This window comes from Rathayibacter sp. VKM Ac-2803 (assembly GCF_009807175.1).
Taxonomy (GTDB): Bacteria; Actinomycetota; Actinomycetes; order Actinomycetales; family Microbacteriaceae; genus Rathayibacter.
Genome location: NZ_WUCD01000001.1, coordinates 1469168 through 1925819, shown reverse-complemented (window position 1 = coordinate 1925819; position 456652 = coordinate 1469168). Strand labels below are relative to the sequence as shown.

Genomic DNA, 456652 nt, shown 5'->3' with positions numbered 1-456652 from the left:
CCTCGGGGGCCTCCGGCGCGGGGGGTGCGGGGAGGACGGGGTGCGCCGCGGTGACGTGCGACTCGGGGGCGTTGGCCGAGCGGCGTCCCTCGGGGACGACAGGCTGGGCGGCCGTCTGCGAGAGGCGCGGCCGGGCGAAGGACCCGCCGTGCGGGTCGGCCGCCGTGGGGAGCGCGGGGGCGGGGCGACGCAGGTCGAGCTCCGGCACCTCGGCGGGCGCGAGCGCGCTCTCGGTGATGACCGGGATCGACGTCGTCTCGGCGACCTTGTGGTCGTCTGCCGCGACGACGACGACGCCGTCGTGGACCACGGTGATGCTCTCGGTCTGGCCGTAGCCGCCCTGGCGCTCGTCGCGGATGATGCTGCCGGCCGAGAGCTCGATGACGCGGCGCTTCATCTGGTCGACGATGCCGGCCTCGTGGGTGGCCATGATGACGGTCGTGCCGCCGGCGTTGATCCGCTCGAGGAGCGCCATGATGCCGGCGCTGGTGGTCGGGTCGAGGTTCCCCGTGGGCTCGTCGGCGAGGAGGACGGCCGGCTTGTTCACGACCGCGCGGGCGATCGCGACGCGCTGCTGCTCGCCTCCGGACAGCTCGTGCGGCAGGCGCGACGCCTTGCCCGCGAGGCCCACCATCTTGAGCGTGTCGGGGACCGCCTCCTGGATGTAGCCCTTCGACTTGCCGATCACCTGGAGGCTGAACGCGACGTTGTCGAAGACCGACTTGTTGGGGAGCAGGCGGAAGTCCTGGAAGACGACGCCCATGTTGCGGCGGAAGTAGGGCACCTTGCGGCTCGAGATCTTGCCCAGGTTCTGCCCGAGCACGTGGATGGAGCCGGAGGAGGGCCGCTCCTCCTTCAGGATCAGCCGGAGGCAGCTCGACTTGCCGGAGCCCGAGGCGCCGACGAGGAAGACGAACTCGCCCCGGAGGATCTCGAGATCGATGGCGTTCAGGGCGGGTCTGGTGCCGCCCCGGTACTGCTTGGAGACGTTGTCGAAGCGAATCATGTCGTACCGAGGGTAAACGACGATCTCGGAGAGTCGGCCGAGCCGGCCTGCGGCGCGTCGAGCGGCCCGCGGTGCCGCGGTGCGATCAGGCCGACTTGCGCCAGCGGATGCCCGCCGCGATGAAGCCGTCGATGTCGCCGTCGAAGACGTGCGACGGATTGCCGACCTCGTGGTCGGTGCGGAGGTCCTTGACCATCTGGTACGGCGCGAGCACGTAGCTGCGCATCTGGTCGCCCCAGCTCGCGGTGATGTTCCCCGCGAGCTCCTTCTTGGTCGCCGCCTCCTGCTCCTTCTGGATCAGCAGGAGTCGCGACGCCAGGACGCGCATGGCCGCCGCGCGGTTCTGGATCTGGCTCTTCTCGTTCTGCATCGACACGACCGTCCCCGTGGGGAGGTGGGTGATGCGCACCGCGGAGTCGGTCGTGTTGACCGACTGGCCGCCGGGGCCCGAGGAGCGGAAGACGTCGACCCGGATGTCGTTGTCGGGGATCTCGACCGCGCCGGCCTCCTCCATCAGCGGGATGACCTCGACCGCGGCGAACGAGGTCTGGCGCTTCCCCGCCGCGCCGAAGGGGCTCATCCTGACCAGGCGGTGCGTGCCCGCCTCGACCGAGAGGGTCCCGAAGGCGTAGGGCGCGTCGATCTCGAAGGTCGCCGACTTGATGCCGGCCTCCTCCGCGTAGCTCGCGTCCATCACGGTCGCGCTGTACTTGTGCTTCTCGGCCCAGCGGAGGTACATCCGCATCAGCATCTCGGCGAAGTCGGAGGCGTCGACGCCGCCGGCGCCCGCGCGGATCGTCACGACCGCCGGGCGGTCGTCGTACTCGCCGTCGAGCAGCGTCTGCACCTCGAGCTCGCCCATGATCTTCTGCAGGGCGCTGAGCTCGGCGATCGCCTCCTGCTCCGACTCGGCGTCCTCGGCCTCGTTCGCCATCTCGACCAGCACCTCGAGGTCGTCGAGGCGTCGCTCGATCGACGTGACGCGGGCCAGCTCCGACTGGCGGTGGCTCAGCGCGCTCGTGATCTTCTGGGCGGCGTCGGTGTCGTCCCAGAGGTCGGGCGCACCCGCCTGCTCGCTCAGGTCGGCGATCCTCGAGCGGAGCCCCTCGACGTCGATGACGGCTCGGATGTCGGCGAAGGTGGAGCGGAGAGCAGTGATCTGCTCGGTGAAGTCGTTGTCCAGCATGGTGGATCCAGCCTAACGGGGACGATGAGAGCGGGCGGGGCGCTGCTCCGACCTAGCATGGAGACGGTGACCGTCCCCGCAGAGCGCCCGTTCCCCGTCGGCCCGCTCCTGCTCTCCACCTTCCTGCCGACGCTGCTGTTCTCGGTCGGCGAGGGCGCGATCATCCCCCTCCTCCCCGCCGCGGCGGGCGATCTCGGCGCGACGCTCGCGCTCGCGGGCCTGGTCGCCGGGATGATCATGATCGGCGAGCTCGCGGGCGACATCCCGAGCGGCTGGATCGTCTCGCGGATCGGCGAGCGCGGCGCGATGCTGAGCGCCTCCGCCGCCTCGATCCTCGGGCTGATCGTCTGCCTGCTCTCGACCTCGTGGGTCGGGCTGACGGTCGGCGTCTTCATCATCGGCCTCGCGACGGCGGTGTTCGCGCTCGCGCGGCACGCGTTCATGACGTCGTTCGTCCCGATCACCCACCGCGCCAGGGCGCTCAGCGCGCTCGCGGGCGCCTTCCGCGCCGGCTGGTTCGTCGGTCCGTTCGTCGCGGCGGGCGTCGTGCACCTCACCGGCTCGGTCGAGTCGGTCTTCTGGGTGCACATCGTCTGCTGCGTCGCGGCGGTGGTCGTGCTGCTCCTGGTGCCCGACCCGGCGACCGTGCTGCGCCGGGCGCAGGCGGCCACGGCCGACCTCTCCCCCGATCCCGTCCCCGTCCCGGAGGCGTCGCCCGGCCTCGTCCGCACGCTGCGCGAGCACCGCGGCGTCCTCGCCCGCATGGGGACCGGCGCCGCGGTAATCGGCGCGCTCCGGGCGAGCCGCACCCTGATCCTCCCGCTCTGGGCGGTCAGCATCGGGATCGCCGACACGCAGACCGCGATCATCATCGGCATCGCCGGCGGGATCGACTTCGCCCTGTTCTACGCAGGCGGCCAGCTGATGGACCGCTTCGGCCGCGGCGCGACGGCGATCCCGTCGATGATCGGGCTCGGGCTCGGCCACCTGATCCTCGTGCTGACGCTCGTCGCCGCCGATCCGGTGCCCTGGTTCGTCGCGGTCGCCTGCGTCCTGGCGCTCGCGAACGGCATCGGATCGGGCATCCTCATGACGATCGGCGCCGACCTGGCGCCTCCCGACGACCCGGCTCCGTTCCTCGGCGCGTTCCGCTTCACCGGCGACGCGGGCAACGCGGCGGCGCCGATCATCGTGTCGGCGCTCATCGCCGCGGTCTCGCTGCCCTTCGCCGCCGGAGCGATGGGAGTGCTCGGTCTCGCCGGTGCCGCAGCGCTCGCCCGATGGATCCCGCGCTACATCCCTCACCGCAGGCCGCTCCTAGACTGAGTCGCGCACTCGCGGGAGTGGTGGAATGGCAGACACGCAGGATTTAGGTTCCTGTGCCGAGAGGCATGTGGGTTCGAGTCCCACCTTCCGCACGACGTTCTCCCGCCCCGGAACACCAGGGGCTCGACCGGTACGCTGAGCGCGGTCGCGCCCGGTGCTCGGAGCCGACCGGCATCGATCGACTGGAGAACCGTTGAACCACGCCGCCCTGATCCCCTGGCTCGACCCGGAGACGATCCTCACCTCGTTCGGGCCGTGGGGCGTCCTGGTGGTGTGCATCATCGTCTTCGCCGAGACCGGTCTGCTGATCGGCTTCCTCTTCCCGGGCGACACCCTGCTCATCATCACCGGGCTCCTTGCGCACGAGGACGCGGCGAACGGCGGCCTCGGCGTCCCGATCTGGCTGATCTGCCTCGCGATCGGCTTCTCCGCGTTCCTCGGCGGCGAGGTCGGCTACCTGATCGGCCACAAGGCGGGCCCGCGCATCTTCGAGCGCAAGGAGTCGGGCTTCTTCAGCATCGAGAACGTCAAGCGCACCAACGCCTTCTTCGAGCGCTTCGGCGGCTTCGCCGTGATCCTCGCGCGATTCGTGCCGATCGTGCGCACCTTCGCGCCGATCGCCGCGGGCGTCGCGCACATGAACTACCGCAAGTACAGCCTCTACAACCTCATCGGCGCCCTGCTCTGGGGCAGCGGCGTCACGCTCCTGGGCTGGCTGCTCGCCTTCATCCCGCCGGTCGCCGACTTCGTCTCGCACTACATCGACGTGATCCTCATCGGCGCCGTGGTCCTGGCGATCGTGCCGACGCTGTTCCACTTCTTCCAGCAGCGCCGCAAGGCCCGCCTCGCCACCGACAAGGAGACCGACTCCACCGAGTCGGCCGCCTACGTCCTCGACCAGGACGCCCTGGACGACAAGCGCCCCAAGCACTGACGACCCCCACGAGAGGTCGCTCGGGTCCGCCTCCCTCGGCGTGCGGCGTACCCGGGAGCGTCTCGCAGTGAGCGTCAGGACAGGCGCGACTCCAGCGCGACGAGCTCGGAGCGCAGGGCGGTGAAGGCCCGGGCGCGGTGGCTGCGGGCGTTCTTCTGCTCGGGCGCGAGCTCGGCGGCGGTGAGGGAGCCCGACTCGGGGACGAAGACCGGATCGTAGCCGTGGCCGTTCGTGCCGCGCGGGGCCGTCGCGATCGCGCCGTCCCAGCGGCCCTCGACGACGATCTCCTGGCCTCCCGGCAGCACGGAGTCGGGCACGACGAGCGCGATCGTGCAGCTGAAGTGCGCCGCGCGGTGCTCGGCTTTCACGTCGGCGAGCTGGGCGAGCAGCAGCTCGAGGTTGGCCCGGGCGTCGTGCGCCCTGCCCGACCAGCGCGCCGAGAAGATCCCGGGGGCGCCGCCCAGCACGTCGACGCAGATCCCGGAGTCGTCGGCGAGCGCAACGAGGCCGGTGTGCGCCGCGGCCGCCCGGGCCTTGATCAGCGCGTTCTCCGCGAACGTGACGCCGTCCTCGACCGGCTCGGGCCCGTCGTAGGCCCGAACGCCGACTCCCGGCAGCGCGCCCGCGAGCATCGCGCGGAACTCCTCGACCTTGCCCGCGTTGTGGGTCGCGAGGACGAGATCGAGGCTCACGCGCGGGGCCCCGGCTCCGCGGCGAGCGCCTCCGCCTGGATGCGCGCGAGGTCGGCGGCACCGCCGACGGCGAGGTCGAGCAGCGCGTCGAGCTCGCGGCGGTCGAACGGCGCGCCCTCCGCGGTGCCCTGGACCTCGACGAAGAGGCCGCGGCCCGTCACGACGACGTTCATGTCGGTCTCGGCGCGCACGTCCTCGACGTAGGCGAGGTCGAGCATCGGGACGCCGTCGATGATGCCGACCGAGACGGCGGAGAGGCTGTCGATCAGCGGCGTCGCCTTCTGGCCGACGTACTTCTTGCCGCGGGCCCACTCGATGGCGTCGACCAGCGCGACGTAGGCGCCGGTGATCGCCGCCGTGCGGGTGCCGCCGTCGGCCTGCAGCACGTCGCAGTCGATCACGATGGTGTTCTCGCCGAGCGCCTTCATGTCGACCACGGCGCGGAGGCTGCGCCCGATCAGGCGCGAGATCTCGTGGGTGCGCCCGCCGACCTTGCCCTTGACCGCCTCGCGGTCCATCCGGGAGTTGGTCGAGCGCGGCAGCATCGCGTACTCCGCGGTGACCCAGCCCTTGCCCTTGCCCTGGAGCCAGCGCGGCACGCCGTTGGTGAAGGAGGCGGTGCAGAGCACCCGGGTGTTCCCGAACGAGACGAGGGCCGAGCCCTCGGCCTGCGTGCTCCAGCCGCGCTCGATGGTGACGGTGCGCAGCTCGTCGGCCGCGCGGCCGTCCTTGCGCTTCACGGCCGGCTGGGCGGAGGTGCTGTCGGTCACTGGGGACTCCCTGTCTGTCGCGCGGCCCGGTCGAGCTCGCGCAGATTGATGGTGCCGGTCTCGACGAGGTCGACGCTCGAGACCTCTGGGCCGAGGAACCGGCGGGCGAGGCGGACGAAGTCGCTCGATCCGGTCTCCTCCCAGCGGTAGCTCGGCGGAGCGGAGGCGGTGCGCTGCAGGCCGTGCGCGACGAGCGTGCGGTAGACGTCGAGCGCGGTCTCCTCGGCGCTCGACACCAGGCGCACGTCGGGGCCCATCACGTAGGCGATGGCGCCGCGCAGCAGCGGGTAGTGGGTGCAGCCGAGGACGAGCGTGTCGACTCCGGCCGCCTTGAGCGGCGCGAGGTACTCCTCGGCGAGCGCGAGCAGCTCGTCGCTCCAGGTGATCCCCGCCTCGACGAACTCGACGAAGCGCGGGCACGCCGCGGTGACGAGCTCGAGGTCGGGGGCCGCGACGAAGGCGTCGTCGTAGGCGCGGGAGCGGATCGTGCCGACCGTGCCGATCACTCCGACCCTGCGGTTGCGGGTGTCGCGCACCGCGCTGCGGACCGCCGGCTGGATGACCTCGACCACGGGGATGCCGCGGCCGATCGTGTAGCGCTCCCTGGCGTCCCGCATCATCGCCGCCGAGGCGGTGTTGCAGGCGATCACGAGCAGCTTCGCGCCCTGGTCGACCAGCGTGTCGAGCGTGTCGAGGGCGTACGCGCGGACGTCCGCGAGCGGCTTCGGACCGTAGGGCGAGTGCGCGGTGTCGCCGAGGTAGACGATCGACTCGTTCTGCAGCTGGTCGATCACCGAGCGGGCCACGGTGAGCCCGCCGACCCCGGAGTCGAAGATGCCGATGGGTGCGTCCGTCACAGGAGACGAGCCTACCGGCGGGCTCGTGGAACACTGATCGGATGGATGCGACGTCGTTCCTCACCGACCGCTACGAGCTCACGATGGTCGAGGGCGCTCTCGGCAGCGGCACCGCCGACCGCCGCTGCATGTTCGAGGTGTTCGCGAGGAGCCTGCCGCCCGGGCGCCGCTACGGGGTCCTCGCGGGCACCGGCCGCCTCCTCGAGCTGATCTCGCGATTCCGCTTCGGCGAGCCGGAGCTCGACTGGCTGCAGGAGAACCGCGTGGTCGACTCCCGCACTCTCGACTGGCTCGCGGACTACCGCTTCGGCGGGGACGTCTGGGGCTACCGCGAGGGCGAGGTCTACCTTCCCGGCTCCCCCGTGCTGATCGTCGAGGCGCCCTTCGCCGAGGGCGTGCTGCTCGAGACCCTCGTGCTGAGCGTCCTCAACCACGACAGCGCCGTCGCGAGCGCCGCCGCGCGCATGGTGTCGGCCGCCGACGGCCGCCCGCTCGCCGAGATGGGATCGCGGCGCGCCGGCGAGCGCTCGGCGGTCGCCGCGGCCCGCGCCGCCTACATCGCCGGATTCGGAGCGACGTCGAACCTCGAGGCGGGCCGCAGCTGGGGCGTGCCGACCATGGGCACGTCCGCGCACGCCTTCACCCTCCTGCACGACTCGGAGGAGGCGGCGTTCCGCGCGCAGGTCGCAGCCCTCGGGCCCGGCACGACGCTCCTCGTCGACACCTACGACGTGACCGCCGCGGTCGACCTGGCCGTCCGCGTGGCGGGCACCGGCCTCGGCGCCGTGCGGATCGACTCCGGCGACCTCCCGCAGCAGGTGGCCGCCGTGCGCGCGCAGCTCGACGCGCTCGGTGCGACCGGCACGAGGATCACCGTCACCAACGATCTCGACGAGTACGGCATCGCCGCGCTCGCCGCCTCGCCCGTCGACTCCTACGGCGTCGGGACCTCGGTCGCGACGGGCTCCGGCCACCCGACGGCGGGCATGGTCTACAAGCTCGTGGCGCACGAGGACGACGCGGGCGAGTGGGTCGCCGTCGCCAAGAAGTCGATCGCGAAGGCGTCCATCGGCGGGCGCAAGGCCGCCGGCCGCCTCCTCACCGAGGACGGCATCGCCGTCGAGGAGGTCGTGCACGTGGGCGCGGGGCCGGAGGGCGCCGTCGGCGAGGATGAGCGGGCGCTGCTCGTGCCGCTGATCGACGACGGGACGATCCTCCCGGACCACCTCGGACCGGCGGGCGTGCAGGCCGCTCGCGAGCACCACGCCAATGCTGTGCTCGAGCTGCCGCAGGACGCCCTGCGTCTGGGCCGTGGCGACCCCGTGCTGCCGACGCGCTACGCCTGAGGCGCGCCCTACTTCATCCGGGCGTAGATCTCCTTGCAGGCCGGGCAGACCGGGAACTTCTCGGGGTCGCGGCCCGGGAGCCACTTCTTGCCGCAGAGCGCACGGACGGGCTTGCCGGTCATGGCGCTCTCGAGGATCTTGTCCTTCGGGACGTAGTGCGAGAAGCGCTCGTGATCGCCGGGCTCGACGGTCTCCTGGTTGAGGAGCTCCTCGAGCTCGCGGTCGAGGGTGGCGGTTCCTCCGCCGCCCTCGAGGGGGTCGGTGCTGCTGTTCTCAGGCCGGGTCGTCATGCGGAGGATTCTACGCGCGCTCCCTCGGAGCGACTCCGGGCCGCGGCTCAGTAGCGGCTGGTGAACGAGACCAGCTCGGCCGCTCGGCGGTCGAAGAGCGCCCCGCCGAGCAGGACGCCGAGAACGAACACGACCACCGCGCTGCCGAAGCCGGTGAGCACCGCCGTGGACACCGCCTCCGGATCGACGAAGAGGGCGCGGAGGGCGAGCACCACCGTCGGCGCCGCCAGCAGCAGCCCGAGCCCGAAGGCGAGCGCCTGGGGACCCGCGCCGCTCGCGCCGGGCGCCTGCGGCTGCACGAACGCGCTGTCGCCGGGCCGCGGCGCCGGGTAGGCGAGCCGCGCCGACACGGCGCTCGCGACTCCCGCGGGCACGAGCAGCAGGCAGGTGTTGGCCGCGAGGAGCACCGGGAAGGAGCCGTCCAGCCCCGAGGTCGCACTGCTCACCAGCGAGCCGAGCAGGACGATCGGCAGCCCGAGCAGGAGTGTGGGGAACGCGCGGCCGAGGCGGTCGGCGCGGCCGCGGACTCCGGCCGCCACGTGCAGCCAGAAGGCCGATCCGTCGTAGGCGACGTCGTTGTGCAGGAACCAGCCGAGGAACAGCACGACGAGCGGCACCGGGAGCAGCGACAGCAGCGGGAAGGGCACTCCGACGACCGCCAGCAGCACGAGGGTCACGACCGGCAGGAGCGGCACGGCCACGAGCGACGCCTGGTAGCGCGGGTCCCGCGCCCAGTAGGTGATGCTGCGGGCGGCGATCGCCCCGGCGGGCGAGGCGGGGAGCACCTCGAACCAGCCCAGCCGGACCCCGCGCGCCGGGCGGTGCGTGCGCTCCGGACGCTCGGTCAGCACCCGGACCACGAGCCACCACACGGCCGCCGCGACGACGAGCGTGAGCAGGGCGACGAGGAGGGACGGGACGGGGTCGCCCGCAGCGGCCGCCGGGGCGATCGCCCAGGCGGCACCGAGAGGAGTCGCGCCGAGCGCCGAGGCGAGACCGTCGAGCACCCGCGAGCCCGCGCCTCCCCAGTCGAGTCCCGTGACCAGGACGAGGGCGACGGGCACCGCGAGGATCAGGACGAGTCCCAGTACCGCGAGCAGCTCCCGCGCGGTGCGCGAGGGCACGAGGGCGGCGGAGGCGGCGAGGCCGATCCGCGCGAGGAGGGCGCTCGTGAGCACCCCGAGCAGCGGACCGAGCACGCCGAGCGCGCCGGCGCCCGGGAAGAGCGGGACGAGCGCCCCGCCCAGCACGGCGAGCGCGAGCACCGGCGCCGAGATCAGCCCGGCCAGGGCCAGGGCCGCCGCGAGCCGGACGCTCGGGATGCCGAAGAGCCGGAACGCCCGCGGATCCATCGGGTCGACCGGGCCGAGCAGGAACGGCAGCGCGAGGAACGCGAGCGTGAGCAGCGATCCGCCGACCACCACGGCGTCGGCCGCGAGTCCGCTCGCGGGCTCGAGCGCGCGGAGCCCGGCGAGCAGCCCGGCCGTGGCCGCGACGACGACGAGCACGCCGAGCAGCACACCGGCGGTCGACGCGGGTCCGGAGCGGAACGCCCCGAGGAGGACGTCGAGCCTCAGCCGGAGAAGTCGTGCAGCCACTGCAGCCCCTCGGCGATCTGCTTGCCGCCCGCGAGCTCGAGGAAGCGCTCCTCGAGCGTCGCGGTCCCGGCGACCTCGGCGACCGATCCGGAGGCGAGCACCTTGCCGCCGACGATCACGGCGACGTCGTCGCAGACGCGCTCGATGAAGTCGAGGCCGTGACTCGAGAGCACCACCGTGCCGCCCCCGGCGACGAAGCGCCGGAGCACGGTGATGACCGCGGCCGAGGAGACGGGGTCGACCGACTCGAAGGGCTCGTCGAGCACGAGCACCCGCGGAGCGTGGATCATGGCGCCGGCCAGCGCGACCTTCTTCGCCATGCCGGCGGAGTAGTCCGAGATCAGGCGCTCGAGAGCGTCGGTGAGGCCGAGCGCCCCGGCGAGCTCGGCGATCCGCTGCTTCGCCGTCGCGCGGTCGATCCCGCGCAGCGCCGCGGCGTAGTAGAGGAACTGGGCTCCGGTGAGCCGGTCGAAGAGCCGGAGGCGGTCGGGCAGGACTCCGATGAGCCGCTTGGCGGCGGCGGAGTCCTTCCAGACGTCGACGCCGTGCACGAGCACCTGGCCGGTGTCGGGGCGGAGGAGCCCCGTCATCATCGAGAGGGTGGTCGTCTTGCCGGCGCCGTTGGGCCCGATGATGCCGCAGAAGGTGCCGGCCCTGACCTCGAGGTCGATGCGGTCGACGGCGACGGTGCGGCCGAAGGTGCGGGTGAGTCCGCGCAGCGCGAAGACGACGGGGGCGGCGACGGGCGCGCCCCCCTCCTCGACGACCTGCGGCTCTCCGGCGATCGCGGGCTCCCCCGCGACCTCCGGCTCCTCCGTGGTTTCGGGCGCCTCGGCGATCGACGGATCCGCGGGCGGAGCAGCCTCGCGCTCGGATTCCTCGGCGTTCGTCGCGGACGTCATCCGGCTACGGTACCAACTCGCTCGCAGCCCGACAGGAGCGCATCGGGGCCTCGCGACACGTCGAGACGTCAACCACCCTGGCCTGAGCGAGCCGGAACTGTACACTAAGCAACGACCCAGGGAGCAATCAGATCGATACGCGGCGGTTAACACGAGGAGAAGACATGACGACCCACTCGGATTCACGTAGCAGCACGGGCGGTATCCCCGCCTCGGTCGTCATCCTCGCCGCCGGAATGGGCAGCCGACTCGGCCGGTCCCTCCCGAAGCCGCTGACCCCGCTCAGCGACGGCCGCACGATCATGCAGCAGCAGTTCGACAACATCCACCACGCCTTCGGAGCGAAGACGCCCGTGAGCATCGTGGTCGGCTACAAGCTCGAGCACATCATCGAGGCGTTCCCCCAGGCATCGTTCGTCTACAACGAGCAGTACGACCAGACCAACACCTCGAAGAGCCTCCTGCGCGCCCTCCAGGCGTCGGGTCAGGGCGGCGTGCTCTGGATGAACGGCGACGTCGTCTTCGACCCCCGCATCCTCGACCGCACGAGGGCGCTCATCGCGAAGGACACCTCCTTCGTCACCGTCAACACCGCGAAGGTGTCGGACGAGGAGGTCAAGTACACGACGAGCGCCGAGGGCTACATCGACCAGCTCTCCAAGACCGTCCGCGGCGGCCTCGGCGAGGCGGTCGGCATCAACTACGTCTCGGCCGCCGACAAGCCCGCGCTGATCCGCCACCTCGCCCGCGTGGACGCCCAGGACTACTTCGAGCGTGGCCTAGAGTTGGCGATCGAGCAGAACAGACTGCTCGTCGAGCCGATGGACATCTCCGACCTCTACGCCGTCGAGGTGGACTTCGCCGAAGACCTCGAGCGCGCGAACCTCTTCGTCTGACGCTCCCGGCTCCTCCGGCTCGCACAGGCGGGTCGGACGGTCGGGAGGAGTCGCGCGGGATGAGCACACCAGCAGCGCCGGACACCTCGGCCGAGACGGCCGTCCGCCACCGTCGCTCCAGGGCGTGGCGCTACCGGCACTCGCTGTGGCTGCTCACCCGGCGCGACCTGACCGTCCGCTACGCCACGAGCGCTCTCGGCTACTTCTGGTCGGTCCTCGACCCGCTCGTGATGTCGGGGATCTACTACTTCGTCTTCACGGTGGTCTTCGACCGCTCGGTCGGCGAGGACCCGTACATCGTCTTCCTCCTCGCGGGGCTGCTGCCGTGGATGTGGTTCAACCAGGCCACCTCCGACGCCACGCGCGCCTTCCTCAAGGAGGCGAAGCTCGTGCGCTCGACCTCGATCCCGCGCACGATCTGGGTCGGGCGGATCGTGCTCTCGAAGGGAATCGAGTTCGTGGCGAGCATCCCGGTGCTCGTCCTGTTCGCGGTGCTCGCCGGTGCCGAGGTGACTCCCGCCGTCCTGCTCTTCCCGGTCGCGATCGTGCTGCAGGCGATCCTCACCCTCGGGGTCGGCCTCCTGGTCGCTCCGCTCGTGGTCTTCTTCCGCGACCTCGAGCGCGTGATCAAGCTGGTGCTGCGCTTCCTCTTCTACGCGTCGCCGATCATCTACTCGACCGCGAACCTGCCCGTCGGGATCCAGCCGTACGCGGCGCTCAACCCGCTGAGCGGGATCTTCGCGCTCTACCGCTCCACCTTCTTCGCGAGCGAGCTCGACCTGCCGCTGATCCTCACCTCCGCGCTGATCTCGGTGCTCCTGCTCGTCGTCGGCCTGATCGTCTTCCGCCGCTCCGAGCGCGCGGTCCTGAAGGAGCTGTGATGGCGTCGTCGGCGACCGAGAATCCCGTCGTCATCGCGTGCCGCGGTCTCGGGATCAGCTTCCGCCGCAACCGCCGCGGGCGCCGCTCCTTCAAGGACCTCTTCGCCGGCCGCTCCCGGCGCTCCCGCCCGGGCGAGTTCTGGGCGCTGCGGGGGCTCGACGTCGAGGTGCGCCAGGGCGAGGCCATCGGGGTCGTCGGGCGGAACGGCCAGGGCAAGTCGACCCTCCTCAAGCTGGTGGCGGGAGTCGTGCTGCCCGACGAGGGCGTCGTCGAGGTGCGCGGCGGAGTCGCTCCGCTCATCGAGATCACCGGGGGCTTCGTCGCCGACCTCAGCGTCCGCGAGAACGTCTACCTGACGGCCGGGCTGCACGGCATGTCGCGGCGCGAGGTCGACGACCGCTTCGACTCGATCATCGACTTCGCCGAGATCGGCGACTTCCTCGACACCCCCTACAAGCACCTCTCGAGCGGGATGAAGGTGCGGATCGCGTTCTCGGTCGTCTCCCGCCTCGAGGAGCCGATCATCCTGGTCGACGAGGTGCTCGCGGTGGGCGACAAGGCCTTCCGCGAGAAGTGCTACGCCCGCATCGAGGAGCTCCTCGCCGCCGGCCGGACGCTGTTCTTCGTCTCGCACAACGAGCGCGACCTGCGGCGGTTCTGCACCCGCGGGCTCTACCTGGACAAGGGCCGACTCGTCCTGGACGCACCGATCGAGCAGGTTCTCGCCCGTTACGCTGAGGACTACGCGCCGAAACCGCAGGCCGCCGCCGACTGACCCCGGTGCGCCGTGCCGCCCGCGGTCGGCAGACGACGCAGGAGTTGCAGGACATGGCCGACCGCAAGCGCAAGCGCGACCTCGAGAAGCGGATCGACGACACGTCGGGATCGGAGGCGCAGGTCGAGAACGCCCAGCTGGCCCGGATGCTCGATCGACTGCTCGCCGTGCAGCGCCCCGCCGTGCTGGCGAACATCCGCGCCCTGCGCCGCCGCCGGCCGAACGCGACTCCGGAGCAGCTGATCACCTCGCTCGAGCGCCAGTACCTCGCGAGCGTCGCCGCAGGAGGCGCGGCGATCGGCGCGACCGCCGTCGTCCCCGGGATCGGCACCGTCACCTCCGTCGCTCTGTCGGGGGCGGGCGCCGCCGGGTTCCTCGAGGCGAGCGCGCTCTTCGCGCAGTCGGTGACCGAGGTGCACGGCATCCGACTCGAGGATCCCGAGCGCGCGCGGGCGCTGGTGCTCACACTGATGATGGGATCCTCCGGGAGCGAGCTGGTCCGTCAGGTCGCGGGCCAGGCGGTCGGCGGCGGGGCGGGCCTCAACCAGTACTGGGGCTCGGTCGTGACCAAGGGCCTGCCGTCCTTCCTCGTCGGCGAGATCGCCGATCGGGCCAAGCGCTCCTTCACCCGGCACTTCCTCACCCAGCAGGGCGCAGGGCTCGTCGGTCGCGCCATGCCGTTCGGCATCGGCGCGGCGATCGGAGGCGTCGGCAACGCGATGCTCGGCCGCCGCGTCGTGCAGAGCGCCCGCGACGCCTTCGGACCCGCGCCGCGCGTCTTCGGCAACGCCCTCGTACTCGAGCCGACCCGCGCCGAGCGGAAGGCCCTCGCGGCCGGTCCCGCCGAGCCGCTCCAGCTCTACGTCCGCGACTACGGCGGAGCGGGCGAGCGCGTCGCACTGCTGCTGCACGGCCTCGCCTCCGACTCGCGCGTCTGGTACGCCCTCGTCCCGGCGCTGCAGGAGCACGGCTACCGCGTGATCGCGCCGGACCTCGCCGGCCACGGCGGTTCGCCGAAGTCGCCCACGTACTCCCCCGAGCGCTGGGCGGGCGACGTCCGCGCGTCGGTCCTGCAGACTCCCGACCTGATCATCGGCCACGGACTCGGCGCGGTCGTCGCCGCGCAGCTCGTCGACTACCGGCCCGAGCGGCTGATCCTGCTCGACCCCGCGTTCTCGGATGCGCGGGGGCTGGGTGGGGCGCTGCACCGCGCCGGCTCCCTCGCGCGGGTCGAGAAGGGCGACGCCGACGAGGTGCGCCGCCGCCACCCGATCTGGACCGACGAGCAGATCGAGCTCGACGTCTCGGCGCACCGCCTCTGGGATCCGGCATCGGCATCAGGCCTGACCGCGAAGGACGCGGCGGACGCCCCGAAGGGCTTCACCGTGCCGACGCTCGCCGTGCTCCCCGAGGACCCGCTGGGCCACGCGTCGCTCGCCTCGGTGCTCTCCGACCGCGGCGTCGAGGTGCGCGCGATCCCCGGCAGCGGGGCGTCGATCCTCCGCGAGGACCGCGCGGCGCTGCTCGCGGCCCTCGACGACCGGATCTGACGGCGCGGTTCGCCGCGGCCAACCGCCCGACCACCCGTCGGCGGGCGGCATCCTCGCCGATCGAGTAGCCCGCGCAGCGGGCGTATCGAGATCCACGTCCGTCAGAAGGCCGGGCTTGCAGACCTCCCTGCTGACGCTGGTGGGTCTCGATACGCCGCCTGCGGCGGCTACTCGACCAGCGAGCTTGCGGCAGTCCTCTCCCAGAGGCTCCACCAGCGTCAGAAAGCCAGTCCGCCCCCTCCCCGCTGATCGAGTAGCCCACGCAGCGGGCGTATCGAGATCCACGTCCGTCGGAAGGCCGGGCGTGCAGACCTCCCAGCTGACGCTGGTGGGTCTCGATACGCCGCCTGCGGCGGCTACTCGACCAGCGAGCTCGCGGCAGTCCTCTCCCAGAGGCTCCACCAGCGTCAGAAAGCCAGTCCGCCCCCTCCTCGCTGATCGAGCCCGCAGCCCGCGCAGCGGGCGTATCGAGATCCACATCCGTCGGAAGGCCGGGCGTGCAGACCTCCCTTCTGACGCTGGTGGGTCTCGATACGCCCCTGCGGGGCTACTCGACCAGCGAGCTTGCGGCAGTCCTCTCCCAGAGGCTCCACCAGCGTCAGAAAGCCAGTCCGCCCCCTCCTCGCTGATCGAGCCCGCAGCCCGCGGAGCGGGCGTATCGAGATCCACGTCCGTCGGAAGGCCGGGCGTGCGGACCTCCCTTCTGATGCTGGTGGGTCTCGATACGCCCCTGCGGGGCTACTCGACCAGCATGCAGCAGGCGGCGGCTAGTCCTTCTTCGCGCGGGCGGCGGCCTTCGCGGCCTGCTTCGTGGCGCGGACCTTGGTGAGCGACTCCGGGGAGACGATGTCGGCGACCGAGCGGAACGAGTCCTCCTCGCCGTACGCACCAGCCGCAGCACGCCAGCCCGCGCCGTCGAAGCCGCACTGCTTGCCGAGCAGCGCCACGAAGATCCGGGCCTTCTGGTCGCCGAATCCGGGCAGCGCCTTGAGGCGCGTGAGCACGGCGCGCCCGTCGGGCTCGTCGCGGGTCCAGATCGCGGAGGCGTCGCCACCCCACTCATCGACGATCGCGCGGCAGAGCTCCTGCACCCGACCGGCCATGCTCGCCGGATAGCGGTGGACCGCCGGCGGCGTGCGGCACAGCTCCGAGAACGCGTCCTCGTCGAACGAGGCGATCGACGCCGCATCGAACGAGGAGCCCTCGGCGGCCAGCCGCTGCTCGATCTTCAGCGGGCCGGCGAACGCGGTCTCCATCGCGACCTGCTGGTCGAGGAGCATGCCGATCAGGAGCGCGAGCGGATCGCGGGTGAGCAGCGCGTCGGCGTCGGCGTCGTCGGTGATGTGCAGAGCGGGTGCGGCGGTCATCCCTCAGGGATACCACGGACGCCCGAGGACCCGGGCACGAGCCGGCGGACCGTGCGGTCGAGGATGTCCAGCGCCTCGGACAGCTCGAGATCGCTCGCACCGCCGTAGCCGAGCACGAGCGCCTCCTCGCCGGCCCGCCCCGAGAGGGCGTACTCGTGCAGGGTCGCGACCAGCAGACCCTCCTCGAGGAGCGCCGCCGCGATCTCGCAGGCCGGGAGCGGCACCGTGAGGACGACGTGCAGCCCGCCGTCGAGGCCGCGTGCCGACCCCCAGTCGACGCCCTCGGCGAAGCGGCGGACCAGCTCACGACGGTGGGCGTAGCGCCGACGGGAGCGGGTGAGGTGGCGCCGGAACGCTCCGTCGGCCATGAAGGCGGCGAGCGCCTCCTGCGTCGGCCCCGAGACCGAGGCGTCGCGCTCGGCGTCGAGCTCGGCGAGCGCCGGCCGGAGCCACGAGGAGGCGGGCAGCGCGAGGTAGGCGACCCGCAGCCAGGGCGAGACGGTCTTCGAGAACGAGCCGACGTGCGCGACTCCGCCCGCCGTGTCGAGGGAGGCGAGGGCGGGCAGCGGGGCGCCGACGTAGCGGAACTCGCTGTCGTAGTCGTCCTCGATCACGAGCATCCGGCCAGCTGAGGAGCGGCGGACGAGCTCGAGGCGGTCGGCGAGCCCGAGCCGCCCGCCCGTCGGGTACTGGTGCGAGGGGGTGACCACCACGACATCGGCGCCCGCTCCGTCGAGCGCCGCCAGGTCGATCCCGTCGCCCGACACGGGGACGCCGACGACCTCGTGCCCCTCGGCGCGGAGCCGCCGCCGGACGGCGGGATAGCCCGGGTCCTCGACCGCCACGCGGACCGGCCGGCCCAGCGCACCGGCCGCCGCCCGGGTGAGCAGGGCGACCGCGTCCGCCGTCCCGCTGGTCACCACGATGTCGGCGGCCTGCACGGCGAGGCCGCGCGAGCGCCGCAGCTGGTCGGCGATCTGCTCGCGGAGCCCGGGGTCGCCTGTCGCGACGGGGAGAGCGGAGGGCGGCGCGGCGAGGGCCGGCCGCCAGGCGGCGCGCCACTCCGGGGTGTCGAGTCCGCGGGTGTCCGGGCGACCGGGGCGCAGATCGAGCCGCGGCCGCGTGCCGACGGCGGGCGGCGCGTCCGGAGTCGCCCGCCGCGCGGCCGGCGGGACGACGACGCCGTCGGTCGCCACCGAGACCGCGGCGCGGGGCCGGGCGACGAGGTACCCCTCCCCCACCAGCTGATCGACCGCGGCGACGACGGAGCCGCGCGAGACGCCGAGCTGCTCGGCGAGCACACGGCTCGACGGGATCGGATCGCCGGCCCGGTAGCGCCCGTCGAGGACCGCGGCCCGCAGCGCCTCCGCGAGCGTCGCCCGGACCCTGCCTCGCGCGGCCGGCCCGTGAAGCAGCGGACTCTCGAGATCTCCCGACGCCACCGACTCCCCCGATCTGGACCACTCGAATAGTCCTGTGCTGGCATTCTGACAGATCCAGAGCGCCCCGCACCATGGCTCCATGGACACCCTCCCCCTCACCGACCGCACCCGCGTCACCCGCCTGCGCGATCGCCAGAGCACCGACCGCGCAGCTCTCGACGCGATCCTCGACGAAGCGCTGGTCGCCCACGTCGCCGTCGTGCGCGGCGGGGCCGCGATCGTCCTGCCGATCCTCTTCGCCCGCGACGGCGACCGGCTCCTCCTGCACGGCTCGAGCGGCGGCGGCCTCCTGCGGGCCGCCGCGCGCGGCGCTCAGCTGACCGTCTCGGTGACGCTGGTCGACGGGCTGGTCGTCGCCCGGTCGACCTTCGACAGCTCGATGAACTACCGCTCCGCGATGATCCTGGGCACGGCCGAGACCCTCGAGGGCGACGAGAAGGCGCGGGCGCTCGAGCTGCTCTCGGCCCGCCTGCTCCCGGGTAGGAACGAGGAGGTCCGCCCCAGCACGGCCCGCGAGATCGCAGCGACCCTCGTGCTGCGGATGCCGCTGGGCGAGGCGAGCGTCAAGGTGCGCGCGGCGGGTCCGTCCGACGACGACGCCCAGACCGACGGGGTCTGGGCCGGGGTCGTCCCCGTGGTCACCCGCACGCTGCCGCCGGTCGCGGCGCCCGGCTCCGACGCCCGGGTCCCCGCGTCGGTGACGGCCTTCGTCGACGCCGTCGACTCCGCCGCTCCCGCTTTCCGGTGAGCCGCTACTTCGCGTCCTGACGCGGGAAGACCACCTTCTGCACGACGATGATGACGGAGGCGGCGACCGGGATCGCGACGAGCGCCCCGAGGACGCCCGCGATCGTGCCGCCCGCGACGGCCGCGATGACGACGACCGCGCCGGGCACCGAGACCGCGCGGTTCATGATCCGCGGGCTCAGGAGGTAGGCCTCGACCTGCATGTAGACGAGGTAGTAGATCGCGGCGACCAGCGCGGTGAGCGGCGAGGCCAGCAGGCAGGCGAGCGAGATGATCACGGCGCCCGAGATGGTGCCGACCAGCGGGATCAGCGACCCGAGGAACGCGACGCACGCCAGCAGCGCGGGGACCGGCCCGCCGATGCTCAGCAGCAGGATGAAGGTCAGGATCCCGTTGACGCCCGCGAGCGACACCTGCCCGACGACGTAACGCCCGACGGCTCCGGTGATCTCGTCGCCGACCTCGTGCGCCTTCGCGCGGTGCGACGCCGGCGCGAAGCGGTACGCGACCGACTTCATCGAGCGCAGCGACGCGAGGAAGTACAGGGTCAGGATGAGCACGATGATCGACCCGGTGACACCGCTCGCGATGCCGGTGCCGACCGCGAGCAGCCCGCCTCCGAGCGAGAGCAGGTTGTTGGGGTCGCCGATGAAGCTCTGCACGCTGCTGATCAGCTGATCGACCTCGACGACGCCCCGCAGCTGCTCCTCGAGATCGAGCACCCACTGCTGTGAGGCGATGTCGGTCACGATCCTGGGCGCGCTGGTCACGAACAGGGTCAGCTGCTCGATCAGGATCGGGATGATGTAGAGCAGGAGCCCGGCGAACAGCAGCACCACCGCAGCGAAGACCAGGGTGATCGCGAGGGGCCGCGGGATCTTCCGCTCGAGCCACGAGACGAGGGGGTCGAGGCCGAGCGCGAAGAACATCGCGACGAAGATGTAGGTGAGCACCGTGCCGAGCTCGACGACGAGACCGCCGAGCACGAGCGCCACGAGCACCCCGAGGCCGCCGAACAGACCGATGCGGAACGAGCGGATCGTGAAGACCGGCTTGTCCGGGTCGGTCGACACCACGATGTCGGGCTCGACAGGAGGCGGGCCGGCCGCCGTCCTGCGCCGGCGGGAGCGGGCGAAGGCGCGCGGGGTCATCATGCGTCGAGCGTAGCGGGACGCGGAGGAGGGCTCTGCGGCGCCGCCCGGGCCTTGACGACGTCCCGGCTCAGGCCTCAGGATCCCTGTCGTCGACCGCGGGATCGTCGCGGTGCAGCGCCGCGTGGTGCTCCCACTCGGCGAGCAGCGTCTCGATCGCGGCGTGGAAGCGGGCCGTCGCCGCCCCGGGTGTCGTGTCGCCGAAGTAGTGGGTCACCCAGCGATCGAGCCGCGCGGCCGACGACTCGTCGTGCTCGACGGCGCCGATCCGGTCGGCGATGGCGGAGGCGTCCTCGGCGCGCAGCCACTCCGCGTCGCCCAGGTACCCGGTCTCGTCGACCTCGGCATCGGGACTCGTCGGCCGGGTGACCATCAGCGGTCGCCCCGTCGCGAGTCGGTCGTAGACCATCGCCGAGACGTCGAGGATCGCGACGTCGGCCGCGGCCAGCTGCCAGCCGAGCTCGGCCCCGGTGTCGTGCACGTGGTGCGCCGACGGATCCGCGGCGTTGGCAGCCGCCAGGAGAGCCACGATGCGGCGGTCGGCAGCGCCGTACTGCGGATCGACGGCACCGCTGCGGGGGTGCGGCCGGTAGATCAGCCGGAACCGCCGGTCGGCGAGCAGGGCCTCGGCGAGCGCCACCCCGTGACTCCGGATCGAGCCGTAGCCGGCCGCGGGCCGGTCGCCCTCCCAGGTCGGCGCGTACAGCACGACCTGGCGCTCGTCGGGCGCGAAGGGCGTGCGCCCGGCGAAATGGTCGGCCTGCGGGCGGCCGATCGCGAGGGTGCGCTTGTCGAAGTCGAAGTCCCAGAGCACCCGGTGCAGCCGGGCCAGGGCCGCGTCCCCCGCGATGAGGCTGTAGTCGTACGCCTTGTACTGATTGGTCGTCATGTACATCTTGTCGCTCTCGCCGTGGTTGACGAAGACGTGCCACCGGCGGCCGTACCGCATCATCTGGAAGTTGCGGGAGTTCTGGTTGACGTAGAGCACGATCCGCAGCGGCTGCGAGGCGATGGTGCTCTCGAGATCTGCGACGGAGCGCACGTAGGCGACGGGCACGGGGCTCTCGCGCAGCAGCACCTCGGCGGCGCTCGCGTTGCGCGAGAGCAGGACGACCGGATGCGTCCGGGCCAGCTCCTGGAGCGGCCGGTACCACTGCCGCACCTGGTAGAGGTTGATGTCGGCGTCGGCGAAGTACACGCCGATCTCGAAGCGGTCGGCCGGCAGCGGTCCCCGGGTCGCGAGCAGGCCCGCGACGGCGTGCCGGGCGCGCCGAGCGGCGAGGAGATCGCGCAGGATCCCGCGCGCGAGACCCGCGTCCGTCCGGAGGCGGTCGAGGACGTCGCGGAGAGCCGGCATCGGAACAGGCTACCCGGGGCGCGGATCAGGCGGGCGTCACCCGGAGCCAGACGAACTGGAGCGGAGCGAGCCGGAACCCCTCGCGGAGGTCGACCGTGATCTCGGTGACGAGGTCGAGGGCCCAGGCGTCGAAGCCGCCGAAGCGCTCCGGATCGATCTCCTGGACGTCGTCCGACACGTTCGCGAGCACGAGGACCGACTCGCCGTCTCCGGGCCGCTGGTAGCCCAGCACGTGGCGGTTGACCGGGTCGAACACCGTGAGCGCGGTGCCGGCGAAGAGCGGCACGGCCTTGCGGACGGCGATCAGGTGCAGGAGTCCGCCGAAGATCTCGCCCGCGTCGGTGCCGGGCGTCTCGCGCTCGGCGTAGCGCTCGGTGGGCCGACGCGGCCGGTTCACCCAGCGCGAGTCGCCCGCGGTCGTCGGGTCGTCGACGTAGCCGTAGTCGTTCAGCTGCCCGACCTCGTCGCCGAGGTAGAGCAGCGGCAGCCCGCCGGTGCTGAGGGCGATCGAGTGGGCCAGGAGCACCCGGTCGATCCCGTAGGCGTCGCCCGCCTCCACTCCGGCGAGGGACGCCGTCGTCCCCGACACCCGGCGGTCGCCGGTGCGGGGGTTCTCCTGGAACGGCACGCCGCGGGCGAAGGTGCCCTCGAAGCGGTCGGTGTAGAAATCGTTGAGGAACCGCCGGTGCCCCGCTGCGTCGATGCCGAGCTCGGCCGCGTCCTCATCGGCGAAGGTCCAGCCGATGTCGTCGTGCCCGCGCACGTAGTTGACCCACGCCGTCCCCTCCGGGAGGGCGTGGCGGCGCTCGAGCGCCTGCGAGAGGAGGCGGACGTCGCGCGTCGCGAGAGCCTCCCAGGTCAGCGCCATCTGCAGCGGGTTGTACGAGAGCTGGCACTCCTCGAGGTCGATGTACTCGACGACCTCGTCCGGGTGCACGATCGCCTCCGACTTGAACAGCAGCGACGGGGCGGCGAGGCGGCAGACCTCGTTGAACGCGCGCAGCAGCAGGTGCGCCTCGGGCTGCGACTCGCTCGTGGTGCCGAGCTTCTTCGCGATGAAGGCGACGGCGTCCATCCGCAGCGCGTCGACCCCCTGGTTCGCCAGGAAGAGCATCTCGCCCGCCATCGCGCGGAACACCTCGGGGTTGGAGTAGTTGAGGTCCCACTGGTAGCGGTGGAAGGTGGCCCACACCCACCGGCCGTCCTCGAGCTGCACGAACGAGCCGGGGTGGTCGTCGGGGAAGATCTCGCGCGTGGTGCGCTCGAAGGCGTCGGGCTGCTCGCGGTCGGGGAAGATCCAGTAGTAGTCCTCGAAGCGCTGCTCGCCCGCGAGTGCCCGGCGGGCCCACTCGTGCTCGTTCGAGGTGTGGTTGAAGACGAAGTCGACGACGAGCGCGATCCCGTGCTCGCGCAGCTCGGAGGCGAGGCGGCGCAGCCCCTCCATGTCGCCGAGGTCCGGCCGGACGCGCCGGTAGCTCGACACCGCGTAACCGCCGTCCGACTCGCCCTCCGGCGCGTCGAAGATCGGCATCAGGTGCAGGTAGTTCAGCCCGATCTCGCGGAAGTACGGGATCTCGGCACGGAGTCCGTCGAGGTCGCCGGCGAAGCGGTCGACGTAGCAGACGCCGCCGAGCGCCTTGTTCGAGAGGTACCAGTCCGGATGCTGCTGCCGCACGGCGTCGAGGGCGCGCAGGTCGGCGGGGCGCTCCTCCCACGACGAGGCGGCGAGCTCGACCAGGGCGACCAGCTGGTCGGCGAGGTCGTCGCGACCGGCGTAGACCTCCGACAAGAGCTCGACGAGCCGCGGGAGGTGGGCGTCGAGGCGGGCCTGGAACTCGGGGTCCCCAGCCGCGCCCGGGGAGTCGTCGATCCGGCCCCGCACCGTCCGCAGGAGTTCCTGGGGTGTGAGCGCGCCGGAGAGCAGCTGCGTCGAATCGAACACCGTCGTCCTTTCGGGAGCCTCCCGCCCGGCCGGGGGGCGGTTGCCCCGATGCTAGACGATCGGGGGACGCCCGGCGAACGCCATGCGGAGCACCGTCCGCCACGACAGGACGCGCCGCTCTCCCGGGTCCGCTCGCCAGCCCTCCCGCCAGCCGGCGAACCACGCGCCGAGCGCGGCGCGGTCGCGGGCCCAGCGGAGGCACTGGATCGCGGTCCAGGAGCCGACGTAGGCGACGGCGAGCGGCGCAGGAAGGTTCCGCCGCGCGAGCCAGACGCGGTTGCGCGCGTTCAGCCGGTAGTAGTCGGCGTGCCGCGTCGGCTGGATCACCGGGTGCTCGGCGACCAGCTCGCCGGCGTACCAGGTGGTGCGCCCGGTGTCCCACACCCGCCAGGCGAGCTCGATCCCCTCGTGCGCGTAGAAGAAGGGCTCGGCCCAGCCGCCGGCCTGCTCGAAGACGTCGCGGCGCAGCACGACCGCCCCCTCCCACACCGAGAACACGGGGCCGGAGCGGCGCGGGTCGCCCTTGATGATCCGCGGGATCCAGCGCGTCGGGGCCGGAGTCCCGTCGGTGCTGTCGACACGGGGCTGGACCAGGCCGATCCGCCGGGGCGAGCGCAGGAGCGCGACGGCGTCGGCGAGGAAGGCCGGCGACGGGACGCGCGCGTCGTCGTCGAGGAAGAAGAGGTACTCCCCCGACACCCTCGGGACGCCGGCGTTCCGGCCCGCCGGGATCCCGAGGTTCTCGGGCAGGGCGACGCCGCGGACGCCGTCGGGGAGACCGGTCGGCTCCCAGCCGTTGCCGACGCAGACGACGTCGAGCACGACGCCCTCCTGCGCGAGCACGCTCGCGAGGCCGGCGGCGAGATCGTCGGGCCGGGTGCCCTGGGTCAGGACGACGACTCCGACGCGGGGCTCAGGAGCGGACACGCTTGGAGGCCATGATCGCGACGAAGTGCCCGATCAGGGCCAGGAACGCGAGCGGCAGCAGTGCCGAGACGAGGAAGCGGTCGGCCTCGGCGGCACCGACGACCAGCCCGACGAGCGAGGCCGCGAAGGCGAGCATCGTCAGCTCGACCGAGTGGTACAGGCGGTGGAACGGCACGAACCGCGCGGCGCGGCGGAGGCGGGCGAGCCCGGACGAGGAGGGCACCGCCTCGCCCTTCGTGTCGGCCAGCTTCGTGAGCCCGGCGTTCGCGCGGGCCACGTGCACCATGTCGTTCAGCGCCTTGTTCAGGACGATGACGAGGGCGAGCGCCAGCCCGATGGTGGTCCACAGGTAGTCGGCCGGGGCGTCGAACGGCAGCCCGGCCGCGCGGAGGCCCAGCGCGATCGGGATGAGCGCCTCGGTCGTGTAGTGCCCGACCTTGTCGAGGAAGACGCCGGCGGGCGACGAGGTCCGGCGCCAGCGCGCGACCTCGCCGTCGCAGCAGTCGACGAGCATCTGCAGCTGACCGAGGAGGAGGGCCAGGGCGGCACCGGCGATGCCGGGGATCAGCAGGGCCGCGGCGGCGCTCCAGCCGACCAGGATCATCAGACCGGTCACGCCGTTCGCCGAGATCGATGTGCGGAGCAGGACCCAGGTCAGGTAGGGAGAGAACCGCCGCAGGTAGAGCGAGGCGGTCCAGTGCTCGGCGTTCCGGCGCCCGCGCACCTCGGGCGGCTGGGCCACCTCCCGGAGCTCCGCGATCGATCGGGGTCTGGTGGTCGCGGTCATGCGCCCCTCCCTGGGTCGGCCCGGGGCTGGTGGCGGTGGGCGGCGATGTTGCTGGTCAGCCCGACGAACCCGAGGACGAACCCCGTGCCCCAGGCGACATGGATCGACGGGATCACGACGGCGAACCACAGCATCGCGCGGATCCCGTCGGGGCGCGCGACGACGATTGTCGCGGCGGCGACCAGGAGGAGGTAGCCGACGGGGACGACGAGGCCCAGCAGCAGCCACGGCGCGGCACCGAGCAGGGCCTGGACGACTCCGCCGAGGCCCGAGAGCAGGCCGAGCGCGAGGAGGGCGACCAGGACGGGCGGGGCGAAGTAGCGCAGGGAGCGGGAGGCGGGGAACAGGCGGGTCAGCTCGCCGCGCCACATCCCGGTCGAGAGGAACTGCCGCAGCAGCGCCCGCATCGACGGACGGGGGCGGTAGGTGACCGTCAGGCGCGGAGTGAACCAGACGACACCGCCGCCCTCGCGGATGCGGCGGTTCAGCTCCCAGTCCTGGCCGCGCTTGAAGCGCTCGTCGAAGAGCCCCGCCCGCTCGAGCGCGCTGCGGCGGAAGACGCCCAGGTAGACGGTCTCGGCCGGGCCCTCCTGGCCGCCGACGTGGTGGGGGGTGCCGCCGAGGCCGATGCGCGAGCCGTAGGCCCGGGCGACCGCGCGCTGGAACGGGGTGAGGCCCTCCGCCGCCATGACGCCGCCGACGTTGTCGGCCCCGGAGCGCTGCAGCGCCGCGACGGCCTCGCGCGCGTAGTCGGCCGGCAGCACCGAGTGCGCGTCGACGCGCACCACGACCGGGTGCCGCGAGGCGCGGATGGCGGCGTTCAGCCCGGCGGGCGTGGACCCGACGGCGTTCGGCACCACGTGGATCCGCGGGTCGGCCGCGCTCAGCTGGGCCACCAGCTCCTCGGTGCCGTCGATGCTCGGAGCGACAGCGAGGACGATGTCGAACGGCCCGGAGTAGTCCTGGGCCAGCAGGGAGTCGACCGCCGCCCTGACGTGGGTGACCTCGTTCAGCACCGGCATGACGTACGAGACGCCGGGCAGATGGGAGAGGTCGTCCGTCGGTGTCTCGGGCTGCATGGGTCCAGTTCGTGAGGCGGGAGCCCAACCCTAGCAGCCCCCGAGGACACGTCCTCGGGGGCTGCGGTGGCGCTCGGAAGGGGTCAGCTGGTGGCCATCTTGCCCAGCGTCACGTCGACCTCGTAGCTCTGCCCACCCCGGACGTAGGTCAGCTGGACGTCGGCGCCGGCGGCCTGCGCGCGCACCTGGGCGGTGAGGTCGGAGGCGCTCGTGATGGGCGTTCCCGACACCTCCGTCACGATGTCCCCGGCGGCGAGTCCGGCGGCCTGCGCCGCTCCCCCGCTGGTGACCTCCTGGATCGACGCGCCGAGCACGTCGGCCGTCGAGTCGGTGACGCTCGCGCCGAGGAGTCCGTGCGTGGCGGAGCCGTTCGCGATGATCTCCTTCGCGACGCGCTCGGCGATCGCGCTCGGGATCGCGAAGCCGACTCCGATGTTGCCCGACTGCTCGCTCGAGCCCGACGACTGACCGGCGCTGGCGATCGCGACGTTGACGCCGATGAGCTCGCCGTCGCTGTCCAGCAGCGCTCCGCCGGAGTTGCCGGGGTTGATCGCCGCGTCGGTCTGGATGACCGGCAGCGAGATCGTGCTCGTGGCCTGGGTCTGCTCGTTCTGGCCCGGGATGTCGAAGTTGAACGGGCTGTCGGTGCTGCCGCTCGAGCTGTCGCCGGAGTCGTCGGGAGCGGCGGAGGACGCGACCTGGATGCTGCGGTTCAGCGCGCTCACGATGCCGTCGGTGACGGTGCCCGAGAGGCCGAGCGGCGCTCCGATCGCGACGGCGGTGTCGCCGACGTTGATCTCCGACGAGTCGGCGAAGGTGATCGGAGTGAGATCGCTCGCGTCCGTGAGCTTGATCACGGCGAGGTCGAGAGTCGGGTCGGTGCCCACGATCGTCGCGTCGAAGATCCGGCCGTCGCTGGTCGTGACGGTGACGGCGGCGTCCGCGGCCGCACCGTCGAGGGTCACGACGTGCGTGTTGGTCAGGACGTAGCCGTCGTCCGAGAGGACGATGCCGGAGCCCGTTCCCGCTGAGGAACCGCCGCTCACCGAGATGGTCACGACGCTCGGAGTGGCCTTGGCCGCGACCGCGGTCGCCGTCGTGGCGTCCTCGGCGTTGTTGACGGTGATGGTCTGCGAGCCGCCGGAGGAGACGACGCGGGTGGCCGAGCCGTTGGAGGCCGACCAGAGACCGAACACACCGGCGCCCGCCACTCCGCCGACGACGGCGCCGATGGCGAGGGCCGCGACGACGCTGACACCCGCGCGGCGGCGGGGCGCCGACGGGGTCTGCGCGGCCGGCGGCTCACCGGCGGGGCCGAAGGCGCTCGAGCTCGGCGGCTCCTCGGAGCTGTGCACGGTGTGCGGGGCGGGCGGCGCGTACTGGGCGGCCGCCGGGGCGTACTGGCCGTACCGGGGCGAGGGCTGCTCGGGTCGCGCCTGGTTGCCGGCGTCGGAGTTCGGCGTGTAGGGCGGCTGCGGAGTGGTCGCCTCGCGGATCGGCTCGGTGGGCCCGGTCGTCGACGAGGACGCTCCCCCGCGGTCGCCGGACTCTGACGGCGTGGTGGGTTCCTCCGGCTGACGAGGACCCTCGTGACTCTCGGTCATGGGTGCTGCTCCTTCCAAGCGGGGATAGCTTGGCCATCGAACCTGGGCGTTTCTTATGACGGGCCTGCAAGCAGGACATCAATGCGGGAGGTGCACACTGAGAGGGTGAGCATCCATGGATCCTGGACCCGCGCCGCGGCCGGCGCCGGACTTCTCGGCCCCGGCGGCGAGGTCGCCGCCACCGTCTTCAGCGAGATGAGCGCCCTCGCGGCCCGCACCGGGGCGATCAACCTCGGCCAGGGCTTCCCCGACGAGGACGGACCGCGCGAGGTGCTCGAGACGGCGCGGGAGGCGATCGCCTCCGGACTGAACCAGTACCCGCCCGGCCCCGGCTTCCCCGTGCTGCGCACCGCGATCTCGGCGCACCAGCGCCGCTTCTACGGCCTCGAGGTCGATCCCGACGGCGAGGTCCTGGTGACCACCGGCGCGACGGAGGCCCTCGCGGCCACCATGCTCGCCCTCCTCGAGCCCGGCGACGAGGTGGTGACCTTCACCCCGCACTACGACGCCTACGGAGCCCTCATCGCGCTGGCCGGAGGCGTGCACCGCACGGTCGCCCTGCGCGGTCCCACCTTCACCGTCGACCACGACGAGCTGGAGCGCGCCGTCACCGACCGCACGCGCGTGATCCTCGTCAACGACCCGCACAACCCGACGGGCTCCGTCCTCCCCGCCGACACACGCGAGCTGATCGTCCGGCTCGCCGAGCGGCACGACGCGCTGATCGTGACCGACGAGGTCTACGAGCACCTCCGCTTCGACGGCGCGCACGTGCCGATCGCGACGCTGCCCGGTGCGTTCGAGCGCACGCTCACGATCTCGTCCGCCGGCAAGACGTTCAGCACCACGGGCTGGAAGATCGGCTGGATCACCGGGCCGCGCGAGCTCGTCACCGCCGTGCTCGCGGTCAAGCAGTTCCTCACCTACGTCAGCGGGTCGCCGTTCCAGGGCGCGGTGGCGCGGGGGCTCGGGCTCGACGACGTCTTCTTCACGGGGATCGCCGCGACCCTGGAGCGCAAGCGGGACATCCTCTCGGCCGGCCTCTCGGCGGCCGGATTCTCGGTGTCGCCGTCGGCGGGCAGCTACTTCGTGGTGGCCGACGCGGCACCGCTCGGGTTCGAGGACTCCGTCGCCTTCTGCCGCGCGCTGCCCGAGCTGGCCGGCGTCGTGGCGGTGCCGGTCTCGGCCTTCTGCCGGGCCGAGGACGCGGCACCCTACCGCTCGCTGGTGCGCTTCGCCTTCTGCAAGCGCTTCGAGGTGCTCGACAGCGCGGCGGAGCGGCTCGCCGCGATGCGGCCGAGGGGCTGACCGGGCTCGGGACCGATCGGACTCAGATCGGCTCGACGCGGAAGCGCCGCAGCGCCAGCGCCGGGTTCTTCGTGCGGGCGGCGTCGATCCGCTCGCGCGAGATCCAGGCGACCGCGACGTCCTCGGCCTCGCCGAGGGTCGCGATCTCGACGCCCATCGGGTCGACGATCATGCTCGTGCCCACGCCGATCGGAGGCGTCTGGTCGGCCGCCAGGAGGTAGATCGTGTTCTCGAGAGCGCGAGCAGTGACGAGGACGCGCCAGTGCGCCTCCTTCAGCGGGCCGCGCACCCACTCGGCCGGGGCTGCGACGACCTCGGCGCCCGCGTCGACGAGCCAGCGCGTCACCTCGGGGAAGCGCAGGTCGTAGCAGGTCTGCAGGCCGACGACGAGGCCGCCGACCTCGAAGGTCTGCGGCGCCTCGATGCCGCCCGCGGCGACCCACTCGGACTCGGTCTGACCGAAGGCGTCGTAGAGGTGGAGCTTGCGGTACCGCGCGACGAGGGCACCCTGCTGATCGAGCGCGATCAGGGTGTTCGCGATGCGCCGCTCGCCGTCGACGGCCTCGACCATGCCGGCTACGAGGTGGACGCCCAGATCGCGGGCGATCTCACCGAGGCCGGAGGCGAACGGGCCGTCGAGCGCCTCGCCGGCGGCGACGAGCTCGGGGCCGAGCGGGTCGACGAAGAACGAGCTGTACTCGGGGAGGACGACGAGGCTCGCGCCGCGACCCGCCGCCACCGTCGCGAGACGGCGGATCGTGGCGAGGTTGGCGGCGCGGTCGGCGGTCGGCGCGAACTGAGCGACCGCGACGCCGACGGCCCGGGCGTCGGCCGCCATCAGCTCGGCGGGTAGAGGAAGAGCGGGACGCTCGAGGCGGGGATCGTCCGCGTGTGGTACGCGTGGTCGTTGCCCCAGTTGTACTCCTCGAGCGAGACGCTGCCGTCGGAGTTGACCGACTGCACGTACGCGACGTGGTTGCCGTTGAACCACGCGACGCTGCCGGGGACGGGCGTGGTGCTGGTCACCCAGCCGTGCGACGCCCACTGACCCGCCCAGGCGTAGGCGCTGCCGCCGCCGGGCGTCAGGTTGCCCCAGGTCCACTTGAAGGGGGCGCCGGTGGAGCCCTGATCGCGGTTGAGGCGCCACGCGACGAAGTCGACGCACTCGCGGTAGTAGTAGCGCAGCGGCGAGAGGCCGCCGCCCTGGTCGTCGGTCAGCGCGTCGCGCCACGGATAGTCGTCGCCCTCTTCGCGCGGGGTGACCGAGGTGCTCGAGCCGCTGGAGCCCGTGGCGGAGCTCGTCGCCCCGCCGGTCGTCCTGGCCTCCTCGGCGGCGGCAGCGGCCTCCTCGGCCTCGCGCGCCGCCTTCTCGGCCGCGGCGGCGAGCGCGCGGGCCTGTGCCGCGGCCTCGTCGAGCTGGGCCTGGGTGGGCGCGGTGAAGGAGTCGCGGATCACCTGCTCCTGCACGGCGGCGCCCGACACGGTGAGCTTCTGGTTGCCGAGCGCCTGCACGCGGGCGGCCGCCTCGATGGCGGCCTGCGAGTCGGGTGCCGGGTCGAACGAGTAGGCGGGGAGGGCCATCACCGCGACCATCCCGGCGATCGCGGCGACGGCGACGGTGCTCAGCGCCGCGCGGAGGCCCCGGCGGGAGCGGCGCCGCACGGGGGCGACGGCGGCCAGGACGGGCGCCTTCACGGGTGCGGGTGCGGGCCGGACGACGGGGACCGGGCGGGTGGCGGACTCCGCGTCCCGGCGGCTGCGCCGGGTGGGGTGGACGGTCGACCCGTCCGATCCTCCGGGGGTCGGTACCGAGCTGTCGTCCACCTGTTCGTCCGTCACGCCTGAACCCTTCGCATCCCGACGAGGATACCGTGCGGCTCGCCGCGACACACCAGGCCGAGGCGCGTCATGACGCGCGGAGGGGGTGCGCGAGCTCGTCCGGGCCGAGTCGTGCGAGGACGAGCGTCAGCACCGCGGCCGCGGCGGCGAGGGCTCCGACGACCGCGAAGGTCGGCGCGATGCCGAACGCCTCCCCCACCGGGCCTGCGACGGCCATCGAGACGGGCATCAGGGCGAGCGAGACGAAGAAGTCGAGGCTCGACACGCGACCGAGCAGGGCGGGCGGCACCCGCTGCTGCAGGAGCGTGCCCCAGAGCACCTGTGCCGCGGCTCCGGTGACCCCGTCGACGAAGAGGATCGCGGCGATCAGCCACAGCTGGTCGACGACGCCGAGGAACACGAACGGCAGCACGCCGAATCCCCACAGCAGGACCATCGTCGTGAGGTAGCGCCGCGGGATCGGCCGCGACGAGATCACCAGCGAGCCGATCACGCCTCCGCAGCCGTACGCCGTGAGAGCGAGCGCGTAGCCGGAGGCGCCGGCTCCGGTCTGGTCGCGCACGGCGAAGGGCACGAGCACCTCGATCGGCCCGACCACGAGGAAGACGAGGACGACGGCGAACAGGAGCGTCGCGAGGAGCCACCGGGTGCGCAGCATGTAGCCGAAGCCCTCGCGCAGGTCGCGGAGGGCCGAGCGGATCGGGCCGGTCCCCTCCTCCGTCGTGCGCTGGAAGGGCACGGGACCCATCAGCACCAGCGCGATGAGGGCGAGCGCGTAGCCCCCGGCCGTCACGGCGAAGGCCGCCGACGGGGCAGCGACCGCGACGACCAGCCCGGCGAGGGCGGGGCCGGCCGCACTCTGCGCGACAGGGCGCAGCGCCCCCTCCACTCCGTTGGCCGCGAGGAGCTGCGCCTCGGGCAGCAGCCTCGGGAGGATCGCCGAGTAGGCGGGGAAGAAGAAGGCCTCGCCGACGCCGAGCACGAACGCCAGCACGGTGAGCTGCCAGAGGGCCAGCACTCCGGAGGCGTCGAGCGCGACGGCCGCGAGGACGGCGACGATGCGCACCGCCTCGACACCGAGGAGGAGCCGGCGCTGCGGGACGCGGTCGGCCGCGACTCCGCCGAGCAGGACGGCGAGGACGAGGCCGAGCGCCGACGCCGCGGCCACGACCGAGACGTCGCTCGGGCCGCCGCCGAGGGCGATCACCTGCCAGACGAGGGCGACGAGCCAGACTCCGCTCGCCAGCAGCGACGCGGCGAGCGAGAGGGCGAGGAAGCGGTAGGCGCGGGTCTCGAACGGGCGCAGCGCGCGCGGGAGGGCCCTGGCCATGCCTAGCTCCCTCCGCACCCGTGACGCGGGCAGCCGACCAGAGTAGCGTCCGGGGCGAGGCGCAGGCGACGGAGCCGCGCGGAGAGAGGTGCGGCCGTGGTCACGAGCGAGCGGGTCTTCAGCGGGTTCAGCGTCGACAGTGTCGAGGAGGCGGAGCGCTTCTACGGCGGGACGCTCGGCTTCGACGTCTCCGTGAACGGGATGGGGATCCTCGACATCACCCTTCCGGGCGGCGGTCACGCGATCGCCTACCCCAAGCCGACGCATGTGCCGGCGACGTTCACGATCCTGAATCTCGAGGTCGCCGACGTCGACGCCGCTGTCGCCGAGCTGAATCGCGCGGGTGTCGCCACGAAGATCTACGACGACGCCGAGACTCCGACCGACGCGACCGGAGTGATGCGCGGCCACGGCCCGACGATCGCGTGGTTCCGCGACCCTGCGGGCAACGTGCTCAGCGTGATCGCCGCGGACTGACGGGAGCCTCCGCGACACCCGTCGAGCTCGGCGGTCCCGGACCCGTCGCCGGTGCCGCTACGCCCTGCAGGGCTCGGCGTTAACGACGAAAGCCGGCCCTTCTCAGGACCGGCTTCCGTCTTCTTGTTGCGGGGGCAGGATTTGAACCTACGACCTCTGGGTTATGAGCCCAGCGAGCTACCGAACTGCTCCACCCCGCGGCACAAGAGAAAACACTACAGGCGCTTTCCGAGAAGTGCAAATCGAGGACGGAGCCGACCGGGGCGGGGTGCGTCAAGGTGGGGACTCAGACGCGCTTGGTCGCGACGATCGACTCGTCGTCGGCGGGCGGGCCGACCTCGAGGCCCGCGCGCTCGAGGGCCTCGGCGAGGCTGCGCAGGGAGTGGTCGACTCGACGGACGTCGGCGTCGACGACGCCCTCGCCCGCGTCGGGATCGAGGACGAACGAGCCGCCCGGCTCGACGAACCACTCGATGATCCGGGCCCACTCGTCGAGGTCGGGCAGCCATGAGACGGCGCTCCGGCTCGTCACGACGAGGCCGAAGGAGTCGGGCTCCGGCAGCATGTGCCGCAGCTCGTAGACGTTCGCGCAGAGGAAGCGCGAGCGATCGGACAGCCCGAGATCCTCCGCGAGGGCGCGGGCGCGTCGGACCACCGGCATCGAGAAGTCGACGCCGATGACCTCCGCGCCGCGCCGCGCGTGGACGAGGCTCCGGGAGCCGTCACCGCTCTGGAGGTGCAGGACGCGGACGCCCGCCTCCTCGTCGGAGGCGGGCGTCGCAGCCAGGAGCGGATCGGGCGAGCCCGGCTCCCTGGACTCCCAGTGCGCGCGGTTCAGGTTGAGCCACTCCCCCGAGCTCAGGTGCTCGCCGCGGTCGACCTGAACCACGGTGCTACTGCGCTTCCTCGGCGGCGAGTGCGCGCTGCAGCGCCTCGGTGAGCTTCTCGTCGGCGGCCGCGAAGGCCGTCAGGTCACCGGCGGTGAGAGCGGCCTGGCGCTCGGCCAGAGCGGCGCTGGCATCGCTCAGTGCCGCCTGCAGCTCCGTCTGGTCGGTCGTACCCGTTCCCGTGTCGGCCGGATCGGTCTCGGTGCCGGTGTCCGTGCCGGGATCGACGGGCGGGGCGGTGCTCGTGTCGACCGGCGTGCCGGTGTCTCCCGCGTCGGCACCGGAGTCGCCGCCGAAGAGGCTGTCGAGCGCCGCGTCGAGCGTGTCCTCGAAGGCGATGTCGTCACCGAAAGCGACGAGCACCTTCTGCAGCAGCGGGAAGCTCGTGTTGCCGTTGGAGCTGACGTAGATCGGCTGGACGTACAGCAGACCGCCGCCGACCGGCAGGGTGAGCAGGTTCCCTCGCGTCACCGTCGTGTCACCGCGCTGGAGCAGCGCCAGCTGGTTGGCGACCGTCGGGTCGGTGTTGAACGCGTTCTGCACCTGGCCGGGGCCGGGGACCGTGTCGTCGCTCGGCAGCTCGAGCAGCCGGAGCGTGCCGTAGCCGTCCGCGATCGCGCCCGCGTCGGAGCCCGCATCGGAGTCGGCGACGAGGTAGCCCGTCAGGACGTTGCGGCTGGCCGCACTGCCCGGGACGCTGGCGGGGATGTACGTCGAGTAGAGCGAGTACGAGGGCGTCTCGACGTCGGGCGTCTGCAGCGTCAGGTAGTAGGGCGGCTGCAGGGCGTCGCCGCCCACGCCGGCCGCCGTCGTCGTCGAGTTGCCGCTGGTCGGGTCGTCCGGAGTCGACCAGGCCGCCTCGCGGGAGTAGAACGATCCGGCGTCGGTCACGTGGTACGTGCCGAGCACGGCACGCTGCACCTTGAAGAGGTCCTCGGGGTAGCGGACGTGGCTGAGCAGGTCGGCCGACATGTCGCTGATCGGCTCGACGGTGCTCGGGAAGATCTTCTGCCAGGTCTGCAGCACCGGGTCCTCGGTGTCCCACGCGTAGAGCGTCACCTTGCCGTCGTAGGCGTCGACCGTGGCCTTGACGCTGTTGCGGATGTAGTTGACGTCGTCGGTCGGGAACTGCTGCTGCGTGCTCGTGTCGGCGATCGCCTGCGAGAGGCTCTGCACCTCCGAGTACGGGTACTCGGACGAGGTCGTGTAGCCGTCGACGATCCAGACGACACGGCCGTCGACGACGCTCGGGTAGGCGTCGGAGTCGAGCGTGAGGTAGGGCGCGACCTTCTGGACGCGGTCGACGGGGTTGCGGTCGTAGAGGATCTGCGACTGGTCGTTCACTCCGTCGGACAGGAAGATCTGCTCGGACTGGAACTTGATCGCGTAGACGAGCTTCTTGAAGACGTTGTCGAGCGAAGGGCCGCCCTCGCCGTCGAAGGTCGTGTAGGTCTGCTGCTCGCCCTCGGTGCCCGACGGGTAGTCGAGCTCGATGTTGCGATCGCCCTCGCCGCCGACGATGGAGTAGGCGGGCGAGTTCTCGCCGAAGTAGATCCGCGGCTCGTAGTCGCCGAGCTCGCCGACCGTGGGGACCTGCGACTCGATGAAGACCGGCTCGCCGTCGGCCGAGCGCTGGTTGCCGTAGGCGGCGACCAGGCCGTAGCCGTGGGTGTAGACGAGGGTCTGGTTGTACCAGGTCTGGTTCGTGCCGAGGCCCGCGAGGTTCAGCTCGCGGACGCCGACCACGGCGTCCTGCGTCGCTCCGTCGATCGAGTAGCGGTCTACGTCGAGCGCGTTCTGCTGGTCGCCGAACGAGTAGTACTGGCGGAACTGCTGCAGCTGCGAGAACGCGTCGGTCACGACGGCGGGGTCGAGGATGCGGATGTTGGCCGTCGTCTCGGCGTCGGAGCGCAGGGCGCCCGGCTCGGCGTCGGTCGTCGCGTCGTACGGGATGACCTGCACGTCGTCGACTCCGTAGGCCTGACGGGTCATGTCGATGTTGCGCTGGATGTAGTCCTCTTCGAGCGTGCGCTCATTCGGCACGACCTGGAACGTCTGGACGACCCAGGGGTAGAGGGAGCCGACGAGCAGGCTCGAGACGATGAGGAGCGCGGTGCCGATGACAGGGAGGCGCCAGCGGCCGATGAAGGCGGTGACGACGAAGAGCACGGCGACCAGGGCCGCGACTCCCGCGAGGATCTGCAGACCGGGGATGACCGCGTTGACGGTCGAGTAGGTCGCTCCGGTGATGCGCGCGCCCTGGTCGGTGAGCGTCGCGTACTGGTCGAGCCACAGGCTGACGGCCTGCACGAGCAGGTAGAGGGCCGCGATGACCGCGAGCTGGATGCGCGAGGACTTCGAGATCCGCACCTCGCGGCCGTTCACGCGGATCGCACCGTAGAGGTACCCGGTGGCCAGAGCGGCGAGACCCGAGATGAGCAGGACGGCCGAGGCGAAGCCGACGAGGCTCTGGTAGAAGGGCAGCTCGAAGAGGTAGAAGGACGTGTCCAGCCCGAACTGAGGGTCGGTGACGCCGGAGGGCGTGCGGTTCCAGAAGGTCAGGCTGGTCTGCCAGCGGGTGGCCGAGGAGACGCCGGCGAAGAGGCCGAGCACCGCGGGGATCCCGAAGGTGGCCAGGCGGCGCAGCGGCTCGACGACCTGCTGGTAGCGGTCGATCTGCGAGTTCAGCTTCGCGTAGACGGGGCGCAGGCGGTACGCGAGCATCAGGCTGATGAAGACCGGCACCGCCATCGCGACGAACCCGACGGCGAACAGCCCGCCGGCCGCCGCCCACTGGGTGGTCAGCACCGACAGGAAGCCCAGCTGGTCGTACCAGAGGATGTCGGTGTAGAGACCGGCGAAGACGAAGAACGCCACCACCAGAACGGCCACCACCACGACTGTGACGGCGAGAACGCTCCGTCTCTTCCGCGGCGGGGTTTCGGTTGCTGTGGAACTCACGGATGCGCCTCTGCTGTCGAGTTGTGAGGGGGGCCTCCCATGCTAGGCGACGCTCGACGGCGCGACCTGAGCGTCGACCCCGATCGCCGTTCGCTCACCGCGGACCGCATCCGCCCCGGTCAGTCGATCGGAGTCGCGCCGTCGCAGGTCGGGAGGCCGGAGACGTCCCCGGCGGCGATGCCCTCCAGCGCCGTCAGCGCCTCGTCGAGGGTCGACACGCTCAGCACGTCGAGCCCGTCGGGCACGTGCCCGACGACCTCGCCGCAGTTCTGGCTCGGCGCCAGGAAGTAGGAGGCGCCGGCGTCGACCGCCCCGAACATCTTCTGGCGGATGCCGCCGATCGGCCCGACCTCGCCCGCCGCGTCGATCGTCCCCGTCCCCGCGACCTGCTCGCCTCCGTTGAGGGACCCCTCGGTGAGCTTGTCGATGATCCCGAGCGCGAACATCATCCCGGCGCTCGGTCCGCCGACGTCGTCGAGCTGGATGTCGACGTCGAAGGGGAAGTCGAAGGTCGCGCCGGCGACGATGCCGATCACCGCGGTCCCCTCGTTGTCGACGGGGGTGACCTGCACGTCCTGCTGGGCCCCGTCGCGCTCGATCGTCAGGGTGACGGGGGCGGTGGTGCCCGACTTCTGGACCGCATCCCGCAGCGCGGCGACGTCGGCGACGGCCGCACCGTCCACCGCGACGACCTCGTCGCCGGGCTCGAGCACGCCTGCCGAGGGCGAGCCGTCGGGCAGCTGGGCGACCGAGACCCTCTGCCCCACGGGATAGCCGAGATCGGTGAGCGCCGCCGCGATCGCCTCCTGCTGCGAGTCGGTCATCTCGGCCTGGTTGGCCTCGTCGCGCTCCTCGACTGTCGTCGCCGCGGGGAAGATCTGCTCCACGGGCACGACGGCCTTGGTGCGGTCGAACCAGGCGCTCGCGACCTCGACCCAGTTGGGCAGGCTCTCGGGGTTGCCGACGACCGAGACGGTGAGCATGTCGAGCGTGCCCGTCGTGGGGTAGGTGGTCTCGTCGGGGATGGAGATGAGGGGCACGTCGTCGCCGCTCGTGCCGAGGGTGTCGAAGACGGGGCCCGGCTGCTCGATCACGTAGGGCGCCGGAGCGACGCCGAGGGCGACGACCAGGGCGACTCCCGAGAAGAGGACGGCCGGTCCGACCCAGGCGCGTCGACCGCGCGGGGCGGAGGAGCGCGGGTCGTCGGAGAAGAGCGACACGGGGGCCTTCCTGACGGCGATTGCTGAGCGGCTCCGCCGGGATGTTCGCGGCGGGCGGAAGCGGTTCGGGCGGGGACGGTCGTCTTCACGCCGTCGCCCAGGACGCTCGGGCTAACGTAGCCTGCACGACTGGGAGTCGCGTCACCATCGAGGCACGACCCTCCGTCCAGGCCCGTGACGGGCCGTTCGATCCGAACGACGGAAGGGCTGATCCCCATGGCCGAAGGCGACAGCGCAGACCGGATGGGCGGCGGCTCCGAGGACGAGTTCCGCGAGATGCTCCGGCAGTTCCTCTCGGGCAACGGCCCGATCGACCCCTCGCAGCTCGCCGGGGCGGCGGGACTCCCGAACGACCCGGTCGCCCTGCAGAACCTGCTCTCGCAGCTGCAGAGCGCGATGCAGCAGAGCGGCGACGGCGGCATCAACTGGTCGCTCGCTCTCGAGCAGGCGAAGCAGATCGCCCGGGCCGACTCGACCCCCGTCTCCGACAGCGTCCGCGGGCCGATCGACGGGGCCTTCGGAGTCGCGGCCCTGTGGCTCGACGAGGTCGCCTACGTCTCGGAGCTGACCCGTCCGCCGCGCTCGCTCAGCCGGCTCGAGTGGATCGCCCTGACCATGCCCGTCTGGACGCAGCTCGCCGAGCCGGTCGCCCTGAGCATCTCGGACGCCCTCACCGGCGTGATGCGCGACCAGGCCCCGGAGGAGATGCGGGAGATGATCGCGGGCGCCGAGAACATGATGCGGGGCATCGGCGGCACGCTCTTCGCGCTCCAGCTCGGCCAGGTCGTCGGACAGCTCGCGGCCGAGGTCGTCTCGGGCGGCGACATCGGCATCCCGCTGCTCGAAGAGAACGACGCCGCGATCCTCCCGCAGAACGTCGCGGCCTTCGGCGAGGGACTCGACATCCCGGTCGACCAGGTGCAGATCTACCTCGCGGTCCGCGAGCTCGCTCACGCCCGCCTCTTCCGGCACGGCAAGTGGCTCCGGCTCGCGCTCATCTCGCAGATCACCGACTTCGCCCGCGGGATCAGCATCGACACCACCCGCCTCGAGGAACTCGCCGAGAACTTCGACCCCTCGAACCCCGAGGAGCTGCGCGACGCGATGACCAGCGGCGCGCTCATCCCGCCGAAGACCGAGGAGCAGCTCGCTGCGCACGGACGGCTCGAGACCGTTCTCGCGCTGATCGAGGGCTGGGTCGACGTCGTGACCGCCGCCGCGACCACGCGGCTGCCGAGCGCGGGTGCGATCGCCGAGACGGTGCGCCGCCGCCGCGCCGCCGGCGGCCCCGCCGAGTCGGCGTTCGCGACGCTGGTCGGTCTGGAGCTGCGCCCGCGGCGCCTCCGCGAGGCCGCCGCGATGTGGCAGGCCGTGACCGACGCGGTCGGACCGGAGGCGCGCGACGCCCTGTGGTCGCACCCCGACCTGCTGCCGGGATCGGACGACCTCGACGACCCGGCCGCGCTCGTCGCGCGGCTGACCGCCGAGGCTCGCGGCGAGACTCCGGAGCCCGACGAGATGGACATCGCCCTCGAGGAGCTGCTGAACGGCACGACTCCCCCGGCCGACGGCGACGAGCAGGGGCCGACGGGCGACCGCCCGGTCTGAGCCGGTCCGCTCGGCCTGAGCTCTTCCGCTCGGGCCGGTCGACTCCGCGGGCCTGTGGACAACTCGAGCGGAGGATCGCGCGCCTGGGCCATGATCGCCCGATGGTCCTCCGGCTCGATCCCCGCTACCCGCTCCTCTGGCGCTCGGCGACCGCGATGCAGGTCGGACTCGACCATCCGCACGTCGTCCTCGAGGGGATCGGCTACGCCGAGGAGCTGCTGCTGCACGCCCTGCGTCTCGGGACCAGCGCGGGGACGGCGCGGCTGATCGCGCGGCGGGCCGGCGCCTCCGAGGCCCGGATCGAGCACGTGCTCGCAGCGCTGCGCCCGGTGCTGCTGCGGAGCATCGACCCGGAACCGCCGGTGTCGCCGCGGATCGTCGTCGAGGGAGTCGGAGCCGCGGCCGACGCGCTCCGGACCCTCCTGCGCGGCGAGGGCTGCGATCTGGTGCCCGAGGACGCGGTGCCGGACCTGGCCGTGCTCGTCGCCGACTTCGCCGTGGCTCCAGCGCGAGCGGCGCACTGGCTCGCGGCCGACGTGCCGCACCTCCCGCTGGTCTTCGGCGACGAGTCGGTGCGACTAGGCCCCCTGGTCGAGCCGGGGCGAGGCCCGTGCCTGCACTGCGCCGACCGCGATCGCATCGACCTCGACCCGGACTGGCCGAGGCTGATCATCCAGGTGCTCGGGAGGACGGCCCCGACGCGGACTCCGCTGGCGAGTGCCGCACTGGCGGTCGCAGCGGCCGACGCCGCGCTGCGCCGAGTGCTCGCCGGCTGGACCGGGCTGAGCCGCTCGGTCAGGACCTACTCCGACGCGTCGGGGGCGTTCAGCGAGCGCCCGCTGGAGCCGCACCGCGACTGCGCGTGCCGGAGTCTCGGGGGCCCGCCTCGCGAGAGCTCGCCGGTCGGGGGCCGATCTCGGCGAGGAACCGCGACGGCTCCCTCCGCGTGACCCGCCCGACCGTCGAGGCCGACCACGAGAGCCGCAGCCGGCGCCGGGCGCGGGTGATGCCGACGTAGAGGAGGCGGCGCTCCTCGTCGATCGCCTCGAGGCCGTTCGCGTACGAGATGGGGACGAGCCCCTCCGCGAGCCCCATCAGATGCACGGAGTCCCACTCGAGGCCCTTGGCCGAGTGGAAGGTCGCAAGCGTCACCGCCGCGCGATCGGGCTCGTGGTGCCCCTGCTGCCGGGCGAGCAGGTCGTCGGTGAACTGCTTGAAGGTCCACTCGGCCGGGGCCTCGTCGACGAGACGGGCGAGGGTGTCGAGCGACTCCCAGCGATCGCGGACCGCCCCGGGGGCGCTCGGAGGCTCCGCGCTCCAGCCGAGCGAGCGCAGCACGTCGCTCACCGACTTGAACAGCGGCTCCCCCGCGATCGACACCGAGGCGGCGCGCAGCTGCATGACGGCCTGCTTCACCTCGGGCAGGTCGAAGAAGCGCTTGCCCCCGCGCATGTGGGCGCTGACTCCCCGCTCGCCGAGGGCGTGCTCGATCACCGCCGACTGCGAGTTGGTGCGGAAGAGGACGGCGATGTCGGAGGGGCGGATGCCCGCCTCGATGTCCGCGGCCACGCGCGCGGCGATGCCCCGAGCCTCCGCGATGTCGTCGGGGTACGCGTCGACGCTCGGCTCCGGCGCCTCGGCGGGCTGGACGGAGTGCAGGACGAGCGCGCCCGGGCGCCCGCGCATCAGCCGGTTCGCGGTCTGCACGATCGGAGGCGCCGAGCGGTAGTTCTCCTCGAGCCGCACCACGGTGGCCGCGGGCCAGCGCGACGCGAAGTCGAGGAGGTAGTCGGCCTTCGCGCCCGCGAACGAGTAGATCGTCTGGCTGGCATCGCCGACGACGCACAGATCGCTCCGATCGCCGAGCCAGAGCTCGAGCAGCCGCTGCTGCAGCGGCGAGACGTCCTGGTACTCGTCGACGACGAAGAAGCGGTACTGCTCGCGGACCTGCATCGCCATCGCCGGCTCCGACTCGAGCATCCCCGCCGTGACGAGGAGGACGTCCTCGAAGTCGATCTGGCGGCGCTGGTCCTTGAGTCCCTCGTACTCCTCGACCAGCGCGATCGTCTGGTCGAGGGTCAGCCGCCCGGGCTGCGCGCGGGTGCGCGCGGCGACCGCGTACTGCTCGAGCGAGAGCGCCGAGACCTTGCGCCACTCGATCTCGGCCGAGAGGTCGCGGAGGGTCGCGGTGTCGAGCTTGAGGCGGAGCCGCTCGGCCGCGTGCCCCAGCATCCGGGCCTTGTTGTCGAGCAGCTGCGGCATCGTGCCGCCGACGAACTGCGGCCAGAAGTAGCTCAGCTGCGAGAGCGCGGCCGCGTGGAACGTGCGGGCCTGGACGCCTCCGGCGCCGAGCACCCGGAGTCGGGTGCGCAGCTCGGCGGCCGAGCGGCTGGTGAAGGTCAGCGCCATCACCCGGCCGGGCGTGTAGACGCCGGTCGCGACGCCGTGCGCGATCCGGTGCGTGATGGTGCGGGTCTTGCCCGTGCCCGCGCCCGCGAGGACGCAGACCGGGCCGAGCAGCGCCTCCGCCGCCTCGCGCTGCCCCTCGTCGAGCCCGTCGAGGAGGCTCACGCGAGGATCGGACCGTTCTCCAGCTCGCCCCCGTACCAGTCCTCGATCATCGCGCGGGCGATGGAGGAGCGGCCGGGCAGCAGCACCGACTCGAGCGAGTCGTGCAGCTGCTGGCGGGTGAACCAGCGCAGATCGACGATCTCCTCGCCGTCGGGCTTCAACGCGGCGGGCGCCTGGTCGGGCGCGAGTCTGGCGGTGAAGCCGATCATCAGCGAGGCAGGGAACGGCCAGGGCTGCGAGCCGAGGTACTGCGGGTCGACCACGCGCATCCCCGACTCCTCGAAGATCTCGCGGACGACGGCCGCCTCGAGCGACTCGCCCGGCTCGACGAAGCCGGCTAGGAGCGAGAACCGGTCGGCGCCCCACATCGCGTTCGAGCCCAGCAGGAGGCGGTCGTCGTCGTCGAGGACGCAGACGATGATCGCGGGGTCGGTCCGCGGGAAGACCTGGCTGCCATCGGTGGGCGAGCGGCGCACCCAGCCGCCCTGCTCGACGACGGTGGGGTCGCCGTTGCGGGGCGAGTAGCCGTGGGAGGCGTGCCAGTTGACGATCGCGAGCGCCTCGGTGAAGAGACCCGCATCGCGGTCGCTGAGCTTCTCGGCGATCGGGCGGAGCCCGCTCCAGCGCTCCTCGTCGGGCTCGAGCTCGGCGGCCGCCGCGTCGGTGAGCACCGTCGCGATGACAGGGGTGCCGGCGGGCTCACCCTCGGCGTCGACGGTGGTGCGGCCGAGGTAGACGCGGAGCGTGCCCGCCGTGACGTCCTGGACGCTGCGGAGCACGAGCCGGTCACCGTCGACCAGGGCCCTGTCCTTCCAGAGCGGCAGCACCCGCGTCGTCTCGTCCTCGAGGAGCTCGTCGTAGAGCGCGGGGCGCGCCCGGGTCAGGTAGTCGCGATCGGCGGCCTGGCGCGAGAGCGGGAGGCGATCGGCGAAGGACAGCGGCATGCGTGGCTCTTTTCCAGGGGATGACGTCAGGGGTGCGACGGCGCAGTCCGGGGCTCCGGCCACCGCCTCCGCGACCGCCGGCATCGGCGGGAGTGCGCGTGGCGATCGGGGTGGTCGGGCGTCGAGCGACCTAACCTAGAACCCATGGCCAGATCCCACCTCACTCTAGCCGCGCTGGCCACTTCGGCCGTCGAGGGCCTCGACGTCCGCACCGCGCGCCCGTTCACCCACTCGACGCACGGCGACTTCGACTCCGCCCTCCTGACCACACGCGACGGCGCCCGGCTGGTCGTGCGGGTCCCCACCTCCGCTCTGGCCGAGCAGGAGCAGCTCGGCGACCTCGTCGCCCTGCGCGCGCTCACCGCCGGCATCCGCAGCCGGCTGCCTTTCGATCTGCAGGCGAGCGTCGGCCAGACCACGTTCGACGGCACTCGCGCCGTCGTCTACGAGTACCTCGACGGCGACCGCGTCCTGATCGACGACGTCGCCCCCTCGAGCGGGCTCGCCGACTCCGTGGGCCGGGCGATCGGAGCGATCCACTCGCTGCCGGCCTCGTTCGTTCAGGAGGCGGGACTGCCCGTCTCGTCCGCCCGAGACAGCGTGAACGAGACGGTCGCCGTCATCGAGCGCGCGGCCGACACCGGCCACGTGCCCGCCGCTCTGGTCGCCCGTTGGGAGTCCGCCTCGTCGGACGACTCCCTGTGGCAGTTCGATCCGACGGTCGTGAACGGCTCGATGACCTCCGACTCCTTCCTCCGCTCCGGCGAGGTCGTCACAGGCGTGCTCGGCTGGGCCGCGCTGCGGGTGGGCGATCCCGCGCGCGATCTGCACTGGCTCCTCAGCGCGCCCGGCTCGGGCACGGCCCTGTCGGCGTACGCCCGGATGCGGGCCGGCGCCGTCGACCGCGCGGTCCGTCAGCGCGCTCAGCTCTACGCCGAGCTCGAGCTCGCGCGCTGGCTGCTGCACGGCACCGAGACCGGCGACGCCACGATCGTCGACGACGCGGTCGGCATGCTCGACACGCTCGTCGACAGCGTGCTCGGCGACCTGTCGGCTCCGCTCTCGACCGACACCGGCCCGGTGCTCGAGGTGTCGGAGGTGGAGGAGCTGCTGAACCGCACGCCGGGCGCCCGCACCGACTCCTCCGCTCACGGCCGCGGGCTGGCCCCCGTGGCCGAGGAGAGCGACTCCGCGAGCTCCCGCTCCGAGTAGAACCGCTCGGGGCGCAGCACGAGGTCGTCGGCGACGAAGTAGAACACGGCGTCGACGCTCTCGAGCGGGACGCCGCGCCACCGCGCGAAGGCCAGGCGGTAGAGCGCCAGCTGGAACTGCTTGAGCTCGAGATCGGCGGCGTCCTTCGGGGCGCGTCCGGTCTTCCAGTCGACGATCTGGTGGCCGTCCGCCGTCGGGTACACCGCGTCGAGCTTGCAGACGACGACGTGACCCGCGAGCTGCAGGTGGATCTCGATCTCGACGGCCTCCGGTCGCCGGTCGGCCCACTCCGAGCGCTCGAAGGTCTCGATGAGCGCGGCGAGCTGCTCGTGCTCGATGCTCGTGCCGCCGGTGCCGTCGAGCTCGTCGGGGAAGGTGTCGACCGCCTCCGCGCCGCCCTGGACCCCGAAGCGGTTCTCGACCCAGGAGTGGAAGGTCGTGCCGAGGCGCGTCTGCCGGTAGGGCCGCTCGGGCATGGGCCGGCGCAGCTGCGCGGTGACCTCGGCGGGGGTGCTCACGATGTCCTTGAAGCGCGACGCGGGGATGCGGGTGGGGAGGGCGACGCGCTCGCCGCCGCTCAGGCGCACCGCCCGCTCGGCGAGGAGGAGGCGGATGTCGTTCCCGCGCGCGCCGACGAGAGCGGGCTCGGCGAGGCGGACGCGCTCGGCGGCGGCGCGGACGCGGTCGCCGCGGGCTCCGAGCGGGTCGTGGGGCCAGCGGAAGGTGCGCGGCGCCTGCTCGAGCGGGTTCTCGAGGTTCTGCGGCTCGGGCGGGAGCTCGGGGATCGTGTCGGCGTCCGCGAGGTCGCGGAGGAACACCCCGGGACCGCGGGGCTTCGACTGGCCGGCCCACCACGACCCGCTGAGCAGCAGGCGGTGCCGTGCGCGGGTGACGGCGACGTAGGCGAGGCGGCGCTCCTCCGACTCGTTGCGCTCGCGCAGGGTGTCGCCGAACGCGGTCATCGCGTCGACCACCTCCTTCTGCGTCGCGCAGCCGCGCCAGGCGAGATCGGGCAGCTCGGCGGCGTCGCCCCGGAAGGCGTAGGGCATCGCTCCGAGCCGCACCCAGCCGCGGAAGCCCTCGATCGGCGTACCCGGGAGCTCGCCGTCGACGAGTCGGGGCACCGCAACGAGATCCCACTCGAGGCCCTTCGACCCGTGGATCGTGAGCAGCTGCACGGTGCCGGGCTCCGGATCCTCGGGGCGCGGGGCCAGGCCGTCGCGCTTGTCGGCGAGGACCAGCCAGCGGAGGAAGCCGCGCAGCGAGGATCCGGTGCCGGCGCCGCGGTCGTCGGTCTGCAGGTAGCCCGCCGCCGCCTCGCGGAACGCCTCGAGGTTGGCGCGGCCGTCGCCGCGGGTCTCGTTCGCCTCGACCTCGATGTCGAGACCGAGCTCCTGCTCGACCAGGGTCACGAAGTCGAGCAGGTCGAGCCCGGCGCGGGCGCGGAGGCGGGCGAAGAGGCTCCCCGCGTCGTGCAGGCGCCGGAGCCCCTCCTCGCTGAAGGCGCTCAGGGCGGAGTGGTCGAGCCGGCCGTCCTCTCCCGGGCGCCGCGCGGCGATGAAGTCGAGCGCCTCGACGATCGAGCCGCCCTCGCCCTCGGTGACGGAGGCGCGCATCCGCTCGCGGACCTCCTCGGGCAGCAGGCGGTGCGCGTGGTCGCGGGAGGCGAGCCAGGAGGCGAGGTCGCGCAGCGCCTTCAGGTCGCGGACGCCGAGGCGCCAGCGGGCCCCGGCGAGCAGGCGCACGAGCTCGCTGCCGGCCGCCGGATCGTCGACGACCGTCAGCGCGGCGACGAGGTCGGCGATCTCGGGCTGCCGCAGCAGGCCGCCGATGCCGAGGATGTGGTAGCGGACGCCGTGCCGCGAGAGTGCCGCGGCGAAGCGGTCCATGTGGGCGCGCACCCGGAACAGCGCCGCCGCCGACGGTGGCTCGGGAGTCTCGGCCAGGCGTCCGGCGAACCACCGCGCGACGTCGTCGGCCTCCTCGTCGATCGTCTCGGGGAACGTCAGCTCGACCGGGTGACCGCTCGCGCCGGGGCCCGCGGCCAGCCGGTCGACGGGCACCGCGCTCCCGGCGGCGAGGGGCGCGACGATCGCGTTCGCGGCGGCGAGCACTCCGTGGCCGTTCCGCCAGCTGGTCGAGAGGGAGAAGCGGTGCGCCGAGCCGAAGTCGGCGGCGAAGCGCCCGAGGCCCTCCGCGCTGGCCCCCCGCCAGCCGTAGATCGACTGGTGCGGATCGCCGACGGCCATCACACTCTGCTCGGCGAACAGCCGGGCGAGCAGGCGGGTCTGCAGCACGGAGGTGTCCTGGTACTCGTCGAGGAGCACGACGCGGTAGCGGGCGCGGTGCTCGTCGATGATCCGGGGGACGCGCTCGGTGATGCGCAGGGCGAGGGCGACCTGGTCCGAGAACTCGACGAAGCCCCGGTCGGCCTTCGCCTCCTGGAAGCGCTCGGCGAGTGCCGTCAGCACGGGCAGCGCCCCGACCGCTTGCAGGGCGCGCTCGAGCTCGCGGTACATCCCGCTGCCGCTCGAGCCGCGGGGCAGCTCTCCGAGCCGGAGGAAGTCCTCGGCGAAGGCGGCGACCTCGCCGGGGTCGGCGAGGTTGTCGGCGAGGTCGTGGGCGAGCGAGACCACGAGATCGGTCAGCCGGTCGAGGCTCGCCTCGACCTCGAGGATCCGCGGGTCGACCGTGTCGGCGACGACGCCGCGGGCGAGGTGCCAGGCCGACGCCTCGGACAGGACCGTCGCGTCGCCCTCGCGGCCGATCAGCGCGGCGTTGTCTCGGAAGATCGTGTTGGCGAAGGCGTTGTAGGTCGAGACCGTCGCCGCCTCGAACGGATCGGGCGCGGTCTGCCCTGGGGCGAGCGGCAATAGGCCCGCCGCGCCGAGCTGGTCGATGCGACGGCCGATCCGCGCGCCGAGCTCGGCGGCGGCCTTGCGGGTGAAGGTCAGCCCGAGGACGTCGGACGGCGCCGCCAGCCCGTTGGCCAGCAGCCACAGCACGCGGTTCGCCATCGTCTCGGTCTTGCCGCTGCCCGCTCCGGCGACCACGAGGGCCGGCGCGAGCGGCGCCTCGATGACGGCGCGCTGCTCGGCGGTGGGCGGGCGCAGGTCGAGGCGCTCGGCGATGGTCAGGGCGTCGATCACGGCTGCTCCTCCTCGTCGTCGTGGGGCTCGTCGTCGTGGGGCTCGTCGTCGTCCCGGTCGACGCGGAGGAGCCCGTCTCCCGACACCTCCGGCACCGCGTGGATCCGGTAGCGCAGCGCATCGCCGGGTGAGAAGGGCACGGCGTCGAGCAGGCCCGAGAACTCGGCCGCCGCCATGCCGACCGCCGCCGCCATCACGCGCTCGCGCAGGCGGGCGAGCTCCTCCTCGCCGAAGCGCGGCTGCTCGACCTCGCGGTAGGTCTTCCCGCGGACCCCCTTGGCGACGAAGAGCAGCTTGGCACCGCCCTCGGCCGCCGAGCCCGCCGCCTCGATCGCTCCGCTCGCGACCGCGAGCTGGTAGCTGCCGAGCTGGGCGTGATCGGCGATGTCGGCCTGCCGGGGCGTGCTGCGCCCGGTCTTGAGGTCGACGATCGTCACCGCGCCGTCGCGATCGCGCTCGACCCGGTCGATCGAGCCGCGCACCCGCGCCGGCGGCACCTCGATCTCGAACTGCTGCTCGCGGCCGAGCACCTCGCCACCGGCGCGCTCGAAGTCGGCGAGGTAGTCGGCGAGCCCCTCGACCAGTCGCCGGGTGAGGCGCTTCTGCCGCTCCCCCAGCCACGGCGACTCGAACACGAGCTCGGGCCAGCGCGCCTCGAGGGCCGACCACAGCGCCTCGGTGTCGGGCTCCTCGGCGTTCTCGAGCACCCAGTGCACGAGCGTGCCGACGCCCATCGCGGTGCTCGTCGTCGAGCCGGAGACGGCATCGACGAACCAGTCGAGCGGCGACTTCTCGAAGGCCTCGAGGCGGCTGGGCGACACCGAGACGGGACGCTCGGGATCGTCGAGGTCGAACAGCGGCTCGCTCGTCGAGGGCTCGAGCACGCCGTACCAGGAGGAGGGGTCGGCCCCCGCGACCTCAGCGAGCGCGAGGGCGCGCAGCCCGCGGATCGCCGAGGGCGCCTCGGCGGAGTTCGGGGTGGTCGCCGTCCGGCGGAGCCCCGCGACGGCCCCCCGCAGCGTCAGCGGCACGGCGGACGCGGCATCCAGGCGCGGCGCGTCGGGAGGGGTGAGCCGGAAGAAGAGGGACGGAGTCTCGTCCTCGCCCGCGACCGCGCTCAGCACGAGCTGGCGCCGGGCGCGGGAGGCGGCGAGGACGAACATCCGCAGCTCGTCGTCGAGCGTCGCCTTGCGGGCGTCGAGCGGCAGGGCGCCCTCGCCCCGCGAGGCGCGGACGAGGCCGTCGGGGTCGAGGAGCGAGCCGCGCTGCCGGAGGTTCGGCCACACGCCGTCCTGGAGCCGCGCGATCACGATCACGTCGAACTCGAGGCCGACGACCGAGGAGGGCGTGCCGATGAGCACGGCGTCCTCGAGCGAGCGGGGGGCGAGCGAGTCCTCCGGCACCTCTGCCTCGAGGATCTCGGTGACGAATCCGGCCGCGGAGTCGCCCGCCGCGCGCTCGACGAAGCGGCGCGCGGCGCTGAACAGAGCGACGACCCCGTCGAGGTTGCGGTTCGCCTCGGCAGCGGTGAGCCCCGTGCCGAGCGAGAGCTCGCGCCAGGACGACGCGACTCGGCTCGACTCCCAGGCCGACCACAGCAGCTCCTCGATCGATCCGCCCTCGTCGTGGAGGCGGCGCACCCTGTCGATCGAGACGGCCAGGCGCTCGGCCTGCCGGGCGGGCGCGGAGTCGATGGTGGCGAAGCGACCGGGGGCCGACAGCGCCTCGACGAGGAGCGGATCGCTCGCGCGGATCCCGTCGCCCGCGAGCTCCTCGGCACGCAGTGCGAGCCGGAGGCGCCGCAGCCCGAGGCGGTCGACGCCGCCGAAGGGCCCGAGCAGCAGCTCCGCGGCGAGCTCGGCGTCGAGCGGACGCTCGCCGATCGCCACGCCGACGAGCACGAGCAGCGAGCGTGCAGCGTGGTCGTCGCGGAGCGCCCGGCCGGCCAGCACCGAGCGGGTCGGCACCTCGGCGACCGCGAGCGCCTTCACGAGCGGCTGCACCGCCGCTCCGGAGCGGACGACGACGGCCATCCGCCGCCACGGCACCGCGTCTCGCAGCCGCCGCTCGCGCAGGAGCCGCGCGATCGTGGCCGCCTCGCGCGCGGGCGTCGGCGCGTGCAGGACGAGGACCGGCTGCGGGGCGCCGTCGGGATCGGGTTCGGCCACCGCTGCCCGCTGCCGCCCGGCGGCGGCGGTGCCGATCCGCTCGGTCGCCGCGGTCACGAGGGAGCGCAGCGCCGCCGAGTGGCGGTGCACGCGGTCGAGGACGAGCGTCTCGGCGTCGCGCACGCCGAGGGTGCTCGCGAAGCGGCCGAGCGTGTCGGAGGCGGCGCCGCGGTAGGCGCTCGTGGCCACGTCGGGGTCGCCGAACGCGATCACCGTCACCCCTCGCTCGGCGAGCGCCCGGAGCAGGACGACCGTCGACTCGCTCGCCTCCTGCATGTCGTCGACCACCACGAGACGGAGCGCGCTGATCCGCTCGCCCCCGCCGCCGTCGCGGATCGCCTCGGCCGCGAACGCCGCGAACTCGGCCGCGTCGAGGCGGGTGCCGGCCTCGGGCGCCATCCAGTCGACGACGTCGCGGAGCTCGTCGAGGACCGCCGCCGCCGCAGTCCACTCGCCGCGGTCGGCGTCCACCGCCAACCGGCGGACGGCGGCCGAGTCGAGACCGTGCTCGGTCGCCCGCATGCCGAACTCGCGCAGCTCGGTGCGGAAGGTGCGGAGGCGCAGCACCTCGGGACTGAACTCGTCGGGCCATCGCGGGCCCGTCCCGTCGACGAGGTGCCCCTCGAGCAGCTCGGAGAGCAGGGCGTCCTGCTCTCCGCCCGTCAGGAGCGTCGGCCGCTCGACCCCCCGCTCCTTCGCGGAGGCGGTCACCGCCTCGAACGCCAGCGACGTCGCCGTCCGCGCCAGGGGGCCCCTGGTCGGCACGTCGAGGCGCAGCGCCAGGACATCCCGGAGCGCCGTGGCCGCCGTCCGGCTGGCGGCCAGCACCACGACAGCCTCGGGCGCGTACCCGCGCTCGAGCACCCTCTCGGCCACGAGCTCGACGATCGTCGTCGTCTTGCCGGACCCCGGCGCCCCGAGGACCGCGGCGCTGCGCCCCTCCGGCAGCTCGAGCACCGCACGCTGCGACGCGTCGAGCGGCCCCGGCGCGGTGCCCGCGAGGGGCGGCGCGGAGGGGGCGATCGGAGATCCGGGAGCAGTCACGCGACCACGCTAACGAACACCTCCGACACCGGCGCCGAGCCCGCGGGGCGGCTGATCCGCTCCGCGCCCGACTCGTCCCGCGGCCGCCTGCGCGACACCGATCCGCTCAGCGCGAAACCCGCGTCGGCGCCCTCGCGCGGTGCCGTATCGTGACAGCACGTCCCCTCCCGAAAGGCACTGCTGGTGGAAATCCGTATCGGAATCGTCAACACCCCGCGCGAGCTCAACTTCGAGTCCTCGATGTCCGTGACCGAGGTCGAGAAGACGGTGACCACCGCCCTCGAGGCCGGCACCAAGGTCCTCCGCCTGCGCGACGAGAAGGGCAAGATCTACATCATCCCGACCGAGACCATCGCCTTCGTCGAGGTCGGCTCCGAGGAGTCCCGCCGCGTCGGCTTCGTCGCCTAGCCCCGCGCACCGCGGCGAGCCATGGAACTCCTCTTCGTCACCCTGGGCGGCGTCCTCCTCGGACTCGCCGCGCGCTACGCGCTCCCCCACCGCCACCTGCACGGCTCCGTCGTGGTCCCGGCGGTCGGCGGGATCGTCGCGGCGGTCGTCTGGGTCGCGCTGACCTGGGCGGGGCTCGCATGGGACGGCGGGCTCATCTGGGTGATCACCCTGGTGGCGGCCGCCCTCGCCGTCGTGCTCGTCGATGTGCGCCTCGGGCGAGCCCGCGAGCGCCACGACGAAGCCGCGCTCGAGGCGATGCTCGCGGGCAGAGTCGCGCCCTAGGGCGGAGCCTCCGCAGAAGAGGGACAGGCCGTCGAGATCCTCGACGGCCCGTCCCTCTTCTGCGTCAGGCGGTCAGGCCGAGCGCATCCATCCGTCGCGTGTGCGAGGCGATGAGCTCGGTGAACACCGGCTCGATGCGCGACTCGTCCGAGTCGTGGTTGCCCGATCCCATCAGGGCCGAGCGCGCCACCAGCAGGGTGTCGCCCACGAGGCGCCGCCCCCACACGGCCAGCCGCGAACCGAGCCGGTCGTCTGCGGCGATCTCACGGCGGAGGATCGCGATCAGCCCGTCGATGCCGGTCTCGGCTCCGAGGGTCTGGGCGATCCTCGGGCCCACGTCGTTCGGCAGACCGCCGGTGAGGCGGATGAAGAAGTCGTCCAGCAGCCCCGCGGTGATGTACGCCGACAGCAGCGTCTCGTGCAGGTCGGCGCCGCGCGTCAGGCGCTCGAACGTGTCGATGGCGGGACGGAACGGGGCCATCGCCTCCCCCGGCTCGACCTCGCGGCGGCGCAGCTCGGCGACCACGGCGTGGTGCTTCGCGAGCGCGGTGCCGGCGGCGGCCGAGATGGCCTCCTTGTCGGCGAGGTCCTCCGTCGAGGCGACGGCGCGGGCCAGAGCCTCGAAGATGGCGAGCTGGAGGTACGCCACCTGCCCGAGGTAGGGCACGACCTCGGGGGTCAGATCGGCGAGGTCGACGCGGTCGCGCCGGGTCGAGGACTCCCCGCGCGGAGTGAGGCGAGGGAGGTCGCCGGCGGGACGTCGACGTCGGAACCAGGCTGCCATCCGATCAGTGTAGAGCGCGTCGGCGACGCCTTCCGGGCCCCCGGAGGCGGGTGCCGGTAGACTCGCCGGGACGTCACCGGCGCTGGATCGGTGACCTAAGCGCCCGGAGTCGTACAGGGCGTGGACCGTACAAGACGTAAGGCGCTTCGCTCCGTGACATTCTCCGATCTGAACATCGACGACGACATCGTCGCCGCCCTCGCCTCGAAGGGCATCCTCGAGCCGTTCCCCATCCAGGAGCAGACGATCCCCCTGGCCCTGCAGAAGCAGGACATCATCGGGCAGGCCAAGACCGGCACCGGCAAGACGTTCGGATTCGGCCTGCCGCTGATCCAGGCGCTCGGCACCGACCCCGAGCCCGGCGTCAAGGCGCTCATCGTCGTCCCCACGCGCGAGCTCGCCGTCCAGGTGACCGAGGACATCGAGCTCGCCGCCTCGAACCGGCCGACCAAGATCGTCTCGATCTACGGCGGCAAGGCGTACGAGGGCCAGATCGAGCAGCTCAAGGCCGGCGCCCAGATCGTCGTCGGCACGCCGGGGCGCCTCCTCGACCTCGCCGGTCAGCGCCTGCTGTCGCTCGCGAGCGTCCAGGTGATGGTGCTCGACGAGGCCGACAAGATGCTCGACCTCGGCTTCCTCAGCGACATCGAGAAGCTGTTCGCGCAGACCCCCGCCACCCGCCACACCATGCTGTTCTCGGCGACGATGCCGGGCGCGATCGTGGCTCTGGCCCGCCGCTTCATGAACCGGCCGATCCACATCCGCGCGACCGACCCCGACGAGGGCATCACGCAGGCCAACATCAAGCACATCGTCTACCGGGCGCACTCGCTCGACAAGGACGAGGTCATCGCGCGCATCCTGCAGTCGGAGGGTCGCGGCAGGACCGTCATCTTCACCCGCACCAAGCGCGCGGCCGCCCGCATCGTCGAGGAGCTGAACGACCGGGGCTTCAACGCCGCGGCCGTGCACGGCGACCTCAACCAGGAGCAGCGCGAGAGGGCGATGGCGGCGTTCAAGGCCGGCAAGAAGGACATCCTCATCGCGACCGACGTCGCGGCGCGCGGCATCGACGTGAACGACGTCACCCACGTGATCAACCACACGATCCCCGACGACGACCAGACCTACCTGCACCGCGTCGGGCGCACCGGCCGCGCGGGCAAGACCGGCATCGCCGTGACTTTCGTCGACTGGGAGGACCTGCACAAGTGGGCCCTCATCAACCGCGCCCTCGAGTTCGGCCAGCCCGACCCGGTCGAGACCTACTCGTCGTCGCCGCACCTCTACACCGACCTCGACATCCCCGTCGGGACGAAGGGCCGCCTGAAGCCCACCCCGATCCCCGCCGAGGCCAAGGCCGACGCCCGCCCCGAGCGCTCGACGCGCCAGCGCGAGTCGCGCGAGCCCCGTCGCCGCAGCGCCGACGTCGCGGCCCCGCAGACCGGCCCGGCGCCCTCGAGCGAGAGCAAGGAGCACCACGACGGCAACAGCGCCCCGCGCCGTCGCACCCGCTCCCGCAACCGCGCTCCGCGACCCGACTCTCCCCAGGTCTGACCGGCACCCCTCAGGTCCGACTCACCGAACCGCCCCGCGAGAACTCGTGGGGCGGTTCGTCGTCAGCGGCCGGCCGCGGCGCGGATCGCGTCGACCGTCGCGCGGTCGGTCGTGTTCTCGCCGAGCCGGTTCGGCTTGCCCGTGCCGTGGTAGTCGCTCGATCCCGTCGTGACCAGCGAGTAGCGCTCGGCCAGCTCGCGCAGCCTCCGCTTCCCGTCGGGAGTGTTCTCGCGGTGCTCGACCTCGAGCCCGAAGAGCCCGGCCTCGACCAGCTCCGGGAGCATCCGCTCGACGGCGATCCCGCGTGCGCTCGCCGCGGGGTGCGCGATCACCGGCACCCCGCCCGCGGCGCGCACGAGGCGGACGGCGTCGACCGGGTCGGGTGCGTAGTGCGGCTGGAAGTAGCCGCCGCGCCAGTCGAGGATCCCCGCGAACGCGGCGGAGCGGTCGGTGGCGAGTCCGCGCGCGACCAGGGCGTCGGCGATGTGCGGACGGCCGATCGTCGCGCCGGGGCTGGTCTGCGCGAGGACGTCGTCCCAGGTCAGGTCGTAGTCGGCGCCGATGGCGGTGACGATGGCCTCGGCTCGGTGGACGCGCTCGGAGCGGATCCGGGTCGTCTCGGCGAGCAGATCCGGGTCGTCCGGATCGACGAGGTAGGCCAGCACGTGCACGCTCGCCCAGCCGGCCCGCGACGAGAGCTCCATCCCGGGGACGAGCTCGATCCCGGCCTCCTCGGCCGCGGCGATCGCGGCGGGCCAGCCGGCGGTCGAGTCGTGATCGGTCAGCGCCACTCCGGCGAGCCCGGCCGACGCCGCCGCCCGCACGAGGACCTCGGGCGGCTCCGTGCCGTCGGAGACGAGGGAGTGGGTGTGGAGGTCGAACCGGCCTCCCGCGACATGCATGCGGACCATCGTAGACGCGGGTCGGCGGGCCCCTCGGGCCTGGATGCCCTAACCTGAGCCGGGATGGGGACGAGACTGGTGAAGTTCGCGGTGGCAGCCGCGGTGGCGATCGTGCTGATCGTGGTGGCCGCCCCCGGCTTCTTCGGGATCGTCCGGGAGGCGCCCTTCGCGCAGCTCGTGTCGTTCCGGCTGGCCACGGCCCTCGGCGCCGTCGGAGTGGTCGTCGTCCTCGTCGTGATCGCCGTTCTCGTGCGGCCCGTCCGCCGCCTCGCGCTCGCCCTCGGGGCGCTCGGGCTCGCCTTCGCACTGGTCCTCTCGGGTCTCCAGGCCTTCCGCGGCGGCGACTCCACGCCTCCGCGCGCCCACCGCCTCGCCGATCTGCGCGTGCTCAGCTGGAACGTGCTCGACGCGGTACCGGTCGAGACGATCGCCGCCGTCGCGACCGAGAGCGCCGTCGACGCGCTGGCACTGGTCGAGGTCTCGCAGGAGTCGGCGCAGGGGGTCGTCGACGCCCTCGGCGCGGCGGGTCTGCCGATGACCCTGCACTACGCCGCCGGCGACGAGGGGGTCGCGGGGACCGCGCTCCTGCTCGCCGCCTCCCTCGGCAACTACACGGTCGATGCCGAGAGCGCGCCCACCGGGACCCTCGCCTCCCTCGTCGCCCGCCCCGACACCCCCGATCGGCCGGTCATCGCCGCGGTGCACGCGGCGCCGCCGATCCCCGCGCTGATGGACGACTGGAGCAGCGACCTCAGCCGCATCGCCGCCCTCTGCAGCACCGAGGACGACGTCGTCGTGCTCGGCGACCTCAACTCGACACTCGACCACTGGAGCGGGATCCCCGGTACCTCCGATCTGGGCGCCTGCTCCGACTCCGGAGCGCTCGCGAACTCGGCGGCCGTCGGCACCTGGCCGACGTCGCTGCCGGCGCTGCTCGGGGCGCCGATCGATCACGTCCTCTACTCGGGCCGCTGGGACGTATCGGGCTACTCCGTCCTCGACGATCACGACGAGGACGGAAGCGATCACCGTCCGGTCCTCGTCCAGCTCTCGGTGCGCGGGATGGTCAAGGACTCGTCCTAGGGCCTGGTCGTTCGCGGAGGAGGACAATGGACTCCATGACCGACACGGACCAGACGACCGAAGCCCGCTCGACTCCCGACCCCGCCGCCGCACCCACGCCGCGTGCGACGACGAACCGGTCGACGACTCCGGCCTCCGACCGCTTCCGCGACTTCATCGCCTCGGGCTGGGCCGAGCGCGCCGAGCCGCTCCCCGAGCCGCGCGAGCAGGCCGCGTTCGCCGCGCGACGCCGGGAGCGCCTCTCGGCCCTGCACACCGGCGAGCGCATCGTCGTCCCCGCCGGCCGGCTGAAGCAGCGCGCGAACGACACCGACTACCCCTTCCGCGCGCACTCCGCATTCACCTGGCTCACCGGCTGGGGCGCCGACTCCGAGCCGGGCGCCGTGCTCGTGCTCGAGCCGGGCGAGGGCGGTCACACCGCGACGCTCTACTTCCGCGAGCGCGCCGGCCGCGACTCCGACGAGTTCTACGCCAACTCCGAGATCGGCGAGTTCTGGATCGGCCCGCGCCCCTCGCTGGCGCAGGTGTCGAGCGACCTGGGCCTCGAGGCCCGCGGCATCGACGAGCTCGATGCCGTTCTGGACGCCCGCGACGACGTCCCCGTCGCCCTCCTGAGCGAGGCCGACCCGCTGGTGACCGCCCGCCTGCAGCGCGACGGCGGTTCCGAGCGCGACGACGCCCTCGAGCGCGACCTCTCCGAGCTGCGCCTGGTCAAGGACGCCTACGAGATCGCCGAGCTCCGCGCCGCCGTCGCCGCGACCGCCCGCGGCTTCGAGGACGTGCTCTCCGACCTGCCGCGGATCGTCGCGCACGAGCGGGGCGAGCGCCTGATCGAGGGCGTCTTCAACGGCCGCGCCCGCGCCGACGGCAACACGGTCGGCTACGACACGATCGCGGCCGCGGGAGCGCACGCCTGCATCCTGCACTGGACCCGGAACGACGGACCCGTGCGCCCCGGCGACCTGGTCCTGCTCGACGCCGGTGTCGAGCAGGAGAGCTACTACACCGCCGACATCACGCGCACGTTCCCCGTCGACGGGCGATACACCGAGGCGCAGCGCCGGGTGCACGAGACGGTGCGCGAGGCGGCCGACGCGGCCTTCGCGATCGTCCGGCCGGGCATCCGCTTCCGCGAGGTGCACGCCGCCGCGATGGCCGTGATCGCCCGCCGCACCGCCGAGTGGGGCCTGCTCCCCGTCAGCGCCGAGGAGGCTCTCGAGGCCGACAACCAGCAGCACCGCCGCTACATGGTGCACGGCACCAGCCACCACCTCGGGCTCGACGTGCACGACTGCGCGAAGGCCCGGCGCGAGATGTACCTCGACGGCGTCGTCGAGGAGGGCATGGTCTTCACGATCGAACCGGGCCTCTACTTCCAGCCCGATGACCTCACCGTTCCCGAGGAGCTGCGCGGCATCGGCGTGCGGATCGAGGACGACGTGCTGGTGACGGCCGACGGCGCCGAGAACCTCTCGGTCGGCATCCCCCGCTCGGCCGACGACATCGAGGAGTGGATGGCGCGACTCGCGCGCTGACCGCGTCAGGCGGCGAGGGCTCGGCGGACGAACGAGCCCTCGGCCGCGGCGAGCGCGAGGCCCTCGAGCAGGGTCGCGAGCTGGCCGCTCGGCGCGGCGGGATCCTCCGGGTGCCACTGCACCGCCAGCACCGGCGCCGAGCGGTGCTCGATGGCCTCGACGACCCCGTCGTCGGCGACCGCCGCCACCTGCAGCCCGGGGGCCAGCACATCGACCGCCTGGTGGTGCGCGCTCTGCACGGCGAGCTCGTCGGCACCGAAGAGGTCGCCGAGCGAGGTCATGGGAGCGAGGGCGACCGCATGGCGGTGCATCCGCTCGTGCGCGGGGGCCGCGGCGTTCACGTGCGCGGCGTCGGGTCCGAGGTCGGGGACGAGGGTGCCGCCGAGGGCGACGTTGACGATCTGGAGTCCGCGGCAGATCCCGAGCAGCGGGGTGCGGCGGGCGATCGCGCGGTGCACGAGAGCGATCTGCGCGGCGTCGGCCCGCTCGGCGTGCGGTCCCTCGCCCGGGTAGCCGCGCGCCACTCCGTAGCGCTCGGGCGCGATGTCCTCGCCGCCGGCCAGCACGATCGCGTCCGCACCGGCGGTCTGCTCGAGCAGCGCCGCCGAGCCGAGGTCCTCGGCGGCGAAGCGCCGCGCCTCCCAGCCGAGCTCGCGGGCGACGGCGAGGAGGCGGCCGTTCAGGACCTGCACGTAGGCGTGGTACTCGTCGCGACCGGGTCGCGCACGGGTGACCTCCACGATGGCGAGCGTTCCTGGCATGCGTCCCATCCTGGGGCGCCCGTGCGGCGCGGTCGACCCGCGGCGACACGGTCTGTAACACGGGGCCCGTACGATCGCGGAGTGACCCCGCCGCTCCCGACCGTGCCGGAGCGGCTGCAGCGCCTCCGGTCCGACGTCTCCGTCCTCGCGACCACCTCCTCCGAGCGCCAGGTGCGGCCGCTGCGCGAGGCACTCGACGCGGTCGCCGACGGCGCGTCCTCCGCCCTGCTCGACGCCGTCGAGGGGCTGACCGCTCTGCTCGCCACGGCGGAGGCGCAGCTCAGCGGTCTCGAGCGCTCGGTCAGGGACGACCTCGACCGGGCGGCGACGCTCTCCGATGTGCGCACCGCGGCGCAGCTCGGATCGGCCGCCGACGTCGCGACGGCGTGCGCCGCCGCCAGCGCGCTGCTGCTCGACGCCGACGAGGCCCGAGCAGCCGGCTCACTGCACGACCCGGCCGCCGTCCTCGCCCTGCTGATCGAGGCGGACGCCGTGCTGGACACCGTCGTCGCCGGCTACCGCGAGCCGCGGACGCGAGCCGAGCGGCAGCTCCTGCTCTTCGAGGCCGCGCGGACCGCCGCCCGCCTCGGGGCCGACGCGGCGTCGCTCCTCGGCCTCGTGCACGGCGATCGCGTCACCGCAGCACCCCGGATCCTCGCGGAGGAGACGACCGACCGGCTCGCGAAGGCGGCGCGACTCGCCGCCACCGACCCCGCCGCCGCCCTCGAGCTGGCGCGCGGCGCCGTCGACCGGGGGCGCTCGGCGCTCGACGAGGCTCTCGTCGATCTCGACGCCCCGCGCTGAGCGCGGCCGGCCGGACGGGGGCCCGGCGCACGCCTCGACCCGGCGATCGTGCGTGCCATAGTGAATCCCATGGCGTCCTTCCTCGTTGTCCCGCAGTGGCAGGGCTCCGCGTCGACGCGGGCCATGCGCCTGGTCGACGGAGCCGAGGCGATCCGCGGCGATCTGCCCTCCTCCGCGACGATCGTCGTCGACGTGCCGCCCGAGGCGGGCGACGCCCAGGACACGGGCGTCCACCGCTACGCCTCGGTCGCGACCACCGCCGAGCGGATGCGCGAGGCGCTCCTCGGCCGCACCGGCCCGATCGTCACCATCGGGGGCGACTGCGGCGTCTCCTTCGCGGCCCTCGGCCACGCCGTCCGCACCTCGGCACAGCCGGTCGCGGTGGTCTGGTTCGACGCGCACCCCGACGCGAACACCCCCGCGACCTCACCGAGCGGCGCCTTCTCGGGCATGGTCCTCTCGGCCGCGCTCGGGCACGGCGTCGGCCTGCTCAGCGCCGCCGCCGACGAGCAGGTCCCGGCCGAGCGCGTCGTGCTGGCCGGTGTCCGCTCGAGCGACCCCGGCGAGCTCGAGGGCCTGCTCGGGAGCGGCGTCCGGCACCTCCCCGTCGACGCGCTCGATCCGGAGTCGCTCGTCGCCGCCGTCGAGGCGGCCGGCGCCGGCGCGGTGTACGTGCACATCGACCTCGACGTCCTCGACCCGGCCGACCTCGCGGGTCTCTTCGACCCGGTGCCCTTCGGCGTCCCCGCCACGCGCCTGATCGCCTGCCTCGAGGCGCTGCGCGCGCGATTCCCGCTCGCGGGCGGGGCCGTCACCTCCTTCGCGCCAGCCTCTCCCGCGGCGGCCGTCGACGACCTGTCCACGATCCTCCGGATCGTCGGCGCGCTGACCCGCGGGGTCTGAACGGCCTACCGGGCCCGAGCGATCCGCGGGGCCTGAGGGACCCCCGTCAATCCCCGTCGGCAGCCGCCCCAGTGTCGGTGGCACCCGGCAAGATGGAGGGACGCGACCCGAGAGGCGGAACGATGACCGCGATCCCCCCGCGCGAGCGCGTGCGCACCGAGCGCCGCGGTCACGCCCTCGAGATCGTGCTCGACCGCCCCGAGAAGCGCAACGCCGCCGACTTCGCGATGCTGAGCGCCCTCGCCGCCGCCTACGGAGAGCTCGACCGCGAGCCGGAGCTCCGGGTCGGCGTGGTGCTCGCCGAGGGCGAGCACTTCACCGCCGGCCTCGACCTCGCCGACATCGGACCCCGCCTGGGCTCGGGCGGCCTCGACTTCGTTCCCGAGGGCGGCCTCGACCCGTGGGGGCTGCGCACCCGTCCGGTCTCCAAGCCGGTCGTCATCGGCCTGCAGGGCACCTGCCTCACTCTCGGCATCGAGCTCGCGCTCGCGAGCGACGTGGTCGTGGCCGAGGAGTCGACCCGCTTCGGCCAGGTCGAGGTGTCCCGCGGCATCCTGCCCTTCGGCGGCGCCACCCTGCGCTTCCCGCGCGCCGCCGGCTGGGGCGACGCCCTCCGCTGGATCCTCACGGGCGACACCTTCGACGCCGCGGAGGCCCGCCGCATCGGGCTCGTGCAGGAGGTCGTCCCCGACGGGACGGTCGGCGAGGCCGCTCACACCCTCGCCGAGCGGATCGCCGCCCAGGCACCGCTCGCCGTGCAGGCGGCCCTCGCGAACGCCCGTCTCGCCGTCTCCGACGGCGACGCGCAGGCCGCCGCCGCGCTGCCGGCCGAGCTGGCCCGCCTCGCGGCGTCCGACGACGCCCGTATCGGCATGGAGGCCTTCCTGGCCCGCACGACCGCGGAGTTCACCGGCCGATGAGCGACGAGACCCTGATCAGCGCACCCGCGGGCACCGGCGGCCACTCCGCTCTCGAGGCGCAGCGCGAGCGTGCGGCGCAGCAGCTCGAGATCCGCCTGCGCTACGGCGACCAGGTCTGGGAGCTGCGCGAGGTCGACCACTTCGCCGTCTTCTCCCGCCGGAGCCGGGCACGCAGGGCCGCGCGCACGCTCGTCGCCTCCGGGTACGAGATCGCGATCTCGCGGCTGAGGCTCCGGCACGTCCTGGTGGCGAGCCACCACGCCGCCGTCGACCAGGAGGCGACCACGGCCTTCCTCCGCCAGGTCGTCGACGCGGTCGAGCGCGAGGGCGGGCGCTACGACGGCTGGCGGGCCGAGATCGTCCCCGCGCACTGATGCGCGAGCGGCAGACATCCAGCGGGGCGCCCGACGCGCCCGCGACGAAGCGGGAGAGATCATGAGCACCGACGGAACCACCACCACCACCGACGACTTCGACCTGATCGTCATCGGAGCGGGCCCGGTCGGCGAGAACATCGCCGACCGCGCCGTCCAGGGCGGCCTCACCGCCGCGATCGTCGAGAGCGAGCTCGTCGGCGGCGAGTGCTCGTACTGGGCCTGCATGCCCTCGAAGGCGCTGCTGCGCGCGCCGATGGCGCTCCGCGCCGCTCGAGACCTGCCGGGAGCCGCGCAGGCCGTGACCGGCGGAGTCGACGTGGCGGCCGTGCTCGCGCACCGCGACTCCGTCACGAGCGGCTGGGACGACCACGGTCAGGTGCAGTGGCTCGAGGGAGCGGGCATCACGCTCGTCCGAGGACACGGGCGCCTGAGCGGCGAGCGCGAGGTCAGCGTGACCGCACCCGACGGGTCGGTCCGGGTGCTGCGCGCCCGCTCGGCGGTCGCCGTCGCGACCGGCACCACCGCGGTCGTCCCCGACGTGCCGGGCCTGCGCGACGCCGCCCCGTGGACGAGCCGCGAGGCGACCAGCGCCGAGTCGGTGCCCGCACGCCTCGTCGTCGTCGGCGGCGGAGTCGTCGCCTGCGAGATGGCCACGGCCTACGCGGGCCTCGGCTCCTCCGTGACCCTGCTGGCCCGCAGCGGGCTGCTCGCCGCGTTCGAGCCGTTCGCGGGCGAGCTCGTCGGCGACGCCCTCCGCGCGCTCGGGGTCGACGTGCGGATCGGCGCCTCCCCCGCGTCGGTCGAGCGCCGCGACGACGGCACCGTCGCCGTGACCCTCGACGGCGGCGACGTCGTCGAGGCCGACGAGATCCTCGCCGCCACCGGGCGCGCTCCGCACACCCGCGACGTGGGGCTCGAGACCGTCGGGCTCGAGCCCGGCTCCTCGCTGAGCGTCGACGACACGATGCTCGTCCTCGGCGCCGACGGCACGCCCGTGGGCGGAGGATCGCCCTGGCTCTACGGAGTCGGCGACGTCAACCACCGCGCTCTGCTCACCCACCAGGGCAAGTACCAGGCCCGTGCGGCCGGTGACGTCATCGTCGCGCGGAGCACCGGTGCCGCCGTGCACGACGCACCGTGGGGCGCGCACGTCGCGACCGCCGACCACGAGGCCGTGCCGCAGGTCGTCTTCACCGACCCCGAGGTCGCCTCCGTCGGCCTCACCGCGGCCGCCGCCGAGAAGGCCGGCTACCGCACCCGCGTCGTCGACTACGAGATCGGCTCAGTCGCCGGCGCCTCGCTCACCGCCGTCGGCTACACGGGCACCGCCCGGATGGTCGTCGACGAGGAGCGCTCCGTCGTCCTCGGGGTGACGTTCGTCGGCAAGGAGGTGGGCGAGCTCGTGCACTCGGCCACGATCGCGGTCGTCGGCGAGGTCCCGCTGTCGCGACTCTGGCATGCGGTGCCCTCCTACCCGACGATCAGCGAGGTCTGGCTCCGGCTGCTCGAGACCTACGGACGCGACAGCGCGTGAGCCTCCTGCAGTCGGCCTCGCTGAGACGCGCGGTCGCCGAGGTCGCCCTCGACCCCGCGATCACCCGACCCGGCTACCTCTTCGCCTGCGCCGTCGGGCTCACCTGGGGCGCACTCTGGAGCACCGGCCGCATCGAGCGCCGCAACGGACTGGTGGTCTTCACGGGCATGCCCTCGTGGTCCTTCGGCCGCGGCGGCTCCTGCGTGGGCACGAGCTACTACACCGACACGAACGCGTCGGACCGCGTCCTCGAGCACGAGGCCGTTCACAAGCAGCAGTGGCAGCGATGGGGCATGTGGTTCCCGTTCGCCTACCTCCTGGCGGGTCGCGATCCGCTGCGCAATCGATTCGAGATCGAAGCCGGTCTCGAGAAGGGCGGATACCTCCGTGGTCGCTGACATGAAGGGGCGCGTCGTCGTGCTCACCGGAGCGAGCTCCGGCATCGGCAAGGTCGCTGCGGCGGAGCTCGCCTCGGCGGGCGCCGCCGTCGCCGTGGTCGGCCGGAACGCCGAGCGCACCCGCGCGGTCGCCGCCTCGGTCGGGGGCGAGCCGTTCCTCGCCGACTTCGACCGGCTCGACGACGTGCGCTCGCTCGCCGACGCGCTGCTCGCCCGCTACGACGGCATCGACGTGCTCGCCAACAACGCCGGCGGGCTCGTCTCCGATCGCGGCGAGACGGCCGACGGCCACGAGCGCACCATCCAGAGCAACCACCTCGCTCCGTTCCTGCTGACGCGGCTGCTGCTCCCCCGCCTGATCGAGACCGGTCGCGAGCGGCCCGGGGCGCGCGTCGTCTCGACGGCGAGCCTCGCCAACCGCTTCGGCCACCTCTCCCTGCAGGATCTCGATCGCCGGAAGGGTCCGTGACTCGGCGGCTGGCGCGCCTACGGCACGTCGAAGCTCGCGACGATCCTGTTCATCCGCGAGCTCGCCGAGCGGCTGCTCCCCACGGCCGTGGACGCCTACTCGTTCCACCCCGGCTTCGTCGCCACCGGGTTCGGCTCGGACTCGCGCTTGATGAACGTGATGTCGTCCCTCACCCACGGCTCCTACGGCATCACGGCAGAGGCCGGTGCCGTGCCGCTCATCACCCTCGTCTCGGAACCCGACGTCGGGGCCGCGAGCGGCACCTACTTCGACGGCCTCAAGCCCGGAGGCGCCCTCGCCGCCCAGGCCCGCGACCGCCAGCTCGGCCGCGACCTCTGGACCCTCTCGTCGCGCCTGGTGGGCGTCCCGCCCACCCTCTGACCACCGGCGGCCGGCACTCCGGCCGAGTCGGCGCCGGTCACCCGCCCATGCTGGTCGAGCAGCCCTGCAGGGGCGCATCGAGACCCACCAGCGTCAACAGGTCGGGCCTCTGCCCTGACCTTCTGACGGACGTGGATCTCGATACGCCCGCTCCGCGGGCTACTCGATCAGCGGGCTCACGGTGCCGCCACCCTGCATGCGGGTCGAGCCCACAGCGCCGCAGGGGCGCACTGCATGCTGGTCGAGCAGCCCCGCAGGGGCGCACTGCATGCTGGTCGAGCAGCCCCGCAGGGGCGCACTGCATGCTGGTCGAGCAGCCCTGCAGGGGCGTATCGAGACCGACCAGCGTCAACAGGTCAGGGTTCAGCCCTGGCCTTGTGACGGACGCGGATCTCGATGAGCCCGGGCTACTCGATCAGCGGGATTGCTGCGCCGTCCTGATCTAGTTCGCTTCGGAGCGGCCGGTGCGCCAGTACCCCATGAACGCCACGCGCTTGCGGTCGAGGCCGAGCTCGGTGACGAGGCAGCGGCGGATGAGCTTGACGGCGCCCGCCTCGCCCGCGATCCACGCGTAGAGGCCGGGGTCCGTGCTCTCCTCGGGCACCTCCCACAGGATCTCGCTGTCGACGTCGACGTCGGACACCTCGACTCCGCGATGGTGCGCCGTCAGGAAGCGGGTCGCCCAGGCGCGAACGGAGGTGCCCAGGAGGGCGCCGGGAGCCGTGCCGGGCGCCCGGACCAGCCAGGTGACGCTCACTCCCGCGGGGTGACGCAGCACGAGCCGGTCCTCCGCGGTGGGCACCTCGAGGAACGCCGCCCCGGACGCGTCGTCGGCGAGGCTCTCGAGGATGGCGCTGATGGCCGGAACCGCGGTCTCGTCGCCGGCGAGGAGCAGCGTGGTCGCTGCTCCCGGGTGCCACTCGACGCCTCCGCCGGCGATCTCGGAGCGGGAGTCGGGGGCGACGATGACCACGCGGGCGCCGGGCGCCGCCGACTCGACCCACGCCGAGGCGGGACCGGTGTCGCCGTGCGCGACGAAGTCGACGTCGACCTCGGCGAGCTCGGGCCGGGTCGCCCGGATCGTGTAGGTGCGGAGCGGGTTGCGCTGCTCGTCGGGCAGCTCGCGCCAGCGGAGGTACCAGTCGGGCGCGAGGCCGTCGGGGCCGCCGGCGTCGGCCACCGAGCCCATGAAGTCGTCCGCGCTCGAGGTCGCCGTCGGCACCACGAGCTTGATCCGCTGGTCGGGGCCGGTGCAGCCCACGGCGGCGAGCTCGTCGCCGGTCAGGGTGACGCGGATGAAGTGGGGGGCGATCCGGGTCGCGCGGGCGACGGTCGCGAGGAACGGCCGGTAGGCCGGGCGGGCGGGGGCGTCGGTCGTCGGAGGCATCGATCCAGTATCGCACGGAAGGTTAGGCTCACCTAACCCTGCGTCGTCAGATCGAGCGGGTGACGTGCTCGGCCGAGGTGCGCAGGCGCGCCTCGACGTCGGCGGCGAGCTCGGCGACGAGCGGCCCGGCTCCACCGATCCAGGCGCAGAAGTCGTGGCGGTCGTCGGCCCACGGGTAGTCGCGGTCGATCACCGACATCTCGCCGACCCACGCGCGCACCGCGCGGTCGAGGGCCTCGCCGCGGCCGCAGAGTGCGCCGGTGCCGGGAGCGCCCGAGCGCGTCGACCGGCCGAGCCAGGTCACGCAGACGCGGCCGGGTGCGGCGAGCGGCGGGAGCCCGCGGGCGTCGTCGACCTCGATGAAGACCTGTCCGCGCGCGTTCGCCGGGAGCTCGTCGAGCATGCTCTGGATCCACGGGACGACGGTCTCGTCACCGGCGATCAGGAACTGCTTGGCGTCGACCGGCAGCGCCTCCACGGCGTCCGTCTCGCGTCCCTCGTACATGCACATCGAGAGCAAGTATAGGCATGCCTAACCTAAGCGACAACGGCCGGAGCCTGATGATCGGCCGGGCATCACCACTGCGGCGGATGGCGCCTCTGCCAGCGCGCCCGCCGCTCGAGCTGCGCGCCGATCGAGAGCAGCACCGCCTCCCCGCCGGGTCGCCCGATGAGCTGGATCCCCATCGGCAGCCCCTCGGCGGTCGTGCTCAGCGGCAGGGTGATCGCGGGCAGCCCGCTCACGTTCACGAACGATGTGTAGGGGGTGTACTGCACCTGCTGCTCGAAGTTCCGCTCCGGATCGTCGGCGGAGTACCAGCCGACCGGGCGGGGTGTCATCGTGAGCGAGGGCGTCAGCACGGCGTCGTACCCCGAGAAGGCCGCGATCACGGCGCGCTCGTAGGCCGAGAGCACCGATGCCGCCTCCATGATCCCCCGGGCGGAGCGACGGCGCCCCTCGGTGACGAGCCAGCGGGTGAGCGGCTCGAGCAGGTCGAGATCCGCACCCTCGATCGGCAGGGTGGCCGCACCGCTCTGCCAGAGCGCCCGGAAGGCGGCCGGGTACGCGGTGCTCGGAGGCAGTGCCGCCTCCTCGAGACCGTGTCCGAGCGCGTCGAGCGCCGCGATGCCCTCGTCGAGAGCTGTGCGCGCCTCGGGAGCGAGCCCGATCTCGTAGGCCTCGTCCCAGGGCGACTGCGTGAGGACGCCGATCTGGAAGCGTCCCTCTCCGCGCACGGCAGCGCCGAGGAACGACCCCTCCCCGTCGCCCGGTGCCGTGAGCGCGTACCGCTCGGGGATCGCTCCGTTGCGGCGCTCGAGCAGCCCCTCGAGCAGGAGCCCGGCGTCGGCGACCGAGCGGGTGATCGGGCCCGCGACGGTGAGTCCGCCGACGCCGCCGATCCCGGACAGCGCGGGAACGCGCCCGCGAGAGGGCTTCAGACCGACGAGCCCGCACGCCGCGGCCGGGATGCGGATCGAGCCGCCCCCGTCGGAGGCGGGCGCGAACGGCAGCAGACCGGCCGCCACCGCGACCGCCGCTCCCCCGCTCGACCCGCCGGCTCCGAGCCGGGTGTCGTAGGGCGTGACGGCCGGAGGCCCCACCCGGCTCTCGGTGTACGACGGCATGCCGAACTCGGGCGCGGCCGTCTTGCCGAGGCTGACCGCCCCGGCGGCGTCGAGCACGTCGACGATCTCGTCGGAGGCGTCAGGTACGAAGTCCGCGCGCAGCCGCGATCCGAAGGTGGTGCGCACCCCGGCGCGGCGCCAGAGGTCCTTGTCGCCGCTCGGCAGCCCCCAGAGAGCCGCAGTGCGCGGCAGCGATCCGGAGGCGAGGGACGCGGCTCGCGCGCGCGCCGCCTCCGCCGTCACGGTCGTGAACGCACCGAGCTCGCCGTTCAGCCGCTCGATGCGGGCGAGGTAGTGCTCGGTCAGCTCGAGCGGCGTGACCTCGCCGCGCTGCAGCCAGTCCCACTGCTCCTGCGCGCTGAGGTGGTGGAGTTCGAACATGGGACGACCCTATTCCGCGGCTCCTGGAAGCCTGCGGAACAGGGTCGTCGGTCGGTCTACGCGGCGCGGCTGCCGGACTCGCGGGCGCTCTCGTCGAGGCCGAATCGACTCCCGGGTGCCACGAACGTGTCGCGGTCGACCCGCGCGCCGGTCGCGATGACGGCGGAGTCGCCGATCCGCGAGTAGCTCCCGATCCGCGCGCCGGGGCCCACGATCGCCTCGGGCCCGACGTGCACGTTCGCGCCGATGAAGGCGCTGTGCCCGATCATGGCGTCGCGGTCGATCCAGCTGCCGGCGCCGATCCAGGCGCGCTCGCCGACGTTCGCCCCGGGCTCGACGTACGCACCCGTCTCGACGAACGCCGTCGCTGCCACTCGCGACCCCGGTGCGACCATGCCGCGACCGTTCGCGTGACGGCGGTAGACGATCTCGTCGTCGCCGCCGCGGGTTCCGCGTGCCTTGCTGGTACCTGTTCCTGCCATATGCCTCGTGCTCCTCCGAGCGTCCCTGGGGGCGGTGCTCCGAAGCCCCGTCCCGTCATCGGTAGACAACAGCGAGAACTGCTCAGGCATTCCCCCGACGAGGGCCGCAGCCGCGCCGGTCAACGGAGTACGAGATCGTCGTCAGGACCGAGAGGAAGGGCCTCGAGGCCGGATCCGATGACCGCATCGATGCACTCCTGCGTGCCGCCGACGACCGTGCTGTCGTAGTCGACCTCGGTCACCACGAACCAGGAGCGGTCCTCCGGCCACCAGACAGCCGGAGTGCGCTCACCGGCGAATCCCACCACATCCTCGACGGCGCCGTGGAACAGCGCGAGACCGCGCAGAGACCATGTGAACCTCGCGGCCTCGCGGGGCGGGACCGAGTCGGCCCAACCCTCCCAGAGTCCGAACCAGCAGGAATGAGGGGTCGTCGTCTGCTCCTTCAGAACGGCGGAGAGGCGTCGCGCGTCGTCGAGCAGGAGGAAGCCGACTCGTGGCGCCAGCCCCGAGGGCTCGCCCTCCAGGGAGAGGTCGATGTGCTCCCATTGAACTGTCGGCGACATCGGGACGCCCGCACGAGCAGCGAGAGACGACCACGTCTCGGGGGCGACGGAGTGCAGCACCCTCGCGAACGCGGGGTACGTCGCAGGAACCAGCTGACGGACGGTGAGACCGCCACTCGTCGACCCTCGGCTCACCCATTGTGCGGCATCGGCGTCGGACCAGGCTTCAAGCATTCAGTGTCCTTCCTCGGCAGTGGCGCTGATCCGGTAGTACACCGCCCCGTCGCCGGCTGTCGAATCGACGCTGTCGACGGACGAGCTCCTCGAGCAGTCGACCGTCCTTGCCGCACCGCCGCCCTCGAGGTTCTGTACCCGCGGGGAGAAGCCGGCGGGGAAGGTCACCGTTCCCGACCCGACTCCCCAGTACCTCCCGTTCTTGCAGGGCTTGGCCGCATTCGACGCGACGTAGAAGTCGTTGTACTTCTGCTTCCAGCCGTTCGCGGACTGAGTGCCCCGAAGACCGGTCGATGAGTGGATCGAGTCGACTCCGGACGTGCACTTGATATCCGAAGTGACATTGATCGTCCCGCCAACATGAGAGGAGTTGTGCGGATAGTGGACTTTCAAAGTGCAGGTGATGACGCGGCCCCCGGGCCCGGAGGCAGCCTCCGCCGGAGGCGCTATCGCCAGACTCGTGAGCGAGAGCGCGGCGAGAGCCGCACCGATCACACGCATCTTCATGGACAGGATCATCGTTGCCTCCAGTTGTCAGGTCGCGGTGTTCTTCAGATTCCGCCACCACCCACAACATGAGCAATCCTCCACAAAAGGGGACGGGGGCCGCTCAGCGCTCCTCGACGCGATCGGCCAGCGCCGTCACGATGGCGCGGAAGCGCTCGGGGGCAGCGCGGAGCCGCCGGCGCGCCAGGACGCCGGCGAGTGCCGACGAGGCGGTCGACGCGACGACCTCGAACTCGACGCGCGTCCCTTCCTCATCCGGCAGCACGCGCCACTGCTCGGCGCCGAGCACGGGGAGCCGGCGCTGCAGCCCGTCGTCGTCTCGCGTGTAGCCGCCGCCGTCCTCGGCCTCGAGGAGGTCGGCGAGGGCTCCGAGCACGAGCGCCGGCTCGGCGTGGAGGATCGAGGCGAGGGCGAGGAGGCTCTGCATCGCCGCAGTCTCGCACGCCGAGGCGTCAGGAGCGGGCGTCGAGCACCCGCCGGAGCCAGTCGAACGAGGCCTTGGGCACCCGATCGGCGCCACGGGTGTCGAGCGCGACGAGTCCGTGCGGCCGGGTGTAGCCGTGCTGCCACTCGAACGCGTCGACCAGCGTCCACAGCTGCACCGACTCGAGCGGCAGCCCCTCGTGGACGGCCTGGGCGAGCGCGCCGAGGTGCGCGCCGATCCAGCGGATGCGCTCGGTGTCGACGATCGCCCCGTTCCGGTCGATGCTGTCGGGGTAGCTCGCTCCGAGTGCCGTGACGACCAGCGGAGGGAGGGTGTCGCCGTAGCGCTCGACGAGCCTCCTGAGGACGGCCACCGGCGCCCACGGGGCGGACGGCGAGCCGTCGCCGGTCCGGTCGAGCTCGGGCCACGGCCGCTCGTGGAAGGGCAGGGTCGGCGGGGCGCCCACTCCGACGGGCGCGGCCGGGTCGCGCCCCGCGGCGATGCGCTGCGGAGCGAGGGGCGCGACGGCGTAGAAGTCGAGCGGTGCGCTGATCCGCTCGAGGTCGCGCGGATCGACCCGCTCCAGCTTCTCGAGGAACGGCGGCAGCTCCCCCGGCCCTGCCGGGTAGGCGCCGGTGAGGACCGCGTCGGCGACCAGCCTGTTGCGCAGGACGTCGGCCAGTGCGGCCCAGGCGCCGTCCTCCTCCGACTCGGTGGCCGGTTCGACCGGCGCCAGAGCGTCGACGAGTCCGATGCGCCCCGAGACCTCGGCGGCCCGGAGCGCCTCGACGGCGACACCGTGGCCGAGGAGCTGGTGGTGCAGCGCGGGCAGGGCGTTGAAGAGCCGCCCCGCTGCGGGAGCCTGCCGCGTGAGCGCGTAGCCCTCGAGCATCACCGTCGACGGCTGGTCGAGAGTGATCCAGTCGGCCACTCGGTCGCCGAGGCGCGAGCCGACCTCGAAGGCGAGGTCGCCGAAGCGGAGCGCCGTGTCGCGGTTCATCCAGCCGCCGCTGAGGGCGGAGGGCGTGTCGCGGTGGTGGAGGGTGAGCGCGACCCGGATCCCCGCCTCTGCGAGCGCGTCGAGCACCCGGTCGTAGAAGCCGAGACCGCCGTGGTCGATCGGCCCGCGGCCCTCGGGCTGGAGGCGCGTCCACGCGATCGAGAGGCGCAGCTCGTCGATGCCCAGATCGACCAGCAGGGCGAGGTCGTCGCGCCAGCGGAGGAGGAAGTCGGTCGCGATCTCGGGAGTCGCCTCCTCGGCGATCGTCCCGCGGCGGAGGGCGAAGTCGTCCCACACCGACCGCCCGCGGCCGCCGGTCTCGAGCGAGCCCTCGGTCTGGAAGGCGCTCTGCGCGAGCCCGACGCGGAGCCCCGGCGGGAGGAGCCGGCCGAGCTCGCGCGGATCGTCGAAGCGCACCGCCTCGGCGCGCACCCGCCGCCGATCGCGCCCGCGTGCCTCGTCCTCGCTCATCCGTGCCTCCGAGCCGTAGTGGGATGGGTATATTCTCGCGGAAGCGCTCTCCCGCCCCGGACCACGGCTCCCCCGCCCGGCGGACCCGCCTCCCTCCCTCGGTGTACATCTCGCAACGACGGTGCGGCGCGCTTGACACTGCCCGCGCACCCCCGTGCAATGGACGCAACTGTGATAGCGAGCGTCGACGTGGCAAGGCCGGGGGGTTCATCGGGCGTCCCGATGGGTCGGCTCCGCCGATCCCGCAGGAGCGGCGCCCGTCGACGCGGGGCGTTCCTCGCCGTGGTCCTGGCGACTCTCGGAGCCGCCGCGGGCCTGCTCGCCCCGTCCGCGCAGGCGGCGGCCCTCACGATCACCGCCCCCGCCTCGGGCACCGTCCTCCCCAGCCGCTCGGTGACCGCGACCGGCACCGGGACGGCCGGCGATCAGATCCAGATCAGCACGCAGAACGGCGGAGACCCGGTCTGCATCACCACCGTTGCGACGGATGAGACCTGGTCCTGCTCGTTCGAGCTCGACGACGGCCGCTTCGCGCTGACGGCCGTCGAGCTGCTCGCCACCGGCGGGACGACCTCGGCGAGCGTCGGTGTCGCCGTCCTGGGCCCGCCCGTGATCGAGTCGGTCGACGGCTCGGCGACCTCGGCCGGGTCGGTCAGCGGGACCGCCTACCCCGGTGCGAGCGTCGCCGCGACCTCCGACGGCGGCGCCTCGTGCCTGGCCACCGCCGACTCCGCCGGACGCTGGTTCTGCCAGCTCGCCCCGGCACCGGCCGCCGGGAGCCACCGCGTCACGGCGACGCAGACCGCCTCCTTCGCGGGCGGCGCCGTGTCGCCCCCGAGCGCGGCCGTGACACTGGTCGTCGACACCGTCGAACCGGAGGCGCCCACCGTCACGTCTCCCGGCGCGGGCGCCGCGCTGCCACTCGTCGGAGCCGTGTACACGGGCACCGGCGTCGACGGCACGCGCGCCTTCGTCTACGTCGACCGCGTCAACACCTGCGACGCCCCGGTGACCGGCGGAGTCTGGACCTGCACGGGCGGCACCGTCACCGCCGGTGCGCACCGTGTCTCCGCCATCGCGGGTGACGCGGCCGGCAATTACAGCTCGCCGAGCCCGTGGCTCGACGTCACCTTCGCCGCGGCGGCGACCCCCACTCCCTCGGCGACCGCGCCGACCCCGAGTGCGACCGCGACCGCGCCGGGGACCGCGAACCCGTCGACCGTTCCCGGATCGACGTCGCCGACCCCGAGGTCGACCACGCCCCGCCCCACGGCCACCTCGACCCCGACGCGACCCGGCCAGAGCTCCCCCGCACCGCAGAGCACGCAGGCGCCGGGCGCGACCGCTGCTCCGGCACCCGGCGCAGCGCCCACCGACGCACCCCCCGCCGCGCCCGCGCCCGCGCCGGCGGACGGCGGATCGGCCCCCGGCGGCTGGAGCGCCGCGACCGGCATGACCACCGCGCTCTCCTCCGGCGCCCCGCTCGTGACGATGGCCGACTGGGTGCGCTCCCTCGCTCTGGCGCTCGCCTCGCTCGCCCTCGTGATCGTCCCGGCCCGCCTGGCGGTCGCGGGCCGAGCCCCTCGGGTGCCGCGCACCTGGCAGCTCACGGGCCGCAACCGCGCCCGAGTCGAGTTCGACGACCGGCCGGAGCGTCCCGCCCCCTCGCCGCGCGCCATGGTGATCGGGACGATCGGCTGCGCCGCGGGGCTCGTCCTGCTCTCCGGACGCGTCGACGGACAGCCCGCCTACCTGAGGCTCCTGATCGCGGTGATCGTCGCGGTCGCACTCGTGAACGCCGTGGCGGCTGCGGTGCCGGCGCTCCTCGGCCGACGCCTCGGCCTCCCCGCCATCCGCATCGTCGGCGCGCCCCGCGCTCTGGTGCTCGTCGCCGGCGCCGCGCTGCTCTCGCGCTTCGCCGGTCTCGACCCCGCGTTCCTCTTCGGCGTCGTGATCGGGCTCCTCCTGCCCGACGCGACGACGGCCGTCGACAGGGCGAAGCTGGCGACCGCGCGCGTCGTCGCGCTGCTCGCTCTCGGCGGACTCGCCTGGGGCGCCTCCGACCTCGTGCCGGCCGACGGCTCGTTCACCGCGGTGCTCGCCGCCGAGGTGCTCAGCGCGACCACGCTGCTCGCCGTGGGCTCGAGCGTCGTCCTGCTCTTCCCGGTCGGCCGCCCGGCGGGTCAGAGCATCCTGCGCTGGTCGCCGGCCCTCTGGCTCGGGCTGACCCTGCTGTCGACGACCGTGCTCTTCCTCCTGCTCACCCCGACCATCAGGGCGTGGTCGAGCGACGGAGGCGCGGCACCGGCGGTGCTCGCAGTCGTCGCCTTCAGCGCGGTGTGCACGTCGATCTGGGCGTGGCGCCGCTTCGTCGATCCGGAGTAGCGGCCGCCTCAGCCGATCGTGGCGAGCTCGCGCACGTCGTCGTCCGGGAGGACGTCGGCCACGGCGCCGACGACGAACTCCCCGAGCGTCGCGATGCCGTCGTAGACGCTGAGGAAAGCGGTGTCGGCCGCATCCCGCCCGGTGGCGATCCGGACGAGGCTGGGGCGCGGAGCGAGGGTGGTCGCGTCGACCACGTGCCACTCCCCGTCGACCCACGCCTCGGCGACCGCGTGGAAGTCCATCGGCGCGAGGCCGGGCGCGTAGACGGCGACGAGCCGCGCCGGGACGTCGAGCGCGCGCAGGAGGGCGATCACGAGGTGCGCGAAGTCGCGGCAGACGCCGCGGCGGGCGAGGAAGGTGCGCTCCGCGCCGTCGGTCGGCAGGCTCGAGCCGGGCACGTACGCCAGACGGGTGCCGACCCACGAGCTGACGGCGGCGAGCAGGTCCTGGCCCGAGAGCCCCGAGAACTCGGCGTGGGCGGTCGCCGCGAGGATGTCGGACTCGGCGTAGCGGCTCGGGCGCAGGTAGCGCAGCCGGTCGACCTCCTCGCCGTCGAGCGGGCCGAGGCGCCCGTCGATGCTCGCGCTGTAGTCGACGACCAGGCTCCCGCGCTCCGCCTCGAGGACGTGCAGCCGGGTGCCGTGCTGGTCGAGGACCTCGCGCGGAGTCACGGGACGCCCGTCCAGGGACATCGACAGCGTCTCGGGGGCGCCGTACGCCGATGCGACGGTGATCGAGAAGACGAGCATCGCGGGCTGCGCGACGTCGAGGGTGAGGTGGGCCGAGACGTCGCGCTTCATGATCGCTCTTCCTGGAGTGAAGGGGATGGGCGGTGCAGGTCGGGCTGGCCCGGGCGCGTCAGGCGCCCTGCTCGCCCTTCGGCGGCGGCGTGGGCGCGGCGTCGGGCTCCTGGACGAGCTGGAGCCCGCCGGACGAGTTCGCCGACACCGTGAGCAGGTCGATCCACGTGCGGTTGATCGAGGGCACGCGCCCGCCGAAGTACTTGAAGTAGAGCGGTACCGTCGGGTCGAGCCAGATGCTCGACCGGCCGTCGCCCACGGCTGGATCGTCGCGCCACGAGAAGAAGAAGCTCTCGCGCCGCCGCAGCTTGTTGGCGATCACGATCTGGACGTGCGTGAGCGTTCGGTCGTCGAACTCGATCTCGACGCCCGAGGCGCCGTAGAGCAGCTTCCCCATGGAGGCCTCCTGCCGCCCGTCGCCGGGCGGTGCGTGACGGTGCCCGCGGGCACGAGAGGGGGGTCGCACTCGTCGAGCGCGTCCCCCGGTGATCCGGCCGTCCCGTGCTCCCGTTCCGGCAGCGCGGGCGCTCCGAACGGGCGCGAGGACCGCCTTCGCTCGACTCTAGGGGAGGCGGGCTCGCCGGGCTGGGGATTGACGGTATCGAGACCGAACGGTAGCCGCCGAGCGACCCGCCGGAGCCGCTCCCGGCGATGTCGGAGGTCGGACGTACGGTACCCGCATGATCGAATGCGGAAGCTGCGGAACCGACTCCCTCGTCCTCGACCGCTCCGGAGCGAGCGACCTCGACGACCTCGTCGTGCTGTGCGCCGAGTGCGCGCCCGGCGAGATCACGGGAGCGCTCGAGGCGGCGCTGCTGAGCGCGCCCGTCCTCGAGAAGAGCGCCCACGCGCGTGCCGCGTGACTGAGCACTGATCGGAGCGAGCGCTCTTCGTCGCGGTACGAGCGCGTACCAGCACCGGCGACTCCACGTCGGACAACGGCGTGGTGCTCGTCCGCAGGTCGATTCAGTGGTGGATCCGTTCGTCCTGGACGACCGGATCCGGCTTCCTATTGGCGGCGCCGACCCCCTGAGGCGCTGTCTCGTTCACCGGGGCTCGCTCGACGATGTAGCCGCACGAAGGAGTCGGGCCTCGTCGAGCGCGTGCGCCGGCGCGAGGGAGGACGCGAGCTATCCTCGTATCTTCGAGTGAGATGCGGGAGAGAAGCGTGGTCGAGTTCTGGCAGACCTGGTGGCTGCGTGTCGAGTGGCTGAGCCTCGTGGCCAGCGTCCTCTGGGGCCTCTGGATGCTGGCTGTTCTGCCTGCCTCCGTCATCCTCAGTACCCCCGATCACGTCACGTCCAGCGAAAGGCGCTGGCTTCGCATCCTCGGTTGGGCGAGCGTCATCAGTGGCCCGGCGAGGCCGAAGGCGTATGGGAGAGGCGCCGCGTGGAAGAGGTATTGCGCCCAATACGAGACGACCTTCCGAACGGCCGAACGCGCTCATCGCGCCCGCTTCGCGATCCCGGTCCTTCTCGCGGAGGTGTCGGTCGCGGCCGCTCTCGCGCAGCTGGCGCTGACGCTCGTGTGCCTCATTCCCTATTCGACGATCTGGTTCCCGATCTCTTTCGCGCTCGCCGTTTTCGGTTGTGCCCCGTTCTTCGTCACGATGTCTCTGCGGAATCGCCGTTGGCGCAACCGCCAGCCATTCGAATGGAGCTTCTTCGAGCAGATGCTCTGGGTTCAGAACGCTTCGAAGGACGGTCCGCTCGCTGCAGATGCGCGACGTACTGACGCCCTCGACCTGGTCGAGAGACACCTCATCGAGAGATTCGCTCGCACTCCGCTCGACCTGCCGTCACAATCTGCGCGGGCCCGGCGTTGGCAGTCGGCCTCTCTTGCCGTCATCGCGCAGCGGCCCCTTCTCGAGGACCCTGCCACCGCCGTCGAGGACTCACAGAAATGGTTCGAGAGGTGCATCGAGCTGGTTCTTCCACCCCGGAAGAAGAGCCGTCACCGGGGCGCCTCCTTCGGCGAGGGACAGCTTCCGAAGCCCCTGCCCAAGCTCAAGCAGGAGACCGCCCTCCAGGCTCCCTGGGCGATCGTCGTTCTCTACACGAACGTGCTCATGCTTCTCAGTGTCACATTCGCCGAAGACATCGGAGCTGAAGTCCGTGATCTCATCGCCGCTCCGATCACGGCGGATATCACGAGCACAATGAATGAGGTCATCACGAGTCTGACAGGCCTCGCAGCCCTGGTCGCCGCCGTGATCTCGATCGTCAGAGGATCTCGGAGATCCATTGTGCGCTGATCCCGGCGGATTCGGAGGCCTGACGGGACGAAGCGGACTGTGGAGGCGCGCGAAGGTTCCCGTGCGGCCTCCTGGAGAAGGGCCGGGGCCTGATTCGGCCTCTGCCGTCCGGATAGTGGAGAGCAGTTGGAGAGCCACGCGTCTGGTCGGAGCGCCGAACAAGATATCCGAGGCGATTCTGTGCTGATCGCCTACGTGGATGAGTCCTACAACCAGGATTACTACTTCATCGGCGCCGCCGTGACGACGAAGGAGAAGTGGGACGAACTGGAGCGGGAGTATCAACACCTGCGGCAGCGAGTGACCGCAGAGCACGGCGTTCGACTAGACGTGGAGTTCCACGGGCACGAGCTGATGGGCGGCTCGGGCGACTGGAAGGCGCTGCGCGGCAAGCATCGAGAGGCGGCGGACATCTATGCGGCTGCTCTCGCCATCGCGCGGTCCGCTGGCGTGCACTACCTCTTCCGCGGTGTGGACGTGCAGCGCTTGAACACCCGATACCAGCTCCGGAGGAAGCCGCACGGGATCGTTCTTCAACACCTTCTCGAGCGGATCAACGACTATCGCCGCGACTGCTTCTCCTCGGACCACGGGAAGGTCGTCGTCGTGGCAGATGAGATCGCGACCCAGGAAGATCACCGGCGGCAGTTCGAGAGTTACCAATTGCTCGGAACCCCAGGTTATCGATCGAGCAAGCTCGATCTGATTTCGGCCCCGATCCACTTCGCATCGTCGAAGGACACCGGAGGATTGCAGACTGCCGATCTCGCCGTGTACCTGCATCGACGGAGGAAGACAGTGACGGAGATCCACCCTAAGTCTGCGAAGACGATGGCTCGACTGGGCGGGGTGCTGGACGACTCGACGTCTCACGACCGGGTCTGGACTCCTTGAGGATCCAGCCGCTCAACGACTAAGGCCCCGCTGAGCGGGGCCTTAGGCTGGCAACGTTCCGTCATCCGACCCGTTGTGCCTCCAGGATACACCTGGATGAGGACTCCTGGTCGGCGCAACAGCATCGCTGAGAGTGCCCCCACTGGGACTCGAACCCAGACTGAAACGATTTTAAGTCGTCTGCCTCTGCCGTTGGGCTATGGGGGCGGCCGGTGGGAGACGCGAGCCCCACCGGTGACGTCAGGACTTGGCGGGCTCGCCGCCCACCGGGACCGGAGCGCCGGCCGGGCCGGGCGTCTCGGCCGGAGCGGCTGCGGCGGGAGCAGCCGGACGCGGGCGCGAGGCGTAGGTCTCGAAGGAGCCGCGCGGGTTCTCGCGGGCCTCGATCGAGGCGATGTCGCGGTCGAGCACGAGGTTGGCGGCCCAGCCGCCGACCACGCGGAGCTTGCGCTCCCACGAGGGCATGGCGAGACCGTGGTAGCCGCGGTGCATGACCCAGGCCGGGAAGCCCTTGATCGCGATCTTGCCGGACTGGAAGACGCCGACTCCGATGCCGAGACCGGCGACCGCTCCCTGGTTCTTGTGGAAGTAGTCCTTCGGGGTCTCGCCACGGAGGACGGCGACGATGTTCTTCGCCATCAGCTTGCCCTGGCGAACCGCGTGCTGGGCGTTGGGGACGCAGTAGCCGCCCACTCCGCCGCCGGTGAGGTCGGGGACGGCCGTCGCGTCGCCGGCACCCCAGGCGCCCTCGACGAGGACGTCGTCGTGGCCGACGCGGAGGTCGGCGCGCACCCGGAGGCGGCCCCGCTCCTCGATCGGGAAGTCGGAGTTCTTGATCGACGGGTTCGCCATGACGCCGGCGGTCCAGATGATCAGGTCGGACTCGAACGTCTGACCGGTCGACAGCTCGATGACGCCGCCCTCGGCCGACTTCAGCTGGGTGTCGAGGTGCACGGTCGCGCCGCGCTGGTCGAGGTTCTTGAGCACCCAGTGGCTCGTCTCGAGAGCGACCTCGGGCATGATCCGCCCCATCGCCTCGACGAGGTGGAACTGGGTCTCCTCGAAGTCGATCTCGGGGTAGCGCTTGAGCAGCGCGCTCGCGAAGGAGCGCAGCTCGGCGAACACCTCGATGCCGGCGAAGCCGCCGCCGACGACCGTGACGGTCAGCAGGCGCGATCGCTCGGGGCCTGCGGGCAGGGTCGCCGCCTTGTCGAAGTTGGTGAGGATGCGGTCGCGGATCGCGGTCGCCTCCTCGATCGTCTTGAGGCCGATCGCGTTGTCGGCGACGCCCGGGATCGGGAACGTGCGCGAGACCGAACCGGCGGTGACGACGATCTGGTCGTACTCGAAGTCGTAGGGCTCGCCGACCGTCGGGGTGATCGTCGCGGTCTTGCTCGCGTGGTCGATCTTGGTGACCTTCGCGGCGAGGATCGCGGTCTTCTTGAGGTGGCGGCGGAGCGAGACGATCGCGTGACGCGGCTCGATCGAGCCGGCCGCGACCTCGGGCAGGAACGGCAGGTACGCCATGTAGGGCAGCGGGTCGACGATCGTGACCTCGGCCTCGTTGGGGCGCAGGTACTTCTCGAGCTTCCACGCGGTGTAGAAACCGGCGTAGCCGCCTCCGACGATCAGGATTTTGGGCAAAGTACTCTCCAGAGGAATGGACCATGCGGATCACCCTGCGCAACGCGAAGTGCCCGCTCTCGACGCGGGTGGCAGCACTGACCCCGACTGGGAATCAGCTTAGCGAAGAGCGCGCCGATCGGCAGGTCGAGTAGGCGCTCGGCCTCAGCCCTCGACGAGCGCTCCCTCGAACGGCCGGCACTCGCAGCGCTCGGGCGACCAGTCGGCGCGGGCGAGGGCGAGATCGCCGATCGGATTCACTCCGGGCCCGGCGGCGAGGGAGTGACCGGCGAGCGCGTGCAGGCACTTGACCCGGGTCGGCATCCCCCCGGAGGAGATCCCCGCGATCTCGGGAACGGAGCCGATGCTCTCGCGGTCGGCGAGGAACGCCCGGTGCGCGGCGGCGTAGGCGTCGCGCAGCGCCTCGTCGGCGGCCAGCAGGTCGTTGTACTCGACCATGACCTGGGTCGCCTCGAGCTGCGAGATCGCGGCCGTCGCCGCCGGGTGCGTCAGGTAGTAGAAGGTGGGGAACGGCGTGCCGTCGCTCAGGCGCGGGCTGGTGGAGACCACGGTCGGGTTGCCGCAGACGCAGCGGGCGCTGATCCCGACGACGTCGCGGGCGGGGCGGCCGAGCTGGGCCGAGACCACGGCGATGTCGCGCTCGGTGGGCGGATCGAAGGGGGGCGTGGTCACGGCGGGCTCCAGAGGATCTGCGGGAAGAACGCTCCAGTTTACGCCGGGGCCGCTCAGGGGGCCGGATCGAGCTCCGCGGTGCTCGGGTCGCCGAGGCCGGCGACCGCGATCGAGGACAGCAGCGACCCCGCCCAGTCGGTCGCCGTCTCCTGCACGGAGTCGCTCGCGGGCTGCTCGGCCTGCTGAGCGACGGCGATGTCGTCGAGCACCAGGTAGCTGACCTCTCCCGGCATCACGAAGTAGAGCCGCTCGCGCGCCTGCGCACGGATGTAGGCGGGGTCGGACCAGCGACTGCGCTCCTCGTCGAGGTTCTGCGACTGGGTCTTGGCCGCGTCGACCGAGCGCTGCAGCTCCGAGATCTCGGCGCGCTGCTCGACGAAGTTCTTGATGCTCGGGGCGAGGACGACGACGGCCATGATCATGATCCCCATCACGAGGAGCGTGAAGCCGGAGCCGCGCACGCCGGCGAGCCAGGCGGAGGAGGGAGCGGCGGGGGGCTGGCGGGGGCGCGGACCGCGCGCGGAGGCGGGGCGCGAGGACGACGGACGGGAGCCGGTCCTCGGTGAGCGTCCGGGGGTCGACGTCGTGGGCTTCGGCTTCGACGGCTTCGACGCCGTCGGCTCCGTCTTCGGGGAGCTCTGCCGGGGGGCGCTGCCCGGGGCGGCGGGGCGGCGGGGCGGACGGGCCATGGTGCCTCCTCTGGCGGGCAGCGGCTGGGGCGGGAACGGGAGCGGCCCCGGTGCCCGCAGCGCAGTGCTGGGGCTCCGGGGCCGCTCCGGCGGGGAGAGACTACGCGGTGAAGCGCGGGAACGCGGAGCGACCCGCGTAGGTCGCGGCGCCTCCCAGGATCTCCTCGATGCGCAGCAGCTGGTTGTACTTCGCGACCCGGTCGGAGCGCGCGGGGGCGCCCGTCTTGATCTGGCCGCCGTCCACCGCGACCGCGAGGTCGGCGATGGTCGTGTCCTCGGTCTCACCGGAGCGGTGCGAGAGGATCGCGGTCATGCCGTTGCGCTGGGCGAGCGCGACCGCGTCGAGCGTCTCGGTGAGCGTGCCGATCTGGTTGACCTTGACGAGGATCGAGTTGCCCGCCTTCTCGGCGATGCCGCGGGCGAGGCGCACGGGGTTGGTGACGTAGAGGTCGTCTCCGACGAGCTGCACCTTGTCGCCGATCTCGGCGGTGAGGTGGGTCCAGCCCGCCCAGTCGTCCTCGTCCAGCGGGTCCTCGATCGAGACGAGCGGGTAGTTCGCGACGAGGTCGGCGTAGTACGCCGAGAGCTCCTCGGCCGAGAGCTTCTTGCCCTCGAACGTGTAGGCGCCGTCCTCGAAGAACTCGGACGAGGCGACGTCGAGCGCGAGGCCGATGTCGGTGCCGGGGGTGAATCCGGCCGACTCGACGGCCTTGAGGATGAAGTCGAGCGCCTCGCGGTTGGTGGGCAGATCGGGGGCGAAGCCGCCCTCGTCGCCGAGGCCGGTGGCGAAGCCGGCCTTCTTGAGCTGCGACTTGAGGGCGTGGTAGATCTCGACGCCCCAGCGCAGGCCCTCGGAGAAGGACTCGGCGCCCAGCGGGACCGCCATGAACTCCTGGATGTCGACGCCGGTGTCGGCGTGCGCGCCTCCGTTGATGATGTTCATCAGCGGGACGGGCAGGGTGTGCGCGTTCGGGCCGCCGACGTAGCGGAAGAGGTCGAGGTCGGCCGACTGCGCGGCGGCCTTGGCGACCGCGAGGCTCACGCCGAGGATGGCGTTCGCGCCCAGGCGCGACTTGTTCTCGGTGCCGTCGAGCTCGATGAGCTCGGCGTCGACGAGGCGCTGGTCGGTCGCGTCGAAGCCCTCGATCGCCGGGCCGATCTCGTCGATGACGGCGTCGACGGCCTTCTGCACGCCCTTGCCGAGGTAGCGGCCGGCGTCGCCGTCGCGCAGCTCGTAGGCCTCGAAGGCACCGGTCGAGGCGCCGGAGGGGACGGCCGCTCGCGAGGACGCGCCGTCCTCGAGCAGCACCTCGACCTCGACCGTGGGGTTGCCACGGGAGTCCAGAATTTCTCGGGCGACGACTGCCTCGATAAGGGCCACAACTATCTCCTCTTGACGGGTGGGCTCCCAGGAGGGCGGGAGCGGTCGGGAAGGAGTCTACTGACCGCCCCGGACCGCGGGAGGAACAGTGGGGGTCGAACAGGAGCGCCCGTAGACTCCCAGGGCCGTCCCGCGCCAGCCGACCGGAGGATCCCCGTGACCACGACCGCCGCCGCCCTCGTCGAGAGCCTCACCGAGGTCGTCCCCGACTTCCCGAAGCCCGGGATCCTGTTCCGCGATCTCACCCCCGTCTTCGGTGACGGACCGGCGCTGCGGGCGGTGGCCGACGCTCTGATCGAGCCGTACCTCGGCCGGATCGATGCGATCGCGGGAGTGGAGGCTCGCGGGTTCCTGCTCGCCGCGGCCGCCGCCTACTCCGCGGGGCTCGGCGTCGTCACGATCAGGAAGCCCGGCAAGCTGCCCCGCGCGGTGCTGCGCGAGGACGCGACCCTGGAGTACGCGACCACGACGCTCGAGGTGCACGAGGACGCGATGCCCGCCGGCTCGCGACTCCTGCTCGTCGACGACATCCTCGCCACCGGCGGCACGCTCGACGCGAGCTGCCGGCTGATCGAGCGCGCCGGCTGGAGCCTCGAGGGCATCGCGGTCGTCATGGAGCTCGACGGCCTCGGCGGTCGCGAGCTGCTGGCGGGCCGCCGCATCGACACGATCGTCACCGTCTGACGCGGGGCCACCCGTGGGGATCCGCTCTGCGAGATACCGATCGGGTGGGCGACACGCCGATGGGCGTGTTCCCGAGTGGCATCTCGCGGAGCAGGACGAGCGGGGCGGGGCTCAGGACAGCGAGAGCGACATCCGCGACAGGACGAGGGTCTCGATGACCTGGACGACCATGTAGAGGATCAGCGAGACGCCGGTCACGATCACGACGGCCGACCAGATGTCGTCGAACCGGGCCTGCGCCGTCCAGCCGGCGATGCCGCCGCCGAGGCCGTTGCCGGTCGAGAGCCACTCGGCCAGGAGCGCTCCCGTGATCGCCCCGGGCACCGAGACGCGGATCGCGGCGAACAGCGAGGGAAGGGCGCCCGGGATGGCGACCTTGCGGATCGCGGTGAACGTCGAGCCTCCGTAGACCGAGACCACGTCGAGCATCTGCGGCGAGGCGTTGTTGAGGCCGAAGGCGATGGTGACGAGCGCCGGGAAGAGCACCACGATGCCTCCCACCACCGCCACCGAGGCGACCGTGCCCTGGCCGAAGACCAGGATGATCAGCGGAGTCATCGCGATCAGCGGGACCGAGCGCAGCAGGAGCGCGAACGGCATCAGAGCGTGCTCGATGCCCTTCGAGAGGCGGAAGAGGATCGCGACGACGATCGCCGTGGCGAGCCCCGCCGCGAATCCGATGAAGGAGTCGCCCATCGTGACGGCGAAGAGCCCGCCGAGCTCCGCCCGGTGCTCGGCCGCGCTCTCGTCCGTGAACAGGTGCGCCCAGACGTCCCACGGGCCCTTGATCACGTACGGCGAGACGCCGCTGAACAGGATGACGCCGATCCAGATCGCCAGGACGATGAGCACGGTCGACAGCGCGATCAGCGCGCTCTTGCGCAGGCTCTTGAGGGTGGCGCCGAGCGCCGCGTTGCGCAGCTGACGGCGCAGCTCGTCGACCGCGAGGATCGAGGTCTCGGTGGACTGGACGGTCCGATCGGTGGTCGTCGTCATGGTCAGGCTCCCTTGCCGGAGGACCAGGGGGCAACGAAGCGCCCGATCAGTCCCACGATCGCATAGCCGAGCAGCGCGACACCCGCGCAGAGGAGGAAGAGCGCCCACACGCGGGGCGAGTTCAGCGAGACCTGGGCGGCGACGAGGATCGGGCCGACTCCGGTCTCGATCTTGCCGAAGTACTCCCCCAGGATCGCGCCGAGGAAGGCGGCCGGCACGGCGATCTGCAGGGCCGACAGGATGTTCGGCAGGGCCGCGATCAGGCGGACCTTGCGCAGCTGCGTGAGGCGCGTGCCTCCGTAGACCGTGACGACATCGAGAGAGGCCTTGTCGGCGGCCTTGAGGCCGAGCAGGCTGCCGACCACCGTGGTGAAGAAGACCGAGAGGCCGGCCAGGAAGATCGCGGTCGCGCTCGGCTGACCGGGGGCGTCGGCGCCGCCGAGGATCAGAAGGACGAGCGTGCCGATGGCGACGATCGGCACGCAGTAGGTGACGACCGCGAGCTGGGAGACGACGCCCTCGAGCCACGGCAGGACGAGCACGAGGGCAGAGAGCACCAGGGCGATGAGGTTGCCCCAGAAGTAGCCGACCGCCGCCTCGCCGATGGTCACCGAGAAGTTGCGCCAGTAGAAGCCGAAGCCGTCGTCGATCGCGACCTGGACGACCTGCGGAGGGGTCGGCACGGCCGCGTAGGTGGTGCCGGCCGCCGGAGCGGTGATCAGGGCGATGACCCACCAGACGGCGACGATGCCGACGACGCCGATCAGCCCGGAGGCCCAGGGCGGGAGGGAGAAGACGCGCCGCGCGGCGGGCGGGGCGCTGGTCGTGAGCGCCATCAGTGCTCGTCCGCCGCCGCGCCGTCCGAGCCGAAGAGCAGCTCGGACGCCTGGTCGACGTAGGCGTGGAACTCGGGGGTGCGCTGCATCTCGGGGGTGCGCGGCCTGGGCAGGTCGATCTCGATGATCTCCTTCACCCGGCCGGGACGCGGGCTCATCACGGCGACGCGGTCGGAGAGGAAGATCGCCTCGGAGATGCCGTGCGTGACCAGGAGGGTCGTGGCCGGCTTCTCGGTCCAGATGCGCAGCAGCTCGAGGTTGAGCTTCTGCCGGGTCATGTCGTCGAGCGCGCCGAACGGCTCGTCGAGCAGCAGGACCTCGGGCTTGAGGATCAGGCAGCGCGCGATCGAGACGCGCTGGCGCATGCCTCCGGAGAGCTGCGCCGGCTTCGCCTTCTCGAACCCGCGGAGGCCGACGAGGTCGATCAGCTCGTCGATGTAGGACTGGTCGACGGACTTGCCCGCGATCTCGAACGGGAGGCGGATGTTGGACATCACGCTGCGCCAGGGCAGCAGGGCGTGGTCCTGGAAGGCGATGCCGAGCTTGTTGTCGCGCCGCAGCTCCTTCGGGGTGCGGCCGTCGACCCGGATGGAGCCCGAGGTGGGCTCCTCCAGCCCCGCGAGGATGCGGAGGATCGTCGACTTGCCGCAGCCCGAGGGGCCGAGGAGCGCGAGGAAGCTGCCCTGATCGGTGTGCAGGTCGGTGTCCTGCAGCGCCGTCACGCTGCGGGCTCCCATCCGGAACGTCTTCGACAGGCCGTGGATCTGGATGCCGGTGCCGCCGGCACCCTGATCGCTCAGGGTGCCGGCGTCGGTCGTATCGGTCACGAGTGGTGCCCTTCGTGGAGGTGGATCAGGTTCCCGGTGGCGTCGGGTCCGGCGCCGCCGGGGTCAGGCGGCCTCAGGCCGAGTAGTCGACGAGCTCGGGGTTCTCCTCGTAGACCTCGGCGAGGAGGGACATGTCGAAGAGATCGGAGGCCTCGATGTCGATGCCGGCGCCCGCGAGGGAGGAGATGGTCTCGGACTGCAGCTCCTCCGAGATGGTGAAGAGGCCGTTGGCCGCGGTCTCGTCCGAGACGACGAGCTCCTCGGCCTGGATGGTCGCGCCCTGCTTGGAGGCGGCCTCGTCGAGACCGAGGTCCTTGCCGTAGGTCTCGACGGCGAGCATGGCGCCCGCCTCCGGGTCCTTGACCGCGTCGGTCCAGCCCTTGATCTCGGCGACGAGGAACGCCTTGACGGCGTCGCGCTTCTCGGCGATGGTCTGGTCGGTGACCGTGAAGGTCTCGGCGACGAACGGGAGGCCGTTGTCGGCGAACGGCAGGTTGACGACCTCGTAGCCCTCGTTCGCCACGACGATCGACTCGTTGGTCAGGTAGGCGATGAAGCCGTCGACCGTGCCGTTGATGAGCACCGACGGGTCGTACTCGACCGGGACGACCGTGAGGTCGGACTCGGAGAGGTCGTTGGCGGCGAGCAGCGCCTGGAAGAGCGAGGTGTTCGACGCCTGGACGCCGATCTTCTTGCCCTTGAGGTCGGCGGCGGTGGCGATGTTGCCCGCGGTCGCGATGGAGAGGACCGTGAAGGGGTTCTTCTGGTAGGTGGCGCCGATGATCTTCAGCGGTGCCTCCTGCTCGGCGATCACGGTGCCGACCGAGACCGCGTCGCTCAGCGCGACGTCGGCGGAGCCGGAGAGCAGCTCGGCGGTGCCGGTCGACGGGCCGGCGGTGAGCGTGACGCTCGAGAAGCCGGCGTCGGTGTAGTAGCCCTCGGAGTCGGCGAAGAACTCGCCCGAGAACTCCTCGTTCTTGATCCACGAGAGCTGGACCTTGAGGGTGCCGAGGTCGGCGCCGTCGGTGGAGCCGCCGGCAGCGGCGTCGGAGGAGCAGGAGGCGAGCACGGAGGCGCCGCCGATGGCGAGACCCGCCACGCCGGCCATGCGGAGAAGGCTGCGGCGGTCGAAGTTCGGCGTGCGGAAGGGCGACAGGGTCAAGAGGACTCCTCGGGTAGGTGCGTCAGCGCTGAAGCGGTGATGCTGCTGTGATGCGGGTGCTGGAGTGCGCGGGTCGCGACGTGGTGCCCGCCCGGGCGCGCCAAGCCGCGCCGATCGGGTGCCTCGACGCTATCCTCGGGAGATTTCTCAGGTGTGTCCGCAGATTTCGCGGGGATTAAGGCTCTCACGGATCGGACAACCCGCGGACCGATCCGCCGTCTCCTCCCGGCGGATCGGGTGAGACGGCTCTCAGCGGACCGAGGAGGTCAGCCGAGGGTCTTGAAGGTCAGCGCCTCGATCGTCGAGGCGTCGCGCGGCACGAGGGCGAAGCGCGTGAACCCCGCGGCCGCGGCGCGGTCGAGCAGCGGCGTCAGGTTCTTCGACCGGCGCTCGAGGCGCACGCGGGTGCCCTGGCCGATCAGCTCCTGCTTCAGCGCCAGCAGCGTCTCGGGGGCGGCATCGCGCTCGTGGACGAGGACGACCGCGTCCGGGCGGTCCCGCGTGGGGACCTCGATCAGCTCGACGATGCGCTCGAAGCCGATCGAGAAGCCGCAGGCCGGGACGTCCTGGCCGAGGAACCGGCCGATCATCCCGTCGTAACGCCCTCCCCCGCCGACGGACGAGCCGCTGGAGGGGTGCGCGATCTCGAAGATCGTTCCCGTGTAGTAGCCCATGCCGCGGACGAGGGTCGGGTCGAAGCGGAGCGAGACGCCCGCGGGCAGCGAGCGCAGCGACCGGGCGAGCGTCACGAGCGCGAGCACCGCCTCCTGATCGATGCCGTCGGGCAGGACGTCGAGGATCGCCTGCTCCTCGAGCAGGACTCCCCCGGCGGCGACGGACTGCTCGATGCGCGCGAGGTAGCCGCCGAGGACCGCGGCCGAGTCGGCGCCGTCGGCCTCGAGCTCGGCGACGACCCCCGAGGCGCCGATCTTGTCGAGCTTGTCGATCGAGATGAGGGCGGGTCCGACGCGCTCGGGCGCGAAGCCGCAGTACTCGAGGATCCCGGTCAGGATCCGCCGGTCGTTGATGCGGATCGTGCAGTCGCGCAGGCCCAGGGTGTCGAGCGCGGCGGCGGTCGCGGTGATCAGCTCGACCTCGGCCAGCTGACCGGGCTCGCCGATGATGTCGATGTCGCACTGCACGAACTGGCGGTAGCGGCCCTTCTGCGGGCGCTCGGCGCGCCAGACGGGGGCGATCTGCACGGAGCGGAACACGGTGGGCAGCTCGGAGCGGTGCGTCGCGTAGAAGCGGGCGAGCGGCACCGTGAGGTCGAAGCGGAGTCCCAGGTCGGCGAGCGCCGAGGCGTCGTCGGCGTCGGCCGCCGCGGCGAGGTCGTCGTGCGAGATCCCGCGGCGCAGGACGCTGAAGGCGAGCTTCTCGTTGTCGCCGCCGAGGCCGGAGTGCAGGCGCTCGAAGTCCTCGACGACCGGGGTCTCGATCTCGTCGAAGCCGTGCGAGGAGTAGACGCGGCGGATGACTCCGAGCGCGTGCTCGCGCTTCGCCTTGTCGGCGGGGAGGAAGTCGCGCATGCCGCGGGGCGGGGTGATCGGGGAGGCCATGAGGGCGATTCTTCCAGACCGGCGCGCGCGACTTCCGTGTCGGAGGGGTCGGCTAGGCTCGCGGCGCCCGCGGGATCAGGGGTTCGCGCGGGCGGACGGGGAGGGTCCGATGGCTGTGCAGGAGAGACACGAGGGCATCGTCGCCGAGGGGGTCTCGCGCGCGTTCGGCTCCGTCCACGCGGTGCGGGACGCGAGCTTCGAGGCGCGACCCGGCGAGGTGACGGCGCTGATCGGCCCGAACGGGGCGGGCAAGACGACGCTGATGCTCCTGCTGGCCACGCTGCTGCGGCCCGATGCGGGGGTCCTCCGGGTCGCGGGGCGCGATCCCGTCGAGGATCCGGCCGCCGTCCGGGCGGCCCTCGGCTGGATGCCGGACGTGCTCGGATCGTGGGCGTCGCTGACGTCCCGGGCGACCCTCCGCACCACGGGGCTGCTCTACGGGCTCTCCCGCGACGCGGCCGAGGAGCGGGCGCTGCAGCTGCTCGCCGACGTCGACCTCCTGGAGTTCGCCGACCGGCCGACGCGGGTGCTCTCGCGCGGGCAGAAGCAGCGGCTCAGCCTCGCCCGGGCCCTCGTGCACGACCCGTCGGTGCTCGTGCTCGACGAACCCGCCTCCGGGCTCGATCCGGGCGCGCGGATCGCGCTGCGCGACCTCGTCCTCCGGCTCGCCGGCGAGGGGCGCACCGTGCTGGTGTCGAGCCACGTGCTCGCCGAGCTCGACGAGATGGCGACGGCGGCGGTGTACCTCGACGCCGGCGCGACGGCCTCGAGCGAGGCGGTCGCCCGGGCGGCCCGGTCGCTCCGCGCCTGGCGGATCGATGCGGTCTCGCCGCGAGGGGCCGACCTGGCAGCCTCCGTCGAGAAGCTCACGGGGGTGCGGGTGCAGGTCGAGCGCGACGCGGTGCTCGTGCCGGTGGCCGACGACGCGGCCGCGGCCCTCCTGCTCGGCCGGCTGGTCGCCTCCGGAGTCGCGGTGAGCCGGTTCGCCCCGGCCGTCGGCGAGCTCGAGCACACCTTCTCGGATCTCACGCGCGCGAACTCGGAGGAGGCACGATGACGGCCGTCGATGCCCGCCCGCTGCCGTTCCTCCGGGGCGTGCGGATCGTGCTGGGGCTCGAGCTCGCGCAGCGGGTCCGCGGAGCCTCGTCGTTCGTGCTGCTCGGGCTCTTCTTCGTGCTGGTCGGCGCCGTCACCGCGCTGCTCATCGTGGCGACCGGCGTCCTCTCGGGGAGCGGGGCGAGCGTCGGCGGCTGGATCTACTCGATCCTGATGTACTTCGTGCTGCTGCTCGGCAGCCTCGTGACTCCGGCGCTGTCGGGCACCGCCGTGAACGGCGACCGCGACGCCGGGACGCTCGCGACCACGCAGGTGACCCTCGTCACCACGGCCCAGCTGGTGATCGGCAAGTTCGTCTCGGCCTGGCTCGTGGCGCTCGCCTTCCTCGCGAGCACGGTGCCGTTCCTCCTGATCGCGGTGCTCGTCGGCGGAGTGGCGCCCGCGTCGGCCGTCGTGTCGGTGCTCGTGCTCTCGGTGCAGCTCGGCGTGGTCGCGGCGATCGGAGTGGGGCTGAGCGGGATCCTCGACCGGCCGCTGATGTCGGTCGTGACGACCTACCTGCTGGTGGCCGCGCTGAGCGTCGGATCGCTGATCGCTTTCGGGCTGCTCACCGCGGTGACCCAGACCACGCAGCGGACGGTCTTCATCGGCTCGACTCCGGGCAGCGAGAACTACTGCGGTCAGAGCTACGAGACGCCGGTCGCCCGGGCGGATCTCTACTGGGGGCTGCTCGCCGTGAATCCGTTCGTCGTCCTCGCCGACGCGGTGCCGCCCGAGCTCGGCGCGTACGGGCAGCCGGAGGATCTGTTCGGGTCGATCTCGCTCCTCGTGCGCCAGGCCCAGATCGCACCGGAGGAGGTCGTCGAGATCGAGTGCCGCGACTACTCCTCCTCGGCCGCGCGGACACCGGAGGAGGTGTTCGACGAGACCGTGCCGTCGTGGTTCGTCGGGCTCGCCCTGCAGCTCGTGCTGGGCGTGGGGCTGATCCTCGGGGCGATCAGGCGCACGGCGACGCCCGCGGCCCGGCTGCCGCGCGGGCGGCGGGTGGCCTGAGGAGGGGTGCCGGTTCGGCTCGTCGGACGAGGTTCGGCTCGTCGTTCGAGTGGATTCCTGCGAGCCGAGCGTGATTCCACGAGCCGGAGGTCGATCGGAGGACTCCTGCCGTCCGGTGGTGAGCGGCTACTCCTCGCGGCGGTCCTGCTCGACGGCGCGGATCTCGTCCTGCAGGTCGCGGACGGCGGAGCGGAGGGCGCGCTCGGCGTCGAGTCCGCGGGCGCGGGAGGAGGCGACGATCGCCAGCAGAAGCGGGCCGAGGTCGTCCTCGGAGTCGATCGGCAGCGGCCCCTCCCCCGCGTCGACGATGCCGAGGGTCGTCGCCTTGCCGATGACCTTGTCGGCGAGAGCGAGGGCGGGCATGCCCTGCGGGATGCCGTCGAGCACGCTCGTGCGGTGCGGCTTCTCGACCCTCTTCAGCTCGTCCCAGACGGCGATGACGTCGTCGGCGGTCTCGGCGGTCGCGTCACCGAAGACGTGCGGATGGCGGCCGATCATCTTGGCGTTCATGTGCGCGGCGACGTCCTCGATCGTGAACGGCTCCGGGCCGTCGGCGGCGAGATCGGCGTGGAACAGGACCTGGTAGAGCACGTCACCGAGCTCCTCGACGAGGTCGTCGCGGTCGCCTGCCTCGATCGCGTCGACCAGCTCGTGCGACTCCTCGATCAGGTAGCGCACGAGCGACTCGTGGGTCTGCTCGGCGTCCCAGGGGCAGCCGCCCGGGGCGCGGAGGACGTGGACGGTGCGGATGAGCTCGTCGAGCCGGGGATGGGCGGTCATCGGGACATCCTCGCATCCGCTCCCCGGCGCGCCGATCACGCGCTCGCCAGTCGGCGGCGGGCCACGAGGAGGCAGCCGGCGGCGACGATCGGGGCGAGCGCGACCAGCGGAGCAGCGGCGACGACCGCGACGGCGGCTCCCGCGCTCACCATCGGCGCGGCGAGGTTCCAGAGCAGCACCACCGCTCCCGCGCCGTCGCCGATCGGCAGCGGGACGGGCGAGAGCAGCGCCGGCGGGAGGGCGCCGCGAGTGGCGTCCATCGCGCGGGCGGCGACGGCGACCAGGGCCACGGCGGCCGCAGGGGCGAGCGCGGCACCCGGGACGAGGGCCGCACCGAGCACGGCCAGCGCGACCGCCAGCACGAGGGGCAGCATCCCGTGCAGCAGGAGCAGCTCGAGCGGAGGCGGCGCGACGAACGCGGTCTGGCCGGCGGTCTCGGCGGCGTGCCGGAAGCCGTCGCTCCACACTCCCGCTCCGAGATAGGCGAGGACACCTGCCGCAGCCGCGGGGACCGCGAGCAGCGACGGCGGGGCGACGGCCGCCACCGCCACCGCGACTCCGGCGGCGAGGAGGGCGAGGCCGGCCGCGGCGGAGCGGCCCGGAGTGCGCAGGGCGCCGATCGCGTCACGCACCACGACCGTGAGGGCGAAGGGGCCGACCCGAACGGCGTGGACGCCCCGGTTGCGGCGAGGGAGCGAGCGGTAGCCGGAGAGAGAGTCGGCGACGTCTCCCGTGGCGGCGCCGGTCACGGCCGCACGCCAGCGTCGCGACTGCGCGAGGAGCGTCGGTCCCGAGGCGGAGTCGAGCAGCCGCGGCGCGACGGGCAGGACGAGGACCGCCAGGGCGACGACCGCCAGAGCCGCACCGAGCGCCGCGGTCGGCGGTCCCGCGACTGCGAGCGCGACCAGCCCACCGGGGGTGAATCGGGCCGCTCCCGGAAGCAGGAGGGCGACGAGAGCGGACAGCGCGAGCCCGGCGGCGAGCGCCGCGGAGCGCGACGGGGCGAGGCACTGGCCCGCGAGGGCCGCCACCGTGACGGCCACGCCGAACGCGGCACCGGCGAGCGCCGCCGGGAGCAGGGGCGAGCCGGAGGCCAGCGCCACCGCGACGGCGGCGAGCGCGACGCCGGTGAGGGCCACCGTGCCGGACACGGCCACCGCACGCCGCAGGACGAGCCAGCGACGCGCCTCCGTCTCGAGGAGCAGCGCGATGGGATGGGGCTCGTCGACGGCCGGACCCCGCGCACGCCCGAGCACGACCGCGGCCGGCAGCGCGGCTCCCGCGACCAGCGAGACCAGAGCGACGAGGTCGGCCTCGGCGAGCGCCCGGCCGACCGCCGGGTCGACGAGCGCGAGGGCGATCGCCCGCGCCGTCGGCAGGACGACGACGAGCAGCAGCATCGCCGCGAGGTAGCCCGAGTAGGCGCCCGCACTCCGGCGTCCCGCTCGGGAGCGGTACGCCGAGTGGACGGCGGCGATCGTCACGATCGGCCCAGCTCGAGCACGCGGGTCGCGACTCCGCCCGTGATGACGGAGCTGTGGGTCGCGATGACGACGGCCCGGCCGGGCGCCGCCTCCCCGAGCACGTCGACCACGAGGGGCACCCGGTCGGCGTCGAGTCGCTGCTCGGGCTCGTCGAGCAGCAGCACATCGGACGGACGGGCGAGGACGAGCGCGAGCGAGAACGACTGGCGCTGTCCGGAGGAGAGCTCGTGCGGGAAGCGGCGGGCGAGCGGCGCGAGGGCGAGGGAGGCGAGCCCTCGCGCGGCCTGTTCCCGCGCCTCCGGGGCTCTCGCTCCCCAGGACACCGCCACCATCGCGAGGTGCTCCTCGAGGGTGAGGTCGCGCTCGAGCGGCGGTGTCTGGACGAGGGCTGCCACCGCGCGGCGGTGCGAGGCCGTGCGCTCGTCGGCGGGACGGCCGGCGACCTGCGCGACGCCCGAGGTCGGCGGGAGGAGCCCCGCGATCACCCGGAGCAGCGTGGTCTTGCCGCTGCCGTTGGGTCCGGTGACCGCGACGACCTCGCCCGGCTCGACCTGCAGCGACACCGGGGCCAGCAGCGTGCCCTCGGCGGTCTGCACCGACACCTCCCGCAGGTCGATGAGCGGCCCGGCGACGGGCGGGACCGGGGCCGGACGGCGGGCGGCGAGGAGCGGAGGCATGTCCACCATCCTCGGGGATGCGAGAGCGCCCGCGCCGCCGACGACACCTCGCGGTCATCGGCGCGAAACACGGCAGCGCTACCGTGTCGGCGGGTGCGCCGTGCACCCAGGAACAGGATCATCGTGCCCGACACCATTTCTCCCGAGCGGGGCGCACCCCCGAGTGCTGAGCTGCACATCCACATCGAGGGGACCATCGAGCCCGAGCACATCGTCGAGATGGCGCGCCGCAACGGCGTCGCGCTGCCGACGGAGGATCTCGACGCCCTGCGGGCGCGCTACTCCTTCACCGACCTCGGCTCGTTCCTCGATCTGCACTACTCGAACCTCACCGTGCTCAAGACCGAGCGCGACTTCTTCGAGCTCGCGACCGGCTACCTCGACCGCGCGAAGGTCGCCAACGTCCGCCGGGCCGAGATCTTCTTCGACCCGCAGACGCACCTGGGCAACGGGACCCCGCTCGAGGTGATCATGGGCGGGCTCACCCGCGCGCTCGGCGCGAGCGAGGAGACTCACGGGATCTCGACCGACCTCATCATGTGCTTCCTCCGCGACCTCGGCGCCGAGGCGGCCGACGAGATGCTGACCGCGATCCTCCCCTGGCGCGAGCACATCATCGGCGTGGGGCTCGACTCGAACGAGGTCGGCTTCGGTCCGGAGCTGTTCGTCGACGTCTACGCGCGCGCCGCCGCGGAGGGACTGCACCTCGTCGCGCACGCGGGCGAGGAGGGCGGACCCGAGACGGTCGCCCAGACGCTCGAGCTGCTGAAGGTCGAGCGGATCGACCACGGGATCCGGGCGATGGAGGATCCGGCGGTCGTCGCGATGCTGCGCGTCGAGGGCATCCCGGTGACGGTCTGCCCGCTCTCGAACGTCGCGCTGCGCGCGGTCGACACGATGAAGGAGCACCCGCTGCCCGCGATGCTCGAGGCCGGGCTGATCGCGACCGTGTCGAGCGACGACCCGCCCTACTTCGGCGGCTACGTCGACGCGAACTACCGCGCGCTGGTCGAGGAGCTCGGGATGACCGACGCGCAGCTCGAGACGCTCGCGCTGAACTCCTTCGACGCGGCCTTCATCTCGGACGCCGACCGCGACCGCTGGAAGGCCGAGGTCCGGGCGCACTTCGGCCACTGAGGCCCGCCGCGAGTCTCCCTCGGGGTTGCGTGCGCCCGAGCGGAGACCCGCGGGTCGGATCAGTCGGTGTGGTCCTCGAGGTCGGGCTCGGCGCGGGCGATGTCGGCGACCTCCTCCTCGGGGCGCGGTGCGATCGTCTCGTCGGCCTCGAGCTCGGGGATGCTCGGCTCGTCGGGCGCGGGGACGTGCGGGGCGGGGGTCTCGTCGGGAGTCGACATGCTGGTCCTTCGGTCGGCGGTCCGCTCAGCGTAGGCCTGCGCCGCCCCCGGGCGAGCTCCGCCCCGGCTCGGGACGGTCGGGTGCCGTGCGCCCGAGCGGAGACTCGCGGAGGGGGTCAGCTCGCGACGGTCGCCGGCTCGGGGAAGAGGGCGTCGAGGAGGGTGCGCACCCACTCCATCAGGGCCCGGTCGCCGAGCGGCACCCCGTCGAGGACCGGCATCGGCACGACGACCGCGTTCGCCTGCTGGAGGTACTTGGCCGCCGGGTACATCCGGCGCAGTCGCACCTGGATGGAGTCGGCGAGGTGCGCCGGCGCCACGCGCACGTTCGAGCCCATGGCCACGACGTCGCTGAGGCCGGCGGCCTGGGCGCGCATGCGCAGGCGCGACACGAGGATCAGGTTCTCCACCGCCTCCGGGAGATCGCCGTAGCGGTCGGTGAGCTCCTCGACAACCAGGTCGATGCTGCCCTCCTTCGCGTTCGGCGACGAGGCAGCCGAGAGCTTCTGGTACGCCTCGAGGCGCAGCCGCTCGCTGTCGACGTACTCCTCGGGGATCCGCGCGTCGACCGGCAGCTCGAGCCGCAGCTCGGTCTGCCCCTCGGCCACGTCGCCGCGGAAGGTGTCGACGGCCTCGCCGATCATCCGCAGGTAGAGGTCGAAGCCGACGCCCTGGATGTGCCCGGACTGCTCGCCGCCCAGCAGGTTGCCGGCGCCCCGGATCTCGAGGTCCTTCAGCGCGATCTGCATGCCGCCGCCGAGATCGGAGTTGGCGGCGAGGGTCTGCAGCCGGTCGTGCGCGGTCTCGCTGAGCGGCTTCATCTCGTCGTAGAGCAGGTAGGCGTAGGCGCGCTCGCGGCCTCGGCCCACGCGACCGCGCAGCTGGTGGAGCTGCGAGAGGCCGTACTTGTCGGCGCGGTCGACGATGAGCGTGTTCGCGTTCGGAATGTCGAGGCCGGTCTCGACGATGGTGGTCGAGACCAGGACGTCGAACTTGCGCTCCCAGAAGTCGACGATGATCCGCTCGAGCTGCGTCTCGCTGAGCTTGCCGTGCGCGACCGCGATGCGCGCCTCCGGAACGAGCTCGGCCAGCTGCGAGGCGACCCGGTTGATGGTCGAGACGCGGTTGTGCACGAAGAAGACCTGCCCCTCGCGCAGCAGCTCGCGACGGATCGCGGCCGAGATCTGCTTCTCGGAGTACGGGCCGACGAAGGTCAGGATCGGGTGCCGCTCCTCGGGCGGGGTGGCGAGCGTCGACATCTCGCGGATGCCCGTCACCGCCATCTCGAGCGTGCGCGGGATCGGCGTGGCGCTCATCGAGAGGATGTCGACGTCCTTCTTCAGCGCCTTGAGCTTCTCCTTGTGCTCGACTCCGAAGCGCTGCTCCTCGTCGATCACGAGCAGGCCCAGGTCCTTGAAGGCGATGTTGTCGGAGAGGAGGCGGTGGGTCGCGATGACCATGTCGACCGTGCCGTCGGCCAGGCCGTCGATCGTCTCCTTCGACTCCTTGGGCGTCTGGAAGCGGCTGAGCGCGCGGAGGTGCACCGGGAATCCGGCGAAGCGCTCCTGGAACGTCTCGAGGTGCTGGCGCACGAGCAGGGTCGTCGGGACGAGCATCGCGACCTGCTTGCCGTCCTGGATCGCCTTGAAGGCGGCGCGCACGGCGACCTCGGTCTTGCCGAAGCCGACGTCGCCCGAGAGGAGGCGGTCCATCGGGATCGGCCGCTCCATGTCGGCCTTCACCTCGTCGATCACGGTGAGCTGATCGGGGGTCTCGGCGAAGGGGAACGCCTCTTCGAGCTCGCGCTGCCACGGGGTGTCGGGCGGGAACGCGTGCCCGCGCGACGCCATCCGCGCCGAGTAGAGCTTGACGAGTTCGACCGCGATGTCGCGGACGGCTCGGCGCGCCTTGCTCTTGGCCTGCGCCCAGTCGCTGCCGCCCATCTTGCTGAGCGCCGGGGCCTCGCCTCCGACATAGCGGGAGAGGAGGTCGAGCTGGTCGGTCGGGACGAGGAGCTTGTCGCCCGGGAAGCCGCGCTTGCTGGGCGCGTACTCGAGCACGAGGTACTCGCGGCGGGTCTTGACGGCGTTGCGCCCGCCGCTCGAGACCTCGCGCTGCGAGAGCTCGACGAACCTGCCGATGCCGTGCGTGGCGTGCACGACGTGGTCGCCCGGCGAGAGCTGCAACGGATCGACGACGTTCTTGCGCCGCGAGGCGAGCTTCTTGACGGCGCGCGAGTCGTAGCCGGCCGCGCGCCCGTAGAACTCGGTGTCGGTGAGCAGGGCGAGCTTCGCCTCCGCCACCTCGAAGCCGTGGTCGACGGACGCCTGCAGCACGTACGCGAGACCGGCATCGAGGGAGCCGGGCAGGTCGGGGACGATGCGGGCGGCGACCTCGTGCTCGGCGAGCACCTGGTCGGTCCGCTCGACGGTGCCGGGGCCCGGCGCGGTGAGGACGACGGTCCAGCCGTCGGCGAGGCGCGCGCGGACGTGCGCGAGCGCGCCCTCGACGCTGCCGCCGAAGCCGGGCACGGGCTCGCCCTCGACGCGCACGGCGAGGATCTCGTCGATCCCCAGGTCTTCGGGGAGGACCTCGGCCTCGCCCGCCGCGGGGCCCTGCCGGAAGGTGCTCATGGTCCACCAGGGGTGGTCGGGGGCGTCGGCCCCAGGGGCGCTGAACTTGACGGCGTCGCGCAGGGCGCCGAGCGAGATGAACTCGCCCGAGGCGAGGTCGATCGGAGCCTCGGCACCGGCGGTCGCGGCGCTCCACGCGGCCTGGAGGAACTCGCGGTTCGTCTCGGCGAGGCTGATGGCGCGGGTCGCGACGCGCTCGGGGGCGAGCACGGCGACGGCCGCGCCGGCGGGCAGGTAGTGCGAGATCGGCACGAGCCGCTCGAGCAGCGCCGGGGCGAGCGACTCCATGCCCTCGACCGGGATGCCCTCGGCGATCTTGGCGAGCAGGCCCGAGAGGCTGGGGAACTCGTGCAGCATCTCGCGGGCGCGCTGACGCACCGCCGGCACCAGGAGCAGCTCGCGGCTCGGCGGCAGGACGACCGAATCGGCCTCGCCCGGCAGCGAGCGCTGATCGGCGACCGAGAAGCCGCGGATCGAGTCGACCTCGTCGCCGAAGAAGTCGACGCGGCTCGGGTGCTCGGCGACCGCGGGGAAGACGTCGAGGATGCCGCCGCGGACCGCGAACTCGCCGCGGCGGGTGACCATGTCGACGCGCGCGTAGGCGAGGTCGACGAGTTCGGCGGAGATGCGGCCGAGGTCGTACCCGCGGGTGCCCTTCACCAGGCGGATCGGCTCGATGTCGGCGAGATTGTCGGCGACGGGCTGCAGGGCGGCGCGCACGGAGGCGACGACGACCAGCGGGCGCTCCCCCGTCCACTGCTTCATCCGGCGGAGCGCGTCGAGGCGGCGCCCCACGATCTCGGCGCTCGGGCTCAACCGCTCGTGCGGCAGCGTCTCCCACGCGGGGAACTCGACCACCTCGGCCTCGGGCAGCACGCAGCTGAGGGAGGCGCGGACGTTCTCGGAGTCGCGGCCCGTCGCGGTGACGACCAACGCAGCCTGCGGGCGTCCGGCCTCGGCCCGGCGCTCGAGGAGCCCGGCGAGCAGGGGGACGCGGAGCCCGTCGGCCACGGAGAAGTCGGCATCGCGCACCGAGTACCCGAGAGCGTCGTCGAACGTGGAGGCGCGCGAAAGCGCCGAGATGATCTCGTTGAGGGGCACTGTGCGATGGTACTGCGGACCTCTGACATCGGCCCTGTGGGCCGCTGTCGGAGGTCCTCCGTCTGCGCCGGTCCCCGCCCGGCGCAGCGCAGTCGGCTCGCTCACGTGGTGCGTTCCGCAGAGCGGGGTGCGTCGGCTGCTCCGAATCGCTTGGCACGCGATTCGGAGTCGCGCCTCTGCCTCACGAGGGCGGCCGTCCGGTTGGCGCGCGTGGTGCAGGCCCCTCGCTCGCTTCCTGGGGAGCGGAGCGTTCCCTTCGCCGCGAAGGGTCGGGTCGAGGGAGCTGAGGCGACCATTCGCGACGAGTCGGAGGCGCGATCAGGCGGGTGGAGTCGGCCAGACGGGTCGGGCCTTCGAACGCCGGCGGCTACGCGCTGGTGTGGAACTTCAGCTGGGCGGCCGCGAGGCCCGACTCGGCGATGAGCTCGACCGCGTCGGCCGCATCGGCGACCAGGATCGGGAGCGTCTCGCGCTCGGGGCCGGCGAAGTCCTTCAGCACGAAGTCGGCGGCGCTCTGCCGGCCGGGCGGGCGCCCGATGCCGACGCGCACGCGGAGGAAGTCGGCTCCGCCGGTGGAGGCGAGGATGTCGCGGATGCCGTTGTGGCCGCCGTGGCCGCCGCCCTGCTTGAGGCGGAGGGTGTCGAACGGGATGTCGAGCTCGTCGTGCACCACGATCAGGCGAGCAGGCTCGAGGGAGTAGAAGTCGAGCAGCTGCGCCGTCGGGCCGCCCGAGAGGTTCATGAAGCTGTTCGGCTTGCCGAGCACCAGCTTCGGCCCGCCGGGGCGGAGGAAGCCCTCGGCGACGACCGCGTTCGCGCGGTTGTGGCGGCGGAACGATCCGCCGATCCGCGTCGCGAGCTCGTCGAGCACCATCTGGCCGACGTTGTGCCGGTTGCGGGCGTACTGCGCGCCCGGATTTCCCAGACCGACGACCAGCCAGGTGTCACCCATGTCGTTCCCTCTCGTGGACAGAGCTCTCTTAGTGGCGCCCGGAGCCCGGACGCGGAACGGGCCCGCACGCGATCGCGGCGGGCCCGTTCGAGCGGGTGGTGTCGCCGACTACTCGGCGGACTCGGCGACGACGTCGCCGGTGGCGGGCGCCTCGTCCTCGCCCTCGCCCAGGTCCTGCTCGACCTCGGCGGTCACGTTGACCACGAGCGCCTCGGGGTCGGTGAGCAGCGTCGCGTTGTCGAGGAGCTCGATGTCCTTCGCGAGGATCTGGGTCCCCTCCTCGAGGCCCTCGACCGACACCACGATGTTCTGCGGGATCTTGGTGGCGTCGACCTCGAGCGAGAGCGTGTTGGCCTCGAGCGAGACGAGCGTGCCGGGAGCGGCCTCGCCCTCGACGTGCACGGGGATGTCGACGACGACCTTCTCGCCGAGCTTGATGACCACGAGGTCGATGTGCTCGATGATCTGGCGCACCGGGTCGCGCTGGATGTCCTTGACCAGCGAGGTCTGCGCGACGCCGTCGATGTCGAGCTCGAGGATCGCGTTCGCCTTGCGGGTCAGCAGGAGGATCTGGTGGCCGGGCAGCGTGACGTGCTGCGGCTCGGTGCCGTGGCCGTAGAGCACGGCGGGGATCTTGTTCTGGGCGCGGATCTTGCGGGCCGCTCCCTTGCCGAACGAGGTGCGGACCTCGACGACGACCTTGTTGGTCAGTTCAGCCATGATGTTCTCCTCGGCAGCGCAGTGCGCCGCCTGATCGGGTCGTGGCCTGCGGCCACGGACGGGGTTTCGACTCGAACGCATGTCAGCGTGAGGAAAAGTCCGGGGCGACCCTCTCGGGGCGCTTCGCCTGCTTCCACCGCGTCGATCACGGATGCACTCGCGCATCCCTCGCCGAAGTTCAGCTGCTCACACTACCGGTCGACGTGCGCTCCCGCCACCGCTCCGCCGAGCACCCAGCCGCGGTCGCTAGCGTGCGGGCATGACGACTGACGACTTCGGCTCGTACGTGGAGAAGAACGGCTTCCACCGCGACACCAACTACATCCCGACGCGCATCACGGCCGACGGCCGCGACGGCTTCCCGGTCGAGGCCGGCCGATACCGACTCGTGGTCGCGCGCGCGTGTCCGTGGGCGAACCGCGCCGTGATCGTGCGCCGCCTGCTCGGCCTCGAGGACGCGCTCTCCATGGGGATCTGCGGCCCGACGCACGACAAGCGCAGCTGGACCTTCGACCTCGATCCCGGCGGCGTGGATCCGGTGCTCGGCATCCCCCGCCTGCAGGACGCGTTCCTCAAGCGCTTCCCCGACTACCCGCGCGGCATCACCGTGCCGGCGATCGTCGACATCCCGACCGGCGAGGTCGTCACCAACGACTACCCGGTGATGACGCTCGACTTCTCGACGGAGTGGACCGCGTTCCACCGCGAGGGCGCTCCGGACCTCTACCCCGAGAAGCACCGCGACGAGATCGACGAGGTCGCCGAGCTCGTCTTCCACGACGTGAACAACGGCGTCTACAAGTGCGGCTTCGCCGGCTCGCAGAAGTCGTACGAGCGCGCCTACGACCGGCTCTGGGCCCGTCTCGACTGGCTCGAGGAGCGCCTGTCGACGCAGCGCTACCTCGTCGGCGACACCATCACCGAGGCGGATGTGCGCCTCTTCACGACGCTCGCGCGCTTCGACGCCGTCTACTACAGCCACTTCAAGGCCAATCGGAACCTGCTCTCGGCGATGCCGGCGCTCTGGGGCTACGCGCGCGACCTGTTCGCGACTCCGGGATTCGGCGACACGATCGACTTCAGCCACATCAAGTCGCACTACTACGAGGTCCAGCGCGACATCAACCCGACCGGAGTGGTGCCCAAGGGCCCCGACCTGTCGGGCTGGCTCGTGCCGTCAGGCCGCGAGGAGCTCGGCGGCCGCCCGTTCGGCGACGGCACTCCTCCCCCGCCCCCGATCGAGTCGGAGCGCGTGCCCGCCGGACACGGAGCCTGACGCCGAGGGGACCCCGGACCGTCGAGACAGCCTGCCCTCGAGGGCGGCCTCGACGGTCCGGGGTCCCCTCGCCGCACAGCCGTGCGCCGCGATCGCGACGGACGTGCGCCGCGACCCGGGCACCGCGGAGGGGCGCGGCGATAGCCTGGAGATCCTGAACGCGTACGTCGAGGAGAACCGTGTCTGACAAGCCCACCGCCACCGCCAACATCGGAGTCGTCGGTCTGGCGGTGATGGGCTCGAACCTCGCCCGCAACCTCGCCAGCCGCGAGGGCAACACCGTCGCCGTCTTCAACCGCTCCTACGGGCGCACCGAGACGCTGATCACCGAGCACCCCGAGGCCGGCTTCGTCGCCTCGGAGACGATCGAGGACTTCGCCGCCTCGCTCAGCACCCCGCGCACCGCGATCATCATGGTCCAGGCGGGCCGCGGCACCGACGCCGTGATCGAGCAGCTGACGAAGGTGTTCGAGCCCGGCGACATCATCGTCGACGGAGGCAACGCCCTCTTCACCGACACCATCCGCCGCGAGAAGACGGTCCGCGAGACCGGCATCCACTTCGTCGGCACCGGCATCTCGGGCGGCGAGGAGGGCGCGCTGAAGGGCCCGTCGATCATGCCAGGCGGCTCGGTCGAGTCGTACAAGACGCTCGGCCCGATCCTCTCCTCGATCGCCGCGGTCGCCGAGGGCGAGCCCTGCGTCACGCACATCGGCACCGACGGCGCCGGCCACTTCGTCAAGATGATCCACAACGGCATCGAGTACGCCGACATGCAGCTCATCGCCGAGGCGTACGACCTGCTCCGCACCGTCGGCGGCCACGAGCCCGCCGCGATCGCCGAGGTCTTCGACGCGTGGAACAAGGGCGACCTCGAGTCGTACCTGATCGAGATCACCGCCGAGGTCCTCCGCCAGGTCGACGCCGACACCGGCAAGCCCTTCATCGACGTCGTGCTCGACCAGGCCGGCTCGAAGGGCACCGGAGTCTGGACCGTGCAGAACGCGCTCGACCTGGGCGTGCCCGTCGGCGGCATCGCCGAGGCCGTCTTCGCCCGCGCCGTCTCCTCGAAGCCCGAGCAGCGCGCCGCCGTGCAGAAGCGCGTCACCTCGCGCCCGACCCCCGTCGCCCTCTACGACGGCTTCGAGGACGACGTCCGCGCCGCCCTCTACGCCTCGAAGGTCGTCGCCTACTCGCAGGGCTTCGACGCGATCATCGCCGGTGCCGAGAAGTACGGCTGGGAGATCGACAAGGGCGCCGTCGCGAAGATCTGGCGCGCGGGCTGCATCATCCGCGCCCAGTTCCTCAACCGCATCGTCGACGCGTACGCCGAGGACGCGAGCATCACCACGCTCCTCGAGGACCCGTACTTCGCCGAGGCCGTCGCCAACGGCGAGGCCGCCTGGCGCCGCATCGTCTCGACCGCCGCGCTCTCGGGCGTCCCGATCCCCGGCTTCGGCGCGGCGCTGTCGTACTACGACTCGCTCTCGTCGGTGCGCCTCCCCGCAGCGCTCGTGCAGGGCCAGCGCGACTTCTTCGGCGCGCACACCTACCAGCGCGTTGACAAGGAGGGCACCTTCCACACGCTGTGGTCCGGCGACCGCACCGAGGTCGAGCAGGACCCCTCGACCCACTAGTCGGCGACACGGCGAAGGCGCTCCCGCACCGAGGTGCAGGGGCGCCTTCGTCGTTCCGGTCAGCGCAGTCCGGTCAGCGCAGCCAGACGGTGGTGTCCGGGGGCAGCACGCCGTCGAGCGGTCCGCTCGCCAGGAGCACCTCACCCTCGGGCAGCGCGGCAGCGGTGTCGCCGAAGTTCGTCACCGAGCGCCAGCCGTTGGGGCGCGCGAAGTGCAGGACGCCCTCCTGGCCGTCCCGCCACTCCAGCTGCTCGTCGGTCTGCAGCGCGTGCCGGAGCGCGAGGGCGCGGCGGTAGAGCGACAGGGTCGACTCCTCCCGCAGCTCCTCGGCCTCGACGGAGGCGCCGGCGAACCAGGTGGGCTGCGGCAGGTGCGCGCCGCCCGGACCGAAGCCGAAGGAGGTGCCCGTCGACTCCCACGGCAGCGGCACCCGGCAGCCGTCGCGACCGACGTCGGTCCCGCCGCTGCGGAAGAAGGTCGGATCCTGGCGCTCGGCGTCGGGGATGCCGGCGACCTCGTGCAGGCCCAGCTCCTCGCCCTGGTAGAGGTAGGCCGATCCCGGCAGGGCCAGCAGGAGGAGGGTCGCGGCACGGGCGCGGCGGAGCCCCTTCTCGCGGTCGAGGGCCGGCTCCTCCCCTCCGCTCAGCAGCCACTGCTTCGCGGGGGCGACCGGAGCCTCGCCCTGCGCGGGCAGGCCGTAGCGGGTCGCGTGCCGCACCACGTCGTGGTTCGAGAGCACCCACGTGGTCGAGGAGCCCGACTCCGCGGCCAGCTCGAGGTTGAACGAGATCAGGCGGCGGACGGTGTCGGCGTCGAAGTCGGCCTCGAGCAGGTCGAAGTTGAAGGCCTGGCCGAGTCCTTCGGGGCTCGCGTAGCGGGCTCGCCTCGACGCGTCGACCCACGCCTCCGCCACCGCGGTGCGCGGCGGGTCGTAGGAGTCGAAGAGGGCCCGCCACTCGGCGTACACCTCGTGCACCTCGTCGCGGTCCCAGAAGGGGTGGCTGCCGTCGAGGCGCTGCTCGACGAGCTCGGCGGAGGCGGCGAGCGGCTCGGTCAGATCCTTCACCAGCGAGTGCGCGACGTCGATCCGGAAGCCGTCGACCCCGCGGTCGGACCAGAAGCGGAGAGTCCGGAGGAAGTCGTCGCGGATCTCGCGGTTCGCCCAGTTCCAGTCGGGCTGCTCCTTCGCGAACAGGTGCAGGTACCACTGTCCGTCACCGACCGGCTCCCAGGCCGGGCCGCCGAAGACCGACTCCCAGTCGCTCGGCGGCAGGGCTCCGTCGGTGCCGCGGCCGTCGCGGAACACGTAGCGCTCCCGCTCGGGCGATCCCTTCGGGGCGGCGAGCGCCTCCTGGAACCACGGGTGCAGGTCGGAGGAGTGGTTCGGCACGATGTCGACGATCACACGGAGGCCCGCCTCGTGCAGCAGCGCCGTCATCTCGTCGAACTCGGCGAGCGTCCCGATCCGCGGGTCGACGTCGCGGTAGTCGGCCACGTCGTAGCCGCCGTCGGCGAGCGCCGACGGGTAGAACGGGCTGAGCCAGACCGCGTCCACCCCGAGCTCCCTCAGGTACGGGATGCGCTGGATGATCCCCGCGAGATCCCCGATCCCGTCCCCGTTCGCATCCGCGAAGCTCCGCGGGTAGATCTGGTACACCGCCGCCTGCCGCCACCACAGCGCGTCGTCCTTCGTCCCGCTCCTCGTGAGCACCGTGTCTGTCACGTGTTTCCTTCCCTTGATTGGTCTGTTCCGTTCACGCCACCCCGCTGAGGACGTGGACCTCGTTACGCCCGCTGCGCGGCCTACTCGATCAGCAGAGGCTGCCCATGCGGCTCACGCGCAGCGCGGCCTTCCCCTGCTCGCGCACAGCGCGGCTTTCCCTGGCTCGCGCGCAGCGCGGCCCACCGCCTACCGCGTCCCCCGGAGCTGAGCCCGCGGGTCTCGGGGTGGTCAGCTGCAAGGCGGAGGAGGGAGTCGTAGCGGAGCTACGGCGACCGACGACAACGCCGCAGATGGCCGCCCCGAGGCCCGCGTGCCCTACTTGATCGCGCCCTGAGTGACGCCGGACATGACCCAGCGCTGGGTGAAGAGGTAGACGATGATCGCCGGCGCCATCGCCATCAGGTAGGAGGCGAAGGCGACGTTGTAGTCGTTGCTGAACTGGGTCTGGAAGATCTTCTGCAGCACCGGCAGCGTCTGCAGCGACGGGTCGGAGGTGATCAGCGACGGCATCATGAAGTCGTTCCAGGAGGCGAGGAAGGCGAAGATGCCGACCGTCGCGCTCATCGGGGCGAGCAGCGGGAACACCAGCCGCCAGAACACCTGGTTCGTCGACGCCCCGTCGAGGCGGGCGCTCTCCTCGAGCTCCTCCGGCAGCGAGCGGAGGAACGCGGTGAACAGCATCACGCTGAACGAGAGCTGGAACATCACGTGCAGGATCGCGACGCCGATCGGGTTGTCGAGGCCGACGAACCCGGTGAGCGACACCTGCGAGAGCGCGAGCACCGGGAACGGCAGGAACATCGCGGCCAGCAGGTAGAAGAACGACCAGCGGTAGAAGCGCTTGTCCCAGTTGCGCGAGATGGCGAACGCGGCCAGCGCGCTGAGGACGATGGTGCCGCCGACCGTGATCGCCGACACGAGCACCGAGATCGCGAAGCCGCGCGGGAAGTCGGTGAGGTTCCACGCCTGCACGAAGCCGTCGACCGAGAACGGCAGCGGGATCGAGAAGGCGTTGCCGTCGACCGCCTGCGCCGTGGTCTTGAAGGCCATCGTGAGCGTGACCCAGAGCGGACCGATCACCGAGAGGGCGCAGATCGCGAGCACGATCGTGAGGAGGAGGCTGGAGCGCTTCCGCCGGGCGCCGCGGCGGGCGTCGGCGTTCACCGCCGGCCGGGTTCCGGGGAGGGACGGGGCGAGGGGGACCTGGCTGGTCATCAGAAGGCCGCCTTTCCGCGCGAGACGCGCAGTTGCACGAGCGCGATCACGAGCGCGATGAGGAAGAAGATCGTGGCGTTGGCCATCTGGTAGGCGTAGTCGCCGCTGGTGAAGCCCGAGAAGATCGTCATCGCGACGCTGCGGGTCGAGGTTCCGGGGCCGCCGTCGGTGAGGCCGACGATGATGTCGTACGAGTTGAGGAAGTTCTTGAAGCCGATCACGAGGTTGATCACGACGTAGCCCGCGACGAGCGGGAGGGTGATCGAGCGCAGCTGACCCCAGGCGGAGGCGCCGTCGAGCGATGCGGCCTCGTAGACGTCTCCGGGGATGGAGAGCACCCCGGCGATGTAGATCAGCAGGGCGGAGGGGACCGCCTGCCAGGCGGTCACGATCACGATCGCGAGCCACGCGAGGTTCGGGTCGGCCAGCATGCTGCTGGCGAGCGGCGTGAAGGCGATCGACTCGGCGAAGGCGGGCAGCGAGTTCGAGAACAGGAAGTTGAAGACGAACGCGATGATGATGCCCGAGACGACCATCGGCAGCACGAACACGGCGCGGAGGGCGACCTTGCCGCGGATCTGCGACGTGAGAGCGATCGCGAGCAGGAACGCGACGACGTTCACCGCCACGACGGTGACCAGGGCGAGCAGGACCGTGAAGCCGTAGGAGGCGGCGATCGCCGGGTCCGAGAACAGTGCGACGTAGTTCGTCAATCCGATGAAGGACCACTCGCCGAAGCCGATCGAGTCGGTGAAGCTGAAGAAGACGCCCATCGCCGCGGGCAGGGTGATCGCGAGCGTGAAGAGCACGAGCGCGGGCAGCAGATACAGGAGGAAGGTCCTGTCGGTGCGCTGCCGGCGCCGTTGCGGGGCGGCCGGGCGGGGCGCCTCGGTCGGGCGCGCCTCCGCTCGGGTGGGGGCCTGGAGTGCCATGGGTGTCTCGTCTCTGAGAGGTGGTGGGAAGCGGGGGGTCAGGAGCGGAACGCGATGCGCGCCCAGTCGGCGTCGACGGTGCGCAGCGTCGACGCGGGGTCGGAGCCGAGCACGATGCCCTGGAGGTAGTTCTGCAGCGGGATGTTCTGCGGCACGAGCTGCGAGGCCCCGAGGCTGAACGCGGCGCGGTCGTAGAACTCCTGCAGCTCGACGAGGGTCGGCTGCGTCACCGGGGGCGCGTCGGTCGTGACGCCGAACGCGTTGTTGTCGGCGTTGTACGCGTCGATGATCTCGGGCTGCATCAGGAAGGCCAGGAACTCGCGCGCCGCCTCCTTCTTCTCGGAGGCCTCGGGGATCCAGAGGGCGAGGTCGACGTTGACCCGCACCCGGCGGTCGTCGGGATCGTCGGTCATCGGCAGCGGGAACGCGCCGATCGAGAGGTCGGGCGCCGTCTTGGCGATCTCGCTCAGCGCCCACGGACCCTGGAACAGCATCGCGGCCTCGCCGTTCGAGAACGCGAGGTTGCCGTCTCCGTAGGCGCGGCTCGCCGCGTTGGGGTTCGAGTACGCGGCGACCTGCAGCATCTGGTCGACCGGGGCGGCGAAGTCCTTCTCGAACGACACCGGGGAGCCGGCTCCGACGTCGGCGCCCTGCTCCTTCAGCTGCGAGAAGAAGGCCTCGAGGTCGACGGTGCCGCCGACGGAGTAGTCGAACAGGCCCTGCGCGACCGTCCACGGATCCTTGTAGGTGCCGTAGATCGGGGTGATGCCCGCGGCGGTGAGCGCCTCGCAGACCGCGAGGAACTCGGTCCACGTCGTCGGCACCTCGAGCCCCTGCGCCGCGAAGATGTCGCGGTTGTAGAGCACCGCGGCCATCATCAGCGAGTACGGCAGGACGCTCGTGCGATCCGGGTAGGCCGCGGTCTGCTCGATCAGCGGCTGGATCGCGGGATTGATCCGCTTCGCCTCCGGCATGTCGGACAGATCGCTGAGGGCGCCCCGCTCGACGAAGCGCGCCACCTCGAAGTTGTAGTTGAGGCAGCCGAGGTCGGGCGGGTTGCTCCGCACGAAGCCGGCCGAGAGGTTCGAGGAGAAGTCGTGGACGACGCGGATCCGCGACTGCGACGCGTGGAAGCGGTCGATCACGTCGCCGAAGTAGCCGATGACCTCGGGCTTGGACTGGAAGAAGGTGATCTCGGTCACGCCGCCCGAGGAGCCGGGCGAGGCGCAGGCCGACAGGCCGAGCGCCGCGGCGCCGGCTCCCGCGACCGCGAGGAGGGCGCGCCGGCTGAGTCCGCCGGCGGTGGAGGGTGAAAGGGGCACGTCGTCGTCTCCCGTGGATCGTGGATAAGTTGCTGTGTCGACTAAATCTAATGAGAAAATCTAGTACGCGATGTACTGTTGCAGCCGATCCGCCCGGGGTCAAGAGGGAGGTGCAGCGGATGTCCGAGGTCACCACGTTCTCGTTCCAGCGGCGCCGCAACGCCCTCGAGGTCCTCGGGCAGGCCTGGAGCGGAGCGCCCCTCACCGCCTCCGATCTCATCGAGCGCACCGGACTGACCCGCTCGACCGTGATCGCCGTCTGCGACGACCTCATCGAGCTCGGCTGGCTCCAGGAGCTCGAGAACCAGCGCGCCGCCGGCGACTACGTCAAGGGGCGACCGGCCCGCCGGTACTCACTCCGGCGCGACGCAGGTGTGGTCGTCGGCGTCGACGCCGGTCAGCACAGCGTCGGGGTCTTCGTCGCCGACCTGCTCGGCGAGACCGTCGCCCGGCGCACCGAGCCGGTCGCGCACGAGCACGTCGAGGACATCCCCCGCGAGCGCCGCATCGCCGACATCGAGCGGGTCCTCGACCGCACCCTCGCCGAGGCGGGGATCAGCGACTCCGGTGTCCTCGCGATCACGTTCGGCGTCCCCGCACCGGTCGACGCCCGCGGTCGCTCGCCCGAGGGCGACAACGACTTCTGGGGCGTGATGAACCCCGGGCTCGCCGACCGGTTCGCCGACCGCGGCTGGGAGGCGGTGGTCGACAACGACGCCAACCTCGCCGCCCTCGCCGAGGGGTGGCGCGGAGCGGCCGTCGATGCCGACGACTACCTCGCCCTGCTCTCCGGCGAACGGCTCGGCGGAGGCGTCGTCCTGGGCGGACGCCTGCTGCGCGGTGCCCGCGGACTCACCGGCGAGATGCGCTACCTCGACCTGGTCGAGGGCGTCGGCTCGGCCGAGGGCATCGCGGCGCTCGCCCGGCACTGGGCGCACGAGGCGATGGCCGTCCCCGGGCATCCCGCATCGCTCCTCGATCGGAGGGACGCTCCTGGAGCGGAGCAGGTCTTCGCCGCCGCGGAGGCGGGCGACCCGCTCGCTCAGGAGGTCGTCGACCGGCTCGCCGAGCGCCTGACGAACGTGGCCGCGACCCTGGCGAACCTGCTCGACGTCTCGCTCATCGTCGTGGGCGGCGCACTCGCCGCCTCCGCTCAGCCGCTGCTCGCCGACGTGGCACGGCGGCTGGTCGGCCGAGTGCACGCCCCGGCGCCGCGGATCCTGGCCTCCACACTCGGCGACCAGGCCGTCGCGCTCGGCGCTGTGCGCTCCGGTCTCGACCGGGTGCGAGCGGATCCGCTGTCGCTGCGACTCCCGGGCCGCGCCCTCGACGAGGTGTCGGGCGCCGGACGCTGAGCGGTCAGCGCCGGAACGCGCGGACGATCAGGAGCCCCGCGAGCACGATGGCCACCGCGGCGGCCGTCGCCGAGGGCAGGGCCAGCAGGAGCAGCAGCGCCATCGCGGCCCAGACGACCGCGGCCCAGGACACTCCCCTCGCGCCCCGGTCGAGGCGGCGGAGGGTCGACGCGACCAAGGCCGCGCCGATCGCGAAGGCGAGCAGCGCATCCGCGTCGAGGATCACCACGGCGAGCACCGAGACGAGGCACACCACGAGCTGGACCGCCGACGGCACGCCGGTCCGGCGGTTGCGGGCGGCGAACGGCCGGGGGATCTCGCCCTCGTCGGCGAGGCGCACCAGCGCCGAGGCGTCCCGTCTCGCCAGCACGACGAGCGCGAGGAGGGAGGCGACCACCGCCGCGATCGCGACCGGCACCTCCGCCGCCGTCCCCGCCACGGAGGCGCGCAACGGGGCCGCGGCCGCCGCGAGCGTCCCGGGCCCCACGAGGAGCAGGAGCCCGGTGCCGATCAGCGCGGCGAGCACGGCGGTGACGGCGATGCGGATCAGCGAGCCGCCGGTCCTCGATCCGGGCGCCGCCGTCGGGAAGAGGAGGAGCAGGAAGGCGGCCGCCGAGACCGCCCCCTCGGGACCGCCGAGGATCAGATCGGACGACGCCGCGCTCGGAGGGGTGACCAGCACGATCACGACCGCGGCGAGGAGGAGGAGTCCGACGAGCGCACCGAGGGTCACCGCCAGGCGCTGGCGGAGCACTCCCCCGCGCACGACGAAGAGCGTGACCGCGACCAGGAGGAGGATCGCGACCGGGCGAGCGCTCGCGCCGACCACCGACTCGGCGGCCGTGAGCGCGAGGGCGGCGGAGCCGAGCGCCCGGCCCGCGAGCCCCAGCCACTCCCCCGTCGGCCCGTCTTCCGCGGCCCGGCCTGCGTCCGCGAGGACGCCGAGGATCGCCGCGACCGTCGCGATCGCGAGCCCGAGGAGCAGCCACCAGCCGGCCTCGAGCGCCGCGGGCGACCAGACGAGGAACAGCCCCGCGAGCCCCACCACCCACACCGGCTCTCGCGGCGCACGCTTCGGACCCCCCGTCCGGGTCTGATCCGATCGCACAGCCACTCGCTCACCCTAGCGATCGCCCACCTCGTCGGTCCCGCCGTGGCCGGGAGGCGAGAGCGGAGCGAAGGTCCCCTCCTCGCCGATCGGCCCACCTCGTCGATGGAGCCCACCCTCTCCTCGCTGATCGAGTAGCCCGCGCAGCGGGCGTATCGAGATCCACATCCGTCAGAAGGGCAGGGCTGAAGCCTGGTCTGCTGACGCCGGTGGGTCTCGATACGCCCCTGCGGGGCTACTCGACCAGCATGCTCGGCGCCGGATTCTCCTGCCGCCCTCCGCGCTGATCGAGTAGCCCGCGCAGCGGGCGTATCGAGATCCACGTCCGTCCGAAGGCCGGGACTCAAGCCCGATCTGCTGACGCCGGTGGGTCTCGATACGCCCCTGCAGGGCTACTCGACCAGCAAGCTCGGCACGGACGCCGGCTTCTCCCGCCGCCCGCTCGCTGGTCGAGTAGCCCGCGCAGCGGGCGTATCGAGATCCACATCCGTCAGAAGACAAGGGCCGAAGCCTGATCTGGTGACGCCGGTGGGTCTCGATACGCCCCTGCAGGGCTACTCGACCAGCATGCTCGGCGCCGGCTTCTCCCGCCGCTCTCCGCGCTGATCGAGTAGCCCGCGCAGCGGGCGTATCGAGATCCACGTCCGTCAGAAGACAAGGGCCGAAGCCTGATCTGCTGACGCCGGTGGGTCTCGATACGCCCCTGCGGGGCTACTCGACCAGCAGGCTCGGCACGGACGCCGACTTCTCCCGCCGCCCGCTCGCTGATCGAGTAGCCCGCGCAGCGGGCGTATCGAGATCCACGTCCGTCAGAAGACAAGGGCCGAAGCCTGATCTGCTGACGCTAGTGGGTCTCGATACGCCCCTGCGGGGCTACTCGACCAGCAGGGCGGAGCCACTCCACGCCCGAAGCCGCTGAGCGCGCCTCGGGGCGGTCGATCGCAAGGCGGACGAGGAAGCGATACCGGCGGTATCGCGACCGAGGACAACGCCGCAGATGGCCGTGCCGAGACCCGCTACGCGTCGCCGTCGAACATGGAGGTGACGGAGCCGTCATCGAAGACCTCGTGGATCGCCCGCGCGAGCAGCGGGGCGATGGGGAGGATCGTGAGGCGGTCCCAGCGCTTCTCCTCGGGGAGGGGGAGGGTGTCGGTGACGACGACGGAGTCGATGAACTCGGAGCTGAGCAGCTCGCGGGCCGGGTCGGAGAAGACCGCATGGGTCGCGGCCACGACGACTCCGACGGCGCCGGCGGCCTTGAGGGCCTCGGCCGCCTTGGCGATGGTGCGGCCGGTGTCGATGAGGTCGTCGACGAGGAGGCAGACGCGGCCGGCGACCTCTCCGACGATCTCGTGGACCGAGACCTGGTTGGCGACCTTGGGGTCGCGGCGCTTGTGGATGATCGCGAGCGGCACGCCGAGCTTGTCGCTCCAGATGTCGGCGACGCGGACGCGGCCCATGTCGGGCGAGACGATGGTGAGGGTCGACGGGTCGAGCTTCTCGCGGAAGTGCTCGAGGAGCACCGGCATGGCGAAGAGGTGGTCGACGGGCCCGTCGAAGAAGCCCTGGATCTGCGCGGCGTGCAGATCGACCGACATGATCCGGTCGGCTCCGGCGGCCTTGAAGAGGTCGGCGACGAGGCGGGCCGAGATCGGCTCGCGGCCGCGACCCTTCTTGTCCTGCCGGGCGTAGGGGTAGAACGGTGCGACGACCGTGATGCGCTTGGCCGAGGCGCGCTTGAGCGCGTCGACCATGATGAGCTGCTCCATGAGCCACTCGTTGATCGGCGAGGTGTGCGACTGCATGACGAACACGTCGCCTCCGCGGACGCTGTCGCCGTAGCGCACGTACAGCTCGCCGTTGGCGAAGGTGCGGCCCTCGGTGTTCACGAGCTCGGTGCCGAGCTCGGCGGCGACCTGCTCCGCCAGCGCCGGGTGCGCCCTCCCCGAGACGAGGACCAGGCTCTTCTTGTTGCTGGCGGTGATGGCCGTCACTGTGCTCCGCTTCCTCCGGTGGCCGGCTCGGTGCCCGTGGGCTCCGACGCCAGGGCTGCCTCGGCGGCGGTGGCCGACGCGGTTCCCGGGCGGTGGGTCTGCACCCATCCGGCCATGTTGCGCTGCGGAGCGACGGTGATCCCGAGGGCTCCGGCTGGGATGTCCTTGCGGATGACCGTGCCGGCGCCCGTGTACGCTCCGTCGCCGATTCTAACCGGGGCGACGAAGACGTTGTGCGACCCGGCCCGCACATGGGACCCCACCATCGAGGCGGCCTTGGTCACTCCGTCGTAGTTGGCGAAGATCGAGCCGGCGCCGATGTTCGACTCCTCGCCGATCGTCGCGTCGCCGACGTACGAGAGGTGGGGCACCTTCGAGCCGGCGCCGATGGTGGCGTTCTTCGTCTCGACGTAGGTGCCGATCTTGCCGCGGGCGCCGAGGACGGTGCCGGGACGGAGGTAGGAGAACGGCCCGACCTGGGCGCGGGCGCCGATCACGGCGAGGGTGGCGTCGGAGCGCTTCACCACGGCGTCCTCGCCGATCTCGCACGCGTCGAGGGTGGTGTCGGGGCCGATGATCGCGCCGGAGGCGATGACGGTCGGTCCCTTGATCTGGGTGCCGGGGAGGATCTCGACGTCGGGTGAGAGGACGGCGTCCACGTCGATCCAGGTGGTCGCCGGGTCCTGGATCGTGACCCCGGCGAGCTGCCAGCGCCGCACGATGCGGGCGTTGAGCTCGAGCGCCGCGTCGGCGAGCTGGGCGCGGTCGTTGATGCCGGCGACGAGCCAGCGGTCCTGCACGGGGACGGCCTCGATGGCGCGACCCGCTGCCTTGAGCGCGGCAGCGGCGTCCGTCAGGTACTTCTCGCGTTGGGCGTTGTCGGTGCCGATCGCGCCGATCACCGAGCGGAGGGCGGCGGCGTCGAACGCGTACACCCCGGCGTTGGTCTCGGTGAGGGCGAGCTCGGCGTCGCTCGCGTCCTTCTGCTCGACGATGGAGGCGAATCCGCCGTCGCCCGCGCGCACGATGCGCCCGAACCCGGTCGGGTCCTCGAGCACGCACGAGAGCATCGTCAGCGCGTTCGCAGCGGCGAGGTGCTCGTCGACGAGGCGGCGGAGGGTCGTGGCGTCGAGGAGGGGGACGTCGGCGCTGAGCACCACGACCGTCCCGTCGAAGTCGTCGGGCAGCGCCGCGAGGCCGAGCTCGACCGCACGGCCGGTGCCGGGCACCTCGTCCTGATCGACTACGAGGGCCGCGGGGGTGTGCTCGAGGACCGCCTCCGCCACCCGCGCGCGCTCGTGGCGGACGACGGTGACGACGTGGGCGGCGTCGAGAGAGGCCGCGGTGTCGAGGACGTGCCCGAGCAGCGGGCGACCCGCCAGCCGGTGCAGGACCTTCGGGGTGCGGGACTTCATCCGGGTGCCCTGACCGGCGGCCAGGATCACGACCGCGAGCGTGCTGTCGACCATGTCTCGTTCTCCTCCGGGGCCGACCCGCGCGGGTGGACCCTGCTCCGCCACCAGGATTCGAACCTGGACCGGACAGCTCCAAAGGCTGCCGTGCTGCCGTTACACCATGGCGGACTGCGCTCGCGCGCGCCGTCCATCCTGCCATCCGCCCGCGCTCGACCCGCACTCCGCGGCGTCGGGCGGGAGGGTCGGGTCCCCCACCTCCGTCGCCGCGCGGACCGCGATGCGGCGCTCGAGGGCGGCGAGGCCGTCGACGTGCTCGTACAGCGACGGGTTCCCGACCCCGAGCCGATCGGCGACGGCGCTCGTGCTGAGCCGACCGAGGCCCCGCTCGTCGGCGAGGGCCGCGCCGGCCTCCGTGACGATCGCGGCGTCGAGCCCGGCTCTAGGCGCGGCGCGTGGCGGCGAGGGTCCGGCCGAGGAAGGGCAGGAGCAGTCGGAGCAGCTCGTCGGGGGTCTCGGTGTGCGGGTAGTGGCCGGCGCCGTCGATGACGGCGAGCTCGCCGAGGCCGGCGGGCAGATCGGCGAGGATCCGCTCGCCCTCGGCGCGCGGGTCGGCCCAGTCGGGGTCGGCGCCGCCCTCGACGATGAGCACCGGGCACGTCACGTTGCCCAGCTGGGCTCCGGCGTCGGCCGGAGTGGTCGTGGTCATGGCCTTCAGCACGCGCATCCGCTCGGGGCGGCTCAGGCTCGTCTCGATCCGGGCGCGCTCGCGGGCCCAGTCGACGGGCTTCGTGGGGATCGCCAGGTCGAGGTAGGCGAGCCACCCCTTCAGGCTGCCGGTCATCATGACCTTCGCCAGCTCGATCGTGCCGGCGCGGTGCTTCTTCACCCGCAGGAGCCCCCCGAAGTCCATCGACTGCTTGCGCGTGAAGGGAGCGAGCTCGGCGAGGCCGACGACGAGGTCGGGCGCCGTGGCGGCGGCGATCGTCGCCGCACCGCCGCTGATCGACTGGCCGACGAGGACGGCCGGGCCGCCGAGGTGGCGGACGAGGGCGACCAGGTCGCCGGCGATGTCCGTACGGCTGTAGCCCTTCCAGTCGACGCTGGACTCGCCGCATCCGCGGAGGTCGACGTTGGCGACGCGGTAGCCCGCGGCGACGAGGGCCGGGACGATGAAGCGGTAGGAGTGGCGGCTGTCGCCCATGCCGTGGGCGAGCACCACGAGGGGTCCCTCTCCCGTCAGGTCGTACGCGATGGTGCCTTCGTCCAGGGTCAGGAACTCGGTCATGTCGTCCTCCAGTCGGCTAATGCGGATAGCCACAAGCTAGAGGCTATAGCCGTTGATGTCAACAGCGGTCGCCGCCGGCACGACGGAGGGCGTCCACCCGCCAGAATGGAGGGGTGAGTGCGAATGACGAGGTCGACGGGATCGTCGACGCCTGGGTGCGCGAGCGGCCCGACCTCGACTTCACTCCCCTGCAGGTCTTCTCGCGCATGCGGAGGCTCGCCAAGCAGCTCGAGCGCGCCCGCGGCATCGCCTTCGGCCGTTCCGAGCTCGAGACGTGGGAGTTCGACGTCCTCTCGGCGCTCCGCCGCGCCGGCGCTCCCTACCGGATGAGCCCGAAGCAGCTGCTGCAGGCGACGATGGTCACCAGCGGCACCATGACCAACCGCATCGACCGCCTGGTCGAGCGCGACCTGGTCGAGCGCCTCGACGACCCGAACGACGGCCGCGGCGTGCTCGTGCAGATGACGCCGTCCGGGCTCGCCCGCGTCGACGCCGCGATCACCCGCCTGGTCGACGCCGAGCAGGAGCTGCTGGGCGCGCTCACGCACGCGCAGCAGGAGCGGCTCGCGCAGCTCCTCCGGAAGCTCTCACTCGACTTCGGCTGAGCGCGACGTCAGCCAGGAGTTCCGCTCGCGCACCATGGCGCGCGAGCGGAACTCTGAGCCGATGGTGCGCGGGCCTCAGGCCTCGAGCAGCTCCGAGAGCTCCAGCCAGCGCAGCTCGAGCTCGGCGGTCTCGTCCGCGTAGGTCCGGAGCTTCGCGTTCAGCTCGAGGATGCCGTCGTAGTCGTCCGGGTCGTGGGTCGCCATCTTCTCGTGCACCGCGGCTGTGAGCTGCCCCAGCTTCGAGAGACGCCTGTCGATCGCCGACACCTCCTTCGTCGCGGTGCGGCGCTCGGCACCCGCGAGACCGGGAGCGGCGGCGGACGCGCCTCCCGACGCGGCGGCCGGCGCCCCCTTCTCGAGGGCGCGGCGCAGCTCGAGATACTGCTCGACTCCGCCCGGCAGGTGCCGGAACGCGCCGTCCATCACCGCGTACTGCTGGTCGGTGACGCGCTCGAGCAGGTACCGGTCGTGCGAGACGACGAGCAGGGTGCCGGGCCAGGAGTCGAGGAGGTCCTCGATCGCGGCCAGCATGTCGGTGTCGAGATCGTTGGTGGGCTCGTCGAGGATGAGCACGTTCGGCTCGCTGAGCAGGATGAGCAGCAGCTGGAGGCGGCGGCGCTGGCCACCCGAGAGGTCCTTGACCGGCGTCGAGAGCTGGGCGCTCGAGAAGCCGAGGCGCTCGAGCAGCTGGCCCGGCGTCATGTCCTTGCCGCCGATGGAGTAGCTGGTGCGCTGCTCCGCGATGATCTCCCGGACCGGCTGGTGCTGCACCTCCGTCAGCTCGCGCAGCTGCTGGTCGAGGATCGCGACGCGGACCGTCGTGCCGCGCTTGACCCTGCCGCTGGTGGGCTGGACGCTTCCGGCCACCAGCCCGAGGAGCGTGGACTTGCCGGCCCCGTTCACGCCGAGGATGCCGGTGCGCTCGCCCGGAGCGATCCGCCACTCGATGCGGTTCAGCACGGTGCGCTCGCCGTAGCGGACGGTGACGTCGAGCAGGTCGACGACGTCCTTCCCCAGGCGCGAGACGGCGAGCTGCGAGAGCGACACCGAGTCGCGCACCGGAGGCTCGTCCTCGATCAGCTGATTGGCCGCGTCGATGCGGAACTTGGGCTTCGCCGTGCGGGCGGGCGCGCCGCGGCGGAGCCAGGCGAGCTCCTTCTTCATCAGGTTCTGGCGCTTGGCCTCCATCGTGGACGCCATCCGGTCGCGCTCGACGCGCTGCAGGATGTAGGCCGCGTAGCCGCCCTCGAAGGGCTCGACGATGCGGTCGTGCACCTCCCAGGTCGCGGTGCAGATCTCGTCGAGGAACCAGCGATCGTGGGTCACGACCGCGAGCCCGCCGGAGGAGACGGCCCAGCGGCGCTTGAGGTGCTCGGCGAGCCAGGCGATGCCCTCGACGTCGAGGTGGTTGGTGGGCTCGTCGAGGAACACGACGTCCCAGTCGCCGACGAGCAGCTTCGCGAGCGCGACCCGACGGCGCTGGCCTCCGGAGAGGGATCCGACGATGCCGTCCCACGGCACGTCGCGCAGCAGCCCGGCGATCACGTCGCGGGTGCGTGCATCACCGGCCCACTCGTGCTCGTCGAGGCCGCCGACGACGGCCTGGGCGACGGTGAGGTCCTCGTCGACGGTGTCGGCCTGGTCGAGCATGCCCAGGGTGACGCCGCGGCGGTGCGTGACGCGACCGCTGTCGGGCTCGATGCGCTGCGCGAGGAGGCGGAGGAGCGTCGACTTGCCGTCGCCGTTGCGTCCGACGATCCCGATCCGGTCGCCCTCCTCGATGCCCAGGGAGACGTCGTCGAAGATGACCCGCGTGGGGTACTCGAGTCGGAGCGCCTCGGCGCCCAGCAGATGTGCCATAGGGATCCAGCCTAGGCGCTCCAGCAGGGCCGGCATCACTGAGCGGGCCTCCGCGCGGTGGGATGCAAGGCGGAGGAGGGAGCGATACCGGCGGCATCGCGACCGACGACAACGCCGCAGACCGCCCTGCGGAGGCCCGCTCAGGCCACGGTGATCGTGCGCATGTGCCAGCCGGAGGCTCCGTCGGGGGCGGGGGGCGCCTCCTCCGAGGTCTGCACCAGGCCCTCGGAGTCGGTCGCGCGGACCAGGAGGACGTGGTCGCCGGCGATCGCCTCCCACTCGTAGACCCACTGGATCCAGGTGTCGGCGGTGACGGCCTCGGCGAGGCGCGCGGGCTGCCACACGCCGCCGTCGACCTGCACCTCCACGCCTGCGATGCCGGTGTGCGGCGCCCAGGCGACTCCGGCGACCGCGACGGTGCCGGCGGCGACCGCCTGGCCCTGCCGTGGCACGTCGATCCGGGACTCGATCTTGATCGGGCCGCGCTCGGTCCAGCCGCGAGTCGACCAGTAGGCGACGTCGTCGGCGAAGGTCGTGACCTTGAGCTCGGTGACCCACTTCGTCGCCGAGACGTAGCCGTAGAGCCCGGGCACGACCAGGCGCGCCGGGAAGCCGTGCTCGACCGGGAGCGGCTCGCCGTTCATCCCGACCGCCACAATGCTCGGCCGGCCCTCGTCCTGAAGGACCTCGAGCGGGCTGGAGGCCGTGAATCCGTCGACACTGCGCGAGAGGACCATGTCGGCGCCCGCGAGCGGCCGGGCGCGGGCGAGGAGGTCGCGGATCGGGTAGCCGAGCCAGAGAGCGGTGCCGATCAGGTCGCCGCCGACCTCGTTCGAGACGCACGAGAGGGTGACCAGGTGCTCCTCGAGCGGGAGGGCGAGCAGCTCGTCCCAGGTGATCGTCACCTCCTCCTCGACCATGCCCGTGATGCGGAGCGACCAGTCGGCCGGGTCGACGGACGGCACCGAGAGCGCGGTGTCGATCCGGTAGAAGTCGGCGTTCGACGTCAGGTAGGGCGTGATCCCCTCGATGTCGTCGAGCATCGCCGCGGCAGGGACGGCGGGCGCGGTGCTCGCGGGGGCGGGCAGCTTCACGGCCTCCCGCACGGCGGTCACGGCGGCGGAGGCGGCGGTCACCATCCGGGCACCGACGCCCACCACGACGGCGGCGGCGCCGGCGATGCCGACCAGGCGGAGGAAGGAGCGGCGGTCGGTGCCGCCGCGCGCGGGCTCCTCCTCCCAGCCGCGGAGGCGGGCGGCGGCGGCCCGCAGGAACGCGGCGCCCACGACCATGCCGGCGACGCTGGGGGCGGCGGCGAGACCCGACGCGCCCTCGCGGGTGACGGCGGCCAGGGCGCCCAGGCCCGCGACGGCGGCGAGCACGAGCACGCCTAGCGGAGGCTTGCGGTACTCGAGCAGTCCGGCCGCGACCGCGAGGAGCGCGACGGCGACGCCCACCGACACCAGCAGGACGACCTTGTCGCCCGTGCCGAACAGCGCGATGACGGTGTCCTTGACGCCGGGCGGCACGATGTCGATGACGAAGCCGCCGACGGCGACGAGCGGGCTGCCTCCCGCGCCGGTGAACACGGCCACGAGCTCGGCGCTCGCGAGGGCGACTGCGGCGGCGACGATCCCCGAGAGGATCGCGAGGAGTGCGGCTCGTCTGGGGGACATGAGCGGCACTCTAGGCCACGAGTCCGGGCCTTGACTGCGGGTCGGGGCTGCGAGCGCGGACCGCGACTAGCCGGAGACGATGCGCGCGCCGTGCACCGGACCGGTCACGCGGACGGCCCGCAGGCGCGCGCCGGTCAGCTCGCGGTGCAGATCCTCGGCGGCGTCGGCGTCCGGCGCCAGGAAGGCCACGGTCGGCCCGGAGCCGGACACGAGGCCGCCGAGGGCTCCGCGCCCCTCCCCCAGCTCGAGGATCCGCGCGAGACCCGGCTGCAGGTGCAGCGCCGGGGCCTGCAGGTCGTTGTGCATCGCGTCCGCGAGCATCGCCGCGTCTCCCGCGCGCAGGGCCTGCAGCACGTTCGGGTCGATGCTCGGGGTCGCCGCGATCGGGCGGAAGTCGCGCAGGTGCCGCTCGCGATGGCGGTCGAGCTCGCTGTACACCTCGGGGGTCGACAGGCCCTGCTCCGACAGCACGAGGACCCACTCGAAGCGGCCCTTCGCCAGCGCGGGGCTCAGCTCGTCGCCGCGACCGACGCCGATCGCGGTGCCTCCGGTGAACGAGAACGGCACGTCGGCGCCGAGGCTCGAGGCGATGCCGAGCAGCTGCTCACGGGTGCACGCGGTGCCCCAGAGCGCGTCGCAGGCGAGGAGGGTGGCGGCGGCGTCGGCCGAGCCGCCTCCCATGCCCCCGGCGATCGGGACGTTCTTCTCGATCGCGAGGTGCACGCCTCCGCGGTACCCGGTCGCCCTGGCGAGCGCACGGGCCGCCTTGATCGCGAGGTTCGAGCCGTCGGTCGCGAGATCGTCGGTGTCGATCGAGCCCGAGAACTCGACCGAGAAGTCGGGGGCGTCGCTCGCGTAGACGTCCTCGTAGAGCGACAGCGACTGGAACGCGGTCGCGAGCTCGTGGTACCCGTCGTCGCGGACCGCGCCCACCTTGAGGTAGACGTTGATCTTGCCTGGCGCCCGCGCGTGGACCCGGGTCGACGTCGCGCGAGGGGCCATGGCCTCCACGCTACAGGGTGGCGGAGCGGGTCTCGTCCCGGTCGGAGGGCGCCTCGTCGTCGGTCTCGTCGTCCAGGTCGTCGTCGGTCGCGGGCGGCACCGAGCCGCCCCTGATCGGCACGCGCGCCGGGTCGAGCGAGCGTCCGAGAGCGACGAACTCGTCGACGCCGAGCTCCTCGCCGCGCGCCGTCTGCGGCACGCCCGCGGCCTCGAGCGCGGCGATGGCGGCGGCGCTGTCGCCGAAGAGCGACGAGAGCGACTGGCGGAGCATCTTCCTCCGCTGGGCGAAGGCGGCGTCGATCACCGCGAACACGGCCCGGCGCAGGGTCTCGTCGCCCGGCTCCTCGCCGCGCTCGAAGCCGACCAGCACGCTGTCGACGTTGGGGACCGGCCAGAAGACCTGGCGCGAGACGGTGCCTCCGGTCGTGAACGAGCCGAACCAGGCCGCCTTGACGCTCGGACCGCCGTAGACCTTGGAGCCGGGTGCGGCGGCCAGGCGGTGCCCGACCTCGGCCTGCACCATCACGACACCCGAGCGGATGCTCGCGAAGTGCTCGAGGAAGTGCAGGAGGACCGGCACCGAGATGTTGTACGGGAGATTCGCGACGAGCCGCGCCGGCTCGCCCGGCAGCTCGAGCACGCGCATCGCGTCGGCGTGCACCACCTCGAGCTCGGCGCCGGGAGCCATCAGCTCGACCGTGCGGGGCAGCTGCTCGGCGAGGCGGCCGTCGATCTCGACCGCGACGACTCCGGCGCCCGCCTCGAGCAGGCCCAGGGTCAGCGAGCCGAGGCCCGGGCCGATCTCGACCACGGTCTCGCCGGCCTGCACCCGCGCCAGCTTCACGATGCGGCGCACCGTGTTGGCGTCGTGCACGAAGTTCTGGCCGAGCTTCTTGGTCGGCGTGACGTCGAGGATCTGCGCGAGGTCGCGGATCTCGGCCGGGCCGAGCAGTCGCGGAACGCTCGCGATCGACGGCTCGGCGGCGTGGCGTCCGCTCATGCGAGCGGTCCGACGGGCTCCGTCGGCTCGGAGCCGACCTCTCCGCCCCACTCGCCGTAGACCTGCTCGGTGTTGGAGGCGATCGTCGCGGCGAGGTGTCCGACGTCGGTCTCGAGGTACTCGGCCATCGCGCGCACCGTGTGCGGCATGAGATACGGCGCATTGGGGCGGCCGCGGAACGGACTCGGCGTGAGGAACGGCGCGTCCGTCTCGACCAGGATCAGGTGCCGCGGAGTGACCGCGAGCGCCTCGCGCAGCGCGTCCGCGTTCTTGAAGGTCACGTTGCCGGCGAAGGAGAGGTACCAGCCCTCCTCCGCGCACATCCGCGCCATCTCGGCGTCGCCGGAGAAGCAGTGGAAGACGGTGCGCTCGGGGGCGCCGACGCGGCGGAGGGTGTCCATCACCTCGCGGTGCGCGTCGCGGTCGTGGATCTGGAGCGCGACCCCGGTCTCCTTCGCGATGCGGATGTGCTCCTCGAACGAGCGGTACTGGGCCGGACGACCGCTCTCTCCGGTGCGGAAGAAGTCGAGCCCGGTCTCGCCGACGGCGCGGACGCGCGGCTGGGTCGCGAGCTCGGCGATGACAGCGAGCGCGTCGTCGAGCTCGCCGCGCGCGTCGAGCTCGGGCGCCTCGTTGGGGTGGATCGCGACGGCGGCGAGCATCCGCGGCTCGGAGGCGGCCATCTCGGCCGACCATCGGCTGGTCTCGACGTCCGTGCCGACCTGGACGACTCCGCGGACGCCGACGGTGGAGGCGCGGTCGAGCTGCTCGCGGTAGTCGAGGGGCTCGAGGCCGTCCGCGATCTCGAGGTGCGTGTGGTTGTCGTAGACGGGGACCACGAGCGCTTCGGGCAGCGGCGGGTACGTCAGGTCGCGGCCCGAGGTGTTCTCGCGGGCGCGGACGTGCTGGCTGTCGGTCATGCGCTCCAGGCTAGCGGGGTGCTCCTGACGGTTCGCGAGGGAACCCCGGACCGTCGAGGCCGCCCGGTGGTGCCGGCTCCCTCGACGGTCCGGGGTTCCCTCGATGCCGATCCGACGGCACCGCCGGGGTCAGACGGCCGGCACCTCGATGCGCGGGAAGAGGGGGGCGAGGGCCCCGACCGTCGTGCCGACGGGCAGCTGGCCCCACTCCCCCGCCTCGCGGAGGCGCTGCGCGGTGAGCGCGCCGAGGGACTCCTCGACGCCGAGCGCCTCCCAGAGCAGGGTCGTCGCGCGGGGCACGACCGGCGAGAGCAGCACGGCGAGGGCGCGCAGCCCCTCCGACGCCGTGTAGAGCACGGTGCCGAGGCGCTCGCGGTCGCCCGCCTTCGCCAGTGCCCACGGCTCCTGCTCGGTGATGTAGCCGTTGAGCTCGTCGACGATGGTCCACACCGCCGTGATGGCGTCGTGGATCGCGAGTGCGTCGATCGCGTGGTCGGCCGTGGTCGCCGCCTCCCTGACGGTGCGCCGGACGCGCTCCTCCGCCTCGGTCGGCGCGCCCGACTCGGGGACGACGCCGTCGTAGTAGCGGTGCAGCATCGCGATCACCCGGGAGGCGAGGTTGCCGAAGCCGTTCGCGAGCTCGGCCTGGTAGCGGGCCGACAGGTCCTCCCACGAGAACGAGCCGTCCTGCCCGAAGGTGATCGCGCGCATGAAGTAGTAGCGGAACGCGTCGGAGCCGAAGGTGTCGGTGATCTGCTCGGGCGCGATGCCGGTGAGCTTCGACTTCGACATCTTCTCGCCGCCGACGAGCAGCCAGCCGTGGCCGAAGACCTGCTTGGGCACCTCGAGCCCGGCGGCCATCAGCATCGCGGGCCAGATCACCGCGTGGAAGCGGAGGATGTCCTTGCCGACGATGTGGGTGGCGGGCCAGCGGCGCTCGAACTCGGCCTCGTCCTGGCCGTAGCCGACGGCGGTGATGTAGTTGAGCAGCGCGTCGAACCAGACGTAGACGACGTGCGAGTCGTCCCACGGCACCTTGACGCCCCAGTCGAAGCTCGAGCGCGAGATCGACAGATCGGCGAGACCCGCGCGCACGAAGCTGACGACCTCGTTGCGCGCCGACTCCGGCTGGATGAAGTCGGGGCGCTCCTCGTAGAGCGCGAGCAGGCGCTCGGTGTACTGGCTCATCTTGAAGAAGTAGTTCTTCTCCTTGAGCAGCTCGACAGGCTTCGAGTGGATCTTGCAGACGTACTGCCCGATGTAGTCGCCGGTGCCCTCCTCGAGGTCCGAGAGCTGCTTGTACTCCTCGCAGCCGACGCAGTAGTAGCCCTCGTACTCGCCGGTGTAGACGGCGTCCTCGTCGTAGAGCTTCTGCAGGAAGCGCTGCACGTTGACCTCGTGGCGCTCGTCGGTGGTGCGGATGAAGTCGTCGTTGGCGATGTCGATGGTCTCGAGCAGCGGCTGCCAGGCGGTCTGCACGAGGCGGTCGGCCCACTCCTTCGGCGTCGTGCCGTTCGCGGTCGCCGTGCGCAGGATCTTCTGGCCGTGCTCGTCGGTGCCGGTGAGCAGCCAGGTGTCGTCACCCGCCTGGCGGTGCCAGCGCGTCAGCACATCGGCGGCGACCTCGGTGTACGCGTGCCCGATGTGCGGGACGTCGTTCACGTAGAAGATCGGGGTCGTGAGATAGAAGGAGGCGCCGTCGGACATGGCGACCATCCTATTCTTCGCGCGGGACGCCTCCCGGTGTGTGACGCAGGGGCCGCGCAGCGCTCAGGCGCGGCGGGAGGCGAGCGCCGCCTCGTAGAGGGCGCGGCGCGAGAGGCCGGTGTGCTCGGCGACCTCGGCCGACGCCTCCTTGAGGCGGTCTCCCGCCGCGACCCGCTCGAGGACGGCGAGCAGGGCGTCCTCGAGCGACGCCTCCCGCACAGGGGCGCCCTCGACCACGAGGCAGATCTCGCCGCGCAGCCCGCCGGCGGCCCACTCGGCCAGCTCGGCGGCCGGGCCGCGGCGCACCTCCTCGAACATCTTCGTCAGCTCGCGGCAGACGACGACCCGGCGCTCGGGGCCCATCACCTCGACGAGATCCGCGAGCGCGTCGCCGATGCGGTGCGGCGACTCGAAGAAGACCATGGTGCGGCGCTCGTCGACCAGGGCGCGGAAGGTCGAGATCCGCTCCCCGTGCTTGCGGGGCAGGAAGCCCTCGAAGCTGAAGCGGTTGGTCGGCAGGCCCGAGACGGCGAGCGCCATCAGCACCGCCGACGGGCCTGGCAGCGCGGTCACGGCGACTCCCGCGGCGACCGCGGTCTCGACGAGGTGGTAGCCCGGGTCGGACACCGTGGGCATGCCCGCGTCGCTGAGCACGAGGAGGTCCTCCTCGCGGGCGAGCTCGACCAGCTCGGCCGCGCGCTCGCGCTCGTTGTGGTCGTGCAGGGCGTAGAGGGTCGGCCGGTTCACGATGCCGAGGGCGCGCAGGAGCTGGATCGTGACGCGGGTGTCCTCGGCCGCGATGTGCTTCGTGGTCGAGAGCGCCTCCACCAGCCGCCTCGAGGCGTCGCCGAGGTTTCCGATGGGCGTGCCGGCGAGGATGATCATGCGGCCATCCTCCCAGCCGGGAGTCTCGCGGGGGCCCTGGGCCGAGTCGCCGCCGCGGCCCGCTCGGCCGGATGTCGACGGATCCGGCCGATCCGCGCGATCTCGCGGAGGGCGGGTGTCGCCGCCCGGTTAGCATGGCCGAGTGACGGACCGACCGCAGCGCGACTTCGACGACCTGCTCCTCGACTCCGCCGGATCGACGCGATCGGTACCGCTCGATCCCGCCGAGACCGCGGCGTCGACCCCGCGGGTGCGCCCCGACGTGCCGCGCGGCTCGTGGTTCGACGACGTCTTCGGGCGCCTCGTCACCACCCCCGGACGACGCCGGCTCTACGACCTGGGGCTCCCGCTGCTGGTCGTCGTGGTCGCCGCGGTCCTGCGGCTCTGGAACCTCGGCCACCCCCGCACGCTCGTCTTCGACGAGACCTTCTACGTGAAGGACGCCTGGACGCTCTGGAACCTCGGCTTCGAGGGCGCCTGGCCCGAGAACTCCGACCCCGGCTTCGCGACCGGCACCGTCGACGTCTTCACCGGCGCTCCCTCGTTCGTGGTGCACCCGCCGCTGGGCAAGTGGATCATCGGGCTCGGCATGGGCGTGCTCGGTGCCGACGACAGTGTCGGCTGGCGGATCTCGACGGCGTTCGTCGGGATCCTCGCGGTCGCCCTGGTCATCGTCATCGCGAAGCTGCTCTTCCGCTCGACGCTGATCGCCTCTCTCGCCGGCCTCTTCCTCGGGCTCGACGGCCACGCGATCGTGATGTCGCGGGTGTCGCTGCTCGACGGCATCCTGATGTTCGTGGCCCTGTGCGGAGTCGCGGCCGTCCTCCTCGACCGGCGCTGGGCCGAGCTGCGGCTGGCCGAGAAGGTGGCGGCCGGCGCCCTGCCGACCTGGGGGCCCGTGCTCTGGTGGCGGCCGTGGCTGCTCACCGCCGGTGTCTTCTTCGGCCTCGCCGCCGGGGTGAAGTGGACCGGGATCTACTTCCTCGCCGCCTACGGCCTCTACTCGGTCCTGGTCGACGCGATGATGCGCCGCCGGGCGGGCGTGCCGTTCTGGGGCAGCGGCGCGGTCCTCAAGCAGGGGCCGGTCACCTTCCTCCTGGTGGTGCCGATCGCGCTCGTGGCCTACCTCGCGACCTGGCTCGGCTGGCTGCGCACCTCCGGCGGCTGGGCGCGGCAGTGGGCGACGGAGGCCCCGGGCAACGCCTGGACGGGCGCCCTCGCGTGGGTGCCCGACTGGGCTCAGAGCCTCTGGCACTACCACGTGCAGATGTACGACTACTCGATCAATCTGCGGGCCACGCACCCCTACCAGGCGAGCCCGCTGACGTGGCTGCTGATGCAGCGCCCGACGAGCATGTACTTCGTCGACCAGGCGACCGGGGTCGACGGCTGCACGGCGGCGCGCTGCGACGAGGCGATCACCTCGGTGGCGAATCCGCTGATCTGGTACGCCGGAGTGATCGCCCTCGGCTACCTGCTCTACCGCTTCGCCCGCTACCGCGAGTGGCGCGCCGGCTTCGTGCTGATGGGGATCGTCGCCGGCTACCTGCCGTGGATGCTCTACCTCGACCGCACCGTCTTCCAGTTCTACTGCGTGGTCTTCGAGCCCTACATGATGCTCGCGCTCGCCCTGACGGCTGGGATCGTGCTCGGCTCCCCCGGCGACGAGAGACGCAGGCGCACCACGGGGATCGTGGTCGTCGGAGTCTTCGTCGTGCTCGCAGCGGCGCTGACGGCCTACTTCTATCCGCTCTGGACGGGTCAGCAGACCTCGTTCGCGTTCTGGCAGGCGCACATGTGGCTGCCGTCGTGGGTCTGAGCACGGCGCTCCGTCGCCTCGGACCGGGAGTCGCGGTCTGCGCGCTCGCGGCGCTGATCGCGTCCGCGGTGCACGCGGCGTTCCCCGCGGTGCCGATGCTGACGGCGGCGGTGGCGCTCGGGATCCTCGTGGGGCAGCTCCCCGCCGCCCGGGCGGCGCTCGGCCGCCTCGCCCCGGGGCTGAAGTTCTCGTCGCGCACCCTGATGCGCACGGGGATCGTGCTGCTGGGGCTCAAGCTCTCCCTCGTCGACATCGCCGGGCTCGGCGCGGGGGCGATCCTCGTGGTCGTCGGGATCGTGCTCGCCACCTTCGCGTTCACCTACGCCCTCGGGCGGGCGCTGCGGCTGCCCGGCAAGGAGCCGCTGCTGCTGGCCGCGGGGTTCTCGATCTGCGGCGCGTCCGCGATCGGCGCGATGGCGGGAGCGATGCGGGCGAAGGAGGAGGAGCAGGCCACTCCGATCGCGCTGGTGACGCTCTGCGGGACCCTCGCGATCGCCGTCCTGCCGGCGCTGCAGCAGCCGCTCGGCCTCTCGGACGTCGCGTACGGGCACTGGGTCGGTGCCTCGGTGCACGACGTGGGGCAGGTGGTCGCGACGGCTCAGGTCGCCGGCGCCTCGGCGCTCGCGATCGCCGTCGTCGTCAAGCTGACGCGGGTCGTGATGCTCGCGCCGATGGTCGCGGTCGCGGCGGCGCTCTCCCGGCGCGCGGGCGACGGCGGCACCGGGGCGCGACCGGCGATCGTGCCGCTGTTCGTCGTCGGGTTCCTCGCCGCCGTGCTGGTGCGCTCGTTCCTCCCGGTGGCACCCGAGATCCTCGCCGCCGCCGATGTCGCGCAGACCTGGCTGCTCGCCGCCGCGCTGTTCGCGCTCGGGAGCGCCGTGCGGCTCCGGTCGCTGGTGACGACCGGATGGCGCGCGCTGGTCGTGGCGTTCGCGTCGTGGACGGCCATCGCGGCAATGGCGCTGGCGGCGGTGCAGGCGGCGGGCTGATCCGGCGTCCTCGAGTGGGGGCGGCGCGTTCTGTTACGGGATGCGACGCTCCCGGCCCGGAGGTGTCGGTAGCGGCGGCTAACGTCGATCCCATGGCAGATCGCGAGTACGGCTTCAAGACGCGTGCGATCCACGCGGGCAACATCCCCGACCCGGTGACCGGAGCGCGCGCGCTGCCGATCTACCAGACGAGCGCGTTCGTCTTCGACGACACCTCCGACGCGGCGGCGCGCTTCGCCCTGCAGAAGTACGGCAACATCTACTCCCGCCTGTCGAACCCGACCGTCGCCGCGTTCGAGGAGCGGGTCGCGAGCCTCGAGGGCGGCCTCGGAGCCGTCGCGACCGCCTCCGGCCTGTCCGCGCAGTTCGTCACGTTCGCGGCGCTCGTGGGAGCGGGCGATCACGTCGTCTCCTCCGCCAACCTCTACGGCGGGTCGATCACGCAGCTCGACGTGACGCTGCGGCGCTTCGGAGTCGACACCACGTTCGTCCAGTCGAGCGACCCCGCCGACTACGCCGCGGCGATCACGGACAGGACCAAGGTGCTCTACGCCGAGACCATCGCGAACCCCTCCGGCGAGATCGCCGACATCGAGGGCCTCGCCGCGGTCGCGCACGCCGCGGGCATCCCGCTCATCATCGACTCGACCGTCGCGACGCCCTACCTGGTGAGGCCGATCGAGTGGGGCGCCGACATCGTCATCCACTCGGCGACCAAGTTCCTCGGCGGGCACGGCACGACCCTCGGCGGCGTCGTCGTCGAGTCGGGCCGCTTCCACTACTCGCACGAGAAGTTCCCGCTGCTGCACGACGCCGTCGCCTCCTACGGCGGGCTCTCGTGGGACGGCAACTTCGGCGAGTACGGGTTCCTCACCCGGCTGCGCGCCGAGCAGCTGCGCGACATCGGACCGGTCCTCGCGCCGCACTCGGCCTTCCTGCTCGCGCAGGGCGTCGAGACGCTGCCCTACCGGATCCAGGCGCATGTCGACAACGCCCGCCGCGTCGCGGAGTGGCTCGACGCCGACGAGCGGATCGAGGCGGTCTACTGGGCGGGCCTCCCCGAGCACCCGCACCACGCCCGCGCCCAGAAGTACCTGCCCAAGGGGCCGGGCTCGGTCTTCAGCTTCGTCGTCAAGGGCGGCCGCGACGTCGGCCAGACCTTCATCGAGTCGGTCGACCTCGCCAGCCACCTGGCGAACATCGGCGACGCCAAGACGCTGATCATCCACCCCGCCTCGACCACGCACGCGCAGCTCACCGAGCAGCAGCTGCTGCACGCCGGCGTCCTGCCCGGTCTCGTGCGCCTCTCGGTCGGCATCGAGGACGCGGACGACATCATCTACGACCTCGACCAGGCGCTGACCCGGGCGGTCGAGAAGCACGGCACCCCCGATGCTCCGACCGAGCTCCCCGACGACGTCTCGGTCACCGTCGACTCCCCGACCGTGGAGGTCTGAGCCATGACCACGACCGATGACACCGTCGTCGCGCAGCTGACCAACGGGCTGAGCTGCTCCGTGCCGGCGAACTCGCCGCTCGCGAAGCTGCTGAAGTCGCAGCGCACCTGGGTCGGGCCCGACGCGAAGCAGCGGCTCGACATCCTCCGCCGCGCGAAGACCGTCGCGATCGTCGGAGCGTCGCCGAACCCCGCGCGCTCGTCGTACTTCGTGTCGACCTACCTGCAGCAGTCGAGCGACTACGAGCTGTTCTTCGTGAACCCGAACGCGACCGAGATCCTCGGGCAGCCGGTCTACAGGAGCCTCGCCGATCTGCCCGTCGTCCCCGACATCGTCGACGTGTTCCGCAAGGCGAGCGACATCCCCGCGGTGATCGACGACGTCGTCGCGATCGGCGCGCCGACGGTCTGGGTGCAGCTCGGCATCTGGAACCAGGAGGCGGCCGAGTACGGCGAGTCGAAGGGCCTGACGGTCGTGATGGACCGCTGCATCAAGGTCGAGCACGCGCGCTTCCACGGCGGGCTGCACCTCCTGGGCTTCGACACCGGCCAGATCACGGCGCGCAAGACGATCCGCTGACCGGGCCGGGCCGCCGCCGGCACCTCCGGCTCGCAGAATCGCGTTCGGCTCGCGGGAATCCTCGATTCCCGCGAGCCGAACGTCGTCTCACGAGCCGGAGGCGCCTCCGACCGCCGCGCGAGGAGGCGCGTCAGTCGCCCTTCACGTTGACCAGCTGCCGGAGCGTGCGGCGCACCTCGACGAGATCGGCCGCGTCGGCCATCACCCGGTCGATCGGCTTGTAGGCCGCCGGGATCTCGTCGACGAAGGCGTCGGTGTCGCGGTACTCGATGCCCGCCATCGCCTGCCGCAGCTGCTCGTGCGTGAAGGTGCGCCGCGCCGCCGACCGCGAGTACTCGCGGCCCGCCCCGTGCGGCGACGAGTTCAGCGACACCGCGTCACCGCGCCCGACCACCACGTACGACGCGGTGCCCATCGACCCCGGGATGAGCCCCGGCCGCCCCGCATCGGCCTGGATCGCGCCCTTGCGGCTCACCCAGACCTCCCGGCCCCAGTGGCGCTCCTTCTCGGTGAAGTTGTGGTGGCAGTTGATCCGCTCGGCCTCCACCACCGGCGACCCGGTCCACTCCGCGAGCTGGCGCACGACGCGGTCCATCATCTCCTCGCGGTTGAGCAGGGCGAACCGCTGAGCCCAGCGGAGCTCGGCGATGTAGCGGTCGAACTCGGCCGTCCCCTCGACCAGGTAGGCGAGATCGGGGTCGGGGAGGCCGATCCAGTGCCGCGCGCAGTACTCCCGCGCGACCTCGATGTGCGCACTCGCGATCCGGTTGCCCACGCCCCGCGATCCGGAGTGCAGGAACAGCCACACCGCGCCCGTCTCGTCGGCGCTGACCTCGATGAAGTGGTTGCCGCTGCCGAGAGTTCCGAGCTGCAGCGCCCACTGCTTCGAGTAGCGGGCTGGATCGAAGCCCGCCTCGGCGGCGAGCGCCTCCAGCTCGGCGATGCGCGGCGCCGCGGTGGCGACGATCTTCCGGTTCGACGCTCCCGCCGACAGCGGGACCGCCCGCTCGATCTGGCGACGCAGCTCGCCGAGGTCGAGGCCGGCCAGGTCGTCGCGCGTGAACTGCGTGCGGACGGCGATCATGCCGCAGCCGATGTCGACTCCGACCGCCGCCGGGATGATGGCGCCGAGCGTCGGGATGACCGAGCCGACGGTCGCCCCGCGCCCGAGGTGCGCGTCGGGCATCAGCGCCAGGTGGGGGAAGATGAACGGCATCTCGGAGGCCGTGAGGGCCTGCTGCCGCGCGTTGTCGTCCAGGATGCTGGCCCAGGACACGAGCCGCTTCGTGATTCTCTGCATGGTCCTTCCTCTCGTGAAGGCCCGGCGGACGCCGGGATAGGGGGGAGACGCGTTCGGGGCGGCGGGATGCCGCGAGCCGGTCACGCGTCGACTCCCCTGCAGAGGAGAACGACGGGGAGGGCCCCGAACCGAAGTCGTCCGGGGCCGTCGGCGGATGCCTACGGGTGCCGGACGACTCCGGGCTGGAGGTACGCCTGAGCGCGCTTCGAGCGTTCGAGCTCGACCGCGCCGGAGAGGGCGCGGAGGCGGTCGGCGTCGAGCAGCGCGGGGCGGGTCGATCGATTCGCGGTCACGGGCTGCTCCTTCCGGGCGTCGGGGTGGCGCGCTCCGGCGGCGCGCCCGGGCGAAACTAGCAGCCCGGGCGTGTCGCGTGCAACCCGGGCGTGTCGGCACGCTGGTCCTCAGTGGAGCAGGATCCTCCGCCTCGACGGCGACCACCTCCCCCTCGAGTCGGAGAGTCCTCCGCATCGCGTCCATGGCGTCTGGGCGACCCCTCCGTATGCGGAGGCATCGCCCGTCGCAGGAGTAGGCAGGACGGGCAAGGGACAACGGCGACTCCGCCGATCGTGACAACGAATCAGGCCGTCTCGACGGCCGCGAAGAGGTGTACGCAACGATGAGAACCTTCACTTCCACTCCGCCCACGACGACCGCTCGACGGCCCGTCCGGCGACTGCTGATAGCCGGAGCCACCTGCGGTGCCCTGGCCTTCGGGTCGTTCGCCGCGGCGCCGGCGGCCTTCGCGGCCGACCCTCCGGTCGCTGTGCAGGCGACCTCCGCGGCCGCCTGGACCGTCGTGGCCGAGGGCGAGAACAGCGCCAACGCGCAGACGGTGCAGCACCTGCTGAACGCCGCCGGGTACCCCGTCGACGCCGACGGCGTCTTCGGCCCCGCCACCGCCGCCGCGGTCACGTCGTTCCAGACCGACCGCGGTCTCTCGGCCGACGGCATCGTCGGCGAGCAGACCTGGTCGGCCCTCATCACGACGCTCTCCTCCGGCGACACCGGCGAGGCCGTCTCCGGGCTCCAGGTGCAGCTCGACAAGACCGGCGCGGGGATCACCGTCGACGGCTCCTTCGGACCCGCCACCCTCTCGGCGGTGCAGAGCTTCCAGTCGGCGGCCGGGCTCACGGTCGACGGCGTCGTCGGCCCGCAGACCTGGCAGTCCCTCGTCGGCTCCGGATCGGGGACCACGCCCGAGCCCGGTCAGCCCGGCGAGACCTTCGCCACCCTGAGCGAGGAGCAGCTCGCGAACGTGCGCGTCATCATCGCCGAAGGGAAGACCGCGGGCGTCCCCGAGTACGGCTGGGTGGTCGCGATCGCCACGGCGATGCAGGAGTCGCGACTGCGCAACCTCTCGGGCGGCGACCGCGACTCGGTCGGGCTGTTCCAGCAGCGCCCGTCGGCCGGCTGGGGAGACCCCGCCGCCCTCGTCGACCCGGTGTACGCCTCGCGGGCGTTCTACGGAGCGGCGAACAGCCCCACCTCGAACACGGGCCTCACGGACGTGGCCGGGTGGGAGTCGATGTCGGTGACCGAGGCGGCGCAGGCCGTGCAGGTCTCGGCGTACCCGGACGCCTACGCCCAGTGGGAGACGCTGGCGCGCGAGGCCGTCGCGAGCGAGGGATGAGGACCATGACCATGACCACTCTGGATCACACCACCACCACCACCGCACCCGTCGCCGCAACGCCGGCGCGGAGCCTCCGATCGCGCGTTCTCGCCGTCGTCACGGCGGTGCTGCTCGCCCTCGGCGTCGTCGTCGGCGGTGCGACGAGCGCGCAGGCCGCCGACTGGCCCGTTCTCTCCTCCGGCTCGAGCGGCGAGGACGTGACCACCGCGCAGTACCTGCTGCGCGCCTCCGGCCAGTCGCTCGATGTCGACGGCGCCTTCGGACCGGGCACGCAGTCGGCCACCACCTCGTTCCAGTCCGGCAAGGGCCTCGCGGCGGACGGCGTGATCGGCGCGGCGACCTGGAGTGCGCTGACCGTGACCGTGCAGAGCGGCAGCTCGGGTGACGCGGTGAGCGCAGCGCAGACGCAGCTGAACGCGAACGGAGCCTCGGTCGCGGTCGACGGCGCCTTCGGGGCCGCGACGACCGCTGCCGTGCAGAGCTTCCAGAGCTCGGCCGGCCTGACCGCCGACGGCATCGTCGGACCCGCCACCTGGAAGGCGCTCATCGCGGGCACCGGAGGCGGCACCACGCCTCCCCCGAGCGGTGACGCCGCGGCGACGGCGCAGGCGATCCTCGACAACCCCGGCATCGAGCTGTACGAGCTGAGCCCGGACGCCGCCTCGACGTCGCTCGCGAACATCCGCGACACCGCTGCCGGGCAGCCGGCGAAGACGAGCCCGGAGAGCGATGTCGGTGTCACGTCGGTCGCGCTGAACCCCGCCATGCTCGACGCCCTGCTCAAGCTCAACACGCAGTACGGGCACACCCTGCGGGTGACCTCCATCGCCGGCGAGGACCACTCGTCGACGTCGGGCCACTACACCGGCGACGCGGTCGATATCGACCTCATCGACGGCGTGCGGGTCTACGAGGGCGCCGATCACCAGGCTATCCAGAACGCCTGCGACGAGATGGGTGCGACGCTCACCCTCGGCCCCGGCGACGCGGGCCACTCGGACCACGTGCACTGCGAGTTCTGATCCCGTGACGACGACGGGGGCGGGCGCCTGGACAGGGCGCCCGCCCCCGTCGTCGTGGGCGGCGTAGTCTCGGGTCATGAGCGCCTACGTCTCCGTCCTCGACCTGTTCAGCGTCGGGATCGGGCCGTCGAGCTCGCACACCGTCGGTCCGATGCGGGCCGCGCTGGCGCTCGCGGAGCGCCTCCGCTCGGCGGGTCTGCTCGGCCGCGTGAGCCGGATCGGCTGCACCCTCTACGGATCGCTCGGCTCGACCGGCATCGGACACGGAACCCCCGACGCGGTGGTCGCCGGGCTCTCGGGGCTCGCCCCCGAGACCTGCGATCCCGACGCGGTGCGCGGAGCCTGGCGGCGGCTCGACGAGCTCGGCGAGATCCTGCTCGCGGGCGAGCAGCGCCTCCCGATGACGCGCGACGACGTCGCCTTCGAGCCGCGGACGCGGCTGCCCGAGCACCCCAACGCCCTGACCTTCAGCGTCTGGATCGGCGACGACGCCCTGCCGGAGCGCGAGGAGACGTACTACTCCATCGGAGGCGGGTTCATCCGCCGGGCCGGCGAGCGTGCCGATCTCGCGGCGCTGGCGCCGCATCCCTACCCCTTCGTCTCGGCGCTCGACCTGCTCGCGACCTGCGACCGGACCCGCTCGAGCATCGACGAGATCGCGGCGGCGAATGAGCGCGCGCTGCACCCCGACCAGGATGTCGACGCGCGCCTCGACGGGATCTGGGACGCGATGGCGGCCTGCGTCGAGCACGGCCTCGAGACCGAGGGAGTCCTCCCCGGCGGCCTCGAGGTGCGCCGGCGCGCCTCCCTGATGCGCGAGCGGCTCGAGGCCTTCGAGGTCGATCCGCTCGACCGCGCCCGCGCCACCTCGGTCGAGTGGCTGCACGCCTTCGCCCTCGCCGTGAACGAGGAGAACGCCGCGGGCGGGCGCGTCGTGACCGCTCCGACGAACGGCGCGGCGGGGATCATCCCGGCCGTCGCGCACTACTACCTCCGCTTCGTGCCGGGCGCCGACCGCGCAGGGATCCGGCGGTTCCTCCTCACGGCGACGGCGATCGGCTCGCTCTGCAAGACGAACGCGTCGATCTCGGGCGCGGAGGCGGGCTGCCAGGGCGAGGTCGGCTCGGCGTGCGCGATGGCCGCAGGAGCGCTCTGCGCCGTCCTCGGAGGCACCCCTCGGCAGGTCGAGAACGCCGCCGAGATCGCGATGGAGCACCATCTCGGCCTCACCTGCGACCCGGTCGGCGGGCTGGTGCAGATCCCGTGCATCGAGCGCAACGCCATCGCGGCGTCGACGGCCGTCAGCGCCGCCCGTCTCGCGCTGCACGGAGACGGCGTCCACCGGGTCTCGCTCGACACGGTCATCGAGACGATGCGGCAGACCGGCATCGACATGTCCTCGAAGTACAAGGAGACCAGCGAGGGCGGCCTCGCGGTCAACGTCATCGAGTGCTGAAGGTGGATCGCCGCGACTGGTGAGCCTCGGTTCGGCGCTTCTCGCCCACACCGGCGACGCAGAGCGGCAGATCTCGTCGAAGCCGCACGTCCCGTTGGACCCGCACATCGCGTCGAGCCCGAGACGACCTCCTCCGCATGGTCCCCTCCTCGCTGATCGATCAGCCCGCGCAGCGGGCGTATCGAGATCCACCAGCGTCAGAAGGCGAGGGCAGAAGCCTGATCTGCTGACGGACGTGGGTCTCGATACGCCCCTGCGGGGCTACTCGACCAGCAGGGAGGCGGCCGCGTGAAGCAGCGTTACGCGCCCAGGTGCGGGTGTCGGGGGTGCGGCCTAGCGTGAGGGCATGACCAGCTCGCCCTACCTCACCCGGCCGATCGTCTCGACGCAGTGGCTCGCCGACCACCTCGGTCGCGAGACCCTGGTCGTGATCGACGCGAGCGTGCTCTTCGTGCCCGGATTCGACGGCCGCTACCGCTACCTCAGCGGAGAGGACCAGTACCTCGTCGAGGGCCACGTGCCCGGAGCCGTCTTCGCCGACCTGATCGAGCACCTCTCCGACGCCGAGGGCGCATATCCGTTCGGCCGGCTCGATCCCGAGCGCTTCGCCACCGCGGTCGGCGCCCTGGGCATCGGCGACGACTCGGTCGTCGTGGTCTACGACTCCGCGGTGGGGCAGTGGGCCTCCCGTCTCTGGTGGCTGCTGCGCGCGGCGGGTCACGACGCCGTCGCCGTCCTCGACGGCGGGCTCACCGCCTGGCGGCAGGAGTCGCGCCCGCTCGAGACCGGGCACGTCGCTCCGTTGCCCGGGGCGGGCATCACCGTCCGCGCCGAGCGCCCGCTCTGGATCGACAAGGCGGGGGTCGAGAGCATCCTCCGCGGCGAGGCTCCCGGCACGCTCGTCTGCGCGGCGCCGCCGAAGGAGTTCACCGGCGAGGCGGGTCAGCGTCCCCGACGCGGGCACCTGCCCGGCTCGGTGAGCGTCCCGGCCGCGCGCCTCGTCGACCGCGAGACCCACGTGCTCCTGCCGCAGGCGCGCCTGCGCGAGCTGTTCGCCGACGTCCTCGGTGCCGAACGCCTCGTGCTGTACTGCGGAGGCGGCATCGCTGCCGCCGCCGACGCGCTGGCGCTCACACTGCTCGGGAGGGACGACGTCGTGATCTACGACGGCTCGCTGAACGAGTGGGCGGCCGACCCCGAGGCGCCGCTCGTGGTCACGGCCGCCTGACGACGATCGACGGCAGGGTCGTCGTCGGCAGGGCGCAGACGAACGCCTCGCACGAGTAGGCGGTCGGCCGTCCGTCGCGCGAGGCTCGACCCTCGAACAGCTCGAAGCCGGCCTCCGTCCAGTCGCGAGCGGCGTGGTCCGACACAGCGACGGCGATCCCCAGATCGGTCGTCCGCGCGCCCTCGAGCAGCGCGACGGCGCTGTCGGGAGCGACGAGCACCAGCTGGGTGACGGGCCGCGCCAGTCTCGTCGCCAGGGCGAGCACCGCACCGAAGCCCATCGGCTGCGACACCGCACCGGGAGCGACCGCGGCGACCACCGCCTCCGCCGCCTCGCGGTAGCGCAGCTCGCCCGTCAGGAGGTAGAGCTCGTGCGCCGCATCGGCCGCCGCCGACAGGCCCGACGGGTAGGCGCCCTCCGAGGGGTCCGCGGCGAGGAGCAGCCCTCGTGCGGCGAGCGCCGGGTCTCCGCCGCCCGGCAGCGCGAACGGCGGCCACGCCTCCGCCGCGTCGAGCGCCCCGTCGATCAGCGCCCGCGCGACGCGCGCGTAGCGGGGCGAGCCCTCGGCGACGGCGAGGCGCAGGAGTCCACCGGCGAGCATCCCGAGGTCTTCGAGCGCGGGGCGCGCGGCCGAGACCGCGTCGCCCAGGGAGGCCCGGACCACGAGCACGCCGTCGACCAGGTGCCGGTCGATCAGCAGGTCGGCGGCGCGTCGGGCCGCGTCGATCCAGTCCTCGCGGCCGAGCGCCCGGCCGGCCCGGGCGAGGGCCTGGATCGCCAGGCCGTTCCAGCCGGTGACCACTTTCTCGTCGAGCGCCGGGGGCTCGAGGCCGCCGCGGTCCTCCGCGAGGTAGTAGCCGCCCTCGGACCGCCGACCGTCGACGATGCTCTCCGAGTCCTGCGCGCTGGCGAACCCGCCGCTCGGACGCTGGAGCGTGCCGAGCAGGAAGGAGGCGATCCCCTCGGCGACCGCGGTCAGCGCCGCGGTGTCGGTGCCGTCGCGGCCGAGCAGGACGGCGGCGACGTCGAGGAGCAGCGCGTTGTCGTAGAGCATCCGCTCGTAGTGCGGGTCGCTCCAGTCGGCGCGGGTGGCGTAGCGGAAGAAGCCGCCGTCGCGGTCGCGCAGCGGCGAGCGGGCGAGGGTGAGGAGCGTGCGCTCGGCCAGCTCGGCGCCCGACGCCCGGGACGCGAGGAAGCCCAGCACCGGCGCGACCGGGAACTTCGGGGCGCCGCCGAAGCCGCCGTGCTCGCGGTCCTCCTCCTCGGCCAGCCACCGGACGGCGCCGTCGAGGGCCGCGTCATCCGGCAGGCCGGTCGACGTCGGGCGTTCGGCGGTCGCCTCGCGGAGCGCCGTCGCGAGCGAGCCGGCGGTGGCGTGCACCTCGTCGCGGCGCAGGCGCCACGCCTCCGACACGGCGTCGAGCACGTCCGAGAAGGCGGGCGTGCCGCCGACCGCGCGGGGCGGGAAGTAGGTGCCGGCGTAGAACGCCTCGCCGCCCGGGGTGGTGAAGACGGTGAGCGGCCAGCCGAGGTTCCGCGTGAAGGCGCTGGCGGCGGTGAGGTAGGCGGTGTCGACGTCGGGGTGCTCCTCGCGGTCGACCTTCACGGCGACGAAGCCGTCGTCGAGGCGCGCGGCGAGCACCGGATCCGAGAACGACTCCCGGGCCATGACGTGGCACCAGTGGCAGGTCGCGTAGCCGATGGAGACGAGCACGGGCACGTCGCGGCGCGCGGCCTCGGCGAACGCCTCCTCGCCCCAGGGGAACCAGTCGACGGGATTGTCCGCGTGCGAGCGGAGGTAGGGGCTGACACTCGAGCGCAGTCGTTCGGCCATCCCTCCACGCTAGCCCGGAGTGGCCGGGCCGTCAGGGGGTTGTCGGGCGCGCACAACGTCGGCGGAGAGCGCCTCTCGCGCACGATGGCGCGCGACGAGCACTCTCAGCCGACGTTCTGCAGCGACTCCTCGCGCCGGGGCGAGGGAACGAGCGGCAGCGCGACCACGGGCGCGAGGGCGACCACCGCGAAGGCGAGCGGATATCCCACCAGCCCGATCAGCGCCCCGATCGCCGGAGCAGCCACGGCCGCCGTCGCGAACTGCCCGGTGTTCTGCGCGCCGAGCGCCCGGCCCGACCACGAGGGGCCCGCGATCTCGGCGACGGAGGTGAAGGCGAGCCCGTTGTCGGCGACCGAGATCGTGGTGGCAGCGACGAAGAGGACGGCGGCCACCGCGACTCCGGCGTGCAGCGCGCTCGTGCCGGCGAGCAGGAGCAGGGCGACGACTCCGGCGACGGCCACCCAGCGCAGCGGAGCCAGGCGCGAGCCGACCCGGTCGCTGAGCACGCCCACCGCGATGCGTCCGAACGCGCCCGCGAACTGGGCGACGGCGATGAGGACGCCCGCCGCGGCCGGATCCCAGCTCTGATCGACGATCAGCCAGACGAGGCCGAAGGTCGAGAGGGTGAACTGCGGCACGACGAGCAGCGCCGAGACGCCGTGGATGCGCCAGAGCGCGCCGTTCTCGCGGTAGGGATTGCGGGCGGGAGCCGCTGCGCTCCGGGGCGCCCGGGGCGGATCGATGATGCCGATCGCGCAGGCGACCGCCAGCACCGCGAGCAGCACGGCCGGCACGGCGAGGGCGGCGGGGATGCCCGCCGCGGCGGCGAGCGGCGGAATGCTCAGCGACGCGGCGGCGACTCCGAGCGGCTGGCTCATCTGCCGGATGCCCATCGCCAGGCCCCGGCGGTGACGCGGGAACCAGCCGATCACCACGCGGCCGCTCGCGGCGTTGACGCTCCCCGAGGCCATCCCGCCGAGGAGGAGGAAGACGGCGAGCGCGATCAGGTCGCCGCCCGTGAGCATCGCCGCGACCGCGCTGAGGGCCGTCGCGCCGACTCCGATCGCGATCACGATCCGCTCGCCGTAGCGGTCGGCGAGAGCGCCCCACGCGACGAGGGTCAGCACGAGTCCGACGTTGGGGGCGGAGGCGAGCAGGCCGGCCTCGGCGAGCGAGTAGCCGTACTCGGTGTGCAGCAGCGGGATCAGGAACGGCGGCACCGACACGAAGACGGTCGTGGCGGCCTGCGCCGCGACGCCGAGCGCGAGCATCAGCCACGGGCGTGGAGTGCGGGACACGATCCTCCTCGGGGAGCGCTCAGGAGCGGGGACTCCGGAACCCTAGCGCCGGTCAGCGCTCGAAGAACCAGCCGCTCGGGCGCTCGGGGCGCGCGACATCGGTGCCGCCGGAGCCGCGGCCGCGCCTGCCGAGCACGAGGTAGGCGATGCTGCCGAGGAACGGCGCGATGACGATGAAGGCGACCCAGCCGACCTTCGCCACCTTCGAGAGGCGGCGGTTCGAGAGCACGCCCTGGATCGCGAAGAGCAGCAGGACGATGTTGAGCACGACGAGCAGCGACTGCGGATTCACTCGGGCCCTCTCTGCTCGACGAGCCCATCGGGTTTCTCGAGGGGACAGGGCATTCTCGCACGCGGCCGTAGGATGGAGGGCTCATGTCAGACGCCCTCAGCATCCGCTACCCGCCCGAACTGCCCGTGTCGGCGCGACGCGACGACATCGCGGCAGCGATCCGCGACAACCAGGTCGTGATCGTCGCGGGGGCGACGGGATCCGGCAAGACGACGCAGCTGCCGAAGATCCTGCTCGAGCTGGGGCTCGGGAGCATCGCGCACACGCAGCCGCGCCGCATCGCCGCGCGCACGATCGCCGAGCGCATCGCGGAGGAGCTCGACGACGAGGTCGGGGGCATCGTCGGCTACCAGGTCCGCTTCACCGACAAGGCGAGCGCCTCGACGCGGATCAAGCTGATGACCGACGGCATCCTGCTGAACGAGATGAACCACGACCGGATGCTGAGCCGGTACGACGCGATCATCATCGACGAGGCCCACGAGCGCAGCCTCAACATCGACTTCCTGCTCGGCTACCTGCACCGCCTGCTGCCGCAGCGACCGGAGCTGAAGCTCGTCATCACCTCCGCGACGATCGACCCCGCGAGCTTCGCGAAGCACTTCTCCGACGCCGAGGGGAAGCCCGCCCCGGTGATCGAGGTGTCGGGCCGCACCTACCCCGTCGAGATCCGCTACCGCCCGCTGGTGGCCGAGGAGCCGGAGGAGGACGACGACACCGACACCCCCGACGCGACAGCGGGCAGCCGCGACCTGATGACCGGCATCGCCGACGCCCTCGCCGAGCTCGCGCGCGAGGATCCGGGCGACGTGCTGGTCTTCCTCTCGGGCGAGAACGAGATCCGCGACGCGGAGGACGCGATCCGCGGGCGGAACCTGCCGGGCACCGAGGTCCTCCCCCTCTACGGCCGCCTGTCGGCCGCCGATCAGCACCGCGTCTTCGAGCGCTCCCGCACCCCGGGCGTGCGCCGGCGCGTGATCCTCGCGACCAACGTCGCCGAGACGAGCCTCACCGTGCCGGGCATCCGCTACGTGATCGACGGAGGAACGGCGCGCATCTCGCGCTACAGCGCGCGCTCCAAGGTCCAGCGCCTCCCCATCGAGGCGGTCTCGCAGGCCTCGGCGAACCAGCGCTCCGGCCGCTCCGGGCGCACCAGCGCGGGCATCGCGATCCGGCTGTACTCGGAGGAGGACTACCTCCGCCGCCCCGAGTACACCGACCCCGAGATCCTGCGCACGGGGCTCGCGGCGGTCATCCTGCAGATGATCTCGCTCGGCCTCGGCGACATCGCCTCCTTCCCGTTCCTGACGCCTCCGGACTCGCGCGGCATCAAGGACGGTCTCGACCTGCTCACCGAGCTCGGCGCGATCCGCGCCCGGGGCGAGTCGAGCACACGCGCCACGCCGGCCGCGCCGCAGCTGACGCGCATCGGCCGAGACCTCGCGCGCCTCCCGATCGACCCGCGCTTCGGGCGGATGGTGATCGAGTCGCGCAAGCACGGCGTGAGCCGCGAGGTGATGGCGATCGTCGCCGGTCTCACCATCCAGGACGTCCGCGAGCGGCCCCTCGAACGCCGCGCGCAGGCCGACCAGCAGCACGCCCGCTTCGTCGACCCGACCAGCGACTTCCTCACCCTGCTCAACCTCTGGAACTACCTCGAGGAGAAGCAGGCGGAGCTCTCGTCGAGCGCGTTCCGCCGGCTGTGCAAGGCCGAGTACCTCAACTACCTGCGCGTGCGCGAGTGGCAGGACGTGTTCCGGCAGCTGCGCCAGCTCGCCCGCCCGCTGAAGCTCGAGATCGGCGACCCCAAGGTCGACCCCGACGGCATCCACCGCTCGCTGCTCGCGGGCCTGCTCTCGCACCTCGGCATCAAGGACACCACCTCGCAGCAGGCTCAGCGCGCGGCCAAGAGCCGCGAGCGCCAGAGCGTGCAGTACGTCGGCGCCCGCAACGCCAAGTTCTCGATCTTCCCGGGCAGCGCGCTCGCCAAGAAGCTCCCCGACGCCGTGATGAGCGCCGAGCTCGTCGAGACGAGCCGGCTCTTCGCGCGCTCGAACGCCGCGATCGATCCGGCCTGGGCGGAGGCGATCGCCGGCGACCTCGTGAAGCGCCAGTACAGCGAGCCGCACTGGGAGAAGGCGCAGGGCGCCGCCGTCGCGTACGAGAAGGTCACGCTCTACGGCGTGCCGATCATCGCCCGGCGCCGAGTGCAGTTCTCGCGCATCGACGCCTCCTACGCCCGCGAGCTGTTCATCCGGCACGCCCTGGTCGAGGGCGAGTGGGAGTCGCGGCACGCGTTCGACCGCAAGAACCGCGCCCTGCGCGCCGAGCTCGAGCGGCTCGAGGAGCGCACTCGGCGCCGCGACCTGCTCGTGGACGACGAGGCGGTCTTCGACTTCTACGACCGCCGTCTCCCCCGCGACATCCACTCGGTCCGCTCGTTCGACTCCTGGTGGCGCACGGCGCAGCACGACGAGCCCGACCTGCTGACGATGACGCAGCAGACCCTGCTGCCCGAGGACGCGGAGGAGATCGACGAGACCGCGTTCCCGACCCAGTGGCGCCAGGCCGACCAGCGCTTCCGCCTCTCGTACCGTTTCGAGCCCGGCACCGAGGAGGACGGCGTGACCGTCCACGTGCCCCTGGCACTCCTGCCGCGCGTCTCGCCGCTCGGCTTCGACTGGCTGGTCCCTGGGCTCCGCGACGAGCTCGTCGCCGCGATGATCAAGGCGCTGCCCAAGCACCTGCGGCGCAACGTCGTCCCGGCGAACGACTGGGCCCGCCGGCTCACGGCCGCGCTCCCCCACGACGTGCCGAACCCGCCGACGGAGTCGTTCGCCGCGACCCTCGCGAGCGCCATCCAGCACGAGGCGGGCGTCGTGGTGAAGGCCTCCGACTTCGAGCTGGAGCGGATCCCGACGCATCTGCGGGTGACCTTCGCGATCGCGGATGAGCGCGGCCGCACGATCGCCGCCGGCAAGGAGCTCGCGCCGCTGGCCGAGCGGCTGCGCGGCCGGGTCCGCGACGAGGTCGCCCGCGTCGTCGAGGCGCGCGTGCCCGACGCGCTCGAGCGCCGGGGCCTGAAGACCTGGGACATGCCCGAGCTGCCCCGCGTGACCGACACCCGGCAGGGCGGCAACACCATCCGCGCCTACCCGGCTCTCATCGACGACGGCGACTCCGTGTCGATCCGCCTGCTCGCGACGCCGGAGGACCAGGCCCGCGAGCACCCGCGCGGAGTGCGGCGCCTCCTGCTGCTCGCGACCCCCAGCCCGGTCGCCTACGTGCAGCAGCACCTCACCTCGCACGAGAAGCTCGTGCTCGCGCAGAGCCCGTACCAGAACACGACCGCGCTGTTCACCGACTGCCTGCTCGCCTGCGTCGATGCGGTGCTCTGGCGGATGAAGCCCGACGGGATGCTGTTCCTCCGCGCCGAGTTCGACGCCGTGCGCGACCGGGTCTCGGCGAGCGTCATGGACTCGATGTTCGAGACCGTGAAGACGGTGACCACGATCCTGACCACGGCCCGCGGTGTCGAGAAGGCGCTGAAGGCGTCCTCGAGCATGGCCCTGCTGCCGGCGCTGACCGATGCGCGCGAGCAGCTCTCGGGTCTCGTCTACCCGGGATTCGTCTCGGCGACCGGAGTGGAGCGCCTGCGCCACCTGCCCCGCTACCTCGCGGCGATCACCGAGCGCTTCGGCAAGATCGGCGAGAACGTCGGTCGCGACCGCGTGTGGCTGAACGAGGTTCAGGCGGCGCAGGAGCTGTACCGCACGGCAGGAGGGGTGCGGCCCCTCCCGCCGCACGCCCCCGAGAACCTCGCGCGCGCTCGCTGGATGATCGAGGAGCTGCGGGTGAGCTTCTTCGCGCAGGGCCTCGGCACGGCCGAGAGCGTCTCACTGCAGCGCATCCGGAAGGTGCTCGCCGGCTGATCGCCGAGTCGCCTCCGCGGGCCGCTAGTGTCGTCCGGTGGGCAGCTACACCGAACTCCTGAAGACCCCTGGCGTGGGTCGGATCATCGCGGCGCAGCTCACTGCGCGGTTCCCGTTCGGGATGCTCTCGCTGGCCTTCCTCCTGCACGTCGAGCGCGTGCACGAATCCTACGCCGCCGCCGGTCTGGTGCTCGGCTCGATGTCGATCGGCCAGGCGATCGCGGGCCCGCTGACGAGCCGCCTGATGGGCCGCCTCGGCATGCGCCGGGTGCTCACGCTGACCCTGATCGTCTGCGCCGCCGCCATCATCGCGATGGCGCTGCTCGAGCTCGAGATCTGGCAGTTCGTGGTGATCGCGATGATCGCCGGGCTGAGCATGCCTCCCGTGCAGCCGGCCGTGCGCACCATCTACCCCAAGATGGTCACCAGCTCGCAGCTCACTCCGCTGTTCTCGCTCGACGCCTCGGCGCAGGAGATCATCTGGGTGCTCGGCCCGGTGCTGACCACCTTCGTGTCGATCCAGATCTCGACGGTCGCGGGCATCCTCACGGCGGCGGCGTTCCTGATCGGAGGCGGCATCTGGTTCATCGCGTCGCCCGAGGTCGGCCGCGTGCGCATCCCGCGCTCCAAGCGCAAGCTCGGCGTCGTGCTCTCGAAGCCGCCGGTGCTGCTGGCGACCGTCGTGGGCTTCCTGCTGGTCGGCGCGTGCGCCGCGGTGGAGGCGGGGGTGGTCGCCGTGTTCGGCGAGGGCGGTGTCGAGTCGGGTGTGGTCCTCGCGATCTTCGCGGCCGGATCCCTGGTCGGCGGTCTGACGCTCGGGCACATCCCGATCAGCCGCTGGGCGACCGCGCGGCGCATGCTGATCGTGACCGTCGGCATGGGGCTCGCCGCCTTCTCGACCGACTTCTGGTGGCTGTCGGCGACCCTGTTCCTCGCGGGCGTCGGCATCGCTCCGGCTCTCGCCGCTCTGTTCACGATCACGGCCGCGAGCGTGCGCTTCTCGGACACGGCGGAGGCGTACGGCTGGGTCGGCACCGGTCAGCTCATCGGCGCCGCGCTCGGCTCGGCCATCGCCGGCGTGCAGATCGACCAGGCCGGCCCGACGGCCGCGATCGCCGTCGCGGCGGTCTTCGCGTTCGTCGGCTTCGTGGTCCCCGCGCTCGGCCGCCGCTACCACCCCGACCTGCGCGGGCGCGACGCGAGCCCCCTCCCCGACACCGAACCCGTGAACCTGCCCACCTGATCGGCCGCCCCGTTGCCCGGCCCGGCGTGCCGTCCTAGGGTTGGCCCCATGACGGGGGATCCGGAGGTGCGCATGACGGTACTGCGCGCCGAGGCGGAGGATCTCGTGCGGAAGCACCAGCGCGCGGCGGCGGACGCCCAGGTGCTCGAGCCCTGGGCCGACCCGGAGACGCCCGAGTGGTGCGCGGAGCTCGCCGCGGCCCTCTGGGAGGGGTCCTTCCGGCCCAGCCCCGTGTACTACCGGGCGGAGGACCAGTCGCACGCGTGGCGCGGTCCGCACCAGGTCCGGCTCCACCACCTCGGCTTCGGCTGGCAGCTCACGGCGAACCGCGAGACAGCCGGGGGCGGCTCGACGGCGACCACCGTGGTCGTGCTCGAGACGGGATCGCTCTGGTTCGGCACGGGGCCGGGTCGTCGACCCGGACGCGGGCTCCTCGGTCTCGGCGACCACGGACCGGTCGAGGGACTGCAGCCGGGGCACGACTCCTACTTCGCGGTGCAGAACCTCACGGAGCGCGACGCCGCATCTCGCGCCGAGCGCCGCCTCCTGTTCGGAGTCGCCGGGCTCGCCGCCCTGATCGAGGACTCGGTGGGCGTCGGCCCGCACGGCGAGCTCGACTGGACTCTCTGACGTCGGTGGTGCGTGTCAGCATGGAGGCATGAGCCTCCCGCTGATCCCCCTCAACGACGGCCGCGCGATCCCGCAGATCGGGCTCGGCGTCTACAAGATCGGCGATGACGAGGCGGCCCGCACGGTCGCGACAGCCCTCGAGGCGGGCTATCGCCACGTCGACACGGCCACCCTCTACGGCAACGAGCGCGGCGTCGGCGAGGGGATCCGCGCGAGCGGCGTCCCGCGCGAGCAGGTCTTCGTGACCACGAAGGTCTGGAACGACGACCACGGCTTCGACGAGACCCTCGCGGCCTTCGACCGCAGCCTCGAGCTGCTCGGCACCGACTACGTCGACCTCTACCTCGTGCACTGGCCGATCCCCTCGCGCGACCGCTACGTCGACACCTACCGCGCCCTCGAGCGCATCCGGCAGGAGGGGCGGGCGCGCTCGATCGGAGTGTCGAACTTCGCCGTCGAGCACCTCGAGCGCCTCCTCGGCGAGACCGAGGTCGTGCCCGCGATCAACCAGGTCGAGCTGCACCCGCGACTGCCGCAGGAGGAGCTGCGAGCCTTCGACGCCGCGCACGGCATCGTCACCGAGGCGTGGTCGCCGCTCGCCCGCGGCCGGCTCCTCGACGAGCCGGTGCTCGGCAGGATCGCGGCGAAGTACGGCGTCTCACCCGCGCAGGTCGTCCTGCGCTGGCATCTGCAGCTCGGTGTCGTCGTGATCCCCAAGTCGGTGACGCCCGCGCGGATCGTCGAGAACCTCGACGTGCTCGGCTTCGCCCTCGACGACGACGACCTCGCGACGATCCGCGCCCTCGAGACCGGCGAGCGCACGGGCCGCGACCCGCGGTTCGACTGAGCCGGCCCCGCGATGCGTCTCGGATCCATGCTGGTCGAGTAGCCCCGCAGGGGCGTATCGAGCCCCACCAGCGTCAGCAGATGAGGCTTCTGCGCCGGACTTCTGACGGACGTGGATCTCGATACGCCCGCTGCGCGGGCTACTCGATCAGCAGAAGTGGGACCTCACGTAGGAAGTCACTCTCCTCAGAGACCCCCGCAAGCCCGCTGGTCGAGTAGCCGCCATAGGCGGCGTATCGAGACCCACCAGCGTCAGCAGATGAGGCTTCTGCCCCGGACTTCTGACGGACGTGGATCTCGATACGCCCGCTGCGCGGGCTACTCGATCAGCAGAAGTGGGACCTCACGTAGGAAGTCACTCTCCTCAGAGACCCCCCGCAAGCCCGCTGGTCGAGTAGCCGCCGCAGGCGGCGTATCGAGACCCGCCTCCCTGAGAACACGCACGCTCAGGACCGGCGACGAACTGGCAGGAATCCGCGCCCTCGCGACCGGCGAGCGCCCACGGCGCGACCCGCGGTTCGGCCGAGGCGGCCTAGCGTGGCGGGATGACGAACCGCGACGCTCTCCTCCTGCACGGCCTCGGTGGCGCCTCCGGAACCTGGTGGCGGCTCGCCGCCGACCTGCGCGCCGCGGGATGGACCGTGAGCACCCCGGATCTGCGCGGTCACGGCGCCGGGCCGCGCGGCGGCTCCTCCGGCCACGACGCCTACGCCGACGACGCGCTCGCCGAGCGGCCGGCCCAGGGGGCGTGGGGCCTCGTCGTCGGGCACTCCCTCGGCGGCGCGGTCGCCGTGCGGGCGGCGGCCCGCGACTCCCGCTGGGCCGAGCGCCTCGTGCTGCTCGACCCCGTCCTCCGCCTCGAGCAGACGGTGCGAGCGGAGGTGCGCGAGGGCGAGCTCGCCGACCTCGACGTCACTGCCGAGCAGCTCGCGACGAGCCACCCGCACTGGGACGAGCGCGACCGCGCCGAGAAGCTCGCCGCCGCCCGCGCTGCGGACCCGTCGGCCGTCACGGCGACGATCGACGAGAACGACCCGTGGGACGTGGTCGCCGACGTCGCCGCGCTGCGGGCTCCCGTGCTCGTGCTGGCCGGCGATCCTGAGATCTTCACATTCTTCCCGCCGCGCCTCGCCGCCGAGGTGCTGCGGGAGAACCCGCGCGTGCGCTACGCGGTGGTGTCCGGAGCCGGTCACAGCCCCCATCGCGACCGCCCCGCCGAGACCACGGCCATGCTGCGGGAGTGGGCGGAGAGCGACGCCACGGCCTGATGCGCAAGGCCGCCGGTGTTTCGTGCCCGTGAACTCTGAGAAGAGGGGGTGCGCTCGGCGTCGCCTGTGAATAGCCTCGTGAAAGGCGCCGGCTGCTCCCAGAAGGGGGACAGCCACCGCGCCGGTCGTCCCCGGACGACCCCCTGTCATCGACGAAAGGGACCACCATGGTGAACACCATCCACGGAGCGCAAGGCGCACGGCGCCGACGCTCGCTCCTCGGCACGAGCGCGATGATCGGGGTCGGCGCCGTCGTCGCCGGCTTCGCCTTCGCCCCTGCGGCGAGCGCCGTCGAGCCGGTCGACTTCGCTGAGACCGTCACGGTCGACGGCATCATGAACCACCTGGAGGCGTTCCAGGCGATCGCGGACGCCAATGACGGCAACCGCGCGATCGGCACGGAGGGCTACGAGCTCAGCGGCCAGTACGTCGAGGCCGTGCTGGCCGAGGCCGGCTACACGACCGAGCGCCAGGACTTCTCGACCGCCACCCAGGTCATCGACGCGTTCTCGCTCACGACGACGCCCGCCGTCGTAGGCACCCCGATGGAGTTCACCCCGTCGACGCCCGAGGGCGGAGTGACCGGCGAGCTCATCACTCCGGTCGACCCGCTGGGCTGCACGGCCGACGCCTGGACGGGCCTCGACGCGACCGGCAAGATCGCGCTGGTCAGCCGCGGCACGTGCGCCTTCCTCGAGAAGTCGATCGCCGCTGGCGCAGCGGGCGCCTCGGCGATCCTGATCTACGACAACGCGCCGAGCGACGCTCTGAACGGCACCTACGGTGCCCAGGACGAGGCCGCGATCCCCGGCGCCGGCCTGACCCAGGCCGAGGGCGAGTCGCTCCTCGCCGCGCTGCCCTCGACGGCGACGCTGTCGATCCAGCAGACCACCACCGTCGTGGACACCTTCAACATCATCACCGAGACCGCGGGCGGCGACCACGACAACGTCGTGATGCTCGGCGCGCACCTCGACGGCGTGCCCGAGGGCCCCGGCATCAACGACAACGGCTCCGGATCGGCGACGCTGCTCGAGACCGCCGTCCAGCTCGCCGAGGCGGGCGAGACCACCAACGCGGTGCGCTTCGCCTGGTGGGGCGCTGAAGAGGTCGGCCTCGTCGGCTCCTACAACTACGTCGACTCGCTGACGCAGGAGGACGCGGACAAGATCGCGACCTACATGAACTTCGACATGGTCGCCTCGCCGAACTACGTGATCTCGGTCTACGACGCGAACGAGTCCACCTACGAGGCGCCGGTCGAGGTCCCCGCGGGCTCGATCGCCACCGAGAAGGCGTTCACCGACTACTTCGACTCGATCGACCAGCCGTGGATCGACACCGCGTTCGACGGACGCAGCGACTACGACGGCTTCATCTCGGTCGGCATCCCGTCCTCCGGCGTGTTCACCGGCGCTGACGACATCAAGACCGAGGAGGAGGCGGCTCTGTTCGGCGGTACCGTCGGCATCCCCCACGACCCGAACTACCACTCGGCCGGTGACGACCTGGCGAACATCAACCAGGAGGCGCTCGGCATCACCTCGAAGGCGATCGCCTACGTGACCGCCTCGTTCGCGGAGGACACCTCGGCCATCGACGCCGAGAAGGACCCGACGACGCCGACGCCGACCCCCACGCCCGCTCCCCCCATCACGCTCCCCACTCGGGAGCAGGTGCTCGAGCTGATCGCCGCCGGTCTGTCGCCGCGCGAGATCGCCGCTGAGCTCGGCATCACGCAGGGCAACGCCTCGCAGTACGTCGATGCTGTCCTGGACCAGCTGGGCATCTCCGACCGGGCCGAGGCCGAGCGCCTCGTCCGCGAGTACCTGGCCGACCGGGGCCTGCTCACCGGCGCGACGCTCTGACCGGTCGCACCACCCGGGGAACCCCGGTCCGTCGAGGCAGCCGGCACCCGCTGGCCACCTCGACGGGCCGGGGTTCCCTCGTGCAAGCATGTGCGACGGGTGCGGTGAGGTGCCCGGTGCGGTGAGCTGCAAGGCGGAGGAGGAAGCGATACCGGCGGTATCGCGCCCGACGACAACGCCGCAGATCGCCGTGCCGGGCACCTCACCGGCGGGCGCGGGCGAAGGCCTCCTCGACGTCCTCCTCGGGGTCGGCGAGGAGGCGGAGGGTCGCGAGGGCGTGGATCCGCCGGGCCTGCTCGCCCGACCGGGCAGCGGTCTCGAGGACGTCGGCGGCGACGTCGCCGAGCATCAGCAGCGCGCGGGTCAGGCTCCGCTGCTCCGGTCGGTCGCCCTCGCCGAGGTGCTCGGCGAGCTGCCGGGCGAGGGCGGGGCGCTCGCTCTCGGGCGCGAGTCGCGCGGCCGTCCGCCAGGCCGCCCGGGCGACCTCGGGATGCGCGTCGTGCAGCAGCGCGGGCGTGATCGCGGGCCACGCGCGCGGATCCCCCACCTTCGACAGCGTGTGCAGCGACTGGCTGCGGGCCTGCGGCGACTCCGACACCAGCTCGGGCAGGAGGAGGTCGACGGTGACAGCGGGATCGTGCCGGGTCAGCGCCCAGGTGAGCATCTCGCGGACCCCGAAGTCGGTCTCGACGGCGCACTGCGCGACGAGCACCGCGGCGTACTCGTCGGCGGGCCGGGTGCCGGCTGTCATCGCGGCCTGGAGCCTGGAGGACGCGTCGGGCGCGCGAAGGGCCGCGCGGAGCCGGTCGGCAGGTCGGGTCTCGTCGCTCATATGCCTCCTATTCGACACCCTCCCGCCGGGAGGACGTCGAGTGCGGGCGGGAGGGGTTCCCGCGGCCACGGCGCACGGTGTTCACTGGGCGCATGCGAGCCATCTGGAAGGGCGCGATCACCTTCGGCCTGGTCAACGTGCCGGTGAAGATCTACAGCGCGACCGAGGACCACGACATCGCCCTGCACCAGGTGCACGACGCCGACGGCGGACGGATCCGGTACCAGCGCAAGTGCGAGATCTGCGGCGAGGTCGTCAGCTTCGACCACATCGACAAGGCCTACGACGACGGGGAGCGCACCGTCGTGCTCTCGAAGGACGAGCTCAAGGCGCTGCCGGAGGAGCGCGACCGCGAGATCGACGTCGTGCAGTTCGTGCCGAGCGACCAGGTCGACCCGATCATGTTCGACCGCGCGTACATCCTCGAGCCCGACTCCTCCTCGCCCAAGGCCTACGTGCTGCTGCGGCGCACCCTCGAGGCGACGGATCGCACCGCGATCGTCGAGTTCGCGCTGCGGCAGAAGACGCGGCTCGCGGCGCTGCGGGTGCGCGGCAAGCTGCTGATGCTGCAGACGCTGCTCTGGGCCGACGAGGTCCGCGAGGTCGAGTTCCCCTCACTCGAGGGTACGACGCGGATCGCGGCGCGCGAGCTCGAGATGTCGTCGCACCTCGTCGACTCCTACTCGGAGGACTTCGACGCGACGAAGTTCACCGACGCCTACCAGGTGCAGCTGCGCACCCTCATCGACGCGAAGATCGAGCAGGGCGACGCGCTCGACACGTCGGCCACCTTCGGCTCGGCGCCCGAGGAGGAGGGCGGCGGCGAGGTGCTCGACCTGATGGAGGCGCTCAAGCGATCGGTGGAGCGCAGCCGCGGGGCGAAGGCGGAGGCGGGGGCGGCTCCGGAGAAGAAGGCTGCTGCGCCGAAGAAGGCCGCATCCGAGAAGAAGGCGCCGAAGAAGCCGACGGCGAAGAAGGCCGCGAAGAAGCCCACCGCGGAGTCGGACGCCGCGGACGAGAAGAAGGCCGCGTCCTGAGCCTCAGTCGAGGTCATCGAGGTCGACCGCGACCGAGCTGACCAGCGCGAGCAGCGCCTCCGCATAGGCGTTCTCGGCGGCCTCGTCCTCGAAGACGCGCGGCCCGCCGAGCTCGATCTCGACCGCGTACCGCGATGCGGCGGTGCGCCGGAGCGAGCGGAACGTGCCGCGGAGCAGCTCGCGGAGCTGGTCCTCCCGAGGCAGCCACAGCGAGTCGTCGACCGAGACGGAGTCGAGCGCCCACTCCGTCGTGCCGTTGAAGCCCAGGACCGTGCCGCCGGGGTACTCGTGCGCCTCGATGGTCATGTCGCTGACGGTGAAGACGTCGCCGTCGAAGCCCTCGCGCTCGATGCGGAAGCGGTCGCCGGTGACGGGCGCCCAGCGCACGCCCGCGGTCCGCAGGGCCCTGGCCAGCTCGGAGGAGATCATCCCGAGAGTCTGGCGCGCCTTCCCGGGTGTCGGCCGCGAGCCGGGGGCACTCCTCCCCGCCGCGACCGTTCGCGGTCCGGATCGCGCCGGATGTCGGTGGGTGAGTTTACGTTCATGAAACGCCCGGTTCACGAGCCGGGCACCCGCGGTGCTTAGCGTGGCTATTCTGTGCCTCCTTCGAGGTGCGGAGGAGCTGCGGACCACTGCGGCAGAGCACCAGCGCCCGCTCCCCGGAGCGGCGATCGAGAGGACCACCCATGCCAGACGTCCCCGCAACGACCGAGCGCCACCGGAGGCGCGGTCTCGGCCTGGCGCTCCTCGCCGGCCTGTCCCTCGCCGCCGCCCCGCTCGTCGCGGCACCGGCCTCCGCGGCGCCGAGCGGCGACGAGCTGGTGATCAGCGAGATCTTCGCCCGCGGCGGCTCGGCCGGCGCGACCTACACCAACCGCTTCGTCGAGCTGTTCAACCCGACCGGGTCCGACATCGCGCTCTCGGGGCTGTCGCTGCAGTACCGCTCGGCGACGGGCACCGCGAACCCGACCACGACCGTCGCCCTCACCGGCACCGTCCCCGCCGAGGGGCACTTCCTCGTCGCCGGCGCGAGCAACGGAGCGAACGGCGCACCCCTCCCCGCGGCCGATCAGACCGCCGGCAACCTCAACATCGCCGCGGCCGGCGGCACCCTCTTCCTCGTCGAGGGCACCACCACCCTGGTCGCCCCGCCGACCGGCACGGCGGCGCAGCCCGACGCGGTCGTCGACCTCCTCGGCTACGGCACCTCCAACACCTTCGAGACGACCCCGGCGACGGCGCCGACCCTCACGGAGTCGATCGCCCGCGCCGAGACGAGCACCGGCGACACCGACGTCAACTCGGCCGACTTCGCGCTCGGCGCCATGACGCCCGAGGCGAGCGGAGGCACGAGCACGCCGACGCCGACGCCGACCACGACGCCCACGCCCACCCCGACGCCGGTCCCGACCGGCTCCCCCGAGCCCGCACCCGTCGTCACGATCGCCGAGATCCAGGGCAGCGGAGCCGCCTCCCCGCTCGTCGGCAGCACCGTCACCACGACCGGCGTGGTCACCGCCCGCTACCCCTCCGGCGGCTACAACGGGTACGTGATCCAGACCCCGGGCACGGGCGCGCAGACCGGCGGGCGCACCGCCTCCGACGCGGTGTTCGTGTACTCCTCGGCCTCCGTCGGCTCGGTCGCGATCGGCGACCACGTCGAGATCACCGGCGCCGTCAGCGAGTTCAACGGACTCACCGAGCTCACGCCGACCTCCGCCGCGACCGTCGTCGAGCTCGACACCCCCGCCGCCGCTCCGGTTCCCGCCGCCGTCGGACTCCCCCGCACGACCGAGGAGCGCGAGACGCTCGAGAGCATGCTGATCGCCCCGCAGGGCGCCTTCACGGTCACCGACACCTACGACCTCAACAGCTACGGCTCGATCGGCCTCGCCGCCGGCGACTCCCCGCTGCTGACGCCGACCGAGGTCGCCCGCCCCGGGACCCCGGAGCTCGCCGCCGTCGTCGCCGACAACGCCGCCCGCGCGATCACGCTCGACGACGGAGCCTCGATCAACTTCCTCGGCTCCGCCGCCAACAAGGCGATCCCGCTGCCCTACCTCACCCCGACCGAGCCGATCCGCGTGGGGGCTCCCACGACCTTCACCCAGCCGGTCGTCCTCGACTTCCGCAACAGCGCCTGGGCCTTCCAGCCGACGACGCAGCTGAGCGTCGACAACGCCGACACGGTGCAGCCTGCGACGTTCGCGAACACCCGCGAGGCGCAGCCCGAGGCCGTCGGCGGCGATCTCTCGATCGCCTCCTTCAACGTCCTCAACTACTTCCCCACGACCGGTGACTCGATCACCGGCTGCACCTTCTACACCGACCGCGACGGCGACCCCGTCACGGTGAACTCCGGCTGCGACGCCCGCGGAGCCGCGAACGCGGACGACCTCGAGCGCCAGCAGGCCAAGATCGTCACCGCGATCAACACCCTGGGCGCCGGCGTCGTCTCGCTCGAGGAGATCGAGAACTCGGCCAAGTTCGGCAAGCCGCGCGACGAGGCCCTCGCCACTCTGACCGCCGCTCTCAACACGGCCGCGGGCTCGGAGGTCTGGGCCTACGTGCCCTCGCCAGCCGCCCTCCCGGCCCTCGCCGAGGAGGACGTCATCCGCACCGCGTTCATCTACAGGAAGGCCGTGATCGAGCAGGTCGGCGAGTCCGAGATCCTGCTCGACTCCACCGCCTTCTCGAACGCGCGGAAGCCCCTCGCCCAGGAGTTCCGCCTGATCGATGATGCCGAGAGCGAGTTCGTCGCGATCGTCAACCACTTCAAGTCCAAGGGCTCCGGAGAGGGCGCCGATGCCGACCAGGGCGACGGCCAGGGCGCATCGAACGCCTCGCGCGTGGCTCAGGCGACCGCGCTCGTCGCCTTCGCCGACCGGCTCGAGACCGAGAAGGCGACCGATCTCGTCTACCTGCTCGGCGACTTCAACGCCTACTCGAAGGAGGACCCGGTGAAGGTCATCACCGACGCCGGCTACATCGACCAGGGCTCGAAGGACGGGAAGTACTCCTACTCCTTCGATGGCGCAGTCGGCTCGCTCGACCACGTCTTCGCCTCTCCGGCCGCCGACGCGACGGTCACCGGAGTCGACACCTGGAACATCAACAGCGGCGAGTCCGTGGCGCTGGAGTACAGCCGCTACGACTACAACGCGACGATCTTCTACGACACGTCCGCCTTCCGCTCCAGTGACCACGACCCGGTCGTCGTCGGCCTCGACCTGCCGGAGACGGTGGTCTCGACCATCGACGTCGCCACGAGCGCGCAGACCAAGCGCCTGGGGCCGCTCCGCTCGCTCACCGTCACCGCGGTCAACAACGGGCCCGAGACGGTCGCCGTCGAGATCTCGACCCCGTACGGCACCCGCACCAAGAGCGCGGTGAAGCCGGGTCAGAAGTTCACCACCACGTTCGTCACGCTGCTGCGCCCGATCAAGGCCGGAGTCGCGACGATCGAGGTCACCGCGAAGGACGGCACCGAGCGGACCTACGAGCAGGCGTACCGGGCCCGGTAGCCTCCGCGCGACCCCTGGTCGGTCCCCGTCGCCGCACCTAGGGTTCGGACATGCCCGAGGGAGACAGCGTCCACCGTCTCGCCGCCCGCCTCAGGCGGGCGGCGGACGGGCGGACGATCGTCTCGGGAGAGCTCCGCTCCGGTGACGCCGCGGGGACCGACCTCGCCGGGGTGCGCGTGCTCGAGCACGACACCCACGGCAAGCACCTCCTCACCCGCCTCGACACCGGCGCGACCCTGCACACCCACCTGCGGATGCAGGGCTCCTGGACCGTGACCGCCCCCGGGCGCGCGGTCCCCCGCCACGTGCAGAAGGACGTGCGGGTGCGCCTCCGCCTCGACGACGGCTCGACCGTGTGGGGGCTGGACCTGCCCGTGGTCGAGCTGCTGCCGACCCGCGACGAGCATCGCGCGATCGGCCACCTCGGCCCCGACCCGCTCCGGGCCGACTGGGACGCCGAGGAGGCGATCCGCCGCCTCTCCCTCTCGCCCGACCGGCCGGTGATCGCCGAGCTGCTCGATCAGCGTCCGCTCGCGGGGCTCGGCAACCTCTGGGCCAACGAGGTGTGCTTCCTCCGCGGCGCCTGGCCCTGGCGGCCGATCGGCTCGCTCGACGTCCGCGCGCTCGTCGCCACCGCCTCCCGCGCCCTCCGCGCCTCCGTCACCGTGCCGGGGATGTTCCAGACCACGACGGGCGACACCCGCCAGGGCGAGCGCCACTGGGTGGTCGGCCGCGCGGGCCGTCCCTGCCGCCGGTGCGGCACGACCGTGCTCGTGCGGGCCGAGGTCCCGGACGACCCGGAGCGCCGGCGCACCTGGTGGTGCCCGCACTGCCAGCCCGAGCCGCGCGACGCCGGGGAGCCTGCGTAGTCTGGGCGCCACGACGAGTGGAGGGGCACGATGCCGGAGAACGAGTGGGGATCCCCGGATCCCGCGGCGCGACGAGACCAGCAGCCGGCGGCGGAGGTCGAACGGGCCGCCGGAGGGGCGTCGACTCCGGCCGCGGCAGAGCGCCTGGAGGACATCGAGCGCGCCCAGGCCGTCAAGGACCTCAAGCACCGACGCGACTTCGCCGGCTCGGTGGGCGGCTGGCTGAGCGTCTCGGCGATCACGACCGCGGTCTGGTTCGCCACCGGGGCCGACGGCTACTTCTGGCCGATCTGGCCGATGATCGGCTTCGGCATCGGAGTCGTCGGCCAGGCGGCCTCGATCTGGGGCCCCGCGAAGAAGGACATCACCGAGGCCGACATCGCCGCGCAGATGCGCCGCCGCGAGGAGCGCGGGCGCTAGCGCTGCACTCCCCTTCCCGGCAGTCTCCCCAGAGCCTGTCCCGAGGCGGCTGCTAGTCTCGCCAGGAGCGCTCCGGCGACCCGACGGCGGCGCTCACGGCACAGCGTGGCGCGCCGGATCCGGGGCGTGCCGCCTCCGGCACCGCCCCCTGACGGTTTGGACACCCTTGGCCGACTCCACCCAGCCCCCCTTCGACTTCGACGAAGCGCCGCCGCCGAAGCGGCCCAGTCGTCGCGCCGTGCTCCTCGGAGCGGTCGGCGCCGGTCTCGGCATCGCGGCCGTCGGCGGCGCCGGCTACGCCGCGTACCGCGTCTTCGGTCCCGAGGAGTCCCCCGGAGTCCCCGGGGACCCCGATGCGCTGGCGCCCGAGCTCGACAAGCTGGCCGGTGTCCCCGACACGCAGGCGTCCTTCGGACCCAACGGCACGCACTGGCCCTCGATCACCCCGTGGGTGACGGGCGACGTCGACGTCGAGGTCGAGGTCGACTGCTCGTGGTCGGCGATCAGCGAGGCGATCACCACGGCGATCGCGGAGGCGGGACCCTCCGACACCATCCGGATCCTGGTGGCCCCGGGCGAGCTCCCGGGCGGCGGCGCGGGCTCGAGCTCGTCGCCGATGATGCAGGACGTCGGGTCGCTCGACCGCGAGAACCGCGTCCTCGTCTACCCCCGCGACGGCTACGGCACCGTGACCACCGCGAACTCGTGGCGCATCCTCCGCGTCTACGGAGTCACGCTCGCCGGCATCGTCACGAACGGCGCGTTCCTCGCCAGCGGCTGCAGCGGCTCGGCCGTCGCCCGAATCAGGACGAACGCGTACAACGTCTACGGCGTCGACAACACCGACTTCACCGAGAACTTCGAGCTCGTCGAGGTCGTCGTCCCCGACGCGCAGCTGCGCAACGAGGACGTCTCGAGCATGCGCACGCCGACCGACGGCGCGGGCGGGCTGCGCTACATCTACCGGATCGGCTGCTACACCGCTCCCGCCTACAAGGAGAAGGGCTCCGACGCGCACACGGACACCGTCCAGTTCTCGGGTCAGGGCGGCAACTACTACGGCGACATCACGAGCATCGACTGCATCGACTTCGCCTCGTCGAACACCGCGTTCCAGATCGGCTCGGCCGCCAACGTCGGCTACCAGCACTGCATGGTCGTCGGCGGCGACGTCGTGAAGCGGGTCTTCCCGCTGCCCGACGGGGCCGACACCGGGGGCGGCTTCGGCGCCTCGAACGGCCCCGGCTCCGACTTCGGCTGCACGGCGGTCGACAGCGTCTTCGTCGGGCCGATGGGCGCCGCGACCTGGGCGTCGGTCATCGACTCCGTCGCCGGTTACGAGACCAGCGGAGCAGCGCCCCAGGAGGGCGAATGGACGATCGACCCGTCGATCCTCGAGTGGAGCGCCGACGACGTGCACGAGCGCAGCCCGCAGGTCACCGACGAGTACCTGGCGACCATCTGGGCCTGAGCGATCCCTAGGCGTGCCGCCCGCGGCGGGTCGGCCGGGCGAGGGCGACGAGCACCGGCGGCACCGTGAACAGCGGATCGCCGGGGACGCGTGCGAGCAGGCCGCGGATCCCGAGCGACAGGGCGATGATCCCCGCGGTGACGAGCGGCGGGTAGGCCAGCTCGGCGAGCGGGTTCCTCAGCAGCGCGACGAGCCACTCCGCTTCGGGGTTCGCCACCAGCGACCACAGGCCGAGCAGCGGCACCTGCAGGAGATAGATCGGCAGCGTGCGCCGTCCGATCGCCGACCCCAGTCGAGCGGCCGGCCCCCAGAGGCACAGCAGCGCGGCCGAGACGACGGCGAGCGGGATCGCTGCGGCGCTCGCGACGAAGCCGAGCACCTCCGCGGCGGGGCCGTCGACCAGGTGCCCGCCGAGGACCGCGAGGAGGAAGACGCCGAGCGGAGCAGCGAACGTCACGAGGCCCGGCCGCGAGAAGCGGCGCAGCTGCTCCGCCCCGAGCACGCCGAGGGCGAAGAAGACGAAGTTCTGCAGCAGCGCGTCGCCGAAGAGGATCACGCGGAGGTTCGCACCCACGAACCAGGCGGCGGCTCCGAGCAGCAGGACTCCCCACCACGGCACCCGCAGCGCGCGGAGCCCGACCAGGACGAGCGGGTACAGCCCCAGCGCGAAGATGAACCACAGCGTCGTCGTGGGGAAGACGAACTGCAGCGCGAACTGCGCGAGGGTGTCGATCGAGTGCGGGAAGTCGGGCCGCGCGAGCAGTGCGAAGACGCCGCCGTAGACGACGACCCAGACCACGTAGAGATAGGCGTTCGACACCAGCCGCAGCCGGGCCGTTCCGATCCGCCAGCCGAGGAGGAGCCCGCGATGGGCGAGCAGCCCCGAGAGGGCGAACAGGATCGGCATCCGGATGCGGCCGAGCGAGCTGCCGACCTGCTCCCACGCCGCCGCGACGGCCGAGGTGCCGTCGACGAGGCCGGAGTAGTTCCAGATGAGGACGTGGAAGACGACGACCGCGAGGACGCCGAGGCCCCGGGTGGTGTCCACCCAGGCGAGCCGCTCGCGCACTGCACCGCCCTGCCCTGCTCCCCCGACCACGGTCCCCAGTATGCGGGCTCCGCCGTCGCGGGCGGATCCTGCTCGGCGGGGCTCGACGCCGCTCAGACCGTGCCGTCCAGACGCCCGACCGAGGTGATGCGGACGACGGCCGCACCGGCCTCGTCCGACTCGGCGAGGTCGACGACGGCCGAGATGCCCCAGTCGTGGTCGCCCGCCGGGTCGTCGAGGATCTGGCGGACGCGCCACTGCGTCGCCTCCTCCGTCACCAGCAGCATCGACGGACCGCGCGCGTCGGAGCCGGTGCCGATGCTGTCGTGCTCGTCGTAGTAGTCGTCGAGAGCCGCACCCCAGGCGTCGGCTCCGAAGCCTGCGTCGAGCTCGCCCAGCGCCTCGTGGTCGTCGAGGGCCGCGAGCGTCACGCGGCGGAACAGCTCGTTGCGCACCAGCACCCGGAACGCGCGGTGGTTGGCCGTGAGGCGGCGCGGAGCCGGCGGCACGATCGACTGGTCGGCCGCGTGAAGGGTCGGATTGATCAGCTCCTCCCACTCGTCGACCAGCGACGAGTCGACCTGGCGCACCAGCTCGCCGAGCCACTCGATCAGGTCGTGCAGCTCCTCGTTCTTGAGCTCGTCGGGGATCGTCTGCCGGGCCGCGCGGAAGGCGTCCGACAGGTAGCGCAGGACGAGGCCCTCCGAGCGGGAGAGCTTGTAGAAGGCGGTGTACTCGCCGAACGACATCGCCCGCTCGTACATGTCGCGGACGACCGACTTGGGCGAGAGCTCGAAGTCGCGCACCCACGGCTGCACGGACGTGTAGGTGGCGAACATCGCCTCGAGCAGCTCGTCGAGGGGCTTGGGATGCGTGACGCCCTCGAGCAGCTCCATCCGCTCCTCGTACTCGATCCCCTCGGCCTTCATCGCCGCGACCGCCTCGCCGCGCGCCTGGAACTGCTGGGCGCCGAGGATCGGCCGCGGGTCGTCCAGGGTCGCCTCGAGCACCGAGATCACGTCGAGCGCGAAGCTCGGCGACTCGGGGTCGAGCACGTCGAAGACGGCGAGCGCGAACGGCGACAAGGGCTGGTTGAGCGCGAAGTTCGGCTGCAGATCGACGGTGAGGCGGATCCGCACCACTCCGTCCTCGCCGACGCTCTGCTCGACCACTCCCGCCTCGCGCAGGGTGCGGTAGATGCCGAGGGCGCGGCGCGCGAGCGTGAGCTGCCTCCGCCACGGCTCGTGGTTGTCGAAGATCAGGGAGTGCACGTTCGCGTAGGCGTCGCCGCCGCGCGCGATCACGTTCAGCAGCATCGCCGAGGTGATCGTCATGTGCGAGGTGAGGGTCTCGGGCTCGGCGTCGACCAGCTTGCGGAAGCTCGGCTCTCCCCAGCTGATGAAGCCCTGCGGCGCGCGCTTCGCGACCCACTTGCGCCGCTTCTTGGGGTCGTCGCCCATCTTGTCGAGAGCCTTCCGGTTCTCGGACTCGTGCTCGGGCGCCTGCACCACCACGGTGCCCGCGGTGTCGTAGCCCGCGCGGCCGGCGCGCCCCGCGATCTGGTGGAACTCGCGGGCCGAGAGCTGGCGCATCCGGGTGCCGTCGTACTTCGTCAGCGCGGTGAGCAGCACGGTGCGGATGGGCACGTTGATGCCGACGCCCAGGGTGTCGGTGCCGCAGATGACCCGCAGCATGCCCTGCTGCGCGAGCTGCTCGACCAGGCGGCGGTACTTGGGCAGCATGCCGGCGTGGTGCACGCCGATGCCCAGCCGCAGCAGCCGCGAGAGCGTCTTGCCGAACGCGGTCGTGAAGCGGAAGCCTCCGATCACCTCCGCGATGCGGTCGCGGTGCTCGCGGCTGGCGATGTTCGCGCTCGTCAGCGCCTGGGCGCGCTCGAGCGCCGCCGCCTGCGAGAAGTGCACGACGTACACCGGCGACTGGTTCGTCGACAGCAGCTCCTCGATCGAGTCGTGGATCGGCGCGATCTCGTAGAAGTAGTGCAGCGGCACGGGTCGCTCGACACCGGTCACGCGGGCCGTCTCGCGCCCGGTGCGCCGGGTGAGGTCGGCGGCGAGCGCCGTCACGTCGCCCAGGGTCGCCGACATCAGCACGAACTGCACGTGCGGGAGGGTCAGCAGCGGTACCTGCCACGCCCAGCCGCGTGACGGGTCGGCGTAGAAGTGGAACTCGTCCATCACGACCTGGTCGACATCGGTCTCGGCGCCGTGCCGCAGCGCGAGGTTCGCCAGGATCTCGGCCGTGCAGCAGATGATCGGCGCATCGGGGTTCACGGAGGAGTCGCCCGTCACCATCCCGACGTTGGACGCCCCGAACACGTCGACCAGCGCGAAGAACTTCTCGGAGACCAGCGCCTTGATCGGCGCCGTGTAGTAGCTGCGCCGGCCGTTCGCGAGCGCCGCCGCGTGCGCCCCGATCGCCACGAGCGACTTGCCGGTGCCGGTCGGCGTCGACAGGATCAGGTTCGCCCCCGACGCGATCTCGATCATCGACTCGTCCTGCGCCGGATACAGCGGCAGCCCGCGCGCCTCGGCCCACTCCGTGAACGCCAGGTACACCGCGTCGTCGTCGACGCGCCCGTCGGCATCGGGCGTCGGCATGCGTTCGAGCAGCGTCGGGGTCATCCCCCCATCCTCGCGCGCTTTCCCCGGAGGGGCGTCCCCGCCGCCCCTCCCGCAGTCGGCTTCTCGGAGCGGCCGGGTCCCCAAGAGCGGGTTGCGTTCGCTGCGTCGAATCGCTTGGCACGCGATTCGACGAATCGCTCGCGGGGGGAGGTCCTTGACGCCCGAGGCCCTGAACCTGCTTCTCGAGCGGGGAAGTCGGCGCACGTCGCCACCCATGCTGGTCGAGTAGCCCCGGAGGGGCGTATCGGGACCCACAGCGTCAGCAGATCAGGCTTCTGCCCTGCCCTTCTGACGGACGTGGATCTCGATACGCCGCGTTCCGCGGCTACTCGATCAGCGAAGGCTGGGCGGGAGCGCACGCCGAGGGAGCCGCGGACCGTCGAGGGAGCCCGCCGTCCCGGGCGGCCTCGACGGTTCGGGGTCCCCTGGCGACGGGCGCGACGAACCGGTGAGGTCGCGTCAGGCCAGGGCGCGCTGGAGGTACGGGCGGAGGGCCTCGGCGAGCTGCAGCTCACCCGCCGCGTCGGCGTCGAGGAGCGTCTGCGCGTCGTCGGCGCGGCGCTCGACGAACCAGCGGCGCAGCGGCACGCCGCGGCCGGGGCGCGACAGCACCTCGATGGGGTCGCCCGCCTCGACGGAGCCGCGGTGCAGCACCCGCAGGTAGGCGCCCGTACGACCCTCCTCGGCGAAGCGCTTCACCCACTGCGGCTCGTCGAGGTGCCGCTGGAAGGTGGCGCACGGAGTACGCGGCATCGTCACCTCGACCTCGACGCGCTCGCCGATGCGCCAGCGCTCGCCGATCACGGCGTCCGAGAGGTCGAGTCCCTCGGTGCGCAGGTTCTCGCCGAAGAACCCCGGAGGCGTCGCCCGGCCGAGCCGCTCGCCCCACCACTGGGCGTCCTGCTCCGAGTAGGCGTAGAGCGCCTTCGCCTCACCGCCGTGGTGAGCGCGGTCGGCCTGCACATCCGCGTAGAGACCGAGATCGCGGACGACGACGGGACCCTCGACGGGGCGCTTGTCGATCGCGGTCACCCCCACGCTCCCGGAGTCGGGCAGCAGGCGGTCGACACGGCACACGGCGAGGAGTCGGGGCATCCCCACATCGTGCCACCGCCCGGCCCCCCAGGGCGCGTAGGCTCCCCGGATGCGCGCCGCGATCCCCGCTCCCCGACTCGATCCGCTCGTCCTCGACGACCTCGCCGAGGGGTACGCCGGCGACCTCGGCGCCCGCGAGCACGCGGAGGGGCTGCGCTTCACCGACGTCGACCTCTCGGCGGTCGACCTGACCGCCTCCTCCTTCAGCGAGTGCGTGCTCGACGGCGCGCTGCTCGACCGGGCGCAGCTGCGCGCCGCCTCCGTCGTCGAGTCGCGCCTCGAGCGGCTCGACGTGCCGGGGCTCTCGGCACCGCGGAGTCGCTGGCGCTCGGTCGAGCTGCTCGCCTCCCGCCTCGGCTCGGCCGAGCTCTACGAGAGCACCTTCGAGCAGGTGCGCGTCGCCGACTGCAAGCTCGGCTACGTCAACCTGCGCGGCGCGGCCCTGCGCGACGTGGTCTTCGAGCGCTGCACGATCGACGAGCTCGACCTCGGCGGCGCGAGCGGCTCGCGGGTGGCGTTCGTCGACTGCGACGTCCGCTCGCTCGAGCTGCCGAATGCGCGGATCGACGACCTCGACCTGCGCGGAGCCGAGCTGCACGTGCTGGGCGGGCTCGACGGCCTCCGGGGAGCCGCCCTCACCGAGCTTCAGCTCGGCCTGATGCTGCCGCTGTTCGCGCAGCACTTCGGGGTCCGCGTGCTGGGCTGAGCCTCAGCGCCGACCCACCCGCCGCGTCAGCACGCGGCGCCCGAGCAGGAACGCGGCGAGCACGAGCGTCGTGACGATCACGAAGCTCCACTGCACCCCCTGCCCGGAGGCGATCCGCAGCAGCATGCCGCCGATCACCGTCGTCGCCCAGACCACGAGGCCCGCGGGCACGATCCGGTCGGGCGCCCGCCACGAGCGGGAGAGGAGCCAGCCGGCCAGGAGCCCGACGAGGAACGGCCAGAGGGTCACCACGAACCCGGCGGCCTCCGACCCCTCGTCGTGACTGCGCCGCCCGATCAGGACGAAGACGACGACGAGCGCGACGTCGATCCCGAGGCCGAGCCACGCGCGGCGGCTCACGCCGGCTCCGTCACGAAATCGATCAGCTGCTCCACCCGGCCGAGCAGGGCCGGCTCGAGGTCCCGGAAGGTCCGCACCTGCCCGAGGATCCGTTGCCACGCGCGAGCGATGTCGGCCTGCTCCTCGTGCGGCCAGCCGAGCGCCGCGCAGATGCCGTGCTTCCACTCCACCGACCGCGGGATCTCGGGCCAGCGCTCGAGCCCGACCCGCGCGGGCTTCACCGCCTGCCAGACGTCGACGTAGGGGTGCCCGACGACGAGGACGTGCGCGCCGTGCGGTCCCGCCGCGACCGCGTCGGCGATGCGCGACTCCTTCGAGCCTCGGACGAGGTGGTCGACGAGCACGCCGATGCGGCGGCCCGGGCCCGGCCGGAACGCCCGCACGAGCTCGTCGAGGTTGTCGACGCCCTCGATGTACTCGACCACGACGCCCTCGATCCGCAGATCGTGGCCCCAGACCTTCTCGACGAGCTCGGCGTCGTGCCGGCCCTCGACGTAGATGCGGCTCGGCAGCGCCACGCGCGCCTTCGCCTCGGCGACGTGGAACGATCCGGAGGCGGAGCGCGCCCGCCCGAGGTTCGCGTCGCGCTTGAGCCCCGGCGCCTTGAGCGACACCGGCTTGCCGTCGATCAGGAATCCCGGGCCGATCGGGAACACGCGGACCTTGCCGAAGCGGTCCTCGAGCTTGACCATCCGCAGCTCCACGCCGACGACGGCGCCCACGAATCCGGAGGCGACCTCCTCGACCACGAGATCGCGCACGGCCTCGACCACCGCGACCTCGACCTTGTTCTTCGCCCGCCAGTCGCCCGCGAGCACGTCACGCCCGTACCTGTCGTCATCCACCTGGCCGAGGGTAGCCCGGGGGTGTGCGCGGGCTCACTCGGACGCGCGGGCGACCCGCCCCGCCCCGGTGCCTCCCCATGCTGGTCGAGTAGCCCCGGAGGGGCGTATCGAGACCCACCAGCGTCAGCAGATGCGCCTTCTGCCCCGGCCTTCTGACGGACATGGATCTCGATACGCCCGCTGCGCGGGCTACTCGATCAGCGAGGGGGGGCAGCACGCAAAAGGTCTTCTTCTCTGAGGTCCACCGACGTCAGCATCGCCTCTCCGCCGCTCCCCCGGCCTCCTCATGACGACGGAATACGGCACTCCCAGCCGCGTTGACTAGGGTGAGAGAGATAGAACGTGCTCCGGGGTCGGTGAGAGTCCGAACCGGCGGTGACAGTCCGCGAGCCGCTGACCACTTCGGTGGGAGGCGGTTGACCTGGTGGAACTCCGGGACCGACGGTGAAAGTCCGGATGGGAGGCAGCACGAGCGTCGCGCGCGAGCGCGGCGTCTGTCGACGGTGCCCGCGCGCCGCCGATCGCACCCCGGAGTTCGGCGACGAACGGAAGACCGGGAATGACGATCGACTTCGAGCACGCGATGCGCAGGGCGCTCGCACTCGCCGAGCACGGGCCCGCCCGCGGGGTGAACCCGCGCGTCGGCTGCGTCATCCTCGCGCCCGACGGCACCGTGCTGGCCGAGGGCTGGCACCACGGCGCCGGCACCGCCCACGCCGAGGTCGACGCCCTCTCGGGCCTCGCTCCCGGCGCCGCCGCCGGAGCCACCGCCGTCGTGTCGCTCGAGCCCTGCAATCACACCGGCCGCACCGGTCCCTGCAGCCGCGCGCTGATCGATGCCGGCGTCACCCGGGTGGTCTACGCCGTCGGCGATCCCGGCGACCGCTCCTCCGGCGGTGCCGAGACCCTGCGCGCGGCGGGCGTCGAGGTGATCGAGGGCGTCCTCGCCGACGAGGCGGAGGAGTTCCTGCACGTCTGGCTCACCGCGACCCGCCGCCGCCGCCCCTGGGTCACCCTCAAGTGGGCGTCGACGCTCGACGGTCGCACCGCCGCCGCCGACGGCAGCAGCCGCTGGATCACGGGCACCGCGGCCCGGCAGCGGGTGCACGAGCAGCGCGGGGCGGCCGACGCGATCCTCGTCGGCACCGGCACCGTGCTCGCCGACGATCCGAGCCTCACCGCGCGGGGCGACGCGGGCGAGCTGCTGCCCGACCAGCCGGTCCCGGTGGTCGTCGGCCGACGCGCCGTCCCCGCCGACGCCCGCGTGCTCGCCCATCCGCACCCGCCGATCCTCGAGCGCACCCACGACCTCGCCGCCGTGCTCGACCGCCTCTACGAGGCCGAGGTGCGCCACGTCTACGTCGAGGGCGGGCCGACCCTCGCCTCCGCGCTCGTGACCGACGGCCTCGTCGACGAGTTCCTCGTCTACCTCGCTCCGGCGCTGCTGGGCGGCCCCCGCCTCGCCCTCGACGACCTGGGTGTCCACAGCATCACCGGGGCCCACCGCCTCGAGCTCCGCTCCGTCGAGATCCTCGGAGACGACCTCCTGGTCGCCGCCCGCCCCTCACCCGTCCTGCAGAAGGAGACCTGATGTTCACCGGAATCATCGAGGAGATCGGCGTCGTCACGGCGATCGATGCGGGAGCCGACGCGATCCGGCTGACGGTGCGCGGCCCGCTCGCGGTCGAGGGGGCGCGCCACGGCGACTCCATCGCGGTCTCGGGCGTCTGCCTCACCGTCGTCGACCAGTCGGCCGACGGCTTCACCGCCGACGTGATGGCGCAGACCCTCCGGATGTCGACCCTCGACGGCGTCGCCGTGGGCGACTCCGTGAACCTCGAGCGGGCGGCCCTCGTCGGCGACCGCCTCGGCGGCCACATCGTGCAGGGCCACATCGACGGCACGGCGACGCTGCTGTCGATCACTCCCGGAGACGCGTGGCGGGTCCTCCGCTTCTCGCTCCCTCCCGAAGCCGCTCCGCTCGTCACCGACAAGGGCTCGATCGCGGTCGACGGAGTCTCACTGACCGTCTCGGCGATCAGCCCGGCGACCGAGGCCGACCAGTGGTTCGAGGTCTCGCTCATCCCCGAGACCCTCGCGGCCACCACCCTCGGCGCGCGCGCGATCGGCGAGCGGGTCAACATCGAGACCGACATCCTGGCGCGCCACGTCGAGCGGATGCTCGCGCTGCACGCCGTCACCCTTCCCGGAGGTGGGAAATGACTCTCTCCAGCATCCCCGAGGCCGTCGAGGCGCTGCGCGCCGGCCGGCCGATCATCGTCGCCGACGACGAGGGTCGCGAGAACGAGGGCGACGTCATCGTCTCGGCGCAGCTCGCCAGCCAGGAGACGATCGCCTGGATGGTGCGCAACTCCTCCGGATTCATCTGCGCCCCGATGACGAACGAGATCGCCGACCGCCTCGAGCTGCCGCTGATGGTCGTGGACAACGAGGATCCGCGCGGCACCGCCTACACGCTCTCGGTCGACGCCGCCGACCGCCTCTCGACCGGCATCAGCGCCTCCGACCGCGCGCACACCCTCCGGGTCCTCGCCGATCCGGAGGCGACACCCTCGCGACTGCACCGCCCCGGCCACATCCTGCCGCTGCGCGCCGTCGAGGGCGGGGTCCGCGAGCGCGACGGCCACACCGAGGCCGCCGTCGACCTGATGAAGCTCGCCGGCCTCTACCCCGTCGCCGCCATCTCCGAGATCGTGGCCGAGGACGGCGAGATGATGCGCCTCCCGGGTCTGATCGCCCTCGGCGAGCGCGAGGACGTCCCCGTGACCACCGTCGCCGCGCTGATCGCGTACCTGCAGGAGTTCCACTGCGACGCCGAGGTCCCCCTCGCCGTGCCGGTGCCCGAGAGCGCCCGGGTGAGCTTCGAGGTCGAGACGGTCGTGCCGACCACCCACGGGCCGTTCCGGATGCGCGCCTACCGCGACCGCCAGACGGGCGCCGACCACGTCGCGATCGTCGCGGGGACCGTGGGCGCCGGGCGTCCCACGCTGGTGCGGGTCCACTCCGAGTGCCTCACCGGCGAGGCGTTCGGTTCGCTCAGGTGCGAGTGCGGCCCGCAGCTCGACGCGGCTCTCGACACGGTGCAGCGCGACGGCGGAGTCGTCGTGTACCTCCGCGGGCACGAGGGCCGGGGCATCGGGCTGATCAACAAGCTGCGCGCCTACCGCCTGCAGGACGACGGCCTCGACACGCTCGACGCGAACCTGGCGCTCGGCCTCCCCGCCGACGCGCGCGACTACGGAGCCGCCGCCGGGATCCTCGAGGACCTCGGGATCTCGGACGTCCGCCTGCTCACCAACAACCCCGAGAAGGTGCGCCAGCTCACCGACCGCGGCATCACCGTCTCCGAGCGCGTCCCGCTCGTGGTCGGCGTCGGCGCGTTCAACGAGGGCTACCTCGCGACCAAGCGCGACCGGATGGGCCACGACTTCACCCTCGATAACCTCGACCACCTCGACGCCGGGATCGCCGGCGCCGCCCGTACGAAGGAGTAGCACCATGGCCGGTAGCGGCGCACCCACCACCTCCGCGATCGACGGCTCAGGCCTGCGCATCGTCGTCATCGCCGGAACCTGGCACGAGCAGATCAGCGACGGCCTGATCGCGGGCGCGAGCCGCGCGCTCGACGAGACGGGCGCCTCCTGGTCGCTCGTGCGCGTGCCCGGCTCGTTCGAGCTGCCGGTCGCCTCGAAGGTCGCGCTCGAGGCCGGCGCCGACGCGGTGGTCGCCCTCGGCGTCATCATCCGCGGCGGCACCCCGCACTTCGAGTACGTCTCCGACGCGGCGACCTCGGGCCTGACGAACGTCTCGATCCAGACCGGCAAGCCCGTCGGCTTCGGCGTGCTGACCCTCGACACCGAGCAGCAGGGCCTCGACCGGGCGGGCCTCCCCGGCTCGAAGGAGGACAAGGGCCGCGAGGCGGCGGAGGCGGCGGTCGCCACCGCGATCCTCCTCCGCTCGCTGCGCGGCTGATCGGCGGCGTCGGCGGCCCCCTTCGTAGGGCCGCCGACGCCCCAAGCTGGGAGAACACGGAGTAATGTGGTCGGGTCGTCACGAGCGGCTCTACTCTTCCTCCCCTCGCGGCCCGCGGCGCCTGATCGACGCCCGCCCGCCGCTCCGGGATCCTCGTCTATCGGAGCTCCCTGCCTTCCATGTCCTCTTCCCCTGCCACCGCCGACGCTCCCTCCGCCCCGCAGAACTCCCGCGGGCGCGTGATCCTCGCGAGCCTCATCGGCACGTCGATCGAGTTCTACGACTTCTACGCCTACGCGACCGCCGCGGTCCTGGTCTTCCCGACCCTCTTCTTCGTCAACGAGGACCCGGCCGTCGCCCTCCTCGCCTCCTTCGCGGTCTTCGGAGTCGCGTTCATCGCGCGCCCGATCGGGTCGATCATCTTCGGCCACTTCGGCGACCGGGTCGGCCGCAAGGGCACGCTCGTCGCCTCCCTGCTCACCATGGGCGTCGCGACCTTCCTGATCGGCTGCCTACCGACCGCGCTCACGCCCGGCTGGGAGTTCCTCGCCCCGCTCCTGCTCGTCGTCATGCGCTTCTGCCAGGGCCTCGGGCTCGGCGGCGAGTGGTCGGGTGCAGCGCTGCTCGCGACCGAGAACGCGCCTGCCGGGAAGCGCGCGATCTACGGCACCTTCCCGCAGCTCGGCGCCCCGATCGGCTTCATCGTCGCCAACGTGCTCTTCCTCGTGCTCGCCAGCACGATGAGCGACGAGACGTTCATGGCGTGGGGCTGGCGCGTGCCGTTCCTCGCGAGCGCCGTGCTCGTGATCATCGGCCTCTACGTCCGCTTCAAGCTCGTCGAGACCCCCGCGTTCCAGAAGGTCGTCGACAGCGGAGAGGTGGCCAAGCTGCCCCTCGCGCGCGTCTTCAAGACCAGCTGGCGCCCGCTCATCCTGGGCACGTTCATCATGCTCGCGACCTACGTGCTCTTCTACCTGATGACCACGTTCACGCTGACCTACGGCACGACGCCGACCGACGGCCCCACCCCGGGCCTCGGCTACACGCGCAACGACTTCCTGATCATGCTGATCGTCGGAGTCGTGTTCTTCGGCATCTTCACGCTGGTCTCGGGTCCGCTCGCCGAGAAGTACGGCCGACGCAGGACGCTCCTCACGGTCACCGCCGCGATCATCGTCTTCGGCCTCCTGTTCGTCCCGCTCTTCGGCGGCGGCTTCGTCGGCGTGATGGCCGTGCTGATCCTCGGCTTCACCCTGATGGGCCTGACCTTCGGACCGATGGGCGCCGTGCTGCCCGAGCTGTTCCCGACCAACGTCCGCTACACCGGCTCGGCGATGGCCTACAACCTGGCGTCGATCCTCGGAGCGGCGCTCGCCCCGATCATCGCGGTCGCGCTCTGGCAGTCGGCCGGCGGCAGCCCCGTCCTGGTCGGCCTCTACCTCAGCGGCGCCGGCGTGCTGACGCTGATCGCGCTGCTGCTCTCGAAGGAGACGCAGCACATGGCCTACCACGACAACGTGTCGTAGGAGGCTGCTCCCGTTCGTCCGGCCCGTCGGTGCACCCGGCGGGCCGGACGCGTCTCCGGGGGCTCGCGAGTCCGAGCCCCTGGACGATCCCACCCCGCCGTCTCGCAGCGACCAGCAGGCAGAATGGACGACGGCACGATGAGCGAGGACGGACGAGCGATGAGCAGCACCACCCCCCGGCGGCCCGGCCGCGCGAAGAAGGACGACGGACCGCGCGCCTCCTTCTCGCAGCTCGTCCCCTACCTGCTCGAGCACCGCGGCATCCTGTCGGTCGTCGTCGTCCTCAGCCTGATCGGCGCCGCGGCGAGCCTCGCGCAGCCGCTCCTCGTCGGCCAGGTCATCACCCGTGTCCAGGACGGCCTCGACCTCGGCCCGCTCGTCTGGGGGCTCGCCGGTCTGGTGATCGTCTCGGGTCTCATCTCGGGCTTCGCGCACTACCTCCTCCAGCGCACCGGCGAGGGCATCGTGCTCTCGAGCCGCCGGCGCATCGTGGCGCGGCTGCTGCGCCTGCCCATCCGCGAGTTCGACGCCCGCCGCACCGGAGACCTCGTCTCGCGGGTCGGCTCCGACTCCACCCTGCTGCGCGCCGTGCTGACCCAGGGGCTCGTCGACTCCATCGCGGGCTCGCTCGTCTTCGTCGGCGCCATCATCGCCATGGCGATCATCGACTGGGTCCTGCTGCTCATCATCGTCGCGGTGGTCGCCGCGGCCCTCACCCTCGCGCTCACGCTCGGCCGGGGCATCCGCACGGCGAGCCGCAAGGCCCAGGAGAAGGTCGGCGACCTCGCCGCCTCCGTCGAGCGCGCCATCAGCGCGGTGCGCACGATCCGCGCGGCCGGCGCCACCGATCGCGAGATCGCCGTGGTCGACTCGCACGCGACGGAGGCGTACCGACTCGGCCTGCGCGTCGCGCACGTCTCCGCCCTCGTCGTCCCGGTCGCCGGGATCGCCCTGCAGGTCGCGTTCCTCGCGGTCCTCGGAGTCGGCGGCTACCGCGTCGCGTCCGGCGCGATCGACATCGCCCAGCTGGTCTCGTTCATCCTCTTCCTCTTCATGATGGTGATGCCGCTGGGCAACTTCATCGGCGCGATCACCTCGGTCAACTCCGCCCTCGGTGCGCTCGGGCGCATCCAGGAGATCATCGACCTCCCGATCGAGGGCGACGGCGACACCTCGGCCGGCGGACTCGGCGCCGGAGTGTCCGCCGACGCCCTTTCCTTCGACGACGTGGTCTTCTCGTACGATCCCCGCGCGCTGACGGACGAGGCGGCCGACGACGGCGACCGCACGGTGCTGCGCGGCGTCTCCTTCACCGTCCCGCGCGGCAAGCGCACGGCCCTGGTCGGCCCCTCGGGCGCCGGCAAGAGCACGATCCTGGCGCTCATCGAGCGCTTCTACGACCCGGAGGCGGGCGTCGTGCGCCTGGGCGGAGTCGACATCACCGCGATCGACCGCGACGCCCTCCGCGCGCAGATCGGCTACGTCGAGCAGGACGCGCCCGTGCTCGCCGGCACCATCCGCGAGAACCTGGTCCTCGGCCGCCCCGACGCCGACGACGCCGACTGCCTGCGCGTGCTCGAGGCCGTCAACCTCACCGACGTGCTCGAGCGCAACCCGCTCGGTCTCGGCGCTCCCGTCGGCGAGAGCGGCGTGATGCTCTCCGGAGGCGAGCGCCAGCGCCTCGCGATCGGCCGCGCGCTCCTGGCCGCGCCGCCGATCCTGCTGCTCGACGAGTCGACCTCGAGCCTCGACGGGCTGAACGAGCAGCGCCTGCGCCTCGCGATCGACGCGGTCGCCGAGAACCGGACCCTGCTCGTCATCGCCCACCGGCTCTCGACCGTCGTCGACTCCGATCGGATCGTCGTGCTGAACAAGGGCGAGGTCGTCGGAGTCGGCACCCACTCCGAGCTCGTCGAGTCGACTCCGCTCTACCGCGACCTGGCGAAGCACCAGCTGCTGGTCTGATCGGGCTCAGCGCGGCGGCAGCCTCAGCGCTCCGTCGAGGCGCACGACCTCGCCGTTGAGCATCGGGTTCTCGATCACGTGGCGCACGAGCGCGGCGAACTCCGCGGGGCGACCGAGGCGGGCGGGATGCGGCGTCGCGGATCCGAGGGCGGTGCGCGCCCGCTCCGGCAGGCCTGCGAGCAGGGGGGTGTCGAAGGTGCCCGGCGCGATCGAGACGACGCGGATGAGCGTCTCGGCCAGCTCCCGCGCGAGCGGCAGCGTGAGCGCGGCGACAGCCCCCTTCGACGCCGCGTAGGCCGCCTGGCCGATCTGCCCCTCGAAGGCCGCGATCGACGAGGTGGTGACGAGCACCCCTCGCTCGCCGTCGATCGGCTCCCGCTCGGCGATCGCCGCCGCCGCGAGCCGCAGCACGTTCAGCGTGCCCACCGCGTTGACCCGGAGCACGCGCTCGAACGCCTCGAGGGCGAGCGGGCCGTCGCGGCCGAGGAGCCGGCCCGGCGTCGCGATCCCCGCGCAGACCACCGCGATCCGCAGCTCCCCCGACGCCTCGATCGCCCGCGCGACGGCGTCGGAGTCGAGCACGTCTCCGGCGATCAGCGTCACGGAGTCGGGGAGCCGGGCCGCCGCGACGGCGTCGGGGAGGTCGAGGACGCTCACCCGGGCCCCGGCGTCGAGCAGGGCCGTCGCAGTGGCTGCACCCAGGCCGGAGGCGCCGCCGGCGACCAGCGCGGACATCCCCTCCGGCCGCATGATCAGGAGGAGGGGGTCGCGCTCGGACGGTTCGTCCCGAGCGCCTCGGCCGAGCAGTCGGTGAGGGTCGCGTCGTACGTGTCGATCTGCTGCTGCACCGCCATCTGCTCCTCCGAGCTCGCCGACTCGTCCGGCGGGGACGGCCGCTCGCCGAGTCCGTACCGGGCGAGGCAGAGCGTGATCCGCTGCGTCAGCTCGTCGCCGCCGGCCCCGAGTCCGCCGGTCGGTGCGATCGTGACCGCCGGCGCGGAGGTGCCGGGGCTCATCACCGCGTCGTCGGGCACCTCGGCGGGAGGCGCGGTGCAGGCCGTGAGCGCGAGGAGCACCGCGACGAGGGGCGGCAGCGCGCGACTCGCGCGGCGCCTGGCCGAGCGACGGGCCTCGGTGCGCTCGCGCGCGCTTCGATCGGGCATGGGGGACCTCGCTCGATTCGGCGCCGACAGGATGGCTGCGAGCGTAGCGCAGCGCTCCCTCCGGCGAGGTGCCGCGGCGCGATCCGGTCACCCTCCTAGGAGGGTGCCGCCAGCGCCCACATCGCCACGGCGCTGGCCGCCGCGACGTTGAGCGAGTCGATGCCGTGCCGCATCGGGATCTGCACGGCGACGTCGGCCGCGGCGAGCGCCTCGGCGGTGAGTCCGGCTCCCTCCGTGCCGAGGACCACGGCGACCCGCTCGGGAGCCGTCGCCGCGAAGTCGCGCAGCGGCACCGCCTCCGGGGTGAGCGCCATGGCAGCGATGGTGAAGCCGGCGGAGTGCAGGAGCGCCGCCGTCTCGTCCCAGCCGCCGACCCGCGTCCACGGGACCTGCAGCACCGTGCCCATGCTGACGCGGATGGCGCGACGGTAGAACGGGTCGGAGCAGCGCGGCGTGACGAGGACGGCGTCGGCGCCGATCGCGCCGACCGAGCGGAAGATCGCGCCGACATTGGTCGGATCGACGACGTCCTCGAGCACCACCACTCGGCGCGCCCCCGCCACCAGCGCCGCAGGATCGGGGAGCGGCGGCCGCTCCATCGCCGCGACCAGCCCGCGGTGCAGGGTGTAGCCGGTCAGCTCCGCGAGCAGCTGGGCGGGGCCGGTGAACACGGGGGCGTCGAACCCCTCGACGAGGCGAGCGGCCTCGTCCGCCGATCCGCCGAGCGCGAGGACCGAGCGGGGCCGGTGGCCGGCCGCGAGGGCGCGCTCGAGCACGAGCGCCGACTCCGCGATGTAGATCCCGTGCGGACCGCGCGCGTTCTTCAGCGCGACGTCGGTCGCGTGAGCGTAGTCGCGCAGTCGCGGGTCGTCGAGCGAGCAGACCTCCGTCGGCGGCATCGCGGGATCAGGCGAACGGGTCGGGGGTGAGCGTGTACTTCGTGCTGAGGTACTCGTGGATGCCCTCGAGTCCGCCCTCGCGGCCGAGACCCGACTGCTTCACGCCGCCGAAGGGCGCGGCGGCGTTCGAGACGACGCCGATGTTCAGGCCCATCATGCCGGTGGCGAGGCGCTCGATCATCCGCTGGCCGCGCGCCAGGTCCCTGGTGAAGACGTACGAGACGAGGCCGAACTCGGTGTCGTTGGCGAGGGCGACCGCGTGGTCCTCGTCGCGGAACGGCACGATCGCCACGACCGGGCCGAAGATCTCGGTGCGCAGGATCTCGCTGCCGCCGTCGACGTCCGACAGCACCGTGGGCTCGTAGAAGTGACCGCTGCGCTCGATGCCGTGCCCGCCGATCCTGACCCGGGCGCCCCGGCCGACCGCGTCCTCCACGAGGGACTCCGCCTTCGCGACCGCGCGGTCGTCGATGAGCGGGCCGATGGTGACTCCGTCCTCGGTGCCGCGGCCCACGCGCAGAGCGGCGACCCGCTCCGTCAGGCGCGCGGCGAACTCCTCGGCGATCGACTCGTGCACGAAGAAGCGGTTCGCCGCTGTGCAGGCCTGGCCGATGTTGCGGAACTTGGCGAGCATCGCCCCGTCGACGGCCTTGCCGAGGTCGGCGTCCTCGAAGACGACGAACGGCGCGTTGCCGCCGAGCTCCATCGAGGTCCGCAGGACGTTCGCGGAGGCCTGCTTCAGCAGCGTCTGCCCGACCGGGGTCGACCCCGTGAACGAGACCTTCCGCAGCCGCGGATCGCTCATGATCGGCTCCGACAGCGCGGCTGCCGACGAGGTGGTCACGACGTTGACGACTCCGTCGGGAACGCCGGCCTCGGCGAGCAGCGCCGCCAGGGCGAGGGTGGTGAGCGGGGTGAGCTCGGCCGGCTTGACGACGACCGTGCAGCCGGCGGCGAGCGCCGGGGCGATCTTGCGGGTGGCCATGGCGAGCGGGAAGTTCCACGGCGTGATGAGGTAGCAGGGTCCGACGGGGTGCTGCGAGACGATCATCCGCCCGGTGCCCTCTGGGCTGACGCCGTAGCGTCCCGAGATCCGCACGGCCTCCTCGCTGAACCAGCGGAGGAACTCGCCTCCGTAGGCCACCTCGCCGAGCGCCTCCGCGAACGGCTTGCCCATCTCGAGGGTCATCAGCAGCGCGAACTCGTCCTTGCGCTCCTGCAGCAGGTCGAAGGCGCGGCGGAGGATCTCACCGCGCCTGCGGGGCGCCGTCGCCGCCCACGACTCCCCCGCGGCCACCGCGGCGTCGAGAGCGCGCAGGCCGTCCTCGGGAGTCGCGTCGGCGATGGTGCGGATCGTCGCCCCGGTCGCCGGGTCCTCGACGTCGATCGTCCGGCCGCCGCTCGCATCGACCCAGGCTCCGCCGATGAACAGCTGCGCGGGGACGCGGGCGAGGAGGGCGGCCTCTGAGGCCTCGACGGAAGCGGACACGGCACGGCTCTTTCTCTGAACAGGGGCTCGGGAGACGGGATGCGCGGACCGCGCAGGAGGGGAGCCCAGTCTACGGCGGCGGCCGTCAGGCCGACGGCTCGACGACGACCCCCGCGTCGGCGAGCTCGCGCAGGGCGGCGGCGCTCGCCTCCGACGAGACCCCCTCGACCAGGTCGTCGAGCACGTGCACCTCGAGCCCCGCGCTCCGGGCGTCGAGCGCCGAGGCGCGCACGCAGTAGTCGGTGGCGAGACCCACGACATCGAGCCGAGTCACGCCGAGACGGCCGAGCAGGTCCGGTACGGCCTCTCCGTCGGTCGTCGTCCCCTCGAAAGCCGAGTACGACGGGCGGCCCTGACCCTTGCGGATGTGCACGTCGATCAGGTCGAGGTCGAGGCTCGGGTGGTACTCGGCGCCGGGGGTGCCCGCGACGCAGTGCACCGGCCAGGTGTCGACGAAGTCGGGAGTCTCGGCGAAGTGCCCGCCGTTGTCCGAGCCGCCGTCGTGCCAGTCGCGCGAGGCGAGCACGGTGTCGTAGCGGTCGCCGTGGGCGATGAGGTGCGCGCTCACCCCGGACGCCACGCGGGTGCCGCCGGCGACAGCGAGCGCGCCCTCCTCGGTGAAGTCGTTCTGCACGTCGACGATCAGCAGTGCCGTGGTCATCGGAGTCCTCTCGTTCGAAGTCGGGGGGGGGTCAGGAGTCGGAGAGCGAGCCGCCGCAGCGGTAGAACCCGGTGACCAGCGTGTCGATCGCGGTCTTCGCCGAGTCGGAGACCTCGCCGAGCGCGTAGACGGCGAAGGTCAGCACGGTGCCGTCCTGCGCGGTGACGACGCCGGCGAGGGTGTAGCCGGTGTCGATCCAGCCGGTCTTGGCCAGCACCGCACCGTCGGCGACGGCGTTGTCGCCTGCGAAGCGGTCGGCGTACGCGAGCGAGCCGGTGCGCCCCGAGACCGGGAGTCCGTCGAGGACGATGCCGAGCTCGCCCTCCCTGGCCTGGACCTTGCGCAGCAGCGAGGTGAAGTAGGCGGGGGCGACCGCGTTGTCGTCGCTCAGGCCCGAGCCGTCGGCGATCGTGATACCGGCCGTGTCCACTCCGTAGCCGGCCAGACCCTGCAGGACGCCGGCCTGCTCGGCGCCGAAGTCGTTGCCGGCCCCGGTGCGGATCGCGACGAGTCGCGCGAGCATCTCGGCGATCGCGTTGTCCGACACGAGCAGCATCTGCTGCACGAGGTCGCGCACCGGTGCCGACTCGACCGTGCCGAGCACCGCCGCACCCGCCGGGGCCGTCCCGGTCGAGATCGCGGGATCGCCCGAGAGCTCGGCGGCGAACGCCGTGCCGGCGCGCCCGACGGGATCGGTGCCGCGCGTCGAGGTCGAGGCCGTCGGATCCGCGCGGTCGCCGTCGACCTGCAGCGCCGTGATCTCGGGCATGTAGCCGACGGTCTGCTCCTTGCGGTTCCAGCTCGGCTGCCAGGTGTCGCCCGAGTAGAGGGAGGCGTCGAGGACGACCGACGTGATCGACGTGCCGGCCGTCGACGGGTCGGCGTCCCACGCGCGCTCGACCTGCGCGGCGAGATCGTCGAGGTGCGCGGCTCCGGTGTAGAACGACTCCTGCCCGCTCGGCAGGCGGCTGAGCGTCAGGTCTCCCCCGCCGACGAGCACGATGCTCCCCGGTTCGGCGCCGCGGACGACGGTCGTGGCGATCCGGGTGTCGGGGCCGAGCACCGCGAGCGCCGAGGCCGCGGTCAGGATCTTGAGCGCCGAGGCCGTCCGCGAGGCCGTCCCACCCCCGCGATCGAAGAGCACCTCGCCCGTCGCCGCATCGACCACGCGGGCCTGCATCGACCCCAGGCGCGGATCGGCGGCCGACTCCACGACGGAGCAGGTGCGCAGCGCCTCGGCCGTCGCGGCTCCGGTCGGTCGCGCCGTCGGGGTCGGAGTGGGAGTGGGCGTGCTCGAGATCGTCGGGGCCGAGGCGGTCGGCGCGATCGTCGACGAGGCGTTCCGCCCGAGCGCCGTCCCCGCGCCGAAAGCACCCGCAGCCAGGAGGGCGAGAGCCAGCACCGCCGCGGCCACGAGGAGCCACGGCCTGCGTCGGGGAGGCATGTCGGTCATCCGTCCCAGGGTAGCCGCGCCTCCCGGGCGAGCCCTGGGCCTCACCGCGGCGCGGGGAGGACGGGCCCGCGATCAGGGCTGTGGAGGATCGACCGCGGAGGAGGCCCCGCTGCAAGGAGGGGAACTGCTGCGAGGAGGGGAGACGGAGCCGCCTGTCGGAATCGAACCGACGACCTTCTCATTACGAGTGAGACGCTCTACCGACTGAGCTAAGGCGGCGTGCACGCGGGGGCAGGCCCCGGACACGATTACACAGCATAGCCTGCTCGCGGACGGACGTGCGCACCGGTGGCGGCGCCGTGACGAAGGCCTCAGGACAGAGCGGCGCGCAGCTCGTCGAAGGAGCGGGCCGCGAGCCCCGGGAGGGCGTCGCGACCGTCGTGGTCGACCCAGCCCGCCCAGGCGTGCCGCATGGCGGCCAGACCCAGGAGGGTCAGCATCCGCGCGCGGTTCACGACACGCTCCGGGTCCGACTCGTCCCGCCGGATCCGCTCGGCGACCAGCCCTTCGACCGCGACCTCGAACTCGCGCATCCCGGCGATCTTGAGGCCGACGAGGTGCGGGTGGTCGCGGAAGAGCGCGCGGCGGAGCAGGTGCAGCTCGCGGTCCTCCTCCAGCGGCTCCTCCATCGCGGCGACGAACACCGGCTGGAGGTCGTCGAGGATCGGCCCGGTGCCCTCGAGGAACGTCGCCGCCGTCTCGTCGGTGATCGCCGGGAGCCCGCCCACCAGGGCGTCCTCCTTCGAGGTGAAGTAGTTGAAGAAGGTGCGGGTCGAGACGTCGGCGAGCCGGGAGACGTCCTCGATGGTGACCCGGTCGGGGCCGCGCTCGCTCGCAAGCCGGAGCACCGCGATCTCGATGCTGCGACGCGTGGCGATCCGCTTGCGCTCCCGGAGCCCCGGCTGCTCGCGCGCCGCGCTCTCTATCGGGGTCCGCGCGGCTCGACGGCCCTGCTCGCTCAGCATCGGGGATCCTCCTCGGGAACGACGCCCTCGAGCAGATACGCGTCGACCGCGTCGTTCACGCACGAGTTCGACTTGTTGTAGGCGGTGTGGCCCTCGCCCGTGTAGGTGACGAGGTGGCCGTCGGCGAGCTGGCCGGCGAGGGCCTGCGCCCAGACGTAGGGGGTCGCGGGGTCGTTGGTCGTGCCGACGACCAGGATCGGCGCGGCACCGTCGGCCGCGATGGGCTCGCGCGAGCCCTCGAAGGCCACCGGCCACTCGCTGCAGAGGATGTCGCCGTAGGCCATGTAGCGTCCGATCGTGGGCGCCGCCTCCTCGAGGGCGGCCGCGTCGGCGCGCATCGCCGCGGTGTCTCCGTCGTACGCGTAGTCGACGCAGTTGATCGCGAGGAACGCCTCGGTCGCGTTGTCGGTGTAGCGCCCGTCGGCGCCTCGGCCGTTGTACGCATCGGCGTACTGGAAGGCGATCTCGGCCCCGCCCTGCTCGACGTCGGTCAGCATCTCGCTGAGCGCACTCCAGCCCGCGGCGTCGTAGAGCGGGTAGACGATCGCGGTCAGCAGCGTGCTCGATCCGAGCTGCCGCCCATCGGCCGCGCGGATCGGCGAGGCGTCGACGGTGTCGAGCAGCTCGCGCACCTCGGCCAGGCCGTCGTCGACCGATCCGGTGAAGGGGCAGTCGTCCGAGCCGAGGCAGTCGGTGACGTAGGCGCGCAGGGCGCTCTCGAACCCCTTCGCCTGCTCGCGGACCACGTCGAGCGAGGAGGCGGCCGGGTCGATCGCGCCGTCGAGCACGAGGCGGCCGACGCGGTCGGGGAAGAGCCCCGCGTAGGTCGCGCCGAGGAAGGTGCCGTAGGAGTAGCCGAGGTAGTTCAGCGTCTCGTCGCCGAGCGCGGCGCGGAGCACGTCGAGATCGCGCGCCGCGTTCGGCGTGCCCACCTCGCCGAGCAGAGCGCCGGTGCGCTCCTGGCAGGCGGCGGCGAACTCCGCGGAGCCGGCACGCTGGGCGGCGATCCACTCGTCTCCGCCGCGCTCGCCCGGCACGATGTCGTAGAGGTAGGAGTCGAGCCCGGCGTCGTCGAGGCACGACACGGCGCTCGAGGCGCCGACTCCGCGCGGGTCGAAGCCGACGATGTCGTAGTCGGCCGCGAGCTCCTCGTCGACCGCGTAGTCGGCGCTGTCGCGGATGAAGTCGACCCCCGAGCCGCCCGGTCCGCCCGGGTTGACGAGGAGGGAGCCGAGGGCGGTGCCGCTGGTCGCCGGCCGGCGCACCAGGGCGATCGTCGCGGTCTCGCCGGCGGGGTCGCTCCAGTCGAGCGGTACGGTCGCGTCGGTGCACTGGGCGCCCTCGCCGCAGTCGTCCCACACGAGGACCTGGCCGTAGTAGGGCTCGAGATCGGCGGCGACGGCCTGCGGGGCGGGTGTCGACGTGCGCTCGGCCGAGGGTCCTCCGGGCGCGAAGCAGGCGGTGAGCAGAGCCGAGACCGCGACGACCACGGCGACCGCCGCACCCCGCCGGGCGCGCCTCACGCGGCCACCGGGCGGCGGGCGGCCACGACGAGCATCGCCTCGAGGGCGAGCACCGGCGAGACGTTGGCGTCGATGCGCTCGCGCGCCTCCTGGACGGCGTCGAGCACCGCGAGCGTGCGCTCGGGAGAGGTCGACTCGGCGATCGCGGTCATCTCGGCGCGGACCTCCTCGTTGATGACCCCGCCCGGCGCACCGAGCTGGAGGCGGACGATGTCGCGGTAGAGCGACAGCAGATCGACGAGGATGCGGTCGAGACCGTCGCGGAGGCTGCGCGTCGCGCGCCGCTTCTGGTCCTCCTCGAGCGCCCGGAGCTGCGACCGCAGCTGGGCGGGGACCGTGCCGCCCGCCTCGACGCCGAGGGAGCGCAGCGCCTGCTGCCGCTCGACCTCGTCACGCTCGAGCGTGATCGCCTTCGCGTCGTCGGTGGCGACCTCGATGAGCCGGGCGGCGCCGAGGACGGCGTCCGACACTCCGCGCAGACCGAGGGCGATCCGGAGGGTCTCGTCGCGTCGCTCCTGTGCATTGGCGTTCGTGGCGAGGCGGTGCGCCATGCCGATGTGGCTCTGCGCCTGGCGGGCGGCGCGCTCGGCGGTCGCGGCATCGACTCCGTCGCGGCGCTCGAGCAGCCCGGCGACGTCGTCGACGCTCGGGACCCGGAGGCGCACGGAGCGCACCCGCGAGCGGATCGTCGGCAGCAGATCGGCCTCGCTCGGGGCGCAGAGGATCCAGACGGTGCGCTCCGGCGGCTCCTCGAGCGCCTTCAGGAGGACGTTGGAGGTGCGCTCGGCCATGCGGTCGGCGTCCTCGATGACCATCACGCGGTAGCGCGACACCGAGGGCGAGTACTGCGAGCTCGCGACCAGGCGCCGCACCTCGTCGATCGAGATGATCACGCGCTCGGTGCTGAGGACGGAGAGGTCGGGGTGCGACCGCGCCGCCACCTGCCGGCAGTCGGGGCACTCGCCGCAGCCGCCGCGACGGCACAGCAGAGCGGAGGCGAAGGCGTAGGCGAGGTTGGAGCGCCCTGATCCGGGCGGGCCGGTGATCAGCCACGAGTGCGTCATCGCGGACGACTCGCGACCGCGCTCGTCGCGGGGGGTCGAGGCGTCCTGCAGGGCGCCGATGGCGTGCTCCTGCCCGACGAGCTGGCTCCAGACGGTCACGGGATCAGGCTAGCCGCGAGCACTGACAGCGGGCCGATCGTCGAGCAGCCCGGCGACGCGCTCGCGGACCGACTCGGCGATCTGCTCGATCGCCAGACTCGCGTCGACGACCAGGAACCGCGCGGGATCGGCTTCGGCGATCGCGAGGAAGGCGCGGCGCACCCGCTCGTGGAACTCCTCCTTCTCGGCCTCGAGCCGATCGAAGCGGGTGCGGGCGGCGTCGAGCCTCGTCCGGGCCGCCGCGGGGTCGAGGTCGAGGAGCACCGTCAGATCGGGACGCAGATCGTGGGTCGCCCACTCCGACAGCGTGCGGACCTCGCCCGCGTCGAGCACGCGTCCGGCGCCCTGGTAGGCGACGGAGGAGTCGATGTAGCGGTCCTGGATCACCACGTCGCCGCGCTCGAGTGCCGGGCGGACCAGGGTTCCGATGTGCTGCGCGCGGTCGGCGGCGTAGAGCAGGGCCTCGGCGCGCGGATCGATCTCGCCGCGGTGGTGCAGGACGATCTCGCGGATCTGCACACCCACCTCGGTGCCGCCGGGCTCCCGGGTGCGCACGACGGTGCGACCCCGCGAGCCCAGCCACTCCTCGAGCAGCCGGGCCTGCGTGGTCTTGCCCGCTCCGTCCCCGCCCTCGAGGGTGACGAACAGCCCGGTCACGACTCCGTCGCGCCCGTCGTCTCCGCCGGCTTCTTCGCTGCCGGCTTCCTGGCTGTCGTGCGCGCGGCGGGGGCCTTGGCGGCGGTGGTCTTCGCCGCGGTGGTCTTGGCCGCCGTGGTCTTCGCCGCGGTGGTCTTCGCCGCCGTCGTCTTGGCCGCCGTCGTCTTGGCCGCAGTCGTCTTCGCGGCAGGAGCCTTCGCCGCGGTGGTCTTCGCGGCGGGCTTCTTCGCGGGAGCCCGCTTGACCGGGGCCTTCTTCGCCGGTCCCTTCGCGCGCTTGTCGGCGAGCATCTGGACCGCCTGCTCGAAGTCGATCTCCTCGATCGTCTGCGTCTTGGGGATCGTGACGTTCGTCTCGCCGTCGGTCACGTAGGCGCCGAACCGGCCGTCGCGGATACGGATCGGCTTGCCGCTGACCGGATCCGCGTCGAACTCCTTGAGCGCGCTCGACGCCTTGCGGGCGCCGTACTTGGGCTCCGCGAACACCTCGAGGGCGGTCGCGAGGTCGACCTCGAAGATCTGGTCCTCGCTGGTGAGCGACCGGCTGTCGGTCCCCTTCTTGAGGTAGGGACCGTAGCGCCCGTTCTGCGCCGTGATCGGCTCGCCCGACTCCGGGTCCTCACCGACCGTGCGGGGCAGGTCGAGCAGGCGGAGAGCCGTCGCGAGGTCGATCGACGCGACGTCCATCGACTTGAACAGGGAGGAGGTGCGCGGCTTGACGACCGCCGGCTTCTTCGCGCCGCGCTTCGCGGGGGCGGGCTCGACGACCTCGCCCGTCGCGGGATCGGCGGCCGTGTCGGGCTCGGGGTCGGTCTCGGTCACGTACGGACCGAAGCGGCCGTCCTTCACCACGACGGTCTTGCCGGTGTCGGGGTTGCTGCCGAGGACGCGGTCGGTCTGGACCGGCGCGTCGATCAGCTCCTGCGCCTTGGCGGGAGTGAGCTCGTCGGGGGCGAGCTCGAGCGGGAGGTTCACGCGGCGGGGCGTCTCCTGCCCCTCCTCCTCGGCGACCTCGAGGTAGGGGCCGTACTTGCCGATCCGCAGGGTGATGTCGTCGGTGATCCTGATGGAGTTGATGCTCTTCGCATCGATCTCGCCCAGGTTGTCGACGACGTGGCGGAGGCCGGGGTGCGTGCCGCCGCCGAAGTAGAAGCGGTTGAGCCAGCCGACCCGGTCCTCCTCGCCGCCGGCGATCTTGTCGAGGTCGCCCTCCATCTCGGCGGTGAAGTCGTACTCGACGAGGTCCGAGAAGAAGTCCTCGAGCAGGCGGACCACCGAGAAGGCGATCCAGTTCGGGACGAGCGCGGTCCCGCGCGGGGTGACGTAGCCGCGGTCGACGATGGTCGAGATGATCGACGCGTAGGTCGAGGGGCGCCCGATCCCCAGCTCTTCGAGCGACTTGACGAGGCTCGCCTCGGTGTAGCGCGGGGGCGGCGAGGTCTCGTGGCCCTTCGCCTCGACGTCGGTGACGACCAGGCTCTGGCCGACCTCGAGCATGGGGAGCTTCGCGTCCTTGTCGTCGCGGGCGCCGTGGCGCTCCTCGTCGCGACCCTCCTCGTAGGCGAGGAGGAAACCGCGGAAGGTGATGACCGTTCCGGAGGCGGTGAACTCGGCGACGGTGGCGGTGTCCCCGGCCGGGTGCGCCTCGAGGGTCACCGTCGCGGTGGAGCCCTTGGCATCGGCCATCTGCGAGGCGACGGTGCGCTTCCAGATGAGCTCGTAGAGGCGCAGGTCGTTGCCGCGCAGCGTTCCCGACAGCTGGTCGGGCGTGCGGAACGTCTCGCCGGCGGGGCGGATAGCCTCGTGCGCCTCCTGGGCGCTCTTGTTCTTGCCCGAGTACATCCGCGGCTTGTCGGGCACCGTCTCGGCGCCGTAGAGCGCGGTCGCCTGCGAGCGGGCGGCGTTGAGCGCCTGCTGCGAGAGGTTCGGCGAGTCCGTCCTCATGTAGGTGATGAAGCCGTTCTCGTAGAGCGACTGCGCGACGCTCATCGTCTGCCGGGCCGAGAAGCGGAGCTTGCGCGCCGCCTCCTGCTGGAGCGTCGACGTGGTGAACGGGGCCGCGGGACGACGGGAGTAGGGCTTGGACTCGAGGTTCGAGACGCGCACCGTGGTGGCGGAGTCGCGCAGTGCGTCGGCGAGGGAGGCGGCGGACGCCTCGTCGAGGACGGTCACGTCGCCCTTGAGCTGTCCGCGGTCGTCGAAGTCGCGGCCGCTTCCGACGCGCTTGCCGTCCAGGCGCGCCAGGCGGGCGTCGAACGCCGCCGAGGCGTCGGACTCGGGGGCGAGCACGGTGGCCAGATCCCAGTAGCTCGCCGACACGAAGGCGAGGCGCTCGCGCTCGCGGTCGACGACGAGCCGGGTCGCAGCGGACTGCACGCGGCCGGCCGAGAGGCCCGGGCCCACCTTGCGCCACAGCACCGGCGAGATCTCGTACCCGTAGAGGCGGTCGAGGATCCGGCGGGTCTCCTGGGCGTCGACGAGGGAGGTGTCGATGTCGCGGGTGTTCTCGCGCGCCTTCTGGATGGCGTCCTTGGTGATCTCGTGGAAGACCATGCGGTGCACGGGGACCTTGGGCTTGAGCTCGTCGAGGAGGTGCCACGCGATGGCCTCGCCCTCGCGGTCCTCATCTGTGGCGAGGTAGAGCTCGTCGGCGTTCTTGAGCGCGCGCTTGAGGTCGGCGACCGTCTTCTTCTTCTGGTCCGAGACGACGTAGTAGGGCTCGAAGCCGTTGTCGACGTCGACCGAGAACTTGCCCAGCGGGCCCTTCTTGAGCTCCGGCGGCAGGTTCTTGGGCTCGATGAGGTCGCGGATGTGGCCGACTGAGGCGAGCACCTCGTACCCGTCGCCCAGGTACTGGGCGATGGTCTTGGCCTTCGCCGGAGACTCGACGATCACCAGCTTCTTCGTGCCGGACACAGTTCTCCTCGATTGATGCTGTCGGTCGGACTGACAGGTGAGTCCGACGGGTCCCCTGCTTCGGGGAGGCGGTGCGCGGCGACCGCTGAGACGACCGTGCAGCCGGTCGCCGTCCGCTGGGACGGTGCCGACTCCGGGTTCACTGTCGGCTTCGGGCGCCCGACAGCCACACCATACACACTGACTCCGGGCGTCACTCCCCGCCGGCGTCTGCCCGGAGGCTGGGAGCGGGCATCGAGCAGCGTGAACGTCGACCGTGCCGGATGCACGCCGCTGGTGACGGCGAGCACCGATCGGCGCATGATGAGGGGCATGACAATGACGCACACGACCTCGTCCCCTTCCACCGCCGCCTACACCGCGAAGCTCGTCGACGGACCGCTCGAGGGCAAGACCCTCCGGCGCAGCTACGACGGCGCGTCGACCCCCGCCGCGAGACTCGCGATCCCGGGGCCCCGAGCCGGATCCCACTACGTGTACCTCTACTCCGGTGCGCTGGAGCACGACGAGGGGTCGGGCTCCCTCCCGACCGCCGCCGCCTACCGGTACCAGCGGCTCAGCTCCGACTGATCCCCGCGGGTCACGGCGGTGGTCCCGCACGCGACCGCGCCGGGAGCGTCAGTGGCCCTACGGTGATCGCGACCTCGACGGTCGCCACGCCTGCGTCGAGCGCGCACCCCGTGACCTCGGCACCACCCGCTGCCGCGACCAGTGCGGCCGCGGCGCACGGCTCCCCCGCGACCAGGCCGGAGGCGGTGTCGGCCGCCGCGAGCGCCGCCCCGTCGGCCGCGGCCACGGCGCGCTGGTGCGCGACCACCGCACCGCAGCCGCCCAGGACGGCCGCCGTGACGAGCACCGTCGCCGCCACCACCGAGATCGCGACGACCGCAGCGGACCCCTCCTCTCCCGGCCCGGCGACGACGGCCGTCACTGTCCGCCCCCGAGGGCGCACGAGCGGACCGCGACCGGCACGGTGACCGCGGGCAGCGGCCGGAGACTCGCCGCCACGCTCACGCAGACGAGCCCGCCCTCCTCCGCGACCGCGACGGACGCTCCGGCGTCGATGCGCCCCACGGGGACGGCGGCGTCGTCGCCCCGCGCGGCCGATCGCGCGCCGTCCGCCGCGGCGTCGACCAGCCGGACGTACTGGGCCGACGCCGCCACCGACCCCAGGCACAGCGCGAGCACGACCACCACGGCGGGGAGGACGACCGCGAACTCCGCGGTCGCCGATCCCTCCGCCGCGGCCAGGCGACGCAGGACACCGCGCGCGGCTCTCATCCGCCCGAGGTGAGCGCCCGCGTCACCAGGTCGGTGAGGATCCCGCGCACCTCGTCGCCCTTGAGGATCACCACGAGGAGACCGGCGAATCCCACCGCGGCCATGGTCGCGATCGCGTACTCGGCGGTGGCCGACCCCTCCTCGTCGGCGAGGTGGGCGAGGAGCCCACCGCTTCCTCGTCCGCCCGACGGCGTACACGGGCCCTGCCACCGTCGTGCGACCGCACTGCCCGCCCGATCGCCGCCTCCCTCTCTACCCGCCCCGTTCCTTCCGACCTGCTCCACCCGAGTTCCGTCCATCAGAGTCCGCTCCATCTCCGCCCCGTTCGCCCCGTCCCTCGAGGATCGCCGAGTCCGCGCACCCCCGGGTCGGAGGACAGCGGAACGGTGCAGAACCTCGACGCGAGGTTCCTGTGGAGGGCGGCGACGCCACCCTCACGCCTCGACCGCGAACGTCGACAGCAGCACCGAGATCACGAGCGGCGCCACCCCGAGCAGGAGGAACGCCGGCAGCACGCACACCCCGAGCGGGAGCATCAGGGTCACGCCGAGTCTCGCCGCGCGCTCCCTCGCCCGCCCCGCCGCGCGCACCCGCGTCAGTGCCGCCTCGCTCCGCAGCAGACGACCGGCGGGCACTCCCGCGGCCGACGAAAGGGCCAGCACCGGATCGGCGCCCTCGAGCGCCCGCGGACCGGCACCGAGCCCGCACTCGGCGAGCGCCGACACGACGTGCTCGCGGGCGCGGTCGACCGCTCCGCCGCCCGCCAGAGCGACCGCGAGCAGATCGAGTGCCAGCCCGGGCGCCGGGTCGCCGGGATCCGCACCCCGGACGAGGCGCCTGGTCCACAGCTGAGCGGCGAGCATCAGCACGCCGCCGCCACCGAGGCAGACGAGACCCGGGGCCGTGCCGACCAGCACTCCTGCGACGTCGAAGCCGAGCAGGCTGCCGAAGCCGAGGGCCACCAGAGGCAGGGCGCTCACGACGCGTCCGGTCGCGGCGGGCCCGGCGAGCGCGACGTCGATGTCGCGCCGCGCCCTGGCGAGCTCGCGCAGCGACTCCGCCAGCTCGCCGAGGGCCGCGGCGATCGGCGCTCCCGAATCGGTCGCCACGCGCCAGGCCGCGGCGAGCGCCGCCCACCCCGCCTCCTCTTCCCCGTCCCGCCTCCGACGTCGCTGGCGGCGCCCTCGCGAGGCCGGCGGGCCGCGGAGGATCGCCGCGGTCACGTCCTCCCCGCGCGCCGCATCGAGCGCGACGGCACGCAGGAGTCGGCGTCGCCCCGCGGCTCCGGGCGCGGTCGACATCGCCGACGACGCCAGATGCTCGAACGCCGACCCGGGCGCCACTCCCGACGAGAGCAGGACGGCGAGGCGGTGGACGACGGCGGCGACCTCGTCGAGCCCGTCCTGCCGCCTCACGCCGCCGACCTCGAGCGGCGCGGCAGAGCGCCCTCCTCGATCCGCAGCCGGCCGCCCGGGTCGAGAGCGAACCGGCCCCACGACGCCAGGCGCCGCCTCCCGTCGCTCCGCTCGAGGTGCAGCACAAGATCGATCGCACTCACCGTCTGGCGGGCGATCGCCTCCTGCCCCATCCCCGCGAGGGCGCCGAGCGCCTCGAGCCGGGCGGGCACGTCGGCGAGGGAGTTCGCGTGGAGCGTGCCCGCCCCGCCGTCGTGCCCGGTGTTCAGCGCCGAGAGCAGCTCCCGCAGCTCGACCCCGCGGCACTCGCCGAGGACGAGACGATCGGGACGCATCCGCAGCGCCTCGCGGACGAGGCGGTCGAGACCGATCGCGCCGGCTCCCTCCAGGTTCGGCTGCCTCGACTCGAGGGCGACGAAGTGCGGGTGCGCGGGACGCAGCTCGCCGACGTCCTCGATCGCGATGATGCGCTCGTGCGGCGGCGCGAAGCCGAGAAGCGCGCCGAGGAGGGTGGTCTTGCCCGACCCGCCCGCCCCCGAGATCAACAGGTTCCAGCGCGCGTCGACCGCGCCGCGGAGGAGCTGCCTGCCCGGCTCGTCGAGCATCCCCGAGGCGTGCAGCTCGTCGAGGGTCCAGGCGTCGGCGCGGGGCACCCGGACCGAGATGAGGGTCCCGCCGGTGGCGACCGGCGGGAGCACGACGTGCACGCGGACGCCGTGCCGGAGGCGGACATCGACGCAGGGACTCGCCTCGTCGACGTGCCGCCCGCCCGCCGCGACCAGCGAGACAGCCAGGCGCCGCGCCCCTGCGGCGTCGAGAGTCCAGGCCGGATCGCGGACCGCACCCCTCCCCCGATCGATCCAGAGCCCGGAGCCGCCGTTGACGAACAGATCGGTGACGGCCGGATCGGCCGCGTACGGTGCGAGGAGGCCGAGCGCCGCGGCTCCCGGCCGGACCGGCCGCTGGAACGCATCGCTCCCACCGCCCGGAGACGGGTCGTCCCGGCGGTAGGCGGCGGGCACACGGGGCACGAAGTCAGCGGTCATGCCGGAACGCTAGGGGCGCACGGGAAGCCGCGGCACGCTCCCCCGTCGATCGGTGGACGGACGCGACGAGGACGCCCTGTGGAGGCGTCCGGTTCGTGCCGCGAGCGCCGGTGCTCGAGCGACAGTCCGTCGGAGGAAGAAGGGGGCGGCACCCATTGGGGGGAACAGGTGCCGCCTCGGCGGCGCGGGATTGGGGGGAATCACTTGCGCCGCTGAGACCGAACTTTCATTCGGCCGTATGAAAGAGTACGTGACCCCGCCCGTTTCGCCAAGCCCGATCGGCGTTCCCGGCGAACTCTTGTCCGAAACCGGCCCCACTGCCAGGTTCGGGGGCCGCGCTCGCGGCGTCGGACCCTGGCGCTACGGTGGTCGAGGTCGACCGCGCGGTCGGCGAACGGTGCACTCGCGAAGGAGCGAATCGCAGATGTCCTCTCCACTCGACGACACTCGGGGCCCCGACGACGCGGAGGGCCTCGACGACGTCGGAGCCGCCGCATCGCAGGCCATCGACAACCTCCTGCACGAGGCGCGCCGCTTCCCGCCGCCCGCCGGGTTCGCCGCCGACGCCGTCGCCACCGAGGCGCTGTACGAGCGGGCCGCAGCCGATCGGCTCGGCTTCTGGGCCGAGCAGAGCCGCGAGCTGCTGCACTGGCACCGCCCCTTCACCCGCACCCTCGACTGGAGCGACCCTCCGTTCGCGAAGTGGTTCGACGACGGCGAGCTGAACGTCGCCTACAACTGCCTCGACCGCCACGTCCTCGCCGGCCACGGCGACCGCGTCGCGATCCACTGGGAGGGCGAGCCCGGCGACAGCCGCTCGCTCACCTACTCCGAGCTCACCGCCGAGGTGCAGCGCGCCGCCAATCTCCTCACCAGCCTCGGCGTCCGCGCCGGCGACCGGGTCGCGATCTACCTCCCGATGATCCCGGAGGCGGTCATCGCGATGCTCGCCGTCGCCCGACTGGGTGCGATCCACTCCGTCGTCTTCGGCGGCTTCAGCGCCGAGAGCCTGCGCGCCCGCATCGACGACGCGGAGGCGAAGCTCGTCATCACCGCCGACGGCGGCTGGCGCAAGGGCTCGGTCTTCCCGCTCAAGCCCGCCGTCGACGCCGCCCTCGCCCTGGAGGGCGGCGGATCGAGTGTCGAGCACGTCCTCGTCGTCCGCCGCGGCGGCAACTCCGTCGCGTGGAGCGAGGGCCGCGACCTCTGGTGGCACGAGGAGATGCCGACCGTCGACGCCGACCACGTGGCACGCGCGTTCCCGGCCGAGCAGCCGCTCTTCATCCTCTACACGAGCGGGACCACGGGGAAGCCGAAGGGGATCCTGCACACGAGCGGCGGCTACCTCACCCAGGTCGCGTACACGCACCGCGCGGTCTTCGACCTGCGGCCCGAGAGCGACGTCTACTGGTCCACCGCCGACGTCGGCTGGATCACCGGGCACAGCTACGTCGTCTACGGCCCGCTCAGCAACGGCGCCACCCAGGTCATGTACGAGGGCACCCCCGACACTCCGCACACCGGGCGCTGGTGGGAGATCATCGAGAAGCACGGCGTCAGCATCCTCTACGCCGCCCCCACCGCGATCCGCTCCTTCATGAAGCTCGGCCGGCAGATCCCGCAGCGCTTCGACCTCTCGAGCCTCCGGCTGCTCGGCTCGGTCGGCGAGCCCATCAACCCGGAGGCGTGGGTCTGGTACCGCGACGTCATCGGCGGCGGCCGCACCCCCATCGTCGACACCTGGTGGCAGACCGAGACCGGCGCGATCATGGTCTCGCCGCTCCCCGGGGTCACCACGCTCAAGCCGGGCTCCGCCCAGGTGCCCGTCCCCGGGATCTCGATCGACGTCGTCGACGAGAAGGGGCGGCCGGTCGGCGCCGACTCGGGCGGACTCCTCGTCGTCACGGAGCCGTGGCCGTCGATGCTCCGCGGCATCTGGGGCGACCCGGAGCGCTACGTCGAGACCTACTGGTCGAAGTTCCCCGGCCGGTACTTCGCCGGAGACGGCGCCCGCCGCGATCGCGACGGCGACCTGTGGCTGCTCGGCCGCGTCGACGACGTGATGAACATCTCGGGGCACCGCCTCTCGACCGCCGAGATCGAGTCGGCGCTCGTCTCGCACCCCGTCGTCGCCGAGGCGGCGGTCGTGGGCGCGGCGGACGAGACGACCGGCCAGGCCGTGGTGGCCTTCGTGATCGCGAAAGCCAGTCAGGCCGAGGCCCTCGCCGCCGGCCACGACGAGCTCGAGGCGACGCTGAAGGCGCACGTCGCCGAGCACATCGGCGCGATCGCGAGGCCCAAGCGGATCTTCATCGTGCAGGAGCTGCCGAAGACGCGCTCGGGCAAGATCATGCGCCGGCTGCTGCGCGACGTCGCGGAGGGTCGGGCCGTCGGCGACACCACGACGCTCGCCGACACGCAGGTCATGTCGGTGATCGCCTCGGCCGTCACGGCCGACTGACGGCCCGCGTCACGGATCCGTTCGACGCTCCCCGCCCCCTCCGGCGAACCGGAGGGGGCGGGAGCTGCCGAACGGGGCGGACGGTCGTCAGGCGAAGGCGACGATCAGCTCGACCTCGACGGGAGCGCCGAGCGGCAGCTCAGCGACGCCGACGGCCGAGCGCGCGTGCTTGCCCGCCTCGCCGAAGATCTCGCCGAGCACCTCCGAGGCCCCGTTGATCACGCCGGGCTGCCCGGTGAAGCCCGACGCGGAGGCGACGAAGCCGGTCATCTTGACGATCTGCGTCACGCGATCGAGCGAGCCGAGCACCTCGGCCACCGCGGCGAGCGCGTTCAGCGCGCAGACGCGAGCGAGATCCTTCGCGACCTCGGGCGAGACGCCGTCGCCGACCTTGCCCGTCGCCGGCAGCGCGCCGTCGACGAAGGGGACCTGGCCCGCGGTGAAGACGAGCGAGCCGGTGACGACCGCGGGCACGTAGGCGCCGGCGGGAGTCGCGACGGCGGGGAGCTCGATGCCGAGCTCGGCGAGACGCTCCGCGATCACGCGCCGGCCTCGGCGATCGGGCGCTTGAGGTAGGCGACGAGCCCGCCCTCGGGGCCGGTGACGACCTGCACGAGCTCCCAGCCCTCCGATCCCCAGGTGTTCAGGATCGCCGTGGTGTTGTGGATCATCAGCGGCGTGGTGACGTACTCCCAGCGGGGGACGGACATGGCTCTCCTCGAGTGAACGGTGCGCAGACCGTGAAAGGTGCGCGGATCGTGAAAGGTGCGCGGATCGGGCCCGCACGGCGGACAGGCCGCGGCGAGGCGTCCGAGTGCGGCGACTACGCTGATTCTATGTCGGGGGCGCGCGGTACCAGGGTCGTCAAGTCGGTCGGAGGCGCTGTCGGCGGACTCATCGGGATCGTCGCCATGAGCGTCATCGCGGGGGTGCTCGTCGCCGCGTCGATCACGCCGGCGATCGCCCTCGGCGGCATGGCCGCGAACAACACCGTCGAGATGTTCGACAACCTCCCCGAGTACCTCGAGATCGGCACGCTGGCCGAGAAGAGCAACGTCTACGCGAAGGACGCGAACGGCGGCGATGTGCTGCTCGCCTCGTTCTACGCGCAGAACCGCGTCGAGGTGGGCTGGGACGACATCTCGCCGTTCGTGAAGGACGCGGTGGTCGCCTCCGAGGACCCGCGCTTCTACGAGCACGGCGGCATCGACCTGCTGGGCACGGTGCGCGCCGCCGCGACGACCGCCATGGGCGGGAACGTGCAGGGCGGCTCCTCCATCACCCAGCAGTACGTCAAGAACGTGCTCGTGCAGAAGGCCGAGGCGCTGTCCGACCCGATCGAGCGCGACGCCGCGTACCGCGAGGCCACCGAGACGACGCCGGAGCGCAAGGTCGCCGAGATGCGGCTCGCCATCGGGCTCGAGAAGGAGTACCCGAAGAACGACATCCTGCTGGGCTACCTCAACATCGCGCTCTTCGGAGGCACGGTGTACGGCATCGAGGCGGCCTCGAAGTACTACTTCGGGATCAGCGCCCGCGACCTGTCGCTCGCCCAGTCGGCCGCCCTGGTCGCCATCGTCAACAACCCCGAGAAGTTCCGCTTCGACCGCCCGGCCGACGAGGCGAACCCCGCCGCGGCGGGCTACCCCGTGACGCTCGACCGGCGCAACTACATCCTCGGCCGCATGGGGCTCGAGTCGAAGGTCACCCCCGAGCAGATCGCCGAGGCCGCCGCCACTCCCGTCTCCCCCCTCATCACCGAGCCGAGCACCGGATGCCAGACCGCCGGCATCTCGGCCTTCTTCTGCGACTACGTGACCTGGGTGATCAAGAACGACGACGCGTTCGGTGCGAGCCAGGACGAGCGCGACGCCACCTTCAAGCGCGGCGGGTACCAGATCTACACCACCCTCGACAGCGAGCTGCAGGCGGCCGCCGTCGCGGCGACCGACGCCTGGGTCCCGAAGTCGATGGCGACCGTCAACATCGGCAGCGCGAGCGTGTCGGTCGAGGTCGGCACCGGCCGGATCCTCGCGATGACGCAGAACAAGGACTACTCGAACGACCCCGACGTCTCGGGCGCCAACTACACCAGCGTCAACTACAGCACCGACTTCGGCTACGGCGGCTCCTCCGGCTTCCAGGTGGGCTCGACCTACAAGGTGTTCACCCTCGCCGAGTGGCTGCAGGAGGGCCGCTCGCTCGGCGAGAGCGTCGACGGGACCCGCCGCGCCTACACGACCTTCCGAGACAGCTGCGAGCCCGACGGCGTCTACTACGGCGAATCGTGGAACCCGGGCAACGACGAGGGCGGCAACGGAGGCGTCACCACGGCGCTCCAGGCGACGACCGGCTCGATCAACACCTCCTTCGCGGCGATGGCGCAGCAGCTCGACCTCTGCGGGATCCGCAACACCGCACTGGCGATGGGCGTGCACCGCGCCGACGGGACGGAGCTGCAGAAGCTCGCCCCGACGATCCTCGGCACCAACGAGATCGCCCCGCTCACCATGGCCACCGCCTTCGCCGGCTTCGCGAACAAGGGCACCGTGTGCACCCCGATCGCGATCGACCGGATCGTCGACCGGGCCGGCGCGGATGTCGCACCGCCGGCCTCCGAGTGCACGCAGGGCATGTCGGAGCAGGTCGCCGCGACCGCCGGCTTCGCCCTGCAGCAGGTGATGACGGGCGGTACCGGCACGCCCTCGAACCCGAAGACCGGCATCCCCCACATCGGCAAGACCGGAACGACCGACGACGCGCTGCACACCTGGATGGTCGGTGCGAGCACCGAGGTGGCGACCGCGACCTGGGTCGGCAACGTCTCGGGACTGACCTCGATGCGCGGCTTCCGGCTCAACGGCGTGAACGCCGGCCAGGTGCGCCACCAGATCTGGCCGCGGATCATGCGGGTCGCCGACGCGCGGTACGGAGGCTCCGCCTTCCCCGCCCCCGAGCGCTCGCTGGTCGAGGCACCCCAGGAGGCGGTGCCCGAGGTGACCGGCCAGAGCCCGGCCGCGGCGACCGCGCGCCTGAAGGGTCTCGGTTTCACTGTCACGGTCGACCCGAACCGGGTCCCCTCCGACCGCCCCGCCGGCACCGTCGCGCAGACCAACCCGCCCGCCGGGTCCAGGGTGTCGCGGGGATCCGCGATCACGCTGCAGATCAGCGCCGGGCCCGCCACACCACCGCCAGGAGGCTGAGGCCGACTCGCCCGGCGCCGGCCGTTCGGCGCCGTCCGGCAGAATGGACCCCCGCCCCGTCGAGAGAAGGACCCATGAGCCGACGTCCCCTGACCACCGCACTCGCGACCGTCGCCGCTGTCGGCAGCGCCGCAGCCGTCTGGGGCATCGGCATCGAACGGACGATGTTCACCCTCCGCCGGGTCTCGGCGCCCGTCCTGCCCGCCGGCGCACCGCCGCTGCGCATCCTGCACCTCTCCGACCTGCACATGGCTCCGTGGCAGTCGAAGAAGCAGGAGTGGATCCGCTCGCTCGCCTCGCTCGCCCCCGACCTGATCGTCGACACCGGTGACAACCTCGGCCACCGCGACGGCGTCCTCGGCGTCCGCCGCGCCCTCGAGCCCTTCGCCGGCATCCCCGGCGTCTTCGTGCACGGCTCGAACGACTACTTCGGCCCGCGGGTGAAGAACCCCCTGCGCTACTTCCGCGGTCCGTCGAAGAACCCGAAGCCGAACCAGGCCGACCTCGACACCGACGCCCTGACCGGATTCTTCACCGACTCGCTCGGCTGGACCGACCTGAACAACCGGGCCGAGAACCTGACGATCCGAGGCACCCGCGTCGAGTTCTTCGGCGTCGACGACCCCCACATCGGGCTCGACCGGATCGACGTCGTGGCCGGCGCCGTGGACGAGCTGCGCGCCTCCGAGGACGGGGCTGCCGAGATCAGCATCGGCGTCGCCCACGCTCCCTACCAGCGCATCCTCGACGACTTCGTGACCCGGGGAGCGGATCTCATCCTCGCCGGCCACACGCACGGCGGTCAGCTCTGCGTCCCCGGCTTCGGCGCCCTCGTCACGAACTGCGACATCCCCCGCGACAAGGTGGCGGGCTTCAGCACCTGGCACAACGGCCGTCGGAGCGCGCGCCTCAACGTCTCGGCCGGGCTGGGCACCTCGATCTACGCGCCGATGCGCTTCGCCTGCCGACCCGAGGCGACCCTCCTGACTCTGGAGCCGGTGAGCTGACCCGGGTCGGGGCCGTCGCCCGGTGTGCGGCGACCCCGGAGAAATCGGCTATCATTGTCGAGGCTCGTGAGCGGTTCTGCCGCTCGAGTCCACCGGGGTGTGGCGCAGCTTGGTAGCGCGCCTCGTTCGGGACGAGGAGGTCGTGGGTTCGAATCCCGCTACCCCGACCGGTGAGGAACCCGGCCAGGATCATCGATCCGGCCGGGTTCCGTCGTTTCCGGGCCTCGTCGTCTCAGGTCTCGACGTTCCCCGGCATCGCCGTTCCCGGAGACAGCCGTCCCGGGTCACGTGGCGCGCCGATGCCGGCCCCGGGCCGCCCGCGCCCGGGCTGAGACGTCAGACTGGTGATCCCGTCGCCGCCGACCGCCCTCCCCGCTGCCGAGAGGAGGCACCGTGCCCCGGTCCCTCACCCGCCTCATCGTCGTCGTCGGCGCGCTCTACCTGGCCGCGCTCACGGCGATCGTGTTCTGGCCGACCCCGGTCGACGCCTCCTTCACCGGCGTCCTGGCCCGCCTGATCGCCTGGCTCGGCCGGCGCGGCCTCGGCTGGATCGACTACGGGGTGATCGAGTCGGGCGCCAACGTGCTGCTCTTCGTGCCGTTCGGGCTCCTCGGCGCGCTGCTGCTGCCCGCCCGGTGGGCTTGGCTGGCGATCGTGCTCGCGGCCGCGACCAGCACGGCGATCGAGACGGCGCAGCTGCTCCTGCTGTCGGCGCGCTACTCGAGCACGCAGGACGTGCTGATGAACACGCTCGGGGCGACGCTCGGCGCCGCCGCCGGGATCGTCCTCCGCGCCTGGCTCACGGCACGAGAACGCCGGAGGGCGGCGGAGTCGGATCTCGCTTTCGCGCACATCCCGCTCCGCAGCTCCTCCGGCGTCGTCGGTGATCAGTGACCGCCCCCGGCGGTCGGTGACCGGGTCTCAGCGGCCGAGGCCGCGGTACTCCCAGCCTGCGGCACGCCAGGCGGCCGGGTCGAGGCAGTTGCGACCGTCGACGACGAGGCGCTGCGCGACCGCCTCGCCCGCGGCGACCGGGTCGATCGCCCGGAACTGCTTCCACTCCGTCACGACGAGCACGGCGTCGGCACCGCTGAGCGCCTCGTCGATGTCGGTCGTGTAGGAGATGTCGGGGTACTTGCGCTGCGCGTTGGCGATGGCCTCGGGATCGGTGGCGATGACCGTGGCGCCGAGGTCGTGCAGGCGCGCGGCGACGTCGAGGGACGGCGAGTCGCGGATGTCGTCCGACTCCGGCTTGAACGCCAGACCGAGCACGGCGATCCGCTTGCCCGAGACCGAGCCGCCGAGGCCCTCGGTGACGAGGTCGACCACGCGCTGACGGCGGCGCAGGTTGATGGCGTCGACCTCCTTGAGGAACGCCACCGACTCCCCCACGCCCAGCTCGTCGGCGCGGGCCGCGAAGGCGCGGATGTCCTTGGGGAGGCAGCCGCCGCCGAAGCCGATGCCGGCGTTGAGGAAGCGGCGGCCGATGCGCGCGTCGAAGCCGATCGCGTCGGCGAGCTGCGTCACGTCCGCTCCCGTGACCTCGGCGATCTCGGCGATCGCGTTGATGAACGAGATCTTGGTCGCCAGGAAGGCGTTCGCCGAGACCTTGACCAGCTCGGCGGTCGCGTAGTCGGTCACGACGAGCGGGGTGTCGGCGGCGAGGGCGGTGGCGTAGACCTCGTCGAGCGTCGCCTTGGCGGCCGCTCCCGCGTCTCCGGCCGGCACGCCGTAGACGAGGCGGTCGGGGCTGATGGTGTCCTGGACGGCGAAGCCCTCGCGGAGGAACTCGGGGTTCCACGCCAGCGTGGCGCCGGTCGCCTCGACCTTCTCGGCGAGGCGGGACGCGGTGCCGACCGGCACGGTCGACTTGCCGACCACCAGGGAGTCGGCGGTCAGGTACGGGAGGAGACCGTCGATCGCCGCGTCGACGTAGGTCATGTCGGCGGCGTTCTCGCCCTTCTTCTGGGGCGTGCCGACGGCGACGAAGTGCACGGCGGCACCGGCCGCGTCGGCCGTGTTCGTCGAGAAGCGCAGGCGGCCCGAGGCGACGCCCGCGGACAGCAGCTCGGGCAGTCCGGGCTCGAAGAAGGGGGCGGTGCCGGCGGCCAGAGCATCGATCTTGGACTGGTCGACGTCGATGCCGATGACGTCGTGGCCGAGCTCGGCCATCGCCGCCGCGTGGACGGCGCCGAGGTAGCCGCAGCCGATGACAGAAAGCTTCACAGTGCTTCTCCAAGCTTCAAGGGGATTCTCCGTACGGTGGTCGAGGGGTGTCGCGGCAGCGACGAGAGGGGCGACGGCGACCCGCGGGAACGGTCACGGCGAGCCGTGCTCGGCATCGTCACCGCGCCAATGCTCTCAGATCGCGCGACACGCTGGAGACGGCAGCGGCGATCTCGGCGGCGACCCTCGCGTGGGTGGTCTCGCTGCGACCGATGGGATCGTCGATGTCGTCGCCGCGCTCACCCCCGGGCGCGCGGCCCCGATGCGTCGCCGCCAGCCGCACGACCGCCCGCAGTCGCGCCGCGGGGTCGTCGATCACGGGCAGCGGGACCTCGGCGACGACGAACGGCAGCACCCGGGCGAACTCGAGCAGCGTGAAGCCGCGGAGCAAGGTCGTCGGGAATCGGCGGGCGGCGTCGATCAGCTGCTCGCGCGTCATGGTGAGGACGACGTCGGCCTCGGTCGCCCGCGCCTCGACGAGGCGGGCGCTCGAGTGCGCGGCCGGGTCGCCTCCGTACTCGGCCGAGAAGCGGGCCGAGGTCGGGTCCATCGCGTAGCCGTCCCTCGTCTCGAGGCCTGCACTGCGGAAGGCGAAGAGCGGTCCGCCCCGGGGCGACTCCTCCGCACCCAGCGCCGCACGCAGCAGCTGCTCCGACATCGGCGACCGGCAGATGTTCCCGGTGCAGACGGAGAGGATCGTGAACACGGGCGCGCCGGCCCCGAGGACCGACTCCACCCGCTGCCGACCGCGTCGTGCGCGCCGGGAGCCGTCGTCCCCGGGGAACGTCATCTCCGGCCGCTCAGACGGTGCTCGGCTCGGGGGAGGTCGCCGGCTCGACCCGCGCGCCCGCGCGCTCCGAGCCGTAGTAGCTCGTGTAGTAGTAGCCGTAGCCGCGGCCGACCTGCCCGCGCGGCGGCACGCGGTTGAGGATCACGCCGAGGGTGTGACCGCTGACCCGCTCGAGGTTCTGGATCGCTCGGCCCAGCTCGTCGGTGGTGGTCCTGCCCGCCGAGATGACGACGAGCGCGCCGTCGGTCCGGGCGGTGAGGATCGCGCCGTCGGTGACGGGCAGGAGGGGCGGAGCGTCGACCAGCACGATCGCCTCGCGGGCGATCTCGTGCAGGAGGATGTCCATCCCGTTGGAGCCGAGCAGCTCGCTCGGGTTGGGCGGGATCGACCCGGCGCCGAGGATCCACAGGTTGCCAGACGGCCCCCACGGCTGCAGGACGTCCTGCAGCTCGGCCTTGCCGATCAGCAGATCGGTGAGACCGACTCCCGGCACGAGACCGAACGACTTGGCGACGGTGGGCTTGCGGAGGTCGCCGTCGACGACGACCGTGCGCTGGCCGGACGCCGCGAGGGTCACCGCGAGGTTGGCGGTCACGGTCGACTTGCCGTCGGAGGGCAGCGGGCTCGTCACGACGATGATGCGCGGCGGGCTGTCGACGTTCATGAACTGCAGGTTCGTCCGCAGCTCGCGCAGCGCCTCGGCCAGGGCGTGCTTGCCGTCGGACTTCACGTAGTCGGTCGTGTCGGCCTCGGGGACGATGCGGTTGGTCTCGCTCAGGCGCTTGTCGACGGGCAGGGTGCCGACCACGGGGAGGTCGAACAGGCGCTCGACCATCTCGGCGGTGCGGATGCGGCGGTCGAGCGTGTTGCGCACGAAGGCGTAGACCAGCCCGAGCACGAGGCCCGCGAGGGCGCCGATCGCGAGGACGAGGCGGAGGTTGGGGTACGCCGGCGACGAGGGGAGCGACGCCTCCTGGACGACGTTGAGGGTGACGGTGTCGCCGACGCCCGTCTCCTCGTTGACCTGCTGGATGCGCGTCGCGATGGCCGACACCCAGGCGTCGGCGAGCTTCTGGGCGCCGTCGGCCGTGGAGGCGCTGGCCGTGACGGTCATCACGGGCGCATCCGTCTCGGACGTGACGGTGATCGCCGAGATCAGGGACGCCGGGCTCACGTCGAGGCCGAGGTTCTGGATCGCGATGTCGGCCACGTCGCGGGAGGTCGCGATCGGCAGGTAGCCCTTGAGGCTCGAGTTCGCCACGGTCAGGGCGATCTGCTGGAGGTAGACGGCCTGACTCGGGTCTCCCCCGGAGACGGCGACCGACACGGTCCCCGTCGACTCGGCGACGTAGCGCGGCTTCTGGGTCAGCGACCAGCCGAAGGCGACGAGAGTGCCGAGGAGGATCGCTGCGACGATCGCCAGCCAGTGATCGCGGAGAAGTCGGAGGACGTCTCTAAGTTCCACAGTGTCAGGTTCCTTCACTGGTTCGGATCGGTGTGCAGGCGTCGGAGACGAACAGCTCTCGAATTGTTGCACAGGGGTGTATCGGGGCTGTTTCCAGGCACGTCATGCGTGCACCCCGTCAGGGGCGGGCGCAGAGCTGGTCGTCGTGATGACTCCGAGAGCCGACAGCTCGAGCAGGGCGGCGTCCACGGCCTCTCGAGGATCGACCCCGGCCGGAGCCGGACCGACCGCCTCGACCACGGCATCGACCAGGTCGCCCGCGGGGATCGCCTCACCCGCGAGGAGCCAGATGGCCGGCCCGATCCCCTCGAGCCGCACCAGGCGGTTCTCGCAGAAGACGAGGAGCCGGCCGGCCGGTAGTGCGAGCGCGTCGTCGGCCGGCGCGCGGACGACGAGGCTGCTCGACCCTCCGTCGGGAGTGCGGAGATCGAGCGGGACGATCTCGCTCCACGAGTCGGGGGCGGCCGGTCTCTCCGAGGAGAACGCGGCGGTGATCAGGTCGACCGCCGCGGTCGCCTCCGAGTAGACGAGTCGCGAGACTCCCCCGAGCTCCCGCAGCGTCTGCACGAGAGCGGAGAGGGCACGCGGTCGCGCGGACAGGTAGGAGGTCTGCGGCACGAGCAGGTCGATCGCGTCGAGGGGCTCGACGGCCTCGAGGAACGGGGTCTCGACGCCGTCGCGCCGATCGAGCAGCACGACGCCGGCGAGGACGAGCGGCGCCTCGGGCATCGGCCGGAGACCGAGGGAGTCGGGTGCGAGCTGCGCCTTGGGCGCCGACCCGGTCAGCGGCTTGACCGAGAGCGGCTTCGGATAGGGCAGCACGCGTCCGTCGGGAGTCACCCCGACCGTCTCGTCCGTCACGTAGCCGAAGCGGGTGCCGAGCGTGCGCGCGATCGTGGTCTTGCCGGTCCCGGAGGCCGCGACGAGGGCGAGGACCCGGCCGTCGTCGGCCGCCAGACCGCAGGCGTGCAGCATCAGCAGGTCGTGGCGGCGGGCCCCGATCGCCTCGACCGTGAGGGTCGAGGTCAGGGACTCCTCCAGCTGCTCGACCGACCGGGTGTGCACGCGGATCCCCGACATCGGCCGCGGGGAGCCGTCGGACACGACGTCGGCGTCCACGATCAGCGCCGACGGGTCGGGAGCGGCGGCGCAGGAGGACCAGCTCGCGACGATCCGCTCCACGTCGCCGTCGTCGAGACCGGGACCGAGGTCGACCCGGAAGGGGACCTCGAGGATCGTGACCGACATGCTGCGCATGGTCGGTGCCGGGTCGGTGGTGCCGATCAATATGCTCCGTCCCGCGCGAGGACGGCGCGCGCGGTCTTGAAGAGGATGATGAGGTCGCCCGTCATCGACCAGTTCTCGACGTAGTAGAGGTCGAGGCGGACGGTGTCCTCCCACGAGAGGTTCGAGCGGCCGCTGACCTGCCAGAGACCGGTGATGCCGGGCTTCATCAGGAAGCGGCGGTGCACGTGCTCCTCGTACTGCTCGACCTCGCGCGCCAGCGGCGGCCGCGGCCCGATCAGGGACATGTCGCCGCGGAAGACGTTGAGGAACTGCGGCAGCTCGTCGAGGCTGAAGCGGCGCAGCACGGTGCCGACCTTCGTGACGCGCGGGTCCTTGGCCATCTTGAAGAGGATCGAGTTGCCCTCGTCGCGCTGCTGGGCCGCGAGCTCGGCGAGGCGGGCCTCGGCGTCGACGACCATCGAGCGGAACTTGAGCATCTCGAACGTCGCGCCGTTCAGGCCGATGCGCTCCTGCCGGAACAGGATCGGCCCGGGGCTCGTCGCCTTGACCAGGATCGCCACGACGACGAGGACGGGCGCGCTGAGGATGATGAGCATCGTGGACGCGGCGATGTCGAAGAGGCGCTTCGCGAAGCGCTGGCGGCCGTCGAACCTCGGGGTCTCGACGTGGATCAGCGGCAGGCCCGCCACCGGACGGGTGTGGATGCGCGGGCCGCCGATGTCGGTGAGGCTCGGCGCCACGACCAGGTGCTCGCGACCGGGCTCGAGCGTCCAGCTCAGCTCGCGGATGCGCTGCGGCGCCAGTTCGTCGGAGCTCGTGACCACGACCGTGTCGGCCCCCGTGGCGTCCATGACGGCGCGGACGCCGTCGATGCCGGTGAAGCCGTGCAGCGCGAGCCCCGACAGCTCGTCCTCGGTGCGGAGCGCGTCGGCGCCGCCCGGCGACGTCGACACCGCGCCGACGAGCTTGTAGCCGGCCTCGGTCCCGCGGCGGAGTTCGCGTGCGGTGTGCAGCACGCTCGCGCGGGAGCCGAGCAGCACGACCTGGTTCGCGAAGCGGCCGTCGCGGCGCTGCCGGGTGAGCCAGGAGCGCCAGCCCAGCCGGCCCACGCAGATGAGGAGGATGCCGAAGGGGAAGGCGGTGATGATGTAGCCGCGCGCCAGCAGGATCTGCAGGAGGTAGGCGATGATCGCGACGATGCCGAAGAGCCAGATGGAGGCGTCCACGATGCGGCGGTACTCGACGTACCCGGTGCCGACGATGCGGCGGTCGCGGGTGTCGAAGACCTGCAGGGCGAGCAGCCAGGCGACCGACAGGACGACCGAGACCCACGTGTAGTTGATCGCGATGTCGACCGGGTTGTTGAAGCCGACGTCGGAGTTGAGGTCGAGGTCGAACCAGACGAGCTGCGTGCCGAAGACCGAGACGACGATGGCGATGACATCGGTGAGGAGGAGCCGGCGCCGGTAGTCCTGCTCCCACGACGGACGGCGCTTCGGCGTGATCCCCTGCGCCGTCATCGATCCCCCTGACCTCTCGTGCTGCGTCGACCTCTCCTGCTGCTTCGAAAGGCGTTCTTCCGTTTCCGGTGATGTCACGCCCGCAAGGCTACCCACATCCTCGTTTCCGGTGGGTATCGCAGACGCGACGGATCCTCGGAACTCTACCCTCGGAGTCGGCCGCGACTCTCCTGCAGATAGCACGAGCCGCAGAGCGCCTCGTAGCCGACCTCGACCCCGTCGATCGCCACCTGGTCGCCGTCGAAGACGAACCGGCCGTCGACGACACGGCCGTTGAAGATGGCCTTGCGACCGCACCGGCAGATCGTCTTGAGCTCTTCGAGGCTGTGCGCGATCTCGAGGAGCCGCCTGCTTCCGGGGAAAGCGGCGGTTCTGAAGTCGGTCCGGATCCCGTACGCGAGGACCGGCACGTTCTCGAGGATCGCGATCCGCAGCAGATCGTCGACGTGCTCCTCGGCGAGGAACTGCGCCTCGTCGACGAGCAGCGCGCTGACGTCGCGCGCCGATTCCGCGAGGACCCGGGCGCGCGCCGCGCTGAAGACGGCGACGGGATCCTCGCCGGGGTGGAAGAGGATGTCCACCGGACGGGTGACGCCGAGTCGCGACACGATGAGCTCGTCGCCCTTGGTGTCGACGGCCGGCTTCGCCAGCAGCACGCGGTGCCCGCGCTCCTCGTAGTTGAAGGCGGCCTGGAGCAGGGAGGTGCTCTTGCCGCTGTTCATCGCCCCGTACCGGAAGTACAGCTTGGCCATCGGACCCCTCAGATCTCTCGCGCCGGCCGGAGCCGCATCCGGATGATCACTCGAGGAATCCGTCCTCGGCGGCACGACGGATCAGCTCGGCCCGCCGACTCGCCGGACGTCCGATCTTGACGTACTTCTGACGGACGCGGCGCAGGTAGGTCTTCGCCGTCTCGAACTGCACGTTCATCCGGGCCGCGACCTCGGGGGTGCTCGCTCCCGCGACGTAGAGGCGCAGCGCCTCGAGCTCGCCGGCGCTCAGTCGCGGGCGCTGGAGGGCGGCGATGCCGATCGGGAGGGGGCGCCACTGACTCGCCGTGCCGGCGTCGGAGCGCATCCGCATCGCCGCTCGCGCGCTCTCCATGACCTCGCGCATCGGCTGCGACTTGGTGAGATGCCCGGCGGCACCGGCCCGGAGCGAGCGCTCCCGGGTCTCGTCGTCCTCGCGCTCGGAGAGCACGACGACCGTCGCCCCCGCCGCACGGCACGTGCGGATCCGCGCCTCGATCGAGATCGGCTCGCGCAGCTCGAAGTCCATGATCACGAGCTGCGTGGGGAACACCGTGCTCGTCACCAGGTCGAGCCAGGTGCCCGCGCTGACGACGAGCTCGAAGTCCGCGGCGTGCGCCGCGATCCAGCTGCTCATGCTGTCGCGGAGGAGCTCGTGATCGTCGAGGATCCCGAGGCGGACGCGTCGGGGCGCATCGTCGTCGCTGCTCCGGGAGGAGGAGCCGCCCGCGGGCTCACCGGGGCGGGTGACCATGCGACGATCCTAACCGCGGTCGCGTGAGCCTCGACGGTGCGCGGAGCACACGGGTCAGAAGAGCGTCGGCTGGCCCACCCCCGGCAGCATCGCGGCACCCGCCGGCCCGAGCTCCTCGGCGAGGAGCCCGTCGTGCTGGAGCGAGCGGCGCTCGCCCCCGAGGGTCCGCAGCGTCCCGAGCGACCCCAGCGCCGAGGAGCGCATCGAGCCGGTCGCCGGATCCTCCTCGCCCCGCTCCAATCGATGGGCTCGCATCAGCGGGCGCATCCGCTCGGACAGCCACCGGCGGTACTCGACCGGTGCGTACGCGGCGCGCCCCGGATAGAGGGAGCGGTAGCGGTCGAGGAGTTCGGGGTGCTCGTGCGCGAGCCACTGCAGGAACCACTCCTTCACCCCGGGCTTGAGGTAGAGCGTCGAGTACATGATCGAGCTCGCCCCCGCCGCTCGGCAGGCCCGCAGCGACGCGTCGAGGTGCGCCTTCGTGTCGGTGAGGAAGGGCAGGATCGGCATCAGGAAGACCGAGCACTCGAACCCCGCCTCGCGGGCGGCCGTGACCGTCGCCAGCCGCGCGGCGGCCGACGGAGCACCGGGCTCGACGGAGCGCTGCAGATCCTCGTCCCAGACGGCGATCGAGACTCCGAGGTCGACCGGGACGTGCTCGGCCGCCTCGCGCAGCAGCGGGAGGTCGCGCCGGAGGAGCGAGCCCTTGGTCAGGATCGAGAGCGGCGTCCCCGAGGCGGCGAGAGCGGCGATGATGCCGGGCATGAGCCGGTAGCGCCCCTCAGCCCGCTGATAGGGGTCGGTGTTGGTGCCGAGGGCGACCGGATGCCGCTCCCAGCTCGGCCGCGCCAGCTCGCGGGTGAGGACCTCGGCGACGTTGACCTTGACGACGATCTGCGAGTCGAAGTCGCGGCCGCCGTCGAACTCGAGGTACTCGTGGGTCGGGCGCGCGAAGCAGTAGGTGCAGGCGTGCGTGCAGCCCCGCATCGGATTGATGGTCCAGCCGAACGGCATCTTCGACGAGGTGTGCACCCGGTTGAGCGCCGACTTCGCGAGGATCTCGTAGAAGGTGATGCCGTCGAACTCGGGCGTCCGGACCGTCCGCACCAGATCGGACACCCGGACGAGCCCGGGGAGCGCGCTGTCGTCCTGCGCTCCCACTGACTGCCCGCTCCACCTCATGGAGCAATTAGAACATATGTTCGAACATCGCGGGACGCCCGACGCGGAACGCTCAGACGGAGGCGCTGAGCGCGAGTACCTCCGACGTGGCGGCGACGGTGCGCTCCGCCGTCTCGGGAGCGTCGTTCAGTGTCGAGCCGTAGCTCGGCACGAGCGAGCGGATGCGCGGCTCCCAGGCCTTCATCCGGTCGGGGAAGCAGCGCTTGACGATGTCGAGCATGATCGGCACGGCCGTCGAGGCGCCGGGCGAGGCCCCGAGCAGCCCGGCGATGGTGCCGTCTCCCCCGGTGATGACCTCGGTGCCGAACTGCAGCACCCCCCCCTTCTTCTCGTCCTTCTTCATCACCTGGACGCGCTGGCCGGCGGTGATCAGGTACCAGTCCTCCGAGCGGGCGGTCGGCAGGAACTCGCGCAGCGCCTTCAGCTTCTTGGAGCGCCCGGCGAGGACCTCGCCGAGGAGGTACTTCATGAGGTCGAGGTTGTCGCGGGCGACCGCCAGCATCGGGCCGATGTTGTGCGGGCGGATCGAGAGCGGCAGGTCGAGCCATGAACCGCGCTTGAGGAACTTGGGGGTGAATCCGGCGTACGGACCGAAGAGGAGGGAGGCCTGACCGTCGACCACGCGCGTGTCGAGGTGCGGCACCGACATCGGCGGCGCACCGACCGCGGCCTTGCCGTAGACCTTCGCCTGGTGCTTCGCCACGAGCTCGGGATTGTCGGTGCGGAGGAACTGCCCCGAGATGGGGAAGCCTCCGAAGCCCTTGATCTCGGGGATGCCCGACTTCTGCAGCAGGTGCAGAGCGCCACCGCCGGCGCCGACGAAGACGAAGCGCGCGGTGACGCGCTTGGGGGTGCCGCCGACGACCTGCTTGAGGTCGAGACGCCACGTGCCGTCCTTCTGGCGGGTGATGTTCGTGACCTCGTGGCCGGTGTCGAGCGTGCCCCCGTGAGCGACGACGTGGTCGAAGAGCTGGTGGGTGAGCGCGCCGAAGTCGACATCGGTGCCGGCCGGGATCCGGGTGGCGGCGTAGGGACCGCCGCCGGCGGGGCGCTGCTCCATCAGCAGCGGGGCCCACTCGTGGATCGTCTTGATGCTCTCGGTGAACTCCATGCCGGCGAAGAGCGGCTGGTCCTTCAGCGCCTCGTAGCGCTTGCGGAGGTACTCGACGTTGGCCTCGCCGTGCACGAAGGTCATGTGCGGGGCGGGGTTGATGAAGCTCGAGGGCTCGCGGATGTCACCCGCCTCGACCAGGCTCGACCAGAACTGGCGCGAGATCTGGAACTGCTCGTTGATCTGGATCGCCTTGGCGGGATCGACGGAGCCGTCGGCCGCCTCGGGCATGTAGTTCAGCTCGCAGAGGGCGGCGTGGCCCGTGCCCGCGTTGTTCCACGGATTGGACGACTCCTGCGCGACGTCGCCGAGGCGCTCGTACGCGGCGATGGTCCAGTCGGGCTGCAGCTTGGTGAGGAGGGCACCGAGGGTGGCGCTCATGATGCCGCCTCCGATGAGGGCGACGTCGACCGGTTCCGAGGAGTTCACGAGAGTCGAGTTTACCGTCGCCTCGCCCCGCGAAGGCGGGTCGGGGACCGACCTGCCCATCAAATTCGCGGCTTTTCCCGCGTCGCCGGTCCGCCCCTCCGGACCCGCCCCGCCTCAGGAGACCGGCTGCCGCGCCGCGATGAGCTCCGCGATCTGGACGGCGTTCAGGGCCGCGCCCTTGCGCAGGTTGTCGTTGCTGATGAAGAGGGCCAGGCCCCGGCCCTCCGGAGCGCCCTCGTCGGCGCGGATGCGGCCGACGTAGCTCGGGTCGGAGCCGGCGGCCTCGAGCGGGGTCGGGACCTCGCGCAGCACGACCCCCGGGGCGTCCGCGAGCAGCTCGCGGGCTCGCTCGGGGCTGAGGGCGGAGGAGAACTCGGCGTTGATCGACAGCGAGTGCCCGGTGAAGACGGGGACCCGCACGCAGGTGCCCGAGACCAGGAGACCCGGGAGCTCGAGGATCTTGCGGCTCTCGTTGCGGAGCTTCTTCTCCTCGTCGGTCTCGTTCGAGCCGTCCTCGACGAGGCTGCCGGCGAAGGGGATCACGTCGAACGCGATCGGTGCGACGTACTTCTCGGGCGCCGGGAAGGTCACGGCCGAGCCGTCGTGCACCAGGTCGAGCAGGTGCTCGTCGGCGACGGCGGCGACGACCTGCTGCGCGAGCTCGTTCGCGCCGGCGAGTCCGCTCCCCGAGACGGCCTGGTAGGTGCTGACGATGAGGCGGGTCAGGCCGGCCTCGCGGTCGAGGACCTTGAGGATCGGCATCGCGGCCATCGTGGTGCAGTTGGGGTTCGCGATGATCCCCTTCACGGCCTGGTCGATCGCGTGCGGGTTGACCTCGCTGACGACCAGCGGGACCTCGGGGTCCATCCGCCACGCGCTCGAGTTGTCGATGACGGTGACGCCCGCCGCGGCGAAGCGGGGGGCCTGCGCACGCGACCCCGTCGCTCCGGCCGAGAACAGGGCGATGTCGAGCCCGGTCGGATCGGCGGTCTCGACGTCCTCGACGACGACGTCCTCGCCGCGGAACGGCAGGGTCGTCCCGGCGGAGCGGGAGGTGGCGAAGAAGCGGATCGACGCGAGGGGGAAGTCGCGCTCCTCGAGGAGGCGGCGCATCACCTTGCCGACCTGACCGGTGGCACCGACGACGCCGACGTGGAGGGGGGTGCTGCTCATGCTGTGCTCTTTCGTCCGTGCGGCGCGGCGGCCGCTCTCACAGAGAAGGTACCTGGCAGCCCTTCAGAGGAGGGATGCCCGGCGGAAAAGCGGGGGACGCTGTCTCTCAGCGACCGGTGCCGGCGTAGACGACGGCGTCGTCCTCGCCGTCGAGCCCGAAGGCCGTGTGGACGACGCGGAGCGCCTCGTCGACCGTGTCGGCGCGGGTGACGACCGAGATCCGGATCTCGCTGGTGGAGATCATCTCGATGTTGATGCCCGCCTCGAAGAGGGAGCGGAAGAGCTTGGCCGAGACGCCGGCGTTGGTGCGCATGCCGGCGCCGACGAGGGCGAGCTTGGCGATCTGGTCGTCGTACTGCAGCGACTCGAAGCCCACCTCCTCCTTCTCGGCGTTGAGCGCCATGAGGACGGTCTGGCCGTCGGCCTTGGGCAGGGTGAAGGAGATGTCGGTGCGGCCCGTGGCCGCGGCCGAGACGTTCTGCACGATCATGTCGATGTTGGAGCCGGTCTTGGCGACGATCGTGAAGATCTGCGCGGCCTTCCCCGGGATGTCGGGCACGCCGACCACGGTGATCTTGGCCTCGTTGAGGTCGGCCGCGACTCCGGCGATGATCGGCTCTTCCACGGTCTGTCCATTCTTCTCGGTGCCCGACAGGGCGGTGCCGGCGGCGGCGTCGTCGGGTGCGGCGTTGTAGACGATGGTGCCCTCGTTGGGGCTGAACGAGGAGCGCACGTGCAGCGTGACTCCGTGGCGGCGCGCGAACTCGACGGCGCGGATGTGCAGGACCTTCGCCCCGGCCGCCGCGAGCTCGAGCATCTCCTCGCTCGAGATGCGGTCGAGCTTGCGCGCCCGCTTCACGACGCGGGGGTCGGCGGTGAAGACGCCGTCGACGTCGGTGTAGATCTCGCAGGTGTCGGCGCCGAGGCCCGCGGCCAGCGCGACGGCCGTGGTGTCGGAGCCGCCGCGACCGAGGGTGGTGATGTCCTTCGTGTCGCGGTTGAAGCCCTGGAACCCGGCGACGATGACGACGGCGTTCTCGTCGAGCGCCTCGCGGAGGCGGACCGGCGTGATGTCGACGATGCGGGCGGCGCCGTGCTGCGCGTCGGTGATCATGCCGGCCTGGCTGCCGGTGAAGGAGCGGGCCTCGAAGCCCATGCTCTTGATCGCCATGGCCAGCAGTGCCATCGAGATGCGCTCGCCGGAGGAGAGCAGCATGTCGAGCTCGCGCGGCGCGGGCATCGGGGTGACCTGGTGGGCCAGCTCAAGGAGGTCGTCGGTCGTGTCGCCCATCGCCGAGACGGCGACCACGACGTCGTTTCCGGCCTGCTTCGTGGCGACGATGCGCTTCGCGACCCGCTTGATGCTCTCCGCGTCGGCGACGGAGGATCCGCCGAACTTCTGGACGATCAGGCTCACGCGCAACTCCCGGGTCAGTGGCTGAGGGGCCGTCGCGACCCGACGGACGAGTCTACCGGCGGGCGCATGCGGGAGCGGCAATGTGTCGCGGGCGATCACCTTCGGCTCGTCGGATCGAGTTCGGCTCGCGAGGATCGGCGATTCCGACGAGCCGGACGTGGTTCGACGAGCCGGAGGTGCGGCGCGGAGGATGCAGCGTCGTCGGGGCGGAGGGGGTCAGTTCTCGACGAGGCGGCGGCCCTCGAAGGCACGGCCGAGGGTGATCTCGTCGGCGTACTCGAGGTCGCCGCCGACCGGCAGACCCGAGGCCAGGCGCGTGATGCGGATGCCGAGGGTGCTGAGCATCCGGGAGAGGTAGGTGGCGGTCGCCTCGCCCTCGAGGTTGGGGTCGGTCGCGATGATGACCTCCTGGACCTCGCCGTCGGCGAGCCGCTGCAGGAGCTGGCGGATGCGGAGCTGGTCGGGGCCGATGCCGTCGATCGGGCTGATCGCGCCGCCGAGCACGTGGTAGAGGCCGCGGAACTCGCGGGTGCGCTCGATCGCGGGGACGTCCTTCGCCTCCTCGACCACGCAGATGACCGCGCGGCTGCGGCGCGGGTCGCGGCAGATGCCGCAGGTCGCCTCCTCGGCGACGTTGCCGCAGATGTCGCAGAAGTGCACGCGGTTGCGCAGCTCGAGGAGGATCTCGGCCAGCCGCGTGACGTCGAACGTCTCGGTCTGCAGGATGTGGAACGCGATGCGCTGGGCCGACTTCGGGCCGATGCCGGGGAGCCGGCCGAGCTCGTCGATCAGCTCCTGGACGATGCCTTCGTACATGCGGTCGCCTCCTCTCGGGAGGGGTCGGTGGTGCGGGTCATGCGCCGGTCACGCGCGGGCCGCGCGGGACGTGCGGCTGCTCCTCGATGAACTGGGCGCCGAGGATCTCGCGGACCACGGCCTCGCCGTAGCGCTGCCGCCCGTCGGCCGTGGCGGCACGCGTCGTGCGGGTCACGGGACGCTCGGCCGGAGCGCGGCGCTCGGGGGCCGGAGCGGGCGCACGGACGGGCTCGGGGGCCGCCGCGGGCTCGCCGGGAGGAGCGACCGTCGCCCACGAGTCGGGGATCGGCGGCTCGACCGGGGGCATGTCCTCCTCCGGGGGCTCCTCGTCGAGCGGAGGGGCGTCGGAGTCCGCCGGAGCGGCCCCGGCACCGGACCGGGGCGCGCCGTCGCGGGCGGCCTCGGGGACGGCGGGAGCGGACTCCGCCTCCGCGGAGTCGGCGTCGGCGGGATCGGGAGCGGCGACCGGGTCGGCCGGGATCGCGACCGTCGCCCAGCCGTCCGAGCCGGTGGCGGCCGGCTGCGACGGCGCCGACTGCGGGGTGGCAGCGACGCGCGGGGCGGCCTCGGTCGCCGCCCGCTCGGCCTCGGGAGCGGCGGCCGACGGCTCGACGCGGGCGATGTACTTCACCCGGAGGCCGAGCACCTGCTGGATCGCCTGCCGGAGGTACTCGCTCACGCCGGGCTGCCCGGCGGTGCCGGCCATCTTGAACGAGTCGACGTCGTTCTGGCTGGGGAAGGAGAGCGTGAGGACGTCGTCCTTGAGGGCGCGGACCTGCGCGGTGTACGCGACGAGCCAGGCCGTCATCCTGGCCTTCTGCACGACCTCGAGGATCTCGGGCCAGCTGTCCTTCATCCGCTGCAGGGTGACGCCGCCCGCCTCGTCGGCCGCGATCGCCGGAGCGGCGGGCCGGGCGGGCTCGGGCGTCGGGGCGACGGGCTCGGGTGCGGTGACCTCGGGGGCGGCGCGCGGACGATCGGGCTCGACCGCCGGCGGGGTCGGCGCGGGCTCGGAGGACGTCACGGGGGCCTCGGCGCGCGGCGCAGCGGCCAGCGACTCCGGCACGGAGGCGGGCGAGGGCGCGCGGGACGGGACCGGCGACTCCGCGGCACGTGTCTCGGGCGCGCGGGTCTCGAGCGCACGCGACTCGGGCCGCGACGCCCGCTGCGGCGCCTCCCGACTCGGCGCGGGCGCGATCACCGCCGGGGCGGTCACCGCTCCCCCGGCCTGCACGAGCGTGCGCGCGATCATCAGCTCGAGGTGGAGGCGCGGCGAGGTCGCACCCGTCATCTCGGTGAGTGCGTCGTTGACGATGTCGGCGACCCGCGAGAGCTCGGCGAGCCCGAGGGCGCGCGACTGCCCGGCCATGCGGTCGAGCTCGTCCTGCGAGACGCCGCGGAGGACGGCCGATGCCGCGCTTCCGGTGGCCGCCACGACGATCAGGTCGCGCAGGCGCTCGAGCAGATCCTCGACGAAGCGCCGCGGGTCCTGACCGGTCTGGATGACGCGGTCGACCGCGCCGAACGCCTCGGCGGAGTCGCGCTCGGCGAGGGCGTCGATCACCTCGTCGAGGAGGGCGCCGTGCGTGTAGCCGAGCAGGGCGACGGCGCGCTCGTACTCGATCGACTCGGCCTCGGAGCCGGCCATCAGCTGGTCGAGGAGGGAGAGGGTGTCGCGGACGGAGCCGCCGCCGGCGCGGACGACGAGCGGCAGCACGCCGGCCGCGACTCCGACGCCCTCGCGCTCGCAGAGCTCCTGCGTGTAGTCGAGCATCTGCGCCGGCGGCACGAGCCGGAACGGGTAGTGGTGGGTGCGCGAGCGGATGGTGCCGATGACCTTGTCGGGCTCGGTCGTCGCGAAGATGAACTTCACGTGCTCCGGCGGCTCCTCGACGATCTTGAGCAGCGCGTTGAAGCCCTGCGGAGTCACCATGTGCGCCTCGTCGAGGATGAAGATCTTGAAGCGATCGCGGGCCGGCGCGAAGATGGCGCGCTCGCGCAGGTCGCGCGCGTCGTCGACTCCGTTGTGGCTCGCCGCGTCGATCTCGACGACATCGAGCGAGCCCTGGCCGTCGCGGCTGAGCTCGACGCAGCTGTCGCAGACACCGCACGGGGTGTCGGTGGGACCGGTGGCGCAGTTGAGGCACCGGGCGAGGATGCGCGCCGAGGTCGTCTTGCCGCAGCCGCGCGGACCGCTGAACAGGTACGCGTGGTTGACCCGGTTGGTGCGCAGGGCCGTCATGAGCGGATCGGTCACCTGTGACTGGCCGATCATCTCGGCGAACGTCTCGGGCCGGTACCGGCGATACAGGGCTGCTACCACCCGACAACAGTAGCTGCGACCTCCGACACCCGAGCCGGGTCCGCTCGCCGCGGAACCTCGGTCCTACGATCGGAGCCGTGACCGAGCAGCGCACGACCCGCGCGTTCGACGCCGTGATCCTCGCGGGAGGGCGCGCGAGCCGGCTCGACGGAGTGGACAAGCCGCTCCTCCTCCTCGACGGGCGGACTCTGCTCGAGCGGGTGCTCGCGACCGCCGAGGGCGCCGCGAGGACGATCGTCGTGGGGCCTCCGGTGCCGCCCGCGCTGCTCGGACGCGCCGTGGCGGTCCGGGAGGATCCTCCGTTCGGCGGCCCGGTCGCCGCCCTCGCCGCGGCTCTGCCCCTCCTGGAGCACGAGCCCGCGCCCGAGTGGGTGCTGCTGCTGGCCGGCGACCTCGTCGACCCGGCGCCGGCCGTCGAGACGCTGCTGTCGACGCGAACGGACGGCGGAGCTGCTTCGCTGCTCGCGGTCGACCGGGACGGCCGGACCCAGTTCCTCCTCGGCCTGCACCGGACCCGCGAGCTCGCCCGCGCCCTCCGCCTGCTCGACAGGGTCGAGAACGCCTCCGTGCGCGCTCTGCTCCGCCCGCTGCCTACCCTCCTCGTCGAGGTGCCCGCCGGCTCGACCGACGACGTCGACGATCCCGCGGACGCACGGGCGCACGGCATCGCGCTCCCCGGCGCGGCGCATCCGGGCGCAGAATCGACGCATGACTGACACCACCGGCCACCCGAGCCCGACCGACGCGACCCTCTCGGCCTGGTGGCGCGAGCTGACCGAGGCGCTCGGACTGGGCGAGGTCCCGATTCCGCACGACGTCCTGCTGTCGCTGGCCGGCGACGCCGCGCACGGGGTCGTCCGCCCCGCCGCCCCGCTCACGACCTTCCTCGTGGGGTACGCGGCGGGCCTCGAGGGCGGCGGATCAGACGCCCTGAACCGCGCTGTCTCGGCCGCGAGCGGAGCAGTCGCGCGGCACGCACCACCCGTCTGAGGGACGCCCTGCGCCCACCCCGGGTCGTTCCGCGAAGAGTCACCGCTCCTTCACATCCGGCGCCCGTACGGTGCGCTCGAGCCTCGACGCCGCGGCCTCTCCCTCCCTGCGGGCGACCCGCCGCGACGCGAGCTCCCGCGGTCGCGAGTGCGCCGCGGACATCCTCATCGAAGGAGAACCGCATGTCAGGCAACAGAGCCGTCGCCTACAAGTCGCCCGGAGTCGTCGAGGTCATCGACATCGACTACCCGACGTTCGAGCTGAAGGACGGGCCGGGCGTCAATCCCGCCAACATCGGCCGGAAGCTCCCGCACGGCGCGATCCTCAAGACCGTCTCGACCAACATCTGCGGCTCGGACCAGCACATGGTCCGCGGGCGCACGACCGCCCCGTCCGATCTCGTCCTCGGCCACGAGATCACCGGCGAGGTCGTCGAGGTCGGCCCCGACGTCGAGTTCGTCAAGGTCGGCGACATCGTGTCGGTGCCGTTCAACATCGCCTGCGGCCGCTGTCGCAACTGCAAGGAGCGCAAGACCGGCATCTGCCTGAACGTGAACCCCGACCGCCCCGGCAGCGCCTACGGCTACGTCGACATGGGCGGCTGGGTCGGCGGGCAGGCCGAGTATGTGATGGTCCCCTACGCCGACTGGAACCTGCTCGTCTTCCCCGACCGCGACCAGGCGCTCGAGAAGATCCTCGACCTGACGATGCTCTCCGACATCTTCCCGACCGGCTTCCACGGTGCGGTCACGGCGGGCGTCGGAGTCGGCTCGACGGTCTACGTCGCCGGCGCCGGGCCCGTGGGCCTCGCCGCCGCGGTCGGTGCGCAGCTGCTGGGCGCCGCCGTCGTGATCGTCGCCGACCTCAACGAGGAGCGGCTCGCGCAGGCGCGCTCGTTCGGCTGCGAGACCGTCGACGTCTCGAAGGGCGACCCGGCCGGGCAGATCGAGCAGATCCTCGGCGTCCCGGAGGTCGACTGCGGAGTCGACGCCGTCGGCTTCGAGGCCCACGGCAACGGCCCCGACTCGGGCAGCGAGGCGCCCGCGACGGTGCTCAACTCGCTGATGTCGATCACCGCGGCCGGCGGCGCCCTCGGCATCCCCGGCCTCTACGTCACCGGTGACCCGGGCGGAGTCGACGACGCGGCGAAGGAGGGCTCGCTCTCGATCCGCCTCGGACTCGGCTGGGCGAAGTCGCTGTCCTTCACGACGGGCCAGTGCCCGGTGATGAAGTACAACCGCTCCCTGATGATGGCGATCCTGCACGACAAGGTGCAGATCGCCAAGGCGGTGCAGGCCACGGCGATCTCGCTCGAGGACGCACCTCAGGGCTACGCCGACTTCGACAAGGGCGCCGCGAAGAAGTTCGTGCTGAACCCGAACGGCTACCTCGGCTGATCGCCCGCCCGCTCACCCCGCAGAATGAGGGGATGAGCGGGCACCAGGCGGTCGACTGGGGCCGCGCCCGCGCGCTCGTCGCCGCGGGCGCGGTCCCTCTCGCGAGCCTCGACTGCGCGCTGTCCGAGGCCGAGGGGTGCGTGAGCGCCGGGGCCGTGCGCGCGCCGCGGCCGCTCCCCCACTACGACTCGTCGGCGATGGACGGCTGGATGGTGCGGGGAGCCGGACCCTGGCGCCTCGGGACCTCGGCGCAGCCGGTCGTCACCGGCGCCCTCGTGCCCGAGTGGTGCGAGGCGATCGTGCCGTCGGAGGAGGGGATCGTGCGGGGAGACGTCCTCACGACCGCGCGGCCGCCCGCTGCCGGCCGGCACATCCGGCGCGCGGGCGACGAGGCCGCGGAGCGCACGGTGCTCGTCGAGGCGGGCGTCCGCCTCCGCCCCTCGCACCTCGCTCTGCTGGCGGTCGCGGGGCTGGACTCGGTGCGCGTGCGGCCCCGGCCCCCCGTCGCTCTCGTCTTCACCGGCGACGAGATCGACACGCGCGGGATGCCGGAGCCCGGCCGCGTCCGCGACGCCTTCACCCCGCTGCTGCCGTCGCTCGTGCGCGGTCTCGGCGGCGCGGTCGACTCCGTCACGCGGGTGGGCGACGACGAGGCGGCGATCACCGCGCTGCTGACCGACTCCGCCGCCCCGTTCGTCGTCACGACCGGTGGCACGGGGCGGTCGCGGGCGGATGCGGTGCGGCGCGCGATCGTCGCGGCCGGCGGGCGCACGATCATCGACGGGGTCGCGATGCGTCCCGGCCATCCCGCGCTCGTCGCGGCGCTGCCCGGCGACCGCCTGGTGATCGCGCTGCCCGGCAACCCGCTCGCGGCGGTGCTCGCGGGGCTGTCGCTCCTGGCTCCGGCGATCGACGCGGCGAGCGGAGTCGTCGACGGCGTCCTCGAGGAGGGCCTCCTCGGCGAGGAGCTCGGCCGGGCGGGGACCACGACCCTCGTACCGGTGCGGCTCGTCGAGGGGCGATGGCGGGCCGCGGCGGGCATCCGCTCGCACATGCTGACCGGCCTCAGCGCCTCGGAGGCCGTCGCGGTCGTGCCGCCCACCGGCGGGCGCCCGGGCGACTCCGTGCCGCTGCTGCGCCTGCCCTGGTGACCCCGCGCCGGTGACTCAGGCGGCCGCTTCGAGCCGGATCACCACCGACTTCGAGGTGGGCGTGTTGCTGACGCGCGCCGTGGAGTCGAGCGGGACGAGCACGTTCGTCTCGGGGTAGTAAGCCGCAGCGCAGCCCCGCGGCGTGTCGTACGCGACGACGCGGAACGCCTCGGCGCGGCGCTCGACGCCGTCCTCCCACTCGGACACGAGATCGACCATCGCGCCGTCGGCGAAGCCCAGCGCGGCGATGTCGGCCGCGTGCACGAACACGACGCGGCGGCCGTCGTGGATCCCGCGGTAGCGGTCGTCCCTGCCGTAGATCGTGGTGTTGAACTGGTCGTGCGAGCGCAGGGTCTGCAGCAGCAGCCGTCCCTCGGGCACCCGCGGGTAGTCGAGCGGGTTCGCCGTGAACTGCGCGCGACCCGACGGCGTGTCGAAGCGGCGCGCGTCGCGGGGCGGGTGCGGGAGGACGAAGCCGCCGGGCATGTCGATCCGCTGCTCGAACGCGGCGAAGCCGGGCACGACGTTCTCGATGTGCCGGCGGATCAGCCGGTAGTCGCCGCGGAGGGCCGGCCAGTCGACGACCGGCGCGTTGTCCCGATCGGCGAGCAGCCGCTCCGCGATGCCGGTGAGGATCGCCACCTCGGAGCGGAGCGCAGGACTCGGGGGCTTCAAGCGTCCGCGCGACGCGTGCACCGCGCTCATCGAGTCCTCGACGGTGACCCGCTGCTCCCCCGTCGCCTGGACATCGGCGTCGGTGCGACCGAGCGTCGGCAGGATCAGGGCGCGGCGGCCGGTGACGACGTGCGAGCGGTTGAGCTTGGTCGAGATGTGGACCGTCAGCGCGAGCGAGCGCATCGCCGCCTCCGTGACTCGGCTGTCGGGCGTCGCGCGGGCGAAGTTGCCGCCGAGGCCGACGAAGACGCGGGCCGTGCCGTCGCGCATCGAGCGGATGGCCGCGACGGTGTCGGTGCCGTGCTCGCGCGGCGAGGCGAAGGAGAACTCGCGGTCGAGCGCGTCGTGGAAGGAGTCGGGCATCCGCTCGAAGATGCCCATCGTGCGGTCGCCCTGCACGTTCGAGTGGCCGCGGACCGGGCAGACGCCCGCGCCCGGCTTGCCGATGTTGCCGGTCAGCAGGAGGACGTTGACCACGTCCTTCAGGGTCGCGACGGAGTGACGGTGCTGGGTGAGTCCCATCGCCCAGCAGACGATCGTGCCCTCGGACGCCGCGATCAGCTCGGCGATGGTGCGGATGCGGGTCTCGTCGATCCCGCTGCCCCGCTCGATCTCGGACCAGGCCGTCGCGCGCAGCTCGTCGAGGTAGGCGTCGAGCCCGTCGGTGCTCTCGCGGATGAAGGCGCGGTCGAAGACGTCGCCGCGTGCCTCCTCTGCCTCGAGCAGCGCCTTGCCGAGCCCCTGGAACAGGGCCTGATCGCCACCGAGCCGCACCTGGAGGAAGTGGTCGGCGAGCGGCGTGCCGCTGCCGAGAGTTCCGCGAACGGTCTGCGGGTTGTCGAAGCGGAGCAGCCCCGCCTCGGGCAGCGGATTGACGGCCACGATGGTGCTCCCGGCCCGCTTGGCGCGCTCGAGGGCGGTGAGCATCCGCGGGTGGTTGGTCCCGGGGTTCTGGCCGGCGACGATGAGCAGCGGTGCGCGCTCGACGTCGCGGAGGCTGACCGAGCCCTTGCCGATCCCGATGGTCTCGGTCAGCGCCGAGCCACTGGACTCGTGGCACATGTTGGAGCAGTCGGGCAGGTTGTTGGTGCCGAAGCCGCGGACCAGCAGCTGGTAGACGAACGCCGACTCGTTCGAGGTGCGGCCGGAGGTGTAGAAGATCGCCTCGTCCGGATCTGCGAGGGCGCGGAGCTCGTCGGCGACGATGTCGAGCGCCTCGTCCCAGCCGACCGGACGGTAGTGCGTCGCGCCCTCCTCGAGCAGCATCGGCTCGGTGAGGCGGCCCTGCTGGCCGAGGGCGAAGTCGTCCCACTCCTCGAGCTCGGCGACGGGGTGCGCGGCGAAGAACGCCGACGTGACGGTGCGGAGGGTCGCCTCCTCGGCGACGGCCTTCGCGCCGTTCTCGCAGAACTCGGCGACGTGGCGCTTGTCGGCCTCGGGCCAGGCGCAGCCGGGGCAGTCGAAGCCGGTCTTCTGGTTGACCCGCAGCAGCGTCTCGGCGCTGCGCAGCGGACCCATCTGCTTCAGGGAGATCTGCAGGGCGTGGGCGACGCCGGGGATGCCGACCGCCCTGCGCTTCGGGGAGGCGACCGTCAGTCGACTCTCGTCGATCGGACTCTCGCGGGGCTCGGCGTCGTCGACCATTCCTGCATCGTACGTCGCAGGCGGCTCCGGGGTCGCGGTGCGAGGATGACTCCCACCCTCGCAAGGAGCCTCATGAGCCGCAGTGTCGTCCGCACCCGCCTGACCGCCGTCCGCGCGGAGGCGCCGCCCCGGGTCCGGGAGGACGTGCTCGCGGTCGAGGAGCCGCTCGAGATCCGCGTCGGCGGGCGGCGGTTCAGCGTCACGATGCGCACTCCGGGCGACGACTTCGATCTCGTCGCGGGGTTCCTCGTCTCGGAGGGGGTGCTCACTGCCACCGAGCAGCTCTCGGCGATGCGGTACTGCGCCAGCGGATCGGGGCCCGCCGAGAACACCTACAACGTGGTCGACGCGACCGTGCGCGACGGGCGAGAGGCGGTGCTGCTCGAGCGGGAGCGCTCGGTCTACACGACGAGCTCGTGCGGGGTCTGCGGCCTCGCCTCCCTCGACGCGGTGACGACGGACTCGGCATGGACGGTGGCGGAGGATCCGCTGCGGGTGCCGCGCGAGCTGCTGGTCGAGCTGCCGGAGCGCCTCCGGGAGGCTCAGGCGGTGTTCGAGCGCACCGGCGGCGTGCACGCGGCGGGGCTGTTCGACGCCGACGGGTCGCTGCTGGTGCTGCGCGAGGACGTCGGCCGGCACAACGCCGTCGACAAGGTCGTGGGGTGGGGTCTGCGGGAGGGGCGGCTGCCGCTGCGCGGGACGATGCTGCAGGTGTCGGGTCGGGCGTCGTTCGAGCTGGTGCAGAAGGCGGTGATGGCGGGGATCCCCCTGCTGGCCGCCGTCGGCGCGCCGTCGTCCCTCGCCGTCGACCTCGCGCGCCGCTCGAGCCTCACCCTCCTCGGCTTCAGCCGCGGCGGCGGCTTCAACGTCTACGCGGGCGCGGAGCGACTGCTGCCCTGAGCCGCGGCTCACCCACGGGAGCCGCTCCGCGTCTCAGCGGTGAGGCGGAAGTCGAGGCGCATCGAGCACCAGCATCAGCAGATCGATCCTCTGCCCCACTCTTCTGGCGGTGGTGGATCTCGATACGCCCGCTCCGCGGGCTACTCGATCAGCGAGAGAGGGGGCGGAGCGCTGGGTACAAGGCGCGTGCGCACCATCTTCTGACGGACGTGGATCTCGATACGCCCGCTCCGCGGGCTACTCGATCAGCGAGGGTGGCGGGGGCACTAAGGAGGGTCGAGCGCGCAGCGCTCGCCCGCCCCCGCAGATCGCCGCCCTCGCAGAGGGCACGACTCGTAGGTGCCCGACCCCCGCGTGTGAGCTCGACCGGAGCGCACCGGGGTTGCACGCACAGGGCAGAGGGCGCGACCGGAAATCGCGTGCGAGTGATTTCCGGCAGCCCGACGTTGCCCGCTCTGCGAATCGCAACCACCCCTGGAAGCCGACCGCGAGTCGTCTAGCGGCTGCGCCGCTAGACGACCGACAAGGACTGCCGCGCGATCTCGAGCTCTTCGTTGGTGGGGATCACGAGGACGGCGACGCGGGAGTCGTCGGTGGAGATGCGGCGAGCGCCGCGGTCGGGGCTCGTGTTGCGCGCCTCGTCGAGCTCGACGCCGAGGCCCTCGAGGCCGCGCAGGGCGCCGGCGCGGACGGCGGCGACGTTCTCGCCGACTCCGGCGGTGAAGACGATCGCGTCGACGTGGCCGAGCTGGGCGTAGTAGGCGCCGATGTAGTGGCGGAGGCGGTGGTAGTAGACGTCGAGGGCGGCGCGAGCCTTCTCGTCGCCGGAATCGGCCGCCTCCTGGACGTCGCGCATGTCGCCGCGGCCGGAGAGGCCGAGGAGTCCGCTGCGGCGGTTGAGGACGGTGTCGAGCTCGTCGATCGACAGGCCGGCCTTGCGGGCGAGGTGGAAGACGACCGCGGGGTCGAGGTCTCCGGAGCGGGTGCCCATGACGAGGCCCTCGAGCGGGGTCATGCCCATCGAGGTCTCGACGGACGCGCCTCCGTCGACCGCGCACGCCGAGGCGCCGTTGCCGAGGTGGAGGACGATGGTCTTGAGGTCGGAGCGGCGGCGGCCGAGGAACGCGGCGGCCGACTCCGAGACGAACTTGTGCGACGTGCCGTGGAACCCGTAGCGGCGGATGCGGTGCTTGTCGGCGAGGTCGGCGGGGATGGCGTACGCGGAGGCCGCCGCGGGGATCGTGTGATGGAAGGCCGTGTCGAACACCGCGACGTGCGGAACGTCGGCGAAGGCCTTCTGCGCGGCCTTGATGCCCTCGAGGTTCGCCGGGTTGTGCAGCGGAGCGAGATCGGAGAGGTCCTCGATGTTGATCTTGACCAGGTCGGTGATCAGGGTCGGCTCGTAGAAGCGCTTGCCGCCGTGCACGACGCGGTGGCCGACCGCGACGGGCGGGAACTCGTCGAGGCTCGGGCCGTGCTCGGCGAAGGCGCGGATCATCGCGTCGAAGCCCGCGGTGTGGTCGGGGATCGGGGTCTCGAACTCGATGCTCTCGCCGTCGCGGGTGTGCTTCGTGCGGCCGGTCTCCTCCCCGATCCGCTCGACGAGACCGCTGGCGAGCGTCTCCTCCGTCGTCATCTCGATGAGCTGGTACTTGAACGACGACGAACCGCTGTTGACGACGAGGACGACGGACACGATGGGACTCCTGGGGTGATCGGGGTCGGGAGGGGACGCGGCGGCGGGTGGCCGTCAGCGCACGGGCAGGGGGATGGCGGAGGTCGGCGGCACGATCGCCTGCGTCGCCGCCTGGATCGCGGTGATCGCGACGGTGTTGACGATGTCCTGCACGAGGGCACCGCGGGAGAGGTCGTTGACCGGCTTCCGGAGACCCTGGAGGACCGGGCCGATGGCGACGGCGCCGGCCGAGCGCTGCACCGCCTTGTAGGTGTTGTTGCCCGTGTTGAGGTCGGGGAAGATGAACACCGTCGCACGGCCCGCGACCTGCGAGCCGGGCATCTTCGAGGCCGCGACGGCGGCGTCGGCCGCCGCGTCGTACTGGATGGGCCCCTCGACGAGCAGGTCGGAGCGGCGCTCGCGGACCAGCGCCGTGGCCGCGCGGACCTTCTCGACGTCGGCCCCCGCTCCGCTCTCGCCGGTGGAGTAGGAGAGCATCGCGATCCGGGGGTCGATGCCGAACTGCTGCGCCGTCTCGGCGGAGGAGATCGCGATGTCGGCGAGCTGCGTGGCGGTCGGGTCGGGGTTCACTGCGCAGTCGCCGTAGACGAGGACCCGGTCGGCCAGCGCCATCAGGAACACGCTCGAGACGACGGAGACGCCCGGGGTGGTCTTGATGATCTCGAAGCCGGGGCGGATCGTGTGCGCGGTGGTGTGGGCGGCTCCCGAGACCATGCCGTCGGCCAGGCCGAGCTGCACCATCATCGTGCCGAAGTAGGAGACGTCGGTCACCGTGTCGTAGGCGTGGTCGTAGGTGATGCCCTTGTGGGCGCGGATCTTCGCGTACTCCTCCGCGAAGCGCGCTCGGTGCTCGGGGTCGAGCGTGCTGAGCACGCGGGCGCCGTCGATGTCGAGACCGAGGGCGGCGGCACGGCCGCGCACCTCCGACTCCTCGCCGAGGATCGTCAGGCGGGCGATGCCGCGCTTGAGGACCGTCGCGGCGGCGCGGAGGATGCGGTCGTCGCCGCCCTCGGGGAGCACGATGTGGCGATCGGCGATGCGGGCGCGCTCGATCAGGCCGTACTCGAACATCAGCGGGGTGACCACCTCGGAGCGGCCGACGTCGAGCAGGGTGAGCAGCTCGACCGCGTCGATGGCCTCCTCGAAGAGGGCGAGGGAGGTGTCGCGCTTGCGCGGCGAGTCGGCCGCCAGGCGCCCGCGGGCGGCGGTGACGCGCACGGCGGTGTCGTAGGTGCCGAGCTCGGTCATCACGATCGGGAGCCTGTTGTCGACGCCCTCGATCAGGCGGACGATCGGCTCCTGCAGCTCGAAGCCTCCGTTGAGGATGATGCCCGAGACCGTCGGGAAGTTGCCGGAGGCGTGCGCCATGATCACGGCCAGCACCACCTCGGGGCGGTCGCCCGGGACGATGACGACCCCGCCCTCCATCAGCCGCGGCAGGACGTTGACCATCGACATGCCGGCGACGACGACGCCCAGCACCTCGCGGCCGAGCAGCTCGGGATCGCCGGCGACCACGACTCCGTCGACCACGTCGACGAGGCGCGAGAAGCTCGGCGCCACGAGGAACGGATCCTCGCGGATCGCCCAGACCGGCACCGGCGTGGGAAGCGCCGAGCGGATGGCCTCGACAGCGGCGGGAGCGGTCTCGGGATCGGCGCGATTGGCGATGACCCCGATGAGCGTGGCGTGGGCGGTGCGCAGCTCGACGGAGGCGAGCTCGGTGATCTGGCGCATCTCCTCGGGAGTGCGCGCGGGCGCCTGCCCGAGCTGCTCGCTGCGGGAGGGATCGCGGCCGGTGAGCACCAGCAGCACCGGGGCGCCGAGGTTCGCGGCGACGCGCGAGTTGTAGCCGAGCTCGGTCGGGCTGCCGACGTCGGTGTAGTCGGAGCCGAGGATGACGACCGCGTCGCACTGCGCCTCGACGCCCTTGTAGCGCTCGACGATGCGCGAGAGCGCGGCCTCGCCGTCGGCGTGGACGTCCTCGTAGGTGACGCCGATGCAGTCCTCGTAGACCAGGCCCGACTCGGAGTGGCCGAGCAGCATCTCGAGCACGTAGTCGGGCTCGGAGGCCGACCGCGCGATCGGCCGGAAGACACCGACACGCTGCACCTGACTGCTGAGCAGATCGAGGACGCCGAGGGCGACCGTGGACTTGCCGGAATGACCTTCGGCGGACGAGATGTAGATGCTCTGAACCATCGGCGCAAGCCTACCGAGGGGGCCTCGCGCATGGCTGGACGGGCGCCTCGGATGGGAGAGCGTGCAGCAGAGGCGGCCTGTGGAGGAGCGGCGGCGGAGGCCCCGCGGCAACCTGCCGCTGAGACGAAGAAGACCCCCCGCGCACCCGCCAGAGCCCGGTTACCCTTGCTGCGTTTCCGCCCTGGGGGAGTTGGCCTGGATGGCGCCACGCGGGGAGCCGGGAGACAGTCTAACCCGATGCCGCGAGCCCGGGGACCCGCGTGGTCAGCGGCGCCGGTCGGATTCGGGTAGTGTGCTTCAGGTCGCGATCACGGTCGCGCCTGGAGGATTCGCCTAGTGGCCTATGGCGCACGCTTGGAAAGCGTGTTGGGTGAAAGCCCTCGGGGGTTCGAATCCCCCATCCTCCGCCGAACGGCGTCGCACGCTCTCGCCAGCGCGCGGCGCCGTTTGCTGTCTCCGCGGTGCTCTGTGCGCGAGTCGGATCGCTCAGTGCGCGAGCCGGTCGAGCCACTCCTCGAGGAGACCCCGCTCCCCCGCGCTCAGACCGTCGACCGTCGGCAGTGCCTCGCGCAACGCGACGGCGTGGGCGACGACCGCCCGGGCCGCAGGATCGACGGGGCCCGAGTCGAGGGTCGTGATCGCGGCGAGGACGGCCTCGCGGGAGCGGGCCGAGAGCTCGTCGTCGCCGTCGGCCGTGAGCGTCAGCGTGCAGCCGAGCGCCGCGGACTGGAGCAGGCGCGCCGCCCGCTCGACGTCGACGGTCAGGCGGCCCGCCTCCGCCACGGCGTGGACGTGGGCGAGCAGGACGCCGCGGGCGTGGCGGGCCGCCTCCGACTCCTCCCCCGGACGCGCGGTGAACATCAGCGCGTAGAGGTGCGGCTCGGCGAGACCGAAGGCGACGTGGTGGTCCCAGGCGGCGCGGAGGGCGGCGACCGGATCGGCGGGCGGGTCGACGCGCTCGAACTCGGCCTGCGCGGCTCCGAACCCGGCGGCGGCGACGGCGTCGAGAAGTCCACGGAGGTCGCCGAAGGTGCGGTAGATGGTGGGCGCCTGGACGCCGGCGGCGGTGCTGATGGCGCGGGTCGAGACGGCATCGCGCCCGCCCTCGGCGAGCAGCTCGGCGGTCGCCCGGAGGATGCGGTCGCGGGTCGTCGGGCTCTCGGTCACGTTGCCGACGCTAACACGCGGGCGTTAGCGGCCAGTGCCGCGGTGCGCTCCCCGAGGTGGTCGATCGGTCGCGGATGAGCCGCGTGAAGGGGTAGGGACGGTGCGTCTGTGACGGATGGAACGGGGCGGCTCGCGCCAGGAGGCGTGGGCTGCGAGGCAGGGCTTCTGACGCTGGTGGTTCTCGATACGCCCGCTCCGCGGGCTGCGGGCTCGATCAGCATGCAGGGCGGGACGACAGACCGTGGCGCTCAGGGGCGGTGCTGCTGACGCTGGTGGATCTCGATACGCCCGCTGCGCGGGCTACTCGATCAGCATGCAGGGGGCGGGGGCACGCATCCCTCGCCCAGTCGCCGCCGGCGCTGACGGGGGTCGGCTGCAAGGCGGAGGAGGGAGCGATACCGGCGGTATCGCGACTGACGACAACGCCGCAGATGGCCCCCGTCAGCGCCGGCGGGTGGTGCCGAAGATGCCGCGGACGACCTCGCGGAGCAACGTCGAGCCTGCCGAGGATCCGAGGACCTGCTCGACGACGGTCTTGTCGCGTCGGGGGGTGCGGGGGGCGGTCGAGCGGGGGGCGGTGCGGCGGCGGGAGCGCTCGGCGGCCTCGTCGGCGCGGCGCTCGGCGGTGGCGCGCTCCTTGGCGAGGCGGACCTCCTCGCGGGCGCGCTCCTTCGCGGCGCGGGCCTCCTCCTCGGCGCGCTCCTCGGCGGCGAGGCGCGCCTCCTCGGCCTCGGCGGCGGCGTCGAGGCGGCGGGTCAGGATCTCGCGCGCGGAGTCGCGGTCGAGCGGGGTGCCGTAGCGGGCGAGCAGCGGGGAGCGCTGGACGCTCGCCTCCCGTTCTGCCTCCGGGGTCGGCGACATCGAGCCCTGCGGAGCGCGCAGGCGCGTCCACGCGACGGGAGTCGGAGCGCCGCGCTCGTTCATCACGGTGACGATCGCCTCGCCGATCGGCAGGGCCTGCAGGATCTCGCCGAGGTCGTAGTCGGACTCGGGGTAGGTCGAGACGGTCGCGCGCAGGGCCTTCGCGTCGTCGGGGGTGTGCGCGCGCAGCTGGTGCTGGATGCGCGAGCCGAGCTGGGCGAGCACGTCGCCGGGGACGTCCTTGGGCGTCTGAGTGACGAAGACGATGCCGACGCCCTTCGAGCGGATCAGCCGCACGGTCTGGGTGATCGCCGCGAGGAAGTCCTTGGACGCGTCGCGGAAGAGCAGGTGCGCCTCGTCGAAGAAGAACACGAGCTTCGGGCGGTCGAGGTCGCCGACCTCGGGCAGGTCGTTGAAGAGGTCGGCGAGCAGCCACATCAGGAACGTCGAGAACAGCGCCGGCCGGTCGGCGACTCCCGGCACCTCGAGCAGGCTGACGACGCCCCGGCCCTCGGGGGTGCTGCGGAGGAACTCGGCAGTGTCGATCTCGGGCTCCCCGAAGAACACGTCGGCGCCCTGGTCGGCGAAGGCGATCAGCTCGCGCAGGATCACTCCCGCGGTCGCCTTCGAGAGACCGCCCAGCTCGGCGAGCTCGGCCTTGCCCTCGTCGCCGACGAGGTAGGTGAGGACGGCGCGGAGATCCGACAGGTCGACGAGCGGCAGCCGCGCGGACTCGGCGTAGTGGAAGACCAGGCCGAGGCTCGACTCCTGGGTGTGGTTCAGCCCGAGGACCTTCGCGAGCAGGAGCGGACCGAAGCCGGTGACGGTCGCGCGGACGGGGACGCCGGTGCCGATGCCGCCGAGCGCGAAGTACTCGGCGGGTGCCGCCTCCGCGACCCAGTCCTGGCCGATGGTGCGGGTGCGCGCGACGAGCGAGTCGCTCGCGGTGCCGGGGGTGGCGAGGCCCGAGAGGTCGCCCTTGATGTCGGCGGCGAAGACGGGGACGCCGTGCGCCGAGAGCTGCTCGGCGAGCACCTGGAGCGTCTTGGTCTTGCCCGTGCCGGTCGCGCCGACGACGAGCCCGTGCCGGTTGAGCATTCCGAGCGGGATGCGGACGGGCACGTCGACGCGGGCGTCGCCGTTGACGAGGGCGCCGAGCTCGAGGGCGGGGCCGGAGAAGGCGTAGCCGGCGCGGACGGCGTCGACGGCCGACTCGGGGAGCGGGCCGGGCACGGGTGGCGCAGCTGCGTCCGGCGCCTGCGCGTCTTCGACGAGTCGGACGTCGTCGACCACGGCGGCCGCCTCCTCCGGACCGCTCGCCGCCCCGAGAGCGGCAGCCGCCGCCTCCGCCCGCTCGAGTGCGGCCGCGGCCTGGGCCTGCAGTGCACGGGCGGCCTCCAGGGCCGCGCGCGCCTCGTCTCTCGCTGAGGCGAGCCGATCGCCGTCGATGCTCATGCGTCCAGCCTAGGCTCGCCCCGATTCAGCTCGCTCCGTCCTCGCGGACGTGCCAGGCCTGGCCGTAGCCGCCGTCGGCGACCGGGCGCGCCATCAGCTCGAGGAACGGCTCGGCGTCGAACGCCTCGGGCCCGAGCACACCGGAGCCGGACCAGAGGCCCGTCGCCAGCATCTCGAGTGCGATGACGGGGTTGAGCGCGGTCTGCCAGACGACGCACTGCGTGCCGTACTCGGCCATCGTCCACTCGTTGTCGCTCACGTGGTAGAGGTACACCTCGCGGTGCTCGCCGCCCCTGGTGCCGCTGACCCAGAGACCCGCGCAGGTCTTGCCGGTCATCCGCGGGCCGATGCCGGCGGGGTCGGGCAGGGCGGCGGCCACCACGTCGCGGGGCGCCACGAGCACCGGACCCTCCGAGGAGCGCACGCGGATCGGCTCGGTGCGGTCGAGGCCGAGCAGGTTGAGGGTGCGCAGCACGCCGATGAACTCCTCGCCGAGTCCGTACTTGAAGGTGACCCGCTTCGCGTCGAGCCAGCGCGGCATCAGCAGCACCTCCTCGTGCTCGACGTTGACGCACTCGACGGGCCCGATGCCCTCGGGGAACTCGAACACCTCGGGCTCGGAGAAGGGCGGCGTCGTGAACCAGCCGCGCTCCTTCTCGAAGACCACCGGAGGGTTCAGGCACTCCTCGATGGTCGTCCAGATCGAGAACGACGGCGCGAAGATCTCGGCGCCGCTCTCGTCGCGCACGACGAGGTTCGCGCCGTCGCGGACCCCGAGCTCGTCGATCTCGTCGAAGAGGTGGTCGGACGCGTAGCGCGCGAAGACGTCGGACAGGCCGGGCTCGACGCCCATGCCCACGAGGGCGAGGCGCCCCGCCGACTCCCACGCGCTCGATGCGGCGAACTGCTCGTCGCCGAGCTTCAGCCCGGTCTGCGCGTGCGGCTCGAGCGGATGCGGGCGCGACAGGCTCATCGCCATGTCGAGGTAGTCGGCGCCGGCGGCGAGCGCCCCGGCGAAGATCGTCGGCACGAACTTGGGCTCGACGGCGTTCATGACGTGGGTCGCCCGGTGCGCGCGGGCGACGGTCTCGACGCTCTCGGCGTCGGAGGCGTCGATCCGGGCGGCGACGAAGCGGTCCTCGACGCCCTCCTGCCCGTGCCGGTCGGCGATCCAGGCGACGGTGCGCTCGGCCCGATCGAGCTCGTAGTCGCAGACGATGATCTGCTCGAAGAAGGTGCGGCGCGCGGCGATCTTGGCGAAGGCGTCGCCGACGCCGCCGGCGCCGACCAGGAGGATTCTCATGCGACCACCGTAGCGACGGTTTCCTCTGCGGAGAAGACCGTGGACAGAGGAGAACGAGGCCGATCGCGCGGAGCGACCACTGATTCCGTCACTCCACGGCGCTCTCGAGGAGCCGGATGAAGCGCGACAGCCTCTCGAGCGCGACCATCGAGGTGGGCGGCGAGGCGGCGAGCGCCGGCGAGTGCACCAGGTAGGCGGCCCACTTCGCCCGCGAGATCGCGACGTTGAGCCGATTGGGCATCAGGAGGAACTCGAGCCCCCTCGGCACGTCGGCACCGGAGGAGGCGGCGAGCGAGACGATGGCGACCACCGCCTCCCGGCCCTGGAACAGGTCGACCGTGCCCACGGCCGTCTCGGCGAGACCCGCGTCGTCGAGGGCGGCGCGGAGGAGCCCGCCCTGCGCGTTGTACGGGGCGACCACGATGACGTCGGCGGCGGTGAGACTCCGCGCGCCGTGCTCGTCGATCCAGGAGCGGCCGATCATCGACCGGGCGATCTCGACGACGCGGCGGGCCTCGTCGACCGAGGAGGTGGTGTCTCCGTGGTGCTCGACCGGCACCGAGTGCAGGCCCGGCTCGACGCCCTCGAGCAGGCGCTCCTCGGGCGCCCGCGAGCGGAGGGCGCCCTCGTAGGAGAGCTCGGACACGGCCGCGGTGAGGGCGGGGTGCATCCGGTACGTCTGCGCGAGGAAGTAGCCGTACTCGGCCGGCAGCACGTCGTGCCCGTCGGCGAGCCAGCCGAGCGCGGAGGTGTCGACCGGCTCGGGGTGCGACCCCTGGCTGACCTGCGGGAGCTGCTGCGGGTCTCCGAGCAGGAGGAGGCGCTGGGCCGAGATCGCGCTCGCGATGGTCGGCGCGAGCGAGAACTGGCCGGCCTCGTCGATGACGAGCAGGTCGAGCGAGCGGCGCGGGACCGTGCCGTCGTTCGCGAAGGTCCAGGCGGTGCCTCCGATCACGCAGCCACCCCCTGCCTCTGCCGCCGAGGCGAGGGCCGCTCCGTTCTTGACCGGAGTCCAGGTGACGGCGGCGAGCGCCTCCGCGGTGGTGCCGGTCTTGGGTACCTTGAGCACGCGCGCCGGGTCGACTCCACGGCCGACGACGGCCGCGAGGACGTTCTCGACGACGGAGTGGGACTGCCCGACGACGCCGACGCGCCAGCCGTGGTCGCGGACCAGGCGGGCGATGACGTGGGAGCCGACATAGGTCTTGCCGGTGCCCGGCGGCCCCTGGACGGCGAGCGTCGCGTGATCGAGGGCGAGGAGCGACGCCACCACGGCGCCGACGACGTCCGCGCCGGAGACGGGGACGACCTCCGCCGGGGGCGTGCGGCGGAGGACGTCGAGGGCGGGGTCCGGCAGGAGGCTCGGCAGGGCGTCGAGGACGTCACCGCCCCATTCGGCGATCGCCTCGGGCTGCGGCTTCGCCCGCGGAGGCGGCGCGGGCGCGAGCGCGATCGGGACGTCGTCGTGCGGCTCCTCCCCCGCCGGGATGCCCTCTTTGAGCTGCAGCACGACGGCATCGCCCTCGTCGTGGACCGCGAGGATCTCGCTGCGATCGGAGGCTCCGCGAAGGCCCGGGCCGGGCGAGGGGGCTCCGAGCGGCGCGGGCGAGTCGTAGACCAGGTAGGGCTTGGTGCCGACGCTGAGCCTGCTGCCGGGCGCGAGGCGGCCGAGCAGCCGCAGCTCGCGGGACTGCGTGCGCGCCTTCGGGAGCTTCGACCAGTCGCGCACCACCTCGACGCGGTCGACGACGACCACGTCGCGCGCATCGGCCCAGTCCTCGAGCGGCTGCCGCAGCCGGTCGAAGTGCTCCTGCCAGAAGGTCTTCGCCTCGCGGCGGTGGTAGTCGATCGCCGCGGCGGCGAGTGCGAGAGCCGTCTGGTCGCTCGTGCGCTCGCGGGGCTCGACCCCCTCGATCTCAGCGAGGAGCGCGACCGCGACCGGACCGGGCTCTCGCGGGACCGGGAGGTCGACCTCGACCAGGAGCAGGGGCGCGTCGCGCTCGGGTGCGAGCGAGAGGAGCCAGTCGCGCAGCCGCAGGGTCGAGCGGCAGTCGTAGGCGTTGTACTCGGCGATCTCGACGAGCCGGCGCTCGCCCTCCTCGGCGTCGGGCCCGCGCAGCAGCTCGGCCGCCTCGACGTAGGCGGTGATGCTGTCGGCGGCGTTCGTCACTCCCGCCGTGTCGCGCGCCTCGTCGCCCATGTAGAGCGGCTCGAGCTTCTTGATCGAGTAGCTCGGCGACCCGACCCGCAGCGCCCGGCGGACCACCGGGTACAGGTCGACCAGGACGCCGTCGCGCAGGAGCGCGTCGACCTCCTCCTCGCCCACTCCGTGCCGCTGCGCGAGCGAGAGCAGGTGCGTGCGCTCATAGGAGGCGTAGTGGTAGACGTGCAGACCGGGGTTCGCGGCGCGGCGCTCGCCCAGGTGCGCGAGGAAGTCGACGAGGGCCCGGCGCTCGGCCGCGAGGTCGTGCGCCCAGAAGGCGGTGAAGCGCTCGTCGACGTCGACCAGGCCGAAGAGGTAGTCGAGGCCCCACTGGTGGCCGTCCTCGGAGTGGAGCGGGTCTCCCTCGAAGTCGAAGAACAGGTCTCCCGGATCGGGAGCGGGCAGCGCGGCGAGCACCGAGGCGTCGAGGACCTCGACGACGGGCGGGCGCCCGGGCGCCGCCTCGGAGGCGAGCTGCAGCCGGGCCTGCGCGCGCAGCGACTCGAGGGTGCCCGCGCTGATGCCCGGCACCCCTCCTGAGCCGGTGGCGAGCGCGTCGATGGTCACCACTCCGGCCGCCGCGAGCTTCGCGCGCTGGTCGACCCGCATCCCCGCGACCAGGATCGGATCGCGGTGCGCGTGCACCTCCGGCGTGCAGAACGCACAGCGCCCGCACGCGACGTAGCGCGGGTCTCCCCAGGCGAGCGGCTCGGAGGCGGCCAGCCGCTCCTCGACGACGGAGCGCAGTCGAGCGCGCTGCACCCGCTGCACAGGGGCGATCGTCGCGAGCTCGTGGCTCGTGATCGAGCCGTCGCCGAGTACGAGGTGCACGCGCGGCCCGACCCGGACGCCGCGCGCCGCCATCTGCTCGGCGTAGGCGGCGAGCTGCAGCAGCGCGGGGATCTTCGCGTGGCGCGCGAGCTTGGTGTCGTAGACCTCGTAGGCGCCGTCGTCGGTGCGCAGGAGGAAGTCGGAGAAGCCGATGAAGCTCCCGTCGAAGAAGGTGGCCTGGTAGAGCACATCGACGCCTGCGCGCATCGCCTCGACGGCGGCGTCGGCCGCGGCGACGTAGTCGGCGCGCTCGGGCCGCTCGAACTCGACGACCCGGTGCGACTCCTTCAGCTCGGCGAGGAAGCGGCGCTCGTGCTCGTCGCCGAGGCGCGCGGTGCGGACGAGCATGTCGTCCTCATCGACCTCGACCCGCGGAGCCCTGCCGAGGGCGGCGTCGAGGCGCCGGAGGACGGCCCACTCGCAGGCGGACCAGTTCGACAGATCGGTGGGGCTGGTGACGACGCGACCGTCCTCGACGAACATCCGACTCCCTCCGGTGCCGTCGAACGACGACGCCCTCAGGCTAGGCGGAGGCTCCGACATCACAGGCGCGTGGGAGGCTGGCCGGGTGACCAGGGCGCGTTTCGAGATCATCCCGACCGACGACATCGGCGACACGGCGGCACGGGCGTTCGCGGATCCGTCGCGGGTGACCCTGACGGTCACGAGCCTCCCGAAGCACGGGACGGAGCGGACCATCGAGTCCGCCCTGGAGCTCGCCGGGCGCGGCTTCCGCGTCGTCCCGCATCTCGCCGCACGCAACGTCGGCGGTCGCTCCGACCTCGAGCGCACGCTCGGCCGGCTGCTCGACGCCGGGATCGACGAGGCGTTCGTGATCTCGGGCGACGCGACGACCGCATCGGGCGCCTACACGACGAGCCTCGAGCTGATCCGGGACATCGTCGCGATCGCGCCGGGCCTCGCGCTCGACATCGCCGGATACCCGGAGGGGCACCCGCGGCTCTCGGACGAGAGCATCGAGCGGCACCTGGAGGAGCGGGCGCCGTTCATCCGCAGCATCGTCACGCAGATGTGCTTCGACGTCGACGCCGTTGTGCGCTACGCCGACGGGCTGCGCAGTCGCGGCATCGGCGCCGCGGTGTGGGCGGGAGTGCCCGGGCCGGTGGAGCGGACGCGACTCCTGAGCCTGGGAGCGCGGATCGGAGTCGGGTCCTCGCTCGGGTTCCTCAAGCGGAGCTCGTCGGTGGCGGGCGGGCTGCTGCGCGGGCGCCGCTTCGACCCGACGGCGTTCGTGGCGCGGCTGGAGGCGGCCGCGGGCGATCGCCTCGACGGGCTGCACGTGTACACGTTCAACGAGCTCGACGGGCTCGACGCGTTCCTGGGCTGATGGCGGGGTCGGAGGTCGCGCCTGGTGGTGCCAGGGGATCTTCCGGGAGGCGCGGCCCTCTGCGTGTGGCCCCGCTCCACGCTGATCGAGTAGCCCGCGCAGCGGGCGTATCGAGATCCACGTCCGTCAGAAGGCGAGGGCAGAAGCCTCATCTGCTGACGCCGGTCGGTCTCGATACGCCCCTGCGGGGCTACTCGACCAGCATGGGGAGGGGAGGGCGAAAGGCGCAGAGCCGCTCGGGTCAGCGGTCGGCGCGCACCCAGATCGGCGGGTGGGGCAGCTCGGACTCGGTGCGCAGGCGGCCGGCCAGCGGGGCCCAGACGACGAGGGCGACGCCGATCCCGAGCAGCAGGCCGCCGATCGTGTCGGTCAGCCAGTGCGCGCCGAGGTAGGTGCGGCTGGCCATCATCGCGACGGAGTAGAGGAAGCCGGCGATCCAGACCCAGAGCAGCGGGAAGACGAGGGCGAGCACCATCGCCGTCGTCGCCGCGTTGGCGGTGTGACCGGACGGGAACGAGCCGTAGTCGCTCGTCACCAGCATGTCCTCCGGGCGGGCCCGGCCGACGAGCTCCTTGATCAGCTGGGTGAGACCGACGCTCGCAAGGGCCGCGACCGCGTAGTAGAGCGCGGCCCAGCGCCTCCGGAACACGAGGAGGACGACGACGATGCCCAGCGGGATGATCGCGGTGCCCGTGATGCCCGCGCCGACCGTGTTCATGACGAGGGCGGGGATGTCCCAGAAGGAGGAGCGGTGCTCGACGACCTCGTCCATCCACTCGACGTCGAAGGAGAACGCCGAGGTCGGCCGGAACGCGATGATCACCGCGAGCACGATCGTGACGAGGAGGGCGACGGAGGCCGAGATCAGCGGCCAGCGGCGCGAGACGCGGTGCGCCGCCGCGGTGGTGAGGATCTTGGCGGCGACGTCGTCGGAGGAGGTCTGCTCGCCGAGCCTCCCGCGCTGCACAGCGTCGGGGCGGGCGACGCCGGGGTCGGTCGACGGAGGGGTGTCGCGGGAATCCATCCGGACATGATGCCGTCACGGGCTGTTCACCGCAGGGGCTTGCTTCGGGGCTCCGAGCCTGTCGGGAACGTTCGGCCAGGGGCCCCCTGGCGGCCCCCGCCGTCAGTCCTGCAGCGCCGGCACCGTCCGCGGGCGGACGATCAGCCAGAGCGCGAGGATCGACACCGCGGCGGTCGACATCATCACCAGGGCCATCGGGACGGCGGAGTCGGCGCCGAAGATGCCGGAGATCGGCGAGAGCAGGCCCGCGGTGCCGAAGTTGACGGCGCCGAGCAGCGAGGCGGCGGTGCCGGCCTCGCGCCCGTGGTTCACGAGCCCCAGCACCTGCACGCAGGGGAAGCTGAAGCCGCAGGAAGCGATGAACAGCCAGAGCGGGACGAGCGTGCCCCAGATGCCGAGGTCGAGCACGTCGAACAGAGCGATCAGTCCGGCGGTCACGAAGAGCGAGATCGTCGTGATGGCGAGGATCCACTGCGGTCCGACCCGGCGGCTGAGGTAGGAGGACGCCTGCACGCCCGCGACCACTCCGAGCGAGTTGACGGCGAAGAGCAGCCCGTACTGCTGCGCGTCGAAGCCGTAGAGCCCCTGGAAGAGGAACGCCGAGCTCGAGAGGTAGGTGAACAGACCGGCGAAGGTCATGCCTCCGATCACCGCGACGCCGATGAAGGTGCGGTCGCTGAGCACGGCGCGGTAGCGCTGCACCAGCGAGCGGCCGTCGCTGTCGCGGCGCGCCTCCTTCGGCCGGGTCTCCACGATGAGCAGCGCGACGGCGACCATGACGAGGACGCCGTACGCGGCGAGGAAGACGAAGATGCCGCGCCAGTCCATGACGAGCAGCAGCTGCGAGCCGATCACAGGCGCGAGCACCGGCGCGAGTCCCGACACCAGGGCGAGGCGCGAGAGCATCTTGACGAGCGGGCGCCCGCCGAAGAGGTCGCGGACCATCGCCATGGCGACGACTCCGCCCGCCGCCGCACCGGCTCCCATCAGGAAGCGGAACACGCCGAGCGAGACGATCTCGGGGGCGAAGGCGGCGCCGATGCAGGCGAGCACGTGCAGCGAGGTCGCGAGCAGGATGGGCAGCCGCCGGCCGACCACGTCGCTCCAGGGCCCCACGACCAGCTGCCCGAGGGCGAAGCCGAGGGTGGTGCCGGTGAGGGTGAGCTGCACCGCAGCCTCGGAGACGTTCAGCTCGCTCTGCAGAGCGGGGAACGCGGGGAGGTAGAGGTCGATCGTGAACGGCCCGAGGGCGGTCAGGGCGCCCAGGACGATCACGTAGATCAGACGCTGGCGGTTCGACAGGGCGTCGCCCGGGTGCCGGTGCACGGGAGTCGAGTCGGTGGGAGTCGAGGAGAGAGTGGTCACGGGGGCCTTCCTGCGCGGAGGCAGTGGGGAGCGGTGAGAGCGGGCACGGCGAACCCTCGGATCGTTCACCGCTCTCAGCCCAAGCACGCCGCGCGCGCGGATATTCCCGCTCGATCGAATCCATTCGACTTGCGCAAGCCGACCACCGGGATCGGCGGGAGAACGGCTGGTCAGGCGGGGTGCAGGGGCGCCGTGAGCGGGTCGGCGAGCAGGTGCTCGAAGGCCAGCTCGGCCGCGCCCAGCATGAGCAGATCGGCGCCCAGCTCGGTGCGGGCGATGCGGACGGAGTCGAGCGCCACCCGGAAGGGTCCGCCGCGGGCGAGCCGCGCCTCGAGGAAGCCCGGCGCGACTCCGACGAGCGCGCCCAGGAACCCGCCGAGCACGACGAGCTGCGGGTTGAAGACGTTGACGACGTTGCGCAGGGCCACGGCGAGGTGCCCGAGCTGCCGCTCGACCTCGGCGCGCACGGCGGGGTCGTCGGAGGCGGCGAGCGCCTCCTCGAGCCGCTCGCTCTCCTCCAGCCCCAGCACCGTCAGCAGCTCGGCCCGCCCCACCTCGGTCTCGAGGCAGCCGATCGCTCCGCAGTGGCAGTCGACGCCGGCGCTGTTGACCAGGGTGTGGCCGATCTCGCCCGCGTAGCCGTCGATGCCGTGCATCGGCGCGCCTCCGACGATCACGCCGGCGCCGACGCCGCTGGCCCCGCCGTTGAGGTAGACGAGGTGGGAGACGTCGCGGCCGGCGCCGAGGACGCTCTCGGCGAGCGCGCCGAGGTTGGCGTCGTTCGCGGACAGCACCGGCAGGCCGGTCGCGTCGGCGAGCATGCGCGAGAACGGCTCGTCGGTCCAGCCCAGGTGCGGACCCACCCGGACGAGGCCGTCGGCGTCGCGGACGAGGCCGGGGACGGCGACGCCGATCCCGACGGTGCGCGCGTCCTCCGGCAGCTCGGCGAGGAGCTCGGCCACGGCGTCGGCCGCGAGGCGCGCGGCGGCCTCGGCGGTCGGGACCGAGGCGGTGCGGCGGATGCGGTGGCGCACCTCGGCGTCGAAGCCGACGACGGCGACGGTCACCGCGTCGATCTCGGGATTCACGGCGAGGGCGACGATCCGCGGATCGGCCTCGACGATCGGACTCGGGCGGCCGACCTGGTTGACGGTGTCGGGGTCGCGCTCGCGGACGATGCCGAACTCGACGAGCTCGCCGACGAGGGCGGCGATCGTCGAGCGGTTGAGGCCGGTCGCCCGCGTCAGCTGCGAGCGCGACCGGGGGCCGCCGCGGTGGACGAGGCGGAGGATCGCGGCGAGATTGTGGCGCCGGACCCGGTCGAGGTTGTTCCCGCGCGTCGCGTGGTCGGGCATTCCGCGGTCTCCTCTGCTCTCCGGAGTGAGCCTATCGGCGGGCCGGACGGCGCCCGCGGCGCACGACGTCAGCTGAGATCCGTCGTCGCGCACGATGGTGCGCGACGAGCCCTCTCAGCTGACGTTGCGCGACTCAGGAGCCTGCGCGGGTCCAGCTCCAGGAGCCGCCGGGCGCGTCGACGGCCACGTCGCCTCCCGATCGCGTCACCGTGAACACGGTCTCGGCGCCGGAGTCGTGCGCCACCACGCGCACCTCGGTCACTCCGTCGCCGCCCGGGAAGACCCGCAGCTCGAGCCCGTCGAGGTAGTCGTACTCGGCGACGTCGCTGCGCGCGCCGACCGGGATCACGGCGCCCTCGCGGACGTAGAGCGGCAGCGAGTCGAAGCCGTGCACCTCGCGGCGCCACTCCCCCGTCGAGTCGATCGTCTCGCCGGTCCACCAGCTCGTCCAGCGCCCGCGCGGCAGGTAGAACTCGACCGAGCCGTCGGGGGTGAACACCGGAGCGACCAGCAGGTCGTGTCCGAGCATGTACTGCGTGTCGAGATGCGCCGCATTGCGGTCGTCCTCGAACTCGAGCGTCATCGGGCGCATGACGGGCGTGCCGACGCGCGCCGCCTCCGCCCCCGCCGCGAAGAGGTAGGGCATCAGCGAGAGCTTGAGCATCGTGAAGCGGCGGGTGACCTCGACCGCCTCCTCGTCGAACGCCCACGGCACGCGCACCGAGGAGGAGCCGTGCAGTCGCGAGTGCGAGGAGAGCAGCCCGAAGGCGAGCCAGCGCTTGAACACGCCGGGGTCGGGCGTGCCCTCGAAACCGCCGATGTCGTGCGCCCAGAAGCCGAAGCCGCCGAGGGCGAGCGAGAGCCCGCCGCGCAGGGTCTCGGCCATCGACACGTAGGACGACGTGTTGTCGCCGCCCCAGTGCACGGGCAGCGCCTGGCCGCCGACGGTCGCGCTGCGGGCGAAGAGGGCCGCGCGGCCCTCGCCGAGCTCCTCGACCAGCACGTCGAAGACGGCCTTGTTGTAGAGCTGGGTGTACCAGTTGTGCATCGCCTCGGGGTCGGTGCCGTCGTGCCAGACCACGCCCTCGGAGGGGATGCGCTCGCCGAAGTCGGTCTTGAACGAGTCGACGCCCTGGCGCACGAGGACGCGCAGCTTGTCCTGGAACCAGCGGGTCGCCTCCGGGTTCGTGAAGTCGATCAGCGCCATGCCCGCGACCCAGAGGTCCCACTGCCAGACGTCGCCGGAGGCGGTGCGCAGCAGGTAGCCCTTCTCGCGACCCTCCGTGAAGAGTGCCGAGGCCTGCGCGATGTAGGGGTTGATCCAGATGCAGGTGTGCAGGCCGCGCTCGTGCAGGCGGGCGAGGATCCCCTCGGGATCCGGGAAGGTGCGCGGGTCCCACTCGAGGTCGGTCCACTGGAACTCGCGCATCCAGAAGCAGTCGAAGTGGAAGGCCGACAGCGGCAGCTCGCGCTCGGCGAAGCCGTCGATGAAGGAGTTGACGGTCTCCTCGTCGTAGCTGGTGGTGAAGCTGGTCGTGAGCCAGAGTCCGTAGGTCCACGCGGGGACGACGGCGGGCCGGCCGGCGAGCCCGGTGTAGCGGCGCAGCACGTCCTTCTTCGTCGGGCCCTGGATGACGAGGTACTCCAGCGCCTCGCCGCCGACCGAGAACTGCACTCGCTCGACCGCCTCCGAGCCGATCTCGAACGAGACCAGTCCCGGGTCGTTGACGAGCACGCCGTAGCCGCGGCTGGAGAGGTAGAAGGGGACGTTCTTGTAGGCCTGCTCGGAGGAGGTGCCGCCGTCGGCGTTCCAGACGTCGACCGTCTGGCCGTTCTTGACGAAGGGGCCGAAGCGCTCGCCGAGCCCGTAGACGAGCTCGCCGACGCCGAGGTCGAGCTGCTCGTGCAGGTAGGCCTCGCCGTCGGGGCCGGTCAGGTAGCCCTGCGCCTTGTGGCCGGAGCCGGTGAGCCGGGTGCCGGTCGCGGTGTCCCAGAACTCGAGCGACCAGGGAGCGCCCTGCGCGAGGCGGACCTCGAGATCGCCCGTGCGGAGCACGCCGCCCGCCTCCGTGACGCTCGCCTCGCCGACGGAGCCGTCGACCAGATCGAAGCCGGGGCGCGTCGCGGTGCCGCGCCAGTGCTCGATGCGCACCTTCGCGACTCCCTCGGCGGGCGAGGAGACCGTCACGGTCAGCGTCGGGCGGTTGAGCACGTCGCCGCGGCCCTGGATCACCCTGGTCGGGGCGATCACCTCGAGCGTCGAGCCGTCGGTGCGGATGTCGTACGCCTCCTGCGCGAAGAGGGGCGTGAATCCTGCCCTCGTCTGCCAGAACCCGTCGGTGAACTTCATGCGTGTGCCTTTCTGAGGGCGGTGGTGGCGCGTCGGAGCGCCTCACGGGAGAAGGAGGGCCGGGGTGCGGGCCACTTCGGCCCGCACCCCGGCGGAGGATCGCGCTACTTGACCGCGCCGGCGGTGATGCCGCGGGTCAGCGTGCGCTGGAAGATCAGGAAGAAGATCAGCGTCGGCAGCAGGCCCAGCAGGGCGCTCGCGCTGGTCGTCGTGACGTCCATGATCTTGTCGCCCTGGAGGCTCGAGATGGCGATCGGCACGGTCTGCGTCGCGTCGCTCACGAGGAACACCAGCGGGATGAGGAACTCGTTCCACGTCCAGATGAAGAAGAAGATCATCAGCACCGAGAGCGTCGGCCGCGAGATCGGCACGATCACGCGGGTGAGGACCTGCCACTTCGAGGCGCCGTCGAGAGCCGCGGCCTCGAGGATCTCCTTGGGGAAGGTGCCGTAGACGCTCGAGAGCAGGTAGGTGCCGAACGCCGACTGGATCACGGTGAAGATGATGATCACCGAGAGCTGGCTGTCGTAGATCCCGACCGCCTTGAACATGTAGTACAGCGGGTAGAGCAGTGCCTCCTGGGGCAGCATGTTCGCCAGCAGGAACAGGATGATGATCCAGCTCCGGCCGCGGACGCGCCCGATCCCGATGGCGTAGGCGTTCAGCACCGACAGGGCGACCGCGAGGATGGCGACCGATCCCGAGATCAGGATGGAGTTGCCGAGCTTCTCGGGGAAGTTGACCCGCGACCAGAAGGTCGAGAGGCCGTCGAACGACAGGCCCGTCGGGAAGGCGAGCGGCCCGTTCGCCGAGTACTCGGCCGGGGTCTTGAACGAGTTGAGCAGGATCAGCAGCACGGGGCTGATGATCGCGAGCCCGATCACGACGGCCACCATCAGGATCACCCAGTCGCCGACGGTGCGCTTGGTGGCGCCCTTCGACGCCTTGGGCGCCTTCCTCGGGGTGGTCAGATCGGTGTCCTCGGTGCCTGCCTGAGTGAGGGGCAGGGTCTCGATGGCCGACATCAGCGGACTCCTTCGCTGCGCTCGACGCGCTCCTGGGCGCGGATGAACAGCACGGCCAGGATCACGATGACGATCGTGAGCGCGGTCGCGATGGTGGCGCCGTAGCCCACCTGCTGCTTCTGGAAGAACTCGGTGTAGGAGTAGTAGCTCGGCACGATCGTCGAATCGCCCGGACCGCCGCGGGTCAGCGCGTAGATCGGCCCGAAGACCTTCAGCGCCGCGATGGTGCAGGTCAGGGTGACCACGAACACCTCGGGGCGGATGATCGAGATGGTGATCCAGCGGAAGCGCTGGAACCAGTTGGCGCCGTCGAGCTCGGCGGCCTCGTACAGCTCGGGGTCGACGCGCTGGAGGGCGGCCATGAAGATGACGACCGGGTAGCCGAGCTGCACCCAGATCATGACGACCATGATCGAGAGCATCGCGGTGTCGGGCTTGCCGAGCCAGTCGTGCGCGAGGGAGCCGAGGCCCACGGCCTCGAGGATCGAGTTGAGCGCACCGTTGTCGGGCCGGAGGATCCAGCCGATCACGATGGCGGCGATGACCGTCGGCAGGATCTGCGGGAGGTAGTAGGTCGCGCGGAGGAAGCTGGCGATCCGGCCGCCGAACTTCTTGCCGACCAGGTCGAACAGGATCGCGGCGAGCAGCAGCCCCAGGATCGTCGGGACGATCACCATGGCGATGATCATGTAGACGGAGTTGGCGAACGAGGTCCAGAACTGGTCGTCGCCCATCAGCTCGATCCAGTTGTCGAGGCCGATGAAGATCGGCGGCTTGATGCCGCGCCACGAGGTGAAGCTGATGTACACGTTCCAGATCAGCGGGATCAGCACGATGAACAGGAACAGCACGAACCCGGGGATCAGGTAGAGCCAGTAGCCGCCGTTGCGCTTCTCGCGGGGGGCCTTCGCGGCCGGAGGCGGCGGAGCGCTCTCCGTGCGACGCGGGGCGGTCGTCGTCATGTCGTACTCCTTGGGTCGTGCGGGGGTGGAGGAAATGGTCGGCGCTCGCCGCCAGCCCGATGGTCGAGTAGCCCCGCAGGGGCGTATCGAGACCCACCAGCGTCAGCAGATCGGTGTTCAGAATCGGTCTTCTGACGGTGGTGGATCTCGATACGCCCGCTACGCGGGCTACTCGATCAGCAGGAAGGCGGGACGCTCGAAGGCGTTGATGCGACCGCATTGAGGGGTCGCCGTCACGTCGTCGAGGCTGCCGCGGCTGTTCCGCGCCTGTGGGCGCGGGGCTGGCCGCCTTGGCCGACGCTCCCGCGTCGGCGGGGCTGCCGCCTTTCGTGGCCGAATCAAGCGACGCGCAGCGTCACTTGATATCGGCCACCCCGTCGTCGTACTTCTCCTGGAGCTCGGAGAGCATGTCCGACTCGTCGACGGAGCCGTTGATGAGCTCCTGGGTCGCCGCGACGAGGTCGTCGTAGAAGGTCGCGGTCGGCCAGTCGGGGTAGAAGGAGAGCTGGTCGCCGTCGACGACCGTCTTCCACTGCGACAGCAGCTCCTTGCTCTTCTCATCCGTGATGGCGGCCTCGTCGACGACCAGCGGGATGCCTCCGTTGTTGCCGATCAGGTTCTGGATCTCGGGGCGCATCGTGATGTCGATCCACTTGTAGGCGAGGTCCTTGTTCTTCGCCGTCTCGGGGATGACCCAGTGGTTGCCCGCCGAGCCCATCGTGAACTCGGCGCCCGGGAACAGGAAGGTGTTCCACTCGAAGCCCGTGATCTCGGTCTTGAAGCGGCCGAACCACCACGAGCCCGAGAAGAAGATCGGGTACTCGCCCGAGATGAACGCGGTGCCCGCGTCCTCGGCCTTGAGCCCGGAGGCGTCGGCCGAGAAGTAGCCCTTGTCGACGAAGGTCTTGAGCTGCTCCGCGGCGTACGTCCACGCCGCGTCCTGGAAGTCGACCTCGCCGGTGTAGGTCTGGTAGTCGGTGATCCAGGAGCGATCGGCCTTCAGCAGCGCGAGCTGGTAGAAGAGCTGCTGCAGCGGGTACTCGGCGCCGGCCTCGGCCAGCGGAGTGATGCCCTTGGCGACGAAGGCGTCGAGCACGGCGATGAACTCGTCGTAGCTGGTCGGCACCTCGAGGCCGTTCGCGGCGAAGGCGTCCTCGTTGTAGTAGACGAAGGTGAACTCGCCGTAGTTGGGGATGCCGTACCAGGAGCCGGAGCCCATGATGCCCTTGTCGTCGTACTTGGCGGTGGTCTGCAGGGCGCCGGGGATCAGCTTGTCCCAGCCGTAGAACTCCACCGCCTCGTCGAGGTTGGTGAGCAGGCCCTGGCTCGAGAGCAGTCCGCTGGTCGCGTTGCCCTTGTTGTACTCGACGACGTCGGGGGCCGAGTTGGAGTTGAAGATCTGGCTGGCGCCGGTGCGGAGCTGCTCGAAGGCCTTGAACTCGTAGGCGATCTCGGCTCCGGTCTCCTTCGTGAAGATGTCGCGGGCGGCGAGCCACGCGATGCCGCGGTCGCTGTCGGGAGTCTCGAAGTCCCACATGGTGAGGGTGCGGCCGGCACCGTCGACAGTGGTGGCGAGGGCGTCGGAGCCGGCGTCGGAGCCGCCTCCGGAGCAGGCGGCGAGCGCGAACATCGCGCTGATGCCGACACCGCCGGCGATCAGGCCGCGGCGGCTGAGGGAGCCGACCGTTGACGCGCTGGGGCGGTGGAAGGCGGTGCTGGAACGAAGCGACATTGCGGGTGTTCTCCTTTGAATGGGTGCCGCGTGGCTGTGGCGGGTGGTGCGGGGGTGGAGCGCTCTCTCACGGGCGGGGGAGGCTTCGAAGCGTTTCGACGATGAGGATGGATCGAGGAGCGGGAGGAGGGCGGGTCAGGAGGCGATCGGCGCGAGAGCGCCGGCTGCAGCGAGCGCGACGGAGCCGCGGTCGACGTAGTGGGGCGGGAGCAGCTCGACGCCGACCGTCCGGCCGGAGTCGATCTGCTGCAGGGTCCGGGCGACGGCCGCGCGGCACATCGCCTCCAGGGGAAGGGGGATCGAGCTGACCGGGACGGGGAGCGCCGCGCCGTCGTAGCTCGCGCAGGCGGCGAGGACGGAGAGGTCGCCGGGCACGCTCAGACCGCGCTCGAGGACGCGCTCGAGGACCGCCTCCGCCACGGGCTCGTTGCAGTGCAGGACGAGAGCGGTGGGGCCGGCCGCGAGGACGGCGTCGGTCGCCGACACGGCGCTGCCGCGGCCGAGGTGCGGGCGCTCCACCACGAGCTCGAGGCCGAGGGCGGTGCACTCGCTCCGGAACGCGTCGTCGTAGCGGCGCACGAAGCCTGCGTTGCGGTCGGTGTACGACTGCGGGTGCTCGATCAGCGCGATCGAGCGGTGGCCGTGCTCGGCGAGGGTGCGGACGCTCTGCCGGGCGGCCTCGGCGAAGTCGAGGTCGACGCAGGCGAGATCGTGCGCGTCGGAGGGGACGCCGATGAACGTCGCCGGCACCCCCGCTTCGCGGATGAGCGTCGCGCGCTGGTCGTCGTCGTCGACACCCATCAGGACGATGCCGTCGACGAGGGAGGAGGACGACACGCGTCCGATCCCGCTCGAGGCCTCGTCGGTGACGAGCAGGAGGACGTCGTAGTCGGACTCGCGAGCGCGCTCGAGCACCTCGGTGACGAAGCGCATGTGCGTCGGGAGGTGCAGCTCGCCTCGCATCGGCGCCGAGAGCGCCAGGATGTGGGTCCGCGCTCCGGCGAGCATCCGGGCGCCGGCGTGCGGTCGGTAGTCGAGCTGACGGACCGCGTCCTCGACCCGCTGACGCGTGGTGGCGGCGATGGAGCGCTTGCCCGACAGGGCGTAGGAGACGGTGCTGATCGAGACCCCGGCGGCGCGGGCCACGTCGTGGATGGTCGCCATCGTTCCTCCTCCCGGACCTCGTCGTCGGTGCGGCCTGACGCTTCGAAGCGCTTCGACCGATCGTGCTGCAGTGCACTGTACGCACAGTCGAAACGCTTCCGCAAGGAATTCGTCGGGCGACACCACATATCGACGCGGCCACTGCCGCCGTCATTGCGCCCGCCCGCGAGCAGCCGATATGTTGGGCGCAACAACAATTCGGCGACGTCGCCGGAAAGGATCGGTTCCATGTCTCTGACCCCCACCCGCGAGGACAAGTTCTCCTTCGGCCTCTGGACCATCGGCTACAACGGGGCGGACCCGTTCGGCGGCCCGACCCGCCCGCCGCTCGACACCGTCCACGCGGTCGAGAAGCTGTCCGAGCTCGGCGCCTACGGCCTCACCTTCCACGACGACGACCTCTTCGCCTTCGGCTCGACCGACGCCGAGCGTCAGACCGAGATCGACCGCCTCAAGGGCGCGCTCGAGTCGACCGGCCTCATCGTGCCGATGGTCACCACCAACCTCTTCAGCGCCCCGGTCTTCAAGGACGGCGGCTTCACCTCGAACGACCGCGCCGTCCGCCGCTTCGCGCTGCGCAAGGTGCTCCGCAACCTCGACCTCGCCGCCGAGCTGGGCGCCAAGACCTTCGTGATGTGGGGCGGCCGCGAGGGCGCCGAGTACGACTCCGCCAAGGACATCCGCTCGGCCCTCGAGCGCTACCGCGAGGCCGTCAACCTGCTCGGCGACTACGTCACCGACAAGGGCTACGACATCCGCTTCGCGATCGAGCCCAAGCCCAACGAGCCCCGCGGCGACATCCTGCTGCCGACCCTCGGCCACGCGATCGCGTTCATCGACTCGCTCGAGCGCCCCGAGCTGGTGGGTGTGAACCCCGAGACCGGCCACGAGCAGATGGCGGGCCTCAACTTCACCGCCGGCATCGCCCAGGCGCTGTACCACGGCAAGCTCTTCCACATCGATCTCAACGGTCAGCGCGGCATCAAGTACGACCAGGACCTCGTCTTCGGTCACGGCGACCTGCACAACGCGTTCTCGCTCGTCGACCTGCTCGAGAACGGCGGCCCCGGCGGCGTCCCCTCGTACGACGGCCCCCGCCACTTCGACTACAAGCCCTCGCGCACCGAGGACGAGACCGGCGTCTGGGACTCGGCCGCCGCGAACATGCGCACCTACCTGCTGCTCAAGGAGCGCGCCGCGGCCTTCCGCGCCGACCCCGAGGTGCAGGAGGCGCTCGAGTCCGCCAAGGTCCTCGAGCTCGCGCGGCCGACGCTGAACGAGGGCGAGTCGTACGACGACCTGCTCGCCGACTCCGCGTCGTACGAGGACTTCGACACCGACGCCTACCTGGGCGGCAAGGGCTTCGGCTTCGTGCGGCTCCAGCAGCTGGCCACCGAGCACCTGCTCGGCGCCCGCTGACCCACTCCCCCGGGGCCGCTCCGGCCCCGCCCACGGACGAGATCCCGCGCGCTTGGCGCGGGGTCTCGTCCGTCCTCCTGTCTCCAGGCCGAGGCGATCCCTCCGCCCGTACGGAAAGGTGACGGCGATGACGCTCGTCGCAGGCATCGACTCCTCCACCCAGAGCTGCAAGGTGGTCGTCCGCGACCTCGAGACCGGCACCGTCGTGCGCACGGGCCGCGCCTCGCACCCGGATGGCACCGAGGTCGACCCCGCCGCGTGGTGGGAGGCGCTCCAGCTCGCGATCGCCGATGCGGGCGGGCTCGACGACATCGCCGCGATCTCGGTCGGCGGCCAGCAGCACGGCATGGTCGTGCTCGACTCCGACGGGCGGGTCATCCGCGACGCCCTGCTCTGGAACGACACCCGCAGCGCCGGTGCCGCGCGCGACCTGATCGACGAGCTCGGGGCGGAGGCGTGGGCGCAGCGCACCGGGACCGTTCCCGTCGCCTCCTTCACCGCCACGAAGCTCCGCTGGCTGCGCGACGCCGAGCCCGAGAACGCGGCGCGCGTCGCCGCCGTCGCGCTCCCCCACGACTGGCTGACCTGGCGCCTGCTCGGCTACGGACCGGACGCGCCGCAGCTCGACGCGCTGACGACCGACCGCTCCGACGCCTCGGGGACCTCGTACTGGGGCGCCGACGGCTACGACCTCGAGCTGCTCGAGCTCTCGCTCGGCCACCGTCCGCTGCTGCCCCGGGTGCTCGGGCCGTCGGAGTCGGCGGGCACCACCGCGAGCGGCGTCATCATCGGCCCCGGCGCGGGCGACAACGCGGGAGCCGCCCTCGGCCTCGGCGCGGGCCCGGGCGACGTGGTCGTCAGCATCGGCACGAGCGGCACCGTTTTCGCGGTGACCGACTCGCCGGTGCGCGACGCCTCCGGGACCGTCGCGGGCTTCGCGGACGCCAGCGGGCGCTTCCTCCCGCTCGTCGCGACGCTCAACGCGGCGCGCGTGCTCGCCTCGACCGCGGCGCTGCTCGGCAGCGACTTCGAGGACTTCGCGGCGCTCGCGCTCGAGGCCGAGCCCGGTTCGGGCGGCCTCGTGCTCGTCCCCTACTTCGAGGGCGAGCGCACGCCCAACCTGCCCGACGCGACCGCGAGCCTTCGCGGCATGACGATCGCCTCGACGACCCGGCCGAACCTGGCGCGCGCCGCGATCGAGGGCATGCTCTGCGGTCTGGCCGACGGCCTCGACGCGGTGCGGGCGCAGGGCGTCGAGGCGCACCGGATCCTGCTGATCGGCGGCGCGGCGCAGAACCGCGCCGTGCAGCTCGCGGCGTCGCAGGTGTTCGACGTGCCGGTCGTGGTGCCGACACCCGGCGAGTACGTGGCCGACGGCGCCGCGGTGCAGGCGGCGTGGGCCCTGACCGGCGAGCGCCCGACGTGGGAGGTCACCTCGCTCGCGGAGCCGACGCCGGACCACCGCGCCCTCATCCGCGAGCAGTACGCGGCGGCCCGGAGCTGACGCGGGGACCGGTCCGGCGGGCGAGGCGACGCTGCCGGACGATGTGAGTCTCTGAGGAGAGACGACCTCCTCCGACTGGTGCCCCCCTCCCTCGCTTATCGAGCGGCCCCTTCGGGGCTGCGGGCTCGACCAGCATGGAGGGCGACGAGCGCCGACTTCAGCCTCGACCAGCATGGAGGGCGACGAGCGCCGACTTCTCCCTGGAGCAGCGGGCCGGCGTGGGCGGGTCAGGGCGACGCCGCCGCGGCGGTCTCAGCTCGTCAGACCGTCGACGTACTCGCGGTTCTCGTCGATCCAGGAGGCGAGGGCCGCGTCCTGGTCGTCGGCGCCGGCGTTGAAGAGCGCGTTCTCGAGCGAGTAGAGCGTCTCCGAGTCCATCCGGAAGTCGCGCATCCAGGTGGAGAGGGTCGGGAAGTCGTCCTCGAACGACGCCGAGCCGAACGAGTGCAGGCCCTCCGCGTCGCCGAGCAGCCCCAACGGGTCCTCGAGGTCCTTCACCGGGAAGGCGTCGTAGGCCCAGTGCGGGCGCCACAGCGTGACGGCGATGTTCTCGCCCGCCTCCGTCGCGCTCGAGAGCTCCTGCAGCATGGCCGGGGTCGACGAGGTGAGGTACTCCATCCCCTCGAGGCCGTAGCCGGGGATGACCTCCTCCGTCGTGACCGTGTTGAGCCCGGAGCCCGGCTCGATGCCGACGAGGCGGTTGCCGACGACGTCGGGGTTCGCCGCGAGCTCCTCGAGCGAGTCGATCGGAGCGTCGGCGTTCACCGCGATGGTCAGCTTCGCCTCGTCGTTCCACGCGCCCAGGTCGACGATGTCGTCGCCGTAGCGCTCGACGTAGCTGCCGTGGGTGGTCGGCAGCCAGGTGTCGAGAGCCAGGTCGTAGTCGCCGCTCGCGAGACCAGAGAAGCCGGGCGCGACATCCGCGTTCTGCAGGGTGACGTCGTAGCCCTGCTCCTCGAGCACCGACTGCCAGAGCGCCGACACGGCGATGCCCTCGTCCCAGCCCTGGAACACGGCGATCGTCACGTCGCCGCTGTCGCCGTTGTCGACGGAGGCGGTGGTGGCCGGCGCGGCGAGCGCCGAGGCGCCGAGGGAGGCGACGACCACGACCGACACCGCGGCGATCGCCGCACGGGTGGCGACGACGGCACGGCGGCTGCCGGCCCGGGCGACGCGTGCGGGCGAGGGCGCACCGAGTGCCCCCGTCATCCGGTCGAGGATGATCGCGAGGATCACCACGGCGATGCCCGCCTCGAAGCCGAGCGCCACGTCGATCCGGTTGAGGCTCGCCACGACGTCGCCGCCGAGGCCGCCCGCGCCGACCATGCCCGCGATGACGACCATTGAGAGCGACAGCATGATGACCTGGTTGAGGCCGGCGAGGATCGACGGCAGCGCCAGCGGCAGCTGGATCTGGCGCAGGATCCGCCACTTCGACGAGCCGAAGGACTCGCCCGCCTCGACGAGCTCGGGGTCGACTCCGCGGATCCCCAGCTCGGTCAGCCGCACGCCCGGTGCCATCGCGAACACGATCGTGGCGACGATGCCGGGCACGACTCCGACGCGGAAGAGGATCAGCGCCGGGATCAGGTAGACGAAGGCCGGCATGGTCTGCATCAGGTCGAGCACCGGCCGGATGACCGCGGAGGCGGTGCGGTTGCGGGCGGCGAGCACCCCCAGCGGCACGCTGAGCGCGATGGCGATCACGGAGGCGACCAGCACGAGCGCGAGCGAGTCCATCGCGTTCTCCCACTGGTCGACGCTCGCGATCAGGAGGAGCCCGGCAGTGGATCCGATCGCGAACAGCCAGCCGCGCGCGGCGTAGGCGAGGACCGCGATGAAGGCGGTGATGACCCAGAACGGCGGGGTCGCGAGCACGACGTCGACGCCGGTGTAGAGGGCGCCGAAGACGGTGCGGATCAGATCGAACAGCGGCTGGAAGGTCTGGGTGAGGACGTCGACGGCGGTCTCGGCCGCGTCACCGAGGGGCAGGCGGATGCTCATCGCACACCTCCCTCGGTCACGAGCACGGCGTCGTCGACGGGTCCGCCCGTCGCGTGCAGGGTCGCGGTCACGACCTCGGTCGAGACCGTCGCCGGAGGCTCGATCACCGGGTTCTCGCCGGTGTGCGAGGTGACGTTGCCGAGTGCGGCGAGCAGGGTGACCCGCGGAATCGCCCCGAGGAGGCGCCCGTCGGCGTCGACCACGGCGACGGGGAGCGCCGACTCGACGGCGGGCTCGATGATCTCGCTCAGCGCGGTGTCGGGCGAGACGGTGACGACGTCCGAGACGACGACCGCCGAGAGGTCGACCTCGCTGCGGCGCACCTGCTCCATGACGTCGCGATCGCGGACGGTGCCGATCAGCCGCCGACCGCTCCCGACGACGAAGGCCGCCGAGGTCTGCAGGTCGCGCATGCCGCGCAGCGCCGCCCGGGGGCCGGCCGCGAGGGTCACGACGGAGCGGGCCGGCTCCATGACGGCGGAGGCGGTCAGCACGCGGGCGCGGTCGACGTCCTGCACGAACTGCGCGACGTAGTCGTTGGCGGGATCGGTGAGGATCTCCTCCGGAGTGCCGATCTGGACGATGCGGCCGTCGCGCATGACCGCGATGCGGTCGCCGAGGAACATCGCCTCGTTGAGGTCGTGGGTGATGAAGACGATCGTCTTGCCGAGCTCGTGCTGCAGCTCGACGAGCTGCTCCTGCATCTCGCGGCGGATCAGCGGGTCGAGCGCCGAGAACGCCTCGTCCATCAGGACGATGTCGGTGTCGGCGGCGAGCGCGCGCGCGAGTCCGACGCGCTGGCGCATCCCGCCCGAGAGCTCGTCGGGCATCTTCTCGTGCCAGCCGGCGAGGCCCGCACGCTCGACGGCGACGAGGGCGCGCTCGCGCCGCTCGGCCGCGGGCACGCCCTGGATCTCGAGCGGGTAGGCGACGTTGTCGAGCACCGTGCGGTGCGGGAGGAGCGCGAAGTGCTGGAAGACCATCGAGATCGACGAGCGGCGGACGCGGCGCAGCTCCGCCTCCGGCACCCCGGTGATCGACGTTCCGTCGATCAGCACCTCGCCGGCGGTGGGCTCCTGCAGCCCGTTGAGCATGCGGATCAGGGTCGACTTGCCGGAGCCGGACAGGCCCATCACGACGAAGATCTCGCCGCGGCGCACCTCGAAGGAGGCATCGATCACGGCCGCGGTGCCGAGGCTCGCGAGCTCGCCGCGCTCGGCTCCCGACCGGAGGCGGCTGACGACATCGTCCGGTCGTCGCCCGAACACCTTGAAGAGGTGGCGCGCCTCGAGGGCGGTCGTCACCCCGCTCGCGGGCTCGCTGGTGGACTGGTGGTTCTGCTGCACGTGCACTCCGTCGGCGCGCAGGGACGCATCCCTGCACTCTCATCTCGTGGTGCCGGGTCGGGAGCGTGGGACACGCCGTACGTCGAGCCTCCGCGGGCCGCGTGCGCGGCGACGTGCGGAGGCGATTCCGGTGTCCGAGAGGCGACCGCGGGGCCGCCTCCGCTCCCGTTGACCGTACGCTCGCGGCGCGCCCTGGGGGGCGCCGCGCGAGCGCGGACCGATTCATCGGGGTCTCGAGGACCGCCGTCCACGGTAGCCGCGCAGCCGTGACCGAGCAAACCTCGGCAGAGTACTGGCGCGGTCTGAATCGATGCAGAGCCGCGCTATGCGAGAAGGAAAGCTCTGGTCCGCGCCCCTTTCGGCTCCGTTGCCCGATCGTTACCGCAGACGCCCGAATCCGCCCGCGACTCCGGGGCCCGCTCTCCTCTTCATGCTGATCGAGCCCGCAGCCCGCGCAGCGGGCGTATCGAGATCCCCAGCATCAGGAGGCCGAGTCGGAAGCCTCATCTGCTGACGCCGGTGGGTCTCCTAGGAAAAGCCACCTCCTGCGCATGGCCCCTCCCTCGCTGATCGAGTAGCCCGCGCAGCGGGCGTATCGAGATCCACAAACGTCAGAAGGACAGGACAGAAGCCTGATCTACTGAAGCTGGTGGGTCTCGATACGCCCCTGCGGGGCTACTCGACCAGCATGGAAGGGCAACGGGCGCCCTCTTCCCCCTCACCACCGAGACGCGAAGCGGCTTCTCCGCTCGATACGCCCCCGCGGGGCTGCGGGCTCGACCAGCATGGGTGAGGCAGCGCAGGAGACGCGGCTCAGACGGTGGTCTCGCCCGCCGGGCCCGAGGGGGCCTCCGCGCCGACGCCGCTGACGGGCTCGCCCTCCCACGACACGAGCTCCCAGCTCGAGCCGGAGCCCTCGACGACGACCACGCCGGTGTTGTCGAGCAGGTGGTCGGCGATGAAGCGCGCATCGAGGCCCGCGCAGCGCAGCCCCGCCCAGCAGCGGATGGCCGCGCCGTGGCTCACGAGCGCGACGACCGGGTGACCCGCCGCCCCCGCTTCCGCCACGACCGCGTCGTAGCGGGCTGCGAACTCGTCGCCCGTCTCGCCGCCGGCCAGCCGGACCGACGTCTCGCCGCCCGCCCAGCGGAACACGGTGTCCATGTACTCGGTCACCGCCTCCTCGTCGCCGCGCATCTCGAGCCCGGCCGCCGCGATCTCGCGGATGCCCTCGCGCTCGGTGGGCTCGAGCCCGAGGGCGGCGGCGAGCGGCGCCGCCGTCTCGTGCGTGCGCCGCATCGTCGAGACCCAGAGCGCGCCGATGCCCTCGCCCGCGAGCGTGCCCGGGAGGGCCTCCGCCTGCTCGAGCCCCAGGTCGGTGAGACCCGGCCCCGGGATGCGGGTGTCGAGCAGTCCGGCGACGTTCGAGGGGGTCTGGCCGTGGCGGATCAGGAGGAGGCGCATCCGTCCACGCTACCCGCCGCGCCCCGCTACCCTGGGCCGCGACGAACGGAGACCGGGATGCTCATCCGCCACCGCGACGCCTCGCCCGTGGTCGATCCCGGCGCGTCCGTCGCCTCCACCGCCGTCCTGATCGGCGACGTCCGCATCGCCGCCGGCGCGCGCATCCTGCACGGCGCCGTCCTCAGCGCCGAGGACGGCGCGGTCGTCGTCGGCGAGGACACGGTCGTGATGGAGAACGCGGTGGTCCGCGGTCGCGCCGGGCATCCCGCGCTGATCGGATCGGCCGTGATGGTCGGCCCGCACGCGCATCTCAACGGCACCACCGTCGGCGACGGCGCCTTCGTCGCGACGGGCGCCGCGCTCTTCCCCGGCAGCGTCGTCGGCGCCGGAGCCGAGGTCCGCATCCACGGGGTCGTGCAGGTGAACACCACGCTCGAGCCGGGCGCCGTCGTCCCGATCGGCTGGGTCGCGGTCGGCTCCCCGGCGAGCGTCCTGCCTCCCGATCGCCACGACGAGATCTGGGCGATCCAGCGCACGCTCGACTTCGTCGGGACCGTCTACGGAGCCGATCCGACCACGCCGATGCGCGAGCTGATGCGCGGGCAGTCGGCCTTCTACGGCGCCCACGACGACGACGAGGTCATCGAGCCGTAGGGGGTCTCGATCCGGCGTCCTCGGGGTTCCGCGCCGAGAAGGGGACGTAAGGTGTGCTCACACGCGCCCCGCGAGCCGGCGGCCCCGCACTGCAGCGGGCCGCGACGGCCCCCGCTCGAGGCGCCGCCCGATCACAGGAAGCCGCGGTGCCCGATGCCGGAAGACAAGCCCGCGGCCCGCGCGCCCAACATCTACGACGTCGCGAAGGCGGCCGGAGTCTCGCACCAGACCGTCTCGCGCGTCCTCAACGACCATCCCAGCCTCCGCGCCGAGACCAAGAAGCGCGTGCTCGACGTCATGGCCGACCTCGACTACCGCCCGAACCTCGCGGCCCGGGCCCTGGTGACCAGCCGCACGCGGACCATCGGCGTGCTCTCCTCGCAGAGCCTCCAGTACGGACCCGCCTCGAGCCTGCAGGCGATCGAGGTCGCCGCCCGCGAGGCCGGGTACCTCGTGGTGACGGCGAGTGTCGACGGCACCGACGGCGAGTCGATCCAGGCGGGGATCCGGCACCTGCTGAACCAGGCCGTCGAGGGCCTGGTCGTCCTCGCGCCGCAGATCCGCGTCTTCGACATCCTCTCGGGGGTCGCCCTGCGCATCCCGAACGTGACGCTGCAGACGAGCGACGACGAGCGCGACGACGCGCTCTACGTCGACCAGATGGCGGGCGCGCGGATGGCGACGGCGCACCTGATCGACCTGGGGCACACCGAGATCGTGCACCTCGCCGGCCCGCAGGACTGGATCGAGGCGGAGGCGCGCATGCGCGGCTACCTCGCCGAGCTCGATCACCGGAACATGCCGCTGCGCCCGCCGATCCTCGGCGACTGGAGCGCCGAGCGCGGTCACCGCGTCGGCCTCGAGCTCTCGCGCTTCCTCGATTTCACCGCGGTCTTCTCGGCCAACGACCAGATGGCGCTGGGGCTGATGAGCGCCTTCCACGAGCGGGGCGTCCGCGTGCCCGAGGACGTCAGCGTGATCGGCTTCGACGACATCCCCGAGGCCGCGTTCTACTGGCCGCCCCTCACCAGCGTGCGGCAGGACTTCACCGAGCTCGGCCGCCGCAGCGTCGCGGCGCTCCTCAGCCTGATCGAGGGCGAGCGACCGGAGGCGGCGGCGCCGATCGAGCCGCAGCTGTTCGTGCGCGGATCGACGGCGGTGCCGCGCACGCAGCCGGTGGCGGCGCGGCGCTAGCCCGCCCCCGGATCACTCGCCGTGCGCGGCGATCGACACGTCCTGCCACTGGTTCCACGTCGCCAGCCGCGACTCGTAGTCGGCGGTGGCGATGCCGAGCGGTGCCCGGCCGAAGAAGATCCGCAGCGGCGGCTCCTCGGCGTCGACGACCGCGAGGATCCCGATGCGCGAGGCCTTCGGGTCGCCCTTGGCGGAGGCGGTGGGCCGACGGGCGGCCGCGTCGCGGACCGCGTCGTAGGCCGCGATCGGCTCGCTGCGCGAGGCGGAGGCGCCCGACCAGTCGGTCGAGTAGCCGCCGGGCTCGACGAGGGTGACGTGGATGCCGAACTCGGCGACCTCGCCGGCGAGCGCCTGGCTGAAGCCCTCGAGCGCCCACTTGGAGGCGTGGTAGGCGCCGATCGACGGGAAGGCGCTGATGCCTCCGATGCTCGACACCTGGATGATGTGACCCGAGCGCTGCTCGCGCAGGATCGGCAGGGCGGCCTGGGTGATCCAGAGCGCTCCGAAGACGTTCGTCTCGAGCTGTGCCCTGACCTCCTCCTCGGTGAGCTCCTCGATCATGCCGAAGTGGCCGAAGCCGGCGTTGTTGATCACGACGTCGAGGCGCCCGAAGCGCTCGGCCGCCTGCTGCACGGCGGCGAAGCCGGCCGCGCGGTCGGTCACGTCGAGGCGGAGCGGCAGGAACGAGTCGGGGTAGCGCTCGACGAGCGCGTCGAGCGTCTCGGGGCGGCGCGCGGTGCCAGCGACGTTGTCGCCCCGCTCGAGAGCCGCCTCGGCCCACTCGCGGCCGAAGCCCTTGGAGGCGCCGGTGATGAACCAGGTCTTCGTCATGTCTTTCGTCCTCTCGACAGTGCTGGTGACAACGCGGGCAGGGCTCGGAGGCTTCCGGGCTCGCCGCGGGGCTTGACAGGCCGGGGTGTCGCGCGGCGGCGTCGAGTACCCACCGGCCGTTACCGAGTCGAGACACATGCGTTGACACGAAACGCGTCAGCGGGGCTATATTGACGCAATGTGATCGCTCACATGGCCATCACATCGCCGCACACCTGCTCCCAGTGGCGAACATCCCACTGCATTCAATGACGAAGGAATCACAGTGACCACAATGAAGCGCGCTCTCATCGCCGGCATCGCCGGCAGCGCGATGATCCTCTCCCTCGCCGGCTGCGCCGGTGGCTCCGGCAGCGACTCGGGCTCCGGCTCGGGCGACGGCGGACTCGTCGGCGTCGCAATGCCGACCAAGTCCTCCGAGCGCTGGATCGCCGACGGCAACAACGTCAAGTCGCAGCTCGAGGAGGCCGGTTACCAGGTCGACCTGCAGTACGCCGAGGACGACATCCCCACCCAGGTCTCGCAGCTCGAGAACATGATCACCAAGGGCGCCAAGGCCCTGATCATCGCCTCGATCGACGGCACCACCCTGACGAGCGTGCTCGAGGAGGCGGCCGCGAACGACATCCCGGTCATCGCCTACGACCGCCTCATCCGCGACTCCGCGAACGTCGACTACTACGCGACGTTCGACAACTACAAGGTCGGCGTCCAGCAGGCCACCTCGCTCCTCGCCGGTCTCGGACTGACCGACCTCGAGGGCACGAAGGCGACCGACGCCCCCGCCGGCCCCTTCAACATCGAGCTCTTCGCCGGCAGCCCCGACGACAACAACGCCACGTTCTTCTTCAACGGCGCGATGGACACCCTCCAGCCCTACATCGACGACAAGACCCTCGTCGTCGCGAGCGGCGAGACCGAGTTCAACACCGTCGCCACGCTGCGCTGGGACCCCGAGGTCGCCCAGAGCCGCATGGAGGACATCATCACCAAGACGTACTCCGACGGCACGAAGATCCAGGGCGTCCTCTCGCCCTACGACGGCCTGAGCCGCGGCATCATCTCGGCCCTCACCGACGCCGGCTACACCGTGGGCACCGACTTCCCGATCATCACCGGTCAGGACGCCGAGCTCGACTCCGTCAAGGCGATCATCTCGGGTGAGCAGTACGCGACCATCTACAAGGACACCCGCGAGCTCGCCAAGGAGGCCGTGTCGATGGCACAGGCCGTCCTCGAGGGAACCGAGCCCGAGGTCAACGACACCGAGACCTACGACAACGGCGAGAAGGTCGTCCCGTCGTTCCTCCTCGAGCCGGTCATCGTGACCAAGGACGAGATCCAGTCCGTGCTCGTCGACGGTGGCTACTACACCGATGAGGAAGTCAACGGCTAAGTCCGCTCCGCACCACCAGCAAGGACAACGGGAGGGCGCCCAGCATCGGGCGCCCTCCCCCACCACGAAGGAGTGAGGCGTACGTGACCACGAACATCCTCGAGATGCGCGGCATCACCAAGACGTTCCCGGGCGTGAAGGCCCTGCAGGACGTCACCCTGAGCGCCGAGCGCGGCGAGGTGCACGCGATCTGCGGAGAGAACGGCGCCGGCAAGTCGACGCTGATGAAGGTGCTGTCGGGCGTCTACCCGCACGGCACGTACGAGGGCGACATCGTCTTCGAGGACGAGGTGATGCAGTTCGCCAGCATCCGCGACTCGGAGGCGAAGGGCATCGTCATCATCCACCAGGAGCTGGCCCTCAGCCCCTACCTCTCGATCGCCGAGAACATCTTCCTCGGCAACGAGGTCCGCGGATTCGCCGGCCTGATCGACTGGAACAAGACCAACCAGGAGGCGGCGGCGCTGCTCGCCCGCGTCGGCCTGCGCGAGAACCCCACCACGAAGATCCAGGACATCGGAGTCGGCAAGCAGCAGCTCGTCGAGATCGCGAAGGCGCTCTCGAAGCGGGTCAAGCTGCTCATCCTCGACGAGCCGACCGCGGCCCTCAACGACGAGGACTCGGACCACCTGCTCGATCTGATCCTGCACCTCAAGGAGCAGGGCATCACGTCGCTGATCATCAGCCACAAGCTGAACGAGATCAAGAAGATCGCCGACACCGTCACGGTCATCCGCGACGGCAAGACCATCGAGACGATCGCCCACGACGACGTCACCGAAGACCGGATCATCAAGGACATGGTCGGGCGCGACCTCGACCACCGCTACCCCGACCACACGCCGCACATCGGCGAGGAGATCCTCCGCGTCGTCGACTGGACCGCCCACCACCCGCAGGACCCCACTCGCGTGATGGTCGACAAGGTGAACCTCAACGTCCACCGCGGCGAGATCGTCGGCATCGCCGGGCTCATGGGAGCCGGTCGCACCGAGTTCGCGATGAGCCTCTTCGGCCGCTCCTACGGAAGCCGGATCTCGGGCCAGGTCTTCAAGGCCGGCAAGGAGATCAAGATGCGCAACGTGTCCGAGGCGATCGCGCACGGACTCGCGTACGCCACGGAGGACCGCAAGCACTACGGGCTCAACCTCATCGACGACATCAAGCGGAACATCTCGCTCGCCTCGCTCGACAAGGTGTCGAAGACCGGACTCGTCGACGACAACCGCGAGTTCGAGGTCGCCAACGAGTACCGCGGCAGCATGAACATCAAGTCGCCGACCGTTCTCGCCAAGACCGGCAAGCTCTCCGGCGGCAACCAGCAGAAGGTCGTCCTGTCGAAGTGGATCTACTCCGACCCCGACGTCCTGATCCTGGATGAGCCCACCCGCGGCATCGACGTGGGTGCCAAGTACGAGATCTACACGATCATCAACCGGCTCGCGGCGGCCGGGAAGGGGATCATCGTGATCTCCTCCGAGCTGCCCGAGCTGCTCGGCATCTGCGACCGCGTCTACGCGCTGTCGGAGGGCCGCATCACGGGCGAGCTGCCCATCGCCGAGGCGACGCCCGAGGCCGTCCTCACCCTCATGACTCAGGAGAAGCAACGATGACCGATCTGCAGAACGAACCGTCGACCGCGGCGGGAGCGCAGGTGAAGCCCGTCGAGAACGCGTTCACGGCGCGCATCAGCCACGTGCTCAGCGACCTCGGCAAGAACGGCATCTTCCTCGCCCTCATCGTCGTGGTGCTGCTGTTCCAGATCATGACCAACGGGATCCTCCTGCGTCCGCAGAACATCTCGAACCTGATCGTCCAGAACGGCTACATCCTGATCCTCGCCATCGGCATGGTGATGGTCATCGTGGCCGGGCACATCGACCTCTCGGTCGGCTCGATCGCCGCGTTCGTCGGAGCCATGTCGGGCGTCTTCGCCGTCAACATGGGCCTGCCGTGGTGGCTCTCGATCATCCTGTCGCTGCTCATCGGAGCGGCGGTCGGAGCGTGGCAGGGCTTCTGGATCGCGTTCGTGGGGATACCCGCGTTCATCGTGACCTTGGCGGGCATGCTGATCTTCCGCGGTCTCGCGCTCGTCGTCCTCGGCAACGCGAACATCGGCTCGTTCCCGGTCGAGTACCGCGCCCTGGGCAACGGCTTCCTCACCGACCTGTTCGGCGAGACCGAGCTCGACCCGCTGTCGCTCGGCGTCGGCGCGCTGGCGATCGTCGCCTTCACGGTGCAGTCGATCCGCACCCGTCGCGGACGCCAGCAGTACAACCAGGGTGTCGAGCCCGGCGCCTGGTTCGTCACCAAGCTCGTCCTGGTCGCCCTCGTCATCGGCGCCTTCGCCTTCGCGCTGGCCTCGTTCAAGGGCATCCCGGTCACGCTGATCGTGCTGGCCGTGCTCGTCCTGGTCTACGGCGTCGTGATGAACCGCTCGGTCTTCGGCCGCCACGTCTACGCGATCGGCGGCAACCTGCACGCCGCTGAGCTGTCGGGCATCAAGACCCGCAACGTCACCTTCTGGCTCTTCGTCAACATGGGCGTCCTCGCGGCGCTGGCCGGCCTCGTCTTCACCGCGCGCCTCAACCTCGCGGGCCCGAAGGCGGGCGACGGCTTCGAGCTCGAGGCCATCTCGGCGGCCTTCATCGGCGGCGCGGCGGTCCAGGGCGGTGTCGGCACCATCGGAGGCGCGATCCTGGGTGGTCTGATCATCGGCGTCCTGAACAACGGCATGTCGATCATGGGCATCGGCATCGAATGGCAGCAGGCGGTCAAGGGCCTCGTGCTCCTGCTCGCGGTCGCCTTCGACGTCTACAACAAGCGCCGCTCGGGCGGGCGCTAGGCTCCGTGCCCGCCGACTGGTCGCGGTTCCTGCCGCTGAGCTCGGGGCCGCGCGGCGACGAGTCGGGGGTCAGCAACGACTGGCGCGTCCCCGTCGCCGAGCGGCTCGACCGCCTCGCAGTCCGGGCTGCTTCGGCACTGGCCGCCTCTCCCTCTCGCACCGAGGGCGAGGCGGCCAGTGCCGTCTCTGCCGCACATCTGCTGGGCGAGCTGGTCGTGCGGCTCTCGAGCAGCACCGGTCAGCGCCTCGCGACGCGCTTCGGCGCCCGAGAGGCCTCCTCCCCTCCCCCGCCCGCCGAGATCCCCGCGGCACTCGCGGCCCTCGCCTCCGCGCGCCGCTCCGGCGGCGGCCCGAACGGCGTGGCCGAGCTCGTCGAGGTGGTCCGGGCCGAGCTCGCCCTCTCCTCCGGACTCGCCCTGCCCTCCCGCCTGTCGGGAGCCGTCGCGCTCGATCGTCTGCAGCGCGCGCCGCTCCCCATCCGCGCGGCGATCCGCGATCGCTCGCTCGCCCCGACCGACGCCGACTGGAGGCTCGGCCGCGGCCCCGCAGTCGTCGCACCCGCGGAGGAGATCCTCCGCTTCCTGCTCGGTCTCGGCCCCTTCCCGGCGCAGGCGGACGCATAGCCCGCCGTAGCATCGGAGGATGACCGTCTCACTGCCGAGAAGCACTCCCTCCGCCGCCTCACTCGACGCCGAGGGCGTCCTCGACCTCCTCGACGCCCTCGAGTCCGCCGAGGGGGTGGAGCTGCACGGTCTCGTGATCGTGCACCGCGCGCAGGTCATCGCCGAGGGCTGGTGGGCGCCGTACAGCGCCGAGCGGCTGCACCTCTTCTACTCGCTCAGCAAGAGCTTCACCTCGACCGCGGTCGGTCTCGCGGCCGCCGAGGGGCTGCTCGACCTCGACGACACGGTGCTCTCCTTCTTCCCCGAGCTCGACGCGGAGGTGACCGATCCGCGGGCGCGCGCGATCCGCCTCCGCGACGTGCTCGCCATGGCGAGCGGCCACCGTGCCGAGACCATCGACCGCGCTCGCGAGATCGATCCGGTCGACATGGTCCGCGGGTTCCTGCTCACTCCCCCCGAGGAGGAGCCGGGCAGCCTCTTCGCCTACAACCAGCCGTGCACCTTCGCGGCCGCCGCGATCGTGCAGCGTGTGAGCGGTGGGTCGCTGCTCGAGTACCTGCGGCCGCGCCTGCTCGACCCGCTCGGGATCGGCGAGGTCGCCTGGATCCGCGACGAGTCCGGGCGCGAGATCGGCTACAGCGGTCTGCACGCCACGACCGAGGACGCCGCGAAGCTCGGACTCCTCTACCTGCAGGACGGGCGCTGGAACGGCGAGCAGCTGCTGAGCCCGGAGTGGGTGGCCGAGGCGTCGCGCGCGCACGTCGGCACTCCCGACGCCGGTGGAGCCGACTGGGCGCAGGGCTACGGCTTCCAGTTCTGGCGCTCCCTGCACGGCTACCGCGCCGACGGCGCGTACGGCCAGTTCAGCCTGATCGTGCCCGAGCACGACCTCGTCGTCGCGATCACCGGGCAGACCAGCGACACCGAGACGCTGCTCGCGAGCGTGTGGGAGCACCTGCTCCCCGCGGTGGGCGGGCCCTCGACGGCGGAGGCGGACGCTCGGCTGTCCGAGCGCCTGGCCTCGCTCGCGCTGCCTCCGCTCGCGGGGCTCACGGAGTCGCCCGAGCCCGGCCGGTACTTCCCCGCCGCCGACTCGCCGATCGCGACGATCACGGCGGTCGAGATCTCGGGAGGCGACTCCTGGACGATCTCGCTGATCGAGGGTGACGAGCGGATCGTGCTCGCGCCGGGATCGGGCGAGTGGGTCACCCGGGACGCGCACTCGGCGAGCGCCGGTCGAGCGGCCGACGGCTCGCTGCTGGTCGATGTGATCTTCATCGAGACACCGCACCGCCTGCACGTCCGGGTCTCGCCCGAGACCGGCACGTTCGCGGCGCGCTGGCAGACCGAACCGCTGCACGTCGACTCGCTCTCGACGGTGCGCGCGCCGCGCTGACGCCTCGCGGCTCGGGAGGAGAGGTCCTCCTCCTGAGACGCGGCCGCGGTTCGCCCTCGCGCGATGTTGACGTCGCCATGTACGGTGAAGGCGGAGTGTTTGCGTGAACATCCGCGCAGATCCGGTGCAAAGGAGCACAGCATGACGTCTCGTACACGATCGGCCGGAGCGGCGGTGGCGGCCCTGCTGGTCGCGGCGCTCCTCGGAGTCGGAGCGCAGCCCGCCGCGGCGGCGGGAGCGGTGACGGATCCGAACGACGGAGTCCCGCGCACCAGCTCGCCACCGACCTACACCGACTACCCCGCGATCGCCGATCCGGGCCTCGGCGCCGCCGACTACTTCCAGCCCTACTGGTACGACACCGACGGCCGGCACATCCAGGCGCACGGCGGGCAGATCGTCACGGTCGAGGAGGGCGGACAGCAGGTCCAGTACTGGTACGGCGAGGACCGCACCAAGGGCTACTGGAACAGCCCCGGAGTCGCGGTCTACCGCTCGACCGACGGCCACAACTGGGAGAACAGGGGCACCGCGCTCCGCAGCGTCTCGGCTCCGGACGACCTGGAGGCTCCGTACTTCGACGCGCTCTACGACACGGTCGACGACGCCGGGCAGCCGCGCGCCGAGCGCATCGCCGAGCTCGACTACCACCTCGACACCACCCAGTCCTCCCCCAACACCGCGATCTTCGAGCGGCCGAAGGTGCTGTTCAACGAGGCGACCGGCAAGTGGGTGATGTGGTGGCACTCCGACGGGCGCATCACGCCGGGCGGCAGCACCTACGCGCGGTCGATGGCCGGAGTCGCGGTCTCTGACAGCCCGACTGGTCCCTTCACGCTCCAGGGCGTCTACCGGCTCTACAACCGCTCGAACTACCAGGCCTGCACGTCGTCGGCCGTTCCCGGTCAGGCGCGCGACATGACCGTCTTCCAGGACGAGGACGGCACGGCGTACATCTCCTACTCCTCCGAGGAGAACTACACGCTCTACGTCGCGAAGCTCGACGCGAGCTACACGAACGTCGAGCGCACCACGACGACCGACACTCTCGACGCGCACCAGTACTCGGCCGACGGGAAGTACCCGTACGTCTTCGCCGACGGCGAGGCGGGCGCACCCGTGCGCGGCACCGACTTCCAGATCGTGAAGGAGTGCGGCCACCTCGAGGCGCCCGCGATCTTCGCGAACGGCGGGAAGTACTACACGATCGCCTCCGGAGCGACCGGCTGGGCGCCCAACCAGCAGACCTACTACACCGCCGACTCGATCCTCGGCCCGTGGATCCGCGGCGTCGAGAAGGCCGACGCGAACGAGAACGTCGCCTACAACGCGATCCCCGAGGGCGGCGACGGACGACTCTCGATCGGCGACACCCGCGGCACCACCTTCGGCTCGCAGTCGACCAACGTGCTCACGCTCGCGCCCGGGAAGTACGTCTACATGGGCGATCGCTGGAACGACGGCGCCTCCGACTCGACCTACGTCTGGCTGCCGATGACCGTCGGTGAGAACGGGCGGCTCGAGATGCGCAACCCCGCCGCCGAGGACCCGGCCCGCTGGGGTGCGGGCTGGGACGCCTCCTACTGGGACGACAAGGGCGTCGGAGCCGGCACCTGGTCGGTCGTCGACGACCGGCTGCCCGACACAGTGCGCCGAAACGCCGACGTCGCCGCCGTGCTCCCCGCGACCGTGTCGGTGAAGACCGGCGCCGGCACCCGCGACGTCGCCGTGACGTGGAAGCCCACCGGACCGGCGAACCTCGGCACCCTGCAGGTCACCGGCGTCCTCGCCGCCGACTCCGAGTTCGCAACGGGTCGCACCTTCACGCGCACCATCGAAGTCGCTGAGCCCGGCATCGCGAACCTCGCCCCGGGGGCGTCGGTGACGGTTTCGAGCCGTGCCGATCTGGCGCCGAAGCTCATCGACGGCGCCACGAAGGCCAAGGGCTGGGACGACTGGACGAGCTCGGGCTACCCGCGCGACAGCCGTCTCGCGTTCTCGTGGAGCACGCCGCAGAACCTCGACTCCGTCACGGTGCACGCCTTCAAGGACGGCGCGACCGCCACCTGGCCCTCACGCATCGAGGTCGAGTACCAGGTGGGCGGTGCCTGGACGACGAGCTCGGTCGGCGCGACCCTCTCGCAGAGCGCGACGGAGGCGGCGCCGGCGGTCGTGCTCGACCTGTCGTCGCTGCCCGACACCACCGGGCTGCGCCTCCACCTGACGAGCGCGGCGAACACCTGGCAGTCGATCGCGGAGGTGCAGATCTGGGGCACCGCTCCCCCGGTCAACGTCTGCCGGGTGGCGGGTGCCGCCGTCTCTGCGTCGTTCAGCCAGACCAAGTGGGCGACGCTCCCCGCCGCGAACGCGTGCGACGGCAACGTCACCACCGCCTGGTCGACCTGGACCGACGGCACGTTCGCGGGCAGCGCCGACTTCACGCTGACGAACACCGAGGCGCACCGCGTATCCGGCCTGACCTTCACGAACACCGAGGGCACCGTGTCCTCGGTGAGCGTGGCCTACCGCGCGGCCGACGGCACCTGGAAGCCGACCTCGGCCCAGAACGTCGCACCCGCCGCGAACGGGTCGCTGACGACGATCCCCTTCACCACGGTGTCGGCGACCGGGCTGAAGCTGACGTTCTCGACTCCGGGCTCGTACCTCAAGATCACCGAGATCGTCGTGCCCGAGACGGCGGCTCCGGCGCTGAAGGTCACCGCATCGGTCTCGTCGAGGTGCGTGGCCGGCAAGGCGGTCCTGTCGGTGACGGCCACCAACGGCGAGACCGCGCCGCTGGGCATGGCGTTCGCTTCGGCCTACGGCCAGAAGTCGTTCACCGGAGTCGCCGCCGGGTCGAACGCGACCCACAGCTTCACGACGCGGCAGGCGAGCATGCCGGCCGGTGAGGTCGTCGCGACCGCGACGGGCGCCGGCTCCAGCGTCGAGCAGAGGGTGGCGTACCCCGCTCGCAGCTGCTGACCGGAGCGCCGAGGAGGAGGGACGGGTCGTGATCCGTTCCTCCTTGCGGCGTGCCCGCGCGCTCGCAACCTGCACCCGGAAGCGGGGTGCCGTCGCGTCCGGCCCGGCTGATAGGAATCACAGGTCGGTGCCCCTCCCGACCCGACGAACGGCAGACCCCGTGATCCGCTCCCCCCGCGCCGCGCTCTCGGCCGTCGTCCCGACCGCCGCCCTCGCGCTGGCCGTCGTCTTCGCCTCGGCCGCACTCGCCCCGGAGGCGGCGACCTCGCCGGAGCAGAGCACCGAGGCGGTCGTCGCGGAGACGCCGACGCCCGCCCCGACCGCTTCACCCACGCCGATGCTCCGGAACGACGGCGAGACCGCGCCGGGCCTCCCCCGGTGCTGCGGAGGTGCTCAACCGAGCGCGGAGGACTCGATCGGCGGCGCTGCGCCCGCTCCCCGCCCGACCGACGCGCCCGAAGCGGAGACTCCCGAGGGCGTCGTCGACGGCGAGGAGCCCGCGGAGGGGGACCCCGAGCTGAGGGACGCAGGGGGCGTCGATGTCGGCGTCGCTATCGATCCGCCGACGGGCCCCGGCGCGCTGGCCATGACGGTCGCGGGCTCGGCGGCGCAGCTGCAGGAGGCGGAGTCGGACCCGCAGCGGCGGGAGTTCCGCGGCGCACTCCCCGCGGTCACCGTCACCGACACCCGCGCCGCGGCGGGCTCCGGCACCTGGTACGTCGTGGCCTCGGCGGGCGACTTCGTGAGCGCACCGGGCCGGCCGGCGATCGGCGCCGACCACCTCGGCTGGACACCGTCGCTCGTCGGCGAGCCCGGCGGCGCCCGGGCGGGCGAGCCGGCCGCCTCCGCACTCGAGGGCGGAGCCGGACTGAGGGACACGGTCCTGCTCACGGGCTCGGCCAGCCCCGTCCCGGCGTCCGCGACGGCCGAGCTCCGCCTCCTGACCGAGCGCTCGGTCGCCCCCGGCGCCTACCGCTCGACGCTCACCCTCTCGCTCTTCGAGTGAGCGACTGGCCGCTCAGGCTTGCGAGACCGCCAGCGTGACGACGAGCGCCGAGTGCACGATCGGCTCCGAGACCGCGAAGTAGCGCTCGGAGCCCTCGATCCACGCCTCCGTCGCGCCCTCGCGGGTGCGGAAGAGCACCGGCTCCTCGTTGGTCGCCCCGCGGCCGTCGGCCTTCGCGACGGCCTGGGAGCGGAGCTCGTGCAGGACCTGCTCCGCGGTGGCCTCGCCGGAGGAGACCCGGTCGCGGACCGTGCGCGTGCGGGCCGCGTCGATGCCGAGGTCGCGCCCCGTGGCGAGAGCGGCGACGACCGCGCCGTCGCAGTGCGCGATGCTGATCCGCATCCGCTCGAGGGCCGGGTGCTCGCCGCCGAGCACCGGGCGGCCGTGCGGGCCCCCGCAGCGCTCGCAGCGGGCGTCGACGGTGATCTCGAGCGGATCGACGCCCACGGTCTCCGCGGCCAGCTCGCGCACGAGGACGCGGCCGAGGAGGAAGCTGTCGCGGGCCTCGCGCCGCCCGGTGGCCTCGTAGCGGAGGCGCTCGGCGAGGGTGAGGAGGCGGAGCATCCGGTGCCGCGACGAGTCGAGCACCTCGGGACGGGCCCAGCGGAGCTGGACGTCGTCGGTGGCGAGGAGGGGGAGTCCGGTCATGGCCTGGACGCTACGCGCCCCACCCGACTTCCCCGTGACGCCCCGGTGACCACCCGGCGACGCCGGCGCGGGCGGCACCGGGAGCGCACCGCCGCCTCCCCGCGCGGGCCCAGCCACTCCCCAGTCCTCAGGCCGATCCTTCGCCTTCGCGGGGTCTCGGGTTAGTCTGTCGAGGTTGACCTGGCGCAGAACGTGCTAGGGCGTCGGCAGTTCCGGCGTGAATCGGGGGGTTATCGAAGGAGAATGCGTGGCGTCCGACAGTAGGACAATCGGTGGCGTGGTCAAGGCGACCGTCGGCTTCCTGGCCATGAGCGTCGTCGCCGGCGTGCTGGTGACCGCGACCGTGACGCCCGCCGTGGCCATCGCAGGAGTCGCCGCCAACCAGTCGATCGGCATCTTCGACGGCCTCCCCGAGTACCTCGAGGTCGACAAGCTCTCCGAGAAGAGCAACATCTTCGCGACCCGCTCCGACGGCTCGACCCAGCTGCTCGCCTCCTTCTACGTCGAGAACCGCGTCGAGGTCCCGCTCGACCAGATCTCGCAGTTCGCGAAGGACGCCGCCGTCTCGGGCGAGGACCCCCGCTTCTACGAGCACGGCGGGGTCGACCTCCCCGGCACGCTCCGCGCGGTCGCGCAGACCTACGTGCTCGGCAACGACGTGCAGGGCGGATCCTCGATCACCCAGCAGTACGTGAAGAACGTGCTCGTCGAGAAGGCCGTCCGCAACATCACCGACGAGGCCGAGCGCGCCGCCGCGATCGACGAGGCGACCCGCACCTCTCCCGAGCGCAAGCTCCGCGAGATGAAGCTCGCGATCGGCATCGAGAAGGAGTACACGAAGGACCAGATCCTCCAGGGCTACCTGAACATCGCGTTCTTCGGCGGTACCACCTACGGTCTCGAGACCGCGTCGAACTACTACTACAACACCACGGCCGCGAACCTCACCGTCGCGCAGGCCGCGAGCCTCATCGCGATCGTCAACAACCCCGCAGCGCTGCGGATCGATCAGCCCGACGACCCCGAGAACGGCGTCGCGAACGGCTACGCCCGCAACAAGGAGCGCCGCGACTACATCATCGGCAAGATGCTCGAGGAGGGGAAGATCTCGCAGGCCGACCACGACGCCGCGATCGCGACGCCGGTCGAGCCCCAGATCACGCAGCCCAGCACCGGCTGCTCCACCGCGGGCAACGCGGGCTACTTCTGCGACTACGTCACGAACGTGCTCAAGAACAACGAGATCTTCGGCGCCGACGAGGACACCCGCTGGACGAACTTCCGCCGCGGTGGGCAGGACGTCTACACGACGCTCGACGTCGATCTGCAGGACGCCGCCGTCAACGCCGTCGACTCCCAGGTGCCGCAGACCTGGAACTTCGACGTCGGAGCCGTCTCAGTCAGCGTCGAGGTCGGCACCGGCCGCGTCCTGGCGATGACCCAGAACAAGAAGTACTCGCAGGACCCGGAGGTCCTCGCGGCCGACCCGTCCTACAGCGCCATCAACCTCAGCACCGACAAGGCCTACGGCGGCTCGGCCGGCATCCAGCCCGGATCGACCTACAAGCTGTTCACTCTCGTCGACTGGCTGAAGGAGGGGCACAGCATCAACGAGTCGGTGAACGGCACGAGGACGACGACCTGGGGTACCTTCACCGACTCCTGCGAGGCCGGCGGCACCGTGACCAGCCCCTCCCCCGGTACGCGCAACGACGAGGGCGGGAACGGCCAGGTCGGCACTCCGGTGACCTTCACCAAGACCTCGCTCAACACCGGCTTCGTGGCGATGGCCCGCGAGCTCGACCTCTGCGCGATCCGAGACACCGCGGCGGCGATGGGAGTCGTCCAGGGCAGCGACGGCGAGCTCGAGCACAACCCGTCGTCGGTGCTCGGCACCAACTACGTCTCTCCGCTCTCGATGGCGGGCGCCTACGCGACGATCGCGTCCGGAGGCATCACCTGCGACCCGATCGCGATCGACCGGATCACCGACGCGACGGGCGCCGATCAGCCGGTGCCCCCCGCGAACTGCCGGCAGTCGATCGACCGCAACGTCGCCGCCACTGCCGCGGTCGCGCTGCAGTCGACCTTCACCTCGGGCGGCACGGCGACCGCCTCGCGCACGCCCGACCGCGTCCCGCTGATCGGCAAGACCGGTACGACCGACGACGCCGTCGCCACCTGGATGACCGGGGCGAGCACCCGCGTCGCGACGGCCGTGGGCGTCTTCAACATCCAGGGCGACGCCAACCTGCGCAGCCGTCAGTACTTCTTCGACTCCGGATCCTCCGCCACCGCGCGGCACCGCATCTGGCCCGTCGTTATGGCGGCCGCGAACGCGAAGTACGGCGGAGAGGCGTTCCCGGAGGCTGATGGGTCGCTCCAGGTCGTCCCCAAGATCGAGATCCCGGATGTGACGGGGCTGGCTCTCGCCGACGCGAAGGCCAAGCTCGCGGCCGCCGGCTTCAGCGTCGTCGACGGCGGGGCCGAGGCGAGCGACGCCGCGGTCGGAACGGTCACCCGTCAGGACCCGTCCGGCTCCGCGCAGGCGGGCTCCGGCATCACCGTCTGGACCAGCAACGGCAACCAGAAGACGGTGCCCGACGTCGTCGGACAGGACCTGGAGGCGGCGAAGGCCGCGTTCGGAGCCGCCGGCTTCGCGAGCATCACGCTCTCGTGCACCGAGGATCCGAAGGCGCCGGACACCGGGCAGGTGACGGGCCAGGATCCGGCCGGCGGCTCCTCCGTCGCCCCCGATGCGGCCCTGAAGGTCGCCGTCTCGGCGAAGAAGTGCCCGTAGCCGCCACCTCCGGCTCGTGAGACCGCGTTCGGCTCGCAGGATCCTCGGATTGCTGCGAGCCGAACGCGTTTCTGGGAGCCGGAGGTGCTCGCCGGAGCCGTTGCCGCCCCGGGGGCTACTGCCCGCGCCCGCGGATCGCGCCGACGATCGCCACCGTCGCGAAGTGCACGAACATCCCGAAGATGCCGAAGCACGCCAGCGCTCCGCTCGCGTCGGCGTAGGGCCGCTGCGCGTCGGTCATCGAGCCCGGGGTGACGACGTCGAGGGCGAAGAAGCCGATCGCCAGGCCGAAGCAGACCAGGCTCAGCCAGAACAGCGACCGGATCGCCCGACCCACGGGGTCGTAGTAGCGCGGATTCGACATCGGGCCTCCGGTTCTCGTGCCCTCCGTGTCTATCCGCCCGCGCCCTCCCCCGCAACGCATTGCGCTCGGCCCGTCCGAGTGGACATGAAGAAGCCCCGACCCGCTCTCCAGGAGCAGGCCGGGGCTTCCCGAGCAGGCTACGCCGCCAGCGGCAGGCGCGCGGCCGAGGTGACGACCAGCTCGCCGCCGACCGCGTCGACGCTCACGGCGCCTCCGTCGGTCACGTCGCCGCTCACGAAGAGGTCGGCGATGCGGTCGTCGACCGAGCGCTGCACGAGGCGGCGCAGCGGGCGCGCCCCGTACTGCGGCTCGTAGCCGTGCTCGGCCAGCCAGTCGATCGCGGCCTCGGTGACCTCGAGCGAGACCTCCCGCGAGGTCAGGCGCGCCCGGGTCGCGTCGAGCACGATGCTCACGATCTCGCGCAGCTGCTCGCGGCCGAGGCGGCGGAACAGCACGATCTCGTCGATGCGGTTCAGGAACTCGGGGCGCATGGCCTCGCGGAGACGTCCCATCACGCGGTCGCGCAGGTCCTTCTCCGAGGCGAAGCCCTCGGCGGAGTCGTCGCTGTGCGCGACGAAGCCGAGCGCTCCCGACCGCGACGCGAGGAACTCCGACCCCAGGTTCGAGGTCATGATGATCACCGTGTTCCGGAAGTCGACCGTGCGGCCCTGGCCGTCGGTCAGGCGTCCGTCGTCGAGCACCTGCAGCAGCAGGTTGAAGACGTCGGGGTGCGCCTTCTCGATCTCGTCGAACAGCACGACGGAGTAGGGGTTCCGCCGCACGCGCTCGGTGAGCTGGCCGGCCTCGTCGAAGCCGACGTATCCGGGAGGGGCGCCGATGAGTCGCGCGACCGTGTGACGCTCGCCGAACTCGCTCATGTCGAAGCGGATCACCGACTGCTCGTCGGCGAAGAGCGACCCCGCGAGCGTGCGCGCGAGCTCGGTCTTGCCCACGCCCGTCGGACCGAGGAAGAGGAAGGATCCGACCGGACGCGACGCGTCACCCAGCCCGGTGCGGCTGCGGCGCACGGCGCGGGCGACCGCGGTGACCGCGTCGTCCTGGCCGATGACGCGCTGGTGCAGCTCGGTCTCGAGGTGCGCGAGACGGTCGCGCTCCCCCTCCGTCAGCCGCGACACCGGGATGCCGGTGGCGCGGGCGACGACCGCGGCGATCTCGGTCTCGCCGACGATCGCCTCCGGAGCGACGTGCCCGGTGGCCGCCGCGAGCTCGGCCTGCACCGCGGTGATCTCGTCGCGCAGTCGCGACGCCTCCTCGTAGTGCTCGCCCGAGACGGCGGCGTTCTTGGCGCCCTCGAGCGTGGCGAGCCTCTCGAGCAGGGCGGCTGTGTCGACTCCCGCACCGAGCTTCAGGCGGAGGCGCGCCCCGGCCTGGTCGATCAGGTCGATCGCCTTGTCGGGCAGCACCCGATCGGTGAGGTAGCGGGCCGACAGCTCGACGGAGGCGCGGAGGGCCTCGTCGGTGAAGGTCACGCGGTGGTGCTCCTCGTACGCGGGGCGGAGGCCGTGCAGGATCGCCACGGCGTCCTCGATGCCGGGCTCCCCGACGCGCACGGGCTGGAAGCGGCGCTCGAGCGCCGGGTCCTTCTCGATCGTGCGGTACTCCTTCAGCGTTGTCGCGCCGACGAGGTGCAGCTCGCCGCGGGCGAGGCGGGGCTTGAGGATGTTGCCCGCGTCCATGCCCCCGTCACCGGCACCACCGGCGCCGACGACGGTGTGGATCTCGTCGATGAAGACGATCAGCTCGCCCGCGTGGGCGGCGATCTCGTCCATCGTCGTGGTGAGGCGCTCCTCGAAGTCGCCGCGGTAGCGGGTGCCCGCGAGCATCGCCGGCAGGTCGAGCGAGACGACGCGCTTGTCGCGCAGCTGCTCGGGGACCTCGCCCGCGACGATCGCGCGCGCCAGGCCCTCGACGATCGCGGTCTTGCCGACGCCGGCCTCACCGACCAGCACCGGGTTGTTCTTGGTGCGGCGGCTGAGGATCTCGACGGTCTGCTCGATCTCGTCGGCGCGGCCGATCACCGGGTCGAGCCGGCCCTCGCGGGCGAGCTCGGTGAGGTCGGTGCCGAACTTGTCGAGCATCGGGGTCTCGGAGGCGGCTGCGGCGGGCTCCTCCTGTGCGACGCCCGCCGAGACGGTCTCGCGCATGCCCTGCGTGAGCGCCTCCGCGGTCACACCTGCGCGGGCCAGGACCTGCCCGGCGGGCGCGTCCTGTCCGAGGACGAGCGCGAAGAAGACGTGCTCGGGTTCGATGTAGGTCGAGCCGCTCGAGCGGGCCACCTGGTAGGCGTGGAAGAGGGCGCGCTGGGCGCTGTTCGTGATGGTGGCGGCGTTCTGCGAGGCGCCGGCCTCGGAGGCCTGCGGGAGACGCGCCTCCGTGGCGGTCGCGATGGCGCCCGGGTCGACCCCGATGCGCCGGACGGCCTGAGCGACGGCCTCGTCGTCGACGAGGACGCGCAGCACGTGCAGGGCGTCGAGCTCGGTCTGGCCGCGCTCGAGGGCGAAGCGTCCTGCGGCCTGCAGGATGCTCTGAGTGCGAGCGGTGAGGAAGCGGCTGAGGTCGATCGACCGAGCCGCGCGAGCACGCTCGCCGTCGAGGTAGCGGGCGAGGAAGTCGTCGAACGAGCTCGCTCCGGCCTCGTTGAAGTTGTCGGGCACCAGTCCTCCTGAAGAGTTGAGTCGGTTACGCTCAAGTTCAACGCAGGGGTCGCCGTCCTATTCCCGGAGCGTGCTGAGACCTGCCGGCGAGCCCCACGAGACGCCACTTCGGTGCGTGTCCGCCGGCGTATCGCCTGCGCGAGTGGCATCTCGCGACGCTCAGCGAGAGTCGTACGCTGTGGGCGTGGAGCTGGAGTTCGAGGGGGTCGTCGTCTTCTGGCGGGGGCCGGCGCCGTGGCACTTCGTCAGCGTGCCGGGCGAGCAGGCGGAGGCGATCGCCTCCGTCGCCGCCCACGTCACCTACGGCTGGGGCATGATCCCCGCGACGGTGACTCTCGGCGCGAGCACGTGGACGACGTCGCTCTGGCCGAAGGACGGCGGCTTCCTCGTGCCGCTCAAGACCGCGGTGCGCCGCGCGGAGGACGTCGAGGTCGACTCCGCGGTGCGCCTGCGGCTCGTCATCGCGACATGAAGAAGGAGGCACGGACCCTGTCCGGTCCGTGCCTCCTCGTGCGCCGACGCGCTTCTTCTCCGGGGTGGGAGCTCTAGGGGACGATGTGTCCTGCCGCGCGGAACAGCTCGTACCACTCCGACCGCGTCAGCGGGATGTCGGAGCCGAGGGCTGCATCGCTCACGCGCTGGCCGTTCGTCGTGCCGAGCACGACCTGCATGTTCGCCGGGTGGCGGGTGATCCACGCCGTCGCGATCGCGATCGCGGGAACGTCGTACTGCTTCGCGAGCCGGTCGATGACCGCGTTGAGGTCGGCGAACTCGGGGTTGTCGAGGAAGACGCCCGTGAAGAACCCGCTCTGGAACGGCGACCACGCCTGCACGGTGATGTCGTTGAGGCGGCAGTAGTCGAGGATGCCCGCGTCGCGCATGACCGACTGGCCCTCGGCGAGCATGTTCGACGCGACGCCCTGGGCGATGATCGGCGAGTGCGTGATCGACAGCTGCAGCTGGTTGGCGACGATGGGCTGGTTCAGCGACTTCTTGAGCAGCTCGATCTGCAGCGGCGTCTGGTTTGAGACGCCGAAGTGCTTGACCTTGCCCGCCGCGTGCAGCTCGTCGAAGGCGCGAGCGACCTCGTCGGGCTCGACGAGCGCGTCGGGGCGGTGCAGCAGGAGCACGTCGATGAAGTCGGTGCGCAGCGCCTTCAGCGAGCCCTCGACCGACTCGATCAGGTGCTCGTACGAGAAGTCGAAGTACGGGCCGTCGCCGACGATGCCGGCCTTGGTCTGCAGCACGATCTCGTCGCGCTCGCTCGGTGTGAGCGCGAGGGCCTCGGCGAAGCGCTCCTCGCACTGGTGCAGCGAGTTGCCGTAGACGTCCGCGTGATCGAAGAAGTCGATGCCGGAGTCGCGGGCGGTGCGGACGAGGTCGCGGATGGCGTCGTCGGTCATGTCGGGGATGCGCATGACGCCGAGGACGACGTTCGGGGAGTCGAGGCCGGAGGCGCCGAGGGGGACGTGCTTCAAGGGAGTGCTCCTTCGTTGGATACCTCGTCCACGGTAGGCGCGGCGCCTGGGTGGCGTCCAACAGTGGCTGCGGGTGCGATTCATCCGGCGGAGTGGTGAATCGCGGCCGTGTCGACGACCAGCAACGGCGGTCATCGCGAGACGGCCCCCAGAACTAAGGCCTGGAAGCAGGATCTGCCAAATTCTGCGGCTTCGGTTCGTCTCAGCCTTAGTTGTGAGCACCTTGCCGCGCACACCGGGCGGTGGAAGGCTGCCCGCATGACGATCGAGGTGCGCCCCGCCACCGTCTTCGACGACCTGGCGACGATGAACGGCCCGAAGCGGCCCGACGCGAGCGTGTGCTGGTGCCTCAGCTACCGCCTGCTCTCCTCCACCGAGAACAACTCGCTCCGGGGTCCGGCCCGCGGCGAGCGGATGCGCGAGCTCGTCGCGCAGGACCCTCCCCCCGGCGTCCTCGCCTACGACGGCGACGAGGTGGCCGGCTGGGCGGCCGTGCATCCGCGGTCCGACACCAGCTACGCGAAGAACCGCAAGATCCCGCACGTCGACGACCTCGACGTCTGGACCGTCTGGTGCATCCGCGTCCGCCCCGGCTTCCGCAAGCGCGGGATCTCGCACGCCCTGCTCGCCGGCGCCGTCGACTTCGCCCGCGCGCACGGCGCCCCGGCGATCGAGGGCTACCCCGTCGACAACGCCGGCGCGAGGGTCGAGCAGACGATGGCGTACGTCGGCACACGAGCTCTCTTCGAGCGGGCCGGCTTCGAGTACGCGGCAGACACGACGTCGGTGCTGGCCGGGTTCCCGCGCGTGGTGATGCGGCTGCCGCTTCACCGCACGATATGACAGTCGACCAGCTAGACGATCGAGACCTGCGGTGTTAGCCTCGTCGGGTCGCCACAAAGAGGAAATTTTTGAGGCGTATTGCTGTTGGACAGCAGTAGGCCGGCTAGCGCGAAACGAGGGGCACGGATCAGTGATCCGTACCCCTCAGATTCTTGATTCTTAGGTATCTACACCGTTGATCTAGGCCGCTGCAACGGCTGGTTCAACAATGTGCCGGAAGGCGCATTCTCCCTTTCGATCAATGCAGGGCGGGAATGTGGCTCCCTGACTGAAGCGCGTCACTTCGCCGTACTGGTCAGCCCACAGTCCCGGCTCAGGCACGCGCTGGCCGGTCTTCCACGTGTCTCCCGGCCCCTTCGGCCGGTGTCGTCCAACAGTCATGTTAGAAGTTCCAATCTTTGTTTCTAAATAAATGTGATAATCCTATTCAAGGGTTTTTCACCGTGCGTGGTGGCCCACGCGAATGAGGGGCGGCCTCGCTGACATTATGTCTAGCGAGGTCGCCCCTCATTTTTGTGCCTCCATTGGGCAAGCGGTGCATGCGCTTAGAAGTCCCAGTCCTCGTCCTCGGTGTTCACGGCCTTGCCGATCACGTAGGAGGAGCCGGAGCCCGAGAAGAAGTCGTGGTTCTCGTCGGCGTTCGGCGAGAGGGCGGACAGGATCGCGGGGTTCACGTCGGTGGCCTGCTTGGGGAACATCGGCTCGTAGCCGAGGTTCATCAGGGCCTTGTTGGCGTTGTAGTGCAGGAACTTCTTGACGTCCTCGGTCAGGCCGAGCTGGTCGTAGAGGTCCTGCGTGTACTGCGCCTCGTTGTCGTAGAGCTCGTAGAGCAGCGAGAACGTGTAGTCCTTGATCTCGTCCCGCTTGGCCTGGTCGACCAGCTCGAGCCCCTTCTGGAACTTGTAGCCGATGTAGTAGCCGTGCACGGCCTCGTCGCGGATGATCAGGCGGATCAGGTCGGCGGTGTTGGTGAGCTTGGCGCGTGAGGACCAGTACATCGGCAGGTAGAAGCCCGAGTAGAAGAGGAACGACTCGAGCAGCGTCGAGGCGACCTTCCGCTTCAGCGGGTCGTCGCCCTGGTAGTAGTCCATGACGATGGACGCCTTCTTCTGCAGGTTCGGGTTCTCGACCGACCAGCGGAACGCCTCGTCGATGTCCTGCGTGTTCGAGAGCGTCGAGAACACCGACGAGTACGACTTCGCGTGCACCGACTCCATGAACGCGATGTTCGTGTAGACGGCCTCCTCGTGCGGGGTGAGCGCATCGGGGATCAGGGAGACCGCGCCGACCGTGCCCTGGATGGTGTCGAGCAGGGTCAGGCCCGTGAACACGCGCATCGTGAGCTGCTGCTCGTCGTGGGTGAGCGTGTTCCACGACTGGATGTCGTTGGACAGCGGCACCTTCTCGGGCAGCCAGAAGTTGCTCGTCAGGCGGTTCCAGACCTCCACGTCCTTGTCGTCCTGGATGCGGTTCCAGTTGATGGCGTTGACGTGGCTGACCAGCTTGAGCTTCTCAGGGGGAGTCATGATCTCTTCTTCGTGCGGATCGGTCGTGCGAAAGGGGTGATCGGGGGTCGGACGCTACAGCATGCAGCTGACGCAGCCGTCGACCTCCGTGCCCTCCAGCGCGAGCTGGCGGAGACGGATGTAGTAGATGGTCTTGATGCCCTTGCGCCAGGCGTAGATCTGCGCGCGGTTGATGTCGCGCGTGGTCGCGGTGTCCTTGAAGAACAGCGTGAGCGAGAGTCCCTGGTCGACGTGCTGCGTCGCCGCGGCGTAGGTGTCGATGATCTTCTCGTAGCCGATCTCGTACGCGTCCTGGTAGTACTCCAGGTTGTCGTTCGTCATGAACGGCGCCGGGTAGTAGACGCGGCCGAGCTTGCCCTCCTTGCGGATCTCGATCTTCGACGCGATCGGGTGGATCGACGACGTCGAGTTGTTGATGTACGAGATCGAGCCGGTCGGCGGGACGGCCTGCAGGTTCTGGTTGTAGATGCCGTGCTCCATGACCGAGGCCTTGAGCGCGCGCCAGTCGTCCCGGGTGGGGACGGCGATGCCGGCCTCGGCGAAGAGGCGGGCGACGCGCTCGGTCGAGGGTGCCCACTCCTTCTCGGTGTAGGTGTCGAAGAACTCGCCCGAGGCGTACTTCGAGTCGGCGAAGCCCTCGAAGGTGGTGCCGCGCTCGATCGAGAGGTTGTTGGAGGCGCGCAGAGCGTGGAACAGCACCGAGTAGAAGTAGATGTTCGTGAAGTCGATGCCCTCCTCGGATCCGTAGTGGATCCGCTCGCGGGCGAGGTAGCCGTGCAGGTTCATCTGGCCGAGGCCGATGGCGTGCGACTTGTCGTTGCCGTCCTCGATCGAGCGCACGGAGGTGATGTGCGACTGGTCGGACACCGAGGTGAGGCCGCGGATCGCGGTCTCGATGGTGCGGCCGAAGTCGGGCGAGTCCATGGTCAGCGCGATGTTCAGCGAGCCGAGGTTGCACGAGATGTCCTTGCCGATGGTGGCGTAGGACAGGTCCTCGTTGTAGGTCGTGGGGGTGTTGACCTGGAGGATCTCGGAGCAGAGGTTCGACATGTTGATGCGGCCCTTGATCGGGTTCGCCTTGTTCACCGTGTCCTCGAACACGATGTAGGGGTAGCCCGACTCGAACTGGATCTCGGCGATGGTCTGGAAGAACTCGCGCGCCGAGATCTTGGTCTTCTTGATGCGCGGGTCGTCGACCATCTCGCGGTACTTCTCCGAGATCGACACGTCGCCGAAGGGCACGCCGTAGACGCGCTCGACGTCGTACGGGGAGAAGAGGTACATGTCCTCGTTGTTCTTCGCGAGCTCGAACGTGATGTCGGGCACGACGACTCCGAGGGAGAGCGTCTTGATGCGGATCTTCTCGTCGGCGTTCTCGCGCTTGGTGTCGAGGAAGCGCAGGATGTCGGGGTGGTGCGCCGAGAGGTACACCGCGCCCGCGCCCTGGCGGGCACCGAGCTGGTTCGCGTAGCTGAAGCTGTCCTCGAGGAGCTTCATCACGGGGATGATGCCCGAGGACTGGTTCTCGATCTGCTTGATCGGCGCACCGGCCTCGCGGATGTTGGAGAGCGAGAGCGCCACTCCGCCGCCGCGCTTGGAGAGCTGCAGCGCCGAGTTGATGCCGCGGGCGATCGACTCCATGTTGTCCTCGATGCGGAGGAGGAAGCACGAGACGAGCTCGCCGCGCTGCGCCTTGCCGGTGTTGAGGAAGGTCGGGGTCGCGGGCTGGAAGCGGCCGGCGACGATCTCCTCGACGAGGGCGATGGCGAGCTTCTCGTCGCCCTGGGCGAGGCCGAGGGCGGTCATCACGACGCGGTCCTCGAAGCGCTCGAGGTAGCGCTTGCCGTCGAACGTCTTCAGCGTGTACGAGGTGTAGTACTTGAAGGCGCCGAGGAAGGTCGCGAAGCGGAACTTCTTGGAGTAGGCGAGGTCGTTCAGCTCCTGGATGAAGTCGAACGAGTACGCATCGAGGACGGCCTGCTCGTAGTACTCCTTCTCGACCAGGTAGTCGAGGCGCTCCTTGAGCGTGTGGAAGAAGACCGTGTTCTGGTTGACGTGCTGCAGGAAGTACTCGCGAGCCGCCTCGCGGTCCTTGTCGAACTGGATCTCTCCGCTCGGGCCGTAGAGGTTCAGCATCGCGTTGAGCGAGTGGTAGTCCATCTGTGCGGCGTCGCGGGGAGCGTCGATCACTGCTGCGTCCAAAACGTGTCCAATCCTTCGTCGACGGCGCGGACGTCGTCGGGTGTTCCGAATACTTCGAATCGATAGAGGTGCGGCACCTCGCACTTGCGGGCGATGATGTCGCCGGCGAGGCAGTAGGCCTCACCGAAGTTCGTGTTGCCGGCGCCGATGACGCCGCGGAGCTGGGCGCGGTTGCCCGGTTCGTTGAGGAAGCGGATGACCTGCTTGGGGACCGCTCCCCCGCCGTTGCCGCCGCCGTAGGTGGGGAGGACGAGCACGTAGGGCTTCTCGACGTGGAGCGTGTCGAGCTTCGTCCCGTCGCGCCTGGCGTGCAGGGGGATGCGGAGCGCGGGCCGCCCCAGCTTCTCGATGAAGCGGTGCGTGTTGCCCGAGCTGCTCGAGAAGTACACGAGTCCGCTCATCGTGCGCTCCCTTCGCTGCCCGTTCTTCGTGTCGTGCCGACCCGCCGATGCGGATCCGTCGTCGGCCCGGGGCGGAGCCCGCTCACCCGGACCGACGAAGTTGTGTCACTGCCCACCAGCACCCCCTCTGAGGTGCCTGAGTGGTGAGCTGCAAGGCGGAGGAGGAAGCCGTAGCGGCGCTACGGCGCCCGACGACAACGCCGCAGATCGCCGCTCAGGTGCCTCAGAGGGTCGCGATCTTGTCGGGGCGGAAGCCGGACCAGTGATCGTCGTCCGTGATGACGACCGGCGCCTGCAGGTAGCCGAGGGCCTTGACGGCCTCGAGGGCCTTCTCGTCGACGGAGAGGTCGAACACCTCGTAGTCGATGCCCTTGCTGTCGAGGGCGCGGTAGGTCGCCGTGCACTGAACGCAGGAGGGCTTGGTGTAGACCGTCACGGCCATGCGTGTCGTCCTTTCCGGGAGGGTGTCCTGGGCCGGCTCCAAGGCTTCCCGGCGGCGTGCCGATCGGGGTGGGAGACGGTCGTGGGTGGTACGTGTGCGGTGGTGCGGGACGCCGGTGGGGCGTTCGCTTCGACCTGCTCAGCAATACTACATATAGGGGGGCGCCCGACGGGTGCCCACTAGGGATAGTAATTACATTCGTGTAGTTATCCACCGATCGTCCCCGATCCATCCACAGGCCGGAGCCCGTGGATCCGCGGGAGGACGCGGATCGCGGAGAGTTATCCACCGCTGTGGAGGAGCGTTCGGGGTTCCCTGTGTACAACGCTCGTCGGCGTGTCGCTGTTCCCGACATCCGGGGTCGCGGGCGCACGTCGACCACCACATGTAGGGGTCGACGAGAGTCCGTGTCCATGCTCGAACGGTAGGCCCGACCACCGACATCGGCGGCGGTCGGGCGCGCCGTCAGACCAGGCCTGCGAGATCCCGCGCGACGGCGCGCAGGTGGGGCAGCGGGTCCGCGATGGCGGCAGCGGCGGACCCTGCCGCCTCGGTCAGCGACGCAGCCGCCGCGAAGCCCGTGGTGGGGGCCCGGACCGCTCCGGCGACCAGCAGCGCCCGCGCGCCGGCCGCCTCCGCGAGCCCGAGCAGGTACGACGGCACCTTGCCCGCCATCGACTGCGCATCGAAGCGCCCCTCCCCGGTGATCACGACGTCGGCACCCCCGACCAGCGCCGGCAGGCCGAGAGCCTCTCCCACGGCGGCCGAGCCCGGTGCCAGGCGCGCACCCCAGGCCAGGAGTCCGAAGCCCGTTCCGCCCGCGGCCCCGGTGCCCGCCTCCTCGGGGTCGGCGTCGAGGTGGGCTGCCAGGTGGCGCAGCCCGTCGTCGAGGCGCAGGACGTCGTCGAGGGTCGCGCCCTTCTGCGGCCCGAACACATGCGCCGCGCCGGAGTCGCCGAGCAGCGGGTTCGTGACGTCGCTCAGGATGCGCGCCCCGCCGCTCGGCACGGGCCGCAGCGCGTGGAGGTCGACCGCCGCGAGCTCGTGCAGCGCGCCGCCTCCGTCGCCGAGATCGTGGCCCGCGACGGTGACGAAGCGCGCGCCGAGCTCGCGCAGGGCACCGACGCCGCCGTCGGTCGACGAGCTGCCGCCGATCGCGAGGAGGAGGGAGCGCGCTCCGGCATCGAGGGCGGCGGCGATCACCCGCCCGAAGCCGCGGGTGTGCGCGGTGAGCGGGCGGAGCGGGTCGAGCAGCGTGATCCCGCTGGCCGACGCGAGCTCGACCACGGCGGTCCCGTCCGGGAGCATCAGCCACGCGGTCTCGACCGGCCGGTCATCGGGCCCGGTCACGGTGAGGCTGTGGCGGTGCGCCTCGGGGACCGCGACCGCGAACGCGTCGACCGTGCCCTCTCCGCCGTCGGCCATCGGCGCGAGCACCAGCTCGTCAGCCGGCCGCGCCTCGCGCCAGCCGGCGGCGAGCGCCTCCGCCACCTCGACGGCGGTCGCCGACCCCTTGAAGGAGTCGGGGGCGATCACGACGCGGAGGGCTGCACTGCTCATGCGCCCCAGTGTGGCAGGGCGCGCCGCAGCCCGCCCTGCCGAGGCGAATGGTCTCCAGATGGGGTCTGCGAACGACCCGGAGCCCGTTTCGCACCCCTTCGCGTGACCCCTGTGGAGAACCGGAACGGGAACGAGTCGAATCAGGCAGGCTGGCGCGATGCCCCGTCCCGCACCACTCCCCCCTGCGCTCGCGGGGCGGGCGTTCTCGGTTGCGGAGGCGACAGCGGCGGGCATCGGAGCGGAGCGGCTGCGGGCGCGCGACCTGGAGGCTCCCTTCCGCGGGGTGCGCGTGCCGAGAGGCGAGGCCGTGACCGTGGAGCAACGTGCTCGCGCCTACGCGACCGTCATGCAGCGCTCGGTGTTCTGCGGGATCACGGCCGCGAGACTCTGGCCGCTCGATCTGCCCGCTGAGCATCCGGAGGAGTCGCTCCATGTCGCAGTGAGGCCTCCTGCGCACGCCCCGCGCGGCCGGGGCATCACCGGACACTCGATCGCCGATCCGGAGCTGCGCGGTGTGCGTCGGGGCGGTCTCCTCCTCGCTGACGGGGCGAGTCTGTTCGTGCAGCTCGCCTCGGTCCTCTCGCTGGACGATCTGGTCGCGGTCGGCGACGCCCTCGTCCTGACTCCCGTCCACCCGCGCGGCGGGGACACCCGGCCATGGGTGCCGCTGCGCGAGATGCGGAGGCGGGTCGAACGCTACGAGGGACGGGGCGCCCGCGCGGCTCGGCGGGCGCTGGACCTCGTCCGGGAGGGCGCCGAATCCCGACGCGAGACCCTCCTCCGCCTCGTCCTCTCGACGGCCGGGCTCCCCGAGCCCGAGCTGAACCGCGAGGTCTTCGATGCAGAAGGGCTGATCGGCAGGATCGATCTCCTGTTCCCCCGATGGAAAGTGGCCGTCGAGTACGAGGGCGACCACCATCGCACCGACCGAGCGCAGTGGGATCGGGACCTCGTGCGCTACGAGCGTCTGGCCGCCGCCGGGTGGACACCGGTGCGGATCGCCGCCACCTCCTTCGATGCAGACCCTCTCGGCTGCGCCGACCGCGTCCGCCGCGCACTCTTCGCGCACGGCTGGCGCCCCTCCGTCTGACCGCTGCACACCGTCACTGCGTGTCTGCTCTCCCTCGCACGGAGTCCCGGTCCGGTCCCGGTCCCGGTCCTGGGCCGGTCCGCGAGACGACGCGTACCGTTCTCTGGGGCCCTTTCAAACCCCACTACGGGTTCACTCATCCCCGACTCACTAGCGAACGGTCCCGCACTGGGCTCTCCTTCGGCCGCAGACCCCAACCAGCGCCCACTCGAAGGCCCGGTCTCATGTCTGAACCTCGAGACGACACCAACGGGGACCCGACCGCCCCACAGCCCCCCGCGCGCGTCCACTCGCACCCGTCTCCCCACCCGAACAGACGCCAACCGGGCTCCGCGCCTCGCGCACACCCCGTCCAGCGTCCACTCGACGAAACGGCGCGCCCACTACCGAAGCCCCGCCCCGTCGCCGGCGGGCCGCCGGCCTCGCCACCCTCCGAAGCCCCACCCTCCGAACCTGGCGGGCCGAAGGCCTCGCCCCCCCTCGCCTTCACCTCGCCCCGCCTGAAGGGTGTCCGCGGGCCTCCGCGCGGTGAGCTGCAAGGCGGAGGAGGAAGCGATACCGGCGGTATCGCGCCCGACGACAACGCCGCAGATCACCGTGCGGAGGCCCGCGGACCTAGAGGGGGGTGGAGAGGCGGTAGCCGCGTTTGATCACCGTCGCCACGACCCGCGGCTCCGGCAGAGCCTGGCGCAGGCGGCTGATCGCGACGTCGACGGCGTGGTCGTCGAGGGCTTCGGGGGCGGAGGCGGCGAGCACGGATCGGGCGACCGTCGCGCCCTCCGCGGCGACGAGCGTGCGGAACAGCGCGAGGGCGACCGGGGTGAGGGCGACGCGCGTGCCGGCGAGGATCGCGTGGCGGCCTCGCAGCTCGAGGGTCCCGTACTCCGTGTCGATGCGGGGGGCGGACTGCTCGAGGTGCTCGCAGAGGAGGCGGATGAGGGCGCCCATCCGGAATCGGTCGGGCACGATCGGGAGGATCTGCGCCTCCACGAGCGGGGCGGCGGTGACCGGGCCGACGGCGGCGGCGACGACGGTCTCGCGGAAGGCGGCCTGGAGGTCGTCGAGGCGGCCGGCCGCCTCGGCGACGGTGAAGAGGGCGTCGACCGCGGGGGCGCTGGTGAAGGTGACCGCGTCGATGCCGCCTCCGCAGATCGCATCGATCAGGCGGAGGACGCGCGCGGAGTCCTCGTGCGCGGTCCAGCGGTAGGGGGCGACGGTCAGCACGGTCGCTCCCGCGCGGGTCAGCCTCTCGAGCTGCGCCGGGTCGGTGAAGCCGTGCAGCTGCACGGCGATCGTGCGTCCCTCGACCCCCTCGCGCAGGGCCAGATCGACGAGGGAGGTGGTGGTCTCGCGCTCGCTCATGCCGTGGTCGTCGAGGCCGGCGGCGCGGATCGCTCCGCGTGCCTTGGGTCCGCGGACGAGGATGCGGGCCGAGGACAGGGCGTCGGTGAGCTCGAGGCCGGCGGCGTCGGCCGCCTCGAGCCAGCGGCGGAGGCCGTAGGAGGTCGTGGCGAGGAGCACGTCGGGCCGGGCCGCGATGATCGCGCGGGTCTCGTCCTCGAGCACGCCCTCGGTGTCGATCGCGCGCATCCGGATGGTCGGCGCGTGCGTCACGTCGGCACCGCGGCGCTCGAACGCGGCGATCAGGTCCTCGGATCGGCGGTCGGATGTGACTCCGATGCGGAAGCCGTCGAGCTGGTCGGGGCGGAATCCCGGGGACGGGTCGAGGTCGGTCATCGTCGGCCTCTCAGGTGGTGAGGGCATCGACCGCGCGGGCGATGCTCTCGGGATCCCCGGCATCATCGCACACGGCCTGCCGGACGACCTCGCCGATGACGATCACCGCGGGCGAGCGCGGGGCGAGGTCGGGGAGCAGTCCGAGGACGCCTCCGACCGAGGTGATCGTGGTGCGCTGGTCGCGCGACCAGCCGCGCTCGACGATCGCGAGCGGCATGTCGCCGGTCATCCCCGCGCGCTGCAGACCCGCGACGAGATGCGGGAGGGTGTTCACGCCCATCAGGACGACCAGCGTGCCGCCGAGTCCTGCCAGGTGGCCGAGCTCCTGGTCGCTGAACGGGGCGTGACCCGAGACCACGGTGAAGGCGCGGCTCACCTCGCGGTGCGTCACCGGGATGCCCGCGGCGGCCGGGACCGAGATCGCGCTCGTGACTCCGGGGACGATCGTGAACGGGACGCCGGCCGCGCGGCAGGCGCGGACCTCCTCCGACCCGCGGCCGAAGACGAAGGGGTCGCCGCCCTTGAGGCGCACGACGTCGAGGCCCTCGAGGGCGCGCGACACCATCAGCCGCTCGATCTCGTGCTGCGGGACGGCGTGGTGGCCGGGGGTCTTGCCGACGTCGATGAGCTCGGCGCCCGGGGCCCATTCGGCGAGTCCGTCGTGCGGGCCGAGGCGGTCGAAGAGCACGACGTCGGCCTCGCGGAGGGCGCGGTGGGCGGCGAGCGTCATCAGCTCGGGGTCGCCGGGGCCTCCGCCGACGATGCTGACACGGCCGACGGAGCGCAGCGCGGCGGGTGCCTCATCCACCGTCCAGATCCCGTGACGGTCGACGACCGCGCGGAGGGACGCGGAGCCCTCGACCCAGACCACGAGATCCGGCCGCCAGGCGAGGTCCAGCCACTCCTGCGCTCGGGCGACGATCGCGCCGGCGGCGCGGTAGCGGGCCAGCACGCGGCGTGCTCCGGAGGCGGTGCCCACGACGAGCACGCGGCGGCCGGTGAGATCGAGCGAGAGCTGCATCACGCCTCCGTCACGGACGCGGCGGGCGCCACGGCACCCGGCCCGATCGGGATCGTCGTGCCGGCCACCAGCACCGGCCCGTCCGGCCGCTCGTCGCGCAAGGCCGGCCGGGACTGCCCGCGCTCGCGCACGGTCGCCACTCGCGGATCCGCGGTGTCGGGCGCGTTCACGAACGAGCGGAAGCGCCGGAGCCGGTCGGGATCGGCGAGGGTCGCCGCCCACTCGTCGACGTAGGTGTCCACGTGCGTCGCCATGGCGGCCTCCAGTTCGGCGGCGATCCCGAGGGAGTCGGCGCAGACCACGTCGCGCACGTGCTCGAGCCCTCCGGGGAGCTCCTCCTGCCAGCGCGCGGTGCGCTGCAGGCGCTCGGCCGTGCGGACGTAGTACATCACGTAGCGGTCGATGTAGCGCACGAGGGTCTCGTCGTCGAGATCCTGCGCGAGCAGCTGCGCGTGGGCGGGCTGGTAGCCGCCGTTGCCGCCGACGTAGAGGTTCCAGCCGAGATCGCTCGCGATCACGCCGATGTCCTTGCCGCGGGCCTCGGCGCACTCGCGAGCGCAGCCGCTCACTCCGAGCTTGAACTTGTGCGGCGAGCGGAGCCCCCGGTAGCGCTCCTCGAGGAACACCGCCATGCCGACCGCGTCCTGCACGCCGTAGCGGCACCAGGTCGAGCCGACGCACGACTTCACCGTGCGCAGCGACTTGCCGTAGGCCTGCCCGGACTCGAAGCCGGCGTCGACGAGCAGCCGCCAGATCTCGGGGAGCTGCTCGAGGCGGGCGCCGAACATGTCGATCCGCTGGCCTCCGGTGATCTTCGTGTAGAGGCCGTACTGCTCGGCGACCTCGGCGATCACCTTGAGCTTCGCGGGGGTGATCTCACCGCCGGGGATGCGCGGGACGACCGAGTAGGTGCCGTCCTTCTGCATGTTCGCGAGGGCGCGGTCGTTGGTGTCCTGCAGCGGCGCCTGGCCCTTGTCGAGGATGTAGGCGTTGGTCTGGGTCGCGAGCACGGAGGCGATCACGGGCTTGCAGACGTCGCAGCCGAGCCCGGAGCCGAAGCGCTCCATCACCTGCTCGGCCGAGTGCAGGCCGAGGATCCGCACAGACTCGAACAGCTCGCTCCGGCTGAGCGACACGTGCTCGCAGAGGGCGCGGGACACCTCCACCCCGGCGCGGGTGAGCTCGGTGTCGAGCAGCTTCTTCACCAGCGGCACGCACGAGCCGCACTGGGTCCCGGCGCGGGTGCAGGCCTTCAGCGGGCCGAGCTCGGTGCAGCCCTCGCCGATCGCGTGCCGGACGTCGCCGACCGAGACGTTGTTGCACGAGCAGAGCTGGGCGTCGTCGGGCAGATCGCCGGACGGCGCCTCTCCCCCGGCCGCCGCGAGGTAGGCGCTCGGCTCGGCCGGCAGCTCACGGCCGAGCAGCGGCCGCAGGGAGGAATAGGGTCCCGCGTCGCCGACGAACATGCCGCCGAGCAGAGTGCGGGCGTCGTCCGACACCACGATCTTCTGGTACAGCCCGCGGGCCGGGTCGGCGTAGACCACCTCGAGCGCGCCGCCACTCGCTCCGAGCGCGTCGCCGAAGCTGGCGACCTCGACTCCCGAGAGCTTGAGCTTCGTCGCGTCGTCGACGCCCGGGAAGGTCGCGTCCCCGCCGAGGAGCCGGTCGGCCACGACCTCGGCCATCGCGTTGGCCGGCGCGACGAGCCCGACGGTGCGGCCGTCGATCGCCGCCACCTCGCCGATCGCCCAGACGTGCGCGCGGCTGGTGCGGCACGCCTCGTCGACCACGACGCCGCCGCGGGGCGCCGTCTCGATGCCGACCGCGCGGGCCAGCTCGTCGCGGGCGGTGATGCCGATCGAGAAGACGACGAGATCGGCGCTGATGGTGCTGCCGTCGGTCATCGTCACTCCGAGCACCGTGCCGGTGGGCGAGGTGAGGACGGCGGTGGGCCTGGTGCCGAGGTGCAGGGTGACGCCCTGCGCGGTGATGATGCGGCCGAGGGCCTGGCCTGCGCCCTCGTCGAGCTGGGCGCTCATCAGCCAGCGGCCGGAGTGGATGAGCGCGGTGCGCGCGCCGAGCCGGTGAGCGCCTCCCGCGGCCTCGAGCCCGAGGAGGCCGCCGCCGACCACGACGACGTTGGCCGGGCGGCCCCTGCGGAGGCGGAACGCGGCGAGATCCTCGACGAGCGAGTCCACGTCCTCGAGGGTGCGGTAGACGCGGCCGTGCTCGGCGCCCTCGATCGGCGGCACCGTGGCGGAGGATCCGGTGGCGAGCACGATCTCGTCGCCGTCGAAGAGGCGACCGTCGGCGAGCTCGACGCGGACCGCGTCGGGGTCGATCGCGGTGACGCGGGAGGAGGTGACCAGGCGGGCCGACTCCCACAGCGCACCGTCGCCGAGGGTGAGGTCGACAGTGCCCTCCAGGCGCTTCGAGAGCGCGACGCGGTCGTAGGGGTGGTGAGCCTCCTCGCCGAAGACGGTGATGTCGAGCGGAGTCGAGGCCCGCGCGACGAGCGCGTCGACGAGGCGGTGCGCGGCGGGGCCGGCGCCGACGACGAGCACGCGTCGGGGTGCTGCGGGGATCGCTGGGGTCATGCACTCCACCGTAGGCACGCGGGGTTTCGCCGCCGTTGCCCCGACGTAACGCTGTGTGACCGGCGCCTCTCGGCCGCGATCGGCCGCCGTGAGAGGTTCGTTACGCAGGTGACTCCTGCCGCGTGCTCCCGCGAAACGTGGGCTCTCTACCGTGGCCTCACCGCCTCCGATCGGAAGCGGACCCCCGAACCGGAGAGGAGGCGCGACCGTGACCGCACTCGCCCTCGCCCCCGCCACGACCTGGGCGCCGGTCTGCAGCCTCCTCGAGCTCGAGCCGCTCTGGGGAGAGGCCGCCCTGGTCGGCGGCGTGCAGCTCGCGCTGTTCCTCGTGCCCGACGGCCGCGTCTTCGCCGTCTCGAACCTCGACCCCGCGACCGGAGCGGCCGTGCTCTCGCGCGGCATCGTCGGATCCCGCAGCGTCGACGGCGTGCAGCGGCCGACGATCGCCTCGCCCCTGCACAAGGACGTCTTCGACCTCGAGACGGGCCGGTGCTACACGAAGGAGAGCCTGCACCTCGCGACCTGGAGCGTGCGCGAGGTCGACGGCGTCATCGAGGTGGCGCAGCGGACCGCGCTCGTGGCCGCCTCGCACGGCACCTCGGACGACGACGGCCGCCGGGCCGTCGCCGCCCTGGTCGAGGCCGTGCGGCGCGCGAATCCGGCCGTCGACGTCCTCGACTCGTTCGTCGACGTGCAGCAGCCCGACGTGCCGGCGACTCTGGGCACCCTCGAGCCGGGCCGCTCCGCCGTCGTGGTGCCGCTGCTCCTCTCCGCCGGCTATCACGTGCACGTCGACCTCGCCGAGGCGGCGGCGGAGGCGGAGCGTCCCGTCCGCGTGTCGGGCGCACTCGGCCCCGACCCGCGACTCGCCCGGGTGCTCGCCCGCCGCCTGCAGGAGGCGGGGCTCGCCGACGGCGACCGCGTCGTGCTCGCGGCCGCCGGGTCGAGCGACTCCGGCGCCGTCGCCGACTGCTGGAGCACGGGGCGCCTCCTCGCCGCCGAGCTCGGCCGCGACGTCAGCGTCTCCTTCATCTCGGCTGCGGAGCCGCGAGTACCGGAGGCCGTGGCCGCCGAGCGCGCTGCGCACCCCGGCTCCCGGGTCGCCGTCGCGACCTACCTGCTCGCGCCCGGGTACTTCGCCGGCCTCGCCGTCGCGGCCGGCGGCGACCTCACGTCCGCTCCCCTCCTCACGGCCGTCGACGCGCCCGCGCGCGAGCTGGTCGACATCGTCTCGGAGCTGTTCGGCCGCAACGCCTGACGCTCCCTCCCACACCACCACCGCTCCACCTCCCCTTCCCGAGCGCGCCCTCGCGCGCGCCGCCCACTCCCCGGAGGAACACGATGACCGCTGCACCGCCGACCACCGCCACCATTCCCGCCCCGATCACCGACTCCGGCCTCATCCGCCGGCCGGGCCGCTGGATCGACGGCTGGAACCCCGAGGACGCGACGCAGTGGGAGGCGGAGGGGCGCTCGGTCGCCGCCCGCAACCTGCGCTGGTCGATCTTCGCCGAGTTCCTCGGCTTCGTCGTCTGGCAGCTCTGGTCGGTCGTGGTCGTGCAGCTGCCCGCTGCCGGCTTCGACTTCACGACCGGCGAGATCTTCTGGCTCATCTCGATGCCGAGCCTCGTCGGCGCGACGCTCCGGATCCCCTACACGTTCATGGTCCCGCGCTTCGGCGGCCGCAACTGGACGATCGTGTCGGCGGGGCTCCTGCTGATCCCGAGCATCGGCCTCGCCCTCGCGGTCGGGAACCCCGGCACTCCTTTCGGAGTCATGCTGTTCGTCGCGGCGCTCGCCGGCTTCGGCGGCGGCAACTTCGCGAGCTCCATGGCCAACATCACCTTCTTCTACCCGCACGCCCAGAAGGGCTACGCGCTGGGTCTGAACGCCGCCGGCGGCAACCTCGGCGCCTCCGTCGCGCAGCTGATCGTGCCGATCGCCATCACGATCGGCGCCGCCGCGACGCTCAACCTGCCGCTCGCGGGCTGGATCTGGGTGCCGCTGATCGTCGTCGCGATGATCGGCGCGTACAAGCGGATGGACAACCTCTCCGCCGCGAAGGCCGACGTCGCCGCCTCGCTCGCCGCGCTGCGCGAACCGCACCTGTGGCTGCTCGCCGTGCTCTACATCGGCACGTTCGGCTCGTTCATCGGCTTCGCCGGGGTGTTCCCGAAGCTCATCGCCGACACCTTCCCCGAGTACTCGCAGTTCACCGTCGGCTCCGCGACCCTGACCCTCGCCTTCCTCGGAGCCCTCGTCGGCTCGCTCGCCCGCCCCTACGGCGGCCGGCTCGCCGACCGCTTCGGCGGCGCCCCCGTCACGATCGCGGCGTTCATCGCCATGGGCGCCGGCATCCTCGGGGTCATCGCGACGCTGCCGCTGGGCAGCTTCTGGCTGTTCCTGCTCGGGTTCCTGGTGCTCTTCGCCGCCGCGGGCATCGGCAACGGCGCGACCTACCGGATGATCCCCACCGTCTTCGCCCTCCGCGCCCGCGAGAGGGGCGGCGACGGGATCGGCGCCCAGCGCACCGCGGCGGCAGCCCTCGGCCTCATCTCGGCGATCGGCGCCTACGGCGGGTTCGTCATCCCGCAGCTGCTCGGCTACTCCAAGACCACGTTCGGCGACTACACGACGGCGCTCGGCTGGTTCGTCGGCGCCTACGCGGTGATGCTCGCGATCACGGCGGGCGTCTACCTCCGCCTGGCGGCGAAGACCGGGACCCGGATCTGACGATGACGCATCCGCCCGCCCCCACCGACTCCCATTGCCCGTACTGCGCCCTGCAGTGCGCGATGACACTGACACCCGCCGACGGGGCGACGCCGGTGAGCATCGAGGGCCGGGAGTTCCCCACCAACCGGGGCGGGCTGTGCGCGAAGGGCTGGACGGCCGCCGAGCTGCTCGCGAGCGGGCAGCGGCTCCGCGCCCCGCTGATGCGCGGTGCCGACGGCGGCTTCGTCGAGGTGTCGTGGGCCCGCGCGCTCGACGCGGTCGCGGAGGCGGTGCTCGGCACGCGCGAGCGGAACGGCGCCGACGCGGTCGCCGTCTTCGGCGGAGGCGGTCTCACCAACGAGAAGGCCTACCAGCTCGGGAAGTTCGCGCGGATCGCGCTGGGCACCTCCCGCATCGACTACAACGGCCGGTTCTGCATGTCGTCGGCCGCCGCCGCGGGCAACCGCGCGTTCGGCGTCGACCGCGGGCTGCCCTTCCCGGTGACCGATCTCGACGACGCCGACACGATCCTCCTGCTCGGCTCGAACGTAGCCGCGACGATGCCGCCGTTCCTCGCGCACCTCGCGGGGGCGCGCTCGCGAGGCGGCCTCGTGGTCGTCGACCCGCGCCGCTCCGCCACAGCGCGCCTCACCGAGGAGGGCGCCGGGACCCACCTGCAGCCCGCCCCCGGCACCGACCTCGCGCTCCTGCTCGGGCTCACCCACCTGGTCCTCGCGGAGGGCCTCGCCGACACCGCCTACCTCGCCGCCCGCACCACCGGGTTCGACACGGTGCGCCGCAGCGTCGCGTCGTGGTGGCCCGAGCGCACCTCCTCCGTCACCGGCGTGCCGACCGAGCTGCTGCGCCGCACCGCCCGGCGGCTGGCAGAGGGCCGCTCGTACGTACTCACCGGCCGCGGTGTCGAGCAGCACGTCGACGGCACCGACACCGCCACGGCCGCGATCAACCTCGCGCTGGTGCTGGGCCTCGTCGGCCGCCCGGGATCCGGCTACGGCACGCTCACCGGCCAGGGCAACGGGCAGGGCGGGCGCGAGCACGGGCAGAAGGCCGATCAGCTGCCGGGCTACCGCTCCATCCGCGATCCGGAGGCGCGCCGTCGGGTCGCCGAAGTGTGGGGCGTCGACCCCGCGACGATCCCCGGCGCAGGGCTGCCCGCCGTCGCGCTGCTCGCCGAGCTCGGCCGCTCGGTGCGCTGCCTGCTCGTGCACGGCTCGAACGTGGTGGTGTCGGCGCCCGACGCCGATCAGGTGCGCGCCGGCCTCCAGGCGCTCGACACGCTCGTCGTGTGCGACTTCTTCCTCTCCGAGACGGCCGCGCTGGCCGACATCGTGCTGCCCGTGCCGCAGTGGGCGGAGGAGGAGGGGACCATGACCTCGCTCGAGGGCCGGGTGCTGCGTCGCCGGAAGGCGCTGGAGCCGCCCGCGGGAGTCCGCAGCGAGCTGTGGATCCTGAGTGAGCTGGCCCGCCGTCTCGAGGCGCCCGGCGCCTGGTCGACGGTCCCCGCCGAGGTGTTCGACGAGCTCGCCCGCGCGTCCGAGGGCGGCATCGCCGACTACTCCGGCCTCTCGCACGCCCTCCTCGACACCGGAGTCGCGGCCTACTGGCCGTACCCGGTCGGCAGCACCGGCAGTCCGCGGCTGTTCGGCGAGCGCTTCGGCCACGCGGACGGCCGCGCGCGGATGGTCGCCGTCACTCCCCGCGCCGTCCCCGTGCGCGACCGCGGCGACGAGCTGACGCTGATCACCGGCCGCTACCTGCAGCAGTACCAGTCGGGGACGCAGACCCGCCGGGTCGCCGAGCTCGACGCCGCGCGCCCCGAGGCCCGCCTCGAGATCCACCCCGCGACCGCCTCCCGGCTCGGCGTCTCCGACGGCGCGCGAGTCGCCATCGGCAACGGCCGCGGAGTCGTGCGGGCGCGCGCCTCGGTGACGGCCGACATCCGGCACGACACGGTCTTCCTACCGTTCCACTACGCCGGCGAGCAGTGCGCCAACCTGCTGACGGAGGCGGTCGTGGATCCGATCTCGTCCATGCCCGAGTTCAAGCGCACGCGGGTCTGGGTCCGCGCAGAGGGAGCCGTCGATGCCTGAGCCGCTCCGCGTCGTCCTCCTCGGCTACGGCCCCGTGGGCGCGCGTCTCGTCGAGGAGCTGCTGCCCTCCGTCCGCTCCGGCTCCGTCGCCCTGACGGTCGTCGGCGCCGAGCCGCACGACGCCTACAACCGCGTCCTGCTGGCCGAGTACGCCGTCGGCCGTGCCACCCGGGAGCGCCTCGACCTGGGCGATCGGCTCGCGGCGGAGGAGGCGGGCGTCGTCTTCCGGCTCGGCTCCGTCGCGGTCGGCCTCGACCGCGCGCGCCGCACGGTGCGGCTGCACGACGACGAGCGGCTGCCGTACGACCGCCTCGTCCTCGCCACCGGTGCCCGGGCCAACGTCCCGACGCTGGCAGGCATGGAGCGGGCGCGGCGCGATCGCCGGGTCCGCTCCGCCCTCCCCGAGACCCTCGACCGCGGAGCGACTCCGCTGCCCGAGCGCGTCGTGGCGCTCCGCGACCTCGACGACGCGCACGAGGTCCGCGACGCCGTCCGCGCCGGCTCGCGCATCGTCGTGCTCGGCGCCGGCGTGCTCGGCGTCGAGTTCGCGCTCGCGGCCTCCGAGCAGGGCGCCGAGGTGGTCGTCGCCTACCACGGCGACATCCCGATGGGGCGCAACCTCGATCACGGCGGCGGCCGGATGCTCGCCGCGGCCGCTCGCTCCGCCGGCGTCGAGATGGTCTCGCACGCCCGCTCCGAGAGCATCCTGCTGGCCCACGACGAGCACGGGCGCGCCCGCTTCCAGGCCCTCGTCTGCGCCGACGGCAAGCAGATCGAGGGCGACCTGCTCGTGCTCTCGTGCGGAGTCGGCGCCCGCACCGAGCTCGCGGCGAGCGCCGACCTCGCGGTGTCGACGGGGATCCTCGTCGACGAGCACCAGCGCAGCTGGAGCGATGCGGACGTGTACGCGATCGGCGACTGCGCTCACGTCGCTCCGCGCGGCTCCGCCCTGCCCGACGGCCGGGTGCCCGGCGGCCCCAGCGGTCTGATCGGCCCGGGCTGGGAGCAGGCCGATCGTCTCGCGGCGCGCCTTGCGTCGGAAGCGGCGGGCCGCCCGGCCGATGATCGGGTGCCCGAGCAGCGTCGGGCGGTCGTGATGCTGAAGGCCGAGGGGGTCGACCTGGTCGCGGGCGGCGACGCCACGGCCGAGCCCTGGGACGCGGTCACGCACTCCTCCGGCTGCGCGGAGCACGCGGAGGTGACCGTCTGGGCCGACCCCGCGCGCGGCGGCTACGCGAAGCTCGTCACGGTCGCAGGCGTGCTGCGCGGCTTCGTCTCGGTCGGCCTGCCCCGCGCCGGCGCCGAGCTGACGCTCCTGTTCGAGCGCGGCTCCGAGCTGCCCGCCGACCGCTCGAGCCTGCTGCGCCTCGACGCGCCCGATGCCGGAGCGGCCCCGACCGGCGATCCGTTCGCTCCCGACGCGACCGTCTGCTGGTGCAACGGCGTCTCGACCGCCGCCGTCACCGCCTCGATCGCCGACGGCGCCGACAGCGTCGCCTGCGTCGGCTCCGCCACCCGGGCCGGTACCGGCTGCGGTGGCTGCAACGGCCGCATCTCGGAGCTGCTGGCGCGCCTCAGCGTGCCGGCGTGACCGCGGCGACGGTCAGGACGCGTCGGCGTCCAGCGCCTCCGCGAGGCGGCGGGTGACCGCGCGCAGCTCGAGCTCGACGCCGCGGAGGCGCTCCTCCACCAGCCCGGTGCGCTCGTCGGCCGCGGCGAAGAGCGGCGGAGTGGCGCCGAGCGACTCCTCCGTCGAGGCCCGCCACGACGCGACAGCCTCGCTCAGCGAGCTCGTCGACGAGCGGAGGACTCCGAGCTCGTCGCGCAGCCCGGCGATCTCGTCGCGCACCGCGGCGATCTCGACCCGCAGCGCCGCGGTCTCGTCCCGCACCTCCTCGGTGCGCAGGCGCGCCTGTTCGAAGTACGGCGCCACCAGACGGTGCACCGCCTCGCGCAGGGCCGCGCCGCCCTTGCCGAAGCGCGTCGGCGCGGATCCGGGGTTCTCGCGGAAGTCGTGGTCACTGGTCATCGTCGTCGTCCCGTCCGGAGAGGCGGCGGTGGAGCAGATCCATCGCCCGCCGATCCTTGTCCATGATGTCGGCCTCGATGCCGGTGTCGGCAGTCCGCTCGCCGAGACCCGGTCGGCTCCGGCGCTCGAGCGAGCGCTCGAGGAGGTCGACCGAGCGCTCGAACGACAGCGGTCCGCGCGCGGCGGCCGCTCCGCGCCGGCCGAGGCCCTCGAGATCGACCGCCCCCGACACGACATCGCGCATCGCCGCGAGCAGCGACGAGGTCGAGCGCGTGATCTTGAGGCAGTCCACCCCGTCGATCAGGAACTCCGCCACTCCGCTCGACGCGGTGACGATCGGCACGCAGCCCACCGCCGCCGCCTCCACGGGAGCCACGCCGAACGCCTCGCCCGCCCAGGTCGGGAAGAGGAAGGCGTCGGCCGAGGCGTGCGCCGCCAGGACCTGGTCGCGCGGCGTCGCCCCGTGGAACTCGACGAGGCCGTCGAGGCCCGCCTCCGCCGCGCGCGCCCGGTAGCCGTCGACGTCGCCGTCGCCGTAGAGGTCGACGATGAAGTCGCGGGTCTCCTCCGCGAGCAGCGCGGCCGCCTCGAGCACGAGATCGACGCCCTTGTGCTCGCCGAGCGACGCGGCGAAGGTGAAGCGCGTGATCCCGCCCTCGCGGTACCGCCGCGGCTCGCCGGAGTCGGGCGGCACCGTCACTCCGCGCCCGATCACCTCGACCTCGCCGAGCTCGAGCCCGCCCGCCTCGATCGCGTCGACGAGGGAGCGGCTGACCGCCACGATCTCGCCGCGGTCGAAGTGGTCGGCGGCATCGGCCCCGTAGACCGCGAGGACGCGCTCGGGGAGGCCGTCGATCAGGCTGTTCGGGGTGCGGTCGCCCAGGTTCCACATCCACGCGGCCTCGACCGTGCGCAGCAGGTCGATCAGGGCGAGCCCGCCGATCCCGACGATGTTGAAGGCGACCACGTGCGTCGGCTCGAAGTCGCGCAGCTCCTCGAGCAGGATCCGCGTGTTCTCGAACCGCGACACCGAGCTCTCGTGGTGCATCAGCTGCGCGACCTCGCCGCCGGTCTGCGGCAGGGGGAAGTAGGTCCGCAGCCCGAGCGTGCGGTGCACCTCGACCGAGGAGGGCTCAGGAGGCAGGTAGGTCGGCGTCGTGAGGACCCGCACGGTGTGCCCGCGCGCCGCCATCGCCTCGGCGATGCGCGCGCAGGTCATCTCGTAGCCGCCGAGCACCTGCGGCGGGTAGAGGTTGCTGAGGAAGAGGAGTCGCATCGGACCTTCCGGAGTCGTCATCGGGCGTCCCGTCCCGCATCGGCGGCGATGCGCTCGGTGACGGCCGGAGTGTAGGTCGCGCGGGCCTGGCGGTCGTTGCCGCCGTCCCAGTAGTTGACCAGGTAGAGCCCGGTCTGCTGCGTCCGGGGCACGAACGGGAACAGCTCCGCCCGCGGCTGGATCTGCGCGATCCGGTAGCCCGCGTCGACCGCCCGCACGTGCAGCCAGATGTCGTCGGCGTCCGGAGCGACCTCGCGGAACGCGTCGCCGTGCGCGGCGACCGCCTCCATCAGCCCGCTCGGGAAGAGCTGCCCCGAGACCGACGTGCCGAAGACGTCGAACCCCGCGCGGGTGTCCTCGACCGGGCGCCAGCTCGTGTACGGCGCGACGGCTCCGTCGACCACCGCGACCCGGTGCGCGCGGTAGCAGAGCACCGTCTCGCGCGGGTAGCGCGCCCGGGCGTCGAGCAGCCCGCGGAGCCAGTGCCGCGGGTAGACGATGTCGTCGTCGGAGGTGACGACGTCGCGCTCGCCGGCGCGCCCGGACAGCAGGTGCGGGTAGTACTTGGTGTGCACGCGGTGACCCTCGACGAGGTGGATCTCGAGACCCCGTCGGCGGAGGCGGCGCAGGCTCGCCGGCAGCGCCGCGACGAGGGCCGGATCGTCGAGCCAGAGCGCCAGGCGCGCCGGGCGGGCGGCGCCGCGGGCGATCGACTCGAGGGCGATGTGCACGCGGTGGATGCGCTCGCCGTGCGTCGTCATGGTGACCAGGACCTCGCCATCGGGGTCGACCACCGGGCGGCGCGAGAACCGGTTGGCGAGCTCGAGCATCAGCAGCTCGCGGCGGAAGGCGAGCGAGGAGGGATGGTCGATGGGCCGGGCGGCGACGGCGGCCGCGCGGCGCTCGCGCAGGCCGGACAGCACGGCCAGGATCCGCGTCCTCGGGCGCACCCGACGGCCGAGCGCGGCGAGCCGGGTCCGGGGCCGGAGGCGGCGGCCGAGCGCGGCGAGGGCGGGATGCATCGATCCAGGATAGTCAGGGCCCGCTGGGCGCCCGACGTCGGTCAGTCGGCGTCGAACATCGCGTAGGCGCGCACCGGGAAGGTCCCGAATCCGCGCACCTTCGGCGGGACCGCCGTGAAGCGCGCTCCCCTCGGCGGCAGCGCCTCGAGCCCTGTCAGGTGCTCCACGACTGGCACGCCCGCGGCGAGGAGGAGGCTGTGCGCCGGCCGCGCGCCGCCTCCCTCGGTGTCGTCGATGTTGAGGGAGTCGATGCCCACCAGCACCGCGCCCGCCGCCACGAGGGCCTCGGCACCCGCCTCGGTCAGGTAGGGCGCGCCGTGGGCGTAGGCCGGGGTGGCGAAGTGCGCGTCCCAGCCGGTCGAGAGCAGCACGGCTGCGCCCTCGACGTCGAGGCCGGCGAGCGCCTCCGCGTCGATCGCCCGCCCGCTCCCCCGCGCGTCCACGACCACCGCGGGCAGGTCGACGAGCGTCTCGAGCGCGAGGTCGGCAAGATCCGTCCCGCCCTCGTAGCGGTGGTACGGGCTGTCGAGATAGGTGCCGGTGTTGCCGAGCAGCTCGATGACGTCCATGGCGAACTCCGTGCCGGGGGCGTAGGAGGCGCGCGACGCCTCCCGGGTCAGGTGCGGCCGGATGCGCGGCGACGGCAGACCGGGATAGGTCACCAGGCCGTCCGAGACGGTGTGGCTGAGGTCGACGAGGCGGCGCGCGGAGGAGGTCATGCCTCGATCCTCGCGGTGGCAGTATCACGCCGTCCCGCGAAGAACTGCCAGCCGCCGAACCGATCGAGCCAGCCGTGGCACCTCCGGCCCGATTCCACGAGCCCGAGCTCGACCCGGAGCCGCTACCGCTTCGGCAGCGCCGCAGCCAGGTCCGCGATCAGGTCGTCCGCGTCCTCGATGCCGACCGAGAGCCGCACCAGCGACTCCGACACCTCGAGCGGCGTGCCCTTGACCGAGGCGTGCGTCATCTCGCTCGGGTACCCGATCAGCGACTCGACCCCGCCCAGCGACTCCGCGAGCTGGAACAGCTTCGTCGACTCCGCGAACTTCCGCGCCGCCCGCGGCGTCGCCAGCTCGACCGAGAGCATCCCGCCGAAGCCCGACATCTGGCGCTTCGCCAGCTCGTGCCCCGGGTGGCTCGGCAGCCCCGGGTAGTAGACGGCCGTCACGGCCGGGTGCCCGACGAGGTACTCGGCGACCGCCTGCGCGTTCTTCGAGTGCCGCTCCATCCGCACCGCGAGCGTCTTGATGCCGCGGACCGTCAGCCACGCGTCCATCGGCCCCGAGATCGCGCCGACCGCGAACTGGAGGAAGCCGATCTTCTCGGCCAGCGGCCCCGAGCGCAGCGCGAGAGCCCCGCCCACCACGTCGGAGTGCCCGCCGAGGTACTTCGTGGTCGAGTGCACGACCACGTCGGCCCCGAGCGCCAGCGGCTGCTGCAGCGCCGAGGAGGCGAAGGTGTTGTCGACCACGACGATCAGGTCGTGCGCGTGGGCCAGATCGGCCAGCTCCGCGATGTCGCTGACGGTCATCAGCGGGTTGGACGGCGTCTCGACCCAGAGCATCTTGGTCTCGCCGGGGACGATCGCCCGCTGCACCTCGCGCAGGTTCGACATGTCGACGGCGGTGTTGCGGATGCCCCAGGCGCCGTGCACCCGGTCGATCAGCCGGTGGCTCCCGCCGTAGGCGTCGTTGCCGAGCACGATGTGGTCGCCGGGGGCGAGCGCGGCGCGCAGCAGCGTGTCCTCCGCCGCAAGGCCCGAGGAGAAGGAGTAGGCGACGTCGGCGCCCTCGAGCGAGGCGATCAGCTCCTGCAGGGAGTCGCGGGTGGGGTTCGCCGAGCGGGCGTACTCGTAGCCGCCGCGGAATCCGCCGATGCCGTCCTGGACGAACGTCGAGGTCATGTAGACGGGCGGGACGACCGCGCCGGTGGTCGGGTCGAACTCCTGACCGGCGTGGATGGCGCGGGTGTCGAAGTGCTGCTTCTTGGGCATGGCTGCATGCTTTCCGGGTCGAGGTGGAGTGGAGGGAGGTGCGCCGGTCACCCGGTGGCGAACGAGAGCAGGTCCTGCCGCGTGATCACGGCGACCGGCTTGCCCTCGTCGGTGACGAGCAGGGCGCTGACCTCGGTGAGGGCCGCGCGCGCCGACGAGATGCTCTCGCCGAGGCCGATCAGCGGCAGCGAGTCGCCGGAGGAGGCGCCGAGCGGATCGGTCATCGCCGCCGCGCCGCTGAAGACGCGGTCGAGCAGCTCGCGCTCATCGACCGCTCCGACGACCTCGCCCATCACGACGGGCGGCTCGGCGGTGAGGACGGGCAGCTGCGAGACCCCGTACTTCGTCATGATCTCGATCGCGTCGCGGACGGTGTCGCTCGGGTGCGCGTGCACGAGCGCGGGCAGCTCGCCGGTCTGCGGATTCGCGGCGCGGGCGCGGAGGACGTCGCGGACCGTCCCCTCCTCGGGCATCTCGAGGAAGCCGTAGGAGCGCATCCACCGGTCGTTGAAGATCTTGCCGAGGTAGCCGCGCCCGCCGTCCGGGAGCAGCACGACGACCACGTCGTCGGGCCCCAGGTCGGCCGCCGCCTTGAGCGCGACCGAGACGGCGAGCCCGCTCGAGCCGCCGACGAGCAGCCCCTCCTCGCGGGCGAGGCGGCGGGTCATCGCGAACGACTCCGCATCGCTCGAGGCGATGATGCGGTCGACGACGCTCGGATCGTAGGCGCTCGGCCAGAAGTCCTCGCCGACGCCCTCCGTGAGGTAGGGCCGCCCGCCGCCGCCCGAGTAGACCGAGCCCTCGGGGTCGGCGCCGATGATCTGCACGCGGCCGTCCGACACCTCCTTGAGGTAGCGCCCGACTCCGCTGATGGTGCCGCCGGTGCCGACTCCCGCGACGAAGTGGGTCAGCCGCCCGGCGGTGTCGCGCCAGATCTCGGGGCCGGTGGTCTCGTAGTGGCTGAGCGGACCGTTGAGGTTCGCGTACTGGTTCGGCTTGAACGCGCCGGGGATCTCGCGGGCGAGGCGGTCCGAGACGGAGTAGTAGGAGTCGGGGTCCTCCGGTGCGACGGCCGTGGGCGTCACGACGATCTCGGCGCCGTAGGCGGTGAGCACGTTGCGCTTGTCCTCGCCGACCTTGTCGGGCAGCACGAAGACGCAGCGGTAGCTGCGCTGCTGCGCCACGAGGGCGAGGCCGATGCCGGTGTTGCCGCTGGTCGGCTCGACGATCGTGCCGCCGGGCTTCAGGAGTCCGTCGCGCTCGGCCGCGTCGATGATGCGGGTCGCGATGCGGTCCTTCGACGAGCCGCCGGGGTTGAGGTACTCGACCTTGACCAGGACGGTCGCGCTCACTCCGGAGGCGGTCGGTCCGAGCTTCACCAGCGGGGTGTCGCCGATCAGGTCGAGCACCGATTCGGCGTAGGCCATCCCGGTCTCCGGGCGTGCTGGCAGGGCTCGATCGAGGGTCATACCGCCAGGGTACCAACCGGTTCGGAGCGTATGACGGGAGCCCCCGACAGCCCCTCGAGAGGCCTCTGGCCGGGTCGCGCGAGGTGCTGTCGCCGCGATCCGGAGTGCCCTATCGTGGGGGTCCGCGAGCGCCGCCGCTGTGAACGGAACGGACCCCGAATGACCTCTCCGATCGCCGCACCGCCGCGGCGTCCGGCCGATGCGCACCTCCTGCGGCTGCTGGGTCCGGCCATGGTCGCCGGAGTCGCCTACCTCGATCCGGGCAATGTCGCCAGCAACATGACGGCGGGCGCCCGCTTCGGCTATCTGCTGGTCTGGGTCGTCGTCCTCGGCAACCTGATGGCGTGGCTGATCCAGTACCTCTCGGCGAAGCTCGGCCTGATGACGGGCAGGAGCCTGCCCGAGCTGCTCGGCGAGCGCCTCCGCGGCCGCTGGGGTCGGCGAGCCTACTGGCTGCAGGCCGAGACGGTCGCGATGGCGACCGACCTGGCCGAGGTGATCGGCGGGGCGATCGCCCTCAACCTGCTCTTCGGCCTGCCGCTGCTGGTCGGCGGTCTGGTGACGGGCGCGGTGTCGCTCGTCCTCCTCCTGGTGCAGACCCGCGGAGGCGCGCAGCCGTTCGAGCGCGTCATCACGCTGCTCATGGTCATGATCGCGGTCGGCTTCACGGTCGGAGTCGTCGTCGATCCGCCCGACGCCGGATCGGCGATCGCCGGCCTCGTCCCGCGGTTCGAGGGGTCGGAGTCGGTGCTCCTCGCCGCCTCGATCCTCGGCGCGACCGTCATGCCGCACGCGATCTACGCCCACTCCGCGCTCGCCCGCGACCGCTTCGGCCGCGTCGACGGCGTCGGCGCCCGGCGGAGGATCCTGGTCGCCACCCGGATCGACGTCACCGTCGCGCTCGCGATCGCCGGCACCGTGAACCTCGCGATCCTCCTGCTCGCCGCGCACTCGCTCTCGGGAATCGCGGGCACCGACAGCCTCGAGGGCGCCCACGCCGCGATCGGCGCCGCCCTCGGCCCGGTCGTCGCGACGCTCTTCGCGGTCGGCCTGCTCGCCTCCGGACTCGCCTCGACCTCGGTCGGCGCCTACGCCGGCGCCGAGATCATGCACGGGCTGCTGCAGGTCCGCGTGCCGCTGGTCGCCCGGCGCCTGGTCACGCTGATCCCGGCGCTGCTGGTGCTGGCGATCGGCTTCGACCCGACGCGCGCCCTCGTGCTCAGCCAGGTCGTGCTGTCGTTCGGCATCCCGTTCGCCCTGGTGCCGCTGGTGATCCTGACCCGCGACCGCCGCCTGATGAGCGACCAGGCGAACCGCTGGTTCACGACCCTCGGCGCCACCCTCGCCGCCGCCTTCCTGATCGTCTTGAACGGCCTGCTCCTCTGGCTCACCTTCGCCCCCTGATCAAGGGTCCCGGCCGGCATTGATCCGATCCGGAGGCTGTCTCGTTATCCTCTGTGAGCGCCTCTCAGGCGCTGCGCCCGCTGCCGGCGCGCCATCCACCACCAGAACGAGAGACGCCGCGTGCCCAGAGACACGATGTCCGCGAAGAACCGCGCCCGCCAGGAGAAGCTCGAGGCCTACCGGCGCGAGCAGGAGAAGCGCAAGCGGAGCGGCCGCATCTGGATCTGGTCGCTCTCGGCCCTCGCCGTCCTCGCCGTCGGGGCGATCGTCGCGGTCACGGTCATCGGCAACCAGCAGATCGTCGAGGCGCGCCAGATCGACGGCCTGCAGACCTTCGAGAACGACGCCACCCACGTCGCCGGCACCGTCGACTACGAGCAGACGCCGCCGGCGGGCGGCCCGCACAACTCCGTCTGGATGAACTGCGGCGTCTACGACCAGCCCGTCCCCAACGAGAACGCGGTGCACGATCTCGAGCACGGTGCCGTGTGGGCGACCTACGACCCCTCCCTCCCGCAGAGCGAGGTCGACGCCCTGATCGAGGCGATGCCCGACACGTACGCCGTCGTCTCGCCCTACGAGGGACTCGAGTCGCCGATCGTGCTGAGCGCCTGGGACGCCCAGGTCGCCATCGACTCCCCCGACGACCCGCGGATCGACGCGTTCGTCGAGCGCTTCTGGCAGGCCTCCACCGCGCCCGAGCCCGGCGCGCCCTGCACCGGAGGCATCGACGCCCCCGGCAAGCAGTGACGCCCCCGGTGAGCAGCAGGGGCCGCCTCCTCATCGCCGCCGTCGCGATCGTCGCCCTGCTGCTGGGGGCGGCGGGCGGCTACGTGCTCGGCGCCCTCGCCCCGTTCTCGCAGACCGCGACTCCGTCGAGCACCAGCGCGGAGGCGGGCTTCGCGCGCGACATGCAGGTCCACCACCTGCAGGGCGCCCAGCTCGCGCTGATCGCCCACGAGCGCAGCACCGACGACGAGGTGCTGACCGTGTCGAAGGACATCCTGCTCACGCAGCAGCAGCAGTCGGGGCAGCTCTTCGGCTGGCTGACCTCGTGGGGCCTCCCCCAGGCCTCCCCCGAGCCGTCGATGACGTGGATGGGGCGCCCGACCCTCGCCGGCGCCGCCGACGCGCACTCGTCGATGGGCATGGGCACCGAGGACGGAGTCGTGCCGTCGAGCATGCCCGGCCTGGCGACCCCCGAGCAGATCGACGAGCTGACCGCTCTGTCCGGGCGCGACCTCGACCGCCTGTTCCTGCAGCTGATGATCACCCACCACCGCGGGGCGATCGACATGGCGGAGGCGCTCCTCGCCCGCAGCCGCGACACGGTCGCCACCGACTTCGCCACCTCGGTCGTCAAGGCGCAGGAGGCCGAGATCTCCCTGATGGAGCAGATGCTGGCCGACCGCCCCGCCGCCTGACCGGGAGGGCGCCGACGCGGTCCGCGCCTGCCGCGCGCACGAGCCCCGTGCACTCTGCAAGAGGCCGTGCGATCTGCAGGAGGAGCACCCCGATCAGGCGGGGATCGCGCGAAGGAGAGCGCTCCCGAGCCGCGATCGCCTGCGAATCGCACCCCGTCCGACCCGGAGTCCGGACCCGGCCGGCCCGTCAGGCGCCGACGGCCGTCTCGACCTGCTGCGCCTGCACCTGTTGGGCATAGAGCGAGGCGTAGAGCCCGCCGCGCACCAGCAGCTCGGAGTGGGTGCCCGACTCGACGATGCGACCGCCGTCGACGACGTGGATGACATCGGCCGACACCACCGTCGAGAGCCGGTGCGCGATCGCGATCGTCGTGCGACCGCGCGACGCGTCGTCGAGCGCGGTCTGCACGATCCGCTCCGAGACCGTGTCGAGCGCGCTGGTCGCCTCGTCGAGGATCAGCACCGCCGGATCCTTGAGCAGCACCCGCGCGATGGCGAGCCGCTGCTTCTCGCCGCCCGAGAGGCGGTAGCCGCGCTCGCCGACCAGGGTGTCGTACCCGTCGGGGAAGGACGCGATGGTGTCGTGGATGTTCGCCGAGCGCGCCGCCGCCTCGAGCTCCTCCTGGGTCGCATCGGGGCGCGCGTAGCGGAGGTTGTCGGCGATCGAGGCGTGGAAGAGGTAGGTCTCCTGACTGACGATCCCGATGTGCGACACGAGCGACTCCTGGCGCAGCTCGCGCACATCCGCCCCCGCGAAGCGCACGGAGCCGCCCGTCACGTCGTACAGGCGCGGCACGAGGTACGAGATGGTCGTCTTGCCCGCCCCCGACGGCCCGACGAAGGCGACGAACTCACCCGGCGCGATCGACACCGAGACGTGGTCGAGCGTCGGCCGCGCCTCCTCGGTCTGGTCGGGGTAGCGGAACACGACGTCGTCGAGCTCGACCCGGCCGAGCTCCCCCTCGACCTCGCGGGCGTCCGCCCGGTCGGCGATGGCCGGGCGGAGGTCGAGGTACTCGAAGATGCGCGCGAAGAGGGCGCCGGCGGTCTGCAGGTCGAGCGCGACGCGCATCAGGCCGAGCAGCGGCCACATCAGTCGCGCCTGGACCGTCGTGAAGGCGACCACGGTGCCGGCGGTCACGGTCGTCCCGCCGAGGATCAGCCACGCGGCGACGAGGTAGACGACGACGGGGATCACCGAGAGGAAGATCTGCACCGTCGCGAAGAACCACTGGCCCGACATCTGCTGGCGCACCTGCAGGTCGATCTGCCGGCCGTTCTCGTCGGCGTAGCGGGTCACCTCCGACTCCTGGCGTCCGAAGCTCTTGGCCAGGAGGATGCCCGAGACGCTCAGCGTCTCCTGCGTGATCGCGGTCATCTCGGACAGCGACTCCTGCGTCTTCGTCGCGATGCGTGCGCGGACCTGGCCCACGCGGCGCTGCGCGATCACGAGGACGGGGGTGAGCACCAGCGCGACGATCGTCATCTGCCACGACAGCAGCAGCATCGCCACCACGGCCGCGATCACGGTGACCGTGTTGCCGAGCACGCTCGACACGGTGTTGGTCAGCACGCTCGCGACCCCGCCGACGTCGTTCGCGAGGCGCGACTGGATGACTCCGGTGCGCGTGCGGGTGAAGAAGCCCAGCTCCATCGCCTGCAGGTGCCGGAAGAGCCGGATCCGCAGCTCCCCCATGACCGTGTTGCCGACGGTCGCCGTCAGGTAGGTCTGCCAGACGCCGAGGATCGCCGACAGCACCCAGACGAGCACCATGATGCCGACGAGCTCGAGCAGCACGGGGAAGTCCGGCCCGCCCTCCGCGGGGAACAGCCCCTGGTCGAACGCGAGCTGGGTGAGCAGCGGCGGCACGACCGTCAGCGCCGCGCCGACCAGCACGAGCGCGATGGTGAGGCTCAGCTTGGCGCGGTGATCGCGGAACAGCTCGGCGATGCGGCGGAACAGCCCGTCGATCCGCGGGGCGTCGGCGTTGGCCTGCCGCTGGCGGTCGGGGTCGCTGCTCGAGATCCTGCCGCGTGCCCCTCCGCCGCGCATCCCGCCGCCCGCCGCGACGTCACCCATCCTGCTCATCGCTCGACCATATCCCCGCCCGCCGACACCGCCCGAGGCTTCCGCCCACGGCGAAGTCGTGCTCTGCACGAACGCCGACGGCCCGGTGATCCTGCGAGCAGGAGCACCGGGCCGAGGAGGCGGAGCGGGAGAGCGTCAGCCCTTCGTGGCGCCGGCGAGCAGGCCGCGGACGAAGAACCGCTGGAGGCTGAAGAACACGATGAGCGGGACGATGATCGAGATGAACGCCCCCGCCGTGAGCAGCTCCCACGACTGGCCGTAGGAGCCCGAGAGATCCTGCAGCGCCTTCGTGATCGGCAAGCCCTGCCCGGAGGTGAACACCGTCGCGACCAGCAGGTCGTTCCACACCCAGAGGAACTGGAAGATGCCGAAGGAGGCGATCGCCGGCACCGAGAGCGGCAGGACGATGCGGAAGAAGATCTGGCCGTGGCCGGCTCCGTCCACGCGCGCCGCCTCGATGACCTCGCCGGGGATCTCCGAGATGAAGTTGTGCAGCATGAAGATCGCCAGCGGGAGCGCGAAGACCGTGTGCGCGATCCACACCTTCGCGTACGAGCCGTCCAACCCGTTCACCCCGAGGCCGGGGAGGATGTAGAGGTTGCCGATGCGCAGGCCGTCCGAGAACAGCTGCAGCAGCGGCACGAGCGCCATCTGGATCGGCACGATCTGGAGCGAGAACACGAGGACGAAGAGCGTGTTGCGGCCCTTGAAGTCGATCCACGCGAAGGCGTACGCGGCGAGGCTGGCGATGGTGATCGGGATGAGCGCGGCGGGCACCGTGATCACGAGCGAGTTCACGAACGCCTTGCCGAGCGTCAGGCTGTCGCCCGAGTTCAGCGCGTTCGCGTAGTTGTCGAGGGTGAACCCCGGGTTGGCGAAGATCGTCCACCAGCCGGTGGTCTTGATGTCGTTCGCAGGGCGGAACGAGGAGATGAACAGCCCCAGCGTCGGCACGGTCCAGATGACCGCGATGATCAGCGCCGCGATGGTGGCGCCGCGCGACGTGGTGGCCTTCTTGACCTTGCCGCTGGCGGTCTCGATCTTCGACTCGCCTCGAGCGAGGCGGCGCTGGGTGGTGCGATCGACCGGGACCTGGATCGGGGTGGCGCTCATCGGATCTCCCTCTGCTTCGCGAGCTGGCGGGCGTTGTAGACGACGATCGGCAGGACCAGGAGGAACAGGATGACCGCGAGGGCCGCGCTGTAGCCGCTGCGGGCGCCGAGCTGGAACTGACGGACCATCTCGAACGCGAGGACCGTGGTGTCGGAGCGGCCGCCGGTCATCGCCGAGACGATGTCGAAGACCTTCAGCGACGCGATCGAGATGGTCGTCAGGACGACCACGATCGAGGAGCGGATGCCGGGGACGGTGACGTTCCAGAAGGACTGCCAGGCGTTGGTGCCGTCGAGCGACGCCGCCTCGAGCTGCTCGGACGGGACGCCCTTGATGGCCGCGGAGAGCACGGTCATCGCGAAGCCGGCCTGGGTCCAGATCAGGACGACGACGAGGAACAGCGTGTTCCAAGGCTCGAGGCCCAGCCAGTCGACCGGGGTGGCGCCGAAGGCGGTGAGGATGCCGTTCAGGACACCGATCTGCTCGCCCTGGCGCACGTCGTAGAAGAACTTGAAGATGATCGACGCGCCGACGAACGAGATCGCCATCGGCATGAAGACCAGCAGCTTGAAGAACTTCTCGCCGCGGCTCTTGTCGATGAACACCGCGTACGCGAGGCCGATCGCCGTCGCCGTGATCGGTGCGAGCAGCACCCACACGACCGTGTTGAGGAACGCCGTGATGCCGTCGGGGCTGGTGAACACCCAGACGAAGTTGTCGAGCCCCGCGAATCCGGAGCCGTCGTTCTTCATGAACGCGTTGAGCGCCGTGGTGATCGTCGGGTAGATCAGGCCGATGAGGATGAAGAAGCCCGCGGGGGCCATGAACGCGATCAGCTGGAGACCGTAGCCCGCACCTTTGCGGGATCGGAAGTCGAGCAGGAAGAGCGCACCGCCGAGGACGGCCGCGACCACGGCGACCCACATCACGGAGTTGTAGAGACCGAAGGCGAAGAGCAGGGCGACGGGCACGAGCACGCAGATCGCGAGCCTCATGACGGTGTAGCCGGTGCCGCGACGCGGGGCGATCTCGACGAAGAAGAGGATGATCGCCACGACCGCCGCGAAGGCGATCAGGATGAGCGGGATCTGAGCGAGCGGGGGGATGCTCGCCAGCCACTGGAAGAATGCGGACATGGACGCCCTTTCGAGTGCGACTCTGAACTCAGGTGAAGCCTAGACCCGGGTCCGCCGCAGCGGTCCCGACTCGGGACATCACAGGAGGGCCGCCGCTCCGGGGAGCGACGACCCTCCAGGTGACTGCTAGGAGGTGTATCCGGCCTGGATGGACTCGAGGACCTGGTCGGTGCTCGATCCGTCGATCCAGTCGACCATGCCCTTGAAGAAGCTGTCGGAGCCGACGGCCTTGGGCATGAGGTCGGACGCGTCGAAGCGGAACGTCGAGTCCGGGTTCTGCAGGATCGCGATGGAGTCCTTCAGGACGTCGCTGCCCGCGTTCTCGGGGTCGAGACCCTTGTTCGCGGAGATGACGCCACCGAGCGAGACGCGGCTGTTGGCCCAGTCGGCGCTCGAGAGGTACTCCTGGACCTTCGCGGTGTCCTCGTCGTTCGAGAACGCGGCGACGAACTCGCCACCACCGGTGACGGCCTGGTCGTCATCGGCGTTGACCGGCGGGGTGAGGAAGGCCCACACGTCGCCGTCCTCGGCCACGGTGGCTCCCGCGGAGGTGAGGAAGCCCTCGAAGAACGAGGCCTGGTGGGTCAGCGCGCAGGTGCCGTTGGCCATGTTCTGCGCGACGTCGCCGAACGCGGTCGAGTTGATCGACGAGACGTCGCCGTAGCCGGCGTTGACCTGGGTCGGGTCGAGGAGGATCGATCCGACGGAGTCGAACGCGGCCTTGATCTCGGGGTCGGTGAACGAGGTGTCGCCCGCGACCCAGGAGTCGTAGACGTCGGGGCCGGCCTCGCGGAGGACGGCGTCCTCGATCCAGTCCGTGCCCGGCCAGCCGGACGCGGCGTCGGAGGCAAAGCCCGCGCACCACGACGGTCCGCCGGTCTTCTCGGCGATCGTCTTGCCGAGCGCCTCCATCTCGTCCCACGTGGTGGGGACCGAGACGCCCCACTCGGCGAACTTCGACGGCTGGTACCAGACGTAGCCCTTGACCGACGCCATCAGCGGCGCGCCGTACTGGGTGCCGTCGACCTGGCCGTACTTCTGCCAGTCCTCGGACCAGTTCTCCTTGACGTTGGCCAGCGCGGCCTCGGGGAGCTCCTGGACCTTGCCGGACGCGACCGTGTCGGCGAGGAGTCCGGGCTGGGGGAAGATCGCGAGGTCGGGGACGTCGCCGCCCTGGACCTTGATGCCGATCTGCTGCTCGAAGCCCTTGTCGCCGGTGTACTGGATGTCGATGCCCGACTCGTCCTCCCAGTCCTTCCAGGACTCCTCGAGGAGGGTGGCCTCGTCGCCGTTGATGGTGCCGTAGACGTTGACGACGCCGTCGGCCGTGCCGACCGAGCCGGCTCCGCTTCCGCCACCGGCGTTGGGGTCGTTGGGGTCACTGCTGCTGGAGCAGCCGGCGAGTGCGATTCCCGCGGCTGCCAGAACGGCGACCGGGACGGTGATACGGCGGTGCAGGGATGACCGCATTCTTCCTCCTCATTGAGTGGTGATTCAGCATCGGGCCTCGGATCGACCGGGTGAGCCGCACCCGACCGGGGACCGGCGGGCTGTGGCGGCTCGAAGCCGAGGTCGCCAGGACTCTGATGCTGTTGACGGCGAGGCCAGGAGGAACTCCGAGCCGATCACCGGGTTGCTGTGGGCGGGACCCACGGGGGGAAACCTTTCCACAACTCCGATGAAATCACAACGGCCGCGATAGAGCGCTCTCTGAGATAACGATCCGGCGTCGAACCGGGGTTCTGGCGGGGGTCTCGGCCTCGGGCGCCGATCCGGAGGTGGCCGTCCTCCTCCCTACGGGGTATACATTCCTGGAACCGTTTCCAGCATCGACGCCGGACGGTCGGGAAGGACGCCGTGCCGGGCATCGAAGAGGTCGCCGAACTCGCCGGGGTCTCGAAGGCGACCGTCTCGCGCGCCCTCAGCGGCCGCGGCTACGTCTCGGCGAGCACCAAGCAGCGGGTCGAGGGCGCCGCAGCGAGCCTCGGCTACGTCGTCTCGGCGAACGCCTCGAGCCTGGTCACCGGGCGGAGCAACAACATCGCCGTCATCATCCCCAGGATCAACCAGTGGTTCTTCGGCGGCATCATCGAGGGGATCGAGCACGCCCTCCTCGCCGCGGGCTACGACCTGCTGCTGTACACGATGGACAAGCACCTCGACGCGCGCCGCAGCGTCTTCGAGTACTACCTCGTCCGCAAGCGCGTCGACGCGATCGTCGCGGTCACCCTCGAGATCTCGCCCGACGAGACGGAGGCGCTCCTCGCGCTGGGCAGGCCGGTCGTCGGCATCGGCGGCGAGCTCCCCGGCATACCCACCTTCAGCATCGACGACGTCGCCGCCGCCCGCCTGGCCACCGAGCACCTGCTCTCCCTCGGGCACGAGCGCATCGTCCACATCGGCGGTCTCGCGGAGGAGGAGATGGACTTCCACGTGCACACCAAGCGCCGCGACGGGTTCCGCGACGCGGTGCGCGCGTCCGGCCTCCCGTACGACCCGGCCTCGTTCGTCCCCACGAGGTTCGACATCCCGGGCGGGCACCGGGCGGGCCGGCAGGTCCTCGGCGACCCGAGGACACGGCCGACGGCGATCTTCGCCGCCTCCGACGAGATCGCGATCGGGATCATCCTCGCGGCGCGCGAGCTCGGCCTGTCGGTGCCAGAGGACCTCTCGGTGATCGGGATCGACGACCATCCCCTCGCCGAGCTGTTCGGGCTCAGCTCGATCAGGCAGGATCCACGGCAGCAGGGCGAGCTGGCGGTCGAGCTCCTCCTGGAGGCACTGGCGGCGGGCGCCCGGGGCGAGGCTCCTCCCCCGGCGCGTCACACGACGATCCCGGCCACCCTCGTCATCAGGACGAGCACCTCGGCGCCGAGGAGCGTGCGGACCGGGGCCTGACGGACAGGGGCGTGTCGGTCAGGGGCGTGACGGTCAGGGGCGCGGGGCCACCACGAGGCGCTCGTGCATGATCTCGACCGCGCGCTCGAGGACGCGGCGGTCCTCCGGCGAGAGGTCGTCGAAGATCGGGGTCAGCGCGTCGCCGAGCTGCGAGCGCCACGCCGCGAGCGCGTCCGCACCGGCTCCGGCGAGGGCGATCTGCCAGGCGCGCGCGTCGGCCGGGTCCGCGATGCGGTCGAGCCAGCCCGCCTCGACGAGGTTCTTCACGATCTTGGTCATGGTGGGCTGCGACACCCGGCTCTGCACGGCCAGCTCGCCGAGCCGCATCGGACCCATCGACAGCAGCACCGAGAGGGTGCGCCAGACGGCCTGCGACTCCTGGTTGTCGGTCGCCTGCGCCGCGAGCCGCGTGATCCGGTGGGTGACCGAGACGAAGTCGCTCAGGAGCTCGCTCAGCGAGACCTCGCTGGGCGGGACGTCGCGGGCCGGCAGGCCGGCGAGCGGATCGGGTGCTGTCACCCTCCGATCCTAGAGCCCGCGCGGAAGCAGCCCGGGAACGACGCAGGGCGCCGCCTCCGAGGAGACGACGCCCTGCGACCGGCCGGAGCCGGGGAGTGCTGACTACTTGACGGTGACGGTCGCGCCGGCGGCCTCGAGCTGGGCCTTGGCCTTCTCGGCGGTCTCCTTGTTGACGGCCTCGAGGACAGCCTTGGGGGCGCCGTCGACGACTGCCTTCGCCTCGCCGAGGCCGAGGCTGGTGAGCGCGCGGACCTCCTTGATGACCTGGATCTTCTTCTCGCCGGCGGCCTCGAGCACGACGTCGAACTCGGTCTGCTCCTCGACCTCTTCGACGGGGGCGGCCGGTCCGGCGGCGCCTGCAGCGGCGACGGGCGCGGCGGCGGTGACCTCGAAGACCTCTTCGAACTTCTTGACGAACTCAGAGAGCTCGATGAGCGTGAGCTCCTTGAAAGCCTCGATGAGCTCGTCCTGCGTGAGCTTTGCCATGATTTTTCTCCTAGTTTTTCTTGTCTACGAACCGCGTGCGCACCGTTTCCCGAGGGGAACGGATCAGCTCGCGGACTCCTGCTTCTCGCGCAGCGCCTCGACCGTGCGAACGGCCTTGGACAGCGGCGCCTGGAACAGATATGCGGCACCGAACAGCGAGGCCTTGAAGGCGCCGGCGAGCTTGCCGAGCAGAACTTCGCGGGACTCGAGGTCGGCGAGCTTGCCCACCTCTTCTGCGGTCAGCGGGTTACCGTCGAAGTAACCGCCCTTGACCACGAGCAGAGGGTTTGCCTTGGCGAAGGCACGCAGCGACTTGGCCACGGCGACAGGGTCGCCGTGCACGAACGCGATGGCCGAGGGGCCGGCGAGCTCGTCGTCGAATGACGTGATCCCGGCGTTGTTCGCCGCGATCTTGGTCAGCGTGTTCTTCACCACGGCGTAGGTCGCGTGCTCACTGATGTCCTTGCGCAGCGTCTTGAGCTGAGCAACAGTGAGACCGCGGTACTCGGTCAGCAGAACGGCGGTCGAGCTCTGGAACTTGTCCGTGAGCTCGGCGACCGAGGCTTCCTTGTTCGCCATGGTTACTCCTGTGAATTCTCGTGCCGGTAGCCCGAAAGCAGGCAAAGAAAAAAGCTCCGGCGCAGGAGCGCGGGAGCTTCGGGAGTCGCGATGAATCGCGGTTCTGATTCTCTTGCACACCTGCGCGGGCCATTCGCTCTGCGAATCCTTCGTCCGGTGGCGATCTCGCGGAGGCCTGGGCCCCTGCTCGTGCGCACACCGGAAACCGGCGGTCTTTGGCTCCGGAGAGCGTACGACGCGACAGGGGTCCGGCGCAAGTCGGAGTCGGCGGGGCGGTGGCCGGACGGGAATCATGGAGTCATGACCGCTCCGTCCTCGTCGCCCGGTGCCGACTCCGCGATCGCCTCGGTCGAGGGCGAGCTGAGCACCCTCCTCACCCGGTTCCGAGCGGCGATGCGCTCGTACGCCGAGCAGCTGCATCCGGAGCTGTCGCCGCTCGGCTACCGGATCCTGTCGGCGCTGGAGCGTCGCGGCCCGCTCCCCTCCGGTGCCCTCGCCGAGCTGCTCGAGATGGACAAGTCGGCGCTGAGCCGCCAGATCTCGGCGCTGGACCGGCTGGGATTCCTGGCGCGGACACCGGACCCGGCGGACGGGCGCGTGACGATCCTCGCGGTGACGGAGCGCACGGCCGAGCGGCTGCGCGAGATCCGCAGCTCGAACCGGGCGCTGATGCACGAGGAGCTGCGCCGCTGGGACGTCGGCGACGTCGAGCTGTTCGCGGGGCTCCTGCAGCGGATCAACGCCCTCGACTTCGGCGTCTGACGGCGGTCCCTCCGCTAGCACCGCGGGGGCTCCCGCGGCAATCGGGCTCCCGGGGGCTCTCGGACTGCGTAGCGTCGAGTGGGATGGATCCCCTCGACCCCGCCCCCCTGCCCGACGACCGCCTGCCCGACGACGTCGACGGCGCGCTCGCCCTGGCCCGCGGGATCGGCGCCGACGCGCCGCTGCCCGGGTCGGGTCGCACCGCCGAGCTCCTCGCGCTGCTGGAGCGGCTCGCCCGGCACGACCTCGGGGTCGCCAGGGCCGTCGAGCCGCACCTCGACGCGCGGGCGATCCTCGCCGAGGCGCAACTCGCCCCCTCCGACGTCGGCATCGCCGCCGACGCGACCTGGGGAGTGTTCGCCGCGGAGGGCGGGGACGAGCCGCTCGTCGCACGCCCCTCCGGCGCCGACTGGCTGCTCGACGGAGTGAAGCCGTGGTGCTCGCTGGCCGACCGCCTCGACGCCGCGCTGGTCACCGCGCACGTCGGCGACGCCTCCGGTGAGCGCCGTCTCTTCGCCGTCGCTCTCGGCGACGGACGGGCGGTCCCGGAGGCGGGCGCCTGGCACGCGCGGGGTCTCGTCGAGATCCCGAGCGGCCCGGTCCGCTTCGCCGCGGCACCGGCCCGGGCGGTCGGCGAGGCGGGCTGGTACCTGTCGCGGCCCGGCTTCGCCTGGGGCGGCATCGGCGTGGCCGCCTGCTGGCACGGCGGGGCCCTCGGAGTGGCGGCGACCGTCGCGCGGGCGGCCGAGCTGCGCGCGGATCCGCACCTGCTCGCGCACCTCGGCGCGATCGACACGGCGCTGTCGGCCGCTCGGCGCGCACTCGACGAGGCCGCCGCGCTGATCGACGACGGCCGGGCGCAGGGGCCCGACGGCTCCCTGCTCGCCAAGCGGGTCCGCGCGAGCGTCGCTGGGGCCGCGGAGGAGATCCTCCTGCGTGCCGGCCGGGCGCTCGGACCGGCTCCGCTCGCCCTCGACGCCGAGCACGCCAAGCGGGTCGCCGACCTCTCCCTCTACCTCCGCCAGCACCACGCCGAGCGCGACGACGAGTCGCTCGGCCGCGCGGTCCTCGCCTCCGGGGCGGTGGCCCGGTGGTGAGCTTCGACGGCCACCTCGAGGGCACGCCGCTCGAGGTCTGGCGGGCGGACGGCCGGTTCGACCGCCTCCCCGTGCTCGAGCAGGGTCTTCTCGCGGCGCCGGCCGTCGAGCGGATCCTCGTCGTCGTGGCGCACGCCGACGACGAGACGCTCGGCTGCGGGGGCACGATCGCGCTCGCGCGCCGTCTCGGGACACCGGTGGACGTCGTGATCGTGACGGACGGAGCGGCGGCGCACGGAGGCGCCTCCGCCGACCTCGCCGACGAGCGGCGGCACGAGGCCGAGCAGGCGCTGGCGCGGCTCGGCGACGGCATCGGACTCGCGTACCTCGAGGTGCCCGACTCGGCGACGCCCGACCACCGCGAGCGCATCGTCGACGAGGTGCGGGCACGCGCCACGGGACCGGCGGGGAGCGTGCTGCTGATCTCGACCTGGGCGCGCGACGGCCACCGCGACCACCGCGTCGTCGGCGAGATCTGCGCCGAGGTCGCCGCCGAGCTCGGGCATCCCGCGCTGGCGGCGCCGATCTGGCTGTGGCACTGGGCGGACCCGGCGCACGAGGAGGTGCCGTGGCCCGAGCTGGTGAAGGTCGAGCTCGACGCGGAGGCGGCCGGGCGCAAGCGGGCGGCCCTCGACTGCTACCGGAGCCAGACCGCGCCGGGACCCGGCGGGACGGACGCGGTGCTGCACCCGCTCTTCCTCCGGACCTTCGCCGGCGGCGACCGACTGGTGCGGGTGCGCGGATGAGCTACTTCGACGAGCTGTACGCGCGGCACGAGGACCCCTGGGGGTACACGAGCCGCTGGTACGAGGAGCGCAAGCGCGCCCTCACCCTGGCGAGCCTGCCCGAGCAGCGCTACGGATCGGTCCTCGAGATCGGCGCCTCGATCGGCGTGCTCGCCGAGGCTCTCGCCGCTCGCGCGGACCGGCTGCTCGCCGTCGACGTCTCGGCCGCCGCGGTCGACCGGGCCGCTCGCCGTCTCGCCGCCCTCGAGCACGTCCGGGTCGAGCACCACGACATCACCCGCGGCGTGCCGGAGGGTCCGTTCGATCTCGTCGTGCTCTCGGAGGTCGGCTACTACCTCGGGGAGCCGGCGCTCGAGGACGCTCTGACGGGCATCCTCGACGAGCTCGCGCCCGGTGGGGATCTGGTCACGGTGCACTGGCGGCACCCGATCGAGGGCGTCGAGCTCGACGGCGACGCGGTGCAGCGCGCCGTCGGGCGCCTCGGCCTGCACCGGCTGGTGCGGCACGAGGAGGAGGACGTCCTGCTCGAGGTGCACTCCCGCGACGGGCGCTCGGCCGCGCGGCGCACGGGGCTGCTGTGATCGACGGGCCGATCGACGCGGTCCCGATCGAGCACGTCCTCGTCGTGGTCCCCGCGCACGACGAGGAGGAGCGGATCGGCGGACTCGTCGCCTCGGTCGTCGCGAGCGCCGAGCACCTCTCGCGGTCGCACCCCTGGGTCGAAGTGCGGCTCGTCGTCGCGGCCGACGGCTGCTCGGACGCGACCGCCGAGCGCGCCCGGTCGGCCGGAGCCGAGGTGCTCGAGATCGAGCGCTGCGGAGTCGGGGCGGCCCGCGCCGCGGGGATCGCGCACGCCCTCGCCGACGCGAGCGCCGCCTCCGACCGGATCTGGCTGGCGAACACCGACGCCGACTCGATCGTGCCGGTCGACTGGCTGCGCGCCCACGTCGAGCACGCACGCGAGCACGACGCCCTGCTCGGGACCGTGCGCCCCGAGCCCGCCGACCTGGACCCGGAGATGTACGGCCGGTGGCTCGACACCCGCGCCCGGGAGGAGTCGATCGGCAGCATCCACGGAGCGAACCTCGGCGTCAGAGCCAGCGCCTACCTCGCCGCGGGCGGCTTCGGAGCGGAGCCGCTGCACGAGGACGTCCGCCTGGTCGACCGGCTGCGCGCGACCGGCGCAGCGGTGGGGGCCACCGACCGGGGCGAGGTGGTCACCTCCGGCCGCCGCGACAACCGCGTCACGGGCGGCTACGGCGCGTACCTGCACGAGCGCTTCGCGAGCGGATCGGACCTCGGCGCGCGAGCCTGCTCCCCGGCCTGAGACCCTGAGCGCGCCCGCGTCGCACGACGACAGGGGCCGCTGTCAATGGTCTGGCCCTGAATTGTCACGAGTCTCCCGGCGAGCCACAGTAGGTGACGAGCACGCCCCGTGCTCTCCGTCGGAAGGGTCACTGCATGAATCCCCGCCTCGTCCTGCTGGCACTCGTCGCTCTCGCCGCCTACGTCTTCGGTGCTCGCGCCGGCCGTGGTCGCTACGAAGAGCTCCGCCACCTCGCGCTCGGCGTGTGGAACGACCCCGCCACGAAGAAGACGCGCAAGAAGCTCAAGAAGACCTCGAAGCGTGAAGCGAAGCACTTCGCCAAGGTCGCAGCCAAGGCTCGCGACAAGGTGCAGCGCTCCCTCCGCTGACCGTCACCACTCGACTCACGACGCCATCACGACCGGCGTCGACGCTCGTATCGGAACGGCCGATCGAGCACTGACACTAAGGAGAAAACACCATGGGCATCATCGGTTGGATCGTCCTCGGCCTCATCGCCGGGGCACTTGCAAAGCTCATCCTCCCCGGCAAGCAGGGCGGTGGCTGGATCATCACCATCATCCTCGGCATCGTCGGCGCGCTGCTCGGCGGATTCATCGGCGGAGCGCTCTTCGGGCGCGACGACCCGATGGGCTTCAACTTCGTCAGCATCATCCTCGCGGTGGTCGGCGCGATCATCGTCCTGCTGATCTACGGCGCGATCACGGGCCGCAAGTCCCGCGCGTAAGCATCACGCGACTCGAAGGCCCCGGCGTCCGCGCCGGGGCCTTCGTCGTGTTCGCGCGCCGCGCAAGGCCTTGCAGCCGAGAGGCTCCGGGGCCTGGACTGGAACCTGCACACCGACGAAAGGACGCTCGAGTATGAGCTCGGACGAGAACACTGTCCCCACGATCACCCTGAACAACGGAGTCGAGATCCCCCAGCTGGGATTCGGCGTCTTCCAGATCGATCCCGCCGAGACCAAGGACGCCACTCTCGCGGCGCTCGAGGTCGGCTACCGCCACATCGACACCGCCGAGATGTACGGCAACGAGGCCGGCGTGGGCGAGGCCGTCCGCGCCTCCGGCCTGGACCGCTCGGAGGTCTTCGTCACGAGCAAGCTGAACAACGGCTTCCACGCCCGCGAGGACGCTCTCGCCGCGATCGACGTCACCCTCGGCGAGCTGCAGTTCGACTACGTCGACCTCTTCCTGATCCACTGGCCGCTGCCGAACGTGGGCGACTACCTGGAGACCTGGAAGGCGATGGAGGAGATCTACCGCAGCGGCAAGGCGAAGGCGATCGGCGTCTCCAACTTCCAGACCAATCACCTCAACCGGCTCCGCGCCGAGGCGACCATCGTCCCGGCCGTGAACCAGATCGAGGTGCACCCCTACCTGACCCAGGAGGAGCTGCGCGCCTACGGCACGGAGCACGGCATCGCCACGGAGGCGTGGTCGCCGATCGCGCAGGGGCTCGTCCTCGACGACGAGGCCATCACGCGCATCGCCGGCAACGTCGGCCGCTCCCCCGCCCAGGTCGTGCTGCGCTGGCACCTCCAGCGCGGCGACATCGTCTTCCCGAAGTCGGTGACACGCGCCCGCGTCGAGGAGAACTTCGCTCTCTTCGACTTCGAGCTGGACGACGAGTCGATGACGGCGATCACGGCGCTCAACCGCGACCAGCGGACCGGGCCCGACCCCGACTCGTTCAACTACATCCCCGACTGAGCGTCAGACCCCCTGACCTCCGGCTCGTGAAACCACGTTCGGCTCGCAGAATCCGCGGATTCCTGCGAGCCGAACGTGTTTCTACGAGCCGGAGGTGCTCCCCAGAGGGCTCCCGGTGTGGCGTCAGCTCTGCGAGTCGCGCCAGGAGTGCTCGGGGGCGTAGCCGAGGACCTCGCGGGCGTGGTCGATCGAGAGCAGGGTGTCGTTCACTCCGAGCTCGCCGCGGATCTCGACGCCGGGGAAGACCTCGGCGACCAGCTCGGCGTTGGGCCGCGTCATGACGGTGTCGGCGGCCGCGATGATGAAGCGGTCGTACCCGGTCGCGTCGAGCTCGAGCGCCTTCTCGACCGCCTGGGCTCCGTCGCGGCCGTCGATGTAGCCCCAGAGGTTCCACTTGCGGGCCAGGGCGTCGGAGTCGAACGACGGGAACTCGGCGTAGTCCGCCTCGTCCATGACGTTCGAGAAGCGCAGGCCGATCATCTTGAGGTCCGGGTGCCAGCGGCAGAGCTCGACGGCGAGCGCTTCCTCGAGCACCTTGGTCAGCGAGTACACCGACTCCGGGCGGGCCGGGTACTTCTCGTCGACGGGGATGTAGGGCGGCGCCTCGTCGAACGGCAGACCGAGGACGGTCTCGCTCGACGCGTGCACGATGGTGCGGATGCCCGCGCGGATCGCCGCGTGGAAGACGTTGAACGTCGACGTCATGTTGTTGTGGAAGGTGGCGATGTCGGGGACCATCCCGGGAGCCGGGATCGCGGCGAGGTGCACGAGGGCGTCGACTCCGTCGTACTGGTCGTTCACCGACTGCAGGGCGTCGACGACCTGGCCGTAGTCGGAGACGTCGATGCGGACGAAGCCCGCCCCGCGCTCCCCCGCACGGTCGAGGTTGAACACGTCGTGGCCCGACGCCCGGAGGCGGGTGACGACGTTGCGGCCGAGCTTGCCGGATCCACCGGTGACTGCGATTCTCATGCCTCGAACGCTAGCGACCCCCGCCGATCCGGACGAGGGGTGGCGGATCAGTCGCGGGCGTGGAGCGAGATCCCGCCGCCGACCTCGGGGGTCGTGTCGTCGGCCACGAGCTCGGTCCAGCGCTTCAGCACGCTCGCGCCGGCCTCGTCATTGATCAGGCCGTCGACCACGAGCACGGGGTAGGGCTTCTCGGGCACGCCCTCGGCCGGGCGGACGTCGACGTGCGCGACGTCGTACGCGTGCTCGAAGAGCCAGTCGGCCATGGCGTAGTCGCTCCGGGAGTCGCCGACCGTGCGCCAGCGCTGCGGGATCGCGCCCGTCGCGCCGAGCAGCTCGACGGCGCGCTGGGCGCCCAGGTCCTTCCCGAGGCGGTTCGACTCGATGTCGGTCGAGATCACGGTCGGGTCGATGCGGTACTCGACCTTCCCCGAGTCGTCCGGGTAGCGGATGCCCCGGCGCTCGACCCCGAGGCCCGCAGCCGTCATGATCTGCAGCGCGTCGGCGTCGAAGACCAGCTGCCGCTCGAGGTAGTCCTCGCTCGAGAGGTCGACGAGCTGCTCGGCCGACACCATCGCGCGCTTGGTCTCGTCGAAGAAGACCAGGTCGTCGTAGTCGGAGCGGATCATCCGCTCGAGATCGCGCGCCACCGCCTCCGGGATCGCGAGCGACTCGTCGACGATCGGCTCGGAGGTGCCGCGGTAGTCGACCGTGAACCACACGGCACCCTTCTCGCAGACGCAGACGATGCGGGCGTCGGCCGAGACACCGCGCTCGAGGAGCGAGGGCAGCACCCGCTCGCGGAGGAACGCGTCGGAGCGCCCGGTGTTGAAGACGATCGGGATGCCCGCGTTGGCGAGCGCGACGAGGTCGTCGGCGATCGCCGGGATCGAGATCGTGCGGGTCACGGGGCTCGCGATGGGGCCGTCGACGTCGAGGAGGAGGCCGAGAGGCGGGGGTGTGGAGGTCATCCCGCCCCATTCTGCCGTGCGCACGCGTCCGGCAGGCGCGTCACGCGGAGGAGACACGCCGCGGGTGCGACTCGTCGATCAGGTGGGCTCGCGGATCAGGTGGGCTCGCCGACCGGGAGGACGTCGGCGAAGCGATCGAGGAAGTCGCGGATCGTCGCGAGGGTCGCCGGGTCGTACTCCGCGAGGGCGGTGTCCAGCTCCTCGGCACGGCTGCCGAGGAACCCGCTGCTCTCGCGCCGTGCCGTCTCGGTCGCGCGGAGGCTGACGATGCGCCGGTCGGTGCTCTCGCGGCTGCGGCGGACGAGGCCGCGCTCCTCGAGGCGGTTGACGAGGGCGTTCGTCGCGCCCGACGTCAGACCGATCCGCAGCCGGAGTCGCGCGGCCGAGAGCGGGTCGCCCGCGTTCTCGGCCCAGAGGATCTCGCCCAGTGCCACGCCGTCGGTCGTGGGGAGTCGCATCCACGTCGCGAAGTGGTGCGACGACTCCTGGTAGCGCACCGCGTAGCGGCGGAGGGCCTCGAGGGTCTCGGAGCGGAGGTCGGTCATGCCTGGGATTCTGCCGTGTCGCGGAAGGCGCCCGTCACCTCGCGAGGCTCGGGTAGCTCGGCAGGTCGGGCACGTTCCGCGCGCTGGTGAGCAGGGTGCTCTGCGCGAAGCGGCGCAGCGGCGCAGCGGAGGCGATGCGGTACAGGGTCCGCATCGCCCTGACTCCGGCCCGGGTCGACGGGTGCAGGAGTCGAGCCCCGCCCGGGGGAAGGCCCTGCGCGCTGTCGGCGTAGCCGCGGAGCAGCCGCTCGTAGCGGGCGAAGGCCTGCTGCGGAGCGGCGGCCGCCGCGAGCTCTCCGGCCAGGATGTGCGCGCCGACGAGCGACAGCGTCGTGCCCATGCCCGTCGGACCCGATCCCCATGCCGCGTCGCCGAGGAGGACGACGCGGCCCCTGCTCCAGCGCGAGACGACGACCTGCTCCATCCGCTGGGTGTAGAACTCGTCGGGGCGAGCGTCGAATCCGTCGAGGATGCGCTCGGTCTGCCAGCCCGCACCGCGGAACCGCTCGCGCAGGATCGACAGCTGCACGTCGACGGGCAGCGTCTCGAACCCCATCGGCTCGGACTCGAACGACATGCTCGCCCGGATCGTCCCGAGGTTGTCGGGACGGATCGAGGCGACCCGGCCCCTCGTGGCGGTGTACCAGTCCCACTGGTCGACATCGGAGTCGAGGCGGTCGATCGTGCCGTAGGTGATGCTGACGCCGAAGTCGCGGTACTCGGTCTCGTCGGCGAAGAGGAGCCGCCGTGTCCGCGAGCTGCGCCCCTCGGCGACGACGACGAGATCGAAGCGCTCGGCGGCTCCGCTGTCGAATCGGACGTCGACGCCGGCGGAGTCCTGCTCGACCCCCGCGATGAAGTCGCCGTACCGGAGGTCGACGGAGTCGGAGACGAGATCGACGAGGATCTGCGCGAGGGCACCGCGGAGGATCTCGATCTCGGCGGTCGGGCCGTCCTCCCCCTCCGCGCGGGGGAACAGGGCGTAGGGGCGCCCCGCGTCGTCGACGTACCGGGTGCCCTGCTCCCCGGTGAGGTTCTGCATCACCCTCTCGCGGATGCCCATCCGATCGACGACGTCTCGGCCGATCCCGCGGATGTCGATGTTCTGCCCGGTCTCGCGCTGGGCCGGGGAGCGCTCGAGCAGTGTGACGTCGAAGCCGGACCGCTCGAGGCCCCAGGCGAGGGCTGGCCCGGCGATGCTCGCGCCGGTGACGAGGACGCGGGGAATGGAGGTGGGGGGCATGGTGGATCGCTTCCGTTCCGAGGCGACCTCGTGCCGCCTCCGACCACGATAGCTTCATGGTGATAACACTTCACTGTGAAAGTACCCCGGAGCAGGATCCTCCGCCTACCCTGGGACCGTGAAACCCGCGCTCGCCCCGGCCGCAGGGATCTCGCTCTCGGCACTGCTGCTGTTCGGTCTGCGCCTGCCGATCGCGGGCTACCTCGTGCTCGCGGCGAGCCTCCTGCTGGCGCTCCTCATCGACCGCACTCTCGCCGTCGACCTGTCGCTGATCGCGGCGGGGCTGGTCGTCGTCAGCACGATCTCGGTCGAGGCCAACCTCGACTACCCCAACATGGCGCTGATGGGGTTCGTGCTCTCGGCGGCGGTCGCCGTGCCCTGGGCGATCGACCACTACGGGACGAAGCGGCGGATCATCCGCTTCCCGCTGCGGACCGGTCAGCGCTGGACGACCCTCGAGAAGTCCTACCTGCCGGCGGTCGTCGTGCTCGGCTGGATCCTGCTGCCGTTCTACTTCATCCGCTCGGGCGCCTACCTGAACTGGCCGGCGATCTCTGCGCCCGACGAGATCGCGCGCCTGTTCGTCGGCGTCGGGTTCGTCGGAATCTGGGACGAGCTGTTCTTCATCTGCGTCGTGTTCGCCGTGCTGCGCCGCCACCTCCCGATGTGGCAGGCGAACATCCTGCAGGCCGTGGTCTTCGTGTCGTTCCTCTGGGAGCTCGGCTACCGCGAGTGGGCTCCGGCGTTCACGATCCCCTTCGCGCTGCTTCAGGGCTACATCTTCTCGAAGACGAAGTCGCTCACCTATGTGATCTGCGTGCACCTGCTCTTCGACCTGGTCGTGTTCCTCGCGCTCGTGCACGCTCACAACCGCGAGTGGCTGCAGTGGTTCGTGTACTGAGCAGGCGCTAGGCGGCCTGCAGCGCGCGGGCCTCGACCCGGCCCTTCAGCGCCGCGTTGAACGCCGCGTAGCCGCCGTCGTCGTGGTTCTTCGCGAAGAGGCCCTCGAACGGCTTCGTGAGGATCCCGGAGAACGTCTCGGTGCTGTGGACCCGGGTCGTGCCGTCGTCGTTGCCGACGAGGGTGAAGGTGTGCTCGCCGAGGAAGAGGCGCGCCGTCAGGATCGTCGCCGACCACTGCAGCAGGCGGCCCTCGGTGACGTCGGTGACGTCGGACGAGAACCAGAACCCGGGCATCCGCATCGTCAGCGTGGTGCCGAGCTCCGGCGTTCCGTCGATGCGGGAGAGGTTGCTCCACTCGCCGTACGAGGAGAAGTCGGAGAGGACCTCCCAGACCTCGTCGGGGGTGGCGGTGATGTCGACCGTGGTGGCGAGGACGATGCTCATGATGTCTTCCGTTCCGGGTTCGCGGTGGGTGATGGACTCAGCGTGGCCCAGCCCAAAGCTATAGTCAATAGCCATTAGCTATTGATATTAGCTGACAAGACGAGCAGGATGAGGTCATGACTCCACTGAACGACGGCCCCCGTGCCTAGGGCCGGACTGACCCGCGACCGCGTCGCGGAGGAGGCCGCCGCGATGGCCGACGAGGTCGGTCTCGCGACGCTCACCCTCTCCGCCCTGGCCGAGCGGCTCGGCGTCCGTCAGCCCTCCCTCTACAAGCACATCGACTCGATGGCCGGCCTGCACCGCGACATCGCAGTCCGGGCCAAGCGCGATCTGGGCGAGGTGCTCGCGCGGGCCTCCGCCGGCCGCTCGGGAGCGGAGGCGATCTCGGCGATGTCCCACGCTTACCGCGCATGGGCGCTGCAGCATCCCGCCCGCTACGAGGCGGCCAACCGGATGCCGGCTCCCGGCGACGTCGAGGACGAGGCGATCTCGGTCGCCGCGGTCCAGGTGATCGCCGACGTGCTCACCGCCTACCGGCTCGACGGGAACGACGCCGTCGACGCCATCCGCGCCTTCCGCTCGACGCTGCACGGGTTCGTCTCGTACGAGACGGCCGGGGCGTTCCAGTGGAGCGCCGACATCGATCGCAGCTTCGAACGGCTCGTGGGCGGATTCATCGTCGCCCTCGACCACCGCGCCGAGACGGCCGACCGCTCGCCGTCGCCCTAGGCGTCCAGCGGCACGACCCGGTCGATGATGCCGCGGGCCGTGTCGGAGACGCTGGCCCGGCGCGAGCGGGCGAGGTCGCGGAGGATGTCCCACGCCGTCTCCATGTCGACGGTCCTGCTGTGCGCGATGGCGCCCTTCGCCTGCTCGATGAGCACGCGCGCCTTCACGGCGAGCTGCAGCTGATCGCGGGCGACGGACGCCTCCCGGACGGTGCGCTGCTGAACGAGCCCGATGGTCGCGACGTCGGCGATGGTCTGCGCAGCCCGGACGTCACTCGGCCCGAGCTCGCCCGCGCGGTCGCTGAAGAAGTTCAGCGACCCGATCGTCTCGCTTTGCAGGCGCAGCGGCACGGCGTGCACCGACTGGTAGCCCGACTCCCCCACTCCCTCGGCGAACGCCGGCCACCGGCTCTGGATGTCGTCGAGCGTGCCCGCGGTGATCGCGGAGCCGGTGGTGTACGACTCCATGCAGGGGCCGTCGCCGGCCGAGAGCTGCAGCGCCTCGATGAGGTGCATCCGCTCGCTGGTCGAGGCCATCACCACGAGGTCGCCGTGCGGGTCGGCCAGGACGATGCCGACGTCGACGGCGTCGAAGATCGCGGCGCACCGCTCGACGAGGTCGTGGAGGAACTCGACGATGTCGAAGTCGTCGACGAGGGTGTCGGCGACGGCGGTCAGCGTCTCGAGGAGCATCTGCTCGTGAGTCGTGGTGGGCATGCGAGGTCCTACTTTCCGTCGTCCGACGCAGCGTCGGGAGTGAAGTCCAGGGTTCGCGCGACGACGCGCGACGCGACCTCGCGGACGGTCGTGCCGGTGGCGAAGGCGTGCGCGCGGATCATCAGGAGTGCCTCGTCGGTGGAGGATCCGGTCTGGCTGAAGACCATCCCGGTCGCCTGATGGACCTCGCGGCGGGACAGCGCCGCGTCGTGCGCGCCGGCGCCGCTCTGCGCCCTCTCGAGCGCCTGTGCGATGATCGCGCAGGCCAGGACCGCGGCGAGGCCCTTCGCCAGATGCAGATCCTCGCGCTCGAACACGACCGGTGCGTCGCAGTAGAGCGAGACGGCGCCGACGCCGAGCGTGCCGAGGACGAGGGGGACGCACAGCACCGACTGCACCTCAGATGCCGCGAGATCGGAGCAGAAGAAGGGCCACGAGCCGACGTCCTCGGCGCGGGAGACGTGCAGCTCGACCGGGCGCCCGCTCCGGTAAGCCCGCCAGGCCGGTCCCTCGCCGAGATCGATCTGCGCCTCGTCGAGCGCACCGGCGCGCGTGCTCGTCGCGACGAGCACCTCGGGGTCGAACGGATCACTCAGCGTGGAGGCGGCGGCGTCGTCGACGGGGAGCATCGTCACGAACGACGCGAGCAGCGGAGCGAGCTCGCCGGCGTCGCCGTCCCCGTCGTCGCCGTCAGGAGAGCGGGCGGTCGCGGCGCCCGTCACGAGGCACCGCGGGGAGGGATGATCAGCACAGGAACCACAGGACCTTCGGTCGTCGTCATGAAGACGCATCTCCGCAGGAGCAGGGCGTGAACGCTGGTCACACCCTACCCGCGCAGGCGTTCCGCGGCCCTCGCGATCGGCAACCCCCTGTGCCCCGGCTCCCGGAGCGCGCGCGGTGGAAGGTATGAGAAGACTCCACTACGCGAGCGGGTTCGTCCTCGTCGCCGACATCACGTGCAAGGCCGTGCTCCGCTACGCCCGCGCTCTCGCCGATGTCGGCAAGTCCGACGTCGTCACGATCCCGGTCGTCACCGAGGGCGGGAGCAATGCGTACGCGCACCTCCTGATCGGTCCGGGGAGCCAGCTGTTCTCGATCCCGGTCGAGAAGAGCCACGGCGACGAGCCGGTCGACGAGGACGTGATCGCGTCCATCGAGCGGGAGACGCGGCGGATGCAGCCGGCCCGGCCGGCGTGGAGCGAGGAGATGACCGACATCTCGGATCTCGACTTCCTCGACTTCTCGGATCAGGACACCGGAGGAGCACGCCTGCAGTCATGAGGTCGCGGCGATCACCGTCGCCGCGGGAGGTCTTACCGGATCGTTACCGCGCCGCGCGCGCAGCGCGGACTCGACGGCCCGAGGATGAGCGGAGGGGGACGATCCGGGCCTCCGCTGTCCGCTCTCCGGGGGTCTCCGCCATGCACATCCGTTCCCGCACACTCACCGCCGCCGTCCTGACGGCCGTCGTCGCCACCGCTCTGGCCGGCTGCGTCCCCGCCGAGCCGGGAGCGGACCCGACGTCCTCCGCCGGCGAGGCGGCCCCCGCGCCGACATCGACGGACTCCGCGCCGAGCTCCTCCTCCGCGCCGAGTGACTCGGGTACCGGGACGCCCACCCCCGGCGAGACGCCCGCGATGGCGGATGCGACGAGCCTCCTGATCGGTCCGATCTCGTTCTCGCTGGTGGACGCCTCCGGGGCCGAGCTCGGCACCTGGGACTACCGCGACGGGACGGGCGCGATCGCGGCGCTCACGGAGGCGTTCGGCAGCACGCCGACCGAGTCGGACGACGTGCCCTATGAAGGCTTCCGCTCGCGGGCCTACTCGTGGCCCGGATTCGACTTCAAGGACACCGAGGTCTACGACGCGGGAGATCCGGAGCTGGAGTTCCCCGAGCCCGACTTCATGGTCGGCGCGACCGCCCCCACGGTCGGCGATGTCGCCGTCAGCACCCTGGGCGGGGTCTCGGTCGGCGACGCGACCGCCGACGTGCGGGTGGAGCACCCCGATGGGATCCTCGAGGGCGCGGGCCCCGAGTCCGCCGGGCTCTTCCTGTTCGACGAGACCTCGGTCGGGTCCTCGAACGGCAACGATCTGGTGAATTCGGTGATGGCGATCGCGGACGACGAGGTCACCATCTCGGCGATCCGCGCGCCGTCCGCGAACTGGGGCGTCTGAGCAGGCGGCAGCGTCAGCACCGGGGATCGGACCGATCCGGACGCGCACGTGATCGGGCTCGCCCATCGAGAGGTCGGTCAGAAGGATGGTGGCGCCTCCGTGAAGCGCGGTGACGGAGGCGGCTCGGGTGAGTCCTCGGACAGGCCGGGCGGGCGAGTGGTGACTCGGCGTCCGGTCGGGGTGGCCCACTCCGCGGTGCCGTCCGGATGGAGGACGTAGGTCCAGCGGTCGCCGTGACGGACGTGGTGGTGGCCGGCGCAGAGCGAGCACAGGTTCTCGAGCGCCGTCTCGCCGCCGTTGCGCCACTCGATGGTGTGGTCGGCCTCGGACGTGGACGCGGGACGGGTGCAGCCCGGGAAACGGCAGGTCCGATCGCGCAACTGCAGCGCCAGGCGCATCCGCGGCGGCGGAACCCGGTGGGTGCGGCCGACGGAGACGACCCTCCCGGTCTCCGGCTCGATCAGGACCCGGGTGAAGGACGCAGCGGTGCCCACAAGCTCTCGGGCGATGTCGGCGGGGACGAGTCCGTAGCCGTCGAGGTCGGCGGGCGCATCGTCGACGCCGGCGGCGGTGCTCGCGGAGACGGTGAGCCGCACCTCGGCCCGCACCCCGGACACGAAGGTCGCCGGCGCGTCGTCCGGGCCGGTGACCGGGGTCGTGCCGGCGATGTCGCCGTCGGTCAGCAGATCGGCCAGCGCGTCCGCTCGCAGCTGGGCGAGCGTGCGCTCGTCACGCCTGCCGGCGGGCTCCTCGCTCGCGCCGTCGCGGAGGGTGCGGGCAGTACCGCGCAGAGCGTGGCCATCCCGTCGTACTCGGGACTCACCCACACCGTCCGATCCGCGCGGGCGCGCGCGTGCCGCTTCGCGAGAGGCTCCCCGTGCACGTCGTCCCGGATGCGGCCCACCGCTCGTCGCAGCTGCGTCGGCGTCGTGGTGAGGGCCGCTGCCGCGGCGCGCGCGTCCAGCGCTGCCCGTGACTCGGTCGGCAGAGTGCTCGCGGCAGCGCAGACGACCTCACTCGCCTCCCACAGGATGAGGCCGGCCGCGAGAGCCTCACGGGTGCGCGGGAGATCCTCCACGAGCAGCAGCGCGTGCTCGAGTGCGTGCGACAGCGCCCGCTCCGACAGCCGCAGCGCGACGGCCAGCTCGGCACGGATCGATCGCTCGACCAGGTCGTGGGACTCGCTCCGAGACAGGTGACGACCGCCCGCGAAGGCCTCCGGGACGCGGAGGGCCGCCCGATACGCCGCGTGCAGCGCCGCGGCCCGCGCGAGGAGCACCTGCGCGGACGCGAACCCGAGGCGCGCCGCGAGATCGCCGAGCGCACCGACCGTGTCGGTCGTCACCTCCGCCGCTCTGGTCCCGCTCGATTCCTGCATACGAGTATTGAATCAGGGACCACCGACATCGCACTCGCCTCGACGCCCCGGCAGGGGACGACCGACCCGGCGCGCACCTGTGGAGGAGCGGCGCAGGGCGCCGACCCCGCTCAGCGACGGCGGAACGCGCGCACGAGCGCGTAGACGACAGCGGCGCCGCCGATCGCGACCACGGTCCAGCGCGCCACGGAGTCGACGGGCGAGTCGCCCGTGCAGACACCGGGCGCGTTCACGTAGTCGGTGCAGCTGCCCGATCCGAAGCCGGCCAGGAAGACGAGGACTCCCGCGGCGAGGACCACCGCGACGGCGATCCATCCCCGGCGGACGCCCCGCTCCGACCGCGCGCTCATGGAGCGACCCTCCGCGCAGACCCACCCGCCACCGACTTCTGCACGAGGAGGCGTCAGCGCAGGAACAGGGAGAGCAGCAGCGTCATGCCCAGGGCGAGGACGGAGGCGAGCGAGACGCCGACCGTCACCGACTTGAGGGCGCCGCGCACCGACTGGCCGAGGAAGCTCTGCAGCAGCCAGAAGGTGTTCGACGTGACGTGGATGCAGAACAGGGCGCCCGAGCCGGCGGCGAGCGCCACCAGGAGCGGATCGAGGCCGAGCGTCGCCGCGACCGGTGCCACGACTCCGGCGGCCGTGATCGCCGAGAGCGTCACCGAGCCGACCGCGATGTGCAGGACGGCCGCCATCAGCCAGACGAGCAGAAGCGGCGCGGTCGCCGACGCCGAGAAGTAGCCCTTCAGCAGCTCGCCGAGGTCGCCCTCCGCGATGACGGCCGCGAGGCTGCCGCCGACGCCGGTGAGCAGGAAGATCTGGCCGCCGTCCTGGAAGCCCTTCGCGACCGCCTTCTCGATCCGCTTCGCCCCGACCACCGAGCGGCCGATCGCTCCGGTCGCGATCACGGCGATCAGCAGGGCGATCACGGGGTCGCCCAGGAACTGCAGCACCGGTACCTCGGCTCCGGCCACCGTGAGCACGGCCTCGGAGGCGATGAGCAGGAGCGCGACGAGCATCGGGGCGAAGAGCAGGAGGAGGGGACGCTCGTGCGGGGCGTCGGTGTCGCCTCCAGTACCGGGATCGGCGCGGCCGGGCACCGAGAAGTCGGGGCTCGCGGGACGGTCCGAGCCGCTCGCCTCCGCCGCCGCCAGCACCGGGACCTCCTCGCGCAGCAGGACCTGCTCGTCGCGAGCCGGGTCCCAGAACCCCATCCGGAACGCGAGCGACATGAGGAGGATCGTGACCACGACCGTCGGTGCCACGACCGCGAATCCGCCGAGCATCATCACGCCGAGCGGCACGCCCAGAAGCCCGGCGAGGGCCACCGCGGCGAAACCCGGGACCATCATCACGATCCCCATCTCGAGCCCCACGGCGAAGGTGACGGCGACGATGCCGGTGCCCGCGCGGCCGAGCCGGGGCGCGATCTTCCGCGCGAGGGGCGCCGCGATGACGATGAGCGCGTCGACGAAGATCGTCTGCAGGTAGGTGGCGAACGAGAGGCCCAGTGCGTACGGGATTCCGCGGCGCCCGAAGATGCGCATCAGGCCCTCGACGAGGCGCACCACGGCGCCCATCTCGTTGAGCATCGCGCCGATCAGCACTCCCCAGCCGATGAGGAGGCCCGCCTCCATCATCACCTCGCCGAAACCGCGGGTCATCGTCGAGACGGTGTCGACCGGTCCGAGCCCGGTCAGGAGCCCGATCGCCGCGGCGCCGACCGCGAGCACGAGCACCGGGTTCTGGCGGAAGCGGACGATCGCCACCACCACGACCACGATGACCGCGCCGACGACACCCAGGGTGTACCACTCGGGCATGTGTCCTCCTCCGCCGCCGCTCCGCGTGCGGTCACACACTAGAGCGTCGGGACGCCGCGAGAACGCGGAAGTCGTCGTACTCGATCACCGAGTACGACGACTCTCGAGCGGGGCGGGCCGGGGAGCGCGGGATAGCGTGGACGAATGGCACTGACGCTCCCGGAACCACGGCTCCCCTCCCTCCTCGATTCGCCCGTCCTGCGCTGGGGGGTCGTCGCCCCGGGCTCGATCGCCGGGAGCTTCGTCGGCGCTCTGCAGAAGCACACACGGCAGCGCGTCGTCGCCGTCGGCTCCCGCTCGCTCGAGCGCGCGCAGCAGTTCGCGCAGCGCTTCGGCATCGAGCGCGCCTCGGCCGGCTACGACGCGGTCGTGAACGATCCGGAGGTGGACGTCGTCTACATCGCGTCGCCCCACTCCGAGCACGCGCGCCAGGCCCTGCTCGCCATCGCGGCGGGCAAGCACATCCTGGTCGAGAAGCCGTTCGCGCCCACTCCCGGCGAGGCGGAGATGATCGTGCACGCGGCGCGCGATGCCGGTGTCTTCGCGATGGAGGCGATGTGGATGCGCTACCTCCCGCACACCGACGTGGTGCGCCGACTGGTCGCCGACGGTGCTGTCGGCCCGCTCGCCCTGGTGTCGGCCGACTTCGGCGGGGCGTTCCCCTTCGATCCGGCGAGCCGCATCTTCGACCCTGCGCTCGCGGGCGGCGGGCTGCTCGACGTCGGCGTGTACGCGTCGTCGTTCGTCTCGATGGTCGCCGGCACCCCGCAGAGCTCGGAGGTGTCGGGCAGCCTCACCGAGACCGGAGTCGACGCGACCGCGACGATCGTGGGGCGGCACGCCGACGGCGTGCAGTCGATCGCGACGTCCACCGTGCTGGCCGACACTCCGCAGGCGGCCTGGGTGGCCGGGCGCGAGGGGCGGATCGACGTGCACTCGCCGTTCTGGAGCCCGAGCGCCGTGACGCTGACGCGCGGCTCCGAGAGCGGGACGTGGGTCGACGAGTCGCCGCTCCGGGGCGGCGAGGGGCTCGCCTGGGAGGCGCTGCACCTGGCGCAGTACGTGACGGAGGGGCGCACGGAGTCGCCGCTGCACCCGCTCGACGAGGTCGTGCAGGTCGTGCGGACGCTCGACGACGCGCGCCGGCGACTCGGGGTGTCCGTCTAGCGGCCTCAGCCCGCCGGCAGCTCCACGCGGAACAGCGTCCGCCCCGGCGCCGACTCGACCAGCACCCGCCCGCCGTGCGCGTCGACCACCGCGGCCACGATCGCCAGCCCCAGCCCGGTCGAGCCGGTCGTGCGCGCGCGGGAGGAGTCGCCGCGCGCGAAGCGCTCGAACAGCACCGGCACGAGGGCCGGGTCGATCCCCGGGCCGGAGTCGGTGATCTCGACGACCGCGATGGGCCTGCCGCGCTCGTCCCGACCCTCCGACAGCGCCGCGACGACGCGGGTGCCGGGAGGCGTGTGCACCGACGCGTTCCGCAGCAGGTTCGCGACCACCTGGTGCAGGCGGAAGCCGTCGCCGCGGATCTCGACGGGCTCCTCCGGCAGCTCCAGGTCCCACTCGTGGTCAGGACCCGCGACGTGCGCGTCCGACACCGCCTCGATCAGCACCATCGTCAGGTCGACGGGCTCCTTCTCGAGGTCGCGGCCCTCGTCGAGCCGCGCGAGCAGGAGGAGGTCCTCGACCAGCGAGGTCATCCGGGTCGCCGCCGACTCGATCCGGTCGAGCGAGTACACGGCCGCCTCGGGCAGCTCGGTGTCGCCTCGACGCGGGAGCTCGGCGTAGCCGCGGATCGCGGCGAGCGGCGTCCGCAGCTCGTGCGAGGCGTCGGCCACGAACTGGCGCACCTTGTTCTCGCTCGCCTGACGCGCCTCCAGAGCACCGCCGACGTGGTCGAGCATGCGGTTGAACGCGGCGCCCACCCGGCCGACCTCGGTGCGGGTGTCGGCGTCCTCCTCCGGGACCCGCTCGACCAGCTCGACCTCGCCGCGCTCGAGGGGCAGCTCGGCCACGCGGGTCGCCGTCTCCTCGACGCGCTCGAGCGGGCGCAGCGCCACGCGGATGATCCTGGTCGCGATCAGCGCCACGAGCAGCATCGCGACAAGCACGACGATGACGACGATCCAGCCGAGGGAGGCGATGGTCTCGGTCACGTCCCCCAAGGGCACACCGACGACGACGACGGAGTCATCGGCGATCGTCGCCTGCGCGCGGTACTCGCCGAGCACGCCTCCGAGATCGATCGTCACGGCGTCGCCGCCCGCAGCGACAGCCTCTGTGAGCACCGAGTCCGCCTCCTCGGCGAACTGCCTGCACACGCCGTCGCCGTCGATGTAGGCCCCCGTGTAACCGCCGTCGGTGGTCTGCACGGCGGTGATCGTGCTGAGGTTCTGGCTCGGACCGTTGCCGAAACCGCCGGTCGGACAGGTCGTGGCCCGCTCGACGGCCGACGAGCCGGCGAACTGGCTGGGACCGTTGAAATCGCGGAGGCGCTCGAGCGAATCGGAGAGCTGCGTGTCGGTGTTCTCGTACAGGATCCCCCGCAGCGACAGCACGCTCACCGCCCCGACGATGCCGGCGGTGATCGCGACCATCGCGACGACGGCCACCACCATGCGCCGCCGCAGAGTCCAGGGCGCACGCCGCCCCGATCGGGAGCCGCGGAGTGCCGAGCGGGTGGCGAAGTCGCCCCAGGTGGGGCGCCCGCGGTCGGTCGTCACTACTCCGCGGGCTTCAGCATGTAGCCGGCGCCGCGCACCGTGTGGATCATCGGCGAGCGGCCGGCGTCGATCTTCTTGCGGAGGTAGGAGATGTAGATCTCGACCACGCTCGACTTGCCGCCGAAGTCGTACGACCAGACCCGATCGAGGATCTGGGCCTTGCTCAGCACGCGGCGCGGGTTGCGCATCAGGAACCGCAGCAGCTCGAACTCGGTGGCCGTGAGCTCGACGTCGGTGTCGCCGCGGCGCACCTCGTGGCTGTCCTCGTTGAGCACCAGGTCGCCGACGACGACCTCGGGGTCGTCGACGTCGTTCGCGAGCAGGGTCGAGCGGCGGATGAGCCCGCGCATCCGGGCGACGAGCTCCTCGAGCGAGAACGGCTTGGTGACGTAGTCGTCGCCGCCCGCGGTGAGTCCGGCGATGCGGTCGTCGAGGGCGTCCTTCGCGGTGAGGAAGAGCACGGGGGTCTCGCTGCCGTCGGCGCGGACGCGCTGGAGCACCTGGAGCCCGTCGATGTCGGGGAGCATCACGTCGAGCACGATCACGTCGGGGCGGAACTCGCGGGTGATCGTGATCGCGGCGCGTCCCTCCGCCGCGGTGCGCACCTCCCAGCCCTCGTACCGGAGCGCCATCTGCAGCAGGTCGGTGAGGGTGCTCTCGTCGTCGACGACGAGGACGCGGATCGGGGATCCGTCTGCTCGCTTCAGGCGGGTGCGCTGCGCGGAGGCGACGTGCTTCGAGGGGGCCGGGATGCTCATGTCTCACAAGTATCGGCAGATTCCTATGAGACGGCTATGACCGCCCGATGCCTTCCCTGTGGCACCGAGGGGCGTCAGCCCTCCTTCGTCGGGTCCGCCGACTCCATGTCGTCGACCTTCGCCGACCGCGCGTAGCCCCGCACCCGCCGATCGATGAACGTCGCGAACCACAGCAGGACGCCGATCACGAGCAGCACCCCGGCGATCTCGTACTGCGCGATGTCGCGCCCGGAGGTGATGGGCAGCACCAGGTAGAGGCACGCGACCGCGCCGAGGATCGGCAGCACCGTCGGGGTCCGGAAGTGCTGGTGGTCGACCGGCTGCTTCCGCAGCACGAGCACCGACACGTTCACGACCGCGAAGACGGCGAGGAGCAGGAGCGACGTGGTGCCTCCCAGGAGCACCGCGATGGGGTCGGACGGGTCGCGCGACACGTACGCGGTGAGCAGGAGCGCGATGACGGTAGTGAAGAGGATGGCGGCCCACGGCGTGCGGCGACCGGCCAGCACGTTGCTGAGGAACGGCGGGAGCACGCCCTGCCTGCTCATCCCGTAGAGCAGCCGGCTGGCCATCATCATGTTGATCAGAGCGCTGTTCGCGACGGCGAAGAGCGAGATGAAGGGCAGCAGCGTCGAGATCGGGAAGTCGGGCGCCGCGGTCTCGACGACCGTGACGAGCGGGGTGTCGTTGCCCGCGAGCTCGCCGACCGGCACGATCGCGACGGCGAGGGTCGAGACCAGCACGTAGACGACGGCCGTGATGCCGAGACCGGTGAGCATCACCTTCGGGAAGATGCGGCTGGGCTCCTTGGTCTCCTCCGCCATGTTGACCGAGTCCTCGAAGCCGACCATCGCGAAGAACGCGAGCGAGGTCGCCGTGCTGACCGCGAGCAGCAGCGACTTGTCCTCCGGGCTCTCGAAGGCGACGACGCGCGAGAAGTCGGCGTCGCCTCCGAAGACCGCGAAGAAGCAGACGAAGATCACCAGCAGCAGACCCGAGAGCTCGATCAGCGTGAGGACGACGTTGAGGCCGACGCTCTCGGCGACGCCGCGCAGGTTCACCAGCGCGATGCAGAGCATGAAGATCAGCGCGATGCTCAGGCGGGTCCCTGCGCCGTCGCCCAGGCCGAAGCCGATCGCGAAGTTGCTCGCGAAGGCACCGGAGGCGGCGCTCGCCGAGGTGATGCCGCTCGCCATCACGGTGAAGCAGACCAGGAAGGTGACGAAGTGGATCCCGAACGCCTTGTGCGCGTAGAGGGCGGCGCCCGCGGCCTGCGGGAACTTCGTCACGAGCTCGAGGTAGGAGCACGCGGTGAGCGTCGCGACGACGAACGCGATGAGGAACGGGAGCCAGGCGGCCCCGCCGACCTCGGCCGCCACCTGGCCGGTGAGGGCGTAGATGCCGGTGCCGAGGATGTCCCCGACGACGAACAGGAGCAGGAGCTTGGGGCCGAGGACCCTCTTCAGCTCGGGCGGGGCGGTCTTCGTGTCGCTCGTCGCAGTCATGATCGGCGCCTCCGTCGGCTCGTTCCCAGGTGGCGCGAGCCTAGGGCCGAGGGGGACGCCTGCGTAACCCCTCAGGGTGCGGGAACGCCAGAAGGGCGGAGGCTCGCGCCTCCGCCCTTCGTACCCGGGTGAGTCAGAGGCAGACGCCGGTGAATCCGGGGAGCGGGGAACGCGAGGTGCCCGAGACGTTCGCCGTGGCGATGTTGTTGCCGAGGTTCGTGTCGACCGAGCCGGTGGGCAGGCTGACGAGCGCGAAGGTGAAGTTCTGCAGCAGGAACGCAGTGTTGATGCCGGTGAAGGCGACCGAGACCGTGGTCGCTGCCGTCGTCACAGTGAAGGTGCGAGTCGTGCCCGTGAGAACCCCGGCGCTCAGTCCCGAGGTCGTGAGATTGACGTTGGCGACCGCCGGAGCAGTCAGCGTCAGCACGGTGCCGACCGGGATGGTGCCCGTGCTCGCCGAGAGCGTGAAGGTCGGGAGGCTGCCGAGAACGCCGAGGAGGGCGCAGTTGCGGCTGACGATGTAGTCGGTCGTGTTGGAGGCGGCGGCCATGGGTGCGGCGACGGCCACGGCGACGACCGGGACGCTCCAGGCAGCGGACTTGGCGAGAGTGCGGCGGGAGATGTTGTTCTCGGGCACGTGTTCCCTTTCGGAGGAGGAGGTCGGAGGGCCGTTCGTGCTGTGGGGCCACGTCCGGATAGGGGAAACGTAGGGAGCCGTCGCCCGTCCGATCCACACGGCCGGAACGGGCGAGGATCTCTCGACCTCCTCGCCCGCTGGGAACGGGCTGGACATCCGAGATCCGAGTGGAGGGACGGATCCGCGCCGTTCCGCGGCGCGAGCCGACACTTTCGCGACAGCGCCGAGCTCCGCCGACGTGGAAGCCCCCCGCCCAGGCGCGCCGTGACCCCCGAGGAGGTGTCGCGGATGCGCGCGCCCCTGTCGGCCGCGGGCGGCACGCGACGGCGCTCCGCCGGCGTCATCGGCTCCTCATAGCCGACCGCGACGACCGGCATAGCCGGCGTTCCTAGGGTCGGTTCGCCGGGCGGACCTCACCGCTCGATCCCTCCCCGACCGAAGGAACCCATGTTCGCCACCTATCTCAGGCGAGAGCTCACCAACCGGCGACGGCAGACCGTCATCATCTCGGCCGGGATGGCGCTCGCCATCGCCCTGGTGATCCTCGTCAACGCCTTCTCGGCCGGCGTGCAGAACGCCCAGGCCTCGGTCCTCGAGTCCGTCTACGGAGTCGGCACCGACATCACCGTGACCCAGGCAGCCGAGGCCCCCGCCGAGGGGGGCGGGGCGGGCCAGCAGTTCGACTTCGGCCAGGCCGACGGCACCACCGAGGACGGCACGACCTCGGTCAGCCAGTCGCGCCTCGAGGCCGACCGCGGCACGACCACCTTCGACGCGACCGCCCTCGACACCGTCCTCGGCGTCGATGACGTGCAGAACGCCATCGGCGTGCTCTCGCTGAACAACACGACCTTCGACGGCGAGCTGCCCGACATGAGCCAGGCGGGCACCGGCACGGCGCCCGGCCAGGGCACGACGGGCGAGGCCCCGACCGGCGGCCCCGACGGCGCGGGCGGCTCCTCGTTCGACGTCGACTCGTTCTCGGTGCTCGGCCTCGACCCGGCCGGCTCCGCGATCGGCCCCCTGGCCGACGTGAGCCTCACCGACGGCCGCACCTTCACCGCCGAGGACGCGGGACAGAACGTGGTCCTGATCGACTCGTCCTACGCCACGACCGCCGAGCTCTCGGTCGGCTCGACCCTCGACATCGGCGGCACCGAGTTCAGCGTGATCGGCATCGTCACCTCCGACTCGACCGACGCGAGCACCGCCTCCGACACCTACATCCCGCTCGACGTGGCACAGACCCTGTCCGGCCAGGACGGCATGATCTCGTCCGTCTACGTGCAGGCCGCGTCCTCCGAGGACATCGCGCAGATCCAGTCCGACATCCAGACCGCGCTGCCCGACAGCACCGTCTCGACCCAGTCCGACCTCGCCTCCTCGGTCTCGGGCTCGCTCTCGACCGCGGGCGACCTGGTCGCGAATCTCGGCACCTGGCTCTCGCTGCTCGTCCTCGCCGCCGCGTTCCTCATCGCGACGCTGCTCACCATCTCGGGCGTCACCCGCCGCACCCGCGAGTTCGGCACCCTCAAGGCCATCGGCTGGACCAACGGCTCGATCGTCCGCCAGGTGGCCGGCGAGTCGGTGGTGCAGGGCGTGATCGGAGGCGCGGCGGGCATCGTGCTCGGACTCGTCGGCGTCGCGATCGTGAACCTGATCGCGCCCACCCTCTCGGGCAGCTCCGCGACGACGACCGCGGCGGCCGGCCCTGGCGGCGGCGGCTTCGGAGGCGGTGGCCCCGGTGCCGCGCAGACGGCGACCGCCGCCACCGAGGTGGCCCTGTCGCTCCCGATCACCGTCCCCGTGATCCTGCTCGCCGTCGGCCTCGCCGTCCTCGGCGGCCTCCTCGCCGGAGCCGTCGGAGGCTGGCGCGCTACCCGCCTCCGTCCTGCCGCGGCCCTGCGCTCCGTCGGCTGAGCCGGCCCACCCCCGATACGAAGGACATCGCCATGTACACCCTCACGAACGTCAGCAAGAGCTACGACGGAGCGAAGACCGAGGTCACCGCGCTGAAGAACGTCACCCTCTCCATCCCGGACGGCCAGATGGTCGCCATCCAGGGGCCGACCGGCGGCGGGAAGTCGACGCTGCTGCAGATGCTCGGCGCGCTCGACCGCCCGACCTCCGGCACCGTCGTGCTCGGCGACAGCGAGATCTCCTCGGCCGGTGACGGCCGTCTGGCGGCGGTCAGGGCGACGGAGGTGGGCATCGTCTTCCAGAGCTTCAACCTGATCCCGACGCTCACGGCGCTCGAGAACGTCGAGACGGCGCTCGCTCCGCAGCGGATTCCGTCGGCCGAGCGCGCCTCGCGGGCGAAGGAGGCCCTCGCCTCCGTCGGTCTCGCGGACCGCCTGGACCACCTGCCCGCCGAGCTCTCGGGCGGTCAGCAGCAGCGCGTCGCGATCGCCCGGGCACTGGTGAAGAACCCGAAGGTGCTGCTGGCCGACGAGCCGACGGGCGCCCTCGACGAGGACACGCGCGACGACATCATGACGCTGCTCGAGACGCTCTGGAAGGACCTCGGCCTCACCCTGGTGATTGTGACGCACGACTCCGCCGTGGCCAGGCGCGCCCAGCGCCGCCTCCACATCAAGGCAGGCCACGTGAAGGACGTCGCCTGACGCGGACGTCTACGGCCCCGCCACTCCTCCTCGCTGATCGAGCCCGCAGCCCGCGCAGCGGGCGTATCGAGATCCACCATCGTCAGAAGATCAGCGCAGAAGCCTGATCCGCTGTCGCTGGTGGGTCTCGGAGGAAAAGTAACCTCCTGCGTGCGGTCCCCTGCCTCGCTGATCGAGTAGCCCGCGCAGCGGGCGTATCGAGATCCACCACCGTCAGCAGCCCAGATCAGAAGCCTGATCTGCTGAAGCTGGTGGGTCTCGATACGCCCCTACGGGGCTACTCGACCAGCAGGGGAGGGCGACGCCTCAGACTTCCCCCTCACCAGCGAGACGCGAAGCGGCTTCACCGCGACCGGTAGAGCAGACCTCCCGCGTGCGGCCTCCCCATGCTGATCGAGTAGCCCGCGCAGCGGGCGTATCGAGATCCCCCTGCGTCAGAAGTCGAGGGCAGAAGCCTCATCCGCTGACGCTGGTGGGTCTCGATACGCCCCTGCGGGGCTACTCGACCAGCTGATAAGGGGCGACGGCTCAGGCTTCTCCCTCACCAGCGACACGCGAAGCGCCTTCACCGCGCCCGGCAGAACAGACCTCCTGCGTGCGGCCGTGCCCCGACGGACCGCGCGGGTCAGATCGCGTGGGCGCGGAGGAACGCGAGCGCGCGCGGCCAGGCGTCGGTCGCCGCGGCCTCGTCGTAGGTGCCGTCGTTGGAGTCGTTGAAGAACGCGTGGCCGGCGCCCGGGTAGACGACGAGCTCGACGTCCTCACCGGCGGTGGCCTCGCGGATCCGCGGCACCTGCTCCATCAGCGGCGCGTCCTGGTCGCCGTAGAAGGCGAGCACCGCGACCTCGAGGGCGGCGAGCTCCTCGTCGGAGGCGGTCGTGTGCCCGTAGAAGGGCACCGCGGAGGCGAGGCGCGGCTCGGCCAGCGCCAGCGCGTAGCTGAAGGTCCCGCCGTAGCAGAAGCCGGTCACCGAGACGCTCAGCACGCCCTCCTCGCTCAGCAGCCGGCTGACCAGCGCCTGGAGGATCGCGACCGAGCGCTTGGCGTGCTCGGGCGTGAAGACGGGGGCGAAGAACGTCCGCAGCTCGACCTGGCGCGGGAGCCTGCGCACAGGGTGGTCGTAGTCGGCGCGCTGCTCGGTGTCGAGCTGCTCGAGCAGCCCGCTCTCGGCCAGCAGCTCGGGCGCGACGACGCGGAACCCCTCGGCCGCGTACCGGTCGGCGACCGAGCGGATGTGCCCGTCCACTCCCCACACCTCGTGGATCACGATGAGCGCGTGCTCGCCGTCCCCACTCCGGTAGACGGGTACGTCGTGGTCGGCCAGGGTCCAGGTCTCATCGCTCGTGGGCATGGGAGAAACCTAGCCTCGCCGTCCGACGGCGGCCTGAGCGCCGGTCAGCGGTACTCGCAGACGACGAGGTTCTCGACGTCGCGGGTGAGCGTCGGCTCGCCGCCCAGGAGGAACGCGTAGTTCTTCGAGTTCGTGGCCATGAAGTCGGTCGTGTAGTCGTGGACGCAGTCGCGCTCCGTCAGCAGCACGGACGAGCCGAGAGCGGCCGCGCTCGTCGCGCCGGACAGGGCGTCGGCGAACGAGTCGCCGGCCGCGAAGAACACCGTGTCCTGCAGCAGCGACTGCGGGTAGGCGCGGTTGAGCCGGACGCTGGTGTCGTGGCGGTTCGAGCCCGCGATCCGCGACACCGTCTCGGCGAGGCCGCGGCGGGTGAAGTCGTCCTGGTACGCCTCGGAGATCGAGGGTCCGCCGCCGATGAACTCCGCGTGCCCGGGGTCGAGATCCTGCAGCGCCGCCTCGGTCGGGGTGTCGACTGTGGAAGTCGCGCCGTCGACGAGGAGCACGGGCTCGCCGCGCCAGCCGGCGATCGGAGCGGCCGACAGAGCATCGGGGAAGTTCGTCCCCGTCGCCAGGAACACCTCGTCGTAGGGCCCCGTGCCGAAGGCGTCCGCGACGACCCTGCGGGACGTGTCGTAGCGGTCGCTGCCGCCGATGCGCGTCGTGTCGGACACGAGGGAGCGGACGGCGCCGAGGACGCCGGGGCCGACGCTCAGATCGCTGCCCACGACGATGACCCGCGCCGGGTCGAGGCGCCGGATCTCGTCGGCGACGACGGCGGGGAGGCGGTCGGGATCGGTGAGCAGCAGCGCGCCACCCTGCGCCGCGGCAGCCGGAGCCGCGCTGAGCGCGTCCGGCCACTTCGCCCCGCTGGCGAGGTAGAGGACGGGGATGCCGGGCGAGAAGACCGCGCTGGTCGCCGCGACCGAGGTCGCGTACCGGTCGGACCCCGCCAGGCGCCCGGTGTACCAGAGGTAGTCGTCGTCGAGCTCGAGATCGATCCCCCCGGTGCTGCCGCCGATCGCGACGGCGACGGTGCTCGCGTCGCCCGACCGGCGCACGTGCTCCCAGTACGTGTCGTCCACGACTCCGTACTGCGTCGACGCCCTGACCAGGTACTCGCCGGCGACGACCGAGGGGAAGGAGTAGGGATCACCGCCGTACACGCGGAGGTCCTGCGAGTCCGTCCGGTAGAAGGCGCCGTTGGAGGGCTCGCGGTACCAGAGGTCGACCCGGCGGTCGCCCGAGAGGCCGCCGACGGTGCCCGAGAGCGTCCCGAGCCGCGACGTGCGCAGCTCGATACCCGACGCCGGCGCCTCCAGCGGCTGCGCGCCGACCGCGATCGCGCTCCCGCCGTACCAGAGGGACGCGTAGGTCGGGTAGTTGTCGCGGACGAGGAGGAAGTAGGTGCGACCGGCGGTCAGCCCGCCCGCGGTGAAGGTCAGGTCGTTCGCGACCTCGTACGTCCCGACCGCACCGTCGGCGGCGGTCCAGACCTCGACCGAGAGGAACGTGTCGCGCGGGAGGGTCGTGGTGAAGGATCCGTCCGCCTCCTCGAGGAGCACCGTGCCCGTGATCGACGCGGTGGCGCTCGCGAGGCTGCTCGCCTCCGCCTGCGTGCGGGCGGCGGCGCTCGGCGGAGAGTCGGGCAGCGGAGTCGTCGCGCTCGGCTCCCAGGCGTGCTCGCCCGCGGGCACGATCGCCTGCGCGGGGGCCGACAGCTCGTCGGCGGAGGCGACCACCGGCGCCTCCGGCAGCGGCTCGGCCGACGCGGCGGGGCTCGCGGAGACGGCGAGGACGAGAGCGAGGACCGCGGCCGCGGCCGATCGGAGCGAGAGCTGGGACACGGCGGAGTGCCCTTTCGAACGGTCCCGGGCGAGCGGGAGGCGGAGGGGTGCTCGCCCATGCTAGGGCCGGGCCGACCGGGCCGTGCGAGTGGTGTCAGAGGTGCAGGTGGGTGCTCGCCCACCGTCGCCCCGTCGCCGCGCGGAGATCCTCGGCGAGCGCCGCCGCGACATCGGCGGGGTCCAGTGCGGCCGGCCCGGCCACGTCCAGCACGATCGCGAGCCCGCCGATGGCGACCGAGTCGCGGAGGTCCCAGTCGCCCATCGGCGAGCGGAATCCGCAGGAAGCGCACGTCAGGGTCGGCTCCGTTCCCTCCCACCAGGAGCGGAGAGCGGGTTCGGCCGCGCCGGCGTCGACGCGGAGGCCGCACGACGGGCAGGCCGGGTCGGTGGTGCCGTCGCCGATTCCGTGCACCTCGCGGGTTGCGAGGATCACGAGCGTGCCCCCGGTGAGGAGCGCGAACCGCGCCCGTGCGGCCGCCCCGAACACGAGCGCGCGCTGCCCCTCGTGCATCCGGTCGGTGGAGGTCCCTCCCTCATCCGTCCATCCGGAGGAGGAGAGCAGCCCGTCGAGCGCCGATCGCGCCTCCGCGACCTCGCCGCTCGCGACGTCGAGGTCGACGACGATCTCGCGATGATCCCCCACGCGCTACTCCCCGCCCGCCGTCACCAGGATCTCGTCCCACTCCCCCTCGGGCCGCTCCCAGCGGAACCCGTGCCGCTCGTAGAGCCGGCGCGCGGCACTCCCCCGCAGCACGTCGAGGCGGAACGGACGGTCGCCCAGCGCCTCCTCGGCCATCACCCGGCGCAGCACGGCGCCGCCGATCCCGCGCCCCTGCACCGACGGGTCGAGGTAGAAGTGCTCGATCCACACCGCGTCGTCCTCGACCCGCGCCGCGATGCAGCCGACCGCGACTCCGTCGAGCTCGACGATGCGGGTGTGCTCGGGCCGGTACCCGTCGGTGAAGCGCCGTCGCACCCGGTCGGCGTCGTAGCGGTCGAGCCGCTCGAGATCGGGCCGCATCACGACGGCGCGCAGCTCGGCGATCCAGTCCGCGTCCGCACCGTCGCCCGGCCGCAGCGAGAACTCAGCGCCCACGGGGCTTCCGCGTCCGCCGCACGACCGCCTTCGGAGCACCGGGACGGCTCGGCTTCTTCTTGCCGCCGCCCGCCTTCTCGGCCGCCTCGCGCGCCTCCCGGGCCTTCGCCTTGGCGGCCTTCGCGCGCGACTCCACGCGCGGGGTGGCGGCGGTGCCGCGCGTGGTGGTGGCGCTGCGGCCTCGGACGACACCGATGAAGTCCTCGATGTCGTCGCTCTTCTCCTCCGTCAGCCAGGCCAGGCGGACCGAGGTCGGCGCGACTCCCTCCACAGGCACCGCGACGACGTCCTTGCGGCTGTGCACCCGCGCGACCGACTGGGGCAGGATCAGCACGCCCACGCCCGCCGCGACCTGCTCGACCGCATCGTCGAGCGTGCGCAGCACCGGGAGCGGCCGACGCGAGCCGTCGGCGATCTCGACGGCGAGCGCCGCCCACTCCGGCACCTGCGACGGCTCCTGGAGCAGGTGCTCCTCGGCCAGGTCGGCGACCTCGACGGCCTCGGCGTCGGCGAGCGCGTGCTCGCGCCAGAGCACCGCGACGGGCTGCTCGTCGTAGAGGTGGATCGAGCTGACGGCGGGAGAGACGACGTCGCCGCGGACGAACGCGAGGATCGCGCGGCCGTCGCGGAGCACCTCCTCCTGCTCGTGCTCGCCGATCACCGTGATGCGCAGCGGCAGCTCGGGGCGGCGCTGGCCCCACACCCGGGTCCACTTGGTCGGTGTCACCCCGGGGACCAGCGAGACGGCGAGGACCGGCCCGGTGTCCACGACGGTGTCGAGATCCTCCGGAGCCGCCTCGTGATCGGTGGTCTCCGGCTCGTCGCTCATCGCTCCAGGGTAGGCGGTCGACCGGGCGCCGGTAGGGTTGCCGCATGGCCAAGGCGACACAGACGATGAAGGCTGCGACCGCGGCGAAGAAGCTCCAGATCTTCCTCCCCGCGACCCCGGAGGAGTTCCAGCAGTCCGCGATCACGCGCGAGCAGTACGACGCGCTGGTCGAGAGCCCGCCGGCCTGGCTGACCGAGCTGCGCGAGAACGGGCCGCACCCGCGCCCCGTCATCGCCTCGCGGCTGAACGTCTCGATCTCGGGTCTGGCCCGCGGCGGCGTCACCGAGGCCCTCACGACCACCGAGATCCAGGCGCTGCTCGACGAGGTGCCCGAGTGGCTGCGGGTCGAGCAGAACCGCTACGCGGAGGTGCGCCGCGAGCAGGCGCGCATCAAGGCCGAGCGCGCCGCCAAGACCGCCGACTAGCGGGGCCGAGGGCCGTGGTGCGCGCCTCCCTCGTCACGACCGTCGCCGACGCTCTCCTCGACGAGATCGTCAGCGGCGCGCTGCCCGTCGGCTCCGAGCTGCCGAGCGAGGCCGACCTCGCCGAGCGGCACGATGTGAGCCGGGTCACGATGCGCGAGGCGCTCAAGCGCCTGCAGGGCCTGGGCGTGCTCGACGCGCGCCGGGGCAAGCGCGGCGTTGTGAATCCGACGACGCTCTGGACGGACGTCGGCCCGGTGCTCCGCGCGATCGCGCACGGCGCCGACGTCGGAGCGGCCGAGCTGCAGCTCATCGAGGTGCGCGAGATGCTCGAGTGCGGGGCCTGCGCCCTCGCGGCGACGCGGCGCACCGAGTCCGACCTCCAGCGGCTCGATGTCCTCGTCGAGCGGATGCGGGGAGCGCACGAGCACGAGGACGTCGCCGCGTTCGTCGAGGCCGACATCGCGTTCCACGACGTGATCCTCGCGGCGACGGCCAACGCCTTCGTCGGAGTCGTCTTCGCCCCCCTCTCCCGCGTCCTGCGCGAGAAGCGGGAGCAGACCTCGGCGATCCCGCGGATCCAGCGCCATGCGATCGAGCAGCACGCGGCGATCGTCGCGGCTCTGCGCACCGGCGACGCCGAGGAGTCCCGTCGGGCGATGGCCGCGCACATGGCGCAGACGGCCGAGGACTTCCGCACCCTCGTGCTGCCGACCCTCCGATGACCGTCATCGACGACGCTTGACGGCTCGGTCGCGGCTTGTAAGATATCTGCTATCAGCTACAAGGGAGTGATGATGGTGGAAGAGGCACGCGTGATCGAGGGCTGGCCCGATCGCATCGAGGTCGAGGCGCGGACGGTCGCCGCCGAGGTCGCCCGGTCGCGCCGAGTGCTCGTGGTGCTCGATGACGATCCGACCGGCACGCAGTCGGTCTCCGACCTCCCCGTGCTGACCTCCTGGGACACCGACGACTTCCTCTGGGCCTTCGAGCGCGACGCCGCCGCCGTCTACGTCCTCACCAACACGCGGAGCCTCGACCCCGGCTCCGCCGCCGCCCGCAACCGCGAGGTCGTGGCGCACGCGAGCGCCGCCGCCGCCGAGCTCGACCTGGCGATCGGCTTCGTCAGCCGGGGCGACTCCACCCTGCGCGGCCACTACCCGCTCGAGACCGACGTCATCGAGGAGACCCTCCGCTCCGTCACCGGTCGCGGCTACGACGGCGTCGTCATCGTCCCCGCGTTCCCCGACGCGGGCCGGGTGACCATCGGCGGCGTCCACTACATGCGCGGCGACGACGGGCTGACTCCGATCGCCGAGACCGAGTTCGCGCGCGACGCGACCTTCGGCTACCGCTCCTCCGACCTCGCCGACTGGGTCGAGGAGAAGACCGGCGGGCGCTGGGCCGCCGCCGATGTCCTCCGCCTCGATCTGGCCACCCTGCGCGGAGGCGTCGACGGCATCGTCGAGGCGCTCCTCCCCCTCGGTGACGCGCGGCCCGTAGTCGTGGACGCCCTCGTCGAGGACGACCTGCGCCTCCTGGCCCTCGGCCTCTCGCGCGCGGAGGAGGCGGGGAAGACCCTCCTCTACCGCGTCGGCCCGCCGTTCGTCCGGGCCCGCATCGGCCAGGAGGTGCGCGCGCCCCTCACCGCCGCGGAGATCTTCCCCGGCGACCCCTCCGGCGATCTCGCCCGCGGCGGCCTGGTCGTGGTCGGCTCGCACGTCGGCCTCACCTCGCGCCAGCTGGGCGTGCTCACAGCGCGAGGCGGGCTGGTGGCCACGCTCGAGATCGACATCGACGCCGTGCTCGACCCCCTGCGGGCCGAGGCCCACCTGGGCGAGGTCGTCGCGGAGGCGGTCGCGGGTCTCTCGGCCGGCGACGTCGCGGTGCACACCAGCCGCACACTCCGCCGCACCGACGACGCCGACGAGAGCCTCGACATCTCGCGCCGCGTCTCGGCCGCGGTGGTGAGCGTCGTCCAGGGGATCCTCGAGCGCACCCGCCCCCGCTTCGTGATCGCGAAGGGCGGCATCACCTCGAGCGACGTCGCCTCCGCGGGCCTGCGGATCCGTCGCGCGATCGTGCGCGGACCGATGCTTCCCGGGATCGTCTCGCTCTGGGAGCCCGTCGACGGACCCGCGGCGGGGATCCCCTACATCGTGTTCGCGGGCAACGTCGGAGGCGACGAGTCGCTCGCCGACGTCGTCGCCGTCCTCACCGCTCCGACCATCACTCTCTCGAACGGACACTCCTCATGACGTCAGCATCCCCGTACCGCGTCGCCGTCCTCGGACTCGGCGCGATGGGACTCCCCATGGCCACCCGCCTCGCCGGCGAGCTCATCGTGCACGGCTTCGACATCGCGCCGGCCCGCCTCGAGCTGGCGGCCGACGCCGGCATCACGCCCTTCGACTCCGCCCGTGGAGCCGTCGAGGGAGTCGACGCCGTCCTCCTCGCCGTGCGCAACGGCGAGCAGCTGCGCGAGGTGCTCTTCGGCGAGGCCGGCATCGCCGAGGCACTGACCCCCGGCGCCGTCGTCGTCATGACCAGCACCGTCGGCATCGCCGATGTGGTCGACGTGGCGAGCCGACTCGAGCAGAGCGGCGTGCACCTCGTCGACGCCCCGCTCTCGGGCGGGCCGGTGCGCGCCGGAGCCGGAGACCTGCTGATCGTCGTCGGCGCCGCTCCCGAGGCGCGCGAGAAGGCGCAGCCCGTGCTCGACCTGCTCGCTTCGACCCTCTCGGTCATCGGCGACCGTGCGGGCGACGGTCAGGCCTTCAAGACCGTGAACCAGCTGCTCTGCGGCGTCCACATCGCCGCGGGCGCCGAGGCGCTCGCCCTGGCCGAGGCGCTCGGGCTCGACGCCGCCGCGACGCTCGAGACCCTCTCCGCCGGAGCGGCCGGCTCGTTCATGCTCGGCAACCGCGGCCCGCGGATGCTGCAGGCCTACGACGAGGAGGGCGCCGAGGTGCTGAGCCGCCTCGACATCTTCGTCAAGGACATGGGCATCGTGACCTCGGCCGCGCGCGACTCCGGACTGTCGACTCCGGTCGCCGCCGCCGCCGAGCAGCTCTTCCTCCTCGGCGCCGCGCACGGCCTCGCCGCCGCCGACGACTCCGCCGTCATCCGAGTCATCGCCCCCACCCCCGTCACCCCCTGATCCGCCCCACGGGATGCTCGCTCACGCGCCGGACTGCTCGTCCGCGGCGCCGGGCACGCCGACCCAGGAGCCGGTCGCGGCCGCGTCGAGCACGGCCTCGGTGATCAGAGCCGCGCGGAGTCCGTCGTCGAAGGTCGGCAGACCCTCGACCTCGGCTCCGGCCACGGCAGCGTAGGTGTCGCGGGCGAAGGCGTTGAAGGCGTCCTGGTAGCCCATCGGGTGCCCGCTGGGCACGATCGAGAGCCGCGCGGCGTCCGGAGCGAGGATCGCCGCGTCGCGCGGGACGAGCGCTGCGCTGTCGCGCCGACCCACCCAGAGCGTCTCGGGGAGCTCCTGCTCGAAGCGCAGCGACTCGTCGAGCCCCGAGACCTCGAGCACGAGCTCGTTGCGGTGCCCGGCGGTCACCTGCGAGACCAGGAGGGTGCCCACGGCACCGCCGGAGAGCCGGACGATCGCGCCCGCCACGTCCTCCGTCTCGACCGGCCTGCCGCCCCGCTCGGCGTGGATCGTGCTCGTGACCGAGGCGAGCGATTCGATGCGCTCTCCCGTCACGAACTCCAGCAGATCGACAAGGTGCGAGCCGATGTCGCCGAAGGCGCGCGAGCGCCCGCCCGAGGCCGGGTCGACCCGCCAGTCGTCGTCTGAGGCGCCCAGCAGCCAGTCCTGCAGGTAGCTGCCGCGCACGGTCACCAGGCGCCCGGTCTCGCCCGCGGCGACCCGGGCCCGCGCCTCGCGGACCATCGGGTGGAACCGGTAGGCGAACGGGACCGCGGCGACGATGCCGGCGGAGGCGGCGGCCCGCGCGAGCGAGCGCGCCTCCTGCACCGACGCCGCCAGCGGCTTCTCGCAGACGACGTGCTTGCCCGCCGCGATCGCCGCGAGCGCGAGCTCGGCGTGCGAGGCGTTCGGCGTGCAGACGTGCACGAGGTCGATGTCGTCGTCCTCGATCAGTGCCCGCGCGTCGGAGTGGGAGCGCTCGAAGCCGAGCTCGCCCGCCGCCCGCTCGCCCTTCTCGGGGCTCGAGGAGGCGATGCCCGCGAGCACCGCTCCGGCACTGCGCGCCGCGCGGCTGTGCACGGCGGCCATGAAGCCGCCGCCGAGCACCCCGACGCGCAGGGCGGCCATCAGACCAGCGTCGCTTCGGTCGGATCCCAGCCCTCCGGCAGCGCGGGACGCGGCGCGACGGTGCTCTCGACGAGCACCTTCTCGCCGGTCTCGGCGGCCTCGAGGAGCGAGAGCATCACATCGGTGACGTGGTAGGCGAGGTCACCGGAGGCGGCCTCGGGCCGGTCGGCGCGGATCGCGCGCGCCAGCTCGAGCACCCCCGTGCCGCGCGAGGCGGTGGATCCCGTGGCCTGGATGACCTCGGGCTCCTTCGTGCCGCGGCGGTAGAGGGTGATCTCGCCGTCGTGCATGTTCGGGTCGGGCAGGACGAGGGTGCCCTCCGAGCCGTTGATCTCGACGAAGCCCATCCGCAGCATGCTCGACTCGAAGCTCCAGACGCCCTGCGCCGAGGCGCCCGACTCGAAGCGGAGCAGCCCGCCGATGTGGGTCGGGATGGTCACCGGGAACTCGGTGCCCTCCTTGGGTCCGGAGCCGACGACGCGGGTCGCGCGCGCCTGCGACGAGACCGCCGTGACGCTCTCGACCGGTCCGAGGTTCTGCACGAGGGTCGTGATGTAGTACGGCCCCATGTCGAGCAGCGGGCCGCCGCCCTCGGTGAAGAAGAACTCGGGACTCGGGTGCCAGCCCTCGGGGCCGGGGCCCTGGAACAGCGTGATCGCCGAGAGCGGCGTGCCGATCGCTCCGCTCTCGATGATGCGCTGCGCGGTCTGCAGACCGGCACCGAGGAAGGTGTCGGGCGCCGTGGCGACGCGCAGTCCCTTCTCCTTCGCGAGGGCGAGCAGCTCGACTCCGCTGTCGCGGTCGAGCGAGAAGGGCTTCTCGGTCCAGACGTGCTTGCCGGCCTCGACGGCGCGGCGGGCGACCTCGACGTGCGCGGCCGGGATCGTCAGGTTGACGACGATCTCGATGCCGGGGTGCGCGAGGAGCTCGTCGACCGATCCCGACCCGGGGACACCGAACGCCTCGGCCTGCGCCTTCGCGCGCTCGAGGTCGATGTCGGCGACGAACAGCACCTCGAGGTCGGGGAAGGTGGTGAGGTTGGTGAGGTACTGGGTGCTGATGTTGCCCGCACCGATGACGCCGACGCCGGCGCGGCCCGAGCCGCTCATGCGTCGATCCCGGTGACGTAGGCGTAGGCGGTGGTGAGGCCCTCGAAGACGTCGCCGGCGTAGGCGTCGAACTCGAGCACGGGGAGCGCCTGCGGGGCCGCGGCGAGCACCGCGGGGATGTCCATCGCGCCGGAGCCGGCGGGCAGCTGCGCCTCCGTGTCCCTCGAGACCGGCCCGTCCTTGATGTGCAGGAAGCGGACCTTGTCGCCGAGGCGGCCGAGCACCTCGACCGGGTCGTCACCGCCCACGGCCGCCCAGTAGGTGTCGAGCTCGAGGAGCACGCGCGGATCGAGCAGGGTCGCCAGGTGCTCGTAGGCGCTCGTGCCGTCGACGCGGTTCTCGAACTCGAACCAGTGGTTGTGGTAGCCGAGCGTCAGCCCGCGCGAGGCGGCGGAGTCGACGAGCGCGTTGAGGTCGTCGGCGATCGACTTCACGTCGTCGGCGCTGGTCCAGCGGGCCGGGTCGACGTGGGGGTCGATGACGGTCTGCACGCCGAGCGAGGCGGCGACGTCGAGGATCTCGTCGACGGAGGTGCCCTCCTGCGGTCCGAGGAGGCGCGCGTGGGCGCTCGGGGCGGTGAGCCCGCTGGCGGGGAGGGCGGTGCGGTAGCCCTCCGCGAGGTTCACGAAGTCGAAGAGCTCGACCTTGGCGAGTCCGATACCGGCGAGCCGGTCGAGGGTGGCGGGCAGGTCGGCGGCGAGAGGCTCGCGGACCGAGTAGAGCTGGACGGAGAGGTCTGTGGGTGATGCCACCGGGAGTGCTCCTGATTCGACGTCGAAAGGATGGTGGTCCGACCCTACGGCGACTTCTGTCGGTGGACAAGCAGAACTTGACCGGCGAGGGCTTAGAAGTCCTCGAGTTATGAGCAGAAGGCCCGCCCCTGTGGTTGACTCTCGCCATGCCACCCCGCCGTCGACCCGTGAGCGCGGCCGGCGAGCTGCTGCTGCTCCTCTCCGACGGAGTCGCCCGCACCCGCGCCGACGTCGCCGCCGAGACCGGCGCCCACCGCGCCGCCGTCTCGGCGCAGCTCGACGCCCTCACCGACGCGGGTCTCGTCGTCCGCCGCGACGACGCCCCCTCCTCCGGCGGCCGCCCCGCCGCGCGCGTCGCCCTCGACCCGGGAGCCCGGCACCTGCTCGCGATCGACCTCGGCGCGGCGCACGCGACGATCGCCGTCACCGATCTCGACGGGAGCGTCCTGGCCGAGCGGCGGGAGGCCATCGCCATCGCCGACGGTCCGCACGTCGTCCTCGAACACGCCCTCGACGTCGCCGACGCGCTGCTCGCCGGGATCCCCGGAGACGCGCCACTGGCAGGAGTAGGCGTCGGCGTCCCCGGCCCCGTCGAGCACGCGACCGGCCGGCCGGTGAAGCCGCCGATCATGCCGGGCTGGGACCGCTTCGACATCCCCGCCTTCGTCGGCGGCCGCCTCCCCGTGCCCGTCCTGGTCGACAACGACGTGAACCTCCTGGCCCTCGGCGAGCACGCCGACCGCTTCCGCGACGTCGACGACCTCCTCTACCTGAAGGTGTCGACGGGCATCGGTGCCGGCATCGTCAGCGGAGGCGTGCTCCAGCGCGGCGCGCTCGGCGCGGCCGGCGACCTCGGTTACGTGAAGGTGCCCGGCGACCGCGGCGAGGCCGACCTCGAGGCGATCGCGAGCGGCTCCGCCCTCGCGCGCCGCCTCTCCGTCTCGAGCACCTCCGACGTGGTCGCCCTGCTGCAGGCGGGAGACGCCTCCGCCGTCGAGCTCACCCGCGCCGCCGGCCGCGACATCGGCGAGGTGCTGGCGATCTGCGTCAATCTGCTGAACCCCTCCGTCATCGTGATCGGCGGCAGCATCGCGGAGGCGAGCCTCGAGATCCTCGCCGGCGTCCGCGAGGTGGTCTACCGCCGCTCCCTGCCGCTGGCGACCCGCTCGCTCGACATCCTCCCCTCCTCCGCCCGCGGCGCCTCCGGAGCCCGCGGCGCCGCCCTGATGGTGCGCCGCCACCTGCTCTCCCCCGCGCAGGTGGACGCGTTCCTGGCCGCTCAGGGCCGGGTGTAGTCGAACTGCAGGCGCATCCGGTCGCCGCGGAACACGATCGTCGAGTACTCGAACGCGACGCCGGCCCGACTCGAGATGACATCGGTGAGCTGGAGCGCCGGATCTCCGCGGTGCAGGCCCAGGAGCTGCGCGTCCGCCTCCCCCACGGCCACGGCCTCGAGCCCCTCCGACACGTCGTGCATGTCGAGCGCGAAGTGATCCTCGAGCACCACGCACAGCTGCTCGCCGACGACGTCGAGCCCGTCGAGCGTCGGAGCGAGCGCGGCCGGCACGAACGAGCGGTGCACGCTGAGGGGTTTGCCGTCGACCGAGCGGAGGCGCACGATCGCGAAGACCTCGTCGGCCGCGGTGAGCCCGAGCCGCTTCTGCACTCGGCCCGGAGCGACTCCGCGCGCGAGCGAGACGAGCCGCGTCGAGATGGAGTAGCCGAGCACCTCGAGCTGCTCGCGGATGCCGCGGTACGCCGGCGAGACCGCGCTGATCTTCTCGGGCGCGACGAAGGTGCCCTTGCCCGGGACCCGCACGACGAGCCCGTCCGCTGCGAGCTTGTTGAGCACTCCCCGCACGGTCATGCGACTCAGCCCGTACTCGCGGTTGAGCTCGTTCTCGGAGGGGACGCGCCCGCCGTCCGCCCATTCACCGCTCGCGATCCGCGCCTGCAGGATGTCCTCGAGCTGCTGGTAGATCGGGACGGCGGAGTTCCGATCGATGACCTCGGCCATGCTCCGTCTCCTCTCGGTCGTTGCCCAGCCAGTCAAGCGCAATCCTACTTGTATAGGGCGGTATAGGCAGGTACAGTCCGTAACCGTGCGCCGCAACGATGCGGTGCAGTACGACTCACGAGGAAGTGAGGCACGCCCCCGTGGACGTCTCCACCCGCACTCTCACCCGCGCTGCCCGGGGCGACGGCTACGCCGTTCCCGCGGTCAACGTCTTCGACGAGATCAGCATGCGCGCCGTCATCGCGGCCGCCGAGCGCACGAGCGCGCCGCTGATCGTCCAGATCTCGACGAAGACCGTCCGCACGGCGGGCTGCTCCTTCATCACCGCCCTGTTCGCGGCTCTCAGCCGCGACGCGACCGTGCCGATCGCCCTCCACCTCGATCACTGCCCCGACCGGGCGGTGATCGACGAGGTCGTGGCCGCGGGCTGGTCCTCCGTCCTCTTCGACGCCTCCGACCGCGGCTTCGACGACGCCGTCCGCGAGACGGAGGAGGTCGTCGAGCAGGCGCACGCCGCCGGGGTCGACGTCGAGTCCGAGATCGAGAACATCCTCGGAGTCGAGGACGGCGTCGGGAGCGACGACGCCCAGCACGCCTACTCCGTGGAGCAGCTGGCCGAGGTCGGCGAGCGGACCGGTGCCGACCTGCTCGCCCCGCAGCTCGGCACGAGCCACGGGCTCTACAAGGCCGACCCCGAGATCCTCCCCGAGCGCGCCGCCGCGCTGGCGGCCCTGACCGACCGGCCGATCGTGCTGCACGGAGGAACCGGCCTCGCCGAGGCCGACTTCCGCGCGTTCATCGACGCGGGCGTCTCGAAGATCAACATCTCGACCGCGGTCAAGCACGCCTACATGCAGGCGTCGCTCGCGCACCTCGAGAGAGCGCGCGACTCCGACTCCTGGGACCCGCCCAAGCTGATCGTCGACATCTCAGCCGCGGTGACCGACACGATCGCCGAGCACATCGCGTGGTTCGGTGCCGAGGGCCGGGCGAGCGCGCGATGACCCGTGCGCTGATCTTCGACTGCGACGGCGTCCTCGCCGACACGGAGCGCGACGGCCACCTGCCCGCCTTCAACGAGACCTTCGAGCACGCGGGACTGCCCGTCCGGTGGAGCGAGAGCGACTACGCCGAGGTGCTCCGCATCGGCGGCGGCAAGGAGCGGCTCGCCTCCCTGCTCACCCCCGAGTTCGTCGAGCGGGCCGGTCTGCCGGAGGGCCAGGAGGAGCAGCAGGCGCTGATCAAGGACTGGCATGCGGAGAAGACCCGCCGCTACACCGCCATGGTCCGCTCCGGAGCGATGCCCGGACGGCCCGGGATCGTCCGGATCGTCGCCGAGGCGCTCGACGCGGGCTGGCTCCTCGCCGTCGCCTCCACGTCGGCCGAGGCATCGGTGCGCGCGGTGCTCGAGCACGCCGTCGGCGACAGCACCGCCTCGCGCTTCGCGGTCTTCGCGGGCGACGTCGTGCCCCGCAAGAAGCCGGCGCCCGACATCTACGAGCTCGCGCTGACGTCGCTCGGGGTCGACCGGGCCGACGCCGTCGTCGTCGAGGACAGCGCCAACGGGCTGCGGGCGGCCGTCGCGGCCGGCCTCACCACGGTCGTCACGGTCAGCAGCTTCACCGCCGAGGAGGACTTCTCCGGCGCCGCGCTGGTCGTCGACAGCCTCGGCGACCCTCCGACGCAGCCGGCCCACGTGCTGCAGAACCCCAGCGGCATCGAGGTCGGCGACCGCGTCGACCTCGGCACCCTGACCACCCTCCTCACCCGCTGACCACTCCGATACGAGGACCCCTCATGAGCACCGACACCGAGACCCGGCTCGAATCCACCGTCCGACTGATCGCGCAGACCTGCGTCGACAACGAGAAGTACTTCTGCGACCTCGACGCCGTCGCCGGTGACGGCGACTTCGGCTACTCCCTCGCCCGCGGGTTCGAGAAGGTGCTCGCCGAGTTCGACACCTTCGACCGCTCCGATCTCGGCGCCTTCCTGCAGAAGGTCGCCACGACCATGAGCGGGCGGATCGGCGGCACTTCGGGTCCCATCTGGGGCACCGCGTTCCTCCGCGCCGCGATCACGATCAAGGGCAGGCACGAGCTGGAGGCGGCCGACGTCGTCGCCATGCTCCGGGCCGCGATCGAGGGCATCAAGAAGCGCGGAGGCGCCGACCTCGGCGACAAGACCCTCCTCGACGCGCTCGTGCCGATGACCGACGCGATCGAGGCCGACGCCGCCGAGGGCGCGCCCTCCGCCGAGATCGCCCGCCACGCCGCCGAGGTCGGCCGCTCCGCCGCCGAGGCGACCTCGTCGCTCGAGGCCCGCCGCGGCCGCGCTTCCTACACCGGCGAGCGGAGCATCGGCTCGCCCGACCCCGGCGCGATCGCGATGGCCGTGCTGGCCGAGCGCATCGCCGACACCTGGTGACCCTCCGAACCCGACCACCCCTCCCGACTCCCAGACCCACGATGAAGTGAGGAACCACCCATGAAGAAGTTCGTCAACGACCCCCAGGCGTTCGTCCCCGAGATGCTGAAGGGTCTCGCCCTCGCGAACCCGGACACGCTCGTCTACGACCCGCAGTACAACCTCGTGCTCCGCGCCGATGCGCCCAGCGACGCGAAGGTCTCGATCGTGCAGGGCTCCGGCTCGGGTCACGAGCCCGCCCACGTCATGATCGTCGGCAAGGGCATGCTCGACGCGGCCTGCCCCGGCGACGTGTTCGCCGCGCCTCCGACCGACTACGTCACCGAGGCCGCGCGGCGGGTGAACAGCGCGAAGGGCGTGCTGCTGCTCGTCAACAACTACACCGGCGACAAGATGGCCTTCGAGATGGCGGAGGAGATCGCCGACGCCGAGGGCATCAAGGTCAGGACGCTGTTCATCGACGACGACGTCGCGGTGAAGGACTCGACCTACACGATCGGCCGCCGCGGAGTGGCCGGCAACTTCTTCGTGATCAAGGCGGTCGGAGCCGCGTCCGAGGCGGGCGCCGAGCTCGACGAGGTCGTCCGCGTCGGCGAGAAGGTCAACTCGGTCACCCGCACGATGGGCGTCGCGCTCACCGCCTGCACTCCGCCGTCGAAGGGCTCGCCCCTGTTCGAGCTCGGTGACGACGAGATCGAGCTGGGAGTCGGCATCCACGGCGAGCCCGGCCGCGCCCGCCAGAAGATCGTGCCCGCGAACGAGATCGTCGACCTCCTGCTCGACCCGATCATCTCCGATCTGCCCTACTCCGACGGCGACGAGGTCGCGCTGATGATCAACGGCCTCGGCGGCACCCCGATCTCGGAGCTCTACCTCCTCTACGGCATCGCCCACGAGAAGCTCACCGCGCTCGGCATCAGGCCCGTGCGCAGCTACGTCGGCGAGTACTGCACCTCGCTCGACATGGCCGGCGCCTCGATCACCCTCGTCAAGCTCGACGACGAGATCAAGGAGCTGCTCGCGGCTCCCGCCGAGATCCCGATCCGCACCTTCTGAGCAGGGGGACACCACCATGAGCACCGAGAGGATCGGCGACTCCCTGAGCCTCGCCGACGCCCGCCGCGTCATCGACGCCGCGGTCGCCAAGGCGGAGGAGATCGGCCAGCCCCAGGACATCGCCGTCGTGGACGCCGGCGGCCATCTGAAGGCGCACGTGCGGATGGACACCGCGAACATCGGCAGCATCTCGATCTCGATCAACAAGGCCTACACCTCGATCGCGTTCCAGACGCAGACGCGGGATCTCACCGAGGCCACCCGGCCCACCGGAGACCTGTTCGGCCTGAACGACGCCCACGGTGGCCGTCTGGTCGTCTTCCCCGGCGGGATCCCCCTGGTCCGCGACGGCCGCATCGTCGGCGCGATCGGAGTCTCGACCGGCTCGATCGAGCAGGACCAGACCGTCGCCGAGGCCGGCGCCGCCGCGTTCTGACCAGGAGACGGGGCCGTCCAGCGGCGGCCCCGTCTCGCGGTCGGCGAACGCCCGTCCTCGGCGTGCCGATTGGGCTCGGCGACAGAACCGGCGCAGACTTGATCGGTGCCCGATCTGCAGCTCTCGTTCCCCTGGGAGACGCAGCCCGTCTTCGTGGACGCCGAGCCGCCGCACCTGAAGCGCGTCGTCGCGAACTCGACCGACCGCGTCGCCTGGCTCCGTGCCCGCTCCCGCGGCATCACCGCGACCGACGTCGCCCGCCTCTCCTCCCCCGCCGCCATCGACAAGGCGGCGCTCGACAAGCTCTACGGCACGGGCTTCGGAGGCAACGCCTTCACCGATCACGGCCGGGCGCGCGAACCCGAGATCGCCGCCTGGGTCCGCCGCGAGCACCTCATCGAGCCCAGTAGCGCCCTCTTCCACGCGAGCCAGGAGCGGCGCCACCTGGCCACGCCCGACGGCATCGGCCTCCGTGACGACGGGCGTCTCGAGCTCTGCGAGATCAAGACGACCTCCAAGCCGTGGAAGAGCATCCCGCGCCACTACCTGCGCCAGGTCTTCTGGCAGCAGTACGTCCTCGGCGCCGAGCGCACCCTGGTCGTCTGGGAGCAGCACCGCGACTTCGTCCCCGTCGACGCCGAGCCCGAGTGCCGCTGGGTCGACCGCGACGAGGACGAGATCCACATGCTCGTCCGTCTCGCCGGGATGCTGATGGCCGAGCTGCACGAGAGAACGCGCGCAGGCCGACGGTGACCGTCCTGCTCCTCCACGGCCTGGGCGGCGACCGCTCCCAGCCGCTCGGACTCCTGCGCGCGGCGCTGCCGGCCGGAGTCGAGGTGATCGCGCCCGACGTGCGCGCGCACGGCGCCTCCGACCTGCTCGGCTCGGCCGGCGACTTCTCGCTCGACTCCCTCGCCGACGAGGTCACAGAAGAGGTCGTCCGCGCCGGAGCCGCGCACAAGCCGCTCACCGTCCTCGGCATCTCGATGGGGGCCGCGATCGCGCTGCGGCTGGCCAGCCGCAAGGTGCTCCCGATCGACCGCGCCGTCTTCGTGCGCCCCGCCTTCACCGCCGAGCCGCTGCCCGAGAACCTCTCGGTGTTCCCCGTCATCGCGCAGCTCCTGCACGACCACGGCGCCAAGCGCGGCGAGCGGATGTTCCGCGCCTCCGGCCTGTTCCAGCGCGCCGCCGACGTCTCGCCGGCCTCCGCGGAGGCACTGGTCGGCCAGTTCCGCGCCGACCGCGCCGCAGAGCGCGCCGTCCGCCTCGCCGAGATCCCCCGCAACTCCGCCTACCGCGACTCGGGCGAGCTCGCCGGCGTGATCGCGCGCACGCTGGTGATCGCGGCCGAGAGCGATCCGGTGCACCCGATCGCGGTCGCGGAGCAGTGGGCTAGATCTCTTCCGGATGCGGCATTCGAGCGGGTCCCGGCCCGCGACGAGGGTCTCGCCCGTCAACAGGAGCAGATCCGCGGGCACGTGCGCGGCTGGCTCGCGCAGCGCTGAGCTCCTCGAGCGCCAGCACGCTCCCCACGATCGCCAGCCATAGCACCGCGATCGCGGTCGCCACGAACTCGAGCGTGCCTCCGACGCCCATCCAGACCCGGAGGAGCGAGAGCATCGCCCCGATGCCCGCCACCACCGCGACCGTGATGCCGGCGACGAGCGACAGCCGCGCGACTCCCGGCCGCTCGCGCGCCGTCGACAGCTGCAGCATCGCCAGACAGGCCGCCGCGAAGCCGAGGACGGCCGCCGAGGTGTGCACGAGGTCCTGCCAGCTGAAGGTCGGGCCGACCGGAAGCGGGCAGCCCGCGGTGCACGTCACCTGCGAGGCGAGGGCGAAGCAGCCCGACGCCAGGAGCACCACCACGGCGGGCGGCAGAGCGCGCAGGAGCCGCGTCCGCACGCTCCACGCGCCGATCGCAGTCAGGGTGCCGCCGGCCGCCACCAGGAGGAGCGCCACGCGGAAGGTCCCGGCGGTCGCCATGTCGGGCGCGCCCATCTCGCTGACGTAGACCCAGCGACTGGTTCCGATGCTCACCCGTGCCGCGAGGAGCAGTGCCAGCCCCGCCAGGACGAGCAGCGAGCCGGCCGTGAGGAGTGAGATCCTGGCTCGTCGTCGCTGCACCCCCTCATCGTGCCAGACGGCCGCTGAGCGAGTGCTCCACCTCCCCTCCGGGGGTCACACCGGCAATCTTCTCCGGCGGGTGACACCGCCGTAACAGCCCGGACTCATTACCTCGATTGACTGGGCGCGGCACTCGGAAGCGGGGTCCGGGGGCGGATTCCGTCGTCCCCTCCCGCTCGAAGCACCACCGGGGCGCGACAGGAAGGGTGATGATGCACAGCAGTGCACTCGGGCACGGCCTCACGATCGGGGAGATCCCGGAGGAGGTCGTCCTTCCGGACACCATGACGGCGGCCGTCATCGACGCGCCCGGCGACGCCTCCGTCCTCCACCTCGCGACGGTGCCCACCCCCACGGCCATCAACGCCGAGTTCACCGTCAAGGTGATCGCGGCCGGAGTGAACCCGCTCGACGCGAAGACGCGCGCGGGTCGCGGGGTCGCCTCGCAGATCGCCTCGTACCCGGCCGTGCTGGGCCACGACTTCTCGGGTGTCGTCGTCTCGAGCCCCTACCCGGCCCACTCGCTGCGGCCGGGCGACGAGGTGTACGGCTTCGTGATGGTGCCCCGCTACTCCGGCTCGTACGCCGAGTACGTGAGCGTGCCGAGCGTCTCGATCGCCCGGAAGCCGACGACCCTCTCGCACGTCGAGGCGGCGGGCGTCCCCCTCGCCGCGCTCACGGCCTGGGGCATGGTCGTCGAGCTGGCGAAGGCGCACGAGGGCCAGCGGATCCTGATCCACGCGGGGTCGGGCGGAGTCGGCCACTTCGCGGTGCAGTTCGCCGCCTACTTCGGCGCCTCCGTCATCGCGACCGGATCGACGCGCAACCTGCAGTGGCTGCGCGAGCTCGGCGCCGCCCAGGTGATCGACCACACGGCGGAGCGGTTCGACGAGATCCTCGACGGCGTCGACGTCGTGATCGACCTGGTCGGCAACGTGCACGACAGCACCGGCTCGCGCTCGCTGACGGTGCTGCGACCCGGCGGTCTGATCGTCAACGCGCCGACGGGCAGCTGGCCCGAGTTCTTCCAGGAGTCGGCGGTCGCCGGAGTGCGCGCCTCGACCTACAAGGTCGCCCCCGACGGCGCCACGCTCGCGGTGATCTCGCGCCTGCTCGAGTCGGGCGACGTCCGCGTCTTCATCGACGGCATCTTCCCCCTCGCCCGCGCCTGCGAGGCGCACGAGCAGCTCGAGACCGGCCACACCCGCGGCAAGATCGTCCTCACCGTCGCCGAGGGCTGACCCGACACCCCTCGCCGAGGGGTTCCCTCACTCGCTGCCTGCTGCCTGCTGCCTGCTGCCTGCTGGTGGGGCGTATCGAGACCCACCATCGCTCAGAGGCCGCGCTCCAGCACGAAATCCTCCTCGTAGCGCCCACCCACGAGGAACCGCTTCGTCCCCACGACCTCGAAGCCGTGCTTCGCGTAGAAGCGGCGGGCCCGCTCGTTCTCCTGGTTCACGCCGAGCCAGACCCCGCGAGCACCGCTCTGCCGTGCGTTCTCGATACTGGCGGTCATCAGCCGGGCGGCGACGCCCGAGCCGTGCCGGGCGGGCAGGGCGTAGCACTTGCTCAGCTCGACGCTCGGCCGGTGGGTGATCGCGGAGGCGGCGTCCGCGTCGGCCGGCTCGCCGCGGAGGAGCATGGTGTACCCGAGCGCCCCGGTCTCGTCCTCGGCGACGAACAGCACCCGGGCCTCATCGGCCAGGTACTCGCGGAACCGCTCGACCGACAGCACCGTGCGGATGAAGTCGGCCTTCGCCTCCTCCGTCGTGTGCGGCGGGCAGGCGAGCGGGAAGGTGATCGCCGCGACGGACGACAGTGCGGTGGCATCGGAGGCGACGGCGCGGCGGATCGTCACGGACGAGGGGGAGGGATCGGACACGCCGACCAGTATGCCCGCCGCGGGGAGCACCCCCGGAGACGACGAAGGAGGGGGCCCGCCGAAGCGGACCCCCTCCCTGTCACTGCCGAGCCGAGGCTCAGGAGAGGACGTTCACGTCCAGCGGGATGCCGGGGCCGAAGGTCGTCGAGACGGCGGCCTTCTGGATGTAGCGACCCTTCGAGGAGGAGGGCTTGAGGCGGTTGATCTCGTCGAGAGCCGTCTTGAAGTTCTCCTGGAGCTGCTCCTCGGTGAACGCGGCCTTGCCGACGACGAGGTGCACGTTGGCGTGCTTGTCGACGCGGAACTCGATCTTTCCGCCCTTGATCTCGTTCACGGCCTTGGCCACGTCCGGGGTCACGGTGCCGGTCTTCGGGTTGGGCATGAGGCCGCGGGGGCCGAGCACCTTGCCGAGACGACCGACCTGGCCCATGAGCTCCGGCGTCGAGACGGCGGAGTCGAACGCGACGTATCCGCCGGCGACCTTCTCGATGAGCTCGGCGCCGCCGACCTCGTCGGCGCCCGCAGCGATCGCGGCCTCGGCGGCCGGACCGGTCGCGAACACGATGACGCGGGCGGTCTTGCCCGTGCCGTGCGGGAGGATGACCGTGCCGCGGACCATCTGGTCGGCCTTGCGCGGGTCGACACCGAGCTTGAGGGCGACCTCGACGGTGCTGTTGAACTTGGCGGAACCGGTCTCGCGAGCGAGCGCGACGGCCTCATCGGCCGTGTAGAACTTGCCCTCTTCGAGCTTGGCCGCGGCGGCCCGGTAGGCCTTCGACTTCTGTGCCATGTTGTTTCTCCTTGAAACGAGAATGTGGTTCTAGAGCCTGGCGGGCTCTCCCACGGGATGTTGGAGTTCTGTGTGTGCCGTGATCACGGCCGGGAGTGCTGCTCACGGGAGGCAGAGAGCTCGCGCGGAGGCTTGTCGAGGCAGCTGATGCGACCCCATCGAGGGGTCGCCGTTGCGTTGTCGAGGCTTCCGCGGCGAGTCCGCGCTCGTGAGCGCGGGGCTGCCGCCTGCGAGTAGCGCTTCGCGCTACTCGACAGTGATGCCCATGCTGCGAGCCGTGCCCGCGATGATCTTCGCCGCGGCCTCGATGTCGTTGGCGTTCAGGTCGGCCTGCTTCGCCTCGGCGATCTCGCGGACCTGCGCGCGGGTGAGCTTGGCGACCTTCACGGTGTGCGGGGTCGACGAGCCCTTGGCGACGCCGGCAGCCTTCTTGATGAGCTCCGCGGCGGGCGGGGTCTTGAGGATGAACGTGAACGAACGGTCCTCGTAGACGGTGATCTCGACGGGGATGACGTTGCCGCGCTGCGACTCGGTCTGCGCGTTGTACGCCTTGCAGAACTCCATGATGTTGACGCCGTGCTGACCGAGCGCCGGACCGATCGGGGGCGCGGGGTTCGCCGCGCCGGCCTTGATCTGGAGCTTGATCAGGCCGGTGACCTTCTTCTTGGGGGCCATTCAGGATTCCTTTTCTCAGGGTTCGAGCGGTGGGGGTTCCCGGCCGCTCTCCCGCGCACCCGACGGAGTCGGATCGCGGTGGAGGAGGGTCGGACGGCGCGCACGCGAACGGGGCGCCGACACGAAAACCCACACGAGCTTACACGTCGCAGCCCTCCCCCGACAGGGCTGAGGAGGAGCCGGAACGCAGAACGCCCCCTCCGGCACTGCGGAGGGGGCGTTCGAGCGCGACGGCGAGCGTCAGAGCTTGGTGACCTGGTCGAACGACAGCTCGACGGGGGTCTCGCGCTCGAAGAGCGACACCAGCACCGTGAGCTTGCCGCTCTCGGGCTTGATCTCGCTGATCGATCCGGGCAGACCCGCGAACGAGCCCTCCTTGATCGTGATGGTCTCGCCGATCTCGAAGTCGACCTCGGCGGGCAGCACGCGCTGCGTCTGCTTCTGGCCCTTGACGCCGGACGCCTTGGACGGCGCGACCTCCTTGATCTCGACGAGGCTCTTCAGCATCGTGAAGGCCTCCTCGAAGCGCAGCGGAGTCGGGTTGTGGGCGTTGCCCACAAAGCCGGTCACGCCGGGGGTGTGGCGGACGACCGACCACGAGTCCTCGTTGAGGTCCATGCGCACCAGCACGTAGCCCGGGATGCGCACGCGGGTGACCATCTTGCGCTGGCCGTTCTTGATCTCGACCACGTCCTCCATCGGGACCTGGACCTCGAAGATGTAGTCCTCGGCCTCGAGCGAGACCTTGCGGTTCTCGATGTTCGACTTCACGCGCTTCTCGAAGCCCGCGTAGGAGTGGATGACGTACCACTTGCCCATCTTGCCGCGGAGCTCGGTGCGGAACGCCTCGTAGGGGTCGATGTCGGCGACGTCCTCGCCCGAGTCCTCAGCGTCCTCCGCAGCGACCTCGGCCTCGTCCTCGACGGCCTCGAGGGCCGCTTCGGCCTCCTCGACGGTGTCGATGTGCGCGGCCTCGTCGACGGCCTCGTCGGCCTCGGGGTCGTCGACCGAGCCGATCGCGTCGAGCGCCGCCTCCAGGTCGGAGGCGAGGTCGTCCTCGGACTCGTTCTCGTCGATGACGCTCAGGGCGCCCTCCTCGGCAGGCTCGATGGCGTCCTCAGCCTGGGCGAGGGTCCCGCCCTCCTGCGCCTCGTCGACCTCCGACGACTGCTCGGCAGCCGTCGCCCAGTCGACGTCGTCGCGGTTTCTGTCAGACACTCGTAACTCTCTCTCGTTCGATCCGGTGCGCACCCGTCGGGTCGCGCACCGCTGTCGCCGGCGTCCGCCGCTCTCGCGATCGCGGACGCCTCCGGGCTCAGGTGGCGGGTGTGCCGAACACGTAGGTCACGGCCAGCGCGAACACCCAGTCGAGGAACGAGACCAGCGCCATCATGATGACGACGAAGATCAGCACCACCACGACGTAGTTGCCCAGCTCCTTGCGGGTCGGCGTGACGACCTTCTTCAGCTCGGCGATGACCTGCCGGATGAAGAGGGCGATTCTCGCGAACGGATTGCGCCGCGCGGCTCGCTGCTGATTCGCGATCGCGACGACGTCCTCGCTCGGCTCGTCGACTGCTTTCCCGGCCACCTGCACGCACCTTTCCCGCACCGGAACCTCCGGTGTGGCCGGCCGCCCATGGGGCGGCCCTGGACCGATGTCCGCTGCATCGCGGGGACCGCGTGCGACGGGCATCGATGTGCAGGGCGGACAGGGCTCGAACCTGCAACCTGCGGTTTTGGAGACCGCTGCTCTACCAATTGAGCCACCGCCCTATGGATGCCGTTGCGGGCATCCGAGGAGGAATCGGACCCTGCTCCACCCGGCGGCGGACCCTCTCGGGCGCTGCGAATCGGGGCAGAGTTCGACTACCTCGGACGAGTGTACGTGGCCCTGTGGGGCGTGTCCAGCTGAGCGGCGGGCGTCGGATGGAGCCTCTCGCGCGCAGAGGATACGCTGGCGATCGTGCCCTCCCCCACTCGCATCTCCGCCCGCATCGCCGCCATCGCCGAGTCCGCGACCCTGAAGGTCGACGCGAAGGCGAAGGCGCTCCAGGCCGAGGGGCGCCCCGTCATCTCGTACGCCGCGGGCGAGCCCGACTTCCAGACGCCGCAGCACATCGTCGAGGCGGCGTCGGCGGCGGTGCTCGACCCGAAGAACTACCGCTACACGCCCGCCGCCGGCCTCCCGGACCTCCGCCGTGCCATCGCGGACAAGACGGCGCGCGACTCCGGCTGGGCGGTCGAGCCCTCGCAGGTCGTGGTGACCAACGGCGGCAAGCAGGCCGTCTACCAGGCGTTCCAGACGCTCCTCGACGAGGGCGACGAGGTGCTCGTCCCCACTCCGTACTGGACCACCTACCCCGAGGCCATCAAGCTCGCCGGAGGCGTGCAGGTCGATGTCTTCGCCGGCGCCGACCAGGGCTACCTCGTGACGGTCGAGCAGCTGGAGGCGGCGCGCACCGAGCGCACCAAGGTCCTCCTCTTCGTCTCGCCGTCGAACCCCACCGGCGCCGTCTACTCGGCGGAGCAGACCGCCGCGATCGGCGAGTGGGCCGAGGAGCACGGGCTCTGGGTCATCGCCGACGAGATCTACCAGAACCTCGTCTACGCGACCGAGGGCCAGGACGACGCGGCTCCCCTCGAGAGCGCCACCTCGATCGTCGAGGCCGTGCCCGCGCTGCGCGACCGCACCATCCTCGTCAACGGAGTCGCGAAGACCTACGCCATGACCGGCTGGCGCGTGGGATGGATGGTCGGCCCCGCCGACGCGATCAAGGGCGCCGCCAACCTGCAGTCGCACCTCTCGAGCAACGTCTCGAACATCTCGCAGCGCGCCGCGATCGCCGCCCTCACCGGGCCGCAGGAGCCCGCGGAGGAGATGCGCCGCGCCTTCGACCGCCGCCGCCGCACGATCGTCGCCGAGCTGAACGCCATCGACGGAGTCGAGTGCCCGACCCCCGGCGGCGCCTTCTACGTCTACCCCGACGTCCGGGGCCTGCTGAACCGCGACTGGCGCGGCACCACACCGACGACCTCGCTCGAGCTGGCCGACCTCATCCTCGAGCAGGCCGAGGTGGCCACGGTGCCCGGCGAGGCCTTCGGTCCCAGCGGCTACCTGCGCCTCTCGTACGCCCTCGGCGACGACGCGCTCCTCGAAGGCGTGAAGCGCCTGCAGGAGCTGTTCCGTTAGGCCTCTCTCCTCCTTCGTCGTCGATCGGCCGCGGTCGGCTCGGTAGCGCGGTCGCGTTCCGCAGAGCGTCCTGCGTCCGCGCACGGCGATGCTTCTGAGCCTCTCTCCTCCTTCGTCGTCGATCGGCCGCGGTCGGCTCGGTAGCGGGGTCGCGTTCCGCAGAGCGTCCTGCGTCCGCGCACGACGAATCGCTGACACGCGATTCGCCGGTTGCGCTCGGCCTTGCGCTCTCCCCTGCCAGGCGAGCGCGTCGCCGGGGGCGCCCTCCCCCTGCTGATCGAGTAGCCCGCGCAGCGGGCGTATCGAGATCCACCACCGTCGGAAGTCCCACACTCAGGGCCGCACTGCTGACACTGGTGGGTCTCGATACGCCCTGCCGGGCTACTCGACCAACGAGGGAGGAGGCCGCCAGCCAGCTTGCGGGGGTCTCTTCCGAGTGGATCGACCGGCGTCTGCAGGCGGGGGTCAGCAGGAGAGTCGTCCCGACGCGATCGCGATATTCCGCAGTGGGCGAGAACGGAGAGCGCCAGTACTGTCTTCTGCGGCCAGGACAGGGCACGCTGGTGCGATGACCGATGACCCCGCCGTCCGAGTCCGCGATCTGCGGAAGGACTACGGCGGCGCCCCGGCCGTCGTCGGCATCACGTTCGACATCCACCGCGGCGAGACCTTCGCCCTCCTCGGGCCGAACGGCGCGGGCAAGTCGACCACCATCGAGATCCTCGAGGGCTATCGCGACCGCTCCGGAGGCGAGGTGTCGGTGCTCGGCGTCGACCCGCGGCACGGCGACCTCGCCTGGAAGTCGCGCCTCGGCATCGTCCTGCAGTCCAGCGGCGAGTCCGGCAACGCGACCGTGCGCGAGCAGATCGCGCACTTCGCCGGCCTCTACCCGCACCCTCGCGACGTCGACGAGACGATCGAGGCCGTCGGGCTCACCGCGAAGGCGCGCTCGCGCATCGGCAAGCTCTCGGGCGGCCAGCGCCGCCGGGTCGACGTCGCCCTCGGCATCATCGGCCGCCCCGAGCTCGTCTTCCTCGACGAGCCGACGACCGGCTTCGACCCGGAGGCGCGGCACTCCTTCTGGGACCTGGTCGCGCTCCTCAAGAGCGAGGGCACGACGATCCTGCTGACCACCCACTACCTCGACGAGGCCGCGCGCCTCGGCGATCGCGCGGCGGTCATCGCCGGCGGCCGCCTGCTCGCGATCGGCCCGGTCAGCGAGATCGGCGGCGACGAGGCCCGCGTGCCCATCGTGCAGTGGGAGGAGGGCGGAGTGCTGAACCGGGTCCGCTCCGCCGAGCCGGCGCGCGTCGTCGCCGAGCTCAACGACCGCCTCGGCGAGCCCGCCGCTCTCGAGGTGGTCCGGCCGAGTCTCGAGGACATCTACCTCGACCTCATCCGCGACGACCGCTCCGGAGACACCCTCGACCGCATCGGAGAGCCCGCATGAGCGCCGTGATCGACCGCCCGATCCGCCCCCGATCGGTCCGCTACGGTCCGGGACGGACGCTGCGCCTCGGCGCCGCGAGGGCGCGCTACGAGGTCCGCTCCTACTTCCGCGCCCCCGACCAGGTCTTCTTCACCTTCCTCTTCCCCGTGCTGCTGCTGACGATCTTCTCGGTCGCTTTCGGCGAGAACGCGATCATGCAGGCGAACCCGCAGGACCCGGGCATCACGATGGCCGAGTACTACGTGCCGGGGCTCGCCGCGGCGGGCATCCTGCTCTCGGGTGTGCAGAACCTCGGAGTCGACATCGCGGTCGAGCGCAGCGACGGCACCCTCAAGCGCCTCGCGGGGGCGCCGCTGCCCGTGCTGAGCTACTTCCTGGGCAAGTTCGGGCAGGTGCTCGTGACGAGCCTCGCGCAGACGGCGCTCCTCCTGGTCGTCGCGGCCACCGTCTTCTCGGTCGAGCTGCCGAGCGACAGCGGGCGCTGGGCGACCTTCGCGTGGGTGTACCTCGGCGGAGTGGCGACCTCGGCCATCCTCGGCATCGCCGTCTCCGCGCTCCCCCGCTCGGGCAAGAGCGCCACGGCCGTGATCGTGCCGCCGCTGCTGGTGCTGCAGTTCATCTCGGGCTCGTACCTGTCGTTCACGACGCTGCCGGACTGGCTGCAGAACGTCGCGAGCGTCTTCCCGCTGAAGTGGATCGCGCAGGGCATGCGCGCAGTGTTCCTCCCCTCCGACTTCGAGGGGCTCGAGGTCGACGGCTCGTGGGATCTCGGCGGCGTCGCGCTCGTGCTGGCCGTCTGGCTCGTGGTGGGCCTCGTCGCCTGCCGCCTGACGTTCCGCTGGATCCGCCGCGACTCCTGACCTGCTCCGCGAGTCGGGTCAGACCGTGGTGCCGACGACGACGGGCTCGGGGTGCAGGAGCACGCCGAACTCGGCGAGGACGCGGCCCTGCACGTAGCGGGCGAGCTCGGCGACCTCCTCGGCGCGAGCGCCTCCGCGGTTGGTGAGGGCGAGCGTGTGCTTGCTCGACACGGCGGCGCGCGAACCGGGCAGGGCGAAGCCCCGCGAGACGCCGGCGTGCTCGATCAGCCACGCGGCGCTGAGCTTGACGAGCTCGCCGGGCGCAGAGGGCGCGGGGACGCCGATCGGCTCTCCCGCCTCGACGGCCGACAGCGGAGTGACGACCTCGGCCTCGTGCACCGGCTCGACCGTCCAGCGCGGTGCGGCCGGCGGGAGTCCGCCCGCGAACGCCGTCGTGACGAGCGGGTTGGTGAAGAAGGAGCCGGCGCTGGCCGTGTCGGGGTCGGCCGCATCGAGCACCATGCCCTTCGAGGCCCGCAGCCGCAGCACGGTCTCGCGCACGGCGGCGAGCGGCACGCGGTCGCCGAGAGCGACTCCGAGCGCCGAGGCGAGCTGGGCGTAGGCGACCGGCGAGCCGCCGGTGCCGTCCTCCGCCTCCTCGAGGAGCAGCTCGACCGCGAGGACCGCGCCGCGACGACCCTGCTTGATGACGGAGGTCCGGTAGCCGAGCCCGAGCTCCTCGGCCGTGAGACGGATCGGCTCGCGGGCGCCCTCGTCGAGGAAGGTCACGGCGACGAGCGTGTCGGACAGCTCCTGACCGTAGGCGCCGATGTTCTGGACGGGTGAGGCGCCGACGGTGCCGGGGATGCCGCTCAGGGCCTCGAGGCCCGCCCAGCCGCGCTCGACCGTCGTCGCGACGAGGCCGTCCCACGACTCCCCCGCCTGTACGCGGAGGTGGACGGCGCCCGGCCGGGACGACTCGAGGCGCTCGATCCCCGTGGTGCGCACGAGGACGACCGCTCCCTCGAACCCGTCGTCGCCGATGAGCAGGTTGGAGCCTCCGCCGATCAGGAGCCAGGGCTCGTCGTCGGCCCAGACCTGCGCGAGCACCTCGACGAGCTCGGCCTCGGTCCGCGCCTCCAGCACGCGTTCGGCGGGGCCGCCGACGCGGAGGGTGGTCAGCTCGGAGAGGTCGACCGCGGTCATCGGGGGCCGATCACGCGAGGGCGACCCGCGCCTGGGCCTTGCCGAGGACGGCCTGACCCGCGACGGTGACGGCGAGGTCGATGCGCGCCCAGCCCTCGTCGGGCGCGAGGGCGCCGACCTTCGCGACGACCTCGATGTCGGCGCCCGTCGCGGGGTCGACCACGACGGGTCGGGTGAAGCGGACCTGGTAGTCGACGACGAGTCCGGGGTCGCCGACCCAGTCGACGACGACCTGGACGGCCGTCCCCATCGTGAGCATGCCGTGCGCCAGCACACCGGGGAGCCCCACCTCGGCCGCGACGTCGTCGCGGTAGTGGATCGGGTTGAAGTCGCCCGAGGCTCCGGCGTAGCGCACCAGGGTGCCGCGCTCGAAGTGGAAGCTGCTCTCGGCGACCACGTCGCCGACGGTGAGCTCGGACAGGACGGGGCGGGGGCCGGTCATTCGTCTCCCCTGACGACGAGGGTGGAGAGGGCGGTCACGACGTGCGCGCCGTCGGCGTCGACCATCGTCGACTCGGTGGTCACCATCGAGTGCGCGCCGAGCCTCTTGATGGAGGCGACGGCGAGGGTCGCGGTGAGCTCGTCGCCGGCGACGATGGGGCGCGAGTAGCTGAAGCGCTGGTCTCCGTGCACGACGCGACTGAAGTCGATGCCCGCGTCGGGCTCGGCTAGCAGCTGCGCCAGCGTGTACTCCTGCACCACGACCGCGAATGTCGGCGGGGCGATCACATCGGCGTACCCGGCGCTCCGGGCGGCCTCCGCGTCGTGGTGGAGGGGGGACGTGGCGGAGACGGCGCGGGCGAACTCGCGCACCTTCTCGCGGCCCACCTGGTAGGGCTCGGTGGGGGCGAACGCACGCCCGACGAGTTCGGGGTTCACTGGCACCCGGCCATCCTAGGCGCTGTGCGTCTGTCCCCCGATTGACCGGACTCAGCCGCGATCCGTTCATCCGAGTATGCCCACAGCGAATTTCCCATCTGCATATGGCTGACCCGCGAGGGTTCTTCTCGGAAGCTGGCCGGATGTCGACTCCCTCCCCCGAACGCGACTGGGCCGCCTACGCGCGCGAGCTCGGCACCAACCTGCACCGCGCCCGCATCGCGAAGGGAGAGAGCCAGGAGCGCATCGCCCACGCGGCGGGGCTCGCCGGCTACACCTACCAGAAGTTCGAGAAGGGGGAGTCGAAGCCGGGCTCGCCCGCGAACCCCACGCTGCGCACCCTTTTCGCCCTCTGCGAGGCGCTCGACCTCGAGCTGACGGAGCTGCTGCCGCCGAACCCGCCCCAGGCCTCACGAGGCGTGTCCGAGTAGGGCGAGCGTCGACTCGACCCCTCGCGCGAGGCGCGCGGCCGAGCTGAGGTCGAGATCGACGGTGCCCAGCCCGTCGGCCTCGACGCGCAGTCGGTCCTCACCCGCCGATCCCGGACGGCACAGCGAGACGTGCGCCGTCACCGCCGACGGCTCCTCGCCGGCCCGCGGCCAGAGCACCACCGGCAGCGACCGTGCCGCGGAGCGGTGCAGCCGCTCCTGGGTCTCCGAGAGCTCGTCGTGCTCCCGCTCGCACCACCGCGGGCATCCGTCGCCGCGCCCGTCGTCCTTGAATCCATCCACGTTCCGCACCAATCGCTCGAGGTGCACAGCCCATCAGGCGGCACCGACATCGAGGCGGGTCTCCCGCCTCATTCCGGGCGGGGTGTGGACAAGAACCCCCCTCGCCCCCGCTGTGGAGGAGCGCGATCAGGATCCCATACCGGGATGGCGCCTGCGGAGGGTCGGCGCGAACCGCGCAGGGCTCAGCGGTGCACGATCAGCCAGGTGGCGACGGCGGTCGCCTCGCCGCGGTTGATCATGCGGTGCGGGCGCTCGCACGGGAACGTGATGGCGTCGCCGGCGGCGAGCACGACGGTCTCGTCCTCGAACTCGACCGTCAGCTCGCCCCTCGTCACGGTGCCGACCTCGAACCCGTCGTGCCGGAGGAACTGCCGGTGCGCGGTCGAGGTCGACCCGGGCGGGTAGGTCGACTCGAAGAAGTCGACCGCATCGACCGGCCCCGGTGCGAGGCGACGGAAGAGGACTCCGCCGTCGAGGGTGACCGGCGCAACATCGCCCGCGCGGACGACCGCTGTCTCGATCACGGCCGGGCGGGCGACCGACTCGTCGAAGACCGAGGAGAGCGGGACGCCGAGCGCGCCGACCATCGCGATCAGCCGGCCGACCGACGGCTGCATCGCCCCGCGCTCGATCTGCGAGACCGCGCTGGCCGATATCCCGAGCTCGGCGGCCAGGGCCCGCAGCGACATCCCCGACGCGAGACGCAGCTCGCGCAGGCGCGCTCCGAGACGCTCGCGGTCGCCGACCGCCGCGGCGATCGCCCGCTCGTCCGCCGGATCCGCGGGCAGGGCCGCACCTCCGCCGCCGGTCGAACTGTCGGAGAGCACCACGGGTCGTCCTTCCCTCAGCGATCGTCACGCACCCGTAACGGAGCCGAAACGAACCGCGGGAGGCGGAGCCGTAGGTTGACCTCGAGTGAAGCGATCACTTCACGCGATGTCCACTGCTCCCCGAGCCCCGCGGTGACGACCGGCCTCGTCGGCCCGCCGCCGCGACCACCCTGACACATCCCGTCCGTGCGACTGCCGCACGACCGCCCGAGAGGTGGATCCACCATGACCGACCGCGCCACCGCCGCCCGCACCGACCCGCACTCCGCGGTGTCGATCGACGACGACCTCCCCGCCGGCGCCCCGCTGATCAAGCCGGGCTACGACGACCGCCTCGCCAACGACGATCTCGCTCCCCTCGCCAAGCAGCGGTGGTCGAGCTACAACATCTTCGCGTTCTGGATGTCGGACGTGCACAGCGTCGGCGGCTACGTCACCGCCGGCTCGCTGTTCGCGCTCGGCCTCGCCGGCTGGCAGGTGCTCGTCGCGCTCGTGGTCGGCATCGTGATCGTCCAGATCTTCTGCAACCTGGTCGCGAAGCCGAGCCAGGTCACCGGCGTCCCCTACCCGGTGATCAACCGCGCGATCTTCGGGATCCGCGGGGCGAACATCCCCGGCATCATCCGCGGTCTCATCGCGATCGCCTGGTACGGAGTGCAGACCTACCTCGCCGCCCAGTCGCTGAACATCGTCTTCCTGAAGTTCTTCCCCGATCTCGCCTCGTGGAACACCCCCGAGGCCTCCTTCCTCGGACTCTCCGCCCTCGGCTACGTCTCCTACGCGATCCTCTGGGTCGCCCAGGCCGCCCTGTTCTGGCGCGGCATGGAGTCGATCCGCCGCTTCATCGACTGGGCGGGCCCCGCGGTGTACGTCGTGATGCTGATCCTCGCGGTCTACCTCGTCTCGCAGGCCGGCTGGGAGAACATCTCGCTCAACCTCGGCTCGGGCGAGCCCCTCGACTTCGCCGCGTCGATCCCCGTGATGATCTCGGCCGTCGCGCTCGTCGTCGCCTACTTCTCGGGCCCGATGCTCAACTTCGGCGACTTCTCGCGCTACGCCCGCAGCTACAAGGCCGTCAAGAAGGGCAACTTCCTCGGTCTGCCGATCAACTTCCTCTTCTTCTCCCTGCTCACCGTGATCACCGCCTCCGCGACGGTGCCGGTCTTCGGCGAGCTGATCACCGACCCGATCGAGACGGTCGAGCGGATCGACACCTGGTTCGCCGTCCTGCTGGGCGGGCTCACCTTCGTCATCGCCACGATCGGCATCAACATCGTCGCCAACTTCATCTCACCGGCGTTCGACTTCTCGAACGTGAACCCGAAGAAGATCAGCTGGCGGATGGGCGGCATGATCGCCGCCGTCGGCTCGGTGCTGCTCACCCCGTGGAACTGGTACTCGAACGACACCGCCATCCACTACACGCTCGGCATCCTCGGCGCCCTGATCGGCCCGCTGTTCGGCGTGCTCATCGCCGGCTACTACCTGATCAGCCGCCAGCGGGTCTGGGTCGACGACCTCTACTCGATGAGCGAGAAGGGCCGCTACTGGTTCTCGAAGGGGTTCAACCCCAACGCCGTCTGGGCGACCGCGATCGGCGGCGTCCCCTCCGTCCTCTCGGTGCTCGTGCCGCGCTGGATCGAGGAGGCGGGCGGCGCCTCCTTCACCTGGCTCGGCGACTACAGCTGGTTCATCGGCTGCGGGCTCGGCTTCGTCGCCATGGCGATGCTCGAGCGCCGGTCGCCCCGGATCGGACGCCTCGAGGACGACCTCGAGAACGTCAGCGACGGCTCGCTCGTCTGACCCCCGGAGGGGCGGCCCGACGCGGCCGCCCCTCCTCCCTCCCCTTCCACCGATCGAGGACCCCGTGCTCATCACCGTCATCAACCCGAACACCAGCGCCTCGATGACCGAGACGATCGGCCGTGCCGCGCGCTCGGTCGCCTCCGTCGGCACCGAGATCGCCGCGGTGACGCCTCCGATGGGCCCGGCCTCGATCGAGAGCCACTACGACGAGGCCCTCGCCGTGCCCGGCGTGCTCCACGAGATCGCGCGGGCGGAGGCGGCGGGGAGCGACGGAGCGGTCATCGCCTGCTTCGGCGACCCGGGCGTCGACGCCGCGCGCGAGATCGCCGGCGGCCCCGTGATCGGCATCGCCGAGGCGGCGATGCACATGGCGACCCTGGTCGGCCGGGGCTTCAGCGTGGTCACCACCCTGTCGCGCACCAGTGGACGCGCGTGGGACATCGCGCGGCGAGCGGGCTTCGGCGAGGCGTGCCGCGACGTGCACGCCTGCGACATCCCCGTGCTCGAGCTCGAGGACCCGCGCTCCGACGCGCGCCGCGTGATCCTCGAGGCGTGCCGCGACGCGCTCGCGGCCGACGGCTCCGACTCGATCGTGCTCGGCTGCGCCGGCATGGCCGACCTCTGCCGCGACCTGTCGCGCGAGCTCGGCGTGCCCGTGATCGACGGCGTCGTCTCGGCCGTGCGCCTGGTCGAGGGCCTCGTGGCGATGGGAGTCACGACCTCGCGCCGCGACGAGTTCGCCCTCCCGCGCACCAAGGCGATGAGCGGCCTGCTCGCTCCGTTCGAGCTCGCCTGAGCCACGACGCACGAAGGGCCCGGGAGCAGCGACTCCCGGGCCCTTCGTGCGTCGGAATCCCGCTACTGCTGCGCGCTCCGACGACGGCGCGCCGTCAACACGCCGACCAGCCCCAGGGCGAGCAGGGCCGCAGCCGCTGTCGCGGAGCCCGCCGTCTCGACGCCGGTGTCGGCGAGCGTCCGTCCGCTGTGCCCGGGCTTCGCCGGGGCCGGCGGGGCGACCGCGGTGGGCAGGGCGGAGGGGGTCGCGGCCGGAGCGGCGCGCGCGGTCACGACGACGTCCTCGATCGGCCCGACCGTCCACAGGGTGCGGGTGATCCCGCCGACGGTCCCGTCGACCTGGAGGAGATAGCTGTAGGTGCCGGGGTCGGTCGGGACCTCGGAGAGATCGGTGGGAGGCTCGGCCGATCCGAGTGCGAAGCCCCTGCCGGAGAGGATGTCCCTGGTGTGCGACCAGCCCTGGTACTCCTGCACGGCGATGTGCTGGCTGTCGAAGCAGTCCGGGACGACGACCGCACCGACGCCCACTCCGACGGTGCCGGCGTCGCCGACCACGGTGAACTGAGGCGGCGCCCACGAGCTGTCGAGCGCACCGACGGTCGAGTAGTAGCAGGTCTCCCACTCGTCGACGGCCGAGACGCCGGGCTCGGAGCGCCAGCGCTCCGTCGCGAGGTCGGTGTAGGAGCCGCCCTTCATGCCGTAGAGCTTGGTGACGACGACGACGGTGCGGATGCCGCTCGGCGCGAGGACCAGCGCCGTCTGCGGTTCGCTGCCCTCTCGCTCGACGGCGACGGTCGTGCCGATGCCGCCCGCGTACTCGCCGTTCGGCCCCTCCACCACGAGGGTGATGTCGGCCGAGTACGCGCAGTCGGGGAACGACGCCTCCGGCAGACCGACGGTCGCGGAGCCGGACGATGCGGTCCAGTCGATCGTGATCGCGTCGAAGTCGATGTCGACCGCTCGCTCGCCGTCCGGGCACGACGGGTCGGTGTCTCCGACCACGGCAGGTGCGGGGGACTCCGGAACCGCGGTCGGGAGGCCGGACGCGACGGGAGCCGGCTCGACGGCGGGGTCGGCGATCGGCCCAGGCGCGGGAGTCGCGGAGGGCTCGGAGCGCGGAGCCGACGTGGGCTCCGCGGCGGCCCCGGCGGTGGGCGTCGGTTCGGGGACCAGCGTGCTCGCGGCCGACACCGGTGCGAGCGCGCCGGCGGCGAGGCCGACGAGGAGCGTGAGGCACGCGAGACGTGTGCGCGAGCGGAGAGTGCTCCCCCGGAGTGGCATCGATGTGTTCTTCTCGAGAATGCGGAAACGGAATCGGTGCCGAAGCTGCCTCCGTGGCACCTGGCTGATGTCTATCAGCCGGCTGTACGCGAGCACATCCACCGTGCGCCCACTCTCCGTCTCGATCGCGTCACGGGACGGGAGCCGGGGTCTGCGAGGATCGACGCATGGCGATCCTCCGCGACATGGCCCTCGGCGCACGGCTGTTCGGTCGGGGGTTCGGCACCTGGCTGCGCTCGCCTCGCTCGATGCTCCTGGGGGCGATCCCGCCGCTGATCGTCGGGCTCGTGTTCGCGGGCGTCCTCGTCCTCGTCGTCAGCCGCGTCGATGGAGTGGTGACGGCGCTGACCCCCTTCCTCGACGGCTGGAGCGACGCCTGGGCTGCGACCGCTCGCCTCCTGCTCGCGATCGCGGTGGTCGGCGCGGTCGTCGCACTCGGCGTCGTCCTCTTCGCGGCGGTCACCCTCCTCGTCGGCGACCCCTTCTACGAGCGGATCTGGCGCGGCGTCGAGAACGAGCTCGGCGGCGTCCCCGACGAGCACGAGACCGGGTTCTGGCGCGGGATCGGGCGGAGCATCCGCGACTCCGGGGTCCTCGTCGCCACATCGCTCGCGATCGGCGTCGTCCTCGTGCTGCTCGGCCTCATCCCCGTGATCGGCCAGATCATCGGCCTGATCGCCGGCGCGCTCGTCGGCGGCCGGGCGCTCGCGCTCGAGCTCACCGGGTTCGCCGGGGACGCGCGCGGGATTACCCTCGGCGAGCGCCGTCGGCTCCTCGGCGAGCACCGCGCCGTGTCGCTCGGCTTCGGCATCGCGGTGTACCTCGCGTTCCTCATCCCGGGCGGAGCGGTCGTCGCGACCCCCGCGGCGACGGCCGGTGCGACCCTCCTCCTCCGGACCCTGCGCGGCGAGTCGACCGAGCGGGTCCCGCCGACCTTGGCCGCCCCGCCGGTGGTCCCCTAGACTCCCCCCATGCGCACGTCGACCCTCCGCCGTTCCTGGTGGCCCGCCTCCTAGGCAGGCCGACGCGCAGACTCCTCTCGCACACGACCGCCTCGACCGGGCGGTCGTTCTGCATGTCGGGGCCCGGGTGAGGGACACCCCGACCCAAGGACCACGATGACCTCGCTCCTCTCCCGCATCCTCGCCTCCGACGGCTCACTGCCGTTCGCGGTCGTCCTCCGTCAGGGACGCTCCGAGGTCGACGTCTTCACCGGCGACGTTGTCGACGTCGACGGGCTCGCCGACATCCCGCTCGACGGCGACGACGTGCTCACCCTCGTGCCCTACCGCCAGGTGCGCGAGCGCGGCTTCGCGGCGAAGGACGACGGAGCGCCGCTGCGCAACCTGATCGTGCGCGAGCGCGAGAGCGTCCCCCTGGCCGAGGTGCTGGAGCTGCTCCCCGAGCGCGAGATCCCCGTCGAGGAGCGCGGCTTCGACGTGCCCGACGACGAGTACGCCGAGATCGTCCGGCGCGTGATCGACGACGAGATCGGCCGCGGAGAGGGCGCCAACTTCGTCATCAACCGCGCGTTCGTCGCGCAGACCGACGCCCCCGCGGTCGAGGCGGTGCTGGCCTGGTTCCGCCGGCTGCTCACCGACGAGTCGGGCGCCTACTGGACCTTCGCGATCCACACGCCGGGCGTCGACGGCGCTCCGACGGTCACGGCGGTCGGGGCCACTCCCGAGCGCCACGTCTCGGTGCGCGACGGCGTGGCGATGATGAACCCGATCAGCGGCACCTTCCGCCACCCCGCCACCGGCCCGACCGGCGAGGGAGTGCTCGCGTTCCTCGCCGATGTGAAGGAGAGCGAGGAGCTCTTCATGGTCGTCGACGAGGAGATGAAGATGATGAGCGCGGTCTGCCCGAACGGCGGACGCATCCTCGGACCCTTCCTCAAGCAGATGTCGCGGCTGAGCCACACCGAGTACCTGCTCGAGGGGCACACCGACCTCGACGTGCGCGAGGTGCTGCGCCTGACGATGTTCGCGCCGACCGTCACCGGCTCGCCGATGGAGAACGCCTGCGCCGTCATCGCCGAGTACGAGAAGGAGCCGCGCGGCTACTACTCCGGTGTGCTCGCCCTGTTCGAGCCGGAGGAGCACGGCTACACGGTCGACGCGCCCATCCTCATCCGCACCGCCTACCTGCGCGCGGACGGCCGGCTGACCGTGCCGGCCGGCGCCACCCTCGTGCGCCATTCGACGCCCGAGGGCGAGGTCGCCGAGACGCGCGCCAAGGCGTCGGGCGTCCTCTCGGCGCTCGGGCTCCTGCCCCACCGCGACGTCCCGCCGGCGATCGACCTCAACGCGCAGCCCGGCGTCCAGGAGGCGCTCGAGGCGCGCAATGAGCGGCTCGCGTCGTTCTGGCTGCGGCCGCAGGCCCCCGAGCACATCGAGGGTCTCGCCGGGCACACCGCCCTCATCGTCGACAACGAGGACCAGTTCACGACGATGCTCGCGCACCAGCTGCGCCACCTCGGCATGGACGCCAGGGTCGAGCGCTGGTCGAGTGTCGAGGACGTGCTCACGGACGACCTCGTCGTGTTCGGCCCCGGCCCCGGCGATCCGCGCGACGACTCCGAGCCGCGGATCGCGCGCCTCCGCGCCCTGATGACCGAGCGACTCGGCTCCGAGCGCCCGATGCTGGCCGTCTGCCTCAGCCACCAGATGCTCTCGCTGCTCGCCGGTCTCCCGGTCGAGCCGCTGCCGGCGCCCCGCCAGGGTGTGCGCCTCGCGGTCGACGTGTTCGGCGAGGACGCGGCGATCGGCTTCTACAACACCTTCTCCTCCGTTGCGGCCGAGGGCACGACGCGCACGCCGCTGCTCGACCTCGAGGTCTCGGGCGACGCGGCGACAGGAGTCGTCAACGCGCTCCGCGGAGAGCGGATCGCGTCGGTGCAGGGGCACCTCGAGTCGGTGCTCTCGTCCGACGGGCTGCGCACGCTCGAGCGGCTGGTGCGCACCGCGACGTCGCAGCCGGCCCGCGCGTGAGCGACGTCCGGCTGATCGCGTCGCCCTCGTACTCGCCCGAGCTGCGGGAGGCGGTCGCCGGGAGCGTGCGGGCGGCGGCCGAGGCGGCGCGCGGCTGGTACGGGCGCGGCGACAAGCTCGCTGCCGATGCGGCCTCGGTCGCGGCGATGCGCGACGTGCTCGCCGAGGCGCCGTTCGACGGCGTCGTCGTCATCGGCGAGGGCGAGAAGGACGACGCCCCCATGCTCGCGAACGGCGAGCGACTCGGCCGGGCGAGCGCCCCCTCCTGCGACGTGGCGGTCGACCCGCTCGACGGCACCCGGCTGACCGCGGAGGGGATCCCGGGCTCGGTCTGCGTCATCGCGCTCGCGCCGCGCGGCACGATGCTCGACCCGCGCGACGTCTTCTACATGGACAAGCTGGTCTGCTCGGCCGCGGGCGCCGGAGTCGTGTCGCTCGACCTGGCCCCGGCCGAGAACGCGAGGCGGCTGGCTCTCGCGCTCGACAAGCCTCCAGGCGAGCTCGTGGTCGTGGTGCTCGACAAGCCACGGCACACCGGGCTGGTCGCGGAGCTGCGCGAGGCGGGCGTCGCTCTCGAGCTGCGCGGGGAGGGCGACGTCTCGGTCGCGATCGAGGCGGCGGACCCGGCCGGCCGCGTCGACCTGGTGCTCGGCATCGGCGGCACCCCGGAGGGAGTCGTCGCCGCCTGCGCCGTCCGCGCCCTCGGCGGCGTGATGGAGGGTCGGCTCGCCCCGCAGACCGCTCTCGAGCGCACGAACGCCCTCGCGGCCGGCCACGACCTCGACCGGCTGCTGACCCTCGACGACCTCGTCGCCTCCGACGACGTGCTCTTCGCGGGCTGCGACGTCTGACAGCCACCGCGAGAGGCCACTCGCCGCCTGCGTGACCGGCCGGCCGAGGTCAGGGTGAGGCGACTCCCTGGCGCCAGTAGCCGACGAAGGTGACGTCGCGCTTGTCGACGCCGCGCTCGGCGACGAGGTGACGACGAGCGCCGGTCGCGAGGGCCGACTCGCCGACCGCGAAGACGGAGGGGCGTCCGGCCGGCAGGGCGGCGTTGCGGAGCACGTCGAGAGCACGCTCTCCCGGGCGGGCGTGCTCGTCGGTGCGCGGCAGCCAGTGCAGTGTCACGGCGTCGGAGGCGGGGATCGGCTGGCGATCGTCGTCGCAGGGCAGCTCGAGGAACACCTCGGCGCGCCGGTCGGCGGGCAGCGAGCCCAGGATGCCGGCGACCGCGGGGAGACCCGTCTCGTCGGCGACGAGGAGGCACCAGTCGGTGCCCTCCGCCCGCCGGTAGCCGAGGCCCTGATCGAGGATGCCGACCCGGTCGCCCGGAGTCGCGGTGAGCGCGAAGGTCACGGCGGGCCCCGCCTCCCCCGCTTCGCCGTGCACCACGAAGTCGACGTCGAGCTCGGGGCCGCCGTCGGCGCCCTTCGCGCGGTAGCGGCGCACCGTGTAGTTGCGGACGAACGGACGCCGAGCCCTCGGCATCGCGAGGTACTGCGCGTACCAGAGCGCGCTCGCGCGGGTGGGGAGTCGCAGCTCCTCCTGGCCCGGGCGCGGGAGGAAGAGCCGGAACCACTGGTCGTGCCCGAGCGGGTGCAGGAGCGCCACTCCCGGACCACCGAAGGTGACCCGCTGCATGCTCGGCGTCACCCGCGCCGTCCGCACGACCTCGACGGTGACCACCTGCGGATCGGTGGGCCGGGTCGGAGTGAAGGAGCGGGACATGCGAGACCTCCGGAACGGGCCGCGGGGCGCGACGAGTTCGGTTAGCCTACCCTTACTCGGGTCGCGGCGGGCGCTGGGGCGCGAGGCGACGAAGCATCCCGGAAACCCTGTGAGAAACCGAAGGACCCCGGCTCGACTCGCGAGACGGGGTCCTTCGTGAACGTAGCGGGAGCGGGACTTGAACCCGCGACACCACGATTATGAGCCGTGTGCTCTAACCACCTGAGCTACCCCGCCGCGCGTCTCCGGAGGCTCGACCTGCCGGGAACGGAGCCCCCTGTGGGAATCGGACCCACTACCTCTTCCTTACCAAGGAAGTGCTCTACCAATGAGCTAAGGGGGCGCACCTGCGGGTCTTCGTCGCCCCTCTCGGAGCGTGCCCGCGATTTGGCACCGTTAGACAATAGCACCCCCCGAGCGCGTCACCGACCGCGCTCGGGCGGGGTGCGGGACATCACCGCCCATGCTGGTCGGGTAGCTCCGCAGGGGCGTATCGAGACCCCTTTGCTCCAGCAGATCGGGCTTCTGGCCCCAACTTCTGATGGTGGTGGATCTCGATACGCCCGCTGCGCGGGCTACTCGATCAGCAAAGAGAGACGCAACGAGAGCCGGGCACGCTGCTGACGGCGTCCGCGACCCCGTCTCAAGCGACGCTACGAGCGGCTCGCCGTGTCGAGCGCTGCGAGCTCGTCCGCGCCGAGCTCGAGCGACGCCGAGGCGACGAGCGCGGGCAGCTGCTCGATCACGCGCGCGCTGGCGATCGGAGCCACGACGCCCGGCTGCGAGCGGAGCCAGGCGAGCGCTACGGTCGCGACCTCGACCCCGTGCGCCTCGGCCGCGGTGTCGAGCGCGGCGAGCACCCGGCGCCCGCGGGCGTCGAGGTACTGCGCGGCTCCGGAGGCGCGGGGACTGTCTGGAGTCGCTCCGTCGCGGTACTTGCCGGTCAGGAACCCCGACGCGAGCGCGTAGTACGGCACGACCGCGAGACCCGCCTCGCGGGCGAGCGGCAGGAGATCGGCCTCGATGCCGCGCTCGACCAGGTTGTAGTGCGGCTGGAGCGCGACGGGGGCGTGCAGCCCCTCCTCCTTCGCGATGCGCAGCCATCCGGCGATGCGCTCGGCGCTGAAGTTCGAGACTCCGATGGCCCGCACGAGGCCCTCGTCCACGAGGTCGGAGAAGACCCGCGCGATGTCCTCGAGAGCGACGGCGTCGTCGTCGAAGTGCGCGTAGTAGAGGTCGATGCGGTCGGTGCGCAGGCGCTCGAGCGAGGCCCGGGCCGCGGCGCGCACGGTGTCGGGGGCGAGGCCCGTGAACTGCGGGTGGCGGCTCACCTTGGTCGCGATGACGACGTCGTCGCGCGACGCGCCCCGGCGGCTCAGCCACTCGCCGATGATCGTCTCGGACTCGCCGCCCTTGTTGCCGGGCACCCACGCCGAGTAGGAGTCGGCGGTGTCGATGAAGTCGCCGCCGGCGGCGACGTAGCCGTCGAGAACGTCGAACGAGGTCTGCCGCCCCGACGTCCAGCCGAAGACGTTGCCGCCGAGCGAGAGCGGGAACACCTCGATCCCGGAGTCGCCGAGCGGTGCACGGGTGGAGGAGGCGTGGGCCGGGGCTGCGCTGTCGATCGTCATCCTCCGATTCAACCCCCGCCCGTCCGCAGGCGAGACCCCCCTGCCGCTCATGCGCGGCAAGCACTCAGGTGCACCTCCGCGACGAGATGCGACGAGCCGGAGGTCGTCGGAGGCGCGTCAGTCGGCCATCGGGTAGTCGGCGTACGCGAATCGTGCGGAGTCGGGCGCCCACCCCGCGACGTTGATCGTCCCCTGCCCGCCGAACAGGCGCTGCACCACTCGGCCGGGTGCGGTGCCGGAGGCGACCTCGCGCAGCCGCAGCTCCACCGGCAGGTTCTCGGGGTGCCCGGCAGTGCCGGCCGGGTACGCGAGATAGAGCAGCTGCGCGCCGTCCGGCGACACGTGCGGGAACCAGTCCACGGTGTCGGACTCGACGACGCGCTCGAGCCCGGAGCCGTCCACGGACATCCGGAAGATCTGCGCCCCGGAGCCGCCGCGCTCGGAGTTGAAGTACACGCTCCGCCCGTCGGGCGCGAAGTCGACCCCGTCGTCGGGGTGCTCGTCGTCGGTCAGGGCGGTGAGCGGTCCGCCGCCCGCCGGCATCGTGTAGACGTTGGTCCGCCACGCGCCGGAGGCGTCCTCGCCGCCGCCGATCAGCGCGAGCAGCGAGCCGTCGGGCGAGACGCCGTGCAGGTAGTGCTTGAAGCGCGCGCCCTCCGGCGTCGCGGTGAGGCGGCGGGCCGGCGCCGACCCGTCGAGTGCGACCGCGTACAGGTGCCCGTCGCGGGCGGAGACGTAGGCGATGCCTCCCTCGGGCGCGAGGACGTGGTCGTTGTTGAGCTCGTCGGGGACGCCGTCGAGTGGGATCGACTCGAGTCCTCCTCCGTCGAGCGGCAGCCGGAAGAGTCCGCCGTCGCCGTTCACCACGAGGAAGGAGCCGTCGGGCGACCAGTTCGGCGCCTCCACGAGCACGGAGTCCGACTCGAACACGGTCGTGGCGACTCCGGTTTCGACGTCGTGCACTCGGATGCGGCAGAGCTGACGGGGCAGGAGCGATCGGGCCATGCACCCAAAGTACGGGGAAGGGTCAAGCCTTCCGGCACTCAGCTTCGCCCCGCGGCCCCTCCAGTACTCTGGATGCACGACTGTGCTGAGTGCGACTCGAGAGGACCATGTGATGCTCCTCATCCTCTCGATCACGTTCGCCCTCGCCGTCGTCACCCCCTGGATCGTCGATCGCGTCGGCCCCCGGGCGTTCTACGGCCTCGCCCTCGTGCCGGCCGGCACCTTCGTCGCGACCCTCGCGTCGCTCCCGACGATCCTCGCGGGCGGCGAGATCCGCGAGAGGATCGAGTGGATCCCCTCGCTCGACATCGCGCTGTCGTTCCGCCTCGACGCTCTCTCGATGGTGCTCGCTCTCGTGGTGAGCGGAGTCGGCGCCCTCGTCCTCGCCTACTGCGCGAGCTACTTCAGCCGCGACGAGCCCTCGCTCGGGCGCTTCGCCGCGCTGCTCTTCGCCTTCGCGGGAGTGATGTACGGACTCGTCACCGCCGACGACGTCATCATCCTCTTCGTCTTCTGGGAGGCGACGAGCGTCCTCTCCTACCTCCTGATCGGGCACTACAGCGGCCGCAAGGAGAGCCGCGGAGCCGGCCTGCAGGCGCTGCTCGTCACCACCCTCGGCGGTCTCGCGATGCTCGTCGGCGTCGTGATCCTGATCGTGCAGGCGGGCACGACCAGCATCGAGGGGATCGTCGCCGCCGCGCCCTCCGGCCCGATCGTCTCGGTCGCCCTGGTGCTGGTGCTGCTCGGCGCGTTCTCGAAGTCGGCCCTCGTGCCGTTCCACTTCTGGCTCCCCGCCGCGATGGCCGCGCCGACGCCGGTCAGCGCCTACCTGCACGCCGCCGCGATGGTGAAGGCCGGCATCTACCTCGTCGCCCGCCTCGCGCCCGGCTTCGCCGACGACTCCGTCTGGCTGCCCGTGATCGTCTGCGTCGGGGTGTGGACGATGCTCGTCGGCGGCTGGCGCTCGCTCCGGCAGTACGACCTCAAGCTCGTCCTGGCGTACGGAACCGTCAGCCAGCTCGGCTTCCTCACCGTCGCCGTGGGCTTCGGCTCGCGCGACGCCGCCCTGGCCGGCCTGACCCTCCTCCTCGGTCACGCGCTGTTCAAGGCGCTGCTCTTCCTCGTGGTCGGCATCGTCGACCACCGCGCGGGCACGCGCGATCTGCGCAAGCTGAGCGGGATCGGCCGTCAGGCGCCCGTGCTCGCGGCCGCCGCGCTGATCGGCGTGCTCTCGATGGCGGGGATCCCGCCGCTGCTCGGCTTCGTCGCGAAGGAGGCCGTCTTCACCAGCCTCCTCGAGGCCGGCGAGCAGGGCTCCGTCTGGGCCTGGGTCGCCCTGGTCGGCCTGGTGCTCGGCTCGATCCTCACCGTCGCCTACTCGGCGCGGTTCTTCTGGGGCGCCTTCGCCCGCAAGAAGGGCCTCGAGGACACGCACCTGCACGCCGAGCCGTGGACCTTCACCGCCGCTCCCGTCGTGCTCGCCGCGGCCACGGTCGTCGGAGGAGTCGCCGCCTCGGTCCTCGATCCGCTCGTCGCCGTCTATGCGGACACCCTGCCGCTCGCGGCCGCCGACGCCGACGCCGCCCTCGCGGCCGAGGCCCTCGCCGAGCACGGCACCTACCACCTGGCCCTCTGGCACGGCTTCGAGCCGGCGCTCGGGCTGAGCGCCGTGGTCATCGCGATCGGCCTCCTCCTCTTCGCCAAGCGCGTGACGGTCGCCCGGGTGCAGTCGCTGCTGCCGAACCGCATCGACTCCGCCGAGGGCTACTGGGCGACGGTGCGCTGGCTCGACCGCGTGGCGAGCACCGTCACCGAGTTCGTGCAGCGCGGCTCCCTCCCCCGCTACCTGACGGTGATCTTCGCGGTCTTCGTCGTCGGAGCGGGCGGTGCCGCGGTCTTCAACCGCACCTGGCCCGACACCCTCGTGTTCTGGGACAGCCCCGGGCAGCTGGCCGTCGCCGCCGTGATGATCGTCGCCGCGATCCTCTGCGCGATCGCCCGCAACCGCGTCGCCGCGGTCCTGCTCGCCGGCGCGACGGGCTACGGGATGGTCGCCCTCTTCTCCCTGCAGGGCGCGCCCGACCTCGCCCTCACCCAGGCGCTCATCGAGACGGTGACCCTGGTCGTCTTCGTGCTCGTCCTGCGCCGCCTCCCGACCCGGATCGCGCAGAAGCACCAGCCGATGCGCAAGCGCCTGCGCGCGATCATCGGCATCGCGGTCGGCGCAGTGATGGCCGTCGTCGCGACGATCGCCCTCGGCGCCCGCACCGCCCTGCCGATCTCGGTCGACCTGCCCCGCCTCGCCTACGAGGAGGGCAAGGGCCGCAACATCGTCAACGTCCTGCTCGTGGACATCCGCGCCTGGGACACGATGGGCGAGATCTCGGTCCTCGTCGTCGTCGCCACGGGTGTCGCGAGCCTGATCTTCCTCTCGAGCAGGGCCGGAGGAGCGCCCCGCCTCGAGTCGCAGAGCGCGGCCGACCGCGCCGAGCGCGCCCTCGACCTCACCGCTCCCTCGAAGGACGCCGAGAAGAACGGCGACCGCGGCTCGTGGCTCGTCGCCGGGCGGACACTGCGACCCGAGAACCGCTCGATCGTGCTCGAGGTGCTGGTGCGCCTCCTTTTCCACCCCGCGATGATCGTCTCGGTCTACCTGCTCTTCACCGGTCACAACACCCCGGGCGGAGGCTTCGCGGGCGGCCTGCTCGCCGGCCTCGCCCTGGTCGCGCGCTACCTCGCCGGAGGCCGCTTCGAGCTCGGCGAGGCCGCCCCGATCGATGCAGGCAAGGTGCTCGGCCTGGGGCTCCTCTTCGCCGTCGGCACCGCGGTGTCCTCGCTGGTCTTCGGACTGCAGGTGCTCGAGTCGAGCTGGCTCGACCTCGAGGTGCCGATCCTCGGCGAGCTGCACCTGGGCACCTCCACCCTCTTCGACATCGGGGTCTACCTCATCGTGATCGGCCTTGCCCTCGACATCCTCCGCAGCCTCGGCGGCGAGGTCGACCGCCACGGCGAGGAGGCCGAGCGCGGCGACTCCTCGGGCGACGGCGTCACGCACACGACCGACGGCGACACCCCGGGCCCCGGCGCCGGAACCGTCGATGGACTCGAGACGAAGCTGCCCACCGGCGCCACGGTCGTCGGCGGCCCCGGGCGGGGGGACGCATGAGCATCACCCTCGTCCTCGTCGTCGTGATGGCGGTGCTGTACGCGGCGGGCGTCTACCAGATGCTCGAGCGCAGCCTCACCCGGATCCTGATCGGGTTCCTCCTGATCGGCAACGCGACCAACATCCTGATCCTGCTCATGGCGGGGCGGTCCGGAGTCGCGCCGTTCGTGACCGACGACGGCCGCTCGTACGAGCAGATCGCCGACGAGATGGCCGACCCGCTCCCCCAGGCCCTGATCCTGACGGCGATCGTGATCACCTTCGGAGTCTCGTCGTTCCTCCTCGCGATGATCTACCGGCGCTGGCGCCTCGCCAACGCCGACCAGGTCGAGGACGACGAGACCGACACCTCGGTCCGCGCCGACGCGGCGGGCATCTCGGCGCAGACCACCGCCGACGACAAGGCCCTCGACGATCTGCTCGAGGCGAGTGACGAGGGCACCGCGGCCCGCCACGGCGAGAGCGCCATGACCGACGACAGGAAGGAGGACCGATGACCGCCCTGATCCCCCTAGTCGTCACCCTCCCCCTCCTGGGAGCCGCGCTCGCGCTGATCCTCGGCCGCCACCGTCGCGCGCAGATCCTGGTCAACATCGTCACGCTGTCGGCCGTCCTGGTGATCTCGTGCGTGATGCTCGTGATCGTGCTCTCGGGCGACGGGGGCGGCGACGCGGTCTACGTGGGCGGCTGGGAGCCGCCGTGGGGCATCGTGCTCGTCGTCGATCCGCTGGCCGCGCTGATGCTCGTGATCACCTCGATCACCCTGCTCGGCGTCCTGCTCTTCTCGGTCGGCCAGGGCCTCGTCGACGGCAACCGCGAGACGCCGGTCACGATCTTCCACCCGACCTACCTGATCCTCTCGGCGGGCATCCTCAACGCCTTCGTCGCGGGCGACCTCTTCAACCTCTACGTCGGCTTCGAGATCCTCCTCGCAGCGAGCTACGTGCTGATCACGCTCGGCGGCACCGCGCCGCGCATCCGGGCGGGCACGACCTACGTGGTCGTCAGCCTCGTCTCGAGCGTCTTCTTCCTCTCGGCGATCGGCCTGCTCTACGGCGCGACCGGCACGGTCAACATGGCGCAGCTCTCGATCCGCATCGCCGAGCTGCCCGCCGACGTGCAGCTGGTGCTGCACGTGGTGCTGCTGCTGGGCTTCGGGATCAAGGCGGCCGTGTTCCCGCTGTCGTTCTGGCTGCCGGACTCGTACCCGACGGCGCCGGCCCCCGTCACCGCGGTGTTCGCGGGCCTGCTGACCAAGGTCGGCGTCTACGCGCTGATCCGCACCGAGACGCTGCTGTTCCCCGGAGGTGCGCTCACCGAGGTGCTGCTGGTGGTCGCCCTGCTCACGCTGATCGTCGGCATCCTCGGCGCCGTCGCCCAGGCCGACATCAAGCGGATGCTCTCGTTCACGCTGGTCTCGCACATCGGATACATGGTCTTCGGCATCGCGATCGGCACCCAGGCGGGCTACGCGGCGACGATCTTCTACGTGATCCACCACATCACCGTGCAGACCACGCTGTTCCTCGCGACGGGGCTCATCGAGCGCGTCGGCGGGACGACCTCGATCCTCCGGCTCGGCGGGCTGCTCAAGGCCTCGCCGCTGCTCGCGCTGCTCTACTTCATCCCCGCGATGAACCTCGGCGGCATCCCTCCGTTCACCGGGTTCCTCGGCAAGGTCGGCCTGTTCGTCGCGGGCACCGAGTCGGCGGTCGAGCAGCCGGACTGGCTGATCTGGGCCGTGATCGGCGCCGGAGCGGTCACCTCGCTGCTCACCCTCTACGCCGTCGCACGCGTCTGGAACATGGCGTTCTGGCGCCGCCAGGAGGAGGTGCCCGGCTACGAGTCGCCCCTGATCGACCAGCTCCAGGAGGATCCGCACGACACGGGCACGGTGCGCACGCGCCACTCGCCACCCATGATGGTGCTCGCGACCGCCGGGATGGTGCTCGTCAGCGTGGTCCTGACCGTCGGCGCCGGACCGCTCTACGACGCGAGCGAGCACGCCGCCGAGGCGATCGCCGACCCGACGACCTACATCGCCACCGTGTACCGCGACTCGTCCTTCGGTGAGGAGGGTCCGCGATGAGCCCCCGCCGCCGCGTCGACTTCTGGAACCGCTTCGCGATGTTCGTCACCCTGGTGGGCATCTGGGTGCTGCTCTGGGACGACGTCTCGGTGCTCTCCATCGTCTCGGGCTTCCTCGTCGCCCTCCTGATCACGCGGGTGTTCTACCTGCCCCCGGTCGAGTTCTCGAACCGCGTGAACCCCTGGTGCCTGCTCGTGTTCCTCCTGCGCCTCGCCGCCGACATCGCGATCGCCTCGGTGCGCGTGTCGTGGCAGATCCTGACGCTGCCCGTGCCGGTGCACAACGCGATCGTCGCGGTGCACCTGCGCAGCCGCTCCGAGGGGATGCTGGTCTGGACCACCGAGGCCGTCTCGCTCGTCCCCGGCTCCCTCGTGATCGACGTCGACCCGCTGCAGAACGTGCTCTACCTGCACGTGCTCGGCGTCACCCACGACGAGGCCCGACGGATCGAGGAGGTGCGCCGCACGGTGCTGGAGACGGAGGCGCGCATCGTCCGTGCGATCGGCTCCCGCGAGGACGTGCAGCGCGTCAACCGGCCTCTCGGCGAGGGAGCGGGGGCCGTCCGATGATCGACTGGCTCGCCTGGATCCTCGTGCCCGTGTTCGGCGCGGCGACCCTGCTCTCCCTCGTCCGCATCCTCCGCGGACCCTCGATCCTCGACCGCGTGGTGGCCGCCGACGTGCTCGTCGCGACCATCATCTGCGGGCTCGGCGCCGAGATGGCGGTCAACCAGCACGCGACGACGCTGCCGGTCGCGCTCGGCCTTGCCCTGTTCGCCGTCTTCGGATCGATCAGCGTCGCGAAGTTCATGGCCAATCGCGAGGAGGACTGACATGGACCTCTTCTGGGACATCGTGACCGCGATCCTCGTCACTTCGGGCGCCCTCCTGTCGCTCGTCGCGGCGATCGGGCTGCTGCGTTTCGACGACCTGCTCTCGCGGATGCACGCGGGCACCAAGCCGCAGGTGCTCGGCCTGATCTGCGTGATGCTGGCGGTCGCCATCCGCAACCCGGGCTTCGCCGCCGCGGGCACCGTCGTGCTGGTCATCGGCTTCCAGCTGCTGACCGTCCCCGTCTCGGCGCACATGGTCGGCCGCGCCGCCTACCGCGCCGAGGCCGTCTCGATGGGGCACCTCGTCGCCGACGAGCTCGCCGACGCGGTCACCAGGGCCGACGAGGAGGCGCGCACGGGGCCGGAGTCGGGGCACTCCTCCGAGGAGGCCGCGGAGCGATCGACGTCGCCGCAGCCCGAGGACGAGGACGGGCCGGCCGCGAAGGCCTAGAGCGTCAGGAGCCGGCTGAGCGGCTGCGCTCCGGTCATCGTCTGCGCGGCGAACCCGCCGACCGCGAGGGTCACGGCGACCATCCCGCCGATCAGCAGGACGAGCAGCGGCACGACCCAGAGCAGGGCCCTCCGGCGTCGGGCGCGGGCCTGGTCGGGGGTCTCATCGCTCACCCGACGACCCTAGGGCAGCCGGAGGACCGAGGTCGAGACGCTCCCTCGGCCCGCAGACGGGCTCGGGGGCGCTCTCCCCCTCGGCTCCGCAGGGCTCAGCGGCGGGACGGCTCCCGATACCCTTGAGCCCATGACCCTGGACTCCGCTCTCTCCGGCGCGCCCGAGAACTCCCCCTCGACCACCGGCTCGGAGTGGTGGCGCACGGCGGTCATCTACCAGATCTACCCGCGCTCCTTCGCCGACGCGAACGGCGACGGCATCGGCGATCTGCCGGGCATCACCTCCCGCCTCGAGAGCCTGGCCGAGCTGGGAGTCGACGCGATCTGGCTCTCGCCCTTCATGACCTCGCCGCAGAAGGACGCCGGCTACGACGTCGCCGACTACTGCGACGTCGATCCGCTCTTCGGCACCCTCGCCGACTTCGACGCCATGCTCGCTCGGGCGCACGCTCTCGGCATCCGCATCATCGTCGACCTCGTCCCGAACCACTCCTCGAGCGCGCACCGGTGGTTCCAGGAGGCGCTGGCGGCGCCGGCGGGCAGCGCCGAGCGGGCGCGCTACCTGTTCCGCGACGGACGCGGCGCGACAGGAGAGCTGCCGCCGAACAACTGGGAGTCGGTCTTCGGCGGCCCGGCCTGGACTCGCGTGACCGAGGCCGACGGCACCGCCGGGCAGTGGTACCTGCACCTCTTCGACACGTCGCAGCCCGACTTCGACTGGACGAACGAGTGGGTGCGCGAGCGCTTCCGCGAGGTCCTGCGCTTCTGGCTCGACCGCGGTGTCGACGGCTTCCGCGTCGACGTCGCGCACGGCATGATCAAGGCCGCCGGACTGCCCGACTACACCCCGCCCGCCGACAGCGGCTCGATGGGCGGCGTCGCACCAGCCGACGGCGAGGATCCGGTGACCGCGCCCTACTGGGCCCAGGACGGCGTGCACGAGATCTACCGCGACTGGCACGCGCTGCTCACCGAGTACCCCGACGACCGGGTGCTCTGCGCCGAGGCGTGGGTGCAGCCGCTGTCGAAGCTCGCCCGCTGGGTGCGCCCCGACGAGATGCACCAGGCGTTCAACTTCGCCTACCTCGAGACGCCCTGGAGCGGACCGTCGCTGCGCGACATCATCGACTCGTCCCTCACCGCCTTCGCGCGCGTCGGCGCCCCTTCGACCTGGGTGCTCTCGAACCACGACGTCGTCCGCCACGCGAGCAGGCTCGCCCTGACCTCCGACAACCCGCAGGGCTACGGCATCGGCCCGCGCACCCCCGGGCTGCCCGATCCCGTGCTGGGACTGCGCCGCGCCCGTGCCGCGACAGCGCTGATGCTGGCGCTGCCCGGATCGGCCTACGTCTACCAGGGCGAGGAGCTCGGCCTGCCCGAGGCCATCGACCTGCCCGACGCCGCGCGCCAGGACCCGACGTGGTTCCGCACCCACGGTGAGCGCTACGGGCGCGACGGCTGCCGGGTGCCCCTGCCCTGGGAGGCGACGGAGCCCGCCTACGGCTTCAACGACTCCGGAGCCTCGTGGCTGCCGCAGCCGGCCGACTGGGCGCCCTTCGCCCGCGACGCACAGCGCGGAGTCGCGGGCTCGACCCTCGAGCTCTACCGCTCGCTGCTCGCGACGCGGGCGGACGAGCGCCTGGGCGAGGGCGCGATCGAGTGGCTCGACGGCTATCCGGAGGAGGTCGTCGCTTTCCGCAACGGAGGCGTCACCGTGATCGCGAACACCGGGTCGGCGCCGGTCGAGCTGCCGTCGGCGGGCACGATCCTGCTGGCCTCCGAGGAGCTGCACGAGCCGGCGCTCCCGGGCGACACGACGGTCTGGCTGCGCGCGAGCTGAGGCGGGCGCGCGCGGCGCGCGATTCGGAGGCGCCGGTGCGATCTGCAGGAGGACGCGCCCTCTGCACGAGCAGGTGCGATTCGCAGGAGGTCAGCCCCTCGCCCGCACCCTCGACGCGGCCGGAAGCACTCTCCGCGCGGGATCACCTTCGGATCGCACGAGCTCCTGCGGACGGCACCGATTCCTGCAGATCGTACGAGCGCCTGCGACGGCACCCCGCGGTCAGCGGTTCGCGTTGGCCTTCAGCCAGAGGTACGAGTCGACCTTGGTCGTCCCGTCGAGGCGGATCTCGAAGTGCAGGTGCGGTCCGGTGGACATGCCGGTCGTCCCGACGAGGCCGAGGAGCTGCCCGACCTTCACCGGGTCGCCCTCGCTGACGGCCGCCGAGCCGTGCTGCATGTGCGCGTAGACGCTCGAGACGAGCTCCCCGTCGATCTCGTGGTCGACGATGACGTGCACGCCGAGCGACCCCTCGCCGTCGATGACCGTCCTGACGACTCCGTCGGCGATCGACTGGATCGGCGAGCCGTCGCCCGGGTTGAAGTCGGTGCCGCCGTGGTTCACGGAGCAGCCGGCGCAGTTGCGGTAGCCGAAGCGGTCGCCCACCGGCACTCCGACCGCGAACGGCCACTGCACCGAGGCGTTCGGGTCGTTCGTGAAGCCCGCGTCGGAGGTGCGGCCGATCGCTGTGATGTCGGTCTGGGTCTTCTTCTCCTGCACGCCGAATCCGTCGCGCGCCACCGTCTCGGCGCTGACCTCGCCGGTCACGAACGACTGCGAGCCGCGCTCCTGGGCGGAGGCGACCGAGGCCAGACCCTGGGCCTGGACGTCCTCGGCCGTCAGCAGCGAGGTCGCCGGCACCGAGGTCGCGGCGATGATGGCCGCGGCGAACGACACGGCGACGAGGCCGCCGAGGCGCCTGCCTCCGCGCACGGGGCGGAGCGTCGCGACCCGGGGCGCGGCGACCGGGGCGGGCGGAGTGGTGCGCGACGCGGCGATGCGGCGCTCGGCCTCGCGGAGCTCCCCGGCGGTCGCGGTGACTCCCTCGGCGGCGACCTCGGCAGCGAGCGCGGCGGCGCGCTCGCGCTCGCGGGTCTCGCGACGGGAGAGCGGTGGGGCCGATTCGCCGGGGGTCGATGCGGACGCAGCGGGGGAGGGCGAATCAGGGCTCACGAAATCGGGATCTTCCGTCGGGGTCGGGGAGGGAGAGTGCTCGGTTCGGGGTCGAAGCGCTTCTCGGGCATCGCGATCGCATCCTGTGCGAATGTCACGAATTCATAAAGGATACCCACAGGGGCTTGAATCGGCCACTGTCGATCTCCGAGGCGGCGCGAACCGCACCCGCTCCCGCTCGATTCGCCCCGATCAGCGCCCGTCCCGGCGATCGCGGCAGCACCCCTCCGACCGCGTCACACCTCGTCGGCGCGCAGGCGGCGCAGGACCGCCTCGAGCTCGCCGAACAGCGGGTCGGGAGCCGCGATCAGCAGCTCCGAGCTCGCCGCGCGCCCGGCGAAGCCCTCGACGCGCACGCCCGCCTCCTGCGCGATCAGAGCGCCCGCCGCGAGATCCCAGGGGTTGAGTCCGCGCTCGTAGTAGCCGTTGAGCTGTCCCGTCGCCACCGCGCAGAGATCGAGCGCCGCCGAGCCGATCCGCCGGATGTCGCGCACCTCGCCCAGCAGCTGCTGCACCACGGCTCCCTGCCGCATCCGGCGACCGGCGTCGTAGCCGAAGCCCGTCCCGACGAGGGCCAGCGAGAGGGAGGCGGGGGCCACCGCCCGCAGGGCGACTCCGTCCCGCTCGGCGCCCTCTCCCCCGGCCGCCGTCCAGACCTCGCCGGTGGCGCCGTTGACGACCGCTCCGGCGAGCGCCGTCCACGTCGCAGGGTCGGGCTCCCCCTCGACCACCGCGATGCTCACCGCGTAGGAGGGGATGCCGTAGAGGTAGTTCACGGTCCCGTCGATCGGATCGACCACCCAGGTGAGCCCGCTCGTCCCACCGCCGCCGCCCGACTCCTCCCCGAGGAAAGCGTCGTCGGGCCGGGCCTCCGCGAGCCGGCGCCGGATCAGCTGCTCGACCTCGCGATCGGCCGCCGTGACGACGTCCTCGGGCGACGACTTCGATGCGGCGATCTCGACCCCGTCCTGCCGGCGCTGCCGCGCGTGATGCGCGGCCTCCACGGCGATCGAGCGGGCGATGGCGAGGAGGGAGGCGTTGGCGCTCATGCATCCAGCCTAGGGACCGATGCGCGGAGCATCATGGTGGCTATGAGCACTCAGCACCCGATCGCCGTCACCGGAGTGACGGGAGCCGTGGGCGGGCACGTCGCCCGCCTCCTCGCCGAGGAGGGACTCCCCCTCCGTCTGCTCGCCCGCGACCCGTCGCGAGCGCCGGCGCTCCCCGGCGCCGAGACCGTGCGCGCCTCCTTCACCGAGGTCGGCGACGCCCTCGACGGCGTGCGCCTGCTGCTGATGGTCTCGGCCGCGGAGCAGGAGGACCGCCTCTCGGAGCACCTCGCGCTGGTCGCGGCCGCCGCGGCCGCGGGCGTCGAGCACGTCGTCTACACCTCGTTCGTCGGCGCCTCGCCGACGGCGACCTTCACCCTCGCCCGCGATCACGCGGCGACCGAGGAGGCGATCCGCGCGTCGGGGATGGGCTGGACCTTCGTCCGCGACAACCTCTACCTCGACTTCATGTCGGAGATGCTCGGCGAGGACGGCGCGATCCGCGGTCCGGCCGGCGCCGGTCGCGCGGCGATCGTCGCGCGCGCCGACGTCGCGCGGACCGCCGCGTCGATCCTCCGCGACCCCTCCCCGCATCGGGGATCCACCTACGAGCTCACCGGACCCGAGGCGCTGACCTTCACCGAGATCGCGGCGACGCTGACCGCGGCCGGCCGCCCGGCCGTCTTCGTCGACGAGACCCTCGACGAGGCCTACGCGTCCCGCGCCCGCTGGAACGCGCCGCCCTGGCAACTCGACGCCTGGGTCAGCACCTACACCTCCGTCGCCACCGGCGCCCTCGAGCGCGTCACCGACGACGTCGAGCGCCTGACGGGCCGCGCCCCCCAGTCCCTCGCCCGCTTCCTCGCCGAGACCCACCCCTCATCCGACTGACCGGCCTCGTTGTCGCGCAGATTCCCCGCACAACCAAGGCTGAATCACCCGATACCTCGAAAACACGCAGATCCGCGCCATCCAGCCTTAGTTGTGAGGCGCAATCGGCTCTGACACCGCACTCCCGGGCCGCCGACGACACGAAGAAGCCCCGCCGACCTCTCCGAGAAGACGATCGGGGCTCCAGCAATCCGTGAGCGAGTCGCTACTCCCTCTCAACGAGACGGAGTCGGAGCAACGGTGGCTCCCCAGAATTGCTCGACTTTAATAAGCACAGTGGCGAGTGAGGGATTCGAACCCCCGAAGGCTACGCCGTCTGATTTACAGTCAGATCCCTTTGGCCGCTAGGGTAACTCGCCGTGGCGCACCCGGCCGCGAGGCAGGCTCTGACCGGAGGCACTGGACAAGGATACCCACGGGGACCGTGGATCGGAAATCGGGCGCGCCCGGTCACTCCGCGGCGGCCGCGTAGCGCGAGGCGGCCTCGGCGACCTTGCCGGCGTAGCTGCCCGCGGGGTTGTAGGCGGCGATCGCCGCGCGCCAGCCCGACTCGGTCGACAGGTCGCCGCCCGCCTCGCAGAGGTAGCGGGCCGCAGTGACAGCCTGCTGGTCGACGTTCTGCGGGTCCCAGCCCGAGGACGCCCACGCCATCCAGGTCGCCGGGATGATCTGCAGCGGCCCCATGGCGCGGTCGACCTCGGGGTCGCCGTCGAGCGCGCCGCCGTCGTTGTCCTCGACGAGGTCGAACTGCGTGCCGTCGAGGCGGGGGCCGTAGATCGGCTCGGAGGGCCGCCCGTCCTCGCCGAGCACGCCGCCGAAGATCGTGCCGTGCCGGCTCTCGACGTAGCCGATGCCCGCGAGAGTGGCCCAGTCGAGTCGGCAGCCGGGGTCGACGGAGGAGGTGAGGAGGGCCGCGCCCGCGTAGGCGGTGAGCGCGCGCTCGGGAATGCCGCTCCCCTCCGCCGCGCTCGAGAGCCAGTCGCCGCTGGTGAGCAGGCGCACCGGAGTCGCGGCCGTCTCCTCCGCGTCCTCGAGGAGCGCCGGATCGGCGGCCGCGGGCGCGCTCACCGTCGGAGGCACCGTGCCGACGCCGTCCCGGTAGTCGACGGCGGCGGGCGAGCAGCCGGCGAGCAGTGCGCCGACGAGCGGCACGACGAGGAAGAGTAGGAGGCGGCGCACCCTCCAGTGGTAGCAGGGGTGCCTGCGCACCGGCCGCGCAGTGCCCGAAAGCTAAGCTCGGAGGCATGGCAGATTCAACGTTCGACGTCGTCAGCAAGGTCGACAAGATGGAGGCGGACAACGCCCTGAACCAGGCCCACAAGGAGGTCGAGCAGCGCTACGACTTCAAGAATGTCGGCGCCTCGATCGCCTGGAGCGGCGAGAAGATCCTGATCAAGGCCAACACCGAGGAGCGCGCGAACGCCATCCTCGACGTGTTCCAGACGAAGCTCATCAAGCGCGGCATCAGCCTCAAGAGCCTCGACTCGGGCGAGCCCTTCCCCTCGGGCAAGGAGTACCGCATCGAGTCGACCCTCAAGGACGGCATCGACCAGGAGCACGCGAAGAAGATCAACAAGCTGATCCGCGACGAGGCGCCCAAGTCGGTCAAGTCGCAGATCCAGGGCGACGAGCTCCGCGTCTCGTCCAAGAGCCGCGACGACCTCCAGGCGACGATGGCGCTGCTGCGCGGGGCCGATCTCGACCTCGACCTCCAGTTCGTCAACTTCCGCTGAGGGATGTCGCACACAGGAGAGCTCATGACCGCCGGCATCGACGTGCCCGACCGCCGCGGACGCACCGGTCTCGATCGGGAGGGCTACGACCTCACCGGCAACCCGGACGTGGTCGTGAAGCAGGTGACCCTGCTCTCGAGCCACTGGTACGTCCTCCGCACCACCGAGTTCGAGTACCGGCACCGCGACGGGAGCTGGACCACCGAGCACCGCGAGACGTACGACCGCGGCAACGGCGCGGCCGTGCTGCTCTACGACCTCGACGCGCGCACCGTGGTCCTGGTGCGCCAGTTCCGCTACCCGACCTACGTCAACGGCAACCTCGACGGCATGCTCCTCGAGGTGCCCGCCGGCCTCCTCGACGAGGACGGTCCGGAGGAGGGCGCCCGCCGCGAGGCCCAGGAGGAGACGGGTCTCGAGATCGGTCGCCTCGAGCACGTCTTCGACTCGTACATGAGCCCGGGCTCGATCACCGAGAAGCTGCATTTCTTCGCCGGCCGCTACCGCGCCGGTTCGCGCGCAGGTGCCTATGCGGGCCTCGCCGACGAGGGCGAGGACACCGAGCTGGTCGAGCTCTCGTTCGACGAGGCCCTCGCGCAGATCGGCGTGCAGATCGTCGACGCCAAGACGATCATGCTGCTGCAGTGGGCGGCTCTGCGCGGTCCGTTCGCCCGCTGACACCGGTCCGAGGGAACCCCGATCCGTCGAGGGGTCCCGGAGCAGCGGGCGGTGTCGACGGTCCGGGGTTCCCTCGGGCTCAGCCGACGTACGCGCGCAGGGCCCGCGCGGTGAGGGTGTCGGCGTCCGCGACGAGTGAGGCGGGCGTCCCCTCGAAGACGATCGCGCCGCCCTCGTGGCCGGCGCCCGGGCCCACGTCGATGATCCAGTCGGCGTGGGCCATCAGCGCCTGGTGGTGCTCGATCACGATCACCGAGTTGCCGGAGTCGACCAGCCGGTCGAGCAGACCGAGCAGGTTGTCGACGTCGGCCAGGTGCAGCCCCGTCGTCGGCTCGTCGAGGATGTAGACCGAGCCCTTCGACGCCATGTTGATGGCGAGCTTGAGGCGCTGCCGCTCGCCGCCCGAGAGCGTGTTCAGCGGCTGCCCGAGCGTCAGGTAGCCGAGCCCGACGTCGACGAGCCGGGCGAGGATCGTGTGCGCCGGCCCGGAGCCGAAGAAGTCGGCCGCCTCGACGATCGGCATCGACAGCACCTCGTGGATGTTCTTCCCGTCGAGCCGGTACTCGAGCACCTCGGCCGTGAACCGCTTGCCCTCGCACTCCTCGCAGACCGACGAGACCGTCGCCGCGGGCCCGAGCTCGGTGAAGATCAGCCCGGCGCCCTTGCAGACCGGGCAGGCGCCGGCCGAATTGGCGCTGAAGAGGGCGGGCTTGACCTTGTTCGCCTTCGCGAAGGCCGAGCGGATGGCGTCGAGCACGCCCGTGTAGGTGGCGGGGTTGCTCCGCCGAGACCCGCGGATGGGCGACTGGTCGGCGACGATCACGCCCTCGCGCTTCGCCAGCGAGCCGTGGATGAGCGACGACTTGCCCGACCCCGCGACCCCCGTCACCACGGCCAGGACGCCGAGCGGCACATCGACGTCGACCCCGCGGAGGTTGTGGGTCGCGGCGCCGCGGATCTCGGCGACCCCGCGTGCCGTGCGCACCGCCTGCTTGAGCGGCACCCGGTGCTCGAGGTGCCGCCCGGTCAGCGTGTCCGACCCGCGGAGCTCCTCGACCGACCCCTCGAAGCGGATCTCGCCTCCGTGCGCCCCGGCCCGGGGGCCGAGGTCGACGACGTGATCGGCCATCCGGATGATCTCGGGCTTGTGCTCGACGACGAGCACCGTGTTGCCCTTGTCGCGCAGGCGCCGCAGCAGCTCGACGACGCGCGACACGTCGTGCGGGTGCAGCCCCGCCGTCGGCTCGTCGAAGACGTAGGTGATGTCGGTGAGGCTCGAGCCGAGGTGCCGCACCATCTTGACGCGCTGGGCCTCCCCTCCCGAGAGCGTGCCCGACTCGCGGTCGAGCGAGAGGTAGCCGAGCCCGACCTGCACGAGGGAGTCGAGGGTGCCGAGCAGCGTGTCGACGATCGGCGCGACCGACGGATCGTCGACCCCGCGGAGCCACTCGGCGAGGTCGGTCGCCTGCATCGACGAGCACTCCGCGATGTTCCGCCCGGCGATCAGGGAGGAGAGCGCCGCCCGCGTCAGCCGTGCTCCCCCGCACTCGGGGCAGTCGGCGAAGGTGGCCACCCGCTCGGCGAAGGCGCGGATGTGCGCCTGTGCCGCCTCCTTCGCCAGATAGAGCCGCGTCACCTTCACCACCAGCCCCTCGTAGGTGAGGTTCATGCCCGCGATCGCCATCTTGGTGGGCGGGTGGTGGAGGAAGTCCTCGAGCTGCTGCGGGGTGAAGTCGGCGATCGGCACGTCGGCGGGGTACAGGCCCGACTCGGCGAGGCTCTTCCAGTACCAGCCGCCGACGACGAAGTTGGGGATCGCGTCGAGCGCCCCGCCCTCGAGCGACTTCGTGCGGTCGAACAGCGCGTCGAGGTCGATGTCCGAGACGCGCCCCGTGCCCTCGCAGCGCGGGCACATCCCCTCGGGCAGGTTGAACGAGAAGGCGCCGCTGGTGCCGACGTGCGGGTCGCCGATCCGGCTGAAGAGGATGCGGAGCATCGTGTACGCGTCGGTCGCGGTGCCGACCGTCGATCGACCGTTGGCGCCCATCCGCTCCTGATCGACGACGATCGTCGCCGAGAGCCCGTCGAGCGACTCGACGTCGGGGCGCGCGGGCGACCCCATGAACTGCTGGAGGAACGCGGAGTACGTCTCGTTGATCAGCCGCTGCGACTCGGCCGCGATCGTGCCGAACACCAGCGACGACTTGCCGGAGCCGGAGACCCCCGTGAAGACGGTGATGCGCCGCTTGGGGATGTCGACGTCGACCCCGCGCAGATTGTTCTGCCGGGCGCCGCGCACCCGGATGACGTCGTGCGGGCCTGCGGTAGTGATCATGGCGTCCCCGTCCTCGTGGTTGCCCGAACGGTACAGGAGGCCGCCGACATCCGCGCGACGACGACGAAGGGCCCCCCGTATCACTCCGGAGGGCCCTCGATCGAGTGGCGTCAGCTCGCGACGACCTCGGATCGCGAGATCGCGATCATGTCCTCGCGCGGCACGACCTTGACGCGCACCCGGCCCTCGGGCGCACCGAGCGCCATCTCGTGCTCGTCGAGGCGGTGCCAGCCGTCGAGATCGGTGTACGGGACCTCGCGCTCCTCGAGGAGGGCGACGACCGCCGACTCCTCGGGATGCGCCGGCGTCCACCACGAGGCCTGGTCGTTGAGCACGTGCCCGACGGTCTCCATCGCGTCGGACTTCGTGTGGCCGATGAGGCCGACCGGTCCGCGCTTGATCCAGCCGGTCGCGTAGACACCGTGGACCGGCTGGTCCTCGTCGTCCAGGACCATTCCCTCGCGGTTCGGGATCACTCCGCGGCGCTCGTCGAACGGCAGGCCGTCCAGCGGCGAGCCGAAGTAGCCGACGGCGCGATAGACCGCCTGCACCGGCACCTCGCGGATCTCGCCGGTGCCGCGGACGCCGCCCTCGCCGTCGGGCTCGGTGCGCTCGTAGCGGATCGCCGCGACGCGCCCCTCGCCGTCGTCGACGAACTCGAGCGGCTTGGCCCAGAAGTGCAGGTGCAGTCGGCGCGACGCGGTGCCGACCTCACGGGTGCGCCACTGGTTCAGCACCCGGTTGATCACCATTACTTGCTTGTTGGTCTCGATGGCCGCCTGCGAGGCGGGGTCCATCACGAAGTCCTCGTCGGCGACGATCATGTCGACGTCGCGCAGCTCGCCGAGCTCACGCAGCTCGAGCGGCGTGAACTTCACCTGGGCCGGCCCCCGGCGCCCGAACACGTGGACGTCGGTGACGGGCGAGGCCTTGAGACCCTCGTAGACGTTCGGCGGCACCTCGGTCGGGAGGAGGTCGTCGGCGTGCTTCGCGAGCATCCGCGACACGTCGAGCGCGACGTTGCCGTTGCCGATCACGGCGACGGAGGAGGCCTCGAGCGGCCAGGTGCGCGGGACGTCGGGGTGGCCGTCGAACCAGCTGACGAAGTCGGCGGCGCCGTACGAGCCCTCGAGCTCGACGCCGGGGATCTCGAGAGGCGCGTCGCGGATCGCTCCCGTCGAGAAGATCACCGCGTGGTAGTGCCGCTTGAGGTCCTCGAGCGTGATGTCGGTGCCGAAGTGCACGTTGCCGAAGATCCGGATGTCGCCGCGGTCGAGGACCTCGCGGAGCGCCGTGATGATGCCCTTGATGCGCGGGTGATCGGGAGCGACTCCGTAGCGCACGAGCCCGTAGGGCGCCGGGAGCTGCTCGAACAGATCGATCGAGACGTCGAACTTCTTCTCGGCCTTGATCATGAGGTCGGCGGCGTAGATGCCCGCGGGACCCGCGCCGACGATGGCCAGCCTGAGCTTGGTCATTGCGTTCCTCCTGCCGGGGCGCAGTGCTGCGCCTCCGGTCTCATAACTGCGGCGCATGGTGCGTCGCGACGGTAAGGGTCAGCCGTTGCGGTCGACGACCGTGTCGGCGAAGCGCGTGAGCGCCTTGCGGACCGAGCCGTCGGGCAGCGGAGCGAGTGCGGCGACGGCATCGTCGGCCCAGCGGTGGGCCTCGGCGAGCGTCTGGGCGGTGACGTCGTGGTCGCGCAGCTCGGCGATGGCGTCGGTGATGTCGGCGCTCTGCTCGTCGGTGTGCGCGATCTCGTCGTGCGAGCGGCTCACGTAGCTCTCGATCCGAGCGAGCAGCGCGGCGGCCGATCGGTCGGAGGAGGCGCGTTCGCGCAAGCGCAGGATCGGCAGGGTCGACACTCCGGCGCGGATGTCGGTGCCGGGGTTCTTGCCCGTCTCCTCCGGCTGGGGCGAGAGGTCGATGACGTCGTCGACGATCTGGAACGCGACGCCGATCTTCTCGCCGAAGACGCGCACTGCCTCCTCGAACGGCGCGGGCGCCTCCGAGAACACGACGCCGGTGCGGGCAGCGGCGGCGATGAGCGAGCCGGTCTTGTCGGCGAGGACGCCGAGGTAGTGCTCGACCGGGTCCTCGCCCGCGCTCGGGCCGACCGTCTCGTGCAGCTGGCCGAGGACCAGGCGCTCGAAGGTGTCGGTCTGGAGCCGGATGGCCCGCTCGCCCAGCTCGGTCATCAGCTGGTTCGCCCGGGCGAACAGCAGGTCACCGGTGAGGATCGCGACGTTGTTGCCCCAGACGGTCTGCGCCGACGGCACTCCGCGCCGCTTCTCGGCCTCGTCCATCACGTCGTCGTGGTAGAGGGAGCCGAGGTGGGTGATCTCGATCGCCTGCGCGGCGCTGAGCACCTCGGGGGTGTTGCCGCGGCCGAGCTGCGCGGTGAGCAGGGTCAGCATCGGGCGCACCCGCTTGCCGCCGGCCTCGAGGAGGTAGCGCGTCGAGACGTCGGCGACGGCGTCGGCGAACGAGAGCTGGTGGAGCATCCCGGCCTCGACCCGCTCGAGCCCGTCGTCGATCGTGCGGGCGAGCGCGCGATCGGAGGCGGAGGAGAAGATGCGCTCGGAGAGCCCGAGCTGCGCCGTCAGGGACGGGCTGCGGCGGGCGACGGGCGCACTGGCGTTCACAGGGAAACCCTAACGTCTCGCCCCGACGGGGCTCCGGCGCTCATCGGCCGGCGGTGATCGGCTTGACGCCGCGGTGCAGCGCGACGATGCCCGCAGTGAGGTTGCGGTACGCGACTCGCTCGAAGCCCGCCTCGCGGAGCCAGGAGGCGACGACCTTCTGCCCGGGCCAGGCCCGGATCGACTCGCCGAGGTAGTCGTACGCCGGGTCGTTCGAGGAGGCGAGGCGCACGACGGCGGGCATCACCTTGGAGAGGTAGAGGTCGTAGGCCGCGGCGAGAGGCTTCGCCTGCGGAGTCGAGAACTCGCAGATCACGACGCGCCCGCCCGGCTTCACCACGCGGAAGAACTCGGCGATCGCCGTCGTGGGCTCGGAGACGTTGCGCAGGCCGAACGAGATGGTGACGGCGTCGAAGGAGTCGTCCTCGAAGGGGAGGTCCATCGCGTCGGCGTGGACGAACTCGATGCGCTCGTCGTCGGCGTGACGGCGGCGGCCGACCGAGATCATCCCGCGCGAGAAGTCCGCGGCGACGACGCTCGCTCCGGAGCGCGCGAGCGAGGCGCTCGAGGTGCCGGTGCCCGCCGCGACGTCGAGGATCCGCTCGCCCGGAGCCGGGTTCACGGCCCGGGTGGTGGCGATGCGCCAGAGGTGGTCGTTGCCGACGGAGAGCACGGTGTTCGTCAGGTCGTAAGCGGGCGCCACCGTGTCGAACATGGCTGCGACCTCGTCGGGTCGCTTGGTGAGGTCTGCCTTAGTCACGATGATCGAGTCTAGGGCGGGGAGCGGCGGGACGGCTGTGCATCCGCCCCGGTCGCACGCCTGTGCAGCGATGGGAGAGGTGCCGGGACCGTCCTGCTCCGCCTAGCCCGACGGCCCCGGACCGGATCAGGCTATGCGGGCGCCTCGGGCGGAGGCGTCCCGGGCGTGGGACGACCCGTCTTCTGGCGCGGCGTACTCTGAGAGCGTGACGCTCATCGGCACCGGGGCTCCTCCTCTCCACGTGGACACGACGCCGCTCGACTCCCCCGTCGACCTCGTCCCGCACGCCGATCCGCGGCGCCCGCTGCTCTGGCAGCGGAACGGCTCCGGTCTCACCGGCCTCGGCGAGGCCCTCCGGCTCGAGTTCTCCGGGCCCGACCGGGTGCGCGACGCGGCCGCGTCCTGGCGCGCACTGTCCTCCTCCGCCGTGGTCTCCGACCCGCTCGGACTGCCTGGGACCGGGCTGGTCGCGTTCGGCGCCTTCACGTTCTCGAGCCGGTCGGCCGAGCGCAGCGTCCTGATCGTGCCGCGCACCGTCATCGGCACCCGCGACGGACGCTCGTGGGTCACGACCGTCTCGACGTCCGGAGGCGGTGCACGCCCGGACGTCCCCCCGGCGGCGGCTCTCGACGACGACTACCGCGTCGACCTCGAGCCCGGAGCGATGACTCCCGACGCCTACCGCGCCGCCGTCGCCTCGGCGGTCGCCGCCATCAGCTCCGGGTCGCTCGAGAAGGTGGTCCTCGCGCGCGATCTGGTGGGCCGGCTCCCCCGCGACGGGGACCTGCGGCGGATCCTGGGCGACTTCGCCGAGCGCTACTCCGACTGCTGGACCTTCGCGGTCGACGGATTCCTCGGCGCGAGCCCCGAGACGCTCGTCGGAGTCGACCGCGGTGCGATCACCGCGCGCGTGCTCGCCGGGACGAGCGCGCGCGGAGCGGACGCCGCGGAGGACGCTCGGATCGTGCAGGCCCTCCTCGACAGCGCGAAGGACCGCTCCGAGCACGCCTTCGCCATCGCCAGCCTGGTCAGGGAGCTCCGCCCGCACACCCGTTCACTGACGATCAGCGACGAGCCGTTCGCGCTGCAGCTGCCCAACGTCTGGCATCTCGCGACGGACGTCCGCGGCACGCTCGACGACGCCTCCACCGCCCTCGACCTCGTCGACGCGCTGCACCCGACGGCCGCCGTCGCCGGCACCCCGACCGACCGGGCGCTCGCGCTGCTCGAGGAGCTGGAGCCCTTCGACCGCGGCCGCTACGCCGGGCCGGTGGGCTGGATCGACGGCAACGGCGACGGCGAGTGGGCCGTGGGCCTGCGCAGCACCGCGATCTCGGCCGACGGCGCCGTGACCGCGTGGGCGGGCGCCGGCATCGTCGCCGACAGCGACCCCGCCTCCGAGCTCGCCGAGACCCGGATGAAATTCCGCCCGGTCATCGACGCCCTCGGCGGCGCAGCCCGCCCGTAGGCGGGCCAGCGTCAGCAGATCAGGCTTCAGCCCGACCTTCTGACGGACGGAGATCTCGATACGCCCGCTGCGCGGGCTACTCGATCAGCGAGGGCAGGGCGACACGGAGGAGGTCGCTTCTCCCAGGCATGCTGGTCGAGCCCGCAGCCCCGCAGGGGCGTATCGAGACCCACCAGCTTCAGAGGATCAGTCCTCGAACCTTGTTCGCACGGGCACAGGACGCAGTGCTTCAGCGCCCCAGCGGGATCTCGACGATGCCGGGCCCGTCGCCGGGCGATGTGAGTGCCTGCTCGAGCTCGCCGCGCGTCGTGGCGCGGCGGTAGCTCCAGCCGTAGGCGCGCGCGAGTGCCTCCAGGTCGACCGACTGCGGGGTGAACTGCACGCGGTCGAAGGCGTCGGGCGCCGAGCTCGACGCGACCTCGAGGCCGTCGAAGATCGTGCCTCCTCCGTCGTTGACGACGACCAGCTGCACCCGGGGCCGGCGCTCGCCCGGCGCGAGCATCAGGCCGCCCGCCTCGTGGAGCAGGGTCAGATCGCCCAGGATCACGCGGGTGACGCCTCCCCGGCCGCGCTCGGTCGACTGCGACGACGTCGCGATGCCGACCGCCGTCGAGACGGTGCCGTCGATCCCCGCGAGACCGCGGTTGGCGTGCACCGTCACCTTCTTGCCGGGCAGCGTGCCGTCGGCCACGCGGATCAGACGGGACGCACCGAACAGGAGGCGGTCGTGCGGCCAGGTGACCCGCCACACCGCCGACACGACGAACTCGCGGGTCAGGGGCGCGCGCACGGCGGTCAGCGCGTTGCGGGCGTAGCCGCGGCGGTCCTCGACCGACATCGTGCCGCCGTCGGGCACCTCGTCGATCGCGTCGGGGTCGGCCGCCTCGAGCAGCGCCCGGCTCGCGAACACCCAGGATCCGGCCCAGGCGCGCTCCGCCCGCTCGGGGCGCGGCGACTCGGGCGCGCGCGCGACCTCGACCCCGCCGACACGACGCGCGCGGCGGCCGGGGTTGTAGAACTCGCGGCGACCGTGGTCGACGACGAGCACCTCGACGTCGTCGCGGCGCAGCAGCTCGGGGACCTCCCGGGAGAGCGTCGGGTGCCCGAGCACGATCGCGCGCCCGATCCTCCCGCCGTACTCGGGATCGGCGAGCAGTCGACGCCAGGCGACGACGAGCCGGGGGCCGAAGCGGGCTCCGGAGGAGACCTCGGCGAGCAGGGGCCAGTCTCCGGCCCGGGCGATCGCCTCGGCCTCGGCTCCGGCCTTGTCTCCGGCGATGACCACGGTGAGCGGCTCGTCGGGACCGGCGCAGACCGTCGTCGACGCGGGCTCCACCGCGGGGAGCTCGAGAGTGCGGGCCTCGGGATCGGCGAAGTCGGGGAGTCGCGAGGAGAGCGGATCGCGGAACGCGAGGTTCAGGTGCACCGGCCCGCCGGGACGCAGCGCCGCGGTCACCGCGCGGTCGGCGAGCTCGGCGGCGACTGCCGGATCGCTCGCGGTGTCGGGAGCGGGGACGTCCTCGAAGTGGCGCACCGCTCGCCCGAAGAGGTCGCGCTGATCGGTCGTCTGGTTGGAGCGGATCCCGCGGAGCTCCTCCGGTCGGTCGGCGGTCAGCACGATCAGCGGGACGTCCGAGGCATCCGCCTCGAGGACCGCGGGGTGGAGGTTCGCCGTCGCCGTGCCGGAGGTGGTCAGGACGACGGCGGGGCGACCGGACTCGAGGGCGAGGCCGAGAGCGAGGAAGCCTGCGGAGCGCTCGTCGACGCGCACGTGCAGGCGGATGCTCCCCCGCGTCTCGAGCTCGGCGGCCACGAGGGCCAGCGCCTGCGAGCGGGACCCGGGTGCGACGACGAGATCGGTGACGCCGAGCGCGACGAAGCGGGTGAGGAGGTCGACCGCGAAGCGAGTGGAAGGGGCGACCGGATCTCGGTCAGGCATCCCGGCGACCGGAGCCGTCGGTCTCTCCCGGCTCGTCGAGGTCGGCGAGGTCGCGCTCGAGCTGGGCGATGCGCTCGGCCTGCTCGCGCTCCTTCTCGGGGTCGCGCTCGCGGTGGATCGTGCCGAGGAAGTCGGGGTCGTCGTCGGGTGCCGTGAAGCGGCGGGTCTCGGCGCGCTGCTTGCGCGGGCGGCCGATCCAGAACCACAGCCCCGCTCCGATGAGGGGGAGGACGAGGACAACGATCAGCCACGACCACTTCGGGATGGCGCGCACCGCACGACGATTGCTCAGAGCGACGTCGATCACGGTGTAGACCGTGAAGACGGCGAGGGCCACGAGCAGGCCGATGACGAGGCGGATCATGGATTCAGTGTACGTCCGGCGCACTCTCGAAGACGGGGCGCACGGTCGCTGGACAGGGAGCTCCCGGGGTGCATACGGGACCGTGTGCAGGGGTCGACATACACTGATGCGGTGAAACTGAGCCGTGCCGTCATCGTCTACTCGCTCCTGCGCCTCGCGATGTTCGCCGCCGTGTTCGTGCTGGTGTACCTCCCGGGCCGCACGTTCCTCGACTCCGAGCTCACGGCGGCCGTCACCGCCGGCATCGTCGCGGCCGTCGCGAGCATGTCGCTCTCGTACATCGTGCTGCGCAAGCCCCGCGAGCGCATCGCGGAGGCGATCTACGAGCGCCGCAAGGACGTCCCGCGCAAGGCCACCGACGACGACATCGAGGACGCCGCGATCGACGCGGCCCGCGACGAGCGCTGACCGCCGGCCTGCCGGCTGCACGTCTCAACGGGTTCGGCCGATCGCGCTGCTCGCCTCCCCCCGCTGATCGAGTAGCCCGCGGAGCGCGACGTATCGAGATCCACCAGCGTCGGAAGGACAAGATAGAAGCCCCATCTGCTGACGCTGGCGGGTCTCGATACGCCCCTGCGGGGCTACTCGACCAGCATGGGGTGGCGCCGGGCGCCGGCCCGGTCGCGCATGCGTCAGAAGGCCAGCGCCGCGCCCAGGATCGCGGCGTAGGCGAGGCCGCCGAGGCTCGTCAGCTGCAGAGCGAGGATCAGCTCCTTCGCCGTGCGCGCCGTCAGCGTGATGAGGATCGCCGGCAGGATCGCGAGCAGGACGAAGAGCGTCAGCCACGCCAGCGGGTAGAACAGCGCCAGGACGACCGCGATCGCGAACGGCACCAGCACGAAGGCGCTGTAGATCGCCCGCGAGACGGTGGGGCCGGTCAGGACGGCGAGCGTCCGCTTGCCCGACAGGCGGTCGGTCGGGATGTCGCGGATGTTGTTGACCATCAGCACCGCGCAGGCGAACAGGCCGGCCGCGACCGCGCCGAGCCACGACTCCTGATTGGTGCGGCCGATCTGCACGAACGTGGTGCCGACCGTGGCGACGAGCCCGAAGAAGACGAAGACGAAGACCTCGCCGAGGCCCAGGTAGCCGTAGGGCCGGCGACCGCCCGTGTAGAACCACCCGGCGGCGATGGCGGCGGCGCCGACGATGAGGAGCCACCAGTAGCCCGAGAGGATCGTCAGGGCCAGACCCGCCAGACCCGCCAGACCGAAGAAGACGAGGGCGACGGTCAGCACCGTCTTGGGCTTCGCCGCGCCCGAGCCGGTGAGCCGCGAGGGGCCGACCCGGTTCTTGTCGGTGCCCCGGACGCCGTCGGAGTAGTCGTTGGCGTAGTTGACGCCGATCTGCAGGGCGAGCGCGACCGCCAGGCAGAGCAGGGCGCGCACCCAGTGCCAGCCCTCGTCCGTCACCTGCGTCGCCCCGGTGCCGATGAGCACGGGTGCGATGGCCAGCGGGAGGGTCCGCAGCCGGGCTCCGCCGATCCACTCGCGCGGGCCGGCGGGCTTCACCTCGACCTTGCGGGGGCTGCCTCCGGGGCGGCCGCTGCGCGGCTTCTTCTTGCGACTCGTACTCGACACGGAGGGAATCCTACCGAGTGCCCTCCCCGCCGCCTGGGGCCGGGGCGTGCACGGGCTGAGCGGTCTCAGGAACGCCCCGACTCCTCCGCGGTGCGCTCGAGCGCTCGGCGGTCGGGCTTGCCGGAGGCGAGCAGGGGGATCTCGGGCACGGCGAGGACGGCCGCGGGTGCCGCCGCCCGCCCGAGGCGCGCGACGACCGCGGCGCGCAGGTCGGCCGGCTCGGGAGGCGTCCCCGCCGTGATCACGACGGGCACCTCTCCCCAGCGCCCGTCCGACCGGCGGACGACGACGGCGTCGTCGACTCCCCACTCCCGCAGCACCGCCTCGACGGCGTCGAGCGAGACCTTCTCGCCGCCCGAGACGATGACGCGGTCGAGGCGCCCGGTCACGTTCAGCCGCCCGTCGTTGATCGCTCCAGAGTCGCCCGTGCGGTACCAGCGCTGTCCGTCGCGTGTGACGAAGGCGGCGGCGGTGCGCTCCTGGTCGATCGCGCCGCTCTCGTCGAGGTAGCCCTCGGCGAGGGTCGGTCCGCCGAGGAGCACCTGGCCGTCCTCGACGCGGGACTGCACGCCGCGCAGCGGGACACCGTCGTAGACGCAGCCGCCGGCGGTCTCGCTCGAGCCGTAGGTCAGCCGGATGCGCGCGCCGAGCGCCGCGGCCCGGTCGCGCAGCGCCTGCGGCGTCGACTGCCCGCCGATCAGCAGGGCGTCGAACGAGCGGAGGGTGCCGGCGTCCACCGGGTCGCGCTCGGCACGCTCGAGCAGCCGCGCGAGCTGCACCGGGACGAGCGACGTGTAGCGGCGCTCCCCCGCCGGCATGCTGCGGGCGGCGTCGAAGAACGCGGCGGCGTCGAAGCCGCCCTGTCTCAGCACCACCGGGTCGGCGTCGGCGGTCAGCGAGCGCACCAGCACCTGCACCCCGGCGACGTAGTGCGTCGGGAGGCACAGCAGCCAGCGACCGGGACCGCCCAGCTCGGCGAGCGTCGCCGACGCGCTCGTGAGCAGCGCCGAGGTGGCGAGCGCCACCCGCTTGGGCGGCCCGGAGGATCCCGAGGTCTCGACGACGACCGCGACCCGCTGCGGGACGGTGCCGCTCGCGACAGGAGGCGCACCGGGGGCGGCGATGCGCACGGCGGGGCCGCTGCCGTCGAGGGCGGCGCGGAGGGCGATCAGGACCGCCTCGGGAGCGGGATCGACCTCGACCAGCGCGCGGGTCACCTCCGCATCCCGCCGCTCAGAACTGCCACGGGAACGGCGACCAGTCGGGGTCGCGCTTCTCGAGGAAGGAGTCGCGTCCCTCGACGGCCTCGTCGGTGCCGTAGGCGAGACGGGTGGTCTCGCCGGCGAAGAGCTGCTGGCCGACCAGTCCGTCGTCGACCGCGTTGAAAGCGTACTTGAGCATGCGGATCGCCGTGGGCGACTTGGTCAGGATCGTCTCGGCCCACTCGATCGCGGTCGGCTCGAGCTCGGCGTGCGGGACGACGGCGTTGACGGCGCCCATCTCGTAGGCGCGCTGCGCCGAGTACTCGCGGGCGAGGAAGAACACCTCGCGGGCGGCCTTCTGCCCGATCTGACGGGCGAAGTACGCCGATCCGTAGCCCGCGTCGAACGAGCCGACGTCGGCGTCGGTCTGCTTGAAGCGCCCGTGCTCGGCCGAGGCGATCGTGAGGTCGCAGACCACGTGCAGCGAGTGACCGCCGCCGGCGGCCCAGCCGGGGACCGCCGCGATGACGACCTTGGGCATGAAGCGGATGAGGCGCTGCACCTCGAGGATGTGCAGGCGGCCGTTGCGCGCCGCGTCGATCCCCTCGGCGGTCTCGCCGTCGGAGTAGCGGTAGCCGTCGCGGCCCCGGATGCGCTGGTCGCCTCCCGAGCAGAACGCCCAGCCGCCGTCGCGGGGGCTGGGGCCGTTGCCGGTGAGTATCACGACGCCGATCCGCGGGTTGATCCGGGCGTCCTCGAGGGCGCGGAACAGCTCGTCGACGGTGCGCGGCCGGAACGCGTTGCGCACCTCCGGCCGGTCGAACGCGACCCGGGCGATGCGGCCGGAGCGATCGTGGTGGTAGGTGATGTCCTCGAGACCGTCGAAGCCGTCGACCGGCGCCCAGCGGCGCTCGTCGAACAGCTCGGAAACCTGCGTGCTCATGCCGTCGACCCTACTGTCGGGGGCGGGGAGGACCCTGCGCCCGGGACCCCGGGCACACGAAGAGGGACCCCGCTCGCGCGAGGTCCCTCTTGGCGCACTCGCCTACTTGGCGGTGGAGGTGCGGCGGTTCTCGGCCGATACCATCCAGGCGTACTGCTCCAGGCTCTGGATGATCGCGTGGAGCAGATCCGCGCTGGTCGGGTCCTCCTCGTCGACCTGGTCGTGGACCTCGCGCATGGTGGCGGCGGTGTTCTCGAGGCGGATGGTCACGAGGTCGACCGTCTCGGCGGTGTCGATCTCGCCGTGCGGGTACTCGGGCAGCGTCGTGGTCGCCGCGACGGTGTCGCTGCGTCCGTCCGGGATGCCGTGCAGCGCGCGCATGCGCTCGGCGATGTCGTCGCTGAACTCACGGGCGGCCTCGATGATCTCGTCGAGCTGGAGGTGGAGGTCGCGGAAGTTCTTGCCGACGACGTTCCAGTGGGCCTGCTTGCCCTGGACGTGCAGCTCGATGAGGTCGACGAGGACGATCTGGAGGCTGTCGAGCAGCTCCTTGGAGGCCTTGAAGCCCTTCTCGGCGTTCTGGCGGCGGCTGGTCTTGGCGCCGGAGCCGGCGGGGGCTTCGGTGTGGCGTTCGAGGGTGGTGGTCATGGACCGATCCTTTCTCTTGCAGAGCCGGAGTGCGGATCTCCGACTCCGAGTGTGGCTGATGCTGCTGGGCGACTCCCGGACGCGAGTGGTGCGGGAGCTGGACGGCGGCCGGGCGCGTCGCGGCGACCGGCGTGCTCAGGCGATGGTTCCGGTCTACGCTCCCCCGCGGCCTGGTTCAAGCGGGTTGCGCGCCGACGGCGGCGGGTCTAGCGGCGGGAGCGCTCGCTCAGCTTGTCGGGCGCGAGCTCCTCGATCGTGATCGCCGCGTTGACCAGGGCGAGGTGGCTGAGCCCCTGCGGCAGGTTCCCCCAGAAGGCGAGATCGTCGACCGCGACCATCTCGGACATGATCCCCACGTCGTTCGGGATCGTCGCCACCAGCTCGTCCATCAGCGCGATCGCCTCGTCGTGCCGCCCCACGCACGCCAGAGCGGACGCGAGCCAGAACGAGCAGGCGACGAACGGGTGCTCCTCGCCCTCCATCCCGGAGTAGCGGAACATCAGGGATCCCCGGCCGAGCTCGGCGACCAGGGCGTCGATCGTCGAGATCATCCGCTCACCGCGCTCGTATCCGCTCGTGGTGTGCAGCAGGACGGAGGCGTCGAGCTCCTCGGTGCCCGGGTACATCACGTACGAGCCGAGGGCGTCCGACCAGCAGTTCTCCTCGATCCAGTCGCGGATGCGATCGCGCTCGAAGCGCCAGCGGTCGGCGCTTCCCGGCACCTGGCCCAGCTCGGCGAGGTGCACGGCGGCGTCGAGCGCCTGCCAGCAGCCCATCTTCGACGAGGTGTAGTGCTGCTCCTCCTCGAGCTCCCACATGCCGGCGTCGCGGTTGCGCCAGAGGTCGCAGGTGGTGTCGGCGACGCGGGAGAGCAGCCGACCGGTCTGGATGTCGAGGACGTTGCCCTCGTCGACGTAGATGCGGCAGATGTCGAAGAGGTCGCCGAACACGCCGAGCTGCAGCTGGTCCTGGGCGCCGTTCCCCGAGACGACGGGGCCGATGCCCGCCCATCCCGGGACGTCGTACTCGGTGAGCCCGGTCGGCAGCGAGCCGTCGAGCCCGTAGAAGATGTGCAGGTCGGGTCCGTGCTCCTTGATCGTGCGCAGGAGCCACGAGAGCGCGGCGTGCGTCTCCTCCCGCAGCCCGAAGCGGACCAGGGCGTGCGCCGTGTACGCGGCGTCCCGCACCCAGGCGAAGCGGTAGTCCCAGTTCTTGCCGCCGTTGGGCGACTCCGGGAGCGACGTGGTCGCAGCGGCCGCGATCGCCCCGGTGGGCGAGTAGATCAGCAGCTTGAGCGCGAGCGCACTGCGCTGGACGGCTTCGGCCCAGGGGCCGTCGTAGGAGAACTCCTCCGACCAGTCCTGCCAGCTGCGGACGGTGCGGTCGATGCCGCGGTCGACGTTCGTCGCGTCCGGGAAGTGCAGGGGCTCGTCGTGGGTGGCCGAGACGACGAGAACGTGGCGGCTCGGGTCCTTCTCGGACGTCACGACGAACGATCCGGTGAGCTCGTCGCCGGCGCCGGAGGGCGCGTCGTCCCTGTCCGGCCCGTGGCCGTCCCCGGTCACCCCGATCGTGATGTCGCCGACGCGGATCAGCGAGCGGCCGTCGGCGTTCTGGATCCACGGCGACATCGTGCCCAGGCCGGTCCCCGGGCGCACGGCCCAGCGCATCCGCACCTCGCCGTCGACGCCGTCGACCCGCCGCGCGAGCTCGGCCCACGGGAGGCGCCCGGCGATGCCGGTCACGAGGGCGTCGGTCACCCGCACGGTGCCCGACTCCGTGCTGAAGGTGGTCTGCAGGACGTTCGTGTCCTTGAGGTACTCGCGCGTCACCTCGGCCGGCTCGACCGGTGCGAGCTCGATGCAGCCGCCCGAGCGACCGTCGATGAGGGCGGCGAACGCGGGGACCGAGCCGAGGTCGGGGACGGGCATCCAGTCGACGCTGCCGTCCCGGGCGATCAGCGCGACGGTCCTGCCGTCGCCGATCGCCGCGTAGTCGCGCAGGGGTCTCGTCGCTCTGTGCTCCGCCATACCCCCACGCTAGGCGCCTCGGGCGGTGCGCCACGCGGGCTTGCGGCGTCCAGAGGATGCCGGTACCGACGGATCAGGCCGCTGCGACTCCGCCGAACTCGGCCATGCGCTCGGTGAACTCGGCGCGGTCGGCCTCCTCGAGGAGGCTGTTCGCGTAGCCCGCGAGGAAGGCCCCGCTGTCGGACGGAGTGACGCCCACGTCGTCGAGCATCGTCGCGACCTGGCCGGTCGGGTCGGAGTCGAGGTCGACGAGGCCGAGCTCGATCGAGGGGACCGCCTGGGTGCTCGAGTAGGCCGTCACGATCCAGAGCGAGGCGGAGGCGTCCTCGTCCGAGAGGTCGCCGTCGAGGTCGTAGCCGACCTGCGACCACTCCGCCGGGGTGTCGGCGATGTCGACGGAGTCGAAGCCGAGCGGCGCGAGCGCGGCGGTGAAGAGGTCGACGACAGCCTGCTTGTCGGCGGCGGTGCCGAGCTCGGCGTCGGCGTAGTCGGTGGCCGAGATGTAGTCGTACAGCAGCGACGGCCCGCCGTACGCGTTGTCGGAGCGCTCGTAGTACTCGTCGTCGGCCGAGACCCAGCCGCCGATCACGGCGGCCTCGACGGCGGACACGGCGGCGGTGCACGCGGCGATCGCCGCCTCCGCCGAGGGCTGATCGAGCACGAGCGCCGCGTCGCCGTCCTGGTAGCCCGGGTAGTCGTAGAACGGATCGCTCGCGTCGCCGCCGGCGTCGGGGTCGTCCGTCGAGCCGAACGGGTCGTCGGAGTAGCCGGGGATGCCGGTCGGCACGGCGTCGCCCGCCACGTCGACCGCGGCACCCACGGTCCACGCGAGCAGACCGCCGAGGACGGCGGTGTAGACCAGCCCGACGGCGGCGCTCGAGGCGAGGGCGATCCACCCTCCGGTGCCGAGCGGGCGGCGCCCGGGAATCGGCGCGGCCTGCGGCGCGGGCGGCGGGCTCATCGGGATCTGACTCATCGCGTTCCTCCGGGCTCGAGCGGCAGCGCCGCCAGTCTCGCACGGGGTGCAGGCGGGTCCGAGCGGGGGCGGGCCCGGTTCTCGACGCCGTCGCTCCGGAGGAGAATGGCCGCATGGACGATGACGTGCCCGGATCCCCCCTCCCCTCCCTCGCCGAGGTCGACGCGGGCCTGCGCGTCGTGTCGCTGCCGCTGCGGACGCGCTTCCGCGGGGTCGACCACCGCGAGATCGCGCTGGTGCGCGGGCCGGAGGGCTGGACGGAGTTCTCTCCGTTCCTCGAGTACGGCCCCGAGGAGTCGGCCGCCTGGCTCCGCGCGGCGCTCGACTACGGCTGGAGCGAGCAGCCCGCCGCGCTCCGCGACCGGATCCCCGTCAATGCGACGGTGCCCGCGGTCGATCCCGCCGACGTCGCCGCGATCCTCGCGAGCTACCACGGCTGCCGGACCGCCAAGGTCAAGGTCGCCGAGCGCGGCCAGGCCCTCGCCGACGACGTCGCTCGCGTCGAGGAGGTCCGCCGCGTGCTCGGGCCGGAGGGACGCATCCGCATCGACGCGAACGGGGCGTGGAACGTCGACGAGGCCGAGCACGCCGTGCACGCGATGGCGGGAGTGGACCTCGAGTACCTCGAGCAGCCCTGCGCGAGCGTCGACGAGCTCGCCGAGCTGCGCTACCGGGTGAAGTACATGGGCATCCCGATCGCGGCCGACGAGAGCGTGCGCAAGGCCGTCGATCCGCTCGCCGTCGCGCGTGCGGGCGCCGCCGATCTGCTGGTGGTCAAGGCGCAGCCGCTCGGAGGCGTGCGCCGCGCCCTCGCGATCACCGCCGAAGCCGGCCTGCCCGCCGTGGTCTCGAGCGCCCTCGACAGCTCGGTCGGGCTCGCGATGGGTGCGGCGCTCGCGGCCGCTCTGCCCGAGCTGCCCTACGACTGCGGGCTGGGGACGGCCTCCCTCCTCGCCGCCGACGTCACCGCGGCTCCGCTGCGCCCGGTCGACGGGTCGATCGCGGTCGAGCGCGTCGACGTGTCCGAGGAGCTGCTCGAGCGCCACGCGGTGTCGCCCGAGCGCCTCGCCTGGTGGCGGGCGCGGCTGCGCGACTCCTTCGCTCTGCTCTGAGCATCGGGGGGAGGGGAACCGGCGCGGTTCGGAGGACCGAAGCGTGGTGAACCGAGTGGTGCAGTGGGGCCAGAATGGAGCTGCCCGGTCGCCGACGCCCGCCGCTCCCTCCTTCCCCCTCTGATCGGAGACCCGTGCCCGCCGTTCCCGTCTTCCTCGATTGCGACACCGGCATCGACGACTCGCTCGCCCTCGCCTACCTGCTGCGCTCGCCGCTCGCCGATCTCGTGGGCATCAGCACCGTGAGCGGCAACACCGACGCCCGCCAGGCCGCGGTGAACACCCTCGGCCTGCTCGCGCTCGCCGGTCGCACCGACATCCCCGTCGCCGTCGGCGCGCACGACTTCCTCGAAGAGGCCTACGCCGGCGGCGCGCCGTACGTGCACGGCGACAACGGCATCGGAGGCGTCACCCTGCCCGCCGGCGCCGAGCCGGTCGACGAGGACCCGGCCGACCTGCTCCTCCGCCTCGCCCGCGAGCACGCCGGCGAGCTGCGCCTGGTGGCGATCGGGCCGCTCACGAACATCGCCCACGCGCTGCGCAAGCACGCCGAGCTGCCCTCGCTGCTGCACTCGGTCACCGTCATGGGCGGTGCGGCACTCGTCCCCGGCAACGTCAGTACGGTGGCGGAGGCGAACATCTGGCACGACCCCGCCGCGGCCGCCGAGGTGGTCGCCGCCGACTGGGATCTCACCCTCGTCCCGCTCGACGTGACGATGCGGCACCTGATGACGGAGGAGCACCGCGCGGTGCTGCTCGGCTCGGCCGACCCGCTCGCCGAGACGATCGGCCGCGCGCTCGACTTCTACTTCGACTTCTACGTCGGCCACTTCGGCGTCCGCAGCGCCGCGCTGCACGACCCGATGGCCGCCGCGATCGCGCTCGATGCCGTGGATGTCGCCTCCGCCCCGCGCGTGCCCGTCGAAGTCGACGCGACGTTCGGACCCGGCCGCGGCCAGACCCTGCCCGACCTGCGCGGCATCTACCGCGACGTGCACCCCGAGGGCTCGCGGACCCGCTTCGTCCTCGCCCTCGACGCCCCCTTCGCCCCGCACCTGATCGACGTCATCACGGGCGGCGCCTGACGCCTCCGGCTCGGGCGGGCCGGCGCCCCGGTCGAGCCCGCGGCCCCGCCGCTTCGCCTCTCCGGGCGGAGGGAGAACCCGGCGCGGGCCGCCCTCCATGCTGGTCGAGTAGCCCCGCAGGGGCGTATCGAGACCCACCAGCGTCAGAAGACCAGGCCGTCGATCCGACCTGCTGACGCTGGTGGATCTCGATACGCCCGCTGCGCGGGCTACTCGATCAGCGAGGAGCGGCCCCGCACGCTCGCCGGTCGAGCCGGTCTGCAGCGCGATCTGCTGACGCTGGTGGATCTCGATACGCCCGCTGCGCGGGCTACTCGATCAGCGAGGAGCGGCCCCGCACGCTCGCTGGTCGAGTAGCCGCCGCAGGCCGCGTATCGAGACCCACCTCCGTCAGCGGGTGAGGTCGGCAGTCTCGGATCCGCTACATCCCCGTGTCGAGGCCGGAGTAGGCGTGGAGCCCCTTGAAGAACACGTTGACGACGCCGAAGTTGAACATGACGGCGGCGAAGCCGATGATCGCGAGCCAGGCCGAGGGGGTGCCGCGCCACCCGCGGGTCGCGCGGGCGTGGATGTAGCCGGCGTAGATGGTCCAGATGATGAAGGTCCAGACCTCCTTGGTGTCCCAGCCCCAGTAGCGGCCCCAGGCCTTCTCGGCCCAGACGGCGCCCGCGATGAGGGTGAAGGTCCAGAGGATGAAGCCGATGATCGTGACGCGGTACGCGAGGTTCTCGAGGGTCAGCGCGCTGGGCAGGGTGCGCAGGAACTTCAGGACGGAGCGGGGCGACTCGCCCTCCGACTCCCTCCGCGACTGGAGGAGCTGGGTGACCGAGAGCGCGAAGCCGAGGGCGAAGAACGCCGTGCCGAGGATCGCGACGAGCACGTGGATCACGAGCCAGTACGACTGCAGTGCCGGCGGCAGCGGGACGACAGCGACGTAGTAGTTGACCGTCGCGACTCCGAGCAGCACCAGGACGAGCCCGGTGATGAAGGCGCCGAGGAAGCGGAGATCCCAGCGCAGCTGCACGGCGAGGAACACGCCGATGATGATCAGGGTCCCGGTGATCGAGAACTCGTACATGTTGGCCCACGGCACGCGCCCGGCCGCCACGCCGCGGAGCACGGTCGCCCCGAGGTGCAGCACGAAGGCGAGCAGCGTGAGCGAGAAGCCGATGCGCATCGCCTTCGAGCGCGCCGGGGCGTTGTAGACCTCGTCCTCGACGCGGCTGCCGAGGCGCGAGAGGGTCGCCGTCGGGCGGCCCGAGCCGCCGGCCACCGTCGCCCTGCCGCTCGCCGCGCGGTCGGCGGCGGCCGCCGAGGCGACGCGCTCCGCCTCCTGCACGACCTCGATCGACTCGCCGTCGGCGATCGAGGAGCGGCGGGCGAGGTCGACCGCGAAGAAGATGAACGCCAGCGCGTAGATGCCCATCGCGGAGTAGAGGCACAGCACGGAGTACTGAGAGAGGGTCTCGATCACCTCCTCAGGGTAATCGCTGCGGGCCGCCACCGCCCCTGCGCGAACGCACAGGTAAGGATGCCCTTCCTCCTCCGGGCGACGAGAGGCGCGTCAGGACCCGTCGAGTGGCGCGTGCCGGTCGGCCACCTCGCGTACCGCGCGGACCAGCTGCGGGTCCTCGCCGCGCGCCAGGCCCGCGTACTCGAGGGTCAGTCCACCGTCGGCACCGGTCGTCGCCTTGACCCACACCCGGCGGCGCGGGACGAACAGCGAGGTGAGCAGTCCGGCGAGCACCAGGATCGCGAACAGCAGCACCCAGCTCTGCGTGGCGTCGTGGTGGATGTCGAACGAGGCGAACCGCTTGACGCTGTCGGTCCCGACGATCGACGGGTCGGCTCCCACGTTCTCGAAGGTAACCGTGCCGAGGTCGTCCGGCAGATCGGCCGTCTGCCCCGGCTTGAGCGTGATCGAGGCCACCCCCGTCTGCCCGCCGGTGAGGCGCGTCAGCGAGTCGGTGTTGAGCACGTAGACGGAGGTGGGCACGCCGGCGTCGAGGCCGAGGTCGCCCGCGAAGACGTTCAGAGACAGCACGGGGTACTGCAGGTCGGGGAAGATCGAGGTCGAGGCGCCCGACGCGAGCTCGTCCTGGGTGGGGTAGAAGAACCCGGTCATGCCGATCTGCTCGGCGAGGCCGTCGGGGACCTTCACGACTCCGACCGAGGTCAGGTTGGCGTCCTGCGGGAGGAAGGGCACGGCGTCGGTGAAGATCGCCGTCCCCGAGGGGTCCCGCACCGTGATCGTCGGCGCGTAGCCGTTGCCGAGCAGGTAGACGTTGGTGCCGCCGATCGAGAGCGGCTCGTTGACCTTGATCGTGCGGTCCTCCGTGCCGCCACCGCGCTCGGTCGTGGTCACGTTCGCCGTGAAGTCGACGGGCTGCCCCAGCGCCTGCTGGTTCTGCTCCTCGTACTGCACGTCGAGGCTGTCGAGCGTCAGCTGGTACGGATCGAGCTGGCTGCTGTCGAAGAACCGGCCCGGGTTGAACGAGTCGTAGGCCGCGAGGTTGTTGGCGAAGCCCTGGCCGCCCTCGACGAGCACGCGCTGCCCGCTGTAGCCGAAACCGCCGCCGACTCCGACGGCCACGAGGATCCCGACCAGCGCCGAGTGGAACACCAGGTTGCCGGTCTCGCGGAGGTAGCCGCGCTCGGCCGAGACGCTCGTCCAGCGCCCGCGCGGGTCGGCGTAGCGCTCGACGCGGTAGCCCGCGCGGCGCAGGACGGCGTGAGCCGAGTCGATCGCCTCGGCCTCGCTCGCCCCGTCGACCTCGCGCACGGTGTACCCGGCGAGGCGCTGCAGGCGCGCGGGGGTGCGCGGCGGCCGCGAGCGCATCGCCTCGAAGTGGTGCTTCGTGCGCGGGATGATGCAGCCGATCAGCGAGATGAACAGCAGCAGGTAGATGCTCGAGAACCAGGCCGAGGTGTAGGTGTCGAACGCCTGCACCTTGTCGAGCAGCGGGGCCAGATCGGGGTTGTCGACGAAGTACTGGGTGACGCCGTTGGGGTCGGAGGAGCGCTGCGGCACCAGGGAGCCCGGGACCGCCGCGATCGCGAGCAGCAGCAGGAGGAACAGCGCCGTGCGCATGCTCGTGAGCTGGCGCCACATCCAGCGCAGCCAGCCGACGAGGCCGAGCTTGGGCTGCGTGACGGTGTCGGCGTCGGAGTCGAAGTGGTCGGCCGGGCGGAACGTCGCGTCGGCGCGCTTCTGCGCCTCGTCGCCGTCGACCGGCGCGCCGGACTCGGGCCTCGAGCCGGACTCAGATCGCGGGCTGGAAGCCATTGATCACCCCTGCGAGGGATCCGTAGACGAGGGTGTTCCAGATCCCGGTCACCATGAGGACTCCGATCAGGACGAGGGCGACACCGCCCGCGATGTTGATGGCGCGGATGTGGCGCTTCACGACGGCGAGGGCGGTGGTGACCCAGCTGAAGCCGAAGGCCACGAGCAGGAAGGGCAGACCGAGTCCGAGGCAGTACATCAGCGCGAGGAGCGCGCCCCGCCACGGCGACCCCGCTCCGAGCCCCAGCGCCAGGATCGAGCTGAGGGTCGGGCCGAGGCACGGGGTCCAGCCGATCCCGAAGACGATGCCCAGCAGCGGTGCGCCGATCAGGCCGGTCGCGGGCCGGATGCTCGGGCGGAGCGTCCGCTGCAGGAACGAGAACTGCCCGATGAAGACGAGGCCCATCGCGATGACGACCACGCCGAGCACGCGGGTGATGACGTCGCTGTAGCGCTGCATCCAGAAGCCGATCGACCCCGCCGCCGCCCCGTAGAGCACGAAGACCAGCGAGAAGCCGAGCACGAAGAGCAGCACGCCGAGCACGACGCGGCGTCGCCCCCGAGCGGCCCGCTCGTCGGCATCGGTGAACCCGCCGACGTAGGCGAGGTAGCCGGGGACGAGCGGGAGCACGCAGGGCGACGCGAACGACACCAGGCCGGCGAGGAGCGCGATCGGCACCGCGAGGAGCAGCTGTCCGCTGATGACGATGTCGCCCACGCCGCTACTCCGGTGCCGCGAGCGTGTCGCTCACGAGCGTCGACAGGATCGACGCCTCCTGCAGCTGACCGAGGATCCGCGAGGCGACGCGCCCCTCCCTGTCGAGGACGAGCGTGGTCGGCACCGCGTTCGGCGGAACCTTGCCCGAGAAGGCGAGCTGCGCCGATCCGTCGACGTCGACGATCGAGGGGTAGGTGAGGCCGTAGGTCTGGGCGAAGGCCGCCGCGGTCGGAGCCTGGTCGCGCACGTTGATCCCGACGAATGAGACCTCCTGGCCCGCGAACTCGGTGTTCACCGACTCGAGGTCGGCGGCCTCGGCCCGGCAGGGTGCGCAGCTGGCGTACCAGAAGTTGACGACCACGACGCGGCCGGCGAGATCGGCGGAGTCTATGCTCTCGCCGTTCTCGTCGGTGCCGGAGAAGACGATCGGGTCGTCGCGGTCGTCGGCCGCGATCTCGGTGACGGTCCCGTCGCCCGAGATGTAGCCCTTGTTGTCGCCGCTGCGGTACTGCGTCGCGAGCTCGTCCTCGGTGCAGCCCGACAGCACGAGCGCGGCGGCGAGCGCCAGCACCGCCGCGGCGCGGACCCGCGCCATCAGACGGCTCCGACGTCGGTCGCGAGGCCTTGGAGGCCGGCCGCGGGGTCGGAGTAGCCGACCTCGACGAACCGGTCGCCGCGACGCTCGAAGGTGGTGATGCTCGACAGAGCGCACCGGCGCTTGCGCGGATCGTGGAAGAGCCGCTCCCCCGCGATCGCGCGATGGGCCGTCCAGATCGGGAGCTGGTGGCTGACCAGGGCGACGTCGCCCTCGACGGTCGACTCCCAGGCCGACTCCATCGCGGCGTACATGCGCGCCGAGATCGAGAGGTAGGGCTCGCCCCAGCTGGGCTCGAAGGGGTTGCGGAGCGACGGCCAGCTGCGGGGGTCGCGCAGCGCCGACGCGCGCGCCTCCATCCGCTTGCCCTCGAACTTGTTGGTGGGCTCGATGATCCGCTCGTCGATGGCGACCTCGATCTCGAACGCCTGCGAGAGCGGCTGCGCCGACTCCCTGGTGCGCTGGAGCGGGGAGGCGATCAGCGCGGTCACGTGGCGGCGCCGCTCGAGCAGGTCGTCGGCGGCCGAGCGCGCCATCCGGTGGCCGAGCTCGGAGAGCCGGAAGTTCGGGAGTCGCCCGTAGAGGACCCGGTCGGGGTTGAACACCTCGCCGTGCCGCACGAGATGGATCTGATCGGCAACCACGAGCGTCAAGTGTACGGAACGCGGGGTGGAGGAACGCCGGGAACAGGGTCGCCTGAGCCGCAGGCGCGCTCAGGCTCAGCGCCGCGCGAGGACCGCCGATGAGATCCGGCGCACGAGCGCGTCGGGGAGGTGCCTCGCGATCGCGACGGGAACGCCGAACCGCCAGGACGGCACCGAGACCACGCGACCCCGGGCGACATCGCGGAGGAACTCCTCGACCACCGCGTCGGCGTCGAGCCAGAGGGCGGCGGGGATCGAGGAGGTGTCCATCGCCGCGCGCTCGTGGAACTCGGTGCGCACCCAGCCCGGGCAGAGCGCGGCGGCCCTGACTCCGGTGCCGCGCAGCTCGACGGCGAGCGACTGCGTGAACGCGGTCGCCCAGGCCTTCACCGCGGAGTAGGGGCCGAGGTGCACGAAGCCGGCGACGCTCGAGACGGTGAGGATCGCGCCCTCCCGACGGGCGGTCATCGCCTCCGCCGCCGCGCCCGAGAGCACCGAGACGGAGCGGACCATCACCTCGAGTGCCTCGTCCTGCGCCGCGATGTCGGGCTCGGAGAAGCTGCCGTCGATGCCGAACCCCGCGTTGTTGACGAGGACCCGGACGGGGCGGACGGGGTCGGCCACCCGCTCGCGCACTCGCTCGACCTGCTCCCGATCGCTGAGGTCGGCGGCGAGCACCTCGACGTGCGGGGCGCCGAGCGTGCGGAACGCGACCGCCGCCTCCTCGAGCCGCTGCTCGTTCCGCGCGACCAGCACGAGGCTCCAGCCCCGTCGGGCGAAGGCGCGGGCGAACGCGGCGCCGATGCCGGTGGACGCGCCGGTGATCAGTGCGGTGCTCATGCCGGGATGCTAGCCCGCGCGGATCGCGCCCGACCCCTCGCGAGTAGACTCCCCTACCGTGACCGACGCGACCCGCCTCCCCCGAACCACCGTCAAGAAGCTCGCCGCCCTCGAAGACGGGCCGGTGCGCGTCTCCGGCTGGGTCGAGACCGTGCGCGATCAGAAGAAGGTGCAGTTCGTCGTCCTCCGCGACGAGTCGGGCGCCGTCCAGCTGGTGAACCCCGCCGTCCGCGAGGCCGTCGAGGGAGACGCCGCATCGGAGGCGAAGCTCGCGATCACCGAGGCGATCTCCGGCCTCGCGCAGGGCTCCTTCATCACGGTCACCGGCGCGCTGAAGCACGACGAGCGCGTGAAGCTCGGCGGCATCGAGGTCAAGCTCGAGGCGCTCGAGATCGTGTCCGAGTCGATCCCCGAGGCGCCCATCGCGCCCGACTCCGGCATCGACAAGCGCATGGACTGGCGCTTCCTCGACCTGCGCCGCCCCGAGCAGAACCTGATCGCCCGCGTGCAGACCACGTTCGAGCACGCCCTGCGCACCTACTGGGTCGAGAACGACTTCATCGAGATCCACACCCCGAAGCTGATGGCGAGCGCCTCGGAGTCGCGCGCCGAGCTCTTCGAGGTCGAGTACTTCGAGACCAAGGCCTACCTCGCGCAGAGCCCGCAGTTCTTCAAGCAGATGGCGCAGCCCGCCGGCTTCGGCAAGGTCTTCGAGGTCGGACCGGCCTTCCGCGCCGACCCGAGCTTCACGTCGCGGCACGCGACCGAGTTCACCAGCGTCGACTCCGAGCTGTCCTGGATCGACTCGCACGAGGACGTCATGGAGCTGCACGAGCAGCTCATCGTCGCGGGCCTCACCGCGGTCGTCGCGAAGCACGGCGCCGAGGTCAAGGCGCTCTTCGACATCGACCTCACCGTGCCGACCACGCCGTTCCCGCGCATCCCGCTGGCCGAGGCCAAGCGCATCGTCGCCGAGCGCGGCTACGAGGTGCCCCGCGCCGACGACGACATGGACCCCGAGGGCGAGCGCCGCATCGCGGCCTACGTGCAGGAGGAGTTCGGCCACGACTTCGTCTTCCTGACCGACTACGCCTCGAGCATCCGGCCGTTCTACCACATGCGCCGCGAGGGCGACGCGACGATCACCAACAGCTACGACCTCATCTACAACGGGGTCGAGATCTCGACCGGCGCCCAGCGCGAGCACCGCGTCGACGTGCTCGTCGAGCAGGCGCGCGAGAAGGGCCTCGACCCCGAGGAGCTCGAGTTCTACCTCGACTTCTTCCGCTACGGCGTGCCCCCGCACGGAGGCTTCGGCATGGGCCTGTCCCGCGTCATCATGCTGATGCTGCACCAGGCCAACCTCCGCGAGGTCACCTACCTCTTCCGCGGCCCGACGCGCCTGCTGCCCTAGGCGCCGCCCCGCCGCACGACCGAGGGAACCCCGGAGCATCGAGACCACCCGCACGCGCGGGACGCCTCGACGCTCCGGGGTTCCCTCGCGTCAGCGCGGGAGGCTCTCGAACGGCACCCGGCGGCTCAGCCAGGTCAGCACGCCGGCGAGGGCGGCGAGGACGACGGCAGGGATCAGGAGGAGCCAGAGGCTCGACGTCACCGCGAAGAGCACCAGCGCCAGCGCGGCGAGACCGGCGCCGACGGCGAAGTTCCAGCGGACGTCGGTCACCATCCCGGCCTGCGGTCTCGGCCACATCACGACGAGCGCGGTCGCGAGCGGGCCGAGGAACAGCGCGATGACGAACCACCGCCAGCGCGAGCGGCCCTTCTGCTCGGCGAGGCCCGCGGTGACGATCGCGAGGGCGAGCCAGATCCAGCTGGAGTCCTGCAGGGTGGAGGTCATGCGCCGAGCCTAGGGCGCGTCGAACACGAGACCGCCGTCGCGAGCACGGCCTGATCGTGCGAGCTGCAAGGAGCGGATCGAAGACCCATGCGGCCATGGGACGAGATCCGCGACGCCGCAGATCGAGCGATCAGGCCGAGCGGAGCACGCGGGATCGTGTTCGACACGCCCTAGGGCGCGGGCAGGATCACCAGGTCGAGGTAGTCGGCCAGGCACGCCACCATGTCGACCGCGTCGTGGTCGAGCAGCCACTGCAGCTGGATGCCGTCCCACAGCGCGATGATCGACGCCGCGACGCGGTCAGGATCGGCGCCCTCGCGCAGCCGGCCGGCGTCGCGCAGAACCCGCAGCTCGTGCGCGTACTCGCCGCGGAGCCTCCCGAAGCGCTGGGCGAAGAACTCGCGCCCCGGATGCTCATCGGTCGTCGACTCCCCGCACAGCACCGAGTAGAGCTCGATCACTCCGGGTGCCGACTCGTTGTAGCGGGTCTGGCGCAGGATGCCCGCGACGAGCCCCTCCTCGGGGTCGAGCGGTGACGAGCCGTCGCCCGTGATCAGGTCGCGATGCCGCAGCACGGCGAGCAGCAGCTCGTTCTTGGTCGGGAAGTAGTGCAGGAGGCTCGTCTGACTGAGGCCGACGCGGTCGGCGACGTCCTGCAGCGAGCCGCGGGCGTAGCCGCGCGCCGCGAAGACCGCGTGCGCCGCCTCGATGATGCTGCGCCGGCGCTCGGCCGACTTCGCGTAGGGGCCGCGGCGCGCACTGCGGGTCGGGACCGCCTCGGTCATCGCCTGCTCCTCGTGCACCGGAGGGGTGAGCCTCCCTCGGATCGCCAGCGTAGCGCGCGCTCCGCCCGCCGGGCGTCACGGTTGCGGAACGAATTTCGAGCAGGTACTCGACATTGTGATAGCGTCCCGATCATCCGCGGCAGAGAGGCCCGGAACTCCACCACGATGAAGTGAGGGACAGTGGAACCGTTCACACGGAGACAGCTCATCGCCGCCGGACTCGGCACCGCGGCACTCGCCGGGCTCACCGCCTGCGCCACCCCCGGCACCGTCTCGGTCAACTCGGCGGCGGCCATCCCCGCCGCGAGCGGCCCGATCCAGCTGCAGTACTGGGCCTGGCTCAAGGACCTGCAGAAGGTCTGCGACGTCTGGAACGCCTCGCACCCCGACGTGCAGGTCGACGCCGTCTGGATCCCCGGCGGCAACGCCGGCGGCTACCAGAAGCTCTACTCGGCCCTCGCGGCCGGCGGCGGCCCCGACATCGGCCAGGTCGAGATGCGCTCGCTGCCCGAGTTCATGCTCGTCAACGGGCTCGTCGACCTCAACCGCTACGGCGCCGAGCAGTACGCCGACCGCTACGACCCCACCCTCTGGGGGCAGGTCAGCTACACCGGAGGCGTCTACGGCATCCCGCAGGACAGCGGCCCCATGGCGATGTTCTACCAGCCAGAGGTCTTCGCCCAGGTCGGTGCGGAGCCTCCCGCCACCTGGGACGAGTGGTCAGCGGTCGCGACGGAGCTGCGCGGCATCGACTCCTACATCGACTGCTTCCCGCTCGCCGACGCCTCGGTCTTCGCCGCCTTCGCGACGCAGGCCGGAGCCAAGTGGCTCACGGCGGAGGAAGACGGCTGGGTCATCGACATGACCGACGAGGCGACGACGAAGGTCGCCCAGTTCTTCGACATCGCCATCGACCAGGACCTCGTGCAGACCGGGTACGGGGCCTACTCCCCCGCGTGGTTCGCGGCCGCCGCGAACGGCGGGATCGCCTCCTGCACCACCGGCAGCTGGGGCGACGCCCTCATCCAGGGCGTCAGCGGAGGCAGCGGCAAGTGGCGGGTCGCGCCGATGCCGGTCTGGGGCGACACAGGCTACGGCTCGAGCTACCTCGGCGGCTCGACGGCCGCGATCTTCGCGAGCAGCAAGCACCCGCAGGAGGCGCTCGAGTTCGCCGTCTGGATGACCACCTCCAAGGAGGGCATCGACGCGATGATCGCGAACAGCGGCATCGGCTGGTCGCCCGCCGTCGGCGAGATCGGCACCACCCGGCAGGAGCCGAGCGAGTTCTTCAGCGGCGAGAACTACTACGAGGACGTCTTCGTGCCCGCCTCCGAGGAGCAGAACCCCGACTGGTCGTGGTGGCCCGTCACCCAGCAGTCGTTCAACATCCTCAGCGACGGCTTCCGCAAGAAGGCGTCGGGGCTGTCCCTCGTCGACGCCGTCGCGGAGGCCGAGGACCAGATCATCACGGTCTTCGAGAACAAGGGCCTCAGCATCAGGAAGGCATCGGCATGACGACCACGACGTCCCCCGCCGCCGCCGCGGTCGCGGCCACCTCGGGAAGACCGGCGAATCGCAGCCGCGCCGTCGGCCGCGCCCCGTGGATCCTCCTGGCGCCGTTCCTGGCGCTCTTCGTCCTCACCTTCATCATCCCGATCGTCGTCGCCATCGGCTCCAGCTTCACGAAGGTGACCCGCTCGGGCCTCTTCGGCGAGGCCGGCGTCACCAGCGGGTTCGCGGGCTTCGACAACTACGCGCAGGCCCTCGCCGACGGCAACTTCATCGCCTCCATCGGCCGCATGTTCCTCTTCGGCCTCGTGCAGGTCCCGGTGATGATCGCGCTATGCACAGTGCTCGCGCTGATGCTCGAGTCGGCGTCCGCGCGGATGCCCGGCTTCTTCCGCGCCGCGTACTTCCTGCCCTACGGGGTGCCCGGAGTGATCGCGACGATCCTCTGGTCGTTCCTCTACGTCCCGGGGCTCAGCCCGATCATCGACGCGGCGAACGTCGTCGGCCTCGAGCCCGACTTCCTCGGCGCCAACTCGGTGCTCTGGTCGATCGCGAACATCTCGCTCTGGAGCTACACCGGCTACAACATGCTGATCATCGTCGCTCAGCTGAAGGCGATCCCGGTCGAGCTCTACGAGGCCGCGAAGGTCGACGGAGCCTCCACCTGGCGCGTCGCGCGCAGCATCCAGCTGCCGCTCATCCGCCCCGCCCTGGTGCTCACGACGATCTTCTCGATCATCGGCACGCTGCAGCTCTTCGCCGAGGCGCAGGTGCTCAAGACCGTCGCCCCGGCCATCGACAGCCAGTACACGCCGAACCTCAGCGCGTACACGACCGCGTTCGCCTACAACGACTACAACGTCGCCGCCGCGCAGGCCGTCCTGATCGCGCTGGTCGCGTTCATCCTCTCGTTCACGTTCCTCTCGATCTCGAACAGGAAGTCCTCATGAGCACGGTCGAGCGCACTGAGCAGCCCACCACGACCACCGGAGTCGTCACCGCCGAGCGCCCGGCGAGGCCCGGCCGCGGCCCCGACCGATCGGCGGGCCGCAACCGCGCCTCGACGATCATCGTCACCGCGATCCTCGTCATCGTCTCGGTCTACTTCCTCGTCCCCGTCTACTGGGTCGTCGTCGCGGCGACCAAGACCACGGAGGACCTCTTCGCCACCTACGGCTTCTGGTTCGCGCCGACCTTCGCGCTCTGGGACAACCTCCGCCAGGTGCTGACCTACGACGGCGGGATCTTCGTCCGCTGGTTCCTCAACTCCGTCCTCTACGCCGGAGTCGGCGCCCTGCTCGCCACCTACCTCGCGGCCGCGGGCGGCTACGCGCTGGCGAAGTACGAGTTCAAGGGCAGCAAGCTCGTCTTCGGCACGATCCTCGCCGGCGTCCTCGTCCCGGGGACCGCGACGGCACTCCCCCTGTTCCTCCTCTTCAGCCAGATGGGGATCGCGAACACCTACTGGAGCGTGCTGATCCCCTCGCTGGTCTCGCCGTTCGGCCTCTTCCTCTGCCGCATCTACGCGCAGGCGACGGTCGACACGGCGATCATCGAGGCGGCACGGATCGACGGGGCGGGCGAGCTGCGGATCTTCCACACGCTGGGACTGCGCATCCTCACCCCGGCCCTGGTGACCGTGTTCCTCTTCCAGCTGGTCGGGATCTGGAACAACTACTTCCTGCCGCTCGTGATGCTCTCGGACACCGAGCTCTTCCCGATCACGCTCGGCCTCAACAACTGGCTCAGTCAGGTCGATCGCCTGCCCGAGTTCTACGAGCTGACGACCGGCGGCGTGCTGCTGTCGATCATCCCGCTCGCCATCGCCATGATCGTGCTGCAGCGCTTCTGGCGCGGCGGCCTGACGGAAGGCTCCGTGAAGTGACGACTCCCCCGACGACGTCCCACTACCTCACCGACACGGCCCCGGGATCCGGCCTCCGCCGGCCCGCCCGGTCGTGGCTGCACACCCATGCTCCCTCGCTCTCGCTCGACGGGGAGTGGCGCTTCCGCCTGCTCCCCGCCGCTCCGGGAACGCTCGGGGGTCTCGGGGTGCTGCCCGACGGCGAGGGAGTGGACGACGTCGGGGGCGAGTCCTTCGACGACTCCGACTGGGATCTGATGACGGTTCCTGCGCACTGGGTCCTCGAGGGCGACGGCCGTTACGGCCGCCCCGCCTACACGAACGTGCAGTTCCCGTTCGCCACCGAGCCGCCGTTCGTGCCGGACGAGAACCCGACGGGCGACTACAGGCGCACGTTCGAGGTCGCGGAGTCGTGGGGCGACGCCGAGGCCGTCGTACTGCGCTTCGACGGGGTCGAGTCGCGCTACCGGGTCTGGGTCAACGGCGACGAGATCGGCATCGGATCCGGCAGCCGCCTCGCGCAGGAGTTCGACGTGACCGCGGCGGTGCGGCCGGGTGAGAACCTCGTGGTCGTGCGCGTGCACCAGTGGTCGGCGTCGAGCTACGTCGAGGACCAGGACCAGTGGTGGCTGCCCGGCATCTTCCGCTCGGTGCACCTGCTCGCACGTCCCGTCGGCGGGATCGAGGACGCCTGGGTGCGCGCCTCCTACACCGCGGGCGCCGGCCGGCTCGACACCGAGATCAGGGCCGAGGCATCGGCGTTCCCCGTCACGCTGCGCGTCCCCGAGCTGGGCATCGAGACGGTCTGGGCCACGGCCGACGAGGTCGCGCCGATCGACGTGCCCGTCGTCGAGCCGTGGTCGGCGGAGGTGCCACGGCTGTACGACGCCGAGCTCGCCTCCACGGGCGAGACGGTGTCGCTGCGCATCGGCTTCCGCACGATCGAGATCCGAGGCGACCGGTTCCTCGTGAACGGCTCCCGCGTCGTCTTCCACGGCGTGAACCGGCACGAGACGCACCCCGATCGCGGTCGCGCCTTCGACGAGGACTTCGCCCGCGCCGACCTCGCGATGATGAAGCGCTTCAACGTCAACGCGATCCGCACCAGCCACTACCCGCCGCACCCGCGCCTGCTCGATCTCGCCGACGAGCTCGGCTTCTGGGTGATCCTCGAGTGCGATCTCGAGACCCACGGCTTCGAGCGCTACGGCTGGGCCGGCAACCCGAGCGACGACCCCGCCTGGCGCGAGGCGTACCTCGACCGGATCGAGCGCACGCTCGAGCGCGACAAGAACCATCCGAGCATCGTGATCTGGTCGCTCGGCAACGAGGCCGGCACCGGCGCGAACCTCGCCGCGATGTCGGCCTGGGTGCACGGCCGCGACCCCGAGCGCCCCGTGCACTACGAGGGCGACCACACCGGCGCCTACACCGACGTGTACTCGCGGATGTACTCCTCGATCCCCGAGACCGAGCGGATCGGCCGCGACGACTCGCGCTCGATCCTCCTGGGCTGCACGGCCGGCGAGTCGGCGCGCCAGCGGACCAAGCCGTTCCTGCTCTGCGAGTACGTGCACGCGATGGGCAACGGACCGGGCGCCATCGACCAGTACGATGATCTCGTCGACCGCCACCCGCGCCTGCACGGCGGCTTCGTCTGGGAGTGGCGAGACCACGGCCTCCGGGCGCGCACCGCCGACGGCGTCGAGTACTACGCCTACGGCGGCGACTTCGGCGAGGTCGTGCACGACGGCAACTTCGTGATGGACGGCATGGTGCTCTCGGACGGCACGCCGAGCCCCGGCCTGTTCGAGTGGAAGCAGATCGTGTCGCCCGTTCGCGTCAGCGTCGAGGCGGACGCCGTTGTCGTCGAGAACCGTCGGCACGTCGCCTCCACCGCCGATCTCCGCTTCGCCTGGCGGCTCGAGCTCGAGGGGCGGGTCACGGCGGAGGGGACCCTCGACACCTCCGCGATCGCGGCGGGCGACTCCGCGCGGCTCCCGCTTCCCGCCGTCGATGCGCCGATCGGCGGCGAGACCTGGCTGACGGTCGACGTCGTCCTCGCCTCGGCGACCGCCTGGGCGGAGGAGGGCCACGTCCTCGCCTCGGGGCAGCGCCGCATCTCGGCTCCCGCCGCGACCCCCTCGTGGGCGCGGTCGCGGGCCGGAGGAGCGCTCGACGGCTCCGGTGCCCTCGGCCCGGCCCGCTTCCGGCACGGGCGGCTCGCCTCCCTCGCCGGACTAGCGGTCGACGGTCCGCGCGCCGAGCTCTGGCGGGCGCCGACCGACAACGACGAGGGCGCCGGATTCCCGGGCTACCTCGACGAGGACCCGTGGGCGGGCGACGGACGCGGGACCGACGCGCCCTCCTCCGCCTCGCTCTGGCGGAGGGCGGGCCTCGACCGGCTGGTCGGCCGGATCGAGGAGGTGGACACCTCCGACGGCGTCCGTCGGCGCACGCGCTGGTCGGCCGCCGACCTCGACGCGGCGCTCCTGGTCGAGGAGCGCTGGAGCACCGACGGCGACGCCGCCGTGCTGCGGGTCGACCTCGCACCCACGCGCGGCTGGGGCTCGGTCTGGCCGCGGCTCGGGATCCGGCTCGACCTCCCGGCATCCGTCGACTCCGCGGAGTGGTTCGGCACGGGGCCCCGGGAGTCGTACCCCGACAGCCTGCGCGCCGCTCGGGTCGGCCGCTTCTCGGCGGGCATCGACGAGCTCTCGACGACCTACGCCCGGCCGCAGGAGAACGGGCACCGCAGCGCGGTGCGCGAGCTGATCCTGAGCGAGGGAGGCTCGCCGCGCCTGCGGATCGAGGCCGCCGCCGACCTGCACGGCCGACTCCCCGGCTTCACGCTCTCCCGCTACACGGCGCACGAGCTGACGGCGGCCGCGCACCCGCACGAGCTCCCGCCGTCGACCCGCTCGGTGCTGACCATCGACGCGGCCCAGCACGGCCTCGGCTCGCGCGCCTGCGGCCCCGACGTCTGGCCCGACTTCCAGCTGCGCCCCGAGGCCCGCACGATCCTGCTGCGCTTCACCGCCCTCGGCTGAGCCCAGGCCGACTGCCGAGGGACGTCCGTAGGGAGACGGGTCTCGATACGCCGCCTGCGGCGGCTACTCGACCAGCGAGCTCGCCCCCTCCATGCTGATCGAGTAGCCCTCGAAGAGGGCGTATCGAGATCCGCGTCCGTCAGAAGACAAGGGCAGAAGCCCCCTCTGCTGACGCTCGTGGGTCTCGATACGCCCCTGCGGGGCTGCGAGCTCGACCAGCATGCAGTGCCGCGGCCGTAGGCCTACGACTCACCGCTGCAGGCGTTTCACTCACCACTGAAGGTGACGCGCCTACTCCTCCGTGGGGTGCGGCAGCGGCCCGCCGATGAGGAGGTCGTCGTTCTCGCGGCGACGGCGGAGCACGACCGCGGTCACGAGTCCGGCGACGAGCGCAGCGACGAGGACGCCCGCGCCGATGGTGAGGCCGACGCCGGCCGACAGACCGCCGGTCCCCTCCGTGCTCGGCACGGAGGTCAGACCGGTCTTCGCCGCGGTGATCGCGATGCCGCAGACCTGCGACGCCTCGGGGACCTCGGCGGCCGAGGCGCCCTCGGGGTAGGCGACGGTCACGGCCGCCGTGCGTCCCGACACCGAGCCGACGGCGACGATGCAGTAGAGCTCTGCCGTCGGGTCCTTCACGACGGAGTCGCCGAGGGCGAGATCGGACCAGCCGAGCGCGTCGACGCGGACCGCCAGGTCGCCGGCGGCGAGGTCGGCGCGCTTGCCCGCCGTCGTGTAGGCCGCGAGGGCGACGCTCTCGACAGGGCCGAAGCCCCAGACGGCGCCGCGCGGCGCCTCCGCCTGCTCACCGCTCACCTGTCGGGGCTCGACCAGGACACCGGGCCCGGAGGAGGACACGAGCGAGAACGTCGTCGTCGCGCTCGATCCACGGTCGCCCGTCATGGTGACCGAGTACGCGCCGATCGCGGCGAGCGCCGCCGCGGGCACGGTGGCCGAACCGGTGCTGAAAGCCGCTCCGTCCTCGCGGGTGACGGTCAGGGCCGTCTCGGTGCCGGCAGGCGCACGGAGCGACGCGGTGGCGGTCTCCTCGCGCTGGAACCCGGCGTAGGCGACGCCGACGCCGTAGAAGCGGGCGAGGTCGACGGTGAGCGCTCCGGGATCGACCCCGGCATCGCGCGTGAGGTAGACCGAGACGGCGGGGGTGCTCGCCTCGGTGGCGGGCTGGCCCTCGGCCGCTGGCGCGGGCGCCGCTGCCGGGTCCGCGGCGGAAGTCGAGAGCAGGGTGCGGCCCGGAGCCGACGCGCGGGGCGGTGCGGAGCCCGCCTCGGTCGTCGCGGTACCGCCGGTGCTGCCTCCGTTGCCGCCCGTGCTGCCTCCGCCGGTGGTTCCGCCGCCCGTGGTGCCTCCGTTGCCGCCCGTGCCACTGGACGGCTGGGCGGGCTGATCGGGCTGATTGGGCTGTGCTGGCTGATTGGGCTGGCTCGGCTGCTGCGGCTGAGTCGGCTGCGTAGGCGCGGTCGGCTCCTCCTCGATCGGCGGCACGACGACGGGCGGCTCCTCCACCGGAGGCTGGGCCGGCGGCTCCTCCTCGATCGGCGGCACGACGACGGGCGGCTCCTCGACCGGAGGCTGGGCCGGCGGCTCCTCCTCGATCGGCGGCACGACGACGGGCGGCTCCTCGACCGGAGGCTCCGTCGGCTGCTCCTCCTGGATCGGCCCCACGGGCTCGGTCAGGACCGACGACGCGGGGTCGGACGGCACGAGCTCGCCGGCCTGTGCTGCCGAGGGCAGCGCGAGGGTGGCGAGGAGCACCGCGAGGACGACCGAGGAGGCCGCTGTACGGCGACGCTGACGTGACATGGATGTTCCTCCCCCGGCCGAGGCGCGGCGTGCACCCCGGAGACGGGGAGCTGTCTCCCCGTGAAGAGACTATGCGCGTTCGGGGGACAGCCGAAGGAAATCGGGTCCCCTGAGCGAGTGCCGTCTACAACATTCCGGTCACGGCTCAGGCCCCAACCGCTCGGGTCAGGCCGTCATCGACTCACGCGACGGCCGCACACCATCCGAGACCACGCGACGGCCGCGGGCCGTGCCATGAGCTCAGACCTCGAAGTCGACGCAGGCGCGCTCGCGCACGAGCGGCCGGATGAAGCCGGCGACCCGTCGGTGGTCGGGGTGCTCGACGTAGGCGTTCAGCGCGTCGGCGTCGGCGTAGTCGGCGACCAGCACCATGTCGAAGTTGTCCTTGGGGAAGAGCGCGTTCTTGCCGATGGTCATCGATTCGATCTCGGGGATGATCGGCAGCAGGCTGCGCAGGGCGTCCGAGATCTGCTCGGTGTGCTCCGAGCGCTGGGCGGGGTCGACGGCGTTCAGCTTCCAGGCGACGACGTGGCGGATGGTCATGCGTGCTCCAGGAGGGCTCGGCGGAGACGGACAGGGTCGATGCGCCAGTAGGTGTGGACGCGACCGTCGATCAGGAGGACGGGGATCTCCTCGACGTACTGCTCGTGCAGCTCCGGATCGTCGAGGATCGACAGCTCGGACAGCGCGACCGCCGGGGCGCCCGAGACGCTCCCCAGATCGGAGAGGACCCCCTGAATCACCGTGCGGGCGTCATCGCAGAGATGGCAGCCCGGCTTCCCCACGAGGGTCAGCTGCACGTCGGTCATCGGGCCAGTGTAGAGGGAGCCTCGGGTACGCCGGGCCGGGGCGCGCACCGTGCCGTTTCGTCCGAATCGGACCCGTAACGCAGACGAGCGCCCTACCCCGGTGTGGGGCGGACGCTCGAGTGGGAAGTGGCGCGAGCCTACTTCTTGTTGCGACGCTGGTGACGAGTCTTGCGAAGCAGCTTGCGGTGCTTCTTCTTCGCCATACGCTTGCGACGCTTCTTGATGACAGAACCCACGAAGACCTCACAACGTTCAGGGGGCCGACCGCCCGACGGACGGCCGCTTACGAAAAACTGGCTCCCGCGAGCTTACACGACGCGGGGTGCCGCCGTGTCCGGCGTCACTTGCGGATGCGCAGGGCCTCCGCCACCTTCGTCGCGCCCTCGCTCACGCCGCGCTGGATGTCCTGCACGACGGTGCTGACCTGATGGGTCCGGTCGGCCAGCGCGCGGCCGAGCGACTCGGCCCGCGCCGCGGTCGGAGCGTCGAGCAGCACGGGTCCGGCGTCGACCTCCTCGGTGGAGAGGAACGGGAGGAGCCAGTCCTCCACCTCCTCGAGCGGCGAGTACTGCAGCGCGTAGTAGCGGTGCTGCCCGCTCTCGCGGACGGTGACGAGCCCCGCCTCGCGCAGGACCTTGAGGTGCTTCGACACCGTCGGCTGACTGAGCTCGAGCCGCGCGACGATCCGCGAGACGCTGATGCCTCCGACGCCCACATCGCCCGCCTCCCGCTGCTCCAGCAGGATCGAGAGGATGTCGCGACGCGTGCCGTCCGCGATCACCGCGAAGATGTCAGCCATACCGCCCAGGCTAGTCAGCGCGGCTCCACGCCGACCAGGCGAGTCGCCCGCACTCCCTGTGCCCGGGAGGGCGGTGCGGGCCGGGTAGCATGGCCGCGATCGAGTGGAGGATCGCCGTGGTGGTTCGACAGCAGTTCCGGAGCCCCGTGGGCGTCTCCCCGATCTCGCCGTGGTCGGGCTTCGAGCGGGCCCGCGATCTCATCGACGACTTCGCCGGCCGGTCGCCGTCGCGCTTCGCGATCCTGATCTTCTCGGCGCTCATCCTCGTCTTCACGCTGCTGTTCTCCCTGCCGATCTCGAGCACGACCGGCACCGTCACTCCGCTGCACGACGCCTTCTTCACCGCGATGTCGGTGATCTGCGTCACCGGCCTCGCGACGGTCGACATGGCCACCTACTGGTCGGCGTTCGGCCACTCGATCATCTTCATCGGCGTCAACATCGGCGCCCTCGGCGTGCTCACCCTGGCGTCGATCATGGGCATGGCCGTGTCACGGCGGCTGGGGCTGCGCGCGAAGCTCATGGTCGCGAGCGACTCGAACCCGCTCCGGATCCACTCGGGCCCCGTCGCCGAGGGCCAGGCGGTCCGGCTCGGCGAGATCGGCGGGCTGCTCACGACGGTCGCCGTCAGCGCCGCCGCGATCGAGATCATCGTCGCTCTCCTGCTGTTCCCGCGGATGCTGATCGACGGGATCCCGATCGGCGAGGCCGTGTGGCACTCCTTCTACTACTCGGCCATGGCGTTCACGAACACCGGGTTCGCGCCGAACGCCGCAGGGCTCACCCCGTTCGAGGACGACTACTGGTTCCTCGGCATCCTGATGATCGGCGTGTTCCTCGGCTCGATCGGCTTCCCCGTGATCTACGCCCTCTCGCGGGGCTGGCGCCGTCCGAGCAAGTGGTCGGTGCACGTCAAGCTGACGCTGCTCACCTCCGTGATCCTGCTGGTCGCCGGGGCGGCGCTGTACATCGTGCTCGAGTTCGACAATCCGAAGACCTTCGGGACGCTCGATGCGGGCGACACCGTGTTCCAGTCCTTCTTCCTGTCGACGATGACCCGCTCCGGCGGCTTCTCGACGATCACGATCCCCGATCTCAACGGCTCGAGTCTGCTCGTCACCGACATGCTGATGTTCATCGGCGGAGGCTCGGCCTCGACCGCGGGCGGCATCAAGGTCACGACGCTGGCGATCCTGTTCCTCGCCGCGTTCGCCGAGGCGCGCGGCGTGAACGACATGGAGGCGTTCGGCCGCCGCATCCCGAACGACGTGCTGCGGCTGGGCGTCTCGGTCGTGCTGTGGGGGGCGACCACCGTGGCCGTCTCGTCGGTGATCATCCTGCACATCACGAAGGCCTCCCTCGACTACGTGCTGTTCGACGTGATCTCGGCGTTCGCGACGTCGGGGCTGTCGACGGGGCTCACCGCCGAGCTGCCGCCGTCCGGCGTCTACGTGCTCGCGCTGACCATGTTCATGGGGCGCGTTGGTACCGTGACACTCGCCGCCGCGCTCGCCGCCAGCCAGCGCAGGCAGCTGTTCAGACGACCCGAAGAGAGGCCCATCGTTGGTTGACCGCATCAGGTACGACGCCCCGGTGCTGGTGATCGGCCTGGGGCGCTTCGGCGCCGCCACCGCCGGCCAGCTCGATCGACTCGACCGCGAGGTGCTCGCCGTCGACGCCGACGCCGGCCTCGTGCAGAAGTGGTCGGAGCGGGTCACCCACGCCGTCCAGGCCGACGCGCGCTCGCTCGACGCCCTCGCGCAGATCGGCGCGCAGGACTTCCAGGTCGCCGTCGTCGCCGTCGGCTCCTCGATCGAGGCGTCGGTGCTGATCACCGCGAACCTCGTCGACCTCAAGATCCCGCAGATCTGGGCCAAGGCGATCTCGCGCTCGCACGGCAAGATCCTCGAGCGGATCGGCGCCAACCACGTCATCTACCCCGAGGCCGAGGCCGGCGAGCGCGTCGCGCACCTCGTCTCGGGCCGCATGCTCGACTTCATCGAGTTCGACGACGACTTCGTGCTGGCCAAGATGTACCCGCCCAAGCCGATCCGGGGCCTCACCCTCACCGAGTCGGGGGTGCGCCGCAAGCACCGGGTGACGGTCGTCGGAGTGAAGAGCCCCGGCAAGCCGTTCACCTACGCCACCGAGCAGACCGTGGTCTCGAACCACGACCTGATCGTGGTCAGCGGCACCCCCAGCGACATCGAGCGCTTCGCGGCCCTCGGCTCCTGAGGCGGGGCGTCAGGAGGCGGCGAGCTCGCGGGCGCGGGCCAGGGCCGCGTCGGTCGCGCGGGTGAAGAGCGCGGCGAGGTCCGCCTCCTGCAGCACGGCGACGGCGCGCTCCGTGGTGCCGTTCGGGCTGGTGACCCGGCGGCGCAGCTCGGCCGGGTCCTCGCCGGAGTCGACGAGCAGCTCGGCCGCACCGAGGAAGGTGCCGTTGACCATGGTCGCGGCCTGCTCGGGAGTGAAGCCCTTGGCGATCGCGGCGGCCGTGAGCTGCTCGATCAGGAGGAAGACGTAGGCCGGGCCCGAGCCCGAGATCGTGGAGAGCGCGTCGAGCTGCGACTCCGGCACCTCGACCACCTCGCCGACCGTCTCGAACAGCCGGCGCACCAGGGCGAGATCATCGGCGCTCGAGCGCGTGCCCGCGCTCAGCCCCGTGACGGCGCGGCCGACGACGGCCGGGGTGTTGGGCATCGAGCGCAGCACGGCGACCGCCGGGGGCAGGTGCCGCTCGAACGTCTCGACCGTGACTCCGGCGGCCACGCTCACCACGACCGTGCCCGGAGCGAGCGCCTCGGCGATCTCGTCGAGCAGCGCCGTCACCATGTGCGGCTTGACGGCCACGAGCACGACGGAGGCGCCCTCGACCGCGCGGCGGTTCGCCTCCGGATCATCGCCGGTCGCGAGCGCGGTCACGACGGGGTGGTCGTCCCACACCGCGGCCTTGGCCGAGTCGCGGTTGGTGACCCGGACTCCGCCCTCGACCCGCACCCCCGGCGCGAGGAGCCCCGAGAGGATCGCGCCGCCCATCGAGCCGAGGCCCAGGACGGCGATGGACGGGAGCTGCACGGGAGCGTCGGTCACCCGCACATCCTACGAAGCGCAGGCGAGCGGGTCCGCCGCGCCGCCCCGGACTCCCTAGGATGGCCCGACCGCCCCACCCGCATTCGGATCCTCGAGGAGACCACGTGAGCGCATCCGGAGGAAGCAGGGCCATCATCGCGGCGCTGTCCGCGAATCTCGGCATCGCACTGACCAAGTTCGTCGCCTGGTTCTTCTCGGGTTCGGCCTCGATGCTGGCCGAGGGCGTGCACTCCCTCGCCGACTCCGGCAACCAGCTGCTCCTGTTGCTCGGCGGCCGCAAGTCCCGCCGGGCGGCCGACGACGAGCACCCCTTCGGCTACGGCCGCGAGCGCTACGTCTACGCCTTCGTCGTCGCGATCATCCTGTTCTCGGTCGGCGGCGTCTTCTCGCTCTACGAGGGCATCGACAAGATCACCCACCCGCACGAGCTCGAGAACGTCTGGCTCCCGATCCTCGTCCTGCTCGTGTCGATCGGCCTCGAGAGCTACTCGCTGCGCACCGCGGTGAAGGAGTCGAACCCCGCCCGGGGCGCGCAGTCGTGGCCGCAGTTCATCCGCCGCGCGAAGGCTCCGGAGCTGCCGGTCGTGCTGCTCGAGGACGTCGCCGCCCTGACCGGTCTGACCTTCGCGCTCCTCGGAGTCGTCCTCTCGGTGATCACCGGAAACTCGGTGTTCGACGCGATCGGCACGATCATGATCGGCACCCTGCTGATCGTCGTCGCGATCGTCCTCGGGGTCGAGACGAAGAGCCTCCTGGTCGGCGAGGGCGCGACACCGGTCGACACCTCGGCGATCCGCTCCGCGATCGAGGCCGGCGACGACGTCGAGCGCATCATCCACATGAGGACCCTCTACCTCGGGCCCGACGAGATCCTCGTCGCCGCGAAGCTCGCCTTCCCGGCCGCCGAGACCGTCGCGCAGCTCGCCGCGGGCATCGACGCGACCGAGCAGCGGATCCGCGACGCCGTGCCGGCCGCCCGCGTCATCTACCTCGAACCGGACGTCGACCGCGCGGCGAGCACCGGGAGCGCCGGCTGATGCGGCGCGCACTCGCGATCGTCAACGAGCGGGGCGCCGGACTCGGCGTCCTCGACCCGATCCTCCGCGCGCAGGGCTTCGAGGTCGAGGCGGTCGCCGGCACCGACCTCGGCTCGGTCGACATCGTCGAGCCCGACCTGGTCGTCACCCTCGGATCGAGCGCCGGCGTCTACGAGACCGTCCACCACCCCTTCATCACCCCCGAGATCGCGCTGCTGCAGGACCGCCTGCACCACCGCAGGCCCACCCTCGGCATCTGCTTCGGGGCGCAGCTCCTCGCCGCCGCGCTCGGTGAGCGCGTCTACGCGGGCCCGACCCGCGAGGTCGGCTTCCGCACGATCGAGCCGACGGAGGCCGGGCTGCGGTCGCCGCTGCGGCACTTCGCCGGCGTGCCCGTGATGCAGTGGCACGGCGACACCTTCGACCTCCCGACGGGCGCGACCCTGCTGGCCACCTCCGACGCGTATCCGGTCGAGGCGTTCGGCATCGGCGACTGGCTCCTCGGCGTGCAGTTCCACCCCGAGCTCACGGGCGCCATGGCCGGGCGCTGGCTGGAGGGCGACGCCGAGTACGCCGCCGAGGCCGGCTACCGGGCCGACGCGCTCGAGGACGACGTGCACGCCGGACGCTTCGCCCGGATGCGCGAGGCGACCGAGCTCGCGCTGGCGGACTGGCTCGGGGCCTGACCTCCGCTCAGCGCCGGGCCGTGAAGAAGTCGACGAGCAGCCGAGTGCTCTCCTCGGCGCGCACACCGGGGTAGACCTCGACCACGTGGTTGTGGCGGCGGTCGCGGAGGAGGTCGTGCAGCGATCCCGCCGCTCCCGCCTTCTCGTCCCAGGCCCCGAAGACGACGCGCTCGATCCGGGAGGCGAGGATGGCGCCCGCGCACATGGTGCACGGCTCGAGCGTGACGACGAGCGTGCAGCCGGTCAGCTGCCAGTCCTCGCGCGCCGCGGCGGCCTCGCGCAGGGCGACGACCTCGGCGTGCGCGGTCGGATCCGTCCGCAGCTCCTTCTCGTTGCGCCCGCGGCCGATGACGGCACCGTCTGCGTCGACGACCACCGCGCCGACCGGTACGTCGCCCCATCCGGAGGCGCGCCTCGCCTCGGCGAGCGCCAGCGCCATCCACGCATCGGAGCCGGCGGGGAGGCGCAGGTCGCTCTCGCGCATCGCGCCACTCCTCCCGGCTCGGCCGACCACGGCCGGCAAGTAGATTGAGCTTATGCGCGTCCACGTAGCCGACCACCCGCTGATCACGCACAAGCTCACCGTGCTGCGCGACAAGCGCACCCCCTCCCCCACCTTCCGGCAGCTCGCCGAGGAGCTGATGACCCTGCTCGCCTACGAGGCGACCCGCGGCGTCCGCACCCGCTCGGTCACCATCGAGACCCCGGTCACGACGACGACGGGCCTCGCCCTCAGCGACCCGCAGCCGCTCGTGGTCCCCATCCTCCGCGCGGGTCTGGGGATGCTCGAGGGCATGGTGAAGCTCATCCCGACCGCCGAGGTCGGCTTCCTCGGGATGGCGCGCAACGAGGAGACCCTCGAGCCGACCACCTACGCCGAGCGCCTCCCCGAGGACCTGTCGAACCGCCAGTGCTTCGTGCTCGACCCGATGCTCGCCACCGGAGGCTCGCTGATCGCCGCGATCCAGTTCCTCTTCGACCGCGGAGCCGTCGACGTCACCGCAGTGTGCCTCCTGGCGGCTCCGGAGGGTCTCGCCGCCGTCGAGAAGGCGTTCGGCGACCGCGACGTGACGATCGTGCTCGGCTCGCTCGACGAGCGCCTCAACGAGCTCGGCTACATCGTCCCCGGCCTGGGCGACGCGGGCGACCGCCTCTACGGCCTGGCCGGCTGACCCCGCGCATTCTCCCCGACCTGCGGAAATCTGTTGACGCACTCCGTCATCGTCCGCTTTACTTCTGACCATGACTGACAACGCGCACGCCCTGACCTCCTTCGAGGCCTCCGGGAATGCAAGCATGATGATGGCCGGGGGCCTCGTCATGTGCTGTCGAATGTGTGCTTGAGGCACTGACCTCGCCGGATCCCCGTACGTCCTCCGCCCGCCGATCGCTCTGATCGCGCCGATCCTCCCGATCGGGCCGATCTCTCCGATCGGGCTGGCGTCGCAGGCGCGGTGGATCCCTCGGATGCTCGCATCCGTCTCTGCCGGCCGCGTCACGCGGACGGCGCTTCTGCGCACACCCGGATCCGCTCCCCGGACACCCGTCCCGGATCCGAACACCCCCAAGGATTCGTCATGACCCTCCTCCACGCTCGCACCGCCTCCCCCGCCGCCGAGACCCCCCGCCTCCAGGCCGCTCCCGAGAGCGTCCCCACTCCGCCCCGCCTCCGCGCTGTGCCGCAGGGCACCGAGGCCCGCGGCTTCGCCCTCTACGTCGGCATCGACGAGGCGAAGGCCCGCGCCGCCGGAGTCGACCTCGGCCGCCTCGTCGAGGAGCTCAAGCGCGTCACCGCCCAGCTCGCCCCCGACGCCGAGACCTACGCCTCCATCGCCCTCGCGCCGCAGGGCGCCGGCGGTCGCGACGTCGACGTCGTCCGCCTCGCCCTCCAGGACCCGGCGGCGGTCGCCCGCCGCCGCGCTGACGCCGAGCCCGACCTCGACCGCGCCCCCGGAGGAGTCGTCATCGACATCTCCCGCAAGCGCGTCATCCTCGACGACGAGACCACCGCGCTCACCTACAAGGAGTTCGAGCTGCTGCAGTACCTCGTCCTCCGCGAGGGCCGCACCATCGAGCGCGCCGAGCTGATCGCCTCCCTCTGGGGCGCCGCCGACGACGACGCCCCCAACGAGCGCACCATCGACGTCCACGTCCGCCGCCTCCGCGCCAAGCTCGGCCGCTACGAGGACATCGTCCGCACCGTCCGCGGCGTCGGCTACCGCTTCGACCGCCACGCCGACGTCGCCATCCGCTACGCATCGACGCCGTCGCCCGACCTCTTCTGAGTCGGATTGCTGCGCGAGCGCGAAGCGCTCGCTCCGCCGCGGTCGGCTCCCAGGGTGGTTGCGATTCGCAGAGCGTGGTGCGTTCGGCTCGTGGGAAACGCTGGCACGCGTTTCCCACCGGACGCCTCGAGGGTGGCAGCTGGTCGTCCGCCCCGCGCCCGGGGGTGTGCGGCTGCGCCGGCACCTCTCGTCTGCTGGCCGCCGGCATGCTCGTCGAGCAGCCGCCGGAGGCGGCGTGTCGAGCGACGATGCCGCTTCGCCTCTCAGTGGGGAGGGAGAAGTCGGCGCCCGTCGCCCAGCATGCTGGTCGAGCCCGCAGCCCCGCAGGGCGTCTCGAGCGGCGAAGCCGCTTCGCGTCACATTCGAGCGGTGAGGGAGAAGTCGGCGCCCGTCGCCCAGCATGCTGGTCGAGCCCGCAGCCCCGCAGGGGCGTATCGAGACCCATCAGCTTCAGCAGTTCTTGCTTCTGATCTGGACTTCTGACGCTGGTGGATCTCGATACGCCCAAGCGGGCTACTCGATCAGCAAGGAAGGGACCACACGCAAGAGGTCACTTCTCCTGAGACCCACCAGCTTCAGCAGATCGGGCTTCTGATCCGGACTCCTGACGCTGGCGGATCTCGATGCGCCCGCTCCGCGGGCTGCTGGATCAGCGAGGGAGGGGCGCTCGATCGCCGCACCGGCGGGCGTACTCGGCTCGCTTCTCCCCCAGGTTCCGGCGGCGGAGGAGCCCTCCCGGAGGTGTCCCGCGACGTCTCAGGAAATCGGCACTTGCGGCGTTATCGATCCGTTATATAGTTCAAGAGCGTTAGTCGTTTGCTGTGGCGGCGAAGCGCGAATGTGATTGCAGGACACTCTTGGTGCAAGGGAATGAAGGCCGGCCGCTCGCCTCAGCGGCCGGCCTTCTGTCGTTCCCGGCGCGGGTGCGCGGGGTGCGTCACCTGAGCGTGACGAGGACGTATCCTGAGCAGGACAGAGGAGGCCGCGTGGCATCGAGACGCGCCGTAGCGGCCTGGGAGTCGCTCTTCCGGGCCCAGGTCCACGTGATGCGGACGCTGAGCACCGAGTTCCCCTCGAAGGAGATCTCGCTCAACGAGTACGACGTCCTCTTCAACCTGACCCGGCAGCCCGAACGGCGCGCCCGCCTCCGCGATCTCAACCGGCATGTGCTGCTGACCCAGCCGAGCGTGAGCCGGCTCATCGACCGTCTCGTCGGCCGCGGTCTCGTGACCAAGAACGAGGACCCGACCGATGCCCGCGGCACGGTCATCGCGATCACGGACGAGGGCTACGACCTGTTCCGCCGGGTCGCCCTGACGCACATGGAGACCATCTCGGACCAGGTGGGGTCGGCGCTCGACGACGACGAGCTGGCTCAGCTGATCGCGCTCTGCGACAAGCTCCGCGACGGAGTCGACTCGGCGTGACGCGCCTCGCCCCTCCGAGGGCGGATCCGGCGGCGATCGGTCGTTCCGAGACCGCTTGAGGACATGTCCGCAAGCGGCTCCGGCGTGCGGAGCTCGTGACTCGGGAAGCTCGGTGGGCTTCTCCGGTGCTCGCTCCTGACGCCGGCCCGACGCGCCGACCGACAGGACATGCCGTGACGACCACCTCCGACCGCACCCACGACGCACGACCCGCCCCCGTGCGGCGCCGCTCCGTCGTGCACGCCGCCTGGACCGCGCCGGTCGTCCTCGCCGCCGTCACCGCGCCCGCTGCAGCGGCCTCGAACCCGGCCCCGGTCCTCACCGTGTCCTTCTCGTCGACGGGGGGTGGCGGCGGCTACGTGAACGTGCTCCTGGAGGCCGCGGACGGCACGCCCCTGCAGCAGCGCTTCGCGATCGAGGGGCGGGACAGGCAGACAGGGCAGTGGGTGGCGCTCTACCGACCGAGCACCGACGCGAAGGGGGCCTTCGCGAGCACGATCCCGGGCGGGCTCGCGATCGACTACTCGGCGGTGCGCATCACGGCCGAGGTCGCGGGCTACGGGACGCTGACGAGCCGGGAAGCGGCGCTGCCTTTCCCCTGAGGCGCCTGCAGTGCGCTGCTAGCACGCCACCGCGACTCGCTGCCAGGTCTTCGCGACGGCCGCCACCTCGCGGATCATGGAGGGACCATGAGCTCCTCCTCCCCCACCCTTGTCTGGCTCCGCGACGACCTGCGTCTCGCCGACAACCCCGCCCTGCGCGCGGCGGTCGACCGCGACGCTCCGGTCGCCGTCCTCTACGTGCTCGACGACGAGTCGCCGGGCATCCGTCCGCTGGGTGGCGCCGCGCGCTGGTGGCTGCACGGCAGCCTGGTCGCGCTGTCGGCCGATCTCGAGGAGCACGGCGCCTCCCTCCTGCTGCGGCGCGGACCCGCGGAGGCGGTCGTCCTGCAGCTCGCCGAGGAGATCGGTGCCGGCGCCGTGCACTGGAACCGCCGCTACGGCGGCGCCGAGCGCGCTGTCGACACCGCGGTCAAGGAGGGCCTGCGCTCGCGCGGCGTCGAGGCCGAGAGCCACCAGGGCTCGCTGCTCTTCGAGCCGTGGACCGTGCAGACGGGAGGCGGCGGCCCCTACTCCGTCTACACGCCCTTCGCGCGGGCCTGCCGGAACCGCGACACGCCCCGGGCTCCGCTCGCCCGCCCGCGCTCGATCGACGGCTTCACCGGCGAGGTCGCCTCGGACGTCCTCGACGGCTGGGAACTGCTGCCGACGCGCCCCGACTGGGCCGAGGGCCTGCGGGAGCGCTGGGAGCCGGGCGAGAAGGCCGCGGCGAAGCGCCTCCGCGCCTTCATCGCCGAGCAGCTCGACGAGTACGCCGACGGCCGCGACAAGCCGGCGCAGGACGCGACCTCGAACCTCTCGGCGCACCTGCGCTGGGGCGAGATCAGCCCGTTCCAGGTCTGGCACGCGGTCGACGAGGCGCACCGCGACGGGACGCACCGCGGGGAGGGCGGTGAGCGCTTCGCCTCTGAGGTGCTCTGGCGCGAGTTCTGCTACCACCTGCTCTTCCACTGGCCCGACCTGGCCACCGCCAACTTCGACACGCGCTTCGACTCGTTCCCGTGGGGCGAGCCGCACGGCGCCGAGCTCGAGGCGTGGCAGCAGGGGCGCACCGGCTACCCGCTGGTGGACGCCGGGATGCGCGAGCTGTGGCGCACGGGCTACATGCACAACCGAGTGCGGATGGTGACGGCGTCGTTCCTGATCAAGAACATGCTCGTCGACTGGCGCGTGGGCGAGAGCTGGTTCTGGGACACGCTCGTCGATGCCGACCCCGCGAGCAACGCGGCCAACTGGCAGTGGGTGGCGGGGTCGGGGGCCGACGCGTCGCCGTACTTCCGTGTCTTCAATCCGGTGACGCAGTCGAAGAAGTTCGATCCGGACGGCGGCTACATCCGCGGGAACGTGGCGGAGCTCGCCTCGGTGGAGGGCTCCGCGATCCACGAGCCGTGGACCCTGGGCGACACCCTCACTCCGGACGGCGAGGACTACCCGGCGCCGATCCTCGACCTGAAGGAGACGCGGGCGCACGCGCTCGACGCGTTCGCGACGATCAAGAGCGCGCCGCGGACGATCGCGCACGGGTCGTAGGGGCCGCCCCGGGACTCCCGGCGGACCTCCGGCTCGCGGAATCACGTTCGGCTCGCAGGAATCGGCGCATCCCGCGAGCCGAACGCGGTCTCACGAGCCGGAGGTGATCCGACGGGCCGGAGTGACGGGGTCGCGGCGCGCGGACACGGCGCGTCGAGCGGGTGCCTAGATGTAGATCGCGGGGTCGACGAAGAAGCCGGAGTCGGCGAGGGCGTCGTCGGCGCGGCCCATCGCCCGCAGGTCGCGCGCGGGGATGCCGACCAGCACCGCGCCGTCGGGCGCGTCCTTCACGACGACCGCATTGGCGCCGACGCTGACGTCGGAGCCGAGGATGATCGGGCCGAGCACCACGGCACCGGCCCCGAGGACGACCCGGTCGCCGATCGTCGGATGGCGGCGCTCGCGCCGCACCGACTTCCCGCCGAGCGTCACGCCGTGGTAGAGCATGCAGTCGTCGCCGATCCGCGCGGTCTCGCCGATGACCACCCCCATGCCGTGGTCGATGAAGAGGCGGCGGCCGATCACGGCGCCCGGGTGGATCTCGACGCCGGTCGCGGCGCGGGCGGCCTGGGAGAGCAGACGCGCGGGCAGGCGGAACCCGCGCCGCCACCAGGAGTGGGCGACGCGGTGCACCCACACGGCGTGGAGCCCCGGGTACGCGAGGACGACCTCGGCGGTGCTCCGGGCCGCGGGGTCGCGCACGCGCGCCGTCCGCACGTCCTCGCGCAGGCGCCGGATCGCGCCGAGAGAACGGCTCCCGGCCGGGCTCGCGGCGTCCCGACCGGGGCGGGGCTTCGCGCTCAGCTGCGGAGGTCCTCGTAGAGGACGGTCGAGATGTAGCGCTCGCCGAAGTCGCAGACGATCGCGACGATCGTCTTGCCGGCGTTCTCGGGGCGCTTCGCGACCTCGAGAGCCGCCCACATGATCGAGCCGGAGGAGATGCCTCCGAGGATCCCCTCCTGGGCCGCGAGGTCGCGTGCCACCCGGACGGAGTCGGCGAGGGTGGCGTCGATGATCTCGTCGTAGATCTCGCGGTCGAGGATCGCCGGGACGAAGTTAGCGCCGATCCCCTGGATCTTGTGCGGGCCGGCGGTGCCCTGGGTGAGCAGCGGCGAGTCGATCGGCTCGACGCCGATGATCTGCACGCCGGGCTTGCGCTCCTTGAGGACCTGGCCGACACCGGTGATGGTGCCGCCCGTGCCGATGCCGGCGACGAAGACGTCGACCTCGCCGTCGGTATCGTTCCAGATCTCCTCGGCGGTGGTGCGGCGGTGCACCTCCGGGTTGGCGGCGTTCTCGAACTGGCGGGCCAGGATCGCGCCGGGAGTCTCGGCGACGATCGCCTGCGCCTTCTCGACCGCACCGCGCATGCCCTCGCCACCGGGCGTCAGCACGATCTCGGCTCCATAGGCGCGCAGCAGCACGCGACGCTCGATCGACATGGTCTCGGGCATCGTCAGCACGACCTTGTAGCCGCGGGCCGCGCCGACGAGCGCCAGGGCGATGCCGGTGTTGCCGCTGGTGCCCTCCACGATCGTGCCGCCGGGCGGGAGCTCGCCGGACGCCTCGGCGGCGTCGACGATCGCGACGCCGATGCGGTCCTTCACGCTGTTCGCGGGATTGTAGAACTCGAGCTTGGCGAGAACCGTCGCGCTCTCCGCGCCCTCGAGGCGGTTGACGCGGACGAGAGGGGTGTTGCCGACGAGCTGCGTCACGTCGTCGTAGATGCGTGCCATGGTGGTGTGCTTTCTGCCGGATCCGACTGTCCCGGGGCTCCGGGACCGGCGCATGGTGCGGAATGCTGTGCCGCGTCCTGCGCGAGGGACGCAGGCTCCACGATACGGATGCATCGACACCGCAGGGGCCTTCGTTACGGGCTTCCCCAGGGTCCGCGGCGGCCCCCGCCGACGCGCGATCGACGGCCGCCTGAGAGGGCACCTGTGCATCTCCCGCCATCGGCATGTCGTCCTGCGGGAGGACGCGCCCGTGTCAGGGGTGTCACGTACGATCTTTCAGGGGACGCATGTTCGACGCGGGGCTCTCGCCCCTCCCCCTCTGCACTGCCACGGCTCCGCCGTGCCGAAAGGACGACCGCTCCATGGCACTTCCCACCGCATCCCGCCGCTCCGCCGAGCCGCTCGGGATGTCGCTGCGGGCGATCATGGGATTCATCGGGATGAGCGTCGTGGCGGGCGTCCTGATCACGGTCGGGGTCACTCCGGCGCTCGCGCTCACCGGTCTCGCGACGAGCAACACGATCGGGCTCTTCCAGAACCTGCCCGGCTACCTCGACGTCGGCCAGCTGATGCAGCGCACCAACATCTACGCGGGCGACGGCACCACGCTGCTCGCCTCCGTCTACGACCAGAACCGCGTCGAGGTCGGCTGGGACGACGTCGCGCAGACCGCGAAGGACGCAGCGGTCGCGGGCGAGGACCCCCGCTTCTACGAGCACGGCGGCATCGACCTGCAGGGCACCCTCCGCGCCGTGTCCCAGACGTACCTCCTCGGCAACGACTCGGGCGGCGGATCCTCGATCACCCAGCAGTACGTGAAGAACGTGCTCGTGCAGAAGGCCGAGTCGATCACCGACGAGGCAGAGCGCGACGCCGCGTACAAGGAGGCGATCGATCCGACCCCCGAGCGCAAGCTCAAGGAGATGCGCCTCGCGATCGGCCTCGAGAAGGAGTCATCGAAGGACGACATCCTCCTCGGCTACCTCAACATCGCCCTCTTCGGAGGCACCGTCTACGGCATCGAGGCGGCCGCCAACTACTACTACGGCATCCCCGCGAGCCAGCTCTCGACCTCGCAGGCCGCCTCGCTCATCGCGATCGTGAACAACCCCGAGAAGTTCCGCTTCGACGACCCGGCCGACGAGGCGAACGGCGCAGCCAACGGCTACGCGCTGACCAAGGAGCGTCGCGACTACATCCTCTCGGAGGAGCTGAAGTACGCCAAGATCAGCCAGGAGCAGTACGACGCCGCCGTCGCCGAGCCGATCACGCCGACCATCACCCAGCCCTCCACGGGCTGCGCGACCGCGGGGAACGCCGCCTACTTCTGCGACTACGTGCTCAACGTGCTGCGCAACGACACCGTCTTCGGCGAGACCGACGACGAGCGCTACCAGCGGATCCGCCAGGGCGGCTTCGACGTCGTGACGACGCTCGACCTCGACATCCAGGGCTCGTCGCAGTCGGCCCTCAGCGCCTACATCCCCGCCACCGACTCGCGCTTCGAGCTCGGCGCGACCGCCGCGACGGTGCAGCCCGGGACGGGACGGGTGCTGTCGATGGTGCAGAACACGAACTACAGCCAGGACGAGGAGTTCCTCGCCGCGAACCCCGGCTACACCGCCATCAACCTCAACGTCGACCTCGCCATGGGCGGTGGGTCCGGCGTCCAGACCGGCTCCACCTACAAGGTCTTCACCCTCGCGCGGTGGCTCATGTCCGGGCACACGCTCAACGAGTCGTTCGCGTCTCCGACCTCGGGCTTCGGCTCGTACCAGCAGAAGTGCAACCTCGACGGCGACGGGTACTACAACGGGAGCCGGTTCACCCCGAAGAACGACTCCTCGTCCGAGGACGCGGGCTCCATGACGGCGCTCCAGGCCACCACGAACTCGATCAACACCGGATTCATGGGCATGGCCCACGAGCTCGACGTCTGCGACATCCGCACCACCGCGGAGTCCTTCGGGGTCCACCGCGCCGACGGACGCGAGCTCCAGAGCGGCCCCGCCTCCGTCCTCGGCACGAACGAGATCGCGCCGCTCACCATCGCCACGGCGTACGCCGGCATCGCCAACGACGGCACCACCTGCTCGGCGATCGTGATCGACCGGATCACCGACGCCTCCGGAGCGGCCGTCGCCGCCCCCACCTCGACCTGCACGCCCTCGGTCACCGCCGATGTCGCGCACGGCATGCAGTACGCGATGCAGCGTGTCATGACCTCGGGCACCGGCTACGCCTCCGACCCGAGGGACGGCATCGAGCACATCGGCAAGACCGGGACCACCGACGACGCCGCCGACGTCTGGACCGCGGGAGCCAGCAAGTCGGCCGCCCTGGCGGTCTGGGTGGGCAGCATCAACGGGTTCGACGACGGCACCAAGATCAACCTCCGCAACATCAGGCTGACCGGCACCGAGGGGACACCCCTCCAGGCCGCGCAGACCCGTCACGCCATCTTCAAGCCGATCATGACCGCGCTGGATGCGAAGTACGGCGGCGACGACTTCACCGATCCGCCGACCTCGATGCTCGCCTCCTCACCGCGGAGCTCGACGACGACCGAGGTCCCCGACGTGACGGGTCAGACCGTCGCCGAGGCCTCCGCGACGCTGACCGCGGCGGGCTTCACCGTCGGCATCTCCGAGCCCGTCGACTCGTCGGCCGTCGCTCAGGGCGCCGTCGCCTCGACGACTCCGAGCGCCGGAGAGACCGTGCTCCGCGGGGCGGTCGTGCCGCTGCAGGTCAGCACCGGCGAGGCTCCCGCCAACACGGGCGACATCGCCGACATCGAGGGCACGCTCCTCGAGTAGCGGCAGCGCCCCTCGGGCGGGCGCCCGCGGCGACTCGGCCGAGGAGCCTGGCGCGCCTGAACGAGGATGTCGGCGGCCTCGCCTAGGGTGCTGATGCAGCGAGAGGATCCACCCTGAAGCGACCGAACGTCCCCGTCTTCCAGCCCCGTCGAACCGTCCACGGAGCTCTCGGCGCGCTGTTCGGATTCGTGATCGTCAGCGTGATCGCGGGCCTGCTCGCCACGGTCGTCGTGGCCCCCGCCGTCGCCCTCACGACGGTGGCGACCTCGGGCACGATCTCGGCGTTCGAGTCCCTCCCGAGCTACCTCGAGGTCGGCGAGCTGATGCAGAAGACCGACGTCTACGCGGGCGACCCCGACGACCCGACGCTCCTCGCCTCCTTCTACGACCAGAACCGGATCGAGGTGTCGGGCGACCAGATCGCCGACTCGGTGAAGGACGCCCTCGTCGCGAGCGAGGATCCGCGGTTCTACGACCACGGCGGCATCGACCTCCAGGGCACGCTGCGGGCGATCGCGAGCACGTACATCCTGAACAGCGACACCCAGGGCGGCTCCTCCATCACGCAGCAGTACGTCAAGAACGTGCTCGTGCAGAAGGCCGAGTCGATCACCGACGAGGCCGAGCGCGACGCGGCCTACAAGGAGGCCACGGCGACGACTCCCGAGCGCAAGCTCAAGGAGATGCGCCTCGCGATCGGCCTCGAGAAGGAGTCGTCGAAGGACGACATCCTCCTCGGCTACCTCAACATCGCCCTGTTCGGCGGCACGGTCTACGGCATCGAGGCCGCCGCCGAGTACTACTTCGGCACCACCGCGGCCGATCTGTCGGTCAGCCAGTCCGCGGCACTGCTGGCCATCGTCAACAACCCCGAGAAGTTCCGCTTCGACCGGCCCGACGACGCCGCGAACGGGGCGGCCACCGGCTACGCCCTGACGACCGCGCGCCGCGACTACATCCTCGATCGGATGCTCGAGTACGGCAAGATCGACGCCGCCACGCACGACGCCGCGACGGCCGAGCCGATCGTGCCCGACATCACCCCGCCCTCCACCGGCTGCCAGACCGCCGGCAGCGCCGCCTACTTCTGCGACTACGTCTCGCACGTGCTGCGCAACGACCCGGCTCTCGGGGCCACCGACGAGGAGCGCTACGCGGCCGTCAAGCGGGGCGGGCTGAAGGTCTACACGACCATCGACCTCGGGCTCCAGGAGACCGCGCAGAAGCTCATGGACGAGCAGGTCCCCGCCTCCGATCCGCGGTTCGACGTCGGAGCCACCGCCGTCGCCGTGCAGGCCGGGACCGGCAGGGTGCTCACAATGGTGCAGAACAAGCGCTACAGCCAGGATCCGGAGGTCATCGCCAGCGGCCCCGAGTACTCGGCGATCAACCTCAACGTCGACGCCTCCCTCGGCGGCGGCGACGGGTTCCAGACCGGATCGGCCTACAAGGTCTTCACCCTGGCCGAGTGGCTGGACAGCGGGCGCACGCTGCTCGAGAGGTTCGACACGAAGCGGCAGAACTGGACCGGATTCTCGGACAGCTGCAACGGCACGCAGAACTACGCCGGTTACAACCCCAAGAACGCCGGTGACGGCGGCTACGCCGACACCGGGACGGCGCTCGACTCGACCGTGTACTCGCTCAACACGGGGTTCACGGGGATGTCGCACCTGCTCGACCTCTGCGAGATCAGGAAGACGGCCGAGGCGTTCGGCGTCCACCGCGCCGATGGCGACGACCTGGTGCAGAGCGCCGCATCGGTGCTCGGCACGAACGAGATCGCGCCGCTGACCATGGCCGTGGCCTACGCCGGGATCGCCGACGACGGCACGACCTGCACCCCCGTCGCCATCTCGGCGATCATCGGGCCCGACGGTGCGTCGATACCGCCCGCGGAGTCGGAGTGCACCCGGTCGGTCCCCACCGACGTGGCGCACGCCATGCAGTACGCGATGCTCAAGGTCACCGCCGAGGGCACGGGCACCCCCGCCGATCCGAAGGACGGCATCGAGCACATCACCAAGACCGGCACGACGGACGACTCGGCCGACACCTGGGCCCTCGGCGCCTCCAGCACGACCTCGCTCGTCGTCTGGGTCGGCAGCATCTCGGCGCAGGCCGACGGCGATCGCGTGGACCTCGACACGATCGACTTCGACAGCGGATGGGCACCGAGCGCCCGGCACCGGATCTGGAAGCCGCTGATGACCGAGATCGACGCGCGCTACGGCGGCTCCGACTTCTCGGCCGCCGACCCGTCGATGATCGCGGCTCCGCAGGTCACCGTGCCCGACGTCACCGGGCGCAGCCCCGACAGCGCCGCTCAGGCACTCGTCGCCGCCGGTTTCTCGGTCGGGCCGACCACGCAGGTCGACGCGACGCAGCCGCTCGGAACGGTGTCCACCACCGTTCCCGCGGCCGGCGCGAAGGTCGACAAGGGCTCCGAGATCGCGATCCAGCTCAGCACGGGGACGCCGCCGGCTCCTGCTCCGGCTCCTGCTCCGGCCGCCCCGGCTCCCGCCGGATAGCCGGGGCGCGGCGGGTCCTCAGGCCTGGACGGCCGCCGCCGGCAGCAGCCCGTACTCGACGAGCTCGGCGTCGGTCAGGAGGCGGCTGCGGATCAGGAAGCGCTTGCCCTCCGGCGCCTCGACGCTGAAGCCGCTGCCCCGGCCGTCGACCACGTCGACGGTCAGGTGCGTGTGCTTCCAGTACTCGAACTGCGTGCGGGACATGAAGAACTCGATCGGCTCGAGTCCCTCGATCCGCAGCGTCTCGAGCAGCACGTCGGAGGCGCCGGTGCGGAACATCCCGACCGGGAAGCACATCGGCGAGCTGCCGTCGCAGCATCCGCCCGACTGGTGGAACATCAGCGGCCCGTGCAGCGCCACCATCCTGCGCAGCATGTCCGCCGCGTCCGCTGTCACATCGACTCGCGTGCTCGTCATGGCCTCGCCTCTCTCGTTCGTATCGCGTCCGGGCGGCCCGGGTGCGGAATTCCCGACTGCTGACGCTGGTGGGTCTCGATACGCCCCTGCGGGGCTACTCGACCAGCATGGGTGGCCGCCAGCGCGGATTCCTCCGTCATCGCTCGAGCTCGACACGCCCCTACAGGGCTTCGGGCTCGACCAGCATGCTTCCGCCCCGACCGGGAGGTGCCGAGGTGCCGCAGGCACCGCGCAAGGTGGGAGCGCCGAACGGCGGATTCGCGTTCCAGCGAATCCGCCTAGGCGCGGAGGCTCCCCGCTCCTCCCACCGCAACCACCTCGAGAAGCCGACTGCGGCGACGGCGACGAGGAACGAGGAGCCGTTGCAGACCAACTCAGAAGAAGCCCATCGGCCCTTCCGCGTAGGACACCAGCAGGTTCTTCGTCTGCTGGTAGTGGTCGAGCATCACCTTGTGGTTCTCGCGTCCGATGCCCGACTGCTTGTAGCCGCCGAAGGCCGCGTGCGCGGGGTACTGGTGATACGTGTTCGACCAGACGCGGCCCGCTTCGATGGCGCGGCCGGCGCGGTAGAGCTGGGCGCCGTTGCGGCTCCAGACGCCGGCGCCGAGGCCGTAGAGCGTGTCGTTGGCGATACCGATGGCGTCGTCGAAGTCGTCGAAGGATGTCAGGGCGAGCACGGGTCCGAAGATCTCCTCCTGGAAGATGCGCATGGAGTTGCGCCCCTCGAAGACCGTCGGATTGACGTAGTAGCCGCCGCTGAGCTCGCCGCCGAGGTCGGCCCGGTCGCCACCGATGAGCAGCTTCGCGCCCTCCTGCTTGCCGATGTCCATGTAGGACAGGATCTTCTCGAGCTGATCGTTCGACGCCTGGGCGCCGATCATCGTGGCCGTGTCGAGCGGGTTGCCCTGCTTGATGCGGCGGACCCTCTCGAGGCCGTCGCCGACGAAGTCGTCGTAGATCGACTTCTGCACGAGCGCGCGGGACGGGCAGGTGCAGACCTCGCCCTGGTTGAGGGCGAAGAACGAGAAGCCCTCGAGCGCCTTGTCGTAGAAGGAGTCGCGTTCGGCGGCCACGTCGGCGAAGAAGACGTTGGGGCTCTTACCCCCGAGCTCCAGCGTCACCGGGATGAGGTTCTCGCTCGCGTACTGCATGATCAGGCGGCCGGTGGTCGTCTCTCCGGTGAAGGCGATCTTGCGGATGCGCGGGTGCGACGCGAGGGGCGCACCGGCCTCGATGCCGAAGCCGTTCACGACGTTGAGCACGCCCGCCGGGATCAGATCGGCGATCAGATCGAGGAGCACGTGGATCGACGCGGGCGTCTGCTCGGCCGGCTTGAGCACGACGCAGTTGCCGGCCGCGAGGGCGGGGGCGAGCTTCCACACCGCCATCAGGATCGGGAAGTTCCAGGGGATGATCTGGCCGACCACGCCCAGCGGCTCGTGGAAGTGGTAGGCGATGGTGTCGTGGTCGATCTCGGAGACGCCTCCCTCCTGCGCGCGGATCGCTCCGGCGAAGTAGCGGAAGTGGTCGATCGCGAGCGGGATGTCGGCGGCGAGGGTCTCGCGCACCGGCTTGCCGTTCTCCCAGGTCTCGGCGACCGCGAGGAGCTCGAGGTTCGCCTCCATCCGGTCGGCGATCTTCAGCAGCATGTTCGATCGCTCGGCCGGGCTGCTTTTGCCCCAGCTCGCGAACGCCTTCCAGCCGGCCTCGACTGCGCGGTCGACGTCGGCGGCCGTGCCGCGCGCGATCTCGCAGAACGGCTTGCCGGTGATCGGGGTGATGTTCTCGAAGTACTGGCCACTGGCGGGGGCGACGTGCTCGCCTCCGATGAAGTGGTCGTAGCGCGAGCGGTAGGAGGCGACGGATCCCTCCGCGCCCGGGTTGGCGTAGACCGTGGACTCCGGTTCCTTCGGTGCCTGCTCGGCGACCGGATCGGCGTACAGCGTCATGTGGACCTCCATCGACGTCGTTGTCGGCGGACGCGGGGTGATGCGCCCGCTCCGACGCTACGTCGAGGGAGGTTGCAGAGCGTTGCGCGGGCTCAGCCGCGCTCGAGCGCCTCGAGGTGGGCCACCACTCCGGGTCGTCGCGGCGATCGCCGGGGCAGGATGTGCAGCAGCTCGATCCAGACCTCGGCGTCCTCGCTGCCGTCGGGGCCGTTCGCGTAGGCGAGCAGCGTCTCGACGGCGGCGCTGGTCAGGACGCTCTCGCGCACCCGGGCGCGCAGCTCCTCGGCGATCGCGCGGATCCCGGGCGCCTCGGAGCCGGGCAGCGGCGGGCCGGCGTAGGCGTCGAGTGCGAGCCGGTGCGAGCCGCGGTCGAGCAGCCCGAGCACCTGCCTCGCGTCGAGGTCGACCGGGCTGCCCAGCCGGTAGGGGCGTGACAGCGGCGCGAGGCGCGGCAGCGCCCGCTCGAGGACCTTGCGCAGGCGCACCATCTCGGCACGGACCGTCACGACCGCCTCCTCCCGGCCGTGCAGCTGCAGCGCGAGCTGCTCGGCCGAGAGCCCGGCGCGGTGCCAGGCGAGCAGGGTCAGGATCTCGGCGTGGCGCGCACTCAGCTCGAGCGCGACGGAGTCGGCGGTGACGAGTCCGGTCTCGCGCCCCAGCACGCGGAGGCTCGGCGCCCGCGCCGCGGTGGGTCGAGGCCGGCGCGCTCTCGGAGGGCGGCGCAGTCTCTGGATGAGCAGCTCGCTCTCGACGGCCGCCGCGGTCGCCTCCATCAGGGGCAGCGTCTGCGGCGCGACGACCTCCGCTCCCCCGGTGATGTCGATGACTCCGAGGATCACGTGCGTCTCGGGGTCGTGGATCGGGACGGCGGTGCAGCTCCACGGATGGACGAGGGAGGCGAAGTGCTCGGCCCCGTGGATCTGCACGCCGTGATCGAGCACCAGCGCGGTTCCGGGGGCGGAGGTTCCGACATCGGGCTCGGCCCAGGCCGCACCCTCGACGAACGACATGCCCTCCGCGAGACCCTTGAGCCGCTGGTCGCCGTCGATCCAGAGCAGGCGGCCGAGCGCGTCGCCGACCGCGACGAGCACGCCGCTGTCCTCGTCGGCGTCGCGCACCAGGAGGCGCCGGATGACCGGGAGGACCGAGGCGAGCGGGTGGCCCATCCGGTACTCGCGCAGGTCGGAGCTCGTGAAGGTCAGCGGGGCGGTCAGTCGCTCCGGATCGAGGCGGCGCCCCCGCGCGCGCTCCCAGGAGGCCTCGACGAGCGGGCGCCGACGACCGCTCCCGGGAAGGGCCAGCCAGGGGTTGGTCATGTGCTCCGCCCCTCGTCGTCGATCGGTGAGGCGCCAGGGCGCCGCGGCACGAGCGAGGCTACTCCGCGAGGCTCGGCGCCGCCTCCCGATCGGTGCGCTTCGCGGGCAGAGCGAGGAGGAGGACTGCGGCGACGAGGACGGCGACGCCGGCGATCGCCTCCGCGGTCAACCGCTCGCCGAGCACGGCGACGCCCAGGAGGGTCGCGGTCGCGGGCTCGACGAGCGTCAGCGTCGAGACGGTCGCGGCGGGGAGCACTGCGAGGCCCCGGGCGAAGAAGGTGTAGGCGAGGGCGACGGTGACCACGCCGAGCCAGAGCACGGCGGGGAGGGAGCCGGAGAGCTGCTGCGGGGCGCCGCCGAGGAGGATAGGCAGGGCGAGCACGGCCGCGACTCCGAACTGCGCACCCATCGCCGCCGCCGGGGTGAACCCGCGCTCGAGAAGCAGCTTGCCGCAGACCGCGTAGAGCGCGTAGGAGGCGCCCGCGCCGGCGGAGCCGGCGAGACCCAGCAGCGAGACGCCTCCGCCCGCACCGCCCGTGAGAAGGCCCGCGAGCAGCACGACGCCGACGGCGGCCAGGGCGGTGGAGGCGAACCAGCGGCCGGCCGGCACGGTGCGCAGCACCAGCCACTCGAGCAGGCCCGTGAAGGCCGGCGCCGAGCCGAGCGCGACGATGGTGCCGACCGCGACGCCGTTCTCGGCCGTGCCGGTGAAGAAGGCCGGCTGGTAGGCGGCGACGCCGACGGCCCCGAGGAGGACGAGGAGGATCGTCGACGCCCGGGGTCGCCGCGGGGTGCGACGGGGCCCGCGAGCCGCCTCGAGGCCGAGGAGGGCGGCGAGGAGCGCGCCGCCGAGCACGATCCGCGCGGCACCGAGCAGGAGCGGATCGACGCCGGCCGCGCCCAGGGACTGCGCCGTGCCCGTGGTGCCGAAGCAGACGGCGGCGAACACCACCGCGCCGATCGCCGAGCCGCGGTTCGCCATGCCGTCCCGTTCCGGCGCCCGAGCGGCGCTCTCTGCCCAGTGTGCCAGGGCGGATCCGGGTCTCGCCGCCACGGGGCGCAGGATGAGCGGTACGGTCGAGGCGAAGGGCGGACAGCATGGGCATCGCAGAACCGTTCGACGTCGAGAGCTACACGCGGAGCGCGCACGGGAGCCTCCACGACCGGTTCTCGCTGCGGGAGTTCGAGGACACTCCGCTCGACCGGGAGGCGATCGTCGCGACCGCCTACCTGCGCGCGGTCGAGCACGCGGTGATCGCGCGAGTGCTGCCGATCGCGCGCGTGCACCCCGACTGCCGGGTGCGGGCGTTCGCGCCCACCTGGGCGGCGGAGCGCCACCGCATCGCCGACGCGCTGGGCGAGGTGCTCGCCGCGTCGCCGCAGATCCGCGGAGTGGACACGCGCCCGCCCGAGCAGGCCGCGATCCGGCGGGGGCTGCGCGATCGGGTGGCGGGTCTGCTCGCGGGGCCCCTGGCGCTTGCGCTCGCCGTCGACACCCACGTGGCGATCCACGCCTACCGACGGCTCGCGCGGCTGTCGCTGCACCCCGAGATGGAGCGGGTGGCGGAGGCGGCGATCGCGATCCTGGAGCGGCAGGCGGACTTCTTCGGCGAGCTCGCCGCCGGTGCGATCGGCCGACCGCTCGCGGGCCGGATCGTGGCGGCGACGCTGCTCGGCGTGCTGCGCCTGCCGCTCGGCGAGGCGACGCTGCCGGAGCCGCTCGCGCGCGAGGGGCGCGAGCTCGTGCACGGGCGCGACGACGGCGGGCTCGAGCGCATCGACGCGGGCGTGACCGGGGCGTTCGCGCTGCCCTGCACGGCCGCGCGGCGGCTGCTGCAGCCGCACCGGTCGGTGGCGGTGCGGCTCGCGCGGCGGGCGGGGCGGCTGGGGGCGGACGTCGAGGCGGGCGTGCGGGGGCTGCTGGGCTGACGGAGGATCTGCTGACGCTGGTGGGTCTCGATACGCCGCCTGCGGCGGCTACTCGACCAGCAGGCTGGAGCCGGCGGGTAGAGGGGCCGGCGGGCAGAGCGGCCTGCGGTGACGGCCTCCGCGCAGCCGGGCGTCATCTCGCTGTCACCCGTCTGCGGTACCGTGACGGCCGGGGATCGGAGGCCGCATGCGCGGAGCACTGCGCTCGGCGCGCCGCATCGCGGTCGTCGCGCTGATCGCCATCGTCGTGCTGGTGGCCGTCGGGGTCCCCGTCTACGTCTTCCCGGCGACCGACGCGGTTCCCGCTCGCGCCGACGCGGTGCTCGTGCTCGGTCCGCCCACGCGGGCCCGCACCGACCTCGGTCGCGAGCTGGTCGAGGAGGGCGTGGCCGACACGCTCCTCATCTCGGTCTGGGCTTCGGAGCTGGCGGCGGCGCCCGACGAGAGCGACGTGGTCGCCTGCGACGAGCCGGACATGACGGTGATCTGCTTCACCGCCGAGCCGGGAACGACCCAGGGCGAGGCGCGGGCCCTCCGCGACTACGCGGACGCGAACGGCTGGGACACCGTGCTCGTGATCACCCAGACGCCCCACATCACGCGGGCGCGGATCCTGATGGAGCGCTGCTGGGGCGGCACGGTGCTGATGGAGTCCTCGGGCGAGCCGTTCACGCTCGGCGACTGGGCCTACGAGTACGCGTACCAGACCGGCGCCTTCGCGAAGGTGCTCGTCGAGCAGGGCTGCTGAGCGCCGCCCCCGCTCGCGGTCAGCCCAGCAGCTCGCGGACGTCCTCCGCGGTGATGCCTCCGGCGGCCGCCGCGCCGTCGTCGGACATGACCGCCGCGAAGAGCGCGGCCTTCGCCTCCTTGAGGGCCATCACCTTCTCCTCGATCGTGTCCTTCGCGACGAGGCGGTAGACCATGACCGACCGCGTCTGCCCGATGCGGTGCGCGCGGTCGACGGCCTGCGACTCCGTCGCCGGGTTCCACCACGGGTCGAGCAGGATGCAGTAGTCGGCCTCGGTGAGGTTGAGGCCGAAGCCGCCCGCCTTGAGCGAGATCAGGAACACGCCGGCGTCGCCCGATCGGAAGCGCTCGATCACCTCGTCGCGCTTCTTGGTCGCTCCGTCGAGGTAGGCGTACTCGACGCCCGCCGCGTCGAGACGCCCGCGCACTCGGCCGAGGAAGCGGGTGAACTGGCTGAACACCAGGACCCGGTGCCCCTCGGCGAGCGCGTCGGCGAGGAGCTCGTCGAGCAGGTCGAGCTTGGTCGACGGGACGGTCGCGTGCGCCTCGTCGACGAGGGCGGCGTCGAGCGCGACCTGCCGCAGCACCGTGAGGGCGCGGAAGATGGCGAAGCGGTTCTTCTCGAAGTCGCCGATGAGGCCGAGCACCCGCTGCCGCTCGCGGGCGAGATAGGTGTCGTAGACCTTCCGCTGGCGCGTGCCGAGCTCGACCTGGAGGGTCTGCTCCTGCTTGGGCGGCAGCTCCGTCGCCACGAGCTCCTTGGTGCGCCGCAGCATGAGCGGGCGGATCCGGCGCCGCAGCTGGCTGAGCTTCTCGGAGTCGGCGTCGCGCTCGATCGGCTTCTGGTAGAACTCGGCGAATCCGACCGGCGAGGGGAACAGACCCGGCGCGACGATCGAGAGGAGCGACCACAGCTCCATCACGTTGTTCTCCATCGGCGTACCCGTGATGGCCAGCTTGAACGGCACGTCGAGGCGTCGCGCCAGCTGGTGCGTGGCCGACTGCCGGTTCTTGACGAACTGGGCCTCGTCGAGCATGAAGCCCGCCCAGCGGATGCCCGCGTACGACTCGTAGTCGAGGCGGAAGAGGGCGTAGGAGGTGACCACCAGCTCGGCCTCGCCGATCACGCTCGAGAGCGCCCGGCGCTTCTTCTTCGAGGTCTCGTCGATGCCGACGACCGTGAGCCCCGGCGCGAAGCGCTTGGCCTCGCCGACCCAGTTGGGCACCACGCTCGTCGGCGCCACGACGAGGAACGGGCGGGGCGAGGTGCCGGCGTCGCCGATCTCGGCCCGCTGCTCCTGCATCGCCCGGGCGATCAGCGCGAGCGACTGCACCGTCTTGCCGAGGCCCATGTCGTCGGCGAGGACCCCGCCGAGCTGGTTGTCGTAGAGGAACGAGAGCCAGTCGTAGCCGAGCTGCTGGTAGGGCCGCAGCTCGACCGAGAAGCCGTCGGGCAGCGGACGCGACTCGAGCGCCCCCGTGGCCGTGAATCCGGAGAGCCCCTCGACCGCGCGACGCCATGCCGCCGCCTGCGCCTCGACGACGCCGAGCTCGACGAGCTCGTCCCACAGGGACGACTGGAACCGGCTGATGCGCAGGGTCTCGCCCTGGTCGTCCGAGAGCTCGCGCGCCTCGGCGATCAGCTCGCGGAGGCGCCCGAAGCGCTCGTCGTCGAGCGCGAAGTAGACGCCGCTCGGCAGCACCATGTACTCGTCGCCGCGTGCGAGGGCGAGGAAGATCTCGGCGAGCGGGACGGCCTCGTCGTTGACCGTGACCGAGATCTCGAGGTTGAACCAGTCGCGGCTGTCGGGCTGCGCGACCGTCTGCACGGCGACGACCGGGGCCGTCTCGGCCTCGCGGTACTCGACGCGCTCGCCGATCTCCTCGATCTCGACGGTCCCGAGCTCGCGGAGCCGCTCGACCTCGCCGGTCAGGAAGCCGACCGTCTGCATGCCGCGCAGGTCGAAGGAGGGGCGCAGGCGCCGGCTCGAGCGCGAGACCAGGGCGGGCGTCGACTCCGGATCGATGCCGGCGCCGGTGAGCGAGTCGAGGATGCGCTGCTCGGCCTCGGCGTCGCGGTAGCCGGACTCGTCGTCGAGCCGCAGCGGGAGGCGCTCGGCCTCGACTCCGCGGGCGCCCTCGACGCCGTAGCGCCACCACCAGGAGCCGCGGAGACCGGCGCCGTCGGTGTGCTCGAGGGTGAGCCCGAGTCGCGGCTCGGGCACGGGCGGCGCCTCGAACGAGCCGTCGCGCGAGACGATCGCGAACAGGCGGTGCAGCCGCTGGTAGTGCTCGGTGAGGAACGCCGACTCCTCCTGCTCGGGGATGCGGATCGCCTCGCGGCTCCAGAGGAAGGTGCGGGCGGAGGAGACCAGCGGCGCCGCGAAGGGGACGAGGGTCACGGGGCGGGCGCGCAGCTCGTCACCCGCCGCCCAGGTGTAGAGGCCGACGGCGGGGTCGCCGATGAAGCCGAACTCCTCGGGCGCCGGGTGGTCGCCGATCGCGACCAGCGAGCGCAGCTCGAGGCCGTTCGCCGTGCGGGTGACGTCGATGGAGGCGGTCGCCGTGGTGTCGAGGATGCGCAGCGGCGACTGGTCGCGGTCGCCCATGACCAGGCCGATGCCCGCCCGGACGGCGCCGTGCAGCGCTGCCCAGATGGCCTCGCTCCGGCACTGGTCGAGGTAGAGCCACGTGTCGGGCGAGTAGTAGCTGGAGGCGCTGTGGCCCGAGAGGATGCCCTGCATCTCGCGGACGATGTCGATCTGGCGCTCGTCGTAGTCGTGGCTGTAGTGCAGGAAGCCGAGGTCGCGCCAGCTGGTGCCGGTGCGCACCCAGCGGTCGCGGTCGCCCATCCGCACCGGCCGGACGCCCAGACGCGGGCGGGGCTCGGGCGGCGGTCGGTAGCTGTTGTAGCGGCCGGGCGGGCGCCGCACGGGCTCGCCCGGGAGGAGCTCGAACTGGAGGCCCAGGGGGATGCCGGAGTGGGTGCGCTCGGCGCCCGCGAGCAGCGGGGCGAGCGCGCTGCGCCACTCCGGGACCGCGTCGACGCCGGCGGTGGGGCCTGCGAGGCCGCCGTCGCGCTCGCGGCGCAGCGCCTCGACGAGCACCGCGGCGACGTGCTTGCACTCGTGCTTGACC

Annotated in this window: 399 protein-coding genes, 11 tRNA genes, 1 other RNA gene, 2 pseudogenes and 1 riboswitch (2 of these 414 cut by a window edge); of the genes and pseudogenes, 169 read left to right on the top strand and 244 right to left on the bottom strand. The window is 71.9% G+C overall.

Translation table 11 applies throughout. The annotated features are described in order from the left end of the window. Both ftsE and prfB read right to left on the bottom strand, forming a co-directional pair. Positions 1-1006 carry the 5' portion of a cell division ATP-binding protein FtsE gene (ftsE, locus tag GRS96_RS08905; RefSeq protein WP_159858823.1) on the bottom strand. Its footprint begins 167 nt before the window's first position, so only the first 1006 of its 1173 coding nucleotides appear in the window; the start codon lies at positions 1004-1006; its stop codon lies beyond the left edge, outside the window. 85 nt (positions 1007-1091) lie between these two features. Further along, positions 1092-2192, bottom strand: coding sequence for a peptide chain release factor 2 (gene prfB / locus GRS96_RS08900; protein WP_159858820.1), 1101 nt, complete (start codon positions 2190-2192; stop codon positions 1092-1094). 66 nt (positions 2193-2258) lie between these two features. On the opposite strand from prfB, the gene GRS96_RS08895 reads away from it, so the two are divergent. From GRS96_RS08895 to GRS96_RS08885, 3 genes are all read left to right on the top strand, one after another. Beyond that, complete coding sequence (locus GRS96_RS08895; protein ID WP_236553599.1) at positions 2259-3518, top strand: MFS transporter; 1260 nt, start codon at positions 2259-2261, stop codon at positions 3516-3518. Between the two features lie 11 nt (positions 3519-3529). Further along, positions 3530-3610 (top strand) — tRNA-Leu (locus tag GRS96_RS08890). A 101-nt stretch (positions 3611-3711) separates the two neighbouring features. Continuing rightward, a complete protein-coding gene (locus GRS96_RS08885; RefSeq protein WP_159988287.1) occupies positions 3712-4452 on the top strand; it encodes a DedA family protein in 741 nt (246 codons plus the stop codon). 74 nt (positions 4453-4526) lie between these two features. On the opposite strand, the gene rdgB is transcribed toward GRS96_RS08885, so the two are convergent. From rdgB to murI, 3 genes are read right to left on the bottom strand one after another with little or no spacing between them, the layout of a single operon-like run. Beyond that, a complete protein-coding gene (rdgB, locus tag GRS96_RS08880; protein ID WP_159988286.1) occupies positions 4527-5144 on the bottom strand; it encodes an RdgB/HAM1 family non-canonical purine NTP pyrophosphatase in 618 nt (205 codons plus the stop codon). Beyond that, entirely contained in the window at positions 5141-5914 is a 774-nt protein-coding gene (rph, locus tag GRS96_RS08875) for a ribonuclease PH (RefSeq protein WP_159858808.1), read from the bottom strand. Before rph ends, rdgB begins: the two co-directional genes overlap by 4 nt. Further along, entirely contained in the window at positions 5911-6771 is an 861-nt protein-coding gene (murI, locus tag GRS96_RS08870; protein ID WP_159858805.1) for a glutamate racemase, read from the bottom strand. Before murI ends, rph begins: the two co-directional genes overlap by 4 nt. Before the next feature lie 41 nt (positions 6772-6812). Between murI and GRS96_RS08865 the strand changes: the two genes are divergently transcribed. Beyond that, complete coding sequence (locus GRS96_RS08865) at positions 6813-8117, top strand: nicotinate phosphoribosyltransferase (RefSeq protein ID WP_159988285.1); 1305 nt, start codon at positions 6813-6815, stop codon at positions 8115-8117. A gap of 8 nt (positions 8118-8125) precedes the next feature. Here the strand turns inward: GRS96_RS08865 and GRS96_RS08860 are convergent, their stop codons facing one another. From GRS96_RS08860 to GRS96_RS08850, 3 genes are read right to left on the bottom strand one after another with little or no spacing between them, the layout of a single operon-like run. Then, positions 8126-8407: a DUF3039 domain-containing protein gene (locus tag GRS96_RS08860; protein ID WP_159858799.1), complete on the bottom strand. Its 282-nt coding sequence runs from the start codon at positions 8405-8407 to the stop codon at positions 8126-8128. Between the two features lie 47 nt (positions 8408-8454). Beyond that, the gene (locus tag GRS96_RS08855) at positions 8455-10005 is read right to left on the bottom strand and encodes an ABC transporter permease (RefSeq protein WP_159858797.1); all 1551 of its coding nucleotides are present in this window, start codon (positions 10003-10005) and stop codon (positions 8455-8457) included. Then, the gene (locus GRS96_RS08850) at positions 9981-10907 is read right to left on the bottom strand and encodes an ABC transporter ATP-binding protein (protein ID WP_159858794.1); all 927 of its coding nucleotides are present in this window, start codon (positions 10905-10907) and stop codon (positions 9981-9983) included. Before GRS96_RS08850 ends, GRS96_RS08855 begins: the two co-directional genes overlap by 25 nt. A 203-nt stretch (positions 10908-11110) precedes the next feature. Here GRS96_RS08850 and GRS96_RS08845 point away from each other — a divergent pair, with 203 nt between their 5' ends. From GRS96_RS08845 to GRS96_RS08830, 4 genes are read left to right on the top strand one after another with little or no spacing between them, the layout of a single operon-like run. Then, on the top strand, positions 11111-11803 hold the full coding sequence (locus GRS96_RS08845; protein WP_159989280.1) for a phosphocholine cytidylyltransferase family protein: 693 nt from the start codon (positions 11111-11113) through the stop codon (positions 11801-11803). Between the two features lie 59 nt (positions 11804-11862). Beyond that, entirely contained in the window at positions 11863-12684 is an 822-nt protein-coding gene (locus GRS96_RS08840) for an ABC transporter permease (RefSeq protein WP_159858791.1), read from the top strand. Beyond that, positions 12684-13460, top strand: a complete 777-nt coding sequence (locus tag GRS96_RS08835) for an ABC transporter ATP-binding protein (protein ID WP_159858786.1) — start codon at positions 12684-12686, stop codon at positions 13458-13460. The genes GRS96_RS08840 and GRS96_RS08835 overlap by 1 nt, the downstream gene beginning before the upstream one ends. A gap of 53 nt (positions 13461-13513) precedes the next feature. Beyond that, positions 13514-15010, top strand: a complete 1497-nt coding sequence (locus GRS96_RS08830; RefSeq protein ID WP_159988284.1) for an alpha/beta fold hydrolase — start codon at positions 13514-13516, stop codon at positions 15008-15010. A gap of 767 nt (positions 15011-15777) precedes the next feature. On the opposite strand, the gene GRS96_RS08825 is transcribed toward GRS96_RS08830, so the two are convergent. Both GRS96_RS08825 and pdxR read right to left on the bottom strand, forming a co-directional pair. After that, on the bottom strand, positions 15778-16377 hold the full coding sequence (locus GRS96_RS08825) for an HhH-GPD-type base excision DNA repair protein (RefSeq protein WP_159988283.1): 600 nt from the start codon (positions 16375-16377) through the stop codon (positions 15778-15780). Continuing rightward, positions 16374-17819 carry a MocR-like pyridoxine biosynthesis transcription factor PdxR gene (gene pdxR, locus GRS96_RS08820; protein ID WP_159988282.1) on the bottom strand — a complete coding sequence of 482 codons (1446 nt, stop codon included), beginning with the start codon at positions 17817-17819 and terminating at the stop codon, positions 16374-16376. The genes GRS96_RS08825 and pdxR overlap by 4 nt, the downstream gene beginning before the upstream one ends. Before the next feature lie 79 nt (positions 17820-17898). Between pdxR and GRS96_RS08815 the strand changes: the two genes are divergently transcribed. Then, positions 17899-18567, top strand: a complete 669-nt coding sequence (locus GRS96_RS08815; protein ID WP_159988281.1) for a pyridoxamine 5'-phosphate oxidase family protein — start codon at positions 17899-17901, stop codon at positions 18565-18567. 4 nt (positions 18568-18571) lie between these two features. Here GRS96_RS08815 and GRS96_RS08810 read toward each other — a convergent pair whose 3' ends face one another. From GRS96_RS08810 to GRS96_RS08780, 7 genes are all read right to left on the bottom strand, one after another. Next, complete coding sequence (locus GRS96_RS08810; RefSeq protein WP_235022032.1) at positions 18572-19720, bottom strand: AI-2E family transporter; 1149 nt, start codon at positions 19718-19720, stop codon at positions 18572-18574. A gap of 67 nt (positions 19721-19787) precedes the next feature. Next, on the bottom strand, positions 19788-21074 hold the full coding sequence (locus GRS96_RS08805) for a hypothetical protein (protein WP_236553597.1): 1287 nt from the start codon (positions 21072-21074) through the stop codon (positions 19788-19790). A 25-nt stretch (positions 21075-21099) separates the two neighbouring features. Beyond that, positions 21100-22956 (bottom strand): amylosucrase, encoded by a 1857-nt coding sequence (locus tag GRS96_RS08800; protein ID WP_235022044.1) that lies wholly within the window; start codon positions 22954-22956, stop codon positions 21100-21102. Positions 22957-23067: 111 nt separating this feature from the next. Further along, a complete protein-coding gene (locus GRS96_RS08795) occupies positions 23068-23943 on the bottom strand; it encodes a glycosyltransferase family 2 protein (protein ID WP_159988280.1) in 876 nt (291 codons plus the stop codon). Further along, positions 23930-24730: a CDP-alcohol phosphatidyltransferase family protein gene (locus tag GRS96_RS08790; RefSeq protein ID WP_159988279.1), complete on the bottom strand. Its 801-nt coding sequence runs from the start codon at positions 24728-24730 to the stop codon at positions 23930-23932. The genes GRS96_RS08795 and GRS96_RS08790 overlap by 14 nt, the downstream gene beginning before the upstream one ends. Further along, positions 24727-25809 carry a glycosyltransferase family 2 protein gene (locus GRS96_RS08785; protein ID WP_159988278.1) on the bottom strand — a complete coding sequence of 361 codons (1083 nt, stop codon included), beginning with the start codon at positions 25807-25809 and terminating at the stop codon, positions 24727-24729. Before GRS96_RS08785 ends, GRS96_RS08790 begins: the two co-directional genes overlap by 4 nt. A gap of 83 nt (positions 25810-25892) precedes the next feature. After that, positions 25893-27413: a S1C family serine protease gene (locus GRS96_RS08780; protein ID WP_159988277.1), complete on the bottom strand. Its 1521-nt coding sequence runs from the start codon at positions 27411-27413 to the stop codon at positions 25893-25895. Positions 27414-27518: 105 nt separating this feature from the next. On the opposite strand from GRS96_RS08780, the gene GRS96_RS08775 reads away from it, so the two are divergent. After that, positions 27519-28721 carry a pyridoxal phosphate-dependent aminotransferase gene (locus tag GRS96_RS08775; protein ID WP_159988276.1) on the top strand — a complete coding sequence of 401 codons (1203 nt, stop codon included), beginning with the start codon at positions 27519-27521 and terminating at the stop codon, positions 28719-28721. Positions 28722-28743: 22 nt separating this feature from the next. On the opposite strand, the gene GRS96_RS08770 is transcribed toward GRS96_RS08775, so the two are convergent. The 3 genes from GRS96_RS08770 to GRS96_RS08760 form a co-directional block, all read right to left on the bottom strand. Beyond that, the gene (locus GRS96_RS08770; RefSeq protein WP_159857325.1) at positions 28744-29559 is read right to left on the bottom strand and encodes a carbon-nitrogen hydrolase family protein; all 816 of its coding nucleotides are present in this window, start codon (positions 29557-29559) and stop codon (positions 28744-28746) included. Beyond that, on the bottom strand, positions 29559-30560 hold the full coding sequence (locus GRS96_RS08765; RefSeq protein WP_159988275.1) for a CHAP domain-containing protein: 1002 nt from the start codon (positions 30558-30560) through the stop codon (positions 29559-29561). The genes GRS96_RS08770 and GRS96_RS08765 overlap by 1 nt, the downstream gene beginning before the upstream one ends. Positions 30561-30627: 67 nt before the next feature. Next, positions 30628-31890, bottom strand: coding sequence for an MFS transporter (locus tag GRS96_RS08760; protein ID WP_159988274.1), 1263 nt, complete (start codon positions 31888-31890; stop codon positions 30628-30630). Between the two features lie 96 nt (positions 31891-31986). Between GRS96_RS08760 and GRS96_RS08755 the strand changes: the two genes are divergently transcribed. Continuing rightward, positions 31987-32367 (top strand): VOC family protein, encoded by a 381-nt coding sequence (locus GRS96_RS08755; protein WP_159988273.1) that lies wholly within the window; start codon positions 31987-31989, stop codon positions 32365-32367. Positions 32368-32493: 126 nt separating this feature from the next. On the opposite strand, the gene GRS96_RS08750 is transcribed toward GRS96_RS08755, so the two are convergent. From GRS96_RS08750 to GRS96_RS08735, 4 genes are all read right to left on the bottom strand, one after another. Then, positions 32494-32567 (bottom strand) — tRNA-Met (locus GRS96_RS08750). Between the two features lie 86 nt (positions 32568-32653). Continuing rightward, positions 32654-33256: a class I SAM-dependent methyltransferase gene (locus tag GRS96_RS08745; RefSeq protein ID WP_159857333.1), complete on the bottom strand. Its 603-nt coding sequence runs from the start codon at positions 33254-33256 to the stop codon at positions 32654-32656. Positions 33257-33260: 4 nt separating this feature from the next. Continuing rightward, positions 33261-36215: a UPF0182 family membrane protein gene (locus tag GRS96_RS08740; protein WP_204162060.1), complete on the bottom strand. Its 2955-nt coding sequence runs from the start codon at positions 36213-36215 to the stop codon at positions 33261-33263. Between the two features lie 119 nt (positions 36216-36334). Further along, complete coding sequence (locus tag GRS96_RS08735; RefSeq protein WP_159988272.1) at positions 36335-37435, bottom strand: YlbL family protein; 1101 nt, start codon at positions 37433-37435, stop codon at positions 36335-36337. Positions 37436-37651: 216 nt separating this feature from the next. Here GRS96_RS08735 and GRS96_RS08730 point away from each other — a divergent pair, with 216 nt between their 5' ends. Next, on the top strand, positions 37652-39043 hold the full coding sequence (locus tag GRS96_RS08730; protein ID WP_159857339.1) for a zinc-dependent metalloprotease: 1392 nt from the start codon (positions 37652-37654) through the stop codon (positions 39041-39043). A gap of 825 nt (positions 39044-39868) precedes the next feature. Here GRS96_RS08730 and GRS96_RS08725 read toward each other — a convergent pair. Together GRS96_RS08725 and nudC are read right to left on the bottom strand one after the other, a co-directional pair. Then, positions 39869-41614 carry an ATP-dependent helicase gene (locus GRS96_RS08725; protein ID WP_159988271.1) on the bottom strand — a complete coding sequence of 582 codons (1746 nt, stop codon included), beginning with the start codon at positions 41612-41614 and terminating at the stop codon, positions 39869-39871. Next, complete coding sequence (nudC, locus tag GRS96_RS08720) at positions 41611-42558, bottom strand: NAD(+) diphosphatase (protein ID WP_159988270.1); 948 nt, start codon at positions 42556-42558, stop codon at positions 41611-41613. The genes GRS96_RS08725 and nudC overlap by 4 nt, the downstream gene beginning before the upstream one ends. A gap of 144 nt (positions 42559-42702) precedes the next feature. Between nudC and GRS96_RS08715 the strand changes: the two genes are divergently transcribed. Then, positions 42703-43770 (top strand): phosphotransferase, encoded by a 1068-nt coding sequence (locus GRS96_RS08715; RefSeq protein ID WP_159988269.1) that lies wholly within the window; start codon positions 42703-42705, stop codon positions 43768-43770. Here GRS96_RS08715 and GRS96_RS08710 read toward each other — a convergent pair. Both GRS96_RS08710 and GRS96_RS08705 read right to left on the bottom strand, forming a co-directional pair. Then, a complete protein-coding gene (locus GRS96_RS08710; protein ID WP_159988268.1) occupies positions 43707-46919 on the bottom strand; it encodes an ATP-dependent DNA helicase in 3213 nt (1070 codons plus the stop codon). The genes GRS96_RS08715 and GRS96_RS08710 overlap by 64 nt on opposite strands. After that, entirely contained in the window at positions 46916-50131 is a 3216-nt protein-coding gene (locus tag GRS96_RS08705) for an ATP-dependent DNA helicase (RefSeq protein ID WP_159988267.1), read from the bottom strand. Before GRS96_RS08705 ends, GRS96_RS08710 begins: the two co-directional genes overlap by 4 nt. A gap of 183 nt (positions 50132-50314) precedes the next feature. Between GRS96_RS08705 and GRS96_RS08700 the strand changes: the two genes are divergently transcribed. Both GRS96_RS08700 and GRS96_RS08695 read left to right on the top strand, forming a co-directional pair. After that, the gene (locus tag GRS96_RS08700) at positions 50315-50539 is read left to right on the top strand and encodes a DUF3107 domain-containing protein (protein ID WP_056042082.1); all 225 of its coding nucleotides are present in this window, start codon (positions 50315-50317) and stop codon (positions 50537-50539) included. 21 nt (positions 50540-50560) lie between these two features. After that, a complete protein-coding gene (locus GRS96_RS08695) occupies positions 50561-50863 on the top strand; it encodes a hypothetical protein (RefSeq protein WP_159857351.1) in 303 nt (100 codons plus the stop codon). Between the two features lie 64 nt (positions 50864-50927). Here GRS96_RS08695 and GRS96_RS08690 read toward each other — a convergent pair whose 3' ends face one another. Continuing rightward, a complete protein-coding gene (locus tag GRS96_RS08690) occupies positions 50928-51647 on the bottom strand; it encodes a ferritin-like fold-containing protein (protein ID WP_159857353.1) in 720 nt (239 codons plus the stop codon). Positions 51648-51800: 153 nt separating this feature from the next. Here GRS96_RS08690 and GRS96_RS08685 point away from each other — a divergent pair, with 153 nt between their 5' ends. Continuing rightward, the gene (locus GRS96_RS08685) at positions 51801-53204 is read left to right on the top strand and encodes a DEAD/DEAH box helicase (protein ID WP_159988266.1); all 1404 of its coding nucleotides are present in this window, start codon (positions 51801-51803) and stop codon (positions 53202-53204) included. 62 nt (positions 53205-53266) lie between these two features. On the opposite strand, the gene GRS96_RS08680 is transcribed toward GRS96_RS08685, so the two are convergent. Further along, a complete protein-coding gene (locus GRS96_RS08680) occupies positions 53267-54106 on the bottom strand; it encodes a PHP domain-containing protein (protein WP_159857357.1) in 840 nt (279 codons plus the stop codon). Positions 54107-54169: 63 nt separating this feature from the next. Between GRS96_RS08680 and GRS96_RS08675 the strand changes: the two genes are divergently transcribed. Together GRS96_RS08675 and GRS96_RS08670 are read left to right on the top strand one after the other, a co-directional pair. Further along, positions 54170-55189: an endonuclease/exonuclease/phosphatase family protein gene (locus tag GRS96_RS08675; RefSeq protein WP_159988265.1), complete on the top strand. Its 1020-nt coding sequence runs from the start codon at positions 54170-54172 to the stop codon at positions 55187-55189. Between the two features lie 26 nt (positions 55190-55215). Then, positions 55216-56724, top strand: a complete 1509-nt coding sequence (locus GRS96_RS08670; RefSeq protein WP_159988264.1) for an aminopeptidase P family protein — start codon at positions 55216-55218, stop codon at positions 56722-56724. A gap of 5 nt (positions 56725-56729) precedes the next feature. On the opposite strand, the gene GRS96_RS08665 is transcribed toward GRS96_RS08670, so the two are convergent. Then, the gene (locus GRS96_RS08665; RefSeq protein ID WP_235022035.1) at positions 56730-57485 is read right to left on the bottom strand and encodes a gamma-glutamyl-gamma-aminobutyrate hydrolase family protein; all 756 of its coding nucleotides are present in this window, start codon (positions 57483-57485) and stop codon (positions 56730-56732) included. Positions 57486-57566: 81 nt separating this feature from the next. On the opposite strand from GRS96_RS08665, the gene GRS96_RS08660 reads away from it, so the two are divergent. From GRS96_RS08660 to GRS96_RS20630, 8 genes and pseudogenes are all read left to right on the top strand, one after another. Next, on the top strand, positions 57567-58289 hold the full coding sequence (locus GRS96_RS08660) for a hypothetical protein (protein ID WP_159988263.1): 723 nt from the start codon (positions 57567-57569) through the stop codon (positions 58287-58289). 33 nt (positions 58290-58322) lie between these two features. Further along, positions 58323-59192: pseudogene (locus GRS96_RS08655) on the top strand (arginase family protein); the annotation flags it as partial. A gap of 122 nt (positions 59193-59314) precedes the next feature. Next, the gene (locus GRS96_RS08650; protein WP_159857367.1) at positions 59315-60112 is read left to right on the top strand and encodes a crotonase/enoyl-CoA hydratase family protein; all 798 of its coding nucleotides are present in this window, start codon (positions 59315-59317) and stop codon (positions 60110-60112) included. Further along, complete coding sequence (locus GRS96_RS08645; protein WP_159988262.1) at positions 60109-60486, top strand: ribonuclease E inhibitor RraB; 378 nt, start codon at positions 60109-60111, stop codon at positions 60484-60486. The genes GRS96_RS08650 and GRS96_RS08645 overlap by 4 nt, the downstream gene beginning before the upstream one ends. A 61-nt stretch (positions 60487-60547) precedes the next feature. Next, entirely contained in the window at positions 60548-62023 is a 1476-nt protein-coding gene (locus tag GRS96_RS08640; RefSeq protein WP_159988261.1) for a dihydrolipoyl dehydrogenase family protein, read from the top strand. A 5-nt stretch (positions 62024-62028) separates the two neighbouring features. Continuing rightward, positions 62029-62421 (top strand): Fe-S oxidoreductase, encoded by a 393-nt coding sequence (locus tag GRS96_RS08635; RefSeq protein WP_235022045.1) that lies wholly within the window; start codon positions 62029-62031, stop codon positions 62419-62421. Next, entirely contained in the window at positions 62411-62890 is a 480-nt protein-coding gene (locus GRS96_RS20635) for an SDR family NAD(P)-dependent oxidoreductase (RefSeq protein WP_236553594.1), read from the top strand. Before GRS96_RS08635 ends, GRS96_RS20635 begins: the two co-directional genes overlap by 11 nt. A gap of 87 nt (positions 62891-62977) precedes the next feature. Continuing rightward, positions 62978-63271, top strand: a complete 294-nt coding sequence (locus GRS96_RS20630) for a hypothetical protein (protein ID WP_236553593.1) — start codon at positions 62978-62980, stop codon at positions 63269-63271. Positions 63272-63713: 442 nt separating this feature from the next. Here the strand turns inward: GRS96_RS20630 and GRS96_RS08625 are convergent, their stop codons facing one another. The 8 genes from GRS96_RS08625 to GRS96_RS08590 form a co-directional block, all read right to left on the bottom strand. Further along, entirely contained in the window at positions 63714-64658 is a 945-nt protein-coding gene (locus tag GRS96_RS08625) for a siderophore-interacting protein (protein WP_159857373.1), read from the bottom strand. Positions 64659-64704: 46 nt separating this feature from the next. Further along, the gene (locus GRS96_RS08620; RefSeq protein ID WP_159988260.1) at positions 64705-65163 is read right to left on the bottom strand and encodes an SIP domain-containing protein; all 459 of its coding nucleotides are present in this window, start codon (positions 65161-65163) and stop codon (positions 64705-64707) included. A gap of 71 nt (positions 65164-65234) precedes the next feature. Next, positions 65235-66665, bottom strand: a complete 1431-nt coding sequence (locus tag GRS96_RS08615; protein WP_159988259.1) for an amidase — start codon at positions 66663-66665, stop codon at positions 65235-65237. A gap of 56 nt (positions 66666-66721) precedes the next feature. Continuing rightward, on the bottom strand, positions 66722-67147 hold the full coding sequence (locus GRS96_RS08610) for a hypothetical protein (protein ID WP_159857379.1): 426 nt from the start codon (positions 67145-67147) through the stop codon (positions 66722-66724). Between the two features lie 119 nt (positions 67148-67266). Continuing rightward, entirely contained in the window at positions 67267-67887 is a 621-nt protein-coding gene (locus tag GRS96_RS08605; RefSeq protein ID WP_159857381.1) for a hypothetical protein, read from the bottom strand. Further along, positions 67888-68406 carry a hypothetical protein gene (locus GRS96_RS08600; protein WP_159988258.1) on the bottom strand — a complete coding sequence of 173 codons (519 nt, stop codon included), beginning with the start codon at positions 68404-68406 and terminating at the stop codon, positions 67888-67890. A 91-nt stretch (positions 68407-68497) separates the two neighbouring features. After that, the gene (locus tag GRS96_RS08595) at positions 68498-68821 is read right to left on the bottom strand and encodes a hypothetical protein (RefSeq protein ID WP_159857385.1); all 324 of its coding nucleotides are present in this window, start codon (positions 68819-68821) and stop codon (positions 68498-68500) included. Positions 68822-68846: 25 nt separating this feature from the next. After that, the gene (locus GRS96_RS08590; RefSeq protein ID WP_159857387.1) at positions 68847-70289 is read right to left on the bottom strand and encodes a glycoside hydrolase family 1 protein; all 1443 of its coding nucleotides are present in this window, start codon (positions 70287-70289) and stop codon (positions 68847-68849) included. 222 nt (positions 70290-70511) lie between these two features. On the opposite strand from GRS96_RS08590, the gene GRS96_RS08585 reads away from it, so the two are divergent. Further along, positions 70512-72674, top strand: a complete 2163-nt coding sequence (locus GRS96_RS08585; RefSeq protein WP_159988257.1) for a hypothetical protein — start codon at positions 70512-70514, stop codon at positions 72672-72674. An 8-nt stretch (positions 72675-72682) separates the two neighbouring features. On the opposite strand, the gene GRS96_RS08580 is transcribed toward GRS96_RS08585, so the two are convergent. Further along, positions 72683-73474 (bottom strand): transglutaminase-like domain-containing protein, encoded by a 792-nt coding sequence (locus GRS96_RS08580; protein WP_159857391.1) that lies wholly within the window; start codon positions 73472-73474, stop codon positions 72683-72685. 58 nt (positions 73475-73532) lie between these two features. Beyond that, positions 73533-73871: a DUF7882 family protein gene (locus tag GRS96_RS08575; protein WP_056042036.1), complete on the bottom strand. Its 339-nt coding sequence runs from the start codon at positions 73869-73871 to the stop codon at positions 73533-73535. 283 nt (positions 73872-74154) lie between these two features. On the opposite strand from GRS96_RS08575, the gene GRS96_RS08570 reads away from it, so the two are divergent. The 3 genes from GRS96_RS08570 (at position 74155) to GRS96_RS08560 (ending at position 76622) form a co-directional block, all read left to right on the top strand. Then, positions 74155-74337 carry a hypothetical protein gene (locus GRS96_RS08570; RefSeq protein WP_159857393.1) on the top strand — a complete coding sequence of 61 codons (183 nt, stop codon included), beginning with the start codon at positions 74155-74157 and terminating at the stop codon, positions 74335-74337. 305 nt (positions 74338-74642) lie between these two features. After that, the gene (locus GRS96_RS08565; RefSeq protein WP_159988256.1) at positions 74643-75728 is read left to right on the top strand and encodes a hypothetical protein; all 1086 of its coding nucleotides are present in this window, start codon (positions 74643-74645) and stop codon (positions 75726-75728) included. Between the two features lie 180 nt (positions 75729-75908). Then, positions 75909-76622, top strand: a complete 714-nt coding sequence (locus GRS96_RS08560; protein WP_159988255.1) for a DUF3800 domain-containing protein — start codon at positions 75909-75911, stop codon at positions 76620-76622. Positions 76623-76756: 134 nt separating this feature from the next. Here the strand turns inward: GRS96_RS08560 and GRS96_RS08555 are convergent. From GRS96_RS08555 to eno, 5 genes are all read right to left on the bottom strand, one after another. After that, positions 76757-76829 (bottom strand) — tRNA-Leu (locus tag GRS96_RS08555). Between the two features lie 33 nt (positions 76830-76862). After that, positions 76863-78266, bottom strand: a complete 1404-nt coding sequence (locus GRS96_RS08550; RefSeq protein ID WP_159857399.1) for an NAD(P)/FAD-dependent oxidoreductase — start codon at positions 78264-78266, stop codon at positions 76863-76865. Positions 78267-78410: 144 nt separating this feature from the next. Beyond that, positions 78411-78938: a DUF501 domain-containing protein gene (locus GRS96_RS08545; RefSeq protein ID WP_159988254.1), complete on the bottom strand. Its 528-nt coding sequence runs from the start codon at positions 78936-78938 to the stop codon at positions 78411-78413. 53 nt (positions 78939-78991) lie between these two features. Beyond that, entirely contained in the window at positions 78992-79627 is a 636-nt protein-coding gene (locus tag GRS96_RS08540) for an FtsB family cell division protein (protein WP_159857403.1), read from the bottom strand. Between the two features lie 100 nt (positions 79628-79727). After that, positions 79728-81008 (bottom strand): phosphopyruvate hydratase, encoded by a 1281-nt coding sequence (gene eno / locus GRS96_RS08535; protein ID WP_159857404.1) that lies wholly within the window; start codon positions 81006-81008, stop codon positions 79728-79730. 156 nt (positions 81009-81164) lie between these two features. On the opposite strand from eno, the gene GRS96_RS08530 reads away from it, so the two are divergent. Next, positions 81165-81692: an adenine phosphoribosyltransferase gene (locus GRS96_RS08530; RefSeq protein WP_442966611.1), complete on the top strand. Its 528-nt coding sequence runs from the start codon at positions 81165-81167 to the stop codon at positions 81690-81692. Between the two features lie 111 nt (positions 81693-81803). Here GRS96_RS08530 and GRS96_RS08525 read toward each other — a convergent pair whose 3' ends face one another. The 5 genes from GRS96_RS08525 to hisS all read right to left on the bottom strand — a co-directional run bounded on the left by GRS96_RS08525 (position 81804) and on the right by hisS (position 87072). After that, positions 81804-82688: an ABC transporter permease gene (locus tag GRS96_RS08525; RefSeq protein WP_204162059.1), complete on the bottom strand. Its 885-nt coding sequence runs from the start codon at positions 82686-82688 to the stop codon at positions 81804-81806. A gap of 2 nt (positions 82689-82690) precedes the next feature. Continuing rightward, positions 82691-83524 carry an ABC transporter permease gene (locus tag GRS96_RS08520; RefSeq protein WP_159857406.1) on the bottom strand — a complete coding sequence of 278 codons (834 nt, stop codon included), beginning with the start codon at positions 83522-83524 and terminating at the stop codon, positions 82691-82693. Continuing rightward, positions 83524-84261: an ABC transporter ATP-binding protein gene (locus GRS96_RS08515; protein ID WP_159857613.1), complete on the bottom strand. Its 738-nt coding sequence runs from the start codon at positions 84259-84261 to the stop codon at positions 83524-83526. The genes GRS96_RS08520 and GRS96_RS08515 overlap by 1 nt, the downstream gene beginning before the upstream one ends. 163 nt (positions 84262-84424) lie before the next feature. Continuing rightward, positions 84425-85513 (bottom strand): ABC transporter substrate-binding protein, encoded by a 1089-nt coding sequence (locus GRS96_RS08510; protein ID WP_235022038.1) that lies wholly within the window; start codon positions 85511-85513, stop codon positions 84425-84427. Between the two features lie 266 nt (positions 85514-85779). Then, entirely contained in the window at positions 85780-87072 is a 1293-nt protein-coding gene (gene hisS / locus GRS96_RS08505; RefSeq protein ID WP_159988253.1) for a histidine--tRNA ligase, read from the bottom strand. 109 nt (positions 87073-87181) lie between these two features. Between hisS and GRS96_RS08500 the strand changes: the two genes are divergently transcribed. After that, the gene (locus GRS96_RS08500) at positions 87182-88129 is read left to right on the top strand and encodes an ABC transporter ATP-binding protein (RefSeq protein WP_159988252.1); all 948 of its coding nucleotides are present in this window, start codon (positions 87182-87184) and stop codon (positions 88127-88129) included. Next, on the top strand, positions 88126-89181 hold the full coding sequence (locus GRS96_RS08495) for an ABC transporter permease (RefSeq protein WP_159988251.1): 1056 nt from the start codon (positions 88126-88128) through the stop codon (positions 89179-89181). The genes GRS96_RS08500 and GRS96_RS08495 overlap by 4 nt, the downstream gene beginning before the upstream one ends. Positions 89182-89307: 126 nt before the next feature. Here GRS96_RS08495 and GRS96_RS08490 read toward each other — a convergent pair whose 3' ends face one another. Genes GRS96_RS08490 through GRS96_RS08480 form a run of 3 tightly spaced genes read right to left on the bottom strand, consistent with a single transcriptional unit; the run spans position 89308 to position 92122 of the window. Next, a complete protein-coding gene (locus GRS96_RS08490) occupies positions 89308-89961 on the bottom strand; it encodes a MazG family protein (RefSeq protein WP_159988250.1) in 654 nt (217 codons plus the stop codon). Positions 89962-89996: 35 nt separating this feature from the next. After that, positions 89997-91445, bottom strand: a complete 1449-nt coding sequence (locus tag GRS96_RS08485) for a hypothetical protein (protein ID WP_159988249.1) — start codon at positions 91443-91445, stop codon at positions 89997-89999. After that, positions 91442-92122, bottom strand: a complete 681-nt coding sequence (locus tag GRS96_RS08480; RefSeq protein ID WP_159857418.1) for an ABC transporter ATP-binding protein — start codon at positions 92120-92122, stop codon at positions 91442-91444. The genes GRS96_RS08485 and GRS96_RS08480 overlap by 4 nt, the downstream gene beginning before the upstream one ends. 123 nt (positions 92123-92245) lie before the next feature. On the opposite strand from GRS96_RS08480, the gene GRS96_RS08475 reads away from it, so the two are divergent. Beyond that, positions 92246-93259: an adenosine deaminase gene (locus GRS96_RS08475; protein WP_236553592.1), complete on the top strand. Its 1014-nt coding sequence runs from the start codon at positions 92246-92248 to the stop codon at positions 93257-93259. A gap of 59 nt (positions 93260-93318) precedes the next feature. On the opposite strand, the gene GRS96_RS08470 is transcribed toward GRS96_RS08475, so the two are convergent. From GRS96_RS08470 to GRS96_RS08455, 4 genes are all read right to left on the bottom strand, one after another. Continuing rightward, entirely contained in the window at positions 93319-93477 is a 159-nt protein-coding gene (locus GRS96_RS08470) for a hypothetical protein (protein ID WP_159857420.1), read from the bottom strand. Positions 93478-93593: 116 nt separating this feature from the next. After that, positions 93594-97211 (bottom strand): transcription-repair coupling factor, encoded by a 3618-nt coding sequence (gene mfd, locus GRS96_RS08465; protein ID WP_159988248.1) that lies wholly within the window; start codon positions 97209-97211, stop codon positions 93594-93596. Positions 97212-97578: 367 nt separating this feature from the next. Continuing rightward, positions 97579-98163: an aminoacyl-tRNA hydrolase gene (gene pth, locus GRS96_RS08460; RefSeq protein ID WP_159988247.1), complete on the bottom strand. Its 585-nt coding sequence runs from the start codon at positions 98161-98163 to the stop codon at positions 97579-97581. A gap of 108 nt (positions 98164-98271) precedes the next feature. Further along, positions 98272-98883, bottom strand: a complete 612-nt coding sequence (locus GRS96_RS08455) for a 50S ribosomal protein L25/general stress protein Ctc (protein ID WP_159857426.1) — start codon at positions 98881-98883, stop codon at positions 98272-98274. A 259-nt stretch (positions 98884-99142) separates the two neighbouring features. Between GRS96_RS08455 and GRS96_RS08450 the strand changes: the two genes are divergently transcribed. Next, the gene (locus GRS96_RS08450) at positions 99143-100159 is read left to right on the top strand and encodes a glutathione S-transferase family protein (protein WP_159857428.1); all 1017 of its coding nucleotides are present in this window, start codon (positions 99143-99145) and stop codon (positions 100157-100159) included. Between the two features lie 179 nt (positions 100160-100338). Further along, a complete protein-coding gene (gene gndA / locus GRS96_RS08445) occupies positions 100339-101796 on the top strand; it encodes an NADP-dependent phosphogluconate dehydrogenase (RefSeq protein ID WP_159988246.1) in 1458 nt (485 codons plus the stop codon). Positions 101797-101869: 73 nt separating this feature from the next. On the opposite strand, the gene GRS96_RS08440 is transcribed toward gndA, so the two are convergent. From GRS96_RS08440 to GRS96_RS08425, 4 genes are all read right to left on the bottom strand, one after another. Then, positions 101870-103519: a glycoside hydrolase family 13 protein gene (locus GRS96_RS08440; protein WP_159988245.1), complete on the bottom strand. Its 1650-nt coding sequence runs from the start codon at positions 103517-103519 to the stop codon at positions 101870-101872. A 315-nt stretch (positions 103520-103834) separates the two neighbouring features. Beyond that, positions 103835-104734, bottom strand: coding sequence for a carbohydrate ABC transporter permease (locus GRS96_RS08435; protein ID WP_159988244.1), 900 nt, complete (start codon positions 104732-104734; stop codon positions 103835-103837). Next, on the bottom strand, positions 104734-105666 hold the full coding sequence (locus tag GRS96_RS08430; RefSeq protein WP_159857436.1) for a carbohydrate ABC transporter permease: 933 nt from the start codon (positions 105664-105666) through the stop codon (positions 104734-104736). The genes GRS96_RS08435 and GRS96_RS08430 overlap by 1 nt, the downstream gene beginning before the upstream one ends. Before the next feature lie 38 nt (positions 105667-105704). Then, complete coding sequence (locus GRS96_RS08425; RefSeq protein ID WP_159988243.1) at positions 105705-106988, bottom strand: ABC transporter substrate-binding protein; 1284 nt, start codon at positions 106986-106988, stop codon at positions 105705-105707. 119 nt (positions 106989-107107) lie between these two features. Here GRS96_RS08425 and GRS96_RS08420 point away from each other — a divergent pair, with 119 nt between their 5' ends. Beyond that, positions 107108-108343 carry an ROK family protein gene (locus GRS96_RS08420; protein ID WP_159988242.1) on the top strand — a complete coding sequence of 412 codons (1236 nt, stop codon included), beginning with the start codon at positions 107108-107110 and terminating at the stop codon, positions 108341-108343. A 4-nt stretch (positions 108344-108347) separates the two neighbouring features. On the opposite strand, the gene GRS96_RS08415 is transcribed toward GRS96_RS08420, so the two are convergent. The 6 genes from GRS96_RS08415 to GRS96_RS08390 form a co-directional block, all read right to left on the bottom strand. Next, positions 108348-109391 carry a hypothetical protein gene (locus tag GRS96_RS08415; RefSeq protein WP_159857442.1) on the bottom strand — a complete coding sequence of 348 codons (1044 nt, stop codon included), beginning with the start codon at positions 109389-109391 and terminating at the stop codon, positions 108348-108350. 1076 nt (positions 109392-110467) lie between these two features. Beyond that, positions 110468-111445 carry a ribose-phosphate diphosphokinase gene (locus GRS96_RS08410; RefSeq protein ID WP_159857444.1) on the bottom strand — a complete coding sequence of 326 codons (978 nt, stop codon included), beginning with the start codon at positions 111443-111445 and terminating at the stop codon, positions 110468-110470. Further along, entirely contained in the window at positions 111442-112914 is a 1473-nt protein-coding gene (glmU, locus tag GRS96_RS08405; protein ID WP_159988241.1) for a bifunctional UDP-N-acetylglucosamine diphosphorylase/glucosamine-1-phosphate N-acetyltransferase GlmU, read from the bottom strand. Before glmU ends, GRS96_RS08410 begins: the two co-directional genes overlap by 4 nt. Before the next feature lie 42 nt (positions 112915-112956). Continuing rightward, positions 112957-113028, bottom strand: a tRNA-Gln gene (locus GRS96_RS08400). After that, positions 113014-113280: a TetR family transcriptional regulator gene (locus GRS96_RS08395; protein WP_159989273.1), complete on the bottom strand. Its 267-nt coding sequence runs from the start codon at positions 113278-113280 to the stop codon at positions 113014-113016. Before GRS96_RS08395 ends, GRS96_RS08400 begins: the two co-directional genes overlap by 15 nt. Before the next feature lie 19 nt (positions 113281-113299). Next, positions 113300-114178 (bottom strand): alpha/beta fold hydrolase, encoded by an 879-nt coding sequence (locus GRS96_RS08390; protein WP_236553591.1) that lies wholly within the window; start codon positions 114176-114178, stop codon positions 113300-113302. 80 nt (positions 114179-114258) lie between these two features. Between GRS96_RS08390 and GRS96_RS08385 the strand changes: the two genes are divergently transcribed. Then, positions 114259-114750: a MarR family winged helix-turn-helix transcriptional regulator gene (locus GRS96_RS08385; RefSeq protein WP_068251926.1), complete on the top strand. Its 492-nt coding sequence runs from the start codon at positions 114259-114261 to the stop codon at positions 114748-114750. Between the two features lie 75 nt (positions 114751-114825). Here the strand turns inward: GRS96_RS08385 and GRS96_RS08380 are convergent, their stop codons facing one another. The 7 genes from GRS96_RS08380 to rsmI form a co-directional block, all read right to left on the bottom strand. Further along, entirely contained in the window at positions 114826-116610 is a 1785-nt protein-coding gene (locus tag GRS96_RS08380; RefSeq protein ID WP_159857450.1) for an ABC-F family ATP-binding cassette domain-containing protein, read from the bottom strand. 140 nt (positions 116611-116750) lie between these two features. Further along, complete coding sequence (locus GRS96_RS08375; protein ID WP_159988240.1) at positions 116751-118286, bottom strand: molybdopterin-dependent oxidoreductase; 1536 nt, start codon at positions 118284-118286, stop codon at positions 116751-116753. 66 nt (positions 118287-118352) lie between these two features. Beyond that, entirely contained in the window at positions 118353-119288 is a 936-nt protein-coding gene (locus tag GRS96_RS08370) for a 4-(cytidine 5'-diphospho)-2-C-methyl-D-erythritol kinase (protein WP_159857454.1), read from the bottom strand. A 10-nt stretch (positions 119289-119298) separates the two neighbouring features. Then, positions 119299-120288: a 16S rRNA (adenine(1518)-N(6)/adenine(1519)-N(6))-dimethyltransferase RsmA gene (rsmA, locus tag GRS96_RS08365; RefSeq protein WP_159988239.1), complete on the bottom strand. Its 990-nt coding sequence runs from the start codon at positions 120286-120288 to the stop codon at positions 119299-119301. Beyond that, complete coding sequence (locus GRS96_RS08360; protein WP_159857458.1) at positions 120285-121208, bottom strand: TatD family hydrolase; 924 nt, start codon at positions 121206-121208, stop codon at positions 120285-120287. The genes rsmA and GRS96_RS08360 overlap by 4 nt, the downstream gene beginning before the upstream one ends. 129 nt (positions 121209-121337) lie before the next feature. Then, positions 121338-122915 (bottom strand): methionine--tRNA ligase, encoded by a 1578-nt coding sequence (gene metG, locus GRS96_RS08355; protein WP_159988238.1) that lies wholly within the window; start codon positions 122913-122915, stop codon positions 121338-121340. Between the two features lie 63 nt (positions 122916-122978). Next, complete coding sequence (rsmI, locus tag GRS96_RS08350) at positions 122979-123800, bottom strand: 16S rRNA (cytidine(1402)-2'-O)-methyltransferase (RefSeq protein ID WP_159988237.1); 822 nt, start codon at positions 123798-123800, stop codon at positions 122979-122981. Positions 123801-123942: 142 nt separating this feature from the next. On the opposite strand from rsmI, the gene GRS96_RS08345 reads away from it, so the two are divergent. From GRS96_RS08345 to GRS96_RS08330, 4 genes are all read left to right on the top strand, one after another. Then, a complete protein-coding gene (locus GRS96_RS08345; protein WP_236553590.1) occupies positions 123943-125619 on the top strand; it encodes a dolichyl-phosphate-mannose--protein mannosyltransferase in 1677 nt (558 codons plus the stop codon). Continuing rightward, on the top strand, positions 125598-126608 hold the full coding sequence (locus GRS96_RS08340; RefSeq protein ID WP_236553589.1) for a YeiH family protein: 1011 nt from the start codon (positions 125598-125600) through the stop codon (positions 126606-126608). Before GRS96_RS08345 ends, GRS96_RS08340 begins: the two co-directional genes overlap by 22 nt. A 92-nt stretch (positions 126609-126700) precedes the next feature. Then, a complete protein-coding gene (locus GRS96_RS08335) occupies positions 126701-128065 on the top strand; it encodes an O-acetylhomoserine aminocarboxypropyltransferase/cysteine synthase family protein (RefSeq protein ID WP_159988236.1) in 1365 nt (454 codons plus the stop codon). A gap of 3 nt (positions 128066-128068) precedes the next feature. Continuing rightward, positions 128069-128644 (top strand): CoA-binding protein, encoded by a 576-nt coding sequence (locus GRS96_RS08330; RefSeq protein WP_159988235.1) that lies wholly within the window; start codon positions 128069-128071, stop codon positions 128642-128644. A gap of 130 nt (positions 128645-128774) precedes the next feature. Here the strand turns inward: GRS96_RS08330 and GRS96_RS08325 are convergent, their stop codons facing one another. Together GRS96_RS08325 and GRS96_RS20790 are read right to left on the bottom strand one after the other, a co-directional pair. Next, positions 128775-129944: an RtcB family protein gene (locus GRS96_RS08325; RefSeq protein ID WP_159988234.1), complete on the bottom strand. Its 1170-nt coding sequence runs from the start codon at positions 129942-129944 to the stop codon at positions 128775-128777. Between the two features lie 158 nt (positions 129945-130102). Beyond that, the gene (locus tag GRS96_RS20790; RefSeq protein WP_268893224.1) at positions 130103-130237 is read right to left on the bottom strand and encodes a hypothetical protein; all 135 of its coding nucleotides are present in this window, start codon (positions 130235-130237) and stop codon (positions 130103-130105) included. Positions 130238-130560: 323 nt separating this feature from the next. Here GRS96_RS20790 and GRS96_RS08320 point away from each other — a divergent pair, with 323 nt between their 5' ends. From GRS96_RS08320 to GRS96_RS08305, 4 genes are all read left to right on the top strand, one after another. Continuing rightward, entirely contained in the window at positions 130561-131574 is a 1014-nt protein-coding gene (locus GRS96_RS08320; RefSeq protein WP_159988233.1) for a peptidoglycan-binding domain-containing protein, read from the top strand. Between the two features lie 11 nt (positions 131575-131585). Beyond that, entirely contained in the window at positions 131586-132599 is a 1014-nt protein-coding gene (locus GRS96_RS08315; protein ID WP_235022041.1) for a peptidoglycan-binding domain-containing protein, read from the top strand. A 76-nt stretch (positions 132600-132675) separates the two neighbouring features. Beyond that, positions 132676-134055 (top strand): L-serine ammonia-lyase, encoded by a 1380-nt coding sequence (locus tag GRS96_RS08310; RefSeq protein ID WP_159857474.1) that lies wholly within the window; start codon positions 132676-132678, stop codon positions 134053-134055. Between the two features lie 346 nt (positions 134056-134401). After that, positions 134402-135283, top strand: a complete 882-nt coding sequence (locus GRS96_RS08305) for a sulfurtransferase (RefSeq protein WP_159988232.1) — start codon at positions 134402-134404, stop codon at positions 135281-135283. Here the strand turns inward: GRS96_RS08305 and GRS96_RS08300 are convergent. The 3 genes from GRS96_RS08300 to GRS96_RS08290 all read right to left on the bottom strand — a co-directional run bounded on the left by GRS96_RS08300 (position 135270) and on the right by GRS96_RS08290 (position 138707). After that, a complete protein-coding gene (locus GRS96_RS08300) occupies positions 135270-137117 on the bottom strand; it encodes a thioredoxin domain-containing protein (RefSeq protein WP_159988231.1) in 1848 nt (615 codons plus the stop codon). The two genes, GRS96_RS08305 and GRS96_RS08300, sit on opposite strands and share 14 nt — an antisense overlap. A gap of 104 nt (positions 137118-137221) precedes the next feature. Then, entirely contained in the window at positions 137222-138388 is a 1167-nt protein-coding gene (locus GRS96_RS08295; RefSeq protein WP_204162144.1) for an MFS transporter, read from the bottom strand. Positions 138389-138467: 79 nt separating this feature from the next. Then, positions 138468-138707, bottom strand: a complete 240-nt coding sequence (locus tag GRS96_RS08290; protein WP_159988230.1) for a PLDc N-terminal domain-containing protein — start codon at positions 138705-138707, stop codon at positions 138468-138470. Positions 138708-138790: 83 nt separating this feature from the next. On the opposite strand from GRS96_RS08290, the gene hrpA reads away from it, so the two are divergent. The 6 genes from hrpA (at position 138791) to GRS96_RS08260 (ending at position 148494) form a co-directional block, all read left to right on the top strand. Continuing rightward, entirely contained in the window at positions 138791-142639 is a 3849-nt protein-coding gene (gene hrpA / locus GRS96_RS08285) for an ATP-dependent RNA helicase HrpA (protein ID WP_159988229.1), read from the top strand. Positions 142640-142676: 37 nt separating this feature from the next. Then, positions 142677-143882: an MFS transporter gene (locus tag GRS96_RS08280; RefSeq protein ID WP_159988228.1), complete on the top strand. Its 1206-nt coding sequence runs from the start codon at positions 142677-142679 to the stop codon at positions 143880-143882. Positions 143883-143930: 48 nt separating this feature from the next. Further along, positions 143931-144512 carry a hypothetical protein gene (locus tag GRS96_RS08275; RefSeq protein WP_159988227.1) on the top strand — a complete coding sequence of 194 codons (582 nt, stop codon included), beginning with the start codon at positions 143931-143933 and terminating at the stop codon, positions 144510-144512. A 28-nt stretch (positions 144513-144540) separates the two neighbouring features. Beyond that, the gene (locus GRS96_RS08270) at positions 144541-145359 is read left to right on the top strand and encodes an aldo/keto reductase (RefSeq protein WP_159988226.1); all 819 of its coding nucleotides are present in this window, start codon (positions 144541-144543) and stop codon (positions 145357-145359) included. Positions 145360-145903: 544 nt separating this feature from the next. Next, positions 145904-146626, top strand: coding sequence for an alpha/beta fold hydrolase (locus GRS96_RS08265; protein ID WP_159857490.1), 723 nt, complete (start codon positions 145904-145906; stop codon positions 146624-146626). A 167-nt stretch (positions 146627-146793) separates the two neighbouring features. Further along, the gene (locus GRS96_RS08260; protein WP_159857492.1) at positions 146794-148494 is read left to right on the top strand and encodes a M20/M25/M40 family metallo-hydrolase; all 1701 of its coding nucleotides are present in this window, start codon (positions 146794-146796) and stop codon (positions 148492-148494) included. Between the two features lie 202 nt (positions 148495-148696). On the opposite strand, the gene GRS96_RS08255 is transcribed toward GRS96_RS08260, so the two are convergent. Then, entirely contained in the window at positions 148697-149326 is a 630-nt protein-coding gene (locus tag GRS96_RS08255; protein ID WP_159988225.1) for a HEAT repeat domain-containing protein, read from the bottom strand. A gap of 92 nt (positions 149327-149418) precedes the next feature. Here GRS96_RS08255 and ku point away from each other — a divergent pair, with 92 nt between their 5' ends. Beyond that, positions 149419-150363: a non-homologous end joining protein Ku gene (gene ku / locus GRS96_RS08250; protein WP_159857496.1), complete on the top strand. Its 945-nt coding sequence runs from the start codon at positions 149419-149421 to the stop codon at positions 150361-150363. 3 nt (positions 150364-150366) lie between these two features. On the opposite strand, the gene GRS96_RS08245 is transcribed toward ku, so the two are convergent. Further along, positions 150367-150792, bottom strand: a complete 426-nt coding sequence (locus GRS96_RS08245; RefSeq protein WP_159988224.1) for a pilus assembly protein CpaE — start codon at positions 150790-150792, stop codon at positions 150367-150369. A gap of 257 nt (positions 150793-151049) precedes the next feature. Here GRS96_RS08245 and GRS96_RS08240 point away from each other — a divergent pair, with 257 nt between their 5' ends. From GRS96_RS08240 to GRS96_RS08225, 4 genes are all read left to right on the top strand, one after another. After that, a complete protein-coding gene (locus GRS96_RS08240; protein WP_159988223.1) occupies positions 151050-153887 on the top strand; it encodes an ExeM/NucH family extracellular endonuclease in 2838 nt (945 codons plus the stop codon). A gap of 50 nt (positions 153888-153937) precedes the next feature. Continuing rightward, on the top strand, positions 153938-154756 hold the full coding sequence (locus GRS96_RS08235; protein WP_159988222.1) for a DNA-formamidopyrimidine glycosylase family protein: 819 nt from the start codon (positions 153938-153940) through the stop codon (positions 154754-154756). Positions 154757-154786: 30 nt separating this feature from the next. Further along, the gene (locus GRS96_RS08230; RefSeq protein WP_159988221.1) at positions 154787-155176 is read left to right on the top strand and encodes a 2TM domain-containing protein; all 390 of its coding nucleotides are present in this window, start codon (positions 154787-154789) and stop codon (positions 155174-155176) included. A gap of 166 nt (positions 155177-155342) precedes the next feature. Beyond that, positions 155343-156647: a hypothetical protein gene (locus GRS96_RS08225; protein WP_159988220.1), complete on the top strand. Its 1305-nt coding sequence runs from the start codon at positions 155343-155345 to the stop codon at positions 156645-156647. Positions 156648-156654: 7 nt separating this feature from the next. On the opposite strand, the gene GRS96_RS08220 is transcribed toward GRS96_RS08225, so the two are convergent. From GRS96_RS08220 to GRS96_RS08210, 3 genes are all read right to left on the bottom strand, one after another. Continuing rightward, positions 156655-157746: an acyltransferase family protein gene (locus GRS96_RS08220; RefSeq protein WP_159988219.1), complete on the bottom strand. Its 1092-nt coding sequence runs from the start codon at positions 157744-157746 to the stop codon at positions 156655-156657. A gap of 62 nt (positions 157747-157808) precedes the next feature. Continuing rightward, positions 157809-160337 carry a DEAD/DEAH box helicase gene (locus GRS96_RS08215; RefSeq protein WP_159857511.1) on the bottom strand — a complete coding sequence of 843 codons (2529 nt, stop codon included), beginning with the start codon at positions 160335-160337 and terminating at the stop codon, positions 157809-157811. A gap of 459 nt (positions 160338-160796) precedes the next feature. Next, complete coding sequence (locus GRS96_RS08210) at positions 160797-161432, bottom strand: MOSC domain-containing protein (RefSeq protein WP_159857513.1); 636 nt, start codon at positions 161430-161432, stop codon at positions 160797-160799. 49 nt (positions 161433-161481) lie between these two features. On the opposite strand from GRS96_RS08210, the gene GRS96_RS08205 reads away from it, so the two are divergent. Then, positions 161482-162138 (top strand): pentapeptide repeat-containing protein, encoded by a 657-nt coding sequence (locus GRS96_RS08205; RefSeq protein ID WP_159857515.1) that lies wholly within the window; start codon positions 161482-161484, stop codon positions 162136-162138. A gap of 3 nt (positions 162139-162141) precedes the next feature. Here the strand turns inward: GRS96_RS08205 and GRS96_RS08200 are convergent, their stop codons facing one another. Together GRS96_RS08200 and GRS96_RS08195 are read right to left on the bottom strand one after the other, a co-directional pair. Beyond that, a complete protein-coding gene (locus GRS96_RS08200) occupies positions 162142-162498 on the bottom strand; it encodes a DUF3054 domain-containing protein (protein WP_159857517.1) in 357 nt (118 codons plus the stop codon). Beyond that, entirely contained in the window at positions 162495-163343 is an 849-nt protein-coding gene (locus GRS96_RS08195) for a DUF3097 domain-containing protein (protein ID WP_204162058.1), read from the bottom strand. The genes GRS96_RS08200 and GRS96_RS08195 overlap by 4 nt, the downstream gene beginning before the upstream one ends. Before the next feature lie 339 nt (positions 163344-163682). Further along, positions 163683-163816, top strand: a riboswitch (FMN riboswitch). 86 nt (positions 163817-163902) lie between these two features. On the opposite strand from GRS96_RS08195, the gene ribD reads away from it, so the two are divergent. The 6 genes from ribD to GRS96_RS08165 all read left to right on the top strand — a co-directional run bounded on the left by ribD (position 163903) and on the right by GRS96_RS08165 (position 170827). Continuing rightward, on the top strand, positions 163903-164934 hold the full coding sequence (gene ribD, locus GRS96_RS08190) for a bifunctional diaminohydroxyphosphoribosylaminopyrimidine deaminase/5-amino-6-(5-phosphoribosylamino)uracil reductase RibD (protein WP_236553588.1): 1032 nt from the start codon (positions 163903-163905) through the stop codon (positions 164932-164934). After that, the gene (locus tag GRS96_RS08185) at positions 164934-165566 is read left to right on the top strand and encodes a riboflavin synthase (protein ID WP_159988218.1); all 633 of its coding nucleotides are present in this window, start codon (positions 164934-164936) and stop codon (positions 165564-165566) included. Before ribD ends, GRS96_RS08185 begins: the two co-directional genes overlap by 1 nt. Then, positions 165563-166858, top strand: coding sequence for a GTP cyclohydrolase II (gene ribA, locus GRS96_RS08180; protein ID WP_159988217.1), 1296 nt, complete (start codon positions 165563-165565; stop codon positions 166856-166858). Before GRS96_RS08185 ends, ribA begins: the two co-directional genes overlap by 4 nt. 4 nt (positions 166859-166862) lie before the next feature. Then, entirely contained in the window at positions 166863-167336 is a 474-nt protein-coding gene (gene ribH / locus GRS96_RS08175) for a 6,7-dimethyl-8-ribityllumazine synthase (protein ID WP_159857523.1), read from the top strand. A gap of 179 nt (positions 167337-167515) precedes the next feature. After that, positions 167516-168862: an MFS transporter gene (locus GRS96_RS08170; RefSeq protein ID WP_159988216.1), complete on the top strand. Its 1347-nt coding sequence runs from the start codon at positions 167516-167518 to the stop codon at positions 168860-168862. A 159-nt stretch (positions 168863-169021) separates the two neighbouring features. Next, positions 169022-170827, top strand: coding sequence for an ABC transporter ATP-binding protein (locus GRS96_RS08165; protein ID WP_159857527.1), 1806 nt, complete (start codon positions 169022-169024; stop codon positions 170825-170827). 6 nt (positions 170828-170833) lie between these two features. Here the strand turns inward: GRS96_RS08165 and GRS96_RS08160 are convergent, their stop codons facing one another. From GRS96_RS08160 to topA, 12 genes are all read right to left on the bottom strand, one after another. Beyond that, entirely contained in the window at positions 170834-171562 is a 729-nt protein-coding gene (locus tag GRS96_RS08160) for an SDR family NAD(P)-dependent oxidoreductase (protein ID WP_442966610.1), read from the bottom strand. Between the two features lie 17 nt (positions 171563-171579). Then, positions 171580-171990, bottom strand: coding sequence for a hypothetical protein (locus tag GRS96_RS08155; protein ID WP_159857531.1), 411 nt, complete (start codon positions 171988-171990; stop codon positions 171580-171582). 95 nt (positions 171991-172085) lie between these two features. Beyond that, entirely contained in the window at positions 172086-172889 is an 804-nt protein-coding gene (locus tag GRS96_RS08150) for a TrmH family RNA methyltransferase (RefSeq protein WP_159988214.1), read from the bottom strand. Positions 172890-172896: 7 nt separating this feature from the next. Beyond that, positions 172897-174378, bottom strand: coding sequence for an NAD-dependent succinate-semialdehyde dehydrogenase (locus GRS96_RS08145; protein WP_159857535.1), 1482 nt, complete (start codon positions 174376-174378; stop codon positions 172897-172899). Positions 174379-174463: 85 nt separating this feature from the next. Further along, positions 174464-175039, bottom strand: a complete 576-nt coding sequence (locus GRS96_RS08140; protein WP_159857537.1) for an isochorismatase family protein — start codon at positions 175037-175039, stop codon at positions 174464-174466. Between the two features lie 31 nt (positions 175040-175070). Next, positions 175071-176492: a D-alanyl-D-alanine carboxypeptidase/D-alanyl-D-alanine endopeptidase gene (gene dacB, locus GRS96_RS08135; protein ID WP_236553587.1), complete on the bottom strand. Its 1422-nt coding sequence runs from the start codon at positions 176490-176492 to the stop codon at positions 175071-175073. A 146-nt stretch (positions 176493-176638) separates the two neighbouring features. Beyond that, positions 176639-176711 (bottom strand) — tRNA-Thr (locus GRS96_RS08130). Between the two features lie 92 nt (positions 176712-176803). Continuing rightward, a complete protein-coding gene (locus GRS96_RS08125; protein WP_159857541.1) occupies positions 176804-177457 on the bottom strand; it encodes a TetR/AcrR family transcriptional regulator in 654 nt (217 codons plus the stop codon). After that, on the bottom strand, positions 177451-178980 hold the full coding sequence (locus GRS96_RS08120) for an alpha/beta hydrolase (protein WP_159857546.1): 1530 nt from the start codon (positions 178978-178980) through the stop codon (positions 177451-177453). Before GRS96_RS08120 ends, GRS96_RS08125 begins: the two co-directional genes overlap by 7 nt. Continuing rightward, positions 178977-180143, bottom strand: a complete 1167-nt coding sequence (locus GRS96_RS08115) for a DNA polymerase III subunit delta' (RefSeq protein WP_159988213.1) — start codon at positions 180141-180143, stop codon at positions 178977-178979. Before GRS96_RS08115 ends, GRS96_RS08120 begins: the two co-directional genes overlap by 4 nt. Positions 180144-180152: 9 nt before the next feature. Next, positions 180153-180800, bottom strand: coding sequence for a dTMP kinase (tmk, locus tag GRS96_RS08110; protein WP_159988212.1), 648 nt, complete (start codon positions 180798-180800; stop codon positions 180153-180155). Continuing rightward, positions 180797-183715, bottom strand: coding sequence for a type I DNA topoisomerase (topA, locus tag GRS96_RS08105; protein ID WP_159988211.1), 2919 nt, complete (start codon positions 183713-183715; stop codon positions 180797-180799). The genes tmk and topA overlap by 4 nt, the downstream gene beginning before the upstream one ends. 312 nt (positions 183716-184027) lie before the next feature. Between topA and GRS96_RS08100 the strand changes: the two genes are divergently transcribed. After that, positions 184028-184285 (top strand): hypothetical protein, encoded by a 258-nt coding sequence (locus GRS96_RS08100; protein ID WP_236553586.1) that lies wholly within the window; start codon positions 184028-184030, stop codon positions 184283-184285. Between the two features lie 10 nt (positions 184286-184295). Here the strand turns inward: GRS96_RS08100 and GRS96_RS08095 are convergent, their stop codons facing one another. From GRS96_RS08095 to GRS96_RS08075, 5 genes are all read right to left on the bottom strand, one after another. Then, the gene (locus tag GRS96_RS08095; RefSeq protein ID WP_159857554.1) at positions 184296-184646 is read right to left on the bottom strand and encodes an Rv3654c family TadE-like protein; all 351 of its coding nucleotides are present in this window, start codon (positions 184644-184646) and stop codon (positions 184296-184298) included. Further along, positions 184643-184996 (bottom strand): TadE family type IV pilus minor pilin, encoded by a 354-nt coding sequence (locus tag GRS96_RS08090; protein WP_159857556.1) that lies wholly within the window; start codon positions 184994-184996, stop codon positions 184643-184645. The genes GRS96_RS08095 and GRS96_RS08090 overlap by 4 nt, the downstream gene beginning before the upstream one ends. Further along, complete coding sequence (locus GRS96_RS08085; RefSeq protein ID WP_159857558.1) at positions 184993-185295, bottom strand: DUF4244 domain-containing protein; 303 nt, start codon at positions 185293-185295, stop codon at positions 184993-184995. The genes GRS96_RS08090 and GRS96_RS08085 overlap by 4 nt, the downstream gene beginning before the upstream one ends. A 135-nt stretch (positions 185296-185430) precedes the next feature. Beyond that, positions 185431-186411: a type II secretion system F family protein gene (locus GRS96_RS08080; protein WP_159857560.1), complete on the bottom strand. Its 981-nt coding sequence runs from the start codon at positions 186409-186411 to the stop codon at positions 185431-185433. Beyond that, positions 186408-187457 carry a TadA family conjugal transfer-associated ATPase gene (locus tag GRS96_RS08075; protein WP_159988210.1) on the bottom strand — a complete coding sequence of 350 codons (1050 nt, stop codon included), beginning with the start codon at positions 187455-187457 and terminating at the stop codon, positions 186408-186410. The genes GRS96_RS08080 and GRS96_RS08075 overlap by 4 nt, the downstream gene beginning before the upstream one ends. A 424-nt stretch (positions 187458-187881) precedes the next feature. Here GRS96_RS08075 and acs point away from each other — a divergent pair, with 424 nt between their 5' ends. Beyond that, positions 187882-189918 (top strand): acetate--CoA ligase, encoded by a 2037-nt coding sequence (acs, locus tag GRS96_RS08070; protein WP_159988209.1) that lies wholly within the window; start codon positions 187882-187884, stop codon positions 189916-189918. Positions 189919-190005: 87 nt separating this feature from the next. Here the strand turns inward: acs and GRS96_RS08065 are convergent, their stop codons facing one another. Together GRS96_RS08065 and GRS96_RS20470 are read right to left on the bottom strand one after the other, a co-directional pair. Continuing rightward, entirely contained in the window at positions 190006-190461 is a 456-nt protein-coding gene (locus GRS96_RS08065; protein WP_204162057.1) for a RidA family protein, read from the bottom strand. Further along, the gene (locus GRS96_RS20470) at positions 190458-190628 is read right to left on the bottom strand and encodes a hypothetical protein (RefSeq protein WP_167305276.1); all 171 of its coding nucleotides are present in this window, start codon (positions 190626-190628) and stop codon (positions 190458-190460) included. Before GRS96_RS20470 ends, GRS96_RS08065 begins: the two co-directional genes overlap by 4 nt. Positions 190629-190754: 126 nt before the next feature. Between GRS96_RS20470 and GRS96_RS08060 the strand changes: the two genes are divergently transcribed. The 4 genes from GRS96_RS08060 to GRS96_RS08045 all read left to right on the top strand — a co-directional run bounded on the left by GRS96_RS08060 (position 190755) and on the right by GRS96_RS08045 (position 195022). After that, complete coding sequence (locus GRS96_RS08060) at positions 190755-193121, top strand: penicillin-binding protein (protein WP_159988208.1); 2367 nt, start codon at positions 190755-190757, stop codon at positions 193119-193121. Positions 193122-193195: 74 nt separating this feature from the next. Continuing rightward, a complete protein-coding gene (locus GRS96_RS08055; protein WP_159857568.1) occupies positions 193196-194128 on the top strand; it encodes a metallophosphoesterase in 933 nt (310 codons plus the stop codon). Between the two features lie 93 nt (positions 194129-194221). Next, positions 194222-194295: transfer RNA gene (locus GRS96_RS08050), tRNA-Pro, on the top strand. A 226-nt stretch (positions 194296-194521) separates the two neighbouring features. Continuing rightward, the gene (locus GRS96_RS08045) at positions 194522-195022 is read left to right on the top strand and encodes a VanZ family protein (RefSeq protein WP_159988207.1); all 501 of its coding nucleotides are present in this window, start codon (positions 194522-194524) and stop codon (positions 195020-195022) included. Positions 195023-195049: 27 nt separating this feature from the next. Here GRS96_RS08045 and GRS96_RS08040 read toward each other — a convergent pair whose 3' ends face one another. The 13 genes from GRS96_RS08040 to GRS96_RS07980 form a co-directional block, all read right to left on the bottom strand. Then, complete coding sequence (locus GRS96_RS08040; RefSeq protein WP_159988206.1) at positions 195050-196354, bottom strand: UDP-glucose dehydrogenase family protein; 1305 nt, start codon at positions 196352-196354, stop codon at positions 195050-195052. A 118-nt stretch (positions 196355-196472) separates the two neighbouring features. After that, positions 196473-197144: an arsenate reductase/protein-tyrosine-phosphatase family protein gene (locus tag GRS96_RS08035; protein ID WP_159857574.1), complete on the bottom strand. Its 672-nt coding sequence runs from the start codon at positions 197142-197144 to the stop codon at positions 196473-196475. A 10-nt stretch (positions 197145-197154) separates the two neighbouring features. Continuing rightward, positions 197155-198609 (bottom strand): polysaccharide biosynthesis tyrosine autokinase, encoded by a 1455-nt coding sequence (locus GRS96_RS08030; RefSeq protein WP_159857576.1) that lies wholly within the window; start codon positions 198607-198609, stop codon positions 197155-197157. A gap of 102 nt (positions 198610-198711) precedes the next feature. Then, complete coding sequence (locus GRS96_RS08025) at positions 198712-199857, bottom strand: hypothetical protein (RefSeq protein ID WP_159988205.1); 1146 nt, start codon at positions 199855-199857, stop codon at positions 198712-198714. Between the two features lie 35 nt (positions 199858-199892). Further along, complete coding sequence (locus GRS96_RS08020; RefSeq protein ID WP_159857588.1) at positions 199893-201377, bottom strand: sugar transferase; 1485 nt, start codon at positions 201375-201377, stop codon at positions 199893-199895. Positions 201378-201520: 143 nt separating this feature from the next. Beyond that, on the bottom strand, positions 201521-202129 hold the full coding sequence (locus GRS96_RS08015) for a thymidine kinase (RefSeq protein WP_159857590.1): 609 nt from the start codon (positions 202127-202129) through the stop codon (positions 201521-201523). A gap of 46 nt (positions 202130-202175) precedes the next feature. Then, positions 202176-202880, bottom strand: coding sequence for a DNA-binding response regulator (locus tag GRS96_RS08010; protein WP_159857591.1), 705 nt, complete (start codon positions 202878-202880; stop codon positions 202176-202178). Positions 202881-202934: 54 nt separating this feature from the next. After that, positions 202935-204062 (bottom strand): Rv2578c family radical SAM protein, encoded by a 1128-nt coding sequence (locus GRS96_RS08005; RefSeq protein ID WP_159857592.1) that lies wholly within the window; start codon positions 204060-204062, stop codon positions 202935-202937. Between the two features lie 52 nt (positions 204063-204114). Further along, positions 204115-205662, bottom strand: a complete 1548-nt coding sequence (locus GRS96_RS08000) for a malate:quinone oxidoreductase (protein ID WP_159857593.1) — start codon at positions 205660-205662, stop codon at positions 204115-204117. Positions 205663-205716: 54 nt separating this feature from the next. Continuing rightward, positions 205717-206775: an aspartate-semialdehyde dehydrogenase gene (locus GRS96_RS07995; protein WP_159988204.1), complete on the bottom strand. Its 1059-nt coding sequence runs from the start codon at positions 206773-206775 to the stop codon at positions 205717-205719. A gap of 106 nt (positions 206776-206881) precedes the next feature. After that, entirely contained in the window at positions 206882-208192 is a 1311-nt protein-coding gene (locus tag GRS96_RS07990; protein WP_159857595.1) for an aspartate kinase, read from the bottom strand. A gap of 216 nt (positions 208193-208408) precedes the next feature. Beyond that, positions 208409-209008: a recombination mediator RecR gene (recR, locus tag GRS96_RS07985; protein WP_123447702.1), complete on the bottom strand. Its 600-nt coding sequence runs from the start codon at positions 209006-209008 to the stop codon at positions 208409-208411. Between the two features lie 37 nt (positions 209009-209045). Next, entirely contained in the window at positions 209046-211331 is a 2286-nt protein-coding gene (locus GRS96_RS07980; RefSeq protein WP_159988203.1) for a DNA polymerase III subunit gamma and tau, read from the bottom strand. A 77-nt stretch (positions 211332-211408) separates the two neighbouring features. On the opposite strand from GRS96_RS07980, the gene mobA reads away from it, so the two are divergent. The 4 genes from mobA to GRS96_RS07960 all read left to right on the top strand — a co-directional run bounded on the left by mobA (position 211409) and on the right by GRS96_RS07960 (position 214869). Beyond that, on the top strand, positions 211409-212047 hold the full coding sequence (gene mobA / locus GRS96_RS07975; RefSeq protein ID WP_159988202.1) for a molybdenum cofactor guanylyltransferase: 639 nt from the start codon (positions 211409-211411) through the stop codon (positions 212045-212047). Beyond that, entirely contained in the window at positions 212040-212321 is a 282-nt protein-coding gene (locus tag GRS96_RS07970) for a DUF6457 domain-containing protein (RefSeq protein WP_159988201.1), read from the top strand. The genes mobA and GRS96_RS07970 overlap by 8 nt, the downstream gene beginning before the upstream one ends. A gap of 182 nt (positions 212322-212503) precedes the next feature. Then, entirely contained in the window at positions 212504-213718 is a 1215-nt protein-coding gene (fdhA, locus tag GRS96_RS07965) for a formaldehyde dehydrogenase, glutathione-independent (protein WP_056041820.1), read from the top strand. A gap of 32 nt (positions 213719-213750) precedes the next feature. After that, the gene (locus GRS96_RS07960; protein WP_159988200.1) at positions 213751-214869 is read left to right on the top strand and encodes a molybdopterin molybdotransferase MoeA; all 1119 of its coding nucleotides are present in this window, start codon (positions 213751-213753) and stop codon (positions 214867-214869) included. Positions 214870-214884: 15 nt separating this feature from the next. Here GRS96_RS07960 and GRS96_RS07955 read toward each other — a convergent pair whose 3' ends face one another. Beyond that, complete coding sequence (locus GRS96_RS07955; protein WP_159988199.1) at positions 214885-217188, bottom strand: FdhF/YdeP family oxidoreductase; 2304 nt, start codon at positions 217186-217188, stop codon at positions 214885-214887. 72 nt (positions 217189-217260) lie between these two features. Here GRS96_RS07955 and fdhD point away from each other — a divergent pair, with 72 nt between their 5' ends. Continuing rightward, positions 217261-218088, top strand: a complete 828-nt coding sequence (gene fdhD, locus GRS96_RS07950; protein ID WP_159854128.1) for a formate dehydrogenase accessory sulfurtransferase FdhD — start codon at positions 217261-217263, stop codon at positions 218086-218088. Positions 218089-218599: 511 nt separating this feature from the next. On the opposite strand, the gene GRS96_RS07945 is transcribed toward fdhD, so the two are convergent. The 3 genes from GRS96_RS07945 to ffs form a co-directional block, all read right to left on the bottom strand. Further along, complete coding sequence (locus GRS96_RS07945; RefSeq protein WP_159988198.1) at positions 218600-219784, bottom strand: acetate/propionate family kinase; 1185 nt, start codon at positions 219782-219784, stop codon at positions 218600-218602. A gap of 54 nt (positions 219785-219838) precedes the next feature. After that, positions 219839-221986 (bottom strand): phosphate acetyltransferase, encoded by a 2148-nt coding sequence (gene pta, locus GRS96_RS07940; protein WP_159988197.1) that lies wholly within the window; start codon positions 221984-221986, stop codon positions 219839-219841. Positions 221987-222111: 125 nt separating this feature from the next. Next, an RNA gene (ffs, locus tag GRS96_RS07935) (signal recognition particle sRNA small type) lies at positions 222112-222208 on the bottom strand. A gap of 100 nt (positions 222209-222308) precedes the next feature. Here ffs and GRS96_RS07930 point away from each other — a divergent pair. After that, positions 222309-222393 (top strand) — tRNA-Ser (locus GRS96_RS07930). Between the two features lie 79 nt (positions 222394-222472). On the opposite strand, the gene GRS96_RS07925 is transcribed toward GRS96_RS07930, so the two are convergent. From GRS96_RS07925 to GRS96_RS07910, 4 genes are all read right to left on the bottom strand, one after another. Beyond that, entirely contained in the window at positions 222473-223153 is a 681-nt protein-coding gene (locus tag GRS96_RS07925) for a TetR/AcrR family transcriptional regulator (RefSeq protein ID WP_159988196.1), read from the bottom strand. 441 nt (positions 223154-223594) lie between these two features. Beyond that, positions 223595-225469, bottom strand: coding sequence for a helicase HerA-like domain-containing protein (locus GRS96_RS07920; protein ID WP_159988195.1), 1875 nt, complete (start codon positions 225467-225469; stop codon positions 223595-223597). Between the two features lie 25 nt (positions 225470-225494). Beyond that, complete coding sequence (locus GRS96_RS07915) at positions 225495-226772, bottom strand: saccharopine dehydrogenase family protein (RefSeq protein WP_159854138.1); 1278 nt, start codon at positions 226770-226772, stop codon at positions 225495-225497. 88 nt (positions 226773-226860) lie between these two features. Continuing rightward, positions 226861-230289 (bottom strand): TM0106 family RecB-like putative nuclease, encoded by a 3429-nt coding sequence (locus GRS96_RS07910; RefSeq protein WP_159988194.1) that lies wholly within the window; start codon positions 230287-230289, stop codon positions 226861-226863. An 85-nt stretch (positions 230290-230374) separates the two neighbouring features. Between GRS96_RS07910 and GRS96_RS07905 the strand changes: the two genes are divergently transcribed. Beyond that, on the top strand, positions 230375-231154 hold the full coding sequence (locus GRS96_RS07905; protein WP_159854142.1) for a methylenetetrahydrofolate reductase: 780 nt from the start codon (positions 230375-230377) through the stop codon (positions 231152-231154). Between the two features lie 241 nt (positions 231155-231395). On the opposite strand, the gene GRS96_RS07900 is transcribed toward GRS96_RS07905, so the two are convergent. From GRS96_RS07900 to GRS96_RS07865, 8 genes are all read right to left on the bottom strand, one after another. Then, the gene (locus GRS96_RS07900; RefSeq protein WP_204162056.1) at positions 231396-232178 is read right to left on the bottom strand and encodes a phosphatase PAP2 family protein; all 783 of its coding nucleotides are present in this window, start codon (positions 232176-232178) and stop codon (positions 231396-231398) included. Between the two features lie 102 nt (positions 232179-232280). Then, complete coding sequence (locus tag GRS96_RS07895) at positions 232281-233543, bottom strand: multidrug effflux MFS transporter (RefSeq protein WP_236553585.1); 1263 nt, start codon at positions 233541-233543, stop codon at positions 232281-232283. A 170-nt stretch (positions 233544-233713) separates the two neighbouring features. Beyond that, entirely contained in the window at positions 233714-234898 is a 1185-nt protein-coding gene (locus GRS96_RS07890; protein ID WP_159854144.1) for an ROK family transcriptional regulator, read from the bottom strand. A 133-nt stretch (positions 234899-235031) separates the two neighbouring features. Beyond that, a complete protein-coding gene (gene yicI / locus GRS96_RS07885) occupies positions 235032-237248 on the bottom strand; it encodes an alpha-xylosidase (protein ID WP_159988193.1) in 2217 nt (738 codons plus the stop codon). A 104-nt stretch (positions 237249-237352) separates the two neighbouring features. Then, entirely contained in the window at positions 237353-238273 is a 921-nt protein-coding gene (locus GRS96_RS07880; protein WP_159854148.1) for a carbohydrate ABC transporter permease, read from the bottom strand. Continuing rightward, positions 238273-239235: a carbohydrate ABC transporter permease gene (locus GRS96_RS07875; RefSeq protein ID WP_159988192.1), complete on the bottom strand. Its 963-nt coding sequence runs from the start codon at positions 239233-239235 to the stop codon at positions 238273-238275. The genes GRS96_RS07880 and GRS96_RS07875 overlap by 1 nt, the downstream gene beginning before the upstream one ends. Before the next feature lie 355 nt (positions 239236-239590). Beyond that, positions 239591-240967, bottom strand: coding sequence for an ABC transporter substrate-binding protein (locus GRS96_RS07870; protein WP_235021834.1), 1377 nt, complete (start codon positions 240965-240967; stop codon positions 239591-239593). Positions 240968-241102: 135 nt separating this feature from the next. Next, complete coding sequence (locus GRS96_RS07865) at positions 241103-242131, bottom strand: LacI family DNA-binding transcriptional regulator (protein WP_159854152.1); 1029 nt, start codon at positions 242129-242131, stop codon at positions 241103-241105. A 228-nt stretch (positions 242132-242359) separates the two neighbouring features. Here GRS96_RS07865 and xylA point away from each other — a divergent pair, with 228 nt between their 5' ends. Together xylA and xylB are read left to right on the top strand one after the other, a co-directional pair. Beyond that, positions 242360-243550, top strand: coding sequence for a xylose isomerase (gene xylA / locus GRS96_RS07860; RefSeq protein ID WP_159854154.1), 1191 nt, complete (start codon positions 242360-242362; stop codon positions 243548-243550). 127 nt (positions 243551-243677) lie between these two features. Next, on the top strand, positions 243678-245054 hold the full coding sequence (gene xylB, locus GRS96_RS07855; RefSeq protein WP_159988191.1) for a xylulokinase: 1377 nt from the start codon (positions 243678-243680) through the stop codon (positions 245052-245054). A 252-nt stretch (positions 245055-245306) separates the two neighbouring features. On the opposite strand, the gene GRS96_RS20840 is transcribed toward xylB, so the two are convergent. The 3 genes from GRS96_RS20840 to GRS96_RS07840 all read right to left on the bottom strand — a co-directional run bounded on the left by GRS96_RS20840 (position 245307) and on the right by GRS96_RS07840 (position 249868). Continuing rightward, entirely contained in the window at positions 245307-247058 is a 1752-nt protein-coding gene (locus tag GRS96_RS20840; RefSeq protein ID WP_159854158.1) for an ABC transporter permease/substrate binding protein, read from the bottom strand. Next, on the bottom strand, positions 247055-248404 hold the full coding sequence (locus GRS96_RS07845; RefSeq protein ID WP_235021835.1) for a quaternary amine ABC transporter ATP-binding protein: 1350 nt from the start codon (positions 248402-248404) through the stop codon (positions 247055-247057). The genes GRS96_RS20840 and GRS96_RS07845 overlap by 4 nt, the downstream gene beginning before the upstream one ends. Positions 248405-249217: 813 nt before the next feature. Next, positions 249218-249868, bottom strand: coding sequence for a histidine phosphatase family protein (locus tag GRS96_RS07840; protein WP_159988190.1), 651 nt, complete (start codon positions 249866-249868; stop codon positions 249218-249220). A 57-nt stretch (positions 249869-249925) separates the two neighbouring features. Here GRS96_RS07840 and GRS96_RS07835 point away from each other — a divergent pair, with 57 nt between their 5' ends. Both GRS96_RS07835 and GRS96_RS07830 read left to right on the top strand, forming a co-directional pair. Next, positions 249926-250522, top strand: a complete 597-nt coding sequence (locus tag GRS96_RS07835; RefSeq protein WP_159988189.1) for a gamma carbonic anhydrase family protein — start codon at positions 249926-249928, stop codon at positions 250520-250522. A 153-nt stretch (positions 250523-250675) separates the two neighbouring features. After that, a complete protein-coding gene (locus GRS96_RS07830) occupies positions 250676-251716 on the top strand; it encodes a LacI family DNA-binding transcriptional regulator (protein WP_159854165.1) in 1041 nt (346 codons plus the stop codon). Positions 251717-251728: 12 nt separating this feature from the next. Here the strand turns inward: GRS96_RS07830 and GRS96_RS07825 are convergent, their stop codons facing one another. Next, on the bottom strand, positions 251729-252547 hold the full coding sequence (locus tag GRS96_RS07825; RefSeq protein WP_159854167.1) for an SDR family oxidoreductase: 819 nt from the start codon (positions 252545-252547) through the stop codon (positions 251729-251731). A gap of 274 nt (positions 252548-252821) precedes the next feature. On the opposite strand from GRS96_RS07825, the gene chvE reads away from it, so the two are divergent. From chvE to GRS96_RS07790, 7 genes are all read left to right on the top strand, one after another. Continuing rightward, positions 252822-253943: a multiple monosaccharide ABC transporter substrate-binding protein gene (chvE, locus tag GRS96_RS07820; RefSeq protein WP_159854814.1), complete on the top strand. Its 1122-nt coding sequence runs from the start codon at positions 252822-252824 to the stop codon at positions 253941-253943. Between the two features lie 83 nt (positions 253944-254026). Then, positions 254027-255556 carry a multiple monosaccharide ABC transporter ATP-binding protein gene (gene mmsA, locus GRS96_RS07815; RefSeq protein WP_159988188.1) on the top strand — a complete coding sequence of 510 codons (1530 nt, stop codon included), beginning with the start codon at positions 254027-254029 and terminating at the stop codon, positions 255554-255556. Then, complete coding sequence (mmsB, locus tag GRS96_RS07810) at positions 255553-256788, top strand: multiple monosaccharide ABC transporter permease (protein ID WP_159854169.1); 1236 nt, start codon at positions 255553-255555, stop codon at positions 256786-256788. Before mmsA ends, mmsB begins: the two co-directional genes overlap by 4 nt. A 5-nt stretch (positions 256789-256793) precedes the next feature. Further along, positions 256794-257411: a hypothetical protein gene (locus GRS96_RS07805; protein WP_159854171.1), complete on the top strand. Its 618-nt coding sequence runs from the start codon at positions 256794-256796 to the stop codon at positions 257409-257411. A gap of 19 nt (positions 257412-257430) precedes the next feature. Next, entirely contained in the window at positions 257431-258807 is a 1377-nt protein-coding gene (locus GRS96_RS07800; protein WP_159988187.1) for a serine hydrolase domain-containing protein, read from the top strand. Positions 258808-258948: 141 nt separating this feature from the next. After that, entirely contained in the window at positions 258949-261789 is a 2841-nt protein-coding gene (locus GRS96_RS07795; RefSeq protein ID WP_236553584.1) for a discoidin domain-containing protein, read from the top strand. A gap of 160 nt (positions 261790-261949) precedes the next feature. Then, on the top strand, positions 261950-262795 hold the full coding sequence (locus GRS96_RS07790; RefSeq protein WP_159988186.1) for a hypothetical protein: 846 nt from the start codon (positions 261950-261952) through the stop codon (positions 262793-262795). Positions 262796-262807: 12 nt separating this feature from the next. Here GRS96_RS07790 and GRS96_RS07785 read toward each other — a convergent pair whose 3' ends face one another. Next, positions 262808-263443 (bottom strand): 4'-phosphopantetheinyl transferase family protein, encoded by a 636-nt coding sequence (locus GRS96_RS07785; RefSeq protein ID WP_159988185.1) that lies wholly within the window; start codon positions 263441-263443, stop codon positions 262808-262810. Positions 263444-263720: 277 nt separating this feature from the next. Here GRS96_RS07785 and GRS96_RS07780 point away from each other — a divergent pair, with 277 nt between their 5' ends. Beyond that, complete coding sequence (locus tag GRS96_RS07780; protein WP_159988184.1) at positions 263721-266243, top strand: transglycosylase domain-containing protein; 2523 nt, start codon at positions 263721-263723, stop codon at positions 266241-266243. Positions 266244-266358: 115 nt separating this feature from the next. On the opposite strand, the gene GRS96_RS07775 is transcribed toward GRS96_RS07780, so the two are convergent. After that, entirely contained in the window at positions 266359-266607 is a 249-nt protein-coding gene (locus GRS96_RS07775) for a hypothetical protein (protein WP_159854181.1), read from the bottom strand. A gap of 137 nt (positions 266608-266744) precedes the next feature. Further along, positions 266745-269282: an ATP-dependent Clp protease ATP-binding subunit gene (locus GRS96_RS07770; RefSeq protein WP_159988183.1), complete on the bottom strand. Its 2538-nt coding sequence runs from the start codon at positions 269280-269282 to the stop codon at positions 266745-266747. A gap of 184 nt (positions 269283-269466) precedes the next feature. On the opposite strand from GRS96_RS07770, the gene GRS96_RS07765 reads away from it, so the two are divergent. Continuing rightward, positions 269467-269754 carry a DUF1905 domain-containing protein gene (locus GRS96_RS07765; RefSeq protein ID WP_159854185.1) on the top strand — a complete coding sequence of 96 codons (288 nt, stop codon included), beginning with the start codon at positions 269467-269469 and terminating at the stop codon, positions 269752-269754. A gap of 73 nt (positions 269755-269827) precedes the next feature. Here the strand turns inward: GRS96_RS07765 and GRS96_RS07760 are convergent, their stop codons facing one another. After that, entirely contained in the window at positions 269828-270760 is a 933-nt protein-coding gene (locus GRS96_RS07760) for an aldo/keto reductase (protein WP_268893223.1), read from the bottom strand. Between the two features lie 258 nt (positions 270761-271018). Between GRS96_RS07760 and GRS96_RS07755 the strand changes: the two genes are divergently transcribed. After that, on the top strand, positions 271019-271603 hold the full coding sequence (locus GRS96_RS07755) for a GNAT family N-acetyltransferase (protein WP_159988181.1): 585 nt from the start codon (positions 271019-271021) through the stop codon (positions 271601-271603). A 545-nt stretch (positions 271604-272148) separates the two neighbouring features. Here GRS96_RS07755 and nrdF read toward each other — a convergent pair. The 5 genes from nrdF to GRS96_RS07730 all read right to left on the bottom strand — a co-directional run bounded on the left by nrdF (position 272149) and on the right by GRS96_RS07730 (position 277734). Further along, positions 272149-273129, bottom strand: coding sequence for a class 1b ribonucleoside-diphosphate reductase subunit beta (nrdF, locus tag GRS96_RS07750; protein ID WP_159988180.1), 981 nt, complete (start codon positions 273127-273129; stop codon positions 272149-272151). Between the two features lie 54 nt (positions 273130-273183). Next, positions 273184-275289: a class 1b ribonucleoside-diphosphate reductase subunit alpha gene (gene nrdE, locus GRS96_RS07745; protein WP_159854818.1), complete on the bottom strand. Its 2106-nt coding sequence runs from the start codon at positions 275287-275289 to the stop codon at positions 273184-273186. 26 nt (positions 275290-275315) lie between these two features. Beyond that, entirely contained in the window at positions 275316-275732 is a 417-nt protein-coding gene (nrdI, locus tag GRS96_RS07740) for a class Ib ribonucleoside-diphosphate reductase assembly flavoprotein NrdI (protein ID WP_159988179.1), read from the bottom strand. A gap of 223 nt (positions 275733-275955) precedes the next feature. Next, on the bottom strand, positions 275956-276174 hold the full coding sequence (gene nrdH, locus GRS96_RS07735; RefSeq protein ID WP_068255139.1) for a glutaredoxin-like protein NrdH: 219 nt from the start codon (positions 276172-276174) through the stop codon (positions 275956-275958). 465 nt (positions 276175-276639) lie between these two features. Beyond that, positions 276640-277734 carry a glycerate kinase gene (locus GRS96_RS07730; RefSeq protein WP_159988178.1) on the bottom strand — a complete coding sequence of 365 codons (1095 nt, stop codon included), beginning with the start codon at positions 277732-277734 and terminating at the stop codon, positions 276640-276642. A 157-nt stretch (positions 277735-277891) separates the two neighbouring features. Between GRS96_RS07730 and GRS96_RS07725 the strand changes: the two genes are divergently transcribed. Then, positions 277892-278824, top strand: coding sequence for an endonuclease domain-containing protein (locus GRS96_RS07725; RefSeq protein WP_204162055.1), 933 nt, complete (start codon positions 277892-277894; stop codon positions 278822-278824). Between the two features lie 615 nt (positions 278825-279439). On the opposite strand, the gene GRS96_RS07720 is transcribed toward GRS96_RS07725, so the two are convergent. From GRS96_RS07720 to nirB, 3 genes are read right to left on the bottom strand one after another with little or no spacing between them, the layout of a single operon-like run. Next, a complete protein-coding gene (locus tag GRS96_RS07720) occupies positions 279440-280561 on the bottom strand; it encodes a uroporphyrinogen-III synthase (RefSeq protein ID WP_236553583.1) in 1122 nt (373 codons plus the stop codon). 10 nt (positions 280562-280571) lie between these two features. Beyond that, a complete protein-coding gene (gene cobA / locus GRS96_RS07715) occupies positions 280572-281582 on the bottom strand; it encodes a uroporphyrinogen-III C-methyltransferase (protein ID WP_159854195.1) in 1011 nt (336 codons plus the stop codon). After that, the gene (gene nirB / locus GRS96_RS07710) at positions 281582-284179 is read right to left on the bottom strand and encodes a nitrite reductase large subunit NirB (RefSeq protein WP_159988177.1); all 2598 of its coding nucleotides are present in this window, start codon (positions 284177-284179) and stop codon (positions 281582-281584) included. Before nirB ends, cobA begins: the two co-directional genes overlap by 1 nt. Before the next feature lie 208 nt (positions 284180-284387). Here nirB and nirD point away from each other — a divergent pair, with 208 nt between their 5' ends. The 4 genes from nirD to GRS96_RS07690 all read left to right on the top strand — a co-directional run bounded on the left by nirD (position 284388) and on the right by GRS96_RS07690 (position 290596). Beyond that, positions 284388-285437, top strand: a complete 1050-nt coding sequence (nirD, locus tag GRS96_RS20835; RefSeq protein WP_159854199.1) for a nitrite reductase small subunit NirD — start codon at positions 284388-284390, stop codon at positions 285435-285437. Between the two features lie 83 nt (positions 285438-285520). Then, positions 285521-286912, top strand: a complete 1392-nt coding sequence (locus tag GRS96_RS07700) for an MFS transporter (protein ID WP_159988176.1) — start codon at positions 285521-285523, stop codon at positions 286910-286912. A 2-nt stretch (positions 286913-286914) separates the two neighbouring features. After that, the gene (locus GRS96_RS07695; protein WP_159854203.1) at positions 286915-289005 is read left to right on the top strand and encodes a molybdopterin oxidoreductase family protein; all 2091 of its coding nucleotides are present in this window, start codon (positions 286915-286917) and stop codon (positions 289003-289005) included. Then, positions 288998-290596, top strand: coding sequence for an FAD-dependent oxidoreductase (locus GRS96_RS07690; RefSeq protein ID WP_159988175.1), 1599 nt, complete (start codon positions 288998-289000; stop codon positions 290594-290596). The genes GRS96_RS07695 and GRS96_RS07690 overlap by 8 nt, the downstream gene beginning before the upstream one ends. A gap of 12 nt (positions 290597-290608) precedes the next feature. Here GRS96_RS07690 and GRS96_RS07685 read toward each other — a convergent pair whose 3' ends face one another. The 6 genes from GRS96_RS07685 to GRS96_RS07660 form a co-directional block, all read right to left on the bottom strand. Further along, positions 290609-291034 carry a hypothetical protein gene (locus GRS96_RS07685; protein WP_159854207.1) on the bottom strand — a complete coding sequence of 142 codons (426 nt, stop codon included), beginning with the start codon at positions 291032-291034 and terminating at the stop codon, positions 290609-290611. After that, a complete protein-coding gene (locus GRS96_RS07680) occupies positions 291024-292310 on the bottom strand; it encodes a glycosyltransferase (protein WP_159988174.1) in 1287 nt (428 codons plus the stop codon). The genes GRS96_RS07685 and GRS96_RS07680 overlap by 11 nt, the downstream gene beginning before the upstream one ends. Positions 292311-292327: 17 nt before the next feature. Further along, positions 292328-293332 carry a glycosyltransferase gene (locus tag GRS96_RS07675; protein ID WP_159854211.1) on the bottom strand — a complete coding sequence of 335 codons (1005 nt, stop codon included), beginning with the start codon at positions 293330-293332 and terminating at the stop codon, positions 292328-292330. Positions 293333-293373: 41 nt separating this feature from the next. Continuing rightward, positions 293374-294051: a cyclase family protein gene (locus tag GRS96_RS07670; RefSeq protein WP_159988173.1), complete on the bottom strand. Its 678-nt coding sequence runs from the start codon at positions 294049-294051 to the stop codon at positions 293374-293376. A 122-nt stretch (positions 294052-294173) separates the two neighbouring features. Beyond that, entirely contained in the window at positions 294174-295325 is a 1152-nt protein-coding gene (locus tag GRS96_RS07665; protein WP_159854215.1) for a cystathionine gamma-synthase, read from the bottom strand. Positions 295326-295372: 47 nt separating this feature from the next. Next, positions 295373-296752 carry a cystathionine beta-synthase gene (locus GRS96_RS07660; protein ID WP_159989262.1) on the bottom strand — a complete coding sequence of 460 codons (1380 nt, stop codon included), beginning with the start codon at positions 296750-296752 and terminating at the stop codon, positions 295373-295375. Positions 296753-296953: 201 nt separating this feature from the next. Here GRS96_RS07660 and GRS96_RS07655 point away from each other — a divergent pair, with 201 nt between their 5' ends. From GRS96_RS07655 to GRS96_RS07645, 3 genes are all read left to right on the top strand, one after another. Beyond that, a complete protein-coding gene (locus GRS96_RS07655) occupies positions 296954-298198 on the top strand; it encodes an Nramp family divalent metal transporter (protein ID WP_159988172.1) in 1245 nt (414 codons plus the stop codon). Positions 298199-298318: 120 nt separating this feature from the next. Next, entirely contained in the window at positions 298319-298948 is a 630-nt protein-coding gene (locus tag GRS96_RS07650) for a DUF3105 domain-containing protein (protein ID WP_235021839.1), read from the top strand. Between the two features lie 8 nt (positions 298949-298956). Then, a complete protein-coding gene (locus GRS96_RS07645) occupies positions 298957-299622 on the top strand; it encodes a DUF305 domain-containing protein (RefSeq protein WP_159988171.1) in 666 nt (221 codons plus the stop codon). A 187-nt stretch (positions 299623-299809) separates the two neighbouring features. On the opposite strand, the gene GRS96_RS07640 is transcribed toward GRS96_RS07645, so the two are convergent. The 4 genes from GRS96_RS07640 to GRS96_RS07625 form a co-directional block, all read right to left on the bottom strand. Further along, on the bottom strand, positions 299810-301702 hold the full coding sequence (locus GRS96_RS07640) for an ABC transporter ATP-binding protein (RefSeq protein ID WP_159989261.1): 1893 nt from the start codon (positions 301700-301702) through the stop codon (positions 299810-299812). A 144-nt stretch (positions 301703-301846) separates the two neighbouring features. Then, on the bottom strand, positions 301847-302824 hold the full coding sequence (locus GRS96_RS07635; RefSeq protein WP_159988170.1) for a carbohydrate ABC transporter permease: 978 nt from the start codon (positions 302822-302824) through the stop codon (positions 301847-301849). Next, on the bottom strand, positions 302821-303960 hold the full coding sequence (locus tag GRS96_RS07630; RefSeq protein WP_159854234.1) for a carbohydrate ABC transporter permease: 1140 nt from the start codon (positions 303958-303960) through the stop codon (positions 302821-302823). The genes GRS96_RS07635 and GRS96_RS07630 overlap by 4 nt, the downstream gene beginning before the upstream one ends. Before the next feature lie 126 nt (positions 303961-304086). Then, complete coding sequence (locus GRS96_RS07625) at positions 304087-305430, bottom strand: ABC transporter substrate-binding protein (RefSeq protein ID WP_159854236.1); 1344 nt, start codon at positions 305428-305430, stop codon at positions 304087-304089. Between the two features lie 387 nt (positions 305431-305817). Here GRS96_RS07625 and GRS96_RS07620 point away from each other — a divergent pair, with 387 nt between their 5' ends. Further along, on the top strand, positions 305818-306858 hold the full coding sequence (locus tag GRS96_RS07620; RefSeq protein ID WP_159854238.1) for a LacI family DNA-binding transcriptional regulator: 1041 nt from the start codon (positions 305818-305820) through the stop codon (positions 306856-306858). A 33-nt stretch (positions 306859-306891) separates the two neighbouring features. On the opposite strand, the gene GRS96_RS07615 is transcribed toward GRS96_RS07620, so the two are convergent. The 3 genes from GRS96_RS07615 to rplJ all read right to left on the bottom strand — a co-directional run bounded on the left by GRS96_RS07615 (position 306892) and on the right by rplJ (position 308442). Then, a complete protein-coding gene (locus GRS96_RS07615; RefSeq protein ID WP_235021840.1) occupies positions 306892-307377 on the bottom strand; it encodes a MarR family winged helix-turn-helix transcriptional regulator in 486 nt (161 codons plus the stop codon). A 102-nt stretch (positions 307378-307479) separates the two neighbouring features. After that, positions 307480-307863, bottom strand: coding sequence for a 50S ribosomal protein L7/L12 (gene rplL, locus GRS96_RS07610; protein ID WP_056041673.1), 384 nt, complete (start codon positions 307861-307863; stop codon positions 307480-307482). 63 nt (positions 307864-307926) lie between these two features. Continuing rightward, on the bottom strand, positions 307927-308442 hold the full coding sequence (gene rplJ / locus GRS96_RS07605; protein ID WP_056041671.1) for a 50S ribosomal protein L10: 516 nt from the start codon (positions 308440-308442) through the stop codon (positions 307927-307929). A 300-nt stretch (positions 308443-308742) separates the two neighbouring features. On the opposite strand from rplJ, the gene GRS96_RS07600 reads away from it, so the two are divergent. The 8 genes from GRS96_RS07600 (at position 308743) to GRS96_RS07565 (ending at position 314083) form a co-directional block, all read left to right on the top strand. Next, positions 308743-309204, top strand: a complete 462-nt coding sequence (locus GRS96_RS07600; RefSeq protein WP_159854240.1) for a MarR family winged helix-turn-helix transcriptional regulator — start codon at positions 308743-308745, stop codon at positions 309202-309204. An 83-nt stretch (positions 309205-309287) separates the two neighbouring features. Continuing rightward, positions 309288-310301 (top strand): acyl-CoA dehydrogenase family protein, encoded by a 1014-nt coding sequence (locus GRS96_RS07595; RefSeq protein WP_159854242.1) that lies wholly within the window; start codon positions 309288-309290, stop codon positions 310299-310301. Further along, positions 310295-311047 (top strand): PIG-L deacetylase family protein, encoded by a 753-nt coding sequence (locus GRS96_RS07590; protein ID WP_159988169.1) that lies wholly within the window; start codon positions 310295-310297, stop codon positions 311045-311047. Before GRS96_RS07595 ends, GRS96_RS07590 begins: the two co-directional genes overlap by 7 nt. Next, positions 311044-311628, top strand: a complete 585-nt coding sequence (locus tag GRS96_RS07585; RefSeq protein ID WP_159854245.1) for an SAM-dependent methyltransferase — start codon at positions 311044-311046, stop codon at positions 311626-311628. Before GRS96_RS07590 ends, GRS96_RS07585 begins: the two co-directional genes overlap by 4 nt. Next, complete coding sequence (locus GRS96_RS07580) at positions 311625-312374, top strand: glycosyltransferase (RefSeq protein ID WP_159988168.1); 750 nt, start codon at positions 311625-311627, stop codon at positions 312372-312374. The genes GRS96_RS07585 and GRS96_RS07580 overlap by 4 nt, the downstream gene beginning before the upstream one ends. A 134-nt stretch (positions 312375-312508) precedes the next feature. Beyond that, the gene (locus tag GRS96_RS07575) at positions 312509-312742 is read left to right on the top strand and encodes a hypothetical protein (RefSeq protein WP_159854249.1); all 234 of its coding nucleotides are present in this window, start codon (positions 312509-312511) and stop codon (positions 312740-312742) included. A 92-nt stretch (positions 312743-312834) separates the two neighbouring features. After that, complete coding sequence (locus tag GRS96_RS07570; RefSeq protein WP_085476966.1) at positions 312835-313101, top strand: GlsB/YeaQ/YmgE family stress response membrane protein; 267 nt, start codon at positions 312835-312837, stop codon at positions 313099-313101. 133 nt (positions 313102-313234) lie between these two features. After that, positions 313235-314083: an aldo/keto reductase gene (locus GRS96_RS07565; protein WP_159988167.1), complete on the top strand. Its 849-nt coding sequence runs from the start codon at positions 313235-313237 to the stop codon at positions 314081-314083. Between the two features lie 123 nt (positions 314084-314206). Here GRS96_RS07565 and GRS96_RS07560 read toward each other — a convergent pair whose 3' ends face one another. The 4 genes from GRS96_RS07560 to GRS96_RS07545 form a co-directional block, all read right to left on the bottom strand. Beyond that, entirely contained in the window at positions 314207-315055 is an 849-nt protein-coding gene (locus GRS96_RS07560; protein WP_159988166.1) for an NAD-dependent epimerase/dehydratase family protein, read from the bottom strand. Between the two features lie 47 nt (positions 315056-315102). Then, the gene (locus GRS96_RS07555) at positions 315103-316023 is read right to left on the bottom strand and encodes a hypothetical protein (RefSeq protein ID WP_159988165.1); all 921 of its coding nucleotides are present in this window, start codon (positions 316021-316023) and stop codon (positions 315103-315105) included. 95 nt (positions 316024-316118) lie between these two features. Then, positions 316119-316568, bottom strand: a complete 450-nt coding sequence (locus GRS96_RS07550; RefSeq protein WP_159854257.1) for a MarR family winged helix-turn-helix transcriptional regulator — start codon at positions 316566-316568, stop codon at positions 316119-316121. A gap of 34 nt (positions 316569-316602) precedes the next feature. After that, the gene (locus GRS96_RS07545) at positions 316603-317811 is read right to left on the bottom strand and encodes an FAD-dependent monooxygenase (protein WP_159854259.1); all 1209 of its coding nucleotides are present in this window, start codon (positions 317809-317811) and stop codon (positions 316603-316605) included. Between the two features lie 118 nt (positions 317812-317929). Here GRS96_RS07545 and GRS96_RS07540 point away from each other — a divergent pair, with 118 nt between their 5' ends. Then, positions 317930-318712, top strand: a complete 783-nt coding sequence (locus GRS96_RS07540) for a CPBP family intramembrane glutamic endopeptidase (protein ID WP_159854261.1) — start codon at positions 317930-317932, stop codon at positions 318710-318712. Between the two features lie 7 nt (positions 318713-318719). Here the strand turns inward: GRS96_RS07540 and GRS96_RS07535 are convergent, their stop codons facing one another. Next, complete coding sequence (locus GRS96_RS07535; RefSeq protein ID WP_159988164.1) at positions 318720-319157, bottom strand: SRPBCC domain-containing protein; 438 nt, start codon at positions 319155-319157, stop codon at positions 318720-318722. Positions 319158-319298: 141 nt separating this feature from the next. Between GRS96_RS07535 and GRS96_RS07530 the strand changes: the two genes are divergently transcribed. Then, positions 319299-319889 (top strand): TetR/AcrR family transcriptional regulator, encoded by a 591-nt coding sequence (locus tag GRS96_RS07530; protein ID WP_159988163.1) that lies wholly within the window; start codon positions 319299-319301, stop codon positions 319887-319889. Here the strand turns inward: GRS96_RS07530 and GRS96_RS07525 are convergent. Together GRS96_RS07525 and GRS96_RS07520 are read right to left on the bottom strand one after the other, a co-directional pair. Next, a complete protein-coding gene (locus tag GRS96_RS07525; RefSeq protein WP_159988162.1) occupies positions 319886-320605 on the bottom strand; it encodes a GAF and ANTAR domain-containing protein in 720 nt (239 codons plus the stop codon). The two genes, GRS96_RS07530 and GRS96_RS07525, sit on opposite strands and share 4 nt — an antisense overlap. An 8-nt stretch (positions 320606-320613) precedes the next feature. Then, positions 320614-321327: a GAF and ANTAR domain-containing protein gene (locus GRS96_RS07520; protein ID WP_159988161.1), complete on the bottom strand. Its 714-nt coding sequence runs from the start codon at positions 321325-321327 to the stop codon at positions 320614-320616. A gap of 184 nt (positions 321328-321511) precedes the next feature. On the opposite strand from GRS96_RS07520, the gene GRS96_RS07515 reads away from it, so the two are divergent. Continuing rightward, on the top strand, positions 321512-321886 hold the full coding sequence (locus GRS96_RS07515; RefSeq protein WP_159854269.1) for a hypothetical protein: 375 nt from the start codon (positions 321512-321514) through the stop codon (positions 321884-321886). A gap of 140 nt (positions 321887-322026) precedes the next feature. Beyond that, positions 322027-322785: a hypothetical protein gene (locus GRS96_RS07510; RefSeq protein ID WP_159988160.1), complete on the top strand. Its 759-nt coding sequence runs from the start codon at positions 322027-322029 to the stop codon at positions 322783-322785. Positions 322786-322862: 77 nt separating this feature from the next. Here the strand turns inward: GRS96_RS07510 and GRS96_RS20910 are convergent. The 3 genes and pseudogenes from GRS96_RS20910 to GRS96_RS07490 form a co-directional block, all read right to left on the bottom strand. Continuing rightward, a pseudogene (locus tag GRS96_RS20910) lies at positions 322863-324163 on the bottom strand (DUF222 domain-containing protein). A 110-nt stretch (positions 324164-324273) separates the two neighbouring features. Next, the gene (locus GRS96_RS07495; RefSeq protein ID WP_159988157.1) at positions 324274-324513 is read right to left on the bottom strand and encodes a hypothetical protein; all 240 of its coding nucleotides are present in this window, start codon (positions 324511-324513) and stop codon (positions 324274-324276) included. Between the two features lie 53 nt (positions 324514-324566). Further along, on the bottom strand, positions 324567-325988 hold the full coding sequence (locus tag GRS96_RS07490; RefSeq protein WP_159854277.1) for a GntP family permease: 1422 nt from the start codon (positions 325986-325988) through the stop codon (positions 324567-324569). A 144-nt stretch (positions 325989-326132) separates the two neighbouring features. Between GRS96_RS07490 and GRS96_RS07485 the strand changes: the two genes are divergently transcribed. Beyond that, a complete protein-coding gene (locus tag GRS96_RS07485) occupies positions 326133-327155 on the top strand; it encodes a Gfo/Idh/MocA family protein (protein ID WP_159854279.1) in 1023 nt (340 codons plus the stop codon). Between the two features lie 5 nt (positions 327156-327160). Here the strand turns inward: GRS96_RS07485 and GRS96_RS07480 are convergent, their stop codons facing one another. The 4 genes from GRS96_RS07480 to GRS96_RS07465 form a co-directional block, all read right to left on the bottom strand. Further along, positions 327161-328711: a sensor histidine kinase gene (locus GRS96_RS07480; RefSeq protein WP_236553582.1), complete on the bottom strand. Its 1551-nt coding sequence runs from the start codon at positions 328709-328711 to the stop codon at positions 327161-327163. Beyond that, a complete protein-coding gene (locus tag GRS96_RS07475; RefSeq protein WP_159854281.1) occupies positions 328711-329469 on the bottom strand; it encodes a response regulator transcription factor in 759 nt (252 codons plus the stop codon). The genes GRS96_RS07480 and GRS96_RS07475 overlap by 1 nt, the downstream gene beginning before the upstream one ends. Before the next feature lie 74 nt (positions 329470-329543). After that, on the bottom strand, positions 329544-330974 hold the full coding sequence (locus GRS96_RS07470) for an APC family permease (RefSeq protein WP_159988156.1): 1431 nt from the start codon (positions 330972-330974) through the stop codon (positions 329544-329546). Positions 330975-331107: 133 nt separating this feature from the next. Then, positions 331108-331611, bottom strand: coding sequence for a hypothetical protein (locus tag GRS96_RS07465; protein ID WP_159854283.1), 504 nt, complete (start codon positions 331609-331611; stop codon positions 331108-331110). Positions 331612-332058: 447 nt separating this feature from the next. On the opposite strand from GRS96_RS07465, the gene GRS96_RS07460 reads away from it, so the two are divergent. Together GRS96_RS07460 and GRS96_RS07455 are read left to right on the top strand one after the other, a co-directional pair. Continuing rightward, entirely contained in the window at positions 332059-333531 is a 1473-nt protein-coding gene (locus GRS96_RS07460; protein WP_159988155.1) for an ABC transporter permease, read from the top strand. Positions 333532-333563: 32 nt separating this feature from the next. Beyond that, positions 333564-334235 carry an ABC transporter ATP-binding protein gene (locus GRS96_RS07455; protein ID WP_159988154.1) on the top strand — a complete coding sequence of 224 codons (672 nt, stop codon included), beginning with the start codon at positions 333564-333566 and terminating at the stop codon, positions 334233-334235. A 625-nt stretch (positions 334236-334860) separates the two neighbouring features. Here GRS96_RS07455 and GRS96_RS07450 read toward each other — a convergent pair. The 5 genes from GRS96_RS07450 to GRS96_RS07430 all read right to left on the bottom strand — a co-directional run bounded on the left by GRS96_RS07450 (position 334861) and on the right by GRS96_RS07430 (position 339355). Continuing rightward, a complete protein-coding gene (locus GRS96_RS07450) occupies positions 334861-335586 on the bottom strand; it encodes a dienelactone hydrolase family protein (RefSeq protein WP_159854289.1) in 726 nt (241 codons plus the stop codon). A 44-nt stretch (positions 335587-335630) separates the two neighbouring features. Beyond that, the gene (locus GRS96_RS07445; RefSeq protein ID WP_159988153.1) at positions 335631-337430 is read right to left on the bottom strand and encodes a cell wall-binding repeat-containing protein; all 1800 of its coding nucleotides are present in this window, start codon (positions 337428-337430) and stop codon (positions 335631-335633) included. A 94-nt stretch (positions 337431-337524) separates the two neighbouring features. Next, a complete protein-coding gene (locus GRS96_RS07440; protein ID WP_159988152.1) occupies positions 337525-338073 on the bottom strand; it encodes a hypothetical protein in 549 nt (182 codons plus the stop codon). Positions 338074-338076: 3 nt separating this feature from the next. Next, entirely contained in the window at positions 338077-338526 is a 450-nt protein-coding gene (locus tag GRS96_RS07435; protein ID WP_236553581.1) for a GNAT family N-acetyltransferase, read from the bottom strand. Next, positions 338516-339355 (bottom strand): LysR substrate-binding domain-containing protein, encoded by an 840-nt coding sequence (locus GRS96_RS07430; RefSeq protein ID WP_159854295.1) that lies wholly within the window; start codon positions 339353-339355, stop codon positions 338516-338518. The genes GRS96_RS07435 and GRS96_RS07430 overlap by 11 nt, the downstream gene beginning before the upstream one ends. 44 nt (positions 339356-339399) lie before the next feature. On the opposite strand from GRS96_RS07430, the gene GRS96_RS07425 reads away from it, so the two are divergent. The 4 genes from GRS96_RS07425 (at position 339400) to GRS96_RS07410 (ending at position 342937) form a co-directional block, all read left to right on the top strand. Further along, on the top strand, positions 339400-339780 hold the full coding sequence (locus GRS96_RS07425; RefSeq protein ID WP_159854297.1) for a DUF5997 family protein: 381 nt from the start codon (positions 339400-339402) through the stop codon (positions 339778-339780). A gap of 17 nt (positions 339781-339797) precedes the next feature. Further along, complete coding sequence (locus GRS96_RS07420) at positions 339798-340502, top strand: FadR/GntR family transcriptional regulator (RefSeq protein ID WP_327437426.1); 705 nt, start codon at positions 339798-339800, stop codon at positions 340500-340502. 72 nt (positions 340503-340574) lie between these two features. Beyond that, the gene (locus GRS96_RS07415; RefSeq protein WP_159854301.1) at positions 340575-342035 is read left to right on the top strand and encodes a four-carbon acid sugar kinase family protein; all 1461 of its coding nucleotides are present in this window, start codon (positions 340575-340577) and stop codon (positions 342033-342035) included. Continuing rightward, the gene (locus GRS96_RS07410; protein ID WP_159988151.1) at positions 342032-342937 is read left to right on the top strand and encodes an NAD(P)-dependent oxidoreductase; all 906 of its coding nucleotides are present in this window, start codon (positions 342032-342034) and stop codon (positions 342935-342937) included. Before GRS96_RS07415 ends, GRS96_RS07410 begins: the two co-directional genes overlap by 4 nt. 21 nt (positions 342938-342958) lie before the next feature. Here GRS96_RS07410 and GRS96_RS07405 read toward each other — a convergent pair whose 3' ends face one another. The 3 genes from GRS96_RS07405 to GRS96_RS07395 are packed head-to-tail and all read right to left on the bottom strand — an operon-like array spanning position 342959 to position 345923. Beyond that, on the bottom strand, positions 342959-344062 hold the full coding sequence (locus GRS96_RS07405; RefSeq protein ID WP_159988150.1) for a Gfo/Idh/MocA family protein: 1104 nt from the start codon (positions 344060-344062) through the stop codon (positions 342959-342961). Further along, positions 344062-345171: a Gfo/Idh/MocA family protein gene (locus tag GRS96_RS07400; RefSeq protein WP_159854307.1), complete on the bottom strand. Its 1110-nt coding sequence runs from the start codon at positions 345169-345171 to the stop codon at positions 344062-344064. Before GRS96_RS07400 ends, GRS96_RS07405 begins: the two co-directional genes overlap by 1 nt. Then, positions 345168-345923: a sugar phosphate isomerase/epimerase family protein gene (locus GRS96_RS07395; protein ID WP_159854309.1), complete on the bottom strand. Its 756-nt coding sequence runs from the start codon at positions 345921-345923 to the stop codon at positions 345168-345170. Before GRS96_RS07395 ends, GRS96_RS07400 begins: the two co-directional genes overlap by 4 nt. Before the next feature lie 146 nt (positions 345924-346069). On the opposite strand from GRS96_RS07395, the gene GRS96_RS07390 reads away from it, so the two are divergent. Next, positions 346070-347218 carry an ROK family transcriptional regulator gene (locus GRS96_RS07390; protein WP_159854311.1) on the top strand — a complete coding sequence of 383 codons (1149 nt, stop codon included), beginning with the start codon at positions 346070-346072 and terminating at the stop codon, positions 347216-347218. Here the strand turns inward: GRS96_RS07390 and GRS96_RS07385 are convergent. Next, positions 347203-347940 carry a GntR family transcriptional regulator gene (locus GRS96_RS07385; RefSeq protein WP_159854313.1) on the bottom strand — a complete coding sequence of 246 codons (738 nt, stop codon included), beginning with the start codon at positions 347938-347940 and terminating at the stop codon, positions 347203-347205. The genes GRS96_RS07390 and GRS96_RS07385 overlap by 16 nt on opposite strands. A gap of 140 nt (positions 347941-348080) precedes the next feature. On the opposite strand from GRS96_RS07385, the gene GRS96_RS07380 reads away from it, so the two are divergent. The 7 genes from GRS96_RS07380 to GRS96_RS07350 all read left to right on the top strand — a co-directional run bounded on the left by GRS96_RS07380 (position 348081) and on the right by GRS96_RS07350 (position 353364). Then, entirely contained in the window at positions 348081-348944 is an 864-nt protein-coding gene (locus GRS96_RS07380; protein ID WP_204162054.1) for a class II fructose-bisphosphate aldolase, read from the top strand. After that, the gene (locus GRS96_RS07375) at positions 348941-349714 is read left to right on the top strand and encodes an HAD-IA family hydrolase (protein ID WP_159988149.1); all 774 of its coding nucleotides are present in this window, start codon (positions 348941-348943) and stop codon (positions 349712-349714) included. Before GRS96_RS07380 ends, GRS96_RS07375 begins: the two co-directional genes overlap by 4 nt. A gap of 23 nt (positions 349715-349737) precedes the next feature. After that, entirely contained in the window at positions 349738-350367 is a 630-nt protein-coding gene (dhaL, locus tag GRS96_RS07370) for a dihydroxyacetone kinase subunit DhaL (protein WP_159854319.1), read from the top strand. Between the two features lie 60 nt (positions 350368-350427). Continuing rightward, entirely contained in the window at positions 350428-351423 is a 996-nt protein-coding gene (gene dhaK / locus GRS96_RS07365; RefSeq protein ID WP_159854321.1) for a dihydroxyacetone kinase subunit DhaK, read from the top strand. Between the two features lie 16 nt (positions 351424-351439). Further along, entirely contained in the window at positions 351440-351859 is a 420-nt protein-coding gene (locus GRS96_RS07360) for a GlcG/HbpS family heme-binding protein (protein WP_159854323.1), read from the top strand. A gap of 114 nt (positions 351860-351973) precedes the next feature. Next, positions 351974-352612: a YqaJ viral recombinase family protein gene (locus GRS96_RS07355; protein ID WP_442966228.1), complete on the top strand. Its 639-nt coding sequence runs from the start codon at positions 351974-351976 to the stop codon at positions 352610-352612. After that, the gene (locus GRS96_RS07350; protein ID WP_159854327.1) at positions 352609-353364 is read left to right on the top strand and encodes an alpha/beta hydrolase; all 756 of its coding nucleotides are present in this window, start codon (positions 352609-352611) and stop codon (positions 353362-353364) included. Before GRS96_RS07355 ends, GRS96_RS07350 begins: the two co-directional genes overlap by 4 nt. Here the strand turns inward: GRS96_RS07350 and GRS96_RS07345 are convergent. Then, a complete protein-coding gene (locus GRS96_RS07345; protein ID WP_159988148.1) occupies positions 353252-353986 on the bottom strand; it encodes a DUF998 domain-containing protein in 735 nt (244 codons plus the stop codon). The genes GRS96_RS07350 and GRS96_RS07345 overlap by 113 nt on opposite strands. A gap of 212 nt (positions 353987-354198) precedes the next feature. Between GRS96_RS07345 and GRS96_RS07340 the strand changes: the two genes are divergently transcribed. Next, positions 354199-355227, top strand: coding sequence for an NADP-dependent oxidoreductase (locus GRS96_RS07340; RefSeq protein ID WP_236553682.1), 1029 nt, complete (start codon positions 354199-354201; stop codon positions 355225-355227). A gap of 92 nt (positions 355228-355319) precedes the next feature. On the opposite strand, the gene GRS96_RS07335 is transcribed toward GRS96_RS07340, so the two are convergent. The 6 genes from GRS96_RS07335 to GRS96_RS07310 all read right to left on the bottom strand — a co-directional run bounded on the left by GRS96_RS07335 (position 355320) and on the right by GRS96_RS07310 (position 359109). Then, positions 355320-355868 (bottom strand): GNAT family N-acetyltransferase, encoded by a 549-nt coding sequence (locus tag GRS96_RS07335; RefSeq protein WP_159988147.1) that lies wholly within the window; start codon positions 355866-355868, stop codon positions 355320-355322. A 97-nt stretch (positions 355869-355965) separates the two neighbouring features. Then, positions 355966-356658 (bottom strand): 50S ribosomal protein L1, encoded by a 693-nt coding sequence (gene rplA / locus GRS96_RS07330; protein ID WP_159854342.1) that lies wholly within the window; start codon positions 356656-356658, stop codon positions 355966-355968. Positions 356659-356904: 246 nt separating this feature from the next. Further along, positions 356905-357333, bottom strand: a complete 429-nt coding sequence (gene rplK / locus GRS96_RS07325) for a 50S ribosomal protein L11 (RefSeq protein WP_159854344.1) — start codon at positions 357331-357333, stop codon at positions 356905-356907. 240 nt (positions 357334-357573) lie between these two features. Continuing rightward, positions 357574-358551, bottom strand: coding sequence for a transcription termination/antitermination protein NusG (gene nusG, locus GRS96_RS07320; protein WP_159854346.1), 978 nt, complete (start codon positions 358549-358551; stop codon positions 357574-357576). Positions 358552-358648: 97 nt separating this feature from the next. After that, entirely contained in the window at positions 358649-358924 is a 276-nt protein-coding gene (gene secE, locus GRS96_RS07315) for a preprotein translocase subunit SecE (protein WP_056041554.1), read from the bottom strand. A gap of 112 nt (positions 358925-359036) precedes the next feature. Continuing rightward, positions 359037-359109 (bottom strand) — tRNA-Trp (locus tag GRS96_RS07310). Positions 359110-359299: 190 nt separating this feature from the next. Here GRS96_RS07310 and GRS96_RS07305 point away from each other — a divergent pair. The 3 genes from GRS96_RS07305 (at position 359300) to GRS96_RS07295 (ending at position 362836) form a co-directional block, all read left to right on the top strand. Continuing rightward, a complete protein-coding gene (locus GRS96_RS07305) occupies positions 359300-360526 on the top strand; it encodes a pyridoxal phosphate-dependent aminotransferase (protein ID WP_159854348.1) in 1227 nt (408 codons plus the stop codon). 568 nt (positions 360527-361094) lie between these two features. Then, a complete protein-coding gene (locus GRS96_RS07300) occupies positions 361095-361976 on the top strand; it encodes an ABC transporter ATP-binding protein (protein ID WP_159854350.1) in 882 nt (293 codons plus the stop codon). Continuing rightward, a complete protein-coding gene (locus GRS96_RS07295; RefSeq protein WP_159988146.1) occupies positions 361973-362836 on the top strand; it encodes an ABC transporter permease in 864 nt (287 codons plus the stop codon). Before GRS96_RS07300 ends, GRS96_RS07295 begins: the two co-directional genes overlap by 4 nt. Positions 362837-362854: 18 nt before the next feature. Here GRS96_RS07295 and GRS96_RS07290 read toward each other — a convergent pair whose 3' ends face one another. From GRS96_RS07290 to GRS96_RS07280, 3 genes are read right to left on the bottom strand one after another with little or no spacing between them, the layout of a single operon-like run. Then, on the bottom strand, positions 362855-363982 hold the full coding sequence (locus GRS96_RS07290; protein WP_159988145.1) for a UDP-N-acetylmuramate dehydrogenase: 1128 nt from the start codon (positions 363980-363982) through the stop codon (positions 362855-362857). Positions 363983-363992: 10 nt separating this feature from the next. Further along, a complete protein-coding gene (locus tag GRS96_RS07285) occupies positions 363993-364424 on the bottom strand; it encodes a MaoC/PaaZ C-terminal domain-containing protein (protein WP_159854356.1) in 432 nt (143 codons plus the stop codon). Further along, complete coding sequence (locus GRS96_RS07280; RefSeq protein ID WP_159854358.1) at positions 364421-364867, bottom strand: MaoC family dehydratase N-terminal domain-containing protein; 447 nt, start codon at positions 364865-364867, stop codon at positions 364421-364423. The genes GRS96_RS07285 and GRS96_RS07280 overlap by 4 nt, the downstream gene beginning before the upstream one ends. Positions 364868-365004: 137 nt before the next feature. On the opposite strand from GRS96_RS07280, the gene GRS96_RS07275 reads away from it, so the two are divergent. Then, positions 365005-365292, top strand: coding sequence for a helix-turn-helix domain-containing protein (locus GRS96_RS07275; protein WP_159854360.1), 288 nt, complete (start codon positions 365005-365007; stop codon positions 365290-365292). Here GRS96_RS07275 and GRS96_RS07270 read toward each other — a convergent pair. Continuing rightward, positions 365272-365592, bottom strand: coding sequence for a DUF6907 domain-containing protein (locus GRS96_RS07270; RefSeq protein WP_159854362.1), 321 nt, complete (start codon positions 365590-365592; stop codon positions 365272-365274). The two genes, GRS96_RS07275 and GRS96_RS07270, sit on opposite strands and share 21 nt — an antisense overlap. Positions 365593-365774: 182 nt before the next feature. Next, a complete protein-coding gene (locus tag GRS96_RS07265) occupies positions 365775-366419 on the bottom strand; it encodes a helix-turn-helix domain-containing protein (RefSeq protein WP_204162053.1) in 645 nt (214 codons plus the stop codon). Positions 366420-366647: 228 nt separating this feature from the next. Between GRS96_RS07265 and GRS96_RS07260 the strand changes: the two genes are divergently transcribed. Both GRS96_RS07260 and GRS96_RS07255 read left to right on the top strand, forming a co-directional pair. Then, entirely contained in the window at positions 366648-368225 is a 1578-nt protein-coding gene (locus tag GRS96_RS07260; protein ID WP_159988144.1) for an NCS1 family nucleobase:cation symporter-1, read from the top strand. 64 nt (positions 368226-368289) lie between these two features. Continuing rightward, entirely contained in the window at positions 368290-369024 is a 735-nt protein-coding gene (locus tag GRS96_RS07255; RefSeq protein WP_159988143.1) for an aspartate/glutamate racemase family protein, read from the top strand. Between the two features lie 62 nt (positions 369025-369086). Here the strand turns inward: GRS96_RS07255 and GRS96_RS07250 are convergent, their stop codons facing one another. Then, complete coding sequence (locus GRS96_RS07250; RefSeq protein ID WP_159988142.1) at positions 369087-370304, bottom strand: LPXTG cell wall anchor domain-containing protein; 1218 nt, start codon at positions 370302-370304, stop codon at positions 369087-369089. 167 nt (positions 370305-370471) lie between these two features. On the opposite strand from GRS96_RS07250, the gene GRS96_RS07245 reads away from it, so the two are divergent. The 3 genes from GRS96_RS07245 (at position 370472) to GRS96_RS07235 (ending at position 374148) form a co-directional block, all read left to right on the top strand. Continuing rightward, a complete protein-coding gene (locus GRS96_RS07245) occupies positions 370472-371266 on the top strand; it encodes an EI24 domain-containing protein (protein ID WP_159988141.1) in 795 nt (264 codons plus the stop codon). A gap of 156 nt (positions 371267-371422) precedes the next feature. Next, on the top strand, positions 371423-373297 hold the full coding sequence (locus GRS96_RS07240; RefSeq protein WP_159988139.1) for an anthranilate synthase family protein: 1875 nt from the start codon (positions 371423-371425) through the stop codon (positions 373295-373297). Beyond that, entirely contained in the window at positions 373294-374148 is an 855-nt protein-coding gene (locus GRS96_RS07235) for a fructose-bisphosphatase class II family protein (RefSeq protein ID WP_159854374.1), read from the top strand. Before GRS96_RS07240 ends, GRS96_RS07235 begins: the two co-directional genes overlap by 4 nt. Positions 374149-374197: 49 nt before the next feature. Here the strand turns inward: GRS96_RS07235 and GRS96_RS07230 are convergent, their stop codons facing one another. The 5 genes from GRS96_RS07230 to GRS96_RS07210 form a co-directional block, all read right to left on the bottom strand. Further along, complete coding sequence (locus GRS96_RS07230) at positions 374198-375025, bottom strand: siderophore-interacting protein (protein ID WP_159854376.1); 828 nt, start codon at positions 375023-375025, stop codon at positions 374198-374200. Between the two features lie 163 nt (positions 375026-375188). Further along, positions 375189-375262 (bottom strand) — tRNA-Met (locus GRS96_RS07225). Positions 375263-375296: 34 nt separating this feature from the next. Continuing rightward, a tRNA-Thr gene (locus tag GRS96_RS07220) sits at positions 375297-375368 on the bottom strand. A gap of 310 nt (positions 375369-375678) precedes the next feature. Then, positions 375679-376656, bottom strand: a complete 978-nt coding sequence (locus tag GRS96_RS07215) for an aldo/keto reductase (RefSeq protein WP_159988137.1) — start codon at positions 376654-376656, stop codon at positions 375679-375681. A gap of 117 nt (positions 376657-376773) precedes the next feature. Continuing rightward, entirely contained in the window at positions 376774-377661 is an 888-nt protein-coding gene (locus GRS96_RS07210; RefSeq protein ID WP_159988135.1) for a TolB family protein, read from the bottom strand. Between the two features lie 112 nt (positions 377662-377773). Between GRS96_RS07210 and GRS96_RS07205 the strand changes: the two genes are divergently transcribed. From GRS96_RS07205 to mnhG, 6 genes are read left to right on the top strand one after another with little or no spacing between them, the layout of a single operon-like run. Next, positions 377774-380827, top strand: a complete 3054-nt coding sequence (locus GRS96_RS07205; protein WP_159988134.1) for a Na+/H+ antiporter subunit A — start codon at positions 377774-377776, stop codon at positions 380825-380827. Further along, positions 380824-381324 carry a Na(+)/H(+) antiporter subunit C gene (locus GRS96_RS07200; protein WP_159854384.1) on the top strand — a complete coding sequence of 167 codons (501 nt, stop codon included), beginning with the start codon at positions 380824-380826 and terminating at the stop codon, positions 381322-381324. Before GRS96_RS07205 ends, GRS96_RS07200 begins: the two co-directional genes overlap by 4 nt. After that, complete coding sequence (locus GRS96_RS07195) at positions 381321-382916, top strand: Na+/H+ antiporter subunit D (RefSeq protein ID WP_159988132.1); 1596 nt, start codon at positions 381321-381323, stop codon at positions 382914-382916. The genes GRS96_RS07200 and GRS96_RS07195 overlap by 4 nt, the downstream gene beginning before the upstream one ends. Beyond that, complete coding sequence (locus GRS96_RS07190; protein ID WP_159854388.1) at positions 382913-383485, top strand: Na+/H+ antiporter subunit E; 573 nt, start codon at positions 382913-382915, stop codon at positions 383483-383485. Before GRS96_RS07195 ends, GRS96_RS07190 begins: the two co-directional genes overlap by 4 nt. Next, positions 383482-383748, top strand: coding sequence for a monovalent cation/H+ antiporter complex subunit F (locus GRS96_RS07185; protein WP_159988131.1), 267 nt, complete (start codon positions 383482-383484; stop codon positions 383746-383748). Before GRS96_RS07190 ends, GRS96_RS07185 begins: the two co-directional genes overlap by 4 nt. 1 nt (position 383749) lies before the next feature. Next, entirely contained in the window at positions 383750-384199 is a 450-nt protein-coding gene (mnhG, locus tag GRS96_RS07180) for a monovalent cation/H(+) antiporter subunit G (protein WP_159854392.1), read from the top strand. On the opposite strand, the gene GRS96_RS07175 is transcribed toward mnhG, so the two are convergent. After that, positions 384196-384372, bottom strand: a complete 177-nt coding sequence (locus tag GRS96_RS07175; RefSeq protein ID WP_159854394.1) for a hypothetical protein — start codon at positions 384370-384372, stop codon at positions 384196-384198. The two genes, mnhG and GRS96_RS07175, sit on opposite strands and share 4 nt — an antisense overlap. Positions 384373-384502: 130 nt before the next feature. Between GRS96_RS07175 and GRS96_RS07170 the strand changes: the two genes are divergently transcribed. Next, positions 384503-386212, top strand: a complete 1710-nt coding sequence (locus GRS96_RS07170) for a glycoside hydrolase family 13 protein (protein ID WP_159988129.1) — start codon at positions 384503-384505, stop codon at positions 386210-386212. A gap of 222 nt (positions 386213-386434) precedes the next feature. Here GRS96_RS07170 and GRS96_RS20830 read toward each other — a convergent pair whose 3' ends face one another. Further along, entirely contained in the window at positions 386435-387385 is a 951-nt protein-coding gene (locus GRS96_RS20830) for a peptidoglycan DD-metalloendopeptidase family protein (protein WP_159988128.1), read from the bottom strand. Between the two features lie 236 nt (positions 387386-387621). Then, positions 387622-388434, bottom strand: a complete 813-nt coding sequence (locus tag GRS96_RS07160) for an inositol monophosphatase family protein (protein ID WP_159988127.1) — start codon at positions 388432-388434, stop codon at positions 387622-387624. A gap of 42 nt (positions 388435-388476) precedes the next feature. Between GRS96_RS07160 and GRS96_RS07155 the strand changes: the two genes are divergently transcribed. Then, complete coding sequence (locus GRS96_RS07155) at positions 388477-389325, top strand: NAD(P)H-binding protein (RefSeq protein WP_159988126.1); 849 nt, start codon at positions 388477-388479, stop codon at positions 389323-389325. Positions 389326-389602: 277 nt separating this feature from the next. Here GRS96_RS07155 and GRS96_RS07150 read toward each other — a convergent pair. Together GRS96_RS07150 and GRS96_RS07145 are read right to left on the bottom strand one after the other, a co-directional pair. Beyond that, positions 389603-389684, bottom strand: a tRNA-Tyr gene (locus tag GRS96_RS07150). Positions 389685-389775: 91 nt separating this feature from the next. Further along, the gene (locus GRS96_RS07145; RefSeq protein ID WP_236553580.1) at positions 389776-390504 is read right to left on the bottom strand and encodes a hypothetical protein; all 729 of its coding nucleotides are present in this window, start codon (positions 390502-390504) and stop codon (positions 389776-389778) included. A 65-nt stretch (positions 390505-390569) separates the two neighbouring features. Between GRS96_RS07145 and GRS96_RS07140 the strand changes: the two genes are divergently transcribed. Both GRS96_RS07140 and GRS96_RS07135 read left to right on the top strand, forming a co-directional pair. Beyond that, positions 390570-391058 carry a YajQ family cyclic di-GMP-binding protein gene (locus GRS96_RS07140; RefSeq protein WP_159854406.1) on the top strand — a complete coding sequence of 163 codons (489 nt, stop codon included), beginning with the start codon at positions 390570-390572 and terminating at the stop codon, positions 391056-391058. A 24-nt stretch (positions 391059-391082) separates the two neighbouring features. Further along, positions 391083-391736: an NUDIX domain-containing protein gene (locus tag GRS96_RS07135; protein ID WP_159854408.1), complete on the top strand. Its 654-nt coding sequence runs from the start codon at positions 391083-391085 to the stop codon at positions 391734-391736. A gap of 79 nt (positions 391737-391815) precedes the next feature. On the opposite strand, the gene GRS96_RS07130 is transcribed toward GRS96_RS07135, so the two are convergent. The 4 genes from GRS96_RS07130 to GRS96_RS07115 all read right to left on the bottom strand — a co-directional run bounded on the left by GRS96_RS07130 (position 391816) and on the right by GRS96_RS07115 (position 397473). Next, positions 391816-394071 carry an ATP-binding cassette domain-containing protein gene (locus GRS96_RS07130; protein WP_159854410.1) on the bottom strand — a complete coding sequence of 752 codons (2256 nt, stop codon included), beginning with the start codon at positions 394069-394071 and terminating at the stop codon, positions 391816-391818. Positions 394072-394181: 110 nt separating this feature from the next. Further along, positions 394182-395549 (bottom strand): FAD-dependent oxidoreductase, encoded by a 1368-nt coding sequence (locus GRS96_RS07125; RefSeq protein ID WP_159854412.1) that lies wholly within the window; start codon positions 395547-395549, stop codon positions 394182-394184. A gap of 78 nt (positions 395550-395627) precedes the next feature. Next, on the bottom strand, positions 395628-396716 hold the full coding sequence (locus GRS96_RS07120) for a polyprenyl synthetase family protein (protein WP_159854414.1): 1089 nt from the start codon (positions 396714-396716) through the stop codon (positions 395628-395630). A 40-nt stretch (positions 396717-396756) separates the two neighbouring features. Then, positions 396757-397473: a demethylmenaquinone methyltransferase gene (locus GRS96_RS07115; protein WP_204162052.1), complete on the bottom strand. Its 717-nt coding sequence runs from the start codon at positions 397471-397473 to the stop codon at positions 396757-396759. A 205-nt stretch (positions 397474-397678) separates the two neighbouring features. On the opposite strand from GRS96_RS07115, the gene GRS96_RS07110 reads away from it, so the two are divergent. Continuing rightward, positions 397679-398941 carry an isochorismate synthase gene (locus tag GRS96_RS07110; protein WP_236553579.1) on the top strand — a complete coding sequence of 421 codons (1263 nt, stop codon included), beginning with the start codon at positions 397679-397681 and terminating at the stop codon, positions 398939-398941. Positions 398942-399170: 229 nt separating this feature from the next. Here GRS96_RS07110 and menD read toward each other — a convergent pair whose 3' ends face one another. Then, entirely contained in the window at positions 399171-400880 is a 1710-nt protein-coding gene (gene menD / locus GRS96_RS07105) for a 2-succinyl-5-enolpyruvyl-6-hydroxy-3-cyclohexene-1-carboxylic-acid synthase (RefSeq protein WP_159988123.1), read from the bottom strand. Then, positions 400873-401244: a PLD nuclease N-terminal domain-containing protein gene (locus tag GRS96_RS07100; RefSeq protein ID WP_159854420.1), complete on the bottom strand. Its 372-nt coding sequence runs from the start codon at positions 401242-401244 to the stop codon at positions 400873-400875. The genes menD and GRS96_RS07100 overlap by 8 nt, the downstream gene beginning before the upstream one ends. A gap of 111 nt (positions 401245-401355) precedes the next feature. Here GRS96_RS07100 and GRS96_RS07095 point away from each other — a divergent pair, with 111 nt between their 5' ends. Beyond that, complete coding sequence (locus tag GRS96_RS07095; RefSeq protein WP_159988121.1) at positions 401356-401652, top strand: DUF4229 domain-containing protein; 297 nt, start codon at positions 401356-401358, stop codon at positions 401650-401652. A gap of 224 nt (positions 401653-401876) precedes the next feature. Here the strand turns inward: GRS96_RS07095 and GRS96_RS07090 are convergent, their stop codons facing one another. The 6 genes from GRS96_RS07090 to GRS96_RS07065 all read right to left on the bottom strand — a co-directional run bounded on the left by GRS96_RS07090 (position 401877) and on the right by GRS96_RS07065 (position 408623). Beyond that, positions 401877-402824 (bottom strand): 1,4-dihydroxy-2-naphthoate polyprenyltransferase, encoded by a 948-nt coding sequence (locus GRS96_RS07090; RefSeq protein ID WP_159854424.1) that lies wholly within the window; start codon positions 402822-402824, stop codon positions 401877-401879. A gap of 65 nt (positions 402825-402889) precedes the next feature. Beyond that, a complete protein-coding gene (locus GRS96_RS07085) occupies positions 402890-404041 on the bottom strand; it encodes an AMP-binding protein (RefSeq protein ID WP_236553578.1) in 1152 nt (383 codons plus the stop codon). Between the two features lie 16 nt (positions 404042-404057). Next, entirely contained in the window at positions 404058-404969 is a 912-nt protein-coding gene (locus GRS96_RS07080; protein WP_159854426.1) for a 1,4-dihydroxy-2-naphthoyl-CoA synthase, read from the bottom strand. 102 nt (positions 404970-405071) lie between these two features. Beyond that, entirely contained in the window at positions 405072-405617 is a 546-nt protein-coding gene (locus GRS96_RS07075) for a Dps family protein (RefSeq protein WP_085476900.1), read from the bottom strand. A 206-nt stretch (positions 405618-405823) separates the two neighbouring features. Then, on the bottom strand, positions 405824-407647 hold the full coding sequence (locus GRS96_RS07070) for a glycoside hydrolase family 15 protein (protein WP_159854428.1): 1824 nt from the start codon (positions 407645-407647) through the stop codon (positions 405824-405826). A gap of 73 nt (positions 407648-407720) precedes the next feature. Then, positions 407721-408623 (bottom strand): hypothetical protein, encoded by a 903-nt coding sequence (locus tag GRS96_RS07065; protein ID WP_159988120.1) that lies wholly within the window; start codon positions 408621-408623, stop codon positions 407721-407723. 113 nt (positions 408624-408736) lie between these two features. Between GRS96_RS07065 and GRS96_RS07060 the strand changes: the two genes are divergently transcribed. Together GRS96_RS07060 and GRS96_RS07055 are read left to right on the top strand one after the other, a co-directional pair. Further along, complete coding sequence (locus GRS96_RS07060; RefSeq protein WP_159988119.1) at positions 408737-409735, top strand: o-succinylbenzoate synthase; 999 nt, start codon at positions 408737-408739, stop codon at positions 409733-409735. A 134-nt stretch (positions 409736-409869) separates the two neighbouring features. Then, positions 409870-410820: a nucleoside hydrolase gene (locus tag GRS96_RS07055; RefSeq protein ID WP_235021846.1), complete on the top strand. Its 951-nt coding sequence runs from the start codon at positions 409870-409872 to the stop codon at positions 410818-410820. Between the two features lie 421 nt (positions 410821-411241). Here GRS96_RS07055 and ccsB read toward each other — a convergent pair whose 3' ends face one another. From ccsB to GRS96_RS07025, 6 genes are all read right to left on the bottom strand, one after another. Then, on the bottom strand, positions 411242-412294 hold the full coding sequence (ccsB, locus tag GRS96_RS07050; RefSeq protein WP_442966606.1) for a c-type cytochrome biogenesis protein CcsB: 1053 nt from the start codon (positions 412292-412294) through the stop codon (positions 411242-411244). 90 nt (positions 412295-412384) lie between these two features. Beyond that, complete coding sequence (gene resB, locus GRS96_RS07045; protein ID WP_159854436.1) at positions 412385-414106, bottom strand: cytochrome c biogenesis protein ResB; 1722 nt, start codon at positions 414104-414106, stop codon at positions 412385-412387. Further along, complete coding sequence (locus GRS96_RS07040) at positions 414084-414824, bottom strand: cytochrome c biogenesis CcdA family protein (protein WP_159854438.1); 741 nt, start codon at positions 414822-414824, stop codon at positions 414084-414086. Before GRS96_RS07040 ends, resB begins: the two co-directional genes overlap by 23 nt. 4 nt (positions 414825-414828) lie before the next feature. Further along, positions 414829-415419 (bottom strand): TlpA family protein disulfide reductase, encoded by a 591-nt coding sequence (locus tag GRS96_RS07035; RefSeq protein WP_159988117.1) that lies wholly within the window; start codon positions 415417-415419, stop codon positions 414829-414831. Next, a complete protein-coding gene (locus GRS96_RS07030) occupies positions 415419-416063 on the bottom strand; it encodes a histidine phosphatase family protein (RefSeq protein WP_159854442.1) in 645 nt (214 codons plus the stop codon). The genes GRS96_RS07035 and GRS96_RS07030 overlap by 1 nt, the downstream gene beginning before the upstream one ends. A 75-nt stretch (positions 416064-416138) precedes the next feature. Continuing rightward, complete coding sequence (locus tag GRS96_RS07025; RefSeq protein ID WP_159988115.1) at positions 416139-416903, bottom strand: SDR family NAD(P)-dependent oxidoreductase; 765 nt, start codon at positions 416901-416903, stop codon at positions 416139-416141. A 58-nt stretch (positions 416904-416961) separates the two neighbouring features. On the opposite strand from GRS96_RS07025, the gene aspS reads away from it, so the two are divergent. Next, positions 416962-418317 carry an aspartate--tRNA(Asn) ligase gene (gene aspS, locus GRS96_RS07020; protein ID WP_236553577.1) on the top strand — a complete coding sequence of 452 codons (1356 nt, stop codon included), beginning with the start codon at positions 416962-416964 and terminating at the stop codon, positions 418315-418317. A gap of 90 nt (positions 418318-418407) precedes the next feature. Here aspS and GRS96_RS07015 read toward each other — a convergent pair whose 3' ends face one another. Beyond that, positions 418408-418761 (bottom strand): hypothetical protein, encoded by a 354-nt coding sequence (locus GRS96_RS07015; protein WP_159854450.1) that lies wholly within the window; start codon positions 418759-418761, stop codon positions 418408-418410. Positions 418762-418931: 170 nt separating this feature from the next. Further along, positions 418932-419546, bottom strand: coding sequence for a TetR/AcrR family transcriptional regulator (locus GRS96_RS07010; protein WP_159988114.1), 615 nt, complete (start codon positions 419544-419546; stop codon positions 418932-418934). A gap of 180 nt (positions 419547-419726) precedes the next feature. Between GRS96_RS07010 and GRS96_RS07005 the strand changes: the two genes are divergently transcribed. From GRS96_RS07005 to GRS96_RS06990, 4 genes are read left to right on the top strand one after another with little or no spacing between them, the layout of a single operon-like run. Beyond that, positions 419727-421061, top strand: coding sequence for an extracellular solute-binding protein (locus GRS96_RS07005; protein ID WP_159988113.1), 1335 nt, complete (start codon positions 419727-419729; stop codon positions 421059-421061). After that, the gene (locus tag GRS96_RS07000; protein WP_159854456.1) at positions 421058-422005 is read left to right on the top strand and encodes a carbohydrate ABC transporter permease; all 948 of its coding nucleotides are present in this window, start codon (positions 421058-421060) and stop codon (positions 422003-422005) included. The genes GRS96_RS07005 and GRS96_RS07000 overlap by 4 nt, the downstream gene beginning before the upstream one ends. Further along, positions 422002-422940: a carbohydrate ABC transporter permease gene (locus tag GRS96_RS06995; protein ID WP_159988111.1), complete on the top strand. Its 939-nt coding sequence runs from the start codon at positions 422002-422004 to the stop codon at positions 422938-422940. Before GRS96_RS07000 ends, GRS96_RS06995 begins: the two co-directional genes overlap by 4 nt. Next, positions 422937-425969, top strand: a complete 3033-nt coding sequence (locus tag GRS96_RS06990; protein WP_159988110.1) for a glycoside hydrolase family 2 TIM barrel-domain containing protein — start codon at positions 422937-422939, stop codon at positions 425967-425969. The genes GRS96_RS06995 and GRS96_RS06990 overlap by 4 nt, the downstream gene beginning before the upstream one ends. Positions 425970-426260: 291 nt before the next feature. Here GRS96_RS06990 and GRS96_RS06985 read toward each other — a convergent pair whose 3' ends face one another. The 5 genes from GRS96_RS06985 to GRS96_RS06965 all read right to left on the bottom strand — a co-directional run bounded on the left by GRS96_RS06985 (position 426261) and on the right by GRS96_RS06965 (position 429398). Beyond that, positions 426261-427790: a hypothetical protein gene (locus GRS96_RS06985; protein WP_159988109.1), complete on the bottom strand. Its 1530-nt coding sequence runs from the start codon at positions 427788-427790 to the stop codon at positions 426261-426263. A gap of 240 nt (positions 427791-428030) precedes the next feature. Further along, the gene (locus tag GRS96_RS06980; RefSeq protein ID WP_159854464.1) at positions 428031-428333 is read right to left on the bottom strand and encodes a Dabb family protein; all 303 of its coding nucleotides are present in this window, start codon (positions 428331-428333) and stop codon (positions 428031-428033) included. Beyond that, entirely contained in the window at positions 428330-428599 is a 270-nt protein-coding gene (locus tag GRS96_RS06975) for a glutaredoxin family protein (RefSeq protein ID WP_159854466.1), read from the bottom strand. Before GRS96_RS06975 ends, GRS96_RS06980 begins: the two co-directional genes overlap by 4 nt. A 137-nt stretch (positions 428600-428736) precedes the next feature. Further along, positions 428737-428835 carry a 30S ribosomal protein bS22 gene (locus tag GRS96_RS06970; RefSeq protein ID WP_003792170.1) on the bottom strand — a complete coding sequence of 33 codons (99 nt, stop codon included), beginning with the start codon at positions 428833-428835 and terminating at the stop codon, positions 428737-428739. A 104-nt stretch (positions 428836-428939) separates the two neighbouring features. Next, positions 428940-429398 carry an ArsR/SmtB family transcription factor gene (locus GRS96_RS06965; RefSeq protein WP_159854468.1) on the bottom strand — a complete coding sequence of 153 codons (459 nt, stop codon included), beginning with the start codon at positions 429396-429398 and terminating at the stop codon, positions 428940-428942. A gap of 89 nt (positions 429399-429487) precedes the next feature. On the opposite strand from GRS96_RS06965, the gene GRS96_RS06960 reads away from it, so the two are divergent. Then, positions 429488-430969 carry a potassium transporter TrkG gene (locus GRS96_RS06960; RefSeq protein WP_159854470.1) on the top strand — a complete coding sequence of 494 codons (1482 nt, stop codon included), beginning with the start codon at positions 429488-429490 and terminating at the stop codon, positions 430967-430969. Continuing rightward, entirely contained in the window at positions 430962-431633 is a 672-nt protein-coding gene (locus GRS96_RS06955) for a potassium channel family protein (RefSeq protein WP_055790397.1), read from the top strand. Before GRS96_RS06960 ends, GRS96_RS06955 begins: the two co-directional genes overlap by 8 nt. Positions 431634-431642: 9 nt before the next feature. On the opposite strand, the gene proC is transcribed toward GRS96_RS06955, so the two are convergent. Continuing rightward, positions 431643-432488, bottom strand: a complete 846-nt coding sequence (gene proC / locus GRS96_RS06950) for a pyrroline-5-carboxylate reductase (protein ID WP_159988107.1) — start codon at positions 432486-432488, stop codon at positions 431643-431645. A gap of 104 nt (positions 432489-432592) precedes the next feature. Here proC and GRS96_RS06945 point away from each other — a divergent pair, with 104 nt between their 5' ends. Further along, positions 432593-433525: a cation diffusion facilitator family transporter gene (locus tag GRS96_RS06945; protein WP_159854474.1), complete on the top strand. Its 933-nt coding sequence runs from the start codon at positions 432593-432595 to the stop codon at positions 433523-433525. Continuing rightward, positions 433525-434211, top strand: coding sequence for a glutamine amidotransferase-related protein (locus GRS96_RS06940; protein WP_159854476.1), 687 nt, complete (start codon positions 433525-433527; stop codon positions 434209-434211). The genes GRS96_RS06945 and GRS96_RS06940 overlap by 1 nt, the downstream gene beginning before the upstream one ends. A gap of 7 nt (positions 434212-434218) precedes the next feature. On the opposite strand, the gene tadA is transcribed toward GRS96_RS06940, so the two are convergent. Continuing rightward, positions 434219-434695, bottom strand: a complete 477-nt coding sequence (gene tadA, locus GRS96_RS06935) for a tRNA adenosine(34) deaminase TadA (RefSeq protein ID WP_235021848.1) — start codon at positions 434693-434695, stop codon at positions 434219-434221. A 52-nt stretch (positions 434696-434747) separates the two neighbouring features. Here tadA and upp point away from each other — a divergent pair, with 52 nt between their 5' ends. The 5 genes from upp to GRS96_RS06910 all read left to right on the top strand — a co-directional run bounded on the left by upp (position 434748) and on the right by GRS96_RS06910 (position 440073). Continuing rightward, positions 434748-435383 (top strand): uracil phosphoribosyltransferase, encoded by a 636-nt coding sequence (gene upp, locus GRS96_RS06930; RefSeq protein ID WP_056041421.1) that lies wholly within the window; start codon positions 434748-434750, stop codon positions 435381-435383. 405 nt (positions 435384-435788) lie between these two features. Further along, positions 435789-436496 carry a winged helix-turn-helix domain-containing protein gene (locus GRS96_RS06925; RefSeq protein WP_159988106.1) on the top strand — a complete coding sequence of 236 codons (708 nt, stop codon included), beginning with the start codon at positions 435789-435791 and terminating at the stop codon, positions 436494-436496. A 1046-nt stretch (positions 436497-437542) separates the two neighbouring features. After that, on the top strand, positions 437543-437923 hold the full coding sequence (locus tag GRS96_RS06920; protein ID WP_159989253.1) for a MarR family transcriptional regulator: 381 nt from the start codon (positions 437543-437545) through the stop codon (positions 437921-437923). 173 nt (positions 437924-438096) lie between these two features. After that, on the top strand, positions 438097-438525 hold the full coding sequence (locus GRS96_RS06915) for a hypothetical protein (RefSeq protein ID WP_159988105.1): 429 nt from the start codon (positions 438097-438099) through the stop codon (positions 438523-438525). An 87-nt stretch (positions 438526-438612) separates the two neighbouring features. Then, positions 438613-440073: a cryptochrome/photolyase family protein gene (locus GRS96_RS06910; RefSeq protein ID WP_159988104.1), complete on the top strand. Its 1461-nt coding sequence runs from the start codon at positions 438613-438615 to the stop codon at positions 440071-440073. A 165-nt stretch (positions 440074-440238) separates the two neighbouring features. Here the strand turns inward: GRS96_RS06910 and epsC are convergent, their stop codons facing one another. Both epsC and cysK read right to left on the bottom strand, forming a co-directional pair. Beyond that, positions 440239-440811 (bottom strand): serine O-acetyltransferase EpsC, encoded by a 573-nt coding sequence (epsC, locus tag GRS96_RS06905; protein ID WP_268893233.1) that lies wholly within the window; start codon positions 440809-440811, stop codon positions 440239-440241. Positions 440812-440873: 62 nt separating this feature from the next. Continuing rightward, positions 440874-441809: a cysteine synthase A gene (cysK, locus tag GRS96_RS06900; protein ID WP_159854484.1), complete on the bottom strand. Its 936-nt coding sequence runs from the start codon at positions 441807-441809 to the stop codon at positions 440874-440876. A gap of 362 nt (positions 441810-442171) precedes the next feature. Between cysK and GRS96_RS06895 the strand changes: the two genes are divergently transcribed. Together GRS96_RS06895 and GRS96_RS06890 are read left to right on the top strand one after the other, a co-directional pair. After that, the gene (locus tag GRS96_RS06895; protein ID WP_159988103.1) at positions 442172-444625 is read left to right on the top strand and encodes a penicillin-binding protein; all 2454 of its coding nucleotides are present in this window, start codon (positions 442172-442174) and stop codon (positions 444623-444625) included. A gap of 188 nt (positions 444626-444813) precedes the next feature. Then, positions 444814-447156 (top strand): penicillin-binding protein, encoded by a 2343-nt coding sequence (locus GRS96_RS06890; protein WP_159988102.1) that lies wholly within the window; start codon positions 444814-444816, stop codon positions 447154-447156. A gap of 18 nt (positions 447157-447174) precedes the next feature. Here the strand turns inward: GRS96_RS06890 and GRS96_RS06885 are convergent, their stop codons facing one another. From GRS96_RS06885 to GRS96_RS06870, 4 genes are all read right to left on the bottom strand, one after another. Continuing rightward, entirely contained in the window at positions 447175-447573 is a 399-nt protein-coding gene (locus GRS96_RS06885) for a DUF779 domain-containing protein (RefSeq protein WP_159854490.1), read from the bottom strand. A gap of 374 nt (positions 447574-447947) precedes the next feature. Beyond that, complete coding sequence (exaC, locus tag GRS96_RS06880; protein WP_159854492.1) at positions 447948-449522, bottom strand: acetaldehyde dehydrogenase ExaC; 1575 nt, start codon at positions 449520-449522, stop codon at positions 447948-447950. A gap of 92 nt (positions 449523-449614) precedes the next feature. After that, positions 449615-450838 (bottom strand): transcriptional regulator, encoded by a 1224-nt coding sequence (locus tag GRS96_RS06875; protein WP_236553574.1) that lies wholly within the window; start codon positions 450836-450838, stop codon positions 449615-449617. A gap of 58 nt (positions 450839-450896) precedes the next feature. Next, positions 450897-451820 (bottom strand): DMT family transporter, encoded by a 924-nt coding sequence (locus GRS96_RS06870; protein WP_159988101.1) that lies wholly within the window; start codon positions 451818-451820, stop codon positions 450897-450899. 116 nt (positions 451821-451936) lie between these two features. Here GRS96_RS06870 and GRS96_RS06865 point away from each other — a divergent pair, with 116 nt between their 5' ends. Both GRS96_RS06865 and GRS96_RS06860 read left to right on the top strand, forming a co-directional pair. Beyond that, positions 451937-452767 carry a hypothetical protein gene (locus GRS96_RS06865; protein WP_159988100.1) on the top strand — a complete coding sequence of 277 codons (831 nt, stop codon included), beginning with the start codon at positions 451937-451939 and terminating at the stop codon, positions 452765-452767. A 187-nt stretch (positions 452768-452954) separates the two neighbouring features. Continuing rightward, a complete protein-coding gene (locus GRS96_RS06860) occupies positions 452955-453515 on the top strand; it encodes an ElyC/SanA/YdcF family protein (protein WP_159854498.1) in 561 nt (186 codons plus the stop codon). Between the two features lie 19 nt (positions 453516-453534). Here GRS96_RS06860 and GRS96_RS06855 read toward each other — a convergent pair whose 3' ends face one another. Continuing rightward, positions 453535-456652, bottom strand: the 3' portion of a protein-coding gene (locus GRS96_RS06855; RefSeq protein WP_159854500.1) for a DEAD/DEAH box helicase. The gene runs 293 nt beyond the window's last position; the window shows 3118 of its 3411 coding nt (coding positions 294-3411); its start codon lies beyond the right edge, outside the window; its stop codon occupies positions 453535-453537.

Coding starts and splice junctions, on each gene's coding strand:
- GRS96_RS07415 (WP_159854301.1), top strand. CDS start 340,575: ATGGTGGAAGAGGCACGCGTGATCGAGGGCTGGCCCGATCGCATCGAG.
- GRS96_RS08670 (WP_159988264.1), top strand. CDS start 55,216: ATGGACTCCATGACCGACACGGACCAGACGACCGAAGCCCGCTCGACT.
- GRS96_RS08125 (WP_159857541.1), bottom strand. CDS start 177,457: ATGCTGAGCGAGCAGGGCCGTCGAGCCGCGCGGACCCCGATAGAGAGC.
- GRS96_RS07890 (WP_159854144.1), bottom strand. CDS start 234,898: ATGCCCGACCACGCGACGCGCGGGAACAACCTCGACCGGGTCCGGCGC.
- GRS96_RS07625 (WP_159854236.1), bottom strand. CDS start 305,430: ATGCGGTCATCCCTGCACCGCCGTATCACCGTCCCGGTCGCCGTTCTG.
- GRS96_RS08860 (WP_159858799.1), bottom strand. CDS start 8,407: ATGACGACCCGGCCTGAGAACAGCAGCACCGACCCCCTCGAGGGCGGC.
- GRS96_RS08690 (WP_159857353.1), bottom strand. CDS start 51,647: ATGGCAGCCTGGTTCCGACGTCGACGTCCCGCCGGCGACCTCCCTCGC.
- upp (WP_056041421.1), top strand. CDS start 434,748: ATGCGCGTCCACGTAGCCGACCACCCGCTGATCACGCACAAGCTCACC.
- GRS96_RS07720 (WP_236553583.1), bottom strand. CDS start 280,561: ATGACCGACCTCGACCCGTCCCCGGGATTCCGCCCCGACCAGCTCGAC.
- GRS96_RS08675 (WP_159988265.1), top strand. CDS start 54,170: ATGGGGACGAGACTGGTGAAGTTCGCGGTGGCAGCCGCGGTGGCGATC.
- GRS96_RS07510 (WP_159988160.1), top strand. CDS start 322,027: ATGCACATCCGTTCCCGCACACTCACCGCCGCCGTCCTGACGGCCGTC.
- GRS96_RS07470 (WP_159988156.1), bottom strand. CDS start 330,974: ATGACTGCGACGAGCGACACGAAGACCGCCCCGCCCGAGCTGAAGAGG.
- GRS96_RS08500 (WP_159988252.1), top strand. CDS start 87,182: ATGGCTGTGCAGGAGAGACACGAGGGCATCGTCGCCGAGGGGGTCTCG.
- xylA (WP_159854154.1), top strand. CDS start 242,360: ATGTCTCTGACCCCCACCCGCGAGGACAAGTTCTCCTTCGGCCTCTGG.
- GRS96_RS08430 (WP_159857436.1), bottom strand. CDS start 105,666: ATGGCACTCCAGGCCCCCACCCGAGCGGAGGCGCGCCCGACCGAGGCG.
- dhaK (WP_159854321.1), top strand. CDS start 350,428: ATGAAGAAGTTCGTCAACGACCCCCAGGCGTTCGTCCCCGAGATGCTG.
- GRS96_RS07410 (WP_159988151.1), top strand. CDS start 342,032: ATGACGTCAGCATCCCCGTACCGCGTCGCCGTCCTCGGACTCGGCGCG.
- GRS96_RS08165 (WP_159857527.1), top strand. CDS start 169,022: ATGAGCAGCACCACCCCCCGGCGGCCCGGCCGCGCGAAGAAGGACGAC.
- GRS96_RS07955 (WP_159988199.1), bottom strand. CDS start 217,188: ATGGTCGACGACGCCGAGCCCCGCGAGAGTCCGATCGACGAGAGTCGA.
- pta (WP_159988197.1), bottom strand. CDS start 221,986: ATGGTTCAGAGCATCTACATCTCGTCCGCCGAAGGTCATTCCGGCAAG.
- GRS96_RS07730 (WP_159988178.1), bottom strand. CDS start 277,734: ATGAGCAGTGCAGCCCTCCGCGTCGTGATCGCCCCCGACTCCTTCAAG.
- GRS96_RS06985 (WP_159988109.1), bottom strand. CDS start 427,790: ATGTCACGTCAGCGTCGCCGTACAGCGGCCTCCTCGGTCGTCCTCGCG.
- pth (WP_159988247.1), bottom strand. CDS start 98,163: ATGGGTGACACCTGGCTGGTCGTCGGTCTGGGAAATCCGGGCGCGCAG.
- dhaL (WP_159854319.1), top strand. CDS start 349,738: ATGAGCACCGACACCGAGACCCGGCTCGAATCCACCGTCCGACTGATC.
- metG (WP_159988238.1), bottom strand. CDS start 122,915: ATGTCCGACGGCGCCTCCTTCTATCTCACGACCCCGATCTTCTACGTG.
- GRS96_RS07155 (WP_159988126.1), top strand. CDS start 388,477: ATGAGCACTCAGCACCCGATCGCCGTCACCGGAGTGACGGGAGCCGTG.
- GRS96_RS08780 (WP_159988277.1), bottom strand. CDS start 27,413: ATGACCGAGAGTCACGAGGGTCCTCGTCAGCCGGAGGAACCCACCACG.
- rplJ (WP_056041671.1), bottom strand. CDS start 308,442: ATGGCGAACAAGGAAGCCTCGGTCGCCGAGCTCACGGACAAGTTCCAG.
- GRS96_RS08245 (WP_159988224.1), bottom strand. CDS start 150,792: ATGATCTCCTCCGAGCTGGCCAGGGCCCTGCGGACCGCGGGCGTGCGC.
- GRS96_RS08640 (WP_159988261.1), top strand. CDS start 60,548: ATGAGCACCGACGGAACCACCACCACCACCGACGACTTCGACCTGATC.
- GRS96_RS08335 (WP_159988236.1), top strand. CDS start 126,701: ATGGCAGATCGCGAGTACGGCTTCAAGACGCGTGCGATCCACGCGGGC.
- GRS96_RS07035 (WP_159988117.1), bottom strand. CDS start 415,419: ATGGCGCGGGTCCGCGCCGCGGCGGTGCTGGCGCTCGCCGCCGCGCTC.
- GRS96_RS08150 (WP_159988214.1), bottom strand. CDS start 172,889: ATGCCGCCGACGGAGGTCTGCTCGCTCGACGACCCGCGACTGCGCGAC.
- GRS96_RS07775 (WP_159854181.1), bottom strand. CDS start 266,607: ATGTCGAATCCGCGCTACTACGACCCCGTGGGTCGGGCGATCCGGTCG.
- GRS96_RS07485 (WP_159854279.1), top strand. CDS start 326,133: ATGGCACTGACGCTCCCGGAACCACGGCTCCCCTCCCTCCTCGATTCG.
- GRS96_RS07135 (WP_159854408.1), top strand. CDS start 391,083: ATGACCGCCGGCATCGACGTGCCCGACCGCCGCGGACGCACCGGTCTC.
- dacB (WP_236553587.1), bottom strand. CDS start 176,492: ATGACCGACATGCCTCCCCGACGCAGGCCGTGGCTCCTCGTGGCCGCG.
- GRS96_RS08645 (WP_159988262.1), top strand. CDS start 60,109: ATGAGCGACGAGACCCTGATCAGCGCACCCGCGGGCACCGGCGGCCAC.
- GRS96_RS07215 (WP_159988137.1), bottom strand. CDS start 376,656: ATGACGATCGACAGCGCAGCCCCGGCCCACGCCTCCTCCACCCGTGCA.
- GRS96_RS08590 (WP_159857387.1), bottom strand. CDS start 70,289: ATGAGCGAGGACGAGGCACGCGGGCGCGATCGGCGGCGGGTGCGCGCC.
- GRS96_RS07340 (WP_236553682.1), top strand. CDS start 354,199: ATGCACAGCAGTGCACTCGGGCACGGCCTCACGATCGGGGAGATCCCG.
- GRS96_RS07700 (WP_159988176.1), top strand. CDS start 285,521: ATGACCGCTGCACCGCCGACCACCGCCACCATTCCCGCCCCGATCACC.
- GRS96_RS08620 (WP_159988260.1), bottom strand. CDS start 65,163: ATGTACGAGGGACGCGAGACGGACGCCGTGGAGGCGCTGCCGGTCGAC.
- GRS96_RS07545 (WP_159854259.1), bottom strand. CDS start 317,811: ATGCCCCCCACCTCCATTCCCCGCGTCCTCGTCACCGGCGCGAGCATC.
- GRS96_RS06975 (WP_159854466.1), bottom strand. CDS start 428,599: ATGACCGACGTGCAGCTGACCCTCGTGGGGAAGCCGGGCTGCCATCTC.
- GRS96_RS08260 (WP_159857492.1), top strand. CDS start 146,794: ATGGTGAACACCATCCACGGAGCGCAAGGCGCACGGCGCCGACGCTCG.
- GRS96_RS07195 (WP_159988132.1), top strand. CDS start 381,321: ATGACCGCCCTGATCCCCCTAGTCGTCACCCTCCCCCTCCTGGGAGCC.
- GRS96_RS08715 (WP_159988269.1), top strand. CDS start 42,703: ATGGCCAGATCCCACCTCACTCTAGCCGCGCTGGCCACTTCGGCCGTC.
- GRS96_RS08835 (WP_159858786.1), top strand. CDS start 12,684: ATGGCGTCGTCGGCGACCGAGAATCCCGTCGTCATCGCGTGCCGCGGT.
- GRS96_RS08865 (WP_159988285.1), top strand. CDS start 6,813: ATGGATGCGACGTCGTTCCTCACCGACCGCTACGAGCTCACGATGGTC.
- GRS96_RS07290 (WP_159988145.1), bottom strand. CDS start 363,982: ATGACCGCGGTCGACCTCTCCGAGCTGACCACCCTCCGCGTCGGCGGC.
- GRS96_RS07070 (WP_159854428.1), bottom strand. CDS start 407,647: ATGGCGGAGCACAGAGCGACGAGACCCCTGCGCGACTACGCGGCGATC.
- resB (WP_159854436.1), bottom strand. CDS start 414,106: ATGGCTTCCAGCCCGCGATCTGAGTCCGGCTCGAGGCCCGAGTCCGGC.
- nrdF (WP_159988180.1), bottom strand. CDS start 273,129: ATGACTCCCCCTGAGAAGCTCAAGCTGGTCAGCCACGTCAACGCCATC.
- GRS96_RS07900 (WP_204162056.1), bottom strand. CDS start 232,178: ATGGATTCCCGCGACACCCCTCCGTCGACCGACCCCGGCGTCGCCCGC.
- GRS96_RS07630 (WP_159854234.1), bottom strand. CDS start 303,960: ATGTCCGCATTCTTCCAGTGGCTGGCGAGCATCCCCCCGCTCGCTCAG.
- GRS96_RS07515 (WP_159854269.1), top strand. CDS start 321,512: ATGAGAAGACTCCACTACGCGAGCGGGTTCGTCCTCGTCGCCGACATC.
- GRS96_RS08010 (WP_159857591.1), bottom strand. CDS start 202,880: ATGGTCACCCGCCCCGGTGAGCCCGCGGGCGGCTCCTCCTCCCGGAGC.
- GRS96_RS08020 (WP_159857588.1), bottom strand. CDS start 201,377: ATGACGGCGCAGGGGATCACGCCGAAGCGCCGTCCGTCGTGGGAGCAG.
- GRS96_RS08025 (WP_159988205.1), bottom strand. CDS start 199,857: ATGTCGGTCACGATCCTCGAGGTCCCCTTCCGGGTCGACCTCGGTCCC.
- GRS96_RS08315 (WP_235022041.1), top strand. CDS start 131,586: ATGACCACTCTGGATCACACCACCACCACCACCGCACCCGTCGCCGCA.
- GRS96_RS07870 (WP_235021834.1), bottom strand. CDS start 240,967: ATGTCGCTTCGTTCCAGCACCGCCTTCCACCGCCCCAGCGCGTCAACG.
- GRS96_RS07205 (WP_159988134.1), top strand. CDS start 377,774: ATGCTCCTCATCCTCTCGATCACGTTCGCCCTCGCCGTCGTCACCCCC.
- GRS96_RS06875 (WP_236553574.1), bottom strand. CDS start 450,838: ATGACCAACCCCTGGCTGGCCCTTCCCGGGAGCGGTCGTCGGCGCCCG.
- GRS96_RS08730 (WP_159857339.1), top strand. CDS start 37,652: ATGGCCGAAGGCGACAGCGCAGACCGGATGGGCGGCGGCTCCGAGGAC.
- GRS96_RS08205 (WP_159857515.1), top strand. CDS start 161,482: ATGCGCGCCGCGATCCCCGCTCCCCGACTCGATCCGCTCGTCCTCGAC.
- GRS96_RS07065 (WP_159988120.1), bottom strand. CDS start 408,623: ATGAGTCAGATCCCGATGAGCCCGCCGCCCGCGCCGCAGGCCGCGCCG.
- GRS96_RS08680 (WP_159857357.1), bottom strand. CDS start 54,106: ATGCATGTCGCGGGAGGCCGGTTCGACCTCCACACCCACTCCCTCGTC.
- GRS96_RS06940 (WP_159854476.1), top strand. CDS start 433,525: ATGCGGCGCGCACTCGCGATCGTCAACGAGCGGGGCGCCGGACTCGGC.
- GRS96_RS08840 (WP_159858791.1), top strand. CDS start 11,863: ATGAGCACACCAGCAGCGCCGGACACCTCGGCCGAGACGGCCGTCCGC.
- GRS96_RS08240 (WP_159988223.1), top strand. CDS start 151,050: ATGCCAGACGTCCCCGCAACGACCGAGCGCCACCGGAGGCGCGGTCTC.
- GRS96_RS07010 (WP_159988114.1), bottom strand. CDS start 419,546: ATGACCGAGGCGGTCCCGACCCGCAGTGCGCGCCGCGGCCCCTACGCG.
- GRS96_RS07230 (WP_159854376.1), bottom strand. CDS start 375,025: ATGTCCCGCTCCTTCACTCCGACCCGGCCCACCGATCCGCAGGTGGTC.
- GRS96_RS08580 (WP_159857391.1), bottom strand. CDS start 73,474: ATGAAGCGCGACGTCTCGGCCCACCTCACCCTCGACGTCGCGCAGCCC.
- GRS96_RS07490 (WP_159854277.1), bottom strand. CDS start 325,988: ATGCCCGAGTGGTACACCCTGGGTGTCGTCGGCGCGGTCATCGTGGTC.
- GRS96_RS07910 (WP_159988194.1), bottom strand. CDS start 230,289: ATGTTCGTCGAGGACGGTCGCGTCGTCACCAGCCCCACCGATCTGTCG.
- GRS96_RS07555 (WP_159988165.1), bottom strand. CDS start 316,023: ATGACCTCCACACCCCCGCCTCTCGGCCTCCTCCTCGACGTCGACGGC.
- GRS96_RS07210 (WP_159988135.1), bottom strand. CDS start 377,661: ATGGCCCGATCGCTCCTGCCCCGTCAGCTCTGCCGCATCCGAGTGCAC.
- rsmA (WP_159988239.1), bottom strand. CDS start 120,288: ATGAGCGGACGCCACGCCGCCGAGCCGTCGATCGCGAGCGTTCCGCGA.
- GRS96_RS07655 (WP_159988172.1), top strand. CDS start 296,954: ATGACCTCTCCGATCGCCGCACCGCCGCGGCGTCCGGCCGATGCGCAC.
- GRS96_RS06980 (WP_159854464.1), bottom strand. CDS start 428,333: ATGACCATCCGCCACGTCGTCGCCTGGAAGCTGAACGCCGTCGACCCC.
- nrdI (WP_159988179.1), bottom strand. CDS start 275,732: ATGAGCGGACTCGTGTACTTCTCGAGCAGCTCGGGCAACACGCACCGC.
- ribD (WP_236553588.1), top strand. CDS start 163,903: ATGACGATCGACTTCGAGCACGCGATGCGCAGGGCGCTCGCACTCGCC.
- GRS96_RS06965 (WP_159854468.1), bottom strand. CDS start 429,398: ATGGCTGACATCTTCGCGGTGATCGCGGACGGCACGCGTCGCGACATC.
- GRS96_RS08625 (WP_159857373.1), bottom strand. CDS start 64,658: ATGCCTCCGACGACCGACGCCCCCGCCCGCCCGGCCTACCGGCCGTTC.
- GRS96_RS07585 (WP_159854245.1), top strand. CDS start 311,044: ATGAGCTACTTCGACGAGCTGTACGCGCGGCACGAGGACCCCTGGGGG.
- GRS96_RS07535 (WP_159988164.1), bottom strand. CDS start 319,157: ATGAGCATCGTCCTCGCCACCACGGTCGACATCACCGCCACCCCCGAC.
- GRS96_RS08595 (WP_159857385.1), bottom strand. CDS start 68,821: ATGCAGAGCCTCCTCGCCCTCGCCTCGATCCTCCACGCCGAGCCGGCG.
- GRS96_RS08005 (WP_159857592.1), bottom strand. CDS start 204,062: ATGAGGTGGAGCGGGCAGTCAGTGGGAGCGCAGGACGACAGCGCGCTC.
- GRS96_RS07640 (WP_159989261.1), bottom strand. CDS start 301,702: ATGGGTGACGTCGCGGCGGGCGGCGGGATGCGCGGCGGAGGGGCACGC.
- GRS96_RS08610 (WP_159857379.1), bottom strand. CDS start 67,147: ATGGCAGGAACAGGTACCAGCAAGGCACGCGGAACCCGCGGCGGCGAC.
- GRS96_RS08330 (WP_159988235.1), top strand. CDS start 128,069: ATGACCACGACCGATGACACCGTCGTCGCGCAGCTGACCAACGGGCTG.
- GRS96_RS08455 (WP_159857426.1), bottom strand. CDS start 98,883: ATGGCTGAACTGACCAACAAGGTCGTCGTCGAGGTCCGCACCTCGTTC.
- GRS96_RS08320 (WP_159988233.1), top strand. CDS start 130,561: ATGAGAACCTTCACTTCCACTCCGCCCACGACGACCGCTCGACGGCCC.
- cobA (WP_159854195.1), bottom strand. CDS start 281,582: ATGCAGCTCTCGCTCGATCTCACCGGCCGCCGCGTGCTCGTCGTGGGC.
- hisS (WP_159988253.1), bottom strand. CDS start 87,072: ATGGCCTCCCCGATCACCCCGCCCCGCGGCATGCGCGACTTCCTCCCC.
- GRS96_RS08825 (WP_159988283.1), bottom strand. CDS start 16,377: ATGACCGCCGCACCCGCTCTGCACATCACCGACGACGCCGACGCCGAC.
- GRS96_RS08300 (WP_159988231.1), bottom strand. CDS start 137,117: ATGGCCGAACGACTGCGCTCGAGTGTCAGCCCCTACCTCCGCTCGCAC.
- GRS96_RS08215 (WP_159857511.1), bottom strand. CDS start 160,337: ATGACCCCGACGCTGCTCGAACGCATGCCGACGCCCGATGCCGACGGG.
- GRS96_RS08275 (WP_159988227.1), top strand. CDS start 143,931: ATGACGGGGGATCCGGAGGTGCGCATGACGGTACTGCGCGCCGAGGCG.
- GRS96_RS08090 (WP_159857556.1), bottom strand. CDS start 184,996: ATGAGAGCCGCGCGCGGTGTCCTGCGTCGCCTGGCCGCGGCGGAGGGA.
- GRS96_RS07660 (WP_159989262.1), bottom strand. CDS start 296,752: ATGGCCTACGCCGAATCGGTGCTCGACCTGATCGGCGACACCCCGCTG.
- GRS96_RS08370 (WP_159857454.1), bottom strand. CDS start 119,288: ATGGCCCCTCGCGCGACGTCGACCCGGGTCCACGCGCGGGCGCCAGGC.
- yicI (WP_159988193.1), bottom strand. CDS start 237,248: ATGAAGTTCACCGACGGGTTCTGGCAGACGAGGGCAGGATTCACGCCC.
- GRS96_RS07080 (WP_159854426.1), bottom strand. CDS start 404,969: ATGAGCACGCAGGTTTCCGAGCTGTTCGACGAGCGCCGCTGGGCGCCG.
- GRS96_RS08790 (WP_159988279.1), bottom strand. CDS start 24,730: ATGACCGCGACCACCAGACCCCGATCGATCGCGGAGCTCCGGGAGGTG.
- GRS96_RS06895 (WP_159988103.1), top strand. CDS start 442,172: ATGGCACTTCCCACCGCATCCCGCCGCTCCGCCGAGCCGCTCGGGATG.
- cysK (WP_159854484.1), bottom strand. CDS start 441,809: ATGGCACGCATCTACGACGACGTGACGCAGCTCGTCGGCAACACCCCT.
- GRS96_RS07430 (WP_159854295.1), bottom strand. CDS start 339,355: ATGAGCGACGAGCCGGAGACCACCGATCACGAGGCGGCTCCGGAGGAT.
- mmsB (WP_159854169.1), top strand. CDS start 255,553: ATGACCGATCTGCAGAACGAACCGTCGACCGCGGCGGGAGCGCAGGTG.
- ku (WP_159857496.1), top strand. CDS start 149,419: ATGCGAGCCATCTGGAAGGGCGCGATCACCTTCGGCCTGGTCAACGTG.
- GRS96_RS06860 (WP_159854498.1), top strand. CDS start 452,955: ATGCGCGGAGCACTGCGCTCGGCGCGCCGCATCGCGGTCGTCGCGCTG.
- GRS96_RS08480 (WP_159857418.1), bottom strand. CDS start 92,122: ATGCCTCCGCTCCTCGCCGCCCGCCGTCCGGCCCCGGTCCCGCCCGTC.
- GRS96_RS08830 (WP_159988284.1), top strand. CDS start 13,514: ATGGCCGACCGCAAGCGCAAGCGCGACCTCGAGAAGCGGATCGACGAC.
- GRS96_RS07190 (WP_159854388.1), top strand. CDS start 382,913: ATGAGCCCCCGCCGCCGCGTCGACTTCTGGAACCGCTTCGCGATGTTC.
- GRS96_RS07390 (WP_159854311.1), top strand. CDS start 346,070: ATGCCACCCCGCCGTCGACCCGTGAGCGCGGCCGGCGAGCTGCTGCTG.
- GRS96_RS07665 (WP_159854215.1), bottom strand. CDS start 295,325: ATGCCCAAGAAGCAGCACTTCGACACCCGCGCCATCCACGCCGGTCAG.
- GRS96_RS08265 (WP_159857490.1), top strand. CDS start 145,904: ATGACGAACCGCGACGCTCTCCTCCTGCACGGCCTCGGTGGCGCCTCC.
- GRS96_RS08540 (WP_159857403.1), bottom strand. CDS start 79,627: ATGGCCCGTCCGCCCCGCCGCCCCGCCGCCCCGGGCAGCGCCCCCCGG.
- GRS96_RS06925 (WP_159988106.1), top strand. CDS start 435,789: ATGACCCTCCTCCACGCTCGCACCGCCTCCCCCGCCGCCGAGACCCCC.
- GRS96_RS07060 (WP_159988119.1), top strand. CDS start 408,737: ATGGACGATGACGTGCCCGGATCCCCCCTCCCCTCCCTCGCCGAGGTC.
- nrdH (WP_068255139.1), bottom strand. CDS start 276,174: ATGGCCGTGACGGTCTACACCAAGCCCTCCTGCGTTCAGTGCACGGCG.
- GRS96_RS07670 (WP_159988173.1), bottom strand. CDS start 294,051: ATGACCTCCTCCGCGCGCCGCCTCGTCGACCTCAGCCACACCGTCTCG.
- GRS96_RS08100 (WP_236553586.1), top strand. CDS start 184,028: ATGACAATGACGCACACGACCTCGTCCCCTTCCACCGCCGCCTACACC.
- GRS96_RS07560 (WP_159988166.1), bottom strand. CDS start 315,055: ATGAGAATCGCAGTCACCGGTGGATCCGGCAAGCTCGGCCGCAACGTC.
- GRS96_RS08435 (WP_159988244.1), bottom strand. CDS start 104,734: ATGACCAGCCAGGTCCCCCTCGCCCCGTCCCTCCCCGGAACCCGGCCG.
- GRS96_RS08570 (WP_159857393.1), top strand. CDS start 74,155: ATGATCGAATGCGGAAGCTGCGGAACCGACTCCCTCGTCCTCGACCGC.
- GRS96_RS08695 (WP_159857351.1), top strand. CDS start 50,561: ATGGAACTCCTCTTCGTCACCCTGGGCGGCGTCCTCCTCGGACTCGCC.
- GRS96_RS08255 (WP_159988225.1), bottom strand. CDS start 149,326: ATGAGCGACGAGACCCGACCTGCCGACCGGCTCCGCGCGGCCCTTCGC.
- GRS96_RS07875 (WP_159988192.1), bottom strand. CDS start 239,235: ATGACGACGACCGCCCCGCGTCGCACGGAGAGCGCTCCGCCGCCTCCG.
- GRS96_RS08035 (WP_159857574.1), bottom strand. CDS start 197,144: ATGACGTTCCCCGGGGACGACGGCTCCCGGCGCGCACGACGCGGTCGG.
- GRS96_RS08185 (WP_159988218.1), top strand. CDS start 164,934: ATGTTCACCGGAATCATCGAGGAGATCGGCGTCGTCACGGCGATCGAT.
- GRS96_RS07995 (WP_159988204.1), bottom strand. CDS start 206,775: ATGAGCAGCACCCCCCTCCACGTCGGCGTCGTCGGTGCCACCGGTCAG.
- chvE (WP_159854814.1), top strand. CDS start 252,822: ATGAAGCGCGCTCTCATCGCCGGCATCGCCGGCAGCGCGATGATCCTC.
- GRS96_RS07690 (WP_159988175.1), top strand. CDS start 288,998: ATGCCTGAGCCGCTCCGCGTCGTCCTCCTCGGCTACGGCCCCGTGGGC.
- GRS96_RS08805 (WP_236553597.1), bottom strand. CDS start 21,074: ATGCCGGCTCTCCGCGACGTCCTCGACCGCCTCCGGACGGACGCGGGT.
- GRS96_RS07795 (WP_236553584.1), top strand. CDS start 258,949: ATGACGTCTCGTACACGATCGGCCGGAGCGGCGGTGGCGGCCCTGCTG.
- acs (WP_159988209.1), top strand. CDS start 187,882: ATGTCCTCTCCACTCGACGACACTCGGGGCCCCGACGACGCGGAGGGC.
- GRS96_RS07285 (WP_159854356.1), bottom strand. CDS start 364,424: ATGACCGGCCCCCGCCCCGTCCTGTCCGAGCTCACCGTCGGCGACGTG.
- GRS96_RS07595 (WP_159854242.1), top strand. CDS start 309,288: ATGGATCCCCTCGACCCCGCCCCCCTGCCCGACGACCGCCTGCCCGAC.
- GRS96_RS07495 (WP_159988157.1), bottom strand. CDS start 324,513: ATGAGCGCGCGGTCGGAGCGGGGCGTCCGCCGGGGATGGATCGCCGTC.
- GRS96_RS07300 (WP_159854350.1), top strand. CDS start 361,095: ATGACCGATGACCCCGCCGTCCGAGTCCGCGATCTGCGGAAGGACTAC.
- GRS96_RS07025 (WP_159988115.1), bottom strand. CDS start 416,903: ATGAGCACCGCACTGATCACCGGCGCGTCCACCGGCATCGGCGCCGCG.
- GRS96_RS07460 (WP_159988155.1), top strand. CDS start 332,059: ATGTTCGCCACCTATCTCAGGCGAGAGCTCACCAACCGGCGACGGCAG.
- GRS96_RS08515 (WP_159857613.1), bottom strand. CDS start 84,261: ATGGGAGCCCGCAGCGTGACGGCGCTGCAGGACACCGACCTGCACACC.
- GRS96_RS07170 (WP_159988129.1), top strand. CDS start 384,503: ATGACCCTGGACTCCGCTCTCTCCGGCGCGCCCGAGAACTCCCCCTCG.
- rplL (WP_056041673.1), bottom strand. CDS start 307,863: ATGGCAAAGCTCACGCAGGACGAGCTCATCGAGGCTTTCAAGGAGCTC.
- GRS96_RS07565 (WP_159988167.1), top strand. CDS start 313,235: ATGAGCTCGGACGAGAACACTGTCCCCACGATCACCCTGAACAACGGA.
- GRS96_RS06910 (WP_159988104.1), top strand. CDS start 438,613: ATGAGCTCCTCCTCCCCCACCCTTGTCTGGCTCCGCGACGACCTGCGT.
- GRS96_RS08235 (WP_159988222.1), top strand. CDS start 153,938: ATGCCCGAGGGAGACAGCGTCCACCGTCTCGCCGCCCGCCTCAGGCGG.
- GRS96_RS08520 (WP_159857406.1), bottom strand. CDS start 83,524: ATGGCGCTCACGACCAGCGCCCCGCCCGCCGCGCGGCGCGTCTTCTCC.
- GRS96_RS07675 (WP_159854211.1), bottom strand. CDS start 293,332: ATGCATCCCGCCCTCGCCGCGCTCGGCCGCCGCCTCCGGCCCCGGACC.
- GRS96_RS07450 (WP_159854289.1), bottom strand. CDS start 335,586: ATGCCCACGAGCGATGAGACCTGGACCCTGGCCGACCACGACGTACCC.
- GRS96_RS07970 (WP_159988201.1), top strand. CDS start 212,040: ATGACTGACACCACCGGCCACCCGAGCCCGACCGACGCGACCCTCTCG.
- GRS96_RS07250 (WP_159988142.1), bottom strand. CDS start 370,304: ATGCCACTCCGGGGGAGCACTCTCCGCTCGCGCACACGTCTCGCGTGC.
- GRS96_RS08270 (WP_159988226.1), top strand. CDS start 144,541: ATGAGCCTCCCGCTGATCCCCCTCAACGACGGCCGCGCGATCCCGCAG.
- glmU (WP_159988241.1), bottom strand. CDS start 112,914: ATGGTCGACAGCACGCTCGCGGTCGTGATCCTGGCCGCCGGTCAGGGC.
- GRS96_RS07405 (WP_159988150.1), bottom strand. CDS start 344,062: ATGGCCGCCCTGCGCGTCGGGGTGCTCGGCGGCGGCTTCATGGCCGCC.
- fdhD (WP_159854128.1), top strand. CDS start 217,261: ATGAGCCGCAGTGTCGTCCGCACCCGCCTGACCGCCGTCCGCGCGGAG.
- GRS96_RS07960 (WP_159988200.1), top strand. CDS start 213,751: ATGAGCGGGCACCAGGCGGTCGACTGGGGCCGCGCCCGCGCGCTCGTC.
- ribH (WP_159857523.1), top strand. CDS start 166,863: ATGGCCGGTAGCGGCGCACCCACCACCTCCGCGATCGACGGCTCAGGC.
- GRS96_RS08085 (WP_159857558.1), bottom strand. CDS start 185,295: ATGGACGGAACTCGGGTGGAGCAGGTCGGAAGGAACGGGGCGGGTAGA.
- GRS96_RS07785 (WP_159988185.1), bottom strand. CDS start 263,443: ATGACCGGACTCCCCCTCCTCGCCACCGACGACGTCCAGCTCCGCTGG.
- GRS96_RS06885 (WP_159854490.1), bottom strand. CDS start 447,573: ATGACGAGCACGCGAGTCGATGTGACAGCGGACGCGGCGGACATGCTG.
- GRS96_RS07125 (WP_159854412.1), bottom strand. CDS start 395,549: ATGACCAAGCTCAGGCTGGCCATCGTCGGCGCGGGTCCCGCGGGCATC.
- GRS96_RS08155 (WP_159857531.1), bottom strand. CDS start 171,990: ATGCCCGATCGAAGCGCGCGCGAGCGCACCGAGGCCCGTCGCTCGGCC.
- nudC (WP_159988270.1), bottom strand. CDS start 42,558: ATGCCGCTGTCCTTCGCCGATCGCCTCCCGCTCTCGCGCCAGGCCGCC.
- GRS96_RS06870 (WP_159988101.1), bottom strand. CDS start 451,820: ATGGCGAACCGCGGCTCGGCGATCGGCGCGGTGGTGTTCGCCGCCGTC.
- GRS96_RS08075 (WP_159988210.1), bottom strand. CDS start 187,457: ATGACCGCTGACTTCGTGCCCCGTGTGCCCGCCGCCTACCGCCGGGAC.
- GRS96_RS08060 (WP_159988208.1), top strand. CDS start 190,755: ATGTCGGGGGCGCGCGGTACCAGGGTCGTCAAGTCGGTCGGAGGCGCT.
- GRS96_RS07200 (WP_159854384.1), top strand. CDS start 380,824: ATGAGCATCACCCTCGTCCTCGTCGTCGTGATGGCGGTGCTGTACGCG.
- GRS96_RS07600 (WP_159854240.1), top strand. CDS start 308,743: ATGACCGCTCCGTCCTCGTCGCCCGGTGCCGACTCCGCGATCGCCTCG.
- prfB (WP_159858820.1), bottom strand. CDS start 2,192: ATGCTGGACAACGACTTCACCGAGCAGATCACTGCTCTCCGCTCCACC.
- menD (WP_159988123.1), bottom strand. CDS start 400,880: ATGCCTGACCGAGATCCGGTCGCCCCTTCCACTCGCTTCGCGGTCGAC.
- GRS96_RS08600 (WP_159988258.1), bottom strand. CDS start 68,406: ATGATCCTGTCCATGAAGATGCGTGTGATCGGTGCGGCTCTCGCCGCG.
- rplK (WP_159854344.1), bottom strand. CDS start 357,333: ATGGCCCCCAAGAAGAAGGTCACCGGCCTGATCAAGCTCCAGATCAAG.
- GRS96_RS07075 (WP_085476900.1), bottom strand. CDS start 405,617: ATGACCACCACCCTCGAACGCCACACCGAAGCCCCCGCCGGCTCCGGC.
- GRS96_RS07475 (WP_159854281.1), bottom strand. CDS start 329,469: ATGAGCATCCCGGCCCCCTCGAAGCACGTCGCCTCCGCGCAGCGCACC.
- GRS96_RS08295 (WP_204162144.1), bottom strand. CDS start 138,388: ATGCTCGCGCTCGGCGTCGCGGCGCAGGCCGCCACGACCGTCTTCGTG.
- GRS96_RS07840 (WP_159988190.1), bottom strand. CDS start 249,868: ATGCGCCTCCTCCTGATCCGCCACGGCCAGACCCCCTCGAACGTCGCC.
- GRS96_RS08615 (WP_159988259.1), bottom strand. CDS start 66,665: ATGTTCGAACTCCACCACCTCAGCGCGCAGGAGCAGTGGGACTGGCTG.
- mnhG (WP_159854392.1), top strand. CDS start 383,750: ATGGACCTCTTCTGGGACATCGTGACCGCGATCCTCGTCACTTCGGGC.
- nirB (WP_159988177.1), bottom strand. CDS start 284,179: ATGACCCCAGCGATCCCCGCAGCACCCCGACGCGTGCTCGTCGTCGGC.
- GRS96_RS08495 (WP_159988251.1), top strand. CDS start 88,126: ATGACGGCCGTCGATGCCCGCCCGCTGCCGTTCCTCCGGGGCGTGCGG.
- tadA (WP_235021848.1), bottom strand. CDS start 434,695: ATGCGCGAGAGCGACCTGCGCCTCCCCGCCGGCTCCGATGCGTGGATG.
- GRS96_RS08665 (WP_235022035.1), bottom strand. CDS start 57,485: ATGCCAGGAACGCTCGCCATCGTGGAGGTCACCCGTGCGCGACCCGGT.
- GRS96_RS07915 (WP_159854138.1), bottom strand. CDS start 226,772: ATGAGAATCCTCCTGGTCGGCGCCGGCGGCGTCGGCGACGCCTTCGCC.
- GRS96_RS07100 (WP_159854420.1), bottom strand. CDS start 401,244: ATGATCCGCCTCGTCATCGGCCTGCTCGTGGCCCTCGCCGTCTTCACG.
- GRS96_RS08470 (WP_159857420.1), bottom strand. CDS start 93,477: ATGTCGACTCCCGACGAGACCCCCGCCCCGCACGTCCCCGCGCCCGAC.
- GRS96_RS07725 (WP_204162055.1), top strand. CDS start 277,892: ATGCCCCGTCCCGCACCACTCCCCCCTGCGCTCGCGGGGCGGGCGTTC.
- GRS96_RS07295 (WP_159988146.1), top strand. CDS start 361,973: ATGAGCGCCGTGATCGACCGCCCGATCCGCCCCCGATCGGTCCGCTAC.
- GRS96_RS08420 (WP_159988242.1), top strand. CDS start 107,108: ATGTCCGAGGTCACCACGTTCTCGTTCCAGCGGCGCCGCAACGCCCTC.
- GRS96_RS07400 (WP_159854307.1), bottom strand. CDS start 345,171: ATGAGCGGCTCGGGCCGCGCCGGCGTCGGCGTCATCGGTGCGGGCAAC.
- GRS96_RS07685 (WP_159854207.1), bottom strand. CDS start 291,034: ATGACCAGTGACCACGACTTCCGCGAGAACCCCGGATCCGCGCCGACG.
- GRS96_RS08650 (WP_159857367.1), top strand. CDS start 59,315: ATGACCGCGATCCCCCCGCGCGAGCGCGTGCGCACCGAGCGCCGCGGT.
- GRS96_RS08170 (WP_159988216.1), top strand. CDS start 167,516: ATGTCCTCTTCCCCTGCCACCGCCGACGCTCCCTCCGCCCCGCAGAAC.
- GRS96_RS08140 (WP_159857537.1), bottom strand. CDS start 175,039: ATGACCACGGCACTGCTGATCGTCGACGTGCAGAACGACTTCACCGAG.
- GRS96_RS07000 (WP_159854456.1), top strand. CDS start 421,058: ATGACGACCACGACGTCCCCCGCCGCCGCCGCGGTCGCGGCCACCTCG.
- ribA (WP_159988217.1), top strand. CDS start 165,563: ATGACTCTCTCCAGCATCCCCGAGGCCGTCGAGGCGCTGCGCGCCGGC.
- GRS96_RS08375 (WP_159988240.1), bottom strand. CDS start 118,286: ATGTCCCCCAGACGAGCCGCACTCCTCGCGATCCTCTCGGGGATCGTC.
- GRS96_RS07920 (WP_159988195.1), bottom strand. CDS start 225,469: ATGAGCATCGACGGCGATCGGCTCGCCTCAGCGAGAGACGAGGCGCGC.
- GRS96_RS06960 (WP_159854470.1), top strand. CDS start 429,488: ATGGCCGCGATCGAGTGGAGGATCGCCGTGGTGGTTCGACAGCAGTTC.
- GRS96_RS06995 (WP_159988111.1), top strand. CDS start 422,002: ATGAGCACGGTCGAGCGCACTGAGCAGCCCACCACGACCACCGGAGTC.
- GRS96_RS07525 (WP_159988162.1), bottom strand. CDS start 320,605: ATGCCCACCACGACTCACGAGCAGATGCTCCTCGAGACGCTGACCGCC.
- GRS96_RS07825 (WP_159854167.1), bottom strand. CDS start 252,547: ATGACGAAGACCTGGTTCATCACCGGCGCCTCCAAGGGCTTCGGCCGC.
- GRS96_RS07680 (WP_159988174.1), bottom strand. CDS start 292,310: ATGCGACTCCTCTTCCTCAGCAACCTCTACCCGCCGCAGGTGCTCGGC.
- GRS96_RS07425 (WP_159854297.1), top strand. CDS start 339,400: ATGGCCAAGGCGACACAGACGATGAAGGCTGCGACCGCGGCGAAGAAG.
- GRS96_RS07575 (WP_159854249.1), top strand. CDS start 312,509: ATGAATCCCCGCCTCGTCCTGCTGGCACTCGTCGCTCTCGCCGCCTAC.
- GRS96_RS06865 (WP_159988100.1), top strand. CDS start 451,937: ATGGGCATCGCAGAACCGTTCGACGTCGAGAGCTACACGCGGAGCGCG.
- GRS96_RS07260 (WP_159988144.1), top strand. CDS start 366,648: ATGACCGACCGCGCCACCGCCGCCCGCACCGACCCGCACTCCGCGGTG.
- GRS96_RS07755 (WP_159988181.1), top strand. CDS start 271,019: ATGACGATCGAGGTGCGCCCCGCCACCGTCTTCGACGACCTGGCGACG.
- GRS96_RS20470 (WP_167305276.1), bottom strand. CDS start 190,628: ATGTCCGTCCCCCGCTGGGAGTACGTCACCACGCCGCTGATGATCCAC.
- nrdE (WP_159854818.1), bottom strand. CDS start 275,289: ATGGACTACCACTCGCTCAACGCGATGCTGAACCTCTACGGCCCGAGC.
- GRS96_RS07360 (WP_159854323.1), top strand. CDS start 351,440: ATGAGCACCGAGAGGATCGGCGACTCCCTGAGCCTCGCCGACGCCCGC.
- GRS96_RS07455 (WP_159988154.1), top strand. CDS start 333,564: ATGTACACCCTCACGAACGTCAGCAAGAGCTACGACGGAGCGAAGACC.
- GRS96_RS07695 (WP_159854203.1), top strand. CDS start 286,915: ATGACGCATCCGCCCGCCCCCACCGACTCCCATTGCCCGTACTGCGCC.
- GRS96_RS08055 (WP_159857568.1), top strand. CDS start 193,196: ATGAGCCGACGTCCCCTGACCACCGCACTCGCGACCGTCGCCGCTGTC.
- GRS96_RS08525 (WP_204162059.1), bottom strand. CDS start 82,688: ATGACGACGACCACCGATCGGACCGTCCAGTCCACCGAGACCTCGATC.
- GRS96_RS08160 (WP_442966610.1), bottom strand. CDS start 171,562: ATGTCCGCGCTGGTCGCCGGCGGCGCCTCCGGCCTGGGTGCAGCCACT.
- GRS96_RS08605 (WP_159857381.1), bottom strand. CDS start 67,887: ATGCTTGAAGCCTGGTCCGACGCCGATGCCGCACAATGGGTGAGCCGA.
- rsmI (WP_159988237.1), bottom strand. CDS start 123,800: ATGATCATCCTCGCCGGCACGCCCATCGGAAACCTCGGCGACGCCTCG.
- GRS96_RS08850 (WP_159858794.1), bottom strand. CDS start 10,907: ATGACGTCCGCGACGAACGCCGAGGAATCCGAGCGCGAGGCTGCTCCG.
- GRS96_RS07245 (WP_159988141.1), top strand. CDS start 370,472: ATGGCGATCCTCCGCGACATGGCCCTCGGCGCACGGCTGTTCGGTCGG.
- GRS96_RS08575 (WP_056042036.1), bottom strand. CDS start 73,871: ATGGGGAAGCTGCTCTACGGCGCCTCGGGCGTCGAGATCGAGTTCGAC.
- GRS96_RS08785 (WP_159988278.1), bottom strand. CDS start 25,809: ATGCAGCCCGAGACACCGACGGACGACCTCTCCCATCTGCCCGGCGTC.
- GRS96_RS08000 (WP_159857593.1), bottom strand. CDS start 205,662: ATGGGCAGGTCGGTCCCCGACCCGCCTTCGCGGGGCGAGGCGACGGTA.
- GRS96_RS07185 (WP_159988131.1), top strand. CDS start 383,482: ATGATCGACTGGCTCGCCTGGATCCTCGTGCCCGTGTTCGGCGCGGCG.
- GRS96_RS07635 (WP_159988170.1), bottom strand. CDS start 302,824: ATGAGCGCCACCCCGATCCAGGTCCCGGTCGATCGCACCACCCAGCGC.
- GRS96_RS08015 (WP_159857590.1), bottom strand. CDS start 202,129: ATGGCCAAGCTGTACTTCCGGTACGGGGCGATGAACAGCGGCAAGAGC.
- GRS96_RS07880 (WP_159854148.1), bottom strand. CDS start 238,273: ATGTCGGCCATCGAGACCCTGCCCCTCACTCAGGCAGGCACCGAGGAC.
- GRS96_RS08810 (WP_235022032.1), bottom strand. CDS start 19,720: ATGATGACCCCGCGCGCCTTCGCCCGCTCCCGCCGGCGCAGGACGGCG.
- GRS96_RS07800 (WP_159988187.1), top strand. CDS start 257,431: ATGACCGTCTCACTGCCGAGAAGCACTCCCTCCGCCGCCTCACTCGAC.
- GRS96_RS06920 (WP_159989253.1), top strand. CDS start 437,543: ATGCGGACGCTGAGCACCGAGTTCCCCTCGAAGGAGATCTCGCTCAAC.
- recR (WP_123447702.1), bottom strand. CDS start 209,008: ATGTACGAAGGCATCGTCCAGGAGCTGATCGACGAGCTCGGCCGGCTC.
- GRS96_RS07385 (WP_159854313.1), bottom strand. CDS start 347,940: ATGGCCGAGGTCATCGATCGGAACTCCGCCGTCCCGATCTACCAGCAG.
- GRS96_RS07140 (WP_159854406.1), top strand. CDS start 390,570: ATGGCAGATTCAACGTTCGACGTCGTCAGCAAGGTCGACAAGATGGAG.
- fdhA (WP_056041820.1), top strand. CDS start 212,504: ATGTCAGGCAACAGAGCCGTCGCCTACAAGTCGCCCGGAGTCGTCGAG.
- GRS96_RS20840 (WP_159854158.1), bottom strand. CDS start 247,058: ATGAGCATCCGCCTGCCCCTCGGTGACGCGGCCGAGACCGCCGTCGAC.
- GRS96_RS07160 (WP_159988127.1), bottom strand. CDS start 388,434: ATGAGCGCCAACGCCTCCCTCCTCGCCATCGCCCGCTCGATCGCCGTG.
- GRS96_RS08770 (WP_159857325.1), bottom strand. CDS start 29,559: ATGGCGGCCGACGCCCGGGCCGTCGGCGTCGCGGTCGCTCAGTTCGCG.
- hrpA (WP_159988229.1), top strand. CDS start 138,791: ATGTCAGACGCCCTCAGCATCCGCTACCCGCCCGAACTGCCCGTGTCG.
- GRS96_RS08380 (WP_159857450.1), bottom strand. CDS start 116,610: ATGGCACATCTGCTGGGCGCCGAGGCGCTCCGACTCGAGTACCCCACG.
- GRS96_RS08815 (WP_159988281.1), top strand. CDS start 17,899: ATGGACACCCTCCCCCTCACCGACCGCACCCGCGTCACCCGCCTGCGC.
- exaC (WP_159854492.1), bottom strand. CDS start 449,522: ATGACGCTGTACGCCGATCCGGTCGCCGAGCAGGCACCGAAGGAACCG.
- GRS96_RS07550 (WP_159854257.1), bottom strand. CDS start 316,568: ATGACCGACCTCCGCTCCGAGACCCTCGAGGCCCTCCGCCGCTACGCG.
- GRS96_RS08360 (WP_159857458.1), bottom strand. CDS start 121,208: ATGACCGACAGCCAGCACGTCCGCGCCCGCGAGAACACCTCGGGCCGC.
- GRS96_RS07130 (WP_159854410.1), bottom strand. CDS start 394,071: ATGATCACTACCGCAGGCCCGCACGACGTCATCCGGGTGCGCGGCGCC.
- GRS96_RS07570 (WP_085476966.1), top strand. CDS start 312,835: ATGGGCATCATCGGTTGGATCGTCCTCGGCCTCATCGCCGGGGCACTT.
- GRS96_RS07275 (WP_159854360.1), top strand. CDS start 365,005: ATGTCGACTCCCTCCCCCGAACGCGACTGGGCCGCCTACGCGCGCGAG.
- rplA (WP_159854342.1), bottom strand. CDS start 356,658: ATGGCACAGAAGTCGAAGGCCTACCGGGCCGCCGCGGCCAAGCTCGAA.
- GRS96_RS08230 (WP_159988221.1), top strand. CDS start 154,787: ATGCCGGAGAACGAGTGGGGATCCCCGGATCCCGCGGCGCGACGAGAC.
- GRS96_RS07835 (WP_159988189.1), top strand. CDS start 249,926: ATGCTCATCCGCCACCGCGACGCCTCGCCCGTGGTCGATCCCGGCGCG.
- GRS96_RS08760 (WP_159988274.1), bottom strand. CDS start 31,890: ATGGCCAGGGCCCTCCCGCGCGCGCTGCGCCCGTTCGAGACCCGCGCC.
- GRS96_RS08490 (WP_159988250.1), bottom strand. CDS start 89,961: ATGACCGCCCATCCCCGGCTCGACGAGCTCATCCGCACCGTCCACGTC.
- GRS96_RS07375 (WP_159988149.1), top strand. CDS start 348,941: ATGACCCGTGCGCTGATCTTCGACTGCGACGGCGTCCTCGCCGACACG.
- GRS96_RS08585 (WP_159988257.1), top strand. CDS start 70,512: ATGGGTCGGCTCCGCCGATCCCGCAGGAGCGGCGCCCGTCGACGCGGG.
- GRS96_RS07830 (WP_159854165.1), top strand. CDS start 250,676: ATGCCGGAAGACAAGCCCGCGGCCCGCGCGCCCAACATCTACGACGTC.
- GRS96_RS07240 (WP_159988139.1), top strand. CDS start 371,423: ATGACCTCGCTCCTCTCCCGCATCCTCGCCTCCGACGGCTCACTGCCG.
- xylB (WP_159988191.1), top strand. CDS start 243,678: ATGACGCTCGTCGCAGGCATCGACTCCTCCACCCAGAGCTGCAAGGTG.
- GRS96_RS08210 (WP_159857513.1), bottom strand. CDS start 161,432: ATGCCCCGACTCCTCGCCGTGTGCCGTGTCGACCGCCTGCTGCCCGAC.
- GRS96_RS08310 (WP_159857474.1), top strand. CDS start 132,676: ATGAGCGCCTACGTCTCCGTCCTCGACCTGTTCAGCGTCGGGATCGGG.
- GRS96_RS08450 (WP_159857428.1), top strand. CDS start 99,143: ATGACGACTGACGACTTCGGCTCGTACGTGGAGAAGAACGGCTTCCAC.
- GRS96_RS08325 (WP_159988234.1), bottom strand. CDS start 129,944: ATGCAGAGAATCACGAAGCGGCTCGTGTCCTGGGCCAGCATCCTGGAC.
- GRS96_RS08305 (WP_159988232.1), top strand. CDS start 134,402: ATGACCAGCTCGCCCTACCTCACCCGGCCGATCGTCTCGACGCAGTGG.
- GRS96_RS07015 (WP_159854450.1), bottom strand. CDS start 418,761: ATGACCTCCACCCTGCAGGACTCCAGCTGGATCTGGCTCGCCCTCGCG.
- GRS96_RS07865 (WP_159854152.1), bottom strand. CDS start 242,131: ATGGCGACCATCCACGACGTGGCCCGCGCCGCCGGGGTCTCGATCAGC.